This window comes from Schlesneria sphaerica, from assembly GCF_044336245.1.
Taxonomy (GTDB): domain Bacteria; phylum Planctomycetota; class Planctomycetia; order Planctomycetales; family Planctomycetaceae; genus Schlesneria; species Schlesneria sphaerica.
Genome location: NZ_CP172346.1, coordinates 1,234,020 through 1,695,392, shown reverse-complemented (window position 1 = coordinate 1,695,392; position 461,373 = coordinate 1,234,020). Strand labels below are relative to the sequence as shown.

The following is a 461,373-nucleotide window of genomic DNA, read 5'->3' as shown; positions in this document are numbered from 1 at the left end:
TGTCAAAACAGAAAGACTGGTCTCGATTGATTTAGCGTTTCGAGAACTGAGGGCTTCGACGAGCTTTCTTGAAGCCGTATTTCTTTCGTTCGACCATTCGGCTGTCTCGGGTGAGGAACCCGTTTTCGCTCAGCAAGCCGTGCAGGCTGGGGTTCATCGCTTCGAGGGCACGAGCGATACCCATGACGACGGCTCCGGTCTGTCCGGTCGTTCCACCGCCGCTGACGCGGACCCACAGGTCGACCTGTCCGAGCTTTTCAGTCGCACGAAGAGGAGCTTCGATCATCTGCAGATCACGAATGTTCGTGAAGTAAACTTCGAGTGGGCGGCCGTTGATTGAAGTGGCGCCGGATCCGGGCTTCAAACGGACGCGGGCGACGGAAGTCTTACGGCGACCGGTACCGATCGCGACCCCTTGCCGATCCAGCTTGCCGTGAATCTTGACGACAACCGGTTCAGGTGCAACCACCACAGGTTCAGGCGTGGCCGAAAAATTCAGTTCTGGGGAATCAGCAATCGTTTCATCCATCGTATGCTTGCTCAACGGAAGGGTACGGGAAAGTATTCGAAGAAACTGACGTTCTCTGCCGGGACCGGATCACCTGACTCGGCCGTAACCGAAACAGATGCCGACACCCTATTTAGGAAGCAGATGCGACGGCAGTGGTTGTGGTTGTTGGGCCTGGTGGGTGTGATCAGGACCGACGAACAGCTTCAGCTTTGCCAGCATGTGGGTAGCGAGAGCGTTCTTGGGGAGCATTCGCTTGACGGCGAGACGCAGGATCTCGGTTGGGTTCTTTTCCCACAGGTCGATCGCAGGAATGGTGCGCTGACCGCTGGGCCATCCGGTAAACCAGACGTAGCTCTTCTTTGACATCTTGGTAGTGTAGTGCGGATGCTCGCCGTGCGCCATCCGACCGCCGGTGAAGCGAATCTTGTCCGCGTTCACAACGATGACATAGTCACCGGTGTCGACGTGTGGCGTGTAATCGGGGCGATGCTTGCCCATCAGAACCGTCGCCAACCTTGTCGCCAGACGACCAACCGTCATACCTTCGGCGTCAACCACAAACCACTTGGCTTGATGATTCCCGCTGGGACTACGATCGGAAGCTTTTAGAAATGTCGTGCCAGGAGCAATCACAACTACAACCTTCACCCAGATTCACAAATTCAACACAGACACCGACCCAAGTTTTTGGGGAACGGGAAATTTAACGACTTCACGCATTCCCTTCAACCGTTGGTGTGAACTTTTGTGGCCATATCTTCCGATTGTCACTCGATTTCACTCGATCCAACCCTTAAAGCGTCTTGAGATATTCAAGAACGGCCCGCTTCTCTTCGGAATTCAGCCGATTCGGGAAGAGATGACCCTGAGGGCTTTTCCCCGGTAAACGCGTGTCGAAATACCTTCTCTTTCGGGCGGGAAGGGTGTCTGCCGCCGGGATTTCGGCGAAGTCGGTCGCCTCCAGGCCAACGCGTTCCTCATCATACCCATTCTCCGTCCTTTTCCAGATCTGCGGACGAGACTCGGGATTCAGGATGTGCCACAAAGTTGGGACAGAGCCATTATGTAAATAAGGCGCACTAGCCCAGATTCCATCCAGAGGAGGGGCCACATAGCCAACGGGATCGGTTTCGACGGGATCCGCTCCGAATCGGCTCAGCCAGCCTTGCTTCATCCAGGAACGGTGCTCCGGCGTCAACGCGTTCAATCGCAGCGGATCCGTGCCGATTTCGTCAATCGGGACAATCGTCTGCACATATCGAGCGTCGTTTCCGTAGGTTCCATGACACTGCGAGCAATTTTCCCGGAAGACGGCTGCCCCTTGCTGCGCCAGGTTTTCATCGATGGCGAAGGGGTATTTCGGGGGGGAGAGCGACTCGATCCAGGCGAGGATCTCTTCAAATTCCGGCTCCCATTCCGTGAGCTGCTGCGGGGAAACCCGGGGAATCAGGATAAACTGCATCAGAGGTCGCGCTGTCTTGGGTGCGAATCCGTCGGCGTAGAGCGACTCTTTCTTGCGGACGTTCCAGAACGGCGGAGCATCCACGTCATGGTGCTCCAGGCGAGGAAGTTTGCGTGTCAGGTCCACCGACATGTCCGGGTTCCGAAAGGCTCCCAGCGCGATCCCAAAGATGACGGAATTGGTTGTCCCGTCGGTGGTGTTCAGGGGCATCTGCAGCGAGCCGAGATCGAGGTGTGCGAGGGCTTTACCTAACTGCAGTTTGGTGGCGCGCACGTCCTCCGTCAGCGTCTGCAGGGCAATGTGGGAATTCGGCAAGCCTGCGTAAGGGACACCCGCGACTTTGCCGCCGTGGCAGGCGAGGCAGGTCATCGTCCAGTTTCCCTGTTCGTCGACGCGGTATCCCAGGGGTTTTCGGCCGGTTGCGTCGTCCGGATCCAGAGTCAGGCCGTAGTAGGAGAATGTCAGTTTTCGACGTTCCACTGGATCCGCGCTGGCCGCTTTCGAACGCTCAGGTTCTGGCCAGGCCTTCCACAATGCGTCGAATACCTCCTCGTCGAAATCGGCAGGCAGGTACGAATGTGTTCGCAGGTTACGGTAACCCTGAGAGCCGGGATCGGAAATCTCTGCCCCGCTGGCCAGCGGAGCGAACCCCAGCCAGATTGCCGACACGAGTCCCGCCGAAATGACCTTGGCGGCGCGGCCGAAAGGGATGGAGGAACGGCGGTGGTTCCTGCGGAGCGAGCGTGATCCAGCTCTCTGGCACGTGCCCCGGAAAGGTCGAATCCGTTGGATTAGATTTATATTCACTTTGATCACAGTCAAGTTCTCCTGAGAGCAGGCTCGGAGGCGTTTTTCGAGTCACCGCATTCTACAGGAAGTGGGTCCTAAGTTCTCCTTGTCGGTCCTCTGCATCGTATATCCGCTGTGCCGATCGGTTATTAACCAGACGAAGGCGAGGGGCGGTCAATCGCGGAAATGGGACCGTGCCCACCGGAGAAAAGCCGCTTGTAGTGCTTGGCAAATTGAGAGTTGCGAGACGACCGGGGAGCTCAAAATTTTCAGTAAAACATTCCTCATCATCACGAGGTGTTTTTCGGTGGACATGCTATGATAGTAGGCAGTAACGCTATTGACCCGCCAGATCGGCCAGCAAGCCCATGTAACAGACTGCAAAGTGGCTCATTAAATTCAGCTGGAAAACGGCCCGCCGACGATTGCTAAATCGATGGCAACGTTTTTGCTCAGCCGAAGCTCTCAACGTCCGATAAAACCAGGTCAGGTTGATCGGCCGACAGGTGACCCTCTCTCTCAGACTTCCGGGTACATGGATGTAACGGAGACACTCGTGGGGGTCAGATAAATTTCAGCACTGGAAACCCCTTGATCTCGCTTGTAAAAAAGCACAATCGGCCTCGCGGTTCAATCTCCCCCCGATTCAATCCCGCCTCGTCCCCGGATGAAACCCCTTCCCTGCGATCCCGGGGAGGATTCACAACGTCATCCCCATCGGCGACGACTGCGGTCGCTGCGCCGCTGGCAATTCCCGGCGTCCGCTCGAATGAAGCTGGTGACGCTGCTCCGATCGAGGCACCCGTCGATCGCGAAGTGGCTCCTTCTGCCATCGAAATGGCCACGAACGGACTGGGCCTGAAGCGGAACCTGCAACTGAGCATCGGTGACGGTTCGTCCTACGGCGTCATGGTGGGGATTGGTGAGACCTATCTGCAGGCCTTCGTCCTGGCGATCGGGATGGGAGAAGTGTTTGCGGCTCTCATCGCGACGGTGCCACAGCTCGTCGGTAGTCTGCTGCAGTTGGTGTCGCCCGCTGCGATTCGTTTGATCCGCTCGCACAAATGGTGGGTCGCGGCGTGTGCCGGGATTCAGGCACTCTGCTTCCTGCCACTGATTATTGCCGCATCGACGGGGACAATTTCCCACTCCGCCATTCTCGCGGTCACCTCACTCTACTGGGCCACCAGTTTGGGAGCGGGACCGGCGTGGAATACGTGGCAAGGGACGATTATTCCTCGGGATATCCGAGCCAAATTTTTCGCACGTCGGGCGCGACTCTGCCAGGCAACGACCCTGGCCGGGTTCCTCGGTGGCGGATTCGCATTGCAGTGGGCACGAGCGCACGGTGTCGACGTTCCTGTTTTCGCCATCTTGTTCGGCATCGCTCTGGTTTGTCGTCTGGTCTCTACACTCTGTCTGATGTGCCAGAGTGAACCGGCTCCGATTCCGGCAGAAATGCGGTTTCTTTCGCTGGGCGAGCAATGGGAACGGTTTTCACGTGGGTCGTCAGGTCGGCTGCTTGTTTTCGCCGTCGGCATGCAGGTGGGCGTCTTCGTCGCAGGTCCGTTCTTCGTTCCTTACATGCTGAAGGAACTGAATTTCCAGTACCATCACTATGCCATTCTGATCGGTGCTTCGTACGTTGCCAAGTTTTTGACCCTTCGCTTGTGGGGACGGATCGCTCACCGCACGGGGGCTCATCGACTGCTGTGGATCGGATCGCTGGGTCTGATTCCTCTGGCGGGAGGATGGTGCCTCAGTTCCAACTACGTCTGGCTGTTCGTGCTTCAACTGATTGCAGGAACCGCCTGGGGGGCGTACGAACTGGCCCTGGTGCTCTTGTTCTTCGAAACCATCCATGAGTCCGAGCGGACGAGTCTGCTGACGCTGTACAATGTTGCCAACAGCGTGGCACTGGTGGTGGGGTCTCTCATTGGGGCCGTGATTCTCAATGGTCTGGGGATCTGTGCGGCGTCGTACCTGTGGGTCTTCGTCGCTTCGACAGCTTTCCGGGCACTGGCGCTGGTGCTGTTGAAGCGCGTTCCGGTGCCCCATGTGGAAGTGGAGCGCGCTGCCGCTGTCGTGACACCCCGTCCAGTGAACAGTTGATTCCACGGGGGACTCAGTAGGTCGGGGAATGCGCCAACGAACGCCCGGTTCTTCGTGGAAAAAAAAGACTCCTGCAAGAAAAAATTTTTCTTGCAGGAGCACCATGCGTCTGGGGTGGATAACGATGCCGGGAAAAACGAACCCTAGTAATCACGCATGGGAAGAATATTTCGCTGCCGCGAGGCAGTTGTCTCATTGCTTATCGCATTTCGACAAGAATTTCATTAGCAATTCCTGCGCCACTCGTTCTTGTTGAAATAAATCCTGACTCAGCTCTGAATGGGTCTGTCGGTGACGCGCCGCAGAAGGCGATTTGGCGTAAACGCTGCGGCAAATTTGAACGCCCGTATCAAGTTGCCACTTCCGGAAATCACCGTCCGATCCGGGGCTCTCGACCAGCAAAAATCCCGAGCCTGGCGGCAATATTGTCCCTGGCATCGCTGAGGCTGCAGTCGATTTTGGTGCGAGCCCTAAATCTCCAGGGAGTTGGACTCTTGCGGGCCATTCAATGACAGGCGGTACAATCGCCACAGGGCGAGCAGATAAAGCACCAGCGTGCTGACGACGCCGTGGAGCACGACGTAGAAGCGGGTCGAGAGCGTCGGTTCTACGAACCCGAACCACTCCATTGCGGCGTACCATCTGAGCAGACTGACGCCAAAGACGATGGGCAGGGCGGTCAACCAGACGCAGTGATAAACAATTGGAGCCTCGGACGGGCGGATGGGGAGCAACCACTGCCGAATCGACAGGTGAGATCCCCCCGTCGCTGCCTTCAGGAACTCGATCCAGTTGCGCGGTGACGAGGCGGAGATGGTCTCGACAAGAATCTGTCGATGTCGCAGAAAGCCGATCCACAGTCCGCAGAACAGAGTAATGTAGAGTGACTGTGTGAACAGTGCGTGCATGTAGACGAACGTGAGCGAATGCTGCGAGTCCAGTAGAATACGGATATACGGGTTTCCCTCCAGTTCCAGATCGGGGCTATGGGCCACCGTGACGGCGATGTCGAGAATCGCACCTCCCACGATGAAGATGCCACCGCAAAACGTAATTCCCCAGGGCAGGCCGGTTTTTCCCTGATTGACCAGCCGGTCCAGCAGGATCAGCGCGACCAGCCCGAGTGCAGGAAGTGAGTAGGCGGTGTAGAGATGCAGTCGCCAGGAGTCTTCCGGAAGCCACTTCAAGACGCTTTGCGGAATGGTGAAGCCGCTGGCCTGCTGCACCGATTCCCAGACATCCGCTTCAAGACTGCCGGGACCTGAAAGAGCGTGCGCGACCAAGTCACAACAAAGCCAGCCGAGAAAGAGTGCCGAAACGAACATGAACCGCCGGAGGGTCACGTTCTCATTCCAGTAGACGACGGAACGATCAGTGTTTTGCATGTGAGGATCCCGCCTGACGAGTTGCCGCGTTGATACCTTATTGTAGTGGAGGGTGTTCGACGAAAACGAAGATTATCGCTTTTAGAAATGAGGACGTGTTTCGTCCCACAGACAGGGACCGTGCGCTCCTGGTGAGGGAACCGTACTCTCCCTGTCACTGATTCTTAAGTGGCTTTGTCTCCTGAGTTTTCGGGGAATCGCGTCCGTCAGAACTGATGTCGGATGAATAATCCACGGTGATGGTTTCTTGCGTCAGCTTGATTTCCAGCATGCCTTGTTGAGGATCCGGATTCAACAGGAAATATGGGAGCACATCCATACTTCTGCGTTCCATCAGGATTTTCCCGGTTAGCTTGTCGGTGATCTTGAACACCCCTTCGCTCGCGTTGTTGATGCCTGCGGGAGGGAGTTTCCAGGCCTGCACCAGAACCGGCGCGGATCGGGAAACTTCTAATGCGAATGGTTCATTCTTCAGGTCTCGTTGCCACACAATCTGCCCGTCCGCTCGCTTCACAGCATAAAGCGGGCCATTCACGAACCGTGTCCGATAAGACTCTCTCGGCTGGATCCCTTTCAGCCCCTCCAGATTCGGGACCGGACGAGACATGGCGACGTACCAGTGATCCGAATCAAAGCTCGTCGCGATCTCCTCAACGGCGTCAGATTTTACACTCAAGGGGGCAAAGCGCAGTTCAGCAGTCCTGGCGTCCAGGATATACAACAGCTTCTCGGGGGTGACGACTGCGAGCGTTGACTCATCCAGGACGGCCACCAGAGCTTCGGCCGGGTCAGTTCGAGTCCAGATGCATTCACCCGACCTGAGATCATGAAGGCTGACTTGGGTGGTGGCTCCGCGACGGGCGGTCCAGGCCAGTGATCCCTGCTGTAGCAGCAGGTCTTGAGGCGATGCCGTTAGTTCGCGCTGTGCCAGACTCCGGCCGTCAATCGCGCTGAGTTCGTCCACTCGGCCCGTCTGATGCCACACGAAAACCCGCTGGTCATCGCCAAGGATAGCCGCGTCGACCGGGACATCGTAGCGCTGCCACAGGCTGCGGCCTGTCTCGGTGTCGACTGCGGTCAGCCGTTTTCGCTGGTGGTAACAGAGATAGCCCGCACGGACGGGGCCAATTTCAATGAGCGGTGGTCCGTTGAGGGCTCTGACTGTCTGTCGAGGTGAGTAGATCCCCTTTGAGGACGGTGCTTCTTCTGTTTCGCCGACGGGGATTTCGAGGTCAATCGGGTTGGCCCACAGGAATTGCGAGTTGGGTTCGCCCTGTTCATCCACAAGCGAAACCCCGAACAGTTCGCTGCCAATCAGCAGTACGACAATCCGTCCAATTCCCCAGCCCTCGCGCAGCATGTGACCACCGGGCCCCCGGAAGGGAGATGACGATTTAGGGAGGTTCAAGCGACGTTCGTTTTCTTCGTCTTGACCTGTCTGGAAGAACGCGCCTCCCCGAATGTAGACCTCGTCTCCCGTACGATCGATCGACACGTCGAGTCGTTCGGTGAGACTTCCTGGTTCGGAATGAAGAGGGATGGTCGGAGCATAAATTCCGAAGTTGCGATCATTGCGTGATTTGATCTTTGGCTTCGAACTGGGCCAGTGCGTCTGGAGTTCGCTCGAAGTCCCGCGAACCGCAACAGCAATGGATTGGTCTTGAGGTGTCCCTTCTCGCTCGATCTCTGGCGGAGTCGCCGAAGTCTCTGCGGACGACGAGAGTTCCCGCGACTCTTGTTCAATCTGGGCCTGCCGACGGACTGCCTCCGCTTCCCGATGAAGCCCCTGTCGTTCCAGCTTTTCAGCCAGTCTCTGAAACGCCTGAGAGGCGATGGAAGGATCATCACTGCCCGCCGCGTCCCGCAGCCGCAAGTCCTGTTCGACGAGCGGGCGTTTGCGAAGGATTTTATCCTGGTCTGAAATGATGAGCTGACGGCTCCAGTCGAGTCCTCGCCACTGCGTCCAGAGTTCCTGAAGTGCCAGTCGGTCTCGGCTGTTCCGTGCCTGGTTCACTCGTGATTGAAACAGTCGGTCCAGTTCGTTGCGGTCGGAGGGTGGGGCACGCCGGTACGCTTCATCAATCAGACCCAGCAAGACACGGTCCTTACGGACGTGAGTGGTCTGCCGTTTGACCAGTTGATCATGATGAGCCAGATTTGCGGCGAGTCCGTCCAGGCAGGCGTCGACGGTGTCTGCAAAGTCGTTCACCGCAAGTGCAGACATGCCGATCGAAGCGGCGGCTGCAAACCTGTAGTCCGAGTTGTCGGCCAGTTCGTTCAGTTCGCGCGCCAGACTGGTGCGACTGACTTCACTGGTTGCGGTTGGACTACTTTCCAACGCTGCAATCAGAGCTTGTCGGCGAAGATTGCGTGCCGGGGTCGATGTCAGCCCGACCAGATGTTCGCGGGCCAGTTCTACATTTCCTGCCTGGAGGTCCAGGAGTGCCGCCCGAACTCGCAGAGACTCGTTATCAGGGTCTTGTTTCAGTTCCAGGGCGATCGACTGTCGAATGTCATCTAACTGAGGGAGCAGAGAGACGGATTGTCGGTTGAAGGCAATCCAGCCATGTTCAGTTTCGGCGAGGATTCCGAGCGGCACGTCACTGGCCCCCGCTTCATTGAGAACCGTGCCGTCGATCGCATTGAGGACGGATGCACCGCCCGACTGCACGGGAATCACCAGCAGTGATCCGTTCAAGACGGCTGGACCGCTGACCTGCTCGATGGGGGTGGCCCAGGCGAGTTCTCCTGAACCGATGTCGTGCGCCCGGACGCGCATGTCTTCGGTGATGATCACTCTCTGATCAGTGATCCCGATCACGGCTAACCCGTCCTGGCGATCGATCTGCCAAAGTGGTTGACCGTGAGGAAGGCGAATGGCATGCAACTTGTCTGTCTCTGGTGAGGCGAACAACAGCACGGATTCCGGGGGAGGGGACGAGGACTCGTTCTGTGTGTTCGGGCCTGATTCCTGCGGGATCGACTGTGCGACGGCAAGAAAAGGTTCACGCCACGTTTCCCACCAGGGTTCAATCAGATTCACGCGTCCGGCCCGTCGTGTCATCTGGGCCATATCGCCCGCGAGGATGGTGATGGCAGGATACCGGTAACTCCATTTTATGGACCTCATCGCAGGATCGACAGCGACGATGCTGCCGGAACTTGTTGAGCAGAGCAACAGGCCCTCATGCCAGACAATCGGACAGGCCGTGCGTGACCGCTGCAGGTCTTCGTCGATCGGCCGAGCGGCCGTGCCGAGCGGAAGTCTCCAGTTCAGTTCCCCTGTGCCAATGGACAGGGACAGCAGTTCGAGATCTGAATCACGCTGTCCGATGACGAAAAGGTCGCCGTCAAGGACGAGCGGCGCACTCAGAAAGCAGTATCCTTCCAACTCCTGCCCCAACTCTTGCCGGGGTTCAGAGACCGGGCCGCCGATCTCCCAGTTGAGCTCCCCGGACGTCAGATGGTAGCTGCAAAGCTGATTGTACTGCGGCCCCAATCGGGGAAGGCCGCGCGAGCGATCACTCTCCATTCGGAATTCACTCGAACGGTCCGGTTCCTGGATGACGAACAGATGCAATCCGTCAGTTGTCATTCGACTGAACAGGGAATCGGCCTGGGTGCGTCGCTGTGCCCACTCAATCGCAACCGATCGATAAGCAGTGCTTTCAAAAATTCTCTTGCCGATGTTCAGGAATTCCGTATTGGGAATCGACCATTGTGCCTGACCGGAGGGGATATCAAACGAGTGAATCTCCTGCGTCGTGCGCACAATGGCCTGAGAGCCGCAGATCAGGGGAGCGGTAATCAAGACAGGTCGTGCCGACGGATCAGGTAGAACTTTCACCAGCTTTTCCAGACTGGTCTGCGGAGCATTCGGCAGGTCATGTCGCCAGATGGGCAGAAGCACCGGCCGGTGTTTCTGCCACCGCTGTGCGGTAGCGCCCACCTCCTGAGAGGTTGCCGGGGACTGGTGTCCAGAGGGGGACGCAGCAAGATCCTGTTGCATTCGCCATTCAGCAAGCGTGATAACGCGACCAGCGATTTCCAGCTTGAAATTGCCATCCAGTGCAGAAAGTCGCTCAGCCAGTAACCGCCGTTCTCGGGCCGCATCCTCGTTCATCATGGATGTGTGGGTCAGGGACTCCGTCGCCGCAATAAGTGCCGTGACGCGAAGGGGCAAACTCACTTGAGGATGCTCTGCCACCCTTCTGAACGCCGCGGCCGCACGGCGAACGTGTCCAAGATCCCGCTCATGAAGTCCAAGCTGCCACCACGCTTCGACAGCCAGGGGGGACTCGGGGAAATCTCTGAGAAAGCGAGCGATTTCCTCACGACCGGAGTGCTTCGCGCGGTCCCAGATTTCACTGGCTGCGACACGCCGCTGTGCTTCAAATCTCGCTCGTGCCTCGGGCGGAATCTGCTCCAGCACACGTCTTACATACTCTGCCGCAGTGACGTCTGAATAAGAAGAAATCGGGACGAACGTCGTGGGTTCCGAGAGCAGGGTCTCCAGCAACGGAAACACTGCGTGATATTCTTTCCGTTCCAGAGATAACTCAATTGCATCGGCACATTGGACGGCTGATTGGTGTCGATCAAGGCTGAAGGTGGTTGAGCTACCCCGCCTTTCACCGGGCTTTTTGACCGGTTCGGGCTGGATTGCCAACCGCGGCGGAGGGGGGTCGAGAATCTGAGCGAAGACAGAAGTTGGGCAGATGAGGTGGCTGTTCTGAGTCCCGAAGAGACCGACCAGCACCGCGAACACGAACTGTCGAATTGCCGCTGATGAAATCGTAACGCCGCTCATAAATCGCCCTTGTGTGGCAACTTAGGATTGTCGCCCTCGTGCAGCGAGACCGCAACCGATGGGCAAAATTTCGGACTTTTGAGTGAGAAATCAATCGTTCCAGGAAGGGTGCATGCCAGGGACTCACAGGCTGCCTGACCCCAGCAAGTCATTGACAGATGTTTCTTATCACCAGTATAAGGAATTGAACACACTGACTTTTGCCGATGTATTCCTGGGCAGGATTCGATCGCCATAAGGCCCGCGTGACTGAAAGCCTCGTTCGTCAAACAGGGAGCGACCAGCATGTTTGTGATTCCCGGCCAATACGGTAAAGACAATTGCGATGGATACAGTCGTCGGGAGTTGCTGAGAGTCGGTGGTGCGTCGCTGATGGGCCTTTCACTGCCCAGTCTGCTGAAGCATGAGAAAGTTCAAGCTGCGGAAGAAGCACGCTACGGCGGTGTGGGATACGGCAAAGCAAAGCATGTCATTCTGGTCTATCTGCAGGGGGGACCAAGTCACCTCGACCTGTGGGATCCGAAGACCGATGTTCCTGACAACGTCAAAAGTGTCTTTGGGCCGATCGACACCAGATTGCCTGGCGTTCAGTTCACCGAGTTGATGCCCAAGCTGGCTCAGGAACTCGACAAAACAACGTTGTTGCGCGCTGTCAGTTACTCACCCAACGGACTGTTTAACCACACCGCCGCAATCTATCAGATGATGACCGGCTATACGGCCGATAAGGTCAGTCCTTCAGGACAGTTGGAACCACCGAGCCCCAAGGACTTCCCGAACTGGGGCTGCCACGTCATCAAGGCTCGCCCACCGGAAGTTCCGATGCTGCCGTTCGTGATGATGCCTCGGCCTCTGCAGGAAAGTAATGTGATCGGCAAGGGGGGAACTGCGGGCTTCATGGGCCGTGCCTTCGATCCGTACACGCTCTATCCGACCGGCGACGACATGGATATGTCGAAGATGGATCGCATTCGAGTGGACGATTTGCAGCTTCGTCCCGAAGTGCCCCAGGATCGTCTGGCCCGCCGAGCCAGCCTGCGTGAAACGGTCAATGCCAGCCTGGACGACCTCGATAAGGCCGTCAGCAAATATGCACTGGATGAATATTACGGCAAGGCTCTGTCGCTGGTTCTGTCAGGCCAGGCACGTGAAGCGTTCAACCTTTCCGCCGAAACCGATGCCTTACGGGACAAGTACGGCAGGAACACATTTGGGCAAAGTTGTCTGCTCGCCCGCCGGCTGATTGAAGCAGGGACGCGCGTTGTCCAGGTGAACTGGCCAAAAGTTGCGAACTCAGACAATCATTCGTTCGACGTTCATGCGGGACTTTCCGCCCGAATGAAGAATCAGTCGGGACCCATGCTGGATGCCGGGCTATCGTCACTGATTGCAGATCTGGATGATCGTGGAATGCTTCAGGATACTCTCGTTCTCGCGATTGGCGAATTCGGACGCAGCCCCAAACGAGGTGTCAGCACCTCGGGCAATGGGAACACTGACGACGGACGTGATCACTGGCCTTACTGCTACACCGGCATCATGGCCGGGGCCGGGGTCAAACGAGGATTCGTCTGGGGCAAGTCTGACCAGACCGCTTCGGCTCCTGTGGAAAACCCCGTTCATCCGATCGAACTGCTCGCCACGATTTACCATAGCGTCGGGATGAATCCACGTCGAATGGTCTATAACCACTTGAACCAGCCGCGAGAGATGGTCAACGCCGATGCAGTGACCGGCATTCTTTCCTGACACCCGGTTGCTGGACCAGGGCCAGAACTTTGTTACTCATCGAGTTCGCCGAATCCGTTTGAGGATCGGGGTACAGCACCACGATCCTCAAACCTGCAGACCTCGCACGTCCGATGTGTCAAGTCGCTGCCGAACTCTCTGCAATAACAAACCGAACGCAGTGACGAGATCTGTTGTCTCACTGACAGGATGACTGCATCCACCGTGCAAACCGCGGGAGGCAGTCATTTTCAATTTCAATCAGTGCAGCGCGACCATACTCAGGGTGCATTCCGTGGATCACGTCATTCAGACCCTCGTTGACTATGTCAAAGACCACTCGGTCAAGGTAATCACGGGTCTCGTGCTGATGGTCATCGGCTGGTATCTGGGACATCGCCGTGCATCCGCCGACTGGAAGAAGCAAGAGTTCTATGATCGGTTGAACGTGTCGCTGAATATGATCCAGGATGGCACGCTGAAGATTCGCACTCTCAGTGAAAAACGCTGTGAGGACGTGTTCCTCAATCTGGCCGCAGCCCACACGGTTCAGAAACTGGCTCGGCAGACGACCGGAAATGACCCCATCCTTCCGATCCCGGCTTCGGAAAACTGGTTCTACCTGAACGCCATTCTCAACGACCTGTCAGAGCAATTCGCAATCGGTTTTTTGAAATCCGATATGGGAGCGCAAGTCACCACGGCGACGTATCTCATTGCCCTCACCTGCGAATCTGTCGGTGAGATGAAGACGCGAAAAATCCGGGCGATGGTGGTTCGAAAAAGCCTGCTCACGAATCTGCCCGAGGAAATGCCCAGGCTCGAGGCGTCGCACCACATCACCCGCTGGTCAACACTCCAGCGGCTTGCTTCGGAATTTCAGAAGCGCCCCGAGCGTTTTAAAGAGGTCGAACTCGCCGTCTCCTGAGTCCCTTCGTAAGCAGCTTTTGAGGAGTATCGGGTGGGACCAGATAAGAATGTTTCCTGACCGATCAAGTCCGCCTGCTGCATTCCAAAATACGAAACGACAGCAGGGGAGTATTCACGACGTCCAGTTCGAAACTACATACCTGCAATCGGCAGGACCGGAGGAAAAAATCATGCCCAGCGCACACGCGGCCTAGCGGTTCACACCGATGTAGAACGCGAAGACCTGCTGGATATCGCCCTCTTCTTTCATCAGAGGTACTGCCAGGTCGAGCGCGATGGGAACGGGGCCCATGGCTGGCACGGTCACACGGAGACCACCCCCCAGCGACAGACGGAAGTTGCTGAGCGATACATTGTCATTCACAGTACCGAAGTCGGTGAAACCGACCACCTTGATCATTTCATTGGCGGTAACTGGCAACATGTATTCTGCACCACCGAGGACCATGAAGTTACCCCCGGTGTAGACTCCCCCTTCCATCGGGCTCACACCGCGGAACGCAAAGCCGCGGAAGGTCTGGAAACCCCCTGCGAAGAACCGTTCGAAGATCGGTGTGTCGTTGCCCGACCAGCTCGCCTGACCACGAACCATCAGGGTGTGTTTCCCCTGACCGTCGATTCGTTGATACGTCGTGAAGTACTGACGTGCCTCAGCTTCAAATCGGGGGTACGAGTATTCGCCGAAAGCCTGTTCGTAGCTGAAATCGACGTAATGACCCGACGTCGTACCAAAAGCGGCATCTCGAGTGTCATGCATCAACGAGCCGCGAATGGTCGAGAGGAAATTGCTTCCGACGGACGCCGCGAGCAGCGGTGGGGTCGGCAGGTACGGGTTGTAGATATTGACGTCTTCCAGTCGCAGGGCTACCGCCGTGGACCAGGTTTGAGTCAACTGGCGACCAAGTCGAATACGGCCACCGGTCCGGTCTTCGTACCAGTTTCGGTAATAACGAGTGAAGTAGAATCCGCTCAGGCCCAGGTTGAAGTTGGTGTCCAGGAAGTAAGGATCCTGCCAGTCAACCAGATAACGACTGACCTGCGAACCGGGCATCGCCTCGATCTTGAATTTCTGACCACCACCACGGAAGGCCGTTCCGTTCGTGATGTCAGACCAGCTTCGCGGGGGCTTCAGGATGTCGAAGTTCTGTTCGCTCAGCACAATGTTACCGATGACACCGGCATCGCTGTTCACACCGACACCGAACATCAGGCGCCCTGTACGGGCTTCGGAAACGTAAGCATCCAGGTCGATAAACTCTGGAGGTTCCATCCGTGTCCAGTCGCCCGGATCAGGATCGCGGATCGCCTTTCCGAAGGGGTCCCCCTGAGGACTGTTGTCGAATCCAAAGTTGGCAGGGGGCTGAAGCGGATCGCGACTTTGTGCGCGAAAGATCGGTGTGATGGGCGACAGGCCTTCGTCGAAGACTTCGCGAGGTTTGGGTTCCGGTAACGTAATCGGCTGTGCGATCTGGTCGAAGTGCGAGGCGACGGTCACGAACGGGTCGCGACTTTCTTCACGCGATTCGTTCGTACCAACCCAGCCTTGAAGACCAGTGAGAGGCTGAACAGCCCCTTGTGTCTGCAGGCCTTCCGGCCGTCGGTTGGCGGAGGTTTCCGTTGTGGGCTGTGTCCTGGGACGAGCACCCTTGGCCGGACGAGTGGGTTTTTCGGGCTTCCCCTCTGTCCGATTGCGGAGCGTCGTGTGTGGCTGAATCGGCGCAGATTGGCTGCGGACGATGTTGTCGTAATCCCGTTTGTCGACCCAGTTCGGGTTTCTCACGACGTTCGTCTCGATCCGCACGCCCCCTTCCGGGCCCGTTTCGAAGTTCTGCGAACCTTCGAGGCGGCGTTTCATCAGATGGATTTTCTTGGGATCAGCGAGGTCCCCTGGTTGGACTGGCGAGATGTTCCGCACCAGATTCGTCCGCGTGTGCGGGTGATCCCCCTGAATATGGACGTTCAGATTTCGGATGCGATAGACCTTGTCTTCTTCAATCTTGTAGACGATGTCGACGATCCCGTCGTCTTCCGTCCAGCGGGGGACCGCGTCGACCCGGCAGAACAAGCGGCCCTGCTCACCGTATTTCGTTCGGATCGCGTCGACGTCTTTATTGATGTCGCGGGTGTTGTAGTGCACCCCTTCCGCGACTTTCATCATTCCGCGGATTTCCTCTTCCGAGATCACATTGTTGCCGTCGACTTCGATACTTCGGATCTTGTACCGGATCCCCTCGTCGATGGTGTACAGGATCTTGACCTTGGAACGGTCTTCGGAAAACTTCAGCGTGTGCTTGATGTCAACGTCGAAGTACCCCAGGCTGTGGTAGTACTGTTTGACCCCTTCGATATCATCCTTTATCGACGCAGGATCGTATTTTCCACCGAACAGCCACAGGATCTGGGTCTTGGTCCGGGTCTTCGTTTTCAGGATCCCGTCGTAGAAATCCTCGTTTCCGTCAAATTCGACGCCGGAAACAGCGACTTTCGGGCCTTCGTTGATCAGAAAGACCACTTCGCGATCGTCGCGATCGTTCCCTTTCTCCAGTTCGACCGTCGCAAAGGCATAGCCTTTTTCGTGGTAGTATTCTTCGATACGGCGAGCACACTCGCGGTTTGAACTGACGTCAAACGGGCTGCCGGGGCGGAGCTGAGTCATCGAGTCAAACACTTTCTGTTTGATCTTCTTCAGACCCTTGTATTCGACTCGGCGGACAATAGGACGCTCCAGGACGCGGAAGACCAGCACCACCCCATCGTCGGTGCGACGCAAGGTCGGTTCGACACTGGCAAACCAGCGTGTTCGTACCAGCGCATCAACGTCGTCCTTGATCTGCTTCTGCGTCACAGGGCGACCGGGACGTGTCTTGATATGTTTGGCGATTTCCGGGTTGGGAATGGTCGAGTTTCCCTCAATGACCACGTCGACCAGAGACTCATCAAGGTGAAAGGGTGTATCGGGCTTGTCCTCGTCCCCTTCGAACGCGGCCACGGGGCGAATACCCGACAGACCAGAGGTCTTGGGAAGCTTCACTGCCGAACGATCTTTGCGGTCTGCTGCCGTCGTCGTTGTTCTTTTCGGAGTGGGAAGGTCGAGCGAATGTTCAGGCTCGACCAGACTGCTTTTTGCCGTCTTCGATTTGGCGGCGGACGGGGGACTCGTCGTGTATTGGCCGGATGCATTCTCGACCGCGATCAGACTGCCTGCCACGATTCCCGCGGCGACCATCGAGCGGAAAAATTTCGGCATTGTTTTCAAATTGTAATCGCTGAACCGTCCTGTGCTGGCTTTTTGAAATGATTGTGGCTGCGACTGTTGCAGTTCGGAAAGTGACAGATCCGCAGATGGCATTTCGGGAAAGCAGGGCAGCGAAAGAATCGATCTGCGACTGGTGAATAGCTTGCCAGCCCCAAAAACCATCGCCCACCGCGAGACGAATGTGCCTCTCGGTGACCCCTTGGTAACGACGGTGTTCGAACTGGAGTGCTGGATCATGCGATCTTTTCTCACGGGCACGAGCATTCAGGCTCCGCGCCAATTTCCGAGCACGGGATAGGATGATTCTGACAGGAATTTCACGAAAGGAGGCAAACGCAACCGGACTCCAAAGAGCCCGTTTACCCTTGCGCCGCGGACAATTAGTCTAAAATGAAAATCTCGACAAGATGAACCCCGCGAAACCGGGCAGGGGTCAGCCGGATTAAAGCCAAATAGGAAACGCTCTTGGAAATCGTTGCGATTCCTGCCGCTCGACCTCCCTTTCGCCCACAAAATCAGTCCACCTGGTTTCATTCCCTTTGTTTACCGGGTTACCGCAGTGGGGATTTCTCCAGATCCTGACCCAGCAGAAGCCAGTTATGTCCCGCGGGGGCTCGCCGGCCGCAGGGCGCTTCTTGCAGGAATGATCTGAACGGCTTATTAATCCGCTGCCGACGTACGTCGGCAGGATGGACCGGGCAGATCGCCGTATGACTTTATTCCGATAGAAAGCCATCTACCGTTGTTTCTCGAAGAACTCCGCCGGTACGGCCCCGAGTCATCGGCCAGACAGATTGATCGCGCCGAGGCCGAGGCTTACTGCAAACACCTCGCGACCTCGCATTACGAAAACTTTCCCCTTGTCTCGTGGCTGCTTCCCAAAGAACTGCATCAGCACTTCTACAATGTCTATGCCTACTGCCGCTGGGCCGACGATCTGGGTGACGAAGTTGGCGATCCGGCCAGATCGCTCGAACTGCTCGAATGGTGGCGGCAGGAACTGCAGGCATGTTATGCCGGGCAACTGCGACACCCGGTGTTCGTCGCCCTCAAGCCCACCATCGATCAATTTTCGATTCCTGCTGAACCGTTCCTCGACCTGATTTCGGCCTTCGAACAGGATCAGACAGTTCTCGAATATCAGTCCTTTGAACAATTGCGGGACTATTGCCGCCGCAGTGCAGACCCGGTGGGTCGGCTGGTCCTGTACTTGTGTCAGCAACACCATCCACAAAACGTCGTCTGGTCAGATTCCATCTGTACCGGACTGCAACTGGCCAATTTCTGGCAGGATGTCGCTCGCGACTACAAGATCCGCCGAATCTATCTTCCCAGGGAAGACTACGAGCGATTCGGATACCACCGTGAGGATTTCGACCACGGACGCATCAATCCTCCATTCCTGGAACTGATGAGATTTCAGGTTGATCGAGCACGGCAGTTTCTCAACTCGGGATTACCGCTGATCGAGCAACTTCCGGGGCGGATTCAGGTGGATATTGATCTCTTCGCACGGGGAGGCCTCTGCATTCTCGATCGAATTGAATCGATTGGTTACCGGGTCTGGGAGACGCGTCCGAAAGTCACGAAGTTCGATGCGCTCAAGCTGCTGGCCGGGGCACTCTGGCGGAAAGCGTTTCGGTCACGATGACGTCCTCCTGGATGTCGTCGCGACTGCCACCGGTTGCGAACAGAATGGGTTTCACATGACGATTTGCGTTTAGAATCACGCTCATTCCCCCTTTACGGTTTTCAAACCGGCAGGTTGCGGGCAGAATTGGGCAAAAATTGTCCTTGAATCTCCCCTCCCACACCCCTGTCTCGCCCGCTTTGCGGAGGGAGACCCGACGCGATACCTCCTCCTATGCTGTCTCTTGCCGAATCGTATGAGTATTGCCGGGATCTGACGCAGCGGACCGCCCACAATTTTCGCTTTTCGTTTATGACGCTTCCCGCCGAACGCAGGCAGGCGATGAATGCACTCTATGCCTTCAATCGAATCACAGACGATCTGGGCGACGACGATTCGATTGATCTGGAACTACGCCGGATTCGACTGGCTGTCTGGCGGGAAACCATTCGTCACTCGTTGACTCAATGCAACGCCAAAGGGGGGAATCCGGCGGGGGTAAAGTGTCACGAGGCGTTTCAGGAGCAACTCCTTTCCGTCAGCGGCAAACCGGCCCTCGAAGAAGGAATCGGAACGGCGGAAATGGGGACGTTTTCCGAACATCCGGCGCTCCCGGCGATCACCGACATGGTAACGCGTTACCGAATTCCGCAGGAGTATCTGCTGGCCGTCATCGACGGCGTCGAGATGGACCTCTATCCCTTTGAGATCGCAACATTTGCGGATCTCCAGCGGTACTGCTTCCACGTCGCGGGTGCTGTGGGACTGGGTTGTATTCACGTCTGGGGTTTCAAGGACGAGCAGGCCATTTCGCTGGCCAGTGATTGCGGAATGGCCCTGCAACTGACGAATATTCTGAGAGATGTGGGAGAAGACTCTGATCTGGGGCGGATCTATCTTCCCCGGGAAGATCTGGATCGGTTTGGGTACACCCCCGACGATCTCCGCAACCGCGTGATGAACGACCGATTCCTCAAGTTGATGCAGTTTCAGGCCGACCGAGCCCGACAGTACTACGCTGCTGCCGAACGTCTGTTCGCTTTCCTCGAACCTCCGGGCAAACCGATCCTGCGAGCGATGGTCGATATTTACGAGGGACTGTTGCGGCAGATCGAACGAAACCGGTTTGACGTCTACTCACGCCGTGCCTCGCTGCCGAAATGGAAAAAGCTCTGGTACGCGACCCGGGCCATGATCTTCGCTCGGTAGGGAGACACTATGCCCGCGTGGGACCGGTGGGACCGCGGGGCTCGCTGTTTCCAATTGACGGAAATCGGGATGCTGACGTATACCCCCCGAATGGGGCGTCGGCCATCCCGTCGCCCGTTGCTTCCTTCTGCAGCCTGCGTGGACACCGATGACGCAACCGTTCTCTCCTCTCGAATGGCGGTCTGGCGAAATCCCCTCACCAGATCCCGAATCGCCAGATTCGGACGAAGAGCTCGGGCCGGGTGATGTCCAGTACTTTCGAGGAGGGACAATGCCAATTCCCGATCCCGCATCATTTGCCGGGTTCAACTCGAACTGGCCCGACGGCGAACTGCCGCCCGACCAACTACTGAATTCGGTCGAGCGAAGTTTGAGTGAAGTCATCCTGGGTTCGATGCCCGAACCTGTCGAGAGTCCCCCTCCGGCGGTGGCTTCTACGCCCGCTGCTCAGAGGGTTCAGTCGAAGTCTGTGCCACCCCCGTCTGTTCTCTCTCCTGTTACTGCTGCCGACACCGGTGGTCTGACACTGGATGATCTCGGAGACGTGGAACTCGATATCGCGATCGAGCTTGGTCGTTCGGAATTACTGATTGATGAGGTGATGAAACTGCGGGAGGGGAGCGTCGTGACGCTTGATAAACTCGCCGGAGATCCCGTCGACATCATCGCGAACGGGAAGTTGATCGCACGGGGAGAACTGCTGGTGATCGACGGAATGTTTGGCGTTCGACTCAGCGAAGTTCTCTGACCTCCTCGCTCGCGGTATCGTGCTTCAGGAATGGTCTCAGTTTATCGATCAACTTGATCCCCAGTCCTCGCACGCGGGCAACGTCGTCAATGGATTTGAACGGACCGTTCTGCGTGCGGTCCTCAACGATCCGGCGCGCCAGCTTCTCACCGATGCCATCAAGTTGTGCCCATTCGACCCACGAGGCCTGATTGATATCAATCGAGTAGAAAAACTCGCGCGGTTGCTGATTGATAATCTCGATCTCGGCCTGACCACCTGCCGAAAGTCGCCAGCGGAAGATGACGAGCAGACCGAGCAGCGCGATCACCAGAAATCCCAGGAACAACTGGTCGGCTCGCCGCAACCAGAGTGCGATCGGTGCCTGGTCGGATGGAGTTTTGTGATCGCCCGCATCCGCTCCAACCGGGCCGGACTTGGTCTGCGACGTCTCTGGGCTGCCGGAGTCTCCTTCGGGCAGAGCTGACGGTGCACGCAGCGATTCCACTCCCGGTCGCATCGGGGTGGAGCGGTCTGCTACTTGCCTCGCCCGGCGGCTCGCCATTCGCACTCCTCGTTGAGATAGGAAACTCTGGAAAAGTTCCGGATTGTAGCAAAGTTTTCAGTGACGATTCAGAATTCGCCGCTCTGTTTTCGTGAGACGAAGTCTCTTGCGGTGGAAGTTCTTCCCTTTCGCTACTGACTTGCGTAAAGTTGAGAAGTGCAGGGGACGCGCCCGTAACGTAGCCGCATTGTGCGATCACGGACATGGACAGGGAGATGGGAACGTTGATGTTAAACCGTGCCTCGATCGCCGTGATGCTGTTGCTGACCTTTCTGGGCCGCATCGACACCGTTTTGGCGCAAACCAAGGATCCCAAAGCGAAGCTCGCCGCGCAACGCGGAATCGACTGGCTGGTCAGTGAGCAGCACCGCAGCGGATACTGGGAAGCCAACCAGGGGCAGTACCGCGTTGCGATGACCGCGCTGGCAGGCAACGCGATGCTCTGCGAAGGTTCCACGACCACTCGAGGACGTCTTGCGAAGCCCATCTCACGGGCTGTTGATTATCTGATCGATACGGCTCAACCAAACGGATTGATCGGCTACAAGCATGACTATCACTACACCTATGGGCACGGCTTCTCGATGCTGTTCCTCTCGCAGGTCTACGGCGAGGAAGAGAACGCACAGCGACGTGAGAAGCTGAAAGAAGTCCTGACGAAGGCGGTACAGTTCTGTGGTGAAGCTCAGACACCCGATGGCGGCTGGGGCTATGTCTCGGCCAAGGATGGAAACAATTTCGACGAAGGTTCGACATGCGTGACCCAGGTGCAGGGACTGCGGGCTTGCCGCAATGCGGGAATTCCCGTTCCTCGCGAAGTAATCGATAAGGCGGTCGAGTACATCCGCAAGTGCATGGCACCGGACGGCGGCATTCAGTACAGCCTGCGTAACGCGGGTGGATCCCGCCCCCCGATCACCGCGGCAGCCATCGCCTGTCTGTTTAATTCGGGCGACTACGAAAACGAAACCGCCAAGAAGCTGTTGAACTACTGCCAGAAGAATATCGAAGGGACGAACAACCAGGCCCAGATGTTCGGACACTGGCACTACACCCATTACTACTATTCCCAGGTGCAGTACCGGCTGGGCGATGACAAATGGTCGAAATATTTTTCGACGATCTCGAAGCAGATCATGGCTCAACAGTCTGCCAACGGTTCCTGGAAAGAAGGGCACGTGGGGCCGGTTTACGTGACCGCGATCAACTCAACCATTCTGCTGCTGGATAACGGCTACCTCCCGATCTATCAGCGCTAAACGCTCATCATGGGGTCATTCGATCCGTCAGCGCCTTTCGGTCTCCGTCTCTACGAAATCAAACATCCGATGACGCTTTACTCGTCGGGTTCGTCCCTGATGACATATCGTCACGTTCTGCTGTCTTCATTGATGTCACCGATCTTCAACAGAAAGTCATAATAAACATGAGTGAGTCTAACCCTGAAAACAGCGGCATTCCCCCGGTGGAACGAGTTCGTCAGGAAGTCGATCGCTGGCTGGAAGTTGTTCGCAACACCGGCGAACGGACGCTGGAATCGCTGGGAATCACAGGGGGAAACCGCACGTCAAACCTCCCCGTGGACATGATTGAGCTGCCGAATGAAATCGTTGTGCAGGTTGACCTTCCTGGTGTCAGTGCTGAAACAGTCGATGTGAGTCTTGCGGGAAACATGCTGACGATCACGGCAACTCGCCAGCGACAGGAGTTCACGGGTGACGCCCGGGTTCATGTCCGTGAGCGTTTCGCCGGACAATATCAAAGAGCCATTCCATTACCCGCTGCGGTGAACGACGAAGGGGTGAAAGCCGAAACGCGTGACGGCCTCTTAACGATCACGTTGAAAAAAGCCGTTCCTGGCCCTGGTCGCTCGATTCCCGTTTCTCGCGGCAACGGCGGAACAGTTTAGTTTCTCCGTAACAAGTGCCTTATCTCCGCTTCTCCCCCTGCATGACTCACTCCCCGACAAGAGAGCCGTGCAGGGGGATTCTGTTTTGCCACAACGAATTTCGCCTCCTCCCCGATCAGACTCGTTCTTGAGTCGCCTTCACCAAGGCAATTGAAGCAGGGTGAGTTCGACTCGCCAACCGGTCACTTCAAATGACCGCAGAGGATTTCGAGTTCTCGCTCGAGCTGCCATCAAGGAATCGGCCACTTCGATAGACAATGTGGTGACCTGCATTGTCGTGACGGGTCTCGGCGAGTTATTGTAGCCGCACTCTCTCATTCCTTGCTCCATTTCCGATCCGTATCCAGTAGGCAACGTTCCCCCGGGCCAGCGTTGGAGCCATCGTACATGGCGATCATTTTCCGCTGTGATCACTGCAATACTCGGTACCGAGTGGATCTCGAGAAAGCGGGTTGCCGTGCGAAATGCCGTCAGTGCGGTCGCGATCTCGTCGTCCCCGATGCAAAGCAGAGCGATCATCCGGTGGAACGACCGCGAGTCAAGAAAATTCGATCGGTCACAAAGCCCGTTCATCCGGTCGACTCCCGCAAACGCCGCAAGATCGCCGATCACATTGAATCCACCATCGGCCCCATCGACTTCATCTTTCATGAACTGGTCTCCGAGTACGTCCAGATCGACGTGTATCGCGTTCCTCCTCAGACCAATCATCCCTACTACACGCTGGTGACAAGCGGAATGTCAGAGCTGCCAATGACGGTTCCCGACGGTGCCGAAGCGTTGCGATATGCCGAACTGATGCTCTGCCTCCCTCGAACCTGGAACCTGGGAATGGATGACTTCCGGGATGAGCGGCATTATTGGCCGATCCGCCTGCTGAAGGTCCTCGCTCGTCTGCCGCACGAATTTCAGACCTGGCTGGGGCCGGGGCATTCGGTGCCCAACGGCGTCCCCCCGTTGACGTACGCCTCCAACACACACTTCTGCGGGGCCGTACTGATGCCCCCCCTCAACCCGCCAACACGTTTTCGCACTCTCGACATGGGTGATGACGAGGAGATCCATTTCTATGCTGTCATTCCGCTGTACGCTGATGAGATGGAATGCAAAGTCCAGAAAGGGATGAACTACTTGATCGACCGGCTCGACCGCGCCGAAGTGAACGAAGTGATTGATATCCAACGCAAAAATACCTGCAAGAAGAGCTGGTTCGACTGGTAGCCGTTCGCGCCGTCTCACCCTCGCTGCTGCAGGACAGAAGGCCCTGTCACTCGTTACGGTCTCACTCCTCCTCCTCACTCCTCGCGCTGTCTCGTCAGGTATCGGGACAGTGCCACCTGCGGGGTATCAGCGACAAAGTGCGGTTAGACGCAAGTCTGTCGCCGTCCAGGCTTCTCGTAACAGCTCTGGTTCCAACGCACTGCGGCACAGGATCGCAAAATCTTTAAAAAATCGACCTGAAATCCCAATTTGGCTGCATGAGATCGGCGACGAGTGCCGATTATTCCGATTGTGTCGAGTTATGCCTGTCAAAGAATGGTCGACGTCTCGGGGACGAACCATGCGTTCGCGGATTTTCACGCTGCTTTGTGCTGTTTTTGCTTCCACTGCTCTGGCTGGCTGGTCTGTCCCCGCAACGGCAGAGGACGAGACTGCAGACGGCGACTTCGAGGAAACGGCCGCGACACCGGAAGCACCACCCGCAAGTTATCTCTCCATCATGGGAGAAGTCGTACGTCCCGGCACGTATCAGGTCGATCCCTCCGATCTCACACTGCATAAGCTGGTACAAAACGCTCAAGGCTTCCGCGAACATGCCTCGACCGCGATTCGGTTGATCCGTCGCGGACGCTTCAGTCAGGTCGAAATCTATTCGCAAAACGACGATACTCGACTCCGCTCTGGGGACCTCTTGATCGTCGAATCCAAAAGCTCAGGCACTGGCGACGCTGCGGACAAAGATCAGGGCGAGAGGGAGATCGATCCCTCCTTTCCGGACGGCGACGGATCAGTCCAACCCGAGTTCACACAAATCGCGCTCGTTAATCTGATGGAATACCCGGTTGTGCTGAGGCTCCGACCGCAACGAGCGAACGCAAGATCCATTCTGGAAGCACTCGATTTGCCTGTGACGTTGCTCGACGAAGTCCACGTCATCACACCCAATGTCCCTAACCGACTCTCATCTGAAGCGGCCAAGCAAGCGGCTGCCCTGCAGCATGGCTCGGTCCTGGTCTTCGTACCGGATGAAGCGCGACGACGGCAACTGGTCGGCGTGCTTCCCCGTCCCACTGACATGTCCCGCTCGAAACCCGAGTTCGGGGAACTCGCCGGTCCTTCAGCAGGAGGACGTAGCGCCCCCCGCAAGCCTGCAGGACCCCCGCTTAACCCTTCCTCACAGGGAGATCCATTCGCCGAAGCCGACGAACTTCAGACCCCTGCGAGTGATGTCGTTCTCATTCCCAGCGATGAAGCGAATGCGCCTCAGCAGGGATCCACCGAAGTGGAGGAAACGACCAACGGCCAGTTCCGTCCCGTCGCAGCCGCGAAGCTGCTGGATGCCCCCACTCCCGAGGCCACACCGCTGACTCCCGTCGGGCAGAAACTTCATTCACAAAATTCACATAAAAGTGAATCGAACTTCTCGACAAGAGAGGATCCGACCATTGAGAGGGATGAGGATGAATTTACTCCCGCTTCTCAGCGGTCATTCGTCCACTTGCTGATCATTGTCCTCGCTGTCGGATCACTTGTCGCAGCGGCTCTCCTGTTGCGACATTCCCTTGAGAGAATGGCGCTCAAGATCGACGAATCTCCCGATCGGCTGCGGTTTGATTCAATGCCGACTCTTGCCCAACTTTCGCAGGAGGACCCTGTCCCCACCCGTCCCTCCACCGTCCCCGCACCCAAGTTGCTCAGCGAGCAACTCAGGGAACGCGCAGAGGAACTTGCATTTCCAAAGATGCATGTGGCCCCGGCCGAGCTGGCTAACTCGGGGGAGATCTCGCTCGATATTCTGCAGTGGCAGCAACATGCATCCTCGACATCGCTCGGAACGTCGTATCCAATGATGCAGGACGAGGCCTGCCACGAGGAGCACACTCCGCACGACGAACACACCTCCTACGACGAACTCCGTACGATCCCCTTTCCGGTGGCTCTAGACGCTGCCCTGAAAGTCTCTCCAAGGGCCGACGACGAACCGCGGCAGGAGGAACCAATTCCACAGAAAAATGTGGCAGAAAACGATTCCCATCCCGCTCCTTTGGCGATGGCACTCTTCCAGTTAGAGAACAAACGTCACGACTGATCGGTCGATTTCGCTCAGCCGAAAAAAAGTTCGATTCTGACGTGCCATGTGGACTTGCATCAAACGACCGAATTCAATATCACATGGCCGTCCGACAAATTCCCCGATAGCTCAATAGGTAGAGCGAGCGGCTGTTAACCGCTAGGTCCTAGGTTCGAGCCCTAGTCGGGGAGCTGGTTTCTGTATCGCGAACTGAGCGGTACAGTCGACTCACAAAAGACGCCGAGAGTTCATCCTCTTGGCGTCTTTTTCATTGCTGCCTGTCGCTTGTGTTGCTCGTCTGTCATCTTGTATTGCTCAGGGGTGGAGTTCTCCTCGGACCGGGCGTCGCTTCGAGCCTTGACGCTTTAGCGGAGTTCAGGAGCGGCTCGCGTCAATTTGGGCCGCTGTCCCAGTTCCTCAATCCGTCACGGACGCCCGACGATCTCAAGTTACGACCGCCTACAATCATTCTTATGAGGCACAGAGAAGATGCACCTCGCCCGAATTGTCAAATATCAGAGATGCCGTCGACGTGGTTTGAAACTCCCAACAAAACCGAAGCGGGAAGGGGACTCGAGGGCATCATCGGGGTTCCACATTCGCTCTGGTCTTGCGATCAGGAGGCCAGTCGACGAGATGAAATAGGGACTGGCTCGTCTAAGGTTCCCTGCCAGAGTGCCTGTTTCTGTTCTTCAGCATTCTTGACTCGGTTTTTTCCCGGAAAGTGGTTCCCGATCAGCGTTTCGATGCCAGTCCGCTCCGTCGCCGATGTCGTGCGTAACCGACTTAATCGATGAGTCGGGAAGTTCGGCCGCGTCCCGAAATGTGTTGGCCAGTCAGGCCAGTCCGCCGAAGCGACTTAAACCGTGATGATTACAGCACGTGGGACTGGCCACCGACTGGCCAAGAATTGGCCCGCTGGCCAGTCCCTCCGTTTGTCGCTTCAGGATTTTCCGGAAGTCGTTGGAAAGCTGGCACCGCCAATAATAGAAACACCCTGCTCCAACCGCCGTCTCCTTTTCTCGCCCGCCACAGGCCATCTCAGTCCCATTCAGAAATCGATTACTGATCGCTCTCTCGCAAGTCACCCGATGCTGTTCGAACTCCCCCGGATCCATCCCGATAACCGCCGCTGTCGACCGCCTTCAACTCACCTGCTACTGTTCGGCCATCCCCTTCCAGCTAAATGATTCAATCAATCGCCGGTGAAGGGCACGGGCGGACCAACTCCCAATCCACAGATCCCAGCTCTAAGAACGTCAAGTCCCGCAATCCAGCCACCTCGCTCCACGTGGCCCCCTCACCGGCAACAGATGGACCGCAGCAAACAGTTTCTGAAACACGCCGCAGCACCGCGAGCCCGGACATCCAAACCTCTGGAATGATGGCTACGGATCGCTGCTGACGGCAAATCCCAGACGGTCCCACTCTGCCTTCCCGCTTGCATCTCACTGTCCGGCCAGCAGAATATGCTATGTCCCTGTGGCCATGTCCATCTTCCCTGAAACGGCGTCCGAGATTGCACGGGTTCTCAAGCCGGGCGGATCGGACCGCTTGAGCCATCCAGATGGCTACGCAAAGGTTGCCCGTCAACGTGTGATCGATGCTGTTGGCGGAAACGTTCAGCAATGGACGAAAGACGGAATCACGACGACCGTAATCACTGCACCAAGGTAGAACTCATGCCGCACACCGTTGAGCCGAATGAGAAAGAGCAGTTCGTTGTTCGGCTGCTAGACGAACCACCATTCATCCATAGTTTGATGATGTCTCCTGCGGGGCGTGAAGCAATGCTCGATAGTGGAGATTGGCTTGTTTTGGCATTCGCTGTTTGGAGTATTAACGATCAGCCGTCGATCACACATGCCATTGAATTTGCAAAATCACTTGATGGACGCCTGAACCTTGGGCTTCGTCCATTTGAATCTGCCGAAGAATTCGGTCCGTGGTGCGACGTGCACGTGGAGGATTCGTCATTCAGCGACGTCTCTGCTGAGAGAACGACGGAAAACGGTCTTCACGTTTGCATCAAAGGTAAGACTGGCAGCACGCCGATTTGGATCTGCTTCCGTGATGGTGTGGCTGCCGGTGAGCATCACGGATTGTTGGACAAGCAAGGATTACAAGAATTCACAACCCGCAGCTTTCAATGACGTAGACAATCCTGGGCTTCGCCCATGCGTGAGCGTCAGCCCCGCCCCACATTAAAAAAGCAACCAGCCATAGCCACTGCACCGGCCCGGCCACCATCCAGCCACCCAGCGATTCGACCAGAATGGTGCGATTACAACTTTTGCAACAACCGTCACGCTGGCGTCAGCCATTCAGGTGCTGGGGACACTGCATGTTTACTGTAATCGACAGACGTTCTCGAGCGGCCGTGATTTTCCTTTGCGATTTCCGGTCTCGCCGGCCGCAATGGATTCTATCTCAGTTGCACCGAGGATGGTTGTCGCACGACGGGCACGGGCTGGTGGGAATTCGCAGAGGCCCCTTCGGCTCATCCGCTAGTCGCGAATCCCGCCATTACACCACCTCTTCCTTGAGCGTGCCGTGCGAAAACTGCGTCTATGTCAGGAGAAGACCTCGCGGGTTTCTCTGCGGACGTAGTGACGGTGCTGGCAGATGCGACTGCGCGTCAGCTCGATCGTCTGCGGGCGACCGGCGACGTTGTAGAACAGCCTGCCGAACTTTCTGACCAGTGCCAACCAGGCGTTGGCGTTCAGATCCAGCTTGTTGAGGACCTCTTTCAGTTCAGGCGATGTTCGCGTCCGCTGTTCACGCGGAAGCTGCTTCGCCGTCCAGCGGAGCAATCGAAGATAGTTTTCCTGGGTCATCGGCAGAAAGCCTTTATCGCTGCAGCGGGCTCCCGTACGGTTTGCAACCGGCCCCGTCTTCCCATTTCGTTCGTCCAGCGGTAATGGTGCCAGAAATCGATCGGCGGTTGACGCTTGCTTCGTTTTAGGGTCATTCGTCTTCTTGACCGAACGGCGGGATGGTTTGCTCTCTGTCGGTGAACCATCGCTGGGAGTGACGGTGATACGGGGGCTTGAGTGGTTCTGCTGAGCCTGAATCCGCCGCTGGACCGAAGTGTAGTCGCTGGTCTCCAGTCGATCCGCCATCGCCGCTCGAATCGGATTCAAATCGACATAGGCAGCACAAGCGACGAGGGCTGCTTCGTCGAGAAGGCGCACCGCCCGAAATCGGCTTTGCCAGAAGCGGCCGATCTCGTTGTCCTCGTGGTTGGCACGCATCGCTACCGTCTGACATAACAGTCGCATCCACCAGCCGATATCGGACAACCGCAAGCGGATAATTTCCAGCTTACGAGGATCGTTCTGGATGACATCCAACTCGGCCTGATTCGGCTCCAAGGGGTTTCCGTGATCATCCTTCTGGATGGGACAAAGGAGTAACCACCGTCGAGCGACTTCTTCATCACTCCAGGTCGCCACCACATCCGGCCGAGACCGCAATATCAGATGAAAATGGTTCGAGAGAATCGCGAAGCCCAGCAGATCGATCCCAAAGGAGGCGGCATAGCGTTTGAGCAGCTCTTCGATCCACTCCTTTCGATGATCATAGTTCTTACCGGTCAGCGAATCGGTCCCCAGCAGAAAGCAACGGCGAACAACTCGGTTCATGACATGCACGATCGCGACTTCATCGGGCGAGAAAACCTCCGCACGCGCTAACCGAGCCATGTCATCGCCTCCGATTCAATCGCAAAACCCGAGCAATTCACTCCAACGACTTCAAGGCTATCGAGCTTGTGTAGCAATTGTCAACAAAATATGCTGTGTCCCTGTGTCCCTCCGAAGGCGTGGTCCTCGATCTTACGAACACTTGCGTGACTCAAGCACAGCTTGGAGATGTATTGAAACGAGTGCAGGGTGCTGGAGCGACGAATATCAAGGCCGTTGTCATCATTGGTGGAAATTAAAATGCCGGCAATCAAGTGCAAATGTGGTGAAGTCCTTCGCTATGGTGAAATTCCCAATCCAATAGAATGGCTGCTCATCAGCGACACTGAATTTGACGGTTTCTCTGGTGTGGTTGAGTCTGAGAGTCTCTATCAAAAGATGCGGAGTCTTCTTCAGTGCCCGGACTGCAAGCGACTGTGGGTATATTGGGACGGCTTCGATAAAGATCCGACAGAATACGCATGTCAGACATAACAAAAAGCAACCAGCCATAGCCACTGCACCGGCTCTGCCACAGTCCGTTGTGCAAAAAGACTCACAGCGACGTAGCTAGCTCCGTTCGGCGCGTATTGTCACGCTGAGAGTCCCTTTCGGGGAGCTGATTTCTGTATCGCGAACTGAGCGGGTGCACACCAGTTAACAGTCGGCGCCGAGTGTCCATTCTCTCGGCGTCTTTTTCGTTGTCTGCCTGTTACTTTTGTTGCTCACCTGTCGACTTGCGCTGCCCGGGGGGAGATCTCAGCGGACCGGGCGTCGCTTCGAGTTTTAACGCTGTGGCGAGTTCCATTTACGGATCGCGTCACTTGAGACCACTGCCGCACGCCCTCAATCTGAAGAGAATGCCCGACGATCTCAATTTCCGACCTTCCACCGCCATGCTGGTCGGGCACGCGAAAGACGCGGTTCGCTCGAATTGTCAAATTTCAGCGATCGCGTCGACGTCCATTAGCAAGAAAGCGTGAGAAATAGCGCGAACGAACCCAGACCGATTGGCGGAACAAATAAGGCACGCCTTTTTCTACCAAGACTTCTGTCGGACGTGTCTACTCGAAGTGATAGACCGGGCTCTGGCCACTCCGCGGCTGACTGACTCGTTTTCCTTGCGCTGACGTTTGGGAGTCGGTACCGCCGAAAGTTAAGGCGACGTCTGCGCCGGGGTCGGGTCCCGCTGTGCCGATGTGTCTCCATGTCGGTGTCTCACTCGTTTACTAGTCAACCTTAAGCCGCGAAGAAAAAGCAATCGCTTCCCCTGCACGCTTTGCGATCTGCATGACCGTTGGCTGACCATTGCGAAGCAACAAGTTCAAGACTTTAATCGCGTCTTGTTTCCGACGCTCTGATCGTGCGGGCGAGAGGTCGAGAACTTCCTCTGTGATCTCCGCTCACTTTTTTGTCAGCTCTCTATTTCTTGGATGATTGAACGTGGGAATTGCATACCGCGTTCCATTGATTATCGAGACATGGCGCATGAAGTGCTTTCCGGAGCGAACTGCTGTGACGGTAGCGACCAACTGTGAAAGTAATACGACCAAGCAGCTCATGTATTTTTCATCGATACCGAAACACGACGGTCGATTCGCTTCCGAAGTATCGTGACCTTGGCGGAGTATTTCATGACGACGAATGTTTCGGAGCCAAACCCGGAAACGATTCGCAGATCTCTGCAGACGCTCACGACGTTCGTTGTGATCCTGTCGGTCTGCGTTGCTGGCGCCGTACTCACCGCCCTTCGATCAGTTGTGACACCCTTGTTGACTGGCTTGCTGCTGTTGTTGCTGGTCAGCCCCTTTGCGTCGATGCTCGACGCTCGTGGTGTCCCTCGGTGGATCACGTACGTTTTGCTCCTGATCTTCGGCGTGGTCGGAGTCATGGGGGTCGCGCAACTGATTGAGCGGCAGGGAAATCAGTTGATGGACAAACTCCCCGAGTACAAGAAGCGATCGAGTGCGGCCCTGGATCAGTACGCTCGAACATTTGGATTCGCTAACAAAGATGGGCACTTTGACAGCGGCCGATTCGGGCTCTCAGACGTGCTACCGGTTTCACAAGAACAGGTTGTCAGTCCAATCGTGCGGACCGCCATGGAAGTCCTTGAATTGTGCACGATGGCTTTATTTTATCTCTTGTTTGGGCTGGCGGAATCTCAACACTTTTCGAAACGGCTGGAGCGCAGCCTTTCGGATGAATCAGCCTCCGAACTTCGTGCGATCATCGATTCAATCCAGACTGACATCTGGCGGTACTTGTGGACCAAAACAGCAGTCAGCGTTGGCCTGGGACTAACAACCGCAGCACTGGGATGGCAATTCTCGCTCGACTTTTGGCTGCTGTGGGGGTTTCTGATGTTCCTGGCGAACTACATTACATACATCGGATCCATCATTGCACTGATACCACCAATTCTGATTGCCTTCGTCCAATTTGAAAGCCTCTCTGCTGCAGTCGCATTTGCGGTTTTGCTGACGGTCATACGCCTCATCTGGATCGACTACGCCGAAATGCGATTTTCAGGGAAGCAGGTGAATGTCAGCCCCGTGCTTGTGCTGTTTGTCGTGGCACTCATGGGCTGGATGTGGGGAGCAATCGGCATGTTACTCGCGGTCCCTCTTCTCACCGTCGCCCGTGTCATTCTCGGAAATTTTCCGCAGACGCGATATGTTGCCAGCCTAATCAGCGATGTGGAGGCGTAGACCTAAGCTCAAGGGGCACATCGTGAGCAACATGCAGCAGTTCCGCTTAGCGATGAGTATTGTCGCGCTGAAATTTCCTTCCAAGAACAGGTCCACGAGGACGCTGCATGTCTGCTATTCGATCTTTTTACGGATAATCCTCTTCACTCGAAATCCTTCCGCGATGAACGACTCATAGGTTTGTTGACACTCATGAGACGCCTGAAACGCAGAAGGATTTCGTTCTCTTTCGTCCAAAACTGGAATTCACGCAAGAAAGCATGCTTGGTTAAAGACTAGCGGGTAACCGGTAAGGGTAAATCAGATGGCATTAGGTCTTTGATACTCAAATCTCCGTAAATGACGCGATACGTCCTGGAGTTCCGTGGGCGGTACCAGCATACAATTTCGTTCTTGTCACCCAGCTTGACCTCGTCGCCGAGATACTTCCACGTGCTGAATTCGGTCGAGTCGTTGATGAAATCTTCGATCGGGCCGTCGGGTCTCAAGTAACGCTGCCGGATCGTCTGCAGCATTGTTTCGGCCGATGTTAACTCGTCCTTTGCCTTGCCATCCAGTTGAGTGATCAACTCGTGAGCGTTTCCCTGGCTGAAGTTTGGCATTTGATCCGGAAACGTGCCGCCGAGAACCAGAGCCACAATTCGCAAAAATTCGACGACGTCCGATTCCTTGGCTGAAGGAGTCCCGACAACTTGCAGCTCAAAACCTTTTGGAGAGTCAAGTCGAAACAGTTCGTCGTCCAGTGGCACATCAAACGTAATATCATACAACCGAAATCCGCTATACACTCCTTGCAGCGGCTCATCGTAAACCTTGTCGGGATCAATGATGTCCATCCCAGGAACTTGATGCTCAACAAGTTGCTTGTTTTCCGCGTCGATCCAGAAATCGGCGTTCCATCTCTTCGCGTCGTTCGGAGCCGACGCGAATGGACAACGAAACCCGACGGCTTCACGTCCGGCGACAACGCGACGGCCCAGCATTTTCAGATTGCTGTGAGCCATCATGTTCCCCGCCGACACGAACGGGCCGCCTTGGCTATCCATCGGTTCATTCAACGCATACAAAATCGCTTTTTTCTTTGTCGGATAAATCGAAAGTCGCTTCAACTTGACGGAATCGCGGATATCGATGGACTGAATATTTCCGTCACGGTCGCGGGACACTTCACGATACTTGCCGGGAGCCTTGTAAAAACATTCACGCGTCTCGAACTGTTCCGGTGCGAGTTTGACTTGTTGTTCCTTGAGGCAACGTCGCGGAAAAAACTTCAAACTGTAGGTCGCAGATTTCACCTCGCCAACCTTCTGCTGAGCAACAGCAAGATCGTCGGCAAGAACATGCCCGACTCCTGACATGCCAGTTGATTTCCAAAGCACCACCCCCATGGCGATCAGGAACGTTGCGGCGGCCGACAGACTCATTTTCAAATTCCGCCTGGTCGCTGTCGGGCCTGCCAATCTCGGCCGGGCGAGGACATGATCCATGACCGAGTTTGCAATACGGACGTCCACGGAGAGATCAGCGTCCTGAGTCAGACGCGCCACCACCTGCCGAGTTTCTTCCAGCGACTTTCGACAATTGGGACATTCAATCAAGTGTTGATCAATTTGCTTCTGGATCTGTTCTTGAGCAATACCCTCGAGCAGGCTTGCGTATTCTCCTTCACATTGCTGGCAATTCATAATCGTTCCTCGAGTTTCAGAGTTCGCAGAGACGATCGCAACATGGCATAGGCCCTTGATAAGCGACTTGTGACTGTCGCTAGCGGGATTCCAAGTTGGGTCGCGATGACGTGACACGATTGACCGCCATAAAAACGCCGCAAGATGACGTCCCGGTACGGTTCGGGCAGTTCCGCAACGGCTTGCTTGATCAGATCGTCGGAATTGTGGTCGGTGACAGATTCCACGACGGCGTGACTCGGGATTGAGTCGAGATCCGCATTCGCGTGCTGGCGACGTTGACGTCGGTGGATTTCGGCCACGACTCGATCGGAGATCCCAAATAACCAGGCCAGGAACGAATCGGCTCGGCGCAATTTCGCCAGGCTGAAATACGCTCGAACCATGGTTTCCTGAGCGGCCTCCGCCACATCGGTCTGATTCGCCAGCTTAACGGACACATGCTTGCACAGCGGTTGCTGATACCGAGTGACGAGATTTCGAAAGGCTTCCGGATTTCCTTCCAAACAACATCGTACGTCCTCGGCATCGGTCGTTGGCATAGCCCACCCGTTCACGAAATGAATGAATTCTCAGCAATAAGTGTCGGCAGGATCGAAAACGCTGCAACAAATTCGGCGAGAGATCAACTTTTTTTCAGGACAACTCGCCACGTTTATGCCGGTGGCGAGCCACTGCACATGTAATCTCAAATTGGAGCAAGTCACATCGGGAGCAACGGTGGAATCGTCATCCGTCTCGCGACCAATTCGTCAACAGTCATTTGCTGGGCGTTCTTCATCAACTGTTTGCTATTTCGGTATTACGAATACGTGAATCTCAGTATCCGCAGGCATTCCGCCCGAGAAAGATTGGAAGGCTGTTTAACAAGTCTGCGGTCGACAAAGTCTCATGCGCAATCGAACGGATCGTCGCTGGGGGCCGCCAAGCCCAAGGGGCATGGCCGACGTCCCATCCCGCCTGAGATCCCGCGGGAAACGATCGTCCATGAACTGACGGAGCAAGAGCGACTGTGTCCCTGCTGTGGAGAGTTACGCGCCGAGATCGGACGTGAGGTCAGCGAGCAGCTGGAATTCATCCCCGCCCGTCTCAAGGCGATTCGGCACGAACGAGTGCGCTACGCCTGCCGGGGCTGCAAAGAGCATGTTGCGCTGGCCCCCAAGCCACCGCAACCGATCAACAATGTCAACAGAATCTGCTGTGTCCTTGTTGACCCGTTCCTGACGGAACGTGTCACTATCTGAAGCGGGGAATAAATGCTGTTCCGGGGATCTCAGCCATCGTCTTCAAGACCTTCAAACTGTGCATGGGCTACAATTGCGAGCTTGCAGAAGCTGAATCGCCCCTTGCAGGCGTCTATTGACGGTTGCGTCGAAGTCACTGTCACTTGAACCGAAGGTCGGGCAGAACCAGAATCGGGGAGAGCCGATGGAACTCGTAGAGTGATCTGACTTCAGGAATTGAGACTGAACGTGAATATGACGACTGTTTTTCGCTTAGGTTTGGTCGGCACATTGCTGACGGCGAGTCTGGTGGCCGTCACGGCACTCGGGTTCGTCATGTTCGGGGTCGATACTTCCGAGATTTCCTTCACGGGAGAGAACTCCGAGGAGGCTGTTGAGCGGCAGGTGATTGATTTTTGTGGTGCCTGTCACGTTGTTCCCCGTCCTGACGCTCTTCCTCGAAGTTCATGGGGGGAAGAAATTGAAAAGGCGTTCGAACGGTATCGAGTTTCAGGTCGATCGGATCTCAATGAAACCGGGTCACTGGGACGCCGTATGTTCGCCGTAAGCGGCAGAAATTCTTGAACGGTCGTGCCGCTTTTTGTTGAGATTGTCGGTCACACTGATCGCGATGGATTCCTGTCGAGTTTACACCAAGGTTTGTTGTAACATTGCTGGCTCGGGTGGAGTTTCGTCCGTGTCAAGAAGATGTACCACGTCTCCGGGTGTGGTCCATGGCATGCGGAGGCCAAGGCCGATCCCTATTGGCTTTCTCGCATTCCTGACCCAGCATGGATAGAAAAACTGGCACACACAGCGTTGTGCTGGTATATTTATCCACATGAGCGTCGAACACCATTCCGAAGAATCCCGCCCGATCTCGGCGGCGCTGGACCACTTCCGCGCCCACGGCGGGGTGCTCCGCACGCGCGATGCTCTGGAGGCCGGTATTCATCCCCGGACACTGTACGCTCTGCGTGATTCCGGTCGGATCGAACTGCTCAGTCGGGGGCTGTACCGACTGGCGGATGCTCCGTCGCTTGGCAATCCTGACCTGGTCACCGTCGCTCTCAAGATTCCCAACGGTGTGCTCTGTTTGATCTCGGCGCTCGCCTGGCATGAACTCACCACCCAGATTCCCCACGAAATCTGTGTCGCCATTCCCCGAGGGGCAGAACCACCACGGCTGTCCTATCCGCCCGTGAGGCATTTCTGGTTCAGCGGTACAGCCTATTCGGAAGGGATCGAAACGCACTTGGTCGACGGAGTCCCCGTTCGCGTCTACAGCCGCGAGAAGACACTGGCGGACTGCTTCAAGTACCGGAATCGAATCGGCCTCGACACCGTGCTGGAAGCCCTCAAGACCTACCGCCACCAGGACCGCGTCAACGTCGAGTCGCTCCTTCATTACGCGGAAATCTGTCGCGTGAATCGCGTCATCCGGCCCTATCTGGAGGCCGTAATGTGACCGAGCGGCCCCTCAAGAACGTCGCGGCCTCAGTCCGCCAGCGGCTGATGAATTCCGCCAAAGCCTCGCAGCGTCCGTTTCAGGAAGTCCTCCAATATTTCGCGATGGAGCGATTCCTCTACCGTCTATCGCAGTCTTCCCATGCCGAGCGGTTCATTCTCAAAGGAGCGCTCCTGTTCAACCTGTGGGGCGCGCCATTCTCCCGGCCGACACGCGACATTGACCTGCTAGGCCGACTCAACAACAGTGTGGACACCATCGTTCCAGTGTTCCGCGATGTCTGCCAGCAAGAGGTCGAGCCGGATGGTTTGGTGTTTGCCGTCGAGACTGTGGCAGGGGAACCGATTAAGGAAGACGCGGACTACTCGGGCGTGCGAGTCATCTTTCAGGCGTCCCTTGAAAATGCCCGTGTTCCTATGCAGATCGACATCGGGTTCGGTGACACGGTCGTACCCGATGCAGCGTTCGCCGACTACCCCACGATCCTGGACCATGCCCATCCGCGACTTCGCGCTTACCCGAAGGAGACTGTGGTCGCCGAGAAGTTCGAGGCGATGGTGAAGCTCGGGCAACTCAATAGCCGTATGAAGGACTTCTTCGATCTGTGGTTCATGTCGCGGCAGTTTGAATTCGATGGCCGTTTGTTGTCTGAGGCGATCACAAGAACATTTGAAAATCGCAAGACCGCCATGAGTGCGGCGCCGATCGCGTTGACCGCGGCCTTCGGGAACGACCCGATCAAACAGACGCAGTGGAAGGGATTCGTGCGAAAGTCGCGACTGGAGATCGCCCCCGCCGACTTCCCGGTGGTTGTCGAGGCTCTCGGGCATTTTCTGGGACCACTGGCACCAGCCCTCGCGAGGGGCCAGGAGTTCGCGTCGAGTTGGCATCCGCCTGGGCCGTGGCAATGAAAGTCGGACCTCTCAATGAAGAAGTCCAAGGCTGCCAGTACCACATGCTCTCAATGATCCTTTAAACCGCGATGCTGAAGCCACGGTAATTGGCATTCAGATGTTCCCAGGGACAGCACCCGTCTCCCTGCGCTACGCCACGAACTCAAACGTGCGAATTGCCTTCAGCACGAGCAGTCCTTCGATCGGCGGATTGGCCAGAAATTTCCAGTATCTGTCTAGCACAGGGAGGAGGCCAGATTTACGAGCTCGCGAAAGCTGAACTTCAAGTCGCCAGGTCGTTCTAAAGGCCGCGACGAAGTCACTTTCACTTGAATCGTGAATCCGGCATAAAGGCTGTTGGGGATCCCGTTTCGTCTGTGTGGTGAAGAGCCTTCTGGAATCGAGACTGAACGTGAATCGGACGTCTATTTTTTGTGTTGGTTTGGTCGGCACAATACTGGCGGCGAGTCTGGTGGCTGTCACAGCACTGGGGCTGGTCGTTACCGGGATCGATCCTTCCGAGATTTCGTTGACGGGACAGAACACCGAGGAGACTCTTGAGCGGCAGGTGATTGATTTTTGTGGTGCCTGTCACGTCGTTCCTCGTCCTGACGCTCTTCCCCGAAGTTCATGGGGGGAAGAAATTGAAAAGGCGTTCGAACGGTATCGAGTTTCAGGTCGATCGGATCTCAAGGTTCCCAGTCAATCACGAGTTACAAAGTATTTCTTGCAGCGGGCGGTTGAGATGTTGCCCATCCCTAATGTTCCTGATGCCCCCCCCAGCCCGGTTCTGTTTCGCCCAGACGTTCAGCGGTTGCCGAATCAATATGGTTCCACAGCCGTTTCGTTCCTGGATGCCATCCACGTCAGCCCTGGTGTTGATTCTCAAATGGATCTGCTGCTGTGTGATATGGGCAACGGAAGCGTGAATCGCTTTTCCTGGCAGGACGGCGTGATATCCAGCACGGAATTGGGCCGCGTCAATCATCCCGCGCACGTGGTCCCTTGTGACTTTGATCGCGATGGAAATCAGGATTTTCTGATTGCCGACCTCGGGATGCTCAAACCGACGGATGAGCTGCTGGGGTCGGTCACGCTGCTGCGATCGTCAGGCTCCGGCCGTCCTTTCGAAGCCATCTCGATCCTCGATCACGTCGCACGGGTTGCGGATGCTCAACTTGCGGATCTGGATGGAGACGGTGACCTTGATTTTGTCATCGCGGAATTCGGGTTTGAGCAAGTTGGGCGGTTGATCTGGTTGGAAACTTTGTCGATGACTCGCGGTCGACCGGAAACGAAGCTGCATCTGATTGATGCGCGACATGGCGCGATCCGAGCCACTCCCGTCGACTTGGACGGTGATGGTGATCTGGATCTCGTGGGGATGTTCGGTCAGGAGCACGAAGCGATCATCGCGTATCTCAACGACGGGGCTTGCCGTTTCGAGCCGAGGACACTCTATCAGGCTGACAGTCCTTCCTCTGGAAGCACTGGTTTAGAACTGGCGGACCTCGATGGCGATCTCGATCTGGATGTGCTCTTTACGAATGGTGATACGCTGGACACGATGCAGATCAAGCCTTATCACGGCGTCAACTGGCTGGAAAACCTGGGCGACGGGCAGTTCGCGTATCACCGACTGGCCGAACTTCCCGGTGCTGTGCGAGCAATCCCGGGAGATCTCGACGGTGACGGCAAGCTGGATATCGTCGCCGTCGCATTCTGTCCCCCGTTTCTTCGTTATCAGGTGCGACCTCAAGCACTCGATACGGTGATCTGGTTAAAACAGATTCGACCGGGCGAATATCAACGGTATTCGCTGGAGCGTTCCAACGCAGGACCATACCCGGTCGCAGCCGGTTCCATGTCGATCGCCGCTGGTGACTTCGATCAGGACGGCGATCTCGACTTCACGGTCGGTCAGTTCAATCCGTACGAGACCCCGTCTCTGCGAAGTGCCGATTCCCCACGCAAGTGGTTTACGGTCTACTGGAACGAAGGGATGCCAGAGCAGGCGGACGGTGAGATCAATCAAACGTCAGATTGACGTGAAGTCTCATCTGTTTTTATTGCTCATGTCGGGGGACCCACCCGGGCTTCCCTTCGATCACGATCCATTCCCCTGCGGCCGGGACGTCATCAAAGGTGGATCGCAAACCCGATGGCCAGATGATCTCCATGTCCTTCAACTGATCCGAATCACCGACACAGATCTCAATCACTCGCTCATTGCTTGATTCGTATCCATCACCAGCGGTGAGCTGCCAGGTTCTGATCATGCCAGAAGCGAGGGGCGCATTAAGTTTCGTTCCAATCGCATCTCGACTGCTTTGTGTCCCGACAAATTTCAGGCGGAGTGAACGATAGGGGGATTCAGACCGATTCACACCCAGCAGCACGGGCCCCTGCAGATCCGTTGCAATGAAGTCGGTTCGGCCGTCACGATTCCAGTCGAGTAACGCCATTCCGCGTCCCAGCCGTGGGACGTCAAACAGGGTTCCGGCCCTTTCTGCGGTCAGTTCTGTGAATCGGCCGCCCGGTTCGCCCCGGAAGATCTGAGGCTTCATTTGAAACTCTTCGCCTTTGAACTCGTCGATATGCCCGTTCATGACGATGAGGTCAAAGTCGCCATCCTGGTCAGCATCCAGAAACTGAGTGCCGAATCCCAGCGGTTCGAAGCTGGGCTGACGCAGGCCAGCCGCCTGTGTAGCATCTCGATAAAAGCCGTCCTGGTTCGATAAATAAAGTGTATTTGCTTCTTTGGCGAAATTGGTGACCAGGAGATCAAGCTGGCGATCTCGGTTGATATCCGCGCACGCGATTCCCATGCACGCTTGCGAGAGTCCGTGTTCGTCCAGTGCAAGATTTCTCAGAAAAGCCTCTTCCGCGAATCGGAGTGATTCGTCGCGGGAGGTCGTCTGGTTGATCAGAAGATGGTTTGCAGTCATGTCGTTTGCGACAAAAACGTCGAGCCGTTGATCATCGTTGAAGTCAGCAATGACGATCCCCATCCCCATTCCTTCCGAGAGATCGAGGCCCGCTTCCGACTGCTGCTCGCTAAACCGGCCGTCACCGCGATTCAAAATGACGGTGTCCGGAGCTGGTTTGAAGTGTGTCGGACGACAGACTCGCTGTTCGCTATGCTGATCCAGACAGATTCTGGTCAGGATGTCCGGTCCCTGAACATAGTTGGCATCAAACAGTTCTGGAAAGCCGTCACCGTCGAGATCAGCGATGGCACAACTGACGGTCCAGAACGTCTGTGTCAGGCCAGCGATGTCTGTGACGTCAGAAAATGTGCCGTCGCCATTATTGTGAAGCAGTCGGTTACGACCGAAGTTGGCGACGTACAGATCCGGAAAGCCATCGTTGTCGAAGTCGCCTGCAGCAACTCCCTGCGAATAAGACGTTTCGCTGATGTTGGCAGCGAAGGTCACGTCTTCAAATCGCATGGAGGGAAGGTTGCGGTAGAGCGTGTCAGAGGGTCCAGCGGGTGAGCCGTTGGGAGAAGTGCTTCCCTGAGGGAAATACAGATCGGGCCTGCCATCCAGATCAAAATCCAGGACGGCGACACCGGCCCCCATGGTTTCCAGAATGTTGCGACTGCCCCCAGGCTGACACGAGTTGACGAACTGAAAAGCTAAGCCCGCCTGCTTTGCCTGATCGTCAAATTGAATTCGAGTCACACTTGAACTCTGATCAGTGGGCAGGGGAGAGTGCTCCCCTTGTTGCTGAGACAGGTCTGGCAGTTCGAACTGCGTCCAATTGAAATCAGTCCCGGGAAGAGTGTCCGGTCTGGTGCGCGGTAGTGCGGGGGAGAGTTGAGGCTTGATTCGAGCTTGAGCGGCCGCCACGCGGGGGCTTGGGGATTTGAATGTCAGTTCGTAAATCGCGCAGAAGCCCCACGCTTCCCACAAGCGTCCTGTTGCTTCCAGTTCTTCGATCATCTCGAGCATCGCCTCTTCGCTTCGAGACTCATTCAAACGTCCATTCAGATCAATGATCTTCTGGAGCCGCTTTGCACGTTCCGTGAAGGCTGTACCGAGTTCGACATGCTGATGTGACTTCAAGAGTTGTCCTAGCAGGGTCGTCGTCGAGAGCTGTTCAGGTTCTCGCAGCAGCGATTCATGCAGACATCGAATGGCGGAATTGATTTCGCCCTTTTCCGATAACCACTTTCCTCGAGCCGACCAGATACGCGAATCGTCTTGAACCTGTGAAGGCAATTTCGAGTGCCAGGAAATGAATTTCTCGGGTCGGTAATGTGCGTAAAGTTCCGCCAGAACTCCCTGAGCTTCGAAGTTATCGGGATGCGTGCTCGTCACTTCCAGCAGGATTTTTTCTGCGCTCTCGATGTGACTTTGATCTAATTCGTCGAGTGCAACCGCCAGATACGGTGACTTGCATTTGGGATCGGCGTGCAGAATTGCTTCCAGACGCTCACGATCTTTAATTCGGGGCATCTGGGCTGTCAGCAGCATTAAGTCCCCTCGCGTATAGGCGTCGCGTTTCAGCAGTTCGACGATGCAGCGGGCGGTCTCACGCGGGTAGCCCGTCACTGCCGCGATCTGCTCTTGATACAGCAGCGCCTGCGGCTGTTCGACTTGCAGGCTTTCGGAGAGTCGAAATGCAGCGGCGGCCGGGCAGACATAATTCTTCTGCATCCAGCGATTACCCAGCCGCATCGCCAGCCGACCTCCTTCGGCAGGGCGTAGGCGAGAGTACTGGGTCAAAGCAGCAAGGGACTCGTCATACTGACCCTTCTGGTCGGTTGCTTCAGCCAGGAGATACCAGGCCGATGCGAGTTCTGGTGATCTCTCAATCGCACGTCTAGCTTGCTGGATGGCAAGATCGAACTGACGCTCAGAGAGATGGGCTCGGCCTTGTTCAATGATCTGATCCTCGGATTCGTCGCCCGACAGCATGAAGGCAAGTCCGACCGCGCCGATCACAACTGCGGTTACGGTCCCAATTACCAGTGACCCGCCGCGAACCTTTGCTCTCTTTGCGTCGGTCGGTACTGTCTGATCGTTGAGCGGAACCATTGACAGCAGTCCTGGTCAAATGCAGAGATCGCCGTGAGCAGGCTCACGGCGATCTCTGGGTTATTCACATTTGTTGTTCGCGATGGTCTTAGAATTCACCGATCGGGTTTCCGTCAGCAATGTATCCAAGTCGCATCCGGGTAATCGAGTCCAGGTTTTCGCTCAGGAACCGAACGGATCCATCCCCCAGCGTCACCTGCATCCCACCCGTGTGGATACTTCCGGGACTTCCCCAGCTAATCAGTCTTCCGGGAATTCCTTTCTCAGCCGTCCAGGAAGCCCAACTTGCGGGGGCAAACCAATCGTTGATTTTGGCATTACCCGAGGTGCCACCGGCGGCAAACATGACGGATGCCCCACCGACGTGCTGCAGGATCGCCCATGGTTGACCGGGGCCGTTGTAACAGTTCAACGTCGTTTCTGCGATTGCAACCGTATTGGTGCTACCGTCGCTGAGATCACGCAGATTCGTGTTGGATTCAAAACCGAACATACACTTTGTGTACATCCCTTCCGATGTCCACAATGCTCCGACATTTGGTGCACCTGCGGAACCCCATCCGTTGGGATCGCCTTGAGCGACGCTGAAGCCGTAGCTCGTTTTGGAGGTCTGTCCGCCGACCTGAGCGCCATAGTAAGTTGGATCGTCTGGCTGAAATGGGTTTCCATTGTCAGACGGACACAAAAGGGCAGCCATTTTTGCCGTGGAGGCTGCGATGTTCTGCGGGGGCATGGTCGTCAGAGCGCCCCCATTGAAATTCCACTTTCCCATGGGCAAGTTGAAATTCAGTGAATTGTAAAGCGGAGCCTGATCAAAGTAAGGAAGTAACATCACCATGCCAGTGACGTTCTTTGTCCCGGGAAACGACATCGCAAACGGAAAAACATTAAAGGTGTCGTGGTAGTTATGCAGCGCGAGACCAATCTGTTTCAGATTGTTTTTGCACTGCGTCCTGCGTGCTGCCTCGCGAGCCTGTTGGACCGCGGGCAGCAATAAAGCGATCAAAACAGCGATGATCGCAATCACAACCAACAGCTCAATCAGCGTAAACGCTTTTCTTCGTCGCAAACTCATCAACTGAACTCCAAAAAGTAGAAATAAAACAGAATCGACTTCAGACTTTTTGCTGCTCAGCATCCGAAGAATCCACGAACGTCGTGCTATCACGTCTGAACGGAATTCATAGGACATCAAGCAGGCCATGAATCTAGACACGAGATCCGCAGATTGAAGATCGCGGTCATCTCGCTGCGATTGCGCCAAAACTGACGACAACGCTCAGTGGTGTCCCATCACCGCTGAAGCACGGCAGCGGAGACCTGAGTGCGGCTTATTTTTGAGTCGTAATCTTGTACTCGAGGTCAAACTTTCCGCCGTCGGAAACTTGCAGAAAGTTGTGCTTCGATACCTTTTTGGGGTCATTCCAAAGAGGGGCGATCTTTTCTACCGCAGTGACACCAGGAATCGGTGGTCGGCTGGAGTCGACGGGTAATCCATCTTGTGTCTGCATCCAGGAGAATGTGACCGCGTAGTCTCCTGGTGGGAGGCCGACTAAATTCTGGTAGTTTCTCGCCTCGAACTTGCCGTCCTTGTCCGTAACAGCGGTACCGCCGCGACTGTTCTTGGTGTCTCGCTGAGGGGTGAAGATCACTTGGATCCCCTCGTGTGGAGTTCCCTGAATTGTGACACGGCCAGTGACTGGAGCGAGTTGTTCGACGGGTTTTTTAGCGGATGCTCCGCACCCAAATTCGAAAATCACGGAAGACAGAATCAAACCTACGAATGCATGGCGCGACAGACGGTTCATCTTTGGTCCTGAAGAGGCAATCAAAACGTGAAACCTGTTACTGCATCCAAGCAATCGGCCTGGAAACAGCAAATGCCCAACTCTCAATCAATTTCAGCTAAATCCCAACAGCGAACCCGTGCGAAGTGGAGGTCTCTGCCGAGTTGGCTTCAGCGTGAATTGATTGTCATTCTTGAATGAGGTGCTTTCTTGAGTAGCTGTATCCGAACATAGATTTTGACTGTAATTTGGAAACGTGTGCCGAACAATACGTCGCTGATACATCAAAATCAATCAGAACGTAACAAGATTGCGGATTTCCGCGGACACTGGGGTGCGATAACCCCACCAGACTAATGTGAAACACCTTAAACGGTGATGAAGTTGGACTGTCATTACTTCAGGCAGCTTGGCGTTTGCGAAAGTAGTCGTAAAGCAAATCCATTACCCAGAATGTGACTTGTCGCTGCTTTTTGAACGCGGTTCGATGCGTCCGACAGGTATGAGAATGATGATCCCGGTGTGAGTTAGACGTTACGAATCATCGTTGGAAATCCACGTTACGTTCGTGAACCGCTCAGGGTCTGCCAGGACGATTTTGTTGATCAGAATCTTGATTTCTCGGATCGCTTTTTGGGCCTGTGTGTCAGGGAGTCGGGCCAGAAGCCATCCGATGCACCCGCGTGGTTGTGCAAGAACCAATGCCCACTCGTTCTCGCCCTGCCAACTTGTGGTCACGGTGAAAACGTCGTTTCCTCGACAATGCTTTAACACGGCACCGGAGTCTTCCTTCTACAGGCTCGCTGATGTTCCACGCGGTCGTTCGGCTCTCGAGGCTCAATTTCAGGTGGTGACAGAGATCCTCACCGAGCGGCATGTCGCTAACTTCCTTGCCGTTTCGCAGAGGAGGCTCTCATGAAAACGCATCGGATTCGAATCGCAGAATGTCTTGATCATCGACCATACCGCCACAAATTCCGATTGCGTCGCCGTACTGGGGTGGGAAGGAATCCGTGATTACAGAATGCGGAATCGACCGCAATCAAGCGGTTCTGTCTCGCGGGATCTTGGATCCTGCACTACGTTATTCGACTCGAAGCAGGATGACCGAGTGTTGGTGCCGCTTCCTGCACCGAGTGGGACGCTGAAAGGCCCGGGAAACATTTGACTTAAACTTTTGCAGGTGCTGTTGGTGGAATTGACTGCGTATCACGAAGCCGGACATGCGTTCATGGCGGCTTTTCTGGGGGGGAAGGTTCGGTCGGTGACGATTGAACCGGATGACGATGACGGTCCGCAGCGATTTGGGGATACTCAGGTGGTCTGGCGGACGTCTCGCATGTCCGAGCGGAAGTTGTGCGAGAACTGTATTCAGGTGTCGCTGGCCGGGCCGGTGGCAGAAATGCTCTATTCGGGCGACCCCTACCATCCGGGACTGGTCGCGGAATGGGCCAGTGACTGGCAGGCTGCCTGGGAAGCCGCTGCGACGCTGTTTTCCGATCAGCGGAAACGACTGGAATACCTGGAGTCAGTGACGGGTGTGCTGTACCGAATGCTGGATTCCGAACCCAACTGGTCCGCCGTCGCTTCCTTGGCTGATAGCCTGCTGGCTCATGAAACTCTTGAAGCCGAAGAGGTCGAGGAGATCGTCGGAGAGTGGCTGGATTGGTAGCGGGAATTTGTTCGCAGGTGAGCGACATCTCCTGTTGGAATATTGCCTCGAATAATCTTCTTACCGACGTTGCTGGGGCACGGTCGAGGCTTTGAACATCGCCGTTGTCGTGTTCGGTGGTCGTATGCTGCATGACTACAGTCGCAGCGGCTTGCGGCTTATGATGCAGTGCCGGGTTGGTGAGGGTGGGGATCTCAACGCAAACACTGGATACGTGAATGACCGCGGAACTGGCGCAAATGGAGTTACTCGCTCAAGTCGACGATCTGATCGCGCGACTGAGGGGGTGGGTGGCTGAACCGACGCCGTGGGAGCCGGTCCAGCAGAGTCAGTCACTGGTAAAACGTTTGCTGCTGCGTCTGGAGCCATTGCGTGCTCGTGTTGAGGCCCCGCTGGTCGTGGCAACATTCGGGGGGACGGGGGTTGGAAAGAGTTCCTTAGTCAATGGACTGGTCGGTCATGAAGTGACGACGGCGGGACGGGAACGGCCGACCACGACGTTGCCCATCGTGCTGGCTCATCCGCAGACGGATCTCTCGACGTACCACCTGCCACTGGACTCCGGAGACGACGAGTTGCAGATCGTGCGCGTCGAGTCTCCGTTGCTGCGCGACATCGTCATCATTGATTGTCCGGACCCCGACACCACGGAATCCGAGACGGCGACCAGTAACCTCGCTCGCCTGCATCGGCTGCTTCCTTATTGCGACGTACTGCTGTATGTGGGGACACAACAGAAGTACCGTTCCGCACGCGTCAGCGAAGAACTGATGCAGGCAGCCAACGGATGCCGGGTGGTGTTTATTCAGTCGCATGCGGATCTCGATTCGGATATTCGCGACGACTGGAGAAAGCAGCTCAGTCCGCAGTTTCAGGTTGCGGAGATGTTCTTCGTCAATTCCAAGCAGGCACTGCAGGAACAGAAGAATGGGATTCGGCCGACGGGAGAGTTCGGGCGGTTGCTGGACCTGTTGATGCAGGAGCTTTCGGCGACCCAGCGTGTTCGGATTCGCCGCAGTAACCTGATGGGGCTGGTGCAGGAAGTCCTGACACACGCTCGCGAAGTCCTGGCCAATCACGCTCCTCTCGTGGCACGGCTCGAGAAAGCTCTGGCAGAACAGCGTCATCGGACGACCGAGCGGATGGCCGAACGGCTGGAAGAAGAACTGCTGGTCAGTCGAGGGTTGTGGGAGCGGCGGTTGCTCGGACAAGTGACCGAAATGTGGGGCTACAGCCCGTTCGCGTCGATGCTGAAGCTGTGGCATAGTCAGGCCAGCCTGCTGGCTTCGTTTTCGCTGATGCGATCGCATACGACGGCCCAGATGGCACTGGTCGGGCTGGTGCACGGAACTCGCTGGCTGACGTCGCAGCAGCAGGAACACGAGGCAGAGCGCCGGCTGGAGTCTTTATCATCGCTGGGGCTGACTGATTCGGAACTGCGGGAAGCCCAGATGGTGATCTCGGGACATGTTCACGCAGCCAAGCTCGATCGGCCCCTGCAGGAAACCAATGCCCTGGAACATTTGCGCCATTCGGCGGCAGGGATTCAGCTTGAGTTCCTGACCGACGCCGCTCGGCGGATTGACGTGCTCATTCTGGAAGCGGCCAAACGGCACTCGCACTGGACGACCCGGCTGGTGTATGAGGCATTGTTCATTCTGTTGCCCGCCTTCCTGCTGTATCGCGTGGGCCGCAACTTCTTTTATGACTCGTTCTGGCTTGAGAAGCCTCTGCTCGACACGAACTTCTATATCCCGGCGCTGCTGTTCTTTGTGATCTGGGTTGCGGTGTTCGTGATGAGCTATACGGCACGTCTGCGACGAGGTCTGACCAGCCGAATTGAAGTTCTGGCCCGCGAACTGGCTCGTGTCCAGGCGGGAGCCGGTTTGTTTCCCGAACTGGAGCAGCGGTGCGCGGAGTTCTCTCGCCACCGTGATCGGCTGGAGCAGTTCACGGCGAACCTGGAGTCGATTCGGCAAAGCTTTGCCGTGGGGGACGGCGTCGAACGACTGAGCCTGAAGCAAACCGCCGTGGCGAGCAAGGCGAAGGAACCGGGTTTGGTCGAACAGGTTTAATGCCATTCAGTGCGAAATTCCGCACGCACTTCTCCGACGTGCGAGATGAGCCATCGCCGAGTTGCCGCGGATGTATTTCAGTGCGAAGAGGACTCTCAGGGATGGAACGTCTTGCGGCCCTTGTTCCCTATACCGCATCCTGCTGTTCGAACAGTTGCCTCAGATGGACCAGGTTGTCTGCAATAAAGTGAGGCGGTACGGCGGCCGATTCAAAATCCTGGCGTTTGCTGATACCAGTCAGCACGCCAGTGGTTGTCAGGCCGATTGCGAGCGCGCCGGCGATGTCGGTGTCGTATCGATCGCCGACCATCATGACTTCCGACGGCTGCAGACCAATACGGTGGAGTGCCTGGTCGTACATCCCGCGGTTGGGCTTTCCGATCACCGTCGGGGCGACTTCGGTGGCGGCCTGAAGCAAGGCAAGGATGCTGCCTGCTCCGGGGAGCAGTCCTCGTTCGCTGGGATAACTGGGATCGGAATTGGTTCCGAGAAAGCGAGCTCCGTTGCGGATCGCCAGCGTGGCGCGAGCGAGTTCCTCGTAGGTGACTTCAAAGTTGATTCCGGCGATGGCATACGTCGCTTCGGTCGGTTCCAGGGTCAGTTCAAACCCGTACTGCTGCAGGGCGGAACGGAGTCCATCCTGCCCGACGATGATGATCTTGCCCTTGGGCCAGCCCTGTTGCTCAATCTGTTCGGCGAGCCAGCCTGCGGTTGCTTCCGCACTGCCGAGGATCTGTTCGGGCCGGGCTTTCACCCCCATTTCCGTCAGTTTTTCCACAAACTGGACGGGGGTTCGGCTGGCGTTGTTGGTGACGCACAACCACTTCCGACCTGTTCGTTCCAGATAGTCGAACATTTCCTGGACGCCCGGCAGGAGTCGCGTACCGACGTAGATGACGCCATCCATGTCGAACAGGATACCACGGACTTGCCGAAGACGAACGGAGGTGGTTGCAGACACGGAATTCCTTCAGAAGCAGTCGGTCGGACGGTGACGAATCGGTACGAGGGGAAATTCACGGATACGCCGGATAACGTCAAGGGTGGCTCCCATTCCCATTTTCTACGATTTGGACCGAAACTTTTTGCGGTCTGGGGTGTTTAACCTTCCAGGGGTCGGGAACCGTCTACCCAAGCGGCTTCCGCGATTCCTTGTAAGTGCTAACTCAAGAATGATTTGCGTAAGAACTCGGCACCCGGAAGGAATCCGGGGGCGATCATTGAGACTGGAGCAACATGAAAATGCTTAAACAGTTCCGGCATTTCACTTTTCTCTCTGTTACAGCCGTTCTGGCTGGGGGAGCTGCAGGGGTCGCTCCTGCCATGCCGTCGCTGCTGCGTGCGACGATGGTCTCTGCTGCAGAGGCCGTTCCGGCAGAAGCCGCAAGTGCGGTCGCTCCTGCGAATCAATTGAAGGAGCTCAGCGCAGCGACGTCGGACGGCGGGACACCCGTCGGCACGACAGAGGGTGCTGCTACGGGGGAGGTGGCAACTTCTCCCGTAATTCCTGTCATCACGCCGTTGTCTCTGACAGATCCCCGGTCCGTCTCGGCGCAGGAAGTTGCTGCGGAAGTGGACCGTCAAATTCTGGCGGAACTCGCGCGTGCCGGAATACAGGCGGCCGAGCTGTGCAACGACGAAGATTTCCTTCGACGTGCCTCGCTCGACATTGCGGGGCAGTTGCCCAGTCCGGCGGAAGTTCACGCCTTTCGGAGGGAATCGGACCCCGCAAAGCGAGCTGCACTGATTGAGCGATTGCTGGCTTCGCCTGAGTTCGGGCTGAACTGGGGACGGTACTGGCGGGACGTGATCTATTTTCGTGCTACCGAACAGCGGTCTCGACTGAATCAGGAAGAATTCACGACCTGGATGGCCGCACAGTGGAACAATAGCGTCGGGTGGAATTCCACCGTCACCTCGATGCTGACCGCGACGGGGAATGTGCTGGAGCATCCGGAAACGGCATTAATTTTCGCGCAGGGAGCCCACACGGAAGACGTCGCGGCGGAAGCCTGTCGCGTCTTTCTGGGAATCCAGCTCCAGTGTGCCAATTGTCACGACCATCCGACGGACATCTGGAAACGCGAGCAGTTCCATCAGCTCGCCGCCTACTTTCCTCGAATCGCCGAGCGACGCGTGACGAAAGGGAAGCCCGAGTTTGAGATTGCTTCGGTCAATACAGAGAACCGTCGAGCGGAACTGATACGCGATTACCCGGATCTGTTCGTGCGTCAGTTCGACCGCAACAACGATGACAAGCTTTCGCGAGAGGAGCTTGAGAAAGGTCCTAAACGTGTCAGCAAGAAGCTGGCTGCCGCTTTGCAGGCTCGCGCGGCCGAACTGAAAGCAGATTCGGGCGTGGAGATGGATGCGGAATCGATGCAGAGTGAGTCGATGGAAGCTGCTCCGAAAGAGAAACGCAAGGGAGCGAAGAAGAAAGCCGCCCAGATGGCGAACGCTGCAATGGCCCGGGACCAGATGGCCCAGGACAAAATGGACGCGGGTGCGATGAAGAAGGCGGGGCTGGCGGCTCCGAAGCTCAATGCCAAGCAGATTGACCGCCTCTTCGAGGTGGGAGATACGAACAAGGACGGAGACCTGACGATCGACGAGATCAAGGCCTCTCAACCGCCGCAGAACAAGCGGCGTGGGGCGACCGAACACCATATGTCGAACCTGCTGAATCCCGAATCCGAAGGGGAACTGATCGATCCCAAGTTCTTCATTGATGGTTCGAGTTTACCGCACGGCCAGACTGACGAAGAGCGACGCAAGGCGGTCGCGGAAGCGTTTGTTTCACCCAACAATCCCTGGTTTGCGAGAGCGATCGTCAACCGCGTCTGGGCCGAGATGCTGGGCGAGGGCTTCTACATGCCGATCGACGACCTGGGGCCGGCTCGAACGCCCCGTTACCCGGAGGTGTTGGATCTGCTGTGCGTCAACTTCGTGAAGAATGACTACGATCCCAAGTGGCTGGTCCGGACCATCGCGAACACGGCAACTTACCAGCGGAAGATCAGGTCCAAATCGGTCTCCGAGACTGAGCTTCCGTTTGCCTCGGCAACACCGGTTCCGCTCCGTTCTGACCTCATCTTTAATTCGCTGGCGCAGGTATTCAGCCTGACCGACGACGAGATGGGTGGAAGAAGCGCCAAAGCGGCAAAAGACAAACCTCGCAGCTATGCACAGTCTCCCCGTTTTCAGTTCGATGCTCTGTTTGGTTCTGACCCGTCAGTACCGAAAGAGGATGTGACCGGGACGATTCCTCAGTCTCTGATGATGATGAACTCACGTGTGTTCCGCGCGGGAATGTCGGCCAAGGGGGGAACCCGGTTAGCGAAGATCCTCAAAGAACATCGGGATAACACGGCCGCACTGAAAGAACTTTACCTGGTGACGCTGTCGCGGGAACCGTCAGAGGAAGAACTTCGCATCTGCACGCAGTACATCGCAGACGTGAAGGCGCGTCCCGAAGCGTTCGAAGACCTGATGTGGAGTCTGCTGAACTCAAGCGAATTCATTTCGCGGCGGTAACCCTCAGGAAGTGGCGGATCGGCAGATGCCACTTCCTCTCTGTCACGGCCCGCTGAAGCAGCAGTCACGGCCGGTGCCATGACTGACAGAGCAGAAATTCACGTGAGATCGAGCCTCATAGAGTATCACGAAATTTGCATTCGTTCGGAGAATGATGATGGATCAGTTGACCTGGCATGAACGTGTATCACTCGACCGCCAGACGGTTTCTCGCAGAAGTTTTCTTTACGGTGCCTCAGCGGTTGCGGCTGCGACGGGGATCAATTTTCGCGACGTCATGTCGCTGCGCGCGGACGAACTGCGTAAGCAGGGAAAAGCGATGATCCTGCTGTTCATGCAGGGTGGGCCGTCCCAGTTGGAGACGTTTGATCCCAAACCCGGAACCGAGAATGGAGGGCCGACCACCGCGATCAGTACGACTGTCTCGGGAATTCAAATCGCAGAAGGGTGGGAACGGACTGCACAACAGATGCAGGACATCGCCATCATCCGTTCGATGACGAACAAAGAGGGAGAACATCAACGAGCCTCGTACCAGATGCACACCGGGTACATCCCGTCCGGTTCGGTGAAGCACCCTTCGCTGGGGGCCTGCATTGCTCAGGAACTGGCGCCGAAGGACCGCGAACTCCCTGCCGTCGTGACGATCGGAGACCGGGGAACTTATGGTACAGGAGCCGGATTTCTCGGCGTGGACTATGAACCCTTCCAGGTGGTCGGTCGCAGCATCGGTGTCGTGCCGGACAATATTTCCCCGATCATCGGCGAGAAGCGGTTCACTCGGCGACAAGGTCTGCTCGATCGACTGGAAGGGGAGTTTGCGGCACGGGGGGGAGAAACAGTTGTCAGCAATCACCGGCGTGTGTACGACAAATCCGCCAAGCTGGTCCTGTCACCTCTCACCACCACGTTCGATCTCAGCCAGGAATCGGCGGAAACAAAAGAACGCTATGGGGATTCTGAATTTGGCAAAGGCTGCTTACTGGCTCGTCGTCTGATCGAAGCGGGAGTCACGTTTGTCGAAGTGCGCCTGGGGGGATGGGATACGCACCAGGAGGTCTTTTCCGGAGTGAAGAACCTGGCAGGTAAATGCGATCCTGCCTTGGCCGCGTTGATTTCGGATCTCAAAGAGCGTGGCCTGCTGGATTCGACGCTCGTGATGTGGACGGGTGAGTTTGGGCGTACACCGAAAATCAATCCGCGAACAGGACGGGATCACTGGCCACGCAACTTCAACGCTCTGCTGGCCGGGGGCGGAATCAAGGGTGGGCAGGTGATCGGAGAGTCCGCTGCAAACGGAATCGGAGTCGCCAGTGATCCAGTCACCGTACCCGATCTCTTCCAGACGATCTGTACGGCGCTGGAAGTGAACCCGGCAAAAGAGAACATGAGTCCGATCGGGCGACCGCTGAAGATCGTCGATGGTGGAAAACCCGTTTCCAAGCTGTTCGGGTGAGTTGCCTGAGTTTCGCCGCTGCACGGGGACCCGCCGGATTGCGGCGGGTTTCCCTGTGATTCCCCACAAGTTGCACTCGCATGCTACCGGAGTCAGAGCTCTGGAAGACCCGGGCGACGTGTGAAGTGGTGTGCGTTATTGCGATCGCTAACAGCGCGCGGAGCCCCGTGAGTCTGTGCGGAATAGTTTGTCCGTCCCTTGCCGAAGGGGTCGGCGCTGGCCCGCGCGATTGAGAGCGAAACCCCAAGGCAGCGTGAGGCGGTTTTCCTGACGAATCAGCCGAGAGCGCACTGGCTTTTTCAAGCAGCGTTGGAAGCGCGCCGTCGTCGTGCTGCGAGGTAACACCCGAGTCCGCCCAGTCCCATGAGGGCTGCTGTTGACGGTTCAGGAACCGGGGTCACCGTCGTGGTGACTCCGACCAGATCGTCGTAGATCAGAGTCATGAAGCCGTCGATCGTGAGCAGTTCCAGGGTGGTTTCGATACTTCCCACGTAGCCCGAAAATTGGGTGGGAGTGACAGCATCCCCAAAAATGTCAGGTGTTGCCGTGGTGTACATGGGCGCAAAGGCATAATCACCATAGAGCATGGCAATGTAGACGGGTTCTTCTGTTACCTCGGCAGTCGGATCGGTGAAGACGACGTCGAAGTAGAATGGATCCAGCTCTGTATAAGTGACTCCATTGATCGTGGCAGTAATGCGGTAAGGCAGATAGACCCCGCCGCCGACGTTCCAGGCATAAGCCCAGTCGTCGAAGACGGCGGTGACTTCAAATGCGGATCCCGCCAGATCGTTGTTGAACGGGTCGACGCTTCCTTCCGCCAGAACACCTTCATACTTGAGTTGCAGAAATCCCGCCTGCAGGGAGCCACTGAAGAGTGCGACCGCAAACCCCAGCACGCAAATCAGATGCTTCATCTCGACCGTATCCTTCTCGTTTCAGCAAGACGAATCGAACCCGGAACTTCCACAGAACGGTTGTACTATGTGTCCTATTTCTCCCAAACTACCAGTGTCGACGCCTTGAAAACAGTGGCAATAGGCGCATTTCGCAGGACTCAGATTCCGACTGGGGTACGAATCCGCAAGATCGTCACGACCTGGACGCACGTCGATCATCGCAGTTCAACCGGGTGCCATTGAGAGAGCCGGAAACAATGATTTCCGGACATCGCGAAAGCAGCGATTCACGCTGCACGTGCGATAACGAAGAATGAAAAGAGAATGGGCGATACTGGATTCGAACCAGTGACTTCCACCGTGTGAAGATGGCACTCTAGCCGCTGAGTTAATCGCCCTTCTGAGATTCGTCCGGCTGGATCTTTGTATTATATCCAGCGGGACGCGGTCAATTTGTATCCGTTGACGCGGGTGTCGGCAAGGAAGAGGCCCCGTCGATTGGCGAGGTTCGCGCCATCTGGTCGGATTTCTTGTGCACAATCCGACCAGATGGCGGGGTTCGATATGGTTGAGCTACCTGCGCGGATGCAGAGGGCTTCGCCGGGATCCGATGAACTGGGGCTCAACTTACTGCTCGCGACAGCTCGTCTGGCCAGGAAGCAATTATTGCGACCAAGTGGTGGGCTGTCGGACCCAGCGGTGTTCTTTTAACTGATCTCGGAGTGATTCCGGCAACGGTCCGGTATCGCTGGTCGCCAGATTCGCTTCGACGTTCCGGAGGGATCTCATTCCGGGGATCACAGTTGAGACGGCTGGATGGGAGAACGAGAATCGAAGTGCCATTTCTGCCATCGTCATGTCGGCGGGAATCAGCGGGCGAAGGGCGTCAGCGCGTTCCACACTCGCATTGAGATTTTCGGGGACGAAATAGGTACTGCGCCAGTCTTCCTTGGGCCAGGTAGACGACTTGGTCAAGGTTCCGGTGAGCGTCCCTTCGTCGAACGGGACGCGGGCGATGACTGCCACGTCGTGCTTCTGGCAGGCTGGGAACAATTCGTCTTCCGGGTTCTGATCGAAGATGTTGTAGATGACCTGGACAGCGTCGATCAGTCCACTTTTCACCGCCTCGATCCCGTTCCAGGGTTCCCAGCGATTGAGGCTGATGCCGATGGCCTGGAAAAGCCCCTGTGCCTTGAGATCGGCCATCTTGTGATACCAGCGATCATCGCGCAGCCAACTATCTTCCCACGTGTGAAACTGCATGAGATCAAACGAAGCGAGTCCGGAATTTTTCAGACTTGAGCTGACGTACTCTTCGATGTGCTCGGGAGGAAAGCAATCGTCGAGTGAGTATTCGCGGCGGCTGGGCCACTGAAAGTTTTTCGGAGGGATTTTTGTGGCTGTGTAGAGCTTCCTGTCAGGAAAAGCACGGACCAGATCACCCAGGATGGCTTCGCTTTTCCCGGCGCCGTAGCCCCAGGCGGTATCGAAAAAATTGCAGCCCAGTTCCACGGAGCGGTGCAGGGCGCGGTTCACTTCGTTCAGGTCGGAACCGGTCCAGCCGGCCATGCCCCACATTCCGTATCCGATTTCGCTGACTTGCCCGTCGGTTCGTCCGAATCGTCGATATTTCATAGACCCTGAGGCCTCCTTTGAATTCGTCGTCGATGAAAAATTGCGGGATGCGAAAGGGAGCAAATGTGTCGCAGAGGATGGCTTCCGGGACCGACAGCGGCTTCCTGACGGCTAGGTGATAACCGTCGCGTCAACTGAAGTAAAGCAGGGGGATTTCCTGACTTACTGACGTCCAGGTCCTGTCAGTTAAAGTCACGTCGGAAGGGAGGCCTGAATCGCTGACTTTGACAGGGCTGGAAATGTCGCTTTTCTCACAAGATTGATAGCATACCCGACGAAAATTGAGGGTGGAGAACCTGGAAAGCGAGCGGAGACGACGATGCTGATTGGTTGCGTAGTTGTGTACATGATGATCACGGTTGCGATTGGAATTTACGCATCGACTCGTGTGCAGAGTTCCAAAGACTTCATGGTGGCAGGACGATCGTTGCCGCTGTACATGAACTTTGCCTGCGTTTTCGCGACCTGGTTTGGGGCCGAGACTGTTCTTTCCGTCTCATCCAAGTTTGCTCACGGGGGGTTGACCACGGTCTCGGGCGACCCCTTCGGAGCTTCGCTCTGTCTGATTCTGGTCGCGTTCTTCTTTGCCCGCACGTTCTATCGCATGGAATTGATGACGATCGGCGACTACTACCACCTGCGGTACGGAAAATTTGTTGAGATTATCACGTCGCTGGGGATTGCCAGTTCCTACCTCGGCTGGACGACCGCTCAACTTTCCGCATTGGGACTGGTCATCAATGTTCTTTTCCCGGCGATCACTTTGAACCAGGCGATTCTGATTGGTGCGGTCATTGTGACCGTGTATACGATGTTTGGTGGAATGTGGTCCGTTGCACTGACAGACGTGGTTCAGACCGCAGCGATCGTGATCGGGCTGCTGTTTGTGGCATATATTCTTGGCTATAAGGCGGGGGGAATTGACCACGTCTTTGCTGAGGCTTCGAGTCAGGGAAAACTGAACCTGTTCCCGCAAGCCAGAACGGCAGCGTGGATGGTTTTTCTGGGTGAGTTCATCACGATGTCGCTGGGATCGATTCCTCAACAGGACGTGTTTCAGCGTGTGACGAGTGCCAGGAATGAACGGACGGCCATGATTGGAACGATGATGGGAGGTGTTTTCTACTTCCTGTTTGCGTTCGTACCGATGTTCATCGCATTCGCCGCGACCATGGTCGATGCCAGTTTTCTCACTCAGTTCGAGGCGGCGGGCGAACGCGAGGTCCAGAAACTGCTGCCGACTCTGATCTTGAAAGAGATGCCGATCTGGTGTCAGGTGCTGTTCTTCGGCGCGGTCCTCTCGGCCATTCTGTCGACCGCCAGCGGAACATTGCTCGCGCCTGCGAGTTTGCTGACGGAAAACGTGCTGAACCCGATCACGAAGGATTTCAGTGACAAGTCGCTGTTGTGGCTGCTGCGCATCATCCTGATCATCGTCTCGGTTGTTTCGACCTTGATTGCCGTCAATTCCAACAAGACCATGTATGACATGGTTGAAGGGGGGTATCAGGTGACGCTGGTGGTCGCCTTCGTGCCGCTGGTCTGTGGCATCTACTGGAAACGGGCCACGACACAGGGGGCGATTTTCTCGATTCTGCTGGGCGTTCCGGTCTGGCTGGGGACGGAATACATCTACTCCGAAGAGAGCGCGCAGATCTGGCGCAACGTTCCGTCGCACCTTTACGGTCTGATGGCGTCGTTCCTGGGGATGTGGATCGGATCCTCCATGCCGAATTGGATCAAGCACCGTGTGGCCGATCCTGCTGCTCTGGCAAATCGACGCAGTTCAGCGATGGGGCACTAATCGTTTCGCCGTTGCGGCAAAGTGCGACTGTTCGTGCGGCGAGGAGGCACGCTCTGCCGGTCGCTCCGTGCAGGAAATTTTTGTTGGCGAGTCACCTGGCCCGTGTGGTAACGGAGCGGTCAACGTCGACTGTGGGATCTGGTTGAGTCGGGTCTGGCTGTCGCATTCGTGTGTGTGACGACTGCGCTGTCGAAACGACTTTGAATGGTGCTGGCCGGAGGTTCTACCGCGTTTGCTGGTGATCCTGTCGGAGTTGAAGAGGGCGATGCTCGATCGACCGACGGGGTCTCTTGGATGGAGGCGGAGCTGAATCAATTCTGAACGCAAAAAAGGGGAGACGTGGTTGGCGTCTCCCCTTGTTGCTTACTGATGACGGGCCTTCGATTGTGACGATTCACCCGTCGCGAGTGTCAATCACTATGGCTTGACCCGGACGAGCTTCATGATTCGTCCCGAGACGTTCCAATCCTGGACGTAGAGGTTGCCATCTTTGTCCCAGTAGGATCCGTGAGTACCGCTGAAGATCCCTTCGATCCATTCCGATTGCGGGATGTTGTAGTTGCCCCCTTTGGTGGGATCAGGATTATGACCCAGCACCGCCATGATGGTGTTGTTTTTGTCGAGGATCACGACTCGTCCGTGCAGATCAGGAACGGAGACGTAATCACCCTGCACGGCGGCTGACGTGGGCATCCCCAGCCCGGTCACGACTTCGCCGAGGAATTCTCCTTCGAGGTCGTAGTGGACGAGGCGGCCTTTGGGCTGGTGATTTCGATCGCAGATCAGCAGGCGGGGTGGTGAATAGCGGGTATCGAGTGTCATTCCGTGGGCCGTGTTGAACTCCTTGAGTTCGTTTCCTTTCACACCGAAGTGCTTCAGGTACTTGCCCGTTTTGTCGAACTTGAAAATGTGATTACTTGCGTAGCCGTCTGACAGGAAAATATCACCATTGGGAGCGACGGTGATCGCGGTCGGGCTGAATTTTTCGAGCTTCAGGCCTGACTCCTGAGGGAACGGCAGCTTCAGCACGATTGCGCCGGTTTCGGCGTTGAACTTGATCCCTTCGGCGTTGGCATTGCGAGCTGCGTAGATGTACTCGCCATCGGCTTCGTCACGAATTTCGATATCGTGCATGCGACTGTATTCATCGCCGATGAACCGGCGAATGACTTTCCCCTCGGGCGAGAAGACGAACAGACCCATATCCGCGCTGGTATAGATGTTTCCAGCTTTGTCGACGACGACGCCACCATGTGTCGGACCGATGGCAGACTTTCCATCCGGACCGAGGCCCCAACCGGGGACGGTTTCAAACGTCATCAGTCCGCAGCCCATGCGGACGGGATGAGGTTTGTCGGCGGCGAGAGCCGACAGCGTCAGACTCAATGATACAAGGCAGGCGAGGCCGAAACGAAAATACGTCACGATTCAAAACTCCTCTGGGTCGTCAAACTCTGTCCTGGAATGGTCGACAAAAAACAATGAGTAAGGCTCGAAGCAATTCTGCTCCCCTACGCCATTGAAGCAGATGAGCGTCACCTGACCTTGTGGGATCACACGACGGCCAGCTTCTTCCGGTTGTAACGATTTCGCGGGGAGCAAAGTGAGTTGTTCTACTGCGATGGAGGGGTTTGTTCAATTGGCGGGTAGCGAAATCGTTGAGGCGGATGGAACCGGACACGTTCACGCGGCCAGTCCGGACCGTTGCTGACCTGGGCTTCTGGCGACGAGTAACACGGCAGTCGCAGGCTTGATTAATCGTTCGCGATCGCGATGAGCCGTCAGCAAACGGCCGAACTTTCCGAAGGGGAAGAACTCTCCGCAAGTTGGCTCTTGCGGACTAGACTCGTTGTACGACAAAAAGAAGTGTAGAGTACATTCGACGTGCCACAGGACCGCCATGTTTGAGGACGCCTATCGTGTTGAATCTTCTTGGATCAGAAAAGCGACTCTGCAATGGAATGACTCGACGCGATCTCCTGCACATCGGGGGGATTGGAGCACTTGGACTCGGACTGAATTCACCACTTCCGCTCAGGGCCTCTGCGGGCGGAGTTTCTGACGCCAGGAATCCTGCCAAGTCGTGTATCTTCGTGTTCCTGTTCGGTTCGCCGCCGCAGCACGAAACGTTTGATCCCAAGCCGCTGGCCGCTGCTGAAATTCAGGGTGAAATGAAAGCGATCGACACGGCGGTGCCGGGGTTGCAGTTCTGCGAGGGCTTACCGCAAACGGCGCAGATCGCGGATCGACTGACCGTTGTTCGATCGATGACGCACGAGTACCCGATCCACTGCTGTGCTTATGTCATGACGGGGATGCCGACATACAGCATTCCGCTGGAGACGGCCCCGCGTGCACCGGAGCACTGGCCGTTCATGGGTTCGGTCATCGACTATCTGGACAGTCGACGGTTTGGGGAGCAATCCTCGACGCTGCCTCGGAACATTGGTCTTCCCTGGAGATTCTGTTCAAAAGGGAGCTCCCCGCAGCAGGCAGGGCCCTATGCTTCCTTTCTGGGAGATCGCTACGACCCGTTCTGGTCCGACTTCACGGGCGAAGGAACTGTGGTTGTGCCCAAGCTGGCTGCAGAGCAGGTTGAAGACGTTCGTGACCCGCACGCGGGAATTTCGGCCGACGCCCGATTCCAATTGTCGCAAGGTTGCGAGTTACCGAGCGAACTCTCGACACGCCGATTCGACGCGCGCGTCCACCTGCTTCAGCAGTTCGATGCGTCTCGTCCGCTGATTGACCGGGCAGCCGCGATGGGGAATTACGACGCTCATCAGCAGCGGGCCATGTCGCTGATTGGATCGAATCGAATTCGTGATGCACTCGACGTGGCGCACGAGTCGCCCAACCTGCGAGCCCGCTATGGGATGAACCTGTTCGGCCAGTCGTGTCTTGCGGCCCGTCGTCTGGTAGAAGCGGGAGCCCGGTTCGTCTCGGTCTTCTGGGATCCGTTTGGACCGCATGGGGCATCCGTCTGGGACACGCACTCGAACCATTTCCCGCGACTGAAGAACTACCTGCTGCCCGTCTTCGACCAGGCGTACTCAGCCATGATTTCTGATCTGGAGGATCATGGATTGCTGGATGAAACCATGGTGATCTGCACCAGTGAACATGGTCGAACTCCTCAAATTGATTCTGCTCCGGCAGGGGGTGCTCGTCATCATTGGTCACGAGCCTACTCGTCCGTGTTTGCGGGGGGAGGGATGGCCAGGGGGAAAGTGGTCGGCCAGACAAATTCCGTGGGCGGGGATGTGGTTGACACGCCGATTTCGCCCAAGGATATGCAGGCCACGATCTATCATCAGCTCGGTTACGATGAATCGACGACGATTCCCGATCAGCAGAATCGCCCTCATTCGATCGCCGGAAATGGACGCGTCCGGCATGAACTGCTGGGGTAAAGTGCAGACTCCCGGTGAGATGCGTGCTCAGTGGCACAGTCGTTCGTGGCAGTCTGTGATCAAATTGGGGGGACGCATGTGAGCCGGCTGATCCGGGAGCGATTGAATTCCGGTTGTCGCGTTCTATGGTATAATGTGGTTTGAGTCCGCCAGAGTGCTACTGGCGGCAAACGTGCTGTGCCATAGGACAAAGACTTGCAAGTGATGACCGACACATCGCCTCAGATGGAATTTGCTCAACTGATTCGATCGCAGCGTGTGGCTGCGATTGGAACATTGCGGGACGGGGCCCCGTTAGTCTCGATGGTACCGATTGTGGTGAGCGACGACTTTTCGTCCTATGTGATCCACATCAGTCGTCTCGCACTTCACACGCAGGATATTCTGGAAAATCCGCTGGTGGGACTGATGATTTCCGAGCCCGACAATGGATCAAAAGACCCGCAGGCACTGGCTCGGGTGTCGATCCAGGGCAAGGCCGTCATCGTTCCGAGGGATTCCGAAGAGTACGATCGACTGGCAGACCTGTATCTGCAGCGGTTCCCTGATTCGGCGATGACGTTCTCGCTCGGAGATTTCGAGCTTTATCGTATCGATGCGAAATCCGCTCGATTCGTGGCGGGATTCGGCAAGATCTATAATTTTGGACCATTGGACTTTCAGGAAGCCGCGAATTCCCCGCTCGAATGACGTGAGCGCTGATCACAAGTTTCCTGATAATGAGAATCGTGACAGGCAGACTACTGTAGGCTCCGGCAGACGCAGTAGTCTTGTCTTTCTTCGTGCGGTTTTCAGAATTGCCAGCGAACGCAACACCCCCCGAAAAGCCCCATGCCGAATCTGGCCGCGGATTTTGCCGAATTTGAGCGTTTTTCTTATTGGATGGCCTGTGGAGGGGCGGAATCGGCAGATTCCGTCGATGTCAGGGAGTACCCGCGTGACGATTTGAGTGGTAGAGTTCATTGGCCGTTTCCCGATGCGGCAGGTGAAATGGATTGAGCCGCGGTGATCCACAATTCCGTCTGAAGAAATCGGAAAACGGGTTTTCAACGGATAAAAACATCCCTATTATTGGAAAATTGGCCGTTCCGTTCGATACACGGCCTTGTAAATGGCTATGTGGTGCCTAAATAAGAGCATATTTGAATAGGTGATCGGGGTTCGATTCTTCGAGCGAAGGCGATACCTGCCAGTTTTATGATTTCAGGGGCGTGCGGAGTAACAAATGCCAGCTTTCCTGGTTCCCGTCGATCCCGGCCATTGCCTGATTCCGCTGGAGAAGGCCATTGTCCTGATAGGCCGCCAGTCGGATTGTGATGTCGCTTTGACTCTCAGTCGCAAGATTTCTCGTAAGCACTGCTGCGTGGCTCAGGTCAACAAGAAATACGTGGTTCGGGACCTTGGCAGCACAAACGGCGTTTATCTGAATGGAACCCGAATCAAGAAAGAGGCGACGCTTTCGTTCGGCGATGATCTGATGATCGGCGACGTTCATTTTCGGATGCAGGCCGACGCCAAGTCGATCGTGAATCGAGCGAAACCGCCGGTACCAAGAACGCCTGAATCACAAACATTCGAAGAAGCCTCCAGCGAAGCGATCCCGCAGCAAGGACAGGGTGACCAGACCGCGCCTCCGAGCCTTGATATTCCCATTGCCCTTGCTGAGGGCAAGGAAGTTTTCGAGGTCGAAGAAACCAGTCTCAACAAGCAAGTGTCCCTTCGAAAAAAACGCGTTGACGATGTCATACCACTCAATGACGTGATACCGCTGGACAGTGATGAGGAAGAGGAGAACCTCATGCTTGCCTCAGACAATTTTTGACGAGAACTTTGGAGGCTTGTCGGGCAATGAGAAGCGTCTGACATTTCCTGTCGAGCTTCTTGTCATTGGCCTCACCTGATGAAGAGAGGCTGTCGCGGTCCGGCGGTCTTCCTGCAGTCGCCAACTCGTCGCCCCGCCACTAAGCTGTGACCGATGACGAATCGCAGCGATTTCTTTTCCCTTCCTGCTAACTGAAAATCCGAGCCTTGTCTTTTACTCGCCCCCAACTGCGAATTGCGACGCGCGCCAGTCAACTGGCCCTCTGGCAATCGAACTACATCGCGGGACTGATTCAGAAGGTTGCACCGCAGGTCAAGGTCGAACTGGTGCATGTCAGCACTGCCGGCGATCGGGACCAGACAGAGGCATTGCAAGTCCTGGGAAGCTTCGGCGTCTTCACGCGCGAAGTTCAGACGGTTGTTCTGAAGGAACAGGTGGACATAGCCGTCCACAGCCTGAAGGATCTCCCTACGGATGGGCCTCCTGAGCTCACACTGGGGGCCGTTCCGACTCGTGGACTCACGCATGATGCCCTGATTCTTCCAGCAAATCAGACTGCCAGGCTGTCGCTGAAGGATCTTCCTCGCAATGCGCGAGTGGGGACCGGCAGCCCACGTCGTAAAGCGCAGCTTCGCTACCTGCGTCCTGATCTGCAGTTGTTCGAGATTCGGGGGAACGTGGATACGCGTTTGAAGAAGCTGGACGCCGGAGACTACGACGCCATCATCCTCGCTTCAGCCGGATTGACGCGACTCGGTTGGGCGGGACGGATCCATTCCGAGATTGCTCCCCCGTTCATGTACCCTGCTGTGGGGCAGGGGGCGGTAGGAGTCGAATGCCGGACGAACGACCATGAGCTGCGGGAATTGCTGCAGCAAATCACGGATCCGGTTACGATGGCGGCGGTGACCGCCGAACGGAGCCTGATGTCGAGTCTGCGGGCCGGTTGTCATGCCCCGCTGGGGGCGTATACGACGGTCTCAGATCAGAGGATCCGGCTGGAGGCGGTCGTGTTGCCGGTTGATGGAAGTCAGCGGTGGATGGCATCGGCGACTTCTGAGCTTGCTGAGGGGGAGGCATTAGGCAATCAGGTGGCGACCCTGCTGAAGGATCAGGGGGTTGATCGCGTGCTTCAAGCCGCGTCGTAACGCCGCCGAGTCCGAGTCAGTCGCTCTCATCTGCCTGAGCCATTATAATTCCGGGACGCTCTTTGTCCCGGAACGTTCGCGGTATTACAAAGCACCCCATGCCACAAGTCGCACTGTTCATTCCTTGCTACGTCGATCAGCTCTACCCCAAGGTTGCGATGGCAACGCTCCAGGTTCTAGAGCGGTTCGGATGTGACGTTGATTTTCCGTCTGCCCAGACGTGCTGTGGACAACCGATGGCCAATACGGGATGCGTGAACGACGCACTGCCTCTGGCTCAGAAGTTTGTCTCGATCTTTTCAGATTACGAATACGTGGTCTGTCCATCGGGAAGTTGCACGGCGATGGTCCGACAGCACTATGGTGAGTTGCTGCATGACGACCCGGGGTATGCCCGTGTCCGGCCGAAAACGTTTGAGTTGTGTGAATTCCTGACGGATGTCCTGAAGGTGAAGTCCATCAAGGGACGGTTCCCTCATCGAGTGGGATTGCACAATAGTTGTCACGGATTGCGGGAACTTCGTCTGGGCTCTTCCAGCGAAATGATCGTTCCTCGCTTTAACAAGGCGGGGCAGCTGCTGAAGGACCTCGAAGGAATTGAACTTGTCAGCTTGAAACGCCCCGACGAGTGTTGCGGATTCGGTGGGACGTTCGCTGTGGCAGAGGAAGCGGTCTCGTGCATGATGGGGCTTGACCGCATTCACGACCACGAACAGGCCGGCGCCGACGTACTGACCGCCGGGGACATGTCGTGTCTGATGCACATGTCGGGATTGATTCATCGCCAGAAGTCCCCCCTTCGCGTCATGCACATCGCCGAGATTCTTCAGGAATCGATGTCAGCAGTCGACTGAGGGGATCGAGGAATCTGATTGGGATCACTCCCCTTTCCCTGACGAGGTCTGAAACTCACAGGATCGCTCGGACCGCACCACTTCTGAAATTAGGAAGGCGTTCTTCCATGAAAGATGGATTCCTGGGAAATCATGCCTCTTTCATGCTGGATGCGATCGTCGTTGCCCTGGTCCTGCTGGTTCCCGTTCTGATCTTCAGCCTCTATTCGGTCAAGTGGAAGCGACGCTTTCAGCGTCATCGGAACCTTCAGCTGGCATTGGCAGTCACACTTCTGGTGGCCGTGTTTGCCTTCGAGTTCGACCTGCACTGGGTCCAGGGAGGTTGGAAGAAGGTCGTCAGCAAGGGGCCCCCACTTTCGGCCGAGCAGGCTGATACGATTCGGCAGGCACTGCGGATCCATCTGATTTTTGCCGTGACGACCCCATTTCTATGGGCCACGACGATCATTTGCGCCCTGCTGAGATTTCCGCATCCCCCTGCCCCCGGGAAGCATAGCCGGCTGCATGCCCTCCTGGGTTGGACGTCCGCAGTAGATTTGCTGCTGACATCTTTGACGGGGCTGATATTCTATTATGTGGCGTTTATCAACCGCGGTTGAACCCACTTGAGACGGAAGGTGCCGCTGTGTCCCCGGTCGCACGTCGTCAAAACTGTTGCAAGTTCATTGTGGCGATTGGCCTTGTTCCATCGCTTGTGCTTGCGGACCCGAAGTCGAGTGGTCCTCGCAATTCCGCCGTCGATGTCATCGTGCTGAAGTCCGGGCGGACGCTGCGCGGGCTCGTTGCCAGCAGCGACCCGAAGGCGTATTTGACACTCGTGGTTTCGCGAGACTGGCTGTCGGCAGCCCACCCGCAGGGCGCTGCTGCCGTCGTCAAAACGAACGTGGAGTCCCGCGAGCGTGCGTGGATACAAACCCGTGACCGGATCAGACACTGTTTAGACGCAGGTGATGTACCGGCGGGAATGAGTTTCTTCTTCAAGCAGGAACTGGAGCGACTGGACCGCCTATTGGCGGACCCGCCGGACGAAGACCCTGATTTCCTCTGGTATGACATTCGCCCCGCATCAATTGCCAGAATGGTGCGAGCTCAAGGGGATCGTCGCCTGATTGCGACTCACGCCTGGAACGCCCGGATCGCTCACGTCGAAACTCGTGAAGTTGCGTCACTGCAGAAAGAGTTGACCGACCTCGGAATTCCCTTCGAGGCGCCGGCCCACGAGTTCATCAAGCAATTGCCGGGACGAGTACAAAGTGATGCGGAATGGGCGGCACGATGTGCGCTCCTGGAACATGGGCTGGTTGAGGAACTCAACTTCCAGGGGACGGGGGATGTGATCACTCGCACGAAAGCGGGGAAAGCCGCGGATCTCGTCCAGGTGATCCCGCAACTGCTCGAGCAGCAGTGGAACTCGCTGTTGAAGGATCTCGGGAATGATTTTTCGGCACCGAAAAAATATCACGACCAGTCGCGGTGGCTGGCGAATGCCATTCGTCAGGCACAGGCACTCAAGCGACGCGGATTTCGCGTGACACGATTGGAGATTGATCCGGTCGGCTTACGTGTCCGGGTCGATTCGCGGTTTGTTGTCCAGGTGGCTGAGGGGGATTGGCGGACGATCTGGAGCCAGACCGAGGTGGGCGATGCGGCTCAGCCACGTCCTCAGGCGGAGGCGAGAATCGAAGATGATCCTCAGGTGAAGTCGATCAAGCAATCCCTGGGTGCTCTTGGACTGGTCGATGCCGAGTCAATGCGGCGGGCGATCCGGTTTGGTGCCGCAACGATGTCCACGCAACAGAAAGTGGATACCCGCTTCGAGGAATTTCGCGAAACCTATACGAAGGCTCTGGACGGCCCTCCAATTCAGCTCTACTCCATCAGCGCAGGAGCGACCGAGTGAGAGAGGCTCTTCTAACCGCGATGATCCTGATCGCCTGTACGTTCCATTCGTCGACCCGACTCTGCCGGGCCGAGGACGATACGCCGGTCGACCCCGCACTGGGTAAAAGAGTGGCGGAACTACTGGCGGTGGGCTTCGAAAGGGGGCCTCAACAGTTGGCCAATGCGGAGCGACTTTATCTGCGCCTCAAGGCTGACGCACCGGACGATCCCCGTATCGATTATGCGCAAGGGTTGGTCCTCTGGAAGCAGTTGAAGAAGAAAGAGGCACTGGAAAAATTTCAGGCGGTCACGCGATCAGAAGGGGTGATGTATCACGCCGCCTGGAAAGCCGAGATCTGGACCTGCTTCGTCTCAAAGAATGATGACGCCGGATATTCCCGCCTGATGGAGTTTGCCAAGCGGATTACGAGCGGGGACGAGTCCTCGTCTCATTCGGTAGACGCCGATGTTCGCTGGATCGGCACGATCATGGCCACACTGGGTCTTACGTGTGAAACAAAAGAGCGTCGAGAGGACTGGTTACAGGCGGAAGCGAAGCTGGCAGAAATTCTGCCTGAAGAACGCATGGAGGGATATCTCGCCGGAAAAACCGAGATCCACATGAAGCATGCAGAACTGGAAAGCGAAATCGAGCAGGCACGGGAAAAGGTGAAGCAGCAGCGGGCCGCACAACTGGAACGCAAACAGGCTCGCCTGCAGAGGTCACTGGACGGAGCGAAGGTAAAACGAGAGGGGCTGAAGAAGTCTGCAGCGGAAGCGAAAGAGACCTTCGCTGAGAAAACGGCTGAGTTTCAAAAATCAATGGACCGGCTTGAGAAGGAGTACACTCTTGTCGATCGACGGGCCCAGGTTTTAGTGAGCTCGATTGCACTTCTCGATCAGCAAGTGGCGATGCTGCGGGAGACGACCCGCTTAGCAGGGCGCCGGGTGGATGAAAGGCGTCTGGAATTCGGACTCACTCAGTTGCTCAATCAGCGCGGTATCTACCAGGCTGAGTGTATGCGGTCTGTCGCCGCAGCAGAACAGCTCGCCAATACGGCTCGGACCCTGCACCAGGCCTATGCGGCGGAGGTGGACCAATACGAAAAGGCGACGGGGGAAATTGTCAAAGCGGATGTGAACATGGATACCTGGACGGAGAGAGCCTTAAAGCAGGCGGATGATCTGAAAAAAACGCCAGTGAAGCCCGTGGTTCCAAAAGGGAAGATTCAGATGGTCCGGTCGTTTCGTACCTACATCGACCTGGACCTGAATGCCGAACGGGAGAGTCTGCTTGAGTCGTATGGGATCGTGACGCCCGAAGGGAACCTCGAGTGACGTTCCCGCCCCCGCACCTTTTTCGCGGTTTCTTACAGGGGGGGGGGAAACGTCCACGACTGCCCCAGTCCCACTCCGCTGGTGCAGAGCGGGAAACTCGTGATCTCGCCGTGGAAAGAGACTCTGTGCAACAGCCCGAGCGGCCGCCGCTTGACGATCGGGCCGATTCTATTTCCCGCCAATGACCGACGGAGTGAATGCGAATTTGATGATCTGATCTCTCAACGCGTACCCGGCAACCAGGGTAATGGAAACAAACGCGATCCACAGACAGATGTCGAGGAGCAGCGGAGGTGTCAGACGCCGGTCGAGCTTTCGGTAACGGAAATAAATTGTCGACGCGGTGATAATCGGTAATGTCAGTGCCTGTCCAAAGCCCCCCACCACCACCATCCACTTCGGCTCCTTGAATGTCAGGAACAGACCGAGGGCAATGACGGGAATCAGCAGCGAGATCCAGTGGATCGCACGAGCACGTTCGTGCGGTTTTCGATAACGGGCGATACCGGCCAGACTCATGAGATCTGCCACCAGACGTGCATTTCCGGCGGATGACAGGTAAAGCGTCTTAAACAACACAGCACCCGCTCCAATCAGAAACGCAACCTGAGTCCACGTCCCGAAGGAATCGACAAACATTCTCGACAGGGTCAGAATCATATCTTTACCCTGTGGGGCCAGGCCCTGGCTGTGAAGGACTGTCGCTCCCATGAAATAAAAGGCGACGGTCGAAATGGTAAAGACGATCATGCTGACCCAGGCATCCAGATACATGACGCGGATCCACCCGCGAGCCCGGTTCACCCATTCCGGACTCTCGTCAGACCGGCCGGTATATCTCGCATAGCCTTTCTCGAGGCACCAGTAGGGGTAATAGAACAGCTCTGCTGCGCCCACTCCGGTGATTCCAAATACTCCGAACGCGACCGCAATCCCTTCTGCGGGAAGACCGAACGTCAACCCCTTGGCGACATCGTTCCAGGGGATGGGGAACCGAGTCGCCGGGAGGGCCATCGCAGCCGTCACGGTGACCAGAGTCAGTCCGACGACCAGAAATGTCGTCACGGACTCAATTCTCTGATAGCTGCCGCTCCAGAGCAGCAGAATCGCGGTCAGACAGGTCAGGATGGCCCAGGGATAATCAGGGCGTTCGCTGACGATCCTGGCCAGTGCAGGGAACGAAGTATCGAACAGGCTGACGAGTTGTTCGCTGAGGCCGGGGAATGCGAGGTGCAGGGACTGGCCCACGGTGCCCGTCATGGCACCAAGCTGAAACACAGTCGTGGACATCATCACGAACCACCACCAGCAGATCCAGTTTGCTCCCAGACGAGGTCCGCCCAGTTCATTGACCGCCCCGAGGGTCGGTTTTCCAGAGGAAATGGCGTAACGACCCAGCTCTGTCTGAACAAAGACCTTGATGACGCAACTGAACAGGATCAGCCACAGGAAGACGAATCCGTGTTTTGCACCGAGAGAAGTTGTCAGCAACAGTTCTCCGGACCCGACAATCGTTCCCGCGAGGATGATCCCCGGACCGATCTTACGCAGCGCCGTCAGCAAAGACTGTGGCGGTTCCTGAATCGCGTCTGCCGGAAGCGCATACGGATCATACTCGACGTCTTCAATCATCAGAGACTCTTTCGGCTGCCAGCAAATTGAAAATGGGAGGGGTGCATTCTCCGTGATGGCGCTGACAAAGCAAGCGTAAGCGGAGATTGATTCATCCGATCAGTACCTCTCGCCAAATCCGGTTTCGAGGTCTCGCGCGAAGACCCTTTCCACCAGGAGTGGCCGTCAGAGTCCAGCCGTTAAACCCTATACATTTCTCGTGAAGTCACTTGCTCACGGTCAGCGGACGACTTCGGGATGAGGTGTGCAGGAATCGGGCGGTCGGGAACCGTGACTGTGATTGTCACGGGCGTGTGACGACGTCTGTGCAGGTCGGAACTGCGGCCAGAGAGTTAATCGAGACTTTTATGAGGAGCTTCTGTGCCCTGAGGATCCCTAAGCGATCACATTTGTCACAACACGACCTGCGGAGACCGGGAGCGGCCGATTGAGCTTGTCGCGCACTTCTGTTTGAGGATCAATTCCCAAAAGTTCAAACACGGTCGCCATGAGATCGTCGAGCTGGACGGGGTCCTTGTCCGGATAGGCAGCCTGCTTGTCGGATACGCCGTGGACCAATCCCCGTTTGGCACCACCACCGGCCAGCAAGACCGAGTAGCACTGCGGCCAGTGGTCGCGACTGATATTGTCGTTGATCCGCGGAGTGCGACCAAATTCGCCCATCCAGACGATCAGCGTGCTTTCCAGCAGTCCGCGTTCCTTCAGATCCGTGATTAGGGTCGGAAGCGTCTGGTCCGTCATCGGAAGCAGGTAATCCTTGAGGATGGGATACATGCGGGTATTATCGAAGCCGTGGGTGTCCCAGCCCCCGTCATTGCGACGACCACCGATGCTATTCGCAAAGTAGACGTTCACAAATTTGACACCCGCTTCGACGAGGCGACGGGCGAGCAGACAGCTTTGCCCATACGTCGTTCGTCCATACTTTTCCCGGATGGACTGAGGTTCGGCGTCGAGGTTGAACGCATCCCGGACCTTGGACGAATTCAGCATTCCCATCGTTTTTTCGTAGTAGGCATCAAGCCCGCGTGCGGCCGGGTTCTGTTCGAGCTCACCAATCTGCCGATTGATCAGTTGCTGGATCTGACGCCTGTCCTGCAACCGCTGAGCATCAAGTCCATTAGGCAAACTGAGTTCCGGGAGAGCGAACCGGCGATCGTTGGGATCGGACGTGATCAGCAACGGATCATGGCCTTTTCCGAGAAAGCTGGCGTGCTGACCCGGTGTGATTTCACCGTCGCGCATCACGTGCGGAAAGGCGACGAACGTGGGCATGCCGTTGGTGTTGGGGGAAAGCCGATCGACGACAGAACCGTATGCAGGAAACAAATCCTGTGAGTCGCGCAGCCGAATATCGTCGACGGGCGGAGCGTGGCCGGTCAGTGCGTAGTAGGCGGCAGGATTGTGATTCTTCATCGTGTGATACACGGTCCGAATCACGGTGATCTCGTCCATGACCGCTGCAGTCTTTGGCAGTTGATCGCAGATTTGAATTCCGGGGGCAGCCGTGTCAATAACCCCATAATGGCTCCGAACTCCGGCAGGTGCCATGGGCTTGGGATCAAACGTGTCGAGGTGACTGGGCCCGCCAAACTGGTACAGGAAGATTACGGATTTTGCACGGCCCGGTCGGACAGCGGGTTCTTCTGCAGCCCGGATCATGCGAGGCATCGTCAGACCTAGCATTCCAAGTCCGCCAATCTGCAATGCCTTCCTGCGGGGAAGAATGAGTGGGGGTGGTTGTCTCATTGTCATCTCCGTTGCTTCTGCATTGCGGGTTGTTAAACGAATCAGCTGCGTGAAGCACTTTTGAGCGTGCTTGTCGCACTCCCTGGCAGACACCTATCGCCGCAGCAGGAATTCGTGCGAGTTCAAAAGTCCCCAGACGATGTCTTCCAGTGCAGTACGCTTGTTCTCGGACTGGTTTAGAAACTGCGTGATGCCGGCCAGTTCTTCCTCTGTCGGCGGCCTTGTGAGTGCGCTCCAGTAGAGTTCGGTGATCACCTGCTCGGGGCGGTTGTTCTCTCCGCTCAGGTTGCTGAGGCGGTTCGATTTGGCGGTCAGCATTCGATTCACGAGTGAACCGCTCACGAGCTGGAATGTCTGCCCCAGTGTGGATTCGTCTGATCGTTCACAGTCACAGGATTGCAGGCGAGGTGGTCGACCAAACAGCCGGAGAAATCGATCCGCTTCCGTCAGCCCGTTCTCTCTGGTCTTCATCGCGTTGATCCCGGGGATTTGTCCTGCCCGTCGACCTGGTGGATAGCCCGAAAATTCCAGTGGAACCTCCAGCATCAGGCTTGTTGCGTCGAGTAGCTGTTCTGCAGAGTAGCGATGGACGTAGGCACGGCTGAAGTTCGATTCATCGTCTCGATTGGTCTCGTTGATGGTGGATGAATGCTGGTAAGTTCTGGAGTTCAGGATCGCTCGCAACAGACGCCGTAAATCGAATGCCGGGATTTGAGCAGTGAGATCGGACGACGGTATCGCTTCGACTGGACTCGATTCGGAGCCAGGCGTCTTGCCAGACACCAGGTATTCCGAGATTGCCTTAAGCAACGCCGGGTTTGACGGCGGGTTCGTCGCCCGAAAATCATCGATCGGGTCCACGATCCCGCGGCCCATTACCTGCTGCCAGGTCCGATTCGCCAGCATTTGCACAAAGCGTTCGTGCTGCTGGTCGGTCAGCCATTGGGACAGGTGAAGCAGTGGATGGTCGGCGGCTGGCAACTGTTCCCGGCTGCCGAGAAATTTTGCATCGCGTGACCGGTTGGTGCGGGGATCTTTGGCTTCCCCCTTTTCGCTCAGATACACGATCTGTTCGCCGTCAAACTCGTGTTGATCATTTGAATCTCGACGGCGGTTCTCCAGAATCTTGTAGTTCACGCGTGAGAAAACGCTGCCCCAACTGTAGTAATCATCTTGAGTCCACTGGTCGAATGGATGATTGTGGCACTTGGAGCACTGAAGCCGGACCCCCAGAAACAATTGTCCGACCGCTTCAGACCGCTCAAACGGGGTCCGCAGGGCTCGATAGAAGTTGGCGGGGGGAACCTCGTAAGTACTGCCTTGTGCGGCCACAATCTCACGTACAAGTTGATCGAGTGGCTTGTGCGTAGCGAAGGACTCGCGCAGCCACGAATAGAAATTTTCGACTCCTTTTCGATCGAGCGTTTTCTCTTCAATTCTGAGCAGATCGGACCACTTGAGGGCCCACCAGTCGGAAAATTCGGGCCGCTCGAGGAGTGAATCAATCAGGACGGCACGCTTGTTCTCTGTCGTGTTCTGAACAAATTGTCGAGCTTCCTGGGCCGTGGGAGGAATCCCGAGAAGATCCAATGTGACTCGCCGAATGAATGTCGCATCATCGCAAACGGGCGACGGGTTGATCTTGAGCTGCTTCAGTTTGTCGAAGACTTGAACATCAATAAAGTTCGCAGTGTCGGGACCGGTCCAGACGAAGTCAGGTCGATCGGGCAGAAACGCGATCCTGACGATCGACTGAAGATCCAGATACCGAACGATGACGGTGACTTCACCTGCAGCGTGACCTGTGACCAGCCCCTCTCGTGAGACATCAGCAATCGGCTGCGACAGTTCATAGACGGCAAGTGACGAAACATCCTTTGCTGATCCGTCAGAAAATTCGGCGATGACTTCAATCTGCTGCTGCCAGCCCGGCGATGAGGACGTTCGTTGTTCGGGAAGAAAGACCGATTCGGGGAGGACGCGAAGTCGCAGTAACTGTGGCGTGTGACGGGTGTCTCGCGGCATCCCCGCCGCAATCCAGTTTCGCAGGATCTGGTATTCCTGCGACTCTGTCGAAAACCGTTTCCCTCCTTCGTGGGCCATCTGCATGGTCGGTTTCAGCAGCATGAGGCTTTGATCGGGATCGAGGGAATTCACGCGACGGCCGAAGAGTTCCCGCGTAAGAACCTCGAAGTCGGCATCCGGGTCCTGACCCCGTAAGGAAATCTGGAATCCCCCCTTGCCACGAGCGTTGCCGTGACACGTCCCGAGATTACAGCCCGCCTTGGAAAGAACGGCCATGACATCATTCCGAAACGAGACTTCTGCCGCACCGGTCGAAGCGGCATAACAGAAGAACCCGATCCAAGCGAGCAGGCGCAGTGTGAATCGCTTTTTCACTCGTCTGTCCATTCGTGGTACGATGAATGTCCAAGGCCACCTTTAGAACGTTGATTCTATGATGGTGGAGTGGTGATCGAAAGTCCGAACCAGACCGGTGCCCGCGTCCACCGAAGATGACGTGTCAGCCGCTGCTACTCACCCGAGGATCGACCCCTGTGCGCTGTATGACTGCTCCTCCGATTGTCGTCGCATTCATGTTCTGCATCGGGATTGCAGGATTCGCTGCCGCTGACGATCAGGAACCGGGAAAACTCCCGTTTACACTCGTCCCTCAGAGAAAATTTCTCCAGATCCCCAAAGGACAGCCTGTCGCGCAATGTTCTGCCGTTGCCGTCAATTCCAAAGGAGAACTGTTCCTGTTCCATCGCGGACCGAGACCTGTTCTTTGCTTCGACGCGGAAGGGACGTTTTTGCGAGGTTGGGGCGATGATGTGATTAAGATCGCTCACGGACTTCGCATCGATTCCGACGACAATGTCTGGATCACGGATGTCGGTTCAAGTCGGGTTTACAAATTCGATTCCCAGGGAAACCCATTGCTGATCCTGGGAACAGGAGTCGCCGGGACGGGCCACAATCAGTTTAACGAGCCGACCGATATTGCGTTCGGTCCCGAGGGTGTGGTCTACATTTCTGATGGTTACGGCAACAGTCGGGTCATGAAGTTTAATCAGAACGGGGAGTTCATCTCGACCTGGGGAACGGCGGGAAAAGACCAGGGCCAGTTCCGGTTGCCTCATTCGATCGTGGTCGACAAAGAACAGCGCGTACTCGTCGGGGACCGAGAGAACAATCGGATTCAGGTTTTTGATACCGACGGCCAGTGGCTGGCCACCTGGAAAGGGTTCGCACCGTACGGAATGGCATTCGATCCCGAAGGTCGATTATTCGTTGCCGATGGACGGGCCTGTCAGGTGCTGCTGCTGGACGACCAGGGGAAAGTGGTCCGACGCTGGGGTCGCGAAGGGAAAAGCACGGGACAGTTCCAGATGCCTCACATGCTGACATTCGATGCGTCAGGGAATCTTTACGTGGCGGAAATTAACGGCAAGCGTTTGCAGAAGTTTATTCGCAATACATTCGATCGTAATGCAGCAGAGAAATGACATATCAAAGCGCGAACGGGCCGCCGGTCGTGTGAACTGAAGTCTCTCGGTCCGATAAGTTCAACATTCTCCGCACACGTCCATTGAACTCGTCCGCTCACGGGCGCGAGGGACTCACGAACTCGCTCGGAGGATCATTGCGATTCGCGGATTTTCCTGTCCGGCGTTCTGTTGCGGCTGAGATATTTCTGCATCTCGCGCGACCAGTACGCACCGTTGTCGGTGACAATTTTCTGGAATTCGGCGTAGGTGTCCGCGGTGACTCGCAAATTGCAGTTACACATCTCGTCGGTTGATTCCTCGCCGAAGTAGACCGTCTGGGGGGGAATATTGGGATTGGCGGGGTTACCCGACGAATTGTCAAATGCCACTTCAATCTGAATACGTGATCCTGCGGGAAGGTGGACAACCGGGTCGACGACATACGAGTCTTGCCAGTTGAAATCCCATTCTTCGATCTTGAGGAGAGGGACTTCAGCGCCGGAGGGAAGAATGGCTCGAACCAGGTAACTCTTGCCGAGAAGGTGCATGTGGGGTCGAACCTCCAGCACCAGCAGGCTGACGGGAGTCACATATTCTCCCTTAAACCGAACATCGGGTTCATCGGCGGGAATCACCAGATCGACATTTCCGACAATCAGATCTGTGATCATTTGCCTGGCATCGGAGGGGGCGAAGTAGATGCCAATCTCCGTTTGATCAAATTCGGGCTTACCTGAGGGGTGGTAGTGAATCTGGAAAACGACGTCGCCTCCTTTGGGCATCAACCGGCCCATTCCTTTCGGAAAGAAATGCGGCGTGGCCCCAGGATTCCAGCCCCCCAGATATGCGGCTTCGGGCAGGCCATGGCCTCCGAACCGTGTATAGCCTTCCGTCGGATCGGCCTCGTCGAGCAATCTGGCCTGGCCGCTGTTGTCGAGGAACATGTGAGCGTGGTGCACGATGCGGGGGTTACCCGGATGGACTTCGATGGCTCTGATCAGTCGGTCCTGGTGCAATCCCGTCGGGATCACAAAATGTTTGTAGAGGTCCGGGCCGTCAGCAGGGAGTGCAAATCGGCGCGGCATACGAATGACCATGTCAGGCTTACCCAACTGCCAGCCCTTGGGAAACGTCGGAACGGGTGGCAGATCATCGTCGTCCCCTTCGGGCGTCTCTGCGTGGTACCACGCTTGAAGGGTTTCGATCTGTTCCTGAGAAAGTCGGCGTTCGCCAGCAAAGTGGCCGTAATTGGGGGCGGGCTTCCACGGCGGCATCAGCCGTGTATTGACCACTTCGACAATCAACTGGGCGCGGGTGCGGACTTGGTCGTACGTCAGCAGGGGGAACGGAGCGACCTCGCCCTCGCGGTGGCAATTGACACAGTTCGAAAACAGGATCGGTGCCACATCCCGAGTAAACAGGATCGTGCTCGAGGATTCATCCTCGGTCAACGGGGCCAGTGGCTCGCCAGCGGGGTCGGTCTGAGTTACCGCCAGACGTTTTCCGTGTGCAACCGCTTGCAGAGCGTCGACCAGATAGTTCTTTTTTGACGAGCTCTTCTTGCCTGTGGTCGTCGCAGCGTCATCCAGACGTCCCCGGTAGATCAACTTCCCGCCCCGATCGTAGACGAAGGCCTGCTGGGAATGGGTCGCCCCCGTCAGTTTCCGTAGCGATTGGCGGGCATCAAACAGGACCGGAAACTTGGGACGGAATTTGAGAAACTCGTCACGAGCGTGCTTGCGAGTCGCGTTGGGCGCTAAGTAGACGCCGTAGAGTGTGACGTTTTGCTTTCGATACACAGTCGCCAGCTTGTTGAGACGCTGCAGAAGCTCGTGATTCGACGCGGTATCGTGGGTCAGAAAAACGAGACCAATCCCTTTGAGTTCGGCCGAACCTAGCAATTGATGCTGGTGTCCCTCGACATCGTGGGCGCGCAGATCCGCAGGAAGCGTCGTCGTGGGTTTCACTTCTTCCGATGACGGTGTCGCCGATGACGGTGTCTGGCCACCGGGCACGCTTGCCGCTATCGCTGCGAATAGCAGGAAAACGGTTGCCCGCCCGGCGAAGTGCGTCAGAAGTAATGGGTTCGATGTGTTCATCACGATCTGTCGAAATTCACGGGGCTAATTGAGCAGGCCGTGATCAGGGGGCAGGGGGCTGACATCATGACCTCGACCGCAGCGTTTTTTCTCTTCCGGATCCAGGGACCCCGAGTACGTTCAACCACGGGATTCAAGGAGAGGATTCGGACCGTTGAGGACAGTCCTGTCTTACAGAGTAGCTGCTGGCGGACCTGACCGCACGCCTGATTTGATTGAAACCCTTGCCCCAGATTGCCTTGAGGATCAAGTCCCCGCAGGGCCGCAGCAAGTCTGCGGGATGCCACTTCGTCCCTGATTTGTTTTGCATTTTGGCGAATCCGCGGCAGATCGTTCAATGATTGCGAATCGTTCCCGGGACTTCTAGGATTCTGCACATTTCCTGCGGCTCCCGAAAGGACTTCTCTTTTTCAGTTGGAAAGACAGATATGACAGACAATTTTCAACCCGCCACGCAATGCATTCATGCCGGCCAGGTGCCCGATCCGGCCACGAATTCGCGCGCTGTCCCCATCTATCAGACAACGTCATACACGTTCAATGACACTGATCACGCCGCCAGTTTGTTCGCCCTGCAGGCCTTCGGAAACATCTACACCCGGATCATGAATCCGACTTGCGATGTTCTCGAGAAGCGTCTCGCTGCTCTGGAAGGAGGGGCCGGTGGACTTGCCGTTGCTTCCGGACAGGCCGCCGAATCGCTCGCGATCCTGAACATCACGCAGGCCGGACAGAACATCGTCTCGGCGACCAGTCTCTACGGTGGAACGTACAACCTGTTCCATTACACGTTCCCGAAGTTTGGCATCAAGACGAAGTTCGTCCAGCAGTCTGATCCCGAGAATTTCCGCAAGGCGATCGACGACAAGACGCGCTGCGTGTATCTCGAAACGATCGGTAATCCTCGCGTTGACGTACCTGATTTCGAAGCGATTTCCAAGATCGCTCACGATGCCGGAATTCCTTTGATCGTTGATAACACGCTGGCCTCTCCGATCCTGTGCCAGCCGTTCAAATGGGGTGCCGACGTCGTCGTTCATTCCTGTACGAAATTCATCGGAGGACATGGGACCTCGATTGGCGGAATCATCATCGAGAAGGGGGGATTCCCCTGGGGGAACGGGAAGTTCCCGGAGATGACCGAACCGGACCCCAGCTATCACGGCATGAAATTCTTCGAGACGTTCGGTCCGATGAACCTGGCCTACCTCATCAAGACCCGGACGCAGCTCTTGCGGGACCTCGGTCCGGCGATGAGTCCCTTCAATGCGTTCCAGTTGCTTCAGGGACTGGAAACGCTGCACCTGAGAATGCCTCGTCACAGTGAAAATGCCCTCGCTGTTGCTCAGTTCCTGCAGTCTCATCCCAAGGTGAGCTGGGTGAACTATACGGGACTGGAAGATCATCCTTCCTATTCACTGGGGAAGAAGTACCTCCCCAACGGCTGCGGAGCGATCCTGGGATTTGGAATCAAGGGGGCCACGCCGACTCAGCAGAAAGAGAATGGCATCAAGGTCATCAACCGCGTGAAGTTGTTCAGCCATCTGGCTAACGTCGGTGACAGCAAGTCGCTGATCATTCATCCTCACAGCACGACGCACCAGCAACTGACGCTCGAAGAGCAACTGGCGTCCGGGGTGACACCTGACTTCCTGCGACTGTCGGTCGGAACGGAAGATGTCCAGGACATCATTGCCGACCTCAAGCAGGCACTGGAAGGGGTGTAAGAACGGCTCGCTGAAATATCCGCGAGCGAATCCAGGGGTGATCCACCTGTAACGGGTGGAGGAACCGCAAATAGAAACGGGGAGCGATCGTAAGTTCGCTCCCCGTTCTTGTGTAGTCTGGTGAAGATCAGACGATGCCGGTCAGACACCTTCAGCAATGACTTCAGCGATCGATTCCCGGACGGCCTGACAAATTTCAATGACCAGTTCTGCGGGCATTGCAGGGGCTGGCATCAGGACGATGATATCGGCGATATTTCGGAGGATGACACCCCGGCGTCGACAAGCCAGCGTGACACGATGTCCCACACGCTGACTGGGAACGAAGGGCTGTTCTCCGTTGGCCAGCTCGATTCCGACCATGGTCCCTTTCACGCGAACTTCTTTGACCTGCGGCAGCTCTTCCAGCGGAGCAAGTTGCTCTTGAAGGATCCGTTCCAGTCGGAATGCATTCGGTAAGACCTTGTGCTCATCAATCAGGCGAAGCGAGGCGAGCGCTGCGGCACAGGCGAGGGGATTCCCGGTATAGGTATGGCCGTGGTAGAACGTTTTGCCCGCCCAGGGATCCCCCAGAAACGCGTCGTACAACTCGTCGGTGACCAGCGTCGCAGCGAGTGGCAGGTAGCCTCCGGTCAATCCTTTTGAAAGAATCAGGAGATCCGGCGACACCGATTCCTGCTCACAGGCAAACAGAGTTCCCGTACGGCCGAACCCGACCGCGATTTCATCGGCAATCAGTAGCGTATCATACTTGTAGGTCAGTTCCCGGACTTTGCTGAGGAAGCCTTCGGCTTGCACTCTGATCCCGGCAGCCGCTTGCACGAGTGGTTCAATCACCACCCCCGCAATTTCGCCAGCATGTGTTGAGAGCAGCCGTTCCAGCTCGATCGACCAGTGCTCCAGTTGCTGCCGCTCCTGCTGGGGCTGCGTCGGCGTAGCAATTGGGACGCTTGACCAGATGGCTGGGAAGAGGAGTGGGCTGAAGAGATTCTTGAATCGATCGATTGATCCCAGGCTCATCGTCCCGATGGTGTCGCCATGGTAAGCCCCATCGAAATAGACGAATTTATCTCGCACCTGTGGTTTGTTCGGACGCTGCTGGAAGTACTGATAGGCCAGTTTCAAAGCGACTTCGACGCCCGCCGCGCCGCAATCAGAAAAGAAGACTTTGCTGAGACCTTCGGGGGTGCGGCTGACGAGTTCCGCCGCCAGTTCAATCGACGGGACATTCGCCAGACCCAGGAGCGTGGAATGTGCGACCCGGTCGAGTTGGACGCGGATCGCCCGGTCGATCGCCTCGACGCGATGACCGTGAATGTTACACCACAAAGACGAGTGCCCGTCGAGATAGCGGCGATCCTCTGTGTCGGTTAAGTAGAATCCTTCTGCCTCGACAATGATCGGTGCCTGTTCGTCCCGATAGGACGACATCTGTGTGAAGGGATGCCAGACATACTGGTTGTCGGCGATGCGTAACTGATTGGAATCCAAGGTCATTTCCTGGCAAATGAAGTGGTACGTTGTTGCCGCCCCCAGACAGGGGGCGGCAAACTCCAGTCGGTCGGAAGTCAAGACATTCCAAAACGGTCCGATCGTCGATTCATTGCGCCAGCTTTTTGGCCGCTTCCTGACGCGCCTTTTCCATCACGCTTTCCAGGGTGACGGGTTTGCCATTTTGCCGCTTGCTCTCATCGGCGGCTTCCATGAACGCATAGATTTCCAGCGTTTCTTCGGGCGAAACAGGTGCTTCCCCCGTGTGGAAGAATTTGACAATCGCGATCACCAGCGGGTCATAACCGTCGTACGATCCGACGGCCGCCTCCCCTTTTTCTCCTTGGGCAGTTCCCGTGTAGCCGGGTCCTTCCCGATAGATCCCGGTCCGGTCACCCTTCCATTTTCCGGTCACTTCGATCTTGCCATCGGAGTTGACCGAACGGACGACCGATTCACATCCTTTCCCCATCACGGTGAAGAGCGACTCGACCCCGTGAATTCCGTACCAGAAAAGATCGGGGTGAGATGGTTCCAGCGAGGCGGGACTGGTTGTGAAGCAGTGCATGACTTGACCAATCGATCCTGCCCGCACAGCGAGTGAATTCTTGCCGAAACGGAGTGAGGATGAAGAAAATACCGGGACTTTGTACTTCTTCGACGCTTCAAAAATCGCGATCGCATCCGCAAGTGAGCCCGCGATCGGCTTGTCGATGAAGCACGGCTTGCCTGCTTTCAGACAGGGAAGAAGTTGCTCGTAGTGAGGTCGTCCGTCATTCGTTTCCAGCAGCACGACATCAACACGCTTCAACAGTTCTTCGATGGAATCGACGATTTCGATCCCCATCTTTTTGAATTCTTCGGTGTATTCGGGGACCCGCTCGAGACTCGTTTTGATGTCAGGGCTCCCTTTGGGATAGGCCGCCACAACTCGGCAGCCTTCTGCTCCTGCGACGGGCTTACTCGCATTCAACGTTTTGGCAAATGCAGGAGCGTGCGATGTATCAAGACCGATTACCCCGACTCGCAGTGTCTTGGGAGCAGCAGGAGCGTTTTCCGTTTGCAGGGCAGTTGCGGCCTGGATCGGAACTGCCACCTGATCGGCGGCGACGTCGGTCGACGCTGCTGGGTTTGTTGCTGAAGTCGTCCCCGTTGCAGCGACAGATTGAGACAGTCCGATGGTGAGGAAGGCCGTGTTCCACAGCGCGACGGATTTGTCCTGCCCAGCGGTGGCAACCAGACTTCCATTGTGGGAGACCGCGACGGCCGTGATTTTCGCTTCATGTGCTTCGAGCGCAACCAGCGGCTCACCTGTTTCGAATTCCCAGATCATCAGTTCGTTCTTTCCCACTGCGCGGCCTCCGCTGACGCTCACGGCCGTTTCCCCGTCCGGATGGACGCTCACGGCGTTTGTCGGTCGCGAATGGCCGGCGAAGTAACCGAGAGGTTTGCCACTGGTTAAGTCATACACATTGACGTGCTCATCCACACTGCTTGAGAGTAGAAAGCGTCCATCGGGAGAGAAAGCTACTCCGGTTGCTGCTTTCGAGTGGAGTTCAAAAGTGTGCTTCACTTCTGCGGTGGCGGCGTTCCAGACTTTGACCTGACCGGCTTTGGTGGGGCGTAATTCGTCTCCAGCCGCTGTGGCGACAAGTGTTCCATCCGCAGACCACGCGATGGCGGTTAATGGATATCCATGTCCCCGCAGCTCTTTGGACATTGGTTCTGGAGTCAGTGTCCAGATCCGTCCGACTTCATCTTCGCAGGCCGTTGCCAGGAACTTGCTGTCGGGAGAAAAGGCGACGCCTGTGACTGAGCCACGATGTCCTTTGAGTTCATGCAGTAAGGCACCCGTCTGGGCGTCGACAAGACCGGCGAACTGATAACCGCCGACGGCGAGGAACTTTCCATCGGCTGAAAAACTGAGGCTGCGGACTTGCCCGGCCTTGAATTCGAGTGCCCGGCCGAGTGTTTTGTGGCTGACGTCGACCAGTTGAACTCGATTCTTGAGTCCGATGGCCAGCGTCTGATCATCGGCCGAGAAGGCGACGCTGGTCGCCCAACTGGGAAGCTCGGTGAACCGGGCGGTCTCCTTAACTTCTCCCCTCGTCGGGGAACGATCGGTCCCGCTGAGAATCTTCAGCTCGTCCGGGCGGGCCGCGGCGTGTGCCAGTGAAGTGCAAAACCAGACCAGTCCTAACAGGGTTCTGAACATAGCTCCGTTCATCCAACGCTCCTCAGCCGATCGGGCACCATAAAATTCTCAAGTTCACCACGCACGTCGGACTCGCATCCTCGTCGGGCCATCGCCTTTTGGAGTATCGGGCAATTGTGATGCGTGCGTCAATTGCACGGCAGGTCAGTGCTGCAGTGGGCCGCCTGACGATCAGAATTCGCCCGGCGCAAACTCTCAAAACAGTCCCGTTTGCGTTACCATGCGGTGGCCGTGTCCAAACTGGAGGATTCGGCCGAACGGTTAACGATCTCCTCGAATCGCAGTCATGAGACACGGAAAGGGGCCTGATGTCCGCCCAGGGATTGACAGCAGCACAGCTGGATGAGCTTCGAAAGTTCGATTCACCGACAATCTGCAACGCCGTCGAGTTATGGAACCTGCGACCACGAAATACGGGTTACATGAATTCGTCGATCAAGGCCTGTTTCCCGAGCTTCCCTCCGATGGTGGGATACGCGTTGACGTCCACCTTCCGCAGTATGGCACCCCCGCGCGGGGGTGATGCCTACGGAAGCATCGGTGCTCAACTGGACGCCTTTGCCACATTACCCGGTCCCCCTGTGATCGTCTTTCAAGATCTTGACGAACCCTCTGCGTCAGCCACGTTTGGTGAGGTGATGTGCTCGACCTACAAGCGATTTGGCGCTCAGGGGCTGATTACCTCGGGGACCGGGCGCGATCTGGCACAGGTCGAAGCACTCGGCTTTCCAACCTTCACGAACGGGGCCTGCGCCGCGCATGGATACTGTCATATTGTCTCCATTAATGGACCCGTCACAGTGGGGGGAATGGTCATTTACCCAGGGGACCTGCTGCATGGCGATCTGAACGGGGTCACGACGATTCCCGCCGAAATTGCGTCGGAAGTCCCCGAAGTCTGCCAGGAGATTGCCCGGGCCGAAGCCATCGTTCTCGACTATCTCAAGAGTGAGAAGGTGTCCGTGGCGGAATTCAACGTCGCCCGCAAGGCCTGTGGAGACGCGATCAACGCATTGGGCAAACGGCTTCGTGGAGAATGAATTCCTGCCCGGGCAGAAGTCGCGGGTGAGTTTGAGATGATGGAAGTTAGCTGGGAGCCAACGTGACAAGGAACGTTGCAAGGAATCGCTCACCCTTCTCGATCTGGTTAGCGGTGATTTCTCTCTGCACGGCGGGGCTGGTGGGGACTTACGTCCTGTTCGTCGAAGCACCACCCCCCCGCCGGATTGTGATTGCAACGGGGGGCAAGGATGGTGCGTATTATCGCTTCGCGCAGCTCTATGCGAACTTGCTGAAGAGTGAGGGAATCACTCTCGAAGTTCGTTCGACGCAGGGCTCGGTCGAGAACCTGAAACTGCTCATGGATGACGATTCCGACGTCCGTGTCGCGTTCGTCCAGACCGGCATCGCCAATTCCGAACAGTGTGATTCGCTGGAAGCTCTTGCGAGTCTGTATCGTGAACCCCTGTGGATCTTCTACCGCGGAAGCAAGGGAATCGATCGGCTGACGCAGTTGAAGCAGCAGCGGATCGCAATCGGGCCAGAAGGGAGCGGGACGCGCGGAATCGCGTTGCAGTTACTCAAAGCGAATGGTCTGGGCGAAAAGGATGATGAATTCAGTGCGCTGGCGGGGAATTTGGCAGCCGAAGCTCTGGAGCGGGGTGAGATCGATGTCGCCTTTTTCGTGGCGGGTGTCGACGCAAAATACGTTCGAAAACTGCTGCGAGATCCAGAGATTCATCTGGCTGAGCTGACTCATGCCGAAGCGTATGAAAGACAGTTCCGGTTCTTGTCTGCGGTGAAAATCGACGAAGGTCTGCTGGATTTGCAGCAGAACATTCCTTCACACCAGATCGTCCTGATTGCGCCGGCGGCGACGCTGGTCGCCCACCGCTCGTTGCATCCGGCACTGGTCTCATTGCTGCTCAAGGTGGCGACGAAGGTGCATCAGCAAGGGGACCTGCTCTCGAACGTGGGTGAGTTTCCATCGCCAAAGTTGACCGACCTGCCGCTGAATCCTGAAGCGGAACGGTACTTCCGATCAGGGCCACCCGTACTGCAGCGGTTCATGCCATTCTGGCTGGCGTCGATGCTGGACCGGCTGAAAATTATGATCATTCCGCTGATCATGCTGCTCATGCCGCTGATGAGGGTTGCACCGCCGCTGGTCCGCTGGCAGACACGCCGGAAGATCTATCTGTGGTATGCCGAACTTCGGCGGATCGACCTGCGATCGATAGATGGAATGACAATCGAGGAAGCGGACTCGTCATTGGAGCACCTGCATCGACTGGAACAGCAGATCGCACGGATTGGGGTTCCGTTGAGTTATATGGAAGAGTACTACAACCTGCGCTTACACCTGAATCTGGTGAGATCGCGTGTCTTGTCGATTCTGAGGGGAGAAGCGGGGCATTCCCAGCCGGGAAGTCACCCCGGTTTTCGGACGGAGGGGGGAGAAAGTACGCTCGCCCGATAGCAAAGGACTTTCGCGGCAGATAGGATCTTCGCCGCAATCTTGTGACTTCGGAGGAGCGGAAAATCGCTGGCTCCGGTCGATCTTCTCGCAAAGGCATAGTTTCGCATGAGTTCCAATAACGCTTCACCTCTACGGGTCGGGATCGTGGGAGCGGGTGACAACACCCGCCGCAGGCATATTCCGGGTTTGAAAGCCATTCCCGGCGTCCAGATCACAGGCGTCGTCAACAGCTCTGCGGAATCGTCAGCGCGAGTGGCCAGTGAGTTCCAGATTCCCAAGGTCTACCCCGACTGGAAGGCATTAGTGAACGATCCCGCCATCGATGCGGTTGTGATCGGGACATGGCCCAACCTGCACTGTGAGGTCACCTGCGCAGCACTGAAGGCTGGCAAGCATGTCCTTTGTGAAGCGCGGATGGCTCGCAATCTGGCGGAAGCCCGGCAAATGAAAGCCACAGCCGACGCCCATCCCGATCGCGTTGCCATGCTGGTCCCCAGTCCCATGGGATTGGTCGTTGACCGCGAGGTTCGACAGTTGCTGCACGACGGCTACATTGGCGACCTTCGAGAAGTCATGGTCTTCGGGGCCGACGACCAGTTCTACGACTACTCACAGTTTCTGCATTGGCGACAGGACCGAGACATCAGCGGGGTGAACGTGCTGACCTTGGGGATCCTTCAGGAGACGCTGCTGCGCTGGGTTCCGCAAGCGACTCGCGTCTTCGCTCAAAGTCAAACCTTTGAGCCTGTCCGCCCGAACCCTGTCGGGCCCGGAAACCGCCAGGTGACGGTTCCCGATAGCGTCCAGATTCTGACGCAGCTTCCCAATCGTGCTCGCGGCCTCTATCACTTCAGCGGCGTCGATGTTCACGGGATGGGAAAACAGATTCATCTCTATGGAACTGCCGGGACGATCAAGGTCGTTTTCGGTGAAAAGGAAACTCTCTACGCGGGTCGCGTCGGACAAGAGGGACTGCGTGAAATTACGATCCCCGCCGAACGGCTGGGAGAATGGCGCGTCGAAGCGGAATTCATCGGAGCGATTCGGGGTAGCGAAGCCGTTCAACGGACGACCTTCCCCGATGGTCTGAAGTACATGGAATTTTCAGAAGCGGTGGACCGCAGCGCGACGACTTCGACTCCCGTCGATCTCCCGTTGGCCTGACGGCTGCGTGCCGTGACCGTTGCGTGCCCGAGAGCGACATCTGGTCGAGCAGGTTTCGTTGCGACCGCTGCGCGGGGTTCCTGCTGCGCGGGGTTCCTGCTGCGCGGGCAGAGGTGTTCTTCCCTGGCCTGTCCACAGCCTGCTGTTGCGTTCAGGGATTTGTCGCGGGGGTATCATTGCGGGCTGCCTGCGTGACAAATGGAACTCCGTTTGTTTTCATGATGAACCTCGCGGATCCATTTCTACATCCCTGGCATCGGAGAACATCGTGTACGAACCGCAATCTCGAAGAGACTTTCTGGCGGCTTCCGTTGCTGCGACCGCGGCGATAGGTTCATTCTCGACTGCTCTTCAGAATCTTTCTTCCGCTCAGGATAAGTCCATGCCCGATCAGCTTCCCGTCATCGATACTCATCAGCACCTGTGGGATCTCAGCAAGTTCACGCTGCCGTGGCATCAGGGAGGAGAGACGGGGCCCATCGAGCGCAGTTTTCTGATGTCGGATTATCTGGAAGCAACCAAAGGGCTGAATGTCGTCAAGACTGTCTACATGGAGGTTGATGTCAAAGTCGACCAGCAGGACGCCGAGGCGGACTATGTCACGCACCTGTGTCAGCAGAACGACAATCCCATGGCGGCGGCCGTGATCTCGGGACGACCAGGAAGTCCGGGCTTTGAAAAGTACGTGTCCCGCTTTGCGGATAACAAGTACATCAAAGGGATTCGCCAGGTGCTGCACGGTGATTCGACACCTCCGGGATACTGCCTGACGCCCGAATTCGTCAAAAGTATTCAGTTACTGGGCGACATGGGCAAAAGCTTTGACCTGTGTGTTCGCGCGGGAGAGGTCGTCGACGCGGCAAAGCTTGTGCGGCAATGTCCGAAGACCCGTTTCATCCTCGATCATTGCGGGAACATGAGCGTCACGTCGACCGACGCGGCTCTACGAGCGAAATGGGAACGCGGGATGAAGGAGCTGGCTCAGCTGCCGAACGTGATCTGCAAGGTTTCCGGGATTATCGTGACGGCCAATAAGGACTGGAAACCCGATGATCTGGCGCAGAACGTCAATGACACGCTCGACGCCTTTGGCGAAGATCGGGTGATTTTTGCAGGTGACTGGCCGGTCTGTACCTTGCGAGCCTCATTCGCTCAGTGGCTTAATGCTCTCAAGCAGATCGTTAAAGACCGACCTCTTGTCTTTCAGAAGAAGCTGTTCCACGATAACGCGGCCAAATTCTACGGAATCTGACGGCAGCAGACAGATTCACTGCTTTCCGCTTCGAATCTGTAGTGCGAGTCCGCATTCTCTCCGTTCGCTGGTGATACGGAGTGCGTGAGTTGTCGATGAAGTCGATTCAGGAGCAGAAAATTCCCGAATCGACCTCATTCTCAATCAGCGTCTCAGCAATCGCAGTTCACCTCCTGGCTGAGGCGAACTCAGATCAGGCCATCCGCCTGGAGCATGCTCAGCATCCGATCGAATGCAGCGACGGTCTCCTCCAGATCGTCTTCCGTGTGGGCTGACGAAGTCATGCCGCTCCAGCCGAACCAGTCAACACCACACGTCAGCAGAGCCGATCGGAAGGCGAATTTCAGAGCAGCCGGTTGTTCCCGGTCAAGCTTCCGATAGTCTCCGTCGCATGGAATGAAGTCTGCGCTGACCGGATTGTGGCCTGTGTACCCTGGCAGGATGTGGCACATCGAGAACTCGCCGTATGCGATCCAGGGGACTGATTTTCGGACGAACAGTGCATTGAGTTGCTGACGGAGTTTCCCGGTCAGTCTGTTTGCCTGTTGACACGCAACGCCGTCGGCGAGGAGATCAAGGGCCGCGCAACCGGCCGCAGCGGATAGTGGGTTTCCGTTGAACGTGCCAGGGTGCTTCATCTTTTTGCCATACTGGTTGCCGAACTCAATCGCCTCCAGCAAGTCGCGTCGTCCAGCGAGGGCTCCACCGGGCAAGCCACCGGCCAGAATTTTGGCCATCGTCGTCATATCGGGCGTAATCCCGTAGTGGCCTTGGGCTCCACCCGGATGCACACGGAATCCCGAGATGACTTCGTCGAAAATCAGCAAGACGTCGTACCTCGTGCACAGTTCGCGCAGTCCACGGAGATACTCGCCTTGCACGGGGACCAGTCCCCAGTGTCCCCCTGTCGGTTCCAGGATGCAGCAGGCCGGCCGGTGTTCCTGAAATGCCTGTTCGATCGCCTTCAGGTCGTTGGGGGGAACTGCAACCAGATCACTGACAACACCGGGACTCACGCCGGGCATTGACCAGTCATCAGGCGTGTAGGGTGCGTAAGCCGCCAGCACCAGTTGGTCGTGCCAACCGTGAAAGTGGCCAATCAGTTTCACCACCTTGGTCCGATTCGTCACCAGTCGTGCGACCCGGACCGCCATGAGGGTTGCTTCAGTTCCACTGCTGGTGAAGCGGACCCGCTCGGCGGATGGGACGAGTCGCTTCACACGTTCGCCCCACTCGATTTCGAGTTCGTGGTTGGCGGAGAAGTGTGTCCCGCGGGCCATTTGCTGCTGGACGGCTTCCACGACTTCGCGGCGACCGTGGCCCAGCAACAGGGCTCCGTGTCCCACCCAGTAGTCGATGATCGAATGACCCTCGACGGAAGTCTTACGTGACCCATGCGCTTCTTTCACGAACACGGGAAACGGTAACAGGTACCGGGCATCGTGGGTGATCCCGCTGGGGAATACCGTCTTGCCCCTCTCGTAGAGCGAGGCAGATTGAGGGAATTTATCTCGGTAAGCCGCTTCAACAGTCAGATGATTCGTCGCCATGTCACCTCAACCTTGTCTGTATATGATCTGCGCTAACTTGTCAGTGATTGACGCCTGCAGGCTACCCAGAGAAGGCGATCGAACGTCCGTCGACTGTGGTTCGTGTTCGCCGGAAAGACTGCCAGGGGTGATCATGCTTCACCCGTTGATGATCCCAGGAAGCGGCCACCGTCGACTCGGTATACCTCGCCGGTCACGAAGTCGGTCCCCTCCAGCAGGTACAGGACCAGACGATTCACGTCATCGGCAGAGCCGATTTTTCCCAGCGCCGAAGTGCTCCGAATCTGTTCAAGCCGCTCTGCTGAGACGTGCGGAGGGGGCTCTACAGTCCCCGGTGCGATGGCATTCACGGTGATGGTCGGTGCGAGCTCGACAGCCAATGCCCTGGTCAGTGTGACCAGGCCTCCTTTGGCGATCAGGTAGGGAAGGAAGTCACGGTAGGGCCGGTCCACAGCCCAGTCGGTGAAGTGGATGATCTTCCCTTGCAGTCCGTCGACCGTCGGCTGTTGCTGCATTGCTCGAGCCGCGGAAAGGGCCGTGAAGTAGGGGGCCGAAAGATTCGAGGCGATGGCTTCTTCGTAGTCGCCGGGTTGTAAATTGGCGAAGGGGGTTCGCGTGTAGATGCTGGTCAGGTTGATCAGAACGTCGAGTGAGCCAAACCGGGCGACGGTTTGCGCGACCAGCGCTTCGGCTTGCTCGCAGTGCCGAAGATCAGCGGAATTGGCCTCGGCCTGCACACCTGCTTGCCGACAATCCTCGACGACTTCCTGGATCACTGCAGCGCTGGAGTGATAGCTCAAGGCAATGTTGGCACCCCGTTCAGCGAGCAGGCGAGCCAGCGCGGCTCCGATGCGTCGCCCCCCGGTAATCAGAACGGTTTTACCTGCCAGCTTCATGGTTCATCAATCAAATGACTGACCAGGTTCGTATCTCGTTGTCGAGGAACTGAATCAGGTGAAAAGGGTTCACGGGCAGAAGCGGGACGAATACGTGAAACCTCGTCTGACAATCTCCGGCCCGTCGCCGCTCCCAGGAAGTTTTGTCTCGGAGTCGCTCTCTGCCGGTGCTCCGGACTGAACTGCGTCTCCAGGTCATGCCCCCAAATCGTTGTGCGATTACTTCGTCACCTCAATGAACTGTTTGTAGGCTTCGGCGACTTTGCCTTCGGTTGCGTTACCGGCGTGGATGTAGGCACCGAACCGGAACCGCAGGGAAGGGGTGTCGGCGTCGAGAATGACGGGCTGGGATTTGGATTCGTCATTCTGGTAGGCCCCCTCGCCAAAGGGACTCATGGAAAACAGACCGTAATCTCGGACGTGGTATCGCGATGGACGAAAGTTGCCGGGATGGTCCATCAGGGCGACGCCATAAGTTTTTGCATCGACCACGCCAGTATAGTCGACCCATTTGGCTGGCTGTCCCCAGCATTCTGCGGTCGTCTTCTTGCCGTCCGAGTTGGTGACGATTCCCCCTTCTTTTTCTCGCATCGATTGAGCAACCCGAAAACCGAAGAAACCTTCCTTCGTATCGTCGAAGCGGGCGAGTTTTCCAACCGGCGGGGCGAGCGTCGTGTCATACGTGATGAGCCGTTCCGGATAGATGGAGACGATCGTTTTTTCGATCAGTGCGGGGGTCCCGTCCAAGCCGATCCACTCATTTGTCATCTCGATCGTTCCGGGATTTCCCGACTTCGACTTCACATCGGTCGTGACGATGCGACCTTTTTCCGCCCAGAAACGGACGTGATTGACTTCGTCGACGGACAGCCAGATCCCGCGGTGGTGAGGATGCTCTTTTTCGTTTGGGTCGTTGGGACGGGTGAGAATGGCGCCACCGGGACCACGTACAGGCCAGAAGTAAGGCTTAGGGAGTGTGGCGCCGTGATGAAAGACGGTGAACTCTTCCCCCTTGATTTTGACGGCCAGTCCGTCGTCGGTCTGCTCGATAGTCACCGCTTCTTTTCCGCCGACAGAAGCGGCGTCGTTCTGCGCTTTCGCGCGATCCTCGGCCTGTGCTACCGACCACGGTCCCGTGATCGCAAGCAGACACCAGACGAAAAGACGACGCTTACAGAACTGATGCATTGAGACGCTCCACCGTGATACGTGAACTGTCATTTCGAAGCAGGTCGAATCGGTGCAGCACTATAACCGCATCGATTTGTCTCCGTCGACCCATCCGATGTGAGCACCAGAAAGAGGACTGGCGGTGAGCGACTGCCCGCATTCATGCCGTCGAGTCTGCAATTCAGGCTTTCGCGAACGGCTTGCGCGGAAGCGGTCGATCAGGGGCTTACTCAAGCAATAGCCGACAACTTGCCAGGGGATTGCCGGCCGGATTCCCGATGGCCGAAACTCAGAATTGGAGTCATTCAGCAGCAGCACGGTTTACGTTTGCTGCTGTGCCCGGTTAGACCGATGTCGTCCTATCAGTGTGTTTGCTGCTGCTTCCGTCGCAGCATGCTGAAGAGGTAACGGAACGGCCGCTTTGTCTCAGTCTGTTCGACAGGATCGGTTTCCACGACTTCCCAACCCGCTGCGCTTTCAATAGTCGAAGTCAGTTCGGCAGCAGACGGAGCGTTCGCGGGTGGGACGGCAGGAATGTCTCGCTGGAGCGAACGGAGAATCTCCTCTTCATCCTGTCGTGAGGGAGGTGACCACCAATCGGTTTTCGCGGCTTCCTCATAGAGGTCATGGGTCCGCTCTGCCTCTTCGACAAGATTCGGATCATGTTCAACGTACTGAGGACGCTGGGGCTGTTCCTTGGACTGATTCCAGTCGAAGACATCTTCGGCGACGATTTCTTCGGTCAGTTGCGGCTCGTCGAGTTGAATCGGAGGTGCCGTCAGGGATTCAAACGAGGAACTCGAATGCGATTCCGCGACTTCCTGATTTGTGAGTTCAATCAGCTCATGAACCGCGCCCAGAATCTGTTCAAGCTCGTGCGAATCCAGATTGTGTGATGCTGGTCCCACCGATTCGAGCACCTGCTCCACGATCAGCTCGTGGGCATTCGCGGGAGCGATGACCTGAGCCGGCGCCATCGGAGTTTCGCTCTCAACAGGTTTGATGTCGCGCTGCGCAGCCAGACTTGATGCGGTCTGCGGCTGAGCGTGAACCTCCGCGGGTTTTGCCGTGTCGACGTAAGGCGCGAACGCGGGAACAAATCCCGCGTCGATTGCAGCGTACCGGTCAAAAATGACTTCTTCTTCGAAGACTTCGGAAGGTTTCGAAATGTACTGAGGATTTGCTGGCGAATGAGAACTCACCCGACGTTCCTCGGACCGCTGTCTGTCGACACGCGGTGTTACCGGGGCTGGAGCGGAAGGCGTTTCGTCCGATTCGGTTTCGGACTCTTCGAGTTCACCTGAGAGCGTCTCATCATCGTCACCATCGCTGGTGACTGACTGTGGGGCGTGGTCAACTCGACGAGAACGCGCACTGAACGTGTACTGCGGTGTGGAAACTTCCTCGTCGGACGATTCCTGCTCTGTGCTAGACGACTCTGAGGCAGACGACAAGGTAAATTCCTGCGCATCTTCTTCATTCGTTTCGGATGTTGAGGGCGAGGATTCGCTTTCCGCGACACGGAACAGATCAATGACATGTTTCCAGTCATCGCTCTGCGCTTCGATGGCGACAGGTTCGACCCAACTGGCGGTTTCCCACGAATGGAGATTATTGTGGTTCACCGGTTCATCCGTTTCTGTTTTGAAGGAAGAATCTTTCCAGGCAGGCAACTCGGTGCCCACCTCGAGGGACGATGATTCGTAGGCATACGCAGAGGGATGGGAACTATTCCGTTCAATCGCGTTGCCGATGGAGTCGTCTTCGACCGACTCGACAGTCTGACCGAACGTTGGTTGCTCGTACGACCTCGTCGGGGTGGATGGCTCGTTCCACTGCAGAGGAAGCTGTCGCAGGTCGTTGAGGGCTTCGCGAACGAGTTCTTCACCGGCGGGACGCTGTTCGGCAACAAAGGCGAGCAGCAGGGTATGGTCTGCCAGTTGATTCATGCATCGGGGAACCCCATCGCTGGCCTGCACGATGACATCCAGCGCCTGCGGGGTGAAAATTTCGTGGGTACGTCCACCTGCCCAGGTGAGACGGTAATCGATGTAGTCGAGAGACCCGGCGCGGTCGAATGTGGGCAGGCTGACATGCGCACGGATACGCTGGTTGAACGCTTCGAGGCTGGGAAGGGCGAGCTTATCTTCCAGATTGAGCTGCCCCACCAGGACCAGCCGGACCAGCGGTTTTCCCGCTTCGGCGAAGTCGGCAAGGATACGCAATTCCTCGATCAGGTTTTTGGACAATTGGTGAGCTTCATCGCAAATCAGGACCAGCGCTTCTCGCTGAGGCTGTAATTTACGGATTGCGGGCCAAAGCGCAAGGCGAAGCTCTTGTTCCGACGAGTGCTGATACGAATGATTGAGCTCGCAAAGCAATGTCTGCAGGAGGGCGCGACGTGTAAGAAAACTGGCATGGCGAAGGAAGATGGTTTCAAAACGAGGCTTCAGTTCCATTCTCAGGCGTTCGCACAACAGCGTCTTTCCCACGCCAGCCGGCGCCGTCACCACAGAAATCCCTTGGCCTTGTTCAATGCAGACAAGCACCTCATCCAGTGCGGCTTGAATCGGTGCGGCAGCGAGAAAGCATGTGGCATCAGGAGTTGCGCCAAACGGGCGACGCTTCAAATCAAAACTGGCTTCGTACATTGGGCAACTTCCGTGTTGCCGCCGCAAACGGCGGTGTCGTGGGAAACTTATGCGTCCTGACGACAGTGAAAATCCTTTAGTCTCTCATCGAACTTTCTACGCCCCTACCTTGAATACAACCGCTACGGAAGTCACAGACTTCACAAAACAACCGTCTTGCCCAGACCGTTGCGGCGTAAATTCGGCCGAGTTTTACGACGAATCCATTTTCGTGTGTAGTTCTTTTGCGAGTGATTCCCAAAAACGTTAAAGTGTACGCAGCACGCGACCGCGGGTCGCGGACACTTCCAGTCTGACATTGGCACTCGGAATGCACTCTCTGCTTCCAGTGGGACGAAGACTGGCGATCTCAGGAAAAGTTTATGTCTGAAGGACGAGTTCAGTTTCGCAACTATGAAGATGTTCGCACCCTTTTCGGGCTTCGCGATAAGAACCTTCGTCGTTTGCGAGATGTTCTGCATCTTGACGTCGTTCTCCGCGGTGACGAGCTTCATCTTCACGGCGAGCAGGCTCAAGTCGATCTCGGGAAGGAAATTGTTTCTGAACTGCGATCGATCATCGAACAGAAAGGCCTGCTGGACGACGATGAATTCGATCGAGCCTTGCACCGAGGCCAGTTCCCGGTCAGTTCGAATCCTGATGAATTGATTGATGTATTTCACAAAGCCCGGAAAATCCGCCCGCTGGGGACCGGACAGCGTGACTATATCCGAGCCATTCGTGAGCATGACCTGGTGATCTGCGAAGGTCCAGCGGGATCAGGTAAGTCGTATCTTGCCGTAGCGATGGCAGTTAACGCACTGCGGCTCGAACAGGTACGAAAGATCGTGCTCGTGCGGCCTGCGGTCGAAGCGGGTGAAAAGCTGGGCTTCCTGCCCGGGGATATGCTGGCCAAAGTGAATCCCTATCTGCGTCCGTTGCTCGACGCACTGGGTGACATTCTGGACTTTGAACAGGTCCAGCGTTACCTCGATAAAGAAGTGATCGAGATTATCCCGCTGGCCTACATGCGTGGGCGAACGCTGAATAACACGTTCATGATTCTCGACGAGGCTCAGAATACGACCGTTACCCAGATGAAGATGTTCCTGACCCGAATGGGACATCATTCAAAGATCGTCGTTACGGGTGACGGAACGCAAACCGACCTTCCGGACCGTGTCGAAAGTGGCCTTAATGACGCCATTCGCCGGTTGAGAAATATTCCGGGAATTGCCACTGTGTCACTCTCCGGTTCGGATATTGTCCGACATCCGCTCGTTCGTAAGATCGTCCAGGCGTACGATGTACGTCGAGACGGCCCTCCAGACGGCAGGTGGGAGAATTCCTGGCACCAAGCTGGCGAAACGGAAAATGTGAACCCGGGCACGGGCGATGTCGAGGAAGTTCCGCTCAGTGAACTGTCGTCAACGTCCGATACCGTGTCCGAATCTGGTGTCACTGACGCGTCGAAACCATCCGCACTACCAAACTCAGACACCGACTGACCTAAGTCCTTGTCGGTTCTCAGAAACAGAAGGTATGAGCTTTTTCTTCTCTCGTCGAGTACGTCCGGGCCGACTGTCCGTTCACAAGGTGGGCACGTCCTGGTCCGGCCGTCTAACAGAACGACTGAGCCAAACCGATGTCGCATTGCGTCTCGCAATTTGCTTCGTCGTTTTGGCAGGTCTGGTCATTGCATTGCAAAGTTGGCAGGCTCCGTTCCCTCATCGTCTGGGTGACGATGTTCCGAACGGGATGCTGGCTCGCGTCGATTTCACCCGCGTCAATCAGGACAAGACAGAGCTTGCCCGAATCGACCGCATCAATCGCGAACCCCCCGTCTTCCGGAAGATTCCGGCCGGGGTTGAGCGGCTTGAGAACCTGGGGACCGATCTCAGGCGTCATCTGCTGGAAGTTGTCGAAGTGAGTCGCTTCGAAGAACTTTCGGCCGAGTGTCGCGCGGCGTTCGGCTGGATTGCGAGTGGGCCAACTCCGCTCGATCCCCGCACGACCGCCTTCGAAGAAGAGTGGAAATCCCTTCGATCAGCGCTTGGTCCAGCGAATCTGGCAGAGCGACCGATCAACGAACTGTATGGCGAATTCTCACAATTCGTGGCTCCGCTGCTGCAGGTCGGGATTGTCGACCTGGCAGAGCTGTCACGGCCACGTCAGAAAATTCGCCTCGACGACGAAATCAGCATTCTCAGTGACTCGACCGAAGACCCACCCAAGCGGTTTGCGTCGGACGTCGTTCTCGACGAACTGCTCAAGGCAACAGGCAGCCTTGGGAGCCAGTGGAAGTCGTTTCCACTTTTGACTCCCCTGCAGCCGATCCTCGAGAAGTGGCTTCGCAATCGCATCATTCCTTCACTCGAGTTTGATCTGGCGACGACGAACCAGCGAATCACTCTGGCGAACCTGTCGACCCCGCCCGTGAAAGATACGTACAAGCGAGGGACGCTGCTGGTTCCACCGGGTAGCAAGATTACCGAGGAATACCTGGACGTCCTGCATGCCCAGTACGACGAGCTTGAAAGCCGCGTGGGCATCGGCGAACGCATCGTGCGGATGGTCACAGTTCTTTTACTGTTGATCGTCCTGAGCGGATTGATTGGCTGCTACCTGGTGAGGAACGAGCGAAGGCTGGCGACGAATGTCAGTCGACTGGCCGTCTATCTGTTCGCGGTCACGCTGTCAGTCGTGTTGAGTCGGTTGCTGTCGTTCGATCACTGGCGAGCGGAAGTTGTGCCACTGCTCTGCACTGTGATGGTGCTGGCGATCGCCTATAACCAGGTTCTGGCGGCACTCACCGGCTTCGCCATGTCACTCGTCGTGACGCTTTCCATCGGGGGGGACGTGAGCGGGTTTGTGGTCCTGATGAGCGCGATTGCTGCTTCGGTGGTACCACTCAATCAGGTGTCCAACCGCATGAAGCTGGTCAAAGTGGGATTCGGCGCGGCACTGACGTACCTGTTCATCACACTCGGTACGGGGATCATCGAAACGCAGCAGCTGGGACAATTGTGGGCAGACGCCGATCACCGCTTTCTCTTGAATGGACTGCGGGGAGCCGGCTGGTGTTTTCTGTCTGGATTCCTGGTTTCCGGTAGTCTGCCATTCGTCGAAAATCTGTTCGGTGTGGTCACGGATATCAGTCTGCTGGAACTGAGCGATGTCTCGCATCCGTTGCTGCAGGAACTGATTCAGCGGGCGCCGGGGACTTACAGTCACTCCAACGGGGTTGCCACGATTGCCGAGACGGCTGCGGACGCTATCGGGGCCAACGGCTTGTTGTGTCGTGTGGGGGCGTACTATCACGACATCGGGAAGATGATGAAGCCCCATTACTTTGTGGAGAATATGACTGCTGGCCAAACCAGCCGCCATGAATCGCTGAATCCGGCGATGAGTGCCCTGGTGATTATTGGTCACGTCAAAGACGGGGTTGAACTGGCCCACCAGCATAACCTTCCCGAACCGCTGATCGATTTTATCGAGCAGCATCATGGGACCACGCTGGTCGAGTACTTCTTTCACGCTGCGACAAAGCAGGCGGAAATGCAGCCTGACCATCGCTACGACGTGCAGGAATCGGCGTACCGATATCCAGGCCCTCGGCCGCAGTCTCGGGAAGCGGCCGTATTGATGATCGCCGACGCTGTGGAAGGGGCAAGCCGGACGCTGGCCGAGCCAACGCCAAAGCGACTCGAGACGCTCGTCCACGAAATCGCGATGAAGCGGCTGCTGGATGGTCAGTTTGATGAAAGCTCGTTAACACTGAGCGAACTGGCTGTCATCGAGGATTCGCTCACGAAGTCGCTGATCGGCATCCACCACGGTCGTATCAAATACCCCGAGCAGAAAACCGCTTGAACGCTTCATCGCGTGACGCGGTGCGACGACTCTGGAACGGGCGACGGACGAGGGTCATTGGATCCTCGTCCTGGACAGATTCCATGAGGGGATCAGACGAATTCGCGATGTTCGTCCGCTCGATTCCTGCCTAGGTCTGAAACCGCTTATGGGGAGTTGTATTGATCGCGTTGGGGTGGCGGTCAGACGGCAGCTCGAGATGCGGCGGCGCCGCGATCTTGAATGGCCTGATCGATGCGGGAAATCTGTTCGGCGGTCAGCGTCCATGTCAGAGCCGCCGCGTTATCGCGGATCTGGTCCGGACGCTTGGCACCACACAGTGCCACGGTGATCCCGGGACGCTGAATCGTCCAGTTAAGGACCAGCTGGGCGACGGTCGACTGACACTCCTCCGCGATCGGTCTCAACCGATCGAGAAAGTCCTGGTTCTTGTTCCACTCGTCTCCCGAGAACATCGGGTACTTGGGCCGACCATCTTTCGGATCGAACTGATAGTCCCGGGGAAGCTTTCCGGCCAGCAGGCCCTTCATGAGGGGCCAATACACGATGGCAGAGACATGATTCTCAATACACCACGGTAGCTGGGATTCCTCAATTTCCCGCTGCAGCATGTTGTAGTGTGGCTGGTAAGCAGCGAGGGGGCAGACCGCCTGAAAGGCGATTAATTGCTGAAGGGAAAAGTTGGAAACGCCAATGCTGCGGACTTTTCCCGATTGCAGCAGCCCCTTCAGCGCACCCGCGGACTCCTCCACTGGTGTATTGGGGTCAGGGGCGTGCAGGTAGTACAGGTCGACGTAATCGGTCCCCAGCCTTTTCAGGCTTTCCTCACATTCTCGCTCTAATGTGGCGGGCCGGGCATCCTTGACCTGGACACGATTTTCATAGTGGATACCTCCCTTGGTCGCGATCACGAGTTCGTCTCGGCGATGCCCCAAGGCACGTCGGATCAGCTTTTCGCTTTCTCCGTCGTAGCCATAGCAGTAGGCGGTATCAAAGAAATTCAGGCCGCCATCAACGGCGGCCTGAAGCGTGGCAAGGCTTTGCTCGTCAGTCACTCCGACGCTGGTCACTCCGGCAATCGGCCAGCACCCCATCGCCAGTGGAGTAACCAGGATCTCAGTGCGGCCGATTTGACGAAGTTCCATTGGGATTCCTGCATCCGGGGAATTCAGTTCGCCGATGCATCCTGGGAATCAGGAGCGTCTTGAGGGTCGACGTTTCCGGCCGGCGACGACTGACCTGCTGCATTTTCAGGAGTCGACTTTGGCTTCACCAGCGTTTTCCGACCCTGTCGCAGGTTTTCGAAGCTGTCGCCCGAGATGACATAGTACCAGTCGGCAAACCGCCGGTTCAGGTCTTTAACCAGCTTTTCGCCGGTTTTGACTTTCTCTTCATACGATTTGAGGTCCGCTTCGTATTTCTTGAGATCGATGTCGTACTTGGCCAAGGCCTCTTCGTGTACCTTCTTGGGATCGGGCTTTTCGCCGACGTTCTCTGCTGCAGCGGCGTCGGCAGGCGTTTCTTCGTTTGCAGCTGCTGGTTCGGCAGGGGCTGCGGGCTTTTCGGGTGCTTCAGGTTTTGGGCCGAGAGCCGATGGATCGAACTGGGCCTGTGCGAAGAGATAGCGACTCTTGATCTTGCGAGCGTCCGTTTTGGCGTCGGCTTCGTCTTTCTTCTCTTTGTTCTCAGCCTCTTTCCCGTCTGCGTCGGACTTCTCTTCACCCTTGTTGATAAATCCGGCTTCAACTTCTTCTTCAGTCCCGGAAAAGACGGAACCGAAGTGCAACTCGTAAGCGACCCCCTGTTCGGTGACGGCAGCCAGATCTCCTTCCTGAGAGATCATTGCCATCCCTTTCCGGTCGGGCATACGGACGAAGAAGAACCCAATCTCTTCCATCTCTCGCCGCGTGCGGTCGTCCAGTGCCAGCCCCTGATCGTCCTGCAGTCGCTTCTTCAACTTTTCATTTTTGGGACGCACGCCAACGATCTTCAGATCGTCGAGCGCTTGGACGAGCTTGCGGACTTCGTCTTCGTTGACTTCTTCGGCTGCATCATCAAGTCCATCGAGCTTCCATTTGTCCGTTGCGGAAGTTCGGGTCAGCCGGTTTGATTCTTTTCCGGCCAGACTTCCACCACCATCCTGTCCGAACTCGACACTGTGCTTTTCGATGTTGATGTATCGCAGCTTGGAACCATCCAGCTTCAGCAGGTCTGGTTCGATCCAGTCTGCAAACTTTGTTGAAACGTCGATACTGACCTTCGCGATGTAGGTCTGATCTTCCGAGGGATTGCGGACATAGAAGAAGCCGCTTCGACCTTTGACTTCCTTACCGATAATCAGATCGGCCAATACTTTGCCGTCTTTTCCATCTTTCAGTGTGACGCGGTTGCCGACACCCTGATAGTCGCTGACGGATTCGCTGAGGGGATCCAGCACGCCAAACTCGATATGCTGGCTCTTTCGCGGACCGGCCAGGGCCTCTTTCTTGATTCCGATGATCGAGGTGGCCGTCTTGCCAAGCCGTTCTTTTCCGTCGACGGGGTAGTTATTGCGGGACGGGATTCGCCAGACACCGTCAGAGCCCTGCTCGACGCCGAAGATTCGGAGGCTGGCCGTTTCCGGATTGTAGTTCACGACCTGCAGCGACTTGGCTGCGTCGGCATCCACAAAGTCAGGGTAGAACGGCGTGCCGACCTGACTGAACTCGGCAGGGGGCTTGGTAACACCCCGGCTGGTGACCTGGGCGGCGATCAATGAGAGCACCGCACCTGCGACAAATAGAGATGTACGCACGGTTTCGTTCATAACGAAGCTCCTGCGGAATGAATTCGGTTGGAAATAGAGTCGTCATTCATCTGACAACGCCTGTAAGTTGGATGGTATTCTTCAAACAACGGTCGTTTAGCCACGTCCGCCAATTCGGCGAGCAGGGGCGATATCGCGTTGTTCATTGTTCTTGCGGATCAGCCAGACGATGAGTCCCAGCATGATGGCGGGAATGGGTGAGGCCAGCAGTGACCGGGTGTAGTAGCTGCTTTCGACTTCTCGAGTCAGCCGGTCCATTTTGGTCTTGCTCTCATCAATCTTCTTTTCTTTGGCCTGATTGATGTTTGCCTCTTCCACTTCCAGGCGCCGTGCCTCTTCCTGTTGAGCCATCATCAGCTGCTGCATCTTGCTGTCTTCGTCGAGCGATTCATTGTTTTTGATCTTTTCGACTTTCTCTGCCAGACGATCCTTTGCGTCCTTGAGTGCTTTCTTGGCTTCATCGGAAGCCAGTTTACGCTCTTCGTTCGCCGCTGCATTGAACGCTTTTGTCTGACGTTCGATCGCGGTCAGCGTACGGACTTTCGGCCGTCGATTTCGCAGGTCGATCATCGCGGTGTCGTCGGCCAGCTTGTCCACTGCATTCAGGACGAACGTGACGTTGTCCAGATCGAGGTTGAACTGTTTCGTTTCACGCAGATGGAAGAAGAAGTCAGAGACCAGATCGGTATCTGCAACGTAGATCACGTTGATTTTGTTCTCCTTGGCATCCTTAGTGGAAACAATCTCTGCCGCGACGATGTGAGCAACCTCGTCTGTGATGCGGCGCGGGTTGGAATCGATGTTCATCCCGAACATGCTGCTCTTCACCAGATCGTCCCAGTCCAGCAAACCGGAGTTTCGACCGGTGAGCAGCAGTGGAGTGAACTCCAGAGTCTTTTCCTGCCCGGAACGGAGTTCACGTTCCTTGATCGAGCCTGAGAAGAACAGCATCACTTCCTGCAGGCGATTCGTGATCGGGCTGTCAGGGTTGAACGCCTTCGAATTGCCACTTTGCGGACTGATCGAAATGATTTCTTCGCGGAGCAGCTTTTCGTATTCGGGATGCAGGTACAGTGATGTGTTGTCCCAGACAATCTGGTCATAGACCCATTCGATCCCGAGCAGGTCGACGAGTGAAGTGGCCTTTCCGCCGAAAGCCTTTTGCTCGTTTGGCATTCCCATGCTCATCATCGGGTTGCCACCTGCTTTTGGCTTCGGTTGCCGTGGTGCAAGCGAGGGGTTTGTGGCGGGAAGCGGGTCATCCAGAATCAGGACGGGTTTCCCTGTCTTCACGTAGTTGACCAGGTTTTCCAACTCATTGGCTCCCAGAGAACTGGGGAGTACCGAGATCAACACATCGAACTTGGAATCGTGAATCGGGGCCGAGGCGGGAACACTTTCAACGTTATAGGACTTCTTCAGTTCTGCGACGATCCGCCACTCGGGTGACTGCCGGAACGTTTGCATGTCGAAGCCCCCCGTCAGCTTGGCATCACTTTCGAGAATCCCGATTGTCTTTCGCTTCTCGTTGGCGGCGACCTGGATCGAACGGGTCAGTTCGTATTCGATCGGCGTTCCCTTGCCGAAGTGAGGAATCACGACTTCGTTGGCACCACTATTGATGACAGCACCCATCGCAACTTTTTCAACAAGCATTCGACCTTCACGCTCGAACTGAACATCGCGGAATTCGATGCCGTATTGTTTGGCTTCTTCTGCCTGCTCGCTGGCAGGATCGACTTCGACGATGCGAACAGTGACATTCGGCGAACTTTGTCCGTACTGACCGAGCAGGCCAAGCAGCGTGCTCTTGACCGAGACATAGTCACGGGGAGGAGTACGACTGACGAAGGCCTGAATCGAAACAGGTCGATCGCTCTTGAGGTCCTTCACAACCTGGCTGGTCGTACTGCTGAACGAGTAAAGCTTTTCAGCAGTCCAGTCGGATCGGAAACCCTTTTGTGAGAGGACGACACCCAGGCCGAACAGGATGAGCAACAGCGAGACGGAACGAACCAGGTACTGGGGACCCATATTCGTGCCTGCAGCGCCATTGTTCCAGTGGCGATATCCGATCAGGACATAATTGATGTACAGCATCAACCCGGCCAGAGCCACAAAGTAAAAGAGCCCTTGTGAAGGGATAAGTCCGATCCCGAATGGCTTTAACTGGGATGACAGACTGAGGCCTTCAAAGACCCCTTCCGGGACGACTGACTTCAGGACGAAGGAAAGACGTTCGGCAAAGACGGGAATTGCGCACAAGGCTGAGCCCAGCACGAAGGCGACGGTGGCATTGCTGGTGAGCTGTGATGCGACCATCCCTGCTGCGAGCAGGGCACAACCCGCCAGCCAGTATCCCAAGTAGGTGGTCATGATGACACCGGGGTCCGGGGAGCCGATCCAGTTCAAGATCAGGACGTTTGTCAGTGAGAATCCGAGAGCCACGGTGTAGACCGCGACGACTGCCAGATATTTCCCGAAGAGAACCTCCAGGTTCGAGACCGGAAGTGTGAAGAGCAACTCTTCGGTCCCCAGCTTTCGTTCTTCGGACCAGATCCCCATCGTGATGGCGGGAATAATGAACAACAGCAGTTGAGGAAACCACTCGTTCAATTGATCGAGACTGGCAACATTATTCGCGAAAAACTTTTCCTGGAAGGCTGCAAACGCACCCAGAAAGACGAACACCACGATGAAGAGGTATCCGATAACTCCTGAGAAATAACTCCAGAAGTTGCGTTTGAAGACCGCAAGGACAACATGCGAACGCATCTGTGGCGATCCCTGTCAAATTGAGAAACAATAATCTGATCAGTTCAGGGCAACTGGTAATCACCGCTGCCCGCATACCGAGGTCACACACCCCGATCGAATCCGTCTAACAAGTTGCCTGTCGTCCGTTGTTCTGAACGTGTCATCCGGCAGGATGACCCTCGCTGAGCATTCACCGACAGAAGCAACTCGGTCCCAGTGAACTCGTTGACCATACCGCGTTTGCTTGTGACCCCAACCTGACGGCAGGGGGCGTGTTACTTCGCGGCGCCCGTCAACTGTCGGAACCGCTGGTCCATGCTGTGGCCGCCCCGTTCCAACTCATCAATAGAACCATCGAGTACGATTCGACCGTCATTGATCAGGATCACTCGATTACAGACGGCTTTGACTTCCGTCAGAATGTGCGTCGAAAGCAGGATTGTTTTCGTTTTGGCAAGACTGAGAATCAGTTCGCGCACATCGTGTGTCTGGTTCGGATCAAGGCCGCTTGTCGGCTCATCCAGAATCAGCACCTGGGGGTCATGCAGCAGGGCCTGGGCCATACCGACGCGCTGCCGGAAGCCCTTCGACAACTTGCTGATGGGTTTGCCCCAGACACCCTTCAATGAACACTTCTGAGCGACAAAGTCCAATCGCTCGCTGAGCCTTCCTCCGGACAATCCGCGTGCTTCGCCCAGGAAACGCAGGATGGAAGAGGGGGTCATTTCCAGATAGAGCGGACCGTTCTCGGGTAGATAACCAAGTAACTCGGCCGCCTTGATCCGGTCGACGGACATGTCCAGTCCACCGATTTTTGCCGTCCCTGCACTCGGGGCCAGGAACCCTGTCAACAACTTCATCGTTGTTGATTTTCCCGCACCGTTGGGGCCCAGGAACGCGGCCACCTGACCGCGGGGAACTGAGAAAGAGACATCCTGTGTCGCGGCAAAAGGCCCGTAGTACTTGCTGAGGCCAATCGCCTCGATCATTGCGCCATCCGGTTTACTCATGCAGTCACATCTCGCGCAAAGGGTGGTGACATTAATTCGCCGCCATTTCGGCAGTCGAAATCCGATCAAAAGGCTCCCAGCAACCCGCGTTCCAGTGAGCCAACTTCAATAGCCGGTGCACTCTAGATCAGATCATGGTTTAGTGACGTGATGACTGAATGTCCAGCCACGACCCGTTTCCCACGATCGTGTCCTCGGGCGTTGGACCGCCGAGGACACGACCTGTCGACCCTTAAGGAACGACTAAGGAACCACGTGGACGAGCATCATGTCGTGCCATTCGAGCTTCCAGTCAGAGCTTCCGATCAGGACGAGTTTTCGGCCCGAATCCAGCATTTTTCGAGCACGCCCGAGCTGTTCAACGAAGGCGATCTGTTCCCGGGGTGGCAACGAAACCGCAGAAGTTTCTACCGGTGTGACACCCCAGAACAGGCAGAGTCGCCGGGCGACTTCGGGCCGGTCGGTCAGGCCCAGAATCGGAATGCGGGGACGCTGTTTGGAGATCGACATCGCCGTCTTCCCCCCGCGTGTTGCTGCAACGATCAAATCTGCATTTAAATGTTCAGCGGCTGTTCCCGCTCCGTGGGTCACCGCTTCCGTGATGGCCGTGGCCCGGGTGCGGTGTGTGCTGCGTGAGTCGCTGAGGCTGATGCGCGGTTCGAGCATCCGCTCGGCCTCGCGCGCGATCCGGCTCATCATCGCGACCGCTTCGACCGGATAATCGCCTGCGGCGGTCTCACCCGACAGCATGACGGCGTCTGTTCCGTCGAGCACGGCGTTGAAGACGTCGCTCGCTTCTGCACGTGTCGGCAGTTCACTTTTCTGCATCGAATCGAGCATTTGAGTGGCAGTAATGACCGGGGTGCGATGCTCATTGCACATCCGGATGATCTGCTTCTGAAGCGCCGGGACACGGAAGACATCAGCCTCGACCCCCAGGTCACCGCGAGCCACCATGACAGCGTCTGTTTCAATGATGATCTGCTCGAGATCTGCGATGGCTTCGGGTTTTTCGATCTTGGCGACGATCCAGGGACGCGTGGTTGTCGGGTGTTCCGAGATGATCTGCTTCAGCAGGCGAATGTCTTCGGAGTTGCGAACGAAGCTCAGTCCGACATAGTCCAGGCCATGGTCAAGAATCCATTGCAGGTCCGCCCGATCTTTCGCGGTGACGCTGGGGGTGCTCAGGATCGCTCCGGGAAGATTGACTCCCTGGCGACTGCGGATCAGTCCAGGCTGAACGACCTCGCAGACGACTTTGCCCAGTTTGGGGTGAGTCTCCACGACGCGTAGTGACACCGAGCCGTCCGCGAGCAGTACCCGATCGTTGACTCGCAAGTCATCGATCAATTGCTCGTACGTGCACGTCAGTTGATCCAGGCGCCCTGGCTCGACCTGATGGACGAATTCGATTCTCGCTCCGTGTCGGCAGCGCAGTCCGTCGGGGGGGAGTTCGCCGAGTCGGATCTTGGGGCCGGCGAGGTCTGCAAGGATGGCAATGGGTTGGTTGAGCTCGGTCGAGACCTGACGGATCCAGGTGACGACCTGATCGAACCACTCATAGGTTCCATGGGCAAAGTTGAGCCGGAAGACATCCACACCCGCGAGGACCAGTTCCGTCAGTTTTTCGTACGACGCAGATGCGGGCCCGACCGTGGCCACGATCTTGGTCTTCACCAAAGGTCCTTCTGCGTATTTTCGTTGCCAGAGATCCATCTTCGAGTGATCCTTTGCCAGAGTTCCATTCATTCTGCGACCGGGCGCATGAATGCGGATTGTAGCAACCTGAGCAGTCGATGCGATCTGTGGATCTCGTCAGGGCCTTCGAGAGAACGGTTCGGCCCGTTCCCGTCTTGTCGGGGCCTTTATGTTTGGCGGGAACTCCGATTACACCTCGGGCGGATATCGGTCGTTCGGAGCAGTCAGGTTGTTGTGGCGCTGACGATTCTCCAGACACCCCGTTCCCCTTGTGCTGTACCGTCGCACGCTTCGTAGAACATCCGGTAACGAGGAGGTGAACCCGGTGGAGTAGGGAGTCTGATAATGCACATCTCAGAAGATTTAGCCGCGTCCCAACCCGTCGGCCCAGGTGAGATCGCGGGTTGCGGTTCTTTGATCCAGTTCAGTCCTTCTGAGGAGGTTGCTCGCAGGATGAAGGCACGGTTCGGTTCGCGATATCCGGCGTAGTACATGACGTAGCTGGGGGTTTCAGGGGTGCGGACGATTTCCGGAGCGAATGCGAAGCAGCGATCATAGGGGCCGTCCTGCGCGATTCGCACACCCGGTTCGAGCTGAAACTGCAGGCCATCCATTCCGGCAATTGCGCTGATAATTCCCCGTCCCCGCTCGTAGCAGTAGAGTCGACTTTGTCCGTTGTCGAGAAACACGATTCGGGGTGCTGAATAATTACAGCCCCGCTTCGCAAGGCGGTCACCCTCTTCGAGTCTCCAGGTCAATCCTTCATCGGTAGAGAGCGCGCTGCGGATGGAATTTGAGTCGGACTGGGGGCCGGCACTGCACTCAAAGTACATCCGCAGGGTATTCGCGTCGGCTGTCGGCACAACTTCGGACGACACGACTCGCAGGATGTCGTTGCCTGCGTCCACGGGGCCAAGGCGAACGCCGGGTTCGGGTTGCCAGTTTTCCCCATCGGTTGAGTGGGCGCTGATGATTCGCGCCATGGAGTGGTCGTAGTCATTGGCGCCGCCCGGATGGCCCGGCTGCGGAAGAATCTGCGTGTAGAACATCCGGTACATGCCATCAGGCAGTCGGATCACGCGCGGCGCGACGACCCCTGAAAGACCTGTTCTCACGGCATCAGTCGGCCAGATTGCTTCGGGGCGGGGGTTTGTATCCTCATCTGGCGGAGCGTCCAGCAGGATCCGACGATCCTTCGTCCACACAGGCCCGGGGTCAGTCGGGACCATGTGAACTATGGATGACGCGGTTCTCGATCGGCCCATGTCGATCATGGTGGGATATGCCTCGTATTGAGAAGGGGGATCCGAACAATGACAGACCGGGGGATGGGGGTGCTAGTTTTTCAGCCCCATTTCCTGCCGCTGTGCGCGAGCTGATTTTTCGTAACGTGCGAAGGCTTCTTCGTCACGGCGGCACGAGATCCCTTTGAACACCATGGCGAACGATCGCCGGTGTCGCTCAGCGGAAATATTGGCGTCAGCTCGATGAATGGTCATCCCGTGATGGGCCACCACATCGCCTGGTTGCAGGCAAATGGCCACTTCACGCGTGAAGTCATCGGGGGTGTAGTCGATGATGCCCTGTGAAAATCCCAGGATTTTGGATCGAGCGTGATTGCGGTATCCCTCGCGATGCGATCCGGAAACATACCGGAGGCAGCCGTTCTCTGCGTCGACAGAATCAAGTGCCATCCAGATGGTGATGACATTCGACGGTGTGAGGCAGAAGTAGTAGTTATCCTGATGGGGCGGTGTCACGTGATTGGTGCCGGGGGGCTTATTGAACCATTCCGGCTCTTCGGCTTCCACTTCTTCGCCGACCAGTGCGGCTGCGAGTTCATTGAAGGGGGAGTCTTGCATGAATTCGCGAAAGTAAGCGTCGCGACCGATGCGCTGAAGTTGCTTGAGTGTCTCGGGTCGTGACCGGTCCTGATAGAACGCTTCGCTGTCGGGAAGGGACGGGACCACGTCGCGAATGTATCGGTCCATGTTTTCGCGTAACTCAGCAAATTTCGATTCGGGAAGCAGTTGCCTCACGATTACAAAGCCCTGCTCTTCGTAAAGCCGTTTCTCGCGTTCGTATGGCATCTCTGATGGTCCCGTATGAGTCCGATCCCTGAATCGCTACGACACTTGCGCATGATCGACGGGGGCTGCGGACGCAGTACCGCCCGCTCCACCCGCCCAAACTGACGAATAAATACTATTATAAGACAGTCGTATTCACAACTCATCATGTGAAGGTGCTTCTGCACTGCAGAGCAGGAAGTCTCGTCTTGTTGAGGAGATGGAGAAAATGCCGGAGATTCTCAGCCATGCCCAGTTCCTGACGTGTCCCGGTGGTACTGAACCGGCGGGAAATAAAAGGTATTAAAGCTGTCGTGCGAAGTGTCGTGAGACTATCTTTGCAGTCGCAGCAGCTTGGGCGGGAGGTTTTCTGCATCCGATTTCAGTTGTCCGCAGGCGGCCATGATGTCTTCACCCCGAGTGGCTCGGACGGCCGACGAAAATCCCCCCTCGCCGATGATGCGGGCGAAGGCCTGGATCCGCTCAGATGTGGAAGTCTGGTAAGCCGCACCGGGCCAGGGGTTCCACGGAATCAAGTTGACCTTGGCGTGAATCCCTTGCAAAAGACGAACAAGTTCGCGGGCATCCGCGTCGGAGTCATTGAGATCCTTGAGCATGACATACTCGAACGTGATTCGTCGCGCATTGCTTGCTGCAGGGTACTCACGACAGGCACGCAGAAGTTCGCTGATCGGATATTTCTTGTTTAATGGCACAAGTTCATTCCGCAGATCGTCACGGACAGCATGCAAACTAATCGCAAGGTTGACGCCCAGTTCCCGACCCACGCGTTCAATCATCGGCACGACGCCGGCCGTCGAAAGCATGATACGGCGACGGGAAATCCCGATGCCATCTCCGTCCATGATGATTCGCAGGGCCCGGGCGACGTGGTCGTAGTTGAAAAGAGGTTCGCCCATTCCCATCAGGACGAGATTTGTGCAGAGGCATTCGGTTCGCTTGCGTCCCCATTCCTGCAGACGATCACGGGCATTCAGGACCTGCGCGACAATTTCCGCTGCGGTCAGGTTCCGCGCGAGTCTCATCGTGCCGGTATGACAGAAACTGCACGATAAGGTGCAGCCGATCTGGGACGAGATGCACAAAGCGCCCCGATCCGTTTCCGGAATGAAGACAGACTCAACCCGTTGTCCATCGGTCCATTCGAGCAACCATTTGCGTGTCCCATCGGTCGAGATGAGTTCCCGCGAGATCGTCGGGCGGGCTAGGGTGAAGTGTTCGGCCAGTTGCGCCTGCGTCTTCCGGGCGAGTGTGTCCATCTGAGAAAAGTCGGTCAGTCCTCGGACGTAGACGCCATTCCAGACAGCTTTGATCGCCCTGGAATCGATCCCGAGTTCCGCGAGTTTCTCCGCCAATTGAACGCGGGTTAACTCTGTAAGGACAATTTTCGGCGTAGACATGTCTGAAACGATCCGGGTTGGGCAGAACTGAGCTTGGCAATAAAAGAGAACGGGGCTGTGTCAGAATACGGATGTGGCGTGTCTCACTTCGGGTGGCCTTGCCACTGCGTGCCGTCTGACCCGGGGCTCGAATCTGGACGGGAGGGGTAGGGGGCACAATGGTATTTGGGCGTCAAACTCATACAATTGCCAGCACGTCAGATTCGCGGTGGGCCAATCAAGAGTCAGTCACCCGACGTTCTCGGGCAGCATTCCTCACCAACAACGAAATGCAGTCTATGATCCGAGTAGAAGGCTATGAAAAGTCTTACGGCAATACAATCGCCGTTCGCGGATTGACGTTCGATGTGGCGGCGGGTTCTGTTCTGGGGATCGTCGGTCCCAATGGTGCGGGCAAAACCACCACGATGCGGGCTCTGGCCGGAATCATCCATCCGTCCGCAGGACGCCTGATGGTCGCCGACCATGATGTCGTCGCGGACCCGATGGCGGCAAAAAAGGAACTGGCATTCATTCCGGATGAGCCTCAGTTATTTGATGTTCTGACGGTGTGGGAACACCTCGAGTTTACCGCGTCCGTCTACCGTATGAACGATTTTCGGGAAGCAGCGGAACGGTTACTTGAGCAATTCGAACTGACCGAGAAAAGAAACACGATCGCACAGGAACTTTCGCGCGGGATGCGGCAGAAGGTTGCGATCTGCTGTGGATACCTGCACCAGCCGAAAGCGATCATCTTTGATGAACCCCTGACGGGGCTCGATCCACGGGGAATCCGAACTCTGAAAACGTCGATTCGGGAACGGGCGGCGGATGGAGCTGCCATCATGGTGAGCTCGCACCTGTTGGATTTGATCGATGACCTGTGCAGCCATCTGTTGATTCTTCATCGGGGTGAATCTCTCTTCCAGGGGACGATTGCAGAGGCGAAAAGTCGTCTTGAATCCGCAGGTGACAACACCTCGCTGGAAGACATCTTTTTCGAGTTCACCGAGCGGCGATCGGTGATAATTACTCCCCCTTGAAAGGCCTTCATTCGGGGTTGCGAAGACCGGTTGAGGTCATTCGATTAAACAGATGAAGATTTCCGGTTTCGCGTTGATGGCATTGATGGTTGCACTGAGCAGGAAGCGATTCGATGTTTCACCCCGCATTATGGAAGCTGATTCGATTCCAATGGCGGGGGAACTTTCGCCAGTTCCGCAAAAGCCTGCGAACGCCGCGGGGGATCTTTCAGGCGCTGTTCATCTTTGCGATGATTCTGTACGGCCTCGGCTCGCTCTACCTGGCCACAAGGTTCAGTGCTCAATCCGCCCCGCTCGCGAAGGTCTTTGGACAGCTGCAGGATGATTTCCTGCCGCTCGGTCTGTTCGGCTATGTCTGCTATGCCCTGTTGTTTCAGACGGGCGAATCAACCGTTTACTACACCCCGAGCGAAGTCGCATTCCTGTTTCCGGCCCCGATCACGCGAAAGCAGCTCCTGACATATCCATTGCTGAAAAGCCATCTCGGAATGGTCACGATATCGGTGATGTTCGCTCTGGTTTCAACTCCCCGGCTATCAATGATCCTTCCGCGAGCGGCGGCACTGGTGATGACGTTATCCTTCGTGCAATTGCTCACGATCAACGTGGCCTTCACCAGGCAAATACTGAAGGCGAGAATCAACACGATCGTGCGGCAGGTACTGGGGCTGGTGATTGGCTCGCTGGTACTCATGGGCATCATGCAGACTGCGGGGACTGCCGCAGAGGATCTGGCTTCGTTCCTCACCATGTTTAAGGAATCTCCTGCGGGATCCGCTCTACTGGTTCCATTTCAAGTTTTTGTTGGGGCGCTCCGTGCGGACGACTGGCCGTCGTTTCTGTTCAACGCGGCCATCATTCTGCTGGTTGACACGGCCTTGTTGGTCCTGGTGTTTCGACTGGATGGGCTGACGCTTGAAGCGGCGATGGCATTCAGCGAGAAGATGACGCAGCGAATGAAAGCGCTGCAATCCAAGGGGATCTGGGATGCCTTCAGCCCGACCAATTCCGAAGTGGCGCGACGCCGGCTTCCCCCGCTTCCGTTCTGGTCAGGGATCGGACCCATTCTCTGGCAGCGGATGACGACGACGATCCGGTCGTCCGCCAGTACGTTGTGGATTCTGGGAGGAGCCGTTCTGTTCGCCTCGGGGCTGGTCTACCTGATGGCAACCTCGAACTCCCCGCAGACACGAGAATTCGGGGCTCCTGCAGCCGGAGTGGGGGCGATGGCCTATCTCAGCTTCCTGATCTGCCTGACTCTTCAGCACGATATCGAGCGAGTCGGTTACCTGAAATCGCTACCAATCCGATCAGTTTCGATCGTCCTCGGGGACTTGGTGGGATTTCCCCTGATTGTTTCGGCTATCCAGATTGTGTTTATCGGAATGTTGAGCTGTTTCTTCCCGGCGGTCGCGATCTGGCTGATCTGTGGCGCCGTCCTTATGGTTCCGATGAATTTCCTGTTGTTCGCAATCGATAAGCTGGTCTTCTATGTCTATCCGACGCGAATGTCGAAGGGGGCTCCCGGTGATTTCCAGAATTCAGGAAAACAGATCATATTCATCGCGCTCAAGATGCTGATGCTGGGAGCGGCATTACTGCTGATGGGGCTCGCAGCCATACCGGGCGGGGTCGTTTTTCAATCGCCGTTCATCGCGGGGATTTCTGCCGCCGCAGCGCTGCTGATTCAGTGCGTGGCCATCGTTCCATTGCTGGTGATGGCGTACACACGATTTGACCCCAGTACCATCATTGTCCAGTAGTCAGCAGTCAGCGCTGAGGGGGAGCCGACTACTCGTTTCCTCCCATCAGCATACTGCCGATCCCCCCGAGGACGCTCCCTTCATCTTTGCGTGAAGCCCCGATTCCCGCCGACATCATCCGGCCTGCCAGACGCGAGAAGGGTAAGGACTGCAGCCAGACTTCTCCCGGCCCCGACACGGTTGCCAGAAACAATCCTTCGCCCCCAAAGAGAGTATTCTTAAAACCGCCGACGAATTGAATGTCGTACTTGACGGAGGGCTGCAGGGCGACAAGGCATCCCGTGTCGAGTTTGAGGACCTCGCCCGGCCTGAGAGTCCTTCGCATCAGGGTTCCACCAGCATGAATCATGGCCACGCCGTCGCCTGTCAGCTTCTGCATGACGAAGCCTTCGCCGCCGAACAACCCCACACCGATTTTCTTCTGGAAGGCGATCCCCAATTCGATTCCTCGCGCTGCACAAACGAAGGAATCCTTCTGACAGATCAGTTCTCCACCGATCTGTGTGAGGTCGACCGCCAGGATCTTTCCGGGGTAGGGTGAGGCAAACGCAACTTGACCTTTGCCTTTGCCCGTCTGAGTAAACGTTGTAATAAACAGGGATTCGCCTGTCATTACCCGCTTGCCAGCCGTCATGAGTTTGCCCAGCAGCGAGTTGTCTTGTTTCGAGGGATCGCCGAAGCGAGTCTCCATTTTGATCTCGCTGGTCATGAACATCATTGCGCCCGCTTCGGCCATGACCATTTCGCCGGGGTCCAGTTCCACGACGACGTACTGCATCTCTTCGCCGAAGATTTCGTAATCAATCTCATCGGATCGTCGGGACGATTGGCGCAGCGGTGGCGGGGTCGGGGGACTCACCTCTTCCATGATCTCGTCGACATGCTTGGCCTCGGTCCACTGGACGAGGCCCGGACCGAACACAAGAGTTTCTTTTCCATCGAGCTTCGGTAATGCCGCTTTCAGTTCGGCCAGTGACATTGGACCGACCGACTGCTGGCCGTCAGCGTAGTACCACACTTCACTCGAATTCATCGTCGAAGCTCCGTGGAAGGATATTGCTTCACAGTCAACGTGCGCGATGGTCCCCCTGAACCGGAACACCATCGCATCCAGCGGGTTTGCATTGCTGAAATCATCTGCGGTAACCAGGGCGCCCGGTGATTAACGGGCCGTCCCCATTTCTCCGGGGCTTCTCGTTTCAGCCGTTTCGGTCGGGAACCATGACCCGATGTCTGGATCGATTTCCCCGAACGAGGATACTACGCTGGAACGAGTGCAACGGATCAAATGAGTTCAAAATTGTGACAACGAATACTCTACAAGGCAATTCGATGATGACTGATGCGAATTTGGAATTTCAAACCGTCTGCACAACCGAGGCGATTCCAGAGGGAGAAGGCCGAGCATTTCCGCTGAATGGAACTCTGGTGGCGGTCTTTCGGCGCGGTGGGGAATTTTTCGCGATCAATGATTCCTGCCCCCACATGGGCGCTTCACTGGCAGCCGGGTATCTGGAAGGCTGCGACGTGATCTGCCCCTGGCACGCCTGGAAATTCAGCGTCAAAGACGGGACCTGGATGGACAGCCCCAAGTCGAAGATCAGGACCGAATGCTACGCCATCAAAGTTGTGGGGAACGAAATTCAAGTCGAAGTTCCCAAACCCCGGTCATCGACGAGCGAGTAATCGACGCTGGAATTCGACAGCCCACTCCGCGGGTGGGACGGGTTGGTATCACCAGAACCTGGCATCGGTTTCTTGTTCCCGAGGCACCGCGCGGCAACTCCTGGCACGATGGGAGGGGACCTGCGTTGAGTTCAAATTTTTCTGCTGTTTCGCCATAGTTGCGTTGTCCCCGACCTGTTTGACGGGACCTCCCATCCGGCGTTTCACCCAGAGGTTAATACTCCCTTGACATCCAACGTTGACCAGACTTTTCGGGCTTCCAGTCCCACTCAGGAACATGCTTTCCGGGGGGGACCTCGCATTACCGCGATCGAGACGCTGATTCCCCACGATATCATGGGGGGACTGCTGATGTTGCGGCTGCACACGGACGGGGGAACCGTCGGTGGAGAACCGCTGATCGGACACGGCGAAACGTATTACGTCCCTCAAGCGGTTGCGGCGACACTGCATGACTGGATGTCACGGCGACTGCTGGGGGCGGATGCCACAGCGATCGAAAGCCACTGGCGATTTCTATACGAACGGGGGACTGCGTTCGGAGTTCGTGGCTGTGAGCTGCGGGCGATCAGTGCGATCGACCTGGCGCTTTGGGATATCCTTGGCCAACTGACGCAAAAGCCGATCTGGAAGCTGCTAGGCGGTCCTGTCCGTGATGCCATTCCTGTTTACAACAGTTGTGGTGGTCCTTCGTACGGACGCCGGCCGTACTCGTCCGAAGGTCCGTCAGAGCCCCCCTCATCAGGCTGGCCCGGTCATGGTGATCTCGGCCGCCCTGGTCCACTCGAGGATAACTACAACAGCGTTCATCACCCCGGCGATCTGGCTGAAGAACTGCTGGCCGAGGGCTACACTGCCATGAAGCTGTGGTCGCTGGACCGCATCTACAAAAATACGGGCGGCCATCGCGTCAGCTGGACCGATCTCGAAGAGGGTCTGCAGCCATTCCGCGCCATCCGTGAACGGGTCGGACTGAAGATGGAAGTCATGCTCGATGGGCATGGGTTCTTCACTCTTCCCGCCGCCCTGCGGATTGCCGAGGCAATGCGTGAGCTGAAGCCACTTTGGCTGGAAGATGTCATTCGCCCAGACTGCGTCGATACGATCGCGGACTTCCGCGACCGTGCAGGAGTTCCCATTGCCGTCAGTGAGATGCTGGTCAGCCGTGAAGAGTATCGGTTGATTCTGCAAAGACGTGCTGCCGACTACGCGATGATCGATCCCACCTGGGTCGGGGGGATCAGTGAAACACGCAGAGCGGCCGAGCTGGCTCAGGCGTTCAATATTCCCGCCTTGATGCACGACTGCACCGGCCCACTGACACTATTTGCAGGGCTGCATGTGACGGCGTCCTGTGCGAATGTGACGTATCAGGAAACCGTTCGGGCTCACATCAAGACGCTGTATCCGATGATGATCGATGAACCGCCGACGGTTGTGAAGGGACACATCGCGCTGCCGACTCGGCCGGGATTAGGGGTTCGTCTGCTGGATGAATTGTTCACTCCCGACCACCCGGGATATCGCATCACCCGACTTCAATAGCGGTAGCAAATCGGACATTGCTGCGACCCCAGACGACGACAAAGCCCGGCGAGGATTGAATCCCTGCCGGGCTTTTTTAGAAATGTCTGATCAACGCTGCCTGACCAGATCAGTCTGATTACTTGTCAAACATCTTTGCAGAAACCTTCAAAGGCTTCTGGACGTTTTCCCCTTCTTTCACGTTGACGACGTATTTCTTTTCCAGGTAACCGGCCGTCTCTTGCCAGACGATGAATTCGTGCGAGCCGACGGGCAGGTCGGTAATCGTGAATTCGCCGTTTTCATCGGTGATGGCTGCATAAGGATGGTCGACGATCACCCAGTAGGCTTCCATCCAGGGGTGAATGTCGCATTTGACTTTCACGGGCAATCGTTCAGCAACCGTCAGGGGCTTCACCGAGACCCCAGTCCGATCCTTCGGTGCCACGACAAAGTTGTCCTGGCGATTCTTGATCGGGTAGGTGTGGGTGTTGTGAGCGGCTTCGTCGTCGGAGAGCACCAGGACGGTCTGGTCTGTTCGGACCAGCAGAACGTGTGGCAGGAACCGGCAGCCGGCCTGATCGAAGGTCACTTGTGACTTTTCGCTTTTGGCGACCGATGGAGCGATCTTGGCGGGCTTCTTCTGAAGGTAGACCACCACATTCGCGATTCCCTTGGATGTCGGGTTCACGACGAGCGACTCATTGGGAACATCCTGAGCCGCGCAGACGGCAGCGTCTTTCGCCTGGGCATCCCCTTTAACGACCAGCACCTTCTGGGTTTTGGCGGGAGGTTCACCGTCGAGCAGAACCTGGCCCTTTACGGTTCCCCACTGGGCGGAAGCCGTATTGCAAAGTCCCGCGCCAAGGAATGCCGCCGCGACGCACGCGGTGGAAAGGAAAGAGAATTTTGGCATCCGAAATCACTTTCAGAAAAGAGTTGTGAGGCCTTCCTGCCTGCGGGGAGAGGCATCCGATCCTCGTATTGAAGTTAGGTTACATTATGGCCGAATGAAGCCCGGGAACAAGAATAGACGCGAAAATTTACTGTGATCCCAGATCGTGCGTGCATCATATCGTGAGGTGAATTCCGCCTATTTTGGCGGCCCGCAATCCTCGGCAGCGCGTGACGATTGCATTTCAGGTGACAAACCTCAAAAATCTCGCTCCCCGTCCTCCATTCCCCGCTCCGACGGACTGAGTGTTTCGGCTATCGATTTTTACGACGCGACCGCTTTCAGCAGAGTCCTTTGACCATGGCCAACGTGAAACAACTGGCGTCCGCTGCTTTGACCGAGGGCAAGGGGGTCTTGCGATTGGCTCCGAACTGGGTCCCCCGGGTCTTTCTTCAGCCCGGACGCCGCCTGAAATTGCACCCGGCAGATTACTACGCGCTGGGGACGCATCGGGGAGGCATCGACGAACGGTGGTTCAGTTCGACCACGCCGACGACCAATGAAGGGGCACCACCCGACGAAGGGCTGTCTTACTGTGTGCACGCAGGTCAAAAGTTCACGTTGAAGGATGTGATTGCCGAACTCGGGGCGGAAGTGGTCGGCGACCACATCTGGAATAAGTACCAGCGATGGCCCGTCTATTCCAAGTTCTTCGACAACATGGGTCCCATTCCGCACCACATGCACCTCGATACTGAGCGGGCGCAACTGGTGGGGCAGGAAGGGAAGCCCGAATCGTATTACTACCCGCCTCAGCTCAATTCGACGGTGAACAATTTCCCGTACACCTTCATGGGGTTGGAACCGGGGACGACGAAGCAGGATGTGATCGATTGCCTGGCCCGCTGGAATGATGGCGACAATGGGATCCTCGATCTGTCCAAGGCCTACCGGCTGAAACCGGGTACCGGCTGGTTGATTCCACCCCGTGTACTGCATGCGCCCGGCAGCCTGCTCACCTACGAACCCCAGTGGGGAAGCGACGTCTTTGGAATGTACCAGTCGGTGGTCGAAGGCCGCGCCGTCCCTCGTTCGCTGCTGACGAGGGATTTTCCGAAGGCCAAGCATGACGACCTTGAGTATATCGTCGACGCTCTTGACTGGGAAAAGAACGTCGATCCCCATTTCAAAGACAGCAACTATCTTGAGCCGATCCCTGTTGCCGATACTGAGCGAGAGGGCTACGTCGATCGCTGGATCGTCTACGGCAAGGTGAATGGTGAGCAACTCTTTACTGCGAAAGAGTTGACCGTGAATCCAGGCGCAAAATTGACACTGAAAGACGGCGGAGCTTATGGCTGGATTACCGTTCAGGGCGAAGGAAAGATTAACGGATTGCGGTTGCAGACACCCGCGATGATCCGGTTCGGTCAGTTGACCGATGATGAGGTGTTTGTCACGGCCAAGGCCGCTGCAGAGGGGGTGACCATTGAAAATACGGGATCGGAACCGCTGGTTTCACTCCGCTATTTTGGCCCTGATGCGCAGCCTGATGCACCCAATGTGGGTGACTATCAGCGCCGGTAATTGTGCTTCCAGATTTACGTTACACGACTCTGCGACCTCGAAGGAACATTCATGAGCAACTCGTTTCCAAGACTTCACAATGCCATGTGGCCCGGTCTCGTCGGAAAAGGTTCCCCGGGGGCTGAACCCTTCATCGCACTCGATCGCATGCTCGAACTGACGACGCAGGCCAATGTTAACGGCCAGAAGTTTGATGGTGTCGATCTGTTCCTGTTTGATCCTCACATCAATATCGATCTGAGTGAAGACGACGTCAAAAAGATCGCTGACAAAATCGCCGCCAAGGGGCTTGCCGTTGGATCGCTGGTGGCTCCCGTCTGGCCCGGGACCGTCGGCGACAGCGCCATGGGTACGCCAGAGCAGCGAGCGAAGTTTGTTCTGGCAGTGAAGAAGGCGTGTCGGATTGCTCAGATCTTCAATGAGCATGGCGTCCGGAAGTACGGAGTCATCCGCATCGACGCAGCGACAGGTCCGGCCCACTGGCTCGAAGACCCTGTTGCAAACACGAAAAAGATCGCCTCGACGTTCCGGGAAGCCGGGGTCGTTGCCGCAGCGCACGGTGAACGCCTCGCCGCTGAAGGGGAAATCTGCTGGGCCGGGATGCACTCCTGGAAGAATATGGTCGATCTGCTCGAACAGACCGACATGCCAGGCACCGTCGGATTCCAGGCGGATCAGGCGCATACGTACCTGTACCTGATGGGTTACAACGCCCCCGAGCATGCTCTGCTTAAGGAAGGATACTCCCAGGCGGAATTCGACGCCGCCTACACCCAAATGACGGATGCTCTGCGGCCCTGGACGATTGATTTCCACGTGGCCCAGAACGATGGAACCGTTCACGGCACCGGAACACACGATAAGACCGGACGTCACTGTCTGGCCGATGATCCGAAGGGGAAACTGGATATTGTCAAGACGGCGGCCTACTGGCTCAAGGGGGCAACCGATCGCGGCATTCAGCACATCTGCTGGGACGGTTGCATGTTCCCGAACAGCACGCTGGAAGACCCCAAGACCTGGAACACCATCCTCGCGACCATGATCAAGGTGCGAGACAATTCCGGCTGGAACGCATAACGAGCCCACCATTTGAGGGGCAGACGAAGACCAGGGAAGAGTCTCCTTGCCAGGGCAATGTCTCTGCTCGAGAAACGAAAAACCACCGGTCGGCGATGTGATCGCTGACCGGTGGTTTCGTTACGGGTCACTGATTTTCGGGTTTGTCGGAAACATCGACGGCAGGTGTGCGGTCCGGGCGGACCGCAGACGGGACGCGATTTACTTTGGTGCCCGCAAACGGGCGGGCGTCGGAGGCACCTGTTCGATTAACTGATTCACCTCACCCGGCTTTTTGACGAGGGTAAATCCGTCATACGGTTGACCCGTTGCGGTACGAGCCTGATAGCGCAGTTCATTTCCATCGACGGTGATGATTTGAAAGAGTTGCGTGTCTTCGGCAACCCGCTGGAATTCAGGGCGGATCGGCTTGCCAATGTCATACAGCTTGGGGCCGCTGACGGAGACGACGTACACCGTCCCCTGTTCCCCCTGAGCCGTGACGCCCGTCGTGCTGTTTACGAGTCCTGATCGGGCGTAAGTATGGTCGTGTCCTTGCAGGACCAGGTCGACTTTGTACTTGTCGAAAATGGGTTGCCAGTTGTCGCGGATTTCCAGATTGTCGCGGTTCTTGGCGCTGGAGTAGATCGGATGATGCATGGTCACGATCGTCCAACGGATGGAGGAATCTCGTGACGCCAGCACACTTTCCAGCCACGGATTTTGCGCTGCAATCTTTTCGTTCGAGTTGAGAGAGATAATCCGTGTCCCCTGGAAGTCGACGTAGTACACAGTCTCGATCAGGTTCGCAGGGCCGTTCTCTGGCAGTGCAAACTGGGGCTTCCAGTGGTTTGACAGATGAGGGATCTTTTCGGGGCCCACCCGTTCGTATTCATGGTTACCCGGGGTCGTTACATTGGGGATCATGGCGTTCATCCAGCCCCCGGCCCAATGCCATTCGCCCCATTCGGCATCGCTGTTGGCGCGGTTGATCAAGTCACCGGCGTGCAGCAGAAAACGGGCTTTGGGAGCGTCTGTAAATGCTTCGCGAATGACGCGCGACCAGAGCGACTTGACCTCCGTCTGAGCGTCGCCGAAGTAGATGAAGGTGAATGGCTCGGCCTGGTCACTGGCCGTTTCGAAATGGTACCACTCAGTCCAGTTCAGCCCATCGCCCACCCGGTAGGCGTATTTTGTCTTGGGCGTCAGTGCGTTGAACTCCACTGTGTGGTAGTGCGCATTTGAGAGATTGGATTGCAGAGGGGTTGTCTTCGCAGTCAATTGCCGCGCACTGCGAGAAAAGACTCCGTTGTCACCCGCGACCGCGATTTCCGCCAGCCCCTGTTTTACGGTGGTGTCTGTTCGCCATGTCACGGCTTGCGTCCGCGAGGGGTCGCCCGTCCAGGAAAGGATCACGCGATCTGGAAGCGGCGTGGGCTTGTAAGCCTCTGCGTCAGCGACTTTGATCGGGGTTGAGGCATCCGGCTCGCCCACACTGTCTACGGCAATGGCCGATGTTCCGCAGCCCATCGAGCTCAGCAGCCATCCACTTATTGCCAGGCTGCAGACGATACATCTCATTGATTCAAAACCTCGTTCTTAACAGGGCCCTCGGGCAGTCTGCCGACGTTCGGCGACCTCCGTTATAGTCATTTTCACGATACCACGCGTGAAGTTTTGATGAATACCGAACACGAAGGAACCGTTTGATCCTGGTTTCCTGTCACGAACGGACGGCAGGGATGCGTCCAGGAGCTATGGATTGGCCACAGCGGCAGCAGGAGGCTGCCGTTCGTCCGTCACGTCAACGCTGAGATCTTGAATTCGTCCGTCGCGCTCGATACGGAATTGAAACGGGCCGGGTTCGGTCGTGACCCGTTGCTTCATTTCTTCGGACGAGTTCAAGGGACGACCGCCAAAACTGAGGATCACATCACCGACCGAGATGCCGGCTCGGGCGGCGGGCGAGTCGGCGATGACCTGGGCGATTACGACGGAGTCAGGGAGGGCAGGATCATCGCGCCAGCCCGCGCCGAGTCGAATCGGTGAGCCGGCCAGGTTTGCTGTCAATTCGAGGGGGGACCCGACTCCGGGGCGTTCGATGCGGATTGCGACAGGGTTCTTCGCCGCCAGGATCGTGGATTTTAAGGTGTCGAAGCTGTTGTTTTGCTGCCAGACCCCGAATTGCACAAGGCGGTCTCCGGGAAGCAGGCCGGCATTCGCCGCGGGGGAGCCCGCGTTGACCTGCGCGATGGTCATCAGGTTTTGCTTGATACGACGTTCGTCCCAGGTGACTCCCAATCGCACCGGCGGAGGTGTCAGTTCACGTTGCACCATCCAGTCGGGCGGTGGTTCGGTGAGAGCGTCACGACGGAAGCGAGGGAACTCGGGCCGGTTCGCCGCATCGAAGATGAGCCGGTAGGCATACTCTGTCATGACTTGAAGGCCGTCCCAGTTGATGCGATCGGGATCGTCTGTCGGGCGGTGATAGTCATCGTGTTTATCCGTATCCAGGTGGATTGCGGGGATACCGGCGGAATAGAAAGGATGGTGGTCACTATCCGCGATGACTTTCGGCTGGTAGGCCAGTAACAGGAAGTTGTTGGTGTTATGAGCGGCCAGGAACGGTCTGAGACCTGCAGCGGAACGCCATCCGACGGTGATGACCTTGCCATTCCTCAGTCGCCCCAGCATGTCGAGATTGAGAACGAACCGAAGTTGTTGAAGTGGGATTGTGGGGTTGGCGACCCAATGTTTAGATCCGAGCAGGCCGACTTCTTCGGCATCCCAGAACGCGAACAGAATGCTGCACGCGGGACGCGGTTCCAGGGACGAGAACGCTTCGATCAGCTCAAGTACCGCCGCGGTGCCGCTGGCGTTATCGTCTGCACCGTTATGCACATAGCCAAGCGGTCCTTGGCTGTTGGAGGCCTTTCCGTATCCGACGTGATCATGATGAGCACCCACCACGACGACCTGATGCTTTAATTTTTCATCTGACCCCGGCAGCAGAACGAGTAGATTCTGGTAGTCCCCGCCAAATTCCTGGACACGTTCGGGTGGTACTGCGGTACGGGCCCGAATCGTCTTGAGAGCCGTTCGCAGGTAGGCGACCGTCGCTTTACCTCCGCGTGAACCTGCTTCACGGCCTTCGAGCGCGTCGCCCGCCAAGGTGACGACATGCTTGCGCAGGTCTTCGATATTGATCTTCGACAGGCCCGATGAGCCCGCAGTGACCTCCTCCGCCGCTGACGTGGCAGTCAGAAAAACTGCACGAGCCAGGATGATGAGCAGCAGGACCACGGATCCCCAGGGGGAACTTGGGTGGCGAATCACTCTTTCTACTCCTTTGTGAGCCCAGTCGATGCCGCACGTCCAGGCGGTGGTGTGTCTCATGTTCTGCGGGAAGCCAAAAGAGCACAATCCGGATTTTCCTGTCATGCCGAAGTTCTCTGCTTGCGACGGCGGCCAAATGAAATGCGGAGAAGTCCATGCTGCAAAGAGGCCTCGGCAAGTCGAGGCCCGGATCCCGGTGGCACAGTGGCACTTTCTGCCGGAGTTGATGTTGACGAGGAAAGTGTTTTCTGGAAAAACCTGCCGGACCAGATGGGTCGCCGGTGCGCCCCGTACCACGTTCATTTATGAGGCCGGTGTGGTGAGCAACGTTCTTCTGAGCCTGTTTGCGATGCTGATCAGCGGTTTGCCCGCACAGGCAACCGGTGTTTCAGAGCGGGATCGTGGCTTGGCCGTGGTTTTCCGCGAAGAAGACCCCGCCGTTACTGCGCCCATTCAGCACCCGGGCTGGCTGCGTGAACCCTCTCAAAAACGTCCGGTCGTCAGAGGTCAGTCGTATGGCGGGACGTATGATTCGCCTCCGTCAACGCCACCTCTGGCTGCTCCGTACCAGCCCTACGACCCGTTTGCACTGCAGGCGGGGCCGGATCCGGTCCTGCCCTATGTGAATGACCCGGGGCAGCCGGTCCTTTCCGGGGTGAACGGTCCTCAGCCCGAGCGATTTGGCTTCACCCCTATGTTTGACGGCTACTATCTCGCTCCTGCGGGGACATCAGGGCCGGCAGATGGTTATTTCTCGGTACAGGCTTATGATGCTGCGTTGAAGTACACTGCGATGCTGACCCCCGAATGGATTTTTACGAACACGGCTCAGGCAGGGGTCCGGTTGTGGGACGGACCTAACTATCCGGATCTTCCCGGTTCGGTGTACCGGTTCGGATGGGATTTCCTGTTGAATTCGCCGACAGTCGGCGGATGGACGGCACAGCTTGATTTCAATCCGTCGATTAACACCGACTTTGACGGTTCATTAGGGCGTGAGGCATTCAATCTGGATGCGTATGGTGCGCTGCTCTATCGAACTTCGCCCCAATGGATGTGGGTGTTGGGGGTTCAGTACTGGGACCGCGTGGACAATATTATCATCCCCTACGCCGGGGCCGTCTGGAACCCGAACGAACGCCTGGAGTTGCGGATGTTATTTCCGAAATCCCGCATCAGCTATTTTCTGGGGAATTTCGGCAATGGATCTCACTGGCTCTATGCTCAGGGAGAGTACCATGTCGAATCGTACCAGATTCAGCAGAACGGAAACCGCGATCAGATTCAGCTCGCCGACTGGAGAGTCGGGATGGGGCTTCGCAGCGACCATCAGTGGTATGACAAGTATTTTGAGGTGGGGCTCGTCTTCGGTCGACAAAATACTTTTCTGAATTCGACGCCCGATTTTAATGTGAACAATGGTCTGATGCTGCGATTCGGGGTGCGGTTCTGATTCTTTGAAATCGTCGCATGAGCCGATCTCAGGTGGGATCGGATATCAGAATTCAGTCGCAGAAAAGGGGATTCATGGCACGCTGGCCCGATAGTACGCGGTCCAATGTCATCGGGTTGCTGATCGTATTCTTCCTGTTTCCGCTACTCTGCTGGCTCGCCTGGTGGTGGCTGAGCTGATTGTTTGTTGGCCTCAATGCTTGCCGCGAACGTCCCTCAGTTTTATGATCACCAATCAGAAATTGAGAGGGAGACGTTTTTGCCCCGAGCCGTCCGGCAAGGAAATTGTGTTGCGCGCCATCATCAGCGATATCCACGCGAATCTCGAAGCGCTTGAGGCCGTACTGGCCGACATTCGCCAGCAAAATATCTCCGATATTTATTGCTTGGGGGATATCATTGGCTATGGACCGAATCCGTGCGAATGCATTGATCGGATCATGGCTTCTGCGAAGCAGTGTCTGTTGGGAAATCATGATCAGGCAGCGCTGTTTGATCCGGAAGGATTTAACGCCAGTGCGGAACGGGCCGTTTTCTGGACGCGAAAGACGCTGGAAAATGGTTCTGGTCCACAGGCCGACAAGCGATGGGATTTTCTCGGCGAGCTTCCGCGGGTGATCCGTGAACCGAACCTGTTATTTGTCCACGGGTCTGCTCGAAATCCTCTCAACGAATATGTCTTTCCAGAAGACATTTACAACCAGCGGAAAATGGATCGCATTTTCTCGCTGGTCGAGCGTCATTGTTTTCAGGGCCATACGCACATCCCGGGCGTATTCACCGAAGACCTGAATTTTCTCGCCCCCGAAGAGATCGATTTCCAGTACGAGTTGGGCGAGAAAAAAACGCTGGTTAACGTCGGTTCGGTCGGCCAGCCGAGAAACGGCGACAATCGGTCGTCCTACGTCGTTCTGGATGGAAACAAGGTCTTCTTCAAGCGAGTCGAATACGACTTCAACAAGACGGCGAAGAAGATCTTTGACATTCCTGATCTCGACAATTTTCTGGGAGAGCGTCTTGCTGACGGACGCTGAAAGTTAGAGTGTGAACCGCGACGTGAATTCTTGCGTTCAAGTTTGATCGATCTGGTCATGTGAAAATTTCCCCAGGTCCTTCTTGAATGTTTGAAACCCCGCCTGAATGGCCTTGCGCTGTCAGGCTAGACTTCTTGGGAAATTGGTATCCGGAATGGAACAGCGGCGGTTTTTTTTGTTTTTTGTGATGTCGATGGCGATCTGGATGGCGTGGATCAATTTCGCCGTCCCCGTCCTCTTCCCCGAGTTCGCCAAACCCCCCAAACAGGTTGTTAATCTCGACGACACACCCGCAGACAGCTCGGATGCAAGTCGTGGCGATGCTGTTGCCGACGGGCTGAAACCCGCCAATGTCGAAGTCGCTGAACCACAGGTTAAACCCGCGGCTGCCCCAGAAGCTCAGCTTCCTGCGCATCCCGCCGTGAATCTGTATGTCGGCCCTCCCGATCCTGACAAAAACCCCGACAGCAAGCTCAACGCACAGATCGATGAATTCTTCCTGGCGGCCAATCTCGATAGTCGCGGCGCATCCGTGGAATATATCGAGCTGACGGATAAGGAGCGTTTCCCAGCATTCGGGCGCCGCGGTGACCGCGTCCGTGTCGTCGGCAGCGACGATGCAGAATTGCGATCCAGTCGGAAAACTTACCATCGGACGTTCGGTCTTCGGTCACCTCAGATCGATCATGCGCTGGCCCCGACATCGCTCGATGAAATCCCCTGGGAAATCGTCCAACCCGCAGATCCTCAGGAAAAAGACCGTACGGCAACGTTCCGGTACACGTCACCTGATGGACGATGGGAATTGTTGAAACGCTTCGAACTGAAGCAGTTGACTCACGAAGAACTGAAGCAGCGAGATATTCGTCAGACACTGCTCGAAGGGTATGAACTGAAGCTGAAGGTCACCGTCAAGAACCTGACTGATCAGGAACTTCCCTTCAACTATACGTTGCAGGGGCCGGTGGGAGTCCCGCTGGAAGATGCCGATAACTCGTACAAATACCGCGATGTCCGAATGGGCTTTTTGCGGGACGACGGCGTTACCCTCGACGAGAATAAGCTTTCAGCCTCGGAAGCAGTAAAGAAAGCACGGGCTGACAAGACCGAAGTCTGGAAGCGTAAGGTCAAGTACATCGGCGTCGATGTTCTCTACTTTGCAGCCCTCGTGATTCCAGGTCAGGATCAGGTCGAGTCGACCCGCGCGGTCGTGACCAATGAAAATCCTGCCAAAATCGAACACAGCGATGTCTCCGTTGCGCTGTCGTCTCCGACGATCAATGTGCCGGCGAAAGACGAATTCACCCACGAATACAGCATGTTCGCCGGGCCGAAGAAGAAGGAACTGGTCGCCCAGATTCCCGCTCTCGCAGTGATGGACTACGGATGGTTCGATACGATCTGCCGTGGCATGGTCTGGCTGTTGAACATGTTCCACAGTCTGGGACTGAGTTACGGGATTGCGATCATTTGCCTCACGGCGCTGGTCCGAACAGCTCTGCTGCCGATCTCGAAACATCAGGCGGCAAACGCGGCCAAGATGAAAGAGCTGCAGCCAAAGCTGATGGAAAAGCAGAAGGAGCTGGAGCAGAAGTACGGCAAGGGGACTGACGAGTACATGCGGGCCGCTCAGGAATTGAGCAAAGAACAGCTCGGCCTGATGTTCAGCGGCTGCTTGCCCGTTTTGCTGCAACTTCCGATCTTCATCGCGCTCTACCGGGCGATTGGCAGTTCGATTGAGCTTCGCATGGAACCATTCCTGTGGTTCGAGAACCTGGCTTCGCCCGATGCGCTGTTCAAGCTGCCGTTCGTCGTCCCCTGGCTCGGCTGGACCCATTTCAACCTGCTGCCCTGTATTTCGACGGGGCTGATGTTCATTCATCAAAAGCTGACGATGCCAGAGCCGACCAATGAGGAACAGGCTCAACAGCAGAAGATGATGAGTTTCATGATGATCTTCATGGGAGCCATGTTCTTCCGTGTTCCCTCGGGACTCTGTCTGTACTTTATCGCGACCAATATCTGGTCAATGACAGAACGCTGGGTCTTCGAACGATTGAAACGAAAATCGGCGTCGGCAGAGACTTCCGCCGTCGCACTCACTGACGGATCGTCCGCTTCGACCGCAAAAGCGGGTGTCATCGGTAAACCAGCAGCGACAAAAAACGACAGCGAACCCGCCAAGCCAACAGCTCTGGGGAGCTTCTGGGAACGGTTGCAGCAGTCGGCAGACAACCAGCACTCGGCCACGCGGCAGCTCGGCAATGGCGTACGGCGTGACGACAAGAAGAAAAAGAAGAAGTAATCCCACTGTCTGACGGACCGGCCGGTGGCGGCAGTTTGCCAATGCAGACTGAGCCGCGACATTGTCCGGTTCCGATGACGTGAAGTGCACAGGTCTGCTCGCGGGTCGTTCGGCAGGTCAGAACAGGACGATTCGGGAGAGGGACATGACGATTGATCTTCTGGTCAATCCGCCAACCGGGGTGGACGCGGCTTTGCCTGCTGAGCGTTCGGCAGGCCACGTGGTCGACTTCTCGGTCGACACCCCGATCGCTGCCATCGCTTCTCCACCAGGGGGGGCCGCTCGCGGGATCATTCGTATTTCCGGCCGCGAGGTCGCGAGCTTCGTCGACGGACTCTTTGAACCGGTCGCCGCGGACGCCTGGAACGCTGCTCGAACTGCTGCGATGCATCCGGGAACGATCCGGTTTCGTGGCGACACGCGTGAAGTTGCGGTCCCCGTCCAGGCCCTGTACTGGCCGAATCGGCGGAGCTACACCGGACAACCACTGATCGAACTTCACCTCCCCGGCTCGCCTTGCCTGATCGAAGCGGTCCTGAGTGAAATCTACCGGCGGGGTGTCCGGCCGGCCCGACCAGGGGAATTTACTTTACGTGCGTTCCTGGCCGGGAAACTGGATCTCATCCAGGCAGAGGCCGTACTGGGAGTGATTGACGCTCAGGATCAGGTTGAGCTGCAAACGGCGCTGTCGCAGCTTGCCGGAGGTGTCTCCGGTCAACTGGCCGAGCTACGTGGTCAACTGCTGGAATTACTTGCCGATCTGGAGGCGGGACTCGACTTCATCGAAGAGGATATCGAGTTTGTCAGCCGCGAGGAGGTCGCTCGCCGGTTGCTTGGAGCCCGTGCAGTTGTCGATGCGCTGCTGCAGCAGACGTCCGACCGAATGCAGTCGCGTGTTCGGAAGCAAGTCGTGCTGGCCGGTCTGCCGAACGCAGGCAAAAGTACGATCTTCAATCGCCTTGCAGGTCTCAATCTTGCGCTGGTCTCGCCTGAGACTGGGACGACTCGCGATTTCCTGACGCGGACGATCAACTGGAACGGGCTGATGTTCGATCTGGTGGACACAGCGGGATGGGAAGAGCAGACAACGGGGATCTCCGCCGCGGCCCAGCAGCAGCGGAACGAGCAGCTTCGCAGAGCTGACCTGCTTGTCTGGTGCACGGCGGCCGGGGTAACTCCTGCTGATGCCGCACTCGATGACTTCCTGTTTGAACAAGCCAGCAGTGGTGCGTCCGCGTCGGTTCGCTTACTGACAAAAATCGATCTGGGTCCTGAGTTCATTACCTCAAGTCGTGGCGCTGCTGATTACTACAGGCTGCTGCCCGTCAGTGCCGTTACCGGTCAGGGATTGGCCGAGTTTGAAGAGCAACTGAAGCAGCGACTGTCGCAGAGTCACAGCCGAAACAGCCAGTGGCTGGGAATGACGGCTGCTCGATGTCGAGACACGCTCGAGTCACTCTCGGCGTCACTTCGCCACGCCAGCGATGCCGCCCAGCAGGAAACCGCGGGCGACGAACTGATCGCCGTCGACTTGCGACAGGCGCTGGATGATCTAGGGGTCATTCTGGGAGTGGTTTATACGGACGACATTCTCGACCGTGTCTTTAGCAAGTTCTGTATTGGGAAATAGCGAGTGACGGAAGATCTGCCTCAGGAAATCAAAACGGACCGCCTGCTGCTGCGTCGGTGGCGTGAATCGGATGGACCACTTTTCGCCCAGATGAATGCCGATCCGAAGGTGATGGAGTGTTTCCCGAGTCTGTTGACACGAGAGGAAAGTGACGAGTCCATGCGGCGGATCTGTGAGCATTTCGATGAGCACGGATTCGGACTGTGGGCCGTCGAAGTTCCCGGGACTGCCGAGTTCATCGGGTATGTGGGACTCAAATATCCGACATGGCAGGCCTGGTTTACTCCTTGCGTGGAAGTCGGCTGGCGAATCGACTCCCGTTACTGGGGGAATGGTTACGCCCCGGAGGCGGCCAAAGCCTCACTGGAATTTGCGTTTCACGCTGCGGGACTGAATGAAATTTACTCTTTCACCGTCCCGCACAATCTGCGCTCGCGTCGAGTGATGGAAAAGATTGGGATGACCCATTTGCAGGAGCACGACTTCGCTCATCCGATCCTGGCACCTGACCATCCGCTGTCGCGTCATGTCCTGTACCGAATTTCGCGCAGCGACTTCGCGCGATCCTGAATCAGACAGGGGGTTCTCTGAGGACCCCCGAGGAACGCGGTCAGATGACGCTCCCGGTCATAGCTGATAAAACAGCCACTTCAGCACAGCATCAGCGAATGGGATAGCAACCACGAAGATCTAACAGCGAGAACTCGAATGGACTTGAAGCTAATTGTGTGTGGACTGATCGTCATGACCGCATCTTCGGTTGAAGCTCAACGGATCGTCGCCCATCGCGGGGCATCACATGATGCTCCAGAGAATACGTTGGCTGCGTTTCAGCTGGCCTGGGAACAAGGTGCCGATGCGATCGAGGGGGATTTCTATCTGACGCAGGATCAGCAGATCGTCTGCATCCATGATGACAAGACCAAGCGCACCAGCGGCGAGGACTACATCGTTTCCATGTCGACGTTCGATGTGCTGCGCAAGCTGGATGTGGGACGGTGGAAGGATCCCCGTTTTACCGGTGAGAAGATTCCGACATTGTCAGAAGTCCTCGCCACGATTCCTCCTGGTAAGCAAATTTATATCGAAGTCAAATGCGGTCCTGAGATTGTTCCCTTTCTGTTACCCGTCTTGAAGCAGTCTGGACTGAGCCCCGAGCAGACAGTGGTCATCAGCTTCAATCAACAGGTCATCGCAGAGACCCGTCGGCAGATTCCGGAAATCCAGGCCTACTGGCTCGTCGGCTTCCGTCAGAACAAGGAGACGAAGGTTTCGGAGCCGTCTCTCGAATCCATCCTGCAGACCGCAGCCGAAATTCAGACGCAGGGAATCGATCTGCAGGCGAATAGGGATCGGCTGAATGACGACTTCGTCAAGCAGCTTCGTGATCGCAAGCTAAGCTTTCATGTCTGGACCGTGAACGCGCCTGCGGATGCACTTCACTTCCAGAAACTGGGGGTCGACTCGATCACGACGGACCGACCCGCGTATCTGCGGCAGGAACTGAACCTGCAGAAGAACTGAGAAGGAGCCACGGCCGAAGTCGGATCAGGCGGAAAATCGAATTGGATCGCCGTAGTAAATGTTATGCGGCCGATCCAGGTCGTCTTTCCAGACGGCTGTGTCGGGGATTCCCAGTGCATGGTAAATCGTCGCGGCCAGATTCTCAGGCGTCCGGGGTTCACTGACGGGGTAGGCTCCGTTCTTGTCGGATGCTCCGACGATCTGACCCCCTGTGATACCTCCGCCCGCAACGAAGACGGTCTGGACCGCTCCCCAGTGGTCTCGACCTGCTTTCGCACCCGGACTGCGATTTTGCGATTGAACTTTGGGAGTGCGGCCCATTTCCCCGAGCATCACAACCAGTGTCTCATCAAGCATCCCTAACGAGTGCAGGTCCTCGAGCAGCGCTGAAACCGCTTTATCAGTAGGCGGAAGAAGGCAATCCTTCAACAGCACAAAGTTGTTGTCATGGGTGTCCCACGACTCATTGTTACCGAGATTGACCTGAACGAGATTAACGCCCGACTGAACCAGTTGCCGAGCCATCAGCAGCGACCATCCAAACGAGTTGCGTCCATAACGATCGAGCACCTGAGGGTCGGCGCGATGCACGTCGAACGCACGCTGCACGCTGGCATCGGTGAGCAGCGAAATGGCCGCTTCACGATGCCGGTCGAATGATTCAGTTGCCGCTGCCCGTTCGAGGTCGCTGCGCTGGCGATCGAGGATTCCCAGCAGGTGGTTCCGGTCAGACAAACGGCCCCGGTTGAGACCTTCCGGCAGGTTCAGGTTCGGTGACTGAAAAGTGAGCTTCGGATTCGATTCACGCCCCCTGACAAAATGGAATTCGTATTCGGGATAGGCTCCATACGACTTCGGGTTGTAGGGTGAGGCTTCTATGAACCAGGGATCACGGCGGCTTCCCATCTGTCCGCCATACTGGCCGGGCAGGGCACGTCCTGAGTTATGAATCAGCCGTTCGGGTAAGACCACTGCGGGCGGTAGATTGTTGTTTCGGCTCTGCGTGGCCGCTCCGACCACGGAAGCGATCGAAGGCCAGTCGGATGACTGGGGCTTCGATGGATCGTACCCCAGTGGCATGGGTGTTCGTCCCGTGAGGATGGACGTGTGCCCTTGCGAGTGTTCGTTATGGGGCGTGGTTAGCGATCGGATTTGACTCCAGAGATGACTGCATCCGGCGAGCATCGGCAAATGTTCGCAAATCTGAATGCCCGGTGTACGGCAGTGAATGGGCGAGAATTCACCGCGAATGTCGGCGGGGGCGGCTGGCTTGGGATCAAAGCTGTCGTGCTGTGACAACCCTCCCGACAGAAATACGAAAATGACAGACTTGGCCTTTCCACCCGGTAGCGGCATCGTGGTGAGGTCTCGGGACACGATCTCGCCACCACGCAGTGCCGAAACGTGGTTCATTCCAAGGCCGAGTAATCCGATCGAGCCAGCCTGAAGAAGTGACCGTCGACCTCGATCCAGGGGAGTAACGTGACTGGGTATCATGCCGAGAATCTCTCACAAATGGACTCCCCGCCAGACAGCGAGATGGCTGACGGACGGTGAGTTGTTCATCGCAGTTCTACGTCGCAGACCATTGGCGCCCTGTCGGTCTGCCGTTTCCGTTTGCACATCCGGCTCTGTAAGCATCATCAACGGCTCAGGATGACCGTGACGGACCCCGTGTTAATGAGCCAGTGCACACCAACAGGTTGTGGCATCATAACAAACTTTGCCGATGCGTGTCACTGCGGTGTTTCGTTTTACCGAAGCCGTTGAGTTTTCGATCAGTGAATCGACGCTTCAATCGGAACCACGCGGTACATGGTGCGAAGAACCCGAAATCCAAGGCTTTGGTAAAGTCCTACGGCAACGACGTTATTGGCCGTCACTTCCAGTACGACGCGTTTCATACCCGCTTCGGCAAAGCCACTGAGAGATTTCAGGACGAGGGCACGTCCGAGGCCAAAGCCCCGATGTTCGGGGACCACACCAATGTTCTGGATGGATCCGGAGTGGTCGGTCAGTCCGATCCCCTGAATTGTTCCACAGTCCTGGGGAAGATGGTCGCCGTCTGACCACTCTACGAGCCAGGTGGCCCGCGAAAGGAATGTTTCCTGGCTGGCAATGTCCGACATCAGTCTGAGGCAGCCATAATATTCACCCAGACAGGCAAAGACCTCAGAATCCACTTCATCGCGAAAGCTGCGAAACTTGGTGAGAGCGTGTCGCTCGACATCCGTTTGTCGCCATTCTCGCCAGTGATACCCGACCGGTAACTTCGCAGGAGGAAGCGGAGTCTGCTCGAAGTTGATTTCCATCCGGTAGCGTTTGAAAAACTGCTGGTCCGCCATAAGACTTCATCACTGGAATGAGGTTTCCGACAACGCTTCCCATCCTCGGCTCAGCCAACGCGCCACGTCATGTCACTTTCTTATACCGAGAATCTCAGTCGAAGCGAATTGCTGCTCGCACTCGAATAAGAATCCGTCAGGGACCTGCTTGAGGCAAGGGGGACACCCTGTCGAGATTGCGGGTTGCTGCGTCATTTTTGCGAACCGCATGACTTCGCTTAAGGGCCAGGAGAAATTTGGGGTACAACGGAGAAAGGGGGGATTCAAAGAACCTGATCAACTGTGTTTTGTCCGAGTTACGTCGGACTGGAGGGATGACGTTTGCTGAATCCTGATCTTGTCCGATTTTCCAATCCCGGTTATTCCACGCGATCAGTTTCGGCGGATTTTGCCGGAACCAGAATGCGACTTTGAGTCGGGGAAGTGGAATTCAGGATTTGTCGTGCGGCATCGTGACCCGTTCGGTCTGTCGCTGCTGTTCCTGCTTCTGACAACTTCGACCCCTTCAATGACAGGGGCGGATGATGTGGGATTCTGAAACGCTTCGGAAACCGCTGTTGCGGCGACGGGAGGGGATGCCACGTTCCTGGCTGGTCTGCGCTCTGTCCTGTCTGGTCCTGGTGTCAGCGGCTTTGGGGGACGAGTCAGCTCCCGCATCCCAAGCGAGCGGGAAACGGAGTGTTCCCTTGCCACCGCGGCGAGTGGCCAACGAACCGGCAGAAACGCTGCGAGGCAAAACCGCCCCGTCAGCGAACCACCTGTGGAGTACCCTGGTTTCACTGACGCTGGTGGTTGGTGCGATTGTTGTCATCGGGCGAGGGCTGAAGCGTTACGGGCTGCGCACGACACAGTCGCTGCCCGTTGAGGCATTTGAGGTGTTGGGTCGCCGAATGCTGGAACCTCGCGTCGCCGTACACATGGTGCGCTGCGGATCACGCATTCTGCTGCTCGGAGTGGGACCGGAGGGCGCTCGTACCCTTTCCGAAATCAACGACCCGGATGAGGTCCGGAAATTAACAGAAAGCTGCCTGGGAAAACCGTCCGAAGACACTTCTTTCGACTCAGCGAAGGCTTCTTTGAAGGGATTTTCTGCCCGTCCGAGCACCATCGCGAAACGGGCAATGCTGCTGGTCGCGGCGCTGGGGTTATTCGTGTGTTCTCGCGCGGAAGCGCAGTCACCTCGCCCCTCGGGACCGAACAGACGCGCTCAAGCGCAAGCACCCGCACGGCTGGCGGTCAAAGATGTCGACCGTCCCGTGGAGGTCGTGAAAAGCGAGAATGTGACTCCCTTTCAACTCGACCCGCAGCAGTGGGTCTCCCCTCAGCAGATGGGGCTGTCGCTTAAGATGCTCGCGCTGATGACGGTCTTCAGTCTTGCCCCTTCGATCCTCATGATGACAACCTGCTACGTCCGATTTACCGTGTCGCTCGGACTCTTGCGGCAAGCATTGGGGACACAGCAGGGGCCCCCCAACCAGGTTCTCGCTGCGATCTGCCTGTTCCTAACATTTCTCGTGATGTCCCCGGTCTGGCAGAAGTGTTACGAGGAAGGGATTCGACCGTATACCAACCCGGCGAATGGCGAGACTTCGATCGATGAAACGACGGCGCTGACACGCACAATCGCTCCTGTGCGGGCCTTCATGAGCCAGCAGATCGAAAGGGCGAACAATGGGGACTCGGTCTGGATGCTACTGGATTACCAGCGGTCCGCTACGGATGACGGTCAGTCATGGGAAGAACCCCAAAGCTACGATGACGTTCCCTTTTCGGTGCTGGCACCCGCGTATCTCTTGAGTGAATTAAAGGTGGGATTTCTGATTGGGTTTCAGTTGTTCTTGCCGTTTCTCGTCATCGATCTGGTGGTCGCAATGGTGCTGACAAGCCTGGGACTCACCATGATGCCTCCTTCGATGGTGTCGTTACCCTTCAAACTGTTGTTGTTCGTGATGATTGACGGATGGTTCCTGACCGTAGGGATGCTGCTCGAAAGCGTGGGGGCAGCGTAATCCATGGAGACCGAATCGGCAGTCAGCCTGTGTCAGTCAATGCTGCTTGAAGTGCTGTTGCTGGGGGGGCCGGTATTACTGGCGGCCCTGGGGATTGCGCTGGTGATCGGCATGATGCAGTCGATGACGCAGCTCCATGATCACTCGCTGACGTTTGTCCCCAAAGTGACAGTGATCTCTCTGGCGATTCTTTACCTGCTCCCGTGGGGTCTCAGCCGGCTTGCTGAGTACGCGACGGATCTCATTCGTTCCATCCCTCAGCACTTATGAACTCCATTCTTACTCAACTGACCGACGACCCCTGGGGGCGACTGGTTTTCGAGTACCTGGTGACAGGTGGTCTCGAGAACGGACTCGTCAGCCTGCTGGTTCTGGTCCGTCTGTCCGGGGTCTTTGTGATTTCGCCCTGGTTGATGTCAGTGAAGTTCCCACTTCCCGTCCGCCTCGGTCTGGTCATGATTCTGACGTGCGTCATCGCGCCCCTTGCGTGGTCGAGACACGGTGCCCCAGAGGTCGGCAGAGCTTTGCTTTCCTCGCTGATCGTTCAAAATCAAGACGGCGCCATGCGGGATACGCGACTTTTCGATCTGTCTTCCAGACAGAGCCCCGTGGGAACTGCTGACTCGTCCGAGGCGAAAACTGGTGGCACCGATTGGGGGGTGATCCTGTTCAGTGAAATTGCAGTGGGGACATTGCTCGGCACGGGAATCCTGATCATTTTTCTGGGACTGAAGCTCGGTGGGGAATGGCTGGACCGCTACAGCGGACTTGGGCTCGCACGCACGTTCAATCCAGAAATTTCTGGCGACGATTCCGCCTGTGGCCAGATCAGCATGCTGATGGGAATCGTGGCATTCGTCCTGCTCGAGCCACTCAACGGGCAGGCACTCGCGCTGAAGTCTTTGATTGATTCGTTCGCAAGTCTCCCGCCGGGTGCCCCCTTCTGGACGGAGCAGCCTGTCGAAACGATCATCGAACTCATTCAACAATCCGTGGTGCTGGGTATCCGGATTGGCATTCCACTTGCCGCGACCATGCTGCTGGTCGATTTGACGCTGGCCATTTGCAGCCGCAATTCGCAGTTACCCCTGAGTCGTTCACTTTACCTGATTCGGGGAACACTGGGGCTGGTCATGCTGGCCTTGACCCTGACAGCCATTCCGGAAGTCATCGTCGCTGCGACGACCTCGTTGTTGTAATTTCTGATCGCAGTCTGGAATCGGAACGGGGTTACTTTCTGATTTCTCTCACGGCAGGACCCAGAAAATTTTGAGGGGCCTCGTGCAGGCTATCAGATAGGGAGCTGGTCTGAGGTCGGTCAGCTGCATCCCTTTTGACCACTCGTCGAACGGGATTTCCGGAATCGGCGGATTTCCGTCTACCGGACCCTCTCCGATCGAAACGACTTTTCGTGTCGCGACATTAATCACAAGCCCGCAAGGACTTCTGCAGTGCTGTTCAGCGTCGAGTCTTGAGTGTTCGCGAGACGCGTTGCTGACGCACGGATTTCAGCGAACAAGGCTTTCTTCCCGAATCGAACTATTTAATTGATTGTTCGGCATCGATCGTGCTCTACTGTCTGCTGACCGAGTCTTGCTTCATTGAAGTTAGTCGTTTGACGAGATCCGATGATCGGTTCATTTGAGGAGGAGGCACCATGCAAGTTTCAATTCACAAGATCCTGTTTCCGACGGATTTCAGCGCACCGGCAATTGAGGCCCAGCACTACGCGCTAGCGCTCGCTGAACGGATGGGATCGGAATTACACCTTCTGCACGTGGTGGTCCCGCCCGTCCTTCCATTCCCCGATGCGACCACATCCTGGACGATGCCGGAAACGGGCGTCACCGATCTGATCCGGCACGCCGAACAGCGGATTGCAGATGAGGTCGCGAGCTGGCCAGAAGAAAGCCGTGTCGTGACGAGCGTAACGACAGGTTACGCCGTAGACGAAATCGTGAACTATGCGAAAGCTCATGATATCGACCTCATCGTCGCAGGTACTCACGGGCTCTCTGGACTTTCTCATTTACTCATGGGGTCAGTCGCAGAAAAACTGGTTCGGGTTGCCCCTTGTCCGGTCCTCACCGTTCGGCCGGGAGGTCATCAGTTTATTTCCGATGCTCACGAAGTCGCCACATCGGCTGGCGCGACCTAGAGTGCAAACGGTGGGGGACTCGTCACGCTCGCACCCTCTTTTTCGCTGAGGGTGCGTTGGGCGATCATGCAAACTCCTGGTTGGTTCAATTGTCCTGCGGTTTTCTCTTACGTGGGGATGACTGCGAGTCGACCGGCACTGAGGGCACGCAGTGAACCGGTGTCCTCAGATGAAAAAGAGAGGATGTTGATCCACCCACGCCTTTTACACGTTTCTAACCTACGGATGACACAAGAGTTGTCCGGCTTGATTTCAGTGTCTGTGCGGTGCCACAATCTGGATGGTTGAGTATCCGTCCGCATCGTTGACCTGTCTCGATTACGATCTGCGACGGCAGAGAGACATCACGCGTCCTGTTGCCTATACGGAGTTTGAACTATGTCTACCGATTCTTCAGAGTCCCTCGTCTCAGTTTACTCAACACCCCAGGCATTCGATGCCGCACTTGTGAAAGCCATGCTCGCGGATGCAGGGATCGCCGGATCGGTGGAAGACGCTAATGGCCCGTTTCCAGGGATCTCAGCAGTTCCCTGCCATGTGTATGTTCCTGCCGAGTACGAAGCGGAAGCGAGAGCTTTAATTGCGGAGCATGAAGCAACGCATCGTGAACGCGTCGAAAGTGAGTTCGAAGAAGTTGAAGCGGAAGATGACGAGCTGAGCGACGTGTAGCCGAACGCTCTTTCGTTCCGTTTGCGCTCGTCCCGTTCTGGTCTTTCTCCACGTGATCCATGCGTGACCTTTTCAAGAAACACCTCGTTCACGTCATCGACTCACACACCGGCGGAGAGCCAACGCGTGTCGTGATCGCGGGGGGGCCTGATCTCGGAAGTGACTCGCTTGCTGAGCGAAGAAACCGCTTCCGGGATCACTTTGATGATTTTCGTTCTTCCGTGATCAATGAGCCGCGCGGGTCTGACGTGCTGGTGGGAGCACTCTTGTGTGAGCCGGTCGACCCGCTGGCGGTGGCAGGCGTCATCTATTTCAACAACGTCGGCCCACTTTGGATGTGTGGGCACGCCACCATCGGACTTGCGGTCACACTCGGCCATCTTGGCCGGATCCAGGCGGGAACGCACCGGTTGGAAACTCCTGTCGGGACGGTACTTTTCGACTACGACGGAGCCAACCGTGTCGTCTTTGACAATGTCCCCAGCTACCGCTTCGCGCAAGGGATCACAATTGACGTTGAGGAAATCGGCCCCGTGACCGGCGACGTCGCCTGGGGAGGAAACTGGTTTTTTCTGGTCGATTTCGCATCGCTGCCAGGGCTAACGTCCCGATTGCCGGGGGTATCCGTCCCATTCCGCTTGTCAGAAGTCGACCTTCTTACCCAAATCGCGCAGCGTATTCGGCGGGCTCTTCGCGAGAATGGAATAACGGGCGCAGAAGGGGGAGAAATCGACCACATTGAATTCATCGGCCCGCCCGTCGACCCGCAGAACCACGGCCGTAACTTTGTGCTGTGTCCCGGAGCGGCCTATGACCGCTCACCGTGCGGGACGGGGACGTCAGCGAAACTGGCCTGTCTGGCAGCGGATCGAAAGCTAATGCCGGGAGAAGTCTGGCGACAGGAGAGTATTCTCGGGAGTGTCTTTGAGGGGACATTCCGCTACGAGAACGGCCACATCATTCCCCGAATTGCCGGAACCGCCTACATCACGGCGGAGGCAAATCTGATTCTTGACCCGGCGGACCCATTTCAAATGGGAATCACCCCCGAGCGGTGCAGTTCCTGAAGAAATGTGGTAAATGAACAGGAACTTATTTGTCACCTTTTCTGAAATGAATCGAGTTCGCTGAGGAGTTTGAGAGTTGAGTCAACGCGTGGTCGTCATCGGCGGTGGTGTCATCGGAGCGGCCTGCGCTCACTATCTCAGTCAATCCGGTTCTCGGGTCACGATTGTCGAAAAGAAGACCATCGGCAGCGGAGCGGCGCATGGCAATTGCGGATACGTCTGCCCGAGCCACATTCTTCCACTGCCCGGTCCCGGCGTGATGAAGAAGACGCTTAAAGCGATGATCAGTCCGAACTCGCCGTTTTCCATCAAGCCTCGGCTGGATCTGTCGCTGTGGCGGTTTCTGCTCGAGTTTGCCCGTCACTGCAATATGAAGGACATGCTCGCATCGGGCGTCACCCTGCAGTTGATGCTCAATTCGTCCAAGGCTCTTTACGAGGAACTCTTCGCCAACGAGCCCATTGATGCGGAATGGCAGATGTCCGGCATCCTCTACCCATTTCTGCATCAAGCGGGGATGGAGCACTTTGCCGAGACGAATCAGATCCTCAGAACTCACTTCAATCACGGTGCCGACCGCTACGATGGCGATGCGGTGACAGAACTGGAACCGGCTCTGAAACCGGGACTTGCGGGGGGGTGGCATTTCCCCGGAGACGCTCATTTGCGCCCTGACAAGCTGATGTCGTCGTGGAAGAAGCTGCTGGAATCTCGTGGTGTTGATGTTCGAGAACATCATGAATTCCTGGGCTTCACGACCGGCCGTCAGTTAGCAAGCAACGGTCATCCCGCAATTACTGCAGCCAAAACATCCCAGGGCGAAATCGAAGCGGACGCCTTTGTTGTTGCTACCGGTGCCTGGACCCCGCTGCTGAACCAGCATCTGGGATGCAAGGTTCCAATCCAGCCCGGAAAAGGCTACTCGTTGACGATGGCCCGGCCAGAAAAGTGTCCCCGCATGCCTCTGATCTTCGAAGAGCATCGCGTCGCCGTGACCCCATGGCCCTCTGGCTATCGTCTGGGATCAATCATGGAGTTCGCGGGATACGATTCGTCTCTGAACCCGCGGCGGATTGCCATGCTGAGGAGCGGGGCGAGCCACTATCTACATGAACCAACGGGCGATCCCGTGATCGAAGAGTGGTTCGGATGGCGCCCGATGACGCCAGACAGCCTGCCCATCATCGACCGCAGCCCCCGCGCAGAGAATGTCTACATTGCCGCAGGACATAACATGATTGGGGTGTCGATGGCGACTGCGACTGGCAAACTAATTTCTGAACTCATCCACCGGCAGCCAACGCATATTCCGGTTGAGCCAATGTCTGTTCGCCGCTTCTGATTGCAGTTTTTTTTCAGTTCTTGTTGACAAAGCTGACCGTCTGGTCGATACTTTACATACACGAGCAGTTTGGTGATATATTGGATGAGGCCTCAGGCCCACCTCGTATTGAAAAAATCTTGCTGACCGGCAAAGTCCGGAGGTATGGAGTAGAGACCAGGGAGGTCTCGATGCGTTGTTCTCGCCCTGAACGCGACTGGCCTGTTGCGCCATTCCAATTTCGAAAAACGGCTACCCGGGTAAGGTTTGTTTCCTACCTGGGTACGTCTGCCCGAGGCTCCTTCGCCGGAGCCGGTCGTCAAGACGTTCGTTGTTCTGCGGAAGATTGTCCGTCGTTGCCACTCGCCCATTCCTGGATGACTCATCCCGTTCACCGGTATGCCGCATCCGTCTGCAGTGAGTGTTGTTGCTGAGTCCGAGGCGACTTCGTACTCGCCCGAACTCAGGCGTGCGCCCTCTTCTTTTGGCGCGCAATCTGGGTGGTGATCCCGGTTTCATACGACGAACCCTACTTCTTTCTATTGCGGGACAACATGAATCGCTCTGCTCCTTTCACGCATCTCGGCGCAAACTGTCGCGGTCTGCGGATCCGAATTGGACTATTGGCTCTGAGTTTTTCCGGCTTTGTACAGCTTCTTCCACTTCATGCAGCCGACAACCGGCCTTCGGACGATCCGGCCAAGGTTGAGTTTTTTGAGAAGAAAATTCGTCCGCTCCTGCTGGAGAACTGCATCAACTGCCATTCCGCAGAAAACGGTGGAAAAGGTGGATTGCGAGTTGACGATCGAAATGGGTTGATTGAAGGAGGTGGGCGCGGTCCTGGACTCGTACCGGGCAAGCCCCAGGAAAGTCTTTTGATCAAAGTCGTGCGACATCAGGGGCTGCAGATGCCCCCCCAAAAGAAACTGACGGATGATCAGATTGCGGATCTGGAAAAGTGGATTCTCGACGGTGCGACCTGGCCGGCTGTAGAGATTCCGGATGATTTGACCGGCCCCAAACCCGAGTACGATGAACTCAAACGGAATCACTGGGCATGGCAGCCACTCAAGGCCGTGGTGCCACCCACGGTCACAAGCGAAGCGTTTGCGGCCAATCCCATCGACCAATTCATTTTCAGCAAATGGGCCGAAGCGGGACTGCAGCCAGCCCCGGATGCCGACAAGATTGCACTGATTCGTCGCGTTACCTTCGACCTGACCGGACTTCCCCCCACCGTTGATGAGATTGACCGCTTTCTGAGTGATGATTCTGACAAGGCTTTTGAGAAGGTCGTCGATCGATTGCTGAAGTCTTCGGCTTATGGGGAACGATGGGGGCGTCACTGGCTGGATCTCGCCCGTTACGGCGAATCCACTGGCTCGGCACGGAATATCCCTCTGCCCCACGCCTGGCGTTACCGTGATTACGTCATCGACTCATTTACGAACGATAAGCCCTACGATCAGTTCATTCGTGAACAGATTGCCGGGGACCTGCTTCCCGCCAACTCTCCGACCGAAAAAGCAGAGCAACTGATTGCGACGGGCTTTCTGGCGATTGGCGTGAAAGACGTCAACCAGCGGTTCAAAATCCGGTTCATCATGGACAACGTCGATGAGCAGATCGACACGGTTACCCGTTCTGTTCTGGCGTTGACCGCAAGTTGCGCCCGTTGCCACGATCACAAGTTCGACCCCATTCCAGCGGTCGACTATTACGCGCTGGCAGGGATCTTCCAGAGCAGTGACTTGTGCGCCGGTGTCAGAAGCAAGATGGGGGGCGGCGGTCTCGATTACTACGACAACACGTTGCTGCTGCAGGTGGGGGCCGATGCCAAAACCGATCCGCAACTTGCAGAGAATATCGAAGCGGCGACGCAGGCGTTTGAAAAGGCACGTGCCGAGTTTGAAGCGATTCGGGGCACACCAGAAGGTCTCGCAGTCGGTCCTAATGGCAAGCCCAAACAGCAGGCGTTCCGGGCACGCATGAACAAGGCTCAGCAGGAACTTCTCGCACTGACCGATCCTGCCGTAATTGGAAAAGTGGCATACGGAGTCCGGGATGGAAAGAAGATCAGTGACACCGAAGTCCGCATCCGTGGCGAAGCCGAACTGCAAGGCCCGACGGTTCCACGTGGCTTCCTGAGTTTGCTCGAATGGCCTGAACAGCCAAAGGTGAATCCGAAACAGAGTGGACGTCTGGAACTGGCCGAGTGGCTGACGAGTGAGCAGAACCCGCTGACTCAGCGAGTCATCGTTAACCGGATCTGGCAGCACCTGTTCCAGCGCGGGATTGTCTCGACAGTGGATAACTTTGGAACGACTGGCGACAAGCCCTCGCATCCGGAACTTCTGGATTACCTGGCGAAGCAGTTCGTTGACGAAGGCTGGTCGGTCAAGAAGTTGATTCGATCGATCGTCCTGAGTCATACGTACCGGCTCGGTGCCGATTCCGTCAGCTCCAATCTGGCGATTGATCCCGGTAATCGGTTCCTGTGGAGACACAGTCCTCGCCGCCTGGACGCGGAAGAGATTCGCGATGCCATGCTGGCCGCATCGGGGCAGCTCAATCCCGTCCGTCCTGAAGGGTCGCCAGCAAAAGACTTCAAAGTGATCGAAATGAGGAACAATGGTCCGGAAGCTCGCAACCTGAGCGAACAGGCACTGGCCAGCGTCTCACGCAGCATCTATCTGCCGCTGGTGCGTGGTGTCACTCCTCGCTCTCTGGAAGTCTTCGACTTCGCAGAACAGGGAATGGTGACCGGCAGTCGCCATACAACGACGGTTCCGACCCAGGCGCTCTACCTGTTGAACGATCCGTTCGTACGTAAACAGGCACTCGCGCTTGCGGAACGAGTTGTCCAGCAGCCGAACCTCAGCGATGTCGAGCGGGTCAACCTGGTCTACAGACTCGCGCTCGGCCGCCAGGCGAATCCGACAGAGATCGAACGAGCCACCGGGTTTGTTGCAGAGATCGAATCTGCCACCCAGCCGGCCTACGCTGCGGCGGACGGCAACCTGGTTGCCGATGCCGCAAATCCTGCTACCCCAGCGACGTTGACCAAGGGGCCTCAAGGGAATTCCCGACCGCAGGCGGCAAGTGACGCGACGGCGGCAGCGGTACTTCCGGTGATTCCTGCGAATCCCGACGACATCGATCCTGTCGATGCACCCGTCAAAGAAACGGTGATTGAAGCCAGTGATGCCAGGACAGCGGCCTGGTGGAGCTTCTGTCAGGCAGTCCTGGGAGCAGCGGAGTTCCAGTATCTGAAGTAACTGATTACGCCGACACGGCAGGTTCTGCATCGAACATTTTCAATTCAATCCACGAGACAAGGTTTACGAATATGAGCTCAGAACAATCATCGATCATCAATCCCTACTCGATCACACGTCGTCAGGCACTGAAAGCGGCGAATGCCGGCTTCGGTTATCTGGCCCTTGCGAGTCTGCTCCGCGAGACCGCTCCTCGTCAGGCAGTTGCGTCTCAGCAGGCGACTCCTGAACGCCCTCTCGCACCAAAGCCACCGCAATTTCCTGTTAAGGCCAAGCGAATCATCTTCCTCTTTATGGAAGGGGCGATGTCACAGGTCGACACTCTTGATTACAAACCTCAGCTTCAGGCCGATGATGGGAAAGTCGGGCCAGGGGGCGGGACGCTGACTGGTTCCAAGTTCAAGTTTTCGCAGCATGGCGAAACGGGAACCTGGGTCTCCGAGCTGTATCCGAATTTGGCACGCCATGTCGACAAGTTGTGCTTCCTGCGGGGACTGCATACGGACACCCCGGCTCATCCACAGGCCGTAATTCAACTGCATACGGGAGCGGCTCAAGCGCAGTTGACCCGGCCTTCGATGGGGGCCTGGCTGATGTACGGCCTGGGAACAGAGAATCAGGACCTTCCCGGGTACATCACGATCAATCCGCCACCGAACTTTGGTGGTGCCGTGAATTATGGAAGTGCCTTCCTGCCTGCTCACTATCAGGGAACCAAGATCAACGACAGCGGTTACTTGCCCAACATCAAGGCCGAGACTTCGACGTCACTACAGCGTCGTCAGATCGACTTGATTCAGTCGATGAATCGCGATTTTGGTGGGAATCCCGGTGCACCTGATCAACTGGAAGGAGTGATCCAGTCGTATGAGCTCGCGTTCAAAATGCAGGGGAAAGTGCCTGAACTACTGGATATTTCGAGTGAACCACAACACGTGCTGGACGCCTACGGGGTGAAGCCAGGTCCGCAAGGTGCCTTCGCCCGACAGTGCCTGATGGCTCGGCGTCTCAGCGAAGCGGGGGTTCGGTTCGTTGAGATCTGCCAGCCGGGGTGGGACCACCACAACAATCTGCATAAAGGGCTGATCAAAAACTGCTCGGAAACGGACCAGCCGACTGCCGCGCTACTCGCCGACCTCGAGCAACGCGGGATGCTCGAAGACACGCTGGTGCTGTTTGGCAGCGAGTTTGGACGCCTGCCGACGGCGCAGGGGCAGGATGGCCGGGATCACAACATCACGGGCTACCCGATGTGGCTGGCTGGAGCCGGGGTCAAGCGAGGCTTCTCTTATGGAGCCACCGACGAATACGGACGACTGGCTGTGGAAGGTCGGATGCACACCACGGACCTGCACGCCACGCTGCTCGCCCTGATGGGACTGGATCACGAGTCGCTGACCTATGAATACGCGGGACGTGACTTCCGATTAACGGATGTCAAAGGGAACGTGGTGCGGGAAATTTTCGCGTGAGGGAATTGAGTCCCCGGGAAATGGTAGCAGTAGCGAACGGGTCAATTATTGAAAGCGGCTCGATGCATCTCCAGTCCCATCAGAGTAAGGAAGCTGACGTGGAACCTGATTCCAACCGCCAGGACGTCGTATTGCACGAGATTGTCCGAGCCCTGAAGGGGCTTCAGTTCGGGGAAGTAACCGTAACCATCCGGGATGGACGTGTCGTCCAGATCGATCGTGTGACTCGGAATCGACAGGTCCTTCCCAAAAAGACCTGAAGGGATTGGTTCTGTAAAAAATATCTGCACTGCAGTGTTTATAATGGACGAGACGAGAAGTCCGCCATGCCGTAAGACTGCGAGGACGACGGGCAACAGCCTAAGTCCCCGCATGGTGCTCAAGGAGATCTGTATGCAGGCGGCAAGCCGCCAGTCAAAAGCACTGAATTACCACTGAATGAATCGTAGAGACACGGTGAGGTGCTCGCTCGTCGTGGAACGCCAATCATGGTCTCACCCGTATCGCCCGTACCTCCTCAGGAGGGCGGGCAACAGGTGGGCCATAAGAGGTTGAATGAGGGATGAACGGGGTCTGGTTGAGTGACGTCAGCCGCACAGAACTTCTTTCCCTTCAATCTGCCGGGAATCACCTGCAAAAGTACGACGCAGAATGTGATCCTCCGGCCGGGCCAGTTCCAATTCAGGATATCCATCGCTTCTTCATCTTCAGTTCGCGCGAAAACTTGGTGGGCTCACCTGTCGAGTACCTGGAGTTGAGTTCGTTAACTCACTCTTCTCCCTGGTGGATAGAGGCGACGTGACAGCCATCGTCACGTTGGGACGGAGCGCGAGAAGTCTGACAGAAGGCGTTATTCCCTGGGTGCGATCATCGCTGTTGTCGGTAAGAAATCGAATCAAATTATTAACCATTATTCATATGTCTATCTCATCTTGAATTTTGAAATGCTTAGGAGAAAGTAAAAAATGTGGCGAGAAACGATGACCGCGAAGTCAGCACAACCGGGTGTGCTTCGACAGCCACTTCGAGCGGAAGTGCGGGGACGTGGATTCACTTTGATCGAACTGTTGGTTGTAATTGCGATTATCGCTGTTCTGATTGCCCTGCTGCTGCCGGCCGTTCAGCAGGCGCGAGAAGCAGCCCGTCGGACACAATGCCGCAATAATCTCAAGCAGATCGGCCTGGCGATTCATAATTACCTCGACATCCATGATCGATTTCCGCCCGGTCACTACTGGTCGAGTAACACGAAAGACAACGGTGGAACTGGCTGGCTTTGGGGATCTCACCTGCTGCCGCAGATGGATCAGGCACCGCTTTATAACACGATTGATTTCGGTTCGAGGTGCTGCCTGGAGAATCCCGTTACACCGGGAGAAATCAACAATACGATCGCGGTTCAGGTACCACTCCCGTTCATCATTTGCCCTTCGGACGTTGCACCGAAAGTTGCGGCAACGCCCGCGGCGGATGGAGTTCACATGCAGGCCGTCACGAGTTATTGCGGAAATGGAGGCTCGTTCGATAACAGCCACTACAACGAAACCAGTACACAGTTCGCGAATGGGCTGTTCATGCGCAGCCGACTTCCCTCAGCAACGGCGACGACGCCCGTCTGCAAGAAGCTGAGCGAAATTACGGACGGCACGTCGAACACGATTCTGACGTCGGAGTCGTCATGGTTGTCGACGATCAGTGACGAAGGGGCGGCGGGCCGAGTCGGTCGCAAGCGATTCTACGGATCGGCTGCAGCATCGAACCGGAGTATCAATGAAGGTGTCGCAGCAATGAATCCGCCGAATTCGGCGGTTAACACCACCATCCGTCGCGCAGCGTCCAGTATGCACGTCGGTGGGGCCTTCTTCGGGATGGCTGATGGCAGCGTCCGGTTCATCAGCGAAAACATCAATCACACTGGCCGGACCTGGGCAAAGCGCAACACACCGAACCCCAACGATCCGTTTGATTCGGTTAACGGTGGGGCTGCTTACGGTCTGTACCAGCGGTTGTGGTCCATCGCCGATGGCCATCCTGTTTCCGAGTTTTAACTTGACTGAAGTAGCACGTCCGCATTCGTTGCAGTGCGGACGTGCACGAATTTCTTTTTGCTTGTGCAGCGGATCGCTGTCAATTGGTGACGAAGCCTGTTGGCCGGGACTCGTGGGACGGGATGACTCAGTTTCATGCGTCACTTCAGGCAGACAGGTCTTGAACATCCTCCAGCCATTCAGAGGACGATGATGGATTTGATATTAAGAAACAGACCGAACGTTCGACGCGTTGCTACGGTTCTCGCGCTCCTCTGTACATTGCCTCTTTTCAGTGGTTGCAGCGGCAAGAAGATGCGAGATGGCTTTGTTGACGTTCGCGGAACAGTCACACTGGATGGGGATCCACTTCCTAATGCCCAAGTCACGATTGAAACGACGAACGGCAGCAGCTTCGCCAGGACTGATCGAAACGGAAACTACATCGCCGAGTACAGCAGATCATTAAAAGGGGCGGGGGTCGGTGATGCGACTGTCCGAATCAGCACCAGGGAGATTTTCCCCGACGAGGATGTTTCTGGTCTGGAAGTTGATCCTCGCTCAGGTGACCACATCAAGCCGGAACTTGTACCGGTGAAATACAACAAGAAATCAGAGCTGAAGATCACGATCGAAAACGGGGGCGGGCCGTACAACTTTGAACTGGAGTCAGATCGGACGGGATCGTCCTCCGCAGGGAAATGAGGGGCATCGGCCCCGGTCGGGCGATGCTGAATCAATTCATTTTGAATAAAGCGACCGCACAATCGTGTGGGGTCCCGCTGCTCCGCCCCCTTTGCAGATAAACCTTACGAATAAAACGTTACGAAAAGGATGCCGTCTATGCGATTTCGTCGATGGGCCGTCAACGTGCTGGCGGCCGTTTGGGCCGTCTCGGGTTCCATGTCACATCTGTCTGCGTCTCCTCCCCGGAAGCCGAACATTCTTTTGATTGTCGCCGACGATCTGGGCTATGCGGATCTCGGATTTCAGGGAGGCGCTGATATTCCGACGCCTGCGATTGATTCGCTGGCGGCAGGCGGGGTGCGATTCACCAACGGGTACGTATCCGGACCTTATTGCAGTCCGACTCGTGCTGGGCTGTTGACGGGCCGATATCAGCAGCGGTTCGGGCATGAATTCAATCCTGGGGGAAACCGCGCGGGTGGCAACCGAGGAGGCGGCAACAGACCCGGCCCCAACTTCAGTGGCAAGGGGTTACCGCTCGAAGAAACGACGTTTGCCAATCGATTTACGGACGCGGGCTACGTCACCGGACTGGTGGGAAAATGGCATCTTGGTGGTGGCCCGGAATACCACCCCTTCAAGCGGGGCTTTGACGAGTTCTTCGGATTCCTGGGTGGGGCACATACCTACTTTGACAAGGACAATGCCGAGATTCTGCGCGGAACAGAAAAGCTCACCGAACCGACCTATTTGACGCAGGCATTCGGACGGGAAGCCGTATCGTTCATCGAACGACACAAACAGGAACCGTTCCTTCTCTATCTGGCGTTCAACGCTGTTCACACCCCCATGGAGGCTGAAGAAAGCGAACTGGACAAGTTTGACGAGATTAAGAACGAGACTCGTAAAACTTACGCGGCGATGCTCTCGTCAATGGACGATGCCATTGGCAAGGTTCTCAGCAAACTGAAGGATGCGGGGCTCGAAGAAGAAACACTGATTTTCTTCATCAGTGATAACGGCGGACCGACGATGCAGGGGACCACCATCAACGGCAGTAACAATGCCCCGCTCCGAGGCAGTAAGCGTACGACGCTCGAAGGTGGTATTCGGGTTCCCTTCGTCGTCCAATGGAAGGGCAAACTTCCTGCCGGCAGCGTCTACAATCACCCCGTCATCCAGCTCGATTTCCAGCCGACAGCGCTGGCGGCCGCCGGTGTGACGGTGGACCCCTCGTGGAAACTGGACGGGACCAACCTGTTGCCATTCCTTGACGGGTCACAGAAGGGGATTCCCCATGAGACGCTGTATTGGCGATTAGGCGATCAAAACGCGATTCGCCACGGCGAATGGAAGTTGGTGCAGTACGACCTCAACGTGGAAAACTACCCCACGACGGGTGTCTCGACCAGGAAGCTCTTCCATCTTCCGACGGATCTGAATGAATCTCATGATCTGTCTGAGAAGTACCCGGAAAAAGTGAAAGAACTGGAATCGCTGTGGCAGGAATGGAATAAGCAACTGGCAAAGCCGCTGTAATTTTGTGGCTGAACCCGGGTGATCGAAGCATCACGGGGCGGGGGAGCTCTTCCTGAGCCGTTGAAGTTGCACCACATGACAACTCAGCGGCTCGGAAGAGCTTCCATCGTCTGTCTCTCGCGCAATGGCTGTGCTCGCTCACTTCTCAGACCAGCACGCTGAGCGATGGGGTGCAAACCCGGAGGCCGCTGCCACTGCTGAGCGAACTGATTTCTCACTGGAAGGTCATTGCATGTCGAAAAAACTGTTCCGAGCGAGGTCGCTCACCCACTGGCTGTTCATCTCTGCATGGATTGCCATTTCAATGACAGCAAGTGCTGCGGAACCACGCCGGCCGAATGTGCTGTTTATTGCGATCGATGATCTGAATCATTGGGTCGGACATCTGGGACGCCATCCGCAAACCAGGACCCCGCATATCGATCGGCTGGCGGCTCGAGGAGTCCGCTTTACGCACAACTATTGTGCTGCCCCTGTCTGCAATCCGTCGCGCGCCGCGCTGATGTCCGGTCAACGCCCTTACACGACGGGTGTCTACGACAATAACCATGACTGGCGGACTGTCATCCCCGAAGAAAAAACTCTGCTCACGACGTTCAGGAATGCGGGTTATGTCGTGAAAGGGGCAGGCAAGATCTATCACGGGGCGTATTCGCGCCGCAGTGAATGGGATGATTACCTCATGAAAGAAGGTACGGATCCAGTCCCTCAGGGAGACACTGGGGTTGGGGGGATTCGTTTCGCTCCACTTGATTGCGATGACGAAGATCTACGGGAGTGGAAAATCGTCCAGTACGGAATCGAGGAACTGGCGAAGACTCATGAGAAGCCGCTACTTTTGACGGTGGGGCTGCATAAGCCGCATATGCCGTGGAACGTCCCGCGAAAGTACTACGATCTGCATCCGCTGGATTCCATTGAGCTTCTGCCCGTGCAGCCTGATGACCTGGGGGATGTCCCTCCCGCCGGTTTGAAGATGGCCAGACCTGAGGGGGACCATCAACAGATTCTTAAGTCGGGCCGTTGGAAAGAGGCTGTTCAGGGGTATCTCGCCGCGATCTCGTATTGCGATGCCATGATCGGGCGTCTGATTGATGCTTACGACAAATCTCCCGAACGAGACAACACGATCATCGTGTTCTGGAGCGACCATGGCTGGCACCTAGGTGAAAAACAGCATTGGCGCAAGTTTGCCCTGTGGGAAGAGGCAACACGAGCTCCGTTGATCTGGGTTGTTCCGGGACTGACCCAGGCCAATGCCGTGTGCGATCGAACGGTTGATCTGATGAGCGTCTATCCCACTTTGACTGACCTCTGCGGCATCAAGACCCCGGCACACGTGGAAGGCCGTACTATCCGGACCTTGCTGGAAAACCCGGCCGCACCATGGGAGGCTCCCGCGCTCACGACATACCGCTTTGGCAATCACACGATCAGAAATGAAGGGTGGCGACTGATCCGATACGCGAATGGTGATGAAGAATTGTACGACGAGACGGCAGATCCCTACGAATGGACGAATCTCGCCAAGGACCCGCGTTTTGCGAGCCGGAAGGCAGAGCTCGCACGGTACCTTCCCTCGCGGAACGAACCTGAGATTCCGTCTGCAAAATGAATGTCCAGCCGTACGCGAAGAGCAGGTGCTGCAGCAGATCGAGAACGGCATCGCAGCAGACAGTGGTCCTGGTTGAACGTCGCGTAGTTCCTCTTCTCGGTTGAATAGCGTAAGCGAAGCCCATGAGTTAACTTATGAAGTCATCGGATGGGATGCTGGCGATGGACGCTGGCGGAATCAGATTACTTTGGAGAGGTTTTGCTATGTACTCGCGACGACAAGTCTTGGCTGCGTCCGTTGCTTCGACAGTTCTCGGTACCTCACTCTTCGCTGCTGACAAGGATAAAAAATTGCCAAAAGTTTACTTCGACATCAGTATCGGCGGGAAAGAAGCCGGCCGTATCGTCATGGAACTTCGCTCTGACGTCGTCCCCAAGACGGCGGAAAACTTCCGCGCTTTGTGCACGGGCGAAAAGGGCTTTGGATTCAAAGGCTCGTCCTTCCACCGCGTAATTCCCGACTTCATGTGTCAGGGGGGGGACTTCACCAACCACAACGGAACCGGTGGCAAATCGATCTACGGGCAGAAGTTTGCCGATGAAAATTTCCAGTTGAAGCACACCGGCCCCGGCATTCTGAGCATGGCCAATGCAGGGCCCAACACCAACGGTTCGCAGTTCTTCCTGTGCACTGCTAAAACCGCCTGGCTCGACGGCAAGCACGTCGTCTTCGGTAGCGTTGTTGAAGGTATGGACGTGGTGAAAGCCATCGAAGCCGTGGGTTCCGGATCGGGCCGTACTTCGAAGAAAGTCGTGATCGAAGACTGCGGTGAATTGAAAGACGAAGCGAAGTAAGCCTCTCGTTCAAGATTCCGAAACAAACAAAAGTGTCAGTTCTCGCGAGCGCCGCATCCCAGCCATGGCTGGGATGAATCGCTGTGCGAAGACTGACGCTCTTTGTTTTCCAGCGTCAGAAAATGCACGGCCCGGCAGGTCCTGCCTGTCACGTGTCGGTGCGATTGCGGCTCACTAACCCAGTGTGCGGCCATTTCAGCTCGCCGCAATGCCGATTGATTCATCCCCCCCTGTTCGCTAAGTTGACGGTATGGTCCCCAAATTTATTGCCAGACATCGCGTTGAATTCTTCGAAACCGATCTTGCTGGGATCGTGCATTTCGCCAACTTCTATCGGTTCATGGAACAGGCTGAGCATGCCTTCTTCCGTTCGCTGGGGCTCAAGATTCATGGCAATTTTCCTGACGGAACGGCCTTTGGCTGGCCGCGGGTTTCTGCGACATGCTCGTTCAAATCGCCGGCCTATTACGAGGATGAGCTGGATATTTCGGTAACCATTGTGCGAGTCACTCGGCGGTCATTAACCACATCGTACGAGTTCCGGCGCGGCGACCTGCTGTTGGCAGTGGGTGAAATGAAGACCGCTTACTGCATCATTCCGGCGGGAGCTAAACTCCAGTCCGTGGAATTACCCGACGAGATCTATGACAAATTGAATCAGTCATCCGGCGATTCCACCGTCGCCGATACGATCACTGTCTGATTTTCGCAGTAGAGCACCCGCAGAGCAGCAGTGGATCAGTTGTCTCCGCGAGATTCCTTTCGTCTACTGCTGGAAGGCGCTGTCAAAGTGCAGACGTGCAGGAGGGAGTCATCTGGCTATGCTGCTGCCATCCGTATTTCGCCAGACCCATTTTCCCTGAATCATGGTACCGCACACGTGACTTTTCAGGTGGAACAGGGTCTGTCCGAAGTTGGCATCCTGAATCTCACCAAGTGCAATCGACGTCAGGTTTGCGGCCGTCGGTGATGCGTTTGATTCGGGGTCGAGGGCCGTTCGGCCCGTGATGGAGCCGGCTTGCAGAAGTTCCCAAGGGGAAATCTCCGGGTGGTGCCGCGCCAGGAACTGTAATTCGGCGAACAGGCTGAGATCAGGGTTCGATGCCCGACTATCGGTTCCAATAGCAACGCGACCTCCCATCTTCAGCAGACGCCGCCACGGATGCGGATCATGCCCAAATGCGAAGTGGGTGCGAGGACAATAGACCAACGTCATTTGCGGCTGCGCTGCGATAAAGCGAAGTTCTTCGTCGTTCAGGTAGTTGCCATGGACGATCAAGGCACGCGGTGCTTCCGCCAGTACATGCAGATAGTCGAGTGCCCGACGGGGAGTGGGAAACAGGTTTTCGTTCCAGATGCCGAAATCGCTCAGCAATTCCCGAAACTCACCGCTCTGAGAGGTAAGGAGTTCCAGTTCGCTGCTGGTTTCCGCCAGGTGCATCGCGACCGGACAACCCCGCATGCGGGCAATTGCGACCGACTCCCGCACCAGGTCCAGATGTGTGCTATACGGGGCATGCGGACTGATCCCGGGAGAAAGCTTCCCGGCGGCGGTTTCGACGACCGATCTGGCGAGCTGCACCTGTTGGGAGACTCGTACCGGGGACTGGCCGAGAACTTCCTGAAATACAACAGTCGGACAACCCGCTGCGGCGTAGTCGCTGGCCGACCAGCCAGTCGTGGCAATTTCGCCGATCAGTGTTGTGCCAGCGGACAAACTCTCACGGATTCCCGCACGAATGGCATCAGCGGTGGAGTCTGGATGAGCCTGTCTGTGCTTTACGACTGAGCGGATCCAGTCGGTGAACCGGCCGTTTGTGGGGATGGGCTGGGAAAGCAGACTGAATTCCAGATGAGTGTGTGCATTCACCAACCCGTCGACGAGAGCCACGCGGCCCAATTCCACTGCCGAGTGGGACTTTCCGGGGACAACATCGACCACGTGGCCCTGCTCGATCTGCACCGTTACGTCGAAGTGCGGAGTTCCACCCAGGCAAAAACAGGCCACGTGGTAGGATTGAGGTTGGCTACCCGCGGGGCTCATCCCGGCTCTCCAGATCGATGATGGTTTGACTCTCAAGGAATATGGCCACTGGTGCCAGCCCGGGGTGGTGGCCACTTCAGCCAATAAGGCCGGCCCAACGAATGCACTCGCAACCGGGACGGGGCAACGATGGGACGTGACGGGTTGAACGAACCACGCAAAGTATCAGACAGAGACCGGCTTTTGGGCCACGGCAGCATCGAGGGCTTTGTAGGCACCAAAGTCATTGAACCAGTATCGTTTGGCTAGCCGATAAGCCCAGCTTCGCTCGGGGATCTCCTGCCCGGGACCGTACTGAGACGGACGGGATTCCATCTTGCGGAGTTCCTCGAGAGCCGTCTTTCGCGCTGTCTGATCGCCCGCCTGATGACTCACAACAAGCTGATGCAGGACATCGGGTTGCTCGAGTACGATACAGCCGCGAGTGGACCTGGCTGCCACTTCGCGAAAATCTCGTAAAAACTCAGACTGGCCAATGACGTCACGAATGTGACGCTTGTCGTGAATGGATTCTTTGGCGAACTGAATGATGGGGCAGGGCTCGATCCCACCCCAGGGATTAATGTGATGCGTTAACCCGGAAGCAGCCGGACACAGGGCTTTCCCTTCCCCATCGTAGTAGGCGTCAATGATGCCGATCGGCTTGCGGACCCGCATTTCGACGACGAACCGGCGGATACGCAGTTGTTGCTCACGCGTCAGCGCGAGTTCCGGTTCCGGCTTTGGTCCCATCGGCCGGTAGACGTGGAACCACGAATACATGACTCCCATTTCAATGAGACGATCGAGCCATTTTTCGTTGACCAGATCGTCGATATTGGTCTGGCAGACACTGGTGCACACGCCTGTGATCACCTTATTGTCCAGGCAGTTCTGCAGTCCCTGCATCGTCTTGGACAAGACTCCGGGGCGGCCACGCCGCTCGTCGCTGATGATTTCCGTCCCTTCGACGCTGATCAGTGGAGTGACGTTACCCAGCCTTCGTAGTTCGGCAGCCACCTCCGGAGTGATGAAGTGGCCATTGGTGAACACCTGGAAATAGCAGTCAGGGTGTGCTGCCAGAATTTCCAGCAACTGGGGATGCATGAACGGCTCCCCGCCGACGATTCCGAAGAATCGATTGCCTGCTTCTTTGGCTTCTGTCAGCAGTCGATTCATCGATTCGACATCGATGATCTGCTGCTTGGCCGCAACATCGACCCAGCATCCCTGACACCGCAGGTTGCAGCTGTTGATGACGGAAATGTAGATAAACGGAGGGAAGAACTCGCCTCGTTTGAGTCGGCGTTTGAATCGCTGGACGGACAGCATTCCCTGAAAGCCAAAGTTGTAAGCGAGTTTCCACAACAGGCGTTTGTCGGTTTCCAGAAGAAGGCGGCGGGCCATGCGAAGATACATTGAAACTGTTCCTGACGCGGACGCAATCCGCAAATTGATTGTGTGGCGGCATCCTCGACGCGACACGGACCGGTAACGAGCGGGCGACGTTTGACACCCGCTCTCACAGCTTAACATAGTAGACATCGCCGCTGAAGCGGCTTCAAGTAATGGGCCAGTCGCATCCGGGTGACCACACGATGAGTTCGAGCAAGTCAGAACGACCCGCAATCCTGGGGGGAAGTCCGGCCTGCCCGGCAGGGCCGCCTGAATGGCCGCAAAGTGATCCTGCGATCAGCGAGGTTCTGACGCGTCTTTTCGCTTCAGGGGACTGGGGGCGTTACCATGGTCCCCATCTGCCGGAACTCTGCCACAGACTGGCCGAGTTCCATCACGTGGAGCACGTTCTTCCCTGCAGCAGCGGCACGGCCGCCGTTGAATTGGCGCTGCGTGGACTGGGAGTTCAGGCGGACGATGAAGTCATTCTCGCCGGTTACGACTTTAAGGCGAATTTTCAGAATGTCCTCTGCCTGAAGGCGACACCGGTTTTGGTGGACCTCGACCCCGAGACATGGCAGATCGACCCGCAGCAAGTTGCCGCTGCGGTGTCGGAGCGAACGCGGGCGATTCTGATCTCGCACCTGCATGGCGGAATCGTGGATCTGGTCCGCATTCGGGATGTTGCCGCATGCCACGGAATTCCAATTCTCGAAGATGCGTGTCAGTCCCCAGGGGCGATGTGGGGGGGGAACCGAATCGGCTCCGCGGGCGACGTCAGCGTTCTGAGCTTCGGTGGCAGCAAACTTCTGACTGCGGGACGGGGAGGTGCCATTCTCACGAATCGTCCTGAAATTGCGGAACGGATCAAACGCTATACGCAACGAGGCAACGAGGCCTATCCTCAATCGGAAATGCAGGCCGCTCTCCTGCTGCCGCAACTACAGCAGTTGGACCGCCATAACGAGATCCGTCGTGAATCCCTACGAATGCTCTGTTCGGACGAGCAACAGATGAAGGGGCTGAAGGTGCTGCAGCGGCCTCAGGAAGATCTGCTGCCAGCTTACTACAAAGTGGGCATTCGATACGATTCAACAGAGTTTGGAGGACTCTCCCGATCACTGTTCGTTCGCTCGATGCGTGCGGAGGGGATCGCAATCGACGCCGGATTTAGAGCCCTGCATCTGATCCACGCCAAACGCCGTTTTCGTACTCAGGGCGAGTTGCTGGAAGCGACGCGAGCGGACCAGGAAATGGTGGTACTTCATCATCCGGTTCTGCTGCAGGGAGACAGGGGCATCCGTGACATTCATAAGGCGATTGAGAAAGTGCGTGAGGGGGCCCCTCTGATCAGGGAACAAATCCGGGTAGAAGAGCCTGCAGAGTCCTTCTTCATCTGAAATCGTTCTGGGGCCACGAAGTTGCCTGCATTCAGTTCACTTGAAACGTCCGGTTTGATCTGATCAAAGTGCGTTGGGCTTGAGAGGATGCAGGTTGCTATCCGGTTCCCTTGCCGTTTCAATCGATGAATCGGCGATGCCAAAGGCCCACCCGGGGATATCCCTGTTCATCTGATCGCGAAAATTAATATTGCGAAAATTGAGATTGAAGGTACAGCAGGAGCATTCGAGGTCATCATGTCTGCGGAACCGACATCAGAATCGCTTACGATGGCAGACGCCGTCGCCAGGTGTCAGCGAATCTTCGCTCACGCGTGGATGGTTCGCACCTTCGTTAAACACAGCGAGGTTATCGAAGATTTCCCAGAACTGATGACCATTGTCCGCGCGGTGTTCGACACATCTCGCGCATTGGAGACGGCCATCAGTCAGCCGGCCGATTATCTGAAGATGCTGCGAAAGAAATTTCCCAAGCTGCGTACGGCAGCAGCGGAGTTTCGCGAAATGGCGCCTCAGGCATCCGACCATACGAATTTTCGCCAGGCGGTGATTTCGATGGACGGATGTATCGATGAACTTGAATTGATCCTGAAATCCTTCCCGACGGCAGCACCCCCTGCGATGCCCGCGAACTTTCGCCCGCCTTCCAGTTCGGTTAACCTATCGACAACTGCCGACACGCCGCCCGCCGATTGATCCTGCCCTCAGTTCATCCCTACAGATTGGTTTTCGGTGCGTGGTTATGCCTGATCCTCTTGTATTTATGATGGGCAATTTTGAGGCCCCCATTCCAACGGACCGTCAGTACTTTGAGTCCCATCTGTGGGCACAGCCTGTCGGAAATTTGTTGCGGGTTGGCTTTACATCGTATGCCGTTCGATTACTTCAGGATGTCTATTTTCTCGACTGGCAGATCGATGCGGATACCTCAGTTCGTCGTAAGCAGACGATTGGCGAAATCGAGAGTTCCAAGGCTGTCTCCACCATGTACGCTCCGGCGGACGGTCGGATTGTGAGGTTTAACGAAGCTCTTTTAAATGACCCTTCCCTGATCAATGCGGACCACCATGAGCGAGGGTGGCTGTACGAATTCGAAACGAACACTGGATTGCTTTCACCCGAGGACTATATCAAGGTTCTGGATGCTGGTTGGGAACAAACGCAGCGCGTGCTGAAAAATCAGTTCAACGAATGAAAATGCAGAAAGGGCCGTTCCTTGGCTCGTAAAAAGGTCACAGTCGTTATCTCTCAGGCACCCGGCAAGAACCCGGTGAAGAGACACCTTGAAGAAGAGATTGCGACTCAATTGATTCTGTCGGGAGTAGCCGAGGTTTCGGTTGTTCCGCACCTGTACGATCTGACCGCGGACCACACAGGAATGCTGTGGCTGAAGTCGCTGAAAGGGGATCTGATCGTGCTGGGATGGCTCTACCCGAGGGCCATCCGCTGGGTGCTGGACCGCAACGGAGTCAAAGGCAAGGAAGGGGACTCCCGGCTGAATGCCGCGGATAGTGACGAGGATGACGAGGGCGAGGAGGGAATTCCTCCAGAGGCTCCACCGGCCGATGAAGGGGCTTCCCGCGCCATCGGAGCACTGAATGTCCCTGACCGGACGATCTTTGCGATTGACCTGCGGACCAGTCCTGACGCAAAGACGTACCTCGACGAAATCGAACGACTTTCTCAGGTCATGACCGCCCCGCTTGTCCAGTTAAATGGATTCGGCGGTATTCCCGTCATTTCGTCCAAATCCAGCGGGGCACCCACCAATGGTGTAGTCACATCGGGACCGTCCGTTTTCAACGGCGAATCTGCCGCTCTTGCCAGCGGCAGCACTGATCCCACTGCCAACGGTTCGGGCGATGTCAATGCGGATGGACCAACAGTCATTCCTGCGGAAGGAATCCGTCGTCGGTGGTATCCCGTTATCGATTACAGTCGCTGCACAAACTGCATGGAATGCATCGATTTCTGTCTGTTTGGCGTCTACGGTGTCGACCTGCTGGATCGAATTCTGGTTGAGCAGGAAGACAACTGCAAGAAGGGATGTCCTGCCTGCAGCCGTGTCTGTCCCGCCAACGCGATTGTCTTCCCGGAGCATAAGACACCCGCAATTGCCGGGGCCGCTGGGGGCCTTGTGGAAGACTTCAAGATCGACCTGTCAAAGTTATTCGGTGCTCCGACAGCACTGGAAATGGCGGTCCTGGAACGCGACGTCGAGCTTGTCGCTGATGGGCGTTCTGCCGTGGGTGCTTCCGTCGGACTCCCCAAACGACAGGCTGAAGCGTCATCAAAACCGCGTGACGATCTCGACGATCTGATGGACGATCTCGACGCGCTGGATGTGTAGTATCTTGAGGCCATGGGAGTCGGGGTTGCTGTGAACGATTGGGATCGAGACCGTCTAACTCAGGGCTATCAACTCGCTTCGTCTGCTTTAAAGGACGAAGCGGCCGCTGAAGGAACGTGGGTCGGCGAACTCTCTTCGTCCCCCCTTTCCACTGCCACGGCCGTTGTCGCCCTGCAACTGGTCGGTCGTGATCAACCGCAACGTCAGAGCGAGTTCAAGGATCTGATTTCTCAAGGATTGAATTGGCTCGTCGAGTGTCAGAACTCGGATGGCGGGTGGGGTGATACCAGCCTGAGTCTCAGCAACATCTCGACGACTACACTCGTTTACTCCAGTTTTCATCTCGCACAGTCTCCCGAGAAGTTCGGACCGGCTGCCGAGCGGGCTCGCAACTACATCGAATCCAAGGGGGGATTCGACGCCATCAAACAGCGGTACGGAAAGGACCACACCTTTTCAGTCCCGATCCTGACGCAGTGTGCTCTCGCAGGATTAATTTCCTGGGACCAGCTTCCGCCGCTGCCGTTTGAGCTGGGTGTCTTTCCGCACTGGTTCTATCGCTGGATGAGTCTGCCCGTCGTGAGCTATGCACTTCCTGCCTTGATAGCGATTGGGCAGGTCCGACATCATCTGGCGCCGTCACGCAATCCCCTGATTCGGATGCTTCGCCAGATGGCGGTCAAGCCGACACTTCGCAGGCTGAAGACACTGCAGCCGGAAAGTGGCGGATTTCTGGAAGCAACTCCCCTGACGAGTTTCGTCACGATGAGTCTTGCGGCGATGGGCCAGTCGGCTCATCCCGTCGCTGAGCGGGGAGTCGACTTTCTAATCGCGTCGGTCCGACCCGATGGAAGCTGGCCAATTGATACGAATCTGGCCACCTGGGTTACCACTCTGTCGATCAACGCACTGCGTCCCGAATCGATCTCACCCGAGCAGGCAAAGTCTGTTTTGAGCTGGTTACTCAAACAGCAGAATCGTGTTGTCCATCCTTACACGAATGCGGCACCGGGGGGATGGGCCTGGACGGACCTTTCCGGCGGTGTCCCTGATGCAGACGACACGCCGGGAGCAATCCTGGCACTGCTCAAGCTCGATGAACTGGGATCTGGCGAACGGTCACCCGAACTGGCGCCGGCGCTGCGTGCAGGAGTTCAATGGTTGCTGGACCTGCAGAACCGTGACGGCGGTTGGCCCACCTTCTGTCGGGGATGGGGAGCGCTCCCGTTCGATCGCAGTGCTCCCGATCTGACGGCACATGCCCTGCGTGCCATTCATGCCTGGCAACTCTGGCATCGCGCACAACAAGCACATTCCGCGGGGCCGGATCCGCTGCTGGAACGGGTCGAACAGGCAGCATCCGCAGGGTTCGCGTATCTGGCACAGACACAACATCCGGACGGAACCTGGCACCCGCTCTGGTTTGGTAATCAGTTCGCTCCTGATGAGGCGAACCCTGTTTACGGGGTGGCCCGGGTACTGGCTGCCTACCGCGATACGAATCGTTTGCCGGATGTGGCTTGTCAATTTGCCTGTGACTGGTTGGCGGACGTCCAGAATGATGACGGCGGATGGGGCGGAACTCGAAACACCCCGTCGTCTGTGGAAGAAACCGCACTCGCCGTCGAGGCACTTCTGCCGATAGAAAAATACGCGGCACGGTGTCGGCGGGGCCTGGAATGGCTGCTGGAACGAATCGAGGCGGGTACATTTCGGCAACCCACACCGATCGGGTTGTACTTCGCTAAGCTGTGGTATTTTGAGCGACTTTATCCAATAATCTTCGTTGTCTCCACTTTCGCTCGGGCAATTGATCGATCGGAACGAAGGGGAGCCGAACGACATCGAGCAGGCAGTGAAGGACTTGTCCCTCCCTATCCACCTCGGATGGGAATGCCGAAATGAAAATTCGGAATAATTCGTAGGTGTCACGACGACCGTCCGCGGCAGATGGCCTGATTTGGGTTCGTAAAAGGTGAATTTATGCTCGAGGCGACAAACGCAACGCTGGACCACAGCCCTGAGTCGATCAACGTTTCCGAGAAACCCGCTGTCGGGGCCGGATCCACAGTCGATGATCAGCCGCGACGCAAGCGAAGCACATCTCACCTGAAACTCGTCCCTGAATCGCTAGAGTTGCGAGAAGGTCTGCGAGAAGAGGCGGAACGCTACGTCAAGCATCTCGATAAAAGCCGACCGTTTAACAAAGCGGCTCTTGAGGAACATGCTCGCAAACTGCTTGCTCTGAATAACCAGCCCGAAGGGTTTCTCGGGTTTACCATGGTTGTGCTGGGAAACGCGTTCTGGAAGCAGCAGTTTCTGGCGATCCCGTTCGAGCGACGGTTGCTGTTGTTGCCGCATTGCCTGAAGCACGCCGAAGGATGTCCAGCCGACTACGATGAATTTGGTCTCGACTGCGAGAAATGCGGCGCCTGTTCCATCGCCGATTACAAAGTCCGGGCCGAGCAACTCGGCTATAAGGTTCTCGTCGCGGAAGGTTCCCCGATCGTCCTGAAGATCATCGTTTCGGGTCATGTGGATGGGATTCTCGGCGTGGCCTGTCTGAATGTGCTTGAAAAAGCCATCGACAAGGTGCTGCTGGCCGGGGTCCCCTCCTATGCTGTCCCGCTTCATTCGGGTGACTGCAAGAATACAAAACTCGACGAATCGTGGGTCTGGCACTGTCTCGATAAGTACGAACCTCTCGAAGAATCTCGCACGTCGGGATATGTTCCGATGATGCGAGCCTCGAACAAAATGTTCGAAGAGGAGTTCGACGAAGTGCTGCCGGTTTCACGGCAGGGAACCGAGACCGGTGACCGGCTGTTGGCGGAAACGGAAACGTTCGCGCGAAAGTGGCTCGTGAAGGGTGGAAAACGACTTCGCCCTTTCATCACTCTCGCCGCGTACGACGCCCTGACCGGGGGAACCCGTTTGCAGGCTGCCTCGAGTGACGAACCTTCGACGTTCTCACTGGAAGTCCGCCGGACTGCTTTGGCGATCGAAGCGTTTCACAAGGCGTCACTGGTCCATGACGATATTCAGGATGACGACCCGTACCGCTATGGCGAAGAGACCCTGCATCGCCGCTATGGGGTCGGGACAGCCATCAATGTCGGGGACTACCTGATCGGTCTGGGATACCGCCTGGTCAGTCAGAGCCGACGGCAACTGGGTGCGGAAGCCGCCAGCGACATCCTCGATCGTCTGGCAAACGCTCACTTAAAGCTTTGTGAAGGGCAGGGGGCTGAACTTCGCTGGACGGGTGCGGATGTCCTGAAACTGACAGCCCTGGATGCCATGAAGCTGTACGCGCTCAAAACGTCTCCCGCGTTCGATGCCGCACTGTATGCAGGACTGCGGATGGCGGGGCCCGTCGATGCCTATGAGGCGATGATTCCCCAATTCTGTCGTCATATCGGGGTGGGATTCCAGGTTCTGAATGATCTGCAGGACTGGGAAGAAGGGGTTCCAAACAAGATCGTTTCCGGACGAGATGCCGAGCTGGCCAAACCGACGCTGCTGATGGCATTGGCACTGGATGCTGCCAAAGGGCCAGTGCGAGAGGAACTTGAGAAAGTGATTCTCGACCCGCTGACCTCTACCGAGCGTTCCCATCGACTTCGTCACTTCTATCAGAAGCTGGGAGTCTTCGACCGGGCCCAGGCGCTCGTCGACAAGTGCCGTAGCCGTGCGGAAGCACTGGCTGATGAAATTCAGCCAGAACCGCTGCGCCAACTGCTCTACTTCCTGATCGATACGGTGCTGGCGGATAACGCTGCACCGGCGCCACAGATCAAGCTGGTCCCGCTGATGGCGACGCTCCCTGTGGTCAGTAAGACTGTTGGGGCGACGTGATTCAGGCATGGCGCACCCGTATCTGTTTCGACTTGATGAACGCGTTGCGCGCGGGCTCTCGCAATGGGAGCCCGCCGATCGAGAACGGCATCGCCAGTTTCTGCTGAGTCAGCAGAATCCCGATGGAGGATTCGGCGGCCGGGGGATTCCTGTCGAGTACGCGAATGAAGAACCGGACGAGCGGGAATCCGACCTGTACTACACAGCGTTTGGAGTCCGTGCTCTCTCTGCGTTGCGCCTCTTCACGGCCGAGGACGCGCGGCGAGTCGCTGCTTACCTGGACGGGGCCCGTCACCAGAACGCCAACGTGATCGACGTGGTGAGCTGGCTCTATTCCGCCCTGATGGTCCAGGCGACGGCAGGGATTGACCTGCTGGCTGCGGCGGATTCCGACTGGCCTCAGGCACTGGCGGCACGCCTTGAAGGCTTTCGCTCGTCTGATGGGGGCTACGCCAAAACGCATGAAGGAGCCATTGGAAGCACCTACCATTCATTTCTGGTGGCCCTTTGCTACGAACTGATTGGTCAGCCTCTGCCCGCAGCAGAGAGCCTCGTCGAGTTCATCCGGTCACGACAACGCGATGACGGGGGCTTTGTCGAAATCGCTCCGATGAAGCGAAGCGGCACGAACCCGACCGCGGCGGCGATCGGCGTATTGACGCTGCACTCAATCATCGGACCAAATCTGCGTGATGACGTCTTGGGATATCTGAACGACGTGCGCAGCGACGAAGGGGGATTCCAGGCCAATTCCCGAATCCCTTTCGCCGATTCGCTGTCGACGTTTACCGGGTTTCTGACGTGCCTTGACCTGCACGATCACTCGACGGTCGATCCTAAGCGACTTGAGCAGTTTATCCTGGCCCTGGAACACCCCACTGGAGGTTTCCGGGCAGCGACCTGGGACCAGTCTACGGACGTCGAATACACGTACTATGCGCTGGGGACTCTCGGCTTGCTCTGGAGCGAAACTCCGCTGAAGCGATAGCTGTGGCAAGCCAAAAAAATCGCCCTGACGCAATTGCGACAGGGCTTGTGACCGCAGATTCAATCAACCCTGCTGATTCAGCACGTCGATGATCTTCTGAAGGTTGTTTTCCACAACCACCGGGCTATTCGCGTACTCGGCCCGCTCAACACCTCGTTTGCCCAGTTTCTCGCTGAACAAGGCTTGGTCGCCGGAATGATAGGCGACGGTCGCGTCAGGATCCTTGAGCTGGTGGCCAGTCAGGATGCAGACAACGCGGTCACTTGGCGCGATGACACCTTCTGCCCGCAGCTTTCTGGCCCCGGCGACACTCGCGGCACTTGCAGGTTCACAACCAAATCCACCGGCACCAACCTGTGCCTTGGCGTCCAGAATTTCCTGGTCCGTCACCTGTCGGACGACCCCGTCGCACTGCTGAAGTGCACGGAGACATTTCTTCAGATTCACAGGGCGATTGATTTCGATGGCGCTGGCGAGTGTTGAGGCCTTCCGCTTCTCTGCATCCATAGTTTTGAAGAAGGCGTCTGTCGTGCCGTCGTCGGACATCCCGCCGTCCCAGCGTACTCCACGTTCCTCGTAAAGCTGATACAGGGTATTGGCGCCGGCCGCGTTGATCACCGCCAGTCGCGGGATACGATCGATCAGGCCCAGTGCTTTCAGTTCCGTGAACGCTTTGCCGAAGGCTGAGGAATTACCGAGGTTTCCGCCCGGGACGACGATCCAGTCGGGGACTTCCCAGTTCAGGCTCTCGAGAACCCGATACATAATTGTTTTCTGGCCTTCCAGACGGAACGGGTTCACACTGTTACACAGATAGATTCCACGTTCACCCGCGACCTCACGGACTCGCTCGAGCGCATCATCAAAGTCGCCGAGAATCTGCAGCGTTTTGGCGTCATAGTCCAGTGCCTGCGACAGCTTTCCGTAGGCAATCTTACCGCTCCCCACGAAGACGACGACGCGAAACACCTGTGTCGTGCTCGCATAGATCGCCAGTGAGGCACTGGTGTTCCCCGTCGACGCACAGGCTGCGACCTTCGCACCGACCATCCGGGCATGGGTTGATGCCGCTGTCATGCCATTATCTTTGAAGCTGCCCGAAGGGTTCAGGCCTTCGTATTGGAGGTAGAGACCTCCGGCGTTCATGCCGACGTATTTTCCGACCGCCTGGCTTTGCTGAAGAATTGTCTGACCTTCGCCGATCGTGACGATGTCTTTGTCCGCTGCAAACGGAAGCAGGTTTCGAAACCGCCAGACTCCGCTGAAGTCGAGCGGATCGCGGCGATTCGCCCAGCGAGACTCGAACTCGCGCATCGACTTGGGAATGGGAAGTTTGTCCCATTCATAATCGATATCAAGCAGTGAACCGCAATCCGGGCAGGATGTGAGGACTTCGGTCACATCGAAGGTGGAGCGGCACAGGGGGGCGATACAGCGTTGAAACCCGTACATGGATGATGTACTCACGACTCTCTTGTTTACTGATTTTCCAGCGGGAACGAATCAAGTTCATCTCCACTCTAGTTGAGCCGTGGAGTGCAGTGAAGGATTGTTCGGCGGGAAAACGGAATTCGTTTCCTGATTCATCCGGTCGCAACCGGAACAGTCGGACTGGAAATCCCTTGCCGCCTTCTCGATTTACGGCGATTTTCCCGACATGAGTCAGGTTGGAACCGACCGGTGAGGATCTTCGCGGCAGGCTTGCGTTAGGGTTTTTCAGCCGCGCTCGGAAAGGGGAAGAAAGGGGCGTTCCGGCTGGCCGACATAGACGGCACGTGGTCTGATCGGCTGCGGAGTCTGCTGCTGCTCGATGAAATGAGCGGCCCAGCCCACCGTCCGGCTGATCACAAACAGCGGCACGAATAAGTCAGAATCCAGCCCCAGATAATGCAGCATTCGCGCTGCGGGCCAGTCATAGCTGGGCAGAAACTGCTGTTCGTCCCAGACAGCGGATTCAATGGCTGATGAGACCTCTTCCATATTCATTTTGCCGACTTCAACGGCGACGTCCCGGCAGATGGGACGGAGCAACTCCGACCGGGGATCTGAAGTCCGGTAAACTCGATGCCAGAAGCCCGGCATCCGTTCGTACTGTTTGAGAACCGCTCGGACGATCGAGGGTGCGGCAGCCGGAGATTCGACTGCTTCGAGGATGTCGATGGCCTGACGGCCGGGACCACCATGCCAGACCCCCTTCATGGCACAGATCCCCGCGATGACAGATGACAGAAAATCGGATCGAGTTGACGCCACGATCCGTGCACAATACGTCGACGGGGTGAGCTCGTGTTCGGCGCTGAGGATCAAGAAGGCGTCAAGGGCTCGCTCTGCCAGGGGTGACGGCTCGCGATCGGTCAGGCTCCAGTAGAGATATCCAGCGTAGCTCAGATCGTCGCGCGGCTCGGCCGGCTCGAGCCCTCGGGCAATCCGGTGGCGTGTCGCCAGCAGCAACGGGTACTGGGCGAGCAACCGTTGCAGCGTTTCCCACACGTCATTCGGAGAGAGCTCTTCTTCGTAAGCATCCGATAACGCCAGCAGGTTGACTCCGGTCCGCAGAATATCAATCGCAGGGACGTTCAGCGGTAAACGCTCGATAAAGTTGACGATGTCTTGTTCGAGAACGGCCGCTTCGCTCATGACGGCCTGCATATCGGCGAGCTGTTCCTGCGAGGGAAGGTTGCCCTGGACGATCAGGAAGGTCGTTTCCAGAAAACTGGATTCTTCGACCAGCTCTGAAACAGGATAGCCCCGGTAAAGCAGATCACCGTCAATCGACGAAATGGTCGTCTCACTGTTAGTGCGTTTCTCCATGTGTGGGCTGGGAACAGCAGAGTGACTCATTCGCAATCCATTGTAGAAGGGCAACCGGATAATCCACTTTGCACATTCTAGCGCAAAATGGGCCGCGACGAAACGGTCGACAGTGTTCCTTTGCAAACCAGTGTATTCGTTTTGATGGATCACTGGCGTCTATGAATCAGACAGTCACGATCACCGGTTCTGATGAGTGATTCCTGCCCAGTCGTCGGTGCGGAACGGGGATGCGGGCAGTCCGGCTCCGTTGAAAAGATTCCCGTCCGGGTTGTCGCCCCAGGCGTACCGGACAGCAACCGGCGCTGGTACCTCGGACGATGAAACGCGGACGACGTTCCCTTCGATTCGGGCAGTGGCCCAGACGAATTTCTTGTCGGCCCCCGCGATCGCAAAACCTCGCAGGTCGCCCCCTTGGGCAACTAATCCGTCGCCGATGTCCTGAAATTCAAGCTCAATCGTACCTTCCATGACCTTCATCGATTTGTACCGCGGTCCGCTCGCAACGATGTCTTGTCCGTATGCCACCTGAAGTGCAGAAAGGGCGAGTCGCTTGCCCACAACTTGCTTGTTCCGGGGGTGAATGTCCCTCGGTTCGCCAACATCGATCGTCACCGCCATCCCCGTTCGGGGGACGGACAGAGACATCAGTTGCGCCTCGCGTAATTCTGCCCACGCACTCTCTTCCGGTTCGTCCGGTCGATCGGGTTTCGATTTTTCAGGAACGTAGTTGGGGAGTTGCACAAACAGAAATGGAAAATCTCCCAGCCCCCATTGCCGCCGCCAGTTGCTGATCAGCAGGGGAAACAACTTGCGGTATTGAAACGCCCGCCCAGTGTTGGATTCGCCCTGATACCAGATGGCTCCTTTGATCCCGTATCCCTGAATCGGAGCGATCATGCCGTTGTACAGGACAGACGCTCGGTTGGGATTGTTGGCCTGGCTGGGATCGGTGCTCGCGCGTTCGGCTCGTTCGAGGATTTTGGCAAAGTCTTCGTCAGACTTAAGCGCCGCCTGACTGGTCCATGCTTCACAGATGGAACCTCCATGCGTCAGCTGAACCAGACCGATGGGCCGCTTCAGTCGCTGGTGCAATTCACGACCGAAGAAATAGGCCACGGCGCTCATTCCCCCGATCGAATCGGGCGAACATTCGACCCATTTCCCGTCATTGTCGTCCTGCGGGACCCTCGCAGTGCTCCGTTCTGCTTTGAAGAACCGAATGGATGGAAACTTTGCTTCCGCGATCTCTTCCTGATGATTGAGCGATGCGCTGACGGGCCATTCCATATTGGACTGGCCTGAACAGATCCAGACGTCCCCGAACAGGACGTTGGTTAGTGTCACAGTGTTCTTTCCGGTGACCGTGACTTCGACTTGAGCGGGCTTACTGCGGCCGGGAAGACGGAGACTCCAGCGGCCGTCGGCGGCCGTTACCACGTTCGCAGATTCGGGCTTCGTCGTATCACCAGGGTCCTTGGAGGTGATCGTCACCGTCACTTCCTCACCTGGCTCGGCCCATCCCCAGAAGGGGACTTCCTTGCCCATCTGCAGGACCATATGATCGCTGAAAATGCCGGGCAGCTTGATATCAGCCCTCGCTGATGTGGTCACCGCAATCAACGCTATTGCGGAGATGACGGCGATACAGCGAGACGACATACGTGATGTTCCGATCTTGAGCCAGTGAGACATTGCCCGACGGACTTTACTCGTCAGGGTCCCATCGAATTGAAGGAAACACTCTGCCTCGTGGCACGAGTGTATCGTGTCCGGGACAATTCTTGCTATCGTGATTCAAGGGGATACAACGGGAATTCCCTCCCGGAAACACTACGACCGAAAAACTGATTATGCCAGTCCCATTTCTGATTATCGACGGCTACAACCTGATGCACGCCGCGGGTTTGGCACGTGTCTACCATCCTCCGGGCGACCTTGCGAACAAACGGCTGACCCTGCTGGCAAAGCTGGCACGTCGCATGAGCGTGGAAGAGCGGAAACGGTGTACGGTTGTGTTCGATGCACAGGACGCTCCGCGGGGTCTGCCCGCTCGATACACGCATGAAATGATGGTCGTCCTGTTTGCAGAACCGGGACACGAAGCGGATGAAATGATTGAGACGTTGATCAGCCAGCATTCAGCCCCCCGTCAATTGAAGGTGATTTCGAGTGATCACCGCTTGCAGACGGCCATCCGCAGGCGGCGCGGAATGGCGACGGATAGCGAGGTGTTTCTGAAAGAACTCGATTCTCCCCATCGTCAGGTGAGTTCCACGGGAAAGTCCGTCTCGCCAAATTCGCCACGGGAAGAGGATGTAAGCTTCTGGCTGGACGAGTTTGAAGGTGTCAGCCCGCAAGCGATTCAGGATGAAGTCCGAGCAGAAAACGCCGCTCCGAAAAATGATTGGGAGTCGCACGTGGAGCAGATTCAAAAGCAGGTGCAGGACCCGTCCCAACTTGAACAATGGTTGAACGAGTCTGCGCAGTCGAAGCCGCGCGGCAAGCCCAAAAGGCTGTGACAGGCTGAAACAGATCCGCCTGCGAATTTCTGCGGGGTCACGATCTGTTCGACAGTGCAGCGTAGCCTCAGCCGCAGAACCCAGAGACGATTCTAACTTCAATCAACTGGAGACACTCCCGAGATGCAAGCCCTTATTCGTCTTCGTGTGCTTCGGGCAACTCAATCGATGGTGACCACGTTGGTGCTGATCGCATCCGTGGTCGGATCCACTCGTCTGGTGCAGGCCCAGGGTGGGGAATACGTCAAAGCGAATTACACAAAGTACGAGTACCGTATTCCCATGCGGGATGGCAAAACGCTCTTCACCGCAGTCTATGAGCCGAAAGATCAGTCGAAGACTTACCCGATTCTGCTCAGTCGGACTCCGTACAGTTTGAAGCCGTACGGCGTTGACCAGTACCGCGAGAACCTGGGGCCTTCGACGTTGTTCGGCAAAGCAGGCTACATTTTCGTGTACCAGGACGTGCGAGGCCGCTGGATGTCGGAAGGTGACTTCGTTGACATGCGTCCTCATCTGGCTGTCAAAAGCGGTCCCGACCAGATTGATGAAAGTACGGATACCTGGGACACAATCGAGTGGTTGATCAAGCACCTGCCCAATCACAATGGCAAGGTTGGCATGTACGGGATTTCGTATCCCGGCTTCTATACCAGCGCGGGAATGATCGACGCTCATCCGGCGCTTGCCGCCTGCTCGCCACAGGCCCCCATCGCCGACTGGTTTATCGGTGATGACTGGCACCATAACGGAGCCTTGCAGCTTCCGCATGTCTTCAACTTCATGGCGCGTCACGGTCACAACCGGCCTGAACCGTCAAAAAAGATCGATCATCAATTCGATCATGGCACTCCGGACGGTTATGAGTTCTTCCTGAAACTCGGCCCCCTGCCGAATGCGGATTCCCGCTACTACAAAGGGGACGTCCCCTTCTGGAACGAGGTCATGAAGCATGGGACGTACGATGAATTCTGGAAGGCACGAAACCTCCGCCCCCACTTGAAAAATATCCGGCCGGCCGTGATGACGGTCGGTGGCTGGTTCGATGCAGAAAACCTTTTCGGTGCCCTCGAGACGTACAAGCAAATTGAAGGAAGCAGTCCGGGAACCTCAAACATGCTCGTCATGGGCCCGTGGGTGCACGGAGGATGGGCGGGTGGCGACGGTGAATCTCTGGGGCACGTCTCATTCAACGCCAAGACCTCGATTTTTTATCGTGAGAAGATCGAATTTCCCTTCTTTGAGTTCCACCTGAAAGGGGACGGAAAGCTCGCACATCCGGAAGCGTGGGTTTTCGAAACCGGGACGAACCTGTGGCGTCAGTACGAGACCTGGCCGCCGAAAGAGTTCAAACCTCGGACATTCTTTTTCAGTTCACAAGGACAGCTTCGGCCTCAGCCTCCGGAATCCCCCGATGATTCTGGCTATGATGAGTATCTCAGCGATCCGGCACGCCCCGTCCCGTTTATCGATAAAACGGTGATTGGCATGGTTCCGGAATACATGACCGCCGATCAGCGACACGCGTCGCGTCGCCCGGACGTGCTGGTCTACGAGACAGAAATTCTGGAAACCGACTTGCGTGTTGCGGGTCCGATTGAGGTCGAGCTCTACGTATCAACAACCGGTACTGATGCCGACTGGGTCGTCAAGGTGATTGATGTTTACCCCGGTGACTATCCCGATCCCAAAGAAAATCCGTCCGGTGTCCGAATGGGTGGGTATCAGCAACTGGTTCGCGGTGATGTCTTCCGGGGCAAGTTTCGGAACAGTTTCGAAAAGCCGGAACCGTTTATCCCGAACCGCATCGAGAAAGTGAAATTCACCCTCCCCGATATCTGCCATGCGTTTCGCCCCGGACACCGCCTGATGGTCCAGGTTCAAAGCAGCTGGTTCCCACTGATTGACAGAAATCCCCAGAAGTTCGTCGAAATCTATACGGCAAAGCCCGAAGATTTCCAGAAGGCAACACATCGAGTTTATCGCTCTTCTGAAACACCTTCTCAAATCAAAATCCTGAACTAGCAGGCGGACCTCTGGACTGTGACTGTTTTATCTGTGACTGTTCTAAGATGTGAATGAATGATGAGCGAGATCCAGGTTTCAAGCCCTGCGAAATAGATCCCCCTGGAGATCGTTTATGAATAATGTGATTGATGCTCCATGGGGTCGCAGCGAAGGTTGAACATCTGGAATTCCTCTCGGATCCGTTCGTGACGACACGTGGTATTGACTGCGCCTCGAATAATGCCAAGTCGTCCCATAAACGTGAGTCGCCTGGGTCTGCAATCGCGCGTTCTACGTACTTCGCGAATGGATTTTTTGAGAGCCAAATGCAATGATATAACGGTTTGGAAAGGATCTGAATTCTGGAATTGAGACTCACACTGACGGGCTTCGACGTGTGGATTTCAGGAATTTGATCGTTCGAACGAGCCACCTCATCAAGATTCCAGTTCACCTCACAGGAAATTCTGTGTCTATGTCCGAAACCTCTGCCGCGAACGCTTCGCTCAAAGATCGCGTTCAATCGCTCAGGTTACCCCCACCGAACCAGTCGTCTGGGGCCGGCTCAAAGCTCCCCTGGGTGCTCTTGCTGGGGATGACCTGTGCGACTGCCTATCTGCTGTTCGCAGGAAGCCCTCTCGTGAAACAGGAAGGATCCGTCGCTCAGGCCGGCGTCCAAACCTCGACGACAGCCCCCGCGGCGCAGCCGACCACCCCGAAGCCACCTGGACCTCCCGCTTCCGGACCTGTGGTGGAATCCAAGGGCTACATTATTCCGGAACAACAGATTCTGGTCAGTCCGCAAGTGAGCGGACGCGTGATCGAGTTGAATTTTGAGGCGGGGCAGAGGATCGAAAAAGGCTTCGTTCTGGCCGTACTCGACAACACGGAGTATCTCGCCGAATTTGAACGAGTCTCGGGACAGCTCGAAGCCGCACGTGAGAACCTTGCCGAATTGCGTGAGGGATCCCGTCCCGACGAGATCAAGCAAGTGCAGGCGGACCTCGCCGAGTCACAAACCAATCTGGAGCAGGCGGAACGAGACTACAAACGGGCGAGGGACCTGCTGACGAATGGCTTCGGCAATCGACAGGACTTTGAAACGGCTCAGTCTCAGTATCAGATGCTCAGAAAACGGGTCGACAAGTTGGCCGCGACCGCACAGCTCATGATCGACGGACCGCGTCCGGAACGAAAACGTGCTGCAGAGGCTCAGGTCAGGCAGGCGGAAGCCGAAGTTCGACGCGCCAAGTGGCGACTGGATAATTGCATCATCGTGGCTCCGATTTCCGGCACCGTTTTGAAAAAGAATGCGGAACTGGGAAACCTGGTGAATCCGGTTGCCTTCAATGGCTCCTTCAGTCTGTGTGACATGGCGGATCTCTCCAAACTGGAGGTCGAGCTCTCTGTGCAGGAGCGGGAAATTTCCAAGGTGAGAAAAGGCCAGCGGTGTCGCGTTCAGCCTGAAGCGTTCATGGACCGGTATTATGACGGTGTCGTCTCACGGCTGATGCCCATCGCCGACCGTGCCAAGGGAGCTGTCCCGGTCCGTGTCCGGTTGAAAGTTCCTCCTGAAGAGGAAGGGCAGTATTTGAGGCCCGAGATGGGAGCCCTCGTGAAATTCTACGCCGATCTGGTTGAAGAAGAGGAACCGGCTGCGTTCTCTGACCCTGCTCCCGAGACGGGGGATGTTGATCCCGGCCTGACTGAGGGGCCACCAGAGACGTAGCAGACAATCCTGATACGGGCTCGATGCCCCCGACGGCTCACTCTCTAACTGCCTTTCAGACCATACTGTTCACAACGAGAGAACTCACCAAAACCTGACGTCCCCCGTGAGGAATGGATTCTGCGAATGCATCCAGCGGGGATCGGGTTTCTTTCGCCAGCAAGGAATTGCTCATGTCGTCGTCTGATCCGTGCGTCGAAGTCCAGGATGTTCATAAGTCATTTCGGCGAGGAAGCGAACTACTGGACGTTCTGAATGGCCTCAATCTGGTCGTTCAGCAAGGAGAGTTCGTTTCACTGATGGGGCCGTCGGGCTCTGGCAAGACAACGCTGCTCAACCTGATTGCCGGTCTGGATCGACCGACGTCAGGCAGCATTCGCGTGCAGGGAGAAGAGATCTCGCGGATGTCGGAAGGGCAACTTGCCGGCTGGCGAACCCGAAGTCTCGGATTCATCTTTCAGTTTTACCACCTGTTGCCGGTTCTGTCGGCGTTTCGAAATGTCGAGCTTCCCCTGCTGCTGCTACCCCTGTCGGCAGCACAACGAAAGCAGCAGGTGACGACGGCGTTGGAAATTGTCGGGTTGAAAGACCGCATGTGGCATCGTCCGGGGCAGTTGTCCGGGGGACAACAGCAGCGCGTCGGCATCGCACGGGCGATTGTGACCGATCCCGCCCTGATCGTCGCGGACGAACCGACCGGGGACCTCGACGCGAAGTCGGCGGACGAGATTCTGAACTTGCTCGTTGAACTCAAAGAGTCACTCAATAAGACCATCGTCATGGTGACCCACGACCCGCGCGCGGCGGATCGGGCCGATCGCCTGGTCCATCTGGAGAAAGGTCGACTTGCTTCGCAGACCGTGCAGGAAGTCGGTCAGGTCTGATCTGTGGTGCTGACTCTTTTTCGTCGACGTAAGGGCCGGATTCGATTGTCCCATCGCCCCGAGTCGACTGTCTCTCTCAATTCGAATGATCAGTTGATCGCAAGATTCGCTGTAATAATCGCGGGACCCCGCCATGAAATTTTTAGTACTCGTGTTTGAGAATATCGCTCGCAATCCCGTGCGTACAATTCTGACGTCGCTCGGAACGATGATGCTGGTGCTTGTCGTAACACTGGTCTTCACCGTTCTCACGACGCTCGACTATGTCACGAAGGAAAAGAGTGCCAATATCAAGGCGATCGTCACGGAGAAGTGGCAGGCACCCAGCCTGCTTCCTTACTCCTACGCGGCGGGATTGTCTGAAGGGGCCGCAGATCCCAACGATCCGAATGCAGTCCGGCCGCAGGATTCCATGAGCTGGGGCTTTTTCGTCGGCTCAACAGAATCCAATCCCGCGAAACGAGGATACGAGAACCTCTTCTTCGCGTTCATCATGGAACCCGAAAAGGCTCGTACGATGCTGGACGGCATCGATGTTTTGACGGACGAGCAGGCCGCCCCTCTGATCGCAGGGATCAAGAGGATGAACGAGATTCGCAATGGTGTGATCATCGGTCCGGGACGACTCGAGAAGATGAAAAAGCGGATTGGCGATCGAATCACCGGATACAGCCGCAACTACCGCGACATTAATCTGGAAATGGAAATCGTCGGGACATTTCCGAAGGAAGCGACACAGTACACGGACAGCGCCATCATCAATCGTGAATATTTCGAGGCGCAGATGGATGCCTACAAGTTGTCGAATGGGAATAAGCCTCATCCTCTGGCGGACAAAACACTCAGTCTCGTCTGGCTGCGTGTTCCCGATCGAGTTTCGTTCAACAAGCTGACCGAGCAGATTCTGACGGCCCCTTCGTATACGAACCCCCCCGTCAAATGTGAGACCTCGTCGACGGGAATTTCCTCGTTTCTGGATGCCTATCGGGATATTATCTGGGGTGTTCGCTGGTTGCTGGCTCCCGCCTGCATGATGGTGCTGGCACTGGTGATTTCGAACGCGATCAGTATCAGTGTGCGTGAACGCCGGACTGAATTTGCGGTGCTGAAAGTGCTGGGGTTTCTCCCCTGGCAAATCCTGACACTGGTTCTTGGCGAGGCGCTGTTGATCGGAACGTTATCCGGACTGCTCAGTGCCGGACTGGCCTATGGCGTGATTAACGGTATCTGGGGTGGTCTTCCGTTCCCGATTGCGTTCTTCCCCAGCTTTGCCGTTCCGATCGACTGCTTGTGGTGGGGGGCCGGGATGGGGGCCGCGACCGCCTTCGCGGGAAGTTTCGTCCCCGCGATCACCGCCCGCGGTGTGCGTGTCTCGGACGTTTTCTCGAAAGTTGCCTGAGCGACCCGGTTCGCTTCGCCACTGTCACCCGCATAAGCCTTTGACTTATTCCTCAATCTCCGAGGTTTTTGATGTTTGCAGCTTATTTGTTTGCCGCCGCACCCTGGCAGGTCTTCGGCAACTCGTCGCCGGTCATGAAGGGCATCTTTGCCGGAGCCGGAATTCTTCTGCTGCTTCTGCTCGTGATTGGCAAGGTCCCACTCAGTTACAATCTGATGAACCTCAAAACCCGCTGGCTGACGACCCTGTTCATGGTCGGGGCGTTCACGCTGGTGATCGGGATCCAGATTGTGCTGCTGGCCTTCGTGAATGGAATGTATTCCATGACCGAATCCAGCGGTCAGCCGGGCAATGTGCTGATCATGTCGGAAGGTTCGACAGACGAAGCTTTCAGCAATCTGGGCTTTGCGGATGCCACCGAGATCGAGACGCAGGAAGGGGTGGCTCGCGACGAAGAGGGGCGATCCCTTGTCAGTCGAGAGACGTATCTGGGGATTTCCCAGCAGATTACCGATGCAAAAACCGGTCAGGAAAAGCGACGATTCCTGCAAGTGCGCGGTGTCGACGATCCCGCGATGTCGGCCAAAGTCCATGGTCTGAAACTGATGCCCGGCGGTGACTGGTTCTCTGAGGCAGGGGTTCGCGAGATCAATGACAAGGGAGACACCGCGATCGAAGCCATGCTCGGCGCGGGGATCGCACGTGAACTGGGGAACGACCGAACGGAAGAGATGCGTCAGCAGGCGAAAAACAAGGATCGCCTGGAAGCGGGTGATACCTTTCAGATCGGTGATCGCGTCTGGTACGTGACGGGAATCTTTGCCTCCTCCGGTACCGTTTACGACTCCGAGGTCTGGACACGTCAATCGCAGGTCGGACCTTTGTTCGGAAAGTCCAATTACACGACCTTCTGTGTGCGGGCCGACCCCAACTACCGCAAAGATCAGCGACAGAAGCTGATCGAAGACCGAAAACTGGCTGCGCAGAAGGCCTATGATGAGGCGGCAGCCCTGTATGCCACCGACAAGACCGCTCCTAAACCCAAACTGAAGAAAGTTCAGGAACAATACTCCGAAGCGCAGTGGGGGGCCGAACTGCTCAAGGAATATTTTGCGAATGAGTACAAGCAGGCGACGATCAGCCCGCAGGTCGAACAGACGTACTTTGCGAATCTCTCGGCGACCAACGTTCAGTTCCTCGGGATGGCGATGGTCGTTGCCTTGATCATGTCGATGGGGGGCCTGTTCGGCGTGATGAATACCATGTTCGCTGCGATCAGTCAGCGAACAAAAGACATCGGCGTGCTGCGTCTGCTGGGCTTTCGACGCTGGCAGATCCTCGTCTCGTTCCTGCTGGAATCGTTGGTACTGGCACTGATCGGAGGAGCGATCGGTTGCGCCATCGGATCGTTGTGTGACGGCTTCACCGCCAACAGCATCGTGACAGGTGGACCAGGGGGAGGGGGCAAGTTTGTTGTTCTGCGCCTGACAGTCGATCCCAGCACGATTGCGGTCGGCATGTTGCTTGCCCTGGCGATGGGCTTTTTCGGTGGCCTGATTCCGTCTGTGAACGCGATGCGGCTGAGTGCTCTCAAAGCCCTTCGCTGACGTGCGGTGAATTTGCGAGAAGGCGGTGCGGACCGCAGAACGACGCGCTGATCGAGTTCGGCCATTCGGCCTGACCTGTCACAACAGAGAACGATTCAGAAGCGACTACACTCCCCCCCGTGCGCAATCGCTTCCGAATCGGATCTCTATCGTGGCTGGAGGCGGGCACGACCGTCGCTGTGGACGAGTCGTTCTCTCGCAGTCCAGTCATAACCCGCTGTCGCCGAACCGGAAGGTTGTTTCTTCCGTGGCGAATGGATGTCGAGCGGGTGAGCACCGGGGCAAGGTGAAGTTTTTGTTGCCCCGGCTTTCATCGAGTCACGTTCCCGTCAGAACGTCTTGCTCAAGCCCAGCGTGGGTTTAGAACACGTCGAGAACGAAGTGGTGTCCGCTGTGGTAGGGACGCTTTTCGGGGTAGAAGTTGTACCAGCCTTTATTGTAGACCGGGATCTGGCGAGCTTGTGGATACCGGTGGTACAGGCTGTTGTACTGCTGGGGAGCCTGGAAGTTGTGTGGGTAGTAGACGTAAGGGTAGTAGTTGAAGCGGCCCCAGTCGGAAGGCTGCCCTTCACCCGCGGCTTGTGCCGAAGCTCCTCCCACTGTGAACGCCGCCGCAACAATCAACAGAGCCAGAATCGCGCTTCGCATCTACATTCTCCTAGAATGACGGTATCAGGGTCATTCACGAACCTGATTTTTTCAGTGAGTAAGCGGTACGCGGCGAATGGGTTCCAAGTCACGCGAGAACGCTCACCATGTTCATCGGACAGAATCCGGGCAGTACCACAGGAAACTTCGTCAAAATCGTTAGAACCCGTGTCGGACTGCTCTCTCAAGGTTCGTGACCGCTGCCTCGGTGCGGAACACGGAAAATGGCGAGAGTTCTTTTCGCCTCCTGAAACGGAATGCCCTGCAACAAAGGTGAACGCGATCGCGGCACGTGCGACGGTACCAGTTCTTCGGTGAGCTTCTGTCGTGGCGAGGTCGTTCTCGGGCCGATTCTGCTGGAATTTTCTCGCGATTCAACCTGCGTAACCAGTAAGATCTGGCGTATTCAAAAGAGACAGGTAGTTGGCATTCTCGGCAAACGGCGATCTCTCTAGCGCATAAACGCTACAGGCGACGAAGATTGTGAAAATCGAACGCCACCTGAACTGCTAGCATCACGTCAAATGGTACTGGATTCCGAGTGTAATCGAGTTCCAATTTGTGGGGGTGCGGCAGGAAACGCCGTAACGAATGGAAAGCGCCGGCTGAGCGGCTGAGGTAGGTTTTCATGCAGATTGCAGATTGGTTTTGGAACTGGCTCGACACCAGATCGACAGCCGGTTCGGTCCCGTTATCTCCCTCATTCGAATTTGCCGCTCGCCTCTCAAGCCTCAAGCTGGAAGAGCGTCGAGTCCTCTCCGTCACGCCCGTGCTGGCCGGCGGCGTTCTGGACGTTTCCATGACGTCGACTGGCGATACCGCCAAAATCTCGGTCGTCCAGAACGATCAGGGTGTCGCCTCGATTCTGGTGACGGATCAGCACAACCAGACAACCTCGTTTCTGGCGTCCCAGGTGGATTCGATCGAGATTACCGGGGCGGTGGGAACGCAGTCGGTCTTTTTCGAGGGGACTAACACGCTGGATGTCGGTAGTCTGACCGTTCACAACTCCGTCGATAACGTCACTTTCCAATCTGCGGTCAATGTCCATTCCGGTCCCGCGACGATTCTTGCCAGCAACGATATCCAGATTGCAGGGAATGGAAGTCTTACGGCCGACGATCCGAATTCCACGAGCGATCAACTCAACATCATCTTGTCCGCTGACCATGACCTGGTTGTGCAACAACTTTTTGCGACCGGGCGGATCAATCTGAGCGGTGCTTCGCACGTGACGGTGACTGATGGAGCTGCTGCTCACGACGTGCAGGCAGGCAACGGCATCGTCGTTTCCGCAGGGGGAAGTTCGGGGATGTTTGTGATCGAATCCTCGGCAGACATCCAGTCCCTGTCCGGCGGAGTCATGATCACTGCAAACCGGATGGACCTGGACGGAACCGTGACGGCCGACGGACAAATTGTGTCGCTGGCCCCGAATGCGATTCCTCTTTTGCCACCAGCTCCTCCTGCGGGTCGGTTGATCAACCTTGGCACCGACCTTGATGGGCCTGACTATCTGGGCCTGTCGGCCACGGAACTGTCGAATATCCATGCCGACACCCTGATCATCGGAAGCAACCGCACGGGTGACATTGAAATCACCGCCGCGATTGTCTTTGCAGGGGACATGGATGTGACTCTTCAGACAGGCAACCACCAGATCGCTTTTGAGGGTGGTTCGCTGACTCTTGAGGCCGGCAACCTGATCCTCCGTACGGGGGGTGGCGGGGCGGTCGTCGCGGATGCATCGGGTCTGGATCTGTCTGCACATACAGTCTCGATTTACGCGGGGAGCGGGATCGGGACCAGTGACCATCCGTTGCGGATGAATGCGACATTTCTGACGACGATCATGTCGAACACGAATGCGGGGCAGTTTCTCAGTGAATTCGATTCGGTGACGATCGCACCGACGGGATTAAGTGCCGGGGCTGGCACGATTCATCTGGTGGAAGGTGAATTCCTGCTGGGGGGAAGCGAGCGGATCAACAATACAAGTTCAGTGGATGTGGGACCTGCCGCCACATTGAACCTGCAGAATTTTTCTGAAACCGTCGCCAGCGTGTCCGGCAGTGGTTCGCTCGTTCTCGGTACCAGTCTCCTTGATACCACTTCCCTGTCGCTGAACGGAGATGCGACACTGCACGTCGTGATCAATGGTCTCGCCCCCGGTACGGGCTACAGTCAGATCGAAGCGTCGGGTCCCGTTTCACTGGCGGACGCGTCGCTGGATCTGGATCTCGGAACGTCCCTGACGGTGGGGGACAAGTTCACCTTGCTCAGTAGTACCGGTTCCTCTGCGATCATCGGGACCTTTAAGGACCTGCCGGAAGGGGCCACCTTCCATGTTGCTGCGACCACATTTTCGATCAGCTACACGGGGGGAAACAGTGGTCATGACATTGTACTGACCGTTGTGGCGACCCCGACAAATGTCACGCTGGATTCCTTGGGAAATCTGGTTGTGTCTGACTCGATGGTCGGCGGGAATAATGATCGGCTGACGATCCAGTCTGACGTCGCCAACGGGCAGTACATCATTCATGATCCGGTGAATCTGTTCACCACAGACATCCCCGGGGCCGTCATCTCGCCGGATCTGCACACGATCCGCGTCCCCTTCTCGGCGATTCCGGGAACGCAGGTGTTCGTCAACACTTATGGTGGCGATGACTCGTTGACCGTTGATTTCTCGTTGGGAGATTTTTCCCGATCCGTCCATTACGACGGAGGAACAATGTCATCCGCGGGGGACAGTTTCGCTCTGACCGGTGGTTCCACGTTCGGTTCCGTCACACACTCCTTCGGAGACGCGACATCCGGTGAAGTGGTGGTCAGTGGCAACCAGCAGATGACGTATCACAGCGTCGAGACGACCGTCGTCGATTCGCTGACGGCGGAAAACCGCACATTCACGGGGACATCCGGATCCGAGAACATTGAAGTCGTTGCCACCGGCAATCTCTTGAAGATTTCGTCTGACCAGGCGGGTTCCATCACATTCGTGAATCCGACGAAGCTACTGACCATCGCCGGTGGTGCCGGTCATGATGCCATCACCGTTTCGTCGGTGAACGCAGGCTTCCGCGCGTCGTTGTCGATCGATGGGGGGATCGGTACCGATGTGATTCACTTGAACACCGCGCTCAACCTTGGATCGTCCACTGCGGAAGGAAATCTCAACGTCACAGCCGAGACGGTGAATGTTGGTGCGAATATTTCCACCAATCACGGACCTGCGGGTGGAAACGTCGTGGTGACCGGGACGTCTGCCGTGAACCTTACTGCGAATGTCACCATCGACACGAACGTCGCCACGGGGAGCGACGGGAATATCACGTTCAATAGCCCTGTGAATGCAGATCAGATTGCAAACGCGCGCCAGCTCACACTGACCGCTGGCAGCGGAATTGTTTCGCTGCAAAACGTGGGGGTCGCACGGGCGCTCGATAAGTTTGTCGTTTCCAGTGCGGGAACGACTTCCCTCCGGCAGGTGCAGACGGGCGCCGGCGGCATCGCGGTGACATCCGCGCGTGTGGATCTGAGCGGGGATCTGACATCGGTGGGGAATATCACGATTGACGGCCCCATCACACTCAGCGACTCGATTACGATCTCCAGTACCGCCAGCGGTGATATTCAGTTCCAGCGAACGCTTGACGGTCCGTTCGACTTGAACGTTGAGACGGCAGGGGGGACTCGTTTCGGTGGTGCCGTCGGTACAACCGCCGCGCTCCGCTCGCTGACAACGGACAGCCCCGGTACGACGGAATTCTTCGCGGGTGTCACGGTCGTCGATTCGATTCGCCTGAATGATTCGGTCAGGTTGCTCGGCGATGCCGCTCTGACCAGTCAAACCGGGGGGGCGATCAACTTTGCGAAACAGGTTGATGGACCGCATCACCTCACCGTCAATACGGCGGGTGTCACGACGTTTGGCGGAGTCGTGGGGGGCATCAGCCCGCTTGCATCGCTGACGACCGATTCCGGTGGATCGACGCAGGTTCATGCGGATATCACCACCGCCGGGGGAATTCAGTTCCATGATGCTGTCAGGCTGGAAGGTGACGCGACCCTGACCAGCACGACCGGAAAGGATGTTGGTTTTGCCTCGACGATCGATGGAGCCCACCGCTTAAGAGTCAGCAGTGCCGGCCAGAAAACGTTTATGGGGGCTGTCGGTGGACAGATCGCACTGACCTCGTTGACGACGGAAGGGGCAGGATCGACTCGCATCAACGGAGGAATCACAGCCAGTGGAGATGTGAAGCTCGATGATGATGTCAGTCTCATGGCCAACACGATCATCACCAGCACAAGCGGCGGGACGGTCGCATTCCAGCGCTCCGTGAACGGTCCTTACGGGTTGACCGTGAACACGTCGGGCGTGACGCTATTTAATGGAGGGGTCGGTGAGGCCACTCGCCTGACCTCGCTGACGACCGACAGCGAGGGGGTAACCCGTCTCAACGGAAATTTCACGACCTCAGGGGCAATCGAGTTCCGCGACGCTGTGGTGTTGACGGGAAATGTGCGACTGACAAGCAGTGGCGGCGATACGATTCAGTTTGGCAAAACGGTTGACGGCCGATTTGGGCTGACCGCTGTGACGTCCGGGGTCACACGGTTCGACGGGACGGTCGGCGGAAATACGGCGTTGTCATTTCTGACCACCGATTTTCCGGGATCTTCGCAGTTGAATGCCAACGTGACGACGACGGGGAATCAAACGATTCGAGACCGTCTGGAATTGTTGAATTCGGTTACGATGGAGACGACGTCGAGCGGCAATATCCTGCTGTCATCCACGGTCGCAACCAACGGCCATGATCTGACGCTTTCAGCCGAGGGGAACGGGGACGTCACGGCTCAAGCTGAGATGAGTGGAGGCGGGGATTTCAGGGTCAAGCAGGCAGAGAACGTTCGTTTGTCTGCAATCTCGGTCGAGAGCGTGACGATTGAGCAGGCGTCCCAAAGCGTCGTGTTTGGCGGTCGCGTCGAGACAACTGGCTCCGTCTCTGTTACGTCCAGTGGTTCGATCGAGCAACTCGCCACCGTCGCGAGTGGTGGAAGCGTCGAGTATATTGCTGCGGGACCAATTTCCGTTGGACAATCGATTCAGGCGGAAAATGACATCATCCTCGACTCGACCGCGTCCGGCCTGACCGTTGCAGCGGGGGCGCCGCTTGAAGCGGGGCGGCACTTAAAACTGTCGGCAGGGACGACAGTTTCTGTAGACGCCCAACTGACGGGCGAGAATTCTGTCTCGATCAAGTCAATCGGTACCACGACGCAGTCCTCTGCGGCCGAGATCATTTCGGGCAGTGGAGGTGTGCTGATCGAGGTGGGAACGCTGGTAGCGAATGCTAATATCACCACATCGCGAGGGAACGTCGCGATCAGTGGTCCGGTGAAACTGGCGCGTGGTATCGAGATCAGTACCGGCGGTTCAGGCGATATCACTGTTTCGGGCACGATCAATGGAACATCGGCGTTCAATCAGAATCTGACGCTTGACGCAGGGACCGGTCAAATCCAGGTGACGGGACATGTGGGGAATACTGTCAGGCTGGGAGAGGTCCTCATTGTCTCTGCTAACGACGTTCGGTTTGATGGTTCACTGAATTCGTGGACCTATCAGCAGCTTCAGGGAAGTGGGGTCAGCCGATTTCGTGGAGCTGTCAATACGTACGGTGCAATTGCCGGGACGAACGATGGATTCCAGTTTACCGGGGCCACCCTTCGCTTCGACGCTGCGACGTCATCCCTCGATACGCATGGGCGGGATATCGCGTTGACTGCTGACGCGATTCTCTTGCCCACCACTTTTGTGAACGCGAATGGTGCCACGCTCACGATTCAGACGCTATCAGCCGGAACATCCATTGGTCTGGAGGATGCCTCGCAGGACTTGAACTTTACAGACGCTCAACTGGATGTGGTTCACGCTCAGACAGTCGTGATTGGCTCTGGCAATCAGACTGCGGGAATTAAAGTCGGGACTGATGGGGCACTCACGCAGTCGAGTCATTATCTCTGGAAGACGGCGGGAAGCATCATTGTGAATGGCTCGTTCCAACTCGATGCCGACCATGAACTCACCGCGCAAGTTGGAACGGACCTGGAGATCAACGGAACCGGGAGGCTGGCTACCGAAGCCGGTGCAATGCAGCTCTCTGTGGCACGTGACACCCAGATCCGCGGAACGCTGGCAACGGCGAGTGGATCGATGACGCTCGACACGACCCGAGATACAACATTCGGCGCCGCTGGCAAAATCCTCTCGACCACCGGTGACGTGCTGGTGACGACGGGGAACGGGATCGACGGAACTGGGGCCCTGCTGATGGCGAGTGGCAGCCTGATCGACGCGGGGTCGGGACGAGTGGAAATTGACGTTCAGCAGAATGTGACGCTCGGACAGGTGAAGACGGCGAACGGCACGGTCGATGCCATTCGGATTACTTCACACACGGGCGAAATTCGGAATGGGTCAGCCACAGGCGAAAATCTGGTTAATGAAACCCTCGGCGGCGTGGTGACCCTGCGAGCGGTGAATGGAATCGGGACCACGTCACCCACCGGTGGCGACCCCTCCCTGGTGACTCGCGTGAACGCCCTTGATATCGTCAATTCCGCGGCGGGTGACATCCGGATTCGCGAAGTCAGCGACCTGCAATTGCATCGTGTCGATCAACAAGGGGCCGGGAATGTCGCCATCCGTTCCGCTGGAACGACGACCATAACTGCAGGTGGATCCGGCGTTACGGCCACAACCGGGAACGTTCTCCTGTCCGCAGAGGGTACTGCCTCGGACCTGGTTCTCAAGGCCGCTGTGACGACTGCGGGAGGCGATATCAGTCTCAGGGCCTCTCGCGATGTTCTGATCGATGCAACGGCACCCGTTGCCTCGGCGGGTGGCGATGTCGAGGTCGTGGCAGACAGCAATCAGGTCGGAAATGGCACGAGCGGAAAGATCCTGATGCAGGACGGCGCGACCATCCGATCCGGTTCCGGGACGATCGCTCTGCTGGCTGACCAGGATATCACGCTGGGACAGGTTGAAACGCTGAATGCGACCGCGAATGCACTTCGACTTGTCAGTACATCAGGAAGTCTCGTCAACGGAGGCAACTCGGCGGGAGATAACCTGATCGCCGATGCGGCGGGGGCTGTGACAACCATTCAAACCGCGGTCGGCGTCGGAGCACTGCAGCCCATCAATGTCGATCTAGATGTGCTGAACCTGACGAACGGTGCTTCCTCAAACCCCTTGTCGGGTACTAATACCCGGATTCACATGATCGAGAGAGATTCGATCAGAGTCGACAACCTGACTCAGCACAACGACGGTGAAGTACGTCTGGTCGCAAACCAGACAATCACTGTCGGCCAGATCTCGGCCCTTACCAGCGGTGACTCGTTCGTCTCGCTGGAATCGACTGCCGGGGAAATTGCTGCGGGAGGGAATTCAGCCAATCTTCATATCGCTGCAGAGACACTCGTTATGCGAGCTGTCACCGGGATTGGGAGCAGTGCGCCGCTCGTGACCAATGTGTCGAATCTGGCCGCGACGAATACCGAGTCGGGGAACCTGCAGATTCGCAATGTCTCGGGCAGAATTCTCAATATCGTCACGTCGGATGGCGTGGACGGAATCTCCGTTCTGGGAGCAGTCTCCGGAAACCTGATGATTTCCAACACGGCGACCATCAACGTTTCGTCTACCGTTCAGAATGCCTCGGGTGGAAATCTCTCGATTACGGCATTGGGGAATTTTTCCGGACTTGTTGTCACGGCACCTGTGCTGGCAACTGGTGGGAGCGGGAATATCGATCTCATTGCAGGTGACAGTATTAACCTGTTTGACACGGGGGTTGATGCGGATATTCGGTCCGAGGGAAGTGGCGTCACCACGATTCATTCAGGGAACCGTGTCAACTTCTGGCAGGATGTGGTGGTGCAGTCGGGAACCGGATCGATCATCGACGCGCCTCCTCGATTTGTGAATCTTCAGACACCGCAAATCACCGCGGGGGGAATTGCAACGATCACGGGCGAGTTTGGTCGACCCGGCGAGCACAACTTCACCATCATTGTGAACTGGAACGACGGGACCACGACGACCGCCGTCTTTGAGGATCCTGGTGAGTTCCTCTTCACTCACTTTTACAATGCGAATCCAAACAAGGATAACCCTTCCGCCCCGATCCCGATTGACGTGACAGTGATCGCTGATCCGCTGATTCACGTCTACGGTCGCAATACGACAACGAACAATGCTCTGGGCAGTCTGGACTTCACGACTTTACGGGGCTACGCCCCTGTCCCCGGTGAAGGTCTGGGGTCGTTCATTTTTGACCTGACTCCACGAGTCGAGTTGCTTCATTTTCCTGAACCCCAGCGAGTGTGGGACATCCAGCAGGTCTCCTCGCATACTCCGACGGTGGCTCTCGAGATTGTGCCTGTCGCCGAGAAAGAGGGGCTGGGTCTTTCCCCGCGACGCAAGGTCTTCTTTGAGATTGGCAAACGCAACGCGGATGGAACGGGCTGGGAATTTGATGAGGGGATCGAGCTGACCGAGGATTTCCTGGAGCAGATCTTCGATCCCGAATTGATCGAATCAATTCCCGACGGCCGGTATCGCGTTCAACTGCAGGAACCGGGTGAAACTGTTAAGCGGCTGGTCATCGAGTTTGAAATTGTGAATGGAGCCATCGCCGATGGAACCGAGCCGATGCTCGACGATGTCATGCCCGAGTCGCTTCGGTCCGGGAAATCATCGACTACTGAGACAGACGCACCAGACGGGGGTACCACCGGACACGATCCTGCCGATGCACTCGTTCCCGAAAATGATGATCCCCTTGATCCCGCAATCGAAGGGAGTTTCTTCCCTCAGCGGAATTACCCGGTTGAGGGAAATCAGAACGTCGCCCCGAGCCCCCGGTCGGAATCTCAGGAGTTCAGGGGTGAAAACGAGGGTTCTCAGTTTGCCTTCAATCCCGGACGACGTCTGTTGAAAAAAGCAGCTCTTCACCTGCATCAATCGGAATCTGAACCAGTGAATGCGGCATACGACCATCACGATGCGACTTCTGACGAACAGCAGGCTGAACTCAACAACGATACCAGTGTGACCAGGCTGGGTGGTTCGCTGGCGCTATTTGGGGTCGCCTCCACTCTTGCGGGCGCGCAGCGGACGGGGATGCCGTCTGCCGGGACGACTGCGGCAAAGACCGGTGGGGTTCAACTGAATCGCGCGGCGCGACTGATGCGAAAATGGACCTCAAAAGAGGAGGGGATCTAATGATCAAATGTCCCCACTGCAGGCGGAAGGTCCAGGGGCAGGACTTACTCAGCGGAGTTTGTTCTCACTGCAATCGCTCGCTGAGTATTGATGACGAGGGCTCAATCGGTCTGGGTTCGAAGAAGTATTTCGACAAGCAGGTGCGCGACGCGTCACAGCCCAGTCGAATTCCATCGGAACCCATTCGCCTCGACAAGACCCGAGAGGACTCTATCGAAGATCCCCAGGAGCGGGAAGAACTGGGAAACGCCGCGACAATCATGTCCGAAGAGTTCGTGACGGCCGACAGTATCCCTGATACGGGTGAGGACTGGACCCGAGCGACAGCCGTTTCGGCGGATGAAGACTTGAGTGGCGAAGACGGCGGAGCGGCAGCGACTGTTGACTCGGCCAATGACATTGCAAACTCGAATGCCACCGTCGAAACGGATCAGCAGGAACAACACGAAAACGATCTTGGGGCGACCTTTATTTCCGATGACGTGCCGGAAGCAATTCTGGCAACAGAGCAAAGTGACGGAGAATTCGGGGGGGCCGAAGATGATGCTGACAAGACATTCGTTTCTGAGGATGGTTTCGGTGGGCATCTGAAGACAGATGACATCGAAATTCACATGCGCACCTACGTCGTCGAGACGGCGAACGGGATCGATGATGGTGCGGACGCTGACAAGACGTTCATCTCCGACGAAGTGCCGGAAAGACTGATGAAAACGGTCGAGTCGCTTTGGGGACCGCTCGAAGAAGCCGTGCCAAGTCAGCCCTTTTTCCCATCACCAAACAGTCCGACCGTCGCTACTCCGGGGACGCCCAAGAAGGGAAACCCAGTCCCGCAGCAAAAACAGACACTCGTCATCAAAACCAAAGCCTTCTCTGACGTTGCGCCTCGCACTGGAGGGGGAACCCGCAGCAAGGAGGAAGACCCCGAGTATGAGCTTCTGAAAGTTCTCGGCGAAGGGGGAATGGGGATCGTTTACGACGCTCGCCAAACGTCGATCGACCGAAACGTCGCGGTCAAAATGTTGAAACCAAAGACTGCGGAGAATCAGAAGCAGCGGGCCAAGTTTCTCGCCGAAGCGGTTGTCACGGGAGAACTGGACCATCCGAACATTGTGCCTATTTATGACGTCGGTGCGAATTCGGAAGGGGCCCTGTTTTATTCGATGAAAAAAGTTCAGGGGACCCCCTGGCTGAAAGTCATCAAACAGAAGTCGATCCCGGAAAACCTTGAAATCCTGATGAAGATAGCCGACGCGGTGGGGTTTGCCCACGCGCGGGGGGTAGTGCATCGTGACCTGAAACCCGAGAACGTCATGCTTGGTGAGTTCGGTGAAGTGCTGGTAATGGACTGGGGGTTGGCTCAACCTTCCAAGACGTTCCGGAAGTCGAGCAGTATCACTGAAACAAACACCATGGGGGGAACTCCCGCCTATATGGCGCCGGAGATGACCACAGGTCCCATTGAACGGATCGGCCCGGCGAGCGACGTTTATCTGCTCGGAGCCATGTTGTTTGAGATCTTGACAGGGACCCCGCCACACGTCGCAAAAAATGCGATGAAGTGCCTGATGGCAGCGGCCCGAAACGAGATCACTCCGACCGACAAAAAGGGAGAACTGATGGATATTGCCATGCGCGCCATGGCAACCCGTCCTGAAGACCGCTTTCCCGATGTCAAACAGTTTCAGGCAGCCATCAGAGAATATCAGTCGCATTCGGAAAGTGTTCTGCTTTCAAATCATGCTGATGCAGACCTGAAGCAAGCGAATGAGTCGAACAATTATGAAAGCTTCTCGCGGGCTGTTTTTGGATATCAGCAGGCGATTGAATTGTGGAGTGCGAACCGTGCAGCGGTCGCGGGACTGGCACGAGCAAAATTGGATTATGCCGAGTGCGCCTTTCAGAAAGGGGACCTGGACCTCAGCCTTTCGCTATTGGACAAGACGAATTCTGATCATGACGCACTTCGCGGAAAGTTAGTCGCCGCACAGAAAGAACGAGAGGCGAGGCATCGGCGACTGGTCCTGCTGAGACGACTTGCAGCAGGCCTTGCGGCATCGGTCTTTGTGCTGGTGGTCGGGGCATCTATCCTCATCAACCAGCAGAAAGAAAAAGCACTCGAGTCAGAAGCTCAGGCCCGTATCGCCGAGCAAAAGGCGCTCTCGTCGGAAGCGACTGCCCGAACAGCAGAAGCAGAAGCGATTGCCTCGGAGGCGAAGGCGAAGGCGTCGGAAGCAAACGCCAAAATTTCCGAAGCTCATGCGATTGTCTCGGCCAGAGAAGCCCGCGAAGCCGAAAAAATCGCCCGCGATTCAGAACGACGGGCGACGGAGGCGAAAGAAGCCGAAGAGTACCAGGCCTATATTGCGCGGATCGGACTGGCAGCCTCGCAGATCGAGAAAAATGCCTTCGATGCCGCTCGTAAGACCCTGAATGACTGTCGGCCTGGTGCCGGCGATAAACGGGATCTGCGGAACTGGGAATGGGGACGCCTGGACTATTTATGCAGCCAGGCGGCGGCCGTTTTCACAGCCGTAGAACCGGTCGACGCGCTGGCCATTGATGTCGCCGGGAATCGCTTTGCGTCGGGCGGGTCGAGCGGGCAGGTGCAAATCTGGAGTCGCGAAGCCGAGCAGGCGATCACACTGGATTATGACTTCGGACGGGTGAACGCGCTCGCATTCTCACCTGATGGTTTATTTCTGGCGATTGGTTGCAGTCGGCCAGACGGATATCTGCAACTTTGGGATTCGGTTCAGATGAAGCCGGTGGCTGGTCGTAAGTTCGAGGGGCATACAGGATCGGTCCTGAGCGTTTCGTTCTCAAAAGAGGGGCATTCCCTCCTGACGAGTTCCTCGGATAAGTCGGCTCGAATATGGAATGTTGCCACCGGGGCATTGGATCGCTCGTTCTTCGAACAGACGGGGTGGGTCTGGTCCGCGGAGTTTTCTCCTGACGAGTCCTCGATTGTGACCGCCGGGCAGGATGCCCGAGCGATCGTCTACGATCTGACTGGTCAGGGTACGCCCAAAAAATTCCACGGACATGATAAAAGTCCCGTCTACTCCGCGAAGTTCACTCGCGACGGTACGGCTGTGATCTCTGCCGGGCAGGACGGAAGAATTCTTCTATGGCGGCCGGATGAGATCGAAGATTACCGCTTTGATTCGCTGAAAGACGGGCTTTTCCAAGATAAGGTCAGGGCAAGAAACGCGATCATTCCGACACCGAAGTTTAAAGAATTTCGGCTGGTGGATGCGGATGCCAAGATAAAGCCTGTTCGTTCGCTTGCCATCTCAAAGGACGGAAATCATCTCGCCAGTTGCGGCGACGACAACACGATCCGAATCTGGAACATTGCGACCCGTGAAATGGAGAAGCAGATCCGCGGACACGGTAGCGTCGTCCGGTCGTCGTCGTTCCTGCCGGACGGACACAGGCTGCTATCGGCCAGCCACGACCGAACAATCCGAGAATGGGTTATTGACAGCTTCACCGAAGTAAGGACCTTGTTCGAAGGGCATGTCGATGCCGTTCTTGCAGCATCATACTCACCCGATCAAAGATGGATTGTGACCGCCAGCGGCGACCGTTCGGCCCGTATCTGGAATACTGCGAGCGGTAAGCTGGAGCAGGAATTCGGCAAGGATGATCAGGCGTTCGACGCGACCGATTCGGGTCAGGTGCGCCCCAAGAATGAATTTCGAGAGGGACATCTGTTTCTCGTCTCATCGGCTCAGTTCTTTCCGGATGGCCGGCAACTTCTCACCGCAGCGGCGGACAATACGGCGCGCGTCTGGGATGTCGAACGTGGGGGGCAAAGTCTGTTACTCGAGAACACAGGTCGTGCCGCCGCGATTGCGATCTCTAACAACCTGCAGTGGATTGCAACCGGAGGAGGCCGGGTTCCTTCCGCTCAAAAACCGTCCGAGAGCCTCTGGTCTGCCCAATTGTGGAACGCCGCTACCGGAGAGCATTTGAAAACATTCTCCAATGAAAATGGTCATAACTGGGAAGTGGCAGCGGTTGCATTCTCACCGGACAACCGTCTGCTCGCCACGGGGGATGTCATGGGGCACATCCGGCTTTGGGATCTGGAAAGTGGCGCTGTCGTGGGACGACTCGACGGACATGGACGCTACAAGATCTCTGCGATGGCCTTCCTGGAGGATGGCCTTCGTCTGGCGACTGCAAGTTACGATAACACCGTGATGCAGTGGGATGTGAAGTCGGGAAAAGAGATCAAGTCTCTCATGTTGCCTCATCCCGATTCAGTCCTCGCGATGCAAATTATTCCGTCAACTAATCGGATCGTGACCAGCTGCACCGAGCAAAAGTCGATCGGCGAAGGTAAGACTGAAGCGATATCAACATTGCGGTATTGGGACGGGGCGACCGGAAAGTTGCTGGCGACTTCGACACCCTTTGCCGGTACGGCACAATCCATTTCCGTTTCCGGGTCGGGCGAGTACGTCAATGCGGCCAACTCCGAAACCGGCGATGTTTTGACCTGGAGCCTGACGGATCCGAAGCAAGAGGTGACCAAGCTGCTTTCCAGTCCCTCACGAAGCGATCTGCGGTCGGTTGTACTGCATCCTGATGGCCACCAGATTGTGACCATCGGCGGGAGCGACGCATTACTTTGGGATTTGAGCAACCCGCAGAAGCCCTCACTTGTAAAGAGCTTTTCCCAGCATCTGACGGTCGCATCGGCCCGCTTCTCGCCAAACGGAAAGCGGATCGCCACTGGAGGACTGGATAAGACGGCACGCGTCTGGGACATCCAGACGAAACGCGTCATTCGCAAGCTGGAAGGAGAGCAGGGACACAAAGGGCGAGTCAACTCCACCGTCTTTTCACGAGACAGCGCTCACTTGCTGACGGCCAGTACTGACGGCACCGCCAAGCTTTGGAACATCGACACCGGAGAAGTCGTGTTCACTCTCGTCAATCGCAGTGGACCCGATGAACAGGTCAGTCCGATCAACTCGGCAACCTTTTCCGGTGATGGAGAATGGATTGCCACGGCATCCGAGGATGGCAAAGCCAGATTGTGGAGTGTCAGAACGCAGGAATGCGTTCGAACGTTCAGCGGACATCAGGCGGGAGTTGTTTGCCTGGAATTCACAACGGACGGTGCAAAGCTGGTCACGGGGAGCAAGGACAAGACGGCCCGGTTATGGGACGTGGCGACGGGAACGGTAGAGTTGATCTTTGAAGGACACACCGAGGAAATCACATCGGTGGCAATCTCGCACGACATGCTGCGAGTCCTGACCGGCAGCGCGGATGATTCTGCAAAACTCTGGGATGCGAAGCTTGTCACGGATTCCGAGGCAGAATCGCAGGTCGCAACTGTAGCTGCTTCATCCGCTCGGCGTGCTACGGAAATCCTGACGTTGATCCGACACAAGAACGATGTCACGTCAGTGGCGTTCTCGCCTGATGGGTTGCAGATTCTGACAGGCAGTCTGGACCGTACGGCAGTAATCTGGCTGGCACGCGACTGGCGTTGAAAAGGACCAGCATTGAGTCCGTTCGACCCTGACCGTGGCAGACGACTGCCACGGTCAGAGCGGACCGTCAAGAGAACGTGAATTCTCTCTGTAAAGCGACAGAATTACCGCCAGTGGATGGAATCAGCGGTAGAAAATGGTGGCGTAATAGCCGTTTGCACCACGAGCCACACCGATTTCGATGGGAGTTCGCTGGCCCCAGAAGCAGGAATTACGAATCGCCTGGTCTGGAGTGGCACCAAAACCGTTTCCTTCGTAGCTGCCGCCACCAAAACCACCCCCCAGATGCTGAACGCTTCCCAGGCGAGCGCTTTGTTCGGCCTTCCACTGTGCGCTTCCGTGTGCTGCAGTCCCGGCGGGCGGAACGACGGTGCCAGTCTGGTTGACCATGCCACTCGTCTGAACTACACCACTTGTCTGGACCACGCCGCTCGTTTGAACAACGTTGTTAGCGACGGGGGCAGCATTAGCCTGCACGACCACGTTAGAAGGGGTCGCGACAGTCGAAGTTGGCGTTACTGCAGTGTTGTAACCTGTTGTGTAATAGGTCATATAACCCTGCTGTCGCATCATTCGATGTCCTCGTGCCTCGGCATGGGAGGCAAACAGAGACAACGCCAACACGACGAACGCCATTTTCACTTTCATCATTCTCGAAACTCCTGCGGACTCTGAAAATGTGGGCAAGCAACCCACGACCGATCACGACGTTCGTGACGGACTTCACTCACACTCACAACAGCGAATCCGTTTCGCTGTACTATGACTCAATCATGCATCCAAATTCATACGTGCGAACAACTGTCACGAGTGCGGTCGATATGACTGCAAATCTGACAGGGTAAGAACGCAGGTATAACTGATCTTATCTTGTAATTAGTGTTAGTTGTGCGACGCGATATTGCCGCACATCAGCGGCAATAATTGCACGCTGATGTTTCCTAAGGAGCTGTGCCTGCACCATCGAAGTGGTGTAAGGTCCACGATACTGCCTGGGTACAAGACGACTCGATTGGTCGTCGATTCATTGGATGAGCGGCAAATGTAACCTGTGGGGTTAATCGCACGCACGACCCCGCAGACATCATGCTGGGGGCGTCCACGAAGGCATTTCGTGGAACCTGAGCATTAAGTTACCAAATCCATCCGGAAAAACTTTTGAGGGTAGGGAAGTCTCGTTTCGGTTGTATCAGCCGCGAACACTCACGTCCGCACTTTTACTCCCCGGTGCCCAGATCCTTGGGCTCAACAGACTCCGTCAAAATTCCATCCAGGCAATGTCATCATCACAATGCCGACTCGCTCATTTCGAGCAACTGATTCTTAACGACGGTTTCCTTCAAGTTCAACCCCGGGAACGGAAATCGTGCCATGAAACGTGAGTTTTGGTGGCGTAACCTGTGTTTTGGAAATGGGTTGGGGTATTGCACGAATTAGGGGAAAAACGTTCAGGGATGCATTTTTCCGGGCAGTATTGCGTGGAAATTGACCCGTGAATTTGGATGAATTGAAAGACTCCGGGACTCATTTGATAGACGATCTGCGTGAGAAACCGCCTTCTGCAGATTCACAAAGCATTTGAATTGAAGACGCCGTAAAACGTTCTGATGTCGTCTGTGTGTCGCAAACAGTCCGGCATTCGACACAGCGCGATTGAGTTGGCTCGCCGTTTCCCAAGTCAGAGGGAGACTGGCTCGGTTCACTTCAACGAAGCAGGCTCACGCTGTGGCTCGCTGCTCAATCACATCGCTGCTGGTCTGGCACGACAGAAACAGTCAAGAAATATCGGCAGCCCCGGGCGGTGTTCTGCCGGCGATGGATTGATCAACGTACGGACGGGTGCAACCCCGTTTTGCGTTCGGTGAAACTCTTGATTACAGGGTGTTTTGTGGACTCGCGGTTTGGGGTTCAACTTTGCAGGACATCAGTTGGGGTGTCCATTGCCAGGTGGCGAGGTGATGTTTCTTGGTCCAAGCTCGCATTCGTTTGACCTGTTCATCCCAACGGCGACTGATCACCAAGGCGCGCAGTTGCAACATTTCTTCCGCGTGATGTTCTCGCCAGAAGACGCCGTTTCCTTTCAGCCGCAGGTTGATGACTCGGCGGATACTGCTTTCAATGGCACCGCTTCCCAGGGGGAGACCGCAGCGACGAAATTCGGCATAGTTCAATCGTCCCGCATCCCCGTGTCGCTGGAGGTAGTTCAATTCGGTTTGAAGTTCCGCGTTGGTGGGTTCGTCTTCAGCAAACACTCGTAGTTCCTGGACGACGTATTCCCATTCTCCGTTACGTAGTCGCGTGCGAAGATCCCGATACAGGGGCATCCGCTGTTCCGTGGTCACGCCGAGCGTGGCTAACGCTCGTGAGATATGATGCACGGCATGGCAGGTATCCAGAACCTGATGAATCACGACCTCCTTCGGAATCCGCGCTTGAGCCACGATTTGATCGACGCGGTCCCAGATCCAGACCGCTCCATCACTGACAAAGGTCAGGCTCAGTGCCTTGGCTGCTCCCAGGCGATGCAAGTGCATGGCAACCAGTTCCGCCATAGCGTCAGGTCCCGCAAACGTCCCATCCATTGTCATGCGTGACTTCTTCTCCAGGCGCCCCTGCTCATCATGAATGAAGATCGTCATCAACTTGGGTTCGCGCCATTCGCCATCGAACGTCCGTTTTGCGAGGCGCTTAGAGCGTCCCGGCGCATCACTGATAATCAAACCGTCTTCGTTGAGTTGTTCTGCATGAGGCGTTGCCGCTCGCAGTTTTCCACGGAGTTTCGTCCGGCCGCCGTCGATCTGGATCGACACACGCTTCCCCGACAGTTCGTTTGTCGATGCCAAAGTTCCAGCACGCCAGGAGGCCAATTCTGCCGTTCGTAGCTTCAGCAGTTTCTCACCGCACTGCTGAGAAATCCGCCGCACCGTTTTGAGATTGAGCGACAGTCCCTGACGCTCCAGTTCCTCACAAGCCAGTTCAAACGAGGGACACAGAGCCGACTGCCGAGAGACCGTACTCTCCAGCCCGGGAGAGACTTTCTTTCCCAGCCCGAATTGCACCTGTTCAATCTGTAGGCCCGAGACTGATTCTTCCTTCTGCAGACCATTCCCGCGACGACGACTCGCTTCACAGTAAAGCGACGTGATCCACATGACCACGCCCCCCAGAAGCCGAACCGACATCTTTCGATCACGCCCCTTGGATAGCGGAATCGAATAGTCTTGTCGCGTCTGCTCGGCGGCAGCGGCAAATTCCGGTGTCTGCATCACGACTGATGCCAAGCCCGCCACGACCATCCCCGCACCCCGCGCGAACTCCCGCTGGACTTCCAACTCAAGGGCTTCCAGACTCAGCGGGTCTCCTTTCAGACGACGTTCCCACTCCCCCAGCTTCGGAAACACCTCGCCACTGAATCGGAAGAGCATCTCCGAAACGGATTTAATAAACTCACCATCCCGACCGTCCAAGGAAATCCCTCCCATTCGACCGCCCTCCATTGCGATCTCGGTGCCGAATCCATCCAATCCTCGATTGGACAACAGCAGGGAAGAATAACACAGACTCAGAGATCACTCAGCAAATAATCACTTCTCCGTACTCGACCGCAAAACGGGATTGCACCCGTACGGACAGAATTTTCAGCGGCGAGGTTTCGTCAGATGGCTGCAGTGTAATCGAGTCAGGGATTGTTAATTTGATGGAATAGTAGTGGCTTAGTAAGACGACGTGTTAGTAGCACGTGGTCGAAGTCTAATATCAGTGTCTTTGATAATGGTTCGGGAATCAAGTTTGAAATGACAGGTAGAAGCATGGTCGGATTAGGGAGCGCGTGCACACCTTTTATGTTGAACGATATTTGTTAGTTGGACCTGAGGCGACGAGTCGAAGGACGGAAGAGAATTCTTCGACTGGAGCTCACGATTTTTCACTGGTTCCGCTTCGGAAAGGGTCAACCCGCATGCGGCCACCGTGAGACGGAATGGAATTCTGGAGAGTTTCTGTGACGGCACTACCGGTCGCATGATGAGGGCTGCCTGAGCAATACGACCACTACCACAATTTGAATGCCGTTTACCGACGTGGTATCATCGCGTATCAACTCTCCACGGTCATCTTTGATTCTCAACCAGCACAAAATTTGACTCTCAGTGCGCGACGAATAGGTAGCGGTCTCGAAAGCGATTGATCGAATTTCAGGTCAGATTTGTTGTGAAGGGACACCATCGGAATGTACACCTCAAAATCACTGGCTGTCGCTTTGGTGCTCTTGAGCATTGCTCGGGTCAGTGTCACCGCGGCAGAACCAGCCCGTCTGAAACTGCTATTTCTGGGGGACGATGGCCACCACCAGCCGGCGATTCGCTTTAAGCAGCTTCAGCCGGAGTTGAGAAAGCGGAAGATAGACCTTGTCTATACCGACGCTGTGAGTGATCTGAATTCACAGACGCTAGCCGAGTACGACGGACTGGTCGTCTATGCGAATATCGACGAGATCTCGGATGACCAGGCCCGTGCACTTCTCGCATTTGTCGAAGGTGGAAAGGGCTTCATTCCTTTGCATTGTGCCAGTTACTGCTTCCGGAATCATCAGGAGATCGTCGGGTTAATCGGCGGGCAGTTTCTCAGGCATGAAACGGGCATGTTCCGGACCACGATCGTGGAACCGGATCATCCGGTGATGAAAGGGTTCAGCGGGTTTGAAAGTTGGGATGAGACCTATGTTCATACCCGACATAACCCTGTGAATCGAGTTGTGCTGGAGACACGGACGGAGGGGGATGCGCAGGAGCCCTGGACTTGGGTTCGGACTCACGGTAAGGGACGAGTCTTCTATACGGCCTGGGGACATGACGGACGCACATTCAGCAATCCCGGATTCGTCGACCTGGTCGAGAGAGGGATTCGGTGGGCGTGCGGTGGCGACCCGTCCATCGTTCCACCCTTTGCTGACCGCCCGCAGATGACCAGTCTGCCTGATGACCTGGCGCCGTTCGAGTATGTCGAAGCCGATGTGCCGTTCTATCCCCCCGGCAAGCGGTGGGGAACAGTCGAAAACGGCCCCCGCAAGATGCAGCTCCCGGTGTCACCTGAAGAATCAATGAAGCACTTCGTGACGCCCGTCGGGTTTCAGATCAAGTTGTTTGCCTCGGAGAAAGATTTTCAGGGAAAGCCCATCTCGATGAACTGGGACGAGCGCGGGCGCCTGTGGATTTGTGAAACGACTGACTACCCCAACGAATTGCAGCCTGTCGGTCAGGGAAGGGACCGAATCCGGATTCTGGAAGATACCGACGGCGACTGGGTTGCTGACAAATTTACGGTGTTTGCAGAGCATCTGAGTATCCCGACCGCCATTACTTTCTATCGGGGTGGAGCAATCGTTCAGGACGGGACCGAGACGGTCTATCTCAAAGACACTGACGGTGACGATCGCGCAGACTACCGCAAAGTCCTCATTACCGGCTGGGGAATGGGAGATACGCACGGAGAAGTGAGCAATTTCCAGTTCGGTCTGGATAACTGGTACTACGCGATGCAGGGCTACAATGACTCGTCACCGGTCTTGACCGACGGTCGAAAGGTCACCTCGTTTCGGCAGGGCTTCTTCCGTTTCAAAGTGAGCGAGTCTCAGAAAGGAAGCGACCCAGCGGCCGCTCCCATTGGAAGTGAGCCTCAGCCTGACCCTGTAGTGACGGAACTCGAGTTCCTGCGTTCAACCAACAACAACACCTGGGGGTTGGGGCTGAGCGAGGAAGGGTTGGTGTTTGGCTCGACCGCGAATGGAAATCCCAGCGAGTTCATGCCGATTCCTAATCGCTACTATGAAGGTGTGCGAGGCTGGTCGTCGACAGTGTTGGAAGGGATTGCCGATAGCAACAAGTTCGAACCACTGGACGCTGACAAGGTTCGTCAGGTTGATCACCACGGGGGATTCACTGCGGCTGCAGGTCACGCCCTCTATACCGCAAGGAATTATCCGAAAGAGTACTGGAATCGGACTGCCTTTGTGACTGAGGCGACGGGGCATCTGGTAGCGACTTTCGTCTTGCGGGACGAAGGTGCGGGATTCCGATCCAAAAATTCCTGGAACCTGCTGGCCAGCAATGATGAATGGTCAGGGCCCATTATGGCCGAGGTTGGTCCAGACGGAAACGTGTGGGTGATCGACTGGTACAACTTCATCATCCAGCACAACCCGACGCCGATCGGCTTCCAGACGGGTAAGGGGAATGCTTACGAATCCAGTCTGCGTGATAAAAAGCATGGGCGCATCTATCGGGTGGTGTACACCGGAAACGAAGCGACTCAATCAAAGTCCTCGGCGTCATCGCAAGAGAACGAAGGCATGATGCAGGCGAAAGCGGTCGATCTTTCGCGGGCCCACGCGAATGAACTCGTCGCCGCGCTGCACTCGCCCAATTTCCTGTGGCGTCGGCACGCGCAACGACTGCTGATCGAAAAACGACATACGGAAGCGATTCCGGAACTCGTTGCCATGATCAAGGAACAATCGATCGATGAGATTGGTCTGGCGACGGAGATAAACCACGCCCTGTGGACACTCCATGCACTCGGCGGGTTAACGGGTGAGAATCGAGAAGCGCACAGCGCCGTTGTTCATGCTCTGAATCACCCCTCTGCCGGTGTTCGCCGGAATGCTCTGCTTGTATTGCCGCGAGATTCCGCGACCATCGCAACTCTGCAGAGAAGTGGCGTACTGCGTGACCGAAACGCCAAAGTTCGCCTGGCAGGATTTCTGACACTTGCCGAACTTCCTGCATCCGCGGAAGCCACTGAAGAAGTACGCCTCGCGATGGTTGCACCCGAGAACTCGGATGATCGCTGGTTGCGAGAAGCATTAATTGCTGCGGCTGCCCGGCATGACTTGATGTTTCTGAAGTCGGTCATCCAGAGCATCGGAGAAAAGTCCCCTGGACCCCACATCGACGTCATCAGGATTGTGGCTGAGCACTACGCTCGGGGGGGCAACGAGAAGTCGGTCGCGTCGCTCTTCCCTTTGCTGGTGCAATCCAGCGAGGGGACCGTGGCGTCGGATCGAGCTACGGGAATCATTTCGGCGATGATCGAAGGACTGGCGAAAGGATGGCCGCGAGGTCAGCAGGCGGACTTTGATGAATCGACGGAAGGGGCTCTTGTCGAACTTTTGAACAAGCTCCCCGTCGCCGATCGTGGCCCCCTGGCGACGTTCGCGACACGGGCAGGAAGCAAGAAGCTGGAAACGTATAGTGCCGAAATCGCGGCATCCTTTTTGACAATCGCAAAAGATGAGAAACAACCGGACGATGTGCGACGCGATGCCGCGGTCCAGTTACTCAGTTTCCGTCGTCTGGATGGTGAGGCCGCAAAAGAGGTCATCGCTCTTGTGACACCTCGGACACCGCCGGAACTGGCGCAAGCTTTCATTGAAGCCGTGAACGCCAGCGAAGCACCCGAAGCGGGTGGTCTCTTGATTGAATCGCAGGCAACATTGACCCCTTCGGTCCGGCCCACCGTGATCCGTCTGCTGCTGGGGCGGGTCGACTGGACCGACGCCCTGCTCGATGCACTGGAGCAGGGGAAAATTTCCATGAGCGATCTCTCACTCGATCAAAAACAGGGAATGAGCGCTCATCCCAACAAAGAACTTGCAGATCGAGCGAAGAAGGTGTTATCGCGAACGGGAGGTCTCCCTAATCCTGATCGACAGAAAGTTCTGGACGAACTGCTGCCGCTCGCTGACCAGACGGGTGACGTGGCAGCCGGACGAGACGTCTTTAAGAAGCAATGTTCCAAGTGTCATACGCACAGCGGTGAAGGGACCCGCATCGGACCGGATCTCACAGGAATGGCCGTTCATCCGAAGAAAGAACTCCTGACGCATATCATCGACCCCAGCCGAAGTGTGGAAGGGAATTATCGCGTGTACTCCGTTGTCCTCAATGACGGCCGGGTGATGAACGGGTTGCTCGCTTCCGAGTCGAAGACGGCGATCGAAATCTTCGATGCCGAAGGGAAGAAGCACGCTCTGCAGCGTGCTGACATTGAGGAACTGATCGCATCGACCAAGTCGCTCATGCCGGAAGGATTCGAGAAGCAAGTCAAGCCGGACGAAATCAAGAACTTACTGGAATTCCTGACTCAGCGAGGAAAATACCTCCCCATTCCGATTGATAAGGTGGCGACGGTTGTCAGTACGAAGGAGATGTTCCACGACGGACAGCATGATGAACAGAAACTGATTTTCCCGGACTGGGCGCCGCGTATTTTTGAGGGGGTCCCGTTCGTCCTGGTTGACCCGCAGGGAGACCGCGTGGCCAACGCGATCATGTTGTATGGGACCAACGGCGATAAGCCCCCGCGGATGCCCAAGCGAGTCGCGCTGACATGTAACTCGGCTGCGACGGCGATCCATCTGCTGGGCGGAGTCAGTGGGTGGGGATGGCCTGCGAGTGAAAAGGGACTCTCGAGCCTCATCGTCCGTCTCAAATATAGGGACGGAGCAGTCGAGGAGCATGTGCTGAAGAATGGCGAGCATTTCGCAGACTACATTCGGCGCGTCGATGTCCCTCAATCTCAGTTTGCTTTCCCGCTCAGGAATCAGCAGATTCGCTACCTGAAGGTGGTTCCTGGACGGACAGATCCGATCGAGACGATCGAACTGGTCAAAGGGAATAACGTTGAGTCGTCGCCCATCGTGATGGCGATTACTGTTGAGACCCCCGCTGCATCTGAAAAGAAATAACGAGGCTCTTCCCAGATTAAAAAATTCGGGAGCCAACCCGGCCGTGGGGTGCACGGCGAGGAAGGCTCCCGAAACTGAACTTGATTGCTACAGCGACAGGTCGTTCGCTCAGGCCTTGGGGCCGAGGCCTGAATGTCTCAGCAGAGCCGCAACCTGGGGTTCACGACCCCGGAAGGCCCGGAAGACGTCCATCGGATGACGGCTTCCACCGAGCGACAGAACCGTGTCGCGGAACCGTCGACCTGTTTCGAGGATCGTGGCTGGGTCGTCGAGGCCCGCTTCTTCAAATGCGCTGAATGCATCGGCACTCAGAATTTCAGCCCACTTGTAACTGTAGTAACCGGCGGCGTATCCGCCACTGAAGATATGCTGGAACGAGCACAACGATCGATCCTCGGGCAACAGGGGGAGAACGCTGGTCTGCTGACTGAGCCGGCGATTAAGTTCGTGCACCGATTCTGATCCGTTCGGGTCGAATTCGGTGTGTAGCTCAATATCCGTCATGCCGAACAACAACTGTCGCAGCGTCATGGACCCCGCGCGGTAGTTTTTTGCCGCTCGCACCTTTTCAAACAGGGTATCCGGCAGGGGGGCGCCCGTCTGATAATGACCTGTCAGTCCCATGAGTGTCGGGCGGTGGTAGCACCAGTTCTCCATGAACTGGCTGGGCAATTCCACTGCATCCCACTCAATGCCGTTGATACCTGCACAGTCAGCATAATCGACCTTGGTCAGCATGTGCTGCAGGCCATGGCCCATTTCGTGGAACAGGGTTTCCACTTCACGAAAGGACATGAGGCTGGGGGTGTCGCCGTGGGGCGGCGTCTGATTGCAGACAAGATGTGCAACCGGGAGCTGGACCTGATCGCCCGTCTTTCGGCGGCCCAGGCAATCATCCATCCACGCCCCCCCGCGCTTGTTTTCGGGGCGTGAGAACGCGTCGAGGTAGAACGAGGCGACGTGGTCTCCGGAAGCGTTATGAACACGGTAAAAGCGGACGTCGGGATGCCAGACGCTGACGTCTGTCTGACGATGGATCGACACTTCGAACAACCGACCCAGCAATTGAAACAGGCCATCGAGCACTTTTTCGAAGGGAAAGTAAGGCCTGAGTTCGTCGTCAGTGTAAGCGTAACGCTCTTCCCGAAGGCGTTCCGCCCAGAAAGCGACGTCCCACACCTGCAGGGGCGAAGTTTCTCCCCGGGTTTCCCGGAGTTTCTTGATATCTTCGAGGTCCTGAACGGCTGCGTCCCAGGCAGCGGTCCGCAAATCTTTAAACATCTGACGGATCGCATCGACGCTGGGTGCCATCTTTCTGGCGAGACTGATCTCAGCGTAGTTCCGGTAGCCCAACAGTTTCGCCTTTTCTTTTCGGAGCGACAGAATTCGCGTGATCAGTGGATCATTGTTGAGCTCTCCCGCCGACGCACGTGTGACGAAGGCGCGATAGAGTTGTTCCCGCAGTTCACGGTTCCGGCAGTGTTCCATAAAGGGAGAAAACAGCGGCGGTTCCAGTGTGATACGCCAGGGACCTTCCGCGGGCGTGGCTGGCTTTTCGGACTCGGTATGGGCCGAGTTCCAGGCTTTGGCTGCCAGATTTCGCAGTGTCTGCGGCCAGCCCTCGGTGTCGACCGGATTTGTGATGTCGAGAGAATAGGCCTTCGTTGCGTCCAGAACGTGATTCGAGAAGTCCGTCGATAACTGTGACAGTTCCTGCTCGATGGCGTTGAAGCGTTCGCGCTGCTGACCTTCGAGCGCAATTCCGGAAAGCTCGGCCCCCTTGATTCGGTCGGTGATGATACGCTGCTGGGCTTCACTCAGACGAGACCATTCATCACTGGATCGTAACTCTTTCAGACACTTGTAGATGGGCTCGCTCTGACTGGCTCGGAGCCCGAACTGAACAACCTCGGGCAGGATTGTCTCGTAGGCGGTTCTCAGTTCGTCAGAATTCAGTACGCCGAACAGGTGACCGACGGGTTTCCAGCCGTATTCGAAGGGAGGGTCCAATTTCTCCAGCTGACCGAGCGAGCCTTCCCAGGTGGGGGCCAGGTGCTGCTCGATTTCCGCCAGTCTTTGGGTGGCGTGGCTTACAATCTGCTTGACGGCGGGAACGATATGCTCTGGGCGAATGGCAGCAAAATCAGGTAATCCCGTGGGGGCCAGCAGGGGATTTTCAGTTTCTAAATTGCGATCAGCCATATCCTTGGATCCTCTCTGGTATGCAAAATAATCGGGGGAGTTTAGACGGAAAACTCGACTTATGCAGCGCCCGGTTTCGAGAATCCCAGTTGATTACGGTCGTTCGTCGGCAAGTTCGCGGGAACATCCTTCCTCGGTGAGATCAATCACGATAAGCTATAGAAGTAAGAGTGCCACGACTTTACTGATGCGAAATCCGATTCATGCCGCTTCCGCCCTCCCGTTCTGATTCTGAAGACAGCCATTTCGACGACGACGATTCAACGCTGGAACGCCTGCAAAAAGTGCTGGCTTCGGCGGGAATCGCCTCGCGACGTCATTGCGAAGAATACATTCGCGACGGTCGCGTGACCGTGGACGGCATGACCGTCACCGAACTGGGAATGAAGGTCGATCCCCAGGCTCAAAAGGTCTGCGTGGATGGCGAGCGGATCAAATTCCAGAAGAAACAGTACTTCCTCGTTAACAAGCCCGTGGGGGTCGTCTGCTCTAATGCCGATCCGCAGGGACGTCCTCGAGTCATCGATCTCCTTCCCCCGTGGCTGGGCCGCCTGTTCTCGGTCGGCCGGCTGGACGAGTCGTCGGAAGGTCTGCTGATCGTCACTAACGACGGCGAACTGGCACATGCTCTGGCTCATCCCCGCTTTCAGGTCGAGCGTGTCTATCGCTGTATCATTGCGGGAATCCCAACGGACGACACTTTCAAGCAACTGCGTCAGGGACTGCACTTCACGGAGGGAAAGTTCCGGATGCGGGACGTTCGCCGGATCAAGACGAACGGCAAGAGCACTCTGGTGGAGGTCGTTCTGACGGAAGGTCAGAACCGGGAAGTTCGTCGATTGTTCGCGCGAGTGGGGCACAAGGTGCTGAAGCTGCGGCGAACCGCGTTTGGTCCAATGAAACTGGGGGAACTGGAAACTGCGGCCTATCGTCCGCTTTCACCTTCAGAAGTGCGGGTACTGAAGCAGTACGCCGCGAGCGATCCGTCCCGCCGTCCCTCCTGGCGCAAGCAGGAAGTTGTTAATCCTCAGCGGAAGCGGATCAAAGGGGTTGGAAAGCCTCGCCGCAAGCCAAGCTCGAGGATTCCCACCGCGAACCGCGGCGGTTCCAGGAACAAACGACCGCGGCGCTGAAGTTGGCTGGTCGAGTCACCCACGTTGCCCCACAACCAGAGAATTCGTACGCAGTAAGGCCTAACCGGTAGAGATATGACTGAGAATCCGTTGGATCTTCCTGGCCTTGTCCCGACAGCCGTTCAGAAGTTTGCGACGATTGTCGAGCACGAACGGATGGCGCGGAACACATGGCGAATGCGATTAGGATGCCCAAGCCTGGCACGTCAGATTGTCCCGGGACAGTTTCTGATGATTCGGTTGGCCGATCGCAGCGATCCGTTGCTGGCCCGTCCGTTCGCTCTATACGACGTGTATTCAGATGCCTCCGGTCAGCCCGAAGGAGTCGATTTCGGCTATGTCGTGGTCGGAAAGATGACAACGCTGCTGGAGTCGATGAAAGTCGGTGAACGCGTGGAAGTGTGGGGACCGCTGGGGAATGGCTTTCCCGTGCCCACCGCAGACCACCTCATCATCGCCGCCGGTGGGATTGGGCAAACCCCGTTTCTGGCTGTCGTCCGCGAAGCTTTGAAACGAAGAGCTTACGGCAGTCCTCACAGAGCAGTAACCAAGGTCCCTTCCAGAATTACGCTGTGCTATGGTGTACGAAGTGTGGAGTACCTGGCTGGCGTGAAGGATTTTCAGGACGAAGGGATCGATGTTCAGATTGCGACGGACGATGGTTCGGCCGGTCATCGCGGATTTGTGACCGATCTGGTGAAACCTCTTCTGACCGCAGCTACGACGCCGACAGTCGTTTACAGTTGTGGTCCGGAACCAATGATGCACGCGGTGGCAAAATTGCTGAAAGAGACTTCGATCCCCGGTTGGCTTTCACTGGAAACACCCATGGCCTGTGGATTCGGTGCCTGCTTCAGTTGTGTCACTCGCATCACGCAAGATGACGGCACCTGGGATTATCGTCGGGTCTGTGTCGAAGGACCTGTCTTCGCCGCTGATAAAGTCGTCTTTGACGTTTGAAAGTATCGCTATGAAATTTGCTTTGGTGATTCCGGACGGCGCAGCCGATGAACCGCAACCTTCCTTAGGGGGAAAGACCCCATTCCAGGCAGCCGCTGTTCCGAATATGGACGAAGTCGTGCGACTGGGTGTCGTCGGCCGCGCGGATCATGTTCCAGCCTCGATGCCCTCCGGCAGCGATGTCGGAACGATGAGTCTGTTTGGCTACGACCCGCTTGAGTTTCATACGGGACGTGCGCCACTGGAAGCCGCAGCTCAAGGGATCGAGTTGGGAGTGAATGACTGGTGCATCCGCTGCAACTTTGTCACGGTGGCCAACGGCGAGATGGTCAGCTTTACGGCAGAGCAAATCCCGACGGACCTCGCGCGAAAGCTGATTGAGACGCTGCAACGTGATCAGTGCGGGAACGAGCACTGGAAGTTCTATGCGGGCGTGAGCTATCGCAACCTGCTGGTCTATCGTGCTCGTGACACGGTTGCTCCTTTCGGCAACAAGACACTCACCACTCCTCCCCACGACATTACGGGCCAGGGGATTGAACCCTATTTGCCGCAAGGCCCGGGGTCTGAACTACTGCGTGAGTTGATGGAAAAGAGCGAAGGGTTGCTCGCCGGCTCTCCTGAAAACCAGCAACGGGCTGTTTCCGGAACGCATACCGCGACGCAGATCTGGCTTTGGGGGCAGGGGCAACGGCCGAATCTGACGCCGTTCCTGGAGCGATTCGGCCAACGCGGGGCGGTCATCACAGCAGTGGACCTGCTACGCGGCATTGGCCGGCTCCTCGGCTGGAAAGTGATCGAAGTTCAAGGTGCCACGGGCTATCTCGACACGGATTACGCGGCTAAAGGACGCGCTGCAATTCAGGCACTCAAAGACGACGTCACTGATTTCATTGTCGTTCATGTTGAGGCCTCAGATGAAGCGTCGCATGAAGGGAAGGCGGACGAAAAAGTTCGGGCCCTGGAACAGATCGACCGGCATATTGTGGGGCCGCTTCACGAGTATCTGCGCTCACAAGGTGAATACCGATTGCTGATCTGTCCTGACCATCCGACATTTCTGCGAACCAAGACGCACAGCCACGGCTACGTCCCATTCGCTTTGTGTGGCACGTCGATTACGGCGGATTCCGCTACGACCTATGACGAAATCGCAGCGGCAAAGTCTGCACTCCGTCTTGATCGCGGCTGCGAACTCATGAATCTGTTATTCAGTCCGGCCCATGGCTGCACATAATTGTCCGGGTCAGAAAATCGTGTTCAGCATGTGGAAATAAATGCTCGAACCGCTGAGCTTAGTCTGCGAACGGCCTGCCGCTCGCAGACTGAGAATTTCGGCAGAGAATCGATGTGACCTGATGTCTCGAAGTTAACGAGCGTCTGCCATTGTCGATGAAGAGTTGCTAGCGGGGCTCTCCATTCCCGGACTTTTCAATTTGCTTGCCTTCCTGGTAGAGCTCCTCCATCTCAGTCAAGCTGGCTGAATGAATATCGCGTCCCGTTTCCTTGAGGCGCCGCTCGATGTATTCGACTCGTCGCTGAAACTTGGCGTTGCTGGCTCGCAGCGCTTCCTCGGGGTTGATGTGCCAGCGTCGTGCGATATTGGCCACGACGAACAGGACGTCACCGATTTCGGATTCGATTCGGCGTTGCTGTTCCGCAGTGAATGGTTCCGGATCTGGCTCGACCGGAACATCCACGTTCGCTTCAACATGGGGAATCTTACCAGCCGGGAAGATTTCAAACGCCAGTTCCGTGATCTCTTCCTGGAGCTTATCGAACAACATGTTCCGGGTCGGAAAGTCATAGCCGACGCGAGCGGCTTTCTTTGAAAGTCGGGCTGCACGGGCGAGCGCGGGCAGTTCGGCAGGCAAGCCGTCGAAGATCGATTGCCGAGCCTTCTCTGATCGTTTAATCCGGTCCCAGTGCAGCGCGACGTCATTCGCGGTGCCGACCTTCACGTCACCGAACACATGCGGATGACGTCGAACGAGTTTGCGAGCAATTACATCGACGACATCGTTGAGGTCGAACCGACCTTGATCGGCTGCAATCTGGCTATCCAGGAGAACCTGAAGTAGAACGTCCCCGAGCTCTTCCACAATTGCTCCGTCGTCGCCGGAGTCGATCGCTTCCAGCAGCTCGTAGGTTTCCTCCAGCGTATAGGGCTTGATTGATTCCAGGGTTTGCTGGCGGTCCCAGGGACAGCCTTCGGGTGATCGCAGTTTTGCGATGATCTCGCAGAGTTCACTAAAGCGGGATCTCAGTTTCTCCAGATCGGGTGGCACTCCTTCGGCGATCAAAGGTGGGAGCGAAGCTGGCTCGGTCGAGTCGGGCATGTTTTGTTCAACTGGAAAGAGAGGTTAGTCGATCCACGTCATAGTAAAGAGCGAGCGCAGAGTTTGGGAGCGCTTCGATCGCGCACCGCGAAACGCCATCGACAGGGTGATTCACGGGAGGAACCGAGTTGCCTTATGATGGGTCGACGGCATGTGCTTCCAGCCACGTTTTCAAGTCAGCGACCGACCGGAAGTCCAGCAGAGCAACGCCCAGGTCTTCGGCCTGTTCAAACGAAAGCTGCTTGACCTGCTGTTGAACGTCGACGGGGATGTCACCGCAGAGTCGACTGAGCTGTCGAACCAGAATTGCACTTCCTCGTTCGAGGCCTTTCTGAAAACCTTGCTCGAGTCCTTTCTCCAGGCCGCGTTCTTCCGCGTGTCGTTCAATGGAAGTGATGTACGGCATTTGCAGTTCCTTCTCGAAAGAAACCAGATCCAATTCAAACTGGCGCGTCAAATCCGGTCGCAGATGCATCATCCAGTCGATCAGACGGTAAAGCTCGCGTATCTCACCCGCATTGTAACCGACGGAGTAAAGATTACGAATAAGCTGAGTTTTCGCATGAAACCGCTCTTCGGGATTTCCTGCCGTTCTCAACGCCGCGATTTGGGCTCTTGCCACTTGAACGGCCAGCGACGTGTCATCCGCCCAATCTGATTCCAGGTGGTCGATCACCTTGCAGACGGGGAACAAGCGGTAGCTGACAAAGCCGCCAAGTTCAAACCGATGTTCACGTGGGGGCCACCGGGGATTGATATCCGCGAGGATCACTAATGTGATGACTTCCTGCCGGAACGTCCATTTCAGGCCGGCATTGTACAGATCCAGTCGTTGTTCGAAGTCAGACTGGAACGCCGTCTGGATTTCCAGATGGCATAAGATCCACTGGTCCTTTCCATCGCGGAGCAGGACCTTGAACAGCAAGTCCACTTCCTGATTGCGTTGCCCTGCCTGTCCGATGATCTGGCTGATCTCTTTGTCGAGCCAGACGGGATCGCAGGACCAGTCAATCGACTGGGCGAGGGAAGGAAAGAACCTGCCCACAAATTGGGGCAGGTGCAACCGTAGGGCTTCTTTCCAGGCTCCATCGTAGTCTCTGTCTTGACGCTCATGCGTTGCGTCTGCATCGTCAATCATGACTATTCCTGCGGCATGTCAGGACTCGGAAACGATCTTGGCGATATCCACAAACTCGTTCTTGAGTGCTTTATACAGTCTGCCGAACATCGGATACGACTTCGTGTAAATCCTCTTGGCTTCGGCCTGAGGATCTGTGCTTGCGACGACTTTGACCATCGCTCCGCACGCTTCGACGACGGACTTGAACTTGCCCGTTCCGGCTGCCGCCAGGAGGGCCGCACCGAAGGCGGGGCCTTCTTCCGTATTAATCAGGCTGACGCGGCGACCATAAACATCGGCCTGCATCTGCCGCCAGAAATCGCTGCGTGCTCCCCCGCCGGACAGCCGGATTTCTCGGATTGGAATGCTCATCGAGTTGATGACTTCCAGTGAATCACGCAGAGCGTATGTCGCCCCCTCCATGATCGAGCGGATCATGTGGGAACGGCCGTGACGAAGACTGAGCCCGATCCAGCAGCCCCGGGCGTGAGGATCTGCGTGGGGCGTCCGTTCACCCGAGAGGTACGGCAGAAAATACAACCCCTCGCATCCCGGAGGAGCTTCCGCTGCCTGTTCTGTAATGAGATTGTACGGGTCAGTCTTCAGTCGTTTGCCGTCGGTCATTTCGGCTTGAGCCAACTGATTGCGGTACCACTGCAGGCTGCCACCGGCAGAGAGGACCACACCCATGACGTGCCACTTGCCGCGCACAGCGTGGCAGAAGGTGTGAACTCGTCCTGCGGGGTCAATCTGGACCTCGTCGCTGTGGGCGAAGATGACTCCACTGGTCCCCATCGTTGCCGAGATGATGCCTCGTTTGACGATACCATTTCCGACGGCGCCGGCTGCCTGATCACCCGCGCCCCCGACGACCGGGACACCTTTCTTCAGACCGAGCAGCTTGGCCGCTTCTTCGGTAAGAACACCAGTAATATCTTCCGATTCAAACACTTTCGGGAGAGCCGACATTTTGATGTCGAGACGGTCGATCAGCGGTTTGCACCATTCTCTGGCCCGTACGTCTAGGAGCAATGTCCCCGATGCGTCACTGACATCCGTTGCAAATTCCTGAGTCATGCGGAAACGGATGTAGTCTTTCGGCAGCAGGATATGAGCGACCTTCGCGTAGTTCTTCGGCTCATGACTTTTCAGCCATACGATTTTTGGAGCCGTAAAGCCGGTGAGGGCAGGGTTCGCGACCATCTCAATCAGTTTGGCGCGGCCCCCGACCTTGTTTTCAATATCGATGCATTCCTGGGCCGTCCGCTGGTCGTTCCAGAGGATGGCGGGGCGAATCACTTCGTTCTGTTTGTCCAGAAACACACTGCCGTGCATCTGTCCGCTGAGTCCAATCCCGGCGACGTCATCGGCCTTGATCTTGCCGGATTTCAGAACCTTTTTGACGGTAATCTGAGTCGCTTCCCACCAGTCTTCGGGATTCTGTTCTGACCAGCCAGGCTTTGGGGAAGAGAGTTCGTACTCTGAAGTGGCACTGGCCAGGATGGTGCCATCCTCACGCATGGCCAAAGTTCTTGTACCGCTTGTGCCAATATCGATCCCCAGAAAGACTGCCATCGTATGCGGTTCCTTGATTCGAGCGAACGGGTAATTGGCGGAGCGAGTTCAGGCAAAAACCTCAAAACGTCCCTCCTCCCCATCTCAAGCGGGCCGAAGGGGAGGTGTGAATTGGCAGGAGCTTGCGGTTAATGGACTCGAGCGTCCCAAACAATTGATAAACCTGTATTATATCGCGAATCGGGTGAACTCGCCACGCAGTCACTAACGCGTGACTGGAATGCAGCTGACTGCGGTCGCGACGGCACCATTCAGTGAATTTGCAGAGGACTTACTTGCTATCAACTCTGCGTAATCCGGGCGAAAGGGCTAAAACATCGCGATAATCGTTACTACCGGACTCGTCCAATTCACATCTTCTCCCCGGAAATTTTCAAATCGGGCAGAAGTTAAGTCGCGGTGGTATTCCTGTGCGAACAGAAGTTCCAGTGACCTCATGAGGAGGTTGAAGCACGATCCTGTACGACGGTTTGATTACTGCTTCACTTTCTCCCATTGCTTATCCAGCTTCTTTTCGGAAACGGAGATGCTGGTTCCCAGTTCCTGGGCAAACAGCGCCACTCGCAATTCTTCGCTCATCCAGCGATAGCTCTCCAGTTCCTTGTCGTAAATGTGCTGGTCTGCGTGAAGTTTCAGTCGCTCGATCCCTCTCCGCCACCGCAGGACAATCTGCTGCTGCAATTGCTGATCTCGCGCTGCGCCACCGCTGGTCAACTTCTGAAGGCGTAGCGAAATTCCTCTCGTATACCGCGGGAACTGCACCAGCCACGGCCAGGGTGTCCGGACCAGAAAACCGGGTGAAAAGAGCTGAGCCAGTTGCGAATGCACATCCAGCCGGGTTGTCTGCCACTGTGGATGAGCGGTCTTTTCCCAGATCCGACGGACTTCTGCATAAGCCTGAAAAAGGGAAGTGAGAAATCCCGTAATCTCGGTTACCGCAGCAGGCATGCGGGTCCGACCAAGTCGCAGACACTCCCGAAACTCGGCGTCACTGCGAGGAAATTTGTCGGACGCCAGGAATGCCCGATCGGCGAGCAGTTCCAGCACCTGAGTTCGAAACGGGAACGGAGGGGGGAACGACTTGGCCGACAGTGCCCAATTCTGCAGCGACGGCAGGTGGTCGATCTGTTGTTTCAACTCTCGAAACACCGTCAGTACGATGAGGCGCCGGACACCGAACCGCATTTCATGCTGCGATTTTTCCAGTGTGTCGAGCAATCGGAGGGAGGCGGAATCTTCCTTATCCATCAGGGTTGGATACCCCTTGAGTGCGACACCGCGGCGCATGACATCGATGACTGGGGGGAGAGTACCGCAGTCCCAGGTCTTGATACCGTCCCGGATCCAGCGAGGATCGTCGGATGCCGAGAAACTCACGGACGCGATCGCGCCGAACTCTTTCCGTAAGGCGGTCAAGTCTCGTCCTGCCGCGAGGGTGCGACCTTCGCCATCTGTGACGCGGATCAGCATTCTCAAGTGGTCGGGCAGCTTAGACTCGTCGAAGGCGGTGACGGGAATTTCGATTCCGGTCACAAACTCAATCCCCTCGACGATCGCTGCTTCGAGCGATTTCTCCCCGAACAAGACTACTTTGGCGACTTCTGCTGCGACTTCTGGAATCGGCACCAGGTCCCGGCGAAGTTCCTTGGGTAATGTCCGAATCAGAGCGACGATCTTGTCCTCGATCAGGCCCGGTACGAGCCATCCAAGTCGCTCGCCATCAAGCTGATTGAGACCTTCCTGGGGAACTGTGATGGTAACGCCGTCGTCAGGCGCACTCGGGTCGAGTCGATACGTCAGCGGAAGCGACAGATTCTTCATCTGGATCGTATCGGGGTACGATTCCTTGGTGGCGACGATAGCATCAGCTTCCAGTAGATCCGCATCGACCATGAGCAATCGATTCTGGTCAGACGGTGCTGCCGAGCGGAGCCATTGCACAAGCCGGTGTCCGTCATTCACATCAGCAGGAAGACGTGAATCGTAGAAATCGAACTGAGCCTGTTCGGCTTTCAGCAGACTTCCTCGTCTGACGCGTGTCTGCAGATCTTCCAGTTGCTTTACGAGCTTCCGATTGTGAATCAAAAATGCTGGGGGCGCCGTGAATCGTGTCGTGACTGACTGCCCGGTTGATCCCTCGGCAGCGGGAACAACCGCCGCTCGAGAACCTCGTGAGGCGGTTGTTTCGCTTCCGCCAGTCCCTTGAGACGGTGCTTGCTTTCCAGCACCCCGTTGCGAGTTCGTGCGATCGGGATTCCGCGACTGATAATTCGAGTAGTCACGTCGTTGAGATGGCTCGGAATCGGAGTCATCTTCCGGCCATTCTCCGTAGACAAGCGCATGTTGAATGAACAGCTCGCGGGATTTCACCGGTTCGATCCGGCTGTATCGGATCCGTCGACGGGGGACCAGTAGCAGTCCGAAGAGCGTCACCTTTTCGTAGGCCATGACGGCCAGTGAATCTGGATCCCAATGCGGCTCGCTATACGATCGATCGATCAGATGTTCCGCCAGTGGTTCAATCCAGGCGGGATCAATCTTGGCCACCGTTCTCAGAAATCGCCGCGTCGTTTCGACCAGTTCTGCGGCGACAATCCACTTTGGTTTCTTCGCGGCCAGTCCGGAACCGGGCCAGAGGTAAGCCTTCATCCCCCCGGCCGCAAGGTATTCCCCACTCTCCGTCTTGAACGCGATGCTGGACAAGTAGCCCGTCAGCAGCGCTCGATGAATGGCACCGACGTCGTGGCGTCGGATGAAAAGGGTGTCGACCTTTTGCGTCGTCGCACTGGATTCGGGTTGTTTGGCCCGTTTTGTAAACGGGTTCGATCCCGCTGTCGCGGAGCGAGTGCCCTGCTGCTTGCTGGAAGATTCGTTCGCATGATTCGCAGCAGGTCGCGATTCCCGCCCTCGCGTCTCACTCGCCATCGATTCCCTGACGATCTGGACCAGTTCGGCGTGCACGTCAATCCACTCGCGCATTCGCGTCCACGACAGAAAATTCTGGTGACAGGCTTTGTGCAGTTGTCCCTTTGACAGCTCCCCTTTCAGCTTGTGATAGAAGTCCCACAGCTTCAGATCACTCAGGAAATCGGATTCTTCGTCCGCAAAGCGTTGATGCGATTCGTCTGCCTGCTTTTGTTTTTCGAGTGGACGTTCACGAGGGTCCTGCACTTCGAGCGCTGACGCGATAATCAGGGCATCGCCCAGACAATTTTCTTCGTGTGCGGCCCAGATAATCCGCGCAATGCGCGGGTCGACCGGCAACCGCGCGAGCTTGCGACCAATTTCCGTCAACTTGTGGTCTTCGGTGACCGCACCGAGTTCGAACAGAGTCTTGTAACCGTCTTTGATCGACTCTGGCTTGGGGGGCTCCAGGAACGGGAATTCTTCAATCTCTCCCAGCCCTAGCGTCTTGGTTTGCAGGATCACGTTGGCCAGATTGGATCGCAGGATTTCGGGAGGCGTGTACCGTTCCCGGCTCTGGTAGTCTTCTTCAGAGTAGAGTCGAATGCAGACACCGGGACCGACGCGACCGCAGCGACCAGCCCGCTGATCGGCGGAAGCACGGGAGACCGGTTCGACAGGCAGCCGTTGCAGTTTGGACTTGGGCGAATAGCGGCTGATTCGCGCGGTCCCCGTATCAACGACGTAGCGGATACCAGGGACGGTCAGCGACGATTCTGCCACGTTGGTGGCAATCACGATTCTGCGATTGGAGGCTGTCTGAAAGACACGTTGTTGCTCGGCCGCGGAAAGTCGGGCATAGAGCGGCAGAATGTCTGGTTTGCTGCCGCCGAAGGTGCGACCACGCAGCGTTTTGGCCGCTTCGTGAATTTCCCGTTCGGTTGGCATAAACAGCAGGACGTCACCGGGGCCGCGTGAGCAGACTTCGTTGACAGCGTCCGCCACCGCCTTGGGCCAGTCCGGTTCATCTCCATTCTGGTCCACTGTCGGGGGACGATAAATCATCTCGACCGGGTAAGTCCGTCCCGAAACCTCCAGTACGGGCACCGTTCCAGCGATGGGGCGGAAGTGATCGGCAAATCGCTCGGCATCGATGGTGGCCGAGGTAATAATGACTTTCAGCTCGCGCCGCCGGGCGACGAGGCGATGCAGGTTTCCCAGCAGAAAATCGATGTTCAGCGACCGCTCGTGCGCTTCATCGACGATAATCGTGTCGTAGTCGTCGAGGAACGGGCGGCTTTGCGTTTCGGCAAGCAGGATTCCGTCGGTCATTAACTTGATGTAGGTCTGTGACGACGTCGCATCGGCAAAGCGGACCTTGAAACCGACTTCCCGCCCGACAGACACCGACAACTCTTCTGCCACGCGAGTGGCGACAGACCGGGCGGCGATTCGGCGGGGTTGAGTGTGCCCGATCATTCCCGCGACACCACGACCGAGTTCCAGGCAAATCTTGGGAAGTTGAGTCGACTTCCCAGAACCGGTCTCGCCGCAGACCACGACGACTTGATGATCCCGAATGGCGGCGGAGATTTCGTCCTTCCGCTGGACCACCGGCAGTGCGTCGTCGAACGACAGTTCGGGAACGCCGCGCAGACGCTGTTCGTAACGCTGGCATGATCTGGCCAGGTCTTCCTGGAATTTTTCCAGCCGCTTGTCGCCCCCTTCCTTAGGTGAAGGAGATGCTGAACTTCCCTTTGCCGGAGGAAGCTGGCTCTGGAAACGTCGCCACTGCTGGCGCAGGCGGTGCCGGTCAACCAGCATGGTCTTCGAAAGGGAAGCTTCGATTTGGGCGGCAATTTCGTTCATGGTTGTCGATGGTCTCAGACACCGGACCACTGGGGGCGGATGGTGCGTGTTTGGGCGTTTGCTCCCCGCCTCAGCCGGGTGGGACGAGGGGTTCGGACGGGAGATTGACGACTTAGGTCCGAAATTGCTTTTCCAACGGTAAGCATTTTCCCGCGAAGAACTTCAGTTTAAGACGTGAAGGAAAATCGAGGAAGGAGTCCGACACAAGAACTTCCCTCGGAGTTCGGATTCCCTGGAAAATCTTGCCGAAAAGGGGCAGATCGCTTGTCGATCGAGGAACTCGTACGGCGACCCCTTCGACCTGGAGCAGATGTTTCTGTCCCTCTCTATAACGTGAAACGGGCCGTTAGCCGGTGCTCAGAGCGCTCTTGTTGCCCAAATAGCCAGCCGTCGTTGTTTCGCAAATCAGTCGTCCAAACCGAAGTCCCGGCCACCTGGCCCCCTGAAACGTGCTCGGCGGGGAGGGGATTTGTGGGCGGCTCCTTCCAGATCAAGCGTCTTAGCGATCCGGCCCTTTCGATCCCCCGGGTGCAAGTGGGCGTTGCAGGAGAAGTCGTGCGTGAAGTTTGCTCAGAACCTAAGAATCGCTTTTCCACGACACAGGGCTCGCATCGAGAATCTGTTCACTACTTCAGGCGAATGCTTCGCCCGTGACCCGCAGTGTAATTGTTGAACTCCTCGCTCAGAGAGCTGGAAAACAGAGGGTTTTCGGCTTTTTGGATGTCTCAATGCCCATGTTCAATTTTTTGGGAATTTGTTCAGATTTTTGACTGGCCAGTCTCTGGGGCAGGTCTACAACCTTAAAGCTTCGACGAATTGCATCGCAGAATTTCACAACTTCTGCCAGGACGCTCAGGATACGGATCCAGTCCAACGATTCGGCGTGGTCCCTTTTCGCCGGGAACGCAGGGCTTTCATCGTTCTCGACCGATCAGATGCGGTCCCATTGATTCCGATTCGAACCCTCTTTTGAACATCTCAGATCGGGAGGCCAGTTCGGCTTCGGTCTCGGTGTTTTTGTCACTCACTTCTGGCGATGCGAACTCAGCGGGCGAATTTGCCACGCGTGATCGCCGCTGCACGCTCCTTTGGACCTGAAAAAATTCGACAGGCGAATTCTGCGCTGTCGGCTTCGACACCCCACATCAGCGAGTTGCGATGGGCCGCTCGCAAATCTTTGTCTGCGTAGAGGGACTGGTTACATGATTCCAATGATGACTCTGAAGTTTGCACGAAGCCTGACGTTACTTCTGGTGCTGAGCACCGCGGCCACTGTCCAGGCAGGACAGATTCAATACATCACTCCGGCTGGATCAACCACAAAGGATGGTTCCGTCGACGCTGAAGCGTTTTTCACGCTCAGCAACGGCAGCCTTCAGCTGACACTGACAAATCTGTTCGCGAATCCGAAAGCCGACGCTCAAACGTTGAGTGCCATCAGCTTTAAGGTCAGTGGCGCGACCGGGTCGGGTGCACTTACGACCACGGGAAGCGGGCTGATCACCAACATCAGTTCCGGGGGGGCTTACACCGCCGGTGTGACGGATCCACTGAACCGATGGGATGCAACCCTCAGCGGGTCCACTGTCGACTTGACGACCCTTACGGGTGGAAAGCCGAACCGTCTGATCATTGGTGCGGACAGCAAAGGCAATTTCGATCCGGCACTAGGGGGCAAATACAGCAACGCAAATCCTTCGATTGTTCAGCATACACCCATGGTTCTCGGGTCGGCGACCTTTGATATTCTGATCAAGGGCATCACAGAGGGAAGCAAAATCAGCGACGTCATTTTCCAGTTCGGTACGGCAGCAGGTTCTAATCAAGTCGCTGGCGAGGCCGTTATCCACCACGCGCCCGAGCCATCGACTTTCGCACTGCTGGGACTTGGGGGAGCCGGCTTCGCCATCCGCACCTACCGACGCCGTAGAGCAGCAGCCGCTGTCTGAGAGACTTCAATTCTCTGTTCGCCAGTCTCACGGTTCGCATGATCCCCCTCCCCGCCCAAATCTTTCAGGCGGGTTGAGGGGATTCTGCCATTGAAGGGCTTCACTGACCGGAGTGGAAGCTGGCCGTCAAAGACTGTTCTGGACTTTTGAAGCGAATTACTCATCACCCCTCTTCGTGTGTCGTCTCGCGACTCGCCATGGGGGGTGGGGGCTTCGTGAGTAGTACCTTGGGCTGATTGACAGCGACGTCTTGTTCAGGCTGTGGCCGGGGTAGGACGAGAAGGACCTCATGAAGGAGGAACAGGGCAATCATCAGGATTGCCAGTGTTCCGCTCGCTGTCGCCAGACCCCACCGGTCGGCGATCATTCCCGTGATTCCGGGAACGACGGCTCCGCCGGACATCGCGCAACCGACCTGAAGTCCTACTGCGGCGGTTGCCAGTTCCTGTCCGAGCCGACTCAGGGTCCTGGTCATCAGGCAAGGAAAAACCGCCGCGAATCCCAGTCCTACCAGACCAAGGCCAAACAGCGACGCCTCGATCGGGAACAGGGAGCCTGCGAACAGGATTCCTCCGATTGACGCCCCGAGAAGGGAATAGCGTACCAGGCGATCACAGCCCACCGTCTCAACGATATTTCCCAAGAGCAATCGACCGCAGAGCAGCCCTGCCCAATACAGGGCGACTGCGGCACTTGCCCCCACCGAGGAAACACCGCGGTGCTCTGTCAAGATGGTGTAGGTCCACTGGCTGACTGCCACTTCCAGCCCTGTGTAAAGGAAGAATGCCAGTATCTGCAGACGAACAATCCGATGTCCAAGGGCCGCCGTGAGACTGATGCTCGAGTCGGACGAGGATGCTGCGGAGGTAACACCTTTCCATTGTGTCACGCCAAGGCGAAAGATCAGTGACAGCGTTAGTAGCAGCAACGCAATCCAGAAATAGCCTTGCCGGTAGGTTTGACCACGTGCAAAGACGGACGCCATCACAAGCGGACCTGAGATGACTCCCGCGCAGTAGAACGCGTGCAGCCAAAGGACGTGCCGAGCCGGAAGATGTTGTGCGGCATAGCCATTGAGTCCTGAGTCGATCGCTCCGGAGCCCACCCCGTGCAGGCAACTGCACAGCAGCACGACGCTCCACCAGGGAGAGCAGGCAAATCCCAGCATGGCCAGCCCGACCATGGCCGTGCTCGCACAGAGAATCCATCCGATCTGCCAGGAACGGCCGAATCGCCCATATGTAAAACTGCTCGCCAGATAACCCAGGCCAGAGACCACCAGCAGCAGTCCGAGAGCTGGCTGCCGAAGTTGATAAGTGTCACGGATTGACGGCCACGCGACACCAATGGCTGCGTCCGGCAATCCCAGACTGATGAATCCCAGGAACGCCAGAAGAACGAGGGACGCCGAAGGGGTCCCCGTGCGAATCGTTTCGTGCGTCGATGCGTTTGGCACTCACCAGTCCTCTGACTCAGGAATCTCGACGGTGTGCTGACATTCTGCAAATTCGTTAGTGAACGCACTGCCGGTGCAATCCGCACGGCAATCGTGGTCTCTTACAAGGACCACTCAAGTACTGTTTTGGACGGCTCTGACCGCCTCTGTACAAGGTCGATGGACCTGTGGAGACCTCTCATTTTGCCTGACGCCAAACTCCCGCAAGGGGCGGCTCATTGCTTCAGAATGCTTAATTTCACTGACTGCCAGAATCGTTAATTTGCATTCAGTCTATTACGACCTAGGTTTCGGCTGCGTGGTGGCTCTGAAGAAGTCATCGGCTTCTCTGAGCGACAGTCTGATTCCGTTTGTCCAATTTCGAGCTGGCGGCGTGCGTTGCTGCTTTTGGATTGCCGCTCGAAATACCGTTCAGGTCTCCTATGAACTCGTTCCCCGTCCAGCTTGTTGCCTGGCTTATCGCTACGGCATGGTGCGCCGTTCTGGCGGTCGTCATTAAGGCCAACCGTAATCGGCACAGGATTTTAAGGCCGCTTCCTCCGGGAACGACTCAGGCAAATCCGCAACGACTCAGTGTCATCGTTCCGGCCCGGAATGAACAAGAATGCGTTGAAGTCTGTATTCGATCACTGTTGAGGCAGGACTATCCGGACCTGGAAGTGATCGCGGTCAATGACCGCAGCACGGATCAAACGGCGACGATTCTCGATCGACTGTCTCGTGAATTTCCCGATCAGGTGCGTGTCTTACACATCGAATCACTGCCGGAAGGCTGGTTCGGCAAACCTCACGCACTGGATCGTGCGATGGCACTCGCGACGGGCAAACTGCTGCTGTTCACGGATTCGGATTGTGAGTTTCTCGCACCATCGGCACTGCGAACTGCTGTCAGCGAATTTGAGAGCCGGGGACTGAACTTCTTTACGATCGGGGCCTGCTACACGATGCCTTCGCTGAGGGAACAGCTTGTTGTCCCCGCCTGTTCGGAAGTCGTTCTGCAATGGTTGCGCCCTGAACGGGTTGAGGATCCCGACTGGCCCGATACCTTCGCCAACGGCGCGTTTATTATGACAGACCGTGCCGCGTTTGAGCGACTGGGGGGCTGGTCTACCGTACGGACAAAGGTGAGTGAAGATTTCGAACTGGCCCGTGCCTATAAACGAGCCGGCTACCGAACGGGGCTCGCGCAGGCTCTGAAATTCTACAATACACGCTCCTATGGAAGCATGCGGGAGTCATGGGATGGCTGGAGCCGGATCCTGGCCGGGGCGCTGACGATTCGCCAGTTGATGATCACGGTGCTGCGGATGTCGATTATGACCTATCTCCCGCTTTGCGCCGTGATTCTCGGGGCGGTACACGTGGTCCGTACGGGTGACTTGGGCTACTTCGTCCGGGGAGCGATGCCGGCGTTTCTGTGGGCTTATCTGTGTCGAACCGGTTTGGATTTCACCGTCTATCGTTTAATTGGTGCACCGGTGTCGGTGGCGATACTGGCTCCCGTGGGCCGGGCATTTGCGATTGCCGCGTCGCTGCGGGCAGCGCTGGCACGAGCGGGAATTGTCAGAACTTACTGGCGCGGTGCGGCCTTTACAGCCAACCGGCTGGTCACACCGCAGTCGCCTTCGGTTGCAGCGGCTGCCCCAAACCGAGAGATTCGAGCAGAATCGGCTGTCGCCCCGCACGCAGCAGTCTCGTAACGGTGCGCTCGATCTGAGGCAGGAAGCCACGGTCCAGGTCAAGGGGATGCAGCACGACGCAGGGACAGGCCTGACGACGAAACCGGTATTGGAGTTGTCCGTACCGGTAGCCGAGGAGGCAGAGAAAACGAATCGGCGAGACGTCCCAAATCCAGGAAGAAAGAGGGAGTTGCTGGCCGTCCGACGTAATAACACGTTTGTACCCGACGGTGTAGTGCATTCCGAAACGTGCGAGTCGTTCCGGGGTCGCCAGTCCAATGTTGTAAGTCGGGGCGATGAAACCTCGCGCGGGTTCACCGAACCAGCGGGTCAGAATCTTCTGTCCTTCTGCCAGTCGCCAGTCCGTTTCGGCGTCGTCCAGCCCATTCATCTCGTCCTTGCCATCGGCAATGCGTGAGACCCAGCCGCTTCCCTTGCGACGAAAATGCTCAAACCCGTGCAGCTGGATGTTGCCGTATTCTGCTTTCACGCGTTCCAGGAATGGCCGGTCTTTTTCTGTCAGTTCCTCCCCATCCCAGCAGGGAACCACGGCGGCTGACATTTGATTTCCGATCAGCGGCGCCAGCGTGGACGTGAATTGAGCCACGTGCCGCTCGTAAATCGGGGCCACATCGTGCAGCATCACGCAAAAGACGCGAGAATAGTCGAGAGTGATTGGTTCGCTCATCATTCCTGCCAGATCGCGGGATGAATTGTCGGTCGTTGACCCGATGACGCCGACGGTGCAGTTTGATTCCCTCTGAATTCGACTGGGGCGGGTTGGCGATTGAGTCGCGACCGAAAAGAATCCGACGAGACGCAGAAATAGAGGACCGCAGACTGTACCTTTGATAAGGTGGGAGCATCTGCTGCAGCAGGTCCATCGAGATCGACCACCCCATCCGTCGCATCCCTGCAACGGATTCATAGCGGGATCGGAAGGGAGGCAACGTGACTCCCGGATCGCGGTCGGTCCGGACGCCGCAGGGGCGAAATTCCGGGGCGATACGGAAAACAGCAGGTCAGGAATTTGGGTCAGGGGGTTGGACGACCCACAAAAACGAACTTTTTCGGGGTATCGGAGGTATTATTGCTAGAGCGATCTTCTTGAGGGAGTCGCGCTGGCCTGGGGCTGCGGATTGAGCCTCCTCTGAGCCAGTGTTCGGTGATGAGAGACGGCGGAGAATTGCTTCAGCGGAATCGGTCGAAACGAGTGCAGCAATTGAATGGACCTATGCGACGGAGTAGATTGAACTTTGGTGAACGGGGAAGAGGAATCGGGACTTTTCTTCCAGATTGCTGACTTCGCGACGAGATACGTCAATACAGGAGCTGCTCGTGAGCACAAATGCATCACAGCCTGAAGTTTTTGAAATGCAGGTCGAGAGCACTCGGATTCCTCGTTCGCTGCTGCTGGCGTGTCTCATCAGTCTGGTTCTGCATGTCGCTTTTCTGGGAACTTTGGGGCTGATTAAGTTCGCTCAAAAAGTTGACCTGATGTCGACCATCACCACCGTCATGGATCAGGAAGACGACGATCCGCTGCAGCATAAATTCGATACAGCGATGAGCGATCAAGTTGGGAACGAAGGGGATACCAACACGTTCTCGGCATCGCAAGAGGCCTCGACGGTCCTGTCAAAAGATGCCCAGGTCGAAATTGAAAAAACGGTCGATTCCAACTTCACCGTCGCCACACCTGTGGTGGACGAACTTCCGCAACCAGCCAAGTCGGACGTGCTGGCGGCAGTGGCCACCTCAGGTGCGACCGAACATGTGGGGGGAGTTGAAGGGGCGATCGACCGTCTCTCGTGGGAGATTGCGAACTCCCTGCGCGAAAAGAAAACGCTGGTTGTGTGGTTGTTCGATGTCTCTCCATCGCTGTCTGGTCGGCGAGCCCAGATTGCGGACCGTGTCGAGAATGTTTATAAGCAATTGACCCAGCTTGATGTCGGAGCGGATACGGCGCTCCGCAGCGCTGTCGCGATCTTTGACGAGAAGTGCACGATCGTGACGGAGAAGCCAGTCGATGATCCCGCTGAACTCGTCAAAGTTGTACGGAAGATCAAGTCAGAGACGAACTCCTCCGGGATCGAAAATACCTTTTCTGCCGTTAATCAGGTTGCGAACAGATATAAGTCGCAGAGCGACAAGCACAACCGCGTCATGCTCATCGTCGTGACGGATGAGGCGGGTTCCGATTCGGCTCAACTGGAACAGGCGATCGCGAACTGCAGCAAGTACCAGATGCGGTGCTACTGCGTCGGTGATTCCGCCCCGTTCGGCCGGGAAACTGTCGAAACCCAGTTCGAGCTGGAAACGGGTGAAATGGTGATCGGGGTGATGCAGAAAGGCCCTGAATCGTTCTTCCCGGAACTGGTCCGACTGGGGTTCTGGGGAGCCAACAGTTATGACCTCGATGACATGTCTTCAGGTTTTGGTCCGTACGGTCTGACACGACTCTGTGCCGAAACAAATGGGCTCTATTTCATTGCGGATAACGGACGCGGCCAGCACCGATTCGATCCCGCTGTCATGCGAAACTATGCACCGGACTATCGTCCAATCCCGATGCTCGAACAGGATCTTCGCAAAAACAAGGCGAAATCGTCTCTGGTGGAAGCGTGCGCCGCCGTCGTTAGTGAGACGCAACGCCGCAAGGTGCTCAGCATTTCGATGCCGCGGCTCGACTTCAAGTCTGACAACGATACGGTGCTGCGTCAGGAACTGACCGAAGCTCAGAAGCCGATCGCGGATCTGGACTTAAGTCTGGACACCTTGTTGCGCGTGCTTGAGCAGGGAGAAAAGGATCGAGCAAAGATCAAGGAAGCACGCTGGAAGGCGAGCTACGATCTGGCGATGGGCCGCACGCTGGCTCTTCGTGTCCGTGCATTTGGCTATAACACCATGCTGGCGGAAATGAAGTCGAATCCCAAACGATTCGAGACTCCGGGCAGTAATAAATGGAACTTAGTTCCGTCAAAAGAAATTACATCCGGAGCAGCCACAAAGAAGATGGCCGCGAAAGCCAACGAGTACCTGAGTCAGGTGATTGACGATCATCCCGGGACACCTTGGGCACTGCTCGCCGAACGGGAAAAGAGCGTGCCGATGGGATGGGAGTGGAAAGAATCCCATTATGACCCTAATCCCGTCATGACCGCCGGCAATCAGAAGGCGGGTCCGAAATTTATCGAAGTCACCGATCCCGTGACCAAGAAAAAGACGAAAAAAGAAGCTCCTCCTGAACCTGTCCGTCGCGACATCTAAGAGCTCCGGTTAGCTCAGGGGAACTCCTGTTAGCAGACTGCTGCAGTCGGAATCCGAGTGATCTACTCATGTTCGAGAGTCCAGATATGAACTCCCACACCCCGACAGACGGACATCCCGAAACCGAAGGTCGACCTGCGTCTCGAAATTTCCGTTCCAGCGTACTTTCTGGTCTGGCGGTTTCATTTTTTATTCACGCTGCCGCTCTCGTGGCATTGTCGTTCATTGTCTTCAAAGGTCCGATGGACCAGTTGCAGATGATTGTGGATTCTGTTTTCACGGATGAACGGGCTCAAGAAGAATTTAACGAAGACGTAGAACAGTCGACCGAAGCGGCTGAAACCGTGAATTACGTTGCGGGGGCGATGGCGACGAGCGGACTGGCAACGGGTGGGAGCGGAGGACCTGTTGTCGCGCAGCAGAAGCTCGAGGAAGCTTCGAGCCTGCAGGAACCGACCGTCAAAGTCAACGTCGGCAACATCAGCCTGCCGGGCCTCAATATTATCTCGGACGATTTGGGGTCGGGGCAGGTGACCGGCGATATCGGACGGGTCGTAGAAGGCTACGGCGCGGCGCTCGGCCAGATGACCCAGGAACTGGTTCGGCTGATGCGAGAACAAAAGCTGCTGGTCGTTTGGCTGTTCGATGAATCTGAAAGTATGACCGACGATCAGAAAGAGATCCGCGAACGCTTCTACAAAGTCTATGACGAACTGGGAATCGTGCAGAAGTCGGATGCCAAGCTGAAAATCTCAGACGAGATTATGCTGACTTCGGTGATGAGCTTCGGCGAGGGAATCAACGAACATACGAAGAAACCAACCTCGAACATCGACGAAATCAAGAGTGCGATCGACAAGATCAAAATTGACGAGAGCGGTGTCGAGAAGATGTGCGGTGCCATCCAGGCCGCTGTTTCGAAGTATCGCCAGGCCGCCAACAGCCAGCATCGTAAACTGGTCGTGATCGTCGTTTCTGATGAGTCGGGTGACGATGGCAATCAGGTGGAAGAGACGATCGCCATCTGCAAAGGGTCTTCCACAAAAACGAATTCACTGCGGAGTACCCCCGTCTATTTCCTCGGGCATTACTCCGTCTTCGGTTACCCCTACGCGCATGTCCTTTGGAAGGATCCTGTCTACGGCTTAAACCACTGGATCGCGATCAATCGAGGCCCCGAAACTCCTGAGCCCGAGTGTTTGCAGTTCGACGGATTGCATGGCCGATGGGACGTGTTTTCCAGCGGGTTTGGCCCCTACGAGCAGGTGCGAATTGCGAAGCAGACAGGTGGAATCTTCTTCATGCTACCTGGCAATGAAGACAACCTCACAAGCGCAGGGTCTCACGAGCAGCGCAAGTTCGACCTCCTGGATATGAAAGAATACCTTCCCGACCTTAGCTCGCGACAGGTTTACATCAAAGACCGCTTCGAGCACAAATTCCGTGAAGCCCAGTGGCAGGTGGTGGCGGCGCTCAATCCCCACACCGATGAGAAGCTGAACATGCAGCAGCTCTGGTACAGCACCGACCCTTCCACCTTCGATAAGCAGGGTGAAGAAACGTTCAAACGAGCCCTGCGCGCAATGGGGATGCTGAACGACCAGGTGCGGGTGCTGGAATCCGTCAAAAAATTGCGAGAAAGAGAAACGTCCCAGCGCTGGCGGGCCAACTATGAGCTGATGCATGCACAGTGCCTGGCTTATCGGGTACGGTTGTTCCAGTTGTTGCTGGCGCTGGACCAACACCGAAAACAGCGACCGATGCCCTCGAATCCCATGAATAACAGCTGGGACATTCACCGCGTCCATGAACTGCTCGAACCAGACAAAGAACAGATTCAGCAGACGAAAGTGGACTTCGACGAATTGAAACGGCAACTCGACACCGCGCGACAAGAGCTTCTGGATGTCATCGCTAATCATCCGCGAACTCCGTGGGCGCGACGGGCGCAATGGGAACTGGATAGTGGATTCGCAATGAAATTTGTCGAATCCTACCGCAATCCGAATTACGACAAGGTGGCGACAAAGGAAATCAAGATTCCGAAGCAGTAGGCGAAAAACGGAGAACGCGATGCCGTTAGGTGCTGCCGGTTCCCGCTGCGATTGCTGGATTGCCGGGGCAGTGCGGTATCCCTTGGCCGAATGGTGATGGAAGAAGGCTGAATGGCGACGGATGAACCGGCTGTAGACTGGTAGTCAATGCGTGAGTCTTAGATGAGCAGCGAACGCAAAGATGTCCCTGAAACTCAACCGGCTTCTGCGTCGCCGCCACCGTTGCCACCCCGTGATGCTTCGAAACCCCACTGGTTTAAGAGTCGTCCCCCCATCGTCGTCGCGACTCCTTCTACACCCCGGTCTGCCAACTGGTCAAGACTCGCTGTAGTCCTCTTCGTGAGCTTTCTGTTCCATACGGGCATCCTCGGGTTGTGTGCGTTGATCGTTCTGCACGATCGACAACTCGTAGAACAGATCTATACGATTATCACCCACCGCGACGACCCGACGGACACGATCATTGAGCCGCCGCTGCAGCAGCCTGAAGAGATCCGCGAGGACTCCCTCCCCGTCGCGGAACTGGTCGATTCCGGGTCCGAGCTTGCACTCGACGAGCCTGGAGAGATCGAACTCGACTTGAGTGACGACCTCGGTCAACTTGTGACAGATCTCAGCGAAATCCCGGGCATCCCGGAGATGAAAGTCGCGGTTGAGACGTCGGGACGGATGTCTGTGCAGGCCAAGCGGGCACTTATGGCCCGATATGGTGGAAATGCGGCGAGCGAGGCTGCCGTTGCGCTCGGCTTAAAATGGCTGAAGCATCACCAGATGGCTGATGGAAGCTGGAGTTTTAATCATTCAAAGCACCCGCAATGCAAGGGGGCGTGCTCGCAGGACGGCAGCTTCGCGGCATGTCCCACCGGTGCCACGGGGATGGCTTTGCTGGCGTTTCTCGGGGGTGGGCACACTCATCAGAAAGGGGAACACCAACGGAGCGTGAAACGGGGGCTGGATTTTCTGCTGAAAGCGGCCAAGCCCACGACGGCGGGTCTCGACTTACGGGGAAACGTCACATCGAATGAAGGGATGTACGTTCAGGGAATCTGTACCATTGCGTTGTGTGAGAGCGCCGCGATGACGAGAGATCCTCGAGTCCGAAACGCGGCAGAACGGGCAGTGGAGTTCATCGCGAAAGCGCAGAATCAGAATGATGGCGGCTGGCGATACAGTCCCGGTGACGCGGGAGATTTATCGGTCTCCGGCTGGCAAATCATGGCTCTCAAGAGCGGCTACTCGGCGAAGCTGAAAATTGACCCCCCAACATTCAGGAAGGCCGAAAAGTTCCTGAATGCGACACAATCGCACGGCGGTTCGCGTTACATGTACACGCCTGACCCTAATCTCTCGGGCGATGTGGAAGGACCGGCAACACCGACGATGACCGCAGTAGGACTGCTCTGCCGGATGTACCTCGGCTGGAATCCCCAAAATCAGCAACTCGCGAAAGGAGTGGCTTATCTGGATCAGGTCAAACCCCAGCCTAACAACATGTATTTCAACTACTACGCGACGCAGGTGATGCACCATTGGGGCGGCGAAGAATGGACTCGCTGGAACAGCGTGATGCGAGACCATCTCGTACGGACGCAGCACCCGGTGACCGATGGTCATCTCGCGGGAAGCTGGGATATCGCGGACCCTCACGGAGGAGGAGGGGGGCGTCTCTACATGACTTGCCTCTCGATTATGACTCTCGAGGTCTACTACCGACATTTGCCGATCTACAGTAGTGAGAACATTAAAATCGAGTTTTGAACGACCTGTCAGAACAAAAATCGGCTATGGGCCACACTGTGTCTGCAATGTTAAGTCTACAGAGGCGTTTTGTGAGGCTGGCCCGGCAATTCTCTGACGTACTGGGGAACGGCATAGCCGGGAAGCCGGGTACGGAGTTCCGCGAGAATCGACTGACCAGCGGATTCATCAACCTGAAAGTGAGTGGCTCCCTGCACCAGATCGAGTTGATGCAGGTAGTAAGGGATGACGCCGACATTGATCAGTCGCTCGCTGAGCTCAGTCAGCGTGTCCGCATTGTCATTGATCCCTCGCAAGAGGACGGACTGATTCAATGTGGTAATGCCAGATCTGACAAGCTGCCGCAGAGACTGTTCGCAGTCCCTGGCAATTTCCCGGGGGTGGTTTGCATGAACGACCATGATCGGAGTCAGGCGTGATTCTGTCAGCAGGTCGATGAGGGGTTGCGACACACGGTTCGGCAGGACAATCGGCATCCGGGAATGAATCCGCAGTCGCTTGAGGTGCGGGATGACGTCCAATCGGCGGATGAGCTCTGTCAAACGGGAATCCGTCAGCATCAGCGGATCACCTCCACTCAGCAGGACCTCCTGAATGGACTCGTCACGCGACAGGACTTCCAGCGCCGGTTCCCATTCATCGAGCCGACGGGGTTCCAGGTCGTACTGGTAGTGCCGCCGGAAGCAGTAGCGGCAGTGGACAGCACAAACGCCGGTGGCAATCATCAGTGCCCGACCATGGTATTTGTGTAACAGGCCGGGTGCTCGACGGCTTTGCGTGTCTCCGACGGCATCGATGGCGGCCTCCGGCGAAGTCCGGTTTTCGACGTCGAGCGGCAGGACCTGCATCAGTAAGGGGTCTGTGAGGTTTCCGGGTTCCATTCGCTGCAGGAAACTCTCCGGAACGAATAGCGGGAACAACTGCGAGGCTCGGCGGGCCGGCTCAAGAGACTCCCTCGGCAGTCCGAGCCGTTCGATCAGGACATCCGGATCGCGAATGGCCCTTGCGAGAGATTCGTGCCAGGAATCTCGATTCCCCATTTTCGATGAGACGGGTGAAGATTTCTGACGAACCGACGGGTGCACGAGAATGGAATCCTTTACTGGCCCGAAGGCAACCCGTTCGACGGGGTTACGTGCTGAAGGGGAAGAGGCCGGGCTGCAACATATCAAATGGCCGTGATCGATGCGGGAGAGCTCTTGACAGAACGATTCACAGCTACAGCCGCATCTGATATTCTACGCGGCTCAGTTTTGGCAAGTTAATCGACTCCGGCAACGCGTGAGTCAGCGTATCACACCACAAAGAAAAGACATATGGCTCAGCTCAACACGAGCGACTTTCGCAAAGGATCCAAAGTCATCCTGGATGGCGAACCTTACGACATGGTCGAAGTGAACTTCGTGAAGCCAGGTAAAGGACAGGCCCTTTACAAATGTCGGCTGAGGAATTTGATCAAGGGAACCTTGCTCGATCGCACCTACAAGAGCGGCGACAGCCTGGAAGCCGCCGAGATCCGCGTGGGCGATGGGCAGTTCCTTTATAAAGACAGCACGGGTCTGGTCTTCATGGACCAGGGCTCATTTGACCAGTACACGATCCCCCTGGATGTGGCGGCCGATCAGGCCCGTTTCCTGCAGGACGGTGCCGTTTGCTCGATCATGTACTGGGGTGAGCAGCCCATCGGATTTACCGCTCCGGACAAGGCGGTAATGAAAGTGACTTATACGGAAGACGTGGTTCGCGGAAATACTTCCTCGAACCTCACGAAACCGGCCACCGTGGAAAATGGCGAGGTTGTCCAGGTCCCGGCGTTTGTAAACACCGGGGACATGATCCGGATTAATGCTCAAACGGGCGAATATGTTGAACGAGTAAAAAGCTGATGAGCATGACACCCTCCCACAACGGTAAACTGTTTATTGAGACCGTAGGCTGCCAGATGAATATGCTGGACAGCGAACTGGTCGTCGGCGCTTTGCGCAAAGACGGCTACAGCCTGACTGATGACATTCGCGAAGCGGACACGGTTCTGTTCAATACGTGCAGTGTGCGGGAACACGCCGAACACAAAATCTATTCCGCGCTGGGCCGCCTCAAGTACAGCAAGCTCTCTCGCCCGAACCAGGTGATCGGGGTTCTCGGCTGTATGGCTCAGAAGGACCAGGAACTGGTCTTCCAGCGAGCTCCCCATGTCGACATGGTGGTCGGGACGGGACAACTGGCTGAAGTTCCGAAGCTGATCGATGCGGCCCGGGAACGACGTGAACGGTCTCTCGCGGTCAGTCTCGATCGCAAGGAGGGGTCGCGTGCCGAGGTCAGTGACAGTTTCCAGAGCTACGATCCCCTGCGCGAACCCGAGATGCGACCTACGCCGCACCAGGCGTTTGTCCGGATCATGATCGGCTGCGACAAGTTCTGTACCTACTGTGTCGTTCCGATGACCCGAGGACCGGAACAAAGCCGTCCTCCGAAGGACATTCTGCACGAAGTCAAAGTGCTGGCTGATCAGGGAGTCAAGGAAGTGACTCTGCTTGGCCAGACCGTCAACAGTTACAAAGTGAAGCAGGACGGGAAGCTGTTCCGACTTTCGGACCTCCTGGAACTCATCCACGATGTCGAAGGGATCCTGCGGCTGAAGTTTGTCACGAACTTCCCGAAGGACATGACCGACGACCTGCTGCAGGCGGTTCGCGACTTGCCCAAGTGTTCTCAGTACCTGCATGTCCCGGCGCAATCGGGCTGCAACGAAATGCTCAAGCGGATGAAGCGGGGTTACACGATCGAAGACTATCGAGAGATGTTCGGTCGTATCCGTAGCACGATGCCCGGGGCATCCGTCTCGAGTGACTTCATCGTCGGGTTCTGTGGTGAAACTGACGAAGCCCATCAGAAGAGTCTCGACCTGATCCGCGAGTGCCGGTTCAAGAACAGCTTTATCTTCAAGTACAGCCCGCGACCGGGCACCAAAGCCAATGAACTGCTGTTGGATGATGTGCCTGAAGAGGTCAAGCGGCAGCGTAACCAGGAAATGCTGGCTTTGCAGAACCAGATCAGCGCCGAGGACAACGCGGCGTTTATCGGTCGCCAAGTCGAAATCCTGGTCGAAGGGCCCAGCAAATCAGAAGTGAAACGGGGCGATTCCGGTGCGGTGGGTGGTCCCGTCCAACTGACCGGTCGCACGTTGTGCGACCGAATCGTCGTCTTCGATGGGAATCCACGACTGGCAGGGTCGATGACCACGGTTTCTGTCGAAGATTGTACTCCGACGACCTTGATCGGAAGTATTGTCACCCAGCAGATTCAGCACGGTTCATCACCACTGCTGCCGATCCTCGCCTGATGAGTGTCGAACGAGAGAACTGTACATGCCAACTGTGTACAGTTCTCTGAGATCGCCTGCGAACGGAATGTACGTCGATCGTTCATTCGGCGAATAACCGACGCGCCGACGCCGCGAAAAGTCGGTGACGCTCACTCAACGGTGCATGCAGAGCGGGAAGGTCGGCGCGACTTCTCGCTCATTCCCAGCGTCGTACCAACGTCACGGTTTGGAAAGCTCGACATTGGAAACGCCCCGGGTTCCTGTGGGGAAGACGTTTGTACCGAAGTGCAGGCCGCGTGGGGATGTCTCGGATCCGTGTTCGATCCTGACGGCATAATGATACCGAGGCGACTCGGTTGTCTCGTCTACCCGCTCCGGAAGTTCGTCCGGGTCGGGGTTCGAGATGATGTTTCCCTGGATCAAAACATCACGCAGCGGTGGATCGGTCGGTTCCTGACCACGGTCAAAACGAAACACCGCGCGGCTGGAATCTTTCCACATCCAGTACGAATCTCCGTAGCCGAACTGTGAAATCACGTTGTCCGTGATCAGCGATCCGCCATCGACATTCGCTGCAATGGCAGGCTTGCCATTCTCTGACGCTGTGCCGGGATAGGCTCCGGAGCCGGACATGAGTCCGATGGCCCAGAGGGCACATTGTGAGAATTGGTTGCCGGTAATGAGCACGTTACGTGAGCCGTGCATGGCTTTCGTCCCAATAAAACTATTGTGGACGACATTGTTGCTGATGATGACGTGGTCGGAATGGATGTCGATACCCTGCGCGGCATTCTCGATGTGGTTGCCAAGAATCCGAGTCATTTTGCTCTGAGCCGGTCCGGTGACAATCAGTGCCGAGCCCTGGTGCCAGTTGTTAACGTATTCCGTATCCCAGGCCTCCTGAGAGATCAGCAGTCCCCTGGTCGGATTCTTCTTCGTGAACTTCCCGAGTTGATGCTGCGCCTTGATCTCGGGCGTGGGGCGGTATTGAGTTTCGATGATGGTGTTGCCCTGGATCAGCGTCCCCTGGCAACGATCAATGGCGATCCCTGTGCCGTCGATGCACCGAAACGCATAGCCCAAAAGTTCTGCATTTGCCGTGCGATCATCGATGGCAATCGTCATATAGTTACGGACGTCGCAATTGAGAATCCGTCCGTTGCGCACTTCTGAAAAGCGAATCGCGCTGGTTCTGGCTCGATTATCGATGATGCTCACCTGGTCGATCGTAATGTCGTCCCCATCCGAGACGAGCAGTGCGGGGTGCTCGGTATCGAGCTTCCCTTCCGACCGGGTGAGAGTGATTCCCACCACCCGAACACGCCGGGCGTGCTCGATCTCGAGGATGTGCCTTGCCGGATTCGTCATCACGATCCGGCCGGATCCCTTCAGGCAGATGCCGGACCCACTGATTCGCACAGTGGCATCGATAAGATGGTCGCCTGCAGGAAGGTGGATTTCTCCGCCAGGATTCGCATCGATGGCTGCCTGAATGCTGGGATAATCTGCGACCGAGATTTCTGCGCTGACGACCTCGGCGGACATCTGCCGGATCGCAAGGATCGTCAACATGCCGAACTTGAGCCAGACGTTCCACCTGACGGTATTCATGTGCGGTATCTCTGACGGCGAGGGGTCTACTTCGTTCCGTGAGCTGCGGAAGCGGTTGGCGATTTTCGTTGAGCGAGAAATTCGACCAGATCCCGAATCTCCGACTTCGTCAGCTTTTTCACGAGATCCTCCGGCATGCCCGACTTGCCGACGGTTCGCTCTTCAATTTCGGCAATCGGGATTGTGACGAGATGGCCATCGGGCAGGTGCAGACGCAGCCTCTCGTTATTCTCGTCTTTGACGATCCCTGCGAAGACACGTCCATCCTGAAGTGAAAGAATGGCCGTCTCAAACCCCTTGGCGATTTGCTTATTGGGATCAACGAGAGCTTCGAGCAAGTATTCGCGAGATTTAGCGAGGCCAATCCCGGACAGGTCAGGTCCCACTTCGCCGCCCGAGTTGTCGATCTTGTGGCAACGACGACAGGATACGTCTGCCCGACCAAAGAAGATTTCACGTCCCCGATCGGCATTGCCACCTTCCAGAGCCTCACGAAAGTCCTTGAGATGATCCGCGGGCGAACGTTTTGAATTGAACGCCTTGACCAGAGTCAGAATTCGGGGAGTGCCTCGCGTCTCTGCGGCGTTGAGCAGGTCCAAGTGGAGGACGGGGGGGACTGCTCCATTGACCATCTTATCGAGCCACGTTCCGATGACCTCATCGGCATCTTCCCGTTTCAAGCTGGCCAGCGCTTGAACGGCGGATTGTTGTTCCGAAGTCGAGTTTCCTGCCATAATTTCCGCGAATGAGCGAACGGCCCGGGCGGGATCGATTGCAGCGAGAATGCGCCGTGCTTCGCTGCGCACAGCAGGTTGTTCATCTTCAAGGGACTGTTCCACCCACGAGGCAAGTTGCGGACTCTTCAAAGCGTGAAGAGCGGCCAGTGCCGACGCTCTTAAGGGGGTGGGGGACTCCTTGGCATCGCTGAGGATTTCAATGAGATACGGTTCGACGTCGCCGATTGCGTACTGCGTGGCCAGTTTGACGGCCGCTTCACGAAGATTCGGACTGCCCGCGAAATAGGAGTCCATCCACGGCCGAATGACTTCAGCGATGTCGACGTTCCGTTTGTCCAACGGGCGATAGTCACCCGTCACGCGATCCAGCGGCCCTGGTGCGTTCCATTCGGTCAGTTCCGCGAGCGCTTCGATCCGCAGCACCTCGTCACTGAGCGGATTCCCTGCGTACGTGGCGACGACTTCCGCATTCTCTTTCGTTCCCAAGTGGAAATTCGCACTCATCGCTCGTCGGGCGACCGGGTCTGGCAGTCCCGGGTGGTCGAGAAGCTGGGCTAAGGCCTCCAGTGCGTTCGGGACGGGGAGGTCATGGATTGCACGAGCCGCCTCGGTGACGATCAGAGGTTCGACATCGGTCAGAAAGAGTCCCAGGCCAGGGCTGGCCAGGCGACGGAGAGCGACGACGACCCCCAGTCGGATCGAGGTGTTGGGAATGCGTGCAGCGGTCAACAGTTCCTGCGCCGATGCGGTTCCCACCAGGCCCATCACCAGGGCATGTCGTAGTGTCGGGTCGGCGTCGGCATTCTCGGCGAGTGCTTCAAGCAGCGGGGCAAACGCCGGTTTGTATTTCAGTTTTCCAACGGCGATCGCGGCGAGGGATCGGACTCGCAGATCAAGGTCCTTAACCATTTCGGCCAGGATCGGTCCTGCTTCTGTAAAGGCGGCCTCTCCGCAGACTCGGGCCACTTGGGCACGAACTTCAGGTGAGCGGTCCTGCGCGAGTGCCAGAAGCGGTTTCAGAACCGAAGGATCCTGACGGCCGATCTGCCCCAGTCCCCAGATGGCATGCACGCGGGCGAAGAGATTTTCATGACTGATTGCGATCTCTGTCAGTTGCTCGGTATGGCCGTTTGTGGCCATGGCCAATTGGGCTCGCAGGCGAATTCGGTAGTCGGCATGTCCCAGAAGCTGGCTGAGCTGCTCGGGAGTACGCGATTCGAAACCTTCGCTCATCAGAGCTTTGACCTCGCTCACGACGGGGGACTTACTATGTAGCTCGTCGCGGAACCGGTAGATGCGGCCTTTTCCGAGGCCATCCCAGCCGTCGACCCAGTCGGAGACGTAGATTTCCCCGTCGTAACCGAAGTCGATGTCCGTCGCCAGAATCGACCAGACGAACTCTTCCGGGTTCACGAGTTCAAAAGAAGCCCCTTTGGGAACCAGTGAGAAAGTTCGGATTCCGCTGTTCGAGGCTTGTCCACGAAAGTCTGCGAGGAAAAAGTTCCCCCGGTACTTTTCATCCAGGCCCGTGCCGGGGTAGTAGGCCAGCCCCGAGGGACCATCGGCGAAGTGGGCGACGGGAGGAACGATGTACGCCGCCTGACCGGGGTGGTGCACATGCCAGAGCTTTTCCCGATTCCAGGGTCCGCGGTCCTGGGGATACTGATAATACATTCGCCAGCCGGTATCCGATCCTTCGACCAGGTAAACCCACCGGGCACGGTCGCCGCTGTCAGAGTTGTTATCACCGGTGAATAAGTTGCCGAAATCGTCGAAGGCCAGTTCCTGTGGGTTTCGCAGGCCGGTACAGAAGACTTCCAGGTTCGAGCCATCCAATTCACAGCGGAAGACGGCTCCCTGGTCCGGTTTCGCCAGTTGCGTCCCATCTTTGAGAACGATGTTGTATCCACGATCGCCAATACTAAAGTAGAGACGACCATCCGGACCGAGGATCAGTCCGTGCAGATCGTGACCTCGGAATGCCACGCGGACGCCAAAGCCGTCATGAAGCGGTTGCTTCGCGTCCGCCACCCCATCGTCATTCGGATCCGTCAGTGCCCACAACCTGGGGATGCACGTGTAGTAGACAGTTCCATTCAGAGCGAGCAGCCCCGCGCCAGTCCCCTCTTCGATGTGATTGAACCCGTCGGCGAATACGGTGGCGTCATCAGCTCGCCCATCCCCATCCGTATCGACCAGTCGTCGGATGCGATCATGCTCCAGACCGTAGTCTTTGACATGTTCCTTGAGATGCTTTTTGAAGAAGCGAATGCGGTCGGCAACTGTTTGAGCTGCCAAGTCATCGATCACCCAATCCATGTGCCCACGGTTGTCTTCGACCCCTTTCGACTGCCGGAACGTTTCCGCGACGAAAATCCGTCCCTTCTCATCGATGCAGAAGGCCACCGGGTTTGCGAGCTGCGGCTCAGCGGCGAACAGTTCGCCCTGAAAGCCACCCGGAATCTTAAAACGATGGAGCGCCAGCGCCCCTTCCTCGGACTTCTCCTCGATCTTGGGAGAATAGGTTTCCTGAGCCTGAACCCGACCGAGTGTGATCTGACCTAGCGTGAAAATAGTGAAAATGAAGAGGAGGCCAAACTTACGGAACGTCGTGGTCATCGATGAGCGCTTTCTGAGCGAGCCTGGCTGCATTCTGGCAAGGCAGCGATTATGCCGCTCAGATCGATCAGCTACCAGTGAAGTAGCGTTTCAGCCAATGGCTGATCAAAATGAATTGTCCATAATTGGACAGTTGGTCAAAACTCGCCACCGAGACAGGGGCACCACACGGCTGGAATATCCGAAAAATAGCGTAAAAGGTCAAAATTGTGCTCAAGTTCCTCAGCATTTAGGGAACCGAAGGATGCCGGAATTCGTCTGTGGTGTAATAATTGCGAGTGTATGTGGCTCGGTGTGGAACCTACTGCTCTAGTTCAAGGAAGAGAACGATGTTGGTTTTAACTCGCGGCGTGAATCAGAAGATCGATATTGGCGACAGCACGATTACCGTAACCGTTCTGGAGGTGAAGGGTGGCCGTGTCCGCCTGGGGATCGAAGCACCTGCCGATGTCTCGATTCGACGCCGAGAACTGACTGTGAATGTACCAATGGAAATGGTCCCAGAGATGTGCGGACAGTGAAACCTGTCTGTCCGCGTTGAATTCGTTGCAACCTCTTAAATCTATTGGTGGTCAGGCGACACGTCGATTTCGTTCGACGGAGTGTCGCCTTGGACCGCGGAGGTTTGGCAACCGGTAGAAGTCTGCAGCGTACGTGATGCGACGGCCTTGACGGCGTGACGCTTCCGTACCCTCCATGTTGCCCACGAGAGTTGAACCGTGCGCTGAAAAAGCGCGCTCGAGCGCTCTATGAAGGGCGAACTGAAGACTTCCATGCGTCTTTTTTTTAAGGTCTCAAAGCCTTGGTATCACTCTTGTGAGGCGCCAGGTCCCGGCCAGTCGATGAAAATTCATATTCAACTGAGTTTTGTAAGGAAAGAACCTTTCCTCAGGGCAACTGCCTGACGCTTCGTTGCCAAGTCGTAGCTATGAATCCCGTAGTACGCCGCTCGACATTTGATCAGTTTCGGAGCCCTGACTGAGTGTCATGGGCCCAGAACTGCATTTCCCTCCGCCCGGTTCGGAGGCGATCGGACTCACTTTTCACTCGACGGTCACGCTTTTCGCAAGGTTTCGTGGGCGATCCACGTTGCACCCTCGGTAAATGGCGATTTGGTAGGCCAGGAGCTGCAGGGGGATCGACGTGACCAGGGGCTGAAGGTATTCATCAACGTCTGGTACGTAGATGACATCGTCTGCCAATTCCGCAATCTTGTCGTCCCCTTCGCAGGCGATGGCGATGACCGGGCCTTTGCGGGCTTTGACCTCTTCCAGATTGCTCATCACTTTCGGATAGATTTCGCAGCGAGGAGCAATAAAGACGCTCGGTGTGTCCTCGTCGACCAACGCGATGGGACCATGTTTCATTTCGGCGGCGGGGTAGCCTTCCGAGTGAATGTAGCTGATTTCTTTCAGCTTGAGAGCACCTTCCAGGGCCACCGGGAAGTTGTACAGTCGTCCCAGATAAAGAAAATTTTCTGCCGTGTAGTATTTACGAGCGACGTCCTTCACCGCGTCAAAGCACTTCAGGGCCTGTCGGATCTTGTCGGGCATCTCCCGCAGTTGACTGATCATGCGTTTACCTGCGGGGTGCGACAGATGTCGCATTCGACCGAGCAGCAGGGCCAGCAGGGTCAAGACGGTCACCTGTGAGGTAAACGCCTTGGTTGAAGCGACGCCGATTTCGGGGCCCGCATGGAGATAAATTCCGCCGTCCGCCTCGCGGGCGATTGTGGAACCGACTGTATTACAGATGGCCAGGGTCGGATGGCCCTTTCGCTTGCACTCACGCAAGGCCGCGAGGGTATCCGCCGTTTCGCCGCTTTGCGTGATCGCAAAGATCATTGTGCGGTCGGCCATCGGGGGATTGCGGTATCGCAATTCACTGGCGTATTCCACTTCCACCGGAATACGGGCGAATTCTTCGATGAGGTATTCACCCACCAACCCCGCGTGCCAACTGGTTCCGCAGGCCGTGAGAACGATCCGGTCAATCCGTCCCAGCGATTGGGGATCGAGGTTTAGCCCGCCGAATTTCGCGGTGGCCTCCTCATCGTCCAATCGGCCTCGTAGCGCGTTTTCGATCGTTTGAGGTTGCTCGAAGATTTCCTTCAGCATGTAGTGATCGAATTCCCCTAAATCGGTGTCGCGAGAGGTTTGCTCCAGCGCTCGAATGGAGAGTGCAGGGGCACTACCGTCCTGGTGTCGCAGCACAAATGAATCAGCCTTGATGACCGCTGTTTCGTGATCATTGAGATAGACAATTTCTTTCGTGTGACCAACGAGGGGACTCGCATCACTGGCGAGAAAATACTCGCCTCGGCCCATCCCAACGACCAGCGGGCTGCCGAACCGGGTCGCGATGAGTAATCCGGGGACATCGCGGAACATCACTGCCAGTCCATACGTTCCTTTGATCTGTCGGACTGCGGATTCGACCGCACGGACGCACGTCTCCGCTTCAAATGGGTCATCGCCCAGCTTTACGGCTTCTTCCAACTGATGGGCAACCAGATGGGCCGCCACTTCCGTATCCGTGGCGGTGCGAAATACGTAGCCCAGTTCGCGAAGCCGGTCACGCAGAATCGAGTAGTTTTCGATCACACCATTGTGGACGAGAACGACTTCCCCGTTGCCACCGGTGTGGGGGTGCGAGTTTGTGTCGCTCGGTTCCCCATGAGTTGCCCAGCGGGTATGGCCGATTCCGGAGGTTCCGTGGATTGGCAACAGTTTGCAAAGGTCCGCCAATTGTGAGACGCGGCCCGTTTTTTTCCGGATCGAGATCTTGCTGCCGTCCTGGAGAGCGACCCCGGCACTATCGTAACCTCGATATTCCAGCCGAAACAAACCTTCGATCAGGTAGTCGTAAGCCTGCTTGGGACCGACATAGCCTACAATTCCGCACATATTTGCGACCTCCTTCTCGATGTCTGCGTCGAATTCATCCGTGATTAAAAATTTGTCAGCATGGCAGTTTGAAAGGCCTCATCCCTTGCTGTCGGAATCTCTCGTTAGACCGGCAGACGGTTCTCTGTAAGGCTTTTTCGAATAGCGACTTCCAGCGAAATGAGTCCTCGGTTGGCAAGGTGCTGCCAAGGTTCGAAAGGGTGATTTCGCGCGGCTTATAGCAGAACGACGAGAGTCTGTTGAGACGAATTCCGCCAACAGCAACTCTCTGTCATGGACAGACTCTCCGAACGTAAATCGAGTTCTGCGGTTCAGTCATCCTCCTGTGCCGACGCGCGTGAGGGTTGGCATGGTGACATGCGGTGAATAAATGTGTAGATGTTCATGATCGGAAGTTTTCATACGTGCGAGAATTCGAGGTCTGGAAGCGACTGTTTGGATGAAGGGGGCAACGATTTGTTGACATCTGTAAACCAAATCGAGCGAGCGTGTTTCAACTTTGAAACGGCTCGACCACAGAGAAGTGTGGCTCGCCTGATAAAATGTTCCACCCCCAAGGAATACCGTCGAGGAGAGCGGTCACGCCACTTGTTGCGGTTATTTCAGGAACGCAGTGATACTTGTTCGGGATCTATCGGGTATTCAACTGCGGGCAGGATTCCGATTTCTCCGATCATTCTGAGGAGTTGAGCAAGTCATGGATGCGGCGATTGCACGCCAGAACGGCGGCTGCGTTATCGTCGCAAACCCATGCGGGAATTATTGCAGTGGCACATCGATTGCCAACTCGGCTCACGACTTCCGAGCTAACTCCCCCGCATGACGGAGCCTTCACAAGATGACTTGCCCACCGGACTGGTTATCGTCGTTTGCTGATGACGTCACATCCTGCATTCGTTCGCATGATGATCTTGCCCCGCTGGGCTGCCACTTTCACGATATGGACGGGATCTGGGAGATTACGCTCTTTGCGTCCCTGACCGAGGTCATCGGGGGACCGCACGACGGTCGTCTGCGCCCCTCTCCGTTCAGTGTCGACGTGAAACCGCTGCTCGCGGCATTTTCGCATGTCGACAAGGTTACCTGGCAGGCATTGCGAGTCGACCCGAGTGACGAACTGGGACCTCACCTCTCGATTGAAGGGCTCGTCGGGACAAAACCGGTCTGGCTGCGGATCACCTCGATCGCGCCGGAGCGTTTTGAACCCGGGCGGCATCGCCTGGCCAACCAACAGGCGTTCAAGGACATCTGGTGATCACCGCGACGGCTGGTTGATGACAAAAGGACAAGGTGGGATCGTCTCCCCTCCTTGTCCGTGTGACTGACTCTCTGGGTGTTGCGCGGTCTTGACTGGCCTTGCAGGTCTCCGGTGCCCCCGGAATGCCTAAGATCAGAGGAGACGCTTGAGTCCATCGAACATCGTGCATTCACAGCCTCTCGCACTCACACACCGTGACGCTCAGTGCTTTGCAGGCTGCGGAGCAAGCGCGTGCTTCAATGCAGGTTCCAGGCTGGGGTAGGCGAAGCGATAGCCCGTTTCGCTCAATCGATTCGGCATCACGCGAGCGCTGGACAGAAGGAGTTCATCCGCCATTTCACCCAGAACGGTCCGAGCGACGAAGGCGGGCATCGGGACGATTGTCGGTCGATTCAGAACCGATCCCAAAGTCTTGGTAAAGTCGTAGTTCGTTGCGGGACTGGGGGCAGTGACGTTGACCGGGCCCGAAATTTTCTCGTGCGTCATACAGTGCTGGATGGCTCCGACGACATCCTCGATGGCAATCCAGCTCCAGTACTGATTCCCGGATCCAATCACGCCTCCGCCGCCAAGCTTGAACGGTGTCAGCATCTTGGCCAGTGCTCCACCTTTCGGAGAGAGGATCACTCCGAACCTCAGGTTGACGACTCGAATTCCTTCAGCCCGGGCTGGTTCGCATGCGGCTTCCCATTCTTTGCAGAGATCTGCCAGAAACCCGGTCCCCGGTGGGGATGTTTCGTTCAGCAGATCACGGCCGCGATCACCGTAATATCCCACTGCCGAGGCTGCAATCAGCGTTTTTGGCGGGGACTTCAGTTGTGCCAGTGTCTCACACAAGAATCGGGTTGCATCGATGCGACTGGAGCGGAGCGTCTGTTTGAACTGTGGTGACCAACGCTTCTGAGACAGATTTTCTCCTGCCAGATGAATGACGACATCCGTCCCTTCCAGTCTCCCTTTCGGCAGTTCTTTTCGGGAGGGGTCCCAGCGGATGTCATGCGCTTCCTCGGCCTGACGTCGGGTCAGTCGCAGAACTTCGTGTCCCTGGCTTGTCAGAGAAGGTACCAATTCTGATCCGACCAGTCCCGTCGCTCCGGATACCAACACCTTCATGTTAAATTCCTTCGAGAGTTCACGCAGATTTGGCTGAGAAATGGCAGACATGTCTAAACGGTACCAGATTTTAGGCTTGTCGTCGCAACCCGCCCACGAAATGCCGTAACCTCATTTCCTCAATTCTGGTGACGTCGGAAGCCCCTTTACAGTAAGCTGAACGAATTCAAATATTTTCCTGACTGATGCAACACGAAAAGGCACGAGTTTTGGACGAAATCCTGGAAGACGTCGCCTGCACCGTATGTGCGTGTGTCTGTGATGATCTACGCGTTACTGTCCGAAATGGACGGATCGTCGATTACCAACCGTTCTGCTCGCGCATTGGTGACTGGTTCCATCAACAGAATTCGACAACTCCCGTCGCTGCAACGCGATCGGGGGTGGATATCTCACTTGATGAGGCGATTGAGGCGGCGGCAGGTTACCTCCGAAATTCTCGTGCTCCCCTAATCTACGGATTGTCCCGAAGCAGTACGGATGGACAACGTGCCGCCTTGGCTCTGGCAGATCGAATTGGAGCCACGATTGACACAACCGCCTCAGAAGGACATGCCCCCTCGATTCTTGCGCTGCAGCAGACAGGCGAATCGACCTGTTCGTTGGGAGAAATTCGAAACCGGGCCGACCTGGTGATCTACTGGGGATCAGATCCCCTTCAATGGCAGCCTCGACATCTGGAACGCTATTCGATGCGGCCGGGGATGCTCACGCCCAATGGTCGCGCGGATCGAACCCTCATCGTGATCGGTTCGGAGCGCACACAAACGTCTGCCGCAGCAGATCTGATTCTCGATATGGAACCGGGACAGGACTTCGAAGCCCTGTGGACGTTGCGAGGCTTACTGAAGGGAATCGAGCCAGCGCCAGGAGCGAAGACGGGACTTCCACTGAATCAGCTGAAAGACCTTGCGGATCGCATGAAGTCGTGCCGCTGCGGGATCGTGTTTTTTGGATATGAACTTGTCCGCCAGTCGATGGGCCATCACAACGTCGAAGCACTGCTGCAACTGGTCACGGACCTCAACGAGTTCACGCGTTTTTATGCCCGCAGGATGCGAGTGGCGGGTGACGTGTCCGGGGCCGACAGTGTGCTCTGCTGGCAGACGGGCTACCCCTTTAGCGTCAGCCTGTCTCGGGGCTATCCCCGCTATAACCCCGTCGAGTTCTCAGCGGCCGATCTACTGGAGCGTCGCGAAGCGGACGTGGCAGTTCTGGTCGGATCCGCAAGCCTGGAGACTTTTCCTCTCGCTGCCATTGATCACCTTAAGTCGATTCCGACGATCGTGCTGGATCATCCATTCTCGGGGGCACCGTTTGAACCGACGCTCCGCATCACTACGGACGTCTACGGAGTCCACCGGCACGGAATTGCCTATCGAATGGATGAAGTTCCGATCCCCCTGCGGCCGCTCCTTTCATCCCGGTCTCCCAGCGACGGGGAGGTATTAAATCGAATACTCCAACGGCTGTGACTGATTGAGACGTAGTTGCTGCCAGCAATCAACAGTGATTTACCGGTTGAGCTTCAGCAGTCAGCGCGGGGGGGGCGAATGGACTCGGCACAGGCGAGCGGGCACCTGGACTGAGCCGACGTCAGCTCATCCATTCGCATCACTCAACGGCGACTTCCAGCAGAGGCGATTGACACTGTCTGGGGTTGAACACCTTATTCGGTAATGACCTCGGATCCCCAGCCCTCGTATTCGCCGCCGTGTTCCCGGGCCAGGTCGAACAGTTCGAAGGTGATGCGATCGATTGTTTCTCCATCGGCGGGATCCACGCGAAGGAGGCCGACTGCATAGGGGAACTCGGTTGCATCGGGCCGGTCGGGACGGCTGGCCGCTTCATACCCGAGCGCTTCTGCCGCAGAGATGAACGATTCCCTGTCTTCGCTGGTTTTGAAATTCGCATAGTGATCGATCCGACGGGGTGTCGTCAGTGAATCGCCCGCCTGATAGAGTCGGTTAATGATGTGCTGGTTTTCGATCTGCTGTAAGTCTTCCGGGGAAGGGTAGAGAACGTCACGATAGTGCGTCCATTCGGGATCCTCGGCGAAATCGGCTTCGAAAGTGTATTCCGGAAATTCGCTCATGACTGTCGTGACGGAATCCCGGAATTGCTCGGGATCAGCAGTGTAGAAGTAGAACTCGCGCACCCCGTCGGACGTGATTCGGCCCACGTAGCGGACATCCGCTTCAGCGAACGATTCCGTGACGGCGTCTTCAATTTCATTGAGCCGGATATCTTCTTCTTCCGTGGGAAAACGCTCTTCGTCGGGATTGAGCACATCGACTCGCAGCCAGACCAGGAAGGGCTTTTCGCTGATGGGTGCCAGTTCGGCGATACCGATATCCACCATCAGGACAGCGGGATTGTCGTCGACGTAAGTTACATAAATTTCCCAGTGGGAATCGTCGGCAGGCATGTTCATTCCGATTTCGTTCGACGTCATGAAAAACTTGATGCGTACGTGGCAAGCGGCGGAACCTGAGTCATTGTAACGCCGGATGTGCGCGTTCCCTATCCCTCTGTCGACCGACGCCGAACAGGTCAGGGAACGCTACTTTTGCGTCAATGGGCTCAAATCGGCGGGGCCGATTGCGACTTGGTTCGACAAATCTTGTGCTTTTCGTGCTGGACCATCGGCTTAATACCGAAGTTCACAATATCAAAAGCGAACTTGACATCGGGCTTTCCGGAAATCGCCGTTCGCGGATAGAATCCGTGCGAGAATCTTTGCGGGCGTTCTGATTACAGGACGTCTGTGCAGCTTCCCCATCGGTTCAAGGATTGAGTATCAAGCCGCGCTCGTGGAGTCGAGCGGGAGGGGACGAATGGCGCACTTTTTCGAAAAACGCGATTTCTGGGGCAATCGACTCAGCATGTGGCTGGTTGTCCTGATGGCCTTCGCGGCACCGGTCTGTTGGTGGTCAGTGCGACAACTTCACCTCGACAACGAGGTCGAAAAATGGCTCCCCAACGAACATCCCGAACTGCGAGCGCTGCGCTGGACGCATGAAGAGTTTCCGATCGAGGAACGAATCCTGCTGACGTGGGAGGGAAGTTCCATCAACGATCCCCGGCTGGAACGACTCGTCGATCAACTGCTGGGCAAGCCCGACGCCCAGGGAACAAAACGGGGTGGCCTTCCTTACGTTTCCAGCGTTCTCGATCCTCGAGCGGCGCTGAACGTGATGCAGGAGAACGGCATTTCCGCGCAGGACGCCGCCCGTCGTCTCGAAGGGACGCTGCTGGGAGTCGGTCCCCTGAGGCTACGTCTGACAGAAGTAGGCCGCTCGGCCATCAAGAAGACCAGACGCGAGCTTCAACTCGCCACCCGTTCAAAATTCGGTCTGGAACTGGTGATCCACGAGGCCGATCCCGATCTGTCACCGCTCGTGGCCATTCCCGGCCCCGTGGCAGAAGAAGGGGGAACCAGCGAACCGACACAACCGGTTGTTGTGGCCGTCGATGGAACTCCTCTCGAAGAGGCCACAGTCGATCACGACCTGAAAATTTCCTGGAAAGGGATCCGCATCGGCAGCCCTGAAACGGCCGATATCGCCAACTGGCTGAAACAGTATGTTCCCGAGTGGGGCGAAGGGTCAGCGCTGGTTGAAGACAGCTTTTTCGTGCTGGGCTCACCGGTGGCACTCGCCGTCGGAATTTCGGAGGCGGGACTGGCTGACAAGGCCGAGACGATCGCCTCGATTCGCGCGATCTGTGATGTGGCCGGAATTCCTGCCGGCACACTGCACATGACCGGAAGTATCATTTCCGCCAACGAGTTAAACTCGGAAGTCCGCAAGGCAATCTGGAACACGTCGTATCCGCTGATTCAATTTCATCGCAGATCGGTCCTGCTGTCGTCGGCCCTGTTCAGCGCTTTGATGGCCTACGTTCTTGTGCGAAATGTGCGACTGGCGTCGATGATCCTGTTTGTCGCCATGTTCACCGCATTCGGTGCTCTCGCTCTGATCTCTTTCACCGGGGGCTCGATGAACATGATCCTCAGCGTGATGCCCACGCTGCTGATCGTGTTGACCCTTTCGGGGGCGATCCACGTTGTGAATTACTGGAAGCACGCGGCCAGCGCTGACGAAAGTTCGGCGATTGTCGAGTCGATCCGGTCGGCGTGGTCACCTTGTTCACTCGCAAGTCTGACGACGGCAATTGGTCTGATCTCGCTGTCCACCAGTGAGCTTTCTCCCGTTCGTGAATTCGGCCTCTACGCCGCCTGCGGAACGATGTTCTCGCTGTTAATGATTATCTATGGTTTGCCTGCCCTGATGCAGATGTGGGCAGGTCCCATTCCCCGGGAAAAGCCGTCTGATCAAGGGGGCTGGCGATTCTTTGGTCGGATCGTGACGGTGCACCCTGGTTTGCAGTCGCTGCTGGTAATCGCCGTTGCCGTAGCGCTCAGTTGGGGAATCTCGAAGATGCAGACGGAGACGAAAGTCATCCGCTACTTCCCCGAAAAGTCACAGATTGCTCAGGACTACTGGTTCATTGAAACCAATCTGGGTGGTGTGATGCCCGTTGAAACGGTGATTCGTTTTGACGAGCAGGCACAGCGAGATTCGACGTTCCTCGACCGTATGGAACTGGTACGTCAGATCCAGGAAAAAATGTGGAGTCACCCCGAGATCAGTGGGTCGGTCTCACTGGCAGATTTTCAGCCGGTGAGCGAACAACCACCTGAAGACGCGAGTTTTATCGTCAGGACCAAGCATCAGAAGCGGGCCACGATCATCCAGCAACGCATTCGCGATGGGGAAATTCCTGGTGCCCGGTCGTTCTATTCGGTCGCCGAACAGAGCCACGATCTGCATCAGCCGGGAGACCATCGCCTCAACCAGGCGGGTGATGAGCTCTGGCGAATTACAGCCCAGGTCAACGTCATGACCGAGAATTCGTTCGAGAAGATCCTGGCAGACTTGCATCAAATGGCGCAGGAAGTCTTGAAGCTGCAAGCTGGCTCCCACCATTTGATCACGGGCAAAGTCCCTCTGTTTGTTCAGACGCAGCATGCAGTTCTGGAAAGTCTGATCAGCAGTTTTGGTCTGGCGTTCGCCCTGATTTTCGTGGTGTTTACGATCACGTTGCGAAGCTTCCCGGCCGCCCTGATTGCGATGATTCCGAATCTGTTGCCGATCACTGTGGTGTTCGGGGCTGCCTCGTGGATGGGACAGCGGATTGATATCGGCTCGATGATTACGGCTTCCATCGCACTCGGGATCGCTGTCGACGGCACCCTGCACTATCTTGCATGGTTCAAGCGTGCGATGAGCGACGGATCCCGTCGTCGTGATGCGGCCATCCATGCCATGGTCCATTCCGGCCCCGCACTTCTGCAGACGAGCGCCGCTGTCGGCTTTGGCCTGCTGCTTCTGGTTCCTGCTGAGCTTACCCTCATCAGCCGATTCGGTTCCCTGATGGCCAGCATGATCGGGGTCGCACTTCTCGGTGATCTGGTGCTGCTCCCTCAACTGGTTTCGGGGCCCTTCGGCCGGTTTTTTGAACCGAAGCAGGCCGCAAGCGCTTCTGGAGTCTCATCGGCGGAGTTGCCGGTCATCGTTCCTGTTGCCGAGGCAGAGCCTGTGGCACGGGGCGTAGCTGTACCAAAACCTCATCACCACCCGGTCGATCCCAAACGGAAGAAGGGCCGACCGACGGCGTAGAGGCCTTTGATCTCCGGCCCGTTTCAGCGCGAGCAGGCTTCCGAGTGGGCTTCCAAACGCTCATTAACCGGCCTGTCTCATGCCGTGAGACGGAGTCCGGAAATTCGTGACTGTAATTGCAGCCAAGTGAAACCGGCAGGACGCAGCACTCCAGTCACCTCGCGATGAGTGAGCGTGCTCGATGCTGTTCCGATGCTCTGATGAACGCGAGAATGCCTCGGAGGAGGGGGATGCGTTCGGGCTGAGGCGACCTCGGTGTCACGGAGTCCAGACGGAACATCCTCGGACACGGCGACTGCGAACGGGCGGGATCGTCGCTGATCGGGAGGAAACCCTGTTTCGGTTAACGCCGCCCCGGTCGTCGCGAAGCCATGCAACCTGAGCGCCTTACGTGAGTTAGAATCATGCGTAATCGTGGTCGGTGAATTGGTGTGGGCGAGTCCGGGGCAGGGCCGTTCATGGCTCAACGTGAACTCGGGAAACTCCAAACTCAATGGTCGTTGCCCGGCCATTGAGTTTGGTTACTGGCTCGATGCCGGTGCCTGAGAGAGTCAGACAGAGCTATGTGCAGGGCGATTGAAATCGGCTCGGACTGGCAGGTGGTCACGGACTCTTTTCACGAGAGATCGATCGCGAAACGCGTCGACGCGCGGTTTTTCCACTGCGACGGGGCAGGAGTCAGGTGCTGGCAGGCTGTTCGTCGTGATCAATCAGCATCCGCGACAGGGCCACCGCAACAAGGTAGGTCAGAGCGCCGGCCCAGACCACATCGCTCGTGAAATGACCTCCCTGAAGAACACGCGTAAATCCCATGGCAACGCCGTAGATGAGACCGCCTGCAAAGCACGCGCGACGCAACCACGGACGTTTTGGACTGACAACAAACCCCAGGCCGATCAAATAAAACGCGACCGCTGCGTGACCAGATGGAAATGACGAATTCGGGAAGCGATCACTCCCCCACGCACCGACGGGCAGGAATTGTTTATCACCCCCAAAAACCGTGCATTGAACGGGTCGTGGCCGCCCCCACACGGATTTGAGGAATCCGTTGACCAGTAGACCCGGCCCGATGATTAAGAGCAGCGCCAGGAACAGTCCACTCAGGCGAAACTGCTTGATCTTCAGGGGATCCTTAGAATGGAGCAAGTGGGTACCGAAGACCGCCACGACGGCACCGACGACGCCGACAACGATCGGCGGAATGACTCCATTCCGGTAGAACCAGAGCCAGGGGTGAGCCCGCTCGAAGGGCCAGATACCATTTCCTGAATCATAGAACATCGCAGAGACGTGCTGGTCAACGTCCCAGATTCGGATCAACAGACTGACCAGAAGCGTCGCGATGAGCGGACGCCATACGGGCCAACTCTTCCGTCCGGCTGCTGTGACCGTGTGTGGCGACGAGAAATCAGAACGAAGGTTGATGGCGTCGCGCGAATGCGCAGGGTTGATCAGGGTGTCATTCATGGTGATTCATCCCAACTCAAGTGCGGATCACGCCAGAGAGCCAGGCGGAAAGTGCTCCGCCGAATACGACAGGCGCCCAGGCGGCAATCTCCGGTGAGATGACGTAGCTTGCCCCCAATGATTGAAATCCCTGAGTGACGGCAAAAAGCAGGGCCAATACAAACCCGCATAAAGTCGAATCCACCGCCAGGCCGGGACTTTCTCGACGAACCATTAACGGAATCGTGAGCAGAACCGCAATTACGTTGAGGATGGGCTGCATGAACCTGGAATGGACGTACAGGACAATCCGGTACACAGAAGCGAAACCGAAGGCAGGACAGCGAATCCGCTCCAGCAGTTCCCAGGTCGACAGCGAGGTGAAGCTCGAACTTCGTTTGAAGAGCTGGTCGCAGGTGATCGCCGACGCGACAAACACACGTTCTCCGGGAAGAACGACAACCAATTCGCGACCCCGATCCGTCAGAATCCGTTCCACGTCGGCCAGGGGAGGATTCGAGACGACATCTTTGATCAACCAACCGGCGGGGCGGTTCCCCTTCGCGGGATAGAACGTCGCCGTCGGACCCTTGAGAATCGTCAACTCGTTGACGAGGCTGGGGGACGGGAGCGTGAAGAACGGCTTTTCAATTGTTCGATCGGCGACCCTGACCGTTTCTCCGTCGATCGAAATGCGCGTTCGGTGGTCCGTCAGCGATTCGACCTGGGATTGTGAAAGGTCGTTCTGGTGGCGAATCTCGTGTTCACGAAATGCAACGCGTGGAACGAGGAATTCCTGGTTAAAAACCAGCAGGCAATTCACGCCGATCGCTGCGAAGACCATCGGCCTGAGAATGCGATACATCGGAATCCCGGCCGCCAGAAGCGGGTGGAGTTCACCACTTCGCTGCAGCAGGATGAGAACTGTCATGACAGAAATGACCGTCAGGGCCGCTCCGCCACGATCCAGAAACAGAATCGAACGATAGGCGTTCAGCGTGACAATCAGTTGGATCAACCCGAAGGTGCCATTGTCGCCGTTGATTTCCAGCAGTTCATCCAGGTTCTCGAACAAGTCGATGACTGCGACCAGCCCGAACATGGTGATAAAGCACACGCCGAACGTGTGGAGAAAGCTTTTCATCAAGTAGCGGTCATAAGTCATGTCTTGCCAGGATGAACGAAACTGCAATCAAGCCTGTTCTGCTAATTGTCCACAATTGCAGCGGATTACAGGGGAAAGCCAAAAATGGGTCAAGATGTTTTCCCGTGCCTCTCAGTTCGCCTGGTCACCGCAGGATGTGACGATCTCGCGGCTCACCTCATCCTTGCATGTCCACGTTGATTCACGCGGGGTGTATCGGAGGCGATGGACCAAGCGTCAGCAGGAAAACTCGGCACTGCGAGCACGTAGACTCCAGCGATCATGCGGGAAGTTCGCATCCTGAGTCTTGAGAAACGGGTGCAAAGATTAAGGTTTACCCAGATTACGGCCGTGCAGTACGTCAGGTCAGGATTTCGTGGACCACGCTTCCGTGCACGTCGGTCAGTCGAAAGTCGCGGCCGCTGAAGCGGAACGTCAATGATTCGTGATTCAGGCCGAGCAGATGCAGGATGGTGGCATGCAGGTCGTGAATCGTACAGACGCCGTCCACCGCGTGCATGCCGAGTTCGTCGGTGGCTCCGTAAATCGACCCTCCTTTAACACCTCCCCCTGCCAGCCAGACCGAGAATCCTTCGGGATGATGGTCACGTCCATCGCGGCCCGCAGAATGAGGTGTCCGTCCAAACTCCCCCGCCCAGACGATCAGCGTTTCATCGAACAGGCCTCGCTGTTTCAAATCGGTGATCAGACCGGCGATGGCCTGATCGGTATCTAGCGCGTTCTTTTCATGCCCTTTCTTGAGATCGCCGTGCTGATCCCAAGTACCGTTCGAGGCGCCGGGCGGGCAGGTAATTTCGACAAAACGGACACCCGATTCGATTAAGCGGCGGGCACGTAAGCACTGGATGCCATACAGTCGTTGTGATGGCACCTGTGAATTGATGGCATAGAGGGCGTGTGTCGCTTCGGTTTCCTGCGAGAGATCAAGCACATCGGGGACGAGCGACTGCATGCGGAAGGCCATCTCATGGTTTCGAATTGCCGATTCCACGGCATCGCTGCCCCCGAGTTGTTTTGAAAACGCAGCATTCTGTGATTTCAGCAGAGCCAGCTTTGCTCGTTGGATTCGTGAATCACGATCACCCGGCTGGATGTTGTCGATCGGGTTTCCATCGGCCTGGAGCAGTGTTGCCTGATGACTGGCGGGCAGGAATCCATTCGAGAAAGTCTCGAGTCCGCCGCACGGTACAACGCCGAAACTGAGAACCACGAATCCGGGCAGATTCTGACTTTCGCAACCCAGGCCGTAATTCACCCAGGAACCGAGGCTGGGCCGTCCGGCGTTATTCGAACCCGTATGCAGGAACAGGACGCCTGTGGAGTGGATGGGCAGATCTGCCTTCATCGAACGGATCACGGCAATGTCATCTGCACAGCGGGCAATATGAGGAAACAGGCTGCTGACCGGCATGCCGCTTTCCCCGTGTTGTGAGAATTCCCACGGGCTTTTCAGCCATTGTCGATTCCCATTGGCGGTCGGGTTTTTTGAGTCAGTGAACGACTGGCCGTCGAGATCGGCGAGTTTCGGTTTCGGGTCGAACGAGTCAACGTGTGATACGCCCCCGTCCATGAAGCAAAAGATCACGTTCTTCACCTTCGGCCGGAAATCCGGCTGGGGGACCCGCAAGAACTCCGTGCCGGCGGACGTGCTCGTACTGTGCCCCATCATTCCAGCGAAAGCGAGCCAGCCAAATCCGTTGGCCGCCGTGCAAAGCATTTCCCGGCGGGTCAACGGACCTGTCACACGTCCGGGGCATACAGGAATCGTCGGGGCTGGGAGTCGGGCCATGCGGAATTCCACTACGTTAGCCAGGAAAGTGAGGAACAGACCCAGGTGGGAGGCCTCATCTCATCCATCAGGGGGTGCTGATTATATCCCGTCAGGCCTCATGGCTCTCTACGAAACTGGAAAAAATCATTCAAAGGGTCATCGCTCAGTCATCAAAAACGAGTGACGGGAAGCGACTGAGGTTTCATCGGGTGCAGCCAGCCTGGTGTTGGAAACACGAAAAAAAGCGACGTGCCCACAGGACACGTCGCTTCGAATTTCATCAGCACAAATGTGCGATTGCTTTTACTTCTTGGCGGCAGGAACCACCCACACCTTGATCTCGGTGCGGACTTCGGAGTGAAGCTGAATCTTCACGGTGTACATGCCGAGTTCCTTGATCGGACCGTCGAGTTTGACGTGATCAGCATCGACCTGGTATCCGGCAGCGACGAGCGCCTTGCTGATATCGGGACCCATGATCGAACCGTACAGATGGCCTTCTTCGTTGGCGTTGGCTTCCAGCGTGACGCTGTACTTGCCAATGGCATCGGCTCGCTTCTGCAAAGCCTGCATCTTCTGCTTCTGAAGCTCGACCAGTGCTTCCTGGTGGCGCTTGACTGCCCGCTTGTTGGCTTCCGTTGCGACGGTGGCCAAGCCGTTAGGCATCAGGTAATTGCGGGCATAACCGGGCTTTACGCGAACGATGTCGCCGGTGGCTCCCAGATGCTCGACATCAGCGGCGAGCAACAACTCGACCTGGCGAGAAATCCGGGGACGACCTGAAGCAGAGTGAGTACTACGAGCCATATTTAAATTCCGTCACAATTTCACACGGGTTTCAATTCGCTATCCCGGTTGGGAACCCCTATTCCCATCCGATTTACAGTCAGGAACTCCAATCCCCGACAATCGCTAAAACGGCACATCGTCGACTTGGGATCCTGAGTGATCATCAAAGCTGGATGAGAATCCGCCTGAGCTTTCACCCGAGTCAAAGCTCGGTTCTGCGAAAGCACTTCGTGAGGGGCCAGCCGACTGCGGACGACCGCCCGACCGGGAATCTCCCCCTCCACCCTGTCCATCACCCTTGCCACCCAACATCGTCATATTTTCGCCGACAACTCTGAGCTTGCTGCGCTTCTGCCCGGATTCCCGATCATCCCAGGTATCCAACTGCAGCCGACCTTCGATGAGTACCGGTCGCCCTTTGGCGAGGTATTCCCCTGCGATTTCGGCCGTCCGACCCCACAAGGTGACATCAACGAACGTCGTTTCGTCTTTCCATTGATTCGACTGCTTATCCAGCCAGCGACGATTGACTGCCAATCCGATTTCCGTCACTGCTGTGCCACCAGTCGTGTACTTCACTTGCGGATCGCGCGTCAAATTGCCGACGAGAATCACTTTGTTGAAACTTGCCATTTCTCGATTCCCTTATACTCCACGCGATCTGCCCAGACCGAAACCTATCGCGCTTCTTCAACGCCCTCTTCGATCGCAGGACGATCACCACGGGCTTCACGATCAGCCTTCTGTTCGGGGCTGTGGATTGCGCCGTCATGTTGCGTCAGAGCATCAACCATGGCGTCGAAAATCACTTTTGGATGACGCAGCACCAACTGCCGTAGGACAACTTCATTCAGCTTGCTCAAGCGATTCAGCTCGATCATGCTGCCGCCGTCCATCGTAAAGCAGGCGAGATAATACAAGCCTTTTCGCTGCCCTTCGATGGGATAGCAAAGCTTTCCTTCCTGCCATGGGCGGGAAGCGACAACCTTCGCTCCGACTCGCTCAAGCATCCCCAGCACTGCCTTCTGAGTTGAATCAGGGTCTGCAGCGTAGCGGTTGCTGTCCAGCAGAAACATCCCCTCGTACATGTACTCGGTCAAAATACTCTCCCCAAGATCTTCGATCGCATCTGGCTCTTATGGCTCAATTATCGAGATCAAACCCGCGTTTGTCCCAAAACTCTTTTGCGGAATCACGGATGACTTCTACCAGCCGAGTGATTCGAATCCGAATCAGGCATTGGAGAGTTCACGACATTCATGGCTGCCGTGATCCCCTCTTGAATCCACAATTCGATTCCCGTGGCAGCGATTCTTACTGACGCGTCAACCTCAGTATGCTCGTCTTTCCGAAACTTCGTCAATACATAAGCAGCGGCATCCATCTTTTCGGGTGGACGCCCCACTCCAATCCTCAGCCTGGGAACCGTTTCCGTTCCGCAAACATCCAGGATACTTTGCAGTCCTTTTTGTCCGCCCGCAGATCCTGACGCTCGCAGCCGCAGCTGCCCCAGCTTCAGGTTCATGTCATCACAGACAACCAATACATCGGTCAACGGAATCTGGTAAAACTTGACGATCTGCTGAACGCTTCGTCCACTCAGATTCATATAGGTCTGTGGCGCTGCCAGCAGCACCTTTTCGCCTCGATAATTTCCATCCGCCAGCTGTGCCTCGAACCGAAGTTTCGAGCGATCGGCATGCCACCGGTGTGCTAACTCGGCAATCACATCAAAGCCAACATTGTGCCGGGTTCCCTCATACTTCGACCCCGGGTTGCCTAATCCGACAACCAGCTTCATGGTGTCATTCCGAGTTGACCGTGACGTGTTGGCTCTTTTGATGTGCCCAGACTATTTCTTCTTCGCGTCCTTTGCCTCAGCTTCAGCGGCAGGCTTCTTACCAATCATTTCTGGTTCGATTGGGCCAGCTGCTGCGACTTCGTCCTGCACCTTCGCCTGCACAACGTGAACGACGATCGCGTCCTGTGCGGCGTGAGCGTGTGAACCTTCTGGCAGGACCAGGTCCGAAACGTGAATCGCTTTTCCAAGTTCGAGCGATCCAACGCGAACTGGAATCGAGTCAGGAATCTGATAGGCGAGGCAGTCGATGGTGATGGAGTGCAAGACTTGTTCGAGCACACCACCCAGCAGGACGCCGGGGGCCGTCCCCTTGACTTCCAGCGGAACGACGATGTTAACGCGTTCGTTCGGGTCGACCCGCAGCAGGTCGAAATGGGTGATGCTTCTGCCGAACGTATCCCACTGGATTTCGCGGACAACGGCCTTATCGACTTTTCCGTCCAGTTCGACATCGACAACCTTGGCACCCGACATGAGAACAGGCGTCAATGCTTCCGAACTGATCACGACAGAAACTGGCGGCGCGTTATGCCCGTAGATATTGCCGGGAACTTGCCCACTCCATCGTAACCGTCGGCATGCTGCAGAACCTTGTTCCGCACGCGGTTTGACGACTAACTTTGCTTCCTTCGACATGAAAACACGCACCTTGAAGTTAATTTCAAACTCGTCGCCAGTTCAATGTGGGGGCCTTGCCCACGAATACGGCAAACGCGAGGACCGAATAGTGTAACGAAGGTCGAAGTACGCTGCAACGCAATCAGATCCGTCAACGGAATTGTTTTTGCCCAATCAGAGGATTTCTGCCAAAAAAGTCATTTCAGGCTATGGATGACCGAGTCACTGCGCTTGTCCACACGACCTATTTGTCACTGACAGGCAGAAACGGCAACTTTGACAACGACTTTGACGACTTCGCTGGCCACAGGGGGTGTGCCGGCGGCCAGTCCAGGAGCGTGCACGTCGTCAGGATAGAAAATCATGAATGTTCCCATGGGGGCATCGTAGGTCTGCTGTCCTGGTTCGTAGAAGATGACGTCCTTCTCTTCCGAATAGGGTGTCTTGACAGCCGGAGCCGTGGCCAGTGGGGCATGGCCGAATCGCTCGTGTCCACCCGCGACAAACTGCACGTCAATGTACTTGCGGTGGGATTCCCAGACGGCCTGATGGGGCAGCTTGCTTTTGTATCGCTGAACCATGCTGACGATATTCCGTCCGTCGAGTTCGTACTGGCCGCTTTCGACAAACGTGAAATCGGTGCTGCCGAGATACTCAATGGCTCGCAGCAGGGCTGCAGGCAAATGACCATACTTCGCGTGATTGCTGATGTGATCCGTAATCATGATTCGACCTTGTCAACCGGTTATCAGAGCCATGAATGATGCGGCATTTCGACGGCAGTTTCTCCACACTGCCCGGAACTGTCGAAGTCAGTCAATTCCGGCTCATCGGTGGGTCCCGCTGCGGTGCCCGAAAGAGTAGGTTGCCAACCCGACTTAATCCAGCGCAATCGTCTCCCGAAAACTTTGGTATATCCCCGAACCTCGCCTCCCTGTTAGAACCCGATCAGGCATTCCGGCAGACGAGCAGGATGTTATTGCAAGAACCGACTGCGTGAATCCATGCGGCGAGCGGCGAATCCTGCAAGTGCCTGGCGAATGCAGACGTCTGACTGGCAGGAGACGGGAACCGGGGCTACAAGGCCGTAAAACGTCCCAATTCTCACTTGAGACAATCGACACTGTTTTGACGAGCCTGTGGATAAGAGGGATGTCCAGGCGACTTGCGGAAAAGAGGAAGGATCCAGAATGGAACTAGTGGATCGCGTTGTCCTGATCACCGGGGGTGCCCGCGGGATTGGTCAGTCGTTGTGTCGGCGAATCAAGGAAGAACGGCCGAAGGGAATTGTGATCGCTGACCGTGACGAAGCAGCAGCGGCAGCTCTCGCAGCGGAACTGGGGGCAGTGAGTGTCGCCTGTGATGTAGGGCGTGAAAGCGACATTCGTGCAGCGGTAGATCTGGCGCGTGCCGAATTCGGACGCATCGACGTTGTCATCTCGAATGCAGGTGTCACCTCTAAGGGAGGTTTTGAGACGCCTGATGAAGACTGGACCCGACTCTGGCAGATTAACCTGATGGCGCACGTCTATCTGTCGCGCGCGACCGTCCCCGCCATGATCGAACAGGGAGGGGGAGCATTTGTCATCACGGCTTCCGCCGCTGGACTGCTGACGGAAATCGGATCGGCAGCCTATTCCGTGACTAAGCACGGAGCGGTCGCGTTCGCGGAATGGCTCTCCGTGCACTATCGGAATCGGGGTTTGAAGGTGACCTGCTTGTGTCCTGCCGGGGTTGCCACGGAATTCCTGGACCTTGAGGACCCGGTTCATCAATTTCTGCATTTAAGCTCGGTCACTCCCGAGCATGTGGCAGAATGCGTTCTCAAGGCGATGAAGGCTGAAACATTCCTGGTGCTGCCACAACCGGAAGTCAAAGAGTTCTTCCAGTTCAAGACTCAGGACTACGATCGCTGGCTCCATAATTTCGCTCACGTTAATACTCGACTGCAGAAACGCCTGAACCGGGATGCGAAGACCAAACCGGCGGAAGGGCACACGTGATCGTACCGGCGGCGCGCCAGCAGCCCAAGGTTTAAAAGTAGAGCTGCGACCGGATCCAGAAAAGGTCGTTCGATTGAGTGACCCCTCCCTTTCCTGTTGTCACGGGGGTCGCGAACATGGCATGTTCCCAGTCAAAATAGATTTTGACGAACTTATTGATGTACCAGTTGACTCCGACATCCACCAGCCGGGCCTGATTTGTCCAGAGCTTCGGGTCGGCGAGTCCCTCGGTGAAGACTCGCTGATCGAGTGTCATCTCACTGTAGCGCGCGGTGGGCTCGAATGCACCAAATCCAACTCGGCCGGGACGCAGGTCGAAGGGGTGGATGGGATCGACGAGTGTCCGGTCACGAATTGTCTCGCCTGTGATCAGGTACCCTGCCTGCGCAAACCAACCGCTGAGGGGAATCCGGCTCCGCGACCCTGTGGCGGTGGCGTAACTTTCAGATCCCCCTTCATAGGCACCGAGCAGGGTCAGTCCCCCGTAGTACCAGGCCGAATGCACTTCCCACAACGCGCGTGATCCATGCTCGGTCACGCCAGGAGTGAAGGCGAGGAAGGGAAGACTTGCGAAGTTGACTGCGCCACTGTCTCCAAACGCGGCAGCCGTCGGGGCGTTATTCGTCCGCAACGCGGTCGGTGCTGTCGGCTGATTCTCGTAACCTGCATTGACCGAACCTCCAAACTGAAGGTCGCGTAAAGCGAAGCCGCGATCTTCGTTATAAAAAGGCTTGAGGTTCACAAAGGCCATCATGTCCTGCAGGTTGTGGAAGGGCTGGTAACCGTTTCGCTGCGTATTAAACGTTCCGACGGCGTATTCCACGCGATTCTCAGCGGCTGTCCCCCAAACCATTGCCCCGAAACGCCGTTGACCCTCATAGTTGGTCGCGAAAAGGGATCGTTCTGGAGCAAGCAGATCCCAGATGTGAATGCGGTACCATTCATACGTGAACGGCGTCTTGTAGCGACCTATTCGGACCTGGAATGCAGGGTCATAATTGAAGTTTAAATACGCATCGAGCAGGCCGACGCTGTCGTACGTCTGCTGAAACGAGAATTCGTACTGGATTGGCTTTGACAGGTTCCCCTCGAGATAGAATCGAGAGCGGGGATTATAGATGCCGTCGCTGGCGATTCCTCCGGGAACGGGGTCGGAAAACACTTTGCCGTCAACTTGAACCATTCCTCGCACGCCAAAACTGTACTCTCCGTCTTCAGTGACGAACTTGAAGCCGTCTCCATCGAAGTCGTAGTAAGGCTTCAGCGTAAGTTTCCCGCGGTGCCGATTTCCGACTTCCTGGGCTCGACCGGTCGTCGTCGGGTCGCCCCCTGCTGCTTTCGATCCCCCTCCCGCCGCAGGAGGACTCTCTTCACCGTGGTGGCCGACGGGGTTGGTGTAACCGATGTGTTCAAACTCCGTTGGGCGATGCGTCCCATCGTAGTGGAATGGATGGGGAACAGGCCCGGAAGGTTCGAGCAAGCCTCTTTCAGGTTGGTGAATCCGAAAATCCTGACTGGGAATTTCCAGCGGATCGCGGTCCTTCTGGACAGCGAAGGATGAAGGGTTTAAGCGGTGGCTGACGCGTTGATTTTCGCGAAGGAGTTCTTCGTTCTGCCGGGCCAGAATATCGACCCGCCGTTCCAGCCCCCGGAGCATTTCAGCAAACTCGTCGAATGTCTCGGCTGAAACCGGCGTGATATCACTTCGTCGAGGCGGAGTACGAACAGGCGCGGGGGAAGACTGAGCCAGGGCGGTCGAAACGGCGTCTGTGAACAGAAATCCCAGCATTAGAAGCATCGATGGCCGGGCTGCCAGGCGGAGTAACCTCGTTAGGGTGGACGGGCCCTGCTGCCGCAACTTCCGAGACGACTCGTCACGCGTACCGAGGGCGAATGGCTCATACATCATGGCACTTTCGAACATGTTTCCGAAGCAGGGCAACGGGGGCCCTGTCGTGATCACGAACTCGTCTTGGCGATGAGCAACATGGTGTCCGAGCGGTGCGCTTACTCGACGTTTATTCTGGCGAGGGACGGCTGAGCGGCATTTGATAATGTTGGTTATCGGCTGTTAACATGTACCAATTGTAATGAATTTGACGGGTACCTGGGGAATTCGGTAGATCGACTGTACTTTGGTGCGGCAATCGACCATCTTCCGCGGGACCGGTCTTTGATGCACACTGTAAGATCGCCCAATGGAACGCTGCAAACGGAAATTTCTCGTTGCTGGGGCTCCGTTCTCACACGCCTCCGAGGACGTTGGGAGACTTGCCCGTCGCAGAATCGTACCGCAACGCTGAACGACGGGCGGCTCCTACTCGGGTCCTCAACAACTTCGAAAGATTGACGTGACTGACATCGACGGTTACTCGAGACCTGCAACTCGACGCACGGCGGCACGATTAACGCCGGGGGGGCGAGGGGCGGTGGCGACGATTCGAGTTGCAGAGGGACTTGGCCCTGAGGAGCGGGGAGCGGAATTCCAGGGAATCGACCCCCTGTTCGAAGCGGCAAATGGGGTGGCTTTGAGCCAGCAACCGCTGAGGAAAATCGCCTTCGGACGCTGGGGGTATTCGCACCGCGAAGACCTCATTGTCTGTCGGATCTCGGCTGACCTGCTGGAAATCCACTGTCATGGAGGCAATTCTGCGGTGGAACGGATCCTGAAGGATCTTGAAGAAGCGACGTATCAGGTCGTTGATTGGCAAACACAACTCACACTTTCCGACGACATTCTGCAGGCCGAGTGTCAGGAAACGCTGAGCCGCACCACCACCTGGCGAACGACGCAAATTGCGCTTGAGCAGGCAGGCGGTCTTTTGCGGCAGGCGTTTCAGGAACTGGTCTGGACGACTGATGAGGCCACGCTGCTCAGTCGTTTGGATAACTTGATCCACTGGTCAAACTTCGGGCTGCATCTGTCAAACCCCTGGAACGTTGTACTGACCGGGCGACCGAACGTCGGCAAGTCGAGTCTGATTAATGCATTGCTGGGCTACGAACGAGCCATCGTTTTCGACCAGCCCGGAACAACACGTGATGTTGTTACCGGCGAAACCGCCTTTGAGGGATGGCCGGTCGTTCTCGCGGATACAGCGGGGATTCGGCAAGATGCTCACGCGTTGGAGTCTCAGGGAATCGCTCTGGCCCAGGCCCGCTTGCGCACGGCCGACCTGCAAATCGTTCTGCTGGATCTCAGTCAGGCCCCGACCCAGGACGATTTCGAGTTATTGCGCCAGTGGCCGGAGGCTTTGGTCGTTGGGAATAAGGCTGATCTCTCGATGCAGTGGGATGAGGCGCTGCCGGAGAACGTGTTACAGGTCTCCGCGAAGCGAGGTCAAGGACTCGCCGAGTTGCAGAGTGAGATTGTCAGACGCCTGGTGCCCGAGGTTCCTCCGACCGGAACCGCGGTTCCGCTCAACCCCCGTCAAGTCGCCATTCTCCAACAGGCCCGTAGCGCCGGTGAGATGACCGCCCGCCGAGCAGTGCTCAGCAAGCTCCTTCACGGCGGACGTGACCTCGTGTAGCGGGCGGTGGCCCTCAAGTGTCTGTCTCCTTAGGGCTGCGGCCGCAGAAGTGGATCACGGTGGTCGTCGCCGATGCGATTCCTTTTACGGAAAAGAAAAAGGCAGCAGCCACTTCTGCGAAACAAAGTGACTGCTGCCGGACGGGAGAGGCCTGTTACGGGCCAGATCGACTATCGGGGTTGGTTGATACGTCCTTGTTGTTTTCCGTAACACCAACCGCGACGGACCGCGTTTCGGCTGCATTCCCAGTCCGATTCATCGCGCCATTCGCTGCGAAGATTCTCTTCCAGCTCATCATCCCATTCTTCGTCGCCGTCGAAGTGGCGACTTGCTGCGTAGCCATATCGATATGCCGATTCATCGTCGTCGCTGTAGATGTCGTTTTCCGAATCGGGTCTGGTCTTTGTATTGCCGGGGGGAATTGGCTGGTTTCCCGTCGCTTGTCCCACCGTGTCACCGACTTCCTGATTAAGATCAGGCTCATCCGCACCGAAATCGTGCTTGGTTTGCGTCCAGTCGCGCTGGAAGGCTGCCTTCACCTTTGACCAAGCGGTGTCGTCTTCGTCCGTGTACCAGGAAGGACGTGTGCTCGTAGATGCCATGGTCAGTTCTCCTGAAAGATTTGGTTTCAGTTCGTTTCCATCAGAAAGGAATCAGCATTCGCCGTACCCTCGTCTGTCAGTCCTGCAAGCTCGTCTCTGGTTGAGCTGAAAAGATCCCCGCCTCAAGCAGAAAACGTCGAACGAAGGGGAAGTGGGCAGGTGCTACAGCGACGGCCAATTCGCGGATGGGTCGCACTCGCCCCTCCGCTGCATCGTTGGCCTGCTGGGGACAACCGGGTCGCAAACAATATGCCGTAATTCAAAAGCAGGAGGGGTAATAATCGGCCTCGTGAGGGCAATGCCGGCCTCCAGGGAATCGGGCGCCCGCTATTGACGGCGCGAAATATGCTTCACGCGTGTGAGGGCAGAGAAACTCTCTGGGCAATACGCTACCCTAAAGTGACGTATTTTCAGTCAACGCATCGTATTCATGAAATTGCTCATTGGAAGGTGTTTACTCGATAAGTGGAATTTCTCGCCCAGTGGCCACGGATGGGCGGCGCGCGAAATGTTATTGCGTTCTCAAATCAATGAGCCAGACGCCGAAATGGGAATTCAAAAAATAGATACTGATTCGGCGAAACGAAAATATTAAGGTGTCCTTATTGCGACCAAGCTGTTGGCAAATCCACCAGTTCTTCAGAAACATCGCATTGAGACTCGTTATGATCGGTCAGAATGCGACGTGCAACCTAATTCACCCAAGGACACCGTGAGCGTTTCGAACACTAATCTGAAACTCGACGCTTTACAGCGTAGCGAAGAACGTTATCGGGCGCTTGTGAATACGATAGCACAGGTGGTGTGGTCATGGACTCCTGATGGCGAAGACAGCGGCTTCGCGCAGTCCCGGAGTTGGTGGGAAGAGGTGACTGGCCAGTCCGTCGAGGAACAGCGGGCCAGTCGCGATGCATGGCTGAGGGTGGTCCATCCGGCTGATCGAGACCGGGCCGCTGAGGCGTGGGCAAACGCGGTCGCAGCTAATAGCACTTATGATTCGACGTTTCGAATTCAGGATCAATCCGGCCAGTGGCGTTTCATCCGTGCGCGTGGCGTGCCAATTCGCGATTCGGCGGGAGCAGTTTGGGAATGGGTCGGCACGTTGGAAGACGTGACCATTCAGCGGAACGCAATCGCCGAAAGGGAGCGTCTGCTCGCCGTTGCGGAATCAGAACGGCGGAGGCTCGAGGAAGTCTTTCAGCATGCTCCCTCCCTGATGGCCGTTTTGCGGGGCCCCGATCACACCTTCGAACGTGTGAACGATCAGTGCATGGGGATCATCGGTGGCCGAGATATCCTGGGTAAGTCTGTCCGCGAGGCGTTCCCGGAAGTGCATGGCCAAGGGTACTTCGAGATTCTGGACCAAGTTTACCGGACCGGTCAGCCTTGCGCCCGTGCGAATTCCCGACTGAGTCTGCAAAGTGACGGTGAGATTCAAAACAGAGAGCTTCACTTCGTCTTTCAGCCCACGTTTGACACCGGTGGGAACGTCACAGGGGTGATCGTCCAGGGGATTGATCTGACCGAACAGCGGCGCGCCGAAGCGAATCTTGCGAAGCTGACCACAGAGTCCGAATGGCAGAGAAAGGTGTACGAAACCGTCTTGTCCCACACGGCCGACTTCGTATACCTGTTTGATCTCCAGGGGCGATTCACCTACGTAAACCGACCCTTGCTCGAACTGTGGGGGATAACGCTCTCCGAAGCTGTCGGATGTAATTTCCACGACCTCAATTATCCGCGGGACCTTGCCGAGAAGCTGCAGTCCCAGATCGAGGCTGTCATCCGGACGGGAGAGTCCCTGAAGGACGAAACCCTCTACACAAGCCCTTCGGGCGCGACGGGTTGTTACGAATACATCTTTGTTCCGGTCTTGGGTGAGGATGGTTCTGTCAAGGCGGTCGCGGGTTCGACGCGCGACGTCTCGGAACGGAAACGGGCAGAAGAACGGCTGCGGGCGAGCGAACAACGCTATCGCGCCCTGGTCAATGCCACGTCGGATGTCTTGTATTCGATGACGGGCGACTGGTCGGAAATGCAGCCGATCGACGGACGGGGGTTCCTGGCCAGCTCAGACAGGCCAGTCAAGCAATGGATGGCACAAATCGTTCCCGACTTTGAGCACGAGCGGCTTCAAGCGAATATCAAACAGGCCATCCTGAATAAGACGACGTTCGAACTGGAACACCAGGTGATTCTGGTAGACGGGACACTGGGCTGGACATTCTCTCGCGCCGTTCCCATCCTCAGTTCCGTCGGAGCGATTATGGAATGGTTCGGCACGGCCAGCGACATAACCCGTCGCAAACGAGCCGAATTCGCTCTGAACGACATTCGCTCGCGGATGGAAGCCGCATTAAAGGCCGGGGCGATTGGTACGTGGAGCTGGGATATCCCGGCGGACCGCGTTTTCGGAGATATCAGTCTGGCACGCATGTTTTCCGTGGGGCCGGAAGTCATCAACGGCGAGCCACTCGCGGATCTCGTCAACTCCATTCATCCACAGGATCGAGAGCGAGTCAGCCAGGCGATCGTGGAAGCGGTGCGGGAAGGAAACCCGTACGAAGCTGATTACCGCTTGCGCCGTCCGGATGGTTCGTGGCGATGGGTGACAGCGCGCGGACAGGTTGAAAGGAACGAAGCGGGTGAGGCCATGCGGCTTCCCGGCGTGGTGATCGACGTGACTGACTGGAAGCGAGCCGAGGAACGTCTGGCACGGGTGACCGAAGAGTCTGAGCGTCGCAAGCGTCTGTACGAGGGGATTCTCAGCAGCACTCCCGACCTCGCTTACGTGTTCGATCTACAGCACCGCTTCACGTACGCCAATGAATCACTCCTGAAATTGTGGGGCAAGACCTGGGACGAGGCGATCGGAAAAACGTGTCTGCAAGTCGGGTTCGAACCCGAGCATGCCGCCATGCACGATCGGGAAATCGAAGAGGTCAAACGGTCCAGGACGACAATCCGTGGCGTCGTACCCTTCGAAGGGGTCTACGGTCGCCGAATGTACGAGTACATATTCGTCCCTGTGATCGGTACCAAAGGAGAAGTGGAAGCGGTCGCAGGAACAACGCGCGATGTCACCGAGCGGATGGAATCCGAAGCGGCCTTGCGGGAAGCTGACCGAAAGAAAGATGACTTTCTTGCTCTTCTGGCACATGAGCTGAGAAATCCGCTCGCCCCGATTCGCAACGGACTTCAGGTGATGCGCCTGGCCGAAGGGAAACCGGAGATCGTTTCGCAGGCGCGGGAGATGATGGATCGACAGCTCTCCCACATGATCCGGCTGGTCGACGACCTGCTGGATATCTCGCGCATCACGCGGAACAAAATGGAGCTGCGACGCAGCCGAGTCTCCTTGAAAGAGATCATCAGTCATGCCGTCGAAGCATCAATGCCCGCCATCCATGAATCCGAGCACCAACTGATCGTGCAGGATCTCGGCGAGTCCGTCATGCTGGAGGCTGACCTGACGAGACTTGCCCAGGTCCTTTCGAATCTTCTCTTGAATAGCGCAAAATATACTCCGCGAGGAGGAACAATCTGGCTGACGGCCGAACAGTCAGATAACGAAGCGATCATCTCTGTACGTGACACAGGAATTGGAATCCCGGCGGCGGCGCTGCCGACAATTTTCGATATGTTCAGTCAAGTGGATCGGAGCGTCGAACGCAATATGGGTGGACTTGGAATTGGACTCGCACTGGTAAGGGGATTCGTTGAAATGCACGGAGGGAGAGTAACAGCCGAGAGCGCTGAGGGTTCTGGCAGCACGTTTACCGTTCATCTACCGAAGGTGACAGAGAATTCGGCCAGAAATGCAATGACGGATGCCAGTGCGGGATCAGGTCGAACTCGCCGAAGGATTCTGGTCGTCGATGACAACCAAGATGGGGCACAGTCCATGGCCATGATGCTGCGCATCATGGGAGACGATGTGGAAGTGGCTCATGATGGTATCGAAGCGGTCGCTAAGGCAGAACAATTCTCGCCGGATGTGATCCTGATGGACATCGGACTGCCTCGTATGAATGGCCTGGACGCCACCCGGAAAATCCGTGAAGCCGACTGGGGAAAATCGATCCGGATTTTTGCACTGACCGGCTGGGGGCAAGAGAGCGATCGAGAACAGTCTCGACAAGCGGGGTGCAATGGCCATCTGGTCAAGCCGGTCAACCTCACCGACCTGGAAAAATTGCTCTGATTGACCGGCGGTTGCTGTAATTTCAGCTACTGACTGTTCGTCGTGCTCTGCGTACGTCCCAGATGGATCAGTTCGTCCTGTTCGCCGTCTGGATCTTTTGACAGTGGTTCCGGATTCACGCTCTGGGGGGCCCAACCGCTGTTTTGTCCATAGGGGCGTTGTTCATCGAGTTCGATTCCCCTGTTATCTGGTTGCTGATTCGACGATCGGTCAATTTCGTTGCCGGGATGGCTGTTGGGGCCTTTGGGTGCGGATTGAGCCATGATGGATCTCCTGTTGTGTAGTTGCGGATCGGACTTGTGAGGCAAGCCAGTCTTCGCTTCGGTTCACATCGGCGCCCAAGGGATCGGTACCTTACCCCCTCTGTATGCAGAGGAACTAACCGAAGCGCATGTGGTAAGAGACCCTCAAGGACCTCCTGACCTCAATCACTGGTGAGGTTTTCACCAGTGAGAAAAGCACATGGCATGCCCGGTATGTCAAAATGCATGGGCGGACCGCAGGAGATTTGAGCGGCTCATGATGTCTCAGTCGATCGAACAACGGCTCCGCACGCTCATAGCTATCCTGGCCAGACTGTCTCTGGTGTGAGTCCTGAGCAGTCTCCCCCGCACCAACGAACAGAGCCCCCGCGTACAGACCCACAGCAAACACTCTCCACCTCGTGGCAATCCGCTGCCAGCCGCAGACCGGGAATTGCAGAGCGGCTCATCACCTCCCTGTCAGGTCGCCCTGCGAATTTCCTTCCGACACCAAAATGATGTTCGGATTGAATTCTGGGGAGCGAATCATTCAACTCAATACCGTATGTGCGAACGGGATTTACTCCCAGGGCACGTCAGTAAAAAGGGATTAACTCGGCATCGACAGTTCGAGGTTTGCCTGGAACTCTGATTTCACTGCGGCAAGGGAACGAAGTTTACACTGGCCTGCGACAGCGATCGCGTAGCGACCAGAAGGGACTCTCGATGAGCATCGTGACTGAGAGCGGGGCGGAGAGGGGTTCGACGTATTCCCGTCGAACGTTTATCACGACGTCGCTTGCGATGCTTGCAACAGTCACCACGCGATCGGGTGATTCCTCCCGTTTGTCGGCAGAAGACAGACCAAAGTCTGAGCTGCCCCCGCCGCGGTTTCTTCTGGAATGGGGCAGCCACGGGAAAGAGGATGGCCAGTTCGACGCCTGCGTCGGAATTGCCATCAGTTCCGATGACATTGTTTATACCGCCGAATTTCGCAATCAACGCATCCAGAAATTCACGACGGAAGGAAAGTTTCTGGGCGGATTTGCGGTGCAACCCCATGCCGGTGGACTGACGGTCGATGCTGACGGCAACGTCTACGTGGCGCATTGGAACAGCAACAAAATCGCCGTCTACTCGCCTGAGGGAATGCTGCTGAGGGAATGGGGAACACGAGGAAGCGGCGACGGCGAGTTCCGTCTTCCCGGTTCCATTAGCCTGGGGCCGGATCAACGACTTTACGTCCCGGACCAGGGAAACAGTCGCGTCCAGGTTTTCACTCTGGAAGGAAAGTTCGTCGGCAAGTGGGGATCCCTCGGGAGTGAACCGGGACAGTTTGGCGGAAGCCAGTCGGCGGGGGGAAGGTTTGCGGGACCTCAATTTGTGGCGTTCGATCGTGCGGGGAATGTCTACACGACCGATGCAGCCCTGGACCGCATCCAGAAATTTACACCGTCAGGAAAGTTACTCGCCTACTGGGGTGACGAGAGTGTCGAGCCCGGAGGGTTCGGACCACCCCCTCGGAATAAAGACGGAACCCCCGGGATGGGTGGTCCCATCTCGATCTGTGTTGATGCCCGGGACCGGGTCTGGGTGAGTTCCACTAATAATCGTGTTCAGCAGTTCGCGAATGACGGCAAGTACCTGCGGGGAGTCGGGGGCGAGGGAGCCCATCCAGGGCAGTTTTACCTGCCTCATGGCATCGCGCTGGACAAGAACAGCAATCTCTATGTCACTGATACGATGAATGGCCGGATCCAGAAATTCGCAACCGATGACAAACTCTGATAAGGACGTGCCCGTGTCGCTTTTTCGATGTCTCGCCTTCTGTGTGTTATTCGTTCTTGGCACGCTTCACGACTGCCGTGCTGCGGGACGCTACTTTGTGGTCGAGTATCCCGCCTCGACTGAAACTCGCGGCTTACAGATGGGAGTGACCTATACATTGTGGGTTCCCGATGACGTCAAGACGTTGCGTGGAGTGATCGTTCATCAGCACGGATGCGGGACGGGGGCCTGTCAGGGGGGAGAAACGGCTGCGTATGATTTTCACTGGCAGGCTCTGGCAAAGAAGTGGGACTGTGCTTTGCTTGGTCCTTCGTATCATCAGGCCGAGCAGCAAAATTGCCGGCTCTGGTGTGATCCACGCAATGGGTCTGCGGCGACGTTCCTGAAGTCGCTCGAGGATTTTGCTGATCAGGCACAGCGACCCGAGCTGCGACGTGTTCCATGGTGTATCTGGGGACACTCGGGGGGCGGATTCTGGGGAAGTCTGATGCAGACTCTGTATCCCGAGCGAATTGTCGCCTTGTGGCATCGGTCAGGGGGTGCCATTAACGCCTGGGCGAAAGACGAGATTCCGCGTCCTGAATTTCCAGCAGAAGCGTTTCGGATTCCCACCATGTGCAATCCCGGTCTGAAGGAACGGGATGATCCACGCATGGTGGGAGCGTGGACAGCGGGAACAGGTCTGTTTCACCTCTATCGGACGCAGGGAGCCCCGATTGGATTTGCAGCCGACCCTCGCAGCAGTCACGAATGTGCCGATAGCCGCTACCTGGCGATTCCGTTTTTCGACGCCTGCCTCGAGCAGCGGCTCCCCGAACCGGGATCGGACTCGCAAACCCTCAGGCCGGTCGACCCGCAGCAGGCATGGCTCTCGACTCTTTCGGGAAGCAAGCCGGTTCCTGCCGCCGAGTTCAAAGGATTGGAAAACGAGTCGGTCTGGTTGCCCAATGGGCGATTCGCAGCGTTGTGGGAAGAATACATCCGTGTTGGTTCGGTCAGCGACTCGACACCTCCTCCCGCACCTTCAGCCGTACGCATCCGGAAGAACGAAGATGGGGCGGTCGAATTGACGTGGGAGGCGGAAGCGGATTTTGAGAGCGGGATTCGGTGCTTTCTCATCCGGAAAAATGGAAGTCTCCTGGCCCAATACCCGGAGAAACCCGTCGGCCGGTACGGGCGACCGCTGTTCCAATCGATGAGCTACCACGATACCCCCGAAAAACCGTTACTACCCCTCAAATATGTCGACCAGAATGCGCAACCCGGTGCCGACGCGGTATATGAGGTAGTTACCGTCAACTCGGTGGGCCTGGAATCGGCACCCGCTAAGCCGTAGTTGCCGAGCGACGAGACATACGCTCAATTTCAGTTCAGGGGACTTTGGATCGGGATAGGGGGGAGAATTCTTTGCCGCGGAAGGGGGGAGGGGCCCCAACCGCACCTGAAATCAAACCCTGAAGGGCGTATCGGAGCAGACGTAATTCGCAGGGGCACTCTTGGGAACAATCTTGTCCGCGTCCGTGCGCAGTGGTCGAGTTGGTGGGCTGGACGCGGCGTGCTTGCTTTGTCGATAGGGAAGTGAAAAAATATCAGTTTAAGATCTTTCACCAGCGCCCCTGTGGTCAGCACGGGGAGTTTGAAACGACCGTACAGCCCCTGGGGTTGGTGCCGCTGGGGTTGGGACGTGGATGGAAGTTGTTGGCCTGCAGAGAAGTACGTCGCGGAATCTGATTACTGATGAATGTTACAAATCAATCACCCGTGAAGCCGGCGGTCGCGAAACGGTCTGAACCGACCCCGTCCCAGGTGATCGAACCGACCCCGCCCGACGTAAATTGGCAGGTCCGCCGCGTTGACTCCCTCTCCAAATCGGAATTTGAAGCTCTGGAACGACTGGCTTACGACTACGGAGAATCGCCAGAATCGTATCTAGCGGTGGAACCGGAACGATTTTGCATCCTGTCTCCCGATCATACGGCAGCTTTATCCGTGATCCCTGCGGGACGTTTTCTGCACTGCTCGGGGGGGATTCTCGCAGCCCCCGAAAACCGAAGTCAGTTTGTTCGACAGTTAAGCGACTGGGCGAAGAAGAACAAGCGGGTTGTCGCCTGTTATTCCATTGGTGAGCAAGATCGACCGCACTTTGAGGCGGCGAACTGGGAAGTGTCGAAGTTTGGGGAAGATACTCTTCTTGATCTCGACACACTCAAATGGTCCGGAAAACCCTATGAGTGGGTGCGTAGACAATCCAATTTTTGTCAGCGAATGGGGTTGGTCGCCCGGGAAATCCACCCGGAAAAGCTGGACAAAGAAACTTGGACAAAGCTGAAGGGGGAGCTCTTCGAGGTTTTACGGGACGACCTGAAAGACCGCTTTTACGATCGAGAAATCAATCTTCTCGTCGGTAAACTGCAACCCGATAACCTGCTCCGTCGTCGGCTTTTTGTCGCGGAAAATTCTCAGACGGAACGGATCGAAGCGTTCATCGTCGGAAATCCCATGCGAGGAGGGAATTCGTTAGCGCTGGAGATGTTCCGCAAGCGAAGTGATGCGACGCGCGGAGCGATTCCGTTTCTGGTCAAAGACGTGCTGGACAAACTGCGAACAGAAGGGGTTAGACAGGCTTCACTCTCGCTGCTGATCTGGAAGGGGAGCCGTGAATACACCGGCAATCGCTCTAGCGCGATCTTGCGTTTTGGACTGTTTGCCGGAGATCACCTTGGGAATTTACTCTATAGCACTCAGGGGCTGACCCACTTTAAGACCCGGTTTCGGCCCGAATTGTCGAACTGTTACCTCTGTGTTTCGACACAAACTTCGATCCTGTCGGTCCTGAGCTTCATGTACACCATCGGTGCCTTCCGATTCTCCATCCGCAACGCGGTCAAGTCGATAAGGCACTCGATTACACGCAGTCTGACGCGCAAGAAATCGGACGAATCGTGAATTCTGTGAATTCACGACTGTGACAGCCGTCCTGGAACAATCCTGCACCCTCATGGCATCGTGACCCCTCCCGCTGGGCAGTAGCGGACATCTGTTGAAACTCTGGATTGGGGACGGGGCGCCCGACTATCGCCAGAGCACGTGCAGCCGTTTCAGTGGGGGCAATTTTTGAGCATCCTCGGCCCAGGTGACGAGGACGTGCGATTGCGGTAACTGGTAATACCAGCCGCGCCGGAGGAAGAGACCTGCGGGATGATCTCCCACACGCAGTTTCAGAACAAAGGCGGCCCCTTCCTGCTGAAGGGCCAGTAGTGCAGCATCGACGAGACTGTTTCGATCACTTGAGGCCAGGTCCGAGACCACGACCAGATCCAGGATCCCGACCGGGACCTTGTTCCTTCCGACAATCGGCAGAATGTGAAACGTAACGAACCCTTTTACTTCGCCGTCGACCTGGGCCACGAGAGATTTGCTGAAGCCGTGCAGGCCGAGTTGTCGGCTGAGCGTCTCTTCGTTCCAGACGATTCTCAGGTCACAGTGGGAAGTCGCGCGATTCACCAGCGCCAGGCAGGTCGTTACATCGTCTGTCCGCGCCGGTCGGATTGTCAGGGATGGTCGCGAGTCAACTTTGGGGGGAGGAATCAGTGGACTGACAATGGTCGTGAGGCCACTTTCCCAACGATTCAGGTTCCACTCAGCGGTCGCTTTGGAATCGAGAATACGGATCCAGAATCCGGCGCTGCGGATCGGTGTTGTATTGTCCGTTTGCGACTTCAGCCAGAACCTGGATGCCAGGGAGGCCCGGTGACCGAAGTAGGCAAAGCCAAGTTGAAATCGCAGCTTCCGGTCACGGTGGAAGGCTCGCGACCCCCGATTCAGTGCACTGCCGACTCCCTGTCCCCGAAATTCCGGAGAAACGCTCAGCCAGCTTGCCTGAGAAGCAGTAAACACATCCTTCCCGATGGCAAACTGCATCGGAAAGTGAAGGACAACACCAGCCAGTTTTGCTCCCCGATATGCAGCAATCAGATGACAGCGACGCTGCGGATCATCCATCTGCAACTGCCAGCGGAAATAGTCAGCCCCCCAGTGAGGAACCAGCATTCGTCCCTCGTACGTGGCACACCACTGCTGGAAGACGAAGTCCGACAACTCCTCGGCGGTTCCATCGAATGACCTAACTTCGAGCATTCCTTTTCCCGATCCCTGGCCCGTATCTACAGAACATCAACGAATCAATAATCCGTTCAACACCAGGTCGAGGTGTGCGTTAACGAATTTTGGTAAATCCAACGGCGAAATTTTCTCGAATGTCATCCGCCAGACAGAGGCAAGGATGACCGGTCCGACAACCACGCGAGGCTCGAGGAGTGCGGGGCAAGCCCGAAATTCACCTGCGTCACGGCCGTTCTCCAGAAGTGTACGCAGCAATTTTTCGGCAAATTGCAGCACTTCGCGATAATAGAATTCGACCAGTTCTGGAAACTGGCCACCCTCGGAGACGAGAACTTTAATCACGACCCGGCGATCCGGAACATCGACCAGTTCGCGGTAAAGACTCTCAAGGACCAAGCACAGCAAGTCCGCCGCTGAACCCTGTCTGACATGCAGCAAGTCGTTCAGTTTGGAAAAAACGGGACTGACGTTAGCACGAACAATCTCTTCAAAAATCTCTTGCTTCGTCTTGTAGTAAAGGTAAACCGTCCCTTTGGCGACGCCGGCGCGTGTCGCGATCTCCTGCACCTGAGCGGCAGCAAACCCTTTCTCCGTGAAGACAGAAACGGCCGCTGCCAGGATTTCCTGCGGTCTGGCTTCCTTACGTCTTTGCCGTTTTCGGACTTCGGTCATGCGCTCCACCTGGCTGCGTTATTGTGTTCGAACAGGCTACCATAAATCCCGCGTCAGTTCGCGTCAGGAATGGCCCTTTCTCGGAGCGAACGACGTGGTTATTCCGCTTGACAAATAATGACTTTAAGGTCATTATCCTCTTTAGTGACCGTTTAGTCATTATTGAGAGGCGGCTGTCTGACGCAGTCGACACAATCATGTCAGCCCTTCCAAGTCTTCCACAGACCAGCGCAAGCCCTTCAGAGAAAATTACTTCTGCGAATGAAGATTCTCCGGTTCGCCTGACGCTTCTCTCGGTTGAACGGCAAGATCGCGGGGCTCGACACGGTTCACGGGACACCTGGATCGTGGCGAGTCTCATCGTTTTTACTCTCACGGCGACCGGGATCTGGTTTCTTCGGTCTCCCAATCTGAGAGGTGAGACGCTCGCAAAAGTTCCTGGCAACAACTCGGCCGTTCCTGCTCTACCCCGGATCTACGCTCTCGGGCGGATTGAGCCCACAGGGGAAGTTATCGCTGTCGCAGGTCCAGACGGGGCCAGCGCGGCGCGCATTCGGCGAATGGACGTCAAAGAAGGTGACACTGTTGAGGCGGATCGGATCCTCGCGGTGTTCGATAACGAAGAACGACTGCTGGCGGAACGGCAGACAGCCGAGCGACGGGTGCGCCGGGCAGAAGCCGTCGTGGCACAAACGAGACGACTGGTCGAGTCCACCCGACGGGAATTACTTGCTTCACTGGAAATTGCCCGCGCGACACTCGTGAACGACCGACGTGTGCTGGAACGACTGACTCGGCTGGACCGGAGCAACTCCACGACAAAATCGGATCTGGAACTGGCACAGCTACAGGCGGAATCGTCGCAGCAAAAGATCGTCGAAATTCAGGCCCGGCTCATTCATTATGAAGCCGAGCCGGGTGAGGAACCCGTCGATGTCCTGGTGGCGCTCGAAGATCTGGAGGTTGCAAAGGGATCGCTCCGGGAGGCGGAAACGCGATTGGAACAGGCTTACTTACGGGCTCCCGTCGCCGGAACAGTGCTTGATCTTCATAAGCGAGCGGGTGAGCCCGTCGGCTCGGGCCCGATTCTGGATTTTGGTGCCACAGAAAAAATGGATGTTCGGATCGACGTGTACGAGACCGATGCCCAGCGGATTCGGATTGGCCAGTCGGTGTGGCTCAATTCTTCGGCGCTGGCGCACTCGCTTCAGGGAGACGTTTCGCGGATTTCGCCCCTTGTGAAGCGGCAGTCCATTGTCGACGCGACGCCCGCAGCGAATACCGATGCACGTGTGATCGAAGTCGTGGTTCGCCTGAGCGACGAGGCCAGCGAGGTGGCCCGCAAATATATTGGGCTGCAGGTTCGAGCGGAGTTCGTACCGTGACCCCGTTTCTCACGCGTCTGATGGGACGCCTCCCCATCGGCTGGCTGCAACTGAAGCACAATCGGACCCGGTTGCTGGCCGCTGTAGGAGGTGTGACGTTTGCAAACGTCCTGATCTTCATGCAACTGGGATTCATGAACGCCCTGTTTGAGACCAGCGTCATCACGCACCGGAATCTGGTTGCGGACATCGTGCTTGTCAGCAGTGATTTTCGCTCACTACGGGAAGCCAACCCCCTTCCTCGGACGCGGATGTACCAGGCGATGGCGATTCCCGGTGTGACAGAAGCCACTCCGGTTTTCATGTCAACGATGATGTGGACCGATCCCGCGACGGGTGATACCACAAACTTTCGCGTGATCGGGATCGTTCCGTCCGGAGAAGTTTTCCTCGATGAAAAGTTGCAGCAGCAAGTTCCACTCTTACGCGAACCCGATAGTGCGATCGTCGATCGTCGTACGAGGGATTTCCGTCGCGAAATTGAAACTGTGATTCAGGAGCAGGGGGAGTATCTGATTGAATCGAGCGGTCGTCAGCTTTCACTGCGGGGCGTCTTTTCACATGGTGCTTCCTTCGATGTGGATGGATTGCTGATCGTTTCCGAGCAGACATTTCTCAGTCTGTTTCCCAAGCGGGCCGCCGGAACACCGACAGTGGTTCTACTGAAGTGTGCTTCGGGAACCGACCCTCTGGCGATTGCTCGCCAGATCGACCAGCACTTCCCCGAACGGGATGTGCTTGCGCTGACAAAGCAGGAATTCATTGACGCCGAACAGAACTACCAGTCGCGGCAGACACCGATTGGATTTGTGTTCGGTTTCGGAGTCGCCATCGGTGTGATCGTGGGACTGGTGATGGTCTATCAGGTGCTGTCGACCGACGTGCAGGACCATCTTGCGGAATATGCAACTTTGAAAGCGATTGGGTATTCCCCCCGGTACTTTCTGGGAATCGTGTTCGAGGAGGCTGTTTGTCTGGCCACTCTGGGATTTGTTCCCGGGTTGTGTGTCTCTCTGGTCCTATATGCGGTGGCAGCTCGCGCAACGGCGCTGCCCATAGCGATGACCTGGTCGCGCCCCCTCTTCGTGCTGTTGCTGACGGCCGTGATGTGCGTGATTTCCGGAGCCGTGGCGACCCGGCGACTCAACTCGGCAGACCCCGCGGATCTGTTCTAAGGGAGGCGACCGATGACAGAGGCTTCTGAAATCCTGGGAATGTCTGCAGCGGCGATCGAAGTTCGCGGCCTTTGCCACTCGTTTGGCAAAGGGGAGGCGCAAGTCCGTGTCCTGCACCATGTCGATCTGACGATTCAGCGTGGGGAAGTCATCATCCTGATGGGACCTTCCGGTTCGGGGAAGACGACGTTAATGACGCTGATCGGCTGTCTGAGGTCGATCGAAGCAGGCTCGGTCAAGCTCCTGGGGCAGGAATTGAACGGAGCCGATGCCCGCACGTTGACCGAAATGCGTCGGCGACTCGGCTTTATTTTTCAGGCCCATAATCTCCACCGCAGCCTGACGGCGCTCGAGAATGTCCGCATGGGTCTGGAGGTCCATGGCAAAGCGGGCATGCAGAATTGGTATGCCGCCTGCGAACAGGCGTTGAGGCTCGTCAATATGGAGCAGAGACTTGATTTTCTGCCAGAGAAGCTTTCGGGAGGACAAAAACAGCGGGTCGCCGTGGCGCGCGCCCTGGTGGGGAATCCTGACATCGTGATTGCCGATGAACCGACGGCGGCACTTGATAGGGAAAACGGACGGCTGGTAGTGGAACTGCTCCGCGATCTGGCACATCACCGGGGGACCACGGTTTTGCTGGTGACGCACGATCATCGGATCCTGGACGTGGCGGATCGCATTATTCGCATGGAGGAGGGTCGCGTCGTTGACGCCGTTCAGTCGACGGATGAACTCGTACTCGAAGACGCGCCAGCCTAGTTCGCTGTGTTGGGGATTTGTTGTGTTGCTGAGAAGTGAACTGACAACTCGTCGGTGTTTCGCCGTCTGTTTCTCTGCAGCTGCGTGCAAGTCGGCACCAGCGGGCAGGACTGATATTTATCGCCCGGCTTTTCCTGCGCGTTGTGATTCGAGTATGTTGCGGAACTCTTTCGCCGCCACCGTTGACCTGTGGGGCTGAAAGTCTTCCTGTCCCGTTCGTATAGAGTTTTTCTTGATGTCAAGCACTGAATTTGAGGGGTTGATTCGCCAGTGGGAAGCAGGGCAGATGAGTTTATCCCACCTGGAGACTCAACTTCGCTCTGTCCTGGCGGCGACCGCAGTGACAGCGGATGTCCAGATCGACATGGACCGGGAGCGACGTTGCGGCTTTCCTGAAGTCGTCTATGGACCGGGAAAAACTCCCGCGGCGATTCGGGACGTCTTTCTGAAGCAGCAGACCGCCGGTCAGAACTCGTTCGCGACGCGGGTGACTGTCGAACAGGCCGAATTCGTCCTGCGTGATCTGCCGACAGCCGTTCATAACCCTGTTGCCCGAACGCTGACTCAGCGCAACCGGGATCCCGAGATTCAGGGACGCGTTATCGTCGTATCGGCAGGGACCAGTGACCGACCGATCGCGGAAGAGGCACTTGAGACCTGCCGCTGGATGGGATGCGAGACCGACCTGGTGCTCGATATTGGTGTTGCCGGTCCGCAGCGGCTGCTGGCGCAGCGCCATCGATTAGCGCACGGAGATGCCATCGTCGTCGTGGCAGGAATGGAAGGGGCACTTCCTTCGGTCGTGGCCGGGTGGGTGAGTGTCCCCGTCATCGCGGTGCCGACCAGCGTCGGCTATGGGGCTCATCTGGGGGGGATCGCTCCTCTGCTGGGGATGCTCAACAGTTGTGCTGCGAATGTCGCTGTCGTCAATATCGACGCCGGTTTTAAGGGTGGGTATCTCGCCAGTCTCATCGCCCGGAAGCCAGGGGATGCCACAAGGACCGCCGGATGAGTACAATCTGACTGCGGGCTGACGCGTGACGGCAGCAGGATCATTGGATCCTCTCGACGGTCACGCGGACGGAAACTGCTCGGCCGATGCCTGAAGGATGCGACAGGATTCTATTTGAAAAAGGGATTTGATGGCTGATTTCACCGCTCTGCAGCTTGTCAATTCGTTGCCCGCCGCACCTGCGCGAAGCGATGACGCCCACAAAGGGGATTGTGGGCGAGCCTTGCTGATCGCGGGCAGTCGAGGGATGAGTGGTGCGGCCTGCCTGTCCTCAACGGCAGCACTCCGTGGAGGCGCAGGGCTGGTGACCGTCGCGGTTCCCGAATCGATCCTCTCGATTGTCGCGGGATACGAACCCTCGTACATGACGATCGGACTGCCGGAAGATGCGGAAGGGAGGCTTTCCAATGCCGCTCCGCAGAAATTAGCCGAGGTGCTGTCGCGGCAGAACGCGGTCGCCGTCGGGCCAGGGCTCAGTCAATCCGCCGGGCTGCTCGATGTGGTCACGCACCTGTATACGACTCTGACGCAACCGGCGGTTTTCGATGCGGACTCGTTAAACATCCTGGCGAAGCGGCCGTACGTCCTTCCGCGGACCAGTGAGGCTGCTGCGAGAATTCTGACGCCGCACCCGGGGGAGTTCTCTCGTCTGACCGGTTTGGACATCGAGACAATTCAGCAGAATCGACAACAACATGCCGCGGAATTCGCAAAGCGGAATGGTCTGATCGTTGTACTGAAGGGACAGAACACGGTCATCACCGATGGGACTCGTGTCGCAATCAACGCCACCGGGAACAGTGCGATGGCGACCGGGGGGACGGGAGACGTCCTGACGGGAGTGCTGGTTGCCTTGCTGGCGCAAGGGATGGCACCCTTTGAGGCCGCTCAATTTGGAGTTCATCTGCATGGGCTGGCAGGGGACATCGCTGCGGAGGAAAACTCGAAGATCGGTCTGATCGCCTCGGACTTACTTCGTTACATTCCGCGCGCGTGGCGGGATTTGGGCCGATAGTCGATCCCTCTGTCGGTACGCGAGACAAGCTTAGCCGAGAGACCGGAGCAGCCGAGCCATTCTCAGACCCGATTCGCAGGGTTCTATTCCATTGGCGCCTGGAAAAACCGAGGCGATGCCGTGCCTGCCGTTGCACGTCCGTCCTCCATTTCGCATCGCCCGATGTGAACCCACGGCCCCGCAGCGCTGACTCTCCCTCAATGGTTCGATGGCGTCCCTGATCGCGGAATCAGGATCGATTCCAATTTTGCAGAGGCCGGCCGAATGCAATCAGCGAACGTTTATCTATAATCGCGGATAGACTCGTTGAGTCGGCCGACGCCTGTTCGCGTTCCTGATGCACGACGTGAGATTTCGATGATACGACCACTGTTTTCGAATTTTCCGACAAACCCCCTCGACACTTCATTCAACACCAGGGGGCGTCCAATGGAAACGGAATCGCTCTCACGGTCGGCAATGCTGGCGGGAGTCATCTGTTCGTTCGGGCTGTTCCTCGCTTCAACTGCGCAAGCGGATGATGGAGGCCAGTTCTTTGAATCAGAAGTTCGTCCGGTGCTGGTGGAACATTGTCAGCGGTGCCACGGGGCGAAAAAGCAGGAAGCCGGGCTGCGGCTGGATTCCCGCGACGCCCTGCTCAAGGGTGGCGACAACGGTGCTGCGATCGTGCCCGGTGATGCCAACGCCAGCCTGCTGATTCTGGCGGTCAAGCACCTGGGCGATACGCAAATGCCTCCCAACGGCAAGCTGACGGACAAGCAGATCGCGGCGATTGAGCATTGGGTGCAGGCAGGAGCACCGTGGCCGGCAGCACTGGAAACCGTCGGCGAATCGCTGGCGGACGTGCATCGTCGCCACTGGGCATTCCAGCCTGTCACGAACCCCGCCGTCCCGGATGTGAAAGAGACCACCTGGGAACGGACACCGATTGACCGTTTCGTCCTGGCGCGCCTGGAAGCGAATGGTTTATCACCGTCTCCTGCCGCCGATCGTCGCACATTGATTCGACGACTGTCGATGGATTTGACCGGCTTGCCCCCCACTCCCGAGCGAGTTGATGCATTTGTGAATGATCCAGCAGAAGATGCCTACGAGAAGCTCGTAGAAGAACTTCTCGACTCACCTCATTACGGGGAGCAGTGGGCAAGGCACTGGCTGGACGTGGCTCGTTACTCGGACACGAAAGGCTACGTCTACGCACGGGAAGAGCGATTCTGGGTCCACGCCCCTGCTTATCGCGACTGGGTGGTTCAGGCTTTCAATCGTGACCTCCGTTACGATCAGTTTCTCTTGCTTCAGATCGCCGCGGATCAGGTGGCACCCAATGACTTGAGTGCTCAGGCGGCGATGGGCTTCCTGACGCTGGGCCGTCGTTTTCTGGGTGTCACGCACGAAATCATTGACGATCGAATCGACGTCGTGACCCGCGGAACAATGGGATTGACGGTCGCATGTGCCCGTTGCCACGATCACAAATATGATCCGATTCCAACGGCCGATTATTACTCACTCTACGGCGTCTTCCTGAACTCGACGGAACGTTTGCAGGCGATTGCCGAACCGCCAGTCCGCGATGAGGCGTACGAAGCGTTTGATAAAGAGCTTCAGAAACGCCGCCAGCAACTGCACGACACGCTGCAGCAGAAGCGGACCGAGGCATCTGACCGAGTCCGCGAGCGGGTGACGGATTATCTCGTCGCGCAAACGGAACTGTCGAAATATCCTGAAGAGGGTTTCGATCAGGTACTGGCGGTTACGGATGTGATTCCGACATTTGTCCGGCGCTGGGAAGCCTGGCTCGCTCTGGAAACGCGGATTCAAGACCCCATCTTCGGACCATGGCGACGATTTGCCGCGTTAAAGGCTGACGAATTTGCTGAACAATCGCCGCTGATCGTAAAGGCTCTCAACGACGAACCCGCCCTGGTAAACAGTAAAGTTCTGTCTGCGCTCTCACGTCCTCCCGCGACCATGCGTGAAGTCGCAGAACGGTATGGAACTTTGCTTCAGGCCGTGAATCGGGATTGGAAACTCCATCTGGAAAAGGGGAAGGCGGCGGGATTGCCTGACCCCGCAGCGTTCGATCTTCCTGAGGATGAATCGCTGCGACAGGTTCTTTTTGCGCCCGGTTCTCCCTGTCTTGTTCCGAATGAACCCATCGTTTCGACGGAAGGCTATTTCGACAGTGGCTCTGTGACCGAACTGTGGAGATTGCAGGGGGAGGTGGATCGCTGGCTGATTCAGTCACCTCTCGCTCCCGCTCATGCCGTCACCCTCGTCGATCGGGAATTAATCCGCCCTGCACGGATCTTCCGAAGGGGAAATCCTGCTAATCGCGGGGCTGAAGTGCAGCGCCATTTCGTCTCCGTCGTCGCGGGATCGGAACCAGCTCCGTTTCAACAGGGAAGCGGACGGAGGGAACTCGCTCAGGCGATCATCGATCCACAGAATCCACTCACCGCACGAGTCTGGGTGAATCGTGTCTGGCAGGGGCATTTTGGATCGGGTCTCGTAAAGACCTCCAGCGATTTCGGGATACGAGCTGAGCCACCCAGCCATCCGGAACTGCTGGACTGGTTGGCCCGGCAACTGATCGCCAACGAATGGAGCACCAAGCACCTGCACCGCCTGATCGTCCTGTCCAGCACCTATCGGCAGCAGTCTCTCGGGACGGACGATCAAGCACCGCAAGCTGCTGGGGGAACTAATACTGCGGGACTGGCGCGTGCCATGCAGGTTGACCCTGAAAATCGACTTCTCTGGAGAATGAATACGCGTCGTCTGTCGTTTGAAGAGTTCCGCGACAGCTTGTTGATGGCTGCGGGACGGCTCGACTTACAAATGGGGGGGCGTGCGAGCGACCTGTTCGCAACGGAAGGGACCGCTCACCGCAGGCGTACCCTGTACGGCTTAATTGATCGCCAGTTCCTGGCAGCGACGCTGCGTGTCTTCGATTTCGCGAACCCTGATCTCCACATTCCGCTGCGAAGCGAAACGACCGTTCCCCAGCAGGCCCTGTTTGCTCTGAACCATCCTTTTGTGGCCCAACAGGCCAGAAGTCTGGTGGAACGAGTCAGTCAGGACGGAGTGACTGATCCCGCAGAGAAAATTCGCCGGCTCTATCGGACTGTATTTCAGCGGCAACCCACCCCCGGACAGTTGGAAAGGGCCCTGGCCTTTCTTGCGGTCGACGGAGAAGAGATCGCTGCTGCCGTCAGTCCTGAGTCACTAGCCTGGCAGTACGGCTATGGCCGCTATGACGAAGCGGCGAAAATTTTGACGAACTTTCAGCCTCTGCCTTATTTCAATGGGGCGGCCTGGCAGGGGGGGACTCAATGGCCCGACGCGGCCCTGGGTTGGGTGCAGGTAACGGCCTCAGGTGGGCATCCCGGGAATAATCTGGACCACTGCGCGGTGCGACGCTGGACGGCACCTCATGACGGAACGTTCTCTGTGGAATCAACCGCTGCTCATGAGGTTGCCGCAGGAAATGGAATTCGTTGTTCCATCATTTCCAGCCGACAGGGATCGCTCGCGTCGATTCCCCTCCACAATACCCGGCAGAAAATGGACATTGAATCGATCGAGCTGAAAAAGGGAGACTCGCTCGATTTCGTCGTGGATATCAATGGAGAATTGAACAGCGATCAGTACCTCTGGTCCCCCGTTGTCCGGCATCGATCTGCGGGGAGCGAAGCCGCAAACATTCCGGAAGCCGTCTGGGATGCCCAGCGGGATTTTACTGGGCCCCTGCCGTCGCTGCTGAGCAACCTTGAACAGTTAGCCCAGGTGCTCTTGATTGCCAACGAACTGATGTTTGTCGACTGAGACTCGGTTGATTGCCCTGTGCTGCTTCGCGAAGATAGCCGCCAGAGGCAAGTTTAAGAGCGACGCTTAGTCAGAGGTGTCCCGCGAATCGGGACACTCAAGGAACCGCAATGAAAACTCAAAATGTATTGATCGATGGAGAATGGCGGGCTTCGACCGGCACGAAAACTTTCCAGGCGATTAATCCAAAGACAACCCAGGCCCTTTCCGAGTCTTATCCGGTAAGTCCCTGGGCCGAAGTGGAAACGGCGATCAATGCCGCAGCCAAAGCAGCCGAGGCGGTACGGGGCTGGAACGGTTCTCGCTTTGCCGATTTTCTGGAAGCTTACGCTGACCAGATCGAAGCGCGAACTTCCGAACTCGTGACGCTGGCGAATCTGGAAACCGGCCTTGCGGTCCAGCCGCGACTTCAGGATGTCGAACTTCCCCGTACGACGAATCAACTTCGTCAGGCGGCCAAAGCCGCCCGCGACGGCTCATGGGTTGAAGCCACCATCGACAGCGGGAGTAACATCCGTTCCCTGCTGGGGCCGATCGGGCCGGTTGTGGTCTTTGGACCGAACAACTTTCCTTTCGCGTTCAATGGGATCTCGGGCGGGGATTTCGCGGCAGCGGTCGCAGCAGGAAACCCGGTCATTGCCAAGGGGCATTCGTCTCATCCCGGCACGACCCGCATTTTTGCGGAAGCGGCGCACGAAGCTGCGAAAGCCACTGGAATGCCCGCAGGGTTTGTCCAGTTGATCTATCGCATCGATCACAGTGATGGCGTGAAGCTCGCGTCACATCCTTCTGTCGGCGCGATCGGGTATACAGGTGCCCGCTCGGCAGGAATGGTCCTGAAAGAGGCCGCTGATAAAGTCGGTAAGCCGATCTACCTCGAGCTTTCCAGCATCAATCCCGTCTATTTTCTGCCCGGGGCACTGAAAGAGAAGGGGGCAGCCCTCTCGGAACAGTTCGCGACGAGTTGTCTGATGGCCGTCGGGCAGTTCTGTACCAATCCCGGACTGGTCATTGCTCTGGCAGGACCTGAGACCGAAGCGTTTATCAAGGAGACGGCGGAACGTTTCTCGGCCGCCCCCGTGGGGACGCTGTTGAGCGAAGGGGTTCAGAAGAACCTTCATTCCGGTATTCAGACGCTGGTCAAGAATGGAGCCCAACTGCTGGCGGGTGGTGAGAAGGGGGGCGGAACAGGATTCTGTTGCCAGAACACCCTGCTGCGAGTCACCGGAAAACAGTTCATTCACAACCCTGAGTCGCTTCAGACGGAAGCCTTCGGGAACGAATCGTTGATCGTCGTCGCAGCTAACGAAGAAGAACTCCTGGCCGTCACCCGCTGTCTTGAGGGAAATCTCACCGGCAGTCTCTATACCGCGACGGATGGATCGGACGACCCCCTCTATGACCGGGTTGCGTCGATTCTCCGCCAGAAAGTCGGTCGACTTCTCAATGACAAGATGCCGACCGGCGTCGCCGTGGTCCCTTCCATGAATCATGGTGGGCCGTTCCCGGCGACCGGCCATCCTGGATTCACCGCCGTCGGCATCCCGTCGTCGATCCGACGATTTGCGATGCTGCAATGCTATGACGGTGTGCGACCACACCGTCTGCCTGCCCCTCTGCGAAATGCCAATCCAACGGGAACGATGTGGCGGCGGATCGACGGGCAGTGGAGCCAGGGAAATGTTCCCGAGGCGTCCAACTGATGCCAGTACAGGACCCACCGGGACATCGGTCCCGGTGGGACGCATCTCTTCAATGGTCAGACGCGGGTGCGAGTCCATCGCCCCGCGACATACCGCCACGTGATCAGCACGCAACGTAACAGGTTGTCGGCCCCCATTCCGATCCAGGCGCCCAGCAGTCCCATCTGCCAGTAGACTCCGCACAGGTAGCCAATCGAAACTCGAACAAAGACGTTCCCCAGCAACGCGCAGTAGAGCGGAAATTTCGTGTCCCCCGCACCACGCAGTGCATTCATGTAAACAATGAGCAGCGCGTTCGGGACCTGATAGAGGGCCATCATGCGGAATGCGGGGACCCCTGCGACCGACACCGCCACATCCGCGTGCATCATCGCGAAGATCTGTTGTGCGAAGACGAAGAAAATGACGGACATCAGTGCCGCATAGCCGATGCACTGGCGCACGGCTTCGTGCCCTGCCTGTTTGGCTCGTTCCAATTGACCGGCCCCCAGCGATTGTCCGACCAGCGTCGCTGCGGCGATTCCAAAGGCTTCGACCGGGAGATACGACATGGACTCGATCCGGATGCCGACCACATGCGCGGCGAATGTTGCTCCGTCAAAGCCCAACGGAGACAGCCGGGCAATCACCATGAGAAAGGCAAAATGACCGATGAATGTGCACAGTCCTCCCAATGCCGCGGGGCCGCCGATACGAAGGATCCGCCAGATCGTTTCACGATGAAATTCCAGGTCCGAGCGGATCAGTCGCAACGTTGCGGACCTGCTGAACAGGATGCAAGTGATTGCCGCTGCACCGCAGATGTGCGAAATCACCGTGCCGATGACGATTCCTTTGACGCCCAACGCGGGGACCAGCACCTGCGCTGTTTCGCCCACCACGAAGCCGAAGGTGCACGTCGAGGAAACGATAATGTTGACGACGTTCGTCAGAACAAGGACTTTGAGTGGCGTGACCATGTCGCCCGCTCCGCGCAGTCCGGCCGCGGCGATCAGCGTCCATCCAGCGAAGAACTGGCCGCAGGCGTCGTAGCGAAGATATTCGACTGCAATCCGAAGCTGCTCACCTTCCATTTTCAGAAGCTGAGGAAAGCCAGTGGCCATCAACTGAAGAATCAGGAAGATGATCAGGCCGATCAGTGGCGTCATCGCCAGGGAACGACCCAGGATGCGACGAGCTTTCTCGTGTTCGCCGGCACCCCATTCACGGGCAACAATCGCGGAGGTACCGATGCCGACTAGGCTGAACATCATCGATGCCAGCCACGAGACGTAGGCCGACAATCCAATCGCCGCCGTTTCTGTTTTTCCCAGCCGGCCCGAGAGAAAGACATCGAAGAAGCCGACGCAGAACGTCAGAACCTGTTCGCAGAGAACCGGGATCGCCAAAGAAAACAATTGACGACGGAGATTGTTCGTCGCCAGTGAACCCGCAGAAGCGGGTGAATCATCCATGATCTCTAACTCGAGTTCGTGTTGTCCATCTCGAAAGCCAAAAGCCTGAGTATGTTAGGTCGGGCCGTTCCGGCTGTCAAAACCCGTTGTTGAGGCCCCGCCTGTTTCTTCGCCGGCTGAGACCAAATGGGGTCACGACCGCTTCCGGTGGTGAGCCTGTCGAGTGGCGTCTCTCCTGAACTTTGTGGTACTCCCGAGGGCACCGGTGGCAGTGGAAGCTTCTCAACAGGAGTAGTGGCACGGGTTGCTCTGATGAGTTTGACGGAGAAGTTGGTCTGTGGTGGTACCGCGGGCACTGCTTCGGAGAGGACTCTCGAAGCAGTGGCATCGGTTTTGTGCTCCGCGCGCGATGTTACGTTCGGGGCTGCGGTGTCCTTGGTTTCTGCGACTGAGGACGGCAAGAACCAAGGGACAAAGCGACTCTGGCCTCGCAGTGCGGTGACGGTGAAACGCGTCGTCTGATTTCCCGGCATCTGTTTTTGCTGCTGGTTCACATGATTACGGCGAATGAGTCGTTCTATGGAAATTTTGACGGTCTTCTGCGGACCACGACGCGCCATTTTTCGGGGTGAATGCTTATACTGAGCGGCCGATGACGGCTGGACATGGGCGGGTTGGAGGCTGTGGATCGCGGCGTGATTCCAATCCGAACATCACCTTTATCGCCGTTCCGTGAAAAAAGTCACAATTTACGAGTCCTTGCGCCGACGCGAGACTCTCCCATTCGTTGCTGAACGAGAGAAAAGGTCACAATATGGCCACCTCCCCACTGGCTGGACTTCCGGCACCCCGCGAACTGCTGATCGATACATCTCGTTTGATTGCATTGTATTATGATCAGAGGCCGGATCCTGAGAATAAAGCACAACTGGTCAGCTTCGGGACCAGTGGGCATCGCGGGACTTCGAAAAACGGTACGTTTACCGAGTCGCACATTGTCGCTATCACCCAGGCCCTGATCGAATACCGCAGCAACCATGGGATCACTGGTCCCCTCTTTCTCGGCAAAGACACGCACGCGCTCTCGGGTCCTGCGGAGCAGTCTGCTCTGGAAGTCCTGGCCGCGAACGGTATCGAGACCTGTATCCAGAACGGGAATGGCTTCACTCCCACTCCAACAGTCTCGCACGCAATCCTGTGCTACAACCGCGATCATTCGAGTGGGCCTCAGGCCGATGGGATTGTGATCACTCCTTCGCACAATCCTCCTGAAGATGGGGGATTTAAGTACAATCCCCCAAACGGAGGACCTGCGGACACTGATATCACCGGCTGGGTCCAGAATCGTGCGAACGAACTGTTGAAAGCGGGTATCTCGGCGATCAGGCGGGTTTCGTATGAAGCGGCTCTCAATGCCCCGACGACTACTTCCAAAGATTTCGCTCGCGATTACATCGACGACTTGAAGCATGTGATCGACATGGACGTCATTCGACGTGCGGGGCTGAGAATTGGCGTCGATCCCCTGGGGGGGGCTGCCGTGGGCTACTGGCAGACCATTGCCGAGACCTACGGGCTTGATGTCACCGTCGTCAACCCGCGTGTAGATCCCGCGTTCGGCTTTATGACCGTCGACCATGATGGCAAGATCCGAATGGATTGTTCCAGCCCATACGCCATGGCCAGCCTCGTTAAGCTCAAGGATCAGTTCGATATCGCTTTCGGAAATGATCCCGATACGGACCGGCATGGAATCGTGACGAAATCGTCGGGACTGATGAATCCAAACCATTATCTTGCCGTGGCGATTCGCTACTTGTTTCAGCACCGCGCGGAATGGCCGGCGACGGCGGGAGTCGGTAAGACCTGCGTCAGCAGTCAGATGATCGACTGCGTCGCTTCGTCAATTGGCCGGCATCTCTATGAAGTTCCGGTCGGTTTCAAATGGTTTGTCGAGGGCTTGTACAGCGGCACACTGGGCTTTGGGGGTGAAGAAAGTGCCGGAGCCAGCTTCCTGCGAATGGACGGGTCTGCGTGGTCAACTGACAAGGATGGCATTATTCTGGCGCTGCTCGCTGCGGAAATTACCGCGAAAACGGGACGCGACCCGGGTGAGCACTACCGGGATCTCGTTGCCCAGTTTGGCGAGCGGCACTACACGCGGATCGACCAGCCGATTTCCCTGGAGGAAAAAGAAGCATTCAAACGCCTGAAGCCCGCATCGGTTACGTCGGACACGCTGGCTGGTGAAGCGATCACGGCCAAACTGGATGTCGCCCCGGGAAATCAGAAGCCGATCGGCGGAATCAAGGTAACGACCGACGGGGGCTGGTTTGCAGCCCGCCCCTCGGGAACGGAAGCCATCTATAAACTTTATGCGGAAAGCTGTCGTGATGAACAGCACTTGCAGCAGATCGTTTCCGAGGCACGTGAGATCGTCAGCAAGGCGCTGAGCGCCGACTGATTCGGCCGGACAAGTGCCTGCGGTAAGAATGTGAATTGTTGCATAAGTGAGGTCCTTTCGTGCGAACTTTGATATCTGGTGCCACTTGCGTTCTACCTGCCGACCAGGCCCGTGTGGATGTCCTGATTGAAGGTGGAAAAATCCTTGGGATCGATCCCCCCAAAGGGGTTCAGGTGGATGAAACGATCGATGCCCATGACCTGATTCTCATCCCGGGTGTTATTGACGATCAGGTTCATTTCCGCGAACCGGGACTGACACACAAAGAGGATCTCAGAACGGCCACACGAGCCTGTGCCAAGGGGGGCGTCACCTCGTTCCTCGAGATGCCCAACACGCGGCCGACGACAACCACTGTCGAACGGCTGAGCGAAAAGCTGCAACTGGCCAGCGAAAGGTGTCTCGTCAACTACGGGTTCTATATCGGTGCGACCCCCACCAATCTCGCAGAACTTCAGGCGGCAACCCGGACGCCGGGGATCAAGATCTTTATCGGGTCGAGCACCGGTGACCTGCTGGTCGATGAGCAGGCGGCGCTGGAGCGGATTTTCGCCGAGACCACACTGCCCATTTGCGCTCACTGTGAAGACGAAGCGACGGTCCGGGCAAACTCACAGCGGCTGAATGGAGGATCGACCTACGAAGATCACTCGCTGATCCGTGATGAGGCTGCCGCAGTGATTGCGACCAAGCGCGCGATCGACCTGGCCATCCGCCATCGGCATCGATTCCATGTGCTGCACGTCTCGACCGCGGCCGAAACAGAACTCCTCCGCGATCCGCAGGGACTCATCACTGCCGAAGTCTGTCCACATCACTTGTTTTTCAATGTCGATGACTATGAACGGCTCGGTTCACTGGTTCAGATGAATCCCTCGATCAAGACCTCTGCCGATAACGAAGGGTTGTGGCTCGCTCTGAAGCAGGGACGGATTCAGGTCATTGCAACCGACCACGCACCACACACGCTCGAAGAGAAACAGCAGCCCTATCCCAAGTCCCCCTCAGGTCTGCCTGCTGTCGAGAATTCGCTGGCCCTGATGCTCGATAGCGTGAATGCCGGAATCTGCTCGCTGGAAAGCGTTGTTCAATGGATGTGTGAAGCGCCGGCTCGGGTATGGGATATGGTTGGAAAAGGGCGTATCGCTGAAGGCTACGATGCTGACCTTGTGCTGATCGATCTGAACAAGAAACAGACAGTGCGTAACGAGAACCAGCAGACAAAGAGCGGCTGGTCGCCGTGGCATGGCGTCACACTGCAGGGATGGCCTGTTCGCACAATCGTTCAGGGACGCACCGTATTTCTCGATGGCCGATTTGATGAAGAGGTCCGCGGCGCCGAGATTCAGTTTGATCACAGTCGCGGCGGGTACTGGTCCCAATCCTGAATTGACGACCACAACAGTCTGACTCTATTAGCAGAGACGTCAAGCAGCGTCTCTGCTGTCGTTTCCTCCCCGTCGCACTGCAGTACCGGTTCTCACCATGTTGCGGGCAAGGGAAGAAAATAACGGTGAGGAGAAGTTCTCCGTCTCGCGTGTTTGTTGCGGGGAAGCACATTGCTCGGCAGAGGCGGCATCCATTTTACGCGGTCTCATTCTCTGCACTGTGACTTACGAGCGTTGGTTTGAGCGAACTTGCGGACGTCACCCGCGACTACGAATTTCTGCGTATGAACGCCTCTCGCGCGACCCCTCTCGAAGTGTTGCGCGGCGAGCGTCCAAATTGCTCAGGTAGGCTCACTGAACTGAGCCGTCACAGCGCGAAATAGAGCCTGAAAACACCGATTTGGCTCCCCTTTGTGGCTATGGCATTCCAATTGCTAAGTCCAATGACTCAGTGACGTCTTCCTCAGCGGAAGGCCTGCGTGAAAGCCCTTCGGACCCATCACGAGAAGTCTCTGCAGGAGCACATCACTTCAGCCCATGAGAGGGCGAAACCGAATGCTGCTGCAACAGGTGACGAACCCGGCTTCTTACCTCGAATTCAACCGAAGTTGGTCGACGACCACCGACGGGAAGAGTTTTCGACCTTATTGATGTGACACCAGTTCAGAAAAGGAATCGGACATGATGATGATCGCTACCAAACCAGTCAAAAAGAACAAGCACTCATCGACCGCGAATGAGCCTTCCTACCTGCCGACACCTGAGCAGATTGCCCGCGAATGCTGGCTGATCCGGGCCACATGGTCTGAAGCAGAAACCATCCGCCGTCGCGCAGCCTTTCCGACTGACCTGGATTCGTAGCGTTCTACCCGTACGTCTGACCAACCTGGGGTTCAGGACAACCCGTTCGGAACTTCGACACGGAATTGTGACCGAGGGAGTGACGGTGAGTGGTTGACTCAACCAGCCCGTTTTAATGTCTGTGCATTAAACAGACGTTGATAAAGAGGGCAAGTTTTGAGCAACGAGTCATGCGCACCAAAGGCAATCGCCTGACCCCCATCCATTACCAGGACATGCGTGACGAACTGCAGCAGGCTGGGTGTCATTCCGTGAGTGACGATGAAGGTCGTGCGATTTTTGGTGAAATCTCGCAATGTGTTATGAATGCATTGCTCACTCTGCGTATCAATCGCAGAAGTGGCTTCGTCCAGAATCAGAATCGCCGGATCGCGCACAATGGCTCGCGCCAGCGCCACACGCTGGCGTTGCCCGCCTGACAGCCGATGGCCCTTGTCGCCGATCTGTGTCTGGAGTCCTTCCGGCAGGCGTGAGACGAAGTCTGTCACATGGGCCTGATCCGCGGCAGCCTTCAGTTCTGCATCAGTCACGTCCGGCTTTCCATAGCGGATATTGTCCGCAATCGACCAGTCGAACAGCAGCGTCTCTTGAGTGACAACGCCGATCTGTGCGCGTAGCTGCGACAGGTCGACACTTTTGAGATCCATACCGTCGATGCAGACTCGACCGCTGTGAGGGTCACAGAAGCGGGGAAGCAGATTGACAAGAGTCGATTTGCCGCAACCGTTCTCGCCCACGACGGCCACTGTCGCACCGAATGGGACCGTCAGCGTCACGCAGTCGAGAGCCTTCCTGCCCGGTTCGTCTGTGTCCAACTGAGCATAGTGGAAGACGACGTCTTCAAAGTCGATGGACTTGCTGTGACGTGGCAGGGGGAGTGCAGGGCGAGCCGTCTTGACCAGCGATGCCCGGTCCATCCAGGCAAAGACCCGGGTACAGGCGGTCGCTGACTTTTTCAGCTTGGAGTAAACACCCGACAGCTTGCGCCCTGGATCGAGTACCCCGGCCATGCAGGTATAAAGTAACGCCAGGTCAGAGACGGTCATCTCTTCCGCAGCGAGCTGGATTCCCCAGATGGATGTCTTCTGACGCAGAACCAGATAAGCGCCGGGCAGAGATCCGATGAATACCGCGCACATTGCCAGAAATTCGACCGAGGGACTGACGAGAGCGTCAATCTTCAGAATCCGCAGCGCCTTCTCGTAATAGACGGTGTGTTCTTTGGCCAGCCGTCGCCGATGCAACCCTTCGTTTCGATAAGACTGAACGATTCGAAAGGACGAGAAGGTTTCATCCAGCACGCGAAACAGTCGCGACATGCTTTCCATTTGTCGCTGTGCCGCTTTTTTCAGCTTCTTTCCCAGCCCGCCGAACAGCAGAGCCAGAGCGGGGGCGCAGATGAAGGCGAGCAATGTCAGTCGCCAGTTTGCCGAGAACGCATAGGCGATACAGAGTGTTGCTTTGATCGGTTCGACGACGATCTTGCCTCCCAGCAGCACCATTCCATGTGCGACCTGATACAGATCAAACGTAAACCGGGACATCAGCTTGGGCGTTGTTTCCAATGCCAGTGTCTGCTGGTCCAGTCGCAGTGTTGTCCGAAACAGTTGCTGACGAATGGACTGCATGACTCGCTGCACGACGCCGCCGACACACATCTCCTGGAAGTAAGCGCAGGTCTCCTTCAGCAACGTCAGAGTCAGGAGCAGCCCTAGAATGAAAGCCAGAAAGTTGAACGCATCGGTCGGAAGCAGCGGAATGATACGGCGCTGCAGCCAGCTGAACTGGGTCACGTCCCATTGAGCTGTCCGCAACTCCGAGCGCGTCTTGCGGAGTTCCCGTTGCAGTTGCCTCTCGTTCATTTCTGTCGGGCTGCTCAGCCAGACTTTTTTGCTGAGGCGAGTTTCGAGTTCCTCGACGCGGTTAGTGCCTTCAGTGACCTGCTTCTGGGCGCGAGCCAGCTCTGCAACGATGTGCTCATCATAGGTCTGTCCTTCCAGCATGAGCTTCATGGCCGGATAGACTAGCGAGAGCTGTGCGACCGCAAAGACCGCGGTTCCAATCGAGAGGAATACCGATACCACCAGCGCACGACGCTGCCGAAGGACAAACGGAATTAATCGTGCAAGACTCTCCACGGTCACATCCCTGTGTAATCGCTGGACATCTTGCGCCAGCTCTCCACTGTGTCAATTTTCGCGCGGATTAGACACGGAATTCGGGAAAGGGTCTAGACCGGATGAAGGTTGGTGAATCCCGAGACGGTCCAGTACTCCTATCCTCTCTGGGTTCCGCAGCCTGCGAGTGAATATTTTCGAATGTTCGAATGTTGGAGCCAGCCCTTGAGATGCCGCGATGAGGGCTGGGACGAGTGCCGCCAGCGGACGGCTGGTCGGAGCGTGAATTCGGGTTAGAGAAGTTCCAGATGGCCGGTGATCGTGTCGATTCGCTCTGCCACGTCGGGACCAATTGCCAGGCAGGTGCGTGTCGGGACTCCGTGGAATTCTGTTCGTCCACTGTCAGTAATCATGTGGACTTCCAGACCCGCCGCGACCGCCTGGTCGTAGATCTGGAGCAGTTCTTCCTCGCTGTTGGCACGGCAGCAGACCTTGGCGAACGCCCCTTCGAGCCACGTTCGCTCGACGTCTGAGAAGTCGGATGTCGACAGCGATCCCGTTTTGGCCAGTCGGCGAGTCAGAAATGACATCGACGCATGAGCTCCCTGCGCAATCTGTTTACCGCGCCGCATCTTCAGATCGTGACGCATGACGATTACCTGTTTGATCCTCTGGGGCACATCGGTCATCAATCGGTCTCGCAAAAAACAAGGGGCGGAGGATGATCTCCTCTTGGTCCGGTTTCCATTCTTCAAGGGTCGTCTGGCAGACCCATCCCGCTCACATCTTGAAGTGGAATGTCCGTCGTAGAGAACGCCACAGCCAGCCGAAGGTTGATCGCTGGACCGCCATGAATCTTGCGTTGCCACGGAGATAGGGGCGCAGACCAGCGGGGGATTCGTCGAGGATCACGGTGGCGCGGTAAGCGGCTTCCTGCAGTTGTTCCCGCCCGTCCTGATCGGTTTTCGTTGCGAGCAGCCCCCCTCGTTTGACCGACATCGTTTCCGGCGCGAAGTCCGAATGAGCGGTTGCGATTTGCGTGATCGTCCCCCGAAACGTTTGCTGGGGCAGGTGGTCAAACTTGAGCGAAACCTTCAGCCCTTCGTGGATGTCGTAGCGATCACCCTGATTGACATAGAGCGTGGCCTGCATTAAGTCGGACGGAGCAATACTCATCAGTTCCGTCCGCTCTTCCAGGAATGCACCCAGATTCTTCCGGTCGAGTGGCGTTCCCGTCCAGCCGACCAGCCGCGTTTTCTGTATTTCCAGGTTGGGGATCGGTTGACGGGCAGGAGCGATCACATGTCCGGCAACAGGAGCGACAACAACCAGATGCCGGATCTGCATCTCGATCTCGCTCAATTGTTCGTCGATCGATTTCAGGCTCTCTTCCAGCAGAGCCATCTCGGTCCGGTCGTTGAGTGCCCAGGCATTTTTCTTCGACTGTTCCTGAACCTCCCGTTGCAGCGTCAGTCGACGTTTGGCCTCGCTGAGTCGAGGGTCATACAGTACCGCCAGTTGCTGGCCCGCTTCGACATAGTCACCCGGTTGAACGTTCAGTTCCACCAGCTCACCGGGGACCCGGGTTACGACGTGACGCACCTCCTGTGGCTCGATCATGAAGGCGGCCCACTGAATGAAGGGGATCTTGATCATCCCGAGTCCGCCGATGATCCCTGCCAGGACGAGGCCGGACAGGGCGAGCCTCCATTTCTGGATCGGCTTCTCGCGCGGTTGAGTGAGCTGCCTGTATGCAGATTTCGTCATCTGAACCAGAATCCCTGCGATCGAAAAGTAGGCTACGGACTGACCCAGACTCTGCAATCCATAAGGTTTCAGTACGGTATAAAGGAACGTCAGGATCCCGAACAGCACGAACCAGCCGTAAATCTTCGACGCAATCGCATAGAGGATGAACCAGTGCTGATTGGTCTGAGGCATGAATGGATCCGGACGCGGTTCGATGCCCAGACAAAGTGCCGAGAAAAATTCGCCCGTCAGCTTGTCAGCCTTCTGCCGCAGATTGGGGATCTCGAGAAAGTCACTCATCATGTAGTAACCGTCGAGCTTCATCAGCGGGTTGGCATTGAAAATCACCGTGGTCAGCGTCGTGACGAAGAAGACGTTGAGACACAGGAAATGAAACAGGCCCGGCTCAGTCAGCCACCACAGAAAGATCGCAATCGCCGAGAGCACAACTTCGACGATCATCCCCGCCGCACCTATCAGGATTCGGTGCCATTTATTCTTCAGCATCCACGAGTCCGAGACATCGCAATACAAGCAGGGGCTGCCGACCAGCAGCATGACCCCCATCTCGTGACATTCGCTGCCGAACATTTTGCACGCGAGCCCATGACCAAACTCATGAATGATCTTGGAACCAGCCAGCGTCATCCAGAGAAAGAGCAGGTTAGGCCAGCCGAAAAATTGCTGGAAGGCAGGGAGCCCTGCCTGAAAGGCACGAAACTGAATGGCCAGCAGCAGCCAGGAACTCAGCACCAGTCCCACCGCTGCCGCGACGGCAATGGGATGGCACACCCAGCGCGTCCAGGGAACCATCGCCGCCAGCACCCGATCGGGGTCCCAGCCCGGCAACCGAACCGAAAGGATGTTGGTCAGGACACCAAAAGCCTTTTGTCGACGATTCTTCCGCTTTTGCTCGATTCGCGCCGAGGCCTGCCCGGGACGCACACTGTAGGCGAGGCCTTTCTGGTGCAGGTCCGAAACAAGCAACTGTGTCTCTGTTAACGTCGGGCTGATCGCTGGAAATTCACGTATCAGCTCCGCACGAATCGTTTCCAGACTCTTCTGTCCATCCAGCAGATTCAAAACTCGATACTGATCGGCACGAAGGCGGTGGTAGGTCAGGCCGACGGGATCCTTGATCACAAAGTGCGACACCCCCTGGAACTCGATCTGCTTGATCACCAGATCCATCCGCCCGCGCAGCGGAACGGGTCGCTGGCTGGAACGCAATTCCTGGGCAGGCATCGCCATCGACATTGTGGCAGACTCGCGTAATCGAAAGGGAATGAGGTCAGTGCGACGACGGCCGGATCCGTTCGAACTTGGGCCGCGGTCGTTGAGGAAACAGGGACTTGCAAACAGGGACTTGACGATGAAGCAGTAACGAGAACGGCCGACATCCGAGCAGAGACCGACGTTCACCCCGTCGACTTTCGCCCGGTGGGAGTCAGCGGACCTTTGCGGCGACTTGTCCTTCCACTTCGATTTCCATCACCGCTTCGAGGCCTGCTCGCAGTATGTTATCTCGATTACGGACTTCGGCGTAGACTCGGGTCGTTCGGTCAATCGGCTCCGAAACGACGTCGACGAACGTGATCTTCCCTTCAAACACTTCATTCGCGTGCGAGTGGTCCGGGTCGATATTGTGCAGCTTCACGTACACTTTCGCTCCCTGACGGGCGTAAGAGAGGTCTTGAAAGGGGACGTTGCCTTCCACTCGTACGCGGTCCGTGTTCACAATTTCTGCGACGGGATCCCCCTGTCGGACGGCTTCCCCTTTCTTGCGGTAAATCCGGGTCACCACACCGTCGAACTGAGCCTGCACTGAATAGGTCTTCAGTTCTGCCGCCGAGACGGCTGCGTTCAATTTATTCAGACCAAGTTCATGCTCAGCGAGTTGAATGGAGAGTGCTGCTTTATCCGCAGCCAGTCTGGCTTTATCGATTTCAAGCTGAGGGACCGGTTCCTTTCCCCCTTTCTCCACCGCGAGCTGATTTGCTTTCAGCAGTCGATTCAGTTCGCTGTCGGCCGCTGACTTGGCAATCTTCGAAAATTCCAGTTCGACTCCATTGGCCGCTTTCTTTTCGGCCACGGCGAGATTGGCCTGGGCCACTTCGTCGGCGATCAGGGCCACAAGGCTGCCTGCCGTGACGGAATGGCCTTCCTTGAACTCGACCAGCTTCAGAATTCCCGTACGGTCTGAGGCGAGTGTCACCTGATCGATGAGCGTGATGTGACACTTTTCCAGTCTGACGCGTCGAACTCCCGGTCCCTTGGAGGGGGCCTCGTCCGCCGGTGAGGAAGCTGTCAGAAGCATCAGCAGGCCAAGACAGGGAAGCGTGTGCTGTTTCACATTCATCGAAAGATCCTCGGGACAATTCGCAGTGCATTCCCTGACGTTCTATGTGTTAACAGCAAGTGGGGCAAGATCCGACCTCACCGAACGTCAATCGGACGAGTCGGGCGGTTGATCTGTCGACTGCAGGAACTGGCCAGTGACTCTCGGTTATTCTGCCTGATGCCAGGCGATTCTGCGGCGCGAAGAGAGTTGTAATGGAGATAGTGTCTCACGATGCTGATGTCGAGAGAGCGATGCTCTTGTCGTCTGAGGTTCCCATGTTTGAATCTGTCTGATGTCACAACTGACTGCGGAAATTTAAGAATCCCGTGCTGAAGTCTTGCCGGGGCGGTATGGAAGTCGCACCGACGTACGCTCACGTGAAGCTCTCTACTGACCGGCGTCGGGGCTCCGTCTCGGTCCCGACGTCACCAACTCTGGTTCGCGACGAGGAGAAGTTCTGATGATGGCTCCGACCGTTGGTGATGCTTTAGTGGAAGCGCTGGCAACAGCAGGCGTTCGACGGATCTATGGAATTGTTGGCGACAGTCTGAATCCGATTACCGATGCGATTCATCGACACCAGGAGATTGAATGGGTTCATGTGCGGCACGAGGAGTCTGCCGCGTTCGCGGCGGGGGCGGAAGCTCAACTCACAGGTGAACTGGCAGTCTGTGCGGGAAGCTGCGGTCCGGGGAATCTGCACCTGATCAATGGATTGTTCGACGCTCACCGCAGCATGGCTCCGGTGCTTGCCATTGCCTCGCATATTCCGTCCACCGAAGTCGGGCTCGGTTATTTTCAGGAGACACATCCGGACCAGTTGTTCCGCGAGTGCAGCCACTATTGCGAGCTGATCTCGAATCCCACGCAGATGCCGCGCGTGCTCCAGTCGGCCATTCAATATGCGCTGACGCGCCGCGGAGTTGCCGTCATCGTGCTTCCTGGTGATGTTGCTTCGCAACAGGCCCCGGCCAATATGGCTGCTCATCCGGTGGTTGTTGCCAATCCGGTCGTCCGTCCGAATGACTCGGACCTGCGAAAGCTGGCGAGCCTGCTCAACGAATCACGCAAGATCACACTGTTCTGTGGATGCGGCTGCGCGGGGGCTCATGACGAACTGATTGAACTGGCCGACCGTTTGAAGTCTCCGATCGGATTTGCCTTCCGGGGGAAGGAATGGATCGATTACGACAATCCCTTCGCAGTCGGGATGAGTGGCCTGCTGGGTTGGGGGGCCGCTTACAATGCCATGCATGAATGTGAGACGCTGTTGCTCCTGGGGACGGATTTCCCTTATCGCGATTTCATTCCAACGCGGCCGAAAATCGCGCAAGTTGACATCCGTGCCGAACGCCTCGGTCGGCGGGCGACGTTAGAACTCGGTTTGTGCGGGGATATCCGCGCCACGATTGAAGCACTTCTTCCGCTACTTGAACCGAAAACCGACCGATCATATCTGGACGCGATGCTGAAGCAGCACGAAAAAGCCGAACGGAAACTGCGATCGGGTGTCGAGAACGGCAGTGTGCAAACCCCGATTCACCCTGGATTCGTGGCCTCGGTGATTGACGAACTCGCCGATCAGGACGCGGTGTTTACGGCAGACACGGGGATGTGCTGCGTCTGGGCTGCACGGTACCTCAGTGCTTCGAAGGGAAGACGGTTAATCGGATCGTTCGTTCATGGTTCGATGGCCAACGCATTGCCGCAAGCGATCGGAGCTCAGGCCGCGTTCCCGGGCCGGCAGGTCGTTTCCCTTTCTGGCGATGGAGGATTCGCGATGCTGATGGGGGATATCCTGACGCTGGGGCAGCAAAATCTTCCCGTGAAGATTGTCATCTTCAACAATCATTCACTCGGAATGGTGCACCTCGAAATGGAAGTCGCAGGAATGTCTCCTTTCGGTTGCAACCTGACAAATCCCAACTTCGCCGCGGTCGCTCAAGCACTGGGAATGATGGGTATTCGAGTTGAAAACCCAGCCGATGTTCGAACGGCACTCGAACAGGCTCTGGCGCATCCCGGCCCTGCGGTCGTCGATATCGTGACGGACGCGAATGTGCTTGCGATGCCTCCCAAAGCGACGATTCAGCAGGCGGCGGGATTCGCCCTCGCGATGACCAAGATCGCCTTTTCGGGCCAACTGGATGACGTGGCGGATACGGTTGCAGCCAACTGGCGAGAAATACTGTGATCCCCTTCCACTGCGGATAATCCGTCAATGCGGGGGGGGGGGGCGGTGAGGTCTCGTTTCGCCGAGCTGACCCGGCCGGCACGTGGGCAAGGCGTCCGCGCTGCGGAAGATCGATACAAATGTTCAACTTACGGCTTCATCGTAAATTCAGCCAATGAGACGAGTGCGGCGTTGACAATATCGGACTTCGTTGATTCAATAGGATCTATCTCCGTTTAACCTTACATTCACGTGTGACGTAATAACCCGGCGACCCGCCGAGGTCACTTTTATAGCGTTCGATCGTGTCTTGAATTCCGCTTCTTGGTGTTGCTCTTAGCAGGTAAACGATAGAGGCGTTTAGTTGCTTCTTTGCGGCGGTCTTTCTGTCAGTCCGTGTCAGGCATGTGAGTTGATCCGTCTCGCTGTCACGAGTGAGTGAGTGGGTGACTCTGGTATTGTTACGTTAAATCTTTGGGCCGAAGTCTGCGCTGTTAGTGCTTGTCGGCATCTAACCCGTGAACAGTTGGGACTTCTCGTAGTACCGAACTCATTTGTTTGTTTGTGAGGAACTCAACTCGCAGCCCCAGTGAAGGATTATTTCGGATGCGATTTCGCGTGTGTGTAGCAGGTTTATGCGTCCCGTGTCTTCTGGCGATGACATTCCTCAGCGGCTGCGGTTCTGGAGTTAAAAACCGTCCTAAACTCGCTAAGGTAAAAGGAGTTGTGAAGTATAAGGGTGAGCCAGTCACCGATGCGGCAGTGTCATTCATGATGGATGGTGCCCCTCGGGCGGCTGTAGGGCGTACCGACAGCAGTGGTCGTTTCCAGCTTACTACTTTCGATACCAATGATGGTGCGCCGATTGGCACTCACAAGGTGACAGTGGCCAAGGTGGCCGCCCCAACTGCACCAATGACTCCCGCAGACCTCGCAAAAAACGGTCCTCCCAAACCTCCCAAGGGGATGATTCCCGTTAAGTACTCTGATTCCCTGAAGACTCCTCTTCAATACACGATTGAAGAAGGATCTAACGAGAAAGAAATTGTCCTGGAGGACTGAGTTTGTCGCATAGCAAGCGGGCAAGCAGGTTTTATCTTTTTTCATGCTTTCATGATTGCGGAGGAGTAGCCCATGTTCAGGTCCAAGCTGCGTGGATTTACGCTGATTGAATTGTTAGTCGTTATCGCAATTATCGCCGTCTTGATTGCACTCTTGCTTCCAGCCGTTCAGCAGGCTCGAGAAGCAGCGCGAAGAACTCAGTGCAAGAATAACCTGAAGCAACTAGGCTTGGCGATCCACAACTACAACGACGTGGTGAACATTCTGCCGGCGAGTATTACCAATATCCGGGCAGGGGAAGGATGCTGTAGCTTTTCTGGTGTGGGAGCGCTTGTTCATCTCTTGCCGTACTTCGATCAAGCGCCATTGTATAACACGATCAACTTCAATTCGCGTCTGGGGAGCTGGACAGAACCCGTGCCGAGTACGGCACCTGTCGGCAATCGATATTTTGAAATCACTCCGCCGGGGTTGCGCTGCCCCAGCGATACGACACCGACGACATATCCTCTCACCGGGTATGAATCAGGGACGTCGTTTAACTGGGCGACAGCCAGTTATGGTTTGTCCGATGGAGCCCAGCACCACTCATCCTACATGGGATGTACGTCATATCAGGGTAACGTGTTCGGCACAGGAGGAGACGGCCTGGCGAGTAGTTCAAACCCAGCCAATATTTCTGGGATCTATAGTCGCGGAGGTTACGCTGCTCGTTTCCGTGACGTCACGGATGGTCTCTCGAATACAATCTTCATGGGAGAAATCCGTGCTGAGTGTGCAGATCACGCACAACTGGGGTGGGCAAACTCGAACACGAACTTTTACGCGACGACTGCGCCAATCAACTTCGATACATGCACTCCCACTGGGCCCGGTTGCAATAGTCCGATGGCATGGAACACGTCAATGGGCTTCAAGTCACGGCACGTGGGGGGCGCTCATTTCCTGCTGGGAGATGGGACTGTCCGCTTCATCAGCGAGAATATTGACTACATGACCTATCAGAGACTCGGTGATCGTCGCGACAATCAGGTCGTTGGTGAGTTCTGATCATCGCAGGGCCGCTCGACATTCTTGAGTAAAGTGGACGTCGGGGCAGTTCAACGCTGTGCCCGACGTCTTTCTATTCAGGGCCGTGCCAGTGACCCCAGTCTCACTTCCGCTTCATCGCAATGGCTTCGAGCCGTGCCGAGTGGGATCGTGATCCCTGTTTGGTCACGTCCATTCGATGCAAGTGTCTTGCAGGTGCGACATGCCTCTGAGGAGTATGCATTGAGGTCTGAAAGTGACCCGAGCCACTCCCGGGAGATTCAGATTCCCCCACGTTCTGCGTGGACCTGCATTATTCCTCCGCCAGACTCGAGTCGCTGGGCAGGACTTTGTTCTGATCGAGTGCCAGCCAGGCTTTGACGGCATCTTCAACTGTCGTGAAGACACCCAGTCCCCGGACCTGGTCCAGTTTGAGTGTTGCGCTCGTTTCTTGACCGTAGCCGGTTCTGACAAGTGCCGTCGTGCACCCGGCGGCGGCGCCGGCCTGAAGGTCGCTGTCCCGGTCGCCAATCATCAGTGAGCGGGAACAGTCGATGTCATGCTCACGAGCCGCCTGCTGCAGCATCCCCGGCAGTGGTTTGCGGCACTCGCACACCGTCTTGTAGCGGCCCAGCCCCGCCGAGGGATGGTGCGGACAGTAATAGATGCCAGTCACGCGTGCCCCCTCGTCGGCCAGAAGTTGCTGCAGGCGATCGTGGATGGCATGAAGTCGATGCTCCGGAAAGTATCCCCGGGCAACCCCTGCCTGATTCGTCACGACGACCACTTCGATTCCCAGCGCGTTCAGACGGGCAATTGTTTCACTCACCGTCGGGAGCAGTTCCAGTTGTTCTGGCTGCGAGAGATAGTGAACCTCAACATTCACCGTCCCGTCCCTGTCGAGGAAGACCGCTCGTTTCCCTTGTCCGTCATCCATGTTCGCTCCCCGCTTTCAATGCGGCTGTGCCACGATCAGTCGCAATCGCAAATCTCCTTGCGTGTCTGAAGCGAATCGTGGCAATTTCGGGCTAGTGTGCAATAGCACCTCTCACCGCAGTCTTCATGCACACGGTTGCGGAGAATTGGCAGAGTCCTAAAGAGTCGGGAAGCGAACCCTCACACGCGATGTGTGGCATTTTCACGCGATGCTTCTTCCTTCGGAAAACAATGGTATGTGTTCAGGTCAAACTGCTGGTTTCGCATTCCAACTCACTTTTTCGATGGACTCTGTTGTGATATCATTCTGAGTCTGGTCGCGGTGTCATGTCGAAGATCCTGATCTGGTTTCAGTTCGCAATGTGGTTCTGATTCTGTGCTGAAGTTCAGGGGGTTTCGCCGAGTCGTTCGTCGGACTTGCGCGGATTGGGTTTAGGGCCCTCGGAAGAATTCGGCAGGACAGCAGAATCCTTGCAGACGTTTTTATCAGCATCAGTTGGGTCGTAGTGTAGCCAACGTTGCAGGCCGGAGGCCCGCAACATGGCGCGAAGGCAGAATCATCGCGGAATTCACCTTCTCATTTGCTCACGGGCATCGCAAGACGCGGGGATCGTAGCGTGTGGAAGCAGATGGCGGATCGATGGGCACTCGTCACTGGAGCCTCTGCGGGCTTGGGTGCTGAGTTCGCGCGCCAACTTGCCGCACGCGGCATGCACCTGATTCTCGTCGCACGCCGCACCGAGCTCATGGCGGAACTGGCTCAAGAGCTCCATACAAAGCATGGGACGCGGTGTGAGATCATCTCTGCCGACCTCTCCGATCCGGCTGAGCCGCAGCGAGTTCTGAAGGAAATCGCTGCAAAAGGGGTCATCGTCGAATTGCTCGTCAATAACGCTGGCTTTGGTGTGGTCGGAGAAGTGGATCAGGCCGACGTTGAGCGGTTGCTGCAGCTTGTGCGACTCAATATCTCGGCATTGATGGAACTGACCTATCGGCTCCTTCCCCAGATGCTGGAACGAGGACACGGCGTCATCCTGAATGTTTCGTCGCTGTCGGCATTTCAGCCAGTGGCCTACATGGGTGTCTACGCCGCCAGTAAAGCGTTCGTGCTGCACTTCAGCGAGGCTCTGCATTGTGAGCTGAAAGATCGGGGAATTACGGTTACGGCAGTCTGTCCGGGGGTGACGCGCACCAGCTTTTTTGATGTCGCAGGGGCACCGGGCTGGCTGCAGAAGCATTCGTCGCTGGCCGTGGAGCCTGTCGTCAAGTCAGCCCTGCGAGCGGCCGAGCGGCGCAGGCAGTGCGTTATTCCCGGCTGGCGGAATTTTCTGCTGACGCTATTGGTCCGTATCGCGTCGCGCCGCCGAGTGGTAAAAGAATCGACGCGGTTCTTCCGACCTCGCCGTAAGCGAGACAAATAGGCGATGACGCGCTCAACAATGTGCACTGCGTAACGTTGTCATCACATCTCAGGATTCAGCCGGAATCTCACATGCCGGAGTCTTTGCAGACCTACGAACAGGCAATCGAGTACCTGTTTGGCCGAATTAATTACGAACGAGTCCACGCCGAAGCCTATTCCACGAGCGATTTCAAACTCGATCGGATGCGATTGCTCCTCGAACTGATGGGGAACCCCCACGAGCGAATTCCTGTCGTCCACGTCGCCGGGACGAAAGGGAAGGGTTCAACCTGTTCGATGCTGTCGTCGATCTTCAAAGCCTGCGGCTACCGCTGCGGATTGTATATCTCACCTCACATTACGGCGTTTGAAGAACGTTTCACGGTCGATGGGGTACAGCCCAGCCAGTCGGAACTCGTCGAACTGGTGAATCGGCTGCTGCCTACCATTGCCGAAATGGACAATCTCCCCGGTCGAATGCAGCCAACCTATTTCGAACTGGCGACCGCTCTTGCCTGGCAACATTTTGTCGACCGGAAAGTCGATCTGGCGGTGCTCGAGGTGGGATTAGGTGGCCGGCTGGATTCCACCAATCTTTGTCGTCCGCTCGTGACGGTTATTACCAACATCAGCCGCGACCACACCCATGTCCTGGGAAGCACGCTGCACCAGATCGCCTACGAAAAGGCTGGGATCATCAAAACCGGGGTGCCGGTCATCTCCGGAGTGGGCCCTGGAGAAGCACGTGAAATGATCGAACAGACCAGTTGCGAGAGGCAGGCTCCGCTGACGCTGCTGGGGCGAGACTTGGAGTTGATTGAACGAAGAACCGCATCGCAGGGGATTTCGCAGATCGATGTCCGCACGCCGACATCCTTGTGGAAAGATGTTCCGATTGTGCTGCGGGGGCCACATCAGGCGACAAACGCGACGCTCGCACTGGCCGTCGTCGACGAGCTACGCACTCGGGGGTGGAGCCTGCCTGATGCGGAGGTGAAATCCGGACTGCAGGGGGTCAGTTGGCCCGCGCGGGTCGAAATGATCGCTCAATCCCCGACCGTGATCATCGACGCGGCCCACAACTGGGAATCCGCCCGGGCCTTGGTTGCTGCGATGCGGGAAGAACAGTCGCACTCAAAGCGAATTCTCGTATTTGCAGCAACGAAAGATAAGGATGTCGCCGGGATCTTGCAGCAACTGCTTCCGCAGTTCGACACCCTGATTCTGACTCGCTATCGAGATAATCCTCGTGGCGTCAGTGTGGAAGATTTGTCAGGTCTGGTCGAAACCATGTCAACGCGGCCCGCTCATCTCGCACCCGATCCTCTGTCCGCATGGACACTCGCGAAACGTCTGTCAGGCCCCGACGACCTGATCGTCATCACCGGTTCTTTTTTTCTAGTGGCCGAGCTTCGTGAGACGATCCTCGCGGAAGCAAATCAGGCGACGTCGTGCGTCACGACCGATAAATTCGTCGCGACCCCGGTTTCAGCGTCGTCCGGTCGTTAATGGATGCGCGTGATAACTCCACCGTTCGGTAGATGACAGCGGGAACCGCATGAAGGGATTCTCTATTCTGGGCTTCGGGCCGGAGGGGAAACCTGGGGGAGTCTTCTGCCGGGACGCTCTGACCGATGAGGGGCGTATGCCCGTATGCCGTGTTTTTGGTGGACGGGGGACGCAAAAAAAATCCCCTGCGGAGTTCCGCAGGGGACCAGATTCATTGTTCAATTCACTCGTGGACGATCAGGCATCGGCCGCAGGAGCTCGGGTCGTCGGAATACGGTCATCGACATCGTAGGCCATGCCGAAGAATCGCAGTGTTTTGATGGCCCACCAGGTGGGGTCGAGTTCCCACCACTTGTGTCCGGCAGGAGCCACATGGGGGTGAGCGTGGTGATTGTTGTGCCAGCCTTCTCCGTACGCCCAGATCGCCACCCACCAGAGGTTACGGCTTTCATCGCGAACGTCGTAGTTGCGATAGCCCCACAGGTGTGTGGCCGAATTGACGAACCACGTTCCGTGATAGACCATCACCATTCGCACACAAAGGCCCCACAACAACATGGGAAGTCCGCCGATCGCGTACAGAGCGACACCCGAACCGATCAGCCAAAGCGAGTAAGTCTTTTCGAAGAACTGGAGCAGCGGATCACTCATCAGGTCCGGGGTGTACTTCTTATAGAGAGCCTGTTGTTCCTCTTTCGTGCGACGGAGGAACATCCAGGTCAGGTGCGACCAGATCGCGCTGATCAAAGGTGAATGTGGGTCGCCGGGCTGATCAGACCGCTGATGATGCAGGCGGTGTGTTGCGGACCAAGCCAGTGGAGAGCCTTCTCCGGAAAGGGCACCGGCCATCAGAGTGACGAAACGGATGGGGCTGACAAGTTTGAATGACTTATGCGACAGGAAGCGGTGGTAACCCAGGCAGATACCAATGCTGGCGGTGAACCAGTGCAGGAATACGCACACGGCCAGAGCCTTCCACTCGAAGAAGAAGGGGGCTGCCAGAGCACCGGCATGCATGGCGACCATCCAGCCGACGATCACCCAGTCAACCTGTTTCCAGGACAACCGTTCCGGCAACCAGGGTTCCCAGATTGGCGTTTCTTTCGCGATCGCAGGGGCCGAAACGTGCTCACGGGGCACATCACGGAAAGGGGTGTGTTTATCCGACTTCGCGCGATTGGGGGACACAATTGACATATGTATTTTCCAAATCAAAGGTTTTCATTGATTGCCGAGCGAGTCCATTCCTCGGTCACCAATCGCGCTGAACGTCCTGCTTGCGCGCCGAAGGATCTTATGAAAAGATCGGAATTTGTGTGTCAGACGACCGTCATGTGATTGTCAAACTTTTGTCAAAAATGTCGCCACCCTAAAACCCCTACAGGCGGCCGTTCACGTCTTCGTCGATTTACAACGTAAACGACTATACGCAAATATCTTATGCGCATGTTTGTGCAACCTGTCTGGAGACATGCATACAGGCTGAAGGTGTTGCTGAGAGCTACAACCGATTCGTCACCTAAAGACGTAACAGGGCATTCCAGCCGTAAGGTCCCCTGACATCTTCGCGGGAATCCGATCCCGCTCGGAGTTTGAGGAAACAAACTCAACGCAGGCGGTCTATATTGACCAGATTACGGAGAGTGAAAAAGTTGAGTTTTTCTCAATTTTTTCCGCTCGCATGAGCGGGGACTCAAATCTTGCTGAGCGGCATTCCCCCCGTTCGACAAACTGATCCAGGTAGAAATTGAATTCCGCTGCATGGCTCCCGGTATGGGATCTGCCAGCGTTCGGGATTGTGCGTCAATAGTTTGCTTCCGCAACCGCGCGTGGTGGCTGGCCATCGCCGCCTCCACATCAGAGGAAAACGAAAATGGGCATGCTCGATCTGTTCCGCAACTGGCTGGACCACAAACGAGGCCAATTCCGCCCACGTACTCGCCTGGGCTACACAGGAATCGAACTGCTGGAAGCACGACGCGTACTTTCTCCTGTGCTGATGGGGACCACGTTGAAGATCGATGGGACTGCCGGGGCAGATACCATCTCTGTCACCCAGGACTCCAATGGAGTGAAGGTCATCCAGAACGGCGTCGAAACGACGTACGATTCCTCCACAACCATTAACACGATCAATGTTTTGGGTCATGGAAACGATGATCAGATCACCATCAACAGCGTTTTCGAGTCCACGACTCTGACGGTGGACGGAGGAACCGGAAACGACACGCTGATTTCTCCCATCACCGCCAATAACTGGCAGGTCACCGGTCCCAACTCGGGCACCTTGAATGGGAAAGCATTCAGCAACGTCGAGAATCTGGTGGGAAGCGGCCAGATCGACAATTTCCGTTTCGGGCCAGCCGGTTTCGTCAGCGGCAATGTTGAAGGGGGAGGGGGAATTAACACCCTCGACTACTCAAGCCGGACGGCGGGAGTCCTCGTCGACATCGGAACGGGCAAGGGGACCGCGATTGGTGGTCAGTTCTCGAACATGACCAACTTCCTGGGAAGTTCCGACAACACTGACTCGCTGACCGGTTCGAATACCGCGAACGCCTGGCAGATCACCAGCGGCAACGCCGGAAATATCAATCTTCAGAACTTCTTCTCGGGGTTTGAAACCCTGAAGGGGGGAAGTGATGTGGATACATTCAGTTTCAGTCCGACAGGGTTTGTTTCCCGCAACGTGATCGGTGGTGGCGGGGCCAACACGATTGACTATTCCGCTCGCAGCATCGGCGTTGTGACCAATCTGCAGGCGAACACCTCAACCGCGATCGGTGGAACATTCAGCCAGATCAATTCCCTCATCGGAACTTCGGGCTCGGACAATTTGACCGGGATCAATAACACGAACGTCTGGAAGATCGAAGGTCAGAATTCCGGCAAGGTTGAAAGTGTCTTTACGACGACGAACTTCACCGGGTACGAAAACCTGATTGGGGGAACGGTCAGCGACACCTTCAAGTTCTCCGCAGCAGGCTTCGTGAGTGGCAGCATCAACGGAGGCCTGGGCCTGAATACGCTGGATTACTCGGGCCGCACCGAGAGCATCGTGGTGAATCTGCAGACCAATTCCGCCACGGCGGTAGGTGGTGGGTTCCTGCTGATCCAGAATCTTGTCGGCAGCAGCGGTGCGACCCCCAGTGCCTTTGACACGTTGATCGGCACCAACCTCGCCACCGACTGGTCGATCACCAGTGGCAATACGGGTAATCTCAACGGCACGTTCTTCTTCAGTTCCATCGAAAATCTTTCTGGTGGAATTGCGAACGACACTTACCGCTTCCTGCCCGTGGGCTTCGTCTCGGGTGTGGTTAATGCCGGACTGGGAACGAACACCCTGGACTACTCCAGCCGTAACAACGGAATCGTCGTTGGCCTGCAGTCGACGTTGAATACGAACGTGAACGTCTACACCAGTCCTGCCAGTGCGATCGGAGGAGGTTACGCCTACATTTCGAACCTGATCGGCACCTCGGACAATGACATGCTGACGGGGGCCAACTCGACAACCACGACGAACGTCTGGACCATCATGGATCGCAATACCGGGAACGTGAATGGCAACTTCAACTTCACCGGGATCGAAAATCTGAAGGGGGGGACAGGGGTCGACATCTTCCGGATGATGGACCAGAACAGCCTCATCACCGGTACGATCGACGGAAATTTCGGGGGCTTTAACTGGCTGGATTACGGGTCTTACCTGACTCAGGTGACCGTCAATCTGTCCAATGGCGTCGCAACCAATATCGGAAATGTGACGAACGTGATGAACGTCCGTGGTGGTCATGCGACCAACCACTTGACGGGAAATTCTCGCGGCAATGTCCTGCTGGGTGGTGAATCCGCAGACACGATCGTCGCCGGACCTGGCCGCAGTCTGCTGATCGGTGGGGCCGGGGCTGATACCGTTACGGGCTATTCGGCCGACGATATCGTCATCGGCAGCTTCACAGTTTACGATCACGACCTGGCGGCACTCTCGACGATTATTGCCGAATGGCAATCCGCAGACACGTTCGAGCAGCGTGTCAGCAAACTCCGGAGCGGAGTGGGGCAGAACGGCAGCATCCGTCTGGTTGCCGACGCCACGGTGCTGAATGACGCCGCACCCGATGTCATCTCGGGTGGTGCATCAAAGAACTGGCTGTGGGGCCAGCCGGCCGAGTTCGCCGACCTGACTGCTCAGGACATCTACGACACCCCCATCAACAATCCTCCGATCCTGACGGTTTCGAGTGTGCTGAGCTACGCGCCGCTGCAGTCGGCGACGGCGGTGAACACGGCGATCACGATTACCGATATCGACAGCACGACGCTGGTCTCGGCGACGGTTCGAATCGGTAACAACTATATCGCGGGCCAGGATGCACTTGGATTCGTCCCATCGAATGCGACCGGAAACATCACGGGTAGCTTCAATGCGACGACCGGCGTGCTGACACTGGTTTCTCAGAACGGATCCGCGACACTCGCTCAGTTCCAGGCAGCACTTCGCAGTGTGGCCTACTGGAACGCCAGTGCGACTCCGGTGACGTCGCCACGCACGATTGTGTACCAGGTGTTTGACGGAATTGCTTACAGCAACTCGGTCTCGAGTACGGTCTTCTTCAACTCGCCACCTGTGATCGCAGGATCGAGTGTCATCAACTACACCGCGGGGCAGGGACCCACTCCGATCAACACCGGCATCACGGTCTCTGATGCGAACAATGTGAATCTGATGTCCGCCACCGTGAAGTTGTCGAACATCTTCTTCGCTGGACAGGACTTCCTGGAGTTTGTCGGAAATGCCTCAACGGGGAATATCACGGGGAACTATAACCCGGTGACCGGTGTCATGACCCTCAGTGCCGGACCAGGAGGAGCCACCGTCGCGAACTTCCAGTCTGCTCTGCGACTGGTGACCTACCGCAACCTCAGTTTGACGCCGTCGCTGTTCAATCGAACGGTAACGTTCCAGGTGTCTGATGGCAATGCCCTGAGCAACACGGTTAACAGCACCATCATCGTCAGTTAGTGGGCAAGGTCCCCTGTGGCTGCGTCGCACGCCAGGCCATGATGGCGTCGTGGTTCGCAGCCACATCATGGACCCGCAGGAGATCGACGTGCTGTTGTGCGAGACCGATCGAGACCCCGATCGTTCCGAACAATCGCTCGTCGATTTTCTGTTGCAGGATCTTCTGCAGGAATCCCTTGCGGGAGTGCCCAATCAGGACGGGGCGACCAAGCTGCCGGAAGCGGCCGATGTTCGAAAGAATCTCGAGATTGTGCTGGGCAGTCTTACCAAAGCCGACTCCGGGATCAATCACAATCCGCTCCCGTGGGAGTCCTGCTCGTTCGAGTTCCTCAAGCCGCTGAGCAAAATCTTTGCAAAGATCTTCGACGACGTTCTCGTACCGGGGCGAAATCTGCATCGTCCTGGGCGTCCCTTGAATGTGCATGCAGATGACGCCGCAGGGATGCCTGAGACAGACGTCGAGCATCTGAGCATCAAAACGGAGCCCGGAAATGTCGTTGACGATCGACGCCCCCGCCAACAGTGCCTGTCGCGCCACCTCGGCCTTATAGGTATCGATGGAAATCGGAATTTCAATCGCGCCTCGCAGTCGCTCGATGACGGGAACGACACGCCGTAATTCCTCTTCCAGCGGAACCGGGTCCGCATTTGGACGAGTTGACTCGCCGCCGATGTCGAGGATGTCGGCTCCTTCGGAAACCAGCCGCTGTGCCTGTTCCACGGCGGCTTCGACCGGCAGAAACCTTCCCCCGTCGGAAAAGCTGTCCGGGGTCGCATTGAGGATCCCCATGATGAGGGGACGATCCCCCAGTTGCCGGTCGAATCCGGGAAAGGTCCAGCGGCGGTAAGCGGCGTTCTGGGTCAACACGATCGTCCTCGCTCCGGGCTATGTTTTTGATCTGTCGTCCGGGCCGGACATTCGCCAGCGCCGGGCAAGGTATTCCAGGTGAATCGCGTCAACTCAGCGACGAGCCTGTCGTCCTCGTATCAAGAAAAAAGCTTCTAGCAAAAACGGGAAGCAGATCACAGCGGCGACCCCGTCGGGAAGGGAGGAGCAAAAAAAGGGACGACCTTGCAGAATCCGCCCGTTTTGGCTCAAGCATCTGCCGCCAACCGACTGGATGTCACTTTAGGCAAGATACACATGATCTTTCCTGCAACTCCGAAGAGCTTGTTTTCGACAGACTCTGACGGACGATAACAACGTCGCTGGGATTCACTCCCCCGCACGAGCTGTAGAGAACTCTTGCTACACAGTGTGAATCGAGGATCGCCCGCCGGGTGGGTCGGTTCAATCGTTAACTACACGAACGCGGGTCATCTTAATTACGCTGGACAAACAAGGAGGGGTTATGCCGATCTTAAAGCTGGTTCGAGGTATCTCCGTCACTCTCGCCGCGATGGGGATGGTCGTCCCGATGTCGACCATTCAAGCGGCCGAAGCGACCTCGAAGGTGAGCCGCACGGTTCACGCTTCCGTCGCTGCCGACGTTGCGAAACTGTCGACGGGCGAATTCGCCGGTCGAATTGTGGATCACACGGGTGCTGTGGTCAAAAATGCCGAAGTTGTCGTACGCCAGGGGAAGGCCGAAATCGTTCGGACCCGAACGGACGCTGAAGGGATGTTCTCCGTCAACAATCTGAAGCCAGGTGCCTACCAGGTGAGTTCGGGGACGACGGAAGGGCTGTTCCGCGTCTGGAATGAAGAATCGGCTCCCCCTTCCGCCCGCAAGAATGCGTTGATCGTTCTGGGACACAATGGTGCCCGCGGTCAGTATGCCAATTGCGATGAATGCCCTCCGGGTGGGTGGTGCGGTTTCCGCAGCATCGATCCCACGATCGCTCTGCTGACCGCTGGTGTGATTGCTGCAGTGGTCTTGAGCGCGATCACGCTCTCGAAGGTCAACGGACTGGATGACTGCTGCCCAACGCCTACTTCTCCCTGATTCAGATTGCATCTGAATTCGTAAACGCGGCGGCTCTTCGGTAACCCCTTCCGATGACTCCCGTGTAAAAATCAGAAACCGGACGTGACTCTCACGTCCGGTTTCTTTCGTATTCCGGGGTGCAAAAATCCGAGTTCGTGACCGAGGGACCAAAATCCCAAAGCCGATCACCATTGATCGCGAACATCGCCGCAACAACGTCGATCAGATCGAGCAAAAAATCGCGAAGAGGACGTGACTCCTTCCGCCCGTTTCCGGTTGCTGCCAGGCAGTTCAGACGGACGGGTCGTAGATTACCGTAGTCGTTCCGCGTGAGCACCTGCGGGCATGATGGGATGCGCAATCGGCGATGATCCTTCGTGCCGAACGTGATTCACCCAAATCGGAAGTCACAGCCCGTCGAGGCGCGGGTGATCCCTTTCCCGATGGGTGGGTAACGATCAACCCCGTTGCAGCGTAAGATGCACATCACCCATACAAGCTTGAGAAAAAGCAAGCTGGCGACATCTTGAGATGTCGCCAGCCTTCAGGTTTATCCCTCTTGACACCCAGTCAAGAGGTCGCCTTCTCTTTCGGAAATCTAATGGCCGATTCTGCCGTAGCGAGTTACTTGGTCGGGGAGCGCCAGTTGTGGCCCTCACTCTGCAGCAGTTGATCAGCGGCACGTGGGCCCCAGGTCCCGCTGCGATAGGGCTCGGGCACAATCTTGTGCTGGTTCCAGTAATCCAGGATCGGTGTGACGAACTTCCAGGCGGCTTCCAGTTCATCGCTGCGCATGAACAGCGTGGAATCACCACGAAGGACATCCAGCAACAGTCGCTCGTACGCTTCAGGCAATGGCTGGGTAAATGTCTTGTAGTCGAAGTCCATCGTGACGGGATGAATCTGATACTGCATGCCCGGGCGCTTTGTCGAGAACGACAGTTTGATCGATTCACTCGGCTGGATCCGGAACACCAGCTTGTTCGGTTTGGCACCGACCAATGCGCACATGTCGCCGTCACACTCCACCGTATTAAACAGATTCAGCGGTGGGTGTTTGAACTGGATGGCGATTTCGGACACGCGTGCAGGAAGTCGCTTACCGGTTCTGAGATAAAAGGGAACGCCGGCCCAGCGCCAATTGTCCACTTGCACCTTCATCGCGACATAAGTCTCGGTGCGGGAATCCTGCGGGATCCGCTCTTCGCTCAAGTAGCTGATGGCCGATTTTCCATCGACAGTTCCGGCGGAGTACTGGCCCGAGACGACCCAGTTCGAAATATCGCCAGGATTTCCCGGGCTCAGGGCCTTAATGACTTTGAGCTTTTCTTCGTGAAGGTCATCCGAATTAAATAAGGCAGGTGGCTCCATCGCAATCAAGCAAAGTAATTGCAGGACGTGATTCTGTAAGACGTCTCTGAGCGCGCCCGAGTTGTCATAGTAACCACCGCGACCTCGTTCGAGCCCTTGTGATTCCGCGACCGTGATCTGAATATGATCAACATGGTTTCGGTTCAGGAGCGGTTCAAAGATCGAGTTGCCGAAGCGGAACAGCAAGATGTTCTGAACGGTCTCCTTACCCAGATAGTGATCGATACGAAAGATCTGCTGTTCGCGAAGCAGCCGGCGAAGATTACCGCTCAGTTCTTGTGACGAAGCCAGGTCGTGACCGAATGGCTTTTCAAAGACCACTCGCAGCCAATTCTCGTCATCCCGTCCGGGGATCATCTCTGCAGCACCCAGGTGCTCGACCGCGGGCAGGAAGAGGTCCGGCGATGTTGCCATGTAGACGATGCGATTACTGCCGGTCCCCTGTTGTTGCTCGATTTCCTCCAGTTGCTGCTTGAACTGGGCGTAGCCGTCGGAGACGGAAATATCCAGTTGCCGATAGAAGAGTCGATTTGAGAAGCGTGCCCATTGTTCGGGGGTAATCTCACCTCCGCGAAACTGTCCTCCCATCGCTTCGAAGATTTCGTTTCGGAAAACTTCGTCCGTCTTTTCCCGCCGCGCAACGCCGATGATCGGCGAACGATCGCAAAGGAATCCATCGTGCCATAAGTCGAAGAGAGCAGGAAGCAGCTTCCGGGCCGTCAGATCGCCAGATGCACCAAAAATTACGACGCTTGCCGTTTCTGGCGTGGGGCGGTACGTCGTTTTTTCGGCAGGGTCACTGGAGGAGGAAGGGGCTTTGCTTTCCGACATGAGACATTCCTAATAAGGCACACTAACTGCCAGCCCTGGACTGCTGGCCACTGCATGAAAAGACTGAAGGGCTTGCGTGGAACACGGAGCGGGAATCAATTGTCCTGACATTGTCCCCGTCATCCAGAAAACGAAGGCAAGCCCCTGCGAAATGGTTACGAAATGTGTTCGATCACACGGGGAATGAGTCTAGCGAGTTTTTCTCCGCCGATCGCCGCATTGGCCAGAATCTTCGGCACGTCTGCCGGTTCCAGATGGTCGGGCAGACAGAGATCTGTGACGACCGAAAAGCCGAGTACTTTCATCCCGCCGTGAACGGCGACCAGTACCTCGGGGACAGTCGACATACCAACGACGTCGGCTCCCATTGCCTTCAGCATACGGTATTCAGCACGCGTCTCGAGGTTGGGACCTGGTACGGCAACGAACACACCTTTATGCAGGTGAATGCCTTCTTCCAGTGCCGATGCGCGAGCGATCTGGATCAGCGATCGAGTATAGGGCTCGCACAGGTCAGGCCAGCGGGGGCCCAGACGGTCGTCATTTACGCCGCGTAGCGGATTGTCGGGCATCAGGTTGATGTGATCTTCGAGAATGACAAGATCTGCCAGATCCAGCTGCGGATTGATCCCCCCCGCAGCGTTGGTTACCAGCAGTACTTCTGCTCCCAGAGCGCGCATGACGCGTACCGGGAACGTGACCTGTTCAAGACTATAGCCTTCGTAGTAATGGAACCGTCCCTCCATCGCGATGACCGACTTGCCACGAAGAAGACCACAGACCAGCCGCCCCGCATGGGTCGGCGCCGTCGATACAGGAAAGTGCGGAATTTCGGAGTAAGGAATGCTGGCCTGTTGTTCGATCTGTTCGGCGAGTCCTCCCAGTCCTGTACCGAGGATCAAGCCGACTTTCGGGGTCCCCTGCCAGATCTTCCGTAGGTAGGTCGTAGCTTCATTGATCTGATCCCACAAGCACGGCATTCCGGCGACTCCTGTATGGTAACTGAGAGAAATAACTGGGGCGTATCAAAACGCGAAACACCGGTCGGCATGTGAGCCGGCCGGTGCTGCGATCTATTCAACACAACAACGCATTAGACTGCGAAGTGACGATTAGTAATCATCGTCATCGTCGTCATCATCATCGTCGTCATCGTCATCATCATCGTCGTCGTCATCAAAATCATCTTCTTCGTCGTCGAACTCATCGTCATCGAAATCGTCGAAGTCGTCCTCGAGATCCTCTTCGTCGTCGAGATCTTCGAGTTCGTCATCATCTTCAAAATCATCGTCATCGCCGAAGCCATCTTCGTCATCGCCGGGGGCGACATCGTCATCATCAGCCATGCGTGGTGCAACAACTACATCTGTGAAAGCACCTGAGAAGATTCCTCCAGGTGACTTCGGGAGCCAAGAGGCCAGTACGTGTTCTTCTTCGAGCAAGACTCTCGTCATCGGAGCAAACCTCAAATACTCGGACTTTCGGAACGCATCAATTGATACAAGTAAACAGTGCATATATTCAAAAACTGCAAGGCCATTGTTGCCAACCCATCGCTTGCGCTTCCTCAATAACGATCGATTGCTTCGGCCTTGCAATCCAACTTCTTCGTACGTAAAGCCAATTCGATAGAACCATTAGTCGAGTTGTCTTACGTTGTCAAGCGGGGAAGCGGATCGAATTTTCTTTCTGCGGGGATGATCGGTTTTCCCCGTCAGACGGTCTGTCGAATATGAAAAACCACCTTGGTTTTTTGTGCTTCTACGACCATTTGCTGACACGATCGCTCTATTCGGAATTCTCGTGGCAGGACTTCAGGCCCGTTTTGTGAAATTGAGTCAGAGAATGACCGTGACCTCTTAGCATCCGTTCACCAGATCGCCAGGCATCTGAAGCCGACGGGAGCGCACTCGACGATGCTGGAGTCCCTCTTCACGGTGTCCGTGCGGGCTGTGCTTTCCGTCCTTCTTCTGGAAGGACCTGGAACGAGGGGACACTGCCCACCGATGGTCTGGTAAGTGCTGCGGCTGAGTGATCAAGCGGCTGACACCGAAATTGAGTCGTACGGCAGCTCGCGTCGGGAAAGGACTCCCTTGAAACGGAATTCGAATCAGGGAAATCGCTTGCACCAGATACTGCCCGGCCAGCATGGACCCAGAAACCGGGGTTCGCTGTCTGCTGGACCGAGCGGGTTTGCCATCGGTGATTTAGACCTCGAGGACTTCCGTGGAAACGGGTCGGTCTGTGCGACCCCCCTCTGCGGCTTGGTCACCCGGAATTCTGGGCGGTTTCCGACAGCGCGGGGTCCGCATTGGCAAGGCTTCGTAGCCCCGGGATTTGAGTTCCGTGACGAACTCATCAATGTAGCCATGGGTCACCATGACCCGCTCGGCACCCGTCGCCGCAATCGCCGAAAGCAGTTCGGCATGGTCCGCATGGTCGGACAGAGGAAACCCTTGATGAACGCGTCGGACACGGTGACCATCGGGCAGTGTCATCCAGCCCGATGCGAACCCCGTGTTGAAATTCCCGAGATGCGGAAATCCCTGTGTCCAGCGAGCGGCCGGTGGCTGCAGAATCAACGATCGATTCCATTCATCAAGCGTCATGCCTGCATTGGGGGTTCTCACGGCGGGAAGGGGGATTCCGCTTTGTCGGTAAAGGACGTTCACGGATTCGATGTCCCGATGTGCGAAGACGGGACCAATCGACAAGTCGAGTCCGGCCAGCAGCCGTTGCGATTTGCCCAAGGCGTAGCCGAAGAGAAAACTGGCGACGCCCTGCTCCTGATTCGCTTTCCACCACGCATGAATCTTGTCGAACGTCGCCTCTTGGGGTTCCCATTGAAAGATGGGGCGGGCGAAGGTCGACTCAGTGACGAACGTATGGCAGCGGATCGGTTCAAATGCAGCACACGTCGCATCCGGTGCCACCTTGTAGTCACCAGAGATCACCCAGACTTCGCCTTTGTACTCGGCCCGGACTTGAGCCGAACCGAGGATGTGTCCGGCGGGATGAAGCGAAACTTTCACTCCGTTGAGATCGATTGATTCGCCGAACGCCAATCCTTCAATGCGGGCATGCTGTCCCATGCGAGACCAGAGGATCAGTCGGCCCGATTCCGCCGTGACATAGCGCTTCGATCCTCGGACAGCGTGATCGGCATGCGCGTGAGTGATGACCGCAGTCGCGACAGGGGCCCACGGATCGATGTAGAACGCCCCACGTGGGCAAAAGAGTCCTGCATCACTGATTTTGAACAACGGCTCACGCGACATGAGACAACGATTTCCTTTACTGAGTTCCGCTTCACTTTATCCACGCAGAGACTGACGCATTTTGAATGCGGAAGTTCTGACTGTGTATCCCGTCACGGACTCGAAATAGCTCGAAAACTTACGAGGAAGCCTGGCCACGCTACGGGCATTTCGACCCTCGCCAGGCGCTTGTTCCTCGAAGAAGGGCACACGGCAACTTAACGGCATCTCTCGCGATTCACAAATGCGTCGATCAAGTTCCAGCCCGCGACCGGTTCTGTGTTTTTTCGGCCCGCAAATCAGTAGTGCAGCGAATCAGGTACGGGGGCTCTATTTCAGCGAATCCACGAATGTTTCGTACGACCTCCATCAAGACGTCTCTTCAGATCCTGGTTTCCGCCACCTCGGTTCCGCTTTCGAATCGGGTGTCAATCACGTCTTGTCTGACTGCGCGATCTCACCCTTCGCGGGTTCCGCGTAAAGCGAGAGGATTGCCGGCAGCACGATCAGATCGCCGATCATCGCCGTCAGCATGGTCATCACCCCCATGCTGGCGAAGATCCGCTGATCTCGCATGTCGCTGAATGTGACCGTGGCAAAACCGGCGACCAGCACCATGGTCGTCATCAGCATCGAAGTCCCTACCGCTTCGAAAGATGCCCTGATCGCCTGATTGCGGGAACTCGACCGGGGCAGTTCTTCCTGGAACCGTGTCAGAAAATGAATCGTGTCATCGACGGCGATTCCCAGACAAATGGTAAAGCAGCAGACGGTGACGATTTCCAGTGGCTGGCCTGTAAAGACCATCCACGTGGCGCAGATCACGAGCGGAAAGATGTTGGGAATCATGGCAATCAGTCCGATGCGGACGGACCTGAAGACCAGTCCCAGCACGCAGATGATAATGAAGGTTTCGCTGCCCAGGCTGGAGCCCAGATCCAGTGCAATACGGTAAAGATCACGCCAGCGGTGAATTGCTGGCCCGGCCAGATGCAGGTGGAAATCAGGATGTTCGCTCATGATCTGCGCGAGGCGACTCTCGATTCGCTCGAAAACCGTGCTGTACTGAGCGATTCCAATGTCCTGAACTCGAAAGGTGACCGTCGCGGACAGGTCTTCCGGCTTGTAAAACGCCCGCTTGAGCGGTGCAGGCAGCAGCTCGATCATTGAGGCACGTTCTTCCGTGGGGCTGTCGCCGGGCAGTGCATCGAGCAGGCTGCGAATCGAAATCGGCGTGCCGATCAATGGCTCGGATTTGAGCAGGTCGTCGACTGCGACGATCACCTTCAGGACCTCAGGCGAATCCGAGGGAATGTTTGCCGACCAGCGAATCCTCACTTCGGAAAATTCCAGTCCTCCCAAGGCACGATCCATCTGATGCAGGGCCTTCGTCGCTTCGGCTCGTTCCGGAAGGAAGCTTGACCGCCGCTCGTCGGGCCGCAACTGAGAAGCAATTGCAGCACAGATGAGTGTCACGGCGATGCCCATCCACGCAATCGGCTTCGGCCGCTTCAGCACCCAGTCGACGATTCCGGTCACCCGATGCAGGTGCTTTTCGACGAAGCCTTCGTTGTGCTCCACAGGTTCCAGACGGATTCCCATGATCCGGTGGCCGAACACGCGGCGGAAAAACTGAGCTGTCCTTGAGAAGTAGGCCAGGGGAATGACAAGCAGAATCGCGATGACCGTCAGGACCACCCCGAGGACGCAGCTCCAGCCGAATTCCCGAACGACCACGTGTTGAGCCAGCGAGAGGGACCAGAAGCCGATGCTGGTGGTGATGGCAGTCAGAAAGCAGGCCAGCCCGACTTCCTGCAGACCCGCTTTTGCCGCGACTCGTTCACTCATTCCCGCCGCATGGAATCGCCGAATCTGCACCATCAGATGCACGCCGTCTGCCAGGCCGATCAGGCTGAGCATCACTGGCAATACAACGTCGTTGAAGGGATTGTCCTGCACGTTGAAGAAATTGAGAAACCCGACGGTCCAGTAGATCCCCAGGACGGGGCCCAGCGACACAATGACGACCGAGACAATTCCGCGGAAGAGGATCGCCGCCATGACCAGAACCACGCCGTAGCCAATCACGCGAAACTTGATGTTATTCTTTTCATGGGTCTGCTCCATCGTCAGCCGGAGTGGTACCTGTCCCGTCACCGCCACTGTGAATTTGACTTCCGGAAATTCCGCCAACGCCTGTTCGGCGGCCCGCCTGAGGTTGACCGTGCAGTCATCGTCGCTCGTGATGTAAAGCCAGTCAAAATTGACGAGCACAATCAATGTTCGACCGTCTGGCGACAGCAACTGCCCTTTCACCAGGGGATTCGCCAAAGCGTGCTCACGGGCAGCGGCAAACCGGGCGGGTGAGGCCTGTGAGTGGGGAAAAAGGGGTTCGCGCAGACCGAAGATATTGAGCACCGGAACCCGGTCCATCCACAGCACCTTCCAGACGTACGGAAGTGACTCGAGTGACTGGACCATGTGACGCAGGGCCTGAGCGCCCGCGGGTGTGAAGATCGAATCAGACTCAATGACCAGGATCGCATCGGATCGGGTGAGATCCAGTGCTTCGACCTGCGGACGGGGTTTCACAACCGGTTGCTCGGTCGGTGCCGCCGGGGCGGCGGCTGGCGCTTCGTTTACGACGGGCTTCGGCAGGAATAGATTCCTGACAAGGTCAGGGTCGATGTAGCCCACCGTGGCGACGGAAGTGATCAGGACCAGGATCAGTACGGCCCAGATGGGGCGATCGACGATCCAGGCGGTCGAGCGTCCGAAGCTATGCGAAATTGACAATCCAGACCCTCGTTCCGTGTGCTCTATCGTTGAGGCCGGCCCCGTTCTGCTGCTGACCGAATCTCTTCACGACTCAGTTTTCCGTCGGCGTCGCTGTCATACTGGTAGAACGCGTACCTGCGGAAGCCGAGCGGAGTTTCGTGTTTCTCAACGACACCGTCCTGATTTTTGTCGAACCGCTTGAAGAAATCGGTCACAAATTGTTCCACCGATTGCGTGTTGACTTTCTCCGATGCAGATTTGACGATCAGCTTCCGCTTGCTCGCCTGAGGCTCGCTCTCCTGTTGAGAATCCCGTGGCTCAGAGACTTCGAAGAAGGTCACTGCCATTTCTTCCCACGTTTGGTCTCCCCACGTTACGGTCTGTGAGGGATCCGGATTCGCGGGGTTCCCCGCTGAATTGTCGAAGTGGGCCGTAAACATCAATTCGTCGAGTTGATCCAGCTTCAGGGGCGTGGTCAGTTCATAGACATGCTGCCAGTTGAAGTCGTAGCGCGGGACATCCAGCAGGGTCTGGACGGAGTCCCCGCGTCGACCTGCCACCTGAATTGCTTTTCCCCGGACGTGCATGTGCGGGACGATCGCGAGCAGCTCAGCCCGTTTAGGGAACCAGCTAACGCTGGAATGAACTGCAAAGTCGGCCGCATGAGGCGGAATCTCGAACTCCTGATCGATCCCCAGCAAGGTGAAAACCTCGTGGGTCACTTCCGACTCGGGAATGAATGTCAATCCGATCTGAGTCAGGTCTTCCTGCGGAGCTCCGTTGGGGGTGTAATGCATCTGGAAGACAAGTTTGGACCCGGCGGGAACACGGCGGGCGTATCCCGGTGCCATGGTAAAGCTGCGCTGCCCCGGGACGTACCCGGTTACGTATCCCACGCCTCGTACGTCGATCCCATCGGGTGGTCGCACGAAGACAATACAGTGATGGACTGTCGGTCGGTTGCCGGGAATGACCTGCGCCCCCGAGACCCAGCGGTCCTCTTCAAAATGCGGATCGACTACGAAGTATTGATACTCGACCGTTCCAATGGCCGGGACCTTAAATGGCTTGTCCCGCATTTTCAGCACGAGGTCCGGTTCCCGCGACAGTTGCCATCCGTCACGAAATTCCGCAGGCGGGGGAAGCTGTGACTCATCGCCGTAAGGCATTCCGGCTTCCACCCACTCCCGAATCCGTTTCTGATCTGATTCCGGCATCAAGCGTGAATTGCGGAAGTGCCCGTATTCCGGATTGGCATTCCACGGCGGCATCCTGCCGGCAGCGATCGTCTCGAGAATTGTCTCGCCCCACCCTTTGACCTCTTCAAAGTCGGTCAGCGAGAACGGGGCAATCTCGCCGGGCCTGTGGCATTCGACGCAATGCTGGTTGAGGATGCGGGTAATTTCCCGGCAGTAAGTCACCACGGGTTGGTCTGGCGAAGGGGACTTCGGAATCTTCACGCGCCCAATCAGGCAGCCCGTCGTTTCGGTTTGGGGGACACTTACGGGTTTTCGGTCCCGTAGTTCTTCAATGGCGACACGCAGATCCTGCCGTGTCGGTTGCCCACGGGAAACGCCCGGCTGGTACTGATCGTCGATCCGCCCCCGATAGCGAACAGCGAAATCCTCGTCGAGGACGAACACTTCCGCCATGTGCTTTGCACCGAACAGATCGGCCACTTGATTGAGCGGATCTTTGAACAGCGGAAAGGTGACTCCGTATTCCTTCGCGAAGGCGGAGACTTCTTCCTGAGAGTCCTGCGAATTGCTGTTGACCCCGATGAAGCGGACCAGCGGCCGATCGGCCTCTTTCTGCGCCGAGAACTCTTTCTCCAACTGACTGAGACGTGGTGCGTAGAGTCGTGCGAGCGGGCATTCCGTTCCGAGGAAACAGACGACCGTCAGCCGGGCCTTCTCTCGCGGAGAGACTTTGACGGCATTTCCGCTGAGATCGGTCAGGCTGAAAGCAGGGATCGTCAGCCCGGCTCCCGGCAGAGCAACGCGATCCTCACCCCCGGCGACGTTGATGAAAACTCCAAGGCACAACATCCATGGCGACAGGCAACAGAATCGTGACATTTTCCGGTCCTTCTGACACCCAACTTACTGAGCCCGAGGGGGACTCGAACGACGGTGAATCAAGACTCTGCATCACGCCGCAGGATCAAGTCACTGTGTCTCGTGGTCCATCACTGTTATCCGATTTCCAGCAATTTCACAAACTCACCGATTTCATCAAAGTAAGCTTGTGCGTTGCATTCCATGATCCGGTTATGGTCCCCTGCGGAAAATCGAATCAGCTTTTTCTGATCGCCTGCCAGCCATTCCAGGTTGCGTTCCGCATGGGAAATTTCGACCATTCCGTCGTTGACGGTGTGCAAAAGCAACGCCGGGCCTCGATACCCTGACAGCTTTTGTCGGTGATGAAAGCGGCGTCGGGCTTCGTCCATCACATCCTGAGGCGTCAACTCCGTCCCCCTGAGGTCGGCGTATTTGAGAAACCGTTCGGCCGGTTCGGCAATTCCGCTTTCCAGGATCAACCCCGCCGTGGTCGGTTGCCGATGGACAAGTTCGATCGCGTACAGCGAGCCGATTGACCGCCCGAAGGCGATGACTCGTTCAGGAGTCAGTCCCGCCGCTTTCATCACCGCTTCGCCGTCACCGAGCATGGCGACAAGCTGTGCTTCACCGGTGGAGGCTCCGTAGCCGCGGTACTCAACAAACAGCGAGTTCAGTCCCTGTGCTGCGAGTTCTTCCGCCATCCAGGGGACATAGTCGGCCACGGCTTCTCCATTGCCATGGAAATGAATCAGCGTCAGTCGCGCCGGGTCGATGACATGGTGAACACAGGCGAGTTCCGCTCCATCGACGGGAACCATCCACGCTTTGCGGACCGTGCGACTTTGAGGAAAGAGGTAGCATCCGCTCACGGCCGGCAGGTCGAGTAAACTGGTCATTGGATTTCCGTATCCCAAGGATCTTCCGCAAAAAGAACTTTTCCCGTCCACCACAAAAGCAACGGTGCCTTCCCAGCGGATTTCGGGCCTTGCACAACCCCCTGGTCATTGCCTGCATCCTTTCCTGTCGGCCGTGTCCACGGCCGTTTCGGCGAGCGGAAGGTCGACCCGGGGGGACGATGCAGGTCCAGGGGGATAGCTCGATCGGGGAACTGGGGCAAAGGCCCGGTGGCCACCGGACTGGTCTGGACTGGTCCGGACCGGTTTCGGCGCGGATTGGGCCCCGACCTCACCCTTGCACTACTTTCCGCTCCAGGCGGATTTCAATCGATAGACTTCCTGCGACTTGAGCTTTGCTGGCTGGCCGTTCGACTGGACCGATACCGACTGGTCGTCCTGCTTGGCGATAAACGGTACCGGCACGTAGGTGGCACCGTTACTGGCGAAAACTTCCAGTGCGGTCCGATCGGTGAAGATCTGCACGCGTTGTTTGCCCCCGACAAGCGGCGCTGCTGCGCGGTGGCCATTCACGACAATTTCCTGCTTCCCGGCGTCGTACTGAATTTTCGCACCACGAATCTGGAACTCGACCGTTTCCGCCGCATTCGGTTCCCATTCCGCAATGAGTTCAATCAGCTCGGATCTGAAAGTGGAAAGTTTGTCGGCCTGATTGGGTCCATCGCGCAGCGTCACCAGTTCTGGAACCGGAGTCCGCGACAGTCGCGGACCGTCCGGCGTCGATACCAGATTTAAGATGCAGGGAAGTGTCTGGAGATGATTGAATGACATTCCCGGTGAAGGGGCCTGCATCCAGGCGATCTGGATCCGTTTGCCACCGGGAAGATCGCTGAACGTCTGGGCGGCGTAGAAACCAATCCCCTGTACATCTTTGACGCGGCTCGAATCGGCCGCGAACGTTCGACCGTCAAAATCGCCAACGGCATAGACGCTGTTCGCTGCCGTCAGAACCCATTTCTTCCGGGTCGCATCGCCATCGACGGGAAGTTCAAACAAGTCCGGACACTCATACAGGAACGTGTCCCCTTCGGTTCCCCCCTTCACGACGCTTTCCAGCGACCATTCCTTGAGGTTGGCGGAAGTCAGGATGTGAACCGTATGCAGCTTACCCGGTAGTTCCACGTAAAGGACCATGACCCAGCGGCCCGTCGGCTCATGCCAGAAGACTTTCGGATCGCGGTTGCCCGGCGTGAATTCTTTGACGACCGGGTTTCCTTCGTACTTCGTGAACTTTCGTCCGTCCAGGCTATACGCGATGCACTGCACTGTCGGAGAACCGGCGGCGGTGTAGATCAGGACCAGCGGTGGTTTTCCCTCTTTGCCGAAGCCGCTGGTATTCTTCCAGTCGATGACGGCGCTGCCGCTGAACATCGGACCCATGTCATCCGGGTAGAGGGCTTCGCCATGTTCCTTCCAATGGACTAGATCGCGACTGGTCGCGTGGCCCCAGTGCATATTTCCCCAATTCCAGCCGTACGGATTGTGCTGGAAGAAGAGGTGGTATTCGCCATTGAAATAGACCAGCCCGTTCGGGTCGTTCATCCAGCCACGACGGGGTGAAAAATGGAGCTGCGAACGGAGCGGTTCAGCATACAGATTCTCTCCGTCAAGCAGCGTGTCTGACTGTTTAGCAGTCTCCAGTCCCTTTGAATTTTCTGGCAGGAAATTGGCTGTGATGGTCAGCTTTCGACCGGCCCAGGGACTGATATCGAGCGGAGCCCACCACTGTGGTTCGGCATCAGCCAGTTCAATATCGAAGCGACGGACCTCTTTTCCATCCACACTGACAGTGACGACGCGTGATCGAGCTCCAGTTTTGACGGGGAAATGCAGCCACTGATGTTCGGCGACAAGTTCACGAGTGACGTTCTGCACGAGCGGAACGGGTGGCTTGAACAACGGAGCGGTACCGCGGTCGTCCGTCAGCACGATCTGATCCACGTTAATATGTCCCCATCCCCCCTGGCGTCGGTCGATGATGGCGATGACGGCCTCTTTCCCCAGAAACGGGCGAACGTCCCAGGCTGCCGGCTCCAGGCGTTCCGTTCCGCCCCCCTGTGTATTGGGGCCGGTGGCGGTCCTGACGACCTTTCCGTCAACCTGCAGGTTGATACAGGTTTCGTCTTCCCAGCCACCGCCACCAATCAGGAACGTGACGAAATTCCGTTCAATCTTAAATGGAGGAGAAACCAGTTCCCCCGTCGCGTTGTCTCCACCGGTGAACGAATTGACGAGCCCTTTTCCTGAGAAGCCGTCGACGAACATCTGGCCAGCCAGCGCCCCCTGCGCCGGACCGGCCCCGAACGCGGTTCCGGTCACTTTCCAATTGCCGTAGTCGGCACCTTCGAAATCGGCAATGAGCACGGGGTCCGCGGCTTCGGCAAACGGGATCGCCAGAACCCAGGCGGCGATACAAACGGTTGACCAGATCACTTTCACAAACATACTCCTCACAATCCCATCAATTCCGGCGCCGTCAGGAACGCAACTTGGGACGCCATTCATCCTGTGCCAGCTCATTGTTTCGATAGAGTTCGATCAAACGCTCAAGCATCTCGATATCACAACGAAACTGTTCGCCGCGCTCGGTGTCAGACATGCGGCGGGGACGATCCCATTCGCGGATCACTGAAACACTGGGAACGATGTCAATTCCGTCGCGAACCGCTGATTCGACCGATTCAAAATGGTGGTGTTTGGCAAGAAGCGTCTTTTCCGGTCCGAGTACCAGTGTGTAGCCATGATCTCCGTAGGCTTCGGAGAACGCTCCATCGATTGTAATGGCCTTGCCACTTTTCTTCAGTGGTGATTCAGCGGCATCAATTTTGACCGGGACGTGCCCGTTGACGATCAATCCCTGTTTGCAGTTCACGCCGAATTCCGTCAGCACCTTTTCACAGAACCAGGGCTCGTCGACGAGGTTGAAGTAGGGATCTTTGTTTTCGTGGTGGGGCGTCTTGTCGGCGATGAAGTCCCGTTCGAACGTCGCGATACGGTCTTTTCCGAACAGAGGAGAGCGAGGACCGCTCCACAGGTACCACAGCACGTCCAGGTGACGCTGCTGTCGCTGCTCCATCGCCCATGCGATGACTCGTTCCAGTGAGTCGAACAATGCTCGACCACTCAACAATTTGCCGTCGACCGGCATCGGCAGGAATTCACCTTCGGAGGTACAGGGGACGCAGCCATGGAAAATCAGATGCTCGTCGCGCCGCAGGTACATGGCCCCATGGCTGACGAGATACCGAAGTTGCTCGTTCAGGGTCTGGCTGTTCACAAAACTGTACTTCAGCCTCGCCATGCAGAGTTCTTCCTGCGGCGTCAATTCGTAAGGGTGTTCCGGATCAAGTGTGGGAAACAGGTTGTCGCGAAGGGCATATTTCACCCCATCGACGGTCACTGTCCCCTCGGCCTGGTTGATGTGGTGCAGCAGGCGACGATGGTCCAGCTCCCATTCGGGATTGCGGGCGAACATCTGGCCCTCCAGCTTGAACTGCATGATCGCAGCCGCTTTCTGCATCCGTGCGACGATCAGATCCGAACGCATTCCGCTCGATTTGGGCATGAAATGGGCAGCAGGGTCATCTCCATAGACGGTTCGCGCCAAGTGTTCCAGCGGTGTGAGTGGGATACTGTAGCCTTCGTCGAGCTGACCGAGCCGACGGTACCGCAGTGAGACCCGCAGTACGTGGGCGATCAGTGCTTCATGCCCCAGTCCCGCGCCGAGCCATGCAACGTCGTGGTTCCCCCAGACGAACGAGACGTTCGGCTGGTCTCGCAGGTAATCGACAACGCGGTCCCCCCGCGGTCCCCGGTCCCAGCAGTCCCCCGCAATGATCAACTCGTAAATGGCCAGGTTCCGGATCAGCCGACCTGTAATGTGAATGAGATGAAGCGCTCGTCCGCGGCGGTGCATTTCGTCCACCACGGCATCGACGAATTCCTGTCCCCGTCCGTTGCTCGGTTCATGCAGCATTTCGGCGAACAGGTTCGCGTATTCCTGCGGGAAGACCTGGGTGGCGCGCTTGAGGCTGTAATTGGATGCCAGTACGCGGACCAGTTCAAACTGGTGACGTAGTGTCTTCCGGGCAAAACATCTCAGCGCGTCCGGGTCGGTCAGTTTCTTTTCCAACTGAGCCGTGACTTCAGCGGGATAGAAGATGAGTGTCAGAAATTCGGTGAACTCCTTGGGATCCATCCGGTCCTTGAAGAGTCGTTCAACGAGAGGGCGAAGTGTTCCCGAAGCGTTATTGATGACGTGACGCAGCTTTTTATGTTCACCATGGATGTCACTGATCACATGGACTGTCCCTTTGGGAAGGGTCAGAACGGCCGAAAGGCGAGCGATTTCCGCCAGGGCGGAATCGATGTTGGGAAACTGCGTGGCGAGAGCGCGGAGCAGCGTCAGTTCATATCGTCGAGGCCGTTCCTCGCAGTTCCCGCGCTCGCAGGGATGTGATTCATGACCTGTACCCGACATCGTGATTGGACTGCCGTCAACGTTCATCGATCACATTTCCGTCTGTAGAATTCCTTCGACTCGTACATGAGCCGTTCGCTGCATCAGCGTACCGAGCTAGCGACCCAATCTGAAGCTCATCCCTACGAAGAAGTGGGCCGAATTCCGCCCAAACTGGTGTCCACTCCCTGGGAAAGTCCGAATTCCGTACATGCGAACTGTGCTGCAATTTCCAGCCGCATCAAGCTGATCGAGCTGCGATACGGCCCAATCGCGAAAATTGAATCTGCAGGAACTGAGGTGGGCAAATGCGGACCACAATTCAACCGTTTTCTCCGGCTGGGAATGTAAGTTGCAGCGGCGGTGAGGCTCGCAACGGCTGCGGTGAACGGCGATCGTGTCAAAGACAATGTTGTGGCGATTCGGGAATCGCCGTGGTGAGATGCTGCTGCAACCTGTCTGACATTTGAAGTCGAACGCGACACCGAAGTTGCGGACATAGTTGAATGCGGTGGGGAGTGCAGTATTCTACCGCTCGTTGAAACGAACATGAAAAACTAACAAGGAGTTGCATCCGATGTCTGCTAACTCGACATGGTTTCGCTATTGCCAGTATCTGGTTTCTGACCGGCAGCTCGGATTTTCGCTCGATATCAGTCGTGTTCGGTTTAATGAGGCAGACCTGGCATCGTTACTTCCGCGAGTCGAGGCGGCGATCGGTGCGATGGAAACTCTCGAACGGGGTGCGATTGCGAATACCGATGAGAACCGGATGGTGGGTCATTACTGGCTGCGGGCTCCAGAACTTGCCCCATCAGCCGAAATTGCGGCGGACATCCGCCAGACCCAGGGTCGCATTATCGAGTTTGCGAAAGAGATTCATGAAGGGGTCGTCCAGGGGGCGGAAGGCCAGTTCCAGTTCCTGCTGGTGATCGGAATCGGTGGCTCGGCACTGGGCCCTCAATTCGTGGCTCAGGCTTTGGGCTCACCGCTTGACGAGATTCTTCCGTTTTTCATCGATAACACCGATCCTGACGGAATCGATCAAGTTCTGGGAGAACTCGACGGCCAGCTCGGAAGTACACTGGTGCTGGTCATCTCCAAGTCCGGGGGAACGCCCGAGACACGAAACGGAATGCTGGAAGTCCAGAAGGCATATCAGGCGGCCGGACTCAACTTTGCCGAACATGCCGTGGCGATTACCCAGGACGGAAGCAAGCTGCACCAGACCGCCACGAGCGAAAACTGGCTCAAGACATTTCCGATGTGGGATTGGGTCGGTGGTCGCACTTCGGTTCTCTCGGCGGTGGGGCTGCTTCCTGCAGCTCTGCAGGGGATTGCGGTGGAAGACCTGCTGGCGGGTGCGGCGGCCATGGACCGTCTGACGCGCATCACGGACCCCTGGAAGAACCCGGCCGGACTGCTCGCCTTAATCTGGTTTCACATTGGCAACGGCCAGGGTGCGAAGGACATGGTGATTCTGCCGTATAAGGATCGACTTTCGTTATTCAGCCGGTATCTGCAGCAACTCGTGATGGAGTCGCTTGGGAAAGAGCTTGATCGGCAGGGAAAAGTCGTCCATCAGGGACTCGCCGTTTATGGTAATAAAGGCTCCACCGACCAGCACGCCTATGTTCAGCAACTTCGAGACGGGATCGCGAACTTCTTCGTGACGTTCATTCAGGTCCTGAAAGATCGGGAAGATCCGTCACTGGAAGTTGAGCCCGGAATTACCACGGGCGACTATCTGCATGGCCTTTATCTCGGAACACGCGAAGCGCTGGGAGATAACCGGCGCGATACGATCACAATTACGATCGACGAAGTGAATGGCCGCAGCGTCGGTGCCCTGATCGCACTCTACGAACGCGCCGTGGGACTGTATGCAGAACTGATCAACGTCAACGCGTACCATCAGCCCGGCGTCGAAGCAGGCAAGAAAGCCGCAGCGGTTGTGCTCGAGCTTCAATCTCTGGTTCTTGGTCATCTGAAGGGACTGAGCGAACCTCAAACGGCCGAACAGATTGCTGCGGGAATCGAGCAGCCTGATGAGGTCGAATGGGTCTTCAAAATCCTGCAACATCTGGCTGCCAACCCCAGCCGGGGAGTGGTCCAGACCACCGGCGACACTCCTAATCTGGCCAAGTTCCGAGCAGTCTCTTAGCGAACCGGCAACAAAGTCGCCCTGCTCGGGTCACAGACAGCAGGACCGGTGTCCCGCGAATGAAGTTGGTTTCTTGTCAGGCCACTGCTCCTCAAAGCAGTGGCCTGATGCCGTTCGTCAGGTCGCAGATGTCCGTTTCGAGGGAAGTTGTTGCGGGCAAGGGGCGAACAGTTGCCCGTCGCCCGCATTGGCTGAACTTCTCATCAAGCGCCCGCACAGACAAGATTGAGTTTCGCCCAAAGTCCCCTTGCGAGTCGCAAATGGATTGGTTCCGATGGTAGGATCACGGAGTGCAGGGTGATTGACCCGTCAGGCTGGTGTGAAGCGGACGAAGACATCACGCAACGACGTCGGACAGACAAGAGGGATTTACACCATGAAGATCGCGATTCGTCGAATTTTGTTCCCCACGGACTTTAGTGCTCCCGCCAAAGAAGCCCAGCTCTACGCGATGTCACTCGCTGACCGCTTCGGTGCTGAGCTTCATCTGCTGCATGTCGTTCCCCTCGTGATTCCGTACCCTGATGCCTCATTCCCCTGGGTCGTGCCGGAAAAAGAGATGCAATTACAGGTGGATGCCGCTCAGCAGCATCTGGTGAAAGAGCTGGACCCGGAATGGGCGAAAGATCATACCGTGGTGTACAAAGCCGTCATGGGCCTCGCCGTCGATGAGATTCTCGGCTATGTCAAAGAGCACGAAATTGACCTGATCGTCGTCGGGACGCACGGCCACTCCGGGCTGGCACGCATGCTGATCGGTTCCGTTGCCGAGAAACTGGTTCGCACCTCAAGCTGCCCGGTGCTGACCGTCCATCCGACCGGACATCAGTTCGTGATCGAGTCGCCTGAAGAGCGTGCGTCGAAGCTGCCATCCTGATCGGCGAATGCCTCAGACGTTTTCTCTGCGACAGTCGCGGAATCGGGGCCTCGTCTGACGATGACGGGCCGATGACTTCCGAAATCCCGGGTGAGTACATTCTTACCCGGGTGATTCTTGATCGGATCACAAGGACTGTCGGATTCTGCCGCCGAGTCGTGCGAGGAACGAGAGGCGCGATTATCGGTGAATCACTTCCCTGAGTTTTACAGCGAGGCGACGGCCGGCCAACAGGATCCGTTCCTGCGCACTGCGCCGGGCTCGCTGGAGTCCCTCGGGCGGGAAAAGGGGAACGTCGGCGTCTGACAGGGGTTTGACTGCGGAAGGATCCAGAAGCACAAGCGGCAGTTTTCCATCGAGATAAGCCGAAGTTTTGGCGACACGATAACTTTCGCCCGCCCAGTCGCGAAACGTGAGGTGCGTGGTCAGATCAGACGCGGTTGCCTGCTTGAGAGCCGGATCGCGGGCAATTCTTTCTGCCTGTTGCCGGATCTGATCAAAGCGGGAGTCGTCCGAGAACATTTCATCCCAGATTCGATGCAGGTTCTTGGGGGGCGACTCAGCGTCCTTCCGAACCGCCAGCCGGTTACCACCCTGATCGTGATGGGGCGAGTCGGGAAACAACTTGCGATCGACCAGTGCGACGACGTGCATCGGCTGGTGCAGGTCGCCGATGAGGTGCATCAGCCAGGCCATTCGGATTGCTCGATTTTGTGCGTCAGTGACTTTGGGAACTCGCTGCGGGTCCCGACGTCCATCCACGAGAACCTTCATCGTCTGATCGAGTTCATTGAGGATGTTTGACTCGTCCGACAGATGATGCTCAGGAAGTCGTTCACCCTTCTGCCCCGCCGTATACGCGAAATTGACATAGTGCCACGTACTGCGGTGGTACTTATAGATCGGGTGCCGGGAATGATCCTCACGGGTGGATGACTTCGGGGGTCGAACGTAATCGGGCCAGACCGATGCCTTGAGAAAAATCCATTCCTGCTCTGAGACCGATGAAGGTTTCCCCTTTAGCAGCAGTCGTTCACGATGCGGATGCTCATTGAGAATGGCGACAACAGACGCCTGTTCGGTCGGGGTTAACTCGTCCCAGGCGATGCGGGCGATCGTCATGTGGCCCGCATCATTCCAGGCACGTCCCTCACTGCTTCCGCTCAGCAGGAGGAGAAATGCGAGCATGAGAATGACGACTGGTTGCCGGGAACTCGGACGCCGGATGCATTCCCCTGGAGTGATCAGGATGGAGCCCCTCCGAAGCCTGTGCGAAGCTGTCCGCGGGCAAAGATGACTTTTCATATCCGGCCTGGCATGGTGAACGGAAGCTCTAACCGGACTTAGTCGTTGGGAAGGGGATGCGTCATGAAATGTCGCAGGATCGCTTCCAGCAGGGGATTGATGGTGAATCGCTGCACGTCGTGCGGCGGATGCCACCGCTTCCATTCGTGCCCGGCATGTTCGGTGACTGAGATGGGAAAATTTTCGGAAATCCAACCCAGGAAAATGACCAACGTCTTCTCGACACGCTCGTGGCCGAATCGGGGTTCGACGGGATAGTACTTCTCTTCGTAGCGGAATTCCGGGTCAATTTTGACAGCCTCCTGAGGGATGCCGGTCTCTTCCCACATTTCGCGCAGTGCCGTTTGCAGTTCGGTTTCACCCTCTTCGGTATGACCTTTGGGAAGATCATATCGATGTGGGTGTTTCATGAGCAAAAACGACAACTCGGGCATACGACGGAAGACAATCACGCCGCATGATTTCACTTGAAGCATGAGGTCTATCCCCTGCAGAACAGGATTTTCAGTGTAAACAACAGCAGTTGGCGAGACACCATGGCGCTAACTTTACCGAACGGTCCTGTCTGCGATTGGCACTTTTCAAAACGGACATGGTATAAGGACCGGCATCTTAGAAGCCCAATTCACTGCTTGCAATACGTTCAACCGATGCAGCGCCATGTCACCTCCCACCCGTCAACTTGTGTTTCATGGCACGCATCCGACCACATTGCTGCTGGTCCATCTGACGGTGTTGGCAGTCGGTCTGCTGCTGGTGGTGGCCCTGTCTCGCTATGAGCGACGGCTGTTATCACGGCCACTCGGAATGTGTCTGCTCAGTCTCAGGCTCGCCGTCTTTGTCGTGATCTTTCTCACCCTGTTACAGCCGACAATCAGTTGGACGCTTGAGAAGACAGAAACGAACCGGATCCTGGTCGGAATCGACCTTTCTGAAAGTATGACCACGATCGACCTCCATGCGACGCAAGGGGAAAAGCTGCGAGTCGCTCGGGGGCTGGAAATGGTGGGGAACTCCAGAAACGAAGCACGGATCGAACGCTGGCAGGCCGCTTTTGACTCGGGCCAGCAGCCTGACTGGGTTGACGAGGAGGAAACCGACGATGAAGAACGCCGTGCAGCGCTCGCGAAATCCCGGCGTGACCACTTACGGGGAATCTTTGCCGAAATCGATAAGCTTTCCCGCATCGAGATTGCCCGGCGGCTGCTCGTTTCAACCCGGAAGCCGGTCCTTGATGAACTGGAAAAACTGGGGCACGTCGAATTGTTCGCCTTCGCCGGAAACGCCGAATCCCTCGAACGGAGATTGCTGGACAAAGACCTCGAACTTCCCTTTGCTCAACTCGAACCACAAGCGACGGACCTCTCGGTCGGGATGCAGCGAAGCGCCCAGGGGCAGGGAACCGTCTCAGGAGTGATCCTGCTGACAGATGGCCGCGACCACGCCCACCGGAATCTGACTTCCGTTGCGTCGTCCCTGAAATCCGCCGGCACACCCGTCTATCCTGTCTTGCTGGGGTCGAGCTACCGTCCCAGGGATGTCGCGATCATTTTTCTGGAACACCCGCAAGTGGTCTATAAAGGTGACCACCCCCGGCTACGCGTCACGGTGTCGACGACCGGCTTTGAAGGGAAGTTGATCGAGCTTGAACTGGTCTCGGAAGACGATCCCGACGCTGTTCCGATCAAACAGACCGTGACCGGGAATTCGGGGCCTGTCATCGCCGAATTCGATCTCGATGCCGAGCAACTGGGACGCCACGGTTATATCGTTCGAACACCGGTGCTCGACGACGAAACGAGAGACGACAATAACAGTCGCAGTTTCAAACTGAACGTCGTCGACGACCGGGCGAAAGTACTGATCATCGAGGGTGAGCCTCGCTGGGAGTTCCGGTACCTGAGCACGGCGCTGGAACGGGACGAACGGGTCGATCTGCGTCAGATTCTGTTTTCTCAGCCCTATCTGGGGGTCCTTCCGGAACCGTTTTTTCCGAGTCAACTCATCCTGCCGGACGATCCCCAGAATCTTGAGGCGTCGTCCTTTGCCGATTGTGATCTGGTCATCGTCGGCGATGTTTCGCCCGAGCAATTCTCTGAGGCTACCTGGAACCTGCTGCTGAAATTTGCCGTCGAAGGGGGAACCGTCATCCTGTCGGCGGGACAACGCAATATGCCTTTGTCGCATCGCTCGACCGCGTTGGAACAGTTGCTCCCCATTTTGCATCCGGCTGCAATCAGTCTTGCCGATGCGACTCAAGAAGCCTCTCCGCGCAATCGTGGCCTTCCTCTGCAGCTAACGGCGGATGGCGAGCAGCAGTCGATGCTGCAGTTTGCCCCCGATCTGGGGGACAACATCGGTATTTGGAAGGGTTTGCCCGGCCAGATGTGGGCCATCCTGGGGGAAGCCAGACCCGGAGCGACGGTCTGGGCGACCACCCAGGTCCCCGCCGGTCGGATCGATGGACTGAACACCGACCGCAAGTTCGGGATCATGATTCATCAGTTTGTCGGCGCGGGTCAGGTGGTCTGGCTGGGCATCGACGGGACGTGGCGCTGGAGGTACCGCGTTGGTGATCAATTCCACCATCGTTTCTGGGGGCAACTGGCGCGGTGGGCGGCCACCAACAAGATGTCATCAGGAACGGATTTCGTTCGATTCGGGACAGAAAAAGCAAACGTCGAGATGGGGCAGCCCGCTGTGGTTCGTGCCCTGTGGACGAGGGAGTTTTTGTTGAAGCATCCACAACTCCAGGCCCGGGCTGAGTTCTTCCGGCCAGACGATCGCGACGATAAACCGACCAGTGTGGTTGAACTGAAGCCAGCGTCGAAACAACCTCTTCAGCACGAAGGGCAGATCGCTTCACTGGCAGCGGGAGAATACCGAGTCAAGCTCGCGACCGATGGGGGGATTCTGGGGCAAAAGCCGATTCAGACGACGATCTTCGTCGATCAGAAGGAGAGTCTGGAGATGAGTGACGTGAGCAACAATCAGATTCTCCTTGCTCAAATCGCAGAGGCAAGTGGTGGTCGTTTGTTTCTGCCGGATGAAGTCCACAAACTGCCGTCGATGTTCCGCAAAGCCGAGGAGACGACGTCACAGTATGAAGAAATCACACTCTGGGACCGCTGGCCCTGGCTGATCATCGTCTTCAGCCTGCTCACAACCGAATGGGTGATCCGCAAAATTAATGGCCTGCCGTGATCGTCAGCTGGCCGCGGAATCTCGCGGTCCCAGGAAATCGTCGATCACGCACCACAGGCCCGCAGCGTTTCGTCAGGGGGGCGCGATCCCAGCAACGCGGTCAGGAAATTTTGGAATTGCGGCGTGTCGATTGCTACGATTTCTTCGATCGGCGCAGCTTTCGCCGACTCGATCGTGCGGCCGTGGCATCACGCGGGTGACGGTGATACGTCGTCCAGCGTTGCCAGAGGATCTGTGATCTCCAGTGAGGAAGATTGAGCCATGACGCAACTCACTCCCGAAGGTCAGCGGACTGTCCAAGAATTATCGGACCGCCATGGATTCAGCCCGGATGCCGTGACAGAAATGTTGCTGGCGCTGCGGAATGGAAACGGCTCGATGGCTCAGTTCAGCCATTCTGAGTTCGGGGGCTCGGGCCAGTGGATGCGCGGCGGGATGATCATGATCGGCGATCTGTTCAACAACGGACTGAAAGGCCGCGTCGATGCGTTGTGCGTTGATATCTCGAATCTGCTCACCAATGAACCAGGCTTAGTCGGAAGCGGCAGCTTTCAGCATCAATCGCAGTCGAGTGGTGACCACCAGTCCCACCAGTCGCAATCCGCGAATACGTCACCTGCGGATCACGCTGTTCCGGGTGACTCCCGCTTGTTCCGGGCAGATCCCTCCTCGAACTGGTGGCCAGCGGAATTGGGGTCGCCGACCGCTTCCGGAAGCCAAAACCAGATGCGCTACGCCTACTTTGCGAACCCGCGACGACTGGCCGTTGACGCGGGAGGCGAAGTTTGGGTGTACGACACGCAGGACCATCAGATCGGCGGCTTTGCACAACAGCAAGGGGGAGACCCGTCGATTTCGTTCACGAGTCAATACGGCAAAGTGAATCTGGCGACGCTTCCCGTCATTTCACGCAACGGTCAGACGGTCGGAGCCTCGGAGGCAACGACACGATCGAATGCGGGGACGAATGAAGCGCTCGCGCCAGGTTCCGGTGCACCGACGGACATCTATCAAGCGATTGAAAAGCTGGCGGCCTTGAAAGAGAGTGGGATTCTGACCCCGGAAGAATTCACTACGAAGAAGGCGGAACTGTTGGCGCGGCTCTGAACCCGGCCCTACCTGAACCTCAGGCTGCTTTCGTGTCACCTGAACTTTCCGCAGGGGGTGCGAGCTGTTGCGGAGCGTTGTCTGTTGGAGGTCCGGCGTCCGTGCTGAGGACCTCTTCTTCCATGATCAAGGCCAGGCCTTGAACGACCGCTGGCGGATTTGCGGGGACTTCGGGAACCACTTGCTGCGTGTGCAATCGGAACCGCCGGCTGAGCGACTCGATCCGGCGAATCTCTTGTTCGAGATAATGAACTTCATCCTGCTTTTTCTCGAGCCGAATCCGTAGCGTCTCAATCCGCCGTTCTGGTGAGCCCCCGAACAGACGTGCGATACATTCGAACGTCACCACCGATTGCCACGTACGAAGGGCGACACCGCGCAGTCGATACAGATTGGCGGCCTTGGTGACCTGGTTGAGCCTGAGATGATGCCCCAGCTGCATTGTGGCGAGGAACCCGAAAATTGGCAGCAGGATGATCAGAACTTCCAGGAAATGCTCTTTGCAGTAATCCAGCTTACTGCGAGAGATCGCCGCCATCACGATGAATTCGGCAGTGAAGGCCGACCAGATTAGACCGCTTGCCGCTGCCGTCAAGTCGGCGAAGAGTTCATCTTCCGCAACACGCTGGGCGAAAACGTATTCGGTGAGCAGCAGCGGCAGAACCAGCAGCGCCATGATGACCATGGGAATGCGCAGGGCGGTCTGTATCTTCCGCTCCAGTTCGTACCCGACGCGCTGCCAGCCTAAGTACGGAAGCCAGATTCGCTGATTGGTTTCGTGGTCGTGAGCCGCCAGTCGCAAGGGCGGAAACAGCGCATAGACCCAGTGATATCCCCGATCGCGACTCTGTAAGCGTGTGGCCCAGTAACAATCGACCCAGTACGCCGGATACAGTCCGACGAATCCAAGCAGGCAGCCCGAGACGATCGCTACCTGTTCAGGATGATCGATGAAATGGAACACACCTGCCAGCAGAAGCAACGAAAGGATCGACAACCAGAACATTTCTGGTGCAGTCCGTTCGTCCCAGCGGCGCAGTTCAGCACCGTCTGACTTCGCTGCAGGTTTACCGAAGTTCACAAAGGCATCCTTGCCGGGTGAATCAAATCCTGGCGGATTCTCTCACGGGGCGGCGAATGCGACAAGAGGGGTATTGCCCTTGTTTTCGCTCCTTTTGAAGCGGATTCACGCCAGAATCGCCGATCACCACATCACCAGTTTGCCATCCAGTGTGCGGATATTGACAGTGGTGCCCGCTTCGATCGGCGGCGGCACGTCCTTCTTTTTCGAATTCAGCACCAGGGAACCGGATTGATTGCCGTCGAGTTTGATCGTTCCAATCTGGGTCCCCGTCACGAACACTGCGAGTACCGTGCCGGGAGGGAGTGGCACGTTCGTGACTTCGATTGTGGTGATCTCCTGATCGGGTCGCCGGGCTTCGTTACGAAAGGTGACGTAACGAGCAGATCCTGATGCGGCAAAGTGACCACGGCATCCGACGAGGGGAATGCGTGTGTCCGCTGCCGATGCGAAGTTGACGAATCCGATTGAGAGCGAAAAAAGAGCGGCAAAATAGATACGAAGCTGCGAAAAACGAAGAGTCATAGGTGCCCCGAGAAGTGGGTAGTGAAGTGACGGACGAAGCATAAGAAGGAACTGTTTTGAATTCCATGAACTGACGGTCAGATTCTTAATAAAATCTGAAATCTGTCGCTTCGTCCGCTCTTCTCAACCACTACGCCTTCAATTGCAGCAGCTCTTTGTAGAGATGGTGTATGAACAGAGCGTTGTCGCACTGCAGGTACTGCATCGCTCCCCCCATTCGAGAATAGCTTTTGCAGAACCTCAGGTAATACGCGGGATTCGTCTTGGGTGGTTCGCCCTGAGTCCAGTCCCAGCCCCCGCCATCCTGAAGATCGACCACGTAAACCCGATGTCCGGTCACAATGGATTTGCCCGACTGCAGCCGCAGGTTGTTGACGCAACTGAGACTCTTTTCAAACACCTGAGGGCCCATAATGGCGGAACCTACCGACAGTACGACGCCGCCGTCCAGTTGGTCCACCGAACCCCCAAACAGCTTGAAGTCCCGTTCTGCGCCGCGACCAATCGCCGCTCCGTTGAAGACGGGGTGATTCGAGATAATGTCGTAGCCGATTCCCGGGTGGATCGTCACGGGGATCCCATGGCGGTAAGCCTGAGCAAGAATCGAAGCGTACTTCCAGCGGTGTTCGACAGTCACACGTCCTGTGGCCCACCCCTGCTGCTGAATCGCCTGCAGCAGGTCCGCCCGGGCTGGTGTGAGCGGGTCGGACGGTGACGCAACAATGGCATCCGTCAGTGCCTGAACCGTGGGCAGGGTGACCCCGTCTTCATGGATCAGTCTTCCGAGCGCCTGTCCATACCCCAACCCGTCCAGGGCTCCCGCCATGATGGCCAGATGAATGTTGGTCGCTGTTTCGTGCCACGTGCCAAAGGTGCCGGTCCCGACGTTCATCTCGACGCTTTCGGTCGAAGCACCGAACCAGGCATATTCCCAGTCGTGGATTGTCCCCGCCCCGTTCGTGGCCAGATGTGTCAGCCACTTCTGTTCCATCATCCGTTCCAGAATCTTTGCGGTACCGTTCCGGAGCAGGTGAGCTCCATAGATCAGCATCACCGCCGCGTCCCGTTTGCGTGCGGCGAGCAAGCTTTGGGCACAGTCCTTGATCAAGGGGACCAGGCGTTCAGGGCAGGGTCGGGGTTCGGAATCGGGGTCAATCAGGATCTCATCGGCACGGGTCAGGCTCTGCCGCTCCGACAGTGGAAACACTTTCAGTTTGCTGAGATCGAGTGGTTTGACGGACATGGGACTACTTCTTGAATGACTGATCGCTGTCATACACGAACCAGACGCGGGGACGTGCTGTAAAGCCGAAGTTCGGTGTTGCAGGCGGGGTTTTACTGAACCGACAAAGTCAACGTAAGGGCGCACCCCAATCAAGCCGTACCCGCGTGATTCCGTTGACCCGCCGGTCGATCTTGATCGACAAGTCGTTTCCGTTTCGTACGGCGAATGTTTCGCCGAGCGAAACAGAGCTGCGGCGCGGGCCCGGTGACACTCATCGTCGCACCGGGCCCGCCGAGTCTGATCGGTTTGCCGCTGATTTCAGAGCATTGCAGCGGCAGTGAATCTTCATCAATCCCGGCAGACGGCCATGGCTTCGATTTCGATGAGCAGGTCTTCGAATGCAAAACCGGATACGCGGATCGCTGTCACGGCAGGGCCAGGCTCGGGATAGAATTCCTTCTGGATCTCGGCGATGGTTTTGCGAGTCTCTTCCACTTGAGCCCAGTCGCCGGGGGCGTAGTAATAGATGTAGAGCTTGGCAACGTCGGATTCGTCCAGGCCCCCTTCTGCAAGCACATTATGGATGAACTGGAAGACATTGCGAGTTTGCGTCGCCATATCCTTGCCGACCGCCTTCGCCCGATTGTCGGCCGAAATCTGTCCACCGATGAAGGCGAGATTCCCGATCTTCCACCCCTGTGTGAATTGTGTATTGGGGATGCTCCAGTCCCAGTGGTTATCTGGCTGCAGCCGCTGTTTTTCTTCGCCCAGAACGCCGATCCCTTCGACCTGAATCAGTTCCTTTGACTGAGGAAACCCAGTGATCCGCAGTCCGGCTCCGGCGGCCGAGGGGACCGACATGTATCGCCGTCGGACGTTTGTCATCTTTTCCCAATAGTCCGTGACCTGGCGTCCCTCGCCAAAGAAGCGGAAGTAGGTGTTCTGGCGCATCAGGCTGTGCCGATCGCCTCCCGCCAGCCTGAGCATCGTGTCCAGATTGCGGAAAACTTCGTCTGTCTGGATCTCGATATCGCCATCCCCCAGGATCTCTCCCCGGTCGTTGAGCGAACGCTGTCCGCTGACAAAGATCATGTCGCCGACCTTCCACCCCTGAGAAAACGGCAGTTTCTTTTCCCAGTTCCAGTGGCCCGCAGGCGTCAGTCGTTCCTTCTCGGCACCAACCACTGCCCAGGCGTCGACCAGAATCAAAGCCCCCTCGCGATCGAGGTTCACGCGGATTTCCGTCGTCGTCGGGCCGGGGTCTTTGAAGTAAGGGATGCGGACTTCGTCAATATCGGCCAGGCACTGTGCCACCGTCGCGTCATCACCTTCGCAGAAGAAGTAGATGTTATGTTTGACGACATCGTCCATGGTCGCCCCGGCCAGGGCCAGGGCTTTCTTCATTGCTTCGAAGGCATTCCGTGTCTGCGTCTTGATATCGTTCCCGACGATCTCGCCCTGGTCATTCAGCGACATCTGGCCACCCACGAAGATCAGGTTGCCCGCTTTCACCGCCTGCGTATCGTTGCTGCTGCTGGTGCCGGAAAACGAGTAGAATTCTTTGCCCACGGAAGTTCCCTCAGAAGTGAATAGAGTCGCCCGGATTGGTTCCCATTCCCGCAGCAGAGGGCCCGATATACGGACACAGGAAATGCCGCACGTGAAATGTTCGCAGGATGAGAACTCGCGCAGCAGATTTTCTCAATCGTAACCGACCGGAAATCTGAGTTTGTGCGGCAGATGCCTCTTTCCGTTATCCGAAGCGACGCTCAAATTCGACACGGTACTCAGCCGGGAAATGACTCACGGGGGCCATCTCCCGAAAGGAGCGTATCCCGAAACGAGAGAGTGCAGATTGCCCTGCGCCCCCGCCGCTACCTTTGATGTCACGTCTGCGCAGGAGCATTCGTGGTTGGTGATGGAGAACTCAAGTTCCGCAGAACGTACGATAACCACGGTCGTCGGGTGAAGGTTCCCGGTACTTCTCGTTCTCCGGACTGAGTTCGAAAGGCTTCTCCAGCACGGCCAATAAACGGTGCAGTACCGAGAAATCGTTTTGGTCTTCGGCGGCGGCGAGTGCCTCTTCGACCCGGTGATTGCGGGGGATCACAGCGGGGTTCGCGGATCGCATCTGTTTCATGACGACATCTCGCGGGCGGTTCTCCTGCTGCAGTCGCTGCTGCCAGCGGGTGTGCCATTCATTGAATTCCGCTTGGTCAAATAGCGGGTTCGCGGGAAGCTCGTTGTTCGAGAGATCGCGGAATGTGTTCGTGAAATCGGCCTGCGCGGACTGCATCCAACTGAGCAGTGACTGGACAAGTTCAGCATCGGACGGGTCGGACGATTGTAAACCGAGTTTCGCACGCATCCCCGCCAGCCAGGCTTGGGTATAGACTTCCGGGAAGGTCGCCAGGATTTTCGTCGCAATCGCGATGGCTTCTTCTTCTGACGGCGAAAACAGGGTCAACAGGGCCTCGGCGAGTCGGGTCAGATTCCACTGGGCGATAGCGGGCTGGTTGACGTACGCGTAGCGGCCCGACTGATCGATCGAACTGAAGACTGTTTCCGGCTTATAAGTATTCATAAAGGCGCACGGACCGTAATCGATCGTCTCACCACAGATCGACATATTGTCGGTATTCATCACGCCATGCACAAACCCCACCAGTTGCCAGCGTGCAATCAACCGGGCCTGTCGATGAAGGACTTCACGGAAGAAGTCCTGGTAAATCTCAGGTGACTCATTCAGTTCGGGGTAGTGACGCTGGATCGCATAGTCAGCGAGTTGCTTGACCGGCAACTCGTCCTGCCTCGCGGCAGCGTACTGAAACGTACCGACGCGGATATGACTGGCGGCAACGCGCGTCAGGACCGCGCCCTGCAGTCGCGTCTCTCGAAAGACGTGTTCGCCCGTAGTGACGACCGCCAGACTGCGCGTCGTGGGGATCCCCAGCGCGGCCATCGCCTCGCTGATGATGTACTCCCGCAGCATGGGGCCGAGAGCGGCACGACCGTCGCCGCGGCGCGAGAAGGCCGTCGGCCCCGATCCCTTAAACTGGATGTCAACGAGCTGACCTGACGGTGTACGGTGTTCTCCCAACAGGATCGCGCGGCCGTCTCCCAGCATGGTGAAATGAGCGTACTGATGACCGGCATAGGCCTGGGCCAGCGGCTGAGCACCCGTCGGGATGACCTGACCTGAAAAGAGGGCCGCGAGGGTTTCTGGCTTTGCATTCGCCAGATTCAGGCCAAGTTCGGCAGCCAGCTTCTGATTGACGATGGCCACACGGGGAGCCGCAACCTTCACCGGTCGGGATGAGACATGGAACAGCTCGGGCAGTTGTCCATAGGTGTTGTCAAACTGCCACCCGAGCGAATCGAGTTCGGTTTCGATCTCACGTTCGTCTGTCATGTCGTTCCTTCTCTCGTGTCGCCTTGAAGAGACGAATGTCCCGGCTGCAAAGCTCGTTCACCTGCCAGCCCCATGCCGATGATCAACGTGCCGGGGATCATCGGCGATCGGACGGTTGTCCGCCAGAGAGTCACCTGCGGGGGCAGAGCGTTGGTGTGCGAATGATGTTCCTCGCACAGGGATTGTCTGCCCTTCGCGAGGTTTTCATTGATTCTCTGAGGACAAACCTCATCTGAGGCATCCCGAGGTGACGGGGGGGCGCGACCCGGGGATGCCATCGTGGCGAACGTCACGAGATGAGCATGTTCCCCTGGACCTCTGCGGCTCCCTCAGCCACGTCGAGCAGGCGATCGACTGCACCACTCAGGATGTTGCCCGCCACCAGGTTGGATCCTTTTCCTTTGACTCGAATCGCCTGCGACATCGCAGGCTGCTGACGTCGATCGGCGATCGTGTTATTCGAGACGCGGCATCGGGTGCAGTCTTCCAGTTCCACACCCCGGTGCAGGGGATCCAGAATCTGACAATCCGAGACCGAACTGTCTGAGCAGCGGACGAACGTGATCGCGGCTCCCGAGTCCTTCGAACCGGCGCACAAACGCTGAGTTGTCAGACTGCTGACCACGATATTGTCGGAATCTTCAAACCGAATTCCGTCCTTACGGGGCTCATTGTCCAGACCACGCCACGAAAAGGCATTGCCAGTCACAACGATGCCCGAACAGGCCTGACCATAAACGGAAAGATCGGCCGAATCGTAGATCGTGTTCCCCGTGACCGTAACGCGCGACACGTTCAGCAGTTCTACGGCGCGCCACTGACTTCCCAGCACATTTCCGGTGATATTAATCAGATGTGCGGTATCGGCTTTTTGAGCTGGAGGAGTGTCGGCGGGCTGAGGTCGCTGCACGGCCGCACCCAGAACGCGGATGTTCGCTCCTCGATCCTGCAGGGTTGCTTGAATCGTGTTGCCGCTGATGGTGACTTCGCTGATGATCCCGTCTGTGGCGTCGAACAAGATCTCCGAGCCGCCCGGATGCTGATCTAGAACGTCAGCCGGAATCTTGTCGCCTCCGGCTGTCAGATTGTTGTACTCGATGTCATTTCCCACGATTTGCAGATTGTGGACATCGCCCCCCAGCGACTTGATCCCTGCGACTTTGTTCCAACTGATGTGGCACCCGTGAACGATGATCTGGTGCAGATTACAGCGGTCGAGAAACAATCCAATCTCGTGATTGTCGTAAAGGTTGGAATCGGCCAGCAGAAAATCGCGATTGCGTTCGACGAGATGGACGGCGATCCGGCATTGGCGGATCAGTACCTGAGAGACGACGCACTTCATGGTCTTGCGGAGTTCAATGCCGACGGACTCGGGGTGCTCACCGACAATTTCGACGCCGTTAATCGTCGGAAATCGCTCTTTCTCCCAGGTGTGTGGCTGGACTGTCCGGGGCGAGGCCGTTCCTTGATGATCACCGATCACGCGAATGGCGGGGCCGGGGCCTGCCATGACAATCTTCGACGTTCCTCCTTCACCTCGAACGCCTCCGAATCCCCGCTTCGTCAGATCAAGGATCAGTGGCCGGGTGATCCGGTATGTCCCCCGGTTCAGTCGCAGCACGCCGTCACCGGCATCCAGCGTGTGCTGCAGCGCTGACGTGTCATCAGCAACACCATCCCCAATCGCCCCAAAACCGAGAACGTTCGACATTCGAGCAGCCCCCTTGAACTCATTGACTACGCATCAAGTTGTTGACAATAAATGGAAAACGCGTTCCCACGGACGTCAAACACTTTACGGTGTTTCGCCGGACAATCGAATCGAACCACGGGAGATGGTCCAAGTCATTTTCCTAAAAAGTAGTGCTGTCGATCCCGCGACAGGAAAGCCGAATCGCCATCTCTCACGCCGCTTTTCCAACGCCCGGACCAACGTCACTCCCGACTACCAGCGATGGGAATGACCGCCCGAATCGTGCCATGCGTCCGATGGGAAAAGTGCAGGTAGTCGGGGAGGTTTCTGATGTCACCAAGTTGCACCCTGTTTGATCATCACGACGCAAACGGATATCGTTCTGGGCGATGAGCTGTACATCGACGCTGGGTGCAGGACTCGGGGCGTCATGTCTTAAACTGAGAACCTTGGGTTGTCTCCGGGCACGAACCGCCGGACTGTTGAGTAACCAAACCATGCACATCGCTGTACGACGTATCATTGTGATTCTCTGCTTCGTCGCGGTGGGAACAATCTTCGCCTGGCGCTGGTGGAACGAACAGGTGGCTGCATCCCAGATGGTGGGGATTGCTTCCGCGAATGGACGGCTGGAAGCAGTTCAGGTCAACGTCTCTGCCAAAGAACCGGGGCGGATTGTTGAGGTCCTGGTGAACGAGGGGGATCTGGTTCAGCCTGGTCAGGTGATGGCCCGCATCGACATTGAGACATTGAGCGCGGACCTCAGCAAAGCAAAGGCTGATCTGGCCGAGGCCGAATCGAACGCGACCGTGGCCAAGTCGACGATCGAGAAGCGTGAGAGCGAATACAAACTGGCAGACCTCAACTATGCCCGGCAGAAGGATCTGTTCGAAAAGAAAATCTCGACGAAGCAGGACTTCGACGAGGCGGAAAGCGACGTTAAAGCCAAACGAGCCGCTCTCGAGGAAGAACGTGCCAAGCTCGAGACGATCGCTTTTTCGGTGAAAAGTGCGACGGCGGTAGTGCAGGGGATTCAGACCCGGATCGATGATTCCACGCTCACTTCCCCCGTACTGGGACGCGTCCTCTACAAACTGGCTCAACCGGGAGAAGTCCTTCCTTCAGGGGGGAAGGTACTGACGCTGCTGGATCTGTCGGATATCTACATGGAAGTCTTCCTACCCTCGCAGGAAGTGGCTCGGATCCGGATCGGTGCCGATGCGAAGATCACACTGGACGCCCTGCCTGGCTATTCCGCCTCGGCACGGGTGAGCTTCGTCTCCCCGGAAGCGCAGTTCACGCCGAAACAGGTCGAGACCAAAAGTGAGCGGGATAAGCTGATGTTTCGCGTCAAGATTCAGGTTCCGCACGAAAAAGTGCTGCCCTACATCGACCGGATCAAGACGGGGGTTCGCGGCGTGGGCTACGTCAAACTGGATGACGACGTCGAGTGGCCCCCCTCGCTGCAGAAGCCATTTCCTCCGCCACGTCCTGCCAAGCCTGCCGAATGAACAGGACGGAGTACCGAATCTGCCCTTGGGTAATTGTGCTGCTTAATGTGGCGGAGGATGCGAGTCCGTGAGTATTCCCAAAGTGCCACCTGTCGAATCAGGCCTTGCGACCAGTGCCGCGGTGCCCGTTGTTTCCGTTCGGAATTTGACCCATCGTTACGGGCGTACCGTCGCGCTCGATGGTCTCAATCTGGACATTCCGGCAGGTCAGATGATTGGACTGATCGGGCCTGACGGCGTCGGCAAGTCGACCCTGATGGGACTTGTCGCTGGGGCAAAGAAGCTTCAGTCAGGCGACGTCACCGTTCTTAACGGTGATATGCGGGACGCCGGCCACCGGGACAACGTCTGCCCGAAAATTGCCTATATGCCTCAAGGCTTGGGGAAAAATCTGTATCTCGAACTCAGCGTTTTCGAGAACATTGACTTTTTCGCCCGACTGTTTGGAGTTCCGAATTCGGAACGAAAGCACCGCATTGACACGCTGCTCAAGGCAACCGGGCTGGCACCGTTCCCAGATCGACCAGCGGGCCAGTTGTCGGGAGGGATGAAGCAGAAAGTCGGTCTGTGCGGCGCGCTCATCCATGATCCTGATCTGCTCATTCTGGATGAACCGACCACGGGGGTGGATCCCCTCTCGCGACAACAGTTCTGGAAGCTGATCGATGAAATCCGGGGTAAAAGTCCGCAGATGAGTGTTCTGGTCTCGACCGCCTACATGGACGAAGCCCAGCGGTTTGACTGGATCGTAGCGATGGACGCGGGGAAGGTGCTGGATACGGGAACTCCTCAAGAGATCATGGACCGCACGCGGACGAGCAACCTCGAAGCGGCCTTCGTGGCGCTGCTACCCGAAGAAAAACGGGGGGACCGGCAGGAACTGGTGATTCCGCCGCATGTTCCGACCGGGGGCGAACCGGCAATCTTCGCACGGCATCTGACGCGCCGCTTCGGGAAGTTTGTCGCGGTGAACGATGTCAGCTTTTCGATTGATAAAGGGGAGATTTTTGGCTTCCTCGGTTCCAACGGATCGGGAAAATCGACCACGATGAAGATGCTCACCGGCTTGCTTCCCGCCTCTGAAGGGGACGCAAAGCTGTTCGGCGAAACGGTGAACGCGGGGAGTATTGAGATCCGGAAACGGGTCGGATACATGTCTCAGGCGTTCTCACTCTATGGAGAGCTGACCGTCCGGCAGAACCTGGCGCTCCATGCCCGCCTTTACCACCTGCCGACGTCCGAGGTCGGGAAGCGTATTTCAGGCCTGGTCGAGCGGTTCGGCCTGGTCGAACATCTCGACCATTTGTCAGACCAGCTTCCGCTCGGTCTGCGGCAGCGTTTGTCGCTGGCCGTTGCCGTTCTGCACGAACCCGAAATCCTGATTCTCGACGAACCGACCTCCGGCGTTGATCCGATCGCGCGAGACGAGTTCTGGGAACTGCTGATCGATTTGTCACGCAAAGACAACGTCACAATCTTCGTCTCGACCCACTTCATGAACGAGGCCTTGCGCTGCGACCGGATCTCGCTGATGCACGCGGGGACTGTGCTCGCCTGTGATACACCTCAGCGACTGATGGAAACCCGGCAGACAGACGATCTGGAAGTGGCGTTCATCTCGTACATCGCCGAAGCGGAAGGGGAACTCGAAACCGCGCGCCAGCAGGCCAGCCCGGCGGCCGACGATCACGCCTCGAGTGGGCTCGCGGCCGAATCGGTTCCCGGGGGATCGGTGCAGCTGGCAGCCCACCAGGTGGGGTCACGCGTGTCGCTGAACCGCATGCTGGCCTACAGCCGTCGCGAGGCGCTGGAAATCCTGCGTGATCCCGTACGTCTGGCGTTTGCGTTCATCGGGTCCGCCTTGCTGATGTTTGTCTTCGGTCTGGGAATTTCCATGGACGTCGAAGACATTCCGTTCGCGGCGATGGATGGGGATGACACCCCCGAGAGTCGTGCTTATATCGCCCAATTTGAAGGTTCCCGGTACTTCCTGCGGCGAGTTCCGGCGTCAAGTGCGGACGAAATGCACCGACGGTTGATTGCGAACCAGATTCAGGTCGGGATCGAAATTCCTCCCAACTTCGGCCGCGAAGTCAAACGGGGCGGTGTCCCGGAAGTTTCAGCTTCGGTGGATGGAGCCAATCCCAGTCGGGCAGAAACCATCAAGCAGTACGTCGAAGGGGTGAATGCGAACAGCGTGTCCGAGTATGCCAGTCTGCAGCCGGAAGGGGGCACCGCCGCGAGCCAGATCTCGGCCGACATTCAAGCCCGGTTCATGTACAACCCGACCTTCGAGAGTATTTATGCAATTGTGCCCAGCGTTCCTCCCATCATTCTGATTCTGATCCCGTCGATCCTGATGGCCGTCAGTGTGGTGCGCGAAAAGGAACTCGGATCGATCATCAACTTCTATGTGACTCCCACGCGGAAGGTTGAGTTTCTGCTGGGGAAACAATTGCCCTATGTCGCTATCTCGATTGTGAACTACGTCATTCTGATTCTGATGTCGATCTTTATTTTCGACGTTCCGATCAAGGGCAGTTTCATCGGCCTGACGCTCTGTGCTTTGGCGTATGTGATCGTGACCACAGGGATCGGAATGTTGATCTCGACCTTTACATCGAGTCAGGTCGCTGCCGTGTTTATCACGGCCATTCTTACGATCATTCCCACAATTCAGTTTTCAGGCATGCTGCAACCCGTATCGACACTGGAAGGTTCTGCCAAGATGTTAGGGACGATCTGGCCCACGACTTACTATATGCATGCGAGTGTCGGAGCGTTCACGAAGGGTTTGGGACTGGGGTCGCTGCTGCTGGATCTGGTCGTACTGCTGGCTTTTGTTCCGGTCCTGCTCAGTATCTGTGTGGCGGCCTTACCGGGACAGGAGAAATAATGGGTCGGCACCTGTCAAACATCTTCTGGTTAGGAACGAAAGAGTTTCGCAGTCTGCTGCGTGACCCAGTACTGGTCGCGTTCATCATTCATGCGTTTACGTTCTCGATCATTACCGCCGCGCGAGGGGTCTCGTCCGAAGTCAATAATGCGTCGCTGGCGTTTATCGACGAGAATCATTCGACGCTTTCGCGCGAACTGATCGATGCCTTTTATCCACCCCGTTTCAAGCGACCGGTCGAGATCGCACCGGCGGAAGCCGATACGGGCATGGATCGGGGACTGTATATGTTCGTCGTCGCCATTCCCCCCCGCTTTGAAGAGGATCTGATTGCCGGACGCCGGACCGAAATTCAGATCAATATCGACGCGACAGCAATGAGTCAGGCGAGCATCGGAGCAGGTTACATCCGCAACATTATTACTCAGCGGACGTCGTCGTTCCTCCGGCGCACAGACAATCGAGTTTCTGCACCCGTGAATCTCGTCGTCACCAAGGCATTCAATCCGAATGGTGAAACGTCCTGGTTCACCAGTGTCGTCATGATTATTAATCAGATCACGACCATTTCGGTCATTCTGACCGGTGCCGCGCTGATTCGCGAACGGGAGCGGGGCACGCTGGAACACCTGCTGACCATGCCCTTGACCGCCTATGAGATTGCATTGGCCAAAGTCTGGGCAAACGGTCTGGTGATTCTCTTCGCAGTCGCCACGTCGCTGGGGCTGATCGTGCGAATGACGCTGCATGTGCCGATCGCCGGTTCACCCCTGCTACTCATTTTTGGTGTGGTGCTGTATCTGTTCTTCGCGACCGCCCTGGGGGTCTTTCTCGGGACCCTCGCCCGGTCGATGGCGCAGTTCGCACTGCTGGTCATTCTCACCAACATCGTGCTGCAATTGCTTTCGGGAGGAACCACTCCCGTCGAAAGTCAGCCAGAATGGCTGCGCTACATTACTTTTTTCTTTCCGTCCCGTCACTTCGTGGCGTTCTCCCAGGCAATCATCTTTCGAGGGGCGGGGCTGGAGACCGTGTGGCCTCAGTTCGCAACTGTGGCCGCCATCGGAATCGTTTGCTTTGCCTTCAGCATGTCGCAGTTCCGTCAATCGATCTCCGTCAGCCGATAGCCGGTTCACCCCGAGGGGGGGGCGTCGGGCCTGGGAAACGCGGCGGAAGGTGGTGTCCAGTTGGACTTCGCTGTCCAATTTCCGAAACCAGTTCTGGGAAATCTGACCTCACCTGAACTGCCTGTATGTACATGTTGTGTGCGGTATGCTGCGCGAGGATTCTCTTAACTTATTCAGTACATGTAGCTTGCGCTTGTTCAAGCTGCGTGCCGCAAGATGCCGTCAAATCTGCGCCGACCCGAACCAGGGGGCCTGAAAGACGAAATTATGTTTCTCAAGCGAGTCTCATTCCGATAAACTACCATTCATGGGTGGAGTGAGATTCCTCGATTTCCCTCCTCCGTACTGGTTACCAGTGCGCAATGCATTCAAGAAGAGTTGGTTAAAGCTGTGCGACGAAGTCTACGAAAACCCTGGTCCGTTGCTGTTGCGGTAACAATGATTGGCGCTGTGTCCCTGAGTCTGTTCGGGGCGGTCGATCATTGTCATGCTGCCGACGATGACTCGTCCGTCGTCACGTTCGAATCCGACATTCAGCCGCTGCTGACGCGCTACGGCTGTAACTCGGGTCCCTGTCACGGCAAATCGCGCGGCCAGAACGGTTTCGCGCTGTCGCTGCTGGGATTCGATTCGGACTTCGACTATGCCGCCCTGGCGCGTGAAGGGCGAGGGCGACGAGTATTTCCGGTCGCCGCAAAAGAAAGTCTGCTGCTGAGAAAAGCCGTTGGGCAGATTCCTCATGGTGGCGGCAAACGGTTTGAAATCGACAGTCCTCCTTACAACGAAATTGTCGCCTGGATTCAGGGAGGGATGCTGCGGACTCCGGAGGACGCCCCTCAACTGGTTCGCGTGCAGATTGAACCGTCGAGCTACTCGTTGGGACCCAAAGAGCAATTCGCCCTGCGAGTGATTGCCGAATACTCAAACGGGTTTCGTCGCGATGTGACAGAAGCCAGTGCCTATCAGACCAACGATAAAACGATTGCGGCGATTGCTCCCGCCGGGGACGGCATCGTGCAGGCAGGGCCCATTCCGGGCGAAGCGGCTATCATGGCGCGGTACATGAATCACATTGCCGTCTGCAACGTCACGATTCCTCTGCCGGGGAACGTCCCCGATGAGGCCTACGCGCAGCTTCCGGTGAATAACACCATCGATGAATTGGTATGGAAAAAGCTGAAGCTGCTGGGGATGCTGCCATCGGCTCCCGCGTCTGACGCAACCTTCCTGCGGCGGGCGACGCTGCGGATCATTGGACGAATTCCGACGCAGGAAGAAACCAAAGCATTTCTGGCTGACACAAATCCGGATAAGAAACGGATCCTGATCGACAGTCTGCTGGAACGGCCCGAATACGGAGATTTCTGGGCCAACAAGTGGGCCGACCTGCTGCGTCCCAACCCTTACCGGGCAGGGATCAAATCGGTCTGGAACCTCGATGCCTGGCTTCGCGAAGCTTTCCGCCAGAACATTCCCTACGACCAGTTTGTCCGTGAACTGCTGACCGCTCAGGGAAGCACCTGGAATAACGGAGCGACGGTCATTTTCCGCGACCGTCCTGAATCGATCGAGATTGCCTCGTCTGTCAGCCAGTTATTTCTGGGAGTGCGGCTGGAATGTGCCAAGTGCCACCACCATCCGTTTGAAGTCTGGAGCCAGGATGATTTCTATGGCTTTGCCTCCTTCTTCTCTCGGGTTGGCCGCAAGGGAGAAGGCCTGTCACCCCCGATTTCGGGTGGTGAGGAGGTCATTTTCACGAGGCCTTCCGGTCAACTGCTACATGGTCGCACGGGATTGCCGGTCGCTCCGAAAACATTGACGGGTGTTCCCCTGACCCTGGGGCCGGAAGATGATCCGCGTGAAGTCCTCGCGGCCTGGATTACGGATTCGTCCAATCCCTACTTCCCCAAAGTCATGGCGAATCGGATCTGGTCTGAAATCATGGGGCGCGGACTGGTTGATCCGGTCGACGACCTGCGAGCCACCAATCCCGCCACGAACGAAGCATTGCTCGAACATCTTTCGCGGGAGTTCCAGCAGCAGGGCTACGATATTAAGAAGCTGATCCGCACGATCGCGAACTCGTACGTCTTCGGGTTGAGTTCTGTACCGACCGAGCGGAATGTCTCTGATGTCAAAAACTTCTCACGGTATTACCGTCAACGGATGCGGGCTGAGGTCTTGCTGGACGCCGTGAACGATGTGCTGGGAGTCGAAGAAGAATTCTCGGCCATGCCGCCGGGGTCACGGGCCATGCAGTTGTGGACTTACCGGGCTTCGTCAGTCTTCCTGGATACCTTCGGTCGGCCGGATTTGAACCAGGATCCCCCCTGCGAACGGTCATCCGAATCGACAACTCCTCAGATTCTGCATTTAATGAATTCACCGGCTTTGAATCGAAAGCTGAGTGTTGATACAGCTCGACCTGCGAAGCTGGCCGCCAGCGACAAGTCGAACGCTGAGATTGTCGATGAGTTATATCTGCTGATTTACAACCGCAACCCGAGAGAAGAAGAACGATTGGCGGCGTTAGAGTATCTACCCGAAGGGGATCAACGACGACGCGCGATCGAGGATCTGTTCTGGACGCTGATCAACACACCCGAGTTCTCGTTTATCGACTGAACTGACTGATTAAAAAGAACATCTTAAAAAGAACATCGGATAAGCCAGACACGAGAGAAGGAACCCTACATCCATGACGATCAATCGAAACTGCGAAGGTATGAAACGTCGCGACTGCCTGAAGCTCGGTTTGGGCAGCCTGTTTGCTGGCGGATTCGTGGATGCACTGCGGGCTCGCGTGGGGGCCCATGAAGGTGCCTCCGCAATCGCCCCGGTGAAGACCAGTTGTATTCTGGTCTGGCTGGATGGCGGCCCCAGTCACTTCGAAACCTTCGATCCCAAGCCAGATGCTCCGTCAGAAATTCGCGGCGATTTCCAGCCGATCCAGACCAAGATTCCCGGTGTCCTGTTCTCGGAGAATATGACGCGACTGGCCGCCATCAGCGACAAGCTGACGGTCATTCGCTCGGTTCGTCATGACCAGAACAATCACGGTGCGGGAAACCACTACATGACGACGGGGGCTCCGACCCGAATTCCCGTCAGTTGTGGTGCGTTCGTCAGTTTCCATCCCAGCATGGGATCGGTTGTCTCGTATGAACGAGGAGCGAAAGACGGACTGCCACCGTACTTCTCACTGCCGGAAATGGCCCGTTCAGGGGGACCCAACTTTCTGGGGGCTCGTCATGCTCCATTCGTGATCAGCGACGATCCCAACAACGAGAAGTTCAGCGTTCGCGATGTCACGATCCCTCGTGATCTGGAAGACGCTCGAGCGTTAAGTCGACGCAGTATGCGGGCCAGGCTGGACCAGTTCGTCCGTTATCACCATGAAGCGGCCGGGGATCCGGTCGTGGGGACCGACGAAAACTTCCAGCAGGCTGTCTCGCTGATGACATCGGACGTCGCCCAGCGCGCGTTTGAAATCCATCGCGAATCCGATGAAGTGCGACAGGCCTACGGTCGCAACTCATTCGGTCAGCAGGCACTGCTCGCACGCCGCTTGATCGAAGCGGGAGTCCCCTTTGTCACCGTTTACAACGGGGGATGGGACCATCACTCAGATATTTTCCCCGCTTTCCGAAAGAAGGGGCAGAATCTGGATTCAGTCGTTGCCACGCTGATCGATGACCTGGATCAACGTGGTCTGCTCGAAACGACGCTCGTTCTCGTCATGGGAGAATTCGGACGTACTCCGGCGATCTCCACCTTGCCGGGATCGGCGACACCGGGCCGTGATCACTGGTCGAGTGCCATCTCGATCCTTGCAGCCGGTTGCGGGACTCCTCGCGGTCAGGTCATCGGAGCGACTGACCCACGCGGCTATGCAGCCGTGGAAAAGGTGTATGCCCCTGAGAATCTGGTTTCCAGCGTATATCTCAAGATGGGAATCGATCCGGACAAGATCCTTTACAACGGTGCAGGTCGGCCAACACACCTGGTCAGCGATTCTCGCCCCATCGCGGAATTGATGTAATTGAATCGGACTGGGGCAACCTGTCGGTGAGGACGAGTGACTGTTATGACCTGTCGGTATCGCGATCCTGCTCAGCGTTTTTTGTCGAATCAAACTCGAACTTCGTGCGGAAGTCGGCTCGGAAAAGCCAGTCAGAGGTTTTTCCTGGGGGCCTGCCTGGGCCTGGCTTTTTGCTTCGCCCCGGCGGCGGAGGCGGCCCCACCGACACTGACGCACCTGTTTCCGGCAGGGGGCCAGCGCGGATCGAAGGTGGTTGTCACCAGTGCCGGCACGTACAACTGGCCGGGAGTAAAGATCTGGGCTCCGGGGGTTGAAGCGGTACCGACAGCCGAGTCGGGCAAGATCGAGATCACGATCCCGGCTGACCTGATGGCCGACCGGGTCTGGATTCGTTATTACGACGCGGAAGGAGCTTCGGCTGTTGCTCCATTCCTGATCGGCAGTCATCCTGAACTCACCGAGACCGAGCCGAATAATCGATTGGGGGACGCGACGAAGGTCGAGCAGCTTCCCATGACGGTGAACGCCGCTCTGAAGGATGGGGCAGATGTCGACAGTTATGCCGTTCAATTGACCGCAGGTCAGACGCTGGTTGCGGCCGTTGATGCTAACACCCGTCTCGGCTCTCCGATGGACTCGATTCTGCAGGTCGCGTCTCCGGACGGAATCGTACTGGCCGAGAATCATGACGACTTGAAGCTGGACCCCCGGCTGACATTCACCGCCCGGAAGGACGGAACCTACATCGTCCGCATGTTCGCCTTTCCATCCCAACCGGATTCGTCGATCCGGTTCACGGGGGGGGCCCATCTGATCTACCGGCTGACGCTAACGACCGGACCTCTGGTGACTCATGCCGTGCCGTTGTCGGTCCCGCTGTCCGACCCGGGCCAACCGAGCATCGCTGGGTGGAATCTTCCCGCGCAGTCCCTGTTGAACGTGGTTCCATTCGGGGGGGCAAGGCTGGGTGATTATCAGGAATACGAACTGAGCGATGACCTGCGCCGCTCACCCGATGCCCGCATCGGTTTTGCCTCCCTGCCCGATTTCTCGCTGGCAACGCGGGTCCGTCTGACACCCTATCCCGCGGTGACGGATCAGCCTTCGCTGGAAGACCGCGAACCGTTCCCGGTGACGGTTCCCGTTTCTCTGACAGGTTGCCTGAAGCGGCCGAAGGTTCCAAATCGCTATCGACTTCCACTCCAGAAAGGACAGCAGATTCTGATTTCGGTCGAAGCCCGCAGTCTGGACCTGACACTCGATCCCGTGTTAACCCTGACCGATCCGACCGGGGCTGTCGTTGCCGACGTGGATGATTCGGGACCCACCAAAGATTCGATTATCGGACATACCGCGGCCCACGACGGGGACTACATCGTCACGGTGGGAGATCGCTTTCGGAAAGGTGGAGACCGCGCTTGGTATCTGCTGACAATCCGGAACGAGCAGGCGGACTTCGAAGTTTCACTGGCCAGCGATTCGATCGTGCTGGAACCGGAGAAGCCGACGGAAGTCACCGTCAAGATTATCCGACGGGCGTCCGCGGCTGAGGCGGTGGGACCTGTGACAATTCAGGCGGCCGGGCTTCCGACCAGTGTCACCGGATCTGCGGTGATCTCTGAGCCGTCTGGTCCGAGCGCAGGAGAAGTGAAGCTGACGCTGACTTCCAATGGCGAAGCGTTTTCAGGTCCAATCCGGATCATGGGGACTACGACCATGCCGCGAGAGATTGAACGATCCGCCAGGGTGCCCGGTCGCCTCGGAGTTCAACTCGATTCTGTCTGGCTGACGGCGACCAAGAAGCCAGAGTAAGTTGCCGGGATCATCCGGGCAGTCTGGATTCGGCCTCGCGACTTTCCATGTGAGTGAATCAGGAGCATGGAAAGTCGTGCGTCACGGCGTGACTGTCCCGGATTTTCCGGTGCTCTCGTTCTCTCCATAAAAATACGAGAAGCCGCTCCGTCTCTGGTCGAAACAGAGGAGTCTGACGCAGTGGCAGGTCTCCCGATGGGTTCTTCCTGCACGATGGACGTGACAGAGCCAACCGCGGCCAAGGTGTCCGTTTTCCATCTTTGCCGCGCAGTGTGTGTTGCAGGGGGGCGATCCGGCCTCTCGGGACGCGGTCGCGAATGCTCCGAATTCGTGCGCGCCTGTGTCGGAAAGTTTGCTTTCAACCGTCGCTCAAGTGTTGGAGCCTGAGGCTCGCCCTACGGTCAGATTGCGTCGTCACCCCAGGTCTGTTTGTCGGGCTAAGAGCCCTGCAGAAGTGGCCGTTTCGCCGGGACCGGACGCACACTGAGCGGGTTGAAACCGATGCGGCCCGTGCCGGACGAGACCTTTTCGGTTCCGGGTGTCGGCACTGACTGACCCCAATCTCTCGTGGAAACGATTTTCGAACTGCCAGTCCGCTTATCGCTGCGTCTTGCATAAGCCGCTCATCAGCCAAATTGGTCTTGCGGAAAACTATTTGTGTTGTACGATAAACTAAGTAGTCGTCAGGTGTCGTGTGGGTGGTGTCGCGCAAGGAGGATCGAAAATGGTGGCACAGGCACTTTTGCAGAGGTTGTCAGACGTGATGCCGAAGTCGATCGATTGGGCCTGCGAAGGGCTCATTCCGTTCGGCAAGCTGTCGCTGCTGACGGGAGAGCCGGGAATCGGTAAGAGTTTTCTGGCTCTGCACCTGGCCGCCATGGTGACACGGGGCACGAGTGCTGTGTCTGGAACTCCCGGTAGCGAGGGGTGGCAAGGCGAAGCTGACAATGAGTTCGGAAGCAAACGATGTTTGGAAAATCGGCCTCGATCAGTGGTCGTGTTGTCGGCCGAGGATGCGGCGGACGATACCGTGCTGCCGCGCCTGGCCGCTGCCGGGGGCGATACGCGGTGTGTATATGTGCTGAGAGGGAGCGAACCGGGTGAAAGCCGATGTGTCTCGTCGACGGACGAGTCGTCCCTCGCGGCTGAAGATTGTCCGCCGGTAACAGATTGTCGTGAACCCCGCTTGTTTCGGTTGAAGCAGGATCTGTCGCGCCTGGAAGAGTCATTGGAAGAGCTCGCCGACGCTGGGGAAGAGATCGGGTTAATCGTCATCGATCCGATTGATCGGTTCTTCGGGCCGACGGACAACAGGCGAGACCGCGTTGAGGTCGTGTCTCGGCTGGTGGAACTGGCTCATCGAACCGGTGCTGCGATACTGGTGGTGACCAACGTCACTGCAAAAACTGGGAGTCGCATTCGATGTGCTGCCTACCACGAACTAATGAATGCGGCACGCTCTGTCCTGTTGGCGGCCGAGGACCTGGAACATCCAGGCCAGAGACTCCTGCTCCCGGTGAAAACCAACCTCACGGCGACTCCCGCCGGACGGGCTTTTGTGATCGACGAAGGGCGGCTTGTCTGGAACAGCGAAGCAGTTGCCCTCTCAAGTGCTGACTATCAGCATCAAATGGCTGTAAAACTGAAGAATCCGCTGGTCCGCGAAGAGGTTTACGAGATTCAGCGTGTGACACGCTGGCTGAAGGATCAACTGACACCGGGACGCGCGTCGTCAATCTGGATCCGCAGTAACGCCAGCTACTACGACATCAGCTATTCCACGCTGCGGCGTGCTTTCAAGAGCCTGGGATGCCGGGCGATGAAAGTGAAAAATCAGTGGTTCTGGTCCCTGCCCGGCCAGGACGGACCCGCCTGTGAAGAATTGCTTGAGGAACCGCTGGTTTCACCTGAGGGGGATCTGCTGGGGATCTACCGGGAATCGATGCCCTACTGGCTGCGGGAAGAGTTGGCAGCAGAGGAAACAAAGTCGGGAACGCAGGCTACGCAGTGGAGCGATCCTGCGCCGCAGCAGACGACCTCCCCAGAATTCGGGGGGGACGAGGAAGATGCTCATGAAGATGCCCACGAAGGTGCTCAATGCCTCTGGCCATTTTCCGAACATCACCTTGAGGCTGCTCACCACGCTGTTCATGGCGAGGAATCGGCCGTCAGCCCGTCGCGAGACGCGGGGCTGGAAGATGTTCTGGTTGGCAGTTCTGCAGATTCCGGCAGTTCGCAAAGAAATCAATTTTTGTATTGAATCTGTCGAAGTGATTGCCGACACTTTTGATTGCGGGCTCCGAAAAATACAGCGAAAATGCAGGGACAAGGTCTCTCGTCCCATCCGCCTCCAGGGTGGCGTGGGGGGCCGCGTCGGTTTACGCAGGTCGTTGATTTACCGCACCGCCTTGTGAACGATGAAGGGACAATTCTGTATGTTGGGGTTTCTCGTTCCGGTTGGTGGTGGCGATCCGATTCCTCTGCTCAAGCCTCAATTGATTGTAGGCCGTCGTCCCAGCTGCGATATCCGGCTGGATTTTGCGAATGTCTCGTCCCATCATTGCCGTCTGGAATACATCAACGGCTACTGGCGGGCGACGGACCTCAGTCGTAACGGGACAAAGGTCAACGGCGAAAGGATCGAAGAGCGATTTCTCCAGTCCGGTGACACCCTGGCATTCGCTCGTCACCCATTCGAAATTCAGTACACTCCCGATCCGAACGGTGTTCCTCCGACGATCGAAGACGTCGATCCATTTGAGATGAGTCTGCTCGAAAAAGCCGGCCTAGATGTGGGACGGAGCAGCAAACGAAAACAACCCCCTCAGCGGCCTCCGTCTCCCTCGTATCCCCTGCCCAGTCCTGATGCCATCACGCCTCCGACCATTCGTCTGACAGATGGTCCCGCACGAAAAACGGACGATGATCAGGCGCTGGAGTGGCTGAACGAGTCGTGACCGTCGATGAAACCGGGGTTCAATTGCGCGGGCTTTGTCGTGCCGCGTTGAGTTGGAGTCGCGACCGAAATTGCTATAAATGCGGACCGTGTTTCGTGTCTTGCAGAAATCTCTCTCAGACGAAATTCAATGCCAGAATCCATCCCTTCGCTTTCGCCATTTCAGGTCCGTGAGTGGTTTAACGCCTTGCCGAAGGATGACTTTGTCGGTCAGCGAGTCCTGTTGATCGTCCCTGACGCCACTCGAACAGCACCGCTGCCCTTGTTGTTCGACGCCCTGTTTCGTGAGGTTCGTCCCCACTGTCAGTCGCTGGATGTGCTCGTCGCTCTGGGAACTCATCCCCCCATGTCCGACTCACAGATCGCACGTCTGCTCGGGATTGACGACGACGAGAGGCGTCGGCTGTTCTATCAGTTGCAAGCCTTCAACCATGAATGGGACCGACCGGAACGGCTGCTGACGCTGGGGACGCTGACAAAGCAGGAAACCGAAGAACTTTCTGGAGGCTTGCTGTCGCTGGAAGTTCCAGTCCAGATCAATTCGCGGATTAAGGACTACGACCTGCTGCTGGTACTAGGGCCGGTTTTTCCGCACGAGGTGGTCGGGTTCTCGGGGGGGAATAAGTACTTTTTCCCGGGAATCGGCGGACCGGAAATTCTGAACTTCTTCCACTGGCTGGGAGCCCTGATTACCAACGCAGGGATCATCGGGGTGAAGGATACACCAGTGCGCCGCGTTGTCGATGCTGCTGCGTCGATGATTCCCCAGACGCGACGGGCGATCACGTTTGTGGTCTCGTCTGACAACAGTCTGCATGGACTCTATTACGGGACTCCGGAGAGTGCATGGAGCAATGCGGCGGATCTCTCGAGCCAGGTTCACATCAAGCGCTACGATCGGCCGTTCAAACAGGTTCTCTCGTGTGCACCCCCGATGTACGACGAACTGTGGGTGGCCGGGAAATGCATGTACAAGATGGAACCGGTCGTGGCCGATGGGGGCGAATTGATTATCTATGCGCCGCATCTGCACGAAATCTCGGTGACGCATGGCAAGTTGATCGAACAGGTGGGCTACCACGTTCGCGACTACTTCACCAAGCAGTGGGATCGGTTCAAAGATTACCCCTGGGGTGTGCTGGCGCATTCGACTCATGTTCGTGGGGGCGGCACCTACGAAAACGGCGTTGAGACGCCACGAGTTCAGGTCACGCTGGCCAGCGGGATACCGGAAGAGACGTGCCGCCGGATCAATCTTGGCTACCGTGATCCGAAGACGATTGATGTCGAGTCGTTCGCCAACCGGGAAGACGAGGGGGTTCTGCTCGTCCGGAAGTCGGGTGAGTACTTATATCGACTTAACCAATAGTGGACTGGCTGGCCATTTCTGGTGATCGGGCGTTCTTGTCGGACATTGAACTTTGAACTGAAGGTGGATGGACGAATTTCCAGTCAGGTTGATGTCAGGGTTTGAAAACTGCCTGTTGTTTTGTTAGGGTCACTCAATAGCGTCAGTGTCATTCATGGACGGATACGTCTGAATCAGATGGCGACGACGACACAATGATCGCCGCTCAATCCCAAGGAATCACGTTATGATTCGTCGTCACGTTTGCGCCAGCCGGCCCGCACGACAGGGCTTTACGTTGATCGAACTGCTGGTCGTTATTGCGATTATTGCAGTTCTGGCCGCCTTGGTACTTCCCGCGGTGCAGCAGGCACGTGAAGCAGGACGACGGGCACAGTGCCTGAACAATCTCAAGCAGATTGTGCTCGCGATGCACAACTATGAAAGTGCCTTCCGGTGCTTCCCCTCGGGGTTCATTCAACCAGGGACGGGAGGGGGCCAGATTGGAACTCTGCCCGAACCGGCGATCGTCGATACGGTGCTGAATCGACAGAAAATGAAGACGACCGTCACGCAATGGTACATGGCTCCCGAATGGGGCTGGCACTCGTTCATCCTGTCGCAAATGGGTGAGGGAACGATCAATATCGACTTCGCTCAGCCCAAGTTCGGCTCTAACAATGTTGCGTCGCCGAATGAACAGTATCTGAGAACAACGATTCAGTCATACCGCTGCCCCAGTGCTAACTCGCTTCCCTCGTCCAGACCCGGCTCGGGAATGTCTCAGGGCTGGGCCTATGCCACCTACCGTGGAAATATGGGGGCCTACGACACCAGTACCGCAGCCAACAACGCCCCGAAGGTTCCGAATGGAATGCTCTACGATGGCAGTTCTGTGCGGATGGGGGACGTGACCGATGGTACGTCGAACACGATCATTCTCGGCGACAGCCTGTACGGTTTCTGGGCGGATGGCTTCAGTTGCTGCGTTCGTGTCTGGGACGATCCAGCACATCCCGATGTGTGGGATGCCTACTGGACAGCCACCGCAGCGAATTCAGCCCCTCTCCAGTTTTTCAGCTTTGGCAGCGGTCATAACGATCTGGCCTGCTTTGCACTCGTCGATGGTTCGTCGAAGGTCGTCTCCAAGAAGGTGGACCTGAATGTCTTTAAGGCCGTTTCCACGCGAAATGGTGCATTACGGGCATACGTCTCCGGAGTCGATATCGAAAACGTGACAGACAATTGGTGATCTGATATTTCACGCAATCAGAAAAACGTAAACCCGGTGTCCTGGATACCGGGTTTCTTCATCTCACATACGACTTAGCCGACCATCATGCTTTCGATTCTTGTGAATGGCGAACAACAGTCTGTTGCACCTGGTTTGACAGTTGCTGAGCTGCTGGCCAGTTTGAAGCTGAATCCCCGGTTTCTGGCGGTGGAATTGAATCGACGAGTTGTCCCGCGGGCCGAGCATAGCCAGACGAAAATTGCCGCTCATGATCAAATCGAAATAGTCACTCTTGTTGGTGGAGGCTGAACCGCGACGATGACAGAACAAAATGGTGCACCGCTGCGTCTGGGAACACACTCACTCCGGTCAAGGCTGATCGTCGGGACTGGCAAGTACGAGACCTTCGAACTGATGCGTGAGTGCCTGACGATCAGTGGGGCCGATGTAATTACCGTCGCCGTCCGACGTGAACGCCTCGTGGATGCATCCGGCCGGAATATCCTCGATTTTATCGACCTGTCGAAGTACACCATTCTGCCCAATACCGCAGGGTGCTTCACCGCAGAAGACGCTGTCCGTACTGCCAGGCTCGGTCGTGAGATCCTGCTCGGACTCGAAAATCCGGGGGCGAGCTGGGTGAAGCTGGAAGTTCTGGCCGACAAGAAGACACTCTTGCCGGACCCGGTTGCAACCCTGGAAGCAACCAGGGAACTCGTCGCGGATGGGTTTGAGGTGCTATGCTACACTTCGGACGACCCGATCATGGCGCGCCGTTTGAAAGAGGCGGGGGCCACTGCAGTGATGCCTGCAGGGAGTCCGATTGGAAGCGGTCAGGGAGTGCTGAACCCCAATAACATTCGCATCTGCCTGGAGTACTTGAAGGCGGATGATCCCGACTATCCTGTGATCGTTGATGCGGGGGTGGGAACCGCCAGTGATGTCGCTTATGCGATGGAACTTGGCTGTGATGGAGTGCTGTTGAACACGGCCATTGCGTCGGCGCAAAACCCTCCGCAGATGGCTGAAGCGATGCGGCTCGCCTGCCGTGCGGGGCATCTTGCAGCCGGTGCAGGACGGATTCCCCGCAAGCTGTATGCGACTGCGAGCAGCCCGGAATCGGGGCTGATCTCAAGTCAAAAATGAGTGCCGAGGTGGGCTTAAAGTCCACCTTGTTTAACCAGTCTTCGACTTCGATAGGTTCCGTTTTTTGCTTACGTTAAAGACATCCGGCGGCGATTTCTGGCGACGCTGGAATTCGCTACTGTAAAGGCTAATGGACGATTGTCGGCAAGCTGGGATAGGGCTACGATACTAAGACGAACCACATGAAGAGCCCGACTCGGCGAGGGCGATTCGCAGGACTTCAGCGGTTTGTGGCCCGATTCGAGGTGCATGAGCAATGAACGACCGTCTGAATTGGATGCATCTATCGGTTTCCGCAGGGCGTCTGTTTTCGACCCATGTGCGGCTGAGTATCTGGCTGGCAATCGTCCCCTTGGTCGTCTGTCCGCGATATGGCTTCACGCTGGGGATGACGTTCTCGGGTTTGCTGCTACTGAGCGTCCTTCTTCATGAATTTGCGCATGTCTTTACCGCTCGCTGGACCGGTGGGCGAGCCGATGAGGTATTGCTGACTCCCGTCGGTGGTCTCGCTCAAGTCAGCCCGGCGCGCGGGGCCTTCGGGATGGGACTCACTGCCGCGGCAGGGCCTGCGCTCAACCTGCTGATCTGCCTGTTTGCCTTTCCAGGATGGTACGCACCACAGACATTGCCGTCGTCGCTGAATCCGTTTGTCTTGCCGATCGGCTCACTTCAGGCTGCAACCATCTGGCAGGACATCGGACTGCTCCTGTTCACGGCCAACTGGATTGGGTTTTTAGTCAATCTGCTTCCCGTCCTGCCCCTGGACGGCGGACACATCCTGCGTGCTGCACTGCTGACCCGGATCGCTCCTGAGTTCGTTAATCGGACCGCAATCAATATCGGAATCTTTGTAGCGATGCTGATTCTGATTGGTGGTGCTTCGTTCGATAACAGCCAAGTGGTGCTCATCGGTACCTTCGTCCTGACCATGAATCTCATCCAGTACTTCCAGCTGGAATTGGCTGAAGCACTGGAAGCAGCGGGGCCGAGTGATGATGACCTGCTGGAGGATGATGAGACGCTTGAACGATCAAATACGGTGTCGACTCGGGAATCTCTTCACGGCCCGCTCGAAAGCTGGCGCGAACAGCGACGAGTCAGACGCGAACAACTCGAGCAAACGCGGCAAGCCCAAGTCGAAGAAGAACTAGACTCGCTACTCGCTAAAGTGCACGAACATGGATTGCACTCGCTTTCCGAGCAAGAGAAAAATTCGCTCAAAAGCTGCAGTGATCTTCTCAGAGAACGGAGTAAACACGGCGACTGAAATCGCCGCTGAGGCAATTAAGGAAGCGAGCAGCGGGTTTACTTCGTGAAGTCGACTCTCCTAAAATTGCCGCCATCAACGGATGATACGCATTGGCGTATTGCTCAAATTTCTCGATTCTGCGACAACGATTCCTAAGTCATGGTGGCCTTGTGAGTCGTTTCAATTCATAGCGGCAATGCGGGTCACAGGACGAGTCGCATTCAGGGATGTTTTCGTCGTGTATGAGCCACCATCTGAACAACTGGTTCGACAACTGACAGAACTCCAGTTGTGTCAGCCCAGCGATCTTCGCCGGGCCCGCGGCCGCGTGAAACGACTGGCGTCGGACCTGCCGGCATTCGATTCCGTCTGGATTGACTCGCTGGTCCAACTACGCCTTTTAACTCCCTATCAGGCCCGCCAACTGGAAATCGGACGAGGGGACTCGCTCCGCGTTGGCTCGTTTGTCACCATCGATGAACTGGGACGAAGTCACCGAGGCTGCACACTGCTGGTCAGACGACTCGATCGACGAGAACGTTGTGTGATCAAGCGGCAGCTTGTGGACGTAGAGAGTGCTTCCGACCTTCATCGCGAGATGACGATCGCTGCCGGGCAGATGAAGGGGTTCGCGCATCCGAATCTGGTTGTTCCAAACGAAGTTCTGCCGCTCGAACAGAAATCGGTTGATCTGGTCTGCCGTTATGTTCCCGGACTGCCTCTGAACCAGCTGCTTGTGCGCCGAGGTCGATTCCCCGCGACAGTCGTCTTCGAAATTGGCAAGCAACTTCTGGAAGGTCTTTCGGCTTTGCATGCCCGATCGATTCTTCACGGCGACATTCGGATGTCGAACATCCGGCTCACGGATAACGGTCTTGCGGTACTCGTCAACGGAGCCATCCAGCCAGTACTGCACCCGTTCATGACCATTCACGATGATCTGACGCTGGATCACTACGACGGAATTGCCCCGGAGTTGATCGGGACGGGGGCCTCCCGGACAGTCAGTTCTGAACTCTACTCGCTGGGCTGCGTGCTGTGGCAGTTACTGACCGGTCGGCCGCCCATCATTTCCGCTGATCCGCTCGCCAAAATTGCGGGGCATCAGACGCGGACCATCGACGATGTGAGAGTCTGGGCACCTGATACTCCAGTGGCACTCGCTGAATCCATTCGTCAGTTGACCGATCCCGATGTGGAGATGCGTCCCCGCAGTTTCGAAGAGGTTCTGCAACATTGGGGACGCGCCGGTTCGTACAGTCGTTCCCGGTTGCGACAGTTCAAACGTCTGTTCGACGGTGCGGCTCCTCACTTCATGGGAGCTCCTTCGTCTGATCGGATGAGTGGCATTGTCTGGACTGCCGCAACGGTTTTCGCTCTGGTCGGTGGTGTCGCGACCTTCTACGAAAACGGTCTGCGAAACGAACTTCTGAGTATCGCCAGGAATCTGGAATCTGTTGCCTCGACGACGGCCGCACCAACGAACGGCGTTCATGAATCGATCAAGGAGGAATCGGTCGATTCACCGAAGCGGACTGCCGTGAAAGGACTGCTGCCGTTACCCGCCCCAAGTTCGGACGGCATCGTGCTGTTGACGGAGCGCGGACCCTACGAAGCGTCGACCCGAGCGGCAGAAGGACAACTCATCATCCGCGGGGCGGCTGGAGTGGGAGCAGAGATCCAGATTGGAAACTCGCCGTTGACCCTTTCGTCAAGTCAGGTCATTCTTCAGCACGTGACGATTCGGCGTTCCGCCATCAGTCGCTCTGGCGCGGACTCGCTGGTCGCCATGGTGATGGTGCGATGCAATCAGCTCAGCATCTCGAACTGTGAATTTCTCGGAAGGACGGAGGGATCGGAACGAGATGGTGAGGTTGGTGAGAGTGTTACTGCTGTCGCCTGGAAGCCTGCTTCGTCCCGAACCTTGGGCACCAGCTCGATCATGGTTGATAACTCGGTCTTTCACGGCGACGGTGTCTCGATCGTGCTGGCACAGACGCCGCAAGGGGTGCAGGTCGAGAATACACTGAAAACAGGTGGGGGAGAGTTCCTCGCACTCGGGCCCAAGAGTGAAGGTGCAGCAATGCGGCTGGAACTCAATCACGTAACGCTCAGGAGTTCCGGACCTCTGCTGTGGATGGCGGGTGAATCTGCACGGATTGCCGGGTTAAAACCGATTGAAATTCAGGCGAAGAATTCCGTGTTCCATCTGGCCGACATGAATTCAGGATTGATCGTCGTCGACGATGACAAGATCCGGAAGGATTCTGCCAGTTCGGTTGTGATGAACGCGGATGAATCGGTCGTTGAACCGGGGACGGTTCTGTTGGCGACATTCAGCCCTCAAGAGAACCGGTATCTGCCGGTCGACGCCGATGAGCAGTTTGATGGCCTGGTCGCGAGTGAGATCAAGTTTCGAGGCGAAGACGTACGAAGTGCAGAAGACGGGGCCATTGCACCGATTCAGGGGCCGCGAACTTCTGAAGACGCACGACCCGGAATCGAACCGGCTCGTATCGGCAACTCCGGGGACTGATCTTGGGATAGCCTCATTTCAGGCGAACTTCGATCTGTCAGCGATGATTGAAAAAGAACTGTTCTCAAAGGCGAATGTCCTCGACGGTTGAAAACCGACGAGGACATTCAGCGAAGTGATGAAATTCGACTTTTCATCAGGCAGATCAATCAGTGCAGGACAATGGCCCGGCCAGGTCCACCGTGACAGTCACGAATCTTGAGTGGGGCGAACAGGAAGTAGCCATCACCAGGAATTTGACCCAGATTGTACAGGAACTCAACACCAACCATTTCGTGAGAACCCAGAGCCCAATAGGTCATGAGGGCCTGACGGGGGTCGACACCTCCGAGATCAGGTGCATCAGTGCCGACGCAGCGGATCCCTTTCTTTTTGAGATAGACGATCGTTTCAGCGTCGGGAACAGGCCAGCCTTCGCTTTTTCCGGCCAGCGGATCAGCCCAGACGCCGGCATCGTCTGGAGCAGGTTTGAAATGCCGGTCAAGATGTCCGGTGTAGAACAGCACAACCTGTCCTGGCTTGAGTGGACCTGACTTCTGCTCTTCCGCCTGGATGACCGCTGCGGTGATTTTGGGACTGGCTGGCCAGGACTTGGCGTCAGTTGAGCCGACAAGTGACCGCACGTCGATGACACGAACGGGCCCGCAGGTCCATTCCAGAGGGATCTTTTCGACCGTTAAATCGCTGGTGCCGCGAGGGCCAAATTTTTGTTCGTACTCTTCCAGCCAGCCACGAACCTCGGGGGCATACTCGGGATGAGAGCCAGCTTTGGGAAGGGCGAAGGCGGGTGGCACGACGTGTGTACCGGCCATGGCATCCATCAGGTGACCATGGTGCCACAAGTCGAGCGATTCAGCGTAAAGAAAATCAATTTTCAGATATGGCTGTCGATGTTGTCCGGTGCCGAAGCCTGGATGGGTGACAGGAAGATTGGCTGCCAGCACGGGCGAAATGTCGATGGCTCGCTTGTTCCTCGCCGAGTCTATCAACCGTTTAGGCAACTTGCCTCCTGCAATCGTGAATGCGCGACCTTCGCTGTAGGGACCTCCCTGATGACGCGGACCCATCATGATGTAGAAGGAACCCGTTTCGGGCAGTTCGCCCAGATTCGTCGCACTTTCCGTCCAGATCATCCCGTGTCGCAGGCCGGCGTAGTGAGTCGGTTCGGCAAGAGTTGGAAGGGGGCCCATGCTGGCACTGTCAGTCCCCAGAGTCATGACACCGCGTGTTGCCAGATATTCCATGCAATCCGGATCGGGGTCTGGGTAGCCCGGGGCCTTCCGGTCAATCACATCCGAAATGAACCGCGTTCCTTCCGGGAACGGGCGGTAGTACTTGTCAGAGTAGTCGCTTCGGAACAGAGCCACATCGCCGAATCGCAGGGGGCGGTGTCGCGACTCAAATCGCTTGACGAACTCGGATGTCACCAGAGGACTGACCCCCTTGGGGGCTTGATCCAGGAGTTCCCGTGTGTCGATCACACAGGCTTCTCCACCAAACTGCCAGGCTTCGATTTTTTCCGTAAAAGCCAGCCCCAGCGGCCCCGACTTGGGCCCTTTCAAATCGGGACGTGTGACCGAATGGGGCGGAACGTCCAATTGTGTCCCGGTGTTGCCGTCAACGTAGATCGAATCAATGTTGTAGGCCGAATCCGGGCCAATCGTCCGTTGGTGGTTCAACTGGAAGCGGGGGAAAGGATAAGTCGGCCACGTGCACGGGTATTCCGGTGCAATCAGGAGCGAGTTATCGATAAATCGAGTGACTTCCTCCCGGGGTGTGACCGACTGGGCCGAAAGTGGTGGTGTCCCTCCTCCCGATACGAGGAGGAAACACACACAGAAAGTACCACGAAGAACCTGGAGCGCTGGTTTCATCAAGGACCGTTTCACTTTCCATCTAGAGTTGTGGGATCAGGCGCCGTACTTCTCTAATCGTCCCGCATGTGCCATGGCGAGCAGCATCAGATGCTTCGCTTCAAACTGCCCGAGGCCGCCATGCCGACACTGCGTTTCGCCGAACTTTGTCGAACCGTCGAAGCGGCAGTTTTCGGCCGACAGCAGGACTGGCACGGGATGCCAGCTATGCGACTTCATCTTGCTCGGGGTGCTGTGATCCCCCGTCACCACGATGACGTCAGGGTTGAGTTTTGCAATGCGCGGGATCGCGGTATCGAGCTCTTCGGTCCGCTGGACTTTGAGAGCGAAGTTGCCGTCTTCGCCCGACGAATCTGTGTACTTCCAGTGGATGAAGAAGAAGTCGTAATCGTTCCACGACTTTTCCAGGCGGGTCAACTGGTCGTCCAGAGTATGGCCTGCATCGAGGATATCCATGCCGACCAGTCGTGCGAGACCACGGTACATCGGATAAACCGCGATGGCACCCGCTTTCATGCCGTAGACTTCCTCAAATCGCGGGATCTGAGGCATTGTGTCGATGCCGCGGAGGGTCAGGAAGTTGGCCGGAGCATCATCCTTGAGGACAACCCGAGCCTGCTTCAGAAATTCGGCTGCGACTTGTGCAGTCTTCGCACTCCCGGCGGAACGGGCGACGGGTTCCAGCGGGGGAACGCCAGTCTTTTGCGGGTCGGTGTCAGCGACATCGCCGCCCAGTCCTTCTCCCCGGAAAATCAGCACGGTGCGGTAGCCTTCACCAGCGCGAACGAAGACTTCTGCGCCGGGAACCTTGATCTGGTTCAGTTTCTCGCTGAGTTTGCTGCCCACTTCTGTCGGGATGCGTCCTGCGCGGCGGTCGGTGATGTTGCCGGCGGCGTCAAGGGTGCAGAAGTTGCCTCGAATGGCAACGTCATTGGGGCCGAGTTCGAAATCGATACCAAGAGCTTCAAGAACGCCCCGTCCGATTCGGTACTTGATGGGATCGTATCCGAACAGGCCCAGGTGGCCGGGACCGCTTCCGGGCGCGATGCCGGGGAGCATCGGGGTACTGAGGCCAAGGGTGCCACGGCGGGCGAGTGCATCCAGGTTGGGCGTATTGGCCGTTTCGAGCTCTGTCTTGCCGCCGGGTTCGAGCGGCAAGCCACCCAGACCATCACCTACCAGCAACACGATCTTCGATCCGTTGTCCTTTTGCAGCATTCGAGTCAGTTCATGGGGATCAGTCATTTGGTAAGCAGTCTCAATCTAAAGCAAGAAGTTGGTGGGGAACAACGTCAATGGTGTCACGAACGGTACAGAGGGGCGAATTGTCGGTCGAAGACGTAGCTCGTGCAAGCGAATCTCCACCGGAACTTAAGTCGAGATGGAATCAAAATGGAAAAATGTCAGGGATATTGAAAAATCTCCGACCAATCCCCTTTTTTTGAAGTAGTTTGCGCCGGTTTCCACTAGCCCAAAAGTCTGCATTTCTGCTACACTTCCCATTCTTCGATTCTGCGGTAAGGCGAAGTCGTTATTCGTCAACAGATTCGAATTGGGCACTTTCCTGGCTCAAGACAGCGGACGATCGCGTCTTTGATCCACGGTGTTGATCTGAGGCGTACTCGATCATTGCCGCAACAGTACGGCGGGAATTGTATGGTTGATCGGAATCTACTACGTGAATTTGACATCAGCGACGAAGAACTCGAGCTGGCGGCTGACATCTCTTTAGCTGAAGCGGAACACCTCGAAGAGGGAAGCCTTGACCACCTGTACAACCGTCGCGATGAAGGTTACGACGTCAACGCCGTTCTGGAAGGAACCGTCGTTCGCGTCGAAGGCGAAGAGGTTCTGATCGACATCGGATATAAGAGCGAAGGTATTGTCCCAATCGACGAGTGGGAAGTTCCCCCCGTCGCCGGTGACAAGGTCTCCGTTCTGCTCGAAGAAATCGAAGACGAATTTGGTCTGATTCTGCTCTCGAAGAAGAAGGCCGACCGAATCCGCGAGTGGGAAAAGGTCATCAGCACGCACAAAGAAGGCGATGTCGTCGCCGGAAAAGTGCTGCGAAAAATCAAGGGTGGATTGCTGGTCGATATCGGCGTCAACGTCTTCCTGCCAGCCAGTCAGGTTGATATCCGCCGTCCCCAGGACATCGAATTCTATCGCGACAAGACGATTGAATGTTTGATCCTGAAGATCGACGAATCACGCCGAAATATCGTTGTTTCCCGCCGACGCCTGATCGAACTTCAGCGTGAGAAGATGAAGAAGGATCTTCTCTCGGAAATCACTGAAGGTCAGTTGCGCAAGGGAACGGTCAAGAACATCGCCGACTTCGGTGCGTTCGTGGACCTGGGCGGAATCGACGGCCTGTTGCACATCACCGACATGAGCTGGGGCCGTATCGGTCACCCATCCGAGATGGTGAAGATCGACCAGGAAGTCGAAGTCATGATTCTGCACGTCGATCGCGACAAGGAAAAGATCGCGCTCGGCCTGAAGCAGAAGGAAAAGAGCCCCTGGGACAACGTCGAAGGGAAGTACCCTGTCGGCACCAAGATCCGCGGCGAAGTCGTCAACGTCATGTCCTACGGTGCTTTCGTCAAACTGGAAGACGGCATCGAAGGTCTGGTCCATATCAGCGAAATGTCCTGGACGAAGCGCGTCAATCATCCGACCGAACTCGTCAATCCTGGCGATGAAGTCGACGTCGTTGTGCTTGGAATCAACAAGGACAAGCAGGAAATTTCGCTGGGCATGAAGCAGGCTCAGCCAAATCCATGGGACGAAGTCGCTGCCAAGTACCCACCCGGTGCTTCCGTCAGTGGTACCGTCCGCAACCTTACCAACTACGGTGCATTCATCGAGTTGGAAGAAGGTGTCGATGGATTGCTGCACGTCAGCGATATGTCCTGGACCCGTAAGATTTCTCACGCGAACGAGATGCTGAAGAAGGGCGATCCGATTACCTGCCAGGTGATCTCGGTCGACCAGGAACGCAAGCGAATTGCGTTGGGTCTGAAGCAGCTTGCTGGCGATCCATGGGAAACCACGATCCCCGAAAAATATCAGCCCGGTGCTCAGGTTGTCGGCAAGGTCACCAAGATCACGAACTTTGGTGTCTTCGTCGAACTGGAACCAGAACTCGAAGGCCTGCTGCACGTTTCAGAACTCTCAGACCAGAAGGTCGAGAATCCCGAAACATTCGTTAAAGTCGGACAAGAGCTTGACGTTCGCATTCTGCGAATTGATTCAACAGATCGCAAAATCGGTCTCAGCCGCAAATCAAATCTTGATTTGAGCGGTTCCGATGATGCGAAATCGAGCGAATCGGCTGCTCCTCCGAAGCCTCGTACAGAGCTGAAAGGTGGTACAGAAGGATCCGCAGGTCCGCTGTTTACCCTCGGCGGGGGCGCAGAATAGTCACAAACGGGCAGTCGGTCGTCTGACCCTTGCCAATCGGATTCAACGCTCGCCTGTCAAGCAAAAGAAGGCGAGTTTGTTTGAAAAAAGTAACGGTCCTTCGGTACCACCCGAAGGGCCGTTTTTTTGCGCCCCTTGCCAAGTTTCTCTGATCGAAACGACCGGTCGAGTTAGCTCTGATAGAGGATTTCGCGGCGCTCTACCGATAACAGAGATGGGCTGTTGTCCAGCCGCATCGTTTTGCCACAGGAGGTGGCGTCTATGTCCCGATGACTCTCCTGAATGGCAGACACATTGAGATGGCCAGAATCACCCGTTACCGCGAGTCTTCTTCCGCAGCTCAAACGCCCCTTGAAACCTACCTTCAAGAGATCAACGAAACTGCTCTACTGACCGCAGAGGACGAAAAGGATCTTGCACGACGAATAGCCTTCGGTGAATCGGCCGCCCGGGACCGAATGGTTCGTGCTAACCTCAGGCTCGTTGTGAATATCGCCCGCGCGTATACCAATAAAGGCTTGCCGCTGCAGGACCTGATCGAAGAAGGAAACCTCGGCCTGCTTCGGGCTGTTGAGGGCTTCGATCCGGACATGAATACGCGGTTCAGTACCTATGCCAGCTACTGGATCAAACAGTCGATCAAGCGTGCGTTGATTAACACCGGGAAGACGATCCGGATTCCTGCGTATATGGTCGAGTTGCTGACGAAGTGGCGCCGCGCTACTGCCCAACTGGACGAAAAACTAGGGCGACCGCCGACCCAGGAAGAAGTGGCGAAGGAACTGGGGCTTCCCAAGAAGAAGCTCAGTATCGTCAAGGAAGCCATCCAGCTCTACACGTCCATTCCTCAGACGGATGATGACGAGGGTGGATGGCAGATGAGTGACATGGTCGCGGATCAGCGTACGCGTGCTCCTGATGATGATATGCTGGATGCGGACAACCTGAAGCACGTCTACCGTATTCTCGAGACAATGGATCCGCGTGAAGCGACGATCGTGCGAATGCGATTTGGTTTGGACGACTCCGAGCCTAAGACGCTGAAGGAGATCGGTGAGACACTTGGACTCACCCGGGAACGAGTTCGCCAGATCGAAAGCGACGTGCTGAAGCGGATCGCGAAAGAGCTGCTGGGCGAATGATCGAATCTGCGGTGCTGCTCGTACGGCGGCGCGTTCTCTGGAACGATGTGCCGCTCGTGGTGCCACTTCAAGATCGAGACTAACCTGCGACCTTCCAATTGTCAGCGATAAGCTGGCGGATGCGTATTGACATATTCTATCAACAGCCGAAACTGGCGACGTCGCGGTTGTGACCACGTGAACGCGCTTGGCGATGGGACTCGCGAACGTGTCACGTCCACGGTTTGGCCCGTTTGAGAGACGGTATCTCTGCTTCGTTTTTTCGTTGTGGATGATTACGAAGGCAGATGGCTGTGTCGAAATTCCCACAAATCGAAATGACGATTCCTCTTCGGCTTCCGCACGAAAGACAGAATCGCTCTACGCGACGCCGACGGTGCGAGTGTTGAAGGAATGTGACCCTCGTTCTCGCACTGATTCGGCGGCGATTCGAATGAGCCCCGTCGTACTGTGATCGCGTCGAGCATTATTCGATCACGGCATTGGGGTCGGAGCGGGGGGATTATTCCGATCCGATTCGGTTTTTGACGGTGACGGAAGCGGATCTTCGCCGGGGAGAAGTGGGTTCAGTTCGTCCATCATCTGGACGTCGATGTTCCGTTCTTCTCGCTTCGTGCGAATCGTCGGTGGTGGCATCACCTGACTCGGGAACGTGTAGGGAGTCACGGGGGGATAGAGGTAGCAGTCGTCGTACCGGTCATAGCAACCGTTATTGCAGCAGCGTCGGCAGAAGTGTGAATTCAGCGGACTGCACCAATCGGGCTTACCCATACGAGTCAGGTCGAACCGAGGGTTGTAGATTCGGTCGACGTAGAGGTGCGTGTCATTGATGTCATCAACGACATTGGCGTAATGGTCGAACCAGGGGCAGCATTGACAGCCCGAGACCAGTGTGAACATCGCCGCGGCAATCGAGATCCATCCAGACTTCATTCGCGTTCCCTCTTTCCGCCAACAGGCATTTGTGGGGATCGACCGACCGGCGGATGTGCTTGAAGTGTTTTGGCCTTCCTGAGGTCGTTGGGGTCGCGAAAGGAAGTACAGATTCCCAGGACTGCCTAGCCCCTAATGAGAAGGGTGACTCTTTTCAGAGATTCCTCTAAGATTTTCTCAAGCTCGACCGAGCTGAACAAAATTTTGCCACCGCCAGATCGTATCCCGATTCAAGCAAGGACGCCGGATTGACTCGATTTGCACTGGAAGCCTGGGATTCAGGCCGCCTGACCGTGAATGGCGCGTTTGTACCATTGCTGCAGCGGCATGGCTGGACAACATTCAACCGCATCTGGGAAGAGACGGCCAACGCGGCGATCGCAAAAAACCTGCGGACCGACCGTGTCACGTTGTCGTTTTCCCTGAACGACGAGGGAAGCGAACGCAAGTTTTACATCAAACGGCACTCGCGATCGTCATGGAAAGAGTATGTCAAACCTTTGCTGCGTCTGACCTGGCCGATCCTCGGCGCGCGAAACGAGTGGAATGCGATTCTTGCCTTCCACGCGGCGAGAATTCCCACGATGGTTCCCGTCGCGCTGGGCGAATCGGGATCAAACTCCTTCCTTGTGACTGAGTCACTCGAGAACTGTGAAAAGCTCTCGCGACGATTCGCAGTGGACAGTGAATGGCCGGTGACACCTCCAGAACGGACTCAGATCCTCCGCAATGTCGCCCGGCTCGCCCGGCAGATGCATTCGGAAGGAATGCATCACCAGGACTTTTATCTGGGACATCTGATGCAGTCCCGATCTCAGCCTGAATTGATCCATATCATCGATCTGGGGAGGGTTCAGCGGCAACGGCCGCTTGCCCAGCGATGGATTGTCAAGGACCTTGCTCAGCTCAATTTCTCGGCCGCAACGGCATCCACGCGGGAGCGACTTCAGTTCTTGAAAGGGTATCTCGATCGCCCGTTAAAAAGTTCCGACCGACGATTGATCTCGCAGATTGAAAGTAAAACCGCCTCAATCGCCCGGCATTCACGGAAGAACAAACTCTGAAACTGCCGGGACACGTTTGTTCCGAACATGCCACAGGGAACATAGCCGGAACCTGCAGGCAGTGAGTCGTTGAGTGTTTGCCGCAAGTTCCATAGATGTCGATTGATGTATTCGGGTTGGTCTGAGACGATCTGAAAAAACGTGTTCCATAAGCGGATGAGACAAGCATGGCTCAAGCGTACACTCCGGGATTGTTAGTGTCACGCGGTCGGCATTGGCGATGCCGAAGGGTGCTGCCCGTCCCGGGTGATGTGGTCGTCAAAGTGGGGGATCACGTCAACGCGCAGGACGTGGTCGCCAGGACCTTTCTGCCGGGCGATGCCATGCCTCTTAATCTCGCCAAGCGGCTCGGAGTTCTGCCGTCGGAACTCACCAGGGTGATGTTGTGTGAAGAGGGCGAAAAGGTGTCGCAGGGGCAGGCACTGGCGAAGTCCAAAGGCTTTTTCGGATTCTTTCAGTCCGATTTCCCTTCGCCGATGGGGGGGACGATTGAGTCGATCTCGAAGGTGACGGGGCAAGTCATCCTGCGCGGCGAACCGATCGCTGTGCAAGTCCTCGCGCACCTGACTGGCGAAGTGACCGAGGTGATTCCGAATGAAGGTGTGGTCGTCGAAGCCGATGTGGCCGTCGTGCAGGGGATCTTCGGAATCGGGGGCGAAGCATACGGACACATAGAGCTTGTTGCCGATTCGCCTGACGAAGATCTTACGGAGGAATCGATCCAGCAGAAACATTGTGGTCGGATCGTTGTGGGTGGGAGACGGGTCACCGGTGAAGCCGTCCAGAAAGCGATTGCATTTGGAGTGACTGCGGTCATTGCCGGTGGGATCGATGATCACGACCTGCGTGAGATTCTCGGTTACGATCTGGGTGTCGCGGTCACCGGCACGGAGAAGCTGGGAATCACGGTCATCATTACCGAGGGGTTTGGCGACATCGCAATGGCTCGCCGGACATTCGAGCTGCTGAGTTCTCATGCGGGGCACTTCGCAAGCGTGAATGGCGCTACCCAAATTCGGGCGGGGGTGATGCGACCTGAAATCATTATCCCCCTCAAGAATCGACTGGAGGCCCCGTCCGGTGAAAAGATGCAGGAAGGGGGACGTCTTGAGATTGGTTCGCCAATCCGCGTGATTCGCGAGCCGTACTTCGGTCTTCTTGGCAAGGTGACAAAGCTGCCGCACGAGCAGGTCAAACTGGCGTCTGAATCGTTCGCTCGAGTTGTTGAGGTGAGCCTCATGGATGGATCTGTCGTAACAGTCCCGCGTGCCAATGTCGAATTGATCGAGGGGTAAGACATGGAAACCGTGAAAGAATTCCCTCGCCTCAAACAGCCTTCCCCTGGTCGGCGGCGACGAACGTTCGACCGACTGCCGCTTCGTTTCCTGCTGTTGCTGGGAAGCCTGCTGGCGACAGCACTGACAGGACTCGTCGCGACCCCGGTGCTGACAGCACAGGAATCCGTCGTCGAGACCGAAGAGACAGTTGAGGAGGTGGCAGAAGAGAATCCCCCTGCCGGGCAGCGACTGGTTGATCTTCCCAAAATTCCGTTTTTCTTTTTGACGGTCGGGATCTGCACGACGGTGATCGTCTGCACGGAACTGGCGCGACACGGTCGCCCGTTCTATGTCCGTCCGATAGCGGGTCTGCGAGCCATTGAAGAGGCCGTAGGGCGCTCGACCGAGATGGGACGGCCCATGCTGTTCGTTCCGGGCATTCAGGACATCAACGAAATTGACACCGTCGCCGGGCTGACAGTCCTGTCGAGTGTGGCAAAGGTGGCGGCTGAGTATGACACGCCGCTGGAAGTTCCGACGACACGCGCACTCGTGATGACCGCAGCGAGGGAAGCCGTGCAGGGGGCCGCATTAGCTGCAGGCCGGCCCGACTATTTCAACGAAGAGCATGTCTATTATGTCACTGACGAGCAGTTTGGTTACGTCGCATCGGTGTGTGGTTGGATGTATCGTGAGAAACCGGCTGCCTGCTTTTATCTCGGCAAGTTCTATGCAGAATCACTGATTCTCGCGGAGACGGGTAATGCCGTCGGTGCCATTCAAATCGCTGGCACTGCGGAGACGGCTCAACTTCCCTTCTTCGTCGCCGCATGTGACTACACGCTGCTGGGGGAGGAACTGTTTGCAGCTTCGGCCTACTTATCAGGTGAGCCTGCTCAACTCGGGATGCTGAAGGGACAGGATTTCGGGAAGCTGGCTGCGATTGTCCTGATCGTTGTCGGCAGCCTTCTGGCAACATGGGATTCGATTTCGCCTCGGCCCATGGAGGGAACCGACTCCGCCGCGCATCGCCGGACGTACTGGATCACCGATCTCATTCTGAAGGGGGGCTGATGTCGAAGTTTATTCCCGTGCTGATCGCCGTCCTGGCAGGATGGGTGATGATGATTGCCTATTTTTCCCCTCGACTGTTGTCCTCGCGACAGCTTGCGGAAGAGTGGTACACGATCGTTGCCACCATCGCGATGCTGTTTGGCGGTGCCAATCTTTGTCTGCACCACTTGAAGAAAATTTCCGACCGTGAAGCGGGGTGGGGCTTTTCGGCGGTGACGCTGATCGCATTCACCGTGACGGTCGTTGTCGGTTTGCTGAAGGTGGGGGTCGTACCCGAGTCGGTCAAGTCGCTCAATCGACCCTGGTCGGGTCAATTTCAGCAGGAAGGAAGTGCCTTCTGGTGGATTTACGAGTACCTGTTCAGTCCAATCGTCGCGACGATGTTCGCCATGCTGGCGTTTTATGTCGCGTCTGCCGCATTTCGTGCTTTCCGCGCCAAGAATGTCGAAGCGGTGTTGCTGCTGGTCACGGCCCTGATTGTGCTGGTGGGACAGACGAAAGATCGAGAGATTACGTCACTGTTTCTGCCTGCACCCTCAGACGGAACTGCACCTTACGTCCCGATCGGCGATCTGACAGAGTTCATTCGCAAGACCTTTGTGACTGCGGGACAGCGGGCGATCATGATCGGCGTCGCCTTAGGAGTTGTTGCAACCTCACTGCGAATCCTGCTGGGCCAGGATCGAACCTACCTGGGAGGGGATGAGTGACTTCCAAACTTCTGCAAAAGTTAAATTCACTCGACCGTCGGTGGATCTTTCTGGCCATGGCGATCGCAGTCGCTGCTCCGATTCTGCTGCAGGTCGGATCTGATGAGACCCCGTCGACTCCGACGCGGCGTCTGTTCGACCAGGTCGAGGCATTGCCGGAAGGATCTCGCATCCTGATGGCTCTGGATTTTGATCCCAATTCATCGGCCGAGCTTTCGCCGATGGCATTGGCATTCACCAGGCACTGCTGCCTGCGAAAGCACAAGGTCTTTTTCGTGACGTTGTGGGGAACGGCACTGCCGATGATCGACACGACAATCAAAAATGTGATCCAGACAGAATTCGGGTCTGGAGACCACCCCTACCGCTACGGTGAAGACTATGTGAACCTCGGTTATCTGGCGGGGGAGGCGGTCGCCATCAATCAACTGACATCAGATATCCGCAAAGCACGCTCACAAGACGTTCAGGGAAACACTCTGGATGGTCTTCCCATCATGAACGGAGTGACGAGCCTGAAGGATATGCAATTGATCATCAATACGTCGGGGGGCTTCCCCGGCGCGAAAGAATGGGTGCAATATGCGGGAACGCCACATGGGATCCCACTGGCGGCAGGTTGCACCGGTGTTCAATCAACGCAGATGTTTCCCTACTACCCTGACCAACTGATCGGACTGGTGACCGGGATCCGGGGGGCCAACGAGTATGAAACGATGCTGGCCGCCAAGGCTCCAGTCCCTTACGCAGAGATGAGAATGCGTCCCGCCAGTCTCCGCGGTGGTCCTCAGCGATGGGCTCATCGCCTGATGATCGCTCTGATCGTGTTGGGAAATGGAATCCACTTTGCAAATCGCTATTCAAGGAGGGCAAATTGAATCATCGCGAAACTGCAATCTGGACATTTCTTTTTCTGGCAGGGGGATTGGCGCTGGTCGTTCGAGCCGTCTACTCCGAAGCGGGAGTCGGTCAGAAGTATGTTGTCCCGGTCGAGGTCGTCGGGCAGATCAATCCCGGAACTCAAGACATTATCCCCGTGGAGGCAGGCGAGGCTGTCGACTCGGGAAACATGGTAAAAAGTGTCCGGTATGACAAAGCGGCGAAAGATCAGATCAATGCAGTGTGGAGTCCATCCCGGACGATTGGCGTCTGGACAGCGGCCCTGCTGACGCTCTGCATTTTCTCGTACCTCTACCGGGACAATCTTTTTTACAAGCTCGCAGAGTCGATCATTGTCGGGGTTTCTGCAGGGTACTGGATCGTACTGAACTTCTGGGAAGTGCTGGTTGCCAAAGTTCTCGTTAAACTGGCGCCGGACGTGGCTTCCTACGCTTTCGTACCCGACATCCCAGCGAATACCCTGCCGGATTATGGCTATGTAATCCCGGTCATTCTGGGGGGCCTCGTATTCTGCCGCTGGATCCCCAAGCTTACATGGTTGGGACGCTGGCCGCTGGCCTTCGTCGTCGGAACAACGGCGGGGCTGAAACTGTTGCTGTTCCTGAACGCGGATTTTGTTCAGCAGGTTCGCAGCACGATTCTGCCGCTGATCGTGTTTTCTGAACAGGGTGCATTTGATTGGAAACAATCTGTTCAGAATGCTGTAATCGTCGTGAGCGTTGTCGCCAGTTTGTGCTACTTCTACTTTTCCGTTGAGCATAAGGGACTGTTTGGACGTCTGTCCCGCTTTGGGATTTGGGTTCTGATGATCAGCTTCGGTGCTTCATTTGCCCTGACCGTGATGGGACGAATCACACTGCTGACGATGCGGTTGCAGTTCCTGTTCGATGATTGGCTTGGTTTCGTCAAAATGTAACTTCATGGAGAAAAGTGACCGCTATGAATGGTCGAGAAGCGCTGAAACTGTCAATCAATATGGCGAAGTTTGTCTGCATGGGGTACCTCGGTGACTTGACCGAGGAGGAACTGATGAAACGCCCCTGTGAGGGGTGTAATCACATCAAGTGGCAAGTGGGGCACTTGATCGCGTCAGAGCATTCGATGATTTCGGGGATCGCTCCGGGGTCAATGCCAGAGCTGCCTGCGGGGTTTGCAGAGAAATACACCAAAGAAACTGCGAAGAGCGATAACCCGGCTGACTTCCATTCCAAGGACCAATTGCTGTCGACATTTGAGTCTGTCCGCGCAGCAACCCTGGCCGCTCTGGATAAGATCACAGATGCGGATCTGGATAAGCCAACGGGAGTCCACTACGCGGAGACCGTCGGTGCGATGTACGAACTTCAGGGAAGTCACTGGCTGATGCACTCGGGTCAGTGGGCCGTGGTTCGCCGTCAGTGCGGACGTGCCCCGCTATTTTGAGGCGAGTTCCCGGTGGGACATGGAAGGCGTTTCGGGTGCAGCGTGCGGAGCCTCGGCTGCTCGAAGCTGCACCGTAAACGTACTTCCCTGTCCTACCTGACTGTCGACCTTGATGCTTCCGCCGAAGAGTTGGCAGAGGTGTTTGACAATCGAGAGACCCAGGCCCGTTCCACCGACTTCACGAGAACGGGCGCGATCAACCCGGTAGAACCTTTCGAAAATCCGGGTCTGGTACTCTTGTGCAATACCAACGCCTTTGTCCTTGAATTCCAGATAGATCCACTCTGCATCGCGTCGCGACTCGACAGAAACGACGCCACCCGGCAACGAATAATTAATCGCGTTGCTGATCAGGTTGTCGACGATGGTACGCAAACCTTCCGCATCCGCCTGAGCCCAAACTTCATTCTCAGTGCAGGATGTTGTCAGCGTCAGTTGTTTGGCCTGGGCGATCGTGAGATGGGCATCCGTGCTGGCTTTCAAGATGGCGTTGGCTTCGACGGAATCAACGTTGAATACGTGCTCGCCAGATTCAAGACGTGCCAACTCCAAGAGGTCCTGTATCAGATCGCTGAGTCGTCCTGATTGCTCAAAGATCCGTGTAACGAAAGTTCTTCCGAAATTAACGTCTTCCAGGGCGCCGTCGAGCAGCGTCTCTGCACACGCGGAAATGGTTGAGAGAGGAGTTTTGAGTTCGTGTGAGACGTTCGATACGAATTCTCGCCTCAGGTTTTCGAGTCTTCGCAAGTCGGTCACGTCGTGCAGGACGAGAACTGCTCCCGGGCAGGGGGTTCCCGGCAAACGTGATGCAACTACAGCGACAATGGACTGTGTCCAGGGGACTTCAAATTCCATCCGCTGTTGATGCCGGTTTTCACTCAACGTCAGTCGGATGAGATCATGAATTTGTGGCAGGCGGATGGATTCCCAGGTACGGCGTCCGACGACATCGAACGGTTTGAGGTTGAGCAGGGTAATGGCGGCCGTATTCGCCAGCAGGATCCGCTGGTCGGTGTCGATGGCGATCACGCCTTCGACCATGGCCTCCAGAATCGTCGCCAGTCGTTCATTCTCACGCGTGATCCGTTGTTGGGTCCGCTGTGATTCCGTCAGGCGGGTATCAACGCTTTGGACCATGTTATTGAAGGCATTCGCCAGACCGCTCAGTTCGTCGTCCGCTTCGAGAATGACCCGTTCGGGTAATCGGCCATTGGCCATTGTTTCGGCGGCGGATGTCAGTTCGACCAGCGACTCAATCGAGCGAGAAATGAGTTTGGCGGAGATTGTGACTCCCACCACCATCAGGAGCGCCGATGCGAAGAAGTATCGCCAGCGGAGCGTTGAAAGCCCCTCGACGGTCGAGGGAACAGAGAGACTCACCAGCCACAACAGGATGAGACCCAGTAGCCCGAATCCCATCATGCAGAGGATGATGCGTCGAAGAAGAGGCGATTGCAGCATACTTGATCCGTTGGTTGACGCTCGATTTCCGACCGACGTATGCTAGCGAACGTGCCCGAACGAGAAAATGCGCCCGATGCGATTCCAATGCGAAGAGAAGCGTTGAATCAGATCGGGAACGACCGATGTTTCGCACTTGTATTCCGCAAAATGAACAGGAAATTCGTGATGAATCGAACTGTCTTCTCAGTCTGTGTTGGTCTGGCGCTGTTCTCCGGTTTTTCCAGCGTTCTGGCGGCTGAACCAGCGGTCAACCTCAAGGAGGGTGATGCGGCTCCCAGCTTCCAGGTGACCGATGACACGGGCAAAGAGTGGAAGTCGGAAGACCACTTCGGCAAGAAAATCGTTGTTGTCTATTTTTATCCCGCGGACATGACCGGGGGCTGCACGAAGCAAGCTTGCGGGTTTCGCGATGATATGAAGGAACTCGCTGACAAAGGGATCGAGGTGGTCGGCGTGAGTGGCGATTCGGTGAGAAATCATCAGCTGTTCAAGAAGGCTTATGACCTCAACTTTCCTCTGCTGGCTGATACAGAGGGTAAAGTGGCCCAGAAGTTTGGTGTCCCGGTGACGCCAGGTGAGAAAACCGTGAAGGCCACCATCGAGGGTAAGGAAGAAACACTGACGCGCACTGTCACCCCCGCGCGCTGGACGTTCGTGATCGACAAGTCTGGCAAAATCGCAGCGAAAAACACGATGGTCAAAGCTGCGGAAGACAGCAAGGCGATTCAGGAACTGATCCAGACTCTCGAAAAGAAGTAACGCGGATCACCGCACTTCTTATGCACTCCCGTGAAACGGGTCTGGATTGGATTGTCGCACAGGGTGAAACCGCTACAAGCCTCCTCAGTCCACGGCGGGTTCGCTGGTGGGGGTGTCTGGTCCCCCTGTCTCGGGATTCCGTTTGACAGCCAGATTTCCGAATGATTTGACAACTTTGCCTGGTATTGCGCGCAGCTTGGTACGCTGCGTTTTCTAGTGGAGCATCTCATGACTGCGGAACCAAGGATCGTCCTCAGTGCCTTTGCCGATGAAGCGGCGAATTCGAAGACGGCCATCGAGCAATTGTCCGTTCTCGCGGCTCTCGGCCTCAGTTATTACAGCCCTCGATTCGTCGATGTGAATGGTTCCGGCACGGTGAAGCACGTGACCGAACTTGATGCCAGCGAACTGGAACGTCTGCGGGCGCTTCATCGTGAATACGGGATGCATGTGGCCACCATCGGTTCGCGTCTGGGTAAGGTCAAACTTCTGGATGTGGATGACGGTTCGCATAACAGGTTTGTCCCTGACAAGCAGTATCATGAAACCGACGTAGCGGCGACGATTCGCGCAGCGCAGGCACTGGACGCCAAACTGATTCGGGGCTTTTCGTTTTACCACCCGAAAGGGGAGAGTCCTGATGCCTACGTGCAACAGGCCGCGGATCGACTTCGTCCGATTGTCGAGCTTTGCGCAAAAGCGGGACTGGTCTACGGTCTGGAGGTCGAAGCGAATCTCGTTGGACAGAACGGTCGAACGCTCGCAGCACTGGCCGAAGCTGTGGGTCACCCGAACCTCGTATGTATTTTCGACGGTGGCAACATCTCGTCACAGAATCTGACGCCGCTGGACTGCCTGGCCGAGTACCGTGCGATGCGAGACCACCTGGGCTGGGTCCATATTAAAGACTACCGCGTCGATCCCAACCTGAAGTGGACGGGAGTCGTTGACGAAGAACGACTGAAGAACTTCGTTCCCTGTGACGTGGGCGATTCGGGTCACGATCTGATTATCCGCGATCTGCGTGAGCATCTTCCAAAGATGACCGAACGGATGAAGAAGCTGGGAGCACCAGGTGTCTTCCTCGAACTCGAACCGCATCTGAAAGGCGGCGGGCAGTTCGGTGGATTCAGTGGTCCCGATGGTATGGGAGTGGCCGTCCGATCGCTGTGCCGGATGTTAGACTACCAGAAGATCGGCTATGATTTACGTGGCTTTGAAGACATCGTCGCCGCACGGGGATTCTGAGCCGCGTATTGGATCCGGGGTTACCTGGCAATCTCACGTGGAGCTTCCCATGAAATCGCGACGGTCGTCGATTCATCTTTGCTGTTTTTTCTGTGCCGTTCTCAGCATCGTTCTGTTGATCGTTCTGTCCCGCGGGGCATTCCTGTCACAGGCATCGGCTCAGGAATCACCTGCGAAGCAGGATTCTGCCGAGACCAGCAGCAAGGCAAAGGGGCGGTACCAGACTCGCAGGATCCACGATCCGAATGGGACCGGCAAGTTCTACATGGGGCGCGAGATTGCCCAGGTGATGTCCTTCCACGGCGCTCCGTGGTTGGAGAGGCCTGAACGTGAAGAAGAGGAACGGCTCAGTGAGCTGGTCAGGCAGCTCAAACTGCAACCCGGTCAGGTTGTGGCCGATATCGGTGCTGGATCAGGCGTGATCACGATGAAGATGGCCGAAGAAGTCGGTCCCACGGGAAAGGTCTTCGCCGTTGATATTCAGCAGGAGATGCTGGACCTGCTCGGAGACAAACTGCAGGACAGGAAGATTGAGAATATCGAACTGGTTCTCGGGACAGACAAGTCTCCCAAGCTGGAACCGAACAGCATCGATCTGGCGCTGATGGTTGACGTTTATCACGAGTTGGAATTCCCGTTCGAGATGTTGGTCGAGCTTTCCTCGTCGCTCAAGCCGGGGGGACGTATTGCACTCGTAGAGTATCGTCGAGAAGATCCGGAAGTGCCGATCAAGCTTGTTCATAAAATGACCGAAGCTCAGGTCAAAAAAGAGATCGGTCAGCCCGAATTCGGGCTGAAATGGAAAGAAACCATTGGGACGCTACCGCGGCAACATTTGATCGTCTTTCAAAAACCCGCCAAATAGCGATTTCGGAAGTAAAACGTCATGGATGACGCTCAAGTCGAGGATTTTGGGGACACCAGAGTCAGTCTGAGATCCATCGCCATCGTACTGGGGATCTATCTGGTTCTGGCCGCAGTTCTTCCTGCTGCTGACGATGAGGTCTACTACTGGACCTGGTCTAAAGAGCTCCAGTGGAGCTACTACGATCACCCTCCGATGACCGCAGTCCTGATTTATCTGTCGACGGCGGTTTTCGGAGACTCCGTATTTGGATTCCGTGTTCCTCCCTGCGTCGCATCGGCAGTCGTCGTATACGTGATTGGACGTCTCACCAGATGTCGCCTGTTGATGCTGGGCGTTCTGTTCAGTCCACTCTTCACCATCGGCGCGGTCATGATGACTCCCGATTCGCCGTTGATTCTATTCTGGGCCCTGTATCTATGGTGGCTGGTAGAACTGCAACAGCGGTTGGCTCCTGAGGCGGGAGCAGAAGGTTCTGTACCGAAACCGGTGAAGATCACCTGGGGGTGGTGGACCCTGGGGGGCATCATTCTGGGCTGCGGGGTGCTCAGCAAATACACCATGGGACTGATCGTCCCCGCGACATTTGTCAGTCTGCTGTTGTCCCGACGGCGATTGACAGACTGGATTTCGGGGTATGTCTACCATGGTGTCGTTTCCGCAGTCGTTGCCTCTCCGATTCTCATCTACAACATTCAGCAGGGGTTTGAACCGCTTCTTTTTCAGTGGAAGCATGCTGCTCAGACGACTCCGAACGCACTTCGTTCCATGGTCGAGTTTATCGGCGTACAGATCCTGCTGTTCGGGACGTTGCCGTTCTATCTCTTCCCGTGGGTGATTAAACGATTTCTGACTCTGTGCCAGAATCCACGGCTTCGCGCATGCAGTTGCCTCTACGCACTGCCGCTGGCGTTCTTCGTCTACAAGTCGACCCAGACTCGTCTGGAAGGAAACTGGGCGCTGGTCTGCTTTATCTCGTTCTGGCCGCTCGCTGCCGTCTGGTACGATTCAGTCCGCGCGTCGAAATTCTGGCACTGGTCAACCGCGTCTGCTTTTTTGCCACCGGCGATTGCTGTCGTCGTGATCTTTATTCATCTGGTGTCGCCGCTTTCCATTGTGCCGGTCAAACTTGATCGCATTCATCGGCAGTTCGCCGTTGATGATGCGACCGCAGAGGTGGCTCGGATTATTCAGGAACGTGGCGAAAAGATTCCGGTATTCGCCGATTCCTACCAGATGACGTCGTGGTTGCGATTCCACGGACTTCCCGCACAGCAGGTCGATGGAGCGACCCGGCCGAGTCACTTTACCCGACCTCCGCGCCGGCTAACGAACGTCGACCGGGCCTATGTTGTCACGAATTTGCCGTTGTCGCCAATTTTGACGGAGGGATTTGGGCTTCCGGAAGTCGTGGCGAGCGTTCCGATGCAGGTCAGGGGGGTAACCGAAGGGACTTTGAACATTCGATTGTACCAGAAGCCGAATCGGAACCCCGTGGGCGAACTGGAAGTTCCCTGAGTTCACGTCAATGGTTGTGAATGCTTCGCTGCGTTCGGTAAAGTGGCGATCGTGTCATACAGCATTCGACGCAATGAATGCTCAATTGAGCCGGCCCTGATGGAGATCAAACGATGCAGTTTCGGATGTGTTCGCTGGTGGTGATTGCTTCTCTGTTTGTCAATTCGCTGGCGCACGCGGTCGATATCGAGTTCCCTGATGCAAACCTCGACACCGTCATTCGCGAAATTTTGAAGAAGAAGCAGATCGACAAGACAGACAAGTCGAAGAAGATTACAGACGAAGATGTGTCGACGATTTTCTTTCTTGAAGCCCCCAACCGCGGAATCGAAAGCCTGGTCGGCCTGGAAAAATGCCGGAATCTGGCACTGATCAAGCTGACCGGAAACAAGATTAAAGATATCAAGCCGGTCGAAGAGTGCGTGAATGTTCAGTCGATCGATCTGGCAAAGAACCAGATCACCGACTTCGCTCCGCTCGGTAAACTGACCAAGTTGCAGTACATCCAACTGGACGACAATCAGATCCAAAGTCTGGAAGGTGTTCAGAATCTGAAAGCTCTGGGGGCGCTGTACCTCAGCCGGAATCAGATTACGTCTCTCCAGCCGCTGGCCGAATTGCCCAAGCTTCACGCGCTGTATCTGGACAAGAACCGCATCACCGACGTGACTCCGCTGAAGGGGCTGCGATGGCTGGAGCGACTGGATTTGAAAGACAACCAGATCAAGGATATCTCGGCATTGGGAGACATGACCGAATTGCGGTTCACCTTCCTCGAACGGAATCAGCTGACGGAGATTCCTACGCTGGTCGAAATGGCCAAGAAAGACCTTGCGGGTGAACGTCGATTTGCCCCTTATTGGAAGCTCTATCTGGCTGGCAACCCTTTGAATGACGCGGGGAAATCACAAGCCGCGGAACTTGCTAAACAGGGCGTGCGAGTCCATTTAGAGTAGCGCTAACGGGGCCGGTGTCCGAAAGACAAGCAAATGACGGGTGACGGCTGGCCGGTAAGATTCTTGTAAACCGGAGGAAAAGTGATGCTCTCGTGCTCGGACATCGAAACGAGGCATCAGCTTTCTGACACTGTCGCATCAGGCTTCTGACACATTCATTCGCAGCGATAACGCATCTGGAACAGTCGACCTGAGTGTCAAAGGTCATGCTTTTCGTGAAAAAGTCGGTACCCGAGGGTGACTGGCGTGGTGGGCAGCCATTCCCGAAGTCTCTATGATGACGTGCTCGGCTGGAAAAATTTGTCGAGTAGCCTTGTCACACGGAAGGCTTGAGGCCGTTTCCGAGTTGTGACTGGGCTGCGTCGATGCTGTAAGGGTCTCCAGCGTTCGAATCTCGCAGGATGTCGTCGAGCTATGAAAGTTCTTGTTGTCGGTGGTGGTGGGCGTGAGCACGCCCTGGTCTGGAAGCTGAAGCAGTCCCCTTCGGTAACGCAGTTATTCTGCGCCCCGGGGAATGCCGGAATCGGACTGGACTGCACTAACGTAAACATTCCTGCCACCGACATCCCCGGTCTCATCAAATTTGCTCAAAAAGAGAAAATCGATTTGACGGTCGTGGGGCCCGAAGGTCCGCTCGTGGCCGGAATTGTCGACGATTTTCAGAAGGCGGGCCTCCGAATCTTTGGTCCCTCTCGCAAAGCGGCCGAGCTGGAAGGATCGAAGAAGTTCGCGAAAGAGATCATGCGGAAGGCAAACGTGCCTACGGCGGATTTCCGTGTCTTTACGAATGCGGCCGAAGCCATCAGCTACATCGAAGAACGTGAAGAGGGTGAAAAGTTCGTGATTAAGGCCGACGGCCTTGCCGCGGGCAAAGGAGTCACCGTCTGCTCAAATAATGATGAAGCTCGTGCGGCCATCAAACGAATGCTGATCCAGCGTGAGTTTGGCGAGGCGAGTCAGCGGATCGTCGTCGAAGATCGACTCGAAGGAGAAGAAGCCAGTCTGCTGGCGTTCGTGGACGGCAACACGATCGTTCCTCTGGAGGCTGCACAGGATCATAAAGCGGCACACGACGGGGACGTGGGACCGAACACGGGTGGAATGGGGGCATATAGCCCGACTCCCGTTGTCACGATGGATATCGTCGACACCGTCGTCGAAAAAATCCTGATCCCGATGGTTCATGAGATGAACAAGGAAGGGCGCCCCTTCCGAGGCTGCCTGTATGCGGGCCTCATGCTGACGAACCAGGGTCCCAAGGTCCTCGAATTCAATGTTCGGCTGGGCGATCCTGAGACGCAGGCGGTGCTGTTCCGCTTGAAGTCGGACCTGGCTAAGGTCATGTACGCCGCCGCCGAAGGAAAACTGGACCAGATCGAGCCGCTGGAGTGGGATCCGCGCCCCTCTGTCTGTGTCGTCATGGCATCGGGAGGATACCCCGGGGACTTCGAGAAAGGTCATCCCATACGGGGCCTCGAAGAGGCGGCCCAGGTTCCAGAGACGAAAGTCTTTCATGCCGGGACCAAGCAGGTAGGTGGACAGATCGTCAACGACGGTGGGCGAGTGCTGGGCGTGACGGCGATCGGCGAATCGATCGCCGAAGCCAAGCTGCGAGCATATCAGGCCGTGAAGTGCATTCGGTGGGACGGCGCATGGTGCCGCAAGGACATCTCTGACAAAGCCAACCGCTACTGATCGATGCGTATCAATGATTCTCGGATGGCAACAGTGAGCCCCGTGTGGCTTACTGTTGCCAGACCCGAGTCAGTTTGGATCCGACAACAGGGTGACGACGCGAGGTTCCTCTATCTCAATGGTCGTCGCGCCGGGAAATGATCATGACCGCCGATGGATCCGAACGACCGCCACGACGCACCCGCTATCCAGGAAAGAATCCCCGCAACTTTCACGAGCGTTACAAGGAACTTCAGCCTGAGCGGTACCCGGACGAAGTCGCTCATGTGGCCGCCCGCGGACGTACTCCAGCCGGAACTCATCGGCCGATCATGGTCAAAGAGATCCTGAACCTCCTTGCCCCTCGGCCAGGTGATTTTGCAGTCGATTGTACCTTGGGATATGGGGGTCACGCTCAGGAACTTCTGCAGGCAATCCAGCCGAATGGCCGGCTGCTGGGTATGGATGCAGATCCCTTGCAACTGCCGAAGACGGAAGCCCGACTTCGGGCTCTCAATTGCCCTGAGGAATCGCTCATTGTCCGGCGGATGAACTATGCTGGGATTTCTCAGGCGGTGCTGGCGGAATCACCGGAGGGCGCGGATGTGATTCTCGCCGATTTGGGGCTATCGTCGATGCAGATCGATGACCCGGATCGGGGCTTCACGTTCAAGTCGGACGGTCCTCTTGATATGCGGCTCAACCCGCAGCATGGACAACCGGTCTCGTCGATGCTGTCGAAGCTCAGCGAGAAGGAACTGGCTCGAATTCTCGAGCTGAATGCGGACGAACCGCAATCCGTAAGGCTGGCCGGGGTCATTCTTGACGCCCACGCGGAGTACCCCTTCAAAACGACGACCGATCTGGCCAACGTGGTGACCGAGTTCGTTCGCAGCCGTCGGAACCGAAGCGAAGATGATGTCAAACAGACGTTGCGGAGGGTGTTTCAGGCGTTGAGGATCGCGGTCAATGATGAGTTCGGAGCGCTGGAGGCATTTTTGAGACAACTGCCAGTCTGCCTGAAACCTGCGGGTCGGGTCGCCATCCTGACGTTTCATTCCGGCGAAGATCGCCGTGTCAAACATGCCTTTCGCGACGGATTGAGAGACGGTATCTACAGCCAGATACTGGAAGAGGTCATGCGGCCTTCGCCTGAAGAGCAGCGGGCCAATCCCCGGTCATCGTCTGCCAAGTTACGCTGGGCTGTGAAGGCCTGTTGAGGGGCGCGGAAAATCGTTCAACATGGCTCATCTCGTTTGGGATGGAATGAAACGATCCCACTGTTTGAGCAAGTGAGCGTGGGGGAGAGAGTGAATAGAAACGCGGGTCGCCACTTTGATTCAAAAACATGAGGTGATAACATGTCGGCACTGACGGTAAGTTCCGCGTGAGCCAAATTGCGACCCCAAGTCGTCTTGGCGGTTGCCAGACGCAGCTCTTGAGATGAATTACCGTCGTTTTGACTTCTGATGTGAGAAAAATGGAGACCACGATCGCCGAGTCACAGGCAATTCCTTCCGGGCGGCTTTTGCTGGCGATCGAATCTTCCTGCGATGAAACTGCTGCTGCGGTCATTAATCGTGACCGAAAGGTCCTTTCGAGCGTCGTTGCGACGCAGCACGAATTGCACGAGCGATTCGGTGGCGTCGTACCAGAGATCGCCTCACGAGCACACCTTGAGCGAATCCTTCCGGTGATTGACGAGGCGCTCCGGCAGGCCGACGCCAAATTGTCCGACCTCGGAGCGATCGCCGTGGCAACGCATCCGGGACTGGTCGGATCGTTGCTGGTCGGGCTGACTGCTGCGAAATCCCTTGCTCTCGTTCTCGATATTCCGTTGTTGTCGATCAACCATATCGAAGCTCACATCTATGCCTGCCAGATGGCGGCGGGTCGGAACGTGTTTCCTGCAGTCGGCTTTGTCGTGAGCGGGGGACATTCGAACCTTTACGACTGTATTTCGCCCGTGGAATTTGAGCTCCTGGGTTCGACGACTGACGATGCTGCAGGTGAGGCATTTGACAAAGTGGCGCAGATCCTGGGGCTCGAATATCCCGGGGGACCGCAAATCGAAGTGATTGCTCGAAACGGGAATCCGAAAGCGGTCAACTTCCCTCGAACCTTCGTAAACAACTCGCGTCTGGACTTCAGCTTTAGTGGGCTGAAAACGGCGGTCTTGTACGCGGCCAAAGGAACACCGGGCGCACGTGCGCAGCCTGAACCGCTGACCGAACAACGGATCGCTGACCTGGCTGCCAGCTTTCAGGCGGCGGTCGTTGACACGTTGATTGCAAAGTGCGATCAGGCGCTGCAGCAGACAGGTCGTCAGCGGTTGCTCGTCGGGGGCGGGGTGGCGGCGAATTCGTTGTTCCGGCAACGCCTGACAGAGCTCTCCAGATCCCGCAAAATTGAGCTGATCATTGCTGAAAGAGAACACTGCACGGACAACGCGGCCATGGGTGCACTAGGGTGGGAACTGTGGGAACGCGGTCTCACTTCCCCCCTGGATTTGGATGTTAAACCTGGACTCGTGCGAAGAAAGTCCAACTGAACCTGACAAAACTTTCCTTTCGATTGACGAACAATTCCAGCTTCGACGACACTTTCGATCTGGAAGAACCGATGGCCCTGACACGTCCTTAATAGAACCCCTTAGAAGAACGAACATGCTTGGAACCCAACTCACTCCGTCGCAGTATCTCAAGCGTTGTGCGGAGGTCTTCGACACACTTGACGTTTCGCAGATCGAAGGCCTGGCAAACGACATTTATGCCGCCTACGAACAAGGGCGATTCGTGTTCCTGATCGGCAATGGCGGCAGCGGTTCAAACTGTTCGCACTTCTGTGAAGACCTCGGCAAGAGCACCCTGGATCGCAAGGATTTCACCAACGATTCGGTCAAGCGGCTCAAGGTTCTCAGCCTGACCGATAACACGCCGTACATCCTGGCTTGGGGCAATGATGAAGGGTTTGACCAGGTCTTTGTCCAGCAGTTGAAGAACTTCGCATCTCCGGGCGATGTGCTGATCGCGATCAGTGGCAGCGGAAACAGTCCCAACATTTTGAACGCCGTCGAATGGGCGAACAAAACTGGTCTCACCACGTGGGGCATCACCGGATACACCGGTGGGAAACTCAAGGACCTCGGTAAGAAGAATCTCCACGTTCCGCTGGACGATATGGGAATGGTTGAATCCGTTCACCTCGTCGCGTTCCACTGGATTCTGAATGACATTCACGGTCGGATCAACAAAGTCGGAAGGTACAAAGTCTGAACCATGAATACTCTACCGACAGGGATCCAGGGGCTGATTCTGATTGAGCCCAAAGCATTTGGTGACGCTCGCGGTTTTTTCTTTGAGAGTTATCAGAGAGACCGTTACCGCGAAGTGGGAATCGGCGAAAGCTTTGTCCAGGATAACGTGTCTCGCTCACGCAAGGGGACGCTGCGAGGGTTGCACTACCAGATGGTGCAACCACAGGGGAAGCTGGTTTATGTCACCCGCGGCGAAGTCTTTGACGTTGCCGTCGATATGCGACGAAGCTCACCTACGTTCGGCAAATGGTTTGGAGCGTACCTGAACGACGAAAATCATCGACAGCTCTACGTGCCTCCGGGCTTTGCTCACGGGTTCTATGTGACCAGTGAGATTGCGGATTTCTCGTATAAGTGCACCGACTTCTACAATCCGGCCCATGAACGGACGCTCTTGTGGAACGATCCCGCGGTCGGGATCGAGTGGCCCAAGGAGATCACCCCCATTCTTTCGCCAAAGGATGAACGGGGGCTGCTGCTCGCTGATGCCGAGGCCTATCCGTGACGAATGGTGCTCCGCGAGTCGCCCTGACGCTCGGTGACGTCGCAGGAATCGGGCCCGAAGTCGTTGTCAGCTCGCTTGCCGACAAACGCCTGCGGGAAACGTGCCGACCTGTTGTCGTTGGACATCCTGCCGTTGTGGCCCGGGCACAACGGCAAGTCGGTGTTGAGCTGAGCTTTGTCGACGTCGCATCCCCGACAGAGATCGACTGGTCTCGTTCGGAAATTCCCTGCTGGAACCCTTCGATTGACGAGGTCGCCCAGGTTCCGGCGGGGAAGATCGATGCGCGAGCAGGCCGTGCAGCATATGATTACCTCGTCGCAGCCACACGTGCGGCCCTGCGGGGCGAGATCGATGCCATCACGACGGCTCCGTTGAACAAAGCAGCATTGCACGCCGCAGGGCTCAATTTCCCGGGGCACACCGAGATTCTTGCTCATGAGTGCGGCGTCCATGACTTTGCCATGATGCTCTACCTTCCTCCCGGCGAACCTCTAAAAGGGCCAGCGGGTTTGGGTGTCGCGCACGTCACGCTCCACACATCGATCCAAAGCGTTCCCGGGCTTCTTTCGACGAAGCTCATTTACGAGACGATTCATCTCGTCTCCAATTTTCTGATACAGATTGGCTGTTCCTCTCCAAGAATCGGTGTCTGTGCACTGAATCCTCACGCCGGGGAAGAGGGACTGTTTGGTGACGAAGAGTCACGGCTGATCGCCCCCGCTGTTGAGTCTGCAGTTCAGTCTGGAGTGAATGCCATTGGACCAATACCTGCCGATGCTCTGCTGCGACGTGCTGTGCAGGGGGAATTTGATGGAGTCGCCGCGATGTACCACGATCAAGGGCACATCGCTTTGAAGCTGATTGGGTTCGAACGAGCTGTGAACGTGACGCTGGGCCTACCCGTCGTGCGGACAAGTCCCAGTCATGGGACCGCATTTGATATTGCCTGGAAAGGGCTGGCGCGAACCGAAGGATTTGTGGAAGCCGTGCGTACCGCTGTGCAGTTGGTACGATCGAGGGCCAATTCCACTGCTCAATAATCGCAGTAGCTGAGACAACGATCGCCCAACAGGCATCGAAAAAACGGACGACCGGCACCTGTTGCTCTCGCCGAGCAGACTACTTTTTGCCTAGAGCCCGCTGCTGAGCGAAAAATTCCTGCAGAATTCCACGACAATCGTCCTGCATCACGCCACCGAGTACAGTTGCTCGATGGTTAAGGCGGGCATCGTTGGTGATTTGGTACAGCGTATGGCAGGCGCCCGCTTTGGGATCAGTCGTGCCGTAGATGACGGTTGGGATCCGGGCCTGGACGATCGCTCCCGCGCACATGGGGCAGGGTTCCAGCGTGCAATACAAAGTGCAATCGAGCAATCGCCATGAACCGAGAGCTTCTGCGGCCTGAGTGATAGCAATAATCTCGGCGTGAGCCGTCGGATCTTTGAGCTGTTCACGTTGATTGCCCGCGGCGCCAATGAGCCGGTCGTTGTGAACAATGACGGCACCGATGGGGACTTCGCCCTCACTGAATGCCTGGCGAGCCATTTCGAGTGCTTCATGCATCCAGCGGTCATGCGGGTGAAGCGGTTCTGACAGAAAGTCCATCTCGAAAGTATCTCTCGCAAAACGCCGGCGGCGGAACGCTACCCCTTCCACACCCAAGAATCACACTTATGGCTGCTCCAGTTACGGCCTGACCCGGTTCATGGTCATCCCGCCGCAGAAGAGGTAGCGTCTCGACGCCGGAACGCACTAGTATCTGACGGAACGCATTGAAGTCAAGTATGTCCGGCAGAAAGTCCTCATGACGACACGATTTCTCTCGCCATCGATCCATAAATTCGGGTAAAGCAATCTTTTACGTGCTCTTTCTGCCCCGCAGAGGAGAGGCATTGAAGACGGCGCACGCACGCACGCGTCTGAGCTACCGAGTCGGCTCAGCCCGTCCTGCCAGAAGCGGACCGGCTGCTGCGACGGCTTCTTTCACCAGAGCACCCATCGTCGATCGGGTTGGCTCAACGTCGACTCGTACCCCTTGTGACCTCAAGTTTTCTGATGCCGTGGGGCCGATGGAGGCAATCACACATGTCCGATTTGCAGCCTGGAGCCACTTTTCCCGCAGTCCGTCCTCGTCAGCCACTGCCAGGACGTGGTTCAATTGCTGTGCACTCGTGAACAGGATCAGGTCAAAATCCCCGCCGATGGTCCCCTGGATGGCAGAACGCAAGGGGGCGAGGTCATGGGGAAGTGCCCACTGGTAGACAGGAACAGGGACGACTATCCCCTGTCGGGACTCCATCGCCTTGTAAAGTTCGACGCTGGGCTGGCCATATTCCTGAATGGCAATTCGCCGACCTGCCAGCGGTCCAGTTGATTCGAGCAGTTGATAGATTTCCCGCCAGGTGTTTGGTTCTGGAGCACGGTGATCGATCCGGACGTCCCATCCCCGCAGGACCGCTGTCGGTTTGGGGCCGCGAACGACGACAACCGTGCGAGCAAGTGCCGCGAGGAAGTCTTCCCGCGAATACCGTGTCTCGACCGCAGACAGCAGCGCCGTAGCGCCAACTCCTGTCATGAAGACCACGATATCGATGCGGCCAGCGACCAGTTCTTCGACAAACTCGAAGACTGCGGGGTTGTCGTCCAGCGGGATTTCCCGCATGGATGGAGCGATGGTCGCTGTTGCTCCGTTTCGTTCGATCAACGATTTCATCTCAGATGCCCGGCGGCTCTCGAAACTGCAGACTCGCAGCGGACGTTCATTCGGTGATGGCATTGAAAAACTTCTCCGCGAGCGCCTGTTCGGAGGCCGGATCGCTGTCTCTGAATTCGTGATTTCCTGCGGTCTATCCTAGCAGATGCAGACTTCTCTCGTGAATTCGAAGTCTCTCATCATTCAAGCGTTATCCCCATTTACGGAATTTCTCACGTCGTGTCTTCCCGCCTTGCTAATCGTGCGGGGAAATGGGTATTTTCAGACACCACGTCTACGGCGAATGTCTGCTGAACTCGGATGCGTGTGCTGGCAAGTATCCCGGACAATCGGAGTCGCGAGTAATTGAACCAGGATCCAACGGACGCAGGCTGGAAGGGGTTTGCATGCTGGCAGTCGATGTGCAGGATTTGAAGGTTCGTTACGGGAAGCTGGAAGCAGTGAAGGGGATTACTCTTCAAATTCCTCCCGGCGAGGTTTTCGGCTTCATTGGTCCAAACGGAGCAGGAAAGTCGTCAACGATTCGGGTGCTGGCAACATTGCAACCTGATTTTCTGGGAGTGGCCAAGGTCATGGACCTGAGCATTCGCTCAAAGCCGCACCAGGTACGCGAGCAGATCGGTTACGTTCCAGACTTTTTTGGCGTTTATGAAGATCTTACTGCGAGAGAATATCTGCACTTTTTTGCTGCGGCGTACCGCTTACCCATGTCTCGACGGAAGGCCGTCGTTGACGATGTCCTGCAGTTGACAGATTTGACGGGGAAGATCGACTCACAGGTCGATTCGCTCTCTCGAGGAATGAAACAACGCTTGTCCCTGGCGCGAGTCCTCTTGCACGACCCGGCTGTTTTGTTGCTGGATGAACCCGCTTCCGGACTTGATCCCCGTGCCCGAATTGAAATGCGAGAACTGTTGAAGGCTCTCAAGGAAATGGGGAAGACGATCATCATCTCCAGCCACATCTTGCATGAACTCGCTCAACTCTGTACCCGGATCGGAATCATTGAAACAGGACGGATGGTGGCTCAAGGGTCGGTGGCTGAGATCTATCAGCGACTGGGCGTACTGAAAATTGTTCACGTTCAAGTGGCAAACCAGTCGCCTGAGTTGATCGAGAAACTCCGCGGGATCAGGGGAGTTACTCATGTTGACGATCAGGTGGATCGAATCTCGATTCGACTGGAAGAAAGCGTGATGGAAGTCGAGGATCTACACGATTTCATTCATTCACAAGGGGCACGAATCCGGATGTTCCAGCCTGAAGTGATGGACATGGAAACCGCGTTTATGAAACTGACGGAAGGTCAGACGGCCTGACGCGTCACCTGTTGGGGACATGACCGTCAGGTTCGCCTTTGTGACCAAAACGAGATTCCATCCATATGAAATTTGACACCTCTCTGATTGGGGCCGATGGTGTGAGTATTCTCGAACGCGTCAGCCTTCCGCTGCTCACGAAGGAACTGATCGAGCAGTCGCAGAACAAACGAACTTATCTGCTGAGGGTCGTTTATGCTGTCGTTCTGTATGGAATCGCCCTGTGGCAATATCAATCGTTCACTCAGGGGGGTGGAACGGCAAGTTTGATGAACATGGGGCAAGGGAGAGGGCTGAGCGCACAGCTCATGATGATTCAGCAGCTTGCCATCCTGATCCTGGTCCCCGCGATCGCGTGCGGGGCCGTGACGGTGGAAAAAGAGAAGGATACTCTCGCGCTGCTGCTGCTAACCCGACTCAGCCCGCTCACAATTGTCTTTGAGAAATTACTGAGCCGCGTCGTTGCGATGGGCACATACCAGCTTCTCTCGCTCCCTCTGTTTGCGATCATCTACGGAATCGGGGGCGTTGAGATTTCCGTGCTGATCTTCTCCGTCGTTCGATTGGTGGGGATGACATTTGTCGTCGGATCGATCTCCGTACTCTGCTCGTCATGGTTTCGAACGACATCCACCGCCTTCATCATGTCCTACGTGATGGTGGCGTTCTACTGGGGGGCCCAATCTGCTGTTTTTCAGATTACATCCGAGGTGCTGGTGTCAGTGGTCGGGATTTTTCGTTCAATGCCGCTATTCTGGCTGGCCGTCATCACGGGAGCGGTGATCGACGGCGTCCTCAGCCTGCTCTTACTCAGGTCCGCAGCGCGTTTGCTCGTCTCACGGGCGTTTGTTCCTCCTCGAAACATGGTGCTGGAATGGTTTCGTCGAGCCGATCGCTTCTTCAACGATCTCAATTCTCGCACCACTGGCGGGGTGATCCTTGTGAAGGATGACCAATCTCTTCCCCTGTTTCACCCGATCAGTTGGCGTGAGACGCAAAAGAAATCTCTGGGGACATTTCGGTATCAGTTTCGCGTGCTCATGCTGTTGCTGACACCTTTGATCCTCGTGATCGCTTCGATGCTGATGGATGGTCGAGGCGATTTCACCAATCCCTTCCGGGGCTTTCCCGCATTTTTCTGGACCGTATCCATTATCTGTCTGACGATCCACGCTTCCGGTGCGATCGCTTCCGAACGTATCCGCCAGTCATTGGATGTTCTGCTCGTGGCCCCGATCACTGCTTCCGAGATCGTTTTCGAAAAACTCTCGGGAGTTCAAAGGATGGTCAAGATCCTCACGGTCCCGTTTGCTGTGTCAATCTTGTTCCAAGCCATTTGGACCGGGTATGTGATGCAAGACGGGGTGAGGACGCCCGGCTCAAATTTCTGGAGAGAAATCACCTCGGCCACGCTGGGCCCCCTGATCTATATGCAACTGCTTGTGTGGACCAGCTTCTATCTTGGACTGCGTTGTAAGACACAGATGCAGGCGGTACTGGCGACATTGATCCTGGTTGTCTGTGTGTGTTTGATTCCCATCCTCGCAACGCGTTTTGTGTACTTCAACTTTGGCCGGAAACTGCCCTTCATTGGATCGCTCAGTCCACTTCAGATGGCCTTTCCTACCTTCGACTTTTCGCCCGACTGGATTCGGACGCGTTCGGACCCTGGATTTGCCTGGATCACCTTGGGCCTGCATTTCGTCCTGTTCAGTCTACTCTGGTGGTGGATGCGGTGGATTTCACTCTCTCGGTTCTCCCGCATTCTCGGGCGGTCGGAAGGGCCTGTTCACGGATCATCCCCGAATTACAACCGGGGCCCCGAATTATCGACCTGGCCCTCATCCGCCGAGGGGTAGAGTGAGCAATGGGCCGCCTGATCGAACATCGGATTCCTGCACCGCGAACAGAATCTCGTAGATCGCCATACTGGCACGTGACTGCACATCATTTGGTGCGATGTAGAACCAGTAACCCCGGTATTTGACTGCGATCTCCGATTTCTTTGGCCGTCGTTTGCTGCTGCACACCTGAAACAGCCCCTGAGTCACGTTGGTCCAATCGTAAAGTTGGCCGGATCCATCGGCCGTCATGGGTGCGATGCCGCGGGTGACGTGTTCGTCAGGTATACAGACCCCTTTCGACAGGAACACGCCAATCTGCAGCATGGAACGCATGTTGACGAAAATCGTGTCACCCGCAGCGAGGTCCTCTTCATCGACGATCCCAGGTTCTCGTTCAGGATGGTCACCACTCATCTCTGACTTGATCTTATAGGTGCTACGTCCAGGCCGCAGACGGAATATCTGTGCGACTTCGAGCATCTCAGGGGACATGCGGTCCTGTTCCCGCACACGTAATACGAGCGTTTTTTCGTACTTATGGACCGTCATCCGATCCTGATCAACTGTCCGAAAGACGTAGTTTTCTTTCGCGGCGTTCACCAGATCGGCACCGCCGATACGTTCCATGGCAATCGGGTCGGAAATATCGTCTGAGTCTTCCAGTTTTCGTACAGTGAGCTCGATGGCTCCGCGCTGTTCCAGATCGCCGAGTAATTGGACGCCACGACGAAATTCGAAGTTGTCGTCAGGTCCATTGGGGATCATTGCAATGGAACGCGCCGCATTAGGGACGTCATTGATGTCATTCACGGCCATCAGCATGAACTGCTGGAAATTGGCCCCTGCATTGACGACGCTGAACAGCTCGGCTGACAGCGGCTGAAGCAGAGATTTTGCCGTTTCCTGTCCAGTACGTGGGTGGTAGCTGAAGGTGGGAGCGTCGCGGATAAACCACTCACCCAGCCCGAGATTACTCATCCCCGGCCCCGACCCGTCGAGTCCGTAGCTGTAGTTGCCGCGCCCGCTCATCTCGAACTGGCTCGTGATATTGCTCAGATCCATAAAGATGGGCGAGTCAGCGTAGCGCAAGCGGACGATATTCAGCAATAATTGCTCATCATTGGTGGACCGGTAAACCTCGTTGTAGCGGGTTCTGGTGACACTGAGTGCCGTCGGGCCGAGGCAGCCGGAAAACGCGAAACTCAACGCGAACGCCGTGACGAGGCAAACGCTGATACCTCGTCTCTTCCAACCTTCTTGAGTCCTGCTGCTGGTACCAAACATGCGATTCCTGTCGATGAACGATGATGTGATCGATCGCAGGATGTCGCAGACCCACGCTGCGTAAAAGGGAGACACTCTGACTCTGGTATCGGCTCAATGCGCAGAAAACTTGACTCAATCGATAAAGACGTTCCATCCCGAACAAAGTGTCCAATCCACCCGGTCCGACCGAAATCAGTTTTCGCGTCGTGACCTGTACGCAGACGGTGACGGTCGTGACTGCAGAAAGAAAATTTCAGGACTTCGAGCGCTCGGACGGGCTCAGCGAATCGAAGTCTGATTTCAGAAAACGCCGATTGAAGAATCACGTTGATGCGGAGGATCGCCTTTTGCCCGGTCCAACGTAAAATGCCGTTAGGGAGAATGATGAACGGATTCGAGAATTTGTAATTTCACGTCTGGTTTTTAACCCCGTGATCCCGTCAGAATGTCGGAATCGGTCGACATTGACCTGTTTGCTAACCTGGTTTCTTTTTTCCCGCGGAGTTTGATAGATGGCCCCGAACAAGAAGTATCTGAGCCTGGAAGAAGCCGCAGCTCAGCTCGGGATCAAAACGGAAGACCTGATCCGACTGCGGGAAAAAGGCGAAGTCAGAGGATTCGCCGACCGGGGAACGTGGAAATTCAAGGCCGACGATGTGGCGGAATATCGCCGTCGCCGGCAACCCGATTCGGATCCGGACCTCCAGATCATTGATGAGTTCGGGGATGCGGATGATTCCAGTCAACAGGCCACTGTGATTCGCAAGGGGTCACTAACAAACTCCGACAGCGATGTGCGACTGGTAACCGACGACTTCGGTAAGAATAAAGGAATCCTGTCCGGCAGCAGTTCGGACATGCCCACGATCAGTCTTAACGATTCCGACAGCGACGTCCGTCTGGTCGAGCCCATCGGTTCTGCCGCGGAGGGAAGTGACAGCGACGTTTCGTTGTTTATTCCTCGAAGTGGTTCAAAGTCCGATTCGGACAGTGATGTTCGGATGATCGATCTGCCCGACCCGGGGAAACGACCACACGCGGGAATGAATTCCGACAGCGATGTTCGTCTGGCGACGACCGATAGCGACATTCGGTTGTCGTCATTCTCAGACAGCGATAGCGACGTGAAACTGATCGGCCCCAAGGGGGGCAAAGACAGTGATAGCGACGTTACTCTCTTGTCGAAGAAAGGGGACGTCCCGGGGCGTGGAAATGCTGGACAGGGCGATAGTGACTTTAACCTTATCGGTTCCGCCAGGTCAGACTCGGTACTGCACGAGGGAGACGATTCCTCCATAACATTGGCTGGCGATAGCGGAATCCAGCTTGCCGGTGATAGCGGCATTCAGCTGATTGGTGGCGGAGACAGCGGCATTCGACTCGGGGCCAGCAGCGGAATCCGTCTCGGCGGAGCCGACAGCGGTATCCGACTCGACGACGACAGTGGTTTGCAGCTTCAGCGACCCGCCGACAGCGGTATTTCACTCGAAGGAGCCGACAGCGGCGTCCGTCTGGCGGACAGCGGGATCAATCTTGGTGATGACAGCGGGATTCGGATGAGCCCCGGCAGCGGCAAGTCCTTCGATCTCAAATCTCCCGGTGGCAAAGGGAAGAAGGCCGACAGCAGCCTCAAGTTGAAAGGTTCATCGGCACCAGCCAGCGACGAACTCGGCGATACCTCGCCGATGAACCTGAGGGAATTGAGTGACGAGGATCTCGGAACGACGTCCCCGCTATTGATGCCGATGGATGATGACGAAGCGGATGCTTCAGACTTGGAAGCCTTCAACGCCAGCGACACGTCTGAACTTCAGGCGTTAGGAGATTCTGACGACAACGTCGTCCACTTCGAAGATGATGACGACGCCCCTCCGATTGCGCCAAAGCGGAAGCAGAAGACCGTCGAAGAAAGTATTTTCGATGATGGTGAATCGCTCGAAGAGCTTGAGGTCTCCGATCATGACCTCAGTGGCGAAGAGGATATTGACGATCTGGCGTTTGATGAAGACGAAGACGGGTACGACGACGGATTCTCTGCCGGCTCTAGCCAGCTTGGGTTCGGTAGCTCGCAAAAACTGGCACTGCCACAGGAGGTCGAGTGGAGTGCAGGATACTGCACCCTGCTTTTCGCTTCCGTTTGTGTCCTCGCTTTTGGCACTTGCCTGTCCGCTGACCTGCTGAGAACCGTCTGGGCCGGATCGGGTGACTCAGCCGTCTATCCAGGATTCGTCGGAATGCTTGCTTCGCTCTGGAAATGACGAACCGGTTTGCATTCCGTTAAGTTCCAGTAAAGCGGACCCATCGAGGAATGGTGAGAGTTCCCTCGGCTCCCTGTGGGGAGTCGTTAGACTTCGTTTGAAAGCCTCAAAACGACTTGAGTATGTCTCACAGTCTCTGCATGAGCGTCCTCGATCGTGCTTGGATCGCCAGAAACAGGGAATCGAAGAAGCGGTATCGCCAGTGCGAGCCCGGTCGCGCCGAGTCCGGTCCGCACACCCTCGAACGCAGCGGTTGAGAGTGTGCGTAAGGGTTTATAGATCGCGAGGAAATCCGATCGCAGCAGACACGGTCTCGCTACAGGCGAAGTGGCCGATAGCGGGACGGCTCGTAAACGTGGACAGAACGGAGTCATGCTCGGAGACTCAGAAGGGAAGAAATCCTTTTTCTCTGAGTTGCTGGATGTTATCCGGTGCGCTCTGTAGAACGCGTTGGACGGCATACTTCAGTACTGCGAATCCGGCCAGGGGGACAGGAGCTGTCAGAATCGCGACCCGCTCTTCCTCTTCCTCGTCGAGTTGCCGGGAAATCTTATCAATGGATTCCTGCACGCTGTCGCTGACGACCTTTCGCTCGCTCGACTGATTTCGAAATTTCAAGTTCGAGAACGAGGCCGTACGAGCCAGAACAAACTGTGCAAGATCTTGATCCGAAGCGTCGCTGAAGAAGTCTTCGAATTCAGGACCGACGCTGTCCGGCGTAATGATCATGGGCCTCGCGATTTTGATGTTGCCGCGAACAATGTTCACAGCCTGGTCCTCTTTCGGTCCCGACAGGATCAGATGATAGGGGAGGTCCGTTTCCCCGAACGTGAACAACGAGTAACGGACACCTCTCACGATCGAAACAGCGTCCCACGCAGTGCGAAATCGTTTTTCATTCTCAAAACCATCCCATGGAAACACGCGATCTCTCCTTGTCAGGCACACCGCTGTTTCTGCGAAATCCGTGCAGACCACGTGAGAACCAGGCGGGGGTATTGCATTTCGAGAATGCGGCGTACGCATCTCTTAAACTTAAAAAAATGATCAAACTCGAACTGGGGGAAGTCGATAGTTGATCGGAATCCCAGCCCGAAAACAAGCAGCGTCCTGCACCTCAGAGGGCGTCGACTTACGAGTGGACCGCTTTGACGAATTTGGTCGATCTTGTCGTACGATAGAGTCGCATCGTTCCTGGGGCAATCTGTCGACGTGCTCCCGGAAGCGCAGGGGAATTTTCAGGCTGTAAATTCGGCCCGGGGGCTCTGCTATGCCGGATTGGATTCACGAAAAGTTCTTACTTGAACGAAATGGCAGTGCCTGCTATCGTCATTGATTCTGGCAATTGAACAATTCAGCAAATTTCATTCGACAAAAGACGACGGGAGAGTGCGCGGAATGGGAGTCAAGAAAACTGGAAAAGGACGACGGAAACTCGGCCGGAAGAAGCGAAAAATGCGGAGCAAGATTCGCCACCGCAAATAAGGTGACTGTCGTCGGTCGCAAACGAACCAGCTTGATTCCAGCGCTTGCTTGAGTCTTTGCCAATACGGAGCCCCCATCGAATCGATGTGGGGCTTTTTTTGCGTATTCTGAGTTCGATTTCTCAGTGGTGCGGGGCCAAGACAGGTTTTCGGTACCTCACAGCGAGGGTGGATTTGCGAAACGCACGGGCAGGCAGTTGCGAGGCCGCAACAGGCAGAAGTGTTCCAGCGACCCATTCCATCCAATTCCGAAACCGAAACTTCTCTGTCGATTTAACGTGAATGGGATCTGCAGAAAGGGTGTAGAGGGAACGCCGAAGTCTTAATGGCAGATGAAGTTCGCACAAAATTTGATTCATGAAACCCTGGCCGGTTCGCCGCTGGGCGTTGAGCGATCGAAGAGTTGAAGGTACCTTAGCTGTGCCGCTCATAAGCGATTGCTTGTCTCGCCGCCGATAGCCCCGCCTGGATGCCTGCCGTGAATTCCGCTGTTGGACTCGACTTGCTGCCCCCATTCGATTTCGATCCACGAACCCGCGTGGTGTTTGGATCAGGGACCGTGGCCCAACTGGGGCAACTGGCGAAGGATCTGGGGGGGACCCGGGTCCTGTTTGTAACTGATCCGGGGATTGAGAAGGCAGGGCACGCCGCCCGAGGCGTGTCCATTCTGAACGAATCAGGGCTGTCCGTGGCTTTGTTCCATGATGTTCAGCCAAACCCGACCACCGACGACGTCGACCACGGCCTGCAAATCGCCCGGGACCATCAGATCGATCTGATCGTGGCCATGGGTGGCGGCAGTGCGATGGACTGTGCGAAGGGAATCAATTTCCTTCTGACCAATGGCGGACAGATGCGCGATTATTGGGGTGTAGGAAAGGCAACCAAGCCAATGCTACCCTCCATTGCGATCCCCACGACCTCGGGAACGGGAAGCGAGGCACAGTCGTTCGCTCTCATTGCTGACGCAAAAACGCACATGAAAATGGCGTGTGGCGACAAGAAGGCTTCCTGCCGGGTCGCAATCCTCGATCCCGACTTGACGCTCAGCATGCCGGCCGGTGTTACCTCGGCGACTGGCATCGATGCAATCAGTCACGCTTTGGAAAGTTACGTTACCACGAAGCGGAATGCGATCTCGCAGTTATTTGCACGCAGGGCCTGGCGCCTGCTCGCGCAGGCGTTTCCGATTGTCACGTCGATCGCTGCTGGCAATTCATCCGCTCCAGGAACGAACGGAGAAGCGACGGGAGAAGCACTCGTTAATTCCTCGCTGCTCGTCGCAGCTCGAGGGAATATGCTGCTGGGGTCTCATCTGGCTGGAGCCGCCATCGAGAACTCGATGCTTGGGGCCACTCATGCTCTCGCAAATCCATTGACCGCTCATTTTGACGTGACGCATGGGCTCGCCATCGGGGTGATGTTGCCTCACGTCATGCGGTATAATTCATCCGTGGTGGGATCAAGCTACGGCCGGCTGGCCGCTGATGTGGGAATCTGCGATGTCGACGATCCCGAAGCGGGCGAGAAACTGGCAAACGCCGTCCGAAAACTCACCTCTGCCGCTGGTCTTCCTTCCACGCTAAGATCATGTCAGGTTGATCGGTCTATGCTGCCTGTGCTGGCTGAGGAAGCGGCAAAGCAATGGACCGGAACTTTTAATCCGCGTCCCGTCAACGCTGCCAGCTTACTTGCGCTTTACGAAGCTGCTTTCGAATAGAAGTCCGTCGAGCGAGTTCGCGGAGTGTCACAATGGAAAAATTCATGTTCACATTCGGTCCGCGAAGCCAATACCAGCAGGATCGCGTCGCCCAACCTCGATCAGGAGGAATTCGGCGAGCGTTTATGCTCATCACTTTTGCGGCGCTCTCACCCCTTCTGTGTGCTTCTTCATTCGCGGAAGAGAGTAAGGTGGCTCATCCCAGCCAGACCAGTTGGTCTTCGTTCCGCCATGATCTCTTACAGTCGGGTGTGGCTACTTCGCCGTTGCCCGAGCAACTAGAGAAGCTCTGGGAAATCACCTTAGGGGACCAGATTCTCGCCACTGCCGCGATTGTTGGCGACTTTGTCTACGTTCCCTGCCTGTCGGGGGAACTAAGCTGTCTCGAAAAAGCGACTGGGAAGACTGTCTGGTCCTACAAGTCAGTCGAAAAGGTGGAGCCCAATTCTTTCGCGCCAGGCTTCAAATCCTCTCCCACCGTGACCTCGGATGCGATTTATCTCGGTGATGAAGACGGTGTCTTTCACGCGATCAACCGCGAGACGGGGGAAGGCTTGTGGAAGTATGAGACGGGGGGGGAAATCTACAGTTCCGCCGCTGTGATCGGCGATCGAATCCTTTTTGGATCCTATGACAACAGTCTCTATTGCCTCAATGGGGATGGGACACTGGCGTGGAGCTTTGCAACCCAGGGATACGTTCACTGTGCACCCGCCGTTGTCGAAGGGGTGACGTTCATTGCGGGGTGCGACGAGCACCTCCGGACGATCGAGATCGAGACAGGAAAGCAGCGTGCTGACCTGCGACTCGAGACCTACTTGATCGCGTCGCCTGCTGTGGTAGGGGACATCCTTTATGTCGGGACCTTCGCAAGCGAAGTGGTGGCAGTCGACTGGAAGAAGCAGGAGGTGATCTGGCGCTACCGACCTGGAAATGGAGATGCCCCGTTTCATTCCTCCGCAGCCGTCACTGAAAAGCTGGTTGTTGTCGGAGGACGCGACAAGCTCGTTCATGCCATCGATCGGATCACCGGTAAGAAGGCCTGGACATTCCCCACGCGGGCGAAAGTCGACAGTTCGCCAACCGTCGCCGGAGATCGCGTATTCATTGGATCCAATGACGGAAATCTCTACGAAATCAGTCTCCAGGATGGAACCGAGCGTTGGAAGTTTAATGCGGGTAAACCTATTTCTGCCGCTCCCGCGATCGGCGAGGGAGTGCTGGTGATTGGGAGTGAAAGCCGGGACGGCAAGGTTTACTGCTTCGGGAAGAAGTAGCCTTTTCAGATGGTCGCGGATGAAAATTTCGATGCGCGACGAAAAAGACGTAAGGCTTCGTCGGGAACCGTCGAGCAGGACAGGTGCCCTTGCTCAACAACGCCTGTTCCCAGTGATGACCTCTCATGAGGGGGAGATCCATGACTGTCGGAGGGCGCAGGAGCCCTGAGTGCCCCTTGGGCGTGGCTTCCCCATTCCCGCGTCACCCTGGCGAATGGGTGGACAATTGCAGCAGAGTGACGTTGAGTGGATCACATATTCGTTTTAGCATCACTGACTTCGCCGATGACAGAATTCAGTGCCCCGTTCAGGATTCCATCATGCTGATGGTCTTTGGAGTAAATCCGAAAGATACAAAAGCTGATTGGCAATGCGCGAAACAGGTCATCGTCTGAAAGCCCCTGCGGGGTTCCCACGGCAGGGTCCAGCAGGAAGTTTTGACCACTGGCAGGCAGGCGACTGCTCGGTCGGTGATAGTGTTTCGCAACGTCGATCTTCAGTTCGAGATCTTTCAGCTCGCGGGGCAGGCGTTCCCGAACTCGCTTCAGGACGAGGTCCGGTTCTGAAAAGATGGTCGTTCGCTCGGCGGTTCCGGAGTGGAAATTGAGCGTCCGCTCACATGCCATTTTCCAGTGTACCTCTCGACAAATCACCTGTTGCCAGCGTCGGCCAAGGTCCTTCAATGTCGGGTCAGCACTGTCAGCCCATCTCTGGACATCAACCATGAACGTGGATTCGGTGAAGCGACGGTACTCATTGAGCTTGTCGAGGGGATTGCCGTCAAACAGATGTGGCATCGATTCCGGAAACAGGTCTTCGAGCGCCAGATCGACGGCCCGGACTGTTCGATGGAAGTAGATTGTGCGGAACAGGTTCGCGCGTGTTTCAATAAAATTGATCAGTGTGGGCAGACCACGAGCGTGGATCGTCAGCCCCGCTGACGTGAAGAATGTGTAGTGCAGGATGCGATTCAGATCGAAAGCCTTGGTGTTGTATCCGGACATGTACGCGTCGCGCAGGACGAAGTCCATGTTGTCCACCGTGTAGATCCCGCTGAATAGAGACCGCAATTTGCGTAACCAGTCGGGATGTCCCTGCTCAGCCTCCATACCTGGCTTCGGGCGACGGATCAGCCACGAGATCTGCTGGGGATCCAGTTCTTCCAGCGGCTGCAAGCGCCCGTTCGGATTACGGCGAATTCGGCGGAGAATATCAGCGAGCTCTTGCTCAATGACTGCGCTCCCGATGTCTTCGTGCGTTACCCCGAACTGGTCGAGGTAGTGATCGTCGAAGAAGTGGCCGAAGGGGCCATGGCCCACGTCGTGCAGGAGGGCAGCCATTCGCAGCAGGCTCTCGACGTACGCTCTCGATGGAACATTACGGCAGGCCTCGCACAGCGACTCATACCAGTGATCGATGGCGACGGAAGCCAGGTGCATCGCACCCAGGATGTGCTGAAATCGCATGTGTTCGGCGGAAGGAAAGACCCACCATGCTGTCTGCAACTGGTGAATGTGCCTCATCCGTTGAACCCAGGGATGGTCAATCACATCCTGCTCTGCCGCCTCTCCTGGGGGTAGCCCGGCCCGTGCGATGAAGGGGATATAACCATGGACGGGGTCGTGAGAAAGACTCTCATTCAAAAAATCACGGACCATGAGGCAAACCTATTAGAGCCTTCGGAACGACAACAGTCGGACCATCTTAGCAAACTCGTTGTCGAAAGGCTCGACGCCAGGACGGTTTGCGGATTGAGGTACCCGCGCCATCACTTGTTGAGACGGCAAGAATAGTGACAAGCATTCAGCCAGACAGTCTCGTCAGAAGCATTGCTGCGATCAGAGCAGACTAGTGTTCTGCAATCCGGCCCGAGACGTCATCTGTGGGTGTCGTATCGAGCGGGGCAACATTCACATGTGCTGCATCCGGCTGCGTCCATGCAATCTCGCATTTACGTAGCAGGGCCAGAAGCTGCTCGCGGGAATGGACATCGAGTTTCTTAAACACGCTGCCAAGTTGCGTGCGTACGGTGTGTGGGCTGCGAAAAAGCTGACGGCCGATCTCTTCGAAACTCGTCAGGCCACGACAGACCCAGCGAACGACTTCCAGCTCCGCGGGGCTGAGTACGCTGAGTCGATCATCGCCTACCGTTCTGACGGATCGTGCCGTGAATCGAACTGTTCGGCCGGATTGTCCTTCTTCTGCGTCTGCGTCTCCTTTGTCCTCCAGAATGCTGGCATCCGGGGAGACAAAGTAGAGTTCCAGCCCACCCAACGTAACCCTGTCGCCTATGACCGCCCGTGTTTTCTCGTCCGGAATGAGGGGAACCCCGTTCAACTGAGTTCCTCCCGAAGAGTTCTGGTCTTGGATCCAAAGCCCGTCTTTGTCAGCGCCGACGAGAGCATGTTGGCGTGACACGTGGATAAAGGCGGCCGGTACTTGAATATCACAATTCGGAAGTCGCCCAATCACTTGGGAATGATTGAAGATTGGGGCTCGCCACTCCTGCGGAGAGACGTTTGTCATCAACAAAAATGCGACCGCAGATTGCACTCAAGATGTCCTGTAAGAACCAGCAATAACCAAGTCCGTCCGTCTATGGGCAACGTCGAAAGGAGGTCCTCGTTGAGGATCCGATGCCAAAGCAATCCTCGGTCGGTGTGAAACGTCCACTCCGCTGTTTTTCGTTGATTCAGGAATACCACCCAGCTTCACGAATTGCCAGCTTTTTGTGCCTTTTTACCAAAGATACCAAGCCTTATTAGTCAAGACAAACACGCCAAGAATTGCGTTTGTAACAGAATGCGTCAGCACACATGCCCAAATATTCATGGTACGTATGTAAATAAGATTTACCAATGACCCCCAGACGAAAGCCCCGAACACCTCGGGGTGGACCGCGGCAAACATGAGTGAAACAACCAGAAAACTTGTGGTTGTGAATACCCCTTCGGGCACCTTTTCAAAGTCGTCTGAAATCAGATATCGAGATAGAAACCCTCGCCAGAAGATCTCTTCCACGAGTGGGACAACGATTGCCAGTTCAACCAGGCGGACTGCGGTGAAGGCGATCTGCAGAGGCGTCGGTGATCCGTCTACAAATGGATTGAAGCCAGCTCTCGTTCCCTGTACAGAGATGATCGCATTGTGAATAACTGGGACTGCGGATTGAGCGTATACCAGCCCTATCCAAATTCCGAATCCGACGATGCCTCCTGCGACAGCCAGTCCGAAACCCCGGGTCGAAAATTTGGGGTAAGACTTTCTGAACAGGATGAGTGCCCCCGTTGCAAGTAATCCCTTCAACGTACAAATCAGCATGTAAGTAGCGGACTGAGAGTCCGAAGGTTCAAGCATGGCCGGCAAGAGGTAGAGGCAAAACGGTAGCACGTATGAGATCGCGGCCATCGGCTTGTTTTTCCCAAGTGACAGTGAATGACTATCTGCATCAATCTTGTCTGCGGCCTTGTCGGGCAACCGTGACGTTGTGCAAGCGAGACTAACACGACCGCGTCGCACAGGTACGGATTTGGCCTCATTCAAGTGAAGCGAGATAAAAGCATACCCGGTTTCCGGAGCGTAAAAAACAAGGAAAGCCGCCCCATAAAGAGCGGCTTTCCCAAATTTAGCAGTCGCTGACGGATGTCGTGACCACTTTGATCAAGCAATCAGCGGCCAGCAATTAGCAAGCTGCTGCATTGCGTCGTCGGTAAGCCCGAACGCCCAGACCAAGACCACCGAGAGCCAGCAACGCAAAGGTTGAAGGTTCTGGAACAGTCGTAAACGTCCCTGAGGTTGCGAAGGTCACGAACTGTGGGAAATCGTTACCAGCTGGAATTGGCTGGTTAGCGAGCGTAAAGTTCAGGTAGAACTTACCTTCGGTTGGGGCATTGACGCCCGAGGTGAAGGTGTGAGTATCGCTAACCCATGCGACCGAGTTGTTACCTGAGCGGGTCAGGGTCGAGGTGCCTGTACCGGACAGCAGCAGGGTGCCCGTCTGGTTAGCGCCGGAGTAGATGTTGAACGTGTGGTTCAATTCCAGTTCAGGACCAGCGGTCGATGGACCAGTAGGGGTACTGAAGAAGGACAGGTAGCCCTTGGTGAATCCCTGAAGACCAGCAAAGTCTGAGTTAGACAGGTTCAGGCGAACATCGTAAACGGTGTACCAGTTGGCTGGATTGCCAACGAGGAAACCGGTCGAGTTCACTTGAGTTTGGGAGACGACGTCATAGAAAACGTCAGCCGAAGCTGGAGCTGCAACGCCAAACGATGCAGCGGCGACGACGAGACCCAAAGCCAATTTGCGGAGGCTGTTTGCGAACAACATAGATCTTAACCTTCTGTAGATTGAAACTCTTTTTGGAAAGTCCATACCCGGGACTGCACAGTGCGCCCGAAAGTACAAACTCAGCCCATGAATCCGAAGAAATTTGGGGCAATCCCCATCAACTCAACACAATTAAACTGAGAAATTGTGAGGAAGTTGCCTCGGAGGGCGGAAGAGTCCTGAAGAAGGTGCATCAGGAATTTGCAGAAACTCCCCCCTCCGCCAGTGCAGAAGCAGAACGGGATCGGGGAGCGCTGAACGCAGTGTTAAGAGAGCGGCATAAACAGGAGGAGCGCTTCCGCCAGAGGTGGAAGTCGATGAAGAGGATGTTCCGCCAGATCCCTGGAATGTACCCGGGGCGAGAATCAGTTCAGACTCAGGTGGAACCTCTTCATGACCGTGCTCGATTGAGTCAGCAACTGGGGAATTGGCCTGAGCACCGACGATAATGTTGACGGGCTCAAATTCCGTCCAGCTCAACAGCCGGCTGTAGAAAGTACCCTGATCATCGATCAGGCCTCGCAGTTGCGACGATCCTGCGTTCTCGATAGGAGTAATTAGTTCTGCTCGAACATCCGAATTACCGAATCCTGCAAGAACCGCGAATCCAAGGACCAAAACCCAATCAATGTGATTGGCATGTCCTTTCCTGATTCGGGTGCGAGTATTCGACATGGTTCAAGAGTCCACGATTACTGAATCACAGCCCCTATGGCTTTTCGACATCGGTTCACTCTGCCGATTTTAACTCCTCTGATATCGGCAAATCAAGCCAATTCCAGAGATAAGATCTCAGTTTTTAAAAATTTGTACACTATGATTGCTCAAGAAAGTTTTGACTGCGCTGACTTTACTAAGAAAACCTGTTCGGGAGTCGGGGCAGATTGCGCGTCGTAATTTGCGATTCTCGCCACCCGATACGCTTTTTTCGCAGAACTTTGCTATTGCTGCACACCGTTCCTGGGATGACTTGGCGCGAAAAGATGTCTATTTCTGGGCAGCCTGCTCCTGGAGCAAGCCCAGTAACTCTTTCAAGAACGGGCGCTCGAGCGGGTGAAGTTCGTGTTCCCGCAGTGAAAGCTGTTGTGCACGTTGAATGGCCTTGCGAGCGGCGTCGTGTTGTTTCAATGCTGCATAAGCTCGGGCAACGTGGAACCGTCTTTCTGCGGTCTCACGCTGGCTAACTGCTCCTTCAAAGTCCCCGACAGACTTTTCGGGGTGACCTGACGAGAGATTGATGAGTCCACGCGAGTCCAGAAGCACGTGGACGGGTCCCCCTGCATCGAGTGCCCGCTGGATGAGACCGTGTGCTTCGTTCGCGTCGCCCCCGGTCAGTGCGAGCAGCACTGCGAGATTATTGAGTGCCGGGATATTCTTTTCGTCACGCGACAAAATCGTGCGATAACCATTCAGGGCTTCCCCGTAATGACCGCGCCAGCTTTTCAAATCTGCTGAAATTAAGGGGATCAGCGGCGAATCGGCATGCGTCGAAATATTCGCATCGATCAAGGACTGAAGTCGGGACATCTGTGCCGTTGTCGCTTGGGGATTCTTCATCATCGCCACAGCCACACTGGCGATCCGCATGGGGGAAGATTTGGCCCCGTGCTCCTGAAGCAGATCCAATGCGCGATCGATCTCACTCGTCTGAACGAGAAACTCCGCCAGCGCGAGCATCTCTTCCGGTCGGTCCTCGATATACTTTTTATAGAGAGCCTCCGCTTCGGCGGCGAACTTGGCGGCTTCGGATGACTGGCCCATCTGCTCCAGTCGCCGTCCGAACTCTTCCAGGCTTTTTGCCGCCCAGAGCTTAAATTTCACGGTCGAATCGGCTTTGGATGGGTCGATTGAACGACTGTTTGCAATCCCTTTCAGCAATCGAACGACATCAGCATATTGCTCTTTGCGAAACAAAAGTTGCGCTTCGAGTTCCGACGTTGAAAGTTCTTTCGGCGCAAGTTTCTGCAAAATGCCCAGGTACAGCTCCGCTTCCGTCAACTCCCCTGACTGCAGGCTCAATTGTGCGTATGCGTTGTAGTAACGAGGATCGTCCTTTCGCGTTGTGATCAGCTTCTTGAGCTCATTTCTCGCTTTCGGCCGATCCCCAGCCTGCACATAGAGTCGTGCGAGCAGGAACCGGTCGTCTGCAGACGTCGCAGAGGACGGGTTCTGACGGAGCAGTTTTTCCAGAATCGCCACCGCCTGCTGCTGCTGGACTGTTGAAGCCGTGTTTGCCAGGATGACGGCCTTCAGGTGTGCGTCTTCGACGGAATTGGGATTCACTGCGAGATGGCGTTCGACGATTCCCAGAGCTTCCCCGAGCTGATCCTGCCCTCCTCGACTCATTAAGACCCGAGCCAATTTCCGTTGAACTCCGGGAAGTTGATCGGTGTGCGACATGTCGCCGGAACTGGCAACTTTTATCATCTTTCGCAACACAGCTTCAGCGGAAGAGTTATCGCCGACTTTCATCAGATAATCAGCCAGGCGATGACCGATGGTCAGACTCTGGGGTGTTTTGTCGTAGGCGGTTTGGTAAATCTGACGAGCTTGTTCGAACTTACCTGCCAGTTCATAGCTTAAGCCAATTGTGAGAGGCGCCTGTTCGCCAGACAATGCTGTTTGCTCTTCAGCAATGATGGAGTCCACCTCGTTCTTCTTTCCCGACAGGACCAGCACCTGCACGAGACCGATCCAAGCCTTGGGATCGCTCTTATTGAGCGCAATTGCTTCGCGGAACTGGGGCTCGGCCAGCTTGTAATTTCCCAGTGTCGCATATACCTGACCTAGCCACAGCGGATCGAGGGCCTCTTTCGATACACGAACCAAGTCCTCAGTTGCTTTGAGCGCTTCCTTGCTTCGGCCCAGTTCCAATGCGATATCGACTTCTGCCCGATGCATTTCTTCGGTAAACGAGACGTGCGACTCTTTTAGTTCGCGGATCAGGTTCGCCGCCGCGTCGAACTTCGACAGCTTGAATAGCAAGGCAAGCGTACGACCGGATACAGCTGTACTTCGGTCTCCGAGTCGAATTGCCTCGAGGTAATAGTCGGCTGCCTGGTCGGGGTCCCCAAGCTGTTCGCTGATTTCACCCGCAAGTAACGGGATACGACTCCAGTTCGGGGCGGTTGTCTTGGCCTTACTCAAGTGGGCGAGGCCCTCTCGCCGCAGTGTTTTGGCGTCGCTTTCTGAGGGGGCTCCGTTGCTGGAAAGGGACAGTCGAAGTGCCTGGCCGTAATGCCAAACAGCTTTCTCGCCAGCAATCCCCTTCACTTCTTCCAGAACACTCGCCATGAGGTCGGGCTTCTTCGCACTGAGAGCGATGTCGAGCAGAGCAAGGCGAACGGGAAGATTTTTCGGTTCTGCTGCGGCGATTTCCCGCCCCAGCTTTTCCGCTGTGACCTGATCCCCTGCATTCGAGAACAGGGGCACCAGTCCACCGGCAAGTTCCCGATATTCGGCATCGGTCCATTTGCTGTTCTTTTCGGCGAGCTTCAATAATTGGGCGATTGTGTCGGGCCCACGGTGCCGCATCACGTAGCGAGCCTTGATCAGCCTCAATCTCACCGTGTCGCCGAAATGTTCATTGGCCGATTGGATGAGCTGTTCCGCCTTGTCCCACTCACTTTGCAGCAGGGCCAGCGAGATTTCCGCTTGCCATAATTCCATCGAATCGGTTTTTTTTGCGCGGGCTTCTGCGACGACTTTCTCTGCCCCGGCCACGTCATCATGGGCCAGGTGCTTCTCCATACGGAACAAGGCCACCTGGTCCTGGAGCGAAGGCTCTCCTTCCATGCGCAGCAGCACTTTGTCGAATTCATCCCATGTCGCGGGGTGAGTCAGGTTCCAGGCGAGCAACGCCTTTACCAGACCAATTGCCGCAGGCACAGGAGCTTTCGGCAGCGTGAGGAGCTGCTCATATTCCGCAATAGCTTCAGACAGTAATCCCGCGTTGGACAGGGCGTTCGCCAGTTCGAGGCGTGACTGAGCGTAGTTGGGATCCAAGGCGACGGAACGCCTCAGGGAAATCAATTGCTGATTCAAAGACAGTGTTTCGCCATGGGCCATTCCAAGCCAGAATTCAGCGTCTTTAGCAAGGTCGGGGCGATCCCGCAGATTGTTACGAAACGATTCGATCAGATCGATGGCAGTGAGCCAATCCTGTCGGTAGATCGCCGACTTCGCTTCGAGGTAAGCAACCAGTTCACGCCGGTACTTTTCCTCACTCAATCTGCGAATCAGGCCCTCTGCTTCGCTGAACTTTCCGAGTTCAATCGCAATATCGGCGAGCGACCACTTGATGGGAAGATTGTCTGGCGCAGCCGCCACACCACGCATCAGGACGTCGAAGGCCGCTGGCGTATTCTTTTGCATCCGCTCCAGTTCTGCGAGCGACACATAGAATCGGTGATCGGTGGGATAAACACGGATACCGTGTTCGGCGTGCTCACGAAGTTCATCCAGCTTGTTGCTGGTGTAGGCTAGAAAAATTGCCAGTTGGCGAATGTCAGCATTATCAGGATCAAGTTTGATTGCCTGTTTGATGTCCTTCTCGGCTTGCTCCAGCATTTCATCTGCATTCTGCAGTTCCAGTTTCCGGGAGGATTTGGGTTCTGCAAGTCGCTCGGCCAGCCACTGTGCCCGATAGTAGTATGCCATCGGATCGTTGGGATTCTCGGTGACCATCTGGTCGATGACGAGATTTGCATCTGAGGCCCGATTCAACCTCTCATGGCGCAGCGATGCGAGCATGGTGTACGATTTGAGATATGTCGGATCGGCCTCAATCGCAGTTTCCAGGGGCCGCTCCGCCTCGTCGAATCGATTCAAGGAAAAAAAGCATGTACTGAGCTGGGTCAGTGCCTCTGCATCCTTGGGATTCTCCTTCAGGAGATATTCTTCGATTTGCGAAACCGCTTCGGAATAACGACCGATTTGCAGAGAGGTCCGTACCAGATGCCGACGGACGTCCGACCGGTCCGGGACCAGCTTGAGAGCTCGATCCATCATCGCATAAGCCTGATCCGGACGGCCTGAATCCTCAAGCAGCTGTCCGAACAGGATCAGACCTTCCGGGTCTTTCGGTGCCAGCAGGACATAACGGCGGAGATAGGCGGCCGCAACGTCCATCCTGTTTTCTGCCAGGGCACGCTTCGCGGCTCTCACGTAGGCCTGTGAATTGCGCGACATCTGGAAGGAGTGCAGAAGGTACAAACCTCCAGCCAGCCCCAGAAGACTGATCATCAACACAAGGATGAACCTGAGGTTCACCGTGCGTAGGATCTTTTGGAGTCTTCGCTTTCTCGACTTTCTGCCTGAGCGTCTGAGCGTCGCGGACAACGGTGAAGCCTTAACAAAATCTTATTCGAGCAGTTGGTGCGGCATCGAGTGTTGCGTCAAAATCAATCAGATTGTTTATGGTCGTAAGTATACTAGCCGTTAGGGAACGTCAACATGCAACTGTTCTTTCAATTTATTTAGAAATTGACGCTCGATGGGATGCAGGTCCCGCTCCACCAGACCAAGTTGAACTGCTCGCTGTAAAGCGTCCTTTGCCTCTTTCAGCCGATCCGTTCTACTATAACCCACTGCCGCGTGGTATTGCTCTTCGGCCGTTTCCTTCTCGTCGATGGCTTTCTCAAATTCTAGAACTGCCTTATCCGAGTGTCCAGCAGCGAGATACACCATTCCTTTAGTGTCTAAAAAGGCCTCGTTTCTGCCCCCGTATTCAATGGCCTTGTCAATCAGACTTAAGGCTTCCCGGTGACTACCACCAGTTAAAGCGAGGACATACGCGAGATTGTTCAGAGCAATTGTATTCTTGGGGTTGCTTGCGAGCATATCCCGATAGATTTTCATTGCCCCTTCATAGTCACCACGCCAGCTCATCAGATCGGTCAAGGCGAGCAGGAGCGCGACTGAATCAGGATTCTCTTTCAACTTCTGTTCGACCAACCGCTGGATCACAGCGAGTTGATCGGATGTCGAGAATTTGTTTCGCATCACCTTACGGGTGATTCCCGTGACTTGAGCGACGGTCGCTTCAGAGAAATGCTCCTGGAGAAGTTCCAGTGAGCGGGCGACCTGTTCCGTAACTGCCAGGAACTCGGCATATGCCAGAATCAGGTCAGGCTTCTCGACGATGAGCTGCTCGTAAAAAGACGTCGCTTCTGCGGCAAACTGCCTCGCGAGATCCGCCTGATCTTTATCCTGTGACAACTTCGTCGAGTAAGTCTCAAATTGCTTGGCGGCCCAGTACTTTCTAAATGTCGCAGCATCAGGTCGTTCGTCCGGTGTCGCCTCTTGTGTGCCGACTTTCTTGAGCAGTGTCGCGACCTCGTGGTACCGATTCCTTGCAAACAGAACCTGCGCCTTCAGGTCGAGTGTGAGCAAGTCATTCGGCACCAGTCTTTCAAGCGTTTCCAGGTAAACTTCTGCCTGCGGAATTTCTTTTTCCATCAAGTTCAATTTCACGAACGCGGCAAGGAAGCGCGGATCTTCTTTACGATCGCTGATCGATCGCCGGAGCTCGGACCGCCACTTCTTCAGGTCCCCTTCCATTTGGTAGAGGCTTGCCAGTAACCAGTGATCATCTGGCTGGAACTCGCCCGGCCGTTCCTGATTAATCAGATCTTCCAGGATCATGATTGCCTGGCGTCGTTCAATGGAGTTTGCACCACGCGCGTAGATATTGGCCTTCAGCCGCAGATCCTCAACTGTGGCAGGGCTGACTTCAGCGAGATTCTTATCGATCTGAACCAATGCCTCTGCTACGGCCTCACGCTGGCCGTAAGTAAGAAGTGCGATGACGAGATTTCGCCGCAGCCAGAGTCGCGTCTGCTGGTTGAGGGCGGGTTTGCCAGAGGATTCCTGCAGCATCTCTCGAATTGCGACTTCGGCCTCTTTGATCGCGCCCCACTTTACGAGGAATTCGATCCATCGACGGGTCAGCTCGGAGTCCTCCGGTGCCTTCTTGAGCGCCTGTTGGAAGTGTGTCTGGGCCAGATCTTTGTTGCCCAGAGCGTCGTAACATTGCGCTAGCACAAGATCGACTTGGTCGGCCTCGAGCGTTTTTTGCGCCTCGGCGATGGTTGCCTCCGCCTGGTCGATTTGTTTGTTCTGAACCAGCGCCCGTACGAGACCGATCCAAGCTTGAGGTCGATTTTTTTCTACAGCGGTCACCAGCCGAAACTGCTCAATTGCAGCCGGATAATTATCGACGTTCAAATAGACTTGCCCCAACCAGAGCGGGTCCTTGAAGTTTGACTTCCCGGAAACGAGCTGGGCAACCATCTTGCGCACCTGGTCTTTGCGGCCACGCTGCAATTCGACCGCGATCTCAGATTTCACCATGTCCACAGTGAAAACGGACTGGGAATCTTTCAACTGCTGAATCAATTTTTCAGCATCATCGAAACGATTTGCGCCGATGAGCAGTGTGAGGGCACGACTGGCAACGGTCGGGGACCTTTCACCCATTCGGATGGCTTCGAGATATTTTGAGATCGCCTGAATCGCGTCGCCGCGACGGTCGTGAATTTCGGCGGTCAGCAACGGAATTCGTTCCCACGTCGGCCGGATCGCTCGGGCTTTTTCCAGGTGTCCCAAGGCGCTCGACCAGGCTTCAACATCGTTCGTCTCTTGTGCCTTCAGCACCAGACGCTCGGCTTCCCCGTAATGCCAGACGGCTCCTTCACCGACCACACGGCGAATTTCGTTGAGCACCCCCTCCATCAGGTCCAGGCGCTTTGCGCGGCGAGCAATATCCAGCAGTAGCAGGCGAATTCGCAAATTGTTCGGCTGCTCAGTTGAAATCTGCAAAGCGAGACGTTCCGCGTCTTCAAAGTCATTTGCGAGCAAGAATAATGAGGCTAACCCTTCCGCGAGCAGTTGTCGGTCCTGTGCAGAGTATTCCGGAAGGGGCGCCGACAGACTGCGAAGCTCTGTGATCGCCTCGGGCGAACCACCATTCTGAGCGACGAGTGCCCGTGCTTTCATGAGTCGCACAGCGACAACATCGCCGAATTGTTCCTCTGCACCGCGAACAATTTCGTTGACTCGGTCTCGGTCGCGACCCGCCAGTGCGAGATCAAAGTCAGCTGACCAGAGGTCAATCTGATCCTTATGCGACTCACGCGCAGCAGAGATCGATTGCACGGCTCCGGTGTAGTCTTGCGTGACCAGTTGCCGCTGCATGCGGAGAACGACGAGCGTCGCCTCCTGGCTGCCGTCAGCATCGATTTTTTTTAACACAGCATCGAATTCACCCCAGCTACGTCGGTTCGCGGGCAGCAATAAGTTCTGCCGTAGCAGTAGCTTGGCCAGTGCGACATGAGCCGAAACAGGGGCATCAGAACTTGCGCAAACTGTTTGAAGCTCGTTAATGGCTTCCGTGATCTGATCAGCAGCAGCCAGGGATTCCGCAAGGGCTAGACGTGCCGCGTCCCAGTCCGGGTCGCTGGCAACGGCCCGGCGGAAGCTTGCGAGTTGCTGGTCAGGAGAATTGATCTCTCGGTAGGCCGTGCCGAGCCAGAAATCGACGTGCCGCAGATACACGGGCCAGCGGATCAGTCGCGGACGAACGTTTTCGAAGGTTTCAATGGCTTTCGACCAGTCGCCCTGCAGGAACGACATGCGCCCCTCAAGATACTCGACGAGAGCGTCCGTAAATCCACCCAGCCGAATCTGGGCCAACGAATTTCTGGCGGCGTCAAATTGACGTGACTCGATGAGTAAGCGCGCGAGGTTCCATTGCAGATCAAGATTCTTGGGGATTAACTCTGCGCCCCGGCGAATGGCCTCGATCGACGCTTCCATGTTTCCTGCATCAGCTTCCAACGCGGACAGCATCGTGTAGAACTGGGGATTGGAAGGGTGCTTTTCCAACCCGTCTTGAATGAGTTTACGAGCTTCTTCGAGACGATCAGTTTGCTGTGCGATCTGGGCTGCCAGGATGAGCGATTCAATGTCTTCAGGTGCGAGACGCAGAGCTTCCCGAACATCAGAATCAATCTGTTTCAGCGTTGCCTCGACGTCGAACTCAACACCGCGACGCGACTTGAAAGCGGTCCGTGAGTCTAGAAAGTGCCGGAACAGCCACTGGCTTCGAAACGAGTAAGCTTTGGCGTTATCTGAGTTATTGGCCACCATCTGGTTCAGCGTTTCCATCGCGCCTTTCAGATTGCCAAGCTTGGAAGCCTGGATGGACGCCATCAGAACGTATGGTTCCAGCCTCTTCGGAGCGTCCTTCATGGCCCGTTCGAGCGTGATTTCGGCTTCAGCGAATTCAGACAGCCCGATCTGGGCAGAAGCTAACTGCTCAAGAAGCTCTCCGTCGTTTGGAGAGTCTGGCAACAGGTGGTTCTCCAGATGCTCAATCGCATCGTGGTAGCGAGCAATTTTCAGGCAGATCGTGACAAGTCGCCGACGCACATCAAGTCGTCCGGGGGCTTTCTGGATAGCCCGATCCAGTGCATTGAATGCCTGTGGAAGCTGATCCTGGTCGGCGAGCTCGAATCCGTAAAGGATCAGCCCTTCTGCGTCCTTAGGCGCCAGCTTGATGTATCTTCGAAGATAATTCAGGGCATCATCGGGGCGGTCTTCAGTCTGGGCACGTTTCGCCTCGCGCATGAAGACATGTGCGTTACGACCCATCTGATATTGATGGAGGAAGAACAGGAGGACCGCCAGAACAACCGGTATGAAAACCACACCTGCCAACCAGCGCAGATTGATCTTGGGCATTTAAGGGCGCCTATCACTTATTCAAAGGCTGAATGGAGTTCACACGAGCAAGATCACCGCTGGGTTTGACCGTGATTTCAATCGATCCCAATCGGTGCAATACAAAACAACTGACTGTGAACAACACTCTCAACAGATTTGACGCCGAAAGCGGAACTAAAGTTCCGTTGACCATTGATAGACGTTCTTGGCAAATTCTTCCAAGGTTGGAAGCACCACATCGAGGTCATGACCCGGAGTTTGCAGCATGAATTTGATCGTGGCCGGCCATTTTTTCTTACCCCACAAGTCACGGTGCACGCTTCGCGCTTCTGATGCCGTGTTAAATGTGGCGTGACCAATCTGGTACCAGTAGCCCACCACACACCGCTCACCATCACGGTCAAGGAGCAATACGCACATCGGCCATGATCCTGATGGCGCGGTGCATTGCACGGTCCGCTCCGTCACGATCCTCCACCCCGCGTTCGTGTAGCAGATCTTCGGGCTATGAGGAGCTACGGACGCGACGGTCTCGGGGCGAACCCACGCAGACGCGTGCAGGATCACAGAATTCCCATTGGGATTTTTGTAGTTCCGGTTAATCGAAGAGTCTGCGTTCAGGATGATGGCGACGTCCTCATCTACGGGCAGATCCGTTCCGACGTATCCGTCAAGTTCAATCGGGAACGTTTCCAAGCCCCGGCTGAGGGGCTGGACTTCGAAGGTGTAACCCGATCGAACCCACCATGTCCCGACAAATCCACCCACCATCAACAATGCCGCAAGCCAGATCCGACTGGAGAACTGATTCATCATAATCTTGCTCTAAAGGGCTCAAACGATTGCGATCGAATGAAGCCGAGTTCAATGGACCGAAGCAGAATCACTCATCGTGAAAACATTACAGGGCGCGACATTCTGCGGGTCGATGAAATGCGACAGGGGAATCGTCGACAAAAGCGAGATCTGCGACAAACCGATTGTACGCCGCAGATCTCATCTGAGCAGACTACATTGCACTTGTTGATCGCGAAGCCGCAATTCCCGTTGACGCGATGCGCCGCTCTGGAGGCGCCTCGTACGAGTTATAGTAGTACCCGCCGTTGCTTTCGCCAGATACCACACAGCCAAAAATGTTAATTCCATAGTCTGTCAGGATGCTGCGGGCACTGGCGACCTGACCCAATTGACTTCTGTCTTTAAGCACTGCAAGGATCACGCCGTCCGTGTGCTGACCGACAAGCCGCCCATCGACGACAGGAATCTGGGGGCTGCTGTCGACAATTACGAGTTCGTACTCGGCTCGACACTTATCGAAGAAGTCATCCAGCGTTCCGTTGGCGGATTCTCGCAGGAGACTTCCTGGGACGTTACCCGCCGTCAGCATACTCAGGTTCGGCCAGTCCGTTTCGATGACTGCTTCTTTCAAGTCGACTCCGCTGCGAAGAACATCGCTCACGCCGGGGCTGACGGGGAACTTCATTCGTTGATGCAGTACCGGTCGTCGCAAATCGAAGTCGACGAGAAGTGTTCTGTGTCCCGAATCGGCCAGGCTGCGTGCCAGTTGCTCTGACAGCGTCGATTTCCCTTCGCCCGAAACGGCGCTGGCGACCATGACGATGCGGTTGCCCTCACTGGCGAGCTTGCGAAGCAGCATCGCTGTTACGCCTGCGACAGACTCAGACATCCGGTCTCGCCAGACCTTCACATCTGCTCCGGCATTCGGATCGTACAGCTTCTTCATGATCTTGGCCGGCACACGGGGCAGAGATCCCAGAACGGGCAGGTTCATGTTGTTATTAATGGTTTGGACATTGTTCACCGGGTTACGCAATGAATCCAGGAATACGAGCAGGCCCATGGGGGCGAACAGACCAAACGCCCCCCCCACAATGACCAGAGGAATTCGTCGTTTCGATTCACCCACCGTAGGGACACCCGTCGATTGGTAGCGAGTGATTCGAGAGGCCGACTGCAACTCGATGGTGGTCCGTTCGATTTCCTGTGTCACCTTGTCGACGATCGGGTCGAGGTTGGTGATCTCTTTACGCATCATCTCAACTTCGATCGATGACCGACCGAACTTTCTCGATTCTGCTTCGAGCAAACTCATTTCGTCACGCAGTTCCTGGGCGTGTGCTTCAAGTGCCTTGATCTTGAGCGGCAGGTTTTCACCTTTAGCTGGCATTCCCGAAGTGGCCATACCGCTTTGAATCAGTTGTTTCACCCTTGCCTTACGCTCTGCAAGCTTCGCTTTGGAGTCCTCAAGCTGCTTGCGATACTTCATCGAGTACGACTCTGCAACTTTGGGGTCGTACCGCTTCTGGGCGAGTTCGATCTTGTGTTCGTAGCCGGCCACTTCTTTCGTGTATTTGACAACGTCTGGATCCGTTTCGATCGCTTCGTTCATCATCAATTCGTTGTCAGCGCTCGTGGTGTCTGCGACTTCCTCTGCCGCCTTTTCTGTCGCTGCGCGGCCGAGCTTGCTGAATTCCTCTCCAGTTGCCGAGGGGTTCTGCGCAATCAATTCGCTCTTGGCCCGCAGGAGCTCGAATGTGACTTTAGACAGTTCCTGTCGCAGGAAGCCGAAGTGAGAGATCACACTTTGCTGTGCGAGGTTGATGGTGTTGGTATCGCCAGTTCCGAATTTCTCAACCAGCGTCCCAAGATTTCCCCGTTTGGTTCGAACCTTCTCCTCAGCATCGCTCAAAATCTGTCGCAATCGCTCAATTCGACTCAGCCGTTCCTGTCGATCTTTTTCAACGACGTCTTTCATGTAGACATCAACGACCGATTTTACGATGCGGTGGGCCGCGACGGGGTCCGTGGACGTGAACGTCACGTTCATGATTTCCGCGTCATCGGGATAAACGACTTTTAGATTCTCCTGCAACCAGCCAATCGGATCGGGATTGTCAGCGATCTGCTTCAGGCTGGCGACTTCCGGGTCTTTGATGGCCTTGTTCAGCGCCGTTGGCTGAAGCAGAAGCTGCCGCTGTGTATTCTTGTAGTTTTTGAGTTCGCCGTAACCATTCTTGCCCTGGTTATCGACAGTTTCGAAAATCAGCGGGGTGTGATTGGGTGAAACCCGGACGATTTCCGTGGCGGTGAACTCTTTGGGGTTCAGGACCCACATCAGAGCAGCCAGCGGAACACTGAAGAGGATTCCGAGAACAGAACCCAGGAGCCAGTTCCGGCGGATTGAGTGCAGGTAACGGGAGAAATCTGCACCAGCAGCCTCGGGAGCTTCGGCGATAACAGGGATCGGCTCAATTTCGGGAGCGACCTTAATGAGCCGAGTGGGTCGAGCAGTGGCTGGAACAATCTCCTGTGGCAGTGAGAACTCTCTGCTGGGGCCGTCGAGATCGTCATCGTTAGTCAGATTCATTTGCATATGGTTCCTCAGCTCCTCGCAAGAATTGAACGAGCTTCTCGACCCATCTCAATACTTTGCAACGCAATCACGAACACCGGCTGGACTCTCTGTTATCAAGCGGTAACAGCCCGAGCTCCTACTCTCGACTCATCGAGTTCCTCTTGGAACAGTTTGGAAAGAATGACGTATTCTCCCCAGAGCATCAGCAGCCCAACCGGCATCATCAACCATCCCGCAAGATCGTGGAAAATCAATTCCGCCATTTTCTCGTTGCCGAACTCATAGGCAACTGCGGTGAAGAATATTCGGAGAACATTGGCGCCGATTGCAATCAAAGGGGCGCTAAGAATGAACATGTACCGCACCCACGTTGGATGTTGCACGACGATCGCGGCACCCGCAGCAAGTGCGAAGAAGGACGTCATCATTCGCAATCCGCTGCAGGCCTGTGCGACCCCCAGCGGCTTTTCCGTCAACCAGATGATATTCCCCTCGGAGACGGCTGGCACCCCAGCGGTCTGAAGGAGAAACGTGCTGCAGACAGTGGCGATAGACTGAAGAGCACCGCTGAGGATATTTCCCAAGCCGGCTGGAAGTGGAATCATAAACACGAGGAACAGGACGGCAGGCCATGCCCAGCGAGCCGCATGCCACCCCCCGCAAATCAGCACCACACCTGCTACGCAAGGGACGACAGCGGCTGCCTCAAGCGAGATCATGCGGATGTACACCCCTGTGCACCGAGTGAGAGTGCCCAGGATGATGAGGGCGCTGCCCAAAATCAGGGCAGACCATGTGACGGCGGGCAACGGGATTGTCAGCATTCCCTTACGGTGCCACAGAAGCCAGGCGGAAAAGCAGGGGACCAGAATCCCATGGGAAGAATCTGGACTGGTCATCCAAAGGCGGTACATCCATCGCCACGCTGGGATGTCGCTGCCCCCGAGCGCCAAGACCAAGAGAAGGCCCGCAACAATTACGCCAGCCGAAGGCGTGCCCAACTGGCTGAAGCCTGAAGGTGATTCCACCGAGGTTCCTGCTGGCGTGACTGGGGTAGGTTCGGGCACTTTCGTCTTTCAATTCTTAGGAAAACGGTGTGACAATTTGGAGGACGACGATATCGCTGGTGTGGGACTGACCAAAGGATCCGCAACAGTGTCGTCGTTCAGCCTCAGGCGCTCGAGTCGTTGTAATCGCTGCAAATCTCGAATCAGGAATCTTCAGCGCTCTGTGTTGGGCAATATTTTATACTGTGAAAATTCAGGGGGAAAGTAGCGGCGGTACAGGCTCGAAATCGAGTCTGAAACTTCGCCGATGATACCATACAGATGATCTGAAAAAAGGAAAATTCAACACAAAGCTAACGGGAATTGCAAAACTTCAGCTTTACGACGTAGCGCCCAAGGAGATAAATCGGTGCCCTTTTTCCCATCGATCGGGGGTTTGTCGGACTTGGTGAGCAATATATGGGCCAAGTGAGTCAATTTCTTTTGGAGAGAGAGTTTCGGGTGATTGTCGATTCGATTTCCAGTGTCTCATCTGCGTCGAGTCATGCGGCAGTGGCGTGATGGCAAGTCGCACCCGCCGCCTCGCACGTGAGCGCTGGGGCGTACTCATTCGCCTTCTCTACGCATTTTCGTTGTGTGGACCCGCGAGCGACGCTTGCGGGTTCTTTTGGGACGTTCTTGAGCATAGAATACAGTGTAATGGTCCACTTCTGCAAAGGGTGGCAATAAAATTGATGCGCTCAGGTCTGGTGTTGTTCTAAAATGACTACATTGCGGCGAGGGACACTTAGGCAATTTGGACAACATTCAGGAGGTGTATCTGCTAAGACACAGGGACGGTGGCAGCAGAGGGAACGGCCCGTTTCCCACTAGAGACTGTCCACGAAGTCCCAGAGCAAAGAGAACGGCCAAGTGTGGTCAAATTGCACAGCTTTACAACAGAGAAAGCGGCTTACTCGCTTGCTCGCTCTAATCTTTTCCTGTGGATGCAGTTTGTGCAGATTAACACAATGAATCAGGCCGTTCGAGTTGTTCGATTTGCCCGGATGTGGAGAACGGAATCTCGGTGAGGGCCCCTGTCAGAGGGAGGGGCACGTGGGCTGGGCTCGAAACTTTGCGAGAGAACGGAGGGGAGCCGTGGAACGTGAAGCCGAGTGGCGAGTTAGAGATTGCTCAATCGGCCACATCAGGGTCGAGCACGCCAGGAATCTCGATGTGCGAGAACAACGCCCTATCGAATAAGGCTGAAAATTGCCCGGTTAGGATTCGAACCTAAACTAAGTGAGTCAGAGTCACTCGTGCTACCGTTACACTACCAGGCAGGCGGCTCCCGTGGAGCGTTGCGTGGGCGAAGTATACTGCCGGATCTTCTTTTGCCAAACCCGATTTCGTATTTTTTATGAGAAACTGCTGAGCCTGCTTTGACAGCAGACCTTAGCGTGCCGAATTTGCCTGTTTTTCAGGCAGTTATGACGATTTTCACTGAGCCGAGGGGGATTGCGTCGGATCTTCCCCTTGAAGGGAGATGAAATCTTCTGTGGATTTTTTGTGCTGGACCCGAACTTCCATAGCGGCTGTCACTTATAAGGGCGTCCTCTGTCAAGATCAGTCGCACATTCAGGCAGCGTCTGAGGGAAGTTTGCCTCCCAACTTTCGGCATTCAGATTTGGCTCCCCCGCGAGCTCCGTACCGGTTGATACTTACAATGTGGAGAGCTTAGAGGACAGGCGGGTCGACAATCGCGACGGCGAAGCCCAAAATCCCGCCCAGAGTGTCCGAGTCGGCCGAAGGTTCCTCTCCCAAACCCGGATGACTTCAACTTCCTCGCTTGTCTGAATTTGAGGGGCGGAGGGTTCCTAGAGCCCAATGGTCTTCACATTCGTTCCTGAGCGGGCCAGCTGCAGACTGCTGGATCTGCCGTTTATTTGTATCTCGTCACCGAGGCTTCCAACTCCATGTCCAATCCCATGCTCACGCAGACTGCCGATACTTCAGAAGCGGAGGTTCCTCGGGGCGATCTGAAGGGGATGAGAAACTACATTGAGCGTGACGCTGTATCCGGGTTTCTCGTTTTTCTGATCGCATTGCCACTCTGCCTTGGTATCTCGCTGGCGAGCGGTTTTCCGGCGATTGCGGGGGTCTTCACGGCGATCGTAGGGGCGATCGTCACACCGCTGATCAGCAATTCAGAACTGACGATCAAAGGACCGGCGGCCGGGCTGATTGTGATCGTGCTTGGTGCCGTCGCCGATTTCAGAGTCATCCTCGGTGACGCGCCCGACGCAGGAACCCAGGCCTATAAAATGGCTCTGGCGGTAGGGCTCGTCGCCGGCTTAGTCCAGATTGCGTTTGGTGCTTTCCGCATGGGCTTTCTGGGAGAGTTCTTCCCGAGTTCGACCGTGCACGGAATGCTCGCGGCGATTGGCGTGATCATTATTTCCAAGCAGATACACATCGTTTTCGGGGTGATGGGACTCAATGGGGAACCTCTGCATCTGCTCGCAGAGATTCCCAAGTCAATCGTCCATATGAATCCTGAGGTTGCTTTGATTGGGTTGGTGAGTCTGGCGATTCTTTTTGGATGGCCGCTCATTCGCAACAAGCGAATTCGCCGGGTTCCCGCTCAAATTGTTGTGATCCTCGTCGCAATTCCGCTGGGGTATTTCTTCGATTTGTCCCACGAACATACCTATTCCCTGATGGGACACAGTTTCAGCCTCAGCGAGCGGTTCCTTGTGAATGTTCCCAAGAATCTACTGTCGGCGCTCGCAAGTCCGGACTTTTCTGCCTTGAATCATCTGGTCGCGTGGAAGTGGGTGATCTTGTTCGCCTTGATTGGAAGTCTGGAATCGCTGCTGAGTGCGAAGGCAATTGATCTATTGGACCCTTGGAAGCGAAAGACTAATTTCAACAAGGATCTGCTGGCGGTGGGATTGGCGAATGTTGTCGTCTCACTGATCGGGGGATTGCCGCTGATTTCGGAGATTGTTCGCAGCAAAGCCAACATCGACAACGGGGCGCAGACCCGTTTCGCCAATGTCTGGCACGGCGTGTTCCTGCTGGCCTTTTTGGCGCTTGTTCCTGGCTTGATCCACCAGATACCCCTGGCTGCTCTTGCCGCGATGCTCGTCTATACGGGTTTTCGGCTGGCTCACCCGCGGGAATTTCTGCATGTGTACCACATTGGCAAAGAGCAGTTTCTCATTTTCGTCTGCACTCTTGTCGGCGTGCTCGCGACAGACCTGTTGATCGGAATTGCAATCGGCATCGCGGTGAAGTTAATTGTCCACTTGAGCAATGGCGTTCCCGTTCGTTCTCTCTTTAAGCCTTATCTGGATATTGAAGAGATCGGCGACCGGACCTACCTGGTCAGGGCTTACGGTTCGGCCGTCTTCAGTAACTGGATTCCGTTCAAGCGACAGATTGAGGACATTGGTCTGGTGCGGCATAACAATTTGGTGATCGACCTTTCTGAGACGAAGCTGGTCGATAGCAGTGTGATGGAAAAACTGCATGCCCTGCAGCAGGAGTTCGAACAAGAGAAACTCAGTCTGACGATCTCTGGTCTGGATCTTCATCGTCAGCTCTCCGTTCATGAGTTTTCAACTCGTAAACGGGGGCTGCGCTCGATGCGACGACTGACAATTGTTGCTGATGCTCTGCTTCAGGAGCAACTCGTTACCAAGTTCGTGGATCTTGGTGCGTCGGGTTACACGCTCATTCCCTGTGTCGGGGCGGGGCGGCGATTGCTCGCAGAGGCATCCTCGCCGAACCCTGCGCTCGTTCGAATCGAGGTCATTGTCACGCGGTCCGTTTCGGAAGGACTGCTCGACTACCTGAGACGTGATATTTTCAATGAACATCATGTGACCGTGTGCGTCGAGAATGTCGACGTCATTAATCCGGATCAGTTCTGATTGAGGATATCCGGGTGGACGGGTTTACAGCGGAAGTCGCACGAACTGGCTTGGGTGTCTCGCGTGTGGCAGTCGTTCTGAGGCGATTCCACGCAAGCTTAGTCGGTATCGAGTGCCGAATGGGTTGTTTCCTGGCTGATTCCCAGCAAGATTTGCAGTCCCATGACCACTCGATCTCGGTCGCACGCGTCTCTCCAGCGGTCTCTGAGCCGAATCGCCAACTCGGGATCACTCGCGATCAGATTGTCGACTCCTCGCCGGAGCTGAGCATTGATCTGTCGCTCTCCTTTTATTCCCCAGACCATGACCTGTCGGTTGAGTTGCTGGGCCGAACGAATCATCTCGTCAGTGAGATGGTCGGCCCGAACACTGAGTGCATCCACATCAAAGCGGTTCACATCGCCGATCGACTGACCCACAATGATTCCCACTGGAATGCGAGGATGGAATTGACGCACCTGATTAAGTGCCTCGTCACTGAGTGAAGTGATAATGCAGTGCGACTCGAAGCCCTCTTCACGAACGATGCGCGTTACCGCTTCAGCGAGTTCTGCAGAGGGGCCGAATACCTTGAGCTCGATGTTGACTCGAATTTTGTCGCGGCAAAGTCTCAGTGCCTCCGTAAGCGTCGGGACACGGGTTTGGGCGAACTCTTCAGAGAACCAGCGTCCGACATCCAATTTCTGAACTTCTTCAAATGTAATTTGACTCAGTCGGCGTGAGTCACCTGCCACTCGTCGCAAATCGCGATCGTGCAGCAATACGACAACTCCGTCTTTCGTTTGATGAACATCGATCTCGGTGTAGTCAGCACCAATGTCGATGGCCCGCTGAATCGCCGCCAGAGTATTCTCCGGAGCATGCGCGGCAGAGCCTCGATGTGCGGTCACAAGTACTGTGCTGCGAGTCGCGACCCGTTCCGCGAGAAGAATCCAGAATCCGACAGGAACGAGAATGGTCACAGTTGCCGTCACTGCCGCGGCAATCCGGACCCGGGTTGCAGTGAAGCGTTCGACGGCGTGATCAGGAGATCGCGATGCTGCTGATGAAGCGATCTCCCGAAGCGGATGATCAGAACCACTTATGTCATGGTAGACGCGGTGAATCAGTAATGAAATTGCCGAATTGGAGAGGAATGAGGCGAAGCCGATCAATCCTGACTGCACGATCAGTAGTGATGCCAGAAGCGGCACCGAGTCTTTTCCAAGATGTGCCAAGAGCATATCGGCACCAAACTGGAAGACGGCGGTGAGTATCGCTCCGAGTCCAAAACTCACACCACCCCAGCAAAGCAGAAGCAGTGCGATCCGGGACCGAACACCGCGCACCCGTTGGCGACTGGCAGCAAGTGCTGATCGGGCAGGCAGGGTCTCAAAAAGGACAATCGGCAGGGCGAGCAACCATTCGACAAGCAGGAACGCCCCGCACACCGTCATTGTTGCCAGCAGTGTCATGCCCGCAATGGCGGCTTGCCAGAATGCAGCGGGGCGGACTGTGAGATAATAGTAAATGTCATGCTGCGTCAGGAGAACGAGATAGGTCAGATATGCGGATGCCAGGAGGGGGGCCGCCAACAGGGTCAGAACACTTAATTTGAGCAGTCCCAGTCTGCTGATCCGCCAGAACGAACTCATCAGGGGCGTCAGACGGTCGTGTCCCCCTTCGAGAGGCGCAGACTGGGGCCGGTGCCGCATTCCGATGACGACGAGCATTCCTGCTTGTTCCAGCAGAATCAAAACGGCAGTGGTCGCACTCAAGGTGACAGCGTAGGCAGCACCCAGTGGAGACAGCAAAAAATTGAAGATGTCCTGATTGCTGACGGCGACTCGTCCCGCTTTGAAGAGCAGGAACGAGAGTGCCATCGCGATCAGTGGAACGATCAGCCAGGCCCGGACCAACTGAAAGAGAACATCAAAAATCAAAAGTTCTCGCCAGAGCTGACGAAAATCCTGGATGAGCCCTTTGAGTACAGTGACGGGATCAAGAGATGGGTTCATAAATGGAAGGCATCGCTGGCGGGTCGAAACGATCAGACAAACAGGATGTCGTCATCGGAGCGATTACTCAGAATCACAGGCAAGAGATTACAGCGCAGCGCTCAAATCAGCATCCATGATTGCAGAGATCTCCGCAGCACGACGATGTGGCGGAGGCGAGTGGATGCGAAGGCCTGCTATTGAGTACCAGTCGAGCGACGACAATTCCGGTAGTGTTGCAGATGCAACCTCGCCGCCCGCGAACTGCTCCATTCAAGATTCCGTGCTGCTCGTCAGTATGCGGGCGACCTGGCGGAGCGAGGCGAACATTAGTCGGGACTCTGCGTCAGAGTTGGGCGGGAATACAGGGGGCTTTCAACAGTCTGGACGCGCGGCGTGCGGAAATGAACAGTTGGCAGCGCCGAAACGGCGTCGTCCAGTTCAAAATCCAGTGCCGACTTCGCGCCCTGAGCTTTAGCAGGGGCAGTTCGTGGTCGCGAGTTGGGACCCCAACGACCTTCGAGAAATTCTCCCAACCAGCGATTTCGGACGAAGGCCTGATACGTCAAAAGAGACAGTCCGACTGCGATGGTTCCCGCAATCACAAACTTGCCCAGCGCGGGAACTCCGGTTCGAGCGATCGCGATCTGTGTCAATCCTACGAACGGCAGATGAATGATATAAACCCAGAAGGAGGCATCGGCCAGATACTTCATGACGACGTTGTCGCCGAGCCTGGATTTCAGAAATAACGCGAAGAGGCCATGGGCGGACAGAGAAGCAAAGATCGCGAGCAGGCCCGCCAGCAGCACCCGTTGCACCCCGACGAGCGGCTGTTCGACGTGCTGGTGAATCAGGGGCAAAACTCCCAAAAACGTGACCCCTGCGAGAGTCAGATAGAGCAGACTATGGCGGCCATTGGTGCTGCGAGTACGCCACATAGTCACTCCTGCAGCGAAGTAGATCGCGTAGTAAGCCAGCTTCGAGCCAACGGGAATAAATGTCTGGTAGAAACCTAGGACAATCCGGGGATCCAGGTAAAGAATAATCGCGGCCGGGATGACGGGAATCATTGGCTTCCACACGGAAGAGAGAATGACATCGACTCCAGTGAGGTCGTCAGCGGCGGTATTTGTCAGGGATGGGAGGCTCGTAACAGATCGTTGGACCAGCCACGACGCACCCCCCATCAGCAGGCAGTAGATGTACAAGTAGTGCAGAAACCAGAAATGTCCAAAACCGTAGAGTTCTGCTTCGAGTTCCTTGGGGATCCCACTTCTCCAGATAAAGATCGTGCGAGGAGCGTACAATCCATCGGCGATCCAGCCCATCGACCAGATCAGCAGACACGTGGGCAAAATAAAGGTACCGGCGGCCACCTGAGTAACCATCAGTCTTTTCGTACGACTTTCAATGAACTGTTTTTCGCCACGGGAAAGAAGTGGGCCGACCGAAAAGTAGCCGGCCAGCAGGAAGAAGAGGGGCATCAGAAAGCATTCCGTACACCACGTCAGCACATCGACAAAGTCACTCGGATGGACATCCCGAGCTGGCCAGACCAGGTAGGCCATGGGGTTTGTCATGTAGGGAATGCCGGCGTGAAGCAGCACCACAAAAACCGCTGCAATCCCCCGTAGCGCATCCAGTCCGGACTGACGCTGAGGAGCAGAGGACGTGCAGGGAGGGGGCGCGCTAGGGGACTCGAGTGGCATAAGCGGGCCTCGCGGGATTTTCGGGGCTTGCTGTGTCAACTTGAAGCTGACCGTCAGGGGCGCTGAGGTCAGTCATCGCAAAGTGCGTGAGCTCGAGATGTGGATGGATCGACGATGCACTTCACAGCATTCAGTTAAAGAGTACATTTCTATCCTGGTGAGCTTTTGTCTCACTTCCTGCGGAGTGCAGCATCGGGCCGAACAATCACGTTCTACAAACGGATTCTCTACGGAGATGCTGCGATTCAGATCGTGCAGGAGTTGGACCGGCCCGAATCTCAACGCGACGAAGTTCGAGATCGACTGTCACGTTGCTGGGGGTGAATGAATTCCACCACGGAATCCACTAGACCTTAAAAATTTGTAATCAACTACTGCCAGTTGTTGCAGAATTGAGGGCGAGATAGGTCCAAGCGGTTGGTTCTGAGGAAGCAGAGTGATCGTATGCACCGTAATGTCGGTGCAGATGATCCTACTGCTGCAGACGCGATCAACTGAAGGCAAGGTCCAGATTCACCGCGTCAACCGTTCGTCTGTCCACTCTCCGAAATAATTGAATCCGCGTCCACCATGTTCCTCTGCAACCTTCGCCACGAGGAGGGCCTGTTCCCGATCTTCTACTGCCACTACCAGGATGACGTCACCGTGTTCAAGGGCCAGGACACCGTCTTTAAGCATCTTTTCAACGGCTTCTCCCCACAGAGATCCTTTCATCATTCGAGTAAACAGCTCTGTTCCTGTCGGGCCGCTCAACACCAGGATTCCCGATCCGGATATCCCCGCCATGATCAGCTCCTCCACAACGACGTCGCACACGTCTTCAGAGGAAAGGAACCCTATGGTGTGTCCTTTGGGGTCGGGCATTTCCTGATCAAGATCTTTGAGTGGTGCAACCAACATTACTAGCTCCTTAAAAAAGGGACACAACGTCTGTGAGGGCAATCCGAGGTTGGCTCCATTCACCCTTTGATAAATTCGGGCAAAGGTTGAGGTGAACTGCGATGCGAGCGACCGGGGGCAAAGGACTCCGGTCGCTCGCGATCGCTGTTCGAATGAACTTCAGTATCCGGACGGAAGTTCAGAACGCCATCAGATGGCTTCGCTGTTGATTGTCGATTCGGCCAGTTCCGTCAGCTTCTTGTTCGCGGCCCCTTCTTCATCGAGCGTTTGCTGCAAGAGGTCGGCAGCGTTATCGAAGCCGAGTATGTGAGCGAACGTACGGACACAGCCGTAACCGGCCATTTCATAATGTTCGACACGCTGGGCGGCAGTAATAAGAGCCGCGTCCATGACAGAGGGATCCGCATTCTCGGACATCACCTCAGATCCTTCTTCGATTAAGCCCTTCATGGCCTTGCAGGTTTTCCCCTTAGGGCTCAGCTCCAGTTCCTTGAAAATGGTTTCCAGTCTCTCGACCTGGACCTTCGTTTCTTCAAGATGATCGAGAAATGACTGCGCCAAATCGGGATCGGAAGCAGCCTTAGCCATTTTTGGAAGTGCTTTCAACAACTGGTTTTCTGCGTTGTAGAGATCCTTCAATTCGGCTACGTAGAGGTCCTGGAGGGTCGCGAGTTTCATGATTATCCTTCAAATATGAGGGTTAAAAAGATTTCTTGCCTGCTCTGACGAAGTGAGACAGGCAAGGATTCGGCTCCGCCGGCTCGACTGGCCTCCAAGCCGAAATGAAGGGTGATCTCAGTAGCGGGAGTTGCCGGTGACGACTTCACCTGACACCGTAACGTCGCGTCCTCCCGCCTGTTCGATGACATGACGAGCTCGGTTGAGCTCCTCATAGTCTTCGGAATGGACGGAAATCAGATAATCTCCCGACTTGACGGCTTCCTCGAATCGTGCAGCGTCGTTTTCCGAAACACCCATCCCGATCAAAGCACCGGTAATTCCACCGACGGTCCCGCCAACGGCAGCACCGCTGAGTGCAGCCATGATTGGACCGGCCGCAATAAAGGCTCCCAGCCCCGGAATGGCGAGCGTTCCGATACCAGCCAGCCACCCCAGTGTTCCGCCCAGCAGCAGGCCGGTTCCGGCCCCTGCCATCGCCCCCTCAGGAGCGTTCGTGTCGTGTCGATCTGCGAACTCGCGGGTGGCGGTCTTGTCCGCAGTGACGACCGAAATGTCGTTATTTGAAAACCCTGCCGCTTTCAGGTTGCGGATGATTGTGTCGGCCTGATTGGCCGATGCGGTACAGAAAATGGAAGTTGACATTCTAATACCTGACTTTCTGTTCGAATAATTCGTTTTGCCAAGACACCGTCTGTAAGGCTTTAGTTGGTGACAATTTCCAGCTGGCTGTCCACCTTGTCGGCGCCAGCGACCTCAGCAGCAATCTTCTCCACCGCATCCTTTTCTGCCTGCGATTCGACGCGGCCTCGAAGGCTGACCTGACCCGACTGGGTCGTGATCATCACGTTGTGTGCCTTCGAAGACAGGTCGGAATTGACGATCCGCTTGCGGATGTCTGCCGTGGTGTTGATGTCGCGCTGGTTTTCATCCTGATCGAATGGCGTCTTGTCATTGACACTCGTGCCTGGAGTGGCCGGGGTGGTGGAAGATGACCGGTCGGCGGGGTCACGCGTAGTTTCCGGCAGAGCGGGACGATTCGCTGTCACGGTAGTTGATGGTTCGTTGGTCTGCGTCGTGCGTGATGAATCGTCCATTCCGCAACCGACGGCGAACCCACCCAGGCTTCCTAAGAAAATTAGTGCCCACTTCTTTGTAATCATTGCTAGCTCCTTGTTAGTTCGGTTCTCGCCTATTCAGACATGGAGTGGATCGAACCACTGCTGGAGGAAGTATGTCGCAAATGGTAGGCCAGTCGCCTGAAGTTGAGCTCAATTCTCAGCGAATTCTTAGGGTTCTGGACCCTTATTGAAGAGCCAGTAGGCAACTAAGAATCCAGAGTAAACGATTCTGCTGAAGAGGATTCGCTACCTGGCACAATCAGGCAGCGAATGAATTAATGCAGTGAAAAAACAAGGCGCACGGTTTGGTGTAACGCGAATTCCGTCTCAGCCCTGAGTCAGGTGATTGGCTGATCGTCGTGCAAAGATGAATGAATGTGACTTGGTTTCGACCATGAAACCACGGTCCGGGTCAGGACGTATCCTGCATGCTTTGATAGCGTGCTGCTCAAAAAGACCTGGCGCTGCCGGAAGTCGGTATGAAGCGGAGAGAGTGTGCGTTGGCTGCTGGGGCGCTGGGAGAAGATGGCGTCGTGACTCGTGCGCAGCCGCGGTCTGCTGAGAAGAGGGCCCATAGACCCGAAAGTCAGTTACGAAAATCCGGGGGACTTCGCCGGGCCTGGATCCGGGTAGCAACAGACTTCTGTTCAGGTGATGAAGTGATCCGAATCTGCATTCCTGCTTTGAGGTCTTCCCGCTTCACTGTCAGACCCTCCAAGGTGACAACCAGCGAGGCACCAAATGTATACGTCGAGATTTCGCCGTTGATATCGAGCAGGCTGATCTGCTGATCGGTAAGACTTGCCAGCTTCCCGTCCTGTGTATTGGCGAAGGCTTGTTGCTTATCGAGCGCCTCGATTTCGATGGCGACTTGTTTATCTGATTTGAGTGTCGTTACGCGGATCTTCATTCCATTTTTAAGATCACTCACGTTGCAGTCTGAGCCGTCGCACGACACTTTGAGTTCCAGAGATAGAAGCAGAGATCGCTCCTTTCCCTTGGTGTCAGTCATTTGGAGTTTGTGGTCAGCATGCCGGATGAAGGTCCCGACAATCGTTGAATCTCCAGCAGCGTTCGCCTGAGCCGAGGCCTCACAACACAAGAGAAACATCGCGAAGAGCAACGCACTCGCGAAAGTTTTCGTTTCTGCAAACATGATTGCTTCCTCCTGTGTTTGAGCCGGTCACGATGTTACGCAAAAGATTCGAATGCACAAAGCCGGGGCCATATTTCTGCGGCGATGTCAAGTGGTTGAGGACGGATGCTTACAATGCAAGCACCTGCCGGCCGAATTGCATTTCGACCGGGCAGGTGCCGCAGCGACGGTTTTCACCAACGGGCTATGGAGTGCTCTGCCGACGGAAGTCGAGTCCCGGGTCCTCCTTCGGAGCACCAATCAACTTGAATTTGAACCTTCCGTCCTCGCCGGGTTCAATGCCTGCGATGAGAGAACCACCGTCTTTGCTCTCAAGAGCGATGACATTTCCCTCAATGGTGTAGGTCCCATCAAATTGATTGGTCGTATCTTTGTGCGCAAATTTCCATTGAAATTTGCCCTCGTTCTGGATCTGAATCTCGAACGTTGATCCATCGTCGCGTGTTGCCTTCCAGGTCCCGATCAGGGATTCCGGTTTCAACGGTGGGATCGCGGGATCCGGTTGAGCTCCGCTGTCACTGGTCGCTTCAGGGGGTTGAGGAGTCGGTGTTGTGGAGCCATCCGTAGTGGCGGCAGCTTCTGGCTTCGCCAGCATTTTCAACATATCTGCTGCAACACGGTCGTTGGGGACGAGGGCAACCACCTGTTTCAACTGGGGGACTGCGGAATCAGGGTAACCATCCGCAATATAGTGATACGCGAGCAGGAACTTGGATGCTGCGTCATCCGGGTGCTCGCGGGTGAACGCCTCCAGGGCTCGCAGTTGTGTCGTGTACGTCGCCACATCCGAGTACATGCTGCTCAGCGTCGTCCAGTTCCAACCCGGGCCTACGGCCAGAACAGCGTGGATGGTCGCAGCAGCCTGTTGATAGTCTTTCTTCGCAAACAGAATCAAAGCTCGGAACTCGTGCATCACCGAGTCATCCGGACATTGAGTGAGGCCTCGGTTGATCGTATCCAGAGCCGCGTCATGGTTGTTTTGTTTGAATGCAGCGACGCCGTCATCAAACGCCTTCTCACAAGCGGAATTCTCCCCCGAACCCGTCGTTGAACGACTCTCTACCACTGATCCGTCGTTGACGATCACGCTACTATCGACCGGAGTCGTGCCTTCGATCGTGGCGCCCTGATAGTAAACGGGAATTGGCTGGGTGTAGGCGTAATTCCCCAATGATCCGTAGCTCGATAAGTAGTAGGGGTTACTATATGCAAGATAACCGCTGCCATAGGCCAGAGACCCGAGCCCCCATGCTCCTAATCCCCACCCGAGCGGGCGGTAACCATAGCCATACATCCCGTATCCAGGACCTCGCCAACCATAGGGGCCGTAGCCATATCCTCCGTAGCCCCCCGCCAGGCCGTAACCGGGTCCAAAGCCGAAGCCCGGTCCGAATCCTCGTCCGAAGCCGCCATAACCTCCGTAACCGTTCCAATAACCACGGTACTGAGGATGACGGGCATAGGCAGGGCGATAATTGCTACCACCAAGGTTAATGGGACGATTGTTGATATTGATTGTATTGCGACCCACCCAGGAGCCCTGGCGACGATCACCGAACTGATCGTTTCGGAATCGTTCGCCGCGGCCAGGATCGGTTCCTCCGGGTCGCTGGACGTTGCCTCCCGGACGGTTGACCACATTCCCCTCGGGAAAGCGATTTCTGAAGTCGTTTCCGACGTTGCCCCGGTTATTTCGATTGAAATCCGGGCGCGGATTGCCTCCAGGGCGTGGGGTAAGATTGGTGATGTTGCCCGGCCGGTTCCCGGGGTTCGGCTGGGTGAAGGACGGTGAGCGAGGACCGCTCGGGCCGGGATTCGGCCGGGCAATATTTCCCCCACCGATCGCTGGACCGTTTCCGGGGCGGACGACATTCCCCCCGCCGGGACCTCGGCTCACACCAGGGTTACCGCCGGGGATGCCACCAGACGCTCTCGGGATGGATGGCGGACCGCCGCGGCCTCCGCCAAAGTTTCCGCCACCTCCTGGCGGGCCACCGCCCCCCGGTCGGCCCCCTCCGCCGCCGCGTGGACCCCCAGGCCCACCACCAGGGCCCCCGCCACCGGGGCCTCCTCCGGGTCTTCCGCCACCACGTCCACCTTGTGCGAGCAGTTCAGCGGAAGCAACTGCGGACATGACGCTGCAAACGATGAGCGTTTTCCAGATGCTTGTGTTCATTGCAGTTCTTCTTTTCTGAGTCTTGATGATTTGGAAACGGTTCTTCAGGCCACTGTGCCTGGGACTGATCATTTGGAATCGGTATGCGCTGCGGAGTTGGCCATATCCGGTGTGGGTGCCCGTCGTACGATCGTGACTGGATCACTATCAGGAAGTTTGACTCCACTCACTTCATGGTCGACAGACTGCCAGATGATGGTGTCGTTGTTCACACAGGTGTAGATACTGGTGCTCGAAGCGGGTTCCCCTTCCGCCGTGACTCCAGTCGCTTTCAATTTCCAGCAGTCGTCGTCCCGGTACCAGTACCCCTCGGCATAGCCCCCTTCCGAATCGAAGATCCAGGTTTTGAGTTTCCCTGTGAGCGGATCCCAGCCAATCCGCTGAGTGCCATTCATGATTTCCTGACCTTCAACATGGATCACAAACTTTCGCAGCAGGAAGTTCCCTCGTTCTGAGGGCTCACACGAAAAGAGCACGATTGACTCGTCGCTCTCGTCGATCCAGTCTCCCTGAAGCCATGAGAGCTGTTCTAATTCGGAGCGGTGGCGACGGCTCGTCTTAAAGGGCTGTTTACGCAGACTGGCGATTTGCCACTTGCCGTCGATCCGGGTGTAGACCGTCGTGTACCGGCCGACGATTCCACTTTCATCATCGTCCCCTGGCATTTCAGTAGGGACGAAAAGCGTATAACCGTCCTCGACGGCGAGCCCAGGGCCGATGAATCGCACACTGGTGGTGCTGAACTCAAGCGAGCCATTCTCGTCGTCCGCGAACATTTCGGCGAGGAGATCTCGGATCGTTGAACGTCCTTCGAAGACTTCACCGCGCTCATCGACGTATTCAGCCGATTCGGTGAAGAACTCCGCCGCCTCTTCCGCTTTGGCTGCACTCAGCGCCTTGACGAAGGATTCGCCAACGGATCGGACTTCAAGATCAGATTTTGAGGCTGCGTCGCTCGAAGTTAAGGGGTCTTCGACCGCTTTGGTCGATTTGGAATCAGATTGCGAAGCAGGGGAAGCTCGGTCATCCGAGGCAGGACGGTCAGTGCTTTTCTCGTTGGGGGTTGATGGAATCTCAGTTTTTTTGTCCTCAGCTCGTAGCGGCTGTGTACCTGGAAGCCCTGGCTCGAACGCCGTAGTAACCATCGCAAATAACAGTACGGAGTAAGTTCTACGCATAGGTGATCCTCATCGATAGGGGAGACGTGCGGGAACGTGCGGAAGTCAGCCAATCCGGCGGCGACCTCGGGCACTCGCATTTGGTTATTTCCGAACTGCTGCATTCGGTGCGCCGATGTCCAATGGAAAAGACGCATTCCGCGAAGCTGGAGTGAGGAATGAGCGAGAGAAAACCGGCCGGTACGATGCGGGAATTCAGCGAGAGAGCTACTTACTCTTTGTCGACGACAGGGTCAGTTTCAGGGGCGCTGCCTGGTAAGCCGGAGTGCTTCAGGTCGTCCGGTTTGTTCCGGCGGCTTTGGCGGAGTTCGGACAACTGGTCGCGGGTGAGCAGCTTTTCGATCGCCACCAGTTTGTCCGCTTCCAGGGAGAGCAACCGCGCGTGGAAGCGATGGATCTCTCGATTAAGCGAGCGCAGGCGGTAGCGATACTTCTCCTCTACTTTCTCCGCTATCGCTTCCTGTTCGGGGGTCAGAGTGATCCCCACTCCTTCGATGGCTTTCTCGACAGGATCAGAGGGCTTGGCAGACGTTGGGGAGGTGCGCGATTCAGTTTCAGTCGCCGACGTTTCCTGCTGGGCCGTTCGACGGCGAAGTTCGCGGATGCGAAGCCGTTGCTGTTCCGTGAAGTTGTCTTCGATGGCGGCAAGGAGTGAACATTCGACTGCAATTGTCTGGAAATACCGCTGACTGAACTGCTTCCAGACCTCGTGGATGGACTGGTCGTAGTCCTGAATGACACGCTTAATTTGCTCTTGTTGCTTGTCCGACAATTGCAGCCGAACCAGGTATGCGGGGATTGTATCCGCTGGGAATCCGGGCTGACTGGCCTGGTCAGCACGGGATTCTACGGCCGCAGGCGATGGATCAGTCGAATCGCTCGCCCCTGCCATACTCAAACCAGAGATGCTCGCGATCAAAAGAAGAGTGCCGATGCGCCGAAAACGCCTCCTCCCGAGGAGGGTGGTCAAAAGCAGCGGAGTAGCTCGGTTGGGAAACAGCAGCATGATCGTCTCCTTTGCGGTTTCAACGACGACATCCTCGCAACATCAGTCATTGCTTTAGAGCGAGGCTTCCTGTTGCAAATTCTGTCCCTGAGATGTCGGCGCCCGTAAAAAATGGTGAAGTCTCGCAAAATTGTTTGCCGGACCCATTTTCTTCGGTGTCCCCCTGACTCCGAGGGGCCTCGGCCGCAGTTTTTAGCGAGCGGCTATCTGATGCAGCCCGTGGTTAGGTTGGGTAGACGGCGGGATGTAGCGAGTTTTTTGGAGAGGAGTCGTCTCGGCAGCTTTGTGCACACTTGTGGAACTGGCAGTCCTCGAAGCGACCGCATGTCCATTAATCGGGCTTAATTCGTCAGGAGCGAACCGCGAAGGAGGGGTGCGTCATGGCGATTGTGACGGGGGCGAAAATCCCCTGTCAGGAATTGACGACTTCCTCTATGCTGCCAGCCACTTCAGCATGCTCATGGACGGGCAATTCATGTACTCGAAAACACTCTGGTGTGCGGTCTGCATTTGGGTGATCGTGGCGGGTTGCCGCACGATCACACCGGCGGGACGCGCCAAAGTCATCAATGAGCCTCCGGAAACGAGCAAGAACGATTCGTCTGCCGTACCCGCCGTCGGTATCTGGCGAGCTCCCGGGCTGGAATCGAAGCTGTTACAGGCGTCGATGACCAGTGATGATTCGGGGGTCGATCTGATTCCGACAGCGACTCGAGAATCGCGTGCTCCATGGGGACGCCCCGATCTGGGAAGCATCTACAGTCGGACGTCGAAATCAGACGAGTACCAGCGAAATCCGATTATTGTGATTCCCGGAATTCTCGGCTCAAAGTTAGTCGACGAATCGGGGCGGCGCGTTGTCTGGGGCGAATTCGGCGGAAATGGAATTGATCCCTCCACCGTTGAAGGGGCCCGGTTACTCGCGTTGCCCATGGGGGAAGGGGAGGCCCTGAAAGACCTGACGGATACAATCGAAGTCTCCGGGCCCCTCGACACGTTGAACGTCCGCGTGTTTGGGGTCCTCTTTCAGATGGCGGCGTATCGGGACATCGTGACCGCCCTCGGAATTGGTGGATATCGGGATTCGCCGGACGAGTTAGACCCGCAGGATGTGCGCTGCTTTCAATTCGCGTACGACTGGCGGCGTGACAATGTCGAAACAGCGGCGCAACTCCATCAGTTTATTCTCGAGAAGAAAGCGCTTGTTGAAGCAGAGCGGCAAGCGCGATTTGGAGACGATGCGGAACCCGTTCGATTCGATATTGTCGCTCACTCGATGGGAGGAGTGATGGCCCGTTACTACCTCCAGTACGGTGATGCCCCTCTTCCTGAGGACGGCAGTCTTCCGGAGATCAACTGGAAGGGGGCTCAGTACGTCGATCGTCTGGTCATGGTGGCACCGCCGAACGCGGGTTCACTTCAGGCGGTGGAGTATTTGACTCAGGGAGTCCAATTCTCGAGATTCTTTTCCAAGTATGAGCCAGCGCTACTGGGGACGATGCCGTCGGTTTACCAACTGCTGCCAAGGACTCGACACCGTCCGGTGGTCTCAGGTTCCCGGCGTGAGACCGTGGACCTTTATGATCCTCAGGTCTGGGTTCACGCGCGATGGGGTTTCTTTAACCCGACACAGTCAGAGCAACTGCGATATCTGCTTCCCAATGAACCTGATCCCCTGCGCAGGCTGGAGGTGGCGTATGGTCACCTTGCCAAATGTCTGCGACGTGCGGAACGCTTTCACGCTGCCATCGACGTGAAGGTTGATCCGCCCGAAGGAACGACCATTCATCTGATCGCCAGCGATGCGCACCCCACTGTTTTTCAGTACGCAATCGACAATCGAGGGGCGCTCTCCCCCACAGCACGCGTGGCGGGCGACGGACTTGTCACGCGTCACAGTGCGTTGATGGATGAGCGACTTTCGGACAATGGGAAGTGGGCACCACGCTTGAAAAGCCCCATCAAGTGGGACAGCGTCACATTCCTGTTCACCGACCATCTGGGCCTGACCAAGGACCCGGCCTTCACGGACAATGTTCTCTATTTGCTGATTGAGTCTCCCCGCTGAGGATGAGACAATCGCGGGGATGAAATTTGGGGCGCCCGTGAAGTGGCTCCGTTAGTCGCCCTGCGAATCGCTCGCGCTCGGCCGCTCAGGGGCTGCTCGATACGGCCAAAGGAGTGACAGCAATCTCAACAGGGCTCATGGTGTGAATCCCCCCGGGGGCGGTCTGCCTGCATGGCGGGTGAAGGCCCTGTGAAATGACAGAAGCCGATGCGGGACAGTGTCCTGCATCGGCTTCTGTTTGAGAGGCTCCGGTCGGAGTCGAACCGACGATGACGGATTTGCAATCCTTTCCGTGATCCGTTCGGTCTTTCCATCGTGTCCGTAGATGTCATGTTTTCATGGGTATTGCAGAGTTTTGTCGTTCTTCGTCGATCCGAAAACATCCGAGTTTATACAACAAATCACACAACAGCTACCCAACACGATTCCTCATTACAGCACACAGTACGCCGCGTTTTCTTCCCATCATGAATGAAACCGCTTCCCCAATTCTGGACGTAGCGAACGACACCCTGTGCTGCTCTACGACACAGTATTCCGCCGTCTCTAAAGGTTCTTTTTCCTCGAACGCCTCAACCTTTTCCATCCTCTCCACGTAGAAGCTCCGCTCCTCCCCCTTATCCAGATCCTCGCCGGTCACCAGGTACCGGCCCCGTAACAGCGTTGGATTGAGCGCGACCCACTGCTCTTCCACTGGCTCTGCGGCAGTATCTCGGATCGACGTGATCCGCAGCCTTCGCGGCTCGAGCTTGCTTGTCACGTTTCGGAAATTGTGGGCCGGGTACTCGAAGCGAATGCACGCACCAACAACGATGAGTTTCCGCAGCTCCTTTTTCATATTTCCCTATCTCCTTGCTCAGGCCGATTCGGACTCATCCGGGCGCTTGCGGCAGCAGAGCGGCGGCCAACCCCAACAAGGATTTTCGGCTCCATCCGGTTAAACCCGCCCCGTCAGTGGAGCGGGAAGTTCAGTTTGTTCAGTATCAAAAATCGTTCGCGGCCAGCACCTGCAGTTGATGCAGTTCGAGGCCGATGAGTTCCGCTGGCAGGACCTGCACATGCGAAATGGTTTCGATGTCGAAGCCGATTGATCCGTCGGACTGGGTAACGACTGTCAGACAGATATCGCGTCCGATCCGGATGGTTTGGCCGGGTGCTAGATCCAGTAATTGCATGGCGAGCCCTTTCGGTTATGGATTCGCTGGAATTGGTAATAAATGCAGGTCAAGGTGTTCTAAAGTCGCTGATTTCAGTTATGGATTTTGCAGGCGTTTTGGTGCGTGGCGGCGGCACGCTGGGCGAGCTGCTGCAGGTCGCTGAGGCACACGGCCATCACGACGGCCTGCAGGATTTGATGGCGCACCGATAGCGCAGCGAGTTGACGTAGCATGGTTTGCTCCACGAATTGGATTGAGAGAGTGCGGGGGTTTGCGGCTACTGGAACCGTCAGGGGAGACGATTACCGAGCACTATGTTCAGATCGCGTGAGGTGCGCGGGATCCTTGGCAGAACGAGAGGAGCCAAGATCGCCAGATAGTCTCGAGGCTGCTGGGTCGAGTGAAACATCTTCGTTGGTCCAAGTTCCCCGATAAGGTACTGCCGGGGATTCGGCAGCAGCGGGGACCGTCTTGGAGCCCATCCTAGGGCAGGTTCACCGTCCGTCGGTGATGTGGTCGGCGAAATCGGCAGGGTAAGAAACCCCGGTTCAGCACCCTGCTCACGCCGAGCAGTCACGACCACGGTAGACAGAATATCTTGCCGTTCAGTGATGTCAATCGAATAAAGGGAAACAAATTTGATGGATTTTGGGGAACAGGACGACTGTTCAAACGTCGTGTTTCGCTACGCCTGAAATGATTGGGACTTCTGTCGATTTGTTGACAATGGGAGCATGATGGTCGTTGATGAACGTTGACTTCAGTTGCCTAGGGTTGACTGCAGTTGCCCGTAGTTGCCAGATTCTGCGCGGTTGACCTTGATATACCTGACGATGCTAGCTAATGTCTGGGCGCCTAAGACACACAAAGACGCGGCCGGATTTCAAAAGAATTCCGGTCGCGTCGTCTTTTTTGCTCTTGCGTTCAAACCAATGATCACTTAATGGTTTGGCTTGTGAGCACTTCTATCTGAGTATAGAGCCGCAGTGTGTCTTAGGCGTCACACTCTTGCCAATTCTCGGCAGATCCTGCTCGTATTAGACAGCGATATCGAACGGACTCGATCATCGCGATTTGCGTCATTGCAGGATGACTAAATGCGAAAGATTTGTGTTGGGAAAGTGGTGAAGGCCAGTGTGGAAAAACAACTGGCTCCGCACGGAATTCCTTACCCAGAATTTCTTGGTTGGATCCAATATCTGGAGCCAGCAATCGACGATCGCTCAGTCGATCTCATCAGACAGCGAGATAAACATGACTGGTGGTGGGAGTGCCGTGTTACGTTTGAGTTTCGCTACGAGAAGTACCGAACAGTTTGGGAACTGGATCGTTCGGAATCTGGCTATGATTTGTTGGATCTAAGAGTAATTCGTTCGAGGCCAACTCCGAAAACGGTTTAACCAGGTCAATTGTCTGCACAAAACTAATGATCACAACAGGGGCGGCACTCTGCGTACTCTTGCCGTGCACGATCGCGCTGCGTGGAGTCCCATGTCGGCCAAGTCGACAGCCACTGGATATTGCTTTCGATTTCGCGCTGCGCCAACAATATGTCCGTCATGTCCGATTGGCTAATGCCACACGCAGACTTATCCGCCTGAGCCTTGAAGCTGGCGTACATGTGGCGAGTCTTCTCGGCAACGGGTCGAAGAATATCTCCGGACGTTCTCAGGTCAACATCTTCATCATTCTCAATTTTTTGTGAGAAATGCTCAACGACCGATCGCCACTGACTCGCAATCGCAAGGCAATCAAGTGCGAGTTCTTGGAGGGTTTCACAGAATTCGGAGCGTTCTTCCCGCTCAACATCTTCTGCGACTTCATTCACTCGCAGTTCCATCGATTTTGCACGTCTGATAGTTGGTGACTCTGCCACAACCATAGATCACAGTCCTGTCCAGTTGGCCCATTCATGGTCCCGACGCCGGGCGGGTTGTTACCCTCCAAGCGGATTTTTGTCAATGTCCGCATCTTGCAGAGCAACTTGGATTATTCCACCCCCTCAACAATTGTCAACAATTAGCGGCAAGAAACGCAGAACGACGCAAATTCCGCAAGTTTCATATTTTTCCGCAACCCTCCTCCAGCCACGCGTGGGCGGACTCAACGACCGTGCCATTCCATGACGTGGGAAACACGCGGTAGAGACGGACTTCTGCGATCGTCATCTTCTTCCAGTTACCGCGCGGCTCCCATCTGAGCATGACCGTATCCCCTGCGCGGCAGGTCATCCACGTGATCTTCGACGACAGCAACCGGCAGCAGGTCGTCTCAGTGTCGGGCTCGTGCGGCCACACGAGGACCTGCGTTTGCTGCGTCGATTCCGGCGCAACGAGGTCCAGGCTGATCATCAGGACTTGTCGTTTCGTGGTCATGATCCGCTCACGTTGCACGCGGTGTGCCGAGACATGGCGACTCCGGGGTCTGGCGCTCGATCGGCGCCTCTGCCAAGTTCGGCCAAGTTCTGCCAACCGGGTTCGGCCAGTTCAGCCACCCCTCTGCCAAGTTCGGCCACGCGAGTTCTGCCACATGCCGGAACGTGTTGCAGCGAGGAGTGTTAACCTCTGCCACGAAGTTCGGCCACGGTTTCCCCCTATAGCGCTACGCAGTCTTCTCTTGCTCTAATATCCAAACCACTATTCTGGCGCTATTTTTCTCACGAATAGTGCTTTCGGCGCGAAATTGGGAAGAGAAGAAAGCCGCCGGAGAAATGCGGCTCGGATGGGAAGGCCTTGCAGTTCGGCCAAAACTGCCGCTCCAGGGCTGCATCAACACCAGGTCCGAGAGAATGCACGTCCGGGCGCCGAAACGCCGGAGAATCGATCCTGGCGACGAGGATCGAGCCTACCGCCCGCTGATGACCGTCTGCGGCTCATCGTCAATCCAGACGTCCACTTTGACGCCCCGTTCGCGCATCGCGTGGAGTTTACTCCCCATTTCCGTGAAGACGATCGGCAGGACGCAGTCGTGCTCCCTCAGCATCGATCGGATCTCGGCGCGGGCCTCGTCGGTGTCACGTCGGGCAGTGACAACATAGACTCGGTGGCCTCGAGACTGAGCGCGAGCGGCGAATTCGGACCAGAGATCCGGCGCGGCGTTGAATGTCCCGTCCCAGTCGATGGCGAAGATCTGCGGACTCCCTGTTTGTGTCATCGTCACACTTTCCTGATCTGCTCCAACGCCGCGTCAGCCCACTCCCGCATAACGGCCTGCTGAGGTTCGCCGGGCAGGTCCTCGCCTTTGAGCCATCGGCCGACAGATTTCGGACTGACTCCAACGACCGCCGCGATCGCACTCGCGGACCGAATCATCGGCGCGGGGTGGTCGCGAAGTATCTGCACCAGGAGTTCGCGGGTTGCGGACCACTCGGGGGACTCGACGTTCCGCCGCTTACCCTTCGGCCAATGTCCTTTCGGTTTCGCTTGTGGCGCCACTGTCTCATCGGAGGTCATTCGTTATCGTCCTCGTTGTCTGGATCCGCTGGCCTGGACGGAAACGCCCGGGACACATCCCCTGGCCACTGGATCTGTGCGTTCGGGTGCCGCGGGTTGGCATCGACGCTTATCGTGCCGATCACGACAGAGACGGCCAGGTGCGTCACGTTGTGAGTCTGTTCCCCCATGACGATCGTGCCGAGTCGGTGGCTCGTCGCGCCGCCCGACGACGGTACAACGCCGATGAAAAGCTCCTCGATCGACCGCAGGTGATCCGGCGCGAGGATGTCCTCGGGCAAGCAACGACGGAAAAAGTCCGCCAGTTCGTCGTCAGTGGCGTCGTCCGGCCACTCCAGCGGAAGCGGAATGGCGATTCGTAGAGATCCGCGGCGGACTGCGTATTGTTTGCGCTGGCGCCCGGAGAGGCGGTAGTGGGGGTAGTGCATCATCGGTTGTTTTTTTCTTGTTGTCATACTCACTGTCATACCCTGACGTCTCAGACACGAAGCCTCTGAGAAGGCTTTTCCACTTGAAGAGTCAAGTATGCACCTCCTGTAGCGCCGATTGTCTCAGACACGAAGCCTCTGAGCGGGCATTGTTACCGGGTGAAACATGAATCCGCCCAGACTTTGTCTCAGATACGAAGCCACTGAGCAGGCTTTGTCACGGCCACGCATATCAATCGATCCTTCGCCAGCATCCGGTCTCAGATACGAAGCCCCTGAGAAGGCGTTTTCACCGGAAGGTCATTTGCGGCGTCCCACCCCCTCCCGTCGTCTCAGAAACGAAGCCTCTAAGTAGGCTTTTCCACGACATTCCCTTGATGGCACTCCTTGGCCATAATCTTGGTCTCAGATACAAAGCCTCCAAGCAGGCTTTTCCACCACTTGCCTCGAATAGCTCCGGTAGGGACTCGAACCCGTCTCAGATACAAAGCCTCCAAGCAGGCTTTTCCACCGCAGTCATTCTGCGGCCTTTCCCGACTTACGGTTACGCCTCGTCTTGCGAGGGGTCGCGGAATCCCCCTTATCATTCCCGCCGCTTCCCCCGCCGTCACCGACTCCCGAGCATGATTTCTCGACGTCGAGAGCTGCCCGTGTTCGCAACGTCACTAGACCTCTCGCAAGCTGATTCCGTGCGGCGTTTTGATCCTGGTCCCAGATCGCGCAGCATTCTGAGCACTGATGAATAAATGACTTTCGGTTGAAATCACCCACGTGACCGCACTTGTGGCAGGCCATTGTTACGTGCTTGGATGGTACGGTGACGATCTCAACAAACTTCTCGCGGCACATCAGCACGAGCCTGCCCGGGCTGGCGATGCGGCCATTGTTCCGTTGCCCTGTTGTCATCCCCGGCGCTTCGTCGATCTCGGGCTTCGCCAGCATGTCCGTCCATTTTGTGTCGGTTATGACAAGCGTCCGGTATTTCAGCGAAAACTGCTTCGCCCATGTGCGGTAGATCTGGTCTCGCCGGGCAATCACGCTCCGCCGTTGGTTCGCCTGCCACTGTGCAAGGTGTTTATCCCAGTTTCGCCATGCATCCAGTGACGTCCACAGATCAAACTCACCGGGAAACTCATCGACGACTGAGGCCATTGCAGCAATGCGTGACGTCTTGTCGAGTTGCAGGTACTGATCCCGGGTAAGACCGATTCGTTCGATTCGCTTATCAAACCACAGCCAGCAGAGGTCCGAAAACCGACTCTGGGACGTCCATTGATCGATAGATCGCCCACGCAGACGACCCTCATCGTCTCGACTCTCGGATGTTGCGAGCCGCAGCCAATCCGGCAACTCATGATCGTGCGAGTGAAACTGCTCGAGCCACGTTTTCCGAAACTCCTCCAGTCGCGTGTCGCGGACAGACATCAGGCCACCTGGCACGCCCTCACCGCTGTAGAGATCAGGAGGCAGGATTAGTTCGCCGTGTTCTCCGTCGTCGCCGACCCATGTGGCGACTCGTAGAGACTCGCCTGTTTCAGTGTCGATTTTTCGCCAGCCGCAATGCAGAGCAACTACCCCGGTTTTCGGCAACGCAACGGTCCCGTCCTCTGGGATATTGACGGTGATCCGCAGTGACCACTCGTCGAGTTGTCCGACCTTGCGACAGTGGATGTAGGACCAGACGATCGTTGCGTTGGGCGGTAACGGGCGGTGGAAAACGACCGGGAACTCAGCCCAGATCGGATCACGCCCATCGCTGCCGATCCGCAGAGACGCAACTCCGTGTGCTCGCAGGCCTCGAGACTTGCCACGAGTGGCCAACTCCTCCTGGTTCGGTACGTGCAATTTTAGCCGCCGATCGTCGCCGGACATCGCGTCGTCTACGGAGAGTCCGCCCTGGAGTTGCACGGCAATCGTGCCCTCTCCGCAGTATCGTGCGAATCGTGGTGGAGCCCCCTTGTTGAAATCCTTCGCCGCGTCCTCAATCGTGAGATAGGTGCCCCAAAAACAGCCGCACGTTGCGCGAGCGACCTTGCTGTCACGTTCGTAGACGCGCTGCCCGCCGTCGATCTGTGCCGCCTCCGCTAGTCGCAAATATTCTTCCCTCAAGAGCGACTTTCTCTTGGCGGGGCTTAGCGAGTCCGATTCTGGAATCGCCTTTTCCGCCTGGTCCCACAATGGGAGTTGTAACTCTTTGAGTCTCTTGTACGAGTCCGCTTTCAGCTGCTTCGCTGCGTCATACGCGGCTTTTGCTGCGGCCTTGGCGTCGGCGAGTTCATTGGCCATCTCCGGCGATGCAGGTACCTTTTTCCGGGCCTTTTGGGAGACAGCCTTGATCGCCTTGTACGCAGCTTCCACGCGAGCCTCAGCCTCATCGACTACCGCAGCCGCAGCAGCGTACTCGGGAGACAGCCGCCGAATTGTTTCCTCGGACGCGGCACGGCGGGCCAGTTCGATTTCCACCAGCTTATTGCGATACCGGTGAGCAGCGACCATCTGCTCACGCACGGCAGTCGCTTGCGTGGCCGGCGGGTATGCCTTGTAGACGTAATTCCGGGTAGTCATGGTTTGCTCGTTGCGCTGGTTAAATAGATGCTCATGCGGGCAGGGCGGTTTGTTCTAGTCGCCGCTCAAACTCGCTCGAACTCTCCCCAAGCATCCCTGGCGTTGACGTTGAAAAGGAACTCAAACGCCTCGGATTGCTCGTCACTCAACTCGACACCGCAGAGTTCCGTCGGGCTGCATTTCAGCGGCTTCGGTTCCCACTCTGGCAGCACGGTGGCGTCCTCGTTCTGCTCGAACCACTTGTCAGCCTCAATTGCTCCGGATCGACGCCCGTGAGCAGCGGCGATGCTAACCTGTTCGTTTGTGAGAACTGCGTTTGCTGTTTCGATATTCATGGTCGCGTCTTTCGATGTGAGAGAGTTAGGCCCCGAGCACCATACTCGGGGCGGTTTAGTCCGTTCGCTACGCCAGTTTCAACTTCGATTCGTAGTACCAATCGCTGTCGTACTCGGCCTCGCCTTCCTCGTCCTCTCCGATCTTGTACTCGACCTTGTAGCGTCGCTCTTCAAGATCTTCACACCATTCGCAGCCGATGACCTTCGCTACGGTCCCATCTGGAGTGACAACCTTATCGAGGTAATCAAACTCCCTGATTGTGTTCATCTGGGTGAGCGGTTCGCAATCGAGGCAGTCTTCAGGAGAGGCCAGCTTCCAAGCGTCGTAGCCGGGGAGTACTTCCACCATGATCAGAGTCTTTCGTTCGGGCCGCAGATTTGGCTGCGGATGATGTGGGCCGCGAATTGTGTCGCGGATGTTTTGCAGTCGCGTTGACTGCGACGGGTGCATTATCGGTTTTTCTTGCCTTCCGTCAATAGGGTCATGCGATAAATCTTGAAATTATTTTGAGGAATTCTTCTTTGTCCTGTTTCGTTGCCTGCCGTCGAACACCGGACTGCACGCGCAACCGTCTCAAATATGAAGCCTTTGAGCGGGCTTTGGAATGGCGCAGCAAGAACGGCGGCCACAACTGCATATTGAGCAATCGTGACCGCCGTTGGTGCTTGTGGCATTCACTCGGATAATCTACGGGCGAGACTCGCGTTCGCTCGTTCAACCGCTTCGGTAAGTGTGCCGTCGAGTAACTCCGCCCGTTTTCGTTGATGGGCCAACTCGCTTTCACCCTCATAGGATGACACCGACAGAACATAACTCACGGCGATCGCCACAGACATTGCTGCGACGAGCACCAGCGATTCGTAGACTGGTACCTTCATAATTAGTACGCAGCCTGATCGAGTGTTTGCTCACGGAAGTTTACACCGTTCTGGGTGCAGAGTTTGGCGTAAACGGCTTTGTCCATCTGCTCGTTGAGGAATTTGGCCGATCCGTCACCGAAGGCAGCATTGACGCCACCAGCGTGATTAGATGATGGACGAGGAGCCTGCCCAACAGCAGCTGAAAGATTTCGGTTGATCATCCAGTCGTCTGGATTGGTGCTCGTGTCGTACAATCCAGACGATGTAGCGAGCGTTCCAGCAACGAAAATGCCTGCGATGGGGGCAGCGCTGGTGACCGGAATACGCATACCAAAACCAAGGTGATTGACTCCAAATCCGCTGATTAGATCTTGGGAGCCAAACCAGGGCCCAGCCTGAAGATTCTCGGTCACGAGGATTGTTGTCGTGCTACCGTCAAGCATGCTGTCCATTGATCCCGTGTAGTGAGGCGATCGACGGAAGAACACGCCAGTGGCAGTCTCGACAGACAGGTCCTGCTGATCCAGCGTTGCCGGTGATCCGCTCGCTGTAACACCGTCAACCGAGAATCGTCCGTCACCGTTCCAGTCGATGACGAACGGGTTTTGGTACGTACCAGCCTCAGATCCCCACACTGTCGAAGGCATGAACCCAGCGTTAACCACATAGCTGAGTCCGCCTGGCTTCTGGTTTGAGTCGTTGTCATCTGGGCACGTAAATACTTTGACATTCACTTGGTCAGCTGTATTGATCGTGAACGCATCGCCGGATCCGGTGGACACAGCATTTCGGCGAATGTTCTTGAGCAGGGCAGCGTTATCGAGAGCTGGCAGCAGTGCGACTGGCCACCCCACACCGTAGATGAATCCATTGTTCGACTCGGTCGCGAGGTTGTCGGCGAGAGCGGGGAAATTTCCGTTTCCAGAGGTCGAAAACGAAATAAATGCCATACCGACCTGACGAATGTTATTGAGACATTCGACCTTCCGCGCCGCCCGCCGTGCTGATTGCACAGCCGGTGCGATCAGCGATGCGAGTACCGCGATGATGCTGATCACGACCAGCAGTTCGATCAGGGTAAACCCGTGCCTTTTCGACTTGATGACGCTGAGTGACTTTTTCATGAGATTTCCTTCAGGAAATGAAACAACCCGTCAGGCGTGGTCGAACGCGATGACGGGCTGAAAGACGGGTTACCCCGGCAGATTGGATTGAACACGTTCGACCTCGTGTCCATGTGCAGATATTTTGGTCGGCGTTTCAGCGGAAAGTCAATAGGCGAAGTGTGTTTGCTGCGGAATACGTTTTAAGACAGACTGCCATCGTGTACAGTGGTTTGTTGGCAGAATGCCTCAGCCATTCGGACCTGTGATGATAATTGTACGCTTTTGAATCTTCAGTGGAGTTTCAGGCGGATTGTCTTATCCATTCAGTCCGCACATACGTTCCAGAGCGTATTTCCCGCAACGATGCCGATTTGGAGGTCCGACGGTGCAACGGGAACACATCCTCGCCGCTGACACTGGATCCCCGAGGCACTGTTTGCAATGGTGATTGCCTCCGCCCAGGTGTCGCCCAGGCAACGTCGCCAAGCGAGGGCCGCGATGAATTGGTCTCCTGCCCCGAGAGCGTCAACGGCGTTGGACACGGTAGAGGGTACGCAGGTCCATTTCTCGTCTAATCGCCATCTTAGACCGCCCGGGCCACGTTTTTCGATCAGTATCTCGGGCTGAGGAGCTTCGGCCGGGATCTCGCGACTGCCCCCGCAGATACATTCCACTGGGGCGATGATGGGCGTCGAAGCGATCGGGTCAACGAGGATCGGAACTGCCAGTTGCGAGAGTCCCCGCATCAGCGATTCGCCGACCACGCCTTTGCCGTGGTCGGCGACGATGATCGCGTCGGGAGTAAATATGCGGATCGCCCTGAGCCACTGGTCAACATCGTTCTCGGTCGCCACCTTCCGTTGATCGAGGTCGATTCTTGGTCCGGTCAATTTCCCGTCGACGAAGAAGCGGCGTTTTATGCTGGGCTCGCCAAATCCAAGTAGCGTAGACTCACATCCGAGTGCCCGACACATCGCCGCGACATTACCCGCTCCACCTGGTCGCGATTCCGTTCGCTCGACACGCAGTACAGGCCATGGCCCCTCCTGGCAGATCCGTTCGCAAACGCAGTGCAGATCGATATCCACCATGATGTCGCCGATTACGGCAATTCGCGGCGTCATACTACCTCCGATCGTGGGCGTGGTTCGGGGAGATCCCAGTCCCATGCTGGGTTTTGCAAGTGGAACGTCCCGAGGTCGCCGCTGCAGTGGAGTTCGCAGTATCCCCAGTCGGCAAACTTTTCTGCTCGGAGTCGCTCCCAGCGTTCGCGTCCGTGGTATTCGCCACAGATGAAACCGATTTTCGGCAGGAGTGTGGTGTTTCTGAGAATCGAAAATTCGCTTCCCTCACAGTCCAGTTTTAGACAATCGATGCGGGGGAAGTCATACTTCGCGACGATCTCTTCCAGCGTCAACTTTCGGATCGGACGGTCGTCGTTCCAGTAGATCTGATCAGCGTCGGCATCAACGGACGTGACGACAGATCCGCCCGTCGCAGTGCCGCCAACCGCCTTGATGCAATTGTGTAATCGAACCTCCCCGGCCTCATACGTGCAGGCCGCCTGCTCCACATCTGCGATCAGTGCGGTATTGACTTTCAGTAGGTCGATGTTTTCCGGACAGACCTCCACGCAGACAATCTTCGCGGCCGGGCTCCTCAGGTGAAACATCTTGGCGAACGTCCCAATGTGGGCGCCGATGTCAATCACATATCTCACCGGCCACGGCGTCAGATTACGGACCCCCAGTTTGTACCCATCATGGACGACCACTTCCCCCACGACGTCACAGTCCTGAGCCCCGAGTGCCCCGTCTCTGACCTTGATTCCGCAGCATTCTCCGTATGGCATTTTCATATCGGACTCCGTTCGGTAAGGATCCTGATTCGTTGTTCGTTGGACAGTCCCGCACAGTGGATGACGAAATCCCCGGGCTGCCACGCGTGGGATCCGGCCGGGCATTCTTCGCCCGCGTAAGAGTTCATCGCGGACTGCGGAAGCATTTTGACGCGATCTTTGATCTTCCAAAGCAGCCACATGAGCCCGTTTTGTTCCCATAGTCCGTTCGGCCAGTCGAACTCGTGGCGCCGTAGCAGCAAATCTTCGAGGATCTCGCGGACGGCCGGCACGGTGCGGATGAGCATTGCGCCAGAACTGAGCCCATTGCGGTCGCAGGTGAGGACGACGTCGGCTTCCAGATCAATGAGCGACTCCAATCTTGTCGCGGAGTCGGTGATGCAGGCATCCATGTCCAGCCACCAGAGCCAGTCGGCACTGTCCCAGGCGTCGAGGAGAGCGTTCAATTTGCCCCATGCCCCCTCGTAGTGTTTCTCGATGATCTGGTACCCGTGCCGCGCCGCGTAGGCTACTCGGTTGGGCATGACGATTGACGCGATCGGGTTGTAGGCATCGTCCCAGTTTGTCACGAGCGTGATTCGTGAGGGGGTGATCGTGGAGTCTTCGGAAGCTGACCTTAATTCAATTGGCATCCGTTCAAAGTGGGTCCACTGGCCCTTGAAGACTCGTTCCTCATCGCCTTTCGAACACTCACAGATGACACCAAACTTACCGGAAATTGAGATGACTGTCCGACCGCGTTCCTCACGGGCAAACCATCGTTGTTCGCAGTCTCCGCGACCGTCGCCGATTTTTCCATCTGGCAGGAGCTCGATGCGTCGTTTGTCGTAGCCGATCCGGGCGTACTCGTAGACTCCGGCGAGCTTGGTTGACAGTGACTCGTGCATTTTTCTGTCCGTCCCTGAAAGAATCAGCAGTGCCTCGTGCGTAATGTCCTCGGCCGTTGGTTCGTCGCCTGCGTAAGTCACGATTCGCCATCGGTCCGCACGCTGCTCCCAGTGCTGTTGATGGCGAGCCGATGCCAGGTAGGTCGCGTTCGGGCTCGGCAAACAGACCCTTACCGGATGCAACGACCGAAAGACTCCGAGGGCCTTTACGTCGGTCATCGCCGCGACGTGGAATGGTCCCGAGTCCACGCCGATCATCAGGTCCGACAGTTCGTAGAGGGCACATAACCTGTCAACGCCGATATGCCCCCACGATGGCTTAATCCCCTTGCATCGCTCATGCCCGACCATTGGGGCCCGACAGTCGTAATCCAGCACGATCACGGAGCCGCCAGTCTGGTTGATCAGATTGACGATCACGTCGAGGGCAACGTCTGCTGACAGCGACTTTCGTTCGTGCCAGTTGGTCCCCCGCGAGTGAATGCAGATGATCGGTTTCGGCATTCCATCGAGAAACTTCCGGGCCTCTTCGCGAGCCTCTTCTGTAATGTGTTCGGTGGCCGATATCCGGACTGAGCAAAGTTCGTCCCAAGCCTCGTCCGCAGTGAGCCCCAGAGGCGGCAGCGCGGGGTGATGCAGTCCAAATGCGACCTTGTTTTTCTCGGCGTCTGACGCGTCCAAGTTATCGAAATCGTGCGGGTATCCGTAGACGTGATTTGGCAGTTCCCCTGACGTGATGGTGTTCACCTCGGCAACTTGCCAGACGAATTCCTTATTGTCTTCGACTTGGACTGTTACATCGTATCCCCGGGAGCGATAGAGCTGCACCGCATGCGCGAAATGCACGACATCGCCGAGCCCGTGACGGTCGAATCGAAATTTCACGCACCGTTCGTCTGACTGCATCGATCCAGAATCCTTTCCATGATCATTGTGCTGCTGATCTGCGGGCCTTCGAGGATAACCACTCGCCCACCGTACGAATGGACGATCGCCGCCTCAGGCATGTTCGCTTCTGAGTAGCCTGGCCCTTTGACGATCACATCTGGTCGGATTCGCTGGATCAGTTCGCAGGGGGTCGATTCGTTGAAGATGATCACTTCGTCGACGGACTTGAGTTCCTGCAGGACGCCACTTCGTTCATCCTCAGAGCAGATCGGTCGCAGTGGACCCTTGAGACGACGGACGGAATCATCGGAGTTGAGCCCGACGATCAGTTTCGACCCCAGCGCCCTGCATGCTCGAAGAAATTCCGCATGTCCAACATGAAACAGATCGAAGCAGCCGTTGGTGAAAACGATCATGTCCGCACCGTCCTTTTCACGATCGCGACGACTTCATCAGGGGTGATCATCGCCATGCACTTCGCGGTCGGAATCTTCAGTCCAATCACCGGGTTTTCGCAGAGTGAACCGTCTTTTTCGTCGCCGTCACCGAGCGGGACAACTCTCGAACGCCAACACCCGTTACTTTGGCAGCACGGCAGGGCCCCCATCGTGTGGAGCGTGTGCTGCTTGGGATAGTTCACGAAAGTGACTGGTTCCCTTCCCCCGGCCAAATAGACGTAGGGTTTTTCGAACGCCGCGCAGAGATGGAGCAGATACGTCACCGGCCCCACTCCAATCGACGAATGATAAACCAACCGGTGCAGCATCCGATGGGTTGTTTGCCCAACCAGATTGATGCAGCGCTCGAGGTAATGGTGGTTGTGGGTTTTCTCTCCAATCTGGACCCACTGGATTACGCCGAGAGTGCGATCGATGACTTCTTGGTAGTACTCAACGGGCCATTGCTTGATGGTGTAATCACATTTTGTACCAGCGACCAGTACTCCATAGGGAACCTTGCGACCGTGGGTGAAGTGCTCTTGGATCATCGTCGCCCATGACCGTTCCTCATCGGTCAAATAGATGCTGGGGCGGTTCACGCGAGCATAGAGCGGCCGTCCGATCTGCTCTCCGAGGAATTCGGTGTAACAGCTCGCAAAATTGATCAGCGTCTGGTTCGACCGATGAATCTGCGGGTAGTGCATCTCGATCGATCGGGCTTCTGGGTCGTCGTCCCGTATCGGCGTAATCCACGGATTGTGCTGCCAGATGTCCGGGACAGGTGTTCTGACGTCCGTCAGGTACTCGCCGGGGTAGGTCTGATGCAACGACTCAACTGCGATCGTCATGGTCATGACGTCGCCCGGCGAAAGTCGGCAGTGGAGGATGAGCTTTTGCGGTGATCGCGATTTGTCAGTCATTGGAGTCGCACCAGATCCCTCTGCAGCATCTTGATTGCTTCGTTGCAATCATCGGACGGGAAATTGACCGTGGTGCGATCGAGATGCAACTGACCGTCCTCTATTCGCCAGATTGCCACCATCCAGCGAGCGGACGAGGCCGCTTTCTCGATCTCATTCAAGACTCGCACCTTTGGTGCGACAGGCATCGCCGCATCGATTTCCGCTTGCGTTGGCAGGCGTGGCTTTGCCCGCCGACCCGCCGCTTTCTTCACGGGCTTCTTAGTCGCTTTTGATGGTTTCAAAGCTGCTGCTTTTTTCACTGGTTACCTCACCATTTCTTTTCGGGGCAATGCTCTGTTTTCAGGGCGAGCTTATTCATCACCTGCTCTTTCTCGTTGCACTGACAACCGCATTTCGTGCAAACATTTTCTTTCAGGTGTTCGCAGGATTGGCAGATCTTCAGGAGCTTCGAGATTTCTCGTTTGGATCGGGTGGGGAACCCCGCGCCACCCCAGCGGATCAGTGCGGACCCGAAATTCCATGTCCTGATGACAAGAGACGGCGACTCGCTTTTCGGCACCTCGACAAGCGGATGATCCGCAAGACATTTCTCGTGCGAGGCCTTCAGCGCCGCCGCGGCTTCGGGTTGTCCCGCTGCTTCCATCTGCTCCACGAGCAGCCCTAATCCGGCACATTGATTTACCATGAGACTGACCCCGTGAGAGTCGCCGGGCACCCCGTTCCAGGTGGCGAAACTGACCAAGTAAACGTCTGCCCATTGACACACGGCACACCACTGGCTGTGTAGATACAGAGCGGCGACGTCGAGCGAACGTAGAAGAACGTGAACATATTGTTGAGCAGTGTTGCCGACGTCTGAAACGGTGGTAGAGACCCAGTATTAAACCAGTTGGTGCAATTCGTCGGGTGTCCAGTCAGCGTCTCAGACGTGCCGCCGTGGGTCACAGTTAAAGATGGGACAATCAGCGGGCTCGCGGCACACGGAACATAGCAGGGAGTTTCTGGCGCAACACTCGTGCGACTCATAATGCAGTTACCGCAAGCAGCCTCGACTCCGCCGCTAAGAAATGAACAGCAGCATGAGCAGTCGATACTGGAACTGGATCCACTTGGGCTGGGCGAACTCCGAGAACTCGAAGAGCTCGACGAGCTTCCGCAGCACGGTGCGCTGCAAGGAGTCGTATAGACTGCCATTAGCAACACCCCCTGACCATCGCAGTCGTTGTGGATAACGTGCCCCCCGAGCATGACACATGAGTGACCACTTCAGTGCACCCACACCCGCTGCCACTGCTCGTCGACGGAACCGACGAATGCGATGATTGGCTGCTCGACGGAGACGACCTACTCGAACTCGACGAGTAGCTCAAACTCGACTGGGCCGAGCTGCTGTAGGACGAGCAATCTTCGTACGATCGCGCGAAGGTCCGCAGAAACATTGATCGCTTCGGGGCTCCGCCGTTGTCGCTGTGCCCCTGTGCGAAGAATCCTTTGGTCTTGTCGGTGCGTGTCAGCACCCAGCTTCCAATCGACGGACCCCACTCTTGGCCCGGGGCCGGATCCCCTGCGTTCTCGTCGATCGAGACATACAAAAAATTGTCGAAATAACCGCTGCCGAAACCGTCCGCTCGGATCGTTTCGGGCCCCGTGACCATGATGTTGCCCGGCAATCCGCAACCGTACTGCGTGACCAGCGTGTAACTTTCGCGGTCCGACGTATTTGATTGAGCGGTCGTGACGACGCCGACGGCAACGACGATCGACCGAGGCGGAATGTCCATTCCGGACACGTTGAGGATTTTCACTCTGTTTTTTGGGGATAAAGCTGTCATTTAGGTATTGTTCACCCCCAGCAATCGCGTTTTCCGGTCCTGAATTTCCGCCAACAATTTCTGTTTTTCCGCAGCGTTCATCCGACCGTCCCTCTGACGACGCTGTTCATAACTCGGAATGTCAAAATTGTGCTCAGTCCCCCGACTGATGATCGTGTCCGCCCCGCTTGGAGAGATGCGATAGGTGACCTGAGCAATCGCCCCGTCCATGTCGATCGGGTAGAGGCCGTAATAGACTTTGGATTCGCTCGCGACGGTCTGGAATGTCTGCGCGTATGCCTCGAGGTAGTACTCGCACTGCCGGCGGACTTCGAGCTCATTGTTTCGGGGTGTTGACGCGTGAAGAGGAACCCCAAAAGCGTCGTAGTCGGTGATCCACCAAGGCTGGATGTCGTTCTTCACGATGGTGAGGCAGAAATCGGGGTTGTTCCCAGACCCGATGTGCTTTCGCATCGAATATCGAATCGGCTGCCAAGTTACTTTGTGCCTCACGTTGACCGTGCAGACCAAAAACATCCTCGCTGCGGAAAACACGTACTCATCGCGAAACCCATCGCTGAACGCCCGCGGATTCATGTAATGCAGCATCGGTTTCGACGTCGTGATGATCGTTCTGTCGGTGTCGATCGGATCCACCGACACGGTGAACGAGGCCCGTTCCTCCGGTGCGTAGATCGTGCTCTCCTGGTAGTCGAGTCGCGTCCCGGGGGCGTGATTCCCGTTGTTTTCGCCCAACTCCCCCCACCACTCGCCGAACATGAGCGCCGCCCGGCGATGCTCTGCGCCGTAAGGGTCGGTGTACGTTTCGACAAGCTCATTAAACGGCAGTAACTGCTTTCGAGTAACAAACCCATCATACCCCGGGAGATAAAACTCCTTTTCGCCTTCTTCGGTGGTTCGTCGCGCGACGTTGGCGGGCGTCTCATTGATCCGAAAACACCGATGCAGCGTCTGCACACCCAATTCTCTTGGGCTGATCTCAGATCCATCGGCCTGCCGGATCCGGTCCGGAGACAAACCGGACTGGTACCACGGGTCACGAAAGAACCCATACCCGTAATCGTGCGGGTCGATGACGTAGCTCAACTGGTCGAGAGACTTCCACGCCTGGTTAACGTCTTTTCCGCATGGCTCCAGTTCCAATGCACATTGGTATGAGATGGGAGCAGTCACGATCTCGATGTAGTCCGGAGTCTCTTTGGGATCGATGCCCGATCCGTGATCGTTGTACGGCCAGCCGTTGTCCGGCAGGTCCGCTCCAAAGCCTGTTTGCACGACAACCCAGGCGCCGTCGGATCTCCGGGGGACGATTCGGCAGCCGAGTTCGTCGCAAAGGTTCGCAAGTTCTTCCGCTGGCCGAGACCACTGCCAATCGACGTCGGGGCGAGCGAGGTTCGGGAGAGCACTCACATCAAACCGAGTCACGCCCATGGCCTGAAAGCAAAGTGTCGCCAGTTCTCGTGGCGTCTTCTCGTGCGCCGGATCCACGAAATTATTGGGCAAGCGAATGTTGTACCGACCGACAATCTTGTAATAGGCCCACTTCCATCTTTCATCCAAGAAGCGAACCGTCGCAACCTTCCCCCCTGTCCCTTCATCGTAGTCCACTCGGTCAACGTGCATATTTCGTAGCGTGACGACACTGTCACCGTACTGCAGCACGATGTCGCCGTCCGGTGCGGGGATCCCGTATTCCGGGTGGATTTGCGCGGTGAACACCGATGGCGCAATACCGCTGATGTCTGTTCCTTGGAACGACTCGTAAGCACCGATTCCGGGGTACGAAAACGTCCCCTGCGTCCCGTCCGTCATTACGTGTATTCCATCGTCGCGTTAGCGCCATGGCCGACGTTCACCGTCGTCGCGCCGTTCGTTGCCAAGGTCAGAGTTCCGGAGTTAATCGATTTTTGGTTGTCGTTGATCGTCACGTCTTTGGCGTAGACGTTGATCGGGTTGGTGATCGTCTTTGCCCGAGGGTCGCCGTCAGCGTTGAGGGTCGATTTCCCGTAGAGATTGATCGTCCCGATCGTGCCTGTGGTGTTGAGATTGACCGTTCCCGCGTAGCAATTGATCGTTGTCACCTCGACCGCGTCGTGCAGGTCCACCACGCCCCCAGCGACCCCTTGACTCAGCGTTACGACGTCAGAACGACTGCCGAAGTACCCGCCGTTTTTCTCCACGACGTCGAGGGTTGCCCCGGGCCCCACGATGATTGATGCGTCGGAAAGGGGACTGGCTGCAAACCCTGATTTGATGGATGGGATTTCGGCAGTCGTGCCCTGATAAAACGCGACTCCTACGTCGCCTTTCGTCACGTCCAGTTCGGTCGCGGAGTCACCGCCCGTGATCAGGACAACTGGCGTCCCTTGATCTGCTCTAACCCCAGAGTTGAGCACTCGGATAACCGCATCCGTGGACCCGAAATCGAGATTGCACCGCGAAATATCCGCCGAGTTGCAGATCAGCGTCCCGCCGTCGAGGGTGAGGCTCGTTGGCCGATACTCTGCGTAAGTCGTCGTCGAGTTATCCGAATTGATAAACGGCAACCCGATCTGTCCCGAGTACCCGCGTTCGACTGAGACGACGATGCCCGTAAGCGTTGTCGAAAGCCCGTACTTGCAGGCCACCGACCCGTTGTCGAAAACGAGCGTGTCAGAGTTTGCAGGAGCGACCCCACCGGACCAGTTCAACGCGTTTTTGAAATCGTTTGGCCCTGTCGCTGGAGTTGTGTTGGTGATCGAAAACGATGCTGCTCCGGAAGTTCCCACGCTGATCGTGTGCGGTTTCCCAGGAGTGTTTCCGGTCAGCGTCAACGAAGTAAACGGGCCCACTGTCGGCAGTGTCGCTGCAGTCAACTCCGTAAACTCAACCGGTGGCGACGGACTGATCGCTGACAGGGCTGCTCTGAGACCAGCAAGAACCGTCGATACCGTCGCCGCTCCGTCCGCAACGTACTGCACCGTCTTCGAATTGATCGTAACCGTGTAGATCTGGCTGATCACGGTCCCTGACAGGGAAATCGTCCACACATCCGCGATCGCCGCCGCGTTCCCAAGCCATCGTTTGATTGCCATGTCTCGCTTAACCTCCTACTCGTGGCCGTCCGCTGAACGGACCGTCTGACACGAATGTGTAGTGCCAGTCGCAGCCGTACTCGATCGGTTTGCCCTTGATTGTTTTCACCGGTGCATATCGCACCTGTTTGGCGCCTGGGACCTTTCGCAGCTTGTCGGGCCATAGCGGTGGCATCGGTCCCACGTTCGACGCCTGTTGCGTCAGGGTCCCCTGTTGAGTTGCGTAGTACCATGACCGCTCAGTGACATTCTGCAGGATCGGCGGCCCCTTAGCTGGCAGTCGCTCGACCTGGATGGGCCCGCCGTCGATGTCGTCGAAAATCAGCATTTCTTGAAACGAGAGGTACCCGCCTGGTGTCACCAAATAGTCTGCAGCCAGGCCGAATTCGTATTTCAGATACGTCGCGCCGTGAGCCCCGCTGATGTCACCGTGACTAATCGGCTGATTGACCCGGACCCCGCCGACGGCGAGATTGTTGTCGAGCATGAATGTCGTCGGGTTGCCGTTGTTGTCCAGCATCGTTGCGGAGTAACCGTCATTGGAGTACGCCAGCTTTAGCAGTGCCAGTTCTGCGAGGATCTCCGCCTCTGTCGGGCGGATGATTTTTCCGCGAAGGGACCATTCCGTGGTGAGCAGGTTCGCTCGGCCCGTCTCACTGCGCGACAGCGAGCGGCGGACGTTATTGAACGCGACCGACTGCTTGTCGTGAAAGTATGGGCCGTATTGAAACTGCTGCATCGATTACCACCACGCCTGAATTGATTGGCCTCGCATCGTGCGGGAGAGCCGGACCTGGTTCTCCAGCTCAGACAAACGCTGCTGAGTCTCGTTCACCATTTTCGCGACCTCAGCGACCACCTCGAGAGACTTCATCGAGGATGCGACTGCTGACTTGACGTCCTGCACGCTCGCCTCCATCTGCCCCGCGAGATTGTCCTCCGTGGGTATCGCCATCTTGGCTTTGAGATCGGCCTCTTTTTCTCGCAGTTGTTCTTCGCTGCGGTCCCAGTTTTTCAAAGGATTTTTGTCGTGCTGCGCCCGGGCCTGCTCGTCGATGATCGCGGTCCCCAGCCCCATCGACTTGCCGAGTTGCATCTCGTGAGGCAAGAGCTGCTCGACGGTTTCGCCCGCTGCCTGTTGTGCCTTGATGCGGGACAACTTTTCGTCGAGCATTCGGGCCCGAGCCTGCTCGCCGTATGACGACGCTCCGAATCCTACTGCGTCCTGCCTCATCCCCTCCTTGTGGTCGCGTACCGCCTCATAGGCATCCTGCTGTTGCTGTTTCGTAATTTTGTACTGTTCGCCGAGATTGGTCGTCTTCTGCTGCTGCAACTGGACCTGCCGCGCCTCAATCGACGCAATCTCTTCCGCCGTATCCTTGAGTTGCTGGGCGGTCGTGAGCTGCTGCTGGCGATACTGCAGCTGCAACTCCTCAATGTTTGAGTTCTGCTGCTTACTGTTCGCCAGGCCGAAATAGGCCCCCGGAGTGTTCTCTGCCTCGTCGAGCTTGGCCCCGATCGTTCGCAACGTCGACGCACCAGTCTCTTTGATCAGGTCCATACGAGCCCGGGCGGATTTCTCGGCCTCCGACAGGTCGTACTCCTGGGTTCGCAGATGTGACATCTCGTCTTTGAGTGCCGCTCGTTGCTGGTCCTGCCCGGCGTTCCTTTCCGCGCGTGATCTGAGTTCCGCCTTGCGCTGCGGAGTGATGTCCGTCCGCTCCTCCATCTCTCGCAGACCGGCTTCCCTGGCGAGATTTGCTGGACGGTTTTTCAATTCCCGGAATGCGTCGACGTTGGTCTCAACGTTCGCGCGAGATGCCCAGTAGCTGGACTGCGCCTGCATGTCTGCAATGCGACGGCCGCTGACGGTCTGAGCATCCGCAATATCACGTTGCCGACCGCCATGGAGTGACGTTTCGGCGTCCTTGATCGTCGTCATCCAGACTTTGATCGCTGTGGTGAGCCCCCACAGTGCCGTCGCGGCAGCCCGTGTATT

316 protein-coding genes, 3 tRNA genes and 3 pseudogenes (1 of these 322 cut by a window edge) are annotated in these 461,373 nt (G+C 56.4%); 169 read left to right on the top strand and 153 right to left on the bottom strand.

Annotated features, from left to right (window positions below; translation table 11 throughout):
* Positions 1-31 precede the first annotated feature (31 nt).
* The 3 genes from rpsI to ACGY09_RS06325 form a co-directional block, all read right to left on the bottom strand.
* Positions 32-529 (bottom strand): 30S ribosomal protein S9, encoded by a 498-nt coding sequence (gene rpsI / locus ACGY09_RS06335; protein ID WP_373651111.1) that lies wholly within the window; start codon positions 527-529, stop codon positions 32-34.
* Positions 530-637: 108 nt separating this feature from the next.
* Entirely contained in the window at positions 638-1,144 is a 507-nt protein-coding gene (gene rplM, locus ACGY09_RS06330; protein WP_375314965.1) for a 50S ribosomal protein L13, read from the bottom strand.
* Between the two features lie 160 nt (positions 1,145-1,304).
* Positions 1,305-2,642, bottom strand: a complete 1,338-nt coding sequence (locus ACGY09_RS06325; protein WP_397570908.1) for a cytochrome c — start codon at positions 2,640-2,642, stop codon at positions 1,305-1,307.
* 711 nt (positions 2,643-3,353) lie between these two features.
* Here ACGY09_RS06325 and ACGY09_RS06320 point away from each other — a divergent pair.
* Positions 3,354-4,874 (top strand): MFS transporter, encoded by a 1,521-nt coding sequence (locus ACGY09_RS06320; RefSeq protein ID WP_397570907.1) that lies wholly within the window; start codon positions 3,354-3,356, stop codon positions 4,872-4,874.
* 470 nt (positions 4,875-5,344) lie between these two features.
* Here ACGY09_RS06320 and ACGY09_RS06315 read toward each other — a convergent pair whose 3' ends face one another.
* Together ACGY09_RS06315 and ACGY09_RS06310 are read right to left on the bottom strand one after the other, a co-directional pair.
* Positions 5,345-6,259: a hypothetical protein gene (locus ACGY09_RS06315; RefSeq protein ID WP_397570906.1), complete on the bottom strand. Its 915-nt coding sequence runs from the start codon at positions 6,257-6,259 to the stop codon at positions 5,345-5,347.
* A 154-nt stretch (positions 6,260-6,413) separates the two neighbouring features.
* The gene (locus ACGY09_RS06310) at positions 6,414-11,069 is read right to left on the bottom strand and encodes a PQQ-binding-like beta-propeller repeat protein (RefSeq protein WP_397570905.1); all 4,656 of its coding nucleotides are present in this window, start codon (positions 11,067-11,069) and stop codon (positions 6,414-6,416) included.
* Positions 11,070-11,354: 285 nt separating this feature from the next.
* Here ACGY09_RS06310 and ACGY09_RS06305 point away from each other — a divergent pair, with 285 nt between their 5' ends.
* Together ACGY09_RS06305 and ACGY09_RS06300 are read left to right on the top strand one after the other, a co-directional pair.
* Complete coding sequence (locus ACGY09_RS06305; protein WP_397570904.1) at positions 11,355-12,818, top strand: DUF1501 domain-containing protein; 1,464 nt, start codon at positions 11,355-11,357, stop codon at positions 12,816-12,818.
* Between the two features lie 274 nt (positions 12,819-13,092).
* Positions 13,093-13,725 carry a hypothetical protein gene (locus ACGY09_RS06300; protein WP_397570903.1) on the top strand — a complete coding sequence of 211 codons (633 nt, stop codon included), beginning with the start codon at positions 13,093-13,095 and terminating at the stop codon, positions 13,723-13,725.
* Positions 13,726-13,917: 192 nt separating this feature from the next.
* Here the strand turns inward: ACGY09_RS06300 and ACGY09_RS06295 are convergent, their stop codons facing one another.
* Positions 13,918-16,974: an outer membrane protein assembly factor gene (locus ACGY09_RS06295; RefSeq protein WP_397570902.1), complete on the bottom strand. Its 3,057-nt coding sequence runs from the start codon at positions 16,972-16,974 to the stop codon at positions 13,918-13,920.
* A gap of 751 nt (positions 16,975-17,725) precedes the next feature.
* On the opposite strand from ACGY09_RS06295, the gene hpnC reads away from it, so the two are divergent.
* The 3 genes from hpnC (at position 17,726) to fliN (ending at position 20,570) form a co-directional block, all read left to right on the top strand.
* Complete coding sequence (hpnC, locus tag ACGY09_RS06290) at positions 17,726-18,634, top strand: squalene synthase HpnC (RefSeq protein ID WP_397570901.1); 909 nt, start codon at positions 17,726-17,728, stop codon at positions 18,632-18,634.
* Positions 18,635-18,847: 213 nt separating this feature from the next.
* Positions 18,848-19,822, top strand: coding sequence for a phytoene/squalene synthase family protein (locus ACGY09_RS06285; protein ID WP_397570900.1), 975 nt, complete (start codon positions 18,848-18,850; stop codon positions 19,820-19,822).
* Positions 19,823-20,093: 271 nt separating this feature from the next.
* Complete coding sequence (gene fliN / locus ACGY09_RS06280) at positions 20,094-20,570, top strand: flagellar motor switch protein FliN (RefSeq protein ID WP_397570899.1); 477 nt, start codon at positions 20,094-20,096, stop codon at positions 20,568-20,570.
* Here fliN and ACGY09_RS06275 read toward each other — a convergent pair.
* Complete coding sequence (locus ACGY09_RS06275) at positions 20,554-21,114, bottom strand: ComEA family DNA-binding protein (RefSeq protein ID WP_397570898.1); 561 nt, start codon at positions 21,112-21,114, stop codon at positions 20,554-20,556. The genes fliN and ACGY09_RS06275 overlap by 17 nt on opposite strands.
* Before the next feature lie 215 nt (positions 21,115-21,329).
* Here ACGY09_RS06275 and ACGY09_RS06270 point away from each other — a divergent pair, with 215 nt between their 5' ends.
* From ACGY09_RS06270 to ACGY09_RS06245, 6 genes are all read left to right on the top strand, one after another.
* Positions 21,330-22,373 (top strand): prenyltransferase/squalene oxidase repeat-containing protein, encoded by a 1,044-nt coding sequence (locus ACGY09_RS06270; RefSeq protein ID WP_397570897.1) that lies wholly within the window; start codon positions 21,330-21,332, stop codon positions 22,371-22,373.
* A 167-nt stretch (positions 22,374-22,540) separates the two neighbouring features.
* A complete protein-coding gene (locus tag ACGY09_RS06265) occupies positions 22,541-23,023 on the top strand; it encodes an Hsp20/alpha crystallin family protein (RefSeq protein ID WP_373651124.1) in 483 nt (160 codons plus the stop codon).
* A 387-nt stretch (positions 23,024-23,410) separates the two neighbouring features.
* The gene (locus tag ACGY09_RS06260; RefSeq protein WP_397570896.1) at positions 23,411-24,244 is read left to right on the top strand and encodes a suppressor of fused domain protein; all 834 of its coding nucleotides are present in this window, start codon (positions 23,411-23,413) and stop codon (positions 24,242-24,244) included.
* A 340-nt stretch (positions 24,245-24,584) separates the two neighbouring features.
* A complete protein-coding gene (locus ACGY09_RS06255) occupies positions 24,585-26,333 on the top strand; it encodes a hypothetical protein (RefSeq protein ID WP_397570895.1) in 1,749 nt (582 codons plus the stop codon).
* Between the two features lie 100 nt (positions 26,334-26,433).
* A tRNA-Asn gene (locus ACGY09_RS06250) sits at positions 26,434-26,506 on the top strand.
* Positions 26,507-27,997: 1,491 nt separating this feature from the next.
* Complete coding sequence (locus ACGY09_RS06245; RefSeq protein WP_397570894.1) at positions 27,998-28,468, top strand: hypothetical protein; 471 nt, start codon at positions 27,998-28,000, stop codon at positions 28,466-28,468.
* A gap of 420 nt (positions 28,469-28,888) precedes the next feature.
* Here the strand turns inward: ACGY09_RS06245 and ACGY09_RS06240 are convergent, their stop codons facing one another.
* A complete protein-coding gene (locus tag ACGY09_RS06240; protein WP_397570893.1) occupies positions 28,889-30,019 on the bottom strand; it encodes a transposase in 1,131 nt (376 codons plus the stop codon).
* A 1,613-nt stretch (positions 30,020-31,632) separates the two neighbouring features.
* Between ACGY09_RS06240 and ACGY09_RS06235 the strand changes: the two genes are divergently transcribed.
* On the top strand, positions 31,633-32,709 hold the full coding sequence (locus ACGY09_RS06235) for an AI-2E family transporter (RefSeq protein ID WP_397570892.1): 1,077 nt from the start codon (positions 31,633-31,635) through the stop codon (positions 32,707-32,709).
* Positions 32,710-32,984: 275 nt separating this feature from the next.
* Here the strand turns inward: ACGY09_RS06235 and ACGY09_RS06230 are convergent, their stop codons facing one another.
* Positions 32,985-34,394 (bottom strand): hypothetical protein, encoded by a 1,410-nt coding sequence (locus ACGY09_RS06230; protein ID WP_397570891.1) that lies wholly within the window; start codon positions 34,392-34,394, stop codon positions 32,985-32,987.
* Positions 34,391-34,936, bottom strand: coding sequence for an RNA polymerase sigma factor (locus ACGY09_RS06225; protein ID WP_397570890.1), 546 nt, complete (start codon positions 34,934-34,936; stop codon positions 34,391-34,393). The genes ACGY09_RS06230 and ACGY09_RS06225 overlap by 4 nt, the downstream gene beginning before the upstream one ends.
* A gap of 384 nt (positions 34,937-35,320) precedes the next feature.
* Here ACGY09_RS06225 and ACGY09_RS06220 point away from each other — a divergent pair.
* The 5 genes and pseudogenes from ACGY09_RS06220 to ACGY09_RS06200 all read left to right on the top strand — a co-directional run.
* A pseudogene (locus tag ACGY09_RS06220) lies at positions 35,321-35,572 on the top strand (IS66 family transposase zinc-finger binding domain-containing protein); the annotation flags it as partial.
* A 300-nt stretch (positions 35,573-35,872) separates the two neighbouring features.
* Positions 35,873-36,202 carry a hypothetical protein gene (locus ACGY09_RS06215; protein ID WP_373651132.1) on the top strand — a complete coding sequence of 110 codons (330 nt, stop codon included), beginning with the start codon at positions 35,873-35,875 and terminating at the stop codon, positions 36,200-36,202.
* Positions 36,203-36,458: 256 nt separating this feature from the next.
* On the top strand, positions 36,459-37,085 hold the full coding sequence (locus tag ACGY09_RS06210) for a type IV toxin-antitoxin system AbiEi family antitoxin domain-containing protein (protein WP_373651133.1): 627 nt from the start codon (positions 36,459-36,461) through the stop codon (positions 37,083-37,085).
* Positions 37,082-37,996 carry a nucleotidyl transferase AbiEii/AbiGii toxin family protein gene (locus tag ACGY09_RS06205; RefSeq protein WP_397570889.1) on the top strand — a complete coding sequence of 305 codons (915 nt, stop codon included), beginning with the start codon at positions 37,082-37,084 and terminating at the stop codon, positions 37,994-37,996. Before ACGY09_RS06210 ends, ACGY09_RS06205 begins: the two co-directional genes overlap by 4 nt.
* Before the next feature lie 394 nt (positions 37,997-38,390).
* Complete coding sequence (locus ACGY09_RS06200; RefSeq protein WP_397570888.1) at positions 38,391-40,025, top strand: FG-GAP repeat domain-containing protein; 1,635 nt, start codon at positions 38,391-38,393, stop codon at positions 40,023-40,025.
* 19 nt (positions 40,026-40,044) lie between these two features.
* Here the strand turns inward: ACGY09_RS06200 and ACGY09_RS06195 are convergent, their stop codons facing one another.
* The 3 genes from ACGY09_RS06195 to ACGY09_RS06185 all read right to left on the bottom strand — a co-directional run bounded on the left by ACGY09_RS06195 (position 40,045) and on the right by ACGY09_RS06185 (position 44,831).
* Entirely contained in the window at positions 40,045-43,023 is a 2,979-nt protein-coding gene (locus ACGY09_RS06195) for an FG-GAP-like repeat-containing protein (protein ID WP_397570887.1), read from the bottom strand.
* An 88-nt stretch (positions 43,024-43,111) separates the two neighbouring features.
* The gene (locus ACGY09_RS06190) at positions 43,112-44,098 is read right to left on the bottom strand and encodes a DUF1559 domain-containing protein (RefSeq protein ID WP_373651136.1); all 987 of its coding nucleotides are present in this window, start codon (positions 44,096-44,098) and stop codon (positions 43,112-43,114) included.
* 256 nt (positions 44,099-44,354) lie between these two features.
* The gene (locus tag ACGY09_RS06185) at positions 44,355-44,831 is read right to left on the bottom strand and encodes a carboxypeptidase-like regulatory domain-containing protein (protein ID WP_373651137.1); all 477 of its coding nucleotides are present in this window, start codon (positions 44,829-44,831) and stop codon (positions 44,355-44,357) included.
* A gap of 1,171 nt (positions 44,832-46,002) precedes the next feature.
* Between ACGY09_RS06185 and ACGY09_RS06180 the strand changes: the two genes are divergently transcribed.
* Entirely contained in the window at positions 46,003-46,482 is a 480-nt protein-coding gene (locus ACGY09_RS06180; RefSeq protein ID WP_373651139.1) for a hypothetical protein, read from the top strand.
* Between the two features lie 218 nt (positions 46,483-46,700).
* A complete protein-coding gene (locus ACGY09_RS06175) occupies positions 46,701-48,557 on the top strand; it encodes a GTPase (protein WP_397570886.1) in 1,857 nt (618 codons plus the stop codon).
* A gap of 127 nt (positions 48,558-48,684) precedes the next feature.
* Here ACGY09_RS06175 and ACGY09_RS06170 read toward each other — a convergent pair whose 3' ends face one another.
* Positions 48,685-49,518, bottom strand: a complete 834-nt coding sequence (locus ACGY09_RS06170) for an HAD-IIA family hydrolase (protein ID WP_397570885.1) — start codon at positions 49,516-49,518, stop codon at positions 48,685-48,687.
* 275 nt (positions 49,519-49,793) lie between these two features.
* Between ACGY09_RS06170 and ACGY09_RS06165 the strand changes: the two genes are divergently transcribed.
* Positions 49,794-52,091, top strand: a complete 2,298-nt coding sequence (locus ACGY09_RS06165) for a DUF1549 domain-containing protein (RefSeq protein WP_397570884.1) — start codon at positions 49,794-49,796, stop codon at positions 52,089-52,091.
* A 157-nt stretch (positions 52,092-52,248) separates the two neighbouring features.
* The gene (locus tag ACGY09_RS06160) at positions 52,249-53,547 is read left to right on the top strand and encodes a DUF1501 domain-containing protein (RefSeq protein WP_397571856.1); all 1,299 of its coding nucleotides are present in this window, start codon (positions 52,249-52,251) and stop codon (positions 53,545-53,547) included.
* Positions 53,548-53,846: 299 nt separating this feature from the next.
* Here the strand turns inward: ACGY09_RS06160 and ACGY09_RS06155 are convergent, their stop codons facing one another.
* The 3 genes from ACGY09_RS06155 to ACGY09_RS06145 form a co-directional block, all read right to left on the bottom strand.
* Positions 53,847-54,464, bottom strand: a complete 618-nt coding sequence (locus ACGY09_RS06155; RefSeq protein WP_397570883.1) for a PEP-CTERM sorting domain-containing protein — start codon at positions 54,462-54,464, stop codon at positions 53,847-53,849.
* A 307-nt stretch (positions 54,465-54,771) separates the two neighbouring features.
* A tRNA-Val gene (locus tag ACGY09_RS06150) sits at positions 54,772-54,844 on the bottom strand.
* 265 nt (positions 54,845-55,109) lie between these two features.
* Positions 55,110-56,081, bottom strand: a complete 972-nt coding sequence (locus ACGY09_RS06145; protein WP_397570882.1) for an aldo/keto reductase — start codon at positions 56,079-56,081, stop codon at positions 55,110-55,112.
* Positions 56,082-56,347: 266 nt separating this feature from the next.
* Between ACGY09_RS06145 and ACGY09_RS06140 the strand changes: the two are divergent.
* Together ACGY09_RS06140 and ACGY09_RS06135 are read left to right on the top strand one after the other, a co-directional pair.
* Positions 56,348-56,407 (top strand): annotated as a pseudogene (locus tag ACGY09_RS06140) (hypothetical protein); the annotation flags it as partial.
* Positions 56,401-57,885: a sodium:solute symporter family protein gene (locus tag ACGY09_RS06135; protein ID WP_397570881.1), complete on the top strand. Its 1,485-nt coding sequence runs from the start codon at positions 56,401-56,403 to the stop codon at positions 57,883-57,885. The pseudogene ACGY09_RS06140 and the gene ACGY09_RS06135, both read left to right, overlap by 7 nt.
* Positions 57,886-58,302: 417 nt before the next feature.
* Here the strand turns inward: ACGY09_RS06135 and ACGY09_RS06130 are convergent, their stop codons facing one another.
* Positions 58,303-59,310 carry a 6-bladed beta-propeller gene (locus ACGY09_RS06130; RefSeq protein WP_373651147.1) on the bottom strand — a complete coding sequence of 336 codons (1,008 nt, stop codon included), beginning with the start codon at positions 59,308-59,310 and terminating at the stop codon, positions 58,303-58,305.
* A 494-nt stretch (positions 59,311-59,804) separates the two neighbouring features.
* Here ACGY09_RS06130 and ACGY09_RS06125 point away from each other — a divergent pair, with 494 nt between their 5' ends.
* The 8 genes from ACGY09_RS06125 (at position 59,805) to ACGY09_RS06090 (ending at position 68,341) form a co-directional block, all read left to right on the top strand.
* Positions 59,805-61,298: a DUF1501 domain-containing protein gene (locus ACGY09_RS06125; protein WP_397570880.1), complete on the top strand. Its 1,494-nt coding sequence runs from the start codon at positions 59,805-59,807 to the stop codon at positions 61,296-61,298.
* Positions 61,299-61,502: 204 nt separating this feature from the next.
* Positions 61,503-61,988, top strand: a complete 486-nt coding sequence (locus tag ACGY09_RS06120; protein ID WP_373651149.1) for a HugZ family protein — start codon at positions 61,503-61,505, stop codon at positions 61,986-61,988.
* 535 nt (positions 61,989-62,523) lie between these two features.
* Positions 62,524-63,120, top strand: coding sequence for an FHA domain-containing protein (locus tag ACGY09_RS06115; protein ID WP_397570879.1), 597 nt, complete (start codon positions 62,524-62,526; stop codon positions 63,118-63,120).
* A gap of 206 nt (positions 63,121-63,326) precedes the next feature.
* Positions 63,327-64,268, top strand: coding sequence for a hydroxymethylbilane synthase (hemC, locus tag ACGY09_RS06110; protein WP_397570878.1), 942 nt, complete (start codon positions 63,327-63,329; stop codon positions 64,266-64,268).
* A 98-nt stretch (positions 64,269-64,366) separates the two neighbouring features.
* On the top strand, positions 64,367-65,122 hold the full coding sequence (locus ACGY09_RS06105; protein WP_397570877.1) for a (Fe-S)-binding protein: 756 nt from the start codon (positions 64,367-64,369) through the stop codon (positions 65,120-65,122).
* Between the two features lie 107 nt (positions 65,123-65,229).
* Positions 65,230-65,721, top strand: a complete 492-nt coding sequence (locus ACGY09_RS06100) for a DUF420 domain-containing protein (protein ID WP_397570876.1) — start codon at positions 65,230-65,232, stop codon at positions 65,719-65,721.
* A gap of 26 nt (positions 65,722-65,747) precedes the next feature.
* The gene (locus ACGY09_RS06095) at positions 65,748-67,022 is read left to right on the top strand and encodes a hypothetical protein (RefSeq protein ID WP_397570875.1); all 1,275 of its coding nucleotides are present in this window, start codon (positions 65,748-65,750) and stop codon (positions 67,020-67,022) included.
* Positions 67,019-68,341: a hypothetical protein gene (locus ACGY09_RS06090; RefSeq protein ID WP_397570874.1), complete on the top strand. Its 1,323-nt coding sequence runs from the start codon at positions 67,019-67,021 to the stop codon at positions 68,339-68,341. Before ACGY09_RS06095 ends, ACGY09_RS06090 begins: the two co-directional genes overlap by 4 nt.
* A 168-nt stretch (positions 68,342-68,509) precedes the next feature.
* Here the strand turns inward: ACGY09_RS06090 and ACGY09_RS06085 are convergent, their stop codons facing one another.
* The 3 genes from ACGY09_RS06085 to ACGY09_RS06075 all read right to left on the bottom strand — a co-directional run bounded on the left by ACGY09_RS06085 (position 68,510) and on the right by ACGY09_RS06075 (position 74,122).
* Positions 68,510-69,973, bottom strand: coding sequence for an Nramp family divalent metal transporter (locus ACGY09_RS06085; protein WP_397570873.1), 1,464 nt, complete (start codon positions 69,971-69,973; stop codon positions 68,510-68,512).
* A gap of 375 nt (positions 69,974-70,348) precedes the next feature.
* Positions 70,349-71,722, bottom strand: a complete 1,374-nt coding sequence (locus tag ACGY09_RS06080; RefSeq protein ID WP_397570872.1) for a DUF1501 domain-containing protein — start codon at positions 71,720-71,722, stop codon at positions 70,349-70,351.
* 93 nt (positions 71,723-71,815) lie between these two features.
* On the bottom strand, positions 71,816-74,122 hold the full coding sequence (locus tag ACGY09_RS06075) for a DUF1549 domain-containing protein (protein ID WP_397570871.1): 2,307 nt from the start codon (positions 74,120-74,122) through the stop codon (positions 71,816-71,818).
* 167 nt (positions 74,123-74,289) lie between these two features.
* Here ACGY09_RS06075 and ACGY09_RS06070 point away from each other — a divergent pair, with 167 nt between their 5' ends.
* Complete coding sequence (locus ACGY09_RS06070) at positions 74,290-75,231, top strand: peptidyl-alpha-hydroxyglycine alpha-amidating lyase family protein (protein WP_397571855.1); 942 nt, start codon at positions 74,290-74,292, stop codon at positions 75,229-75,231.
* A gap of 134 nt (positions 75,232-75,365) precedes the next feature.
* Here the strand turns inward: ACGY09_RS06070 and ACGY09_RS06065 are convergent, their stop codons facing one another.
* On the bottom strand, positions 75,366-77,312 hold the full coding sequence (locus tag ACGY09_RS06065) for a hypothetical protein (protein ID WP_397570870.1): 1,947 nt from the start codon (positions 77,310-77,312) through the stop codon (positions 75,366-75,368).
* 428 nt (positions 77,313-77,740) lie between these two features.
* On the opposite strand from ACGY09_RS06065, the gene ACGY09_RS06060 reads away from it, so the two are divergent.
* Positions 77,741-79,039 (top strand): O-acetylhomoserine aminocarboxypropyltransferase/cysteine synthase family protein, encoded by a 1,299-nt coding sequence (locus ACGY09_RS06060; RefSeq protein ID WP_373651161.1) that lies wholly within the window; start codon positions 77,741-77,743, stop codon positions 79,037-79,039.
* A gap of 141 nt (positions 79,040-79,180) precedes the next feature.
* On the opposite strand, the gene bioA is transcribed toward ACGY09_RS06060, so the two are convergent.
* A complete protein-coding gene (gene bioA, locus ACGY09_RS06055; RefSeq protein WP_397570869.1) occupies positions 79,181-80,611 on the bottom strand; it encodes an adenosylmethionine--8-amino-7-oxononanoate transaminase in 1,431 nt (476 codons plus the stop codon).
* 28 nt (positions 80,612-80,639) lie between these two features.
* On the bottom strand, positions 80,640-82,757 hold the full coding sequence (locus tag ACGY09_RS06050) for a Gfo/Idh/MocA family oxidoreductase (RefSeq protein WP_397570868.1): 2,118 nt from the start codon (positions 82,755-82,757) through the stop codon (positions 80,640-80,642).
* Between the two features lie 296 nt (positions 82,758-83,053).
* Between ACGY09_RS06050 and ACGY09_RS06045 the strand changes: the two genes are divergently transcribed.
* The 4 genes from ACGY09_RS06045 (at position 83,054) to ACGY09_RS06030 (ending at position 87,640) form a co-directional block, all read left to right on the top strand.
* A complete protein-coding gene (locus tag ACGY09_RS06045) occupies positions 83,054-83,785 on the top strand; it encodes an RraA family protein (RefSeq protein WP_373651164.1) in 732 nt (243 codons plus the stop codon).
* A 62-nt stretch (positions 83,786-83,847) separates the two neighbouring features.
* Positions 83,848-85,224: a TAXI family TRAP transporter solute-binding subunit gene (locus tag ACGY09_RS06040; protein ID WP_397570867.1), complete on the top strand. Its 1,377-nt coding sequence runs from the start codon at positions 83,848-83,850 to the stop codon at positions 85,222-85,224.
* 105 nt (positions 85,225-85,329) lie between these two features.
* On the top strand, positions 85,330-86,388 hold the full coding sequence (locus ACGY09_RS06035) for a Gfo/Idh/MocA family protein (protein ID WP_397570866.1): 1,059 nt from the start codon (positions 85,330-85,332) through the stop codon (positions 86,386-86,388).
* A gap of 382 nt (positions 86,389-86,770) precedes the next feature.
* The gene (locus tag ACGY09_RS06030) at positions 86,771-87,640 is read left to right on the top strand and encodes an amidohydrolase (RefSeq protein ID WP_373651167.1); all 870 of its coding nucleotides are present in this window, start codon (positions 86,771-86,773) and stop codon (positions 87,638-87,640) included.
* Positions 87,641-87,828: 188 nt separating this feature from the next.
* Here the strand turns inward: ACGY09_RS06030 and ACGY09_RS06025 are convergent, their stop codons facing one another.
* The 4 genes from ACGY09_RS06025 to ACGY09_RS06010 form a co-directional block, all read right to left on the bottom strand.
* Positions 87,829-89,190, bottom strand: a complete 1,362-nt coding sequence (locus ACGY09_RS06025) for an aspartate aminotransferase family protein (protein WP_397570865.1) — start codon at positions 89,188-89,190, stop codon at positions 87,829-87,831.
* A 131-nt stretch (positions 89,191-89,321) separates the two neighbouring features.
* The gene (locus ACGY09_RS06020) at positions 89,322-90,086 is read right to left on the bottom strand and encodes an SDR family oxidoreductase (RefSeq protein WP_397570864.1); all 765 of its coding nucleotides are present in this window, start codon (positions 90,084-90,086) and stop codon (positions 89,322-89,324) included.
* Positions 90,087-90,305: 219 nt separating this feature from the next.
* Positions 90,306-91,274 carry a PmoA family protein gene (locus ACGY09_RS06015; protein WP_397570863.1) on the bottom strand — a complete coding sequence of 323 codons (969 nt, stop codon included), beginning with the start codon at positions 91,272-91,274 and terminating at the stop codon, positions 90,306-90,308.
* 344 nt (positions 91,275-91,618) lie between these two features.
* On the bottom strand, positions 91,619-93,907 hold the full coding sequence (locus ACGY09_RS06010) for an ExeA family protein (RefSeq protein WP_397570862.1): 2,289 nt from the start codon (positions 93,905-93,907) through the stop codon (positions 91,619-91,621).
* Between the two features lie 362 nt (positions 93,908-94,269).
* Between ACGY09_RS06010 and ACGY09_RS06005 the strand changes: the two genes are divergently transcribed.
* Both ACGY09_RS06005 and ACGY09_RS06000 read left to right on the top strand, forming a co-directional pair.
* Entirely contained in the window at positions 94,270-95,394 is a 1,125-nt protein-coding gene (locus ACGY09_RS06005) for a PhoH family protein (protein WP_373651172.1), read from the top strand.
* A 34-nt stretch (positions 95,395-95,428) separates the two neighbouring features.
* Positions 95,429-97,762: an HD family phosphohydrolase gene (locus ACGY09_RS06000; RefSeq protein ID WP_397570861.1), complete on the top strand. Its 2,334-nt coding sequence runs from the start codon at positions 95,429-95,431 to the stop codon at positions 97,760-97,762.
* 182 nt (positions 97,763-97,944) lie between these two features.
* Here ACGY09_RS06000 and ACGY09_RS05995 read toward each other — a convergent pair whose 3' ends face one another.
* The 8 genes from ACGY09_RS05995 to rlmN all read right to left on the bottom strand — a co-directional run bounded on the left by ACGY09_RS05995 (position 97,945) and on the right by rlmN (position 109,523).
* Positions 97,945-98,907: an aldo/keto reductase gene (locus ACGY09_RS05995; RefSeq protein ID WP_397570860.1), complete on the bottom strand. Its 963-nt coding sequence runs from the start codon at positions 98,905-98,907 to the stop codon at positions 97,945-97,947.
* A 23-nt stretch (positions 98,908-98,930) separates the two neighbouring features.
* Positions 98,931-100,568, bottom strand: coding sequence for a DUF4340 domain-containing protein (locus tag ACGY09_RS05990; RefSeq protein WP_373651175.1), 1,638 nt, complete (start codon positions 100,566-100,568; stop codon positions 98,931-98,933).
* A 96-nt stretch (positions 100,569-100,664) separates the two neighbouring features.
* Entirely contained in the window at positions 100,665-103,343 is a 2,679-nt protein-coding gene (locus tag ACGY09_RS05985; RefSeq protein ID WP_373651176.1) for a Gldg family protein, read from the bottom strand.
* 257 nt (positions 103,344-103,600) lie between these two features.
* Positions 103,601-104,335, bottom strand: coding sequence for an ABC transporter ATP-binding protein (locus ACGY09_RS05980; protein WP_397570859.1), 735 nt, complete (start codon positions 104,333-104,335; stop codon positions 103,601-103,603).
* 243 nt (positions 104,336-104,578) lie between these two features.
* Complete coding sequence (pyk, locus tag ACGY09_RS05975) at positions 104,579-106,051, bottom strand: pyruvate kinase (RefSeq protein ID WP_397570858.1); 1,473 nt, start codon at positions 106,049-106,051, stop codon at positions 104,579-104,581.
* 206 nt (positions 106,052-106,257) lie between these two features.
* Positions 106,258-107,238, bottom strand: a complete 981-nt coding sequence (locus ACGY09_RS05970) for a hypothetical protein (protein WP_397570857.1) — start codon at positions 107,236-107,238, stop codon at positions 106,258-106,260.
* Between the two features lie 132 nt (positions 107,239-107,370).
* Positions 107,371-108,123 carry a phytanoyl-CoA dioxygenase family protein gene (locus tag ACGY09_RS05965; RefSeq protein WP_397570856.1) on the bottom strand — a complete coding sequence of 251 codons (753 nt, stop codon included), beginning with the start codon at positions 108,121-108,123 and terminating at the stop codon, positions 107,371-107,373.
* Positions 108,124-108,434: 311 nt separating this feature from the next.
* The gene (gene rlmN, locus ACGY09_RS05960) at positions 108,435-109,523 is read right to left on the bottom strand and encodes a 23S rRNA (adenine(2503)-C(2))-methyltransferase RlmN (RefSeq protein ID WP_397570855.1); all 1,089 of its coding nucleotides are present in this window, start codon (positions 109,521-109,523) and stop codon (positions 108,435-108,437) included.
* A 278-nt stretch (positions 109,524-109,801) separates the two neighbouring features.
* Here rlmN and ACGY09_RS05955 point away from each other — a divergent pair, with 278 nt between their 5' ends.
* Together ACGY09_RS05955 and ACGY09_RS05950 are read left to right on the top strand one after the other, a co-directional pair.
* Entirely contained in the window at positions 109,802-110,548 is a 747-nt protein-coding gene (locus ACGY09_RS05955) for an ABC transporter ATP-binding protein (protein ID WP_397570854.1), read from the top strand.
* Between the two features lie 113 nt (positions 110,549-110,661).
* Complete coding sequence (locus tag ACGY09_RS05950) at positions 110,662-112,311, top strand: putative ABC exporter domain-containing protein (protein WP_397570853.1); 1,650 nt, start codon at positions 110,662-110,664, stop codon at positions 112,309-112,311.
* Between the two features lie 28 nt (positions 112,312-112,339).
* On the opposite strand, the gene ACGY09_RS05945 is transcribed toward ACGY09_RS05950, so the two are convergent.
* Positions 112,340-113,344: a TIGR00266 family protein gene (locus ACGY09_RS05945; protein WP_397570852.1), complete on the bottom strand. Its 1,005-nt coding sequence runs from the start codon at positions 113,342-113,344 to the stop codon at positions 112,340-112,342.
* Positions 113,345-113,643: 299 nt separating this feature from the next.
* Here ACGY09_RS05945 and ACGY09_RS05940 point away from each other — a divergent pair, with 299 nt between their 5' ends.
* Positions 113,644-113,997: a Rieske (2Fe-2S) protein gene (locus tag ACGY09_RS05940; protein ID WP_397570851.1), complete on the top strand. Its 354-nt coding sequence runs from the start codon at positions 113,644-113,646 to the stop codon at positions 113,995-113,997.
* Between the two features lie 225 nt (positions 113,998-114,222).
* Positions 114,223-115,542 (top strand): mandelate racemase/muconate lactonizing enzyme family protein, encoded by a 1,320-nt coding sequence (locus ACGY09_RS05935; RefSeq protein WP_397570850.1) that lies wholly within the window; start codon positions 114,223-114,225, stop codon positions 115,540-115,542.
* Between the two features lie 118 nt (positions 115,543-115,660).
* Here ACGY09_RS05935 and ACGY09_RS05930 read toward each other — a convergent pair whose 3' ends face one another.
* Entirely contained in the window at positions 115,661-116,437 is a 777-nt protein-coding gene (locus tag ACGY09_RS05930) for a hypothetical protein (protein WP_373651187.1), read from the bottom strand.
* Positions 116,438-116,776: 339 nt separating this feature from the next.
* Here ACGY09_RS05930 and ACGY09_RS05925 point away from each other — a divergent pair, with 339 nt between their 5' ends.
* Together ACGY09_RS05925 and ACGY09_RS05920 are read left to right on the top strand one after the other, a co-directional pair.
* Entirely contained in the window at positions 116,777-118,003 is a 1,227-nt protein-coding gene (locus ACGY09_RS05925) for a hypothetical protein (RefSeq protein ID WP_397570849.1), read from the top strand.
* A gap of 51 nt (positions 118,004-118,054) precedes the next feature.
* On the top strand, positions 118,055-119,083 hold the full coding sequence (locus ACGY09_RS05920) for a sugar phosphate isomerase/epimerase family protein (RefSeq protein WP_397570848.1): 1,029 nt from the start codon (positions 118,055-118,057) through the stop codon (positions 119,081-119,083).
* 201 nt (positions 119,084-119,284) lie between these two features.
* Here ACGY09_RS05920 and ACGY09_RS05915 read toward each other — a convergent pair whose 3' ends face one another.
* Together ACGY09_RS05915 and ACGY09_RS05910 are read right to left on the bottom strand one after the other, a co-directional pair.
* Positions 119,285-120,643 carry a fibronectin type III domain-containing protein gene (locus tag ACGY09_RS05915; RefSeq protein ID WP_397570847.1) on the bottom strand — a complete coding sequence of 453 codons (1,359 nt, stop codon included), beginning with the start codon at positions 120,641-120,643 and terminating at the stop codon, positions 119,285-119,287.
* A gap of 174 nt (positions 120,644-120,817) precedes the next feature.
* Complete coding sequence (locus tag ACGY09_RS05910) at positions 120,818-122,398, bottom strand: M20/M25/M40 family metallo-hydrolase (protein ID WP_397570846.1); 1,581 nt, start codon at positions 122,396-122,398, stop codon at positions 120,818-120,820.
* Between the two features lie 319 nt (positions 122,399-122,717).
* On the opposite strand from ACGY09_RS05910, the gene ACGY09_RS05905 reads away from it, so the two are divergent.
* From ACGY09_RS05905 to ACGY09_RS05880, 6 genes are all read left to right on the top strand, one after another.
* Positions 122,718-123,851, top strand: a complete 1,134-nt coding sequence (locus ACGY09_RS05905) for a hypothetical protein (RefSeq protein ID WP_397570845.1) — start codon at positions 122,718-122,720, stop codon at positions 123,849-123,851.
* A 286-nt stretch (positions 123,852-124,137) separates the two neighbouring features.
* Positions 124,138-124,884, top strand: coding sequence for a metallophosphoesterase family protein (locus tag ACGY09_RS05900; protein ID WP_397570844.1), 747 nt, complete (start codon positions 124,138-124,140; stop codon positions 124,882-124,884).
* A gap of 205 nt (positions 124,885-125,089) precedes the next feature.
* Complete coding sequence (yidC, locus tag ACGY09_RS05895; protein WP_397570843.1) at positions 125,090-127,189, top strand: membrane protein insertase YidC; 2,100 nt, start codon at positions 125,090-125,092, stop codon at positions 127,187-127,189.
* Positions 127,190-127,334: 145 nt separating this feature from the next.
* Positions 127,335-128,819 (top strand): tRNA modification GTPase, encoded by a 1,485-nt coding sequence (locus tag ACGY09_RS05890; protein ID WP_397570842.1) that lies wholly within the window; start codon positions 127,335-127,337, stop codon positions 128,817-128,819.
* A gap of 3 nt (positions 128,820-128,822) precedes the next feature.
* A complete protein-coding gene (locus tag ACGY09_RS05885; RefSeq protein WP_397570841.1) occupies positions 128,823-129,389 on the top strand; it encodes a GNAT family N-acetyltransferase in 567 nt (188 codons plus the stop codon).
* Positions 129,390-129,527: 138 nt separating this feature from the next.
* On the top strand, positions 129,528-130,343 hold the full coding sequence (locus ACGY09_RS05880; RefSeq protein WP_397570840.1) for a glycerophosphodiester phosphodiesterase: 816 nt from the start codon (positions 129,528-129,530) through the stop codon (positions 130,341-130,343).
* 24 nt (positions 130,344-130,367) lie between these two features.
* Here ACGY09_RS05880 and ACGY09_RS05875 read toward each other — a convergent pair whose 3' ends face one another.
* Both ACGY09_RS05875 and ACGY09_RS05870 read right to left on the bottom strand, forming a co-directional pair.
* Positions 130,368-131,840: a DUF1501 domain-containing protein gene (locus ACGY09_RS05875; protein ID WP_397570839.1), complete on the bottom strand. Its 1,473-nt coding sequence runs from the start codon at positions 131,838-131,840 to the stop codon at positions 130,368-130,370.
* A 281-nt stretch (positions 131,841-132,121) separates the two neighbouring features.
* On the bottom strand, positions 132,122-132,688 hold the full coding sequence (locus ACGY09_RS05870; RefSeq protein ID WP_397570838.1) for a GNAT family N-acetyltransferase: 567 nt from the start codon (positions 132,686-132,688) through the stop codon (positions 132,122-132,124).
* Positions 132,689-133,263: 575 nt separating this feature from the next.
* Between ACGY09_RS05870 and fliP the strand changes: the two genes are divergently transcribed.
* From fliP to ACGY09_RS05790, 16 genes are all read left to right on the top strand, one after another.
* On the top strand, positions 133,264-134,697 hold the full coding sequence (gene fliP, locus ACGY09_RS05865) for a flagellar type III secretion system pore protein FliP (RefSeq protein ID WP_397570837.1): 1,434 nt from the start codon (positions 133,264-133,266) through the stop codon (positions 134,695-134,697).
* Between the two features lie 3 nt (positions 134,698-134,700).
* Entirely contained in the window at positions 134,701-134,967 is a 267-nt protein-coding gene (locus ACGY09_RS05860; RefSeq protein ID WP_397570836.1) for a flagellar biosynthetic protein FliQ, read from the top strand.
* A complete protein-coding gene (locus tag ACGY09_RS05855; RefSeq protein WP_397570835.1) occupies positions 134,964-135,896 on the top strand; it encodes a flagellar biosynthetic protein FliR in 933 nt (310 codons plus the stop codon). The genes ACGY09_RS05860 and ACGY09_RS05855 overlap by 4 nt, the downstream gene beginning before the upstream one ends.
* Positions 135,897-136,354: 458 nt before the next feature.
* Positions 136,355-136,855 (top strand): universal stress protein, encoded by a 501-nt coding sequence (locus ACGY09_RS05850; RefSeq protein ID WP_397570834.1) that lies wholly within the window; start codon positions 136,355-136,357, stop codon positions 136,853-136,855.
* 378 nt (positions 136,856-137,233) lie between these two features.
* Positions 137,234-137,524 carry a DUF2007 domain-containing protein gene (locus tag ACGY09_RS05845; RefSeq protein WP_373651204.1) on the top strand — a complete coding sequence of 97 codons (291 nt, stop codon included), beginning with the start codon at positions 137,234-137,236 and terminating at the stop codon, positions 137,522-137,524.
* Positions 137,525-137,583: 59 nt separating this feature from the next.
* Complete coding sequence (locus ACGY09_RS05840) at positions 137,584-138,591, top strand: proline racemase family protein (RefSeq protein ID WP_397570833.1); 1,008 nt, start codon at positions 137,584-137,586, stop codon at positions 138,589-138,591.
* A 76-nt stretch (positions 138,592-138,667) separates the two neighbouring features.
* Positions 138,668-139,933 (top strand): NAD(P)/FAD-dependent oxidoreductase, encoded by a 1,266-nt coding sequence (locus tag ACGY09_RS05835; RefSeq protein WP_397570832.1) that lies wholly within the window; start codon positions 138,668-138,670, stop codon positions 139,931-139,933.
* 533 nt (positions 139,934-140,466) lie between these two features.
* Positions 140,467-143,190 carry a PSD1 and planctomycete cytochrome C domain-containing protein gene (locus ACGY09_RS05830; protein ID WP_397570831.1) on the top strand — a complete coding sequence of 908 codons (2,724 nt, stop codon included), beginning with the start codon at positions 140,467-140,469 and terminating at the stop codon, positions 143,188-143,190.
* A 71-nt stretch (positions 143,191-143,261) separates the two neighbouring features.
* Positions 143,262-144,662 carry a DUF1501 domain-containing protein gene (locus ACGY09_RS05825; protein ID WP_397570830.1) on the top strand — a complete coding sequence of 467 codons (1,401 nt, stop codon included), beginning with the start codon at positions 143,262-143,264 and terminating at the stop codon, positions 144,660-144,662.
* A gap of 98 nt (positions 144,663-144,760) precedes the next feature.
* Positions 144,761-144,922 (top strand): DUF2292 domain-containing protein, encoded by a 162-nt coding sequence (locus ACGY09_RS05820; protein WP_373651209.1) that lies wholly within the window; start codon positions 144,761-144,763, stop codon positions 144,920-144,922.
* A 705-nt stretch (positions 144,923-145,627) separates the two neighbouring features.
* The gene (locus tag ACGY09_RS05815) at positions 145,628-146,710 is read left to right on the top strand and encodes a DUF1559 domain-containing protein (RefSeq protein WP_397570829.1); all 1,083 of its coding nucleotides are present in this window, start codon (positions 145,628-145,630) and stop codon (positions 146,708-146,710) included.
* Between the two features lie 294 nt (positions 146,711-147,004).
* On the top strand, positions 147,005-147,394 hold the full coding sequence (locus tag ACGY09_RS05810) for a carboxypeptidase-like regulatory domain-containing protein (RefSeq protein ID WP_397570828.1): 390 nt from the start codon (positions 147,005-147,007) through the stop codon (positions 147,392-147,394).
* 138 nt (positions 147,395-147,532) lie between these two features.
* Entirely contained in the window at positions 147,533-148,915 is a 1,383-nt protein-coding gene (locus tag ACGY09_RS05805) for a sulfatase (protein ID WP_397570827.1), read from the top strand.
* Positions 148,916-149,147: 232 nt separating this feature from the next.
* Complete coding sequence (locus tag ACGY09_RS05800) at positions 149,148-150,530, top strand: sulfatase (protein ID WP_397570826.1); 1,383 nt, start codon at positions 149,148-149,150, stop codon at positions 150,528-150,530.
* 203 nt (positions 150,531-150,733) lie between these two features.
* The gene (locus tag ACGY09_RS05795; protein ID WP_373653873.1) at positions 150,734-151,324 is read left to right on the top strand and encodes a peptidylprolyl isomerase; all 591 of its coding nucleotides are present in this window, start codon (positions 150,734-150,736) and stop codon (positions 151,322-151,324) included.
* A gap of 250 nt (positions 151,325-151,574) precedes the next feature.
* A complete protein-coding gene (locus ACGY09_RS05790; RefSeq protein ID WP_397570825.1) occupies positions 151,575-152,027 on the top strand; it encodes an acyl-CoA thioesterase in 453 nt (150 codons plus the stop codon).
* A 108-nt stretch (positions 152,028-152,135) separates the two neighbouring features.
* Here ACGY09_RS05790 and ACGY09_RS05785 read toward each other — a convergent pair whose 3' ends face one another.
* Together ACGY09_RS05785 and ACGY09_RS05780 are read right to left on the bottom strand one after the other, a co-directional pair.
* Complete coding sequence (locus ACGY09_RS05785) at positions 152,136-153,368, bottom strand: amidohydrolase family protein (RefSeq protein ID WP_397570824.1); 1,233 nt, start codon at positions 153,366-153,368, stop codon at positions 152,136-152,138.
* 165 nt (positions 153,369-153,533) lie between these two features.
* Positions 153,534-154,766 carry a radical SAM/SPASM domain-containing protein gene (locus tag ACGY09_RS05780; protein ID WP_397570823.1) on the bottom strand — a complete coding sequence of 411 codons (1,233 nt, stop codon included), beginning with the start codon at positions 154,764-154,766 and terminating at the stop codon, positions 153,534-153,536.
* A 179-nt stretch (positions 154,767-154,945) separates the two neighbouring features.
* On the opposite strand from ACGY09_RS05780, the gene ACGY09_RS05775 reads away from it, so the two are divergent.
* From ACGY09_RS05775 to ACGY09_RS05745, 7 genes are all read left to right on the top strand, one after another.
* The gene (locus ACGY09_RS05775; protein WP_397570822.1) at positions 154,946-156,142 is read left to right on the top strand and encodes a DegT/DnrJ/EryC1/StrS family aminotransferase; all 1,197 of its coding nucleotides are present in this window, start codon (positions 154,946-154,948) and stop codon (positions 156,140-156,142) included.
* Between the two features lie 318 nt (positions 156,143-156,460).
* Positions 156,461-156,838 (top strand): amidohydrolase, encoded by a 378-nt coding sequence (locus tag ACGY09_RS05770; RefSeq protein WP_397570821.1) that lies wholly within the window; start codon positions 156,461-156,463, stop codon positions 156,836-156,838.
* A 46-nt stretch (positions 156,839-156,884) separates the two neighbouring features.
* The gene (locus tag ACGY09_RS05765) at positions 156,885-157,337 is read left to right on the top strand and encodes a glycine cleavage system protein H (RefSeq protein WP_397570820.1); all 453 of its coding nucleotides are present in this window, start codon (positions 156,885-156,887) and stop codon (positions 157,335-157,337) included.
* Positions 157,338-157,358: 21 nt separating this feature from the next.
* Complete coding sequence (locus ACGY09_RS05760) at positions 157,359-158,492, top strand: ATP-binding protein (protein WP_397570819.1); 1,134 nt, start codon at positions 157,359-157,361, stop codon at positions 158,490-158,492.
* A 30-nt stretch (positions 158,493-158,522) separates the two neighbouring features.
* Positions 158,523-160,397, top strand: a complete 1,875-nt coding sequence (locus tag ACGY09_RS05755) for a prenyltransferase/squalene oxidase repeat-containing protein (RefSeq protein ID WP_397570818.1) — start codon at positions 158,523-158,525, stop codon at positions 160,395-160,397.
* Between the two features lie 78 nt (positions 160,398-160,475).
* Positions 160,476-162,350, top strand: a complete 1,875-nt coding sequence (locus tag ACGY09_RS05750) for a polyprenyl synthetase family protein (RefSeq protein WP_397570817.1) — start codon at positions 160,476-160,478, stop codon at positions 162,348-162,350.
* Positions 162,351-162,357: 7 nt separating this feature from the next.
* A complete protein-coding gene (locus ACGY09_RS05745; RefSeq protein WP_373651223.1) occupies positions 162,358-163,338 on the top strand; it encodes a prenyltransferase/squalene oxidase repeat-containing protein in 981 nt (326 codons plus the stop codon).
* A 63-nt stretch (positions 163,339-163,401) separates the two neighbouring features.
* On the opposite strand, the gene thrC is transcribed toward ACGY09_RS05745, so the two are convergent.
* The 3 genes from thrC to ACGY09_RS05730 form a co-directional block, all read right to left on the bottom strand.
* The gene (gene thrC / locus ACGY09_RS05740) at positions 163,402-164,790 is read right to left on the bottom strand and encodes a threonine synthase (RefSeq protein WP_397571854.1); all 1,389 of its coding nucleotides are present in this window, start codon (positions 164,788-164,790) and stop codon (positions 163,402-163,404) included.
* A gap of 264 nt (positions 164,791-165,054) precedes the next feature.
* Positions 165,055-166,179, bottom strand: a complete 1,125-nt coding sequence (locus ACGY09_RS05735) for a citrate/2-methylcitrate synthase (protein ID WP_397570816.1) — start codon at positions 166,177-166,179, stop codon at positions 165,055-165,057.
* Between the two features lie 150 nt (positions 166,180-166,329).
* Positions 166,330-167,811 (bottom strand): sialate O-acetylesterase, encoded by a 1,482-nt coding sequence (locus ACGY09_RS05730; RefSeq protein ID WP_397570815.1) that lies wholly within the window; start codon positions 167,809-167,811, stop codon positions 166,330-166,332.
* Between the two features lie 191 nt (positions 167,812-168,002).
* On the opposite strand from ACGY09_RS05730, the gene ACGY09_RS05725 reads away from it, so the two are divergent.
* The 6 genes and pseudogenes from ACGY09_RS05725 to ACGY09_RS05700 all read left to right on the top strand — a co-directional run bounded on the left by ACGY09_RS05725 (position 168,003) and on the right by ACGY09_RS05700 (position 176,297).
* The gene (locus tag ACGY09_RS05725) at positions 168,003-168,671 is read left to right on the top strand and encodes an NYN domain-containing protein (RefSeq protein ID WP_397570814.1); all 669 of its coding nucleotides are present in this window, start codon (positions 168,003-168,005) and stop codon (positions 168,669-168,671) included.
* Between the two features lie 123 nt (positions 168,672-168,794).
* Positions 168,795-170,696: a CocE/NonD family hydrolase gene (locus tag ACGY09_RS05720; RefSeq protein WP_397570813.1), complete on the top strand. Its 1,902-nt coding sequence runs from the start codon at positions 168,795-168,797 to the stop codon at positions 170,694-170,696.
* Between the two features lie 457 nt (positions 170,697-171,153).
* Positions 171,154-172,407: an HlyD family secretion protein gene (locus ACGY09_RS05715; RefSeq protein WP_397571853.1), complete on the top strand. Its 1,254-nt coding sequence runs from the start codon at positions 171,154-171,156 to the stop codon at positions 172,405-172,407.
* A 296-nt stretch (positions 172,408-172,703) separates the two neighbouring features.
* Positions 172,704-173,291: pseudogene (locus ACGY09_RS05710) on the top strand (ABC transporter ATP-binding protein); the annotation flags it as partial.
* A gap of 133 nt (positions 173,292-173,424) precedes the next feature.
* Positions 173,425-174,690 carry an ABC transporter permease gene (locus ACGY09_RS05705; protein ID WP_397570812.1) on the top strand — a complete coding sequence of 422 codons (1,266 nt, stop codon included), beginning with the start codon at positions 173,425-173,427 and terminating at the stop codon, positions 174,688-174,690.
* Between the two features lie 71 nt (positions 174,691-174,761).
* Entirely contained in the window at positions 174,762-176,297 is a 1,536-nt protein-coding gene (locus ACGY09_RS05700) for an ABC transporter permease (protein ID WP_373651230.1), read from the top strand.
* A 360-nt stretch (positions 176,298-176,657) separates the two neighbouring features.
* Here the strand turns inward: ACGY09_RS05700 and ACGY09_RS05695 are convergent, their stop codons facing one another.
* Entirely contained in the window at positions 176,658-176,945 is a 288-nt protein-coding gene (locus ACGY09_RS05695) for a hypothetical protein (RefSeq protein WP_373651231.1), read from the bottom strand.
* Positions 176,946-177,573: 628 nt separating this feature from the next.
* Between ACGY09_RS05695 and ACGY09_RS05690 the strand changes: the two genes are divergently transcribed.
* Both ACGY09_RS05690 and ACGY09_RS05685 read left to right on the top strand, forming a co-directional pair.
* On the top strand, positions 177,574-186,255 hold the full coding sequence (locus ACGY09_RS05690) for a beta strand repeat-containing protein (protein WP_397570811.1): 8,682 nt from the start codon (positions 177,574-177,576) through the stop codon (positions 186,253-186,255).
* Positions 186,255-191,771: a protein kinase gene (locus ACGY09_RS05685; RefSeq protein WP_397570810.1), complete on the top strand. Its 5,517-nt coding sequence runs from the start codon at positions 186,255-186,257 to the stop codon at positions 191,769-191,771. Before ACGY09_RS05690 ends, ACGY09_RS05685 begins: the two co-directional genes overlap by 1 nt.
* Before the next feature lie 123 nt (positions 191,772-191,894).
* Here the strand turns inward: ACGY09_RS05685 and ACGY09_RS05680 are convergent, their stop codons facing one another.
* Together ACGY09_RS05680 and ACGY09_RS05675 are read right to left on the bottom strand one after the other, a co-directional pair.
* A complete protein-coding gene (locus tag ACGY09_RS05680; protein WP_397570809.1) occupies positions 191,895-192,422 on the bottom strand; it encodes a hypothetical protein in 528 nt (175 codons plus the stop codon).
* Between the two features lie 1,223 nt (positions 192,423-193,645).
* Entirely contained in the window at positions 193,646-195,268 is a 1,623-nt protein-coding gene (locus ACGY09_RS05675; RefSeq protein WP_397569182.1) for a hypothetical protein, read from the bottom strand.
* A gap of 731 nt (positions 195,269-195,999) precedes the next feature.
* Here ACGY09_RS05675 and ACGY09_RS05670 point away from each other — a divergent pair.
* The gene (locus ACGY09_RS05670) at positions 196,000-200,514 is read left to right on the top strand and encodes a PVC-type heme-binding CxxCH protein (RefSeq protein WP_397570808.1); all 4,515 of its coding nucleotides are present in this window, start codon (positions 196,000-196,002) and stop codon (positions 200,512-200,514) included.
* A 108-nt stretch (positions 200,515-200,622) separates the two neighbouring features.
* On the opposite strand, the gene ACGY09_RS05665 is transcribed toward ACGY09_RS05670, so the two are convergent.
* A complete protein-coding gene (locus ACGY09_RS05665) occupies positions 200,623-202,716 on the bottom strand; it encodes a M3 family metallopeptidase (protein ID WP_397570807.1) in 2,094 nt (697 codons plus the stop codon).
* A 203-nt stretch (positions 202,717-202,919) separates the two neighbouring features.
* Between ACGY09_RS05665 and ACGY09_RS05660 the strand changes: the two genes are divergently transcribed.
* The 3 genes from ACGY09_RS05660 (at position 202,920) to ACGY09_RS05650 (ending at position 206,046) form a co-directional block, all read left to right on the top strand.
* Complete coding sequence (locus ACGY09_RS05660; RefSeq protein WP_397570806.1) at positions 202,920-203,849, top strand: pseudouridine synthase; 930 nt, start codon at positions 202,920-202,922, stop codon at positions 203,847-203,849.
* A 75-nt stretch (positions 203,850-203,924) separates the two neighbouring features.
* A complete protein-coding gene (locus tag ACGY09_RS05655) occupies positions 203,925-204,809 on the top strand; it encodes a dihydroorotate dehydrogenase electron transfer subunit (protein WP_373651238.1) in 885 nt (294 codons plus the stop codon).
* A gap of 10 nt (positions 204,810-204,819) precedes the next feature.
* On the top strand, positions 204,820-206,046 hold the full coding sequence (locus ACGY09_RS05650) for a cofactor-independent phosphoglycerate mutase (RefSeq protein ID WP_397570805.1): 1,227 nt from the start codon (positions 204,820-204,822) through the stop codon (positions 206,044-206,046).
* 166 nt (positions 206,047-206,212) lie between these two features.
* Here ACGY09_RS05650 and mazG read toward each other — a convergent pair whose 3' ends face one another.
* The 4 genes from mazG to hrpA form a co-directional block, all read right to left on the bottom strand.
* Positions 206,213-207,148 (bottom strand): nucleoside triphosphate pyrophosphohydrolase, encoded by a 936-nt coding sequence (mazG, locus tag ACGY09_RS05645; protein ID WP_397570804.1) that lies wholly within the window; start codon positions 207,146-207,148, stop codon positions 206,213-206,215.
* 133 nt (positions 207,149-207,281) lie between these two features.
* The gene (locus tag ACGY09_RS05640) at positions 207,282-208,286 is read right to left on the bottom strand and encodes a DUF4351 domain-containing protein (protein WP_397570803.1); all 1,005 of its coding nucleotides are present in this window, start codon (positions 208,284-208,286) and stop codon (positions 207,282-207,284) included.
* 18 nt (positions 208,287-208,304) lie between these two features.
* Positions 208,305-209,843: a xylulokinase gene (xylB, locus tag ACGY09_RS05635; RefSeq protein ID WP_397570802.1), complete on the bottom strand. Its 1,539-nt coding sequence runs from the start codon at positions 209,841-209,843 to the stop codon at positions 208,305-208,307.
* Positions 209,844-210,317: 474 nt separating this feature from the next.
* Positions 210,318-214,616, bottom strand: coding sequence for an ATP-dependent RNA helicase HrpA (hrpA, locus tag ACGY09_RS05630; RefSeq protein ID WP_397570801.1), 4,299 nt, complete (start codon positions 214,614-214,616; stop codon positions 210,318-210,320).
* A gap of 1,202 nt (positions 214,617-215,818) precedes the next feature.
* Here hrpA and ACGY09_RS05625 point away from each other — a divergent pair.
* Positions 215,819-216,565 (top strand): PEP-CTERM sorting domain-containing protein, encoded by a 747-nt coding sequence (locus ACGY09_RS05625; RefSeq protein ID WP_397570800.1) that lies wholly within the window; start codon positions 215,819-215,821, stop codon positions 216,563-216,565.
* A gap of 163 nt (positions 216,566-216,728) precedes the next feature.
* Here ACGY09_RS05625 and ACGY09_RS05620 read toward each other — a convergent pair whose 3' ends face one another.
* Entirely contained in the window at positions 216,729-218,021 is a 1,293-nt protein-coding gene (locus ACGY09_RS05620) for an MFS transporter (protein WP_397570799.1), read from the bottom strand.
* 422 nt (positions 218,022-218,443) lie between these two features.
* Here ACGY09_RS05620 and ACGY09_RS05615 point away from each other — a divergent pair, with 422 nt between their 5' ends.
* On the top strand, positions 218,444-219,721 hold the full coding sequence (locus tag ACGY09_RS05615) for a glycosyltransferase (RefSeq protein ID WP_397570798.1): 1,278 nt from the start codon (positions 218,444-218,446) through the stop codon (positions 219,719-219,721).
* On the opposite strand, the gene ACGY09_RS05610 is transcribed toward ACGY09_RS05615, so the two are convergent.
* Positions 219,630-220,391: a DUF2334 domain-containing protein gene (locus ACGY09_RS05610; protein WP_397570797.1), complete on the bottom strand. Its 762-nt coding sequence runs from the start codon at positions 220,389-220,391 to the stop codon at positions 219,630-219,632. The two genes, ACGY09_RS05615 and ACGY09_RS05610, sit on opposite strands and share 92 nt — an antisense overlap.
* A gap of 647 nt (positions 220,392-221,038) precedes the next feature.
* Here ACGY09_RS05610 and ACGY09_RS05605 point away from each other — a divergent pair.
* From ACGY09_RS05605 to ACGY09_RS05595, 3 genes are all read left to right on the top strand, one after another.
* Positions 221,039-222,970, top strand: a complete 1,932-nt coding sequence (locus ACGY09_RS05605) for a vWA domain-containing protein (protein ID WP_397570796.1) — start codon at positions 221,039-221,041, stop codon at positions 222,968-222,970.
* Between the two features lie 86 nt (positions 222,971-223,056).
* Positions 223,057-225,024, top strand: a complete 1,968-nt coding sequence (locus ACGY09_RS05600) for a vWA domain-containing protein (protein ID WP_397570795.1) — start codon at positions 223,057-223,059, stop codon at positions 225,022-225,024.
* A gap of 162 nt (positions 225,025-225,186) precedes the next feature.
* Positions 225,187-226,782, top strand: coding sequence for a prenyltransferase/squalene oxidase repeat-containing protein (locus ACGY09_RS05595; RefSeq protein WP_397570794.1), 1,596 nt, complete (start codon positions 225,187-225,189; stop codon positions 226,780-226,782).
* Between the two features lie 56 nt (positions 226,783-226,838).
* Here the strand turns inward: ACGY09_RS05595 and epmB are convergent, their stop codons facing one another.
* A complete protein-coding gene (gene epmB, locus ACGY09_RS05590) occupies positions 226,839-227,867 on the bottom strand; it encodes an EF-P beta-lysylation protein EpmB (RefSeq protein WP_397570793.1) in 1,029 nt (342 codons plus the stop codon).
* Between the two features lie 231 nt (positions 227,868-228,098).
* Here epmB and efp point away from each other — a divergent pair, with 231 nt between their 5' ends.
* Together efp and miaB are read left to right on the top strand one after the other, a co-directional pair.
* Positions 228,099-228,668, top strand: coding sequence for an elongation factor P (gene efp, locus ACGY09_RS05585; RefSeq protein WP_397570792.1), 570 nt, complete (start codon positions 228,099-228,101; stop codon positions 228,666-228,668).
* Between the two features lie 5 nt (positions 228,669-228,673).
* Positions 228,674-230,125 carry a tRNA (N6-isopentenyl adenosine(37)-C2)-methylthiotransferase MiaB gene (gene miaB / locus ACGY09_RS05580; RefSeq protein WP_397571852.1) on the top strand — a complete coding sequence of 484 codons (1,452 nt, stop codon included), beginning with the start codon at positions 228,674-228,676 and terminating at the stop codon, positions 230,123-230,125.
* Positions 230,126-230,326: 201 nt separating this feature from the next.
* On the opposite strand, the gene ACGY09_RS05575 is transcribed toward miaB, so the two are convergent.
* On the bottom strand, positions 230,327-231,718 hold the full coding sequence (locus ACGY09_RS05575) for a right-handed parallel beta-helix repeat-containing protein (RefSeq protein WP_397570791.1): 1,392 nt from the start codon (positions 231,716-231,718) through the stop codon (positions 230,327-230,329).
* A 26-nt stretch (positions 231,719-231,744) separates the two neighbouring features.
* Positions 231,745-235,074 carry a PVC-type heme-binding CxxCH protein gene (locus ACGY09_RS05570; protein WP_397570790.1) on the bottom strand — a complete coding sequence of 1,110 codons (3,330 nt, stop codon included), beginning with the start codon at positions 235,072-235,074 and terminating at the stop codon, positions 231,745-231,747.
* A gap of 329 nt (positions 235,075-235,403) precedes the next feature.
* On the opposite strand from ACGY09_RS05570, the gene ACGY09_RS05565 reads away from it, so the two are divergent.
* A complete protein-coding gene (locus ACGY09_RS05565) occupies positions 235,404-235,595 on the top strand; it encodes a carbon storage regulator (RefSeq protein WP_373651255.1) in 192 nt (63 codons plus the stop codon).
* 522 nt (positions 235,596-236,117) lie between these two features.
* Here ACGY09_RS05565 and glmS read toward each other — a convergent pair.
* Complete coding sequence (gene glmS, locus ACGY09_RS05560; RefSeq protein WP_397570789.1) at positions 236,118-237,980, bottom strand: glutamine--fructose-6-phosphate transaminase (isomerizing); 1,863 nt, start codon at positions 237,978-237,980, stop codon at positions 236,118-236,120.
* 838 nt (positions 237,981-238,818) lie between these two features.
* Between glmS and ACGY09_RS05555 the strand changes: the two genes are divergently transcribed.
* Positions 238,819-239,235, top strand: a complete 417-nt coding sequence (locus tag ACGY09_RS05555) for a hypothetical protein (protein ID WP_373651257.1) — start codon at positions 238,819-238,821, stop codon at positions 239,233-239,235.
* Positions 239,236-239,439: 204 nt separating this feature from the next.
* Here the strand turns inward: ACGY09_RS05555 and ACGY09_RS05550 are convergent, their stop codons facing one another.
* Entirely contained in the window at positions 239,440-240,351 is a 912-nt protein-coding gene (locus ACGY09_RS05550; protein ID WP_397570788.1) for a TIGR01777 family oxidoreductase, read from the bottom strand.
* Between the two features lie 209 nt (positions 240,352-240,560).
* On the opposite strand from ACGY09_RS05550, the gene ACGY09_RS05545 reads away from it, so the two are divergent.
* The gene (locus tag ACGY09_RS05545; RefSeq protein WP_397570787.1) at positions 240,561-241,826 is read left to right on the top strand and encodes a formylmethanofuran dehydrogenase subunit B; all 1,266 of its coding nucleotides are present in this window, start codon (positions 240,561-240,563) and stop codon (positions 241,824-241,826) included.
* A gap of 194 nt (positions 241,827-242,020) precedes the next feature.
* Here ACGY09_RS05545 and ACGY09_RS05540 read toward each other — a convergent pair whose 3' ends face one another.
* Positions 242,021-242,785, bottom strand: a complete 765-nt coding sequence (locus tag ACGY09_RS05540; RefSeq protein ID WP_397570786.1) for a DUF695 domain-containing protein — start codon at positions 242,783-242,785, stop codon at positions 242,021-242,023.
* Positions 242,786-243,188: 403 nt separating this feature from the next.
* On the opposite strand from ACGY09_RS05540, the gene ACGY09_RS05535 reads away from it, so the two are divergent.
* Positions 243,189-246,035 (top strand): RND family transporter, encoded by a 2,847-nt coding sequence (locus tag ACGY09_RS05535; protein WP_397570785.1) that lies wholly within the window; start codon positions 243,189-243,191, stop codon positions 246,033-246,035.
* Between the two features lie 678 nt (positions 246,036-246,713).
* Here the strand turns inward: ACGY09_RS05535 and ACGY09_RS05530 are convergent.
* From ACGY09_RS05530 to ACGY09_RS05490, 9 genes are all read right to left on the bottom strand, one after another.
* Positions 246,714-247,505, bottom strand: a complete 792-nt coding sequence (locus ACGY09_RS05530; protein ID WP_397570784.1) for a phosphatase PAP2 family protein — start codon at positions 247,503-247,505, stop codon at positions 246,714-246,716.
* Between the two features lie 16 nt (positions 247,506-247,521).
* Positions 247,522-248,628, bottom strand: a complete 1,107-nt coding sequence (locus ACGY09_RS05525; RefSeq protein WP_373651263.1) for an LptF/LptG family permease — start codon at positions 248,626-248,628, stop codon at positions 247,522-247,524.
* A 361-nt stretch (positions 248,629-248,989) separates the two neighbouring features.
* The gene (locus ACGY09_RS05520; protein ID WP_397570783.1) at positions 248,990-250,438 is read right to left on the bottom strand and encodes a DUF1501 domain-containing protein; all 1,449 of its coding nucleotides are present in this window, start codon (positions 250,436-250,438) and stop codon (positions 248,990-248,992) included.
* Between the two features lie 285 nt (positions 250,439-250,723).
* Positions 250,724-251,227, bottom strand: a complete 504-nt coding sequence (rplI, locus tag ACGY09_RS05515) for a 50S ribosomal protein L9 (RefSeq protein ID WP_373651265.1) — start codon at positions 251,225-251,227, stop codon at positions 250,724-250,726.
* Between the two features lie 105 nt (positions 251,228-251,332).
* Positions 251,333-251,842 (bottom strand): single-stranded DNA-binding protein, encoded by a 510-nt coding sequence (locus ACGY09_RS05510; RefSeq protein ID WP_373651266.1) that lies wholly within the window; start codon positions 251,840-251,842, stop codon positions 251,333-251,335.
* 44 nt (positions 251,843-251,886) lie between these two features.
* Positions 251,887-252,309, bottom strand: coding sequence for a 30S ribosomal protein S6 (rpsF, locus tag ACGY09_RS05505; RefSeq protein WP_373651267.1), 423 nt, complete (start codon positions 252,307-252,309; stop codon positions 251,887-251,889).
* A gap of 92 nt (positions 252,310-252,401) precedes the next feature.
* On the bottom strand, positions 252,402-253,010 hold the full coding sequence (gene pth, locus ACGY09_RS05500) for an aminoacyl-tRNA hydrolase (protein ID WP_397570782.1): 609 nt from the start codon (positions 253,008-253,010) through the stop codon (positions 252,402-252,404).
* 51 nt (positions 253,011-253,061) lie between these two features.
* Entirely contained in the window at positions 253,062-253,706 is a 645-nt protein-coding gene (locus ACGY09_RS05495) for a 50S ribosomal protein L25 (RefSeq protein WP_397570781.1), read from the bottom strand.
* Between the two features lie 233 nt (positions 253,707-253,939).
* Positions 253,940-254,413, bottom strand: coding sequence for a YhcH/YjgK/YiaL family protein (locus ACGY09_RS05490; protein WP_373651270.1), 474 nt, complete (start codon positions 254,411-254,413; stop codon positions 253,940-253,942).
* 465 nt (positions 254,414-254,878) lie between these two features.
* Between ACGY09_RS05490 and ACGY09_RS05485 the strand changes: the two genes are divergently transcribed.
* Entirely contained in the window at positions 254,879-255,691 is an 813-nt protein-coding gene (locus tag ACGY09_RS05485) for an SDR family oxidoreductase (protein WP_397570780.1), read from the top strand.
* A gap of 31 nt (positions 255,692-255,722) precedes the next feature.
* Here the strand turns inward: ACGY09_RS05485 and ACGY09_RS05480 are convergent, their stop codons facing one another.
* Complete coding sequence (locus ACGY09_RS05480) at positions 255,723-257,480, bottom strand: OprO/OprP family phosphate-selective porin (RefSeq protein ID WP_397570779.1); 1,758 nt, start codon at positions 257,478-257,480, stop codon at positions 255,723-255,725.
* A 562-nt stretch (positions 257,481-258,042) separates the two neighbouring features.
* Here ACGY09_RS05480 and ACGY09_RS05475 point away from each other — a divergent pair.
* Positions 258,043-259,221: a GTPase gene (locus tag ACGY09_RS05475; RefSeq protein ID WP_397570778.1), complete on the top strand. Its 1,179-nt coding sequence runs from the start codon at positions 258,043-258,045 to the stop codon at positions 259,219-259,221.
* Between the two features lie 170 nt (positions 259,222-259,391).
* Here the strand turns inward: ACGY09_RS05475 and ACGY09_RS05470 are convergent, their stop codons facing one another.
* On the bottom strand, positions 259,392-259,823 hold the full coding sequence (locus tag ACGY09_RS05470; RefSeq protein WP_397571923.1) for a hypothetical protein: 432 nt from the start codon (positions 259,821-259,823) through the stop codon (positions 259,392-259,394).
* Positions 259,824-260,508: 685 nt separating this feature from the next.
* On the opposite strand from ACGY09_RS05470, the gene ACGY09_RS05465 reads away from it, so the two are divergent.
* A complete protein-coding gene (locus ACGY09_RS05465) occupies positions 260,509-264,027 on the top strand; it encodes a PAS domain-containing protein (RefSeq protein ID WP_397570777.1) in 3,519 nt (1,172 codons plus the stop codon).
* A gap of 26 nt (positions 264,028-264,053) precedes the next feature.
* Here ACGY09_RS05465 and ACGY09_RS05460 read toward each other — a convergent pair whose 3' ends face one another.
* A complete protein-coding gene (locus tag ACGY09_RS05460) occupies positions 264,054-264,290 on the bottom strand; it encodes a hypothetical protein (RefSeq protein ID WP_373651275.1) in 237 nt (78 codons plus the stop codon).
* A gap of 705 nt (positions 264,291-264,995) precedes the next feature.
* Between ACGY09_RS05460 and ACGY09_RS05455 the strand changes: the two genes are divergently transcribed.
* The 3 genes from ACGY09_RS05455 (at position 264,996) to ACGY09_RS05445 (ending at position 269,003) form a co-directional block, all read left to right on the top strand.
* On the top strand, positions 264,996-266,057 hold the full coding sequence (locus tag ACGY09_RS05455) for an SMP-30/gluconolactonase/LRE family protein (RefSeq protein ID WP_373651276.1): 1,062 nt from the start codon (positions 264,996-264,998) through the stop codon (positions 266,055-266,057).
* Between the two features lie 13 nt (positions 266,058-266,070).
* Positions 266,071-267,393, top strand: coding sequence for a hypothetical protein (locus tag ACGY09_RS05450; RefSeq protein ID WP_397570776.1), 1,323 nt, complete (start codon positions 266,071-266,073; stop codon positions 267,391-267,393).
* A 401-nt stretch (positions 267,394-267,794) separates the two neighbouring features.
* Entirely contained in the window at positions 267,795-269,003 is a 1,209-nt protein-coding gene (locus ACGY09_RS05445; protein ID WP_397570775.1) for a phosphatidylglycerol lysyltransferase domain-containing protein, read from the top strand.
* Positions 269,004-269,129: 126 nt separating this feature from the next.
* Here the strand turns inward: ACGY09_RS05445 and ACGY09_RS05440 are convergent, their stop codons facing one another.
* On the bottom strand, positions 269,130-270,194 hold the full coding sequence (locus ACGY09_RS05440; protein ID WP_397570774.1) for a hypothetical protein: 1,065 nt from the start codon (positions 270,192-270,194) through the stop codon (positions 269,130-269,132).
* Positions 270,195-270,230: 36 nt separating this feature from the next.
* A complete protein-coding gene (locus tag ACGY09_RS05435; protein WP_397570773.1) occupies positions 270,231-270,851 on the bottom strand; it encodes a TetR/AcrR family transcriptional regulator in 621 nt (206 codons plus the stop codon).
* A gap of 347 nt (positions 270,852-271,198) precedes the next feature.
* Between ACGY09_RS05435 and ACGY09_RS05430 the strand changes: the two genes are divergently transcribed.
* The 7 genes from ACGY09_RS05430 (at position 271,199) to ACGY09_RS05400 (ending at position 281,731) form a co-directional block, all read left to right on the top strand.
* On the top strand, positions 271,199-272,236 hold the full coding sequence (locus tag ACGY09_RS05430; protein WP_397570772.1) for an HlyD family efflux transporter periplasmic adaptor subunit: 1,038 nt from the start codon (positions 271,199-271,201) through the stop codon (positions 272,234-272,236).
* The gene (gene devC / locus ACGY09_RS05425) at positions 272,233-273,411 is read left to right on the top strand and encodes an ABC transporter permease DevC (protein WP_397570771.1); all 1,179 of its coding nucleotides are present in this window, start codon (positions 272,233-272,235) and stop codon (positions 273,409-273,411) included. The genes ACGY09_RS05430 and devC overlap by 4 nt, the downstream gene beginning before the upstream one ends.
* Before the next feature lie 12 nt (positions 273,412-273,423).
* Positions 273,424-274,173: an ATP-binding cassette domain-containing protein gene (locus ACGY09_RS05420; protein WP_397570770.1), complete on the top strand. Its 750-nt coding sequence runs from the start codon at positions 273,424-273,426 to the stop codon at positions 274,171-274,173.
* Between the two features lie 235 nt (positions 274,174-274,408).
* Positions 274,409-275,185: a nickel pincer cofactor biosynthesis protein LarB gene (gene larB, locus ACGY09_RS05415; RefSeq protein ID WP_397570769.1), complete on the top strand. Its 777-nt coding sequence runs from the start codon at positions 274,409-274,411 to the stop codon at positions 275,183-275,185.
* A 130-nt stretch (positions 275,186-275,315) separates the two neighbouring features.
* Positions 275,316-276,200, top strand: coding sequence for an NAD(P)H-hydrate dehydratase (locus tag ACGY09_RS05410; RefSeq protein WP_397570768.1), 885 nt, complete (start codon positions 275,316-275,318; stop codon positions 276,198-276,200).
* 429 nt (positions 276,201-276,629) lie between these two features.
* On the top strand, positions 276,630-280,028 hold the full coding sequence (locus tag ACGY09_RS05405; RefSeq protein WP_397570767.1) for a DUF1553 domain-containing protein: 3,399 nt from the start codon (positions 276,630-276,632) through the stop codon (positions 280,026-280,028).
* A gap of 110 nt (positions 280,029-280,138) precedes the next feature.
* Entirely contained in the window at positions 280,139-281,731 is a 1,593-nt protein-coding gene (locus tag ACGY09_RS05400; protein WP_397570766.1) for an aldehyde dehydrogenase (NADP(+)), read from the top strand.
* Positions 281,732-281,787: 56 nt separating this feature from the next.
* On the opposite strand, the gene ACGY09_RS05395 is transcribed toward ACGY09_RS05400, so the two are convergent.
* On the bottom strand, positions 281,788-283,185 hold the full coding sequence (locus ACGY09_RS05395) for an MATE family efflux transporter (RefSeq protein WP_397570765.1): 1,398 nt from the start codon (positions 283,183-283,185) through the stop codon (positions 281,788-281,790).
* Between the two features lie 754 nt (positions 283,186-283,939).
* Here ACGY09_RS05395 and pgm point away from each other — a divergent pair.
* The 3 genes from pgm to ACGY09_RS05380 all read left to right on the top strand — a co-directional run bounded on the left by pgm (position 283,940) and on the right by ACGY09_RS05380 (position 287,838).
* Complete coding sequence (pgm, locus tag ACGY09_RS05390; RefSeq protein ID WP_397570764.1) at positions 283,940-285,589, top strand: phosphoglucomutase (alpha-D-glucose-1,6-bisphosphate-dependent); 1,650 nt, start codon at positions 283,940-283,942, stop codon at positions 285,587-285,589.
* A gap of 59 nt (positions 285,590-285,648) precedes the next feature.
* Positions 285,649-286,977 carry a dihydroorotase gene (locus ACGY09_RS05385; RefSeq protein WP_397570763.1) on the top strand — a complete coding sequence of 443 codons (1,329 nt, stop codon included), beginning with the start codon at positions 285,649-285,651 and terminating at the stop codon, positions 286,975-286,977.
* A 681-nt stretch (positions 286,978-287,658) separates the two neighbouring features.
* Complete coding sequence (locus ACGY09_RS05380) at positions 287,659-287,838, top strand: hypothetical protein (protein WP_373651291.1); 180 nt, start codon at positions 287,659-287,661, stop codon at positions 287,836-287,838.
* A gap of 98 nt (positions 287,839-287,936) precedes the next feature.
* Here ACGY09_RS05380 and ACGY09_RS05375 read toward each other — a convergent pair whose 3' ends face one another.
* The 4 genes from ACGY09_RS05375 to ACGY09_RS05360 all read right to left on the bottom strand — a co-directional run bounded on the left by ACGY09_RS05375 (position 287,937) and on the right by ACGY09_RS05360 (position 294,063).
* Positions 287,937-289,976, bottom strand: coding sequence for an ABC transporter ATP-binding protein (locus ACGY09_RS05375; protein ID WP_397570762.1), 2,040 nt, complete (start codon positions 289,974-289,976; stop codon positions 287,937-287,939).
* Positions 289,977-290,248: 272 nt separating this feature from the next.
* Positions 290,249-290,644, bottom strand: coding sequence for an aminoacyl-tRNA hydrolase (gene pth2, locus ACGY09_RS05370; protein ID WP_397570761.1), 396 nt, complete (start codon positions 290,642-290,644; stop codon positions 290,249-290,251).
* A 91-nt stretch (positions 290,645-290,735) separates the two neighbouring features.
* Entirely contained in the window at positions 290,736-292,961 is a 2,226-nt protein-coding gene (locus ACGY09_RS05365; protein ID WP_397570760.1) for an efflux RND transporter periplasmic adaptor subunit, read from the bottom strand.
* Positions 292,962-293,151: 190 nt separating this feature from the next.
* On the bottom strand, positions 293,152-294,063 hold the full coding sequence (locus ACGY09_RS05360; RefSeq protein WP_373651295.1) for an efflux RND transporter periplasmic adaptor subunit: 912 nt from the start codon (positions 294,061-294,063) through the stop codon (positions 293,152-293,154).
* Positions 294,064-294,505: 442 nt separating this feature from the next.
* Between ACGY09_RS05360 and poxB the strand changes: the two genes are divergently transcribed.
* The 3 genes from poxB to ACGY09_RS05345 all read left to right on the top strand — a co-directional run bounded on the left by poxB (position 294,506) and on the right by ACGY09_RS05345 (position 298,330).
* The gene (gene poxB / locus ACGY09_RS05355; protein WP_373651296.1) at positions 294,506-296,239 is read left to right on the top strand and encodes a ubiquinone-dependent pyruvate dehydrogenase; all 1,734 of its coding nucleotides are present in this window, start codon (positions 294,506-294,508) and stop codon (positions 296,237-296,239) included.
* Between the two features lie 585 nt (positions 296,240-296,824).
* A complete protein-coding gene (locus ACGY09_RS05350) occupies positions 296,825-297,280 on the top strand; it encodes a carboxypeptidase-like regulatory domain-containing protein (protein ID WP_373651297.1) in 456 nt (151 codons plus the stop codon).
* A gap of 72 nt (positions 297,281-297,352) precedes the next feature.
* The gene (locus tag ACGY09_RS05345; protein WP_373651298.1) at positions 297,353-298,330 is read left to right on the top strand and encodes a DUF1559 domain-containing protein; all 978 of its coding nucleotides are present in this window, start codon (positions 297,353-297,355) and stop codon (positions 298,328-298,330) included.
* A gap of 292 nt (positions 298,331-298,622) precedes the next feature.
* Here ACGY09_RS05345 and gmhB read toward each other — a convergent pair whose 3' ends face one another.
* Complete coding sequence (gmhB, locus tag ACGY09_RS05340) at positions 298,623-299,246, bottom strand: D-glycero-beta-D-manno-heptose 1,7-bisphosphate 7-phosphatase (RefSeq protein WP_397570759.1); 624 nt, start codon at positions 299,244-299,246, stop codon at positions 298,623-298,625.
* Positions 299,247-299,874: 628 nt separating this feature from the next.
* Here gmhB and ACGY09_RS05335 point away from each other — a divergent pair.
* A complete protein-coding gene (locus ACGY09_RS05335; protein WP_373651300.1) occupies positions 299,875-300,666 on the top strand; it encodes an SDR family NAD(P)-dependent oxidoreductase in 792 nt (263 codons plus the stop codon).
* A 71-nt stretch (positions 300,667-300,737) separates the two neighbouring features.
* On the top strand, positions 300,738-302,156 hold the full coding sequence (locus ACGY09_RS05330; protein WP_397570758.1) for a bifunctional folylpolyglutamate synthase/dihydrofolate synthase: 1,419 nt from the start codon (positions 300,738-300,740) through the stop codon (positions 302,154-302,156).
* Positions 302,157-302,393: 237 nt separating this feature from the next.
* On the opposite strand, the gene ACGY09_RS05325 is transcribed toward ACGY09_RS05330, so the two are convergent.
* A complete protein-coding gene (locus ACGY09_RS05325; RefSeq protein WP_397570757.1) occupies positions 302,394-303,353 on the bottom strand; it encodes an acyl-CoA desaturase in 960 nt (319 codons plus the stop codon).
* Between the two features lie 676 nt (positions 303,354-304,029).
* On the opposite strand from ACGY09_RS05325, the gene ACGY09_RS05320 reads away from it, so the two are divergent.
* The gene (locus ACGY09_RS05320) at positions 304,030-307,185 is read left to right on the top strand and encodes a beta strand repeat-containing protein (protein WP_397570756.1); all 3,156 of its coding nucleotides are present in this window, start codon (positions 304,030-304,032) and stop codon (positions 307,183-307,185) included.
* On the opposite strand, the gene folP is transcribed toward ACGY09_RS05320, so the two are convergent.
* Positions 307,178-308,053: a dihydropteroate synthase gene (gene folP, locus ACGY09_RS05315; protein WP_397570755.1), complete on the bottom strand. Its 876-nt coding sequence runs from the start codon at positions 308,051-308,053 to the stop codon at positions 307,178-307,180. The genes ACGY09_RS05320 and folP overlap by 8 nt on opposite strands.
* A gap of 484 nt (positions 308,054-308,537) precedes the next feature.
* Here folP and ACGY09_RS05310 point away from each other — a divergent pair, with 484 nt between their 5' ends.
* Positions 308,538-309,131: a carboxypeptidase-like regulatory domain-containing protein gene (locus ACGY09_RS05310; RefSeq protein WP_397570754.1), complete on the top strand. Its 594-nt coding sequence runs from the start codon at positions 308,538-308,540 to the stop codon at positions 309,129-309,131.
* Positions 309,132-309,737: 606 nt separating this feature from the next.
* Here the strand turns inward: ACGY09_RS05310 and zwf are convergent.
* The 9 genes from zwf to ACGY09_RS05265 all read right to left on the bottom strand — a co-directional run bounded on the left by zwf (position 309,738) and on the right by ACGY09_RS05265 (position 324,831).
* Positions 309,738-311,315, bottom strand: coding sequence for a glucose-6-phosphate dehydrogenase (gene zwf / locus ACGY09_RS05305; RefSeq protein WP_373651306.1), 1,578 nt, complete (start codon positions 311,313-311,315; stop codon positions 309,738-309,740).
* A gap of 155 nt (positions 311,316-311,470) precedes the next feature.
* A complete protein-coding gene (locus ACGY09_RS05300) occupies positions 311,471-312,295 on the bottom strand; it encodes a purine-nucleoside phosphorylase (RefSeq protein WP_397570753.1) in 825 nt (274 codons plus the stop codon).
* 132 nt (positions 312,296-312,427) lie between these two features.
* A complete protein-coding gene (locus ACGY09_RS05295) occupies positions 312,428-312,769 on the bottom strand; it encodes a hypothetical protein (protein ID WP_397570752.1) in 342 nt (113 codons plus the stop codon).
* A 753-nt stretch (positions 312,770-313,522) separates the two neighbouring features.
* Positions 313,523-314,593 (bottom strand): ligase-associated DNA damage response exonuclease, encoded by a 1,071-nt coding sequence (locus ACGY09_RS05290; RefSeq protein ID WP_373651309.1) that lies wholly within the window; start codon positions 314,591-314,593, stop codon positions 313,523-313,525.
* A gap of 411 nt (positions 314,594-315,004) precedes the next feature.
* On the bottom strand, positions 315,005-317,368 hold the full coding sequence (locus ACGY09_RS05285; RefSeq protein ID WP_397570751.1) for an RND family transporter: 2,364 nt from the start codon (positions 317,366-317,368) through the stop codon (positions 315,005-315,007).
* A gap of 23 nt (positions 317,369-317,391) precedes the next feature.
* On the bottom strand, positions 317,392-319,428 hold the full coding sequence (locus tag ACGY09_RS05280; RefSeq protein WP_397570750.1) for a redoxin domain-containing protein: 2,037 nt from the start codon (positions 319,426-319,428) through the stop codon (positions 317,392-317,394).
* A gap of 116 nt (positions 319,429-319,544) precedes the next feature.
* Positions 319,545-320,306, bottom strand: a complete 762-nt coding sequence (locus ACGY09_RS05275; protein ID WP_397570749.1) for an alpha/beta hydrolase — start codon at positions 320,304-320,306, stop codon at positions 319,545-319,547.
* 300 nt (positions 320,307-320,606) lie between these two features.
* On the bottom strand, positions 320,607-322,763 hold the full coding sequence (locus tag ACGY09_RS05270) for a glycoside hydrolase family 32 protein (RefSeq protein ID WP_397570748.1): 2,157 nt from the start codon (positions 322,761-322,763) through the stop codon (positions 320,607-320,609).
* A 37-nt stretch (positions 322,764-322,800) separates the two neighbouring features.
* Positions 322,801-324,831 carry a fructose-bisphosphatase class III gene (locus ACGY09_RS05265; protein WP_397570747.1) on the bottom strand — a complete coding sequence of 677 codons (2,031 nt, stop codon included), beginning with the start codon at positions 324,829-324,831 and terminating at the stop codon, positions 322,801-322,803.
* 529 nt (positions 324,832-325,360) lie between these two features.
* Between ACGY09_RS05265 and ACGY09_RS05260 the strand changes: the two genes are divergently transcribed.
* Together ACGY09_RS05260 and ACGY09_RS05255 are read left to right on the top strand one after the other, a co-directional pair.
* Positions 325,361-326,947: a glucose-6-phosphate isomerase gene (locus ACGY09_RS05260; RefSeq protein ID WP_397570746.1), complete on the top strand. Its 1,587-nt coding sequence runs from the start codon at positions 325,361-325,363 to the stop codon at positions 326,945-326,947.
* Positions 326,948-327,323: 376 nt separating this feature from the next.
* A complete protein-coding gene (locus ACGY09_RS05255) occupies positions 327,324-327,824 on the top strand; it encodes a universal stress protein (RefSeq protein ID WP_397570745.1) in 501 nt (166 codons plus the stop codon).
* Positions 327,825-328,004: 180 nt separating this feature from the next.
* Here ACGY09_RS05255 and ACGY09_RS05250 read toward each other — a convergent pair whose 3' ends face one another.
* Together ACGY09_RS05250 and ACGY09_RS05245 are read right to left on the bottom strand one after the other, a co-directional pair.
* Positions 328,005-329,012 (bottom strand): S1/P1 nuclease, encoded by a 1,008-nt coding sequence (locus ACGY09_RS05250; RefSeq protein ID WP_397570744.1) that lies wholly within the window; start codon positions 329,010-329,012, stop codon positions 328,005-328,007.
* Between the two features lie 155 nt (positions 329,013-329,167).
* Positions 329,168-329,605, bottom strand: coding sequence for a bis(5'-nucleosyl)-tetraphosphatase (locus tag ACGY09_RS05245; RefSeq protein WP_373651318.1), 438 nt, complete (start codon positions 329,603-329,605; stop codon positions 329,168-329,170).
* A gap of 184 nt (positions 329,606-329,789) precedes the next feature.
* Here ACGY09_RS05245 and ACGY09_RS05240 point away from each other — a divergent pair, with 184 nt between their 5' ends.
* Positions 329,790-332,333, top strand: coding sequence for a hypothetical protein (locus ACGY09_RS05240; protein WP_397570743.1), 2,544 nt, complete (start codon positions 329,790-329,792; stop codon positions 332,331-332,333).
* Positions 332,334-332,594: 261 nt separating this feature from the next.
* Positions 332,595-333,440 (top strand): SHOCT domain-containing protein, encoded by an 846-nt coding sequence (locus tag ACGY09_RS05235; protein WP_397570742.1) that lies wholly within the window; start codon positions 332,595-332,597, stop codon positions 333,438-333,440.
* A gap of 19 nt (positions 333,441-333,459) precedes the next feature.
* Here the strand turns inward: ACGY09_RS05235 and ACGY09_RS05230 are convergent, their stop codons facing one another.
* From ACGY09_RS05230 to ACGY09_RS05205, 6 genes are all read right to left on the bottom strand, one after another.
* On the bottom strand, positions 333,460-334,521 hold the full coding sequence (locus tag ACGY09_RS05230; protein WP_397570741.1) for a hypothetical protein: 1,062 nt from the start codon (positions 334,519-334,521) through the stop codon (positions 333,460-333,462).
* Positions 334,522-334,644: 123 nt separating this feature from the next.
* Entirely contained in the window at positions 334,645-335,046 is a 402-nt protein-coding gene (locus ACGY09_RS05225; protein WP_397570740.1) for a hypothetical protein, read from the bottom strand.
* Positions 335,047-335,176: 130 nt separating this feature from the next.
* On the bottom strand, positions 335,177-336,289 hold the full coding sequence (locus tag ACGY09_RS05220; RefSeq protein ID WP_397570739.1) for a hypothetical protein: 1,113 nt from the start codon (positions 336,287-336,289) through the stop codon (positions 335,177-335,179).
* 330 nt (positions 336,290-336,619) lie between these two features.
* Positions 336,620-337,840 (bottom strand): RidA family protein, encoded by a 1,221-nt coding sequence (locus ACGY09_RS05215; RefSeq protein WP_397570738.1) that lies wholly within the window; start codon positions 337,838-337,840, stop codon positions 336,620-336,622.
* 358 nt (positions 337,841-338,198) lie between these two features.
* Positions 338,199-339,683 carry a YdiU family protein gene (locus tag ACGY09_RS05210; RefSeq protein ID WP_397570737.1) on the bottom strand — a complete coding sequence of 495 codons (1,485 nt, stop codon included), beginning with the start codon at positions 339,681-339,683 and terminating at the stop codon, positions 338,199-338,201.
* Between the two features lie 289 nt (positions 339,684-339,972).
* Positions 339,973-341,397 carry a right-handed parallel beta-helix repeat-containing protein gene (locus ACGY09_RS05205; protein WP_397570736.1) on the bottom strand — a complete coding sequence of 475 codons (1,425 nt, stop codon included), beginning with the start codon at positions 341,395-341,397 and terminating at the stop codon, positions 339,973-339,975.
* 124 nt (positions 341,398-341,521) lie between these two features.
* Here ACGY09_RS05205 and ACGY09_RS05200 point away from each other — a divergent pair, with 124 nt between their 5' ends.
* From ACGY09_RS05200 to ACGY09_RS05130, 15 genes are all read left to right on the top strand, one after another.
* Positions 341,522-341,650, top strand: a complete 129-nt coding sequence (locus ACGY09_RS05200; protein ID WP_397570735.1) for a hypothetical protein — start codon at positions 341,522-341,524, stop codon at positions 341,648-341,650.
* Positions 341,651-341,876: 226 nt separating this feature from the next.
* The gene (locus tag ACGY09_RS05195; RefSeq protein ID WP_397570734.1) at positions 341,877-342,890 is read left to right on the top strand and encodes an HlyD family secretion protein; all 1,014 of its coding nucleotides are present in this window, start codon (positions 341,877-341,879) and stop codon (positions 342,888-342,890) included.
* 67 nt (positions 342,891-342,957) lie between these two features.
* Positions 342,958-345,786, top strand: coding sequence for a ribosome-associated ATPase/putative transporter RbbA (gene rbbA, locus ACGY09_RS05190; protein ID WP_397570733.1), 2,829 nt, complete (start codon positions 342,958-342,960; stop codon positions 345,784-345,786).
* A complete protein-coding gene (locus ACGY09_RS05185) occupies positions 345,786-346,913 on the top strand; it encodes an ABC transporter permease (protein ID WP_373651329.1) in 1,128 nt (375 codons plus the stop codon). The genes rbbA and ACGY09_RS05185 overlap by 1 nt, the downstream gene beginning before the upstream one ends.
* A 450-nt stretch (positions 346,914-347,363) precedes the next feature.
* The gene (locus tag ACGY09_RS05180; protein WP_397570732.1) at positions 347,364-349,538 is read left to right on the top strand and encodes a DUF1549 and DUF1553 domain-containing protein; all 2,175 of its coding nucleotides are present in this window, start codon (positions 347,364-347,366) and stop codon (positions 349,536-349,538) included.
* 73 nt (positions 349,539-349,611) lie between these two features.
* Positions 349,612-350,955, top strand: coding sequence for a DUF1501 domain-containing protein (locus tag ACGY09_RS05175; protein ID WP_397570731.1), 1,344 nt, complete (start codon positions 349,612-349,614; stop codon positions 350,953-350,955).
* Between the two features lie 45 nt (positions 350,956-351,000).
* Positions 351,001-352,767, top strand: coding sequence for a PPC domain-containing protein (locus ACGY09_RS05170; RefSeq protein WP_397570730.1), 1,767 nt, complete (start codon positions 351,001-351,003; stop codon positions 352,765-352,767).
* Between the two features lie 724 nt (positions 352,768-353,491).
* Positions 353,492-355,027, top strand: coding sequence for an AAA family ATPase (locus ACGY09_RS05165; RefSeq protein ID WP_397570729.1), 1,536 nt, complete (start codon positions 353,492-353,494; stop codon positions 355,025-355,027).
* Between the two features lie 175 nt (positions 355,028-355,202).
* Positions 355,203-355,724, top strand: a complete 522-nt coding sequence (locus ACGY09_RS05160; RefSeq protein WP_397570728.1) for an FHA domain-containing protein — start codon at positions 355,203-355,205, stop codon at positions 355,722-355,724.
* A gap of 129 nt (positions 355,725-355,853) precedes the next feature.
* Positions 355,854-357,092: a lactate racemase domain-containing protein gene (locus ACGY09_RS05155; RefSeq protein WP_373651335.1), complete on the top strand. Its 1,239-nt coding sequence runs from the start codon at positions 355,854-355,856 to the stop codon at positions 357,090-357,092.
* Positions 357,093-357,318: 226 nt separating this feature from the next.
* Positions 357,319-358,323 (top strand): DUF1559 domain-containing protein, encoded by a 1,005-nt coding sequence (locus tag ACGY09_RS05150; RefSeq protein ID WP_373651336.1) that lies wholly within the window; start codon positions 357,319-357,321, stop codon positions 358,321-358,323.
* 87 nt (positions 358,324-358,410) lie between these two features.
* Positions 358,411-358,614, top strand: coding sequence for a sulfur carrier protein ThiS (thiS, locus tag ACGY09_RS05145; protein ID WP_373651337.1), 204 nt, complete (start codon positions 358,411-358,413; stop codon positions 358,612-358,614).
* A gap of 9 nt (positions 358,615-358,623) precedes the next feature.
* Positions 358,624-359,451, top strand: coding sequence for a thiazole synthase (locus ACGY09_RS05140; RefSeq protein WP_397570727.1), 828 nt, complete (start codon positions 358,624-358,626; stop codon positions 359,449-359,451).
* Positions 359,452-359,707: 256 nt separating this feature from the next.
* Positions 359,708-360,718, top strand: coding sequence for a site-2 protease family protein (locus ACGY09_RS05135; RefSeq protein ID WP_397570726.1), 1,011 nt, complete (start codon positions 359,708-359,710; stop codon positions 360,716-360,718).
* A gap of 220 nt (positions 360,719-360,938) precedes the next feature.
* Entirely contained in the window at positions 360,939-363,236 is a 2,298-nt protein-coding gene (locus ACGY09_RS05130) for a serine/threonine protein kinase (RefSeq protein ID WP_397570725.1), read from the top strand.
* Positions 363,237-363,385: 149 nt separating this feature from the next.
* Here the strand turns inward: ACGY09_RS05130 and ACGY09_RS05125 are convergent, their stop codons facing one another.
* Both ACGY09_RS05125 and ACGY09_RS05120 read right to left on the bottom strand, forming a co-directional pair.
* Positions 363,386-365,110, bottom strand: coding sequence for a cyclase family protein (locus ACGY09_RS05125; protein WP_397570724.1), 1,725 nt, complete (start codon positions 365,108-365,110; stop codon positions 363,386-363,388).
* A 36-nt stretch (positions 365,111-365,146) separates the two neighbouring features.
* A complete protein-coding gene (locus ACGY09_RS05120; protein ID WP_397570723.1) occupies positions 365,147-366,355 on the bottom strand; it encodes a 2,3-bisphosphoglycerate-independent phosphoglycerate mutase in 1,209 nt (402 codons plus the stop codon).
* Positions 366,356-366,766: 411 nt separating this feature from the next.
* Between ACGY09_RS05120 and ACGY09_RS05115 the strand changes: the two genes are divergently transcribed.
* Both ACGY09_RS05115 and ACGY09_RS05110 read left to right on the top strand, forming a co-directional pair.
* Positions 366,767-368,536, top strand: coding sequence for a 30S ribosomal protein S1 (locus tag ACGY09_RS05115; RefSeq protein ID WP_373651343.1), 1,770 nt, complete (start codon positions 366,767-366,769; stop codon positions 368,534-368,536).
* Between the two features lie 299 nt (positions 368,537-368,835).
* Positions 368,836-369,678: an RNA polymerase sigma factor RpoD/SigA gene (locus ACGY09_RS05110; protein WP_397570722.1), complete on the top strand. Its 843-nt coding sequence runs from the start codon at positions 368,836-368,838 to the stop codon at positions 369,676-369,678.
* A gap of 474 nt (positions 369,679-370,152) precedes the next feature.
* Here the strand turns inward: ACGY09_RS05110 and ACGY09_RS05105 are convergent, their stop codons facing one another.
* Positions 370,153-370,611 (bottom strand): hypothetical protein, encoded by a 459-nt coding sequence (locus ACGY09_RS05105; protein ID WP_373651345.1) that lies wholly within the window; start codon positions 370,609-370,611, stop codon positions 370,153-370,155.
* Positions 370,612-370,859: 248 nt separating this feature from the next.
* Here ACGY09_RS05105 and ACGY09_RS05100 point away from each other — a divergent pair, with 248 nt between their 5' ends.
* The 7 genes from ACGY09_RS05100 (at position 370,860) to ACGY09_RS05070 (ending at position 377,058) form a co-directional block, all read left to right on the top strand.
* Entirely contained in the window at positions 370,860-371,675 is an 816-nt protein-coding gene (locus ACGY09_RS05100) for a lipopolysaccharide kinase InaA family protein (protein WP_397570721.1), read from the top strand.
* 167 nt (positions 371,676-371,842) lie between these two features.
* Positions 371,843-372,970 (top strand): hypothetical protein, encoded by a 1,128-nt coding sequence (locus ACGY09_RS05095; protein WP_373651347.1) that lies wholly within the window; start codon positions 371,843-371,845, stop codon positions 372,968-372,970.
* A 3-nt stretch (positions 372,971-372,973) separates the two neighbouring features.
* Complete coding sequence (locus tag ACGY09_RS05090) at positions 372,974-374,026, top strand: DUF6754 domain-containing protein (RefSeq protein ID WP_397570720.1); 1,053 nt, start codon at positions 372,974-372,976, stop codon at positions 374,024-374,026.
* Entirely contained in the window at positions 374,026-374,736 is a 711-nt protein-coding gene (locus tag ACGY09_RS05085; RefSeq protein WP_397570719.1) for a hypothetical protein, read from the top strand. Before ACGY09_RS05090 ends, ACGY09_RS05085 begins: the two co-directional genes overlap by 1 nt.
* Entirely contained in the window at positions 374,733-375,614 is an 882-nt protein-coding gene (locus ACGY09_RS05080; RefSeq protein WP_397570718.1) for a hypothetical protein, read from the top strand. Before ACGY09_RS05085 ends, ACGY09_RS05080 begins: the two co-directional genes overlap by 4 nt.
* A complete protein-coding gene (locus ACGY09_RS05075; RefSeq protein ID WP_397570717.1) occupies positions 375,611-376,552 on the top strand; it encodes a hypothetical protein in 942 nt (313 codons plus the stop codon). Before ACGY09_RS05080 ends, ACGY09_RS05075 begins: the two co-directional genes overlap by 4 nt.
* A gap of 23 nt (positions 376,553-376,575) precedes the next feature.
* Positions 376,576-377,058 (top strand): DinB family protein, encoded by a 483-nt coding sequence (locus ACGY09_RS05070; RefSeq protein WP_397570716.1) that lies wholly within the window; start codon positions 376,576-376,578, stop codon positions 377,056-377,058.
* Here ACGY09_RS05070 and ACGY09_RS05065 read toward each other — a convergent pair.
* Positions 377,050-378,519, bottom strand: a complete 1,470-nt coding sequence (locus ACGY09_RS05065; RefSeq protein ID WP_373651353.1) for an ATP-binding protein — start codon at positions 378,517-378,519, stop codon at positions 377,050-377,052. The genes ACGY09_RS05070 and ACGY09_RS05065 overlap by 9 nt on opposite strands.
* Positions 378,520-378,687: 168 nt before the next feature.
* Here ACGY09_RS05065 and ACGY09_RS05060 point away from each other — a divergent pair, with 168 nt between their 5' ends.
* The 11 genes from ACGY09_RS05060 (at position 378,688) to pdxA (ending at position 390,403) form a co-directional block, all read left to right on the top strand.
* Positions 378,688-379,281, top strand: a complete 594-nt coding sequence (locus ACGY09_RS05060) for a peroxiredoxin (RefSeq protein WP_373651354.1) — start codon at positions 378,688-378,690, stop codon at positions 379,279-379,281.
* A gap of 228 nt (positions 379,282-379,509) precedes the next feature.
* Complete coding sequence (locus tag ACGY09_RS05055; RefSeq protein ID WP_373651355.1) at positions 379,510-380,529, top strand: sugar phosphate isomerase/epimerase family protein; 1,020 nt, start codon at positions 379,510-379,512, stop codon at positions 380,527-380,529.
* Between the two features lie 49 nt (positions 380,530-380,578).
* On the top strand, positions 380,579-381,394 hold the full coding sequence (locus ACGY09_RS05050; protein WP_397570715.1) for a class I SAM-dependent methyltransferase: 816 nt from the start codon (positions 380,579-380,581) through the stop codon (positions 381,392-381,394).
* A gap of 21 nt (positions 381,395-381,415) precedes the next feature.
* Positions 381,416-382,912 carry an ArnT family glycosyltransferase gene (locus tag ACGY09_RS05045; protein ID WP_397570714.1) on the top strand — a complete coding sequence of 499 codons (1,497 nt, stop codon included), beginning with the start codon at positions 381,416-381,418 and terminating at the stop codon, positions 382,910-382,912.
* A gap of 113 nt (positions 382,913-383,025) precedes the next feature.
* Complete coding sequence (locus ACGY09_RS05040; RefSeq protein ID WP_373651358.1) at positions 383,026-383,868, top strand: leucine-rich repeat protein; 843 nt, start codon at positions 383,026-383,028, stop codon at positions 383,866-383,868.
* 414 nt (positions 383,869-384,282) lie between these two features.
* Positions 384,283-385,563 (top strand): phosphoribosylamine--glycine ligase, encoded by a 1,281-nt coding sequence (gene purD / locus ACGY09_RS05035; RefSeq protein WP_373651359.1) that lies wholly within the window; start codon positions 384,283-384,285, stop codon positions 385,561-385,563.
* Between the two features lie 143 nt (positions 385,564-385,706).
* Positions 385,707-386,762 carry a 16S rRNA (cytosine(1402)-N(4))-methyltransferase RsmH gene (gene rsmH / locus ACGY09_RS05030; RefSeq protein WP_397570713.1) on the top strand — a complete coding sequence of 352 codons (1,056 nt, stop codon included), beginning with the start codon at positions 385,707-385,709 and terminating at the stop codon, positions 386,760-386,762.
* A 260-nt stretch (positions 386,763-387,022) separates the two neighbouring features.
* Positions 387,023-388,093 carry a tRNA (adenosine(37)-N6)-threonylcarbamoyltransferase complex transferase subunit TsaD gene (gene tsaD / locus ACGY09_RS05025; RefSeq protein WP_373651361.1) on the top strand — a complete coding sequence of 357 codons (1,071 nt, stop codon included), beginning with the start codon at positions 387,023-387,025 and terminating at the stop codon, positions 388,091-388,093.
* Between the two features lie 115 nt (positions 388,094-388,208).
* The gene (locus tag ACGY09_RS05020) at positions 388,209-388,817 is read left to right on the top strand and encodes an SIS domain-containing protein (RefSeq protein WP_373651362.1); all 609 of its coding nucleotides are present in this window, start codon (positions 388,209-388,211) and stop codon (positions 388,815-388,817) included.
* A gap of 3 nt (positions 388,818-388,820) precedes the next feature.
* Positions 388,821-389,363 carry a dTDP-4-dehydrorhamnose 3,5-epimerase gene (gene rfbC, locus ACGY09_RS05015; RefSeq protein WP_373651363.1) on the top strand — a complete coding sequence of 181 codons (543 nt, stop codon included), beginning with the start codon at positions 388,821-388,823 and terminating at the stop codon, positions 389,361-389,363.
* A complete protein-coding gene (gene pdxA / locus ACGY09_RS05010; RefSeq protein ID WP_397570712.1) occupies positions 389,360-390,403 on the top strand; it encodes a 4-hydroxythreonine-4-phosphate dehydrogenase PdxA in 1,044 nt (347 codons plus the stop codon). The genes rfbC and pdxA overlap by 4 nt, the downstream gene beginning before the upstream one ends.
* A 79-nt stretch (positions 390,404-390,482) precedes the next feature.
* On the opposite strand, the gene tadA is transcribed toward pdxA, so the two are convergent.
* Together tadA and ACGY09_RS05000 are read right to left on the bottom strand one after the other, a co-directional pair.
* Positions 390,483-390,968, bottom strand: coding sequence for a tRNA adenosine(34) deaminase TadA (gene tadA / locus ACGY09_RS05005; protein WP_373651365.1), 486 nt, complete (start codon positions 390,966-390,968; stop codon positions 390,483-390,485).
* A gap of 319 nt (positions 390,969-391,287) precedes the next feature.
* Entirely contained in the window at positions 391,288-392,076 is a 789-nt protein-coding gene (locus ACGY09_RS05000; RefSeq protein ID WP_397570711.1) for a uroporphyrinogen-III synthase, read from the bottom strand.
* 251 nt (positions 392,077-392,327) lie between these two features.
* Here ACGY09_RS05000 and ACGY09_RS04995 point away from each other — a divergent pair, with 251 nt between their 5' ends.
* Together ACGY09_RS04995 and ACGY09_RS04990 are read left to right on the top strand one after the other, a co-directional pair.
* Positions 392,328-393,395: an ABC transporter ATP-binding protein gene (locus ACGY09_RS04995; protein WP_397570710.1), complete on the top strand. Its 1,068-nt coding sequence runs from the start codon at positions 392,328-392,330 to the stop codon at positions 393,393-393,395.
* Between the two features lie 65 nt (positions 393,396-393,460).
* On the top strand, positions 393,461-395,254 hold the full coding sequence (locus tag ACGY09_RS04990) for a hypothetical protein (protein WP_397570709.1): 1,794 nt from the start codon (positions 393,461-393,463) through the stop codon (positions 395,252-395,254).
* Here the strand turns inward: ACGY09_RS04990 and ACGY09_RS04985 are convergent.
* Positions 395,237-396,523 (bottom strand): hypothetical protein, encoded by a 1,287-nt coding sequence (locus ACGY09_RS04985; protein WP_397570708.1) that lies wholly within the window; start codon positions 396,521-396,523, stop codon positions 395,237-395,239. The genes ACGY09_RS04990 and ACGY09_RS04985 overlap by 18 nt on opposite strands.
* Before the next feature lie 494 nt (positions 396,524-397,017).
* Between ACGY09_RS04985 and ACGY09_RS04980 the strand changes: the two genes are divergently transcribed.
* On the top strand, positions 397,018-398,763 hold the full coding sequence (locus tag ACGY09_RS04980; RefSeq protein WP_397570707.1) for a helix-turn-helix domain-containing protein: 1,746 nt from the start codon (positions 397,018-397,020) through the stop codon (positions 398,761-398,763).
* A 384-nt stretch (positions 398,764-399,147) separates the two neighbouring features.
* Here the strand turns inward: ACGY09_RS04980 and ACGY09_RS04975 are convergent, their stop codons facing one another.
* Positions 399,148-399,687, bottom strand: coding sequence for a hypothetical protein (locus ACGY09_RS04975; RefSeq protein ID WP_397570706.1), 540 nt, complete (start codon positions 399,685-399,687; stop codon positions 399,148-399,150).
* A 1,029-nt stretch (positions 399,688-400,716) separates the two neighbouring features.
* On the opposite strand from ACGY09_RS04975, the gene ACGY09_RS04970 reads away from it, so the two are divergent.
* On the top strand, positions 400,717-401,967 hold the full coding sequence (locus ACGY09_RS04970; protein WP_373651372.1) for an iron-containing alcohol dehydrogenase: 1,251 nt from the start codon (positions 400,717-400,719) through the stop codon (positions 401,965-401,967).
* Positions 401,968-402,011: 44 nt separating this feature from the next.
* A complete protein-coding gene (locus ACGY09_RS04965) occupies positions 402,012-403,244 on the top strand; it encodes a PQQ-binding-like beta-propeller repeat protein (RefSeq protein WP_397570705.1) in 1,233 nt (410 codons plus the stop codon).
* Between the two features lie 251 nt (positions 403,245-403,495).
* On the opposite strand, the gene ACGY09_RS04960 is transcribed toward ACGY09_RS04965, so the two are convergent.
* The 10 genes from ACGY09_RS04960 to ACGY09_RS04915 form a co-directional block, all read right to left on the bottom strand.
* On the bottom strand, positions 403,496-404,902 hold the full coding sequence (locus tag ACGY09_RS04960) for an HD domain-containing protein (protein ID WP_373651374.1): 1,407 nt from the start codon (positions 404,900-404,902) through the stop codon (positions 403,496-403,498).
* 190 nt (positions 404,903-405,092) lie between these two features.
* Positions 405,093-405,770: an FHA domain-containing protein gene (locus tag ACGY09_RS04955; RefSeq protein WP_397571851.1), complete on the bottom strand. Its 678-nt coding sequence runs from the start codon at positions 405,768-405,770 to the stop codon at positions 405,093-405,095.
* 213 nt (positions 405,771-405,983) lie between these two features.
* Positions 405,984-406,721 carry a CAAX prenyl protease-related protein gene (locus ACGY09_RS04950; protein WP_397570704.1) on the bottom strand — a complete coding sequence of 246 codons (738 nt, stop codon included), beginning with the start codon at positions 406,719-406,721 and terminating at the stop codon, positions 405,984-405,986.
* A gap of 205 nt (positions 406,722-406,926) precedes the next feature.
* A complete protein-coding gene (locus tag ACGY09_RS04945; RefSeq protein WP_397570703.1) occupies positions 406,927-407,571 on the bottom strand; it encodes a PEP-CTERM sorting domain-containing protein in 645 nt (214 codons plus the stop codon).
* Positions 407,572-408,558: 987 nt separating this feature from the next.
* Entirely contained in the window at positions 408,559-412,815 is a 4,257-nt protein-coding gene (locus ACGY09_RS04940; protein WP_397571850.1) for a tetratricopeptide repeat protein, read from the bottom strand.
* Positions 412,816-413,010: 195 nt separating this feature from the next.
* Positions 413,011-417,315 carry a tetratricopeptide repeat protein gene (locus ACGY09_RS04935; RefSeq protein WP_397570702.1) on the bottom strand — a complete coding sequence of 1,435 codons (4,305 nt, stop codon included), beginning with the start codon at positions 417,313-417,315 and terminating at the stop codon, positions 413,011-413,013.
* Between the two features lie 156 nt (positions 417,316-417,471).
* Positions 417,472-418,113, bottom strand: a complete 642-nt coding sequence (locus ACGY09_RS04930; protein ID WP_397570701.1) for an exosortase C-terminal domain/associated protein EpsI — start codon at positions 418,111-418,113, stop codon at positions 417,472-417,474.
* Positions 418,114-418,306: 193 nt separating this feature from the next.
* Positions 418,307-420,685: a polysaccharide biosynthesis tyrosine autokinase gene (locus ACGY09_RS04925; protein WP_397570700.1), complete on the bottom strand. Its 2,379-nt coding sequence runs from the start codon at positions 420,683-420,685 to the stop codon at positions 418,307-418,309.
* A 101-nt stretch (positions 420,686-420,786) separates the two neighbouring features.
* Positions 420,787-421,701 (bottom strand): exosortase/archaeosortase family protein, encoded by a 915-nt coding sequence (locus tag ACGY09_RS04920; protein ID WP_397570699.1) that lies wholly within the window; start codon positions 421,699-421,701, stop codon positions 420,787-420,789.
* Positions 421,702-422,931: 1,230 nt separating this feature from the next.
* Positions 422,932-423,002: transfer RNA gene (locus ACGY09_RS04915), tRNA-Gln, on the bottom strand.
* Positions 423,003-423,647: 645 nt separating this feature from the next.
* Here ACGY09_RS04915 and ACGY09_RS04910 point away from each other — a divergent pair.
* Positions 423,648-425,597 carry a SulP family inorganic anion transporter gene (locus tag ACGY09_RS04910; RefSeq protein WP_397571849.1) on the top strand — a complete coding sequence of 650 codons (1,950 nt, stop codon included), beginning with the start codon at positions 423,648-423,650 and terminating at the stop codon, positions 425,595-425,597.
* A gap of 98 nt (positions 425,598-425,695) precedes the next feature.
* On the opposite strand, the gene ACGY09_RS04905 is transcribed toward ACGY09_RS04910, so the two are convergent.
* The 10 genes from ACGY09_RS04905 to ACGY09_RS04860 all read right to left on the bottom strand — a co-directional run bounded on the left by ACGY09_RS04905 (position 425,696) and on the right by ACGY09_RS04860 (position 437,500).
* Complete coding sequence (locus tag ACGY09_RS04905; RefSeq protein WP_397570698.1) at positions 425,696-427,594, bottom strand: glycerophosphodiester phosphodiesterase family protein; 1,899 nt, start codon at positions 427,592-427,594, stop codon at positions 425,696-425,698.
* A 308-nt stretch (positions 427,595-427,902) separates the two neighbouring features.
* Complete coding sequence (locus ACGY09_RS04900; RefSeq protein ID WP_397570697.1) at positions 427,903-429,285, bottom strand: acyltransferase; 1,383 nt, start codon at positions 429,283-429,285, stop codon at positions 427,903-427,905.
* Positions 429,286-429,798: 513 nt separating this feature from the next.
* The gene (locus ACGY09_RS04895) at positions 429,799-430,185 is read right to left on the bottom strand and encodes a hypothetical protein (protein ID WP_397570696.1); all 387 of its coding nucleotides are present in this window, start codon (positions 430,183-430,185) and stop codon (positions 429,799-429,801) included.
* A gap of 189 nt (positions 430,186-430,374) precedes the next feature.
* Positions 430,375-430,863, bottom strand: coding sequence for a ferritin-like domain-containing protein (locus tag ACGY09_RS04890; protein WP_397570695.1), 489 nt, complete (start codon positions 430,861-430,863; stop codon positions 430,375-430,377).
* A 117-nt stretch (positions 430,864-430,980) separates the two neighbouring features.
* The gene (locus ACGY09_RS04885; RefSeq protein WP_373651384.1) at positions 430,981-431,508 is read right to left on the bottom strand and encodes a hypothetical protein; all 528 of its coding nucleotides are present in this window, start codon (positions 431,506-431,508) and stop codon (positions 430,981-430,983) included.
* 59 nt (positions 431,509-431,567) lie between these two features.
* On the bottom strand, positions 431,568-432,026 hold the full coding sequence (locus tag ACGY09_RS04880; RefSeq protein WP_397570694.1) for a BON domain-containing protein: 459 nt from the start codon (positions 432,024-432,026) through the stop codon (positions 431,568-431,570).
* A gap of 544 nt (positions 432,027-432,570) precedes the next feature.
* Entirely contained in the window at positions 432,571-433,140 is a 570-nt protein-coding gene (locus ACGY09_RS04875; protein WP_397570693.1) for a hypothetical protein, read from the bottom strand.
* Between the two features lie 184 nt (positions 433,141-433,324).
* Positions 433,325-435,316: a hypothetical protein gene (locus ACGY09_RS04870; RefSeq protein WP_397570692.1), complete on the bottom strand. Its 1,992-nt coding sequence runs from the start codon at positions 435,314-435,316 to the stop codon at positions 433,325-433,327.
* A gap of 68 nt (positions 435,317-435,384) precedes the next feature.
* Complete coding sequence (locus ACGY09_RS04865) at positions 435,385-436,494, bottom strand: YybH family protein (protein WP_397570691.1); 1,110 nt, start codon at positions 436,492-436,494, stop codon at positions 435,385-435,387.
* Between the two features lie 211 nt (positions 436,495-436,705).
* The gene (locus ACGY09_RS04860) at positions 436,706-437,500 is read right to left on the bottom strand and encodes a hypothetical protein (RefSeq protein WP_397570690.1); all 795 of its coding nucleotides are present in this window, start codon (positions 437,498-437,500) and stop codon (positions 436,706-436,708) included.
* 283 nt (positions 437,501-437,783) lie between these two features.
* Between ACGY09_RS04860 and ACGY09_RS04855 the strand changes: the two genes are divergently transcribed.
* On the top strand, positions 437,784-439,568 hold the full coding sequence (locus tag ACGY09_RS04855) for a hypothetical protein (RefSeq protein WP_397570689.1): 1,785 nt from the start codon (positions 437,784-437,786) through the stop codon (positions 439,566-439,568).
* Between the two features lie 412 nt (positions 439,569-439,980).
* Here the strand turns inward: ACGY09_RS04855 and ACGY09_RS04850 are convergent, their stop codons facing one another.
* Both ACGY09_RS04850 and ACGY09_RS04845 read right to left on the bottom strand, forming a co-directional pair.
* Entirely contained in the window at positions 439,981-440,406 is a 426-nt protein-coding gene (locus ACGY09_RS04850; RefSeq protein ID WP_397570688.1) for a hypothetical protein, read from the bottom strand.
* Positions 440,407-440,551: 145 nt separating this feature from the next.
* Complete coding sequence (locus ACGY09_RS04845; protein WP_397570687.1) at positions 440,552-440,743, bottom strand: hypothetical protein; 192 nt, start codon at positions 440,741-440,743, stop codon at positions 440,552-440,554.
* Positions 440,744-440,760: 17 nt separating this feature from the next.
* On the opposite strand from ACGY09_RS04845, the gene ACGY09_RS04840 reads away from it, so the two are divergent.
* A complete protein-coding gene (locus tag ACGY09_RS04840) occupies positions 440,761-440,937 on the top strand; it encodes a hypothetical protein (RefSeq protein WP_397570686.1) in 177 nt (58 codons plus the stop codon).
* A gap of 1,211 nt (positions 440,938-442,148) precedes the next feature.
* Here ACGY09_RS04840 and ACGY09_RS04835 read toward each other — a convergent pair.
* The 17 genes from ACGY09_RS04835 to ACGY09_RS04755 all read right to left on the bottom strand — a co-directional run bounded on the left by ACGY09_RS04835 (position 442,149) and on the right by ACGY09_RS04755 (position 455,153).
* Positions 442,149-442,553 (bottom strand): hypothetical protein, encoded by a 405-nt coding sequence (locus tag ACGY09_RS04835; protein ID WP_397570685.1) that lies wholly within the window; start codon positions 442,551-442,553, stop codon positions 442,149-442,151.
* Positions 442,554-442,785: 232 nt separating this feature from the next.
* Positions 442,786-443,100: a hypothetical protein gene (locus ACGY09_RS04830; protein ID WP_397570684.1), complete on the bottom strand. Its 315-nt coding sequence runs from the start codon at positions 443,098-443,100 to the stop codon at positions 442,786-442,788.
* A 469-nt stretch (positions 443,101-443,569) separates the two neighbouring features.
* Entirely contained in the window at positions 443,570-443,878 is a 309-nt protein-coding gene (locus ACGY09_RS04825; RefSeq protein WP_397570683.1) for a hypothetical protein, read from the bottom strand.
* Between the two features lie 2 nt (positions 443,879-443,880).
* Positions 443,881-444,177 carry a hypothetical protein gene (locus tag ACGY09_RS04820; RefSeq protein WP_397570682.1) on the bottom strand — a complete coding sequence of 99 codons (297 nt, stop codon included), beginning with the start codon at positions 444,175-444,177 and terminating at the stop codon, positions 443,881-443,883.
* Positions 444,174-444,608 (bottom strand): hypothetical protein, encoded by a 435-nt coding sequence (locus ACGY09_RS04815; RefSeq protein ID WP_397570681.1) that lies wholly within the window; start codon positions 444,606-444,608, stop codon positions 444,174-444,176. Before ACGY09_RS04815 ends, ACGY09_RS04820 begins: the two co-directional genes overlap by 4 nt.
* A 513-nt stretch (positions 444,609-445,121) precedes the next feature.
* Positions 445,122-447,170, bottom strand: a complete 2,049-nt coding sequence (locus tag ACGY09_RS04810) for a hypothetical protein (protein WP_397570680.1) — start codon at positions 447,168-447,170, stop codon at positions 445,122-445,124.
* Positions 447,171-447,235: 65 nt separating this feature from the next.
* Entirely contained in the window at positions 447,236-447,505 is a 270-nt protein-coding gene (locus ACGY09_RS04805) for a hypothetical protein (RefSeq protein ID WP_397570679.1), read from the bottom strand.
* A 67-nt stretch (positions 447,506-447,572) separates the two neighbouring features.
* Complete coding sequence (locus tag ACGY09_RS04800) at positions 447,573-447,956, bottom strand: hypothetical protein (RefSeq protein ID WP_397570678.1); 384 nt, start codon at positions 447,954-447,956, stop codon at positions 447,573-447,575.
* Positions 447,956-448,180 carry a hypothetical protein gene (locus ACGY09_RS04795; RefSeq protein ID WP_397570677.1) on the bottom strand — a complete coding sequence of 75 codons (225 nt, stop codon included), beginning with the start codon at positions 448,178-448,180 and terminating at the stop codon, positions 447,956-447,958. Before ACGY09_RS04795 ends, ACGY09_RS04800 begins: the two co-directional genes overlap by 1 nt.
* 206 nt (positions 448,181-448,386) lie before the next feature.
* Positions 448,387-449,490 (bottom strand): DUF1559 domain-containing protein, encoded by a 1,104-nt coding sequence (locus ACGY09_RS04790; RefSeq protein ID WP_397570676.1) that lies wholly within the window; start codon positions 449,488-449,490, stop codon positions 448,387-448,389.
* A 305-nt stretch (positions 449,491-449,795) separates the two neighbouring features.
* Positions 449,796-450,596, bottom strand: coding sequence for a bifunctional heptose 7-phosphate kinase/heptose 1-phosphate adenyltransferase (locus tag ACGY09_RS04785; RefSeq protein WP_397570675.1), 801 nt, complete (start codon positions 450,594-450,596; stop codon positions 449,796-449,798).
* Positions 450,593-451,330: an FkbM family methyltransferase gene (locus ACGY09_RS04780; RefSeq protein WP_397570674.1), complete on the bottom strand. Its 738-nt coding sequence runs from the start codon at positions 451,328-451,330 to the stop codon at positions 450,593-450,595. Before ACGY09_RS04780 ends, ACGY09_RS04785 begins: the two co-directional genes overlap by 4 nt.
* Positions 451,327-453,102, bottom strand: a complete 1,776-nt coding sequence (locus ACGY09_RS04775; protein WP_397570673.1) for a glycosyltransferase family 9 protein — start codon at positions 453,100-453,102, stop codon at positions 451,327-451,329. The genes ACGY09_RS04780 and ACGY09_RS04775 overlap by 4 nt, the downstream gene beginning before the upstream one ends.
* On the bottom strand, positions 453,099-453,521 hold the full coding sequence (locus ACGY09_RS04770) for an adenylyltransferase/cytidyltransferase family protein (protein ID WP_397570672.1): 423 nt from the start codon (positions 453,519-453,521) through the stop codon (positions 453,099-453,101). Before ACGY09_RS04770 ends, ACGY09_RS04775 begins: the two co-directional genes overlap by 4 nt.
* Complete coding sequence (locus ACGY09_RS04765; protein ID WP_397570671.1) at positions 453,518-454,465, bottom strand: glycosyltransferase family 9 protein; 948 nt, start codon at positions 454,463-454,465, stop codon at positions 453,518-453,520. Before ACGY09_RS04765 ends, ACGY09_RS04770 begins: the two co-directional genes overlap by 4 nt.
* A complete protein-coding gene (locus ACGY09_RS04760; RefSeq protein ID WP_397570670.1) occupies positions 454,462-454,767 on the bottom strand; it encodes a hypothetical protein in 306 nt (101 codons plus the stop codon). The genes ACGY09_RS04765 and ACGY09_RS04760 overlap by 4 nt, the downstream gene beginning before the upstream one ends.
* An 8-nt stretch (positions 454,768-454,775) precedes the next feature.
* The gene (locus ACGY09_RS04755) at positions 454,776-455,153 is read right to left on the bottom strand and encodes a hypothetical protein (RefSeq protein ID WP_397570669.1); all 378 of its coding nucleotides are present in this window, start codon (positions 455,151-455,153) and stop codon (positions 454,776-454,778) included.
* Between the two features lie 330 nt (positions 455,154-455,483).
* Between ACGY09_RS04755 and ACGY09_RS04750 the strand changes: the two genes are divergently transcribed.
* Positions 455,484-455,654, top strand: coding sequence for a hypothetical protein (locus tag ACGY09_RS04750; protein ID WP_397570668.1), 171 nt, complete (start codon positions 455,484-455,486; stop codon positions 455,652-455,654).
* A gap of 646 nt (positions 455,655-456,300) precedes the next feature.
* On the opposite strand, the gene ACGY09_RS04745 is transcribed toward ACGY09_RS04750, so the two are convergent.
* The 4 genes in view from ACGY09_RS04745 to ACGY09_RS04730 are tightly spaced (at most 7 nt apart) and all read right to left on the bottom strand, a layout consistent with a single transcriptional unit that may run on beyond the window.
* Complete coding sequence (locus ACGY09_RS04745) at positions 456,301-458,112, bottom strand: hypothetical protein (protein ID WP_397570667.1); 1,812 nt, start codon at positions 458,110-458,112, stop codon at positions 456,301-456,303.
* Positions 458,112-459,374, bottom strand: coding sequence for a hypothetical protein (locus tag ACGY09_RS04740; RefSeq protein WP_397570666.1), 1,263 nt, complete (start codon positions 459,372-459,374; stop codon positions 458,112-458,114). The genes ACGY09_RS04745 and ACGY09_RS04740 overlap by 1 nt, the downstream gene beginning before the upstream one ends.
* Positions 459,375-459,381: 7 nt before the next feature.
* Complete coding sequence (locus ACGY09_RS04735; RefSeq protein ID WP_397570665.1) at positions 459,382-460,113, bottom strand: hypothetical protein; 732 nt, start codon at positions 460,111-460,113, stop codon at positions 459,382-459,384.
* A gap of 3 nt (positions 460,114-460,116) precedes the next feature.
* On the bottom strand, positions 460,117-461,373 hold the 3' portion of the coding sequence (locus ACGY09_RS04730; protein WP_397570664.1) for a hypothetical protein. 624 nt of this gene lie beyond the right edge of the window; only the last 1,257 of its 1,881 coding nucleotides appear in the window; its start codon lies off the right edge, out of view — the gene reads right to left on this strand; the stop codon is at positions 460,117-460,119.

Coding starts and splice junctions, on each gene's coding strand:
- rpsI (WP_373651111.1), bottom strand. CDS start 529: ATGGATGAAACGATTGCTGATTCCCCAGAACTGAATTTTTCGGCCACG.
- ACGY09_RS06315 (WP_397570906.1), bottom strand. CDS start 6,259: ATGCAAAACACTGATCGTTCCGTCGTCTACTGGAATGAGAACGTGACC.
- ACGY09_RS06310 (WP_397570905.1), bottom strand. CDS start 11,069: ATGAGCGGCGTTACGATTTCATCAGCGGCAATTCGACAGTTCGTGTTC.
- ACGY09_RS06305 (WP_397570904.1), top strand. CDS start 11,355: ATGTTTGTGATTCCCGGCCAATACGGTAAAGACAATTGCGATGGATAC.
- ACGY09_RS06295 (WP_397570902.1), bottom strand. CDS start 16,974: ATGCCGAAATTTTTCCGCTCGATGGTCGCCGCGGGAATCGTGGCAGGC.
- ACGY09_RS06285 (WP_397570900.1), top strand. CDS start 18,848: ATGCTGTCTCTTGCCGAATCGTATGAGTATTGCCGGGATCTGACGCAG.
- fliN (WP_397570899.1), top strand. CDS start 20,094: ATGCCAATTCCCGATCCCGCATCATTTGCCGGGTTCAACTCGAACTGG.
- ACGY09_RS06275 (WP_397570898.1), bottom strand. CDS start 21,114: ATGGCGAGCCGCCGGGCGAGGCAAGTAGCAGACCGCTCCACCCCGATG.
- ACGY09_RS06270 (WP_397570897.1), top strand. CDS start 21,330: ATGGGAACGTTGATGTTAAACCGTGCCTCGATCGCCGTGATGCTGTTG.
- ACGY09_RS06265 (WP_373651124.1), top strand. CDS start 22,541: ATGAGTGAGTCTAACCCTGAAAACAGCGGCATTCCCCCGGTGGAACGA.
- ACGY09_RS06260 (WP_397570896.1), top strand. CDS start 23,411: ATGGCGATCATTTTCCGCTGTGATCACTGCAATACTCGGTACCGAGTG.
- ACGY09_RS06255 (WP_397570895.1), top strand. CDS start 24,585: ATGCGTTCGCGGATTTTCACGCTGCTTTGTGCTGTTTTTGCTTCCACT.
- ACGY09_RS06245 (WP_397570894.1), top strand. CDS start 27,998: ATGCCGCACACCGTTGAGCCGAATGAGAAAGAGCAGTTCGTTGTTCGG.
- ACGY09_RS06240 (WP_397570893.1), bottom strand. CDS start 30,019: ATGGCTCGGTTAGCGCGTGCGGAGGTTTTCTCGCCCGATGAAGTCGCG.
- ACGY09_RS06235 (WP_397570892.1), top strand. CDS start 31,633: ATGACGACGAATGTTTCGGAGCCAAACCCGGAAACGATTCGCAGATCT.
- ACGY09_RS06230 (WP_397570891.1), bottom strand. CDS start 34,394: ATGAATTGCCAGCAATGTGAAGGAGAATACGCAAGCCTGCTCGAGGGT.
- ACGY09_RS06225 (WP_397570890.1), bottom strand. CDS start 34,936: ATGCCAACGACCGATGCCGAGGACGTACGATGTTGTTTGGAAGGAAAT.
- ACGY09_RS06215 (WP_373651132.1), top strand. CDS start 35,873: ATGACGACTGTTTTTCGCTTAGGTTTGGTCGGCACATTGCTGACGGCG.
- ACGY09_RS06210 (WP_373651133.1), top strand. CDS start 36,459: ATGAGCGTCGAACACCATTCCGAAGAATCCCGCCCGATCTCGGCGGCG.
- ACGY09_RS06195 (WP_397570887.1), bottom strand. CDS start 43,023: ATGGTTCCGCTCAACGATCAGACAGTACCGACCGACGCAAAGAGAGCA.
- ACGY09_RS06190 (WP_373651136.1), bottom strand. CDS start 44,098: ATGAGTTTGCGACGAAGAAAAGCGTTTACGCTGATTGAGCTGTTGGTT.
- ACGY09_RS06185 (WP_373651137.1), bottom strand. CDS start 44,831: ATGAACCGTCTGTCGCGCCATGCATTCGTAGGTTTGATTCTGTCTTCC.
- ACGY09_RS06175 (WP_397570886.1), top strand. CDS start 46,701: ATGACCGCGGAACTGGCGCAAATGGAGTTACTCGCTCAAGTCGACGAT.
- ACGY09_RS06165 (WP_397570884.1), top strand. CDS start 49,794: ATGAAAATGCTTAAACAGTTCCGGCATTTCACTTTTCTCTCTGTTACA.
- ACGY09_RS06160 (WP_397571856.1), top strand. CDS start 52,249: ATGGATCAGTTGACCTGGCATGAACGTGTATCACTCGACCGCCAGACG.
- ACGY09_RS06155 (WP_397570883.1), bottom strand. CDS start 54,464: ATGAAGCATCTGATTTGCGTGCTGGGGTTTGCGGTCGCACTCTTCAGT.
- ACGY09_RS06145 (WP_397570882.1), bottom strand. CDS start 56,081: ATGAAATATCGACGATTCGGACGAACCGACGGGCAAGTCAGCGAAATC.
- ACGY09_RS06135 (WP_397570881.1), top strand. CDS start 56,401: ATGCTGATTGGTTGCGTAGTTGTGTACATGATGATCACGGTTGCGATT.
- ACGY09_RS06120 (WP_373651149.1), top strand. CDS start 61,503: ATGACCGACACATCGCCTCAGATGGAATTTGCTCAACTGATTCGATCG.
- ACGY09_RS06115 (WP_397570879.1), top strand. CDS start 62,524: ATGCCAGCTTTCCTGGTTCCCGTCGATCCCGGCCATTGCCTGATTCCG.
- ACGY09_RS06105 (WP_397570877.1), top strand. CDS start 64,367: ATGCCACAAGTCGCACTGTTCATTCCTTGCTACGTCGATCAGCTCTAC.
- ACGY09_RS06100 (WP_397570876.1), top strand. CDS start 65,230: ATGAAAGATGGATTCCTGGGAAATCATGCCTCTTTCATGCTGGATGCG.
- ACGY09_RS06085 (WP_397570873.1), bottom strand. CDS start 69,973: ATGATTGAAGACGTCGAGTATGATCCGTATGCGCTTCCGGCAGACGCG.
- ACGY09_RS06080 (WP_397570872.1), bottom strand. CDS start 71,722: ATGAGACAACCACCCCCACTCATTCTTCCCCGCAGGAAGGCATTGCAG.
- ACGY09_RS06070 (WP_397571855.1), top strand. CDS start 74,290: ATGACTGCTCCTCCGATTGTCGTCGCATTCATGTTCTGCATCGGGATT.
- ACGY09_RS06065 (WP_397570870.1), bottom strand. CDS start 77,312: ATGAACACATCGAACCCATTACTTCTGACGCACTTCGCCGGGCGGGCA.
- ACGY09_RS06060 (WP_373651161.1), top strand. CDS start 77,741: ATGACAGACAATTTTCAACCCGCCACGCAATGCATTCATGCCGGCCAG.
- ACGY09_RS06050 (WP_397570868.1), bottom strand. CDS start 82,757: ATGAACGGAGCTATGTTCAGAACCCTGTTAGGACTGGTCTGGTTTTGC.
- ACGY09_RS06045 (WP_373651164.1), top strand. CDS start 83,054: ATGTCCGCCCAGGGATTGACAGCAGCACAGCTGGATGAGCTTCGAAAG.
- ACGY09_RS06035 (WP_397570866.1), top strand. CDS start 85,330: ATGAGTTCCAATAACGCTTCACCTCTACGGGTCGGGATCGTGGGAGCG.
- ACGY09_RS06030 (WP_373651167.1), top strand. CDS start 86,771: ATGCCCGATCAGCTTCCCGTCATCGATACTCATCAGCACCTGTGGGAT.
- ACGY09_RS06025 (WP_397570865.1), bottom strand. CDS start 89,190: ATGGCGACGAATCATCTGACTGTTGAAGCGGCTTACCGAGATAAATTC.
- ACGY09_RS06020 (WP_397570864.1), bottom strand. CDS start 90,086: ATGAAGCTGGCAGGTAAAACCGTTCTGATTACCGGGGGGCGACGCATC.
- ACGY09_RS06015 (WP_397570863.1), bottom strand. CDS start 91,274: ATGCATCAGTTCTGTAAGCGTCGTCTTTTCGTCTGGTGTCTGCTTGCG.
- ACGY09_RS06010 (WP_397570862.1), bottom strand. CDS start 93,907: ATGTACGAAGCCAGTTTTGATTTGAAGCGTCGCCCGTTTGGCGCAACT.
- ACGY09_RS06005 (WP_373651172.1), top strand. CDS start 94,270: ATGTCTGAAGGACGAGTTCAGTTTCGCAACTATGAAGATGTTCGCACC.
- ACGY09_RS06000 (WP_397570861.1), top strand. CDS start 95,429: ATGAGCTTTTTCTTCTCTCGTCGAGTACGTCCGGGCCGACTGTCCGTT.
- ACGY09_RS05995 (WP_397570860.1), bottom strand. CDS start 98,907: ATGGAACTTCGTCAAATCGGCCGCACTGAGATCCTGGTTACTCCACTG.
- ACGY09_RS05990 (WP_373651175.1), bottom strand. CDS start 100,568: ATGAACGAAACCGTGCGTACATCTCTATTTGTCGCAGGTGCGGTGCTC.
- ACGY09_RS05985 (WP_373651176.1), bottom strand. CDS start 103,343: ATGCGTTCGCATGTTGTCCTTGCGGTCTTCAAACGCAACTTCTGGAGT.
- ACGY09_RS05980 (WP_397570859.1), bottom strand. CDS start 104,335: ATGAGTAAACCGGATGGCGCAATGATCGAGGCGATTGGCCTCAGCAAG.
- pyk (WP_397570858.1), bottom strand. CDS start 106,051: ATGGATCTCTGGCAACGAAAATACGCAGAAGGACCTTTGGTGAAGACC.
- ACGY09_RS05965 (WP_397570856.1), bottom strand. CDS start 108,123: ATGCCATACGAACGCGAGAAACGGCTTTACGAAGAGCAGGGCTTTGTA.
- rlmN (WP_397570855.1), bottom strand. CDS start 109,523: ATGTCTACGCCGAAAATTGTCCTTACAGAGTTAACCCGCGTTCAATTG.
- ACGY09_RS05955 (WP_397570854.1), top strand. CDS start 109,802: ATGATCCGAGTAGAAGGCTATGAAAAGTCTTACGGCAATACAATCGCC.
- ACGY09_RS05950 (WP_397570853.1), top strand. CDS start 110,662: ATGTTTCACCCCGCATTATGGAAGCTGATTCGATTCCAATGGCGGGGG.
- ACGY09_RS05945 (WP_397570852.1), bottom strand. CDS start 113,344: ATGAATTCGAGTGAAGTGTGGTACTACGCTGACGGCCAGCAGTCGGTC.
- ACGY09_RS05940 (WP_397570851.1), top strand. CDS start 113,644: ATGATGACTGATGCGAATTTGGAATTTCAAACCGTCTGCACAACCGAG.
- ACGY09_RS05930 (WP_373651187.1), bottom strand. CDS start 116,437: ATGCCAAAATTCTCTTTCCTTTCCACCGCGTGCGTCGCGGCGGCATTC.
- ACGY09_RS05925 (WP_397570849.1), top strand. CDS start 116,777: ATGGCCAACGTGAAACAACTGGCGTCCGCTGCTTTGACCGAGGGCAAG.
- ACGY09_RS05920 (WP_397570848.1), top strand. CDS start 118,055: ATGAGCAACTCGTTTCCAAGACTTCACAATGCCATGTGGCCCGGTCTC.
- ACGY09_RS05915 (WP_397570847.1), bottom strand. CDS start 120,643: ATGAGATGTATCGTCTGCAGCCTGGCAATAAGTGGATGGCTGCTGAGC.
- yidC (WP_397570843.1), top strand. CDS start 125,090: ATGGCGTGGATCAATTTCGCCGTCCCCGTCCTCTTCCCCGAGTTCGCC.
- ACGY09_RS05890 (WP_397570842.1), top strand. CDS start 127,335: ATGACGATTGATCTTCTGGTCAATCCGCCAACCGGGGTGGACGCGGCT.
- ACGY09_RS05880 (WP_397570840.1), top strand. CDS start 129,528: ATGGACTTGAAGCTAATTGTGTGTGGACTGATCGTCATGACCGCATCT.
- ACGY09_RS05875 (WP_397570839.1), bottom strand. CDS start 131,840: ATGATACCCAGTCACGTTACTCCCCTGGATCGAGGTCGACGGTCACTT.
- ACGY09_RS05870 (WP_397570838.1), bottom strand. CDS start 132,688: ATGGCGGACCAGCAGTTTTTCAAACGCTACCGGATGGAAATCAACTTC.
- fliP (WP_397570837.1), top strand. CDS start 133,264: ATGCCACGTTCCTGGCTGGTCTGCGCTCTGTCCTGTCTGGTCCTGGTG.
- ACGY09_RS05860 (WP_397570836.1), top strand. CDS start 134,701: ATGGAGACCGAATCGGCAGTCAGCCTGTGTCAGTCAATGCTGCTTGAA.
- ACGY09_RS05855 (WP_397570835.1), top strand. CDS start 134,964: ATGAACTCCATTCTTACTCAACTGACCGACGACCCCTGGGGGCGACTG.
- ACGY09_RS05850 (WP_397570834.1), top strand. CDS start 136,355: ATGCAAGTTTCAATTCACAAGATCCTGTTTCCGACGGATTTCAGCGCA.
- ACGY09_RS05845 (WP_373651204.1), top strand. CDS start 137,234: ATGTCTACCGATTCTTCAGAGTCCCTCGTCTCAGTTTACTCAACACCC.
- ACGY09_RS05840 (WP_397570833.1), top strand. CDS start 137,584: ATGCGTGACCTTTTCAAGAAACACCTCGTTCACGTCATCGACTCACAC.
- ACGY09_RS05830 (WP_397570831.1), top strand. CDS start 140,467: ATGAATCGCTCTGCTCCTTTCACGCATCTCGGCGCAAACTGTCGCGGT.
- ACGY09_RS05825 (WP_397570830.1), top strand. CDS start 143,262: ATGAGCTCAGAACAATCATCGATCATCAATCCCTACTCGATCACACGT.
- ACGY09_RS05815 (WP_397570829.1), top strand. CDS start 145,628: ATGTGGCGAGAAACGATGACCGCGAAGTCAGCACAACCGGGTGTGCTT.
- ACGY09_RS05810 (WP_397570828.1), top strand. CDS start 147,005: ATGCGAGATGGCTTTGTTGACGTTCGCGGAACAGTCACACTGGATGGG.
- ACGY09_RS05805 (WP_397570827.1), top strand. CDS start 147,533: ATGCGATTTCGTCGATGGGCCGTCAACGTGCTGGCGGCCGTTTGGGCC.
- ACGY09_RS05800 (WP_397570826.1), top strand. CDS start 149,148: ATGTCGAAAAAACTGTTCCGAGCGAGGTCGCTCACCCACTGGCTGTTC.
- ACGY09_RS05795 (WP_373653873.1), top strand. CDS start 150,734: ATGTACTCGCGACGACAAGTCTTGGCTGCGTCCGTTGCTTCGACAGTT.
- ACGY09_RS05790 (WP_397570825.1), top strand. CDS start 151,575: ATGGTCCCCAAATTTATTGCCAGACATCGCGTTGAATTCTTCGAAACC.
- ACGY09_RS05785 (WP_397570824.1), bottom strand. CDS start 153,368: ATGAGCCCCGCGGGTAGCCAACCTCAATCCTACCACGTGGCCTGTTTT.
- ACGY09_RS05780 (WP_397570823.1), bottom strand. CDS start 154,766: ATGTATCTTCGCATGGCCCGCCGCCTTCTTCTGGAAACCGACAAACGC.
- ACGY09_RS05775 (WP_397570822.1), top strand. CDS start 154,946: ATGAGTTCGAGCAAGTCAGAACGACCCGCAATCCTGGGGGGAAGTCCG.
- ACGY09_RS05770 (WP_397570821.1), top strand. CDS start 156,461: ATGGTTCGCACCTTCGTTAAACACAGCGAGGTTATCGAAGATTTCCCA.
- ACGY09_RS05765 (WP_397570820.1), top strand. CDS start 156,885: ATGCCTGATCCTCTTGTATTTATGATGGGCAATTTTGAGGCCCCCATT.
- ACGY09_RS05750 (WP_397570817.1), top strand. CDS start 160,476: ATGCTCGAGGCGACAAACGCAACGCTGGACCACAGCCCTGAGTCGATC.
- ACGY09_RS05745 (WP_373651223.1), top strand. CDS start 162,358: ATGGCGCACCCGTATCTGTTTCGACTTGATGAACGCGTTGCGCGCGGG.
- thrC (WP_397571854.1), bottom strand. CDS start 164,790: ATGTACGGGTTTCAACGCTGTATCGCCCCCCTGTGCCGCTCCACCTTC.
- ACGY09_RS05735 (WP_397570816.1), bottom strand. CDS start 166,179: ATGAGTCACTCTGCTGTTCCCAGCCCACACATGGAGAAACGCACTAAC.
- ACGY09_RS05730 (WP_397570815.1), bottom strand. CDS start 167,811: ATGTCGTCTCGCTGTATCGCCGTCATCTCCGCAATAGCGTTGATTGCG.
- ACGY09_RS05725 (WP_397570814.1), top strand. CDS start 168,003: ATGCCAGTCCCATTTCTGATTATCGACGGCTACAACCTGATGCACGCC.
- ACGY09_RS05720 (WP_397570813.1), top strand. CDS start 168,795: ATGCAAGCCCTTATTCGTCTTCGTGTGCTTCGGGCAACTCAATCGATG.
- ACGY09_RS05715 (WP_397571853.1), top strand. CDS start 171,154: ATGTCCGAAACCTCTGCCGCGAACGCTTCGCTCAAAGATCGCGTTCAA.
- ACGY09_RS05705 (WP_397570812.1), top strand. CDS start 173,425: ATGAAATTTTTAGTACTCGTGTTTGAGAATATCGCTCGCAATCCCGTG.
- ACGY09_RS05700 (WP_373651230.1), top strand. CDS start 174,762: ATGTTTGCAGCTTATTTGTTTGCCGCCGCACCCTGGCAGGTCTTCGGC.
- ACGY09_RS05695 (WP_373651231.1), bottom strand. CDS start 176,945: ATGCGAAGCGCGATTCTGGCTCTGTTGATTGTTGCGGCGGCGTTCACA.
- ACGY09_RS05690 (WP_397570811.1), top strand. CDS start 177,574: ATGCAGATTGCAGATTGGTTTTGGAACTGGCTCGACACCAGATCGACA.
- ACGY09_RS05685 (WP_397570810.1), top strand. CDS start 186,255: ATGATCAAATGTCCCCACTGCAGGCGGAAGGTCCAGGGGCAGGACTTA.
- ACGY09_RS05680 (WP_397570809.1), bottom strand. CDS start 192,422: ATGATGAAAGTGAAAATGGCGTTCGTCGTGTTGGCGTTGTCTCTGTTT.
- ACGY09_RS05675 (WP_397569182.1), bottom strand. CDS start 195,268: ATGGAGGGCGGTCGAATGGGAGGGATTTCCTTGGACGGTCGGGATGGT.
- ACGY09_RS05670 (WP_397570808.1), top strand. CDS start 196,000: ATGTACACCTCAAAATCACTGGCTGTCGCTTTGGTGCTCTTGAGCATT.
- ACGY09_RS05665 (WP_397570807.1), bottom strand. CDS start 202,716: ATGGCTGATCGCAATTTAGAAACTGAAAATCCCCTGCTGGCCCCCACG.
- ACGY09_RS05660 (WP_397570806.1), top strand. CDS start 202,920: ATGCCGCTTCCGCCCTCCCGTTCTGATTCTGAAGACAGCCATTTCGAC.
- ACGY09_RS05655 (WP_373651238.1), top strand. CDS start 203,925: ATGACTGAGAATCCGTTGGATCTTCCTGGCCTTGTCCCGACAGCCGTT.
- ACGY09_RS05650 (WP_397570805.1), top strand. CDS start 204,820: ATGAAATTTGCTTTGGTGATTCCGGACGGCGCAGCCGATGAACCGCAA.
- mazG (WP_397570804.1), bottom strand. CDS start 207,148: ATGCCCGACTCGACCGAGCCAGCTTCGCTCCCACCTTTGATCGCCGAA.
- ACGY09_RS05640 (WP_397570803.1), bottom strand. CDS start 208,286: ATGATTGACGATGCAGACGCAACGCATGAGCGTCAAGACAGAGACTAC.
- xylB (WP_397570802.1), bottom strand. CDS start 209,843: ATGGCAGTCTTTCTGGGGATCGATATTGGCACAAGCGGTACAAGAACT.
- hrpA (WP_397570801.1), bottom strand. CDS start 214,616: ATGAACGAAATTGCCGCCCAAATCGAAGCTTCCCTTTCGAAGACCATG.
- ACGY09_RS05625 (WP_397570800.1), top strand. CDS start 215,819: ATGATTCCAATGATGACTCTGAAGTTTGCACGAAGCCTGACGTTACTT.
- ACGY09_RS05615 (WP_397570798.1), top strand. CDS start 218,444: ATGAACTCGTTCCCCGTCCAGCTTGTTGCCTGGCTTATCGCTACGGCA.
- ACGY09_RS05610 (WP_397570797.1), bottom strand. CDS start 220,391: ATGATGAGCGAACCAATCACTCTCGACTATTCTCGCGTCTTTTGCGTG.
- ACGY09_RS05600 (WP_397570795.1), top strand. CDS start 223,057: ATGAACTCCCACACCCCGACAGACGGACATCCCGAAACCGAAGGTCGA.
- ACGY09_RS05595 (WP_397570794.1), top strand. CDS start 225,187: ATGAGCAGCGAACGCAAAGATGTCCCTGAAACTCAACCGGCTTCTGCG.
- efp (WP_397570792.1), top strand. CDS start 228,099: ATGGCTCAGCTCAACACGAGCGACTTTCGCAAAGGATCCAAAGTCATC.
- miaB (WP_397571852.1), top strand. CDS start 228,674: ATGACACCCTCCCACAACGGTAAACTGTTTATTGAGACCGTAGGCTGC.
- ACGY09_RS05575 (WP_397570791.1), bottom strand. CDS start 231,718: ATGAATACCGTCAGGTGGAACGTCTGGCTCAAGTTCGGCATGTTGACG.
- ACGY09_RS05570 (WP_397570790.1), bottom strand. CDS start 235,074: ATGACCACGACGTTCCGTAAGTTTGGCCTCCTCTTCATTTTCACTATT.
- ACGY09_RS05565 (WP_373651255.1), top strand. CDS start 235,404: ATGTTGGTTTTAACTCGCGGCGTGAATCAGAAGATCGATATTGGCGAC.
- glmS (WP_397570789.1), bottom strand. CDS start 237,980: ATGTGCGGAATTGTAGGCTATGTCGGTCCCAAGCAGGCTTACGACTAC.
- ACGY09_RS05555 (WP_373651257.1), top strand. CDS start 238,819: ATGACTTGCCCACCGGACTGGTTATCGTCGTTTGCTGATGACGTCACA.
- ACGY09_RS05550 (WP_397570788.1), bottom strand. CDS start 240,351: ATGAAGGTGTTGGTATCCGGAGCGACGGGACTGGTCGGATCAGAATTG.
- ACGY09_RS05540 (WP_397570786.1), bottom strand. CDS start 242,785: ATGAACATGCCTGCCGACGATTCCCACTGGGAAATTTATGTAACTTAC.
- ACGY09_RS05535 (WP_397570785.1), top strand. CDS start 243,189: ATGGCGCACTTTTTCGAAAAACGCGATTTCTGGGGCAATCGACTCAGC.
- ACGY09_RS05530 (WP_397570784.1), bottom strand. CDS start 247,505: ATGAATGACACCCTGATCAACCCTGCGCATTCGCGCGACGCCATCAAC.
- ACGY09_RS05525 (WP_373651263.1), bottom strand. CDS start 248,628: ATGAAAAGCTTTCTCCACACGTTCGGCGTGTGCTTTATCACCATGTTC.
- ACGY09_RS05520 (WP_397570783.1), bottom strand. CDS start 250,438: ATGGCCCGACTCCCAGCCCCGACGATTCCTGTATGCCCCGGACGTGTG.
- rplI (WP_373651265.1), bottom strand. CDS start 251,227: ATGGCTCGTAGTACTCACTCTGCTTCAGGTCGTCCCCGGATTTCTCGC.
- ACGY09_RS05510 (WP_373651266.1), bottom strand. CDS start 251,842: ATGGCAAGTTTCAACAAAGTGATTCTCGTCGGCAATTTGACGCGCGAT.
- pth (WP_397570782.1), bottom strand. CDS start 253,010: ATGAAGCTGGTTGTCGGATTAGGCAACCCGGGGTCGAAGTATGAGGGA.
- ACGY09_RS05495 (WP_397570781.1), bottom strand. CDS start 253,706: ATGTCGAAGGAAGCAAAGTTAGTCGTCAAACCGCGTGCGGAACAAGGT.
- ACGY09_RS05490 (WP_373651270.1), bottom strand. CDS start 254,413: ATGATTACGGATCACATCAGCAATCACGCGAAGTATGGTCATTTGCCT.
- ACGY09_RS05485 (WP_397570780.1), top strand. CDS start 254,879: ATGGAACTAGTGGATCGCGTTGTCCTGATCACCGGGGGTGCCCGCGGG.
- ACGY09_RS05480 (WP_397570779.1), bottom strand. CDS start 257,480: ATGCTGGGATTTCTGTTCACAGACGCCGTTTCGACCGCCCTGGCTCAG.
- ACGY09_RS05470 (WP_397571923.1), bottom strand. CDS start 259,823: ATGGCATCTACGAGCACACGTCCTTCCTGGTACACGGACGAAGACGAC.
- ACGY09_RS05460 (WP_373651275.1), bottom strand. CDS start 264,290: ATGGCTCAATCCGCACCCAAAGGCCCCAACAGCCATCCCGGCAACGAA.
- ACGY09_RS05455 (WP_373651276.1), top strand. CDS start 264,996: ATGAGCATCGTGACTGAGAGCGGGGCGGAGAGGGGTTCGACGTATTCC.
- ACGY09_RS05445 (WP_397570775.1), top strand. CDS start 267,795: ATGAATGTTACAAATCAATCACCCGTGAAGCCGGCGGTCGCGAAACGG.
- ACGY09_RS05440 (WP_397570774.1), bottom strand. CDS start 270,194: ATGCTCGAAGTTAGGTCATTCGATGGAACCGCCGAGGAGTTGTCGGAC.
- ACGY09_RS05435 (WP_397570773.1), bottom strand. CDS start 270,851: ATGACCGAAGTCCGAAAACGGCAAAGACGTAAGGAAGCCAGACCGCAG.
- ACGY09_RS05420 (WP_397570770.1), top strand. CDS start 273,424: ATGACAGAGGCTTCTGAAATCCTGGGAATGTCTGCAGCGGCGATCGAA.
- larB (WP_397570769.1), top strand. CDS start 274,409: ATGTCAAGCACTGAATTTGAGGGGTTGATTCGCCAGTGGGAAGCAGGG.
- ACGY09_RS05410 (WP_397570768.1), top strand. CDS start 275,316: ATGGCTGATTTCACCGCTCTGCAGCTTGTCAATTCGTTGCCCGCCGCA.
- ACGY09_RS05405 (WP_397570767.1), top strand. CDS start 276,630: ATGGAAACGGAATCGCTCTCACGGTCGGCAATGCTGGCGGGAGTCATC.
- ACGY09_RS05400 (WP_397570766.1), top strand. CDS start 280,139: ATGAAAACTCAAAATGTATTGATCGATGGAGAATGGCGGGCTTCGACC.
- ACGY09_RS05395 (WP_397570765.1), bottom strand. CDS start 283,185: ATGGATGATTCACCCGCTTCTGCGGGTTCACTGGCGACGAACAATCTC.
- pgm (WP_397570764.1), top strand. CDS start 283,940: ATGGCCACCTCCCCACTGGCTGGACTTCCGGCACCCCGCGAACTGCTG.
- ACGY09_RS05380 (WP_373651291.1), top strand. CDS start 287,659: ATGATGATGATCGCTACCAAACCAGTCAAAAAGAACAAGCACTCATCG.
- pth2 (WP_397570761.1), bottom strand. CDS start 290,644: ATGACCGATGTGCCCCAGAGGATCAAACAGGTAATCGTCATGCGTCAC.
- ACGY09_RS05365 (WP_397570760.1), bottom strand. CDS start 292,961: ATGTCGATGGCGATGCCTGCCCAGGAATTGCGTTCCAGCCAGCGACCC.
- ACGY09_RS05360 (WP_373651295.1), bottom strand. CDS start 294,063: ATGAATGTGAAACAGCACACGCTTCCCTGTCTTGGCCTGCTGATGCTT.
- poxB (WP_373651296.1), top strand. CDS start 294,506: ATGATGGCTCCGACCGTTGGTGATGCTTTAGTGGAAGCGCTGGCAACA.
- ACGY09_RS05350 (WP_373651297.1), top strand. CDS start 296,825: ATGCGATTTCGCGTGTGTGTAGCAGGTTTATGCGTCCCGTGTCTTCTG.
- ACGY09_RS05345 (WP_373651298.1), top strand. CDS start 297,353: ATGTTCAGGTCCAAGCTGCGTGGATTTACGCTGATTGAATTGTTAGTC.
- gmhB (WP_397570759.1), bottom strand. CDS start 299,246: ATGGATGACGGACAAGGGAAACGAGCGGTCTTCCTCGACAGGGACGGG.
- ACGY09_RS05335 (WP_373651300.1), top strand. CDS start 299,875: ATGGCGGATCGATGGGCACTCGTCACTGGAGCCTCTGCGGGCTTGGGT.
- ACGY09_RS05330 (WP_397570758.1), top strand. CDS start 300,738: ATGCCGGAGTCTTTGCAGACCTACGAACAGGCAATCGAGTACCTGTTT.
- ACGY09_RS05325 (WP_397570757.1), bottom strand. CDS start 303,353: ATGTCAATTGTGTCCCCCAATCGCGCGAAGTCGGATAAACACACCCCT.
- ACGY09_RS05320 (WP_397570756.1), top strand. CDS start 304,030: ATGGGCATGCTCGATCTGTTCCGCAACTGGCTGGACCACAAACGAGGC.
- ACGY09_RS05310 (WP_397570754.1), top strand. CDS start 308,538: ATGCCGATCTTAAAGCTGGTTCGAGGTATCTCCGTCACTCTCGCCGCG.
- zwf (WP_373651306.1), bottom strand. CDS start 311,315: ATGTCGGAAAGCAAAGCCCCTTCCTCCTCCAGTGACCCTGCCGAAAAA.
- ACGY09_RS05300 (WP_397570753.1), bottom strand. CDS start 312,295: ATGCCGTGCTTGTGGGATCAGATCAATGAAGCTACGACCTACCTACGG.
- ACGY09_RS05295 (WP_397570752.1), bottom strand. CDS start 312,769: ATGACGAGAGTCTTGCTCGAAGAAGAACACGTACTGGCCTCTTGGCTC.
- ACGY09_RS05290 (WP_373651309.1), bottom strand. CDS start 314,593: ATGTCGCGTGAGCCGTTGTTCAAAATCAGTGATGCAGGACTCTTTTGC.
- ACGY09_RS05280 (WP_397570750.1), bottom strand. CDS start 319,428: ATGTCACGATTCTGTTGCCTGTCGCCATGGATGTTGTGCCTTGGAGTT.
- ACGY09_RS05275 (WP_397570749.1), bottom strand. CDS start 320,306: ATGACCAGTTTACTCGACCTGCCGGCCGTGAGCGGATGCTACCTCTTT.
- ACGY09_RS05265 (WP_397570747.1), bottom strand. CDS start 324,831: ATGAACGTTGACGGCAGTCCAATCACGATGTCGGGTACAGGTCATGAA.
- ACGY09_RS05260 (WP_397570746.1), top strand. CDS start 325,361: ATGTCTGCTAACTCGACATGGTTTCGCTATTGCCAGTATCTGGTTTCT.
- ACGY09_RS05255 (WP_397570745.1), top strand. CDS start 327,324: ATGAAGATCGCGATTCGTCGAATTTTGTTCCCCACGGACTTTAGTGCT.
- ACGY09_RS05250 (WP_397570744.1), bottom strand. CDS start 329,012: ATGCTCGCATTTCTCCTCCTGCTGAGCGGAAGCAGTGAGGGACGTGCC.
- ACGY09_RS05245 (WP_373651318.1), bottom strand. CDS start 329,605: ATGCTTCAAGTGAAATCATGCGGCGTGATTGTCTTCCGTCGTATGCCC.
- ACGY09_RS05240 (WP_397570743.1), top strand. CDS start 329,790: ATGTCACCTCCCACCCGTCAACTTGTGTTTCATGGCACGCATCCGACC.
- ACGY09_RS05235 (WP_397570742.1), top strand. CDS start 332,595: ATGACGCAACTCACTCCCGAAGGTCAGCGGACTGTCCAAGAATTATCG.
- ACGY09_RS05225 (WP_397570740.1), bottom strand. CDS start 335,046: ATGACTCTTCGTTTTTCGCAGCTTCGTATCTATTTTGCCGCTCTTTTT.
- ACGY09_RS05220 (WP_397570739.1), bottom strand. CDS start 336,289: ATGTCCGTCAAACCACTCGATCTCAGCAAACTGAAAGTGTTTCCACTG.
- ACGY09_RS05210 (WP_397570737.1), bottom strand. CDS start 339,683: ATGACAGACGAACGTGAGATCGAAACCGAACTCGATTCGCTCGGGTGG.
- ACGY09_RS05205 (WP_397570736.1), bottom strand. CDS start 341,397: ATGTCGAACGTTCTCGGTTTTGGGGCGATTGGGGATGGTGTTGCTGAT.
- ACGY09_RS05200 (WP_397570735.1), top strand. CDS start 341,522: ATGGTCCAAGTCATTTTCCTAAAAAGTAGTGCTGTCGATCCCGCGACA.
- ACGY09_RS05195 (WP_397570734.1), top strand. CDS start 341,877: ATGCACATCGCTGTACGACGTATCATTGTGATTCTCTGCTTCGTCGCG.
- ACGY09_RS05185 (WP_373651329.1), top strand. CDS start 345,786: ATGGGTCGGCACCTGTCAAACATCTTCTGGTTAGGAACGAAAGAGTTT.
- ACGY09_RS05175 (WP_397570731.1), top strand. CDS start 349,612: ATGACGATCAATCGAAACTGCGAAGGTATGAAACGTCGCGACTGCCTG.
- ACGY09_RS05170 (WP_397570730.1), top strand. CDS start 351,001: ATGACCTGTCGGTATCGCGATCCTGCTCAGCGTTTTTTGTCGAATCAA.
- ACGY09_RS05165 (WP_397570729.1), top strand. CDS start 353,492: ATGGTGGCACAGGCACTTTTGCAGAGGTTGTCAGACGTGATGCCGAAG.
- ACGY09_RS05160 (WP_397570728.1), top strand. CDS start 355,203: ATGTTGGGGTTTCTCGTTCCGGTTGGTGGTGGCGATCCGATTCCTCTG.
- ACGY09_RS05155 (WP_373651335.1), top strand. CDS start 355,854: ATGCCAGAATCCATCCCTTCGCTTTCGCCATTTCAGGTCCGTGAGTGG.
- ACGY09_RS05150 (WP_373651336.1), top strand. CDS start 357,319: ATGATTCGTCGTCACGTTTGCGCCAGCCGGCCCGCACGACAGGGCTTT.
- thiS (WP_373651337.1), top strand. CDS start 358,411: ATGCTTTCGATTCTTGTGAATGGCGAACAACAGTCTGTTGCACCTGGT.
- ACGY09_RS05140 (WP_397570727.1), top strand. CDS start 358,624: ATGACAGAACAAAATGGTGCACCGCTGCGTCTGGGAACACACTCACTC.
- ACGY09_RS05135 (WP_397570726.1), top strand. CDS start 359,708: ATGAACGACCGTCTGAATTGGATGCATCTATCGGTTTCCGCAGGGCGT.
- ACGY09_RS05125 (WP_397570724.1), bottom strand. CDS start 365,110: ATGAAACCAGCGCTCCAGGTTCTTCGTGGTACTTTCTGTGTGTGTTTC.
- ACGY09_RS05120 (WP_397570723.1), bottom strand. CDS start 366,355: ATGACTGATCCCCATGAACTGACTCGAATGCTGCAAAAGGACAACGGA.
- ACGY09_RS05115 (WP_373651343.1), top strand. CDS start 366,767: ATGGTTGATCGGAATCTACTACGTGAATTTGACATCAGCGACGAAGAA.
- ACGY09_RS05110 (WP_397570722.1), top strand. CDS start 368,836: ATGGCCAGAATCACCCGTTACCGCGAGTCTTCTTCCGCAGCTCAAACG.
- ACGY09_RS05105 (WP_373651345.1), bottom strand. CDS start 370,611: ATGAAGTCTGGATGGATCTCGATTGCCGCGGCGATGTTCACACTGGTC.
- ACGY09_RS05095 (WP_373651347.1), top strand. CDS start 371,843: ATGGCTCAAGCGTACACTCCGGGATTGTTAGTGTCACGCGGTCGGCAT.
- ACGY09_RS05090 (WP_397570720.1), top strand. CDS start 372,974: ATGGAAACCGTGAAAGAATTCCCTCGCCTCAAACAGCCTTCCCCTGGT.
- ACGY09_RS05085 (WP_397570719.1), top strand. CDS start 374,026: ATGTCGAAGTTTATTCCCGTGCTGATCGCCGTCCTGGCAGGATGGGTG.
- ACGY09_RS05070 (WP_397570716.1), top strand. CDS start 376,576: ATGAATGGTCGAGAAGCGCTGAAACTGTCAATCAATATGGCGAAGTTT.
- ACGY09_RS05065 (WP_373651353.1), bottom strand. CDS start 378,519: ATGCTGCAATCGCCTCTTCTTCGACGCATCATCCTCTGCATGATGGGA.
- ACGY09_RS05060 (WP_373651354.1), top strand. CDS start 378,688: ATGAATCGAACTGTCTTCTCAGTCTGTGTTGGTCTGGCGCTGTTCTCC.
- ACGY09_RS05055 (WP_373651355.1), top strand. CDS start 379,510: ATGACTGCGGAACCAAGGATCGTCCTCAGTGCCTTTGCCGATGAAGCG.
- ACGY09_RS05050 (WP_397570715.1), top strand. CDS start 380,579: ATGAAATCGCGACGGTCGTCGATTCATCTTTGCTGTTTTTTCTGTGCC.
- ACGY09_RS05045 (WP_397570714.1), top strand. CDS start 381,416: ATGGATGACGCTCAAGTCGAGGATTTTGGGGACACCAGAGTCAGTCTG.
- ACGY09_RS05040 (WP_373651358.1), top strand. CDS start 383,026: ATGCAGTTTCGGATGTGTTCGCTGGTGGTGATTGCTTCTCTGTTTGTC.
- purD (WP_373651359.1), top strand. CDS start 384,283: ATGAAAGTTCTTGTTGTCGGTGGTGGTGGGCGTGAGCACGCCCTGGTC.
- rsmH (WP_397570713.1), top strand. CDS start 385,707: ATGACCGCCGATGGATCCGAACGACCGCCACGACGCACCCGCTATCCA.
- tsaD (WP_373651361.1), top strand. CDS start 387,023: ATGGAGACCACGATCGCCGAGTCACAGGCAATTCCTTCCGGGCGGCTT.
- ACGY09_RS05020 (WP_373651362.1), top strand. CDS start 388,209: ATGCTTGGAACCCAACTCACTCCGTCGCAGTATCTCAAGCGTTGTGCG.
- rfbC (WP_373651363.1), top strand. CDS start 388,821: ATGAATACTCTACCGACAGGGATCCAGGGGCTGATTCTGATTGAGCCC.
- tadA (WP_373651365.1), bottom strand. CDS start 390,968: ATGGACTTTCTGTCAGAACCGCTTCACCCGCATGACCGCTGGATGCAT.
- ACGY09_RS05000 (WP_397570711.1), bottom strand. CDS start 392,076: ATGAAATCGTTGATCGAACGAAACGGAGCAACAGCGACCATCGCTCCA.
- ACGY09_RS04995 (WP_397570710.1), top strand. CDS start 392,328: ATGGGTATTTTCAGACACCACGTCTACGGCGAATGTCTGCTGAACTCG.
- ACGY09_RS04990 (WP_397570709.1), top strand. CDS start 393,461: ATGAAATTTGACACCTCTCTGATTGGGGCCGATGGTGTGAGTATTCTC.
- ACGY09_RS04985 (WP_397570708.1), bottom strand. CDS start 396,523: ATGTTTGGTACCAGCAGCAGGACTCAAGAAGGTTGGAAGAGACGAGGT.
- ACGY09_RS04980 (WP_397570707.1), top strand. CDS start 397,018: ATGGCCCCGAACAAGAAGTATCTGAGCCTGGAAGAAGCCGCAGCTCAG.
- ACGY09_RS04970 (WP_373651372.1), top strand. CDS start 400,717: ATGCCTGCCGTGAATTCCGCTGTTGGACTCGACTTGCTGCCCCCATTC.
- ACGY09_RS04965 (WP_397570705.1), top strand. CDS start 402,012: ATGTTCACATTCGGTCCGCGAAGCCAATACCAGCAGGATCGCGTCGCC.
- ACGY09_RS04960 (WP_373651374.1), bottom strand. CDS start 404,902: ATGGTCCGTGATTTTTTGAATGAGAGTCTTTCTCACGACCCCGTCCAT.
- ACGY09_RS04955 (WP_397571851.1), bottom strand. CDS start 405,770: ATGACAAACGTCTCTCCGCAGGAGTGGCGAGCCCCAATCTTCAATCAT.
- ACGY09_RS04945 (WP_397570703.1), bottom strand. CDS start 407,571: ATGTTGTTCGCAAACAGCCTCCGCAAATTGGCTTTGGGTCTCGTCGTC.
- ACGY09_RS04940 (WP_397571850.1), bottom strand. CDS start 412,815: ATGATCAGTCTTCTGGGGCTGGCTGGAGGTTTGTACCTTCTGCACTCC.
- ACGY09_RS04935 (WP_397570702.1), bottom strand. CDS start 417,315: ATGCCCAAGATCAATCTGCGCTGGTTGGCAGGTGTGGTTTTCATACCG.
- ACGY09_RS04930 (WP_397570701.1), bottom strand. CDS start 418,113: ATGATGAATCAGTTCTCCAGTCGGATCTGGCTTGCGGCATTGTTGATG.
- ACGY09_RS04925 (WP_397570700.1), bottom strand. CDS start 420,685: ATGAATCTGACTAACGATGACGATCTCGACGGCCCCAGCAGAGAGTTC.
- ACGY09_RS04910 (WP_397571849.1), top strand. CDS start 423,648: ATGCTCACGCAGACTGCCGATACTTCAGAAGCGGAGGTTCCTCGGGGC.
- ACGY09_RS04905 (WP_397570698.1), bottom strand. CDS start 427,594: ATGAACCCATCTCTTGATCCCGTCACTGTACTCAAAGGGCTCATCCAG.
- ACGY09_RS04900 (WP_397570697.1), bottom strand. CDS start 429,285: ATGCCACTCGAGTCCCCTAGCGCGCCCCCTCCCTGCACGTCCTCTGCT.
- ACGY09_RS04895 (WP_397570696.1), bottom strand. CDS start 430,185: ATGTTGGTTGCACCACTCAAAGATCTTGATCAGGAAATGCCCGACCCC.
- ACGY09_RS04890 (WP_397570695.1), bottom strand. CDS start 430,863: ATGAAACTCGCGACCCTCCAGGACCTCTACGTAGCCGAATTGAAGGAT.
- ACGY09_RS04885 (WP_373651384.1), bottom strand. CDS start 431,508: ATGTCAACTTCCATTTTCTGTACCGCATCGGCCAATCAGGCCGACACA.
- ACGY09_RS04880 (WP_397570694.1), bottom strand. CDS start 432,026: ATGATTACAAAGAAGTGGGCACTAATTTTCTTAGGAAGCCTGGGTGGG.
- ACGY09_RS04875 (WP_397570693.1), bottom strand. CDS start 433,140: ATGTTTGCAGAAACGAAAACTTTCGCGAGTGCGTTGCTCTTCGCGATG.
- ACGY09_RS04870 (WP_397570692.1), bottom strand. CDS start 435,316: ATGAACACAAGCATCTGGAAAACGCTCATCGTTTGCAGCGTCATGTCC.
- ACGY09_RS04865 (WP_397570691.1), bottom strand. CDS start 436,494: ATGCGTAGAACTTACTCCGTACTGTTATTTGCGATGGTTACTACGGCG.
- ACGY09_RS04860 (WP_397570690.1), bottom strand. CDS start 437,500: ATGCTGCTGTTTCCCAACCGAGCTACTCCGCTGCTTTTGACCACCCTC.
- ACGY09_RS04850 (WP_397570688.1), bottom strand. CDS start 440,406: ATGAAAAAGGAGCTGCGGAAACTCATCGTTGTTGGTGCGTGCATTCGC.
- ACGY09_RS04845 (WP_397570687.1), bottom strand. CDS start 440,743: ATGCAATTACTGGATCTAGCACCCGGCCAAACCATCCGGATCGGACGC.
- ACGY09_RS04840 (WP_397570686.1), top strand. CDS start 440,761: ATGGATTCGCTGGAATTGGTAATAAATGCAGGTCAAGGTGTTCTAAAG.
- ACGY09_RS04830 (WP_397570684.1), bottom strand. CDS start 443,100: ATGACCACGAAACGACAAGTCCTGATGATCAGCCTGGACCTCGTTGCG.
- ACGY09_RS04825 (WP_397570683.1), bottom strand. CDS start 443,878: ATGACACAAACAGGGAGTCCGCAGATCTTCGCCATCGACTGGGACGGG.
- ACGY09_RS04820 (WP_397570682.1), bottom strand. CDS start 444,177: ATGACCTCCGATGAGACAGTGGCGCCACAAGCGAAACCGAAAGGACAT.
- ACGY09_RS04815 (WP_397570681.1), bottom strand. CDS start 444,608: ATGATGCACTACCCCCACTACCGCCTCTCCGGGCGCCAGCGCAAACAA.
- ACGY09_RS04810 (WP_397570680.1), bottom strand. CDS start 447,170: ATGACTACCCGGAATTACGTCTACAAGGCATACCCGCCGGCCACGCAA.
- ACGY09_RS04805 (WP_397570679.1), bottom strand. CDS start 447,505: ATGAATATCGAAACAGCAAACGCAGTTCTCACAAACGAACAGGTTAGC.
- ACGY09_RS04800 (WP_397570678.1), bottom strand. CDS start 447,956: ATGCACCCGTCGCAGTCAACGCGACTGCAAAACATCCGCGACACAATT.
- ACGY09_RS04795 (WP_397570677.1), bottom strand. CDS start 448,180: ATGCCACAAGCACCAACGGCGGTCACGATTGCTCAATATGCAGTTGTG.
- ACGY09_RS04790 (WP_397570676.1), bottom strand. CDS start 449,490: ATGAAAAAGTCACTCAGCGTCATCAAGTCGAAAAGGCACGGGTTTACC.
- ACGY09_RS04785 (WP_397570675.1), bottom strand. CDS start 450,596: ATGACGCCGCGAATTGCCGTAATCGGCGACATCATGGTGGATATCGAT.
- ACGY09_RS04780 (WP_397570674.1), bottom strand. CDS start 451,330: ATGAAAATGCCATACGGAGAATGCTGCGGAATCAAGGTCAGAGACGGG.
- ACGY09_RS04770 (WP_397570672.1), bottom strand. CDS start 453,521: ATGATCGTTTTCACCAACGGCTGCTTCGATCTGTTTCATGTTGGACAT.
- ACGY09_RS04765 (WP_397570671.1), bottom strand. CDS start 454,465: ATGACTGACAAATCGCGATCACCGCAAAAGCTCATCCTCCACTGCCGA.
- ACGY09_RS04755 (WP_397570669.1), bottom strand. CDS start 455,153: ATGGTAAATCAATGTGCCGGATTAGGGCTGCTCGTGGAGCAGATGGAA.
- ACGY09_RS04745 (WP_397570667.1), bottom strand. CDS start 458,112: ATGACGGACGGGACGCAGGGGACGTTTTCGTACCCCGGAATCGGTGCT.
- ACGY09_RS04740 (WP_397570666.1), bottom strand. CDS start 459,374: ATGGCAATCAAACGATGGCTTGGGAACGCGGCGGCGATCGCGGATGTG.
- ACGY09_RS04735 (WP_397570665.1), bottom strand. CDS start 460,113: ATGCAGCAGTTTCAATACGGCCCATACTTTCACGACAAGCAGTCGGTC.